The organism is Sorangium sp. So ce327 (assembly GCF_051530205.1).
GTDB classification, from domain to species: Bacteria; Myxococcota_A; Polyangia; order Polyangiales; family Polyangiaceae; genus Sorangium; species Sorangium cellulosum_B.
Genome location: NZ_CP150330.1, coordinates 3,430,343 through 3,810,000, shown reverse-complemented (window position 1 = coordinate 3,810,000; position 379,658 = coordinate 3,430,343). Strand labels below are relative to the sequence as shown.

The following is a 379,658-nucleotide window of genomic DNA, read 5'->3' as shown; positions in this document are numbered from 1 at the left end:
GGTCTCATGCTGTATTAGCGCTCCTTTCGGAACGTTATCCACCACCTGGGGGCAGATTACCTACGTGTTACTCACCCGTGCGCCGCTTTACCGGGGCCGAAGCCCTTTCTCGCTCGACTTGCATGTGTTAAGCGCGCCGCTAACGTTCGTTCTGAGCCAGGATCAAACTCTCCAGTTAAATCCTGTTGCATCAGACGGTAGCTAAGACCGCCTGACTTGCTCGTCTTTTATGACGTGCGAGGTCGAGCTTGCGCTCGCCTTTGGGACCCACGTCACTTCGTAGGCATACAATCCAGTTTTCAAGGACCGAGCGGGAAGTTGCCGGCTTTACAGCTGATCTTCCCGATTCTCGTTCGTCGCCGACCCGACCCTTTCGGGTCGCGTCGGCGAGGGCAGGTACTTTAGAGCATCTCTTCGAACTGTCAATCGATTTTCGATCGATGCTCTATTTTTGCTCTCGCCCTCGCGTGAGTGAACGCACCTGCGCGCGCTCACTCTCACCTGTGAGCTGCTACCCGAGCGAACTTATCCGCGTTGAAACACGGAACCGCGCAGGTCACGAGCATCCAGGTCGGCCGCTTACCGCCAGCGACGAATGCCCGGACATCTCCGGACACACGCTGCACGGCTCGCAGCGGTTGCCTGCCGTTTCGGCATCGTGGCAACCAGGGAGCGCGGAGGATACTCAGGAGACCGGCCAGGTCAACAGGATTTTTCCGACCTGTTCTCTCCGGCAGAGTTTGCCTTGTTCCTCGGGGCTTTCAGTACCCGGGCCCGCTTCTCGGTCCGTCGCCTGCGCCGCTGCGCGCCGCCTCGCTCGTGCTGACGTTCAGGTCTCCGGGTGCTCGTCTGCGAACCAGCGGCCCATGCGCTCGCGGATGAGCAGCATCTCCGCGCCGCTCGGCAGACGGATCCGGAAGCCTTTCTCGCGCGGCCCGAGGCCCACCATCGAGCCCATCACCTCGACGGGCTGCCAGCCACCTGCGCCGCGGAGGCGGGCGGGGCGCCCGCGATCCGAGGCCTCGGTCTCGACGTCGACGCAGTACCACCGCGTGGTGCGCGACGTGCTCCAGCCGGCCTCGGCGCAGAGCCGCGCCTCGGCCTCCTGCAGCGCGCGGTGGGACGCGGCAAAGGCCGCCCGCGGGTGCAGCACCAGGACCAAGGCGTACTCCGGTTGCAGCTGGCGCACGATGTAGCTCTTGCGGTGGGCGCGCACCGTGATCTGGCGCGACACCCCCAGGCGCGTGCCTGCGACCTCGGCCAGCACGATCTGCCAGTGGGCCGCGGTCACCTTCACATCGTAGGGGTCGAGCCCGCCGGCGTAGTCGATGGTCTCCCCCTCGAAATCCACGAGCGCGGCAGCGTGCGCGCCCGGGATCGCGCACAGGAGATCCTCGAGGATCGACGTGAAAGAGGACGGCGCCTGGTCACGTGGAAGCCGGCGTCGGGTCCGGTTGCGCCCTCCGTTGCGCGATGTGGTCATGGCTCGATCCGCACGAGCTCGAGCAACGCATCGACGGCCCCCGCGATCTTCGGCTCGCGCCGTGCCACCTCGAGGAACCTTGCCTGGGCGGCGCGCGCGCGGTCCGCCACGACCTCGTCGCGCACCAGGCCGCGTCGCTCCTCGACAGGCACCACCTGCGCCGGGATGCGCTCGAGGAGCATGATGACATGCACGCCGAAGGCCGATGTGAGCGGTGCGGTGAGATCTCCGCGCGCGACCAGGGACGCGGCCGCGCGGGAGAAGGTGGGGTCAAACTGCTGCGGCTCCGGCGTGAGCACGCGGCCCGCCTCCGTCACCGGCGCGAGCGCCTGCGCCACGACCTCGAGGCCGTCGGCAGGGACGCCCTTCGCGGCGCTGATGAACGCCTCTGCAGCCGGATCGGGGGGCGGTTGCGGCGTCCCCGCGGCGCGGGGCGGCTCGGTGCGCTGAGCGACCTCGCGCGAAGACAAGACGGCGGTCCGGATGGCGTCGGCGATCGCCTTCGCCTTGTCACGGGTGGCCTCGCCAGCGTCTTCCGAGAGCTTCACGACGGCGTGCACGGTGCGGTACCCCTCGGGACGATCGAGATCGAGCCAGTGGCGCTCGGTGGCGACGCGGAGCTCTTCGTCGGTCACCGGTCCTGCGTTCGCCGCCTCCTCTTTCAGGCGGTGGAGCATGCGACGGGCGAGCACCAGGCTGATCTCGCGCCGCACGTCGGGCTCCTGGTCGAGGCCGCGGGCTCGTGCCTCGGCGGCCCAGAGCGCGTCGCGGACCGCCGCGTCCCGGGCCTGCGCAGGCGGGATCTGCTGCGCCGCCGCGATGCGCGCTACCGAGTCGACGGCGACGTCGCTCGCGCCCACGCGAGCCGCCACGTCGGGAGGCAGCGGCGCCGCCCCCCTCGCGGACGTCGATAGAGCAGCCCAGGCCGCGCACGCGCACAGACACACGATGGCCGCGATCGTTCGGCGCCCAGGGCTCACGCGCTACCCCCGCGGGGACGAAGGATCTCCGTGGACGCCTTGAGCGAGAGGCCGCCGATCACGAGGAGGTAGATCGCCTTGAAATCCTGGCGATCACCGAGCGCGTGAACCCCGAAGGCAAAGGAGAACGCTGCGGCGACGAGGAGCAGAACCGCGAACACATCGACTGCGCGGGACACGCCCATGAGTGTAACGCGATTTGGTGAGGAACCGGCGGGGATGCGGGGACACCAGGGAGCGGCGGCAGCCGGGAGGCCACGGCCGCGCCGCCGCTCACCGCAGCGTCATCGCCACCGCCCCCAGGACCGCAAAGACGATGAGGACCACCAGGTGCCGAACGGCTCGGTGGGGGAGCCGCCGTCCGCCGCCCGTGTGCCGGCGGCCACGAGCCACCGCGACGCCGGACGCCGCCGTGATCAGCGCGACAGCGCAGGCCACCGCGACGGCCTGGGCCAAGAGGGCGCGCTCCGGGTCCCGGATGCGCCAGGCGAGCACGAGGATCGCGAGGCTCACGAGCGCCCCGAAGGCGACGATCGCCGTCGCGAGCGGAGGGAGGTGGGCTCGGGCCTGCAGGAGCGGGGCGTCTGGCTCCGGCTCCGGCTGGCGCCGCACATCCCAGCGATCGCGCCAGGAAAGCGCGAAGATACCCCAGGCGATCGCGCCGATCGCCGCGCGGACCGGGTCGAGGCGGGATGGCTGAAGGGAAGGAGAAGCCAGCAGCCAGGTCAGCGTGACCAGCGCGAGGAAGACGGAGATGCCGAGGTGCCGGGCGACCCGGCGGTGCGTGGGGGCGAGCAGCGGCGCAGCGACGCCGCACAGGAAGGCGAGCGTGGCGGCGATGCTAGCGAATACGGGCGCGCCACGACCGAAACCCGCGGGCGCGACCGTGATCATCCAGGCGACGACCGCGGCGAGCAACGCCTGCGGGGCGCGCCCGCCGCCCGGACCCAGGTCGAAGCGCGCCGCCCCCGGCAGCGGCGCCTCCGGGTGGTCCGAGCCTGACGCCCCGTCGACCCCGCGCGTCAACGCACCGCCGCGACCGACGGAGGCCGACGCGGTGGACTCCTCTTCGCGCGGAGCGCCGATCGAGATGGCGCCGGGGGCATCCGTGCTCATGAGCGAGCGCTAGGCCAGGTTTCTCAGGAGGTTGCCCACGGGCAGCACGTCCGGCGCTGGCGCACCCACGCCCGCCTCGTCGCCTGCGCTCCCCTCTTCCCGGGCGACCTCGAGCCCGAGCCGCTTCCAAAGGCCCGTGTCAAAGAGGTGGCTCGGGCGCACATTGCCGAGGGCTGCGAGCATGTTCTGCCGCGTTCCGGGGTGGCGCGCGTCGAGATCCGCGAGGAGCTGGCTCACCGCCTTGCGCTGGAGGTTGTCCTGGGACCCGCACAGGTCGCAGGGGATGATCGGGAACCGCTCCTCCGCGGCGAACGCGGCGAGCTCGGCCTCGGCGCAGTAGATCAGCGGACGGATCACGATGTTGTCGCCGTCGTCGGAGATGAGCTTCGGCGGCATCGATTTCAGCTGCCCCGCGAAGATTAGGTTCAGGAGCAGCGTCGTCACGGCGTCGTCACGGTGGTGGCCGAGGGCGATCTTCGAGCAGCCGAGCTCGCGCGCGATGCGGTACAGGATGCCCCGGCGCAGGCGGGAACAGAGGGAGCAGTACGTCTTGTTCTCGGGGATCTTCTCGGTGACGATCGAGTAGGTGTCCTCGGAGATCATCCGGAACTCGTGGCCGCCCGCCGCCATGTAGTCGGTGAGGAGGTGTCCCGGGTAGCCAGGGTGCCCCTGGTCGATGTTGACCGCGATCACGCTGAACCGGACCGGCGCGCGCCGCGCGAGGTCGACGAGCAGCGCGTGCATCGCGTAGCTATCCTTGCCCCCCGAGACAGCACAGAGGATCCGATCGCCGTCGGCGATCATGTCGAAGTCGGTGATGGCGCGCCCCATGGCGCGCGCGAGCTTGCGGCGGAGTTGCACGGTTTAGCCGGTGAAGCCTTCGATGAGGCGGAGGAAGGTAAGCACGCCGTGGCCCGTCCCGCCCTTGGAGAAGATGCCGTACGGCTTGTTCGCCATGGATGGGCCAGCGATATCCACGTGGACCCAGGGGACATCCCCCACGAACTCGCGCAGGAACAAGGCCGCGGTGATGGCCCCTCCCCAGCGGTCGGCCGTGTGCTTGATGTCGGCCCAGTCGCTCTTGAGGCCGTCGCGGAGCTCTTCGATGAGGGGGAGCTGCCACATCGACTCGCCCGCGGCCTTCGCGGCGCTCCGCAGGCGCTCCGCGAGCTCCTCGCGGTTCGAGAAGAAGCCGGACACGGTCGGCCCGAGGGCCACGACGCACGCGCCCGTGAGGGTCGCGTTGTCGACGATGAGGTCCGGCTTCAGCGCGCGCGCATAGGCGAGGCAGTCGGCGAGGACCAGGCGCCCCTCTGCGTCGGTGTTGATGATCTCCACCGTCCTGCCGTCCAGAGAGCCGAAGATGTCGCCGGGCCGGTATGCCGCGCCGTCGGGCATGTTCTCTGCCGCGCCGATGACGCCGTGCACCTCGACGTTCGGCTTGGCGGCCGCGACGGCGGCCATCAGCGCGATCACGTTCGCGGCGCCGCCCATGTCGCCCTTCATTTCTTCCATGCCCGGAGCTGGCTTGATGCAGAGCCCGCCGCTGTCGAAGGTGAGCCCCTTGCCCACGAAGACCAGCTTCCCCTTCGGCTTCCCGGGAGGAGCGTAGATCATGTGGACCAGCCGGGGATCCCGCGCGCTCCCCTGCCCCACCGCCATGATGAGCTTCATGCCCCGCTTGGTGAGCGCGGCCTTGTCGAGCACCGTCACCTTGAGCCCGTGCTGCTTGCCCACGTCCACCGCGACACGCGCGAGCGCCTCCGGATAAACCTCGTTGGGCGGCTCGTTGACGAGGTCGCGCGCGACGCAGATCGCCTCGCCGACGTGCTGGCCGAGCGCGACGGCATCGCGCGCCGCCTTGCCCACCTTGCCCTCGATGACCACGGTGCCGCGGGAGAGCGCGACCTTGGGCAGACGATCGCCCGTGAAGTAGCGGGTGAACCGGTAGGCCCCGAGCACGAGCCCCTCCGCGGCGGCCCGCTCCGCGCGCTCGACGCCGGGAGGCACGACGACCGCGATGCTCTCGGCGCGCACGCCGTTCGCGAAGCGCGCCCCCCTCGCCGCGAGCAGCCTGCACTCGACGTCGGTGACCTTGCCCGACCCGAGCCCGAGCAAGAGCACCCGGCCGGGCTTCAACGCGCCGTGCGTCGCGAAATCGATGCTCTGATCCCTCTTCCCCGTGAAGTCGTCACGCTTGACCTGGTGAGTCACCGACTCGCCCAGCGCCGCCACGAGCCTCGCCAGCACGCCCTCACCCGTCGAAGCGCCTTCAGGCACGCCGATGACGACGACGTCGACGGCGATGCTCAGCGGGTCGGACGAGGCGAGGTTCACTTTGATCGGCATGCGGTCTCCTGAGCCCGGGATGTGGAGGGGTCCAGCGCGGCATCTAAACACGAAGGGCTAACCCCGTCGACGTGGACGATGCCCGCAGGCGGTCGGCCCGAGGTGCGGGCGGGAGAGCGCTCGCGCTCCCAGGCGCGCAGCCCCGCGCAGCCCTGCGCGGTTCCGCACGGCGCCGCGCAGGCTCCGCGCTCGGCGGCCCGCCGTCGGAGCGCCTCGCGCGACGCTGCCCACCGGACTGCGGGTCCGAGCCGGCCCGCCCCGAGCGCCGGATGGAGGGGCGTCAGCGCGCCGACCCGTAGATCTGGATCACGTCGGCGAGGAGCCGAAGCGCCTCGACGCGAGGGCGCTGGAACGCATTCCGCCCCATGATCGACCCGAAGGACCCGCCTGCGGCCATCTCGCGCACCTCCTCCAGGACGGCGTCGGTCGCCTTGGACTCGCCGCCAGAGAAGATCACCACGCGCTTGCCGCCGAACGTCGCCTGCACGACGTGCCGGGTCCGGTCGGCGAGCGTCTGGATGGGAATGTTGTATTTCTCGTACATCTTTCTCGCCTCCTCCTGCTCGATATGAGCGGTCGGCGGCTTGACCTTGATGATGTGTGCGCCGAGCTGGGCGGCAATCGTCGCCGCATAGGAGCAGACATCGATGGCCGTCTCGCCCTGCTTCGACAGTCCGGCGCCGCGCGGATAGCTCCAGACGATGACGACCAGGCCCCTGCGCTTGGCCTCGAGGGCGATCTCGCGAAGGTCCTCGTACATCCTGTTTCTCGCGCCGGACCCGGGGTAGATGGTGTAGCCGACGCCGACGCAGCCGAGGCGGAGCGCGTCCTCGACCGAGCCGGTCACCGCCGACACGGGCTGCTCCACCTTCGCCAGCGTGTCGCTGTTGTTCAGCTTCAGGATCAGGGGCACCTGCCCCGCGAACCTGGCCGCGCCAGCCTCCAGCGATCCGAGCGGCGCCGCGTAGGCGTTGCACCCGGCGTCGATCGCGAGCTGAAAGTGGTAATCGGGGTCGTAGGCCTCGGGGTTCGGAGCGAACGATCGCACTGGACCGTGCTCGAAGCCCTGGTCCACCGGCAGGATCACCATCTTTCCGGTGCCCGCGAGCGCGCCATGGGTGAGCAGCCGGACGAGGTTCGTCAGCGTGCCTGGGTTCTCGGAGGTGTACCAGGAGAGGATCTGCTCTACACGGGTGGTGAGCGCCATGAATCACTCCGTCGAAGGTGCTGCTGCGCCAGGAAGCGCGTGGCCCGCCCGGGGCGTGAACCCACCCCGTCATGCCCGCGGCGCCGTGTCAGGGTGCTCGGGCGAGCGGACTCGGGCCGCATCTTCAGGACTTGGACGAACGTATCGAGCCCAACGCGCGGGCGGTCCAGCGCCCCGAGGATGTTGTACGAAGCCATCGGATACGCAATTCTCGAAACTGCGCCGGTCCGCCCTCGGGGCCACAGCGGCGGACGCGAGCGCGAGCACGTGGCGGGGCGGTAACGTCCTCGCCGACAACGCGGAGGGATCATGTCGGACCAACGGGATCTGAGCTGGAAGCCGCCGGAGGCGCCGTCACGCATCGGGATCACGCTCGAGACATACATCCTCGAAGGAATGCTCGGGTTCCCCGCGGCGACAGGGGCGTTCACCTCCCTCCTGAACCAGCTCGGCCTGGTGGCGAAGCTCGTGACGTCCAAGGTCCGGCGGGCCGGCCTCGCCAACGTCCTCGGATACACGGGACAGACCAACGTCCAGGGCGAGGTCGTGCAGAAGCTCGACGAGGTCGCCAACGAGACGCTGCTCAGCGTGCTCGGAAGGCGCGGGCACTGCGCGGCCGTGGTGAGCGAGGAGCTCGGTGAAATGAGGCTCCTCTCCACGGACCCACGAGCGAAGTACATCGTCGTCGTGGACCCGCTCGACGGCTCGTCCAACATCGACGTGAACATCTCGATCGGCACGATCTTCGGTGTGCTCCGGAAGAGCGACGCCAAGATGGGCGCCGATCCCTCGGACTTCCTTCGCCCCGGCCGCGATCTGGTCGCGGCCGGCTACGTGCTCTACGGCTCGTCGACGCTGCTCGTCATCACGACCGGCCTCGGCGGCGTGCACGGCTTCACCTACGACCCGACCGTGGGAGAGTTCTTTCTCTCTCACGAGAACATCCGGATCCCCGAGCGCGGCTCGACGTACTCCATCAACGAAGGCCACAGCGCGCGATGGCCGGAGGACGTGCGCCGCTGGAACGCGTGGATCAAGGAGGACAGCAAGCACGAGGGGCGGCCGTACGGCGCGCGCTACGTGGGATCGCTGGTCGCGGACGCGCACCGGACGCTGCTCAAGGGCGGCATCTTCGCGTACCCCGCCGATCGCAGCGGCCAGGGCAAGCTGCGGCTGCTCTACGAGGCGAACCCGTTCGCGTTCATCTTCGAGGCCGCAGGCGGAAAGGCGAGCACCGGGGCCGAGCGCATCCTCGACAGGGTCCCGAGGTCGCTCCATGAGCGCGTGCCGCTCGTCCTCGGCTCGCCCCGCGACGTCGAAGATTTCGAGCAGTTTGTGCGCGGCGAGCGCTGAGGCTGCGAGAGAAGGGCGCCGCCCTCACCGGCACGAGCCGCAGCGCGGTGGGCGACCCGCGGGTCAGACCCCCTGCGCGTCGGCTCCCCAGATCACCTTGTGGAGCTGGACCTGCACCCGGACGCGGAGGCCATCGTCGAGCACCCACTGGACGAGCTCCTTCGGCGACAGCTCGCCCCACACGCATGAGGCGAGCAGCGTCACGCCGCGCGCGTCGAGGCGCCGCTCGCGGATGGTGTCCCGCATCCACGCATAGTCCGCCCGATCGGCGAGCACGAACTTGATCTCGTCGCGCGGCGTCAGGTGATCCAGGTTCGACCAGCGGTTCCGGTGGGATTCCCCCGAGCCAGGCGCCTTCAGGTCCATGATCTTGTGCACGCGCGGATCGACGCGCGAGACGTCTGCCTCGCCGCTGGTCTCGACGAGGACCGTCCGGCCCGCGTCGCAGAGCTCCGCGAGGAGCGGGAACGACCCGGGCTGAAGGAGAGGCTCGCCCCCCGTGAGCTCGACGAGCGGCGTGCCGAGGGCGAGCGCGCGCTCCAGGACGTCGCCGCGGCGGATCCGCTTGCCGCCGTAGAAGGCCTGCGACGTGTCGCACCAGGCGCAGCGCAGGTTGCACCCGGTGAGCCGGACGAAGGTGCACGGCAGCCCGGCGAACGTCGATTCGCCCTGCACGCTGGCGTAGATTTCGTGGACGACGAGGGTGTCTTCTTTCAAGGAAGCGACGCCTCCGAGGAGCCTCGGTCGGCCTCGGCGGCGCCACGCCGGCCGGCGACCGCGAGGTGGGGCGGGAGCTTTGGCCGCGCCGAGCGCGCAATGCAAGCGGCGCGGGGCGCTCAGCTGGAGATGACGCTGACCTCGCCCGCCGCCACCGCCCGGAGGATGCCGTCCGCGCCGCGGACCAGCAGGTGCCCCTCCGGATCGATCCCCGCCGCGACGCCGACCACGCCGGCGACCTCGACGCGGCGGCCGCGCAGCCAGTCCATCCGGGCGAGATCCTCCGCGAAGGGCGCGAGCTCTCCTGCCTCGAACCTCGCCGCCGCGTCGCCGATCGCCTGGAGCAGCTCCGCGGCGAGGCGCTCGCGCGGGACGTCGTCGATCCCGAGCATCGCGAGCGACGTGGCCCGCGCCGACAGATCCGGCGGGAAGCTCGACGCATGGACGTTGAGCCCGACGCCGACGATCACGCTGCTCACCGACTCGCCGCGCAGCTGGGCCTCGACGAGGATCCCCGCCAGCTTGCGGCCCCCGGCGAGCACGTCGTTGGGCCACTTGAGCCGCACCTCGACGACGGAGCCGCCGCCCGACGCGCCGCGGGGCGGAAGAGGCGCGAGCCGTCGCTCGATGACGGACGCGACGGCCAGCCCCATGACGAGCGCGATGGGGGCCACTCGGCTCGCCGGCAGGCTCGGGCGCAACACCACCGACAGGTAGAGGTTCTCGCCGGGCGGAGAGTGCCAGGAGCGCCCGCCGCGCCCCCGACCCTGGGTCTGCGCGTCGGCAAGGAACGCAGCCCCGTGCGGCGCGCCGTCCGCGGCCGCGCTCCGCGCGTCGTCGTTCGTCGACGCGGTCTCGGCCGCCACGGCGAGCGGCCGCCCGAACGACGCGCCCAGCCGCGAGAGCTCGCGCTCTATCGCCTCCCCGTCGAGCCGCCTCACAGCGAGAGATCGAGCGCGATGTCGGCCGCGCGCGCCGAATGCGTCAGCGCCCCGACGCTGATGACGTCGATGCCCGCCGCGACGAGCTCGGGGATGCGCTCCAGCGTGATGCCGCCGGAGACCTCGAGGAGAGGCCGGCCGTACGGCGCCGACCGCACGCGCGCGGACGCGGCCTTGACGTCGGCCAGCGTGAAGTTGTCGAGCATGATGATGTCGGCGCCGGCGGCCAGCGCCTGATCGAGCTCCTGCAGCGAGGCCACCTCGACCTCGACCTTCGTCGTGTGCGGGGCGCGCGCCCGCGCACGAGCGATGGCGGTCGCGATGCCGCCCGCCGCGACGATGTGGTTGTCCTTGATGAGCACGGCGCTCCCGAGGCTGTCGCGGTGGTTGTGCGCGCCGCCCACGCGCACCGCGTAGCGCTCCAGCCCGCGGAGACCGGGCGTCGTCTTGCGGGTGTCGGTGATGCGCACGCTCGACCCAGCCGGGATCGCCTCGGCGTAGCGACGCGCCTCGGAGGCGACGCCGCTCATCCGCTGCGCGAGGTTGAGCGCGGTGCGCTCCGCGCTGAGGAGCGAGCGCGCGCGACCGCGCACCGTCCACAGCACCGTGCCGACGCCGACCGCGGTGCCGTCCGCGACGAGCACCTCGCCCTCCACCTGCCGATCCAGGCGCTGAAAGACGCGCAGGAACACGTCGCCCCCGCACGCGACGAGCGGCTTGCGCGCGACCGCCTTCGCCGTCGCGCGCGCGGAGGCCTCGACACAAGCCTCGGTGGTGAGATCGCCTCCCGCGAGGTCTTCCTCCAGAGAGCGATCGATCAGGGCATCGAGCAACGGCGCAGCCAGCACGGGCATCTCCTCGGCGCCGCTCCCACGCGGCGCTCCCAGGTATACTCGGTCCCGCACGCGCGCATCAGCGCTGTCGCGCCCACACGAGCCACAACAACGCATCGCGTCATCGCACATCCTTGTGGTGGCACGTGCACCCCGGAGCGTGCGACCTCAGCCTTATGGGCGCCCTGGACGGGACGCCGGCGGAAATGGTTGGGGCTCGCTGCGCCGAAAAGCAGGGCGGATCGCGATCATCGCGACGCTGTGTCGCACAAATGGGGCTGACGTTCGTCTACCAGCCTGTGAGACTCTCCGAGCAACTCCAGCGCCCTCAACGGAGATCGATGCGTCCGCAGGCAGGCCAGGTCATCAACAACAAGTACCGACTCGTGCGCCTCATCGGCGATGGCGGCATGGGGAGCGTCTACGAAGCCCGCCACGAGGTGCTGGGGACGACGGTCGCCCTCAAGTTTCTCCACCCCGAGCTGTCCCGCCGCTCCGGCCTGGTGCAGCGCTTCCTTCAGGAGGCGCGCGTCTCCGCGCAGATCCAGAGCGCGCACGTGGTTCGCGTCAGCGACGTCGACCAGACGGCGTCCGGCCTGGCGTTCATCGTGATGGAGTACCTGGAGGGGAAGACGCTCCAGACCCTGTACGAGGAGCTCTACCGGGCAGGCATCCGTCTCGGGTACCCCGACGCGCTCGAGTACACGATGCAGATGCTCGAGGGCGTCGAGGCCGCCCATCGCGCGGGCGTCGTCCACCGGGACCTCAAGCCGGACAACGTGATCATCACGAAGTCCGCCAAGGGAGAGCCGCTCATCAAGCTGCTCGACTTCGGCATCGCCAAGCTGAAGGTCACGGGGGAGCTCGATCGCGGGTTGACGCGCCCCGGCGTGATCATGGGCACCCCCGAGTACATGGCGCCCGAGCAGGCCTACTCCGCGGACTCCGTGGACGCGCGCGCCGACATCTTCTCGCTGGGCGTCATCATCTTCGAGATGCTGGCTGGCCGCCGGCCGGTCGGCGGCGATGAGCCCCAGCAGATCGCGGGAGCCTACCTTTCGGGCCAGATCTCGCGGCTCTCCGACCTGGCGCCGGAGCTCGCGCCCGGCCTCTGCGCCGCCGTCCACCGCGCCATGGCGGCCTCGCCGCCGGATCGCTTCGCGACCACCGCCGAGTTCCGCAGCGCCCTGGAGCCGTTCGCCCGAGCCGCCCGCGCCCCGTCGGCGCTCACCCCCGCGCCGTCCGAGGTCAGCCTGGCGCGGTCATCCGGGGCCGCCCTGGCGGCAGCCCTCGCGGCGCCCGGGATGCTCGCGCCTTCCGCGGCGGCGCCCGCGACCAACGCGATGGGGGACGGTCGCGCCAGCTCCGTTCCCAAGACGATTCCGCCGGAGGACGGCGGCGCGCAGCACGCGTCCAGCGGCCCCCCGGGAGGCCTCGGGCCCTCGACCCCCATGGGCGGCTTCTCCTCGGATGCCCGAGGTCCCTCGGCGTCAGCGCCAGGGTTCACGCCGAGGCCGGAGCCCTCCTCCGGCCCGTACTTCGCCCAAGGGGGCTATCCCCAGATCGCGCAGCCGGCGACCGTGAGCGCCGCCCCCTACGCTCTCCCCCAGGGGGTGCCCGCCACGAGCCACGAGCCGGGGCCCTTCGATGCGTCGCCACGCCCGGGAGGGACGGCGGTCGGAGGCGCGCCGTTCATGGACCGGAGCGCGGCCCCGGGTGGCGGATTCAACGGCGGCCCAGCGCCCGGGTATGGCGGCGCGTATGGCGGCGGCGCGCAGGGCTACATCCCTGGGACGGCGCCGATGGATCCGCTGCCGAGGATCTCGCAGAGCGCCTCGGCGCACGGCGCGCAGCGACCCGCGCGAGGCGGGACTTCGCTGTTCGCCATCCTGCTGCTCGCCACGGGGATCACGGGGGCCGTCGTCGGCGGTCTGTACATCGCCAACGAGCTGAGCCGGAAGGAGCAGGCCGACGTGGCGCCGGCCCTGCCGACTTTCCAGCCGGCCAACACGGTGCCTTCGGATCCTAGCCCGCCCGCGACGACGCCCCCCGCCGTGACTCCCCCGGCGGTGACGCCACCTCCCGTCGAGCCGCCCGTGGTCGCCAAGCCGCAGCCCCGGCCGACCACGACGGCGAAGCCGCCGGCGACGCCGAGCACGACGGCGCCGCCGAGCACGACGGCGCCGACGACACGCCCCAGCGGGACGACGATCATCCCCCAGCTTCCCTGGGTCATCCCGTCGACGCTGCCGCCGTTCCCGTTCCCCGCGCCGACCAGCGCACAGCCGCCGGCCAACCCCCAGCCGAACACGACGAGCCCGCCGACGACGAGCCCGCCGACGACGAGCCCGACCACCACCACGCCGTCGGACAGGCCTCGACGGCGCGTGATCATCGTACCCAACAACTGACGCGCCAGGCGCGTACGGTAGGTAGGATGCGATCTCGATGAGCAACCAGAATAGCGGTCCGCCGCCGGGATGGCCTGCGCCCCCGAGCGGCATGTACGGCCCTGGCAAGACCGTGCCCGGCGAGCCTCCGCTCGCAGGGCCCAACTCGCCGCAGGGCGCCTTTCCCGTGCCGCCCGGCACCGCGCCGCACGATCCGAGCGCCGCTGGCGCAGCCGTCCCGCGGACCCTCGTCGAAGGCGGGACCAACAGCGCGCCTCCCGGAATGCCCGGCCCGTACGGCGCTCCCGCTGGCCCGTACGGCGCGCCGCCACCTGGTGCACCGGGCCCGTACGGGCCCGGTGCGACAGCGAATTACGGCGGGCCACCTGGAGGAGGCGCTTACGGGCAGCCGCCCCAGCCTCCCAGCCCGTACGGCGGCGCGCCGTTCGGGGCCCCAGGTGGCCCCGGGGTCGCCGGAGCGCCGGGGTTTCACGCCGGCGGCGCTCCCCAGCCGCCGGGCAGCGGCGCGCTGTACCCGGCGCCGATCCCCGCGCGGCCTCGCGCGAAGAGCTCCGGCGCGACGCTCGCGCTGATCGGGATCGGCGCGTTCGTGGTCATCGGCGGGCTGACGACCGTCTTCTTCGTGATGCGCAGCCGAGGGTCATCCGAAGATGCTGCAGCGCTGACGCCCATCGAGGCGCCCCCGGCGCCCGCGTCGGTCGCCGGCGATCCGGCGCCTCCCCCTCCGACGGCCGCCACACCCGCGGCGACCGCACCGGAGCCGCCCGCGCCTGCCCCCGTGGCGGCCCCGAAGCCGACGGCGCAAGCGCAACCCAAGCCGACGGCGACGACCCCTGCGCCGACCGCCACGGGGACGACCCCTGCGCCGACCGCCACGGGGACGACCCCTGCGCCGACCGCCACGGGGACGACCCCTGCGCCGACCGCCACGGGGACGACCCCTGCGCCGACCGCCACGGGGACGACCCCTGCGCCGGCCCCTTCTACGTCCTCGACGGGCCGTCGAAGGATCGTCCTACCAGGCAGCCGCTGAGCCCTCCTGCACCGCGCGCTGTGCCGCTGGCCGCGGCGCGGCGGGTCCGTGCCCAGGTTTCCCCAGCCCGCTTGACAGGGCGGTCACGGTGATCAGGTTCCGATGCCATGAGCAAATCCGGGATCGCCGCAGTGCTTTCGTTCCTTATTCCGGGCGTTGGGCAGCTCTACAACGGCGCGTTCCTGCGCTGCATTTTCTGGCTGATCGTCACCCCAGGCCTGTGGATCGGCTCGGGCGGCTGGCTCGGCTGGATCTGCCACCTGATCTCCGCCTATACCGCGTACCAGTACGCAAAGCGCGCCGGCGGCTGAGCCTCGCTCCCCGGGACGGCGCGCCGGTTCGCGCGGCGCGCCCGCTCACGTACCCTTCGCGAAGATCCGCTTCAGCACCTCGCCCGTCGCCGTCGGCTGACGCGCCACCTCCCGCGGGGTACCCTCCGCCACGATGCGCCCACCGCCGGCGCCGCCCTCCGGGCCGAGCTCGACCACGTGATCCGCGCACGCGATGACCGCCGGGTGGTGCTCGATGATCACCAGCGTGTCGCCGCGCTCGACGAGGCGATCGAGCACGCGGACCAGGCGCGTCACGTCCGCCAGATGCAGGCCGGTCGTGGGCTCATCGAGCACATAGAGCGTGGGCTTCGGCCGCGCGCCGGCCGTCAGCTCCGCCGCGAGCTTGAGCCGCTGCGCTTCGCCGCCCGAGAGCGTGTGCGACCCCTGGCCGATGTGGAGATAACCGACGCCGAGATCGCACATCGTCGAGAGCGGGGCGCGGATCTTCGGGTGGGACGCGAAGACCTCGACAGCCTCCTCCGCGGTGAGATCCAGGAGCTCGCCGACGGACAGACCGAGGTAGCGCACGTCGAGCGTCGCCGGCTCGAAGCGCGCGCCGCCGCACGCCTCGCAAGGCGTGGTCACGTCCGGCAAGAACGACATCTCGTGCGCGATGACGCCCTGCCCCTCGCACGCGGGGCACCGCCCGCCGGAGGCCGTGTTGAAGGAGAACCGCGCAGGGCCGTAGCCGCGCACCTGCGCGTCGGGGCAGGCAGCGTAGAGCTTGCGGACCTCGTCCCAGACGCCCAGGAACGTCGCGGGGATCGAGCGCGGCGTCCGGCCGATGGGCGACTGATCGACGGCCACCGCCCGCAGGATGCTCTTCGGCAGCCGCAGCGCCTTGTGCGGGCCCGGCTCGGGCGCCTCCAGCTTCAGCGCGCGGCGCGCGGCGGGGTAGAGCACCTTCTGGATCAGCGTGCTCTTCCCCGAGCCGGACACGCCGGCGACCACCGTCATCCGGCCCGCGGGGAGCCGGAGAGTGTCCCCCTGGAGGTTGTGCGCGCGGGCGCCGAGGAGCTCGATGTGCTCGCGCACGGGAGGGCGCGCCGGGCGCGCGCTGAGCAGCGCATCCTCGCCGGCGAGCGCCCGGGCGGTCGGCGAGTCGGGGTTCGCGAGCACCGCGCGCGACGGCCCCGCCGCGACGATCCGGCCGCCTTTGCGCCCGCCCGAGGGGCCGAGGTCGATCAGGTGATCCGCCGCGCGGATCGTGTCGGCGTCGTGCTCCACCATGAGCACGGTGCTGCCCATCCCGGCGAGCCGCCGGAGGTTGCCGAGCAGCCGGTCGGTGTCGCGCGGGTGCAGACCGATGGTCGGCTCGTCGAGGACGTACAGCGCCCCGGTGAGGCCGCTGCCGAGCTGCGCCGCGAGCCGCAGGCGCTGCATCTCGCCGCCCGAGAGGGTGGCAGCGCGCCGATCGAGCGTGAGGTAGCCGAGGCCGACCTCGCAGACGAAGTCGAGCCGGCGGCAGAGCTCCTTGTGCGGCGCCTCGGCGATCAGCGCGCGGTCGCCCGTGAACTGTAGCCCCCTCGCCCACGCGGCCGCGGCCGCGACCGAGCGGCCCGACGCCTGGTGGTAACGCTCTCCCGCGAGCCGGACCGCCCGCGGGATCGGCGCGAGGCGCGAGCCGCCGCAGGCCTCGCACGGGTCGGGCGTCGCGAGCGCGTCGTCGTCGAAGTCCGAGGCGCCCGTCCCCTCGCATGACGCACACCGGCCCTGCTTCGTGTTGAAGGAGAACCAGCGGGGATCGAGCTCCGGGACACCGACGCCGCAGCGCGGGCAGGTGCGCGTCGTGGAGAGCAGCTGCTCGCCGCCGCGGCCGCCGACGAGCTTGACCGCCCCCCGCCCGAACGCGAGGGCGCGATCGAAGACGGCGCGATCCAGGCCGTCCATGCGCCCCTCGTACATCACGAGGTCGATCGAGTGCTCGCGGCGCTTGTCGAGGCGAGGAGGGCTGTCGGTCGCGCACGGCTCGCCGTCGGCGAGCGCGCGGGTGATGCCGGCCCGGGCGGCGGCGGTGAACACGTCGAGGTACGTCCCCTTGCGCGCCACGACGGCGGGGGCGAGGAGCGTCCGCGCGCCGCGCGTCGAGACGAGCGAGCGGTAGACGTCGTCCGGCGAGCGCGCCTCGATCGGCACGTCGCAGTCCGGGCAGTGCGCCTCGCCGACCTTGGCGTAGAGCAGCCGCAGGTAGTGCGCGATCTCGGTCACGGTCGCGACGGTCGAGTTGGCGCCGGAGCGCGTGGTGCGCTGCTCGAGCGCGATCGAGGGGGGGACGCCGGTGACGCGATCGACGTCCGGCCGCGGCAGCGTGGGGAGGAACTGGCGCGCGTAGGGGGTCAGGGTCTCGAGGAAGCGCCGCTGGCCCTCGGCGAAGACCACGTCGAACGCGAGCGTGCTCTTGCCAGAGCCGCTCGGGCCGGTGATGACGACGATCTCGCCGTGCGGGATCACGGTCGAGACCTCGGCGAGGTTGTGCTCGCGGGCGCCCTCGACCTCGATCCGACCCCGGTCGAGCGACGCGCGCGCGACGCCGCCGCCGCGCTTGCCGGGCTTCGGGGCGGCAGGGGCCGATGCCGTGCCGCGACGCGGGCGCCGAGCGCCGCCGTCGCCCCGCTGCGCGAACCACTCGGCCAGCGAGACGCCGGTCCGCGTCGCCGTCCGGGCCACCTCCTCGGGCGTCCCCTCGGCGACGACGCTCCCGCCCTCGCTGCCCGCGCCCGGGCCGAGATCGACGACCCAGTCCGCCGCGGCGATGACGTCGAGGTCGTGATCGACGACGATCACGGAGGCGCCCTCGGCCACGAGCACGGAGAGCGCGGCGTTGAGGTGCGTCACCTCCGCGGGGTGCAGGCCAGCGCTCGGCTCGTCGAGGAGGAAGAGCGCGCCCGCGCAGGGCTCGCCGAGCGCGCGCGCGATCTTCAGCCGCTGCGCTTCGCCGCCGGAGAGCGTCGAGAGCGGCTGGCCGAGCGTGAGGTAGCCGAGGCCGAGCTGCTTGAGCGGCGCGAGCGCCCGCCGGATCGCGGGCTGCCCCACGAAGACATCGAACGCCTCGTCGATCGAGAGGTCGAGCACGTCGGCGACCGAGCGGCCGTCGAGCTTGACCTCGAGCACCTCGTCGCGGAACCGCTTGCCCTTGCAGGTCGGGCAGGTCAGCGACACGTCGGCGAGGAACTGCATCTCGATCGTCTCGCTCCCCTCGCCCGCGCACGCCTCGCAGCGCCCGAGCGCGACGTTGAACGAGAAGTGGCCGGGCCCGAGATCCCGCGCCGACGCCTCCGGCTGCTCGGCGAAGAGCGCGCGGATGCGGTTCCATGCGCCGGTGTAGGTCGCAGGGTTGCCCCGCGAGGTGCGCCCCAGCGGCGCCTGGTCGACGAGCGTGACGGTGCGGATGTCGGCCGTGCCCTCGATGCGCCTGTACAGGCCGGGCGCCTCGACGTCCTTGTAGCCGCGCGCCCTCGCGATGTGCCGGTAGAGCACGTCGTTCACCAGCGTGCTCTTGCCCGAGCCGCTCGGCCCCGTGATCGCCACGACGACGCCGAGCGGCACGTCGACCATGACGTCGCGGAGGTTGTTCTCGCGCGCGCCGTGGATCGCGATCTTCCCGCTCGGCGCCCGGCGCTCCGGGCGCGCCATCGCCAGCGGGCCGCGCGCGGCGAGCCCGTCGGGCGGGCCGTCGAAGGTGACGCGCCCGCCCTGCTTGCCCGCGCCGGGGCCGAGCTCGACGACGCGATCGCTCGCCCGGATGACGAGCGGCTCGTGCTCGATGACGAGCACGGCGTTGCCGCGATCGGCGAGCTCGCGCATCGCCGCGATGAGCGGCGGGATGTCCGTCGGGTGCAGGCCGACCGTCGGCTCGTCGAGCACGAAGAGCGCGCCCGTCAGCGACGTGCCGAGCGCCGCGGTGAGCGCGACGCGCTGCGCCTCGCCGCCCGAGAGCGTGCGCGCCTGGCGGGCGAGCGAGAGGTAGCCCAGCCCGACCCGCTCGAGGTACCCGAGCCGCGCGATGAGCTCGCGGCGCGCCATCTCCCCCTGGCCCGTCTGCGGGCGCTCGGCCTCGAGGCGCGCGCGGGCGTCGCGGAGCTCGAGCTCGTGCCACGCGGCGAGATCCAGGCCGCCGACGCGGTAGAGGAGCGACTCGGGGGCGAGCCGCTTGCCGTTGCACGCGCCGCACACGTCGTAGGTGCGGTAGCGCGCGAGCAGCACGCGGACGTGCATCTTGTAAGTGCGCGTCTCGAGCCAGCGGAACCAGGCCTTCACGCCGGGGTACTTCCCCTGGGTCCATGAGCCCTCCCCCTCGAGCACGAGCGCGCGCTGCGCGTCGGAGAGGTCGCGCCACGGCTTGTCGGTGCGGATGCCTTTCCGCTCGCAGAACGCGCGGAGCAGCTTCCGCTCCCACGTCGTCGAGCGGCCGTTCCAGGGCCGGATCGCGCCGCCTGCGATCGACTTCGAGGGGTCCGGGATCACCTTGTCGTAGTCGATGCCGAGGGTGCGGCCGAAGCCGCGGCACGAGGGGCACGCGCCGGTGGGGGACTGGTACGAGAACAGCCCGGGGCGCGGCGGATCGAAGGCGCGCGCGCACGAGGGGCAGGCGAGCCCGCGCACGAGCCGGAGCCGCGTGGGCCCCGCCCCCTGGCCGCCCTGCTCGTCGGCCTTGCGCTGCAGGTGGAGCGAGGCGTCGCCCCCGCTGCCCTTCCATGCCTCCTCGATGGCGGCGCCGAGGCGCCGGCGCTCCCGGGGGGCGACCCGGACACGATCGACGATGACCTCGACCTTGTCCGCGCCGCTCATCGCCTCGGACGGCGCCACGGTGTCGATGTCGCGCGCCTCGCCGCGGACGAGGAGGCGCCGGTAGCCGGCGGCGAGCAACGACTCGCGCACGTCGAGGAACCGCTCGGTCCCGGCGACCGCGATCGGGTACGTGACGAGCGCGGTCGCCCCCTCGTGCGCGCTCGCGGCGAGGTCGGCCGCGCGCGCCGGGTCGGTCCGCGCGGCCGGCGCCTCGCAGGACGGGCAGACAGGCACCGCCTCGCGCGCGAAGAGCGCGCAGAAATACGGTTCGAGGTCGGCCATCGTGGCGACGGTCGACCGCGAGCTCTTGACCGGCGCGCGTCGATCGACGGCGACGCCGGCCGCCACCGGCTCGAGCGCGTCGATCGGCGGCCGCTCGAGCCGCTCGAGGAACTGGCGAGCGTACGGGCTGAAGCTCTCGACGAACCGGCGCTGTCCCTCGGAATAGAGCGTGTCGAGCGCGAGCGACGATTTGCCAGCGCCCGAGACGCCGGCGATGGCCACGAGCTCGCCGGGCCGGAAATCGAGGTCGATGCCCTGGAGGTTGTGCGTGCGGGCGCCGCGGAGACAGATCGAGTGCATAGGACGCGCGGTAGGGTGAACCCGCGGGGACGCCGTCCGGAGTGGACACGGCCGCGTGTAAAACCGCGAGTGTTTAGCCCCCTTTCAGCCCATCGTCGCGAACGATCGTACGTGGGCGGCATGCCGACCCAGCGTGCTGCGGCATTGCGTTCTGCGTCGTCGAATTATCACGGTCCGTGGCGAGGGGTGCGCACGGCGCTCGGGCGACCCGGCAAGCCGAGCGCGGCGGGCGCGCCCGGCAGGCGCGGCGGCCAGCCGTTGACGAGGAGGATCGAGAGGTAGCCGTAAGTCGTTGCTGGTCCAGTTCGGGCTCAAGGTCTGGCCGCACATCCCGATGTTGTAGGTGCCCGCGGTGAGGCCGGTGATGACGGCGCTGAGCCCGAAGGGGACGCGGGTATCCGCGGGGACACGGCCGCCGGCCATACCAAGGCCGACCGCCTGGACCTCGTCGAGCACCGGGCCAGACGGCCCGGAACGAACCCGCTGGTAGCACATGTAGAGCTTGAGGCTGTCCGCAGGCGAGCCGTCCGTGCCCAGGTACCGATGCGCGGTCGCATAGATCGACTGGCTCGTCGATGAGATCGCCACCAATGCTGTCGGCCCGAAAAAGTCGACAGGCCTCCCGGCCGGCAGCGCGGTGTGCGGGCCGACGCCCTGGACCGTCAGTGTCAGCACGACCCCCTGGGGCCCGGTCGGACCAGCAGGGCCGGTAAACCCACGTGGCCCCTGCGGACCGGTAGGGCCCACTGGTCCTGTCGGACCGGTAGAGCCCGCTGGCCCAATGGGACCGGTAGGGCCCGCTGGTCCCATGGGACCCTCCGGTCCGAGCGCGCCTACCGGGCCTTCTGGTCCCCTCGGGCCCATTGGCCCCTCCGGTCCGAGCGCGCCTACCGGGCCTTCTGGTCCCCTCGGGCCCATCGGACCCTCTGGTCCGAGCGCGCCTACCGGGCCTTCTGGTCCCCTCGGGCCCATCGGACCTTCTGGTCCCACCGGGCCCTCCGGTCCGATTGCGCCCGCCGGGCCTTCTGGCCCCATCGGACCTTCTGGTTCCCACCGGGCCCTCCGGTCCGATTGCGCCCACCGGGCCTTCTGGCCCCATCGGACCTTCTGGTCCCATCGGGCCCTCCGGTCCGATTGCGCCCACCGGGCCTTCTGGCCCCATGGGCCCTGCCGCCCCAGCGGGCCCTGCCGGGCCCTCCGGCCCCCTAGGTCCAGCCACGCCTTCCGGCCCCGCGGGTCCGGTGGGGCCTGCGGCGCCCGTCGGCCCGATCTCCCCGATCGGTCCGGCCGGCCCTGTCGGACCAGCAGCACCCGCAGGCCCAGTCGCACCGCCCCCCCTCCGGCCCCGTCGGTCCAGCCGGACCCGTTGCACCGGCCGGACCGATCGGTCCAGGCAGCCCCTGCGGGCCCTGAAGCCCCGTCGGCGAGCCGACCCACTCGCCGCTCTCGTCGATCACGAGGACGCCGTTCACGATGATCCCGCGCTCGCCGAGCACCAGCGTGTTGCCGCTCGTGGTGTTGACCGTGACCGAGGTCGGCGTGATGTCGCCGTTCACATTGCCGGCGAGCAGCGCGTACGGCACGCTCGCGACCGTCGCGCGCGGCTCCAGCTCGACATCGTCGCCCACGGTGATGCCGAGGTACCGCTCAGCACCGTCGAAGATCGCCTGCTCGAACGGGACGATCGCGCCGAGGCGCACCGAGAAGAAGCCGTCCTCGAACGAGATCGAGTGGACCTCGCTCCACAGGGGCGTCGAAGCGTCGCGCTCGTCGTAAAGGGCGAACACGACATCGAGCGTCGCGCTGATGGGCACATCGCGCTCGTCGTAGAGCCGGCCTTGGTGGGTGATGGTCGCCGGGACCGCCGCAGCCGCGGTCCCCGCGACCACGACCGCGCTCGCCGCCAGGGCGGATGCCGTCATGCATCGCGCGATCATCGACGTCCTCATCGCCAGCTCCTCGTCATGGCAAGCTCCCGTCGGCTCCGATGAGCCCTCCTCGCATCCGCACCTTGGGTGAGGTCGACGTCCCCTGGTTCTGCGTCGGCTGCCCGAGCGTGAACACCATGCGGTAGCGCGAGCTCCTCGCGACCTCGCCAGCCGTCACCGTCTCGGTCGCCCCGACGCGCCTGGGAGTCGGCGCGCCGCCGCCCTGCCCGCTGCCGCCCTGTCCCTCACCGCCCTGCCCGCCGCCGCCGTGCCCATCGCCGCCCTGCCCGCTGCCGCCCCACCCGCCATCGCCGTCCACGGTGCCGGAGTCCGTGGCGACGCCGCAGCTGCAGCTGCACCCGGGCATCAGCGCAGAGCTCACCACGATCGCCCCGAGCCAGGCCGAAAAGCGCAGTCCGCGATTCACTGAGTCCTCCAGGCTGACGGCACGTCGTGCGAAAGGACCATTGGACGAGCGGCGGCGATCGGCGTCAAGCGATGACGCCGCCACCGCAGCGGACGCGCCGCGCGAGCTGCGCCCAGCAGCGGCGCCGCGCGGGCGCAGCCCGGTGAAGCGGTGTGGACAGGCGGCGGCGCGCGCGCTATGCGGCCGCGTGAGCCGCGCTGGCAAAGAGAAGGAGCGAGAGGGGGAGAAGCTCATCGTGCGCAACAAGCGCGCGACGTTCGACTACACCCTCGACGATCGGTTCGAGGCAGGGTTGGTGCTGCTCGGCAGCGAGGTGAAGATGCTCCGCGACGGCGCGGCCGAGCTCACCGACAGCTGGTGCGCCATCGAGAACGGGGAGGCGTTCCTGAAAGGGGTCAACATCCCCGTGATGCCCGGCGCCGCCTTCGGGCACGAGGCGAAGCGCCCGCGCAAGCTGCTGCTGCACGAGAGCGAGATCGAGGCGATCCGCAAGAGCGTGGAGCGGGAGGGCATGACCGTGATCGCGACCCGCCTCTACTTCAAGAACGGGCGCGTGAAGGCCGAGATCGCCCTCGCGAAGGGGAAGAAGACCGTCGACAAGCGCGAGAGCCTGAAAGAGAAGGATGCCACCCGCGAAGCCCGCGCGGCGATGGAGCGGGCCCGCGGCGGCGCCGCCCGCGCGCGGAGCGCCGGGTTGCGGAGGCCGGAATGACGTCGCACCTCACCTGGTCCAAGGGCGGCGAGGCAGAGCTCGTCGAGATCGACGGCGATCGCGTGCGGCTCCACTCGACCGCCTCCTCGGCGCCAGGAGCGCGCGTGGAGGGCTCGCTCCAGCCGACAGGGACGGCGATCCGCGTGAAGGTCGCCCGGTGCCGCCTGCGCACACCCACCGAGCCCAACGACGCGGCGCCCGGTGAGCGCACCTACGAGATCGAAGGCCGGCTCATCGATGCGACGCGCGAGGTCCGCGCCGAGCTGGCGCGGCTCGTCGGCGGCGAACGCACGGGCTGAGCCACGACGTTCCGTCCTGCAGCAAACGCCCAGGCTGTTCTGCAGCGGCTGCGCGGCGCGGCTCGTCCGGCGGCGAGTGTTGCGATGGCCCGGCGCGGCCCATACGCTGTCTTTCTATGAAAATTACGTCGCGCCCTCGTGTAATTCTGCGCCGCTGCTCGACGTATGACGTGGCGAAGATCCGCGGCATCGTGCGCAGCGGCCTCGAGGAGCTCTCGCTGCGCCCGCACGGCCGGACGCTCATCAAGCCCAACGTCGTCGCGTCGGGAGCGCACTTTCCGCACGCGTACACGCGGCCCGAGTTCGTCGAGGGGGTGATCGGCGCGCTCAAGGATCGCGACGACGGGCGCGTGAGAGAGCTCGCCGTCGGGGAGCGGTGCGGCATCACGCTCCCGACCCGCATGACGTACGAGAGCGCCGGCTACTACCCGATGTTCCGCAGGACCGGGGTCAAGCACTACCACTTCGAGGAAGAGCAGCAGGTCGAGATCCCGCTCACGCACGAGGGCCGGCTGCGCGACTACGTGTTCACGCCGGAGCCCGTCGCGAAGGCCGACTTCTTCGTGAACTGCCCCAAGTTCAAGTCGCACCCCTGGACCACCGTGACCTTCTCGATGAAGAACTACATCGGGATCCAGGACGATCGGCACAGGCTCATCGATCACGATCACCGGCTGAACGAGAAGGTCGCCGATCTCCAGTACATCGTGCAGCCGCAGTTCATCGCGATCGACGCCATCACCGCGGGCGAGGGGCGGATGCTCACGCCCTCGCCGTTCGACCTGGGCCTCATCATCATGGGGAACAACCAGGTCGCGTTCGACTCGGTCTGCTGCCAGATCATCGGCGTCGATCCGAGGAGCGTCGAGCACATCCGCCTGGCGTCGGAGCGCGGATTCGGCCCGATGGACCTCGGCGAGATCGAGATCACGGGGGACGTGACGCTCGAGGAGGCGAAGCACAAGGCCAAGGGGTTCAAGGTGGGCCTCGTCCGCGTCGAGAAGTACTTCGAGGGCACGAACATCACGGCCTACGCGGGCTCGCCGCCCGAGCCCGAGCGGACCGACTACTGCTGGGGCGGCTGTCCAGGGGCCATCGAGGAGGCGATCGAGATCCTGCGCGAGTACGACAAGGAGTGCGACGCGAAGATGCCGCGGATGCACGTCGTGTTCGGCGCCTACGAGGGCCCCATCGACGCGAAGCCGGGCGAGAAGGTGGTCTTCATCGGCGACTGCGCGACGTACAAAGGGAAGATCGGCGATCAGCTGGTCAGCGTCGAGAGCCTGTACCGGGAGCGGAGCGCGCGGGACCCCTACACCGCGAAGCACGATGACGTCCTCGCGAAGATGGTGAAGGTGACGACCAAGCTCGCGATGGCCCGGAACGAGACCACCCTCCGGCTCGAGGGCTGCCCCGTGAGCGTGGCGGAGCAGGTGCTCACGCTGGTCACGCTGGGCAAGACGAAGAACCCGTACTTCGCCCCCGACCAGCTGCTCGACTTCAACAAGGCGTACGTCGCCTGGCGCGGGGCTTCGCTCGCGAAGCGGCTCGCCGGCAAGCCCTACCAGGTCCACGGCGCCTGCTCGCGCGGCGACGCGGCGCCCGAGCTCCCGTCCGAGCCGCCTAGCTCGCAGGCCGCAGAGTGAGATCGAAGAGGACGTCGAGCTCGTCCCGCACCTTGAAGGCGCCGAGCGGCCCCTTGACCTCGCGCACGCCGAGCGCAGCCATCGACAGCTGACAGGTACCCGTCACCCCGATCGCGCCGTCGCCGCGATCGCGCGAGGAGAGCCGCGCCACCAGCGAGGCGCTCCCCGAGGCGACCTGGACGCGCACCTCGGCGCGGTCACGCGTGGCCCCCGAGGCGCGCACCGCCACGATCTCGGTCCCCGCGAGCACCTCGCCGCGCAGGCGCCGCTCGATGTCGCCGCGATCTCCCGCGGACAGCGCGTCGGGATCGACGCGATCGCCGCGCAGGACCCCCGCGACGGAGAGCTTGGCCACGGGGACCTCGAGCTCGGCGGTCCACGACTCGCCGTCGAGCCGCGCCCGACCGCGCAGCTCGGACGCCGTGATCTCGAGGTCGTGCGCCAGGCGCGCGAGCATGCCCACGGCTCGGGTGTGGATCGTCAGGCGGGACGCGTTCGGATCGAGGTGCAGCTCGCTCATCGGATGGAGCTCCTTTTCATCATCATGCAAGGGCGCGCCGGTCAGCGACGCTTGGAGCGGCGGGGGCCGTCGGGCACGAGCACGTAACGGCTCGACGACGGCTCGGGCTGCCGGAGGAGCTCGGCTCGGAGCAGCGCCTCCGCGAGCCGCGCCTCGATGACCTCGTCCGTGACGCCTGGCTCGAGGGTCACCACCGCGGCCTGGATGTCGCGCGCCAGGGCGTCGAACTCCGCGCTGTCGAAGGCGTAGATGTCGTCGGGGAACAGGAGCGCGAGCGGCTTCCGCTCCACCGCCGTGTTCGTCAGCGCCGCCAGGTCGCTCTCGACGATGAGCATGACGCGAGCGCGCAGGCACATCCCCCTGCAGCGCGCCGCCAGCGCCTCGGCCGAGCCGACGAGCAGGACCGATCGAGGCGCGTTGACCGCCTTGGTGGCCTCGTCGTCCCCGTGCTCCTGAGTCATTCCCTGAAGAGTACGTGAACGAGCGGATGAAGCCATCCCTCTTGCGCCGCTCACGCCATCACCGTGAACGTCAAGCAGCCGGTCGGGGCAAGGCGAGCCGAGCCGCCGCGGCCCAGGCGCGCTACTCCCTGCAGCGAGCCGCCGCGGCGAGCGCGAGGACGAGGGCGCTCGACGCGAGCAGGGCGGCGCTCGCGGGCTGCCCGAGCCCGAGCGGCGACGGGCCGCCGAGGAGGTTGACGGCGTTGCCCCGGGGCAACAGTGCGCCGATCACCCCGGCCGAGCCACCGAGCAGGAGATCGGCCGCGAGCGGCACGAAGCGGCCGAGGCCGCGCCGGAAAAAGGTCGCACCGAGCGAGAACCAGCCAGCGTAGGCGGCTCCGGTGAGCGCGCCGATCCACCCACTGACGAGCATGTCTCGGACGAATGGCGCAGCGCCGGGACCATGGGCGGCGGCGACGACGACGACGGCGAGCAGCGCTCCCACGAGGGCGGAAGCGAGGGCCGTGGCCAGGGCGATGCCGAGCGCGACATGGTGGGACGAGGCGCCGAAGCGGGCCACCGGCCAGGCCGCGTCGCGCAGCGTGGTGCGATCGGCGGCGTCGGCGGCCAGGGCGAAGATCGTGAGCGGCGTGGCGAGGCGGAACGTGGAGAGCAGCGCCCGGTCCACGGCCCCGGAAGACCCGAACGCGATCTCGATGACCGCTGCCGCGACCGCGAGCGCGGCGCCGAGCCCGAACGCCAGCAGCGGACGCCGCGCGCGGAGGCGGCTCAGGGTCATCTCCATCCCGAGGCGGACGCCCGTCAGCGCGCGCCCACCCCGCTCGGCCCCCCCTTCCGCGGGAGGAAGCGGCCGCGCCGCGGCGCTCGATGCGCTCTCACCCACCATCGTGGCGTCCTGTCTCCGCGGCGTGCGGCGAACCGTCGGCCCCCGCCGGGTCGGCCCCGATCCGTCCGCCGGCAGCGGCATCGCCGTGCGCCGACAGCGGCACACCAGCGGGCGGGGACGGGCCGTCCGACGGCCGGCTGAGCGGCGCTGCCTGGAAGAGCGGCGCCGGTGCGTCGAACGCCGCCACCGCAAACGGCCCCTCAGGCGCGCCCGGCAGCGGGGCAGCATCCTCGACCGCAGGTGCGCCGAAGGGCCGGCGCGAGCGAACGGCGGCCAGGTGCAGCGCGGTCGCCGCCCGCACGTCGTGCATCGACGGGGGCGGCGAGGAGATCGCGATGAGCGTGACGTCCTCCCTCGCGGCCGCATCCAGGATCGCGAGCGCGGCCGCCTCCCTGTCCGCGGCCCGGATCCGCAGCGTCGACGACGCCTCCGCCGGCCCCTGCTCCCACGCGCCCGCGCGCACGGCGGGAGCGCTCGCGAGCGCCGCGGCGAGCGCGCGAGCGCCGGGCGCGTCGGGCGCCCGCTCGTGGACGAGCACGTGGATCTCGACCTCGGGCCGCCCAGCGCCCGGCGGGGTCGCGCCCGGCGGGGCCGCGGCGAGGCGGTCGCCGGCGCCGGGCTCGGTGCGCGCGATGACGCCGCGATCGAGCACGTGGATGCGATCGGCAAGGGCGCTCGCGTCGGCGGTCGAGGACGTGACGAGCACGACGCAGGCGCCAGCTGCAGCCAGGGCGCGCAGGCGCTCTCGGACCGGCTCCGGAGACGGCACGGCGACGTCGGCGAACGGCTCGACGAGGCAGAGCAGGAGCGGCCGCGGCACCCCGAGGGCGAGCGACAGCTCGACCGCCCGGGCCTCGGAGAAGCTCAGCGAGGCCGTGCTGCGGGCGAGGAGCGGCGCGACGCCGAGCGGCTCGAGGAGCGCCGCGGCGCCGCTCGCGGGCGCGCCGCGGGCCCGGAGCGCGACCGACATGAACGACGCCACCGACGCGCCGTCGGGAAGCTCCGGGGTGGCGGCCAGGACGCCGATCTGCGCCCGCGTCGCCGCGCTCCGGCACGGGTCGCGCCCCGCCACGAGGACGCGACCAGCGAGGGGGGCTGCGCGGCCTGCGAGCACCTCCGCGAGGGCGAGCGTCCCGTCCTCCGGGGCGCCGAGCACCGCGTGCACGCCCGAGCCGAGGGCCAAGGACAGGCCCGAGAGGCCCCCCCGAGGGCGCCCCTCTTCGCCGGCGCCGTCCCGCGCGCGCACGCCCTCGAGCACCACGACAGGAGCGCCCGGGCTCATCCTGCAGGGCCTCCCGCCGAGCGGGCCGCGAAGGAGAGGAACGCGCCGAGCGCTCCCGGGATCGACCACCTCGAGTCGCCGGCGAGATCGGCGAGCCCCCAGGGGACGAGGGTCAGCACCAGGAACAGGGCGCGCCCTCGCGCCCCGGCGACGCGGCCGCTCGCCGCCGCGAGGCCGCCGAGCGTCACACCGGAGACCGCGCCGAACAGGGCGAGCGCCGCGCCGTACGCGAGGTGCTGGAGGCCGAGCAGCAGCGAGCCGGAGAGGAGCGCCGCGAGCACCGAGAGCGCGGCGAGCGGGAGCGCGACGACGCGCGCGACCTCGAGCATCGCGGCGAGGCTGCGCACGCCGTGGAGCGAGGCCCGCGAGATCCCGCGCGCGGCGGCGAGCGCCTCGACGCCGTCGCGGCGATCGGCCCCCGGGCGATCGTGCGCCGCGGCGAGGGCGATGGGGCCGGCGGCCGCCCACGCGAGCCCGCGCGCCGCGGACCCGAGCAGCGCGTCCAGCGAGGTCGTCCCGTCGTCCAGCCCGAGCACGAGCGCCATGACGCCGCACCCGAGCGAGATGAGCGCCGCCATGGCGAGGCCGAGCCGCCCGCCGCGCGCGCCGCGGAGCCGCGCGCAGCCGAGCGCGACGGCTGCGCGCAGCGAGCGCCGCGCGGCCGCGCGCCGCCGCGCGGGATCGTCCGGGCGCTTGCTCGGCGCGTCGCGCGGTTCGGGGTCGTGCGGGCGGGTCATCGGAGGAGCGTGCGGACGGCGCGGCGGCGACGCGCGCTGCTAGCGCTGCCCTTCCAGGCGCCCGGGCGCAAGGTGAATGTGCCGCGGGCCGGAGCGCGCCGCCGGAATGTGGTGCCGCCGCGCGCCAGCGCCACCCGTTACGACGGCGTCGCGACAGCGAGCCCCGGCGCGCTCGTCGCGACGCCGAGGGGCCTCAGTCGTACGAGAGCCCGCGGCGGCCCTTGTGCTTGCGCTTGCGCTCCTTGTCGGCGACGCCGATCTTGCCCCACTCGTAGGTGATGCGACGGCGGAAGGCGCCCAGCGCATCGCCGCCGTACAGGAAGAGCTCGCGCGGCGAGTCCGTCTCGCCGATCGTGGGCTCCCAGAGATCCGACGGGACGAACGCGAGCAGCGCCGGCGCGCTCATGCGCATCCGGCTGATGAGGAGCCCGCACGTCGTTCCGTCGCCCGGGCGCGAGCGCTTCGCGCGCTTGGCGCGGCTGCGCGGCGCCCCGTTCACCCCGGCCGGCCGCGCGCAGCCGCCGCCGAGCACGAGCTCCTCGTTGCCCCGGGGGTGCCAGGTCCACATGCGCTCCACGCTGAACGCCCCCTCGGCCGACCCGGCCCGGGACGCGTTGCGCACCTCCTCCGGCGCGAGCGCCGCGAGCTGCGCCGCCGCGCGCGCGTCGACGAGCGGCTCCAGCCGGAGCGGGCGATCGCGCGTCACCTCGAGCACCACCTCGAAGCTGTTCACCTCGCCGGCACAGCAGCGGACGCCGACCTCGGGGCGGCGCGTGTCCGGCTTGACGCCGCGCCCGTGAGCGCATCGCCCCACGAGCTCGCCCGTCGGCCCGTTGCCTCCGCGCAGCGTGACGAGCCCCTGCTTGCCGCTGTCCCGCTGCCACTGGCTCGAGGTCCAGGTCCATACGCCGCCATGGAGATCGTGCACCCCGAACGCGCTCACGCACCCGGCGTTCACCCCGTTGGGCGTCAGGACCCGGCTCTGCCCGGTCGCGCAGACCGGCGCCTTGTACGTGTCGCCGTACTCGTACGTGGTGTTGTCCGGCCCCTTGCAGGCTCGCTCGATCTCGAGCTCCGTGCAGAGGCGCTTGCCCTGCGCCTCGCACAGCGCGCGCGCCTCGTCCTGCGCGATGTTCGTGGTCGGGATCGCGCCGACCTCGTTGGGGTACGAGAAGATGTCGATGTAGAAGCCGTGCATCACGACCTGCGCGCCCGCCATCTCCTCGTCGGCGATGCGCGGCAGCCGGTCCGGCGGCGTGCCCGCGATGAGCACGCCCTTCGGGATCCACGCCATGCCGGGGCGCGGCTCCGGCTCGGTCTGGCTCACGTCCCAGGGAGGGGCGGCGTCGAGATCGGCGTCCGTGCCCTGCGGGGCGCCGCCGCGATCGCAGCCGGGAGAGGCCGCGAGGAGGCCGGCGAGCGAGGCGGCGACGGCGAGGGCCTTCCCCCCCGGCGCGCGGCCCTGTGCGCGGACTGAGCGCTGCTCGCCGAGGCCCACGGGCTCACTCGGCGTCGCGCTCGCGGAGGTTCAGCTCCTTCATCTTGAGCTGGAGCCCCTTGCGCGAGATCTTGAGGAGCCGCGCGGCGTGGGTGACGTTGCCGTGCGTCTGCTTGAGGGCGCGCTCGATGAGGTCGCGCTCGAGCTTGCTCATCGCCGCCTTCACCTGCTCCTTGAGGCCGTCGGGCGTCGAGGGCGCGGCGGAGGTGTCCGCGGCGGCGGCCGCGAGCGGCAGCGTCGCGCCGGGCGACGACGTGGCGCCGCCGCGGATCTCCTCCGGCAGGTCGTCGAGGCGGATGCGCGCGCCGTCGGCGAAGAGCAGCGCCCGCTCGACGACGTTCTCGAGCTCACGGATGTTCCCCGGCCAGGCGTGCGAGGCCAGGCGCTCGAGCGCCTCGGGCTCGATGCTCTCGATGCTCTTCTTGAGGCGCGCGTTGAACTTCGCGACGAAGTGGGTGCAGAGGTGGGGGATATCGCTCCTCCGGTCGCGCAGCGCGGGGAGCGCGATCGGGACGACGTTGAGCCGGTAGAAGAGGTCTTCCCGGAACGTGCCCGCCGCGATCTCCCGCTTGAGGTCGCGGTTGGTGGCGGCGACGAGCCGGACGTCGACGTGGATGGTCTTGATGCCCCCGACCCGCTCGAACTCGCTCTCCTGCAGGACGCGCAGGAGCTTCACCTGCATCTCGTTCGGGATCTCGCCGATCTCGTCGAGGAAGAGCGTCCCGCCGGAGGCGAGCTCGAAGCGCCCCGGCTTGGAGGCGACCGCGCCGGTGAAGGCCCCGCGCTCGTAGCCGAAGAGCTCCGACTCCATGAGGTCCTTCGGGATGGCCGCGCAGTTGACCTTGATGAACGGCCGGTCGCGACGGCTGGAGTTCTCGTGCAGCGCCCGCGCGACGAGCTCCTTCCCGGTGCCGCTCTCGCCGCTGATGAGCACCGTGGTCGGCGTGTCGGCGACCCGCTCGAGGATCGCGTAGAGCTCCTGGATGGGCGGGCTCTCGCCGATGATGCCGAAGCGGTCGGAGCCCCCCCGGGGCTGCGCCGCGGAGACGTCCCGCGTCGCGTCCGCGCTCGCGAGATCGCGGGTGCGGAGCGCCTTCTTCACGACGACGCGCACCTCGTTCTGATCGAACGGCTTCGTGATGTAGTCGAACGCGCCCGTCTTGAGCGCCTCGACGGCGTTGTCGACGGTCCCGTGCGCCGTGAGCAGCACCACGGGCCGCGACGGGTCGTCGCGGAGCGCGGCGCGGAGCAGGTCCATGCCGTCGACCTTGGGCATCCGGAGATCGGTGATGACCAGATCGATGTGGTGCTCCTTCAGGAACGCGAGCCCCTCCTCGCCGTCTTCCGCGGTGTGGACCTCGTAGCCATCCCGGCCGAGCTGGGCGCTGAGGACCCGCCGGAGGTTCGCCTCGTCATCCACGACGAGGATCTGCTTCTTTTCGGGGAGCATCACCGGGCGAGACTAGCAGAACCGGAAACCAAGCAAGCGCCGGGACCGCCCCTCGACGCTCCGGCCGGTCGCCCTCGCGCCGCGCGGGCGCGCCGGCGGCGTTCCCGTCCCGCTCCCCGCGGCCGCCGCCTCGCTCGGCGCTCCCATGCCGTCCCCCGGCTGTCGCTTCGCTCGACGCTCCTGTCCCGCTCCCCTGGCCGCCGCTTCGCTCGGCGCTCGCCACGCCGGTCGGCAGGCCGAACGCATTGCCTCGAGGTCCGTAATAGTTCCTTTTTCTCGCTGCCGGCGAAGCGGATCAGTATGCTGCGGCCACTTCTCGGAGGGCGGCTCGGATGCGTGTGCTTCGGACTTGGCTGGTCGGTCTCGGCGCGGGGATATTCCTCGCCGCGGGGTTGGCCTTAGCAGGAGATCCGGCCATCGAATATCCCGAGTGCTACCGCACGGCGACCCCCGCCGACCTGGAAGGCGCCAAGGGGGCGCACAAGGCCGCCACCCAGTTCTACGAGCGCGCTGACTACGATCGCGCCATCCAGTACTGGAAGGACGCTTACCAGCTCGACTGCTCGGCGCACGGCGTGCTGATCAACATCGCCAACGCCTACGAGAAGAAGGGCGAGCGGGCCGAGGCGGTCACGGCGCTGGAGACCTACCTGGCCCGTACGCCGGACGCGAGCGACGCGCAGACGATCCAGGACAAGATCCAGAACCTCAAGAACGCCCTCCGGCCGGCGCCGAGCGCCAGCGCCAGCGCGTCCGCGTCGGCGCCGGCGGTGCTCCCGACGGCCCCCACCGCCTCGGCGATCCCGGAGCGCCCCAAGGAGGAGCCTCCGCCGCAGCCTCCTTACGGCTATTCGCCGTGGGTCGCGACGGGCGCTGGGGTCGTCACGCTGCTGGTCGGCGGGATCTTGACCTCGAGCGGCTTCGCGGACATCGGCGCCGCCGAGGACCGTTGCCCGTCGCGCAAGGGCTGCACGGAAAAGGTGGCCGAGCGGGGCAATCAGGGGCGCACGCACGCGACGGTCGGCGGCGTGCTGCTCGGGTTGGGCGCCGCCGGCGTCGCCGGTGGCCTCATCTGGGAGCTCGGGTTCAACCAGCCCTGGCCCAGCAAGCTCCAGCTGACCCCGGTCGCTGGACCGGGCGCGGCCGGGCTCGGCATGGCCGGCCGCTTCTGAGGGCCTGCTTCCTGGCCACCCGCTGCCTTTCGCCGGGCGCGACGGCGACGTCGTCGGGCGCCCCGGCCGCACGGGACGGCGGGGCGGCAGAGGCTGGCAAGCGAGCGCCGCCTCGCGAGCGAGCGCTCACCGGCGCATCGTCTACTCTCCTGTCGTGCGTCTCAGCTCCTACGCCTGCTCGCCCCTGACACGGCGCCGCCTGCACAGGATCGCGCTCCCCTGCGCGCTGCTCGCCGCGCTCACGGGTACGATGACGGCTGTGCTCGCCCATGGCGACGCCCCTGCGCCCGCGATCTCACGGGTCGGCCGTCTGCTCGTGCCCACGGCCGTCGCGGCGCCCGCGGATTCCTCGGCGCCACCCAGCGTCGCGATCCTCGCGACGCCTCCGGGGGCGGCCCGGACCACGCTCCACATCGCGCCGATCGGCGGAGCCAAGGCCGGTCCCGCGCTCGCCACGCTCCGGCACCTGAGCGACGCCGTGGTCCGCGCCCGCGTCGTCCCGCGAACGCGGCTCGTGGTCGCGACCGCCGAGACGAGCCCGTCCAGCGACCGCTCGTTCAACGCGAGCCTCTTCCGGATCCAGCCGGGCGCAGAGCCCGTCGCGCTCTGCGACGGCGTGGTCCACGCGAGCCGCCCGCTCGTCACCGCCGACGGGCGCGTCTTCGTCTCGCGCGGCGTCGCCGGCCCGGAGCCGCAGCCCGACAACGAGCCCGCGCAGCTCCGGATCGACGCGCTCACCATCGACGAGGTCGACCTCGCCACCGGCGCGATCCGCACCGTGCACCGACACACCGGCCACCTCGCCTTCCTCGCCGGCGCGTGGAACGGCGAGCTCGTCCTCTACCGCGTCTCCCCGGCGTCGGCCGACATCGTCCTCGTGGACCCCGACTCCGGCGCGACGCGGGTGATCGCCCCGTCGATCCCGCCGTTCGCGCGCGATTTCTCGATCGACGCCGCGGCGGGCGCGCTCGTGTTCCAGGAGCGGCACGAGACCGACCCCGGCCTGTGGGTCATCGATCGGCTCGATCTCGCCCGGGGCAAGCGCACCCGGCTCGAGGCGAGCGCGAGCCACGCCCTCGCCCCGTACGCCTGGCCGGGCGGCGGGATCGCGTACACGCCCGAGCGCGCCACCGGCTTGTTCGTCGTCGGCGCGCGCGCCGCGGTCCGCAGCCCGCTCGGCCCCGGCATCGACGTCATCCAGGCCGTCTCGCAGGACGCGGCGTGGGTGGCGGCGCTGCACGCGAAGCCGTCCGCGTTCGCCGTCCCCTTCGCGATCCGGGTGGAGAGCGGCGAGGTCGCCGCGATCCCTGCGCCACCCGGAGCGCGCATCGCGGTCGCCGGCTTCACCGCCGCGAAGGAGGAGCCGTGACGGGCCGCCTTCTCCTGGTCCCGGCGGCGCTCTCCGCGGCCGCGCTGGTCGCGCCGGCCGCGCGCGGCGCGTACTGCCCCTGCTTCACCGCGTCGAGCGCGTACAACGATCGCGGCTGCGCGATCGAGGCCGTGCCCGGGATCAACCCCTCCGTCGCGGAGTGGAACGCCATCTTCGACCGCGTCTCGCGGGGCCCCGAGGCCTGGGGCGACGCCGGACCGCCGGCCTTCAACCTCGGTCAGGGCTGCGATCTGCCCGAGGCGCGGCGCGACGTTCCCGCCACGTTCCCCTGCGAGCTGCTCAAGGCGATCGCCATGCAGGAGTCGGGGTGGCAGCAGTTCTGCGCGCCGGACCGGCCCATGGATCAGGCGGGGGAGAGCTCGCGGACGATCATCTCCTTCGACTGCGGCTACGGCGCCTCGCAGATCACGAGCGGCATGCGGCGCGGCGACAGCCCGGATTTCGATCCGCGCCGCGTGGCCGCGGAGCCGACCTACAACGCGGCCACCGGCACCCAGATCCTGGCCTCGAAGTGGAGGGCCACGCGCTGCGTCGGCGACCGGCAACCCGCGTTCATCGAGCACTGGTACAGCGCCGTCTGGGCCTACAACGGGCTCGCGTACGTCAACAACCCGAACAACCCCAACTACGACGCGGGGCGCGGCGTCTACGACCCGGCGATCGGCGGCGCCGCTCCGTACCAGGAGCGGGTGTTCGGCTGGATGGAGCACACCGGGGGGCGCTGGGAGAGGACAGAGGCCGCCTACCCTGACCTCGGCGAGATCGGCGGCACAGGCGCGCCGCCCGCGCTCTCGGATCCCCGCTGCGCGTCGCCGACGGACTGCACGCGCAAACGTCCCCTCCATCTCACGCGCTGCGCGGACGAAGGCGGCGAGACGGGCGGCGGCGGCGCAGGCGGCGATGGCGGCGCTGGCAGCGGAGGCGGAAAAGACGGGAGCGGCGGTGAAGGCGGCGGCACGGGCGGCCGCGGCGGGACGGGCGGCCGCGGCGGCGCAGGCGGGAACGGCGGCGACGCCGGAGACGCCGGCGGCGCGCCCATCACGACCGCAGGCCACGGAGGCGCTGGAGGCCCGCTGGGCAACGACGACGACCATGACGACGAGACGACGGTCGGCATCTACGGCCGATGCTCCTGCGACGCGCCCGGGAACGGCGCAGCCGCGGGTGCGGCGTCCTGGCTCTCGCTCTGCGCCGGGGCGCTCGCGGTCGCATCGCGCCGGAGGCTTCCGAGGCGACGCCGCGCCGACTAACCTCGCCATCCATGCCTCCTCCGCTGGGATCCGACGAGCACATCGCGGCGTGGGCTGCCCGGCGCGGCCTCGCCTTCACCGCGCGCCCTGACGAGGCCTGGTTCCGCCGCTGGGAGCCCTACGACACGATCGCGCCGCCCTCCGCGTACCTCTTCGCGTGCACCTGGACGGCGAACCCCGGGCACGCGGTGATCGCCGAGCCCTGGTACGCCGAGGGCGAAGCCGAGCCCCTCGAGCGGACGCTGCTCGGCTTCGCGGCGCACCCGGCGCTCCAGCGCCGCGCCTCGATGCGTGTCGGCGAGCATTTCCTGACGCGCGTCGCCTTCATCGAGAGCGCTCCCCCGCCCCGGGTCACCCTCGACGATGCGCTTTGGGACGCCCACGTGACGACCTTCGCCACCTCCCAGCGCGAGGCCGCAGGCGCGTTCCATCCGCGCCTGCGCAAGCTCCTCGCCCGCCGCGGTTTCCAGGGGCACATCGAGCGCCGCCCTGGCGGCCTCGTGGTCCACTGCGCCGGCCTGCGGCCCATCCCGGAGCACTACGAGCGGCTGCTCGGGGTCGTGCGCGAGCTCGTCAACGCGGCGATCCCCAGCGCCTGAGCGCGCACGAACGCGGCGGTCGCGACGCCCGCGAGCCCTCGCAGGGGCGGGGCCGGCCAGGCCCGCTGGCCAGCCCTGTCGACGCGTCCGCGGCGCCGTTCTAGGCTCACCGACCATGGCCAAGGTCCTGGTCGTCGAGGATGAGCCGGCCATCGCCGAGTCGATCGCCTACTTCCTGCGCCGCGACGGGTTCGCGGCCACCGTCGCCACCACGCTCGCGGCCGCGGAGCGGGAGATCGACAACGCCGACCTCATCATCCTCGATCTCATGCTCCCCGACGGCAGCGGCTTCGACCTGATCGGGCAGGCCCGGCGGAGCGCGGCGCGCGCCGCGATCATCGTCCTGTCGAGCCGCGACAGCGAGGCCGACCGCGTCGCCGCGCTCGAGACCGGCGCCGACGACTACGTGACCAAGCCGTTCTCCCCCCGGGAGATCGTGGCGCGGGTGCGGGCCGTCCTGCGCCGCGCCGCGCGGCCCTCGCCGTCCGCCGGCGCGCCGGCGCCGCTGCCGCTCGTCGTCGACGAGGCCACGCGGCGCGCGTACGTGAGCGGCCAGAAGGTCGACCTCACCCGCGTCGAGTTCGATCTGCTCGCCTGCATGCTCGCCGCGCCGGGCAGGGTCTTCACGCGCGCGCAGCTCATCGATCGCGTCTGGGGCGACGGGTTCGCGATCACCGACCGGACCATCGACTCGCACGTGAAGGGGCTCCGCAAGAAGGTCGTCGAGGCCGGCGGCGACGCCGACCTCATCGAGACGGTGCGCGGCGTCGGCTACCGCGTCGCGGACAAGCCGGGCCCCGCGGAAGGCGGAGGCTGACGGGTGCTGCGCCTCGTCGTCACCGCGGCGGCGGCGGTCTCGCTCATCCTGCTCGTCGCGTTGTTCGCCTCCCGCCTCGTCCGCGCCCGGACGGCGGGGATGAGCATCCGGATGCAGATCTTCATCGCGCTCGGCGGCATCGTCGGCGCGTTCGCGTTCGGGCTCGGGCTGCTCGTCATCGATCGCATCGAGGCGCGCGCGACCCTGCTCGCCGAGGGCAGCGCGCGCGACGAGGCAGCCGCGTTCGCCGCCGTGGCCGCGATGGAGATGGAGGTGCGCGGCGTCGATCTCGCGGCGGTGCGCGCGCTCGACGGCGAGGCCGAGGGCCCGACCGCCCAGAGCATCGCGCTGCTCGATCCCGAGGGCCGCGTGCTCCGGGCGCGCGGCGCCTCGCCGGGCGAGCCCGGGACCGTCTTCGTGACCGCGCCCATCCAGGTCCGCGGCCAGCGCGTCGGCAGCGTGCAGGTCGTGAAGCCGACCATCGTGGTGCAGCGGATGGTCGCCGACTTCGCCCCGCCGATCCTCGTGCTCAGCACGGTGCTCGGCGCCGCGGCGGCGATCTCGTCGTTCCTGATCGGCCGCACCATCGCGACGCCGATCGAGGCGCTCACCGAGTTCGCGGTGCGCGTGAGCGAGGGCGAGGTGCGCGCGGCGACGCCGCCGGCGCAGGGCCGCGAGGTCCAGCGGCTGACGCGCGCCATCGACTCGATGCGGCGCCAGATCGAGGGCCGCCCCTTCGTCGAGACCTTCGCCGCGGATCTCTCGCACGAGCTCAAGAACCCCGTCGCCGCGATCCGCGCGAGCGCCGAGGTGCTCTCCGAGGGCGCGCTCGAAGACGCCGAGGAGGCCGCCCGCTTCGTCGCGCGCATCCGCGAGGCGACCACGCGGATCGAGGCGCTCCTCGGGGAGCTGCTGTCGCTCGCGCGCCTCGAGGCGCGCGGCGTGGAGCACGCCGCGGTGGTCGACCTGGTCGCGATCGCAGAGGCCGCCGCGGCGCGGGCGCGAGAGCGCGGCAGCCGCGTCGAGCTCGACGCGCCGAGCTCGGCGACGGTGCGCGGCGACGAGCAGTGGCTCTCGCGCGCCCTCGACAACCTGCTCGACAACGCGCGCACGCACGGCGACGCCGCGGCCCCCGTCCAGATCGCCGTGTCTCGCATGGGCGGACAGGTCGCGATCTCGATCCGCAACCGCGGCGAGATCGGGCGGCACGTCGCGGGCCGCCTTTTCCGCCGTTTCGTGACGACCCGCGCCGACCGGGGCGGCACCGGCCTGGGCCTCGCGATCGTCAAGGCGATCGCCGAGGCCCACAGCGGCTCGGCCGAATGCACCCACCGCGGGCCGCCCGAGGTCGAGTTCAAGCTCTCGCTGCCGGGGGCCTGATCCTGTGAAAGGATGAGCTCTCTCGCCATGCCGCCCCGGCGACCCTCTTGGTTTCCGGGAGGTTTCCTCGGTTTGACAGCGCACTGGATCGGTGGTGCGAAGGCGCGGCGGCGGTCTTCGGCGAGCGGGCTGGAGAGCTCGCGCACCCGTCAGCGAGCAGAGCGTCTTGAGCTCTCCCGCGCCATCCTCCACAGAACCTCCACAATCGCATCACCGTCGGCCCCCCCACCGCGCCCATGCTCGGCGCAGAGTCTTTCGTCGTCCCCACCCAGGAAAGCCCATGACGTCCAGCAATCTCCCCAAGCACGTCGCGATCATCCTCGATGGCAATGGCCGCTGGGCGGCGGCGCGGGGGCTCCCCCGCATGCAGGGGCACCAGCACGGAGCGCAGGCCGTGCGCCTCTCGGTGCGTGCTTGCCGCGATCGCGGCATCCCGTACCTCACGCTCTACGCGTTCAGCGTGGCGAACTGGTCGAGGCCCAAGGACGAGATCGACGCGCTGATGCGCATCTGCCAGGAGTTCGCCGAGGGGGAGCACGACGAGCTGATCCGTCGAGGGATCGCGGTCCAGGTGGTCGGCGACCTCGAGGACATCCCGACGCCGACGCGGCGCGCGATGGAGAAGCTCGTGGAGGACACCGCCGGGGGCACCGAGATGACCCTGGCGCTCGCGCTGAGCTACGGCGGTCGCCGCGACATGGCGAACGCCATGCGCGCGCTCGCGGTCCGCGCGCGGGCCGGGCTGGTCATCCCGGAGGAGATCAACGAGAAGTCGCTCCGGAACTTCCTGACGACCAGCTCGATGCCGGATCCCGATCTCATCATCCGCACCGGCGGCGAGAAGCGCCTCAGCGACTTCCTGCTCTTCGAGGCCGCGTACGCGGAGCTGTTCTTCACCGACACGCTCTGGCCCGATTTCACCGAGGCGACCTTCGACGAGGCGGTCGCGACCTACTGCCGGCGACAGCGGCGTTACGGCCGGACCGGCGAGCAGGTCCGCCGCCTGGCCGCGTCGACCTGAGCGGACCTCGCCGGGGCGCTCCCCGCGCCCACGGCACCGGTGATGCCTGTAACGCTCGCAACGCTTGTAACGCTCGATTCCGCGTCCGCGATGCAGTACGAGAGATGCGCTTGTCGTCCAAGCGCCCGTAGCTCAGCTGGATAGAGCAGCGGCCTTCTAAGCCGCGGGTCGCAGGTTCGAATCCTGCCGGGCGTGCCCAACGTCCTCGGAGCGTCGCTTGACGGTGCTGCCCGGCGCGGACCACCATGTCCCTGACGCCATGGACAAGAGGGTCGTGCTCGTGCTGGGCGGTCTGGTGCTGGGCGCGGCCGTCGCGCTCGCGGCGGGGCGGGTGCGCGCCCAGGGGCTCACGCCGAGCGTCCCCCCACCGCGGTGGGATCAGGACTGCGAGCAGGCGCACGGCGTGGACGAGGCGCGCGCCATCGCGAAGGCGCGGGGCGAGGGCGGCTGGGAGCTCGTGGCGCTCGACGCCGGCGTGATGTGCTTCAAGCGACCGGTCCCGGCGCCTCCGAAGCCGGCAGACCCCTGGCCGGGCTACTGACGCACCGCCGCTCCCCTGCCCGCCGTTCGAGGCGGAGGAGCGCGCATGGCGGCGCAGCGACGGCCCTTCTCGGCCCGCGCGCTGCGTGTCAGCGTTCGGCATGATCGAACTCGGCGATCGGCGCTATGCGCTGCCCGCGCGCAAGACGGTGGTGTTCTGCGTCGACGGGTGCGGGCCGGAGTACCTCGACCAGGCGCTCGCGGACGGGCTGATGCCGCGGCTCGCGGGCACGCTCGCCGCCGGCGGCCTGTACGTGCGCGGTCGAGGCCAGGTCCCGAGCTTCACGAACCCGAACAACGTGTCGATCGTCACCGGCCAGCCGGCGCGCGTGCACGGCATCTCGGGCAACTATTACCTCGACGCCGCCACGGGGGAGGAGGTGCCGATGAACGATCCTCGGTTCCTGCGCGTCCCGACGCTCTTCGAGAAGATGGAGCAGGCGGGCGTCAGGACCCTCTGCGTCACGGCCAAGGACAAGCTCCGCGCGCTCCTCGGCGCCTGCCGCGAGGGGGGCCCTCGCCCGATCTCGCTGTCGGCGGAGAAGGCGCACGAGCAGGCGATCCCGGAGCACGGGATCGGCTCGATCACCGCCGCGGTAGGCCGCGAGAACCCGTCGATCTACGACTGGGACATCTCCCACTACGCCATGGAGATGGGCCTCGCGCTGCACGAGCGGCTCTCGGCCACGCTGCTCTACGTGTCGCTGACCGACTACGTGCAGCACAAGGAGCCGCCGCGCGGGCCGATGTCCGATCGGTTCTACGCCCGCTTCGACGCCCTCTTCGGCGAGTACCTCGACGCCGGCTTCGTCTGCGGCATCACCGCGGATCACGGCATGAACGACAAGACCGCGTCGGACGGCTCGCCGAACGTGCGCTACCTGGACGACGCGCTGCGCGAGGCCGGCCTCTCGGGCTTCCGCGTGCTCCTGCCGATCACCGACCCGTACGTCGTGCACCACGGCGCGCTCGGGTCGTACGCGACCGTGTACCTCGGCGCGCCGGACGACGGCGCGCGCGCCGCGCAGGTCCTCGATCGGCTCCCGGGCGTGGAGCTCGTCCTGACCCGGGAGGAGGCCGCGCGGCGCTTCGCGCTGCCGCCGGATCGGATCGGCGACCTCGTGGTCCTCGGCGATCGGAGCACGGTGCTCGGCAAGAGCGCGGCCTACCACGACCTCTCCGCCGTGCAGCGCGGGCTCAGGTCCCACGGCGGCCTGCACGAGGCGGAGGTGCCGATCCTCGCGAGCCACCCGCTCCGGCCCGGGGAGCGCGCCTGGCTCCTCGGCGCGGAAGCGGCCAAGGCGGACGCGGGCGCCGCGCACGGCCGGCCGAGCGCGCTGTCGAACGCGGACGTCTTCGATCTGGTGCTCAACCGACTCTCGACCGCCATGGCCTAGCGCCGACGATCGAGCGCCTGAAGGGGGGACAGGGATGGGCTCGATGCTCTCAATCGATCGACCAGCGTTCCATTTTCCGTGCCTGATCGGGGGAAGACCGGTGAGCCGGGACGAGGTCATCCTCGTGCGCTACCCGTTCACGGGCGAGGTGATCGGCAGCGTGCCGAGGCTCGACGAGGGGGCGGTGCTGGAGGCGCTCGCGAGCGTGTCCTCCGGCCCGCCGCGGCTCTCTCGCCACGAGCGCAGCGAGATCCTGCTCCGCGCCGCGGCGCACATCGAGGCGCAGGCGGGGGCGGTGGCGCGGCTCATCACGTGGGAGAGCGGGCTCTGCCTCAAGGACACGGCCTACGAGGTGCGGCGCGCGCTCGACGTGCTCCGCTTCTCCGCGTACGAGGCGCTCCGCGACGACGGCCAGTGCCTCGCGTTCGACATCTCGGCGAACGGCAAGCCCCGGCGGGGGTACACGCTGCGCGAGCCGCTCCGCCTGGTGACGGCGATCACCCCGTTCAACCACCCGCTCAACCAGGTCGCCCACAAGGTCGCGCCGAGCGTCGCGAGCGGCAGCTCCATGGTGCTCAAGCCGTCGGAGAAGACGCCCCTCTCCGCGATCTACCTCGCGTCGGTGCTGCACGAGTCGGGGCTGCCGCCGGGCATGCTCAGCGTCGTGACCGGCGATCCGGCGGAGATCGGGCGCGCGCTCGTGACCCACCCCGCCGTGGAGCTCGTGAGCTTCACCGGCGGGGTCGAGATCGGCAAGCGCATCGCCGGCCTGCTCGGCTACCGGCGCGCGGTGCTCGAGCTCGGCGGCAACGACCCGCTCATCGTGCTCGACGACGCGGATCTCGACGAGGCCGTGCGGCTCGCGGCGTACGGCTGTTACAGGAACTCGGGGCAGCGCTGCACGGCGGTGAAGCGGCTCATCGTGAGCGAGCGCGTCGCCGACGAGCTCGCCGGCCGCCTCGCCGCCGCGTCGGCGCAGATCAAGGTGGGCGATCCGCTCGATCCGGCGACGGACATGGGGACGGTGATCTCCGAGGCCGCGGCGCGGCAGCTCGAGGCCGCGGCCGAGGACACGCTCGCGCGCGGCGCCCGGCTGCTGTTCGGGAACGAGCGCCGCGGGGCCCTGTACGGCCCCACCGTGATGGATCATGTCCCGCGGGACGCCCCCTCCGTGCAGCACGAGACCTTCGGCCCGCACGCGCCCATCCTGCGGGTGAGGGACATCGACGAGGCGATCGCCGTGGCGAACGGGACGAGCTACGGCCTCTCCGCCGGCGTCTGCACGAACGACCTGCGGCGCGTCCACAGGCTCGTGCGGGAGCTCCGCTGCGGCACGGTGAACGTGCGCGAGGTGCCGGGGTACCGGTCCGAGCTGTCGCCGTTCGGGGGGATCAAGGACAGCGGCATCGGGGTCAAGGAGGGCGTCGTCGAGGCGATGAAGGCGATGACCAACGTGAAGCTCTACACGGTCCCCTGGGAGTGAGGGGGCGCCGGCGCTTCCCCGTACCGCCTCGGCGCGCGCCGTTGTAAGCGGATCGGCATGAGCGGAGAGCCCCTATCGGAGCGAGAGTTCGACGACGTGGCCGATCGGTCGCTGCGCGCGCTGGATCGAGCGATCAACGAGATCCCCGACGGCGTCGAGGCCGACCTGCAGAGCGGCATCCTCACCCTGGAGTTCGAGGACGGCATCAAGCACGTCGTCAACAGCCACCGCGCGGCGCGGCAGATCTGGATGGCCGCCGAGCGGGCCGCGTGGCACTTCGACTACCGGCCGTCCGAGGACCGCTGGGTGGCCCAGAAGTCGGGCGAAGAGCTCTGGAGCACGCTCGAGGCCGTGCTGTCCCGGAAGCTCGGCCGCGCCGTGAAGCTCGCTCGCTGAGCCGCGCGGCCCGCGGGGCGAGGTGCATCACAGGGCGAAGCGGACGCCGAGCCCTCCGAGCAGGCCGGTCACGGAGGCGCCGACCCGGAGGTCGAAGGCGACGCGGTCCCACGGGCGAAGGGCGAGCCCGATTTCGGGCAGGACGAGCCACGGATAGACGAGCGGCCGCAGGCCTTGAGGCCGCCCCTTGGGACGGGTGAACCAGCTCGGCTCGACGTAGCCAGGGTAGTGATCCGCGTCGTAATCGAGCTGGTTGCAGTACCGGAAGCTCCCGACCGGGTTGTTGGGTCCGCGGCATTTCACATAGCGGTACGGGTCCCCCGGCACGAACGAGCCCGGGTCGCCGGGCACCGCGTCGCCGGGATATGCCTGGGTCCGGTAGAGGTCGCCCATGAACGTCCAGCCCACGCCAAGGCCGGCCCCGACGCGGAAGGCGAACAGCTCGTCCCGATCGAGCGGGATGTTCCAGACCAGTCGGACGCCCGCCTGGAGCGCCTGGAGATCGCTCTCGACGATCTCGTAGTCGGTGTCCGGGTGTCCCTTCGGCTTGAACGGCGTCTCGTCCATCCAGAAGCGCGCGTAGGCGACCGAGAACACGAGATCGAACCGCCGCCCGAGCCGCGTGGACAGCGAGATGTCTCCGCCGGGGACGAGGACGTCCCGCCCCCCTTCTCCGAGGAGCCCGAACATGAGCTGAGGGATGAAGAAGCCCTGGAAGCCTGCGCCGAGCCACACGTCGCGCTGCCTGCGCGGGCTGGGCGGCGTGGGCTCGGGCATCTCGACGGCGGGCTTCGGCCTCTCGTCGGGGCCCGTCGCGACGCGCGGCGTGTCCTCGGCCGGCTTCTCGGCGGCGCGAGGCGGCTTCTTCGCGACAGGCTTCTCGGCGGCGCGAGGCGGCTTCTTCTCCGGCGGCCTCTTCGCGACAGGCTTCTTCGGCGGCTTCTTCTCCGGCGGCTTCTTCGCGACAGGCTTCTTCGGCGGCTTCTTCTCCGGCGGCTTCTTCGCGACAGGCTTCTCCGGCGGCTTCTTCTCCGGCGGCTTCTCCGCGACAGGCTTCTCCGGCGGCTTCTTCCCCCCGGGCTTCGGCTTGAGGCGGAGCTTGATCTCGCGCCGCTGCTTCTCCTTCAGCGTGACCTTCTGCGACGTCTCCTCGTGGCCCTCGGCCCTGACGACGATCACCAGCACCTCGCCCGGATCGAACCGGTGCGGCGCCGACGGCTCGCTGATCACCTCGCCGTCGATCTCGACCACCAGCCCCTCGTACGGCTCCGCCGGCGTGACGACGAGCGTCGGGATGCGCACATCGAGCTGAGCTGCCTTCTTCTTGGCCGATGTGATGGCCGCGACATCCCGCGCGTTGTAGCCGGGCGCCTTCTTCTCGCTCGCGACCTTGTGATAGATGTCGCTGGCCTTCAGCAGATCGCCCTGCTTGACGTAGCAGTCGGCGAGCGGAACCGCCGAGCTCGGGCGATGCCGCTGGCTCTCGGCGGACTCGAGCAGCGGGATCGCCCGCTTGCAGAAGCCGCCTCTGGCTGCGTTCATGCCCTGGTTCGCCTCCTTGTCGCCGGGTCCGGCGAACACCGGAGGGGCGAGCAGCACAGCCAGGAGGCCGAAGAGAGAAGCGATCGAAAGACGCAAGAGGCGCTCAGTCTACCACTGCCCCCGCGAGGCGCGCGGGACGGACGGGGCGCTGCGACGCTACGACCGCGGATGTCGCGAACGGCGCGGCCCGAGGTAAGGAACAGCGCCAGGGATCGCCCACATTGGCCCCTGCGTTGCCTGGCGGCTGGCTCGACGGAGCGAGCGGGGCCTGAACCGCCCACCGTCCGGGCAGATACCGCAGACCCCGGCGAAAGCGCGGGATCTCGTCAGGGCCCAAGAGCGCTCCCCGGCGCGCCGAGCGCCGCAGACGAAAAGCTCGACGGATTCCGCTTTACACCTTCGACGCTGGCCGAGAGCCCCTGTAAGCTCCCCCGGAATGGCTTCCGGCGCAGGTATCGAAGGACCGCACGGGCTGGGCGAGAGCACCAGCGCAGAGGGATCGGGCGGCGGTGTTTTGTCCGGGCCCGTGCGACGCACATTGAAGGCAGGCGAGATCCCGAACACGCTGATCGAGTGCACGCACTCGGTCGAGTGCGCGGGCTGTCCGCTCATCGCGGGTGATTACGCGGAGCAGCTCGGCACCAAGCGTGCTCGGGTCGTGTCCGCAGCCGCGCACTACCCATCGCTCGGGCTGCTCCAGACGAGCTCGGTCATCCCGGCCGATCCGATCACCGGCTATCGCGGTCGAGCGAAGCTCATCGTCGCCCCCTCCGGCGCGATCGGGCTGTACGGCCGCACGGGACATCACGAGGTCGTCGACATCCCGGGCTGCCGGGTCCTCACCCCGGCCCTCGCCGCGGTCACCTCGCGGCTGCGCGAGCTGATCGCGTCGCCGCCGCCGGAGGTCCGGCCGCTGCTCCTCCCGTACGACCCGGCGAGGGGCGGCGTGCTCCGCGCCCTCGATCTGCGCGAGGTCCACCTCGCGCCCGGGACGCCGCTCTTCGCGGAGGTGGGAGCGACAGAGGACAACCCGGCGTTCGTGCTTGTCACGTTCGTCCTGCAGCGCGAGCGCGCGTGCACGCGCGACGAGCTGCGGGAGGCCGGCCGCGCCATCCGCCCGATGCTCCCGCGCGTCATCGGCGTCGCGGCGAACTTCCACGACGCGGAGGCGCCGCAGATCCTCGGGCCCGAGACGATCGTGCTCGACGGCACCGCGCACGCGGAGGACCGGATCGGGCAGACCTACCACATCGCCGCGTTCGGCTCGTTCGTGCAGGCGCACCGCGCGCAGGCCGCGCGCGTGCACGCCCTCCTGCTCCGCGAGATCGCGTCGCTCGAGAACGACGGGCCCGTCATCGAGGGGGAAGCCGCGCTCGGCCCCGCCTCCCGGCGCAAGGAGCCGCCGCGCATCCTCGATCTGTACGGCGGCTCGGGCGCGATCTCGCTCGCCCTCGCGCAGGGCGGCAACCGGGTCCTGATGGTCGAGTCCTTCGCGCCCGCGGCGGCGAACGCCCGCGCCGCGGCCGAGGCCCAGGGCCTCAGCCAGCGCGTGGAGGTGCGCACCGGCGACGTCGCGGAGATCGTCAGCTCCCTCGTCAACAGCTCGGAGAAGTTCGACGGCATCGTGGTGAACCCGCCGCGCCGCGGCGTCTCCCCGACGGCGCGCGAGGCGATCGCGCGCCTCGGCGCGCCGCTGCTCGTCTACGTCTCGTGTGATCCCGACACGCTCGCGCGCGACCTCGATCACTTCTGCCGCCTCGGGTACTCGTCGACGGAGCTCACGCCGCTCGACATGATCCCGCTCACGGAGGAGATCGAGACGATCGCCGCCCTCCGCCGGACGCCCCCGCCCGCGCCGAAGGTCATCTACGACGACGACGGCGTGCTGGTCGTCGAGAAGGGCCCCCACGAGCCGGTGGCCACGCAGCCGGAGTACCTCGGCTCGCTGCTCGCCCGGTGCGCCCGCATCCCGGGCAGCACGACGACGCCCATCATCGTGCACCCGCTGGATCCGGGCACGAGCGGCCTGGTCATGCTCGCGCGGAGCGAGGAGGCGGCCGCGCGCTGGGGCGAGGCGCTCGCGAAGACGGGGCGCCTCATCTACCTCGCCGCGGCCAAGGGCGTCACGCCGGGCAAGGGCGCGATCACCCGCGATCTCCGCGAAGGGACGCGCACCTACACGGCGCGCACGCGGTACCGCCGCCTCGCGGTCGCCTCGGGCCACTCGATCCTCCGCGTCATCCCGGACGGCGGGCGCACGCACCAGATCCGGCGGCACCTCGCTGCGATCGGGCACCCGATCCTCGGCGACGAGCGCTACGGTCACGTGCCCACGAACCGGTATTTCGAGGAGAAGCACGGGCTCGATCGCTCGTTCGTGCACCTCGTGCGCATCGAGATCGAGCACCCCCGCACCGGGGTGAAGATGATCATCGAGTCGACGCTGCCCGGCGATCTGCGCTCCGCGCTGGAGCGCTCGACCGGCCCCTCGGTCCTGCGCTTCCTCGAGCAGAAGCACGCCCTCGGCGAGCAGCGCGCCGTGCCCGTTCTGACGACCGCGAGCGACGAGCCCGCGCCGAGCAGCAGGATGATCCCGCTCCGCCCCGAGGACGCGGAGTCCGCGCCTCCTCCCTCCATCCGCAGCCCCGGGCCCATCTCGATCCGCGTCCCAGATCTGGACGAATCGCCCCGGACCATGCGGCACCCCATCATCTCGACCGGCGACGAGGACTGAGCGGCGCGCGCGCGCGCCGTGTGGATCGGCCACCCCGGCGAGGCGGGTCCGCTCCTGTGCCCGCCCCGCCCACCTTGGTGCGATGCGCTGCGAGCGGATCTGGTAGGCTTACCGGCCGCATGTCCACGTTTCCAGAAGACCGCCCTCGCATCCTCGTCGTGGACGACGAGAAGGTGATCCGCGACATGCTGGCCGACTTCCTCGGCATGGAGGGCTACTACGTCCGCACGGCGGAGGACGGCTCCAGCGCGCTGAACGAGCTCACGAAGGGTCACTACGATCTCGTGATCAGCGATCTCAAGATGCCGCGCATGGGCGGCATCGCGCTGCTGGACGAGATCGGCAAGACGGCGCCGAACGCGCTCACGGTCATCATGACGGGCTTCGGCACCGTCGAGACCGCGATCGACGCGATGAAGCGCGGCGCCTACGACTACGTGCTCAAGCCGTTCAAGCTGGACGAGGTGGTGCACGTCGTCCAGCGCGGGATCGAGAAGCAACGGATGGCCGCCGAGAACATCCGGCTGCGCGAGGCGGTGTCGCTCTACAAGGTGAGCGAGGCCATCGCGGCCAGCCTCTCGCTCGACCAGGTGCTGGAGACCGTCGCGGACAGCTGCCTCCACGAGGTGTGCGGCGATCTCATCTCGACCTGGCTCGACGACGGCGAGGGCGGCTTCTTCGAGCGCCAGCACCTCCGCGGCCCGTCCATGCCGGCGGGCGCCGACCTCGGGCGGCTCGACCCCGCGCTCGTGCTCGAGCACTTCCGCCCCGACGCGCAGCTGCTCGAGCAGGGAATGAAGGGGCTCAGGTTCTTCGCGGCGGAGCCGGCGCTCCCGCTCCAGTCGCTCGTCGCCGTGCCGCTCCGCATCCAGAAGCGGTTCATGGGCTTCCTCGCCGTCGCGTCGTTCACGCGGACGAGGCGCTTCGACGAGGGGCAGCGCAAGCTGCTCAGCATCATCGGCTCGCGCGCCGCCGCGGCGATCGAGAACGCGCGCCTTTACCAGGATCTCCAGGCGACGTTCCAGCAGACGATCGAGGGCCTCGCCAAGGCGATCGACAAGATGGACCGCTACACCTCGGGCCACTCGGATCGGGTCGCCGTCTACGCCGTGCTGCTGGCGCAGCGGCTCGGCCTCGGCCCGCACGAGATCGAGATCGTCCGGCAGAGCGCGCTCATGCACGACATCGGCAAGATCGGGTGCGTGCTCAACCTGAACAAGCCGGGCAAGCTCACGAACGACGAGTACGAGGTGTTCAAGCGGCACCCCGCCTACGGGCGCGACATCCTCGACCCGATCAAGTTCCTGCACCCGCTCATCCCCGGTGTGCACCTGCACCACGAGCGCTGGGACGGGCGCGGCTACCCGCTCCGGATGCGGGGCAACGAGATCCCGATCATCGCGCGCATCATCTCCGTGGCCGACACGTACGACGCCATGACGAGCGACCGCTCGTACCGCCGCGCGCTCCCCCACGAGGTCGCGGTGACCGAGATCGAGCGGTGCTCGGGCTCGCAGTTCGACCCCGAGGTCGCGGCCACCTTCACGACGCACATCGAGGCCTACCGCGAGGAGCGGCGGGCGCGGGGCGAGAAGGTCCCGGAGTAGCCATGCCGACCACCTCGCTCCGCGACCTCCTCCAGCCCGCGAACGGCCAGATGACGGCCGTCGAGGCGCCCCGGCCGAGGCGCGCGCGCGCCGTGTGGATCGGCCGGCGCCGCTACGCCCCGATCCACGATCTGCAGAAGCAGCTCGTCGAGGCGCGCGCGCAGGGGCGGATCGGCGACACGATCCTGCTCCTGGAGCACGATCCCGTGATCACGCTCGGCCCGCGAGCGAACCCCGAGAACGTGCTCCTCGACGCCCGCGCGCTGGACGAGCGCGACATCGACCTCGTCGCGACGGGGCGCGGGGGCGACGTCACCTACCACGGCCCCGGCCAGCTCGTGTGTTACCCGCTGCTCGATCTCAGGCCGGACCGCTGCGACGTGCGCAGGTACGTGCGCTCGCTCGCGGAGGTGATGATCCTGCTCGCGCGCGAGCACCACGTCGAGGGCGGCGTGGTCGACGGCATGATCGGCGTCTGGGTCGATCGCGCCGCCCCGGAGGCGTGGGGCGGCGCCGAGTGGGCGCGCGAGATCGCGAAGCTCGGCGCGATCGGCGTGCGCCTGTCGCGATGGCTCACGATGCACGGCTTCGCGTTCAACATCGCGGTGGACCTCAAGGCGTTCGAGCTGATCGTGCCCTGCGGCATCCGAGACCACGGCGTGACGTCGCTCCACCAGCTCACCGGGCGGAAGCTCACCGTCGCCGAGGTCGCCCTCGCCAGCGCGCCGCAGCTCGCCCGCGGGCTCGAGCTCGACGTCGCCTGCGTCGAGGATCTGTCGGCGGTCTCGGATCTCGCGGGCGCGCTCCTGGCCCCGGACGCCGGCGCCGCCGAGGGCCGGAGCGCGCCCTAGCCGCGCGCGCCGGCCTCCGGGGCGAGGAGCGCGCCGACGTCGCACGTCGCGCGCTCCGCGGGTGACGCCGGCTCCCGGGACGTGGGACACGCTGCGTCGCGGAGGCAGTGTCGCTCGGCCGTGCCGTGGGCTAAAAGCCGTCCCGTGTGCGCGCAGCCCACCCCACGGCCTCGTGAGCGCGACGGGAGCTCCCCGCTCCACCGCGACGCCTCGCCCGCGCGGCCGCCCTGGCGGCGGCCCCTCGCCCTGGCGCTCGCGGCGGCCGTGGCCTTGTCCGCGCTCGCTCTCCTTGGCCCTGTCGCGGCGGTCCTCGTGGGCACGCGCACCGCCGCCGCGTGCCTCGCCTCGATCGAGGCGCCGCGCGGCCCGGCGCTGCCCGACTGCAGGCCCGAGATCCGCTGGTTCGCGCTGCCCTCGCGGCTGCCCTGGACCTACAGGACGGCGAGCGCGCTGGCCGAGGAGCTCGGCGTGCGCGCAGCGGTCGCCGACTACACCGACGCCGCGGTCGGCCGGCCGGATGGCGCGGCGCTCGCCGGCGCGACCGAGGCGGTGGTGATGGCCCAGGCAACGGTCGCCGCCGGGACCGGGCGCGTCACGTTCGATGAGCTCGGGCCCGCCTGCGGCGTGCCGAGCCTCGGCCGCGAGGCGGCGAGGCTCGGCGATCGCCGCACGCTCCTCTCGCAGCCGGACCGCTGGACCGACTGGCACGTGCGCGTGCACACCCTCCGCGCGGCGCTCACCGAGGGCGACCTGCAGCGCGCGCTCGCGATCGCCAAGGGGTACGCGGCGATGGAGCCCCGCGACGAGGATCTGCGCACGACCACCGGCGCGATCCTCTGCCTCGGCGCGAGCGCCGAGGCGAAGCGCGGCATCGAGCTCCTGACGCTCACCCAGGACGACCGGGCATCGAGGCGCTACGCCGGCATGGCGCGCAACTGGGGCGAGGTCCGCGCCGTCCTCGTCGCCTGCGCCGCCCGGGTCGGCGTGGAGCCTCCGCCGATGCCAGGAGCCCCCGAGGCCGGCGTGGCCGACGCCGTGGAGGTGCGGCTCGCGCAGCGCGCCCGCCTCGCCGCCGCCCGGAAGGACGCCGCCGAGGCGACGCAGCGCGCGACGCGCGCGATCCGCGACCTGCTCGGCACCTCGGCCGCGCTCGATCCAGAGGCCCGCGGCGATCTGCTCGCCGTCGTGCTGGCGGAGGACGAGGCGCTCGACGCAGCCGAAGCCGCCGCGCTCGCGCGGCTGGACGACGATGGGGACGAGCCCGCGGCCGGAGAGGCAGGCCTCGACGGCGCCCCGGCGCGCTCGGGGCCCCGCGCGCCGACGGGGCTGCCTGCGAGCTCGCTGCGCGCGCTCGACTGGCTCCCGGAGCGCGGGCTCGCGAGGCCCGCGATCGCCGGGTCGTTGCGCGCGCGCGCCGCCGCGCGCGCCGCCGAGCTGGCCGCCGCCCCCCAGCTCTCGCCGTCCCAGGCCGACGCGCTGCGCGCCGCCGCGGGCGCGCTCGCGCTGCGCGCCGCCCGCGAGCTCGCGCTCGAAGGCGACGCGCCCCGGGCGGTCGACGCGCTGGATCGCCTTGGCCCGCTCGCCCCGGAGCTCGCGCCGGAGGCGGCCCGCGCGCTCGCGCGATCGAGCGCGTGGGCCCTCGTCGGCGAGCGCGATCGCGCGCTCGATCTCGTCGAGCGCGTCGACCTCGCCGCCGCGCCGCCCGCGCTCCGCGCGGCCGTGCTCCTGCAGCGCGCCGAGCTCCTCGCCTCGCGCGGGCGCCGGCGCGACGCCGCGCGCGCGGCCGTGCTCGCCGACGAGGAGGCCGCCGCCGCGCGCGCGGTGGACCCCGCCGGCGAGGCGATGCCTTCCCGCGCGGAGCTCGCCGAGCTCGACGCGCGATCGCGGTGGACCCGGCTCTCCCTCGCGCTCCCTCCGGGCGACTCGCCGCTCCGCCAGGGCAGCCCGCCCGCCCAGCTGCCCGCGGACCACGCCGCCGCCTGGCCGTGGGTCGGCTTCGCGAGCCTCGACGCGCCCTGGGCGCGCGACGGCCAGCCGGCGCTCTCGCGCGCGCTCGCCACCTGGAGCGCCGCGCGCGACGCGCCGCCGCCCGCGCGCCGCGCGCTCCGCTACGCCGCCCTCCGCCGGCGCGGCGACGCGCCGCCCGCGCTCGTCCCGTACGCCGCGCTGTCGGCCCAGCTGCTCGGCGACGGCGAGGGCGATCCCGAGGTGTGGCTCGACGCCTTCCTCGCGCTCGACGCCTCGCGCTTCTCGCTCCGGCGCTACGCCTTCGCCCGCGCCGAGGCGGCGCGATGGCGTGGGGATGAAGGCAGCGCGGCCGCATGGCAACGCCGGTACGACGCCCTGCGCGCCGTGGCCTCCGACCCGGACCGCGCCGAGATCGCGCGCTACCTCGGAATCTGACGCTGATCGACGCTGCCCCGCGCGGCGTGCCCGCGAAAAACCTGGAGATCCCGCGGCCGCACACCTGGCGGCGGAGGGGCTTCATTCCTACGCTACAGCCTGGCTCGCGAAGATCTGCTCGCGGGGGAGTCCTCATGTGTCCTCATTGCGGAAAGAACGCGCCCGTCATCCACCGCGGGCTCGCCGCGTACTGCACCGCGTGCGGTCGAGAGCGCCTGCCGTTCGCGGGCAAATCGGTCAGCCTGGCGGGGCAGCCGTCCAGGGTCGGCGGCGCGGTCGCCGGCGTGCTCGGCTGGCTGGTCCTCGTCGGCGGGCTCGCGCTGGCGCTCCTCCTCGGGCTGGGCGCGGCCGCGCTGTTCCCGGGGTCGATCGCCGGCCTCGCGATCGGCCTGCCGATCGGCTTCGTCGCCCTCGCCTTCGGCCTGCTCCTCCTGCTGGGCGGACGGAAGCTCTCCCGCTCCGGGGCGAAGGCCTCGCGCGACGCCCAGGTTCAGGCGATCTTCTCGCTCGCGTCGCACCGCCGCCGCCCGCTCACGGCGCAGGAGGTCGGCGTCGCGCTCGACCTGCCGGCCCCGGAGGCGGACGCCCTGCTCACGGAGCTCGCCAAGGAGCGCCCCGGCGACGTGGGCGTCGAGATCGGCGAGCGCGGCGAGATCCTCTACACCTTCCCCGGGATCCCGGGGGCGGCCGCCGTCCGCTTTCCCCAGCCGTCGCTCCGCATCGATCCGGGCGAGGGCGCGGCCGATCCCGCGGCGCGCATCTACGCCGACGATCTCGAGGACGAGGACGCGGGGGCGTCGCGGGCCCCCCGTCGCCGCGAGCAGCTCCGCTGAACATGTCCTGCGGCGCGCGTGCTAGCCTCGCGCCGCGCGCCCTCATCGAGCGCCCGGCGCGCGCCGTCGCCCTCGATCCATGGTTCGTCGCGGGGGCGCTCCGGGCTGCTCGCCGCAACCGACCATGAGATGCTCCCCTGTCGCCCTGCTGACCTCCGCCGCGCTCGCGCTCCTCGCGCTCCTGGCCCCCTCGCGGGCCGACGCCTTTGAACGGCAATGGCATGCCGGCGCCGGCGTCGGGTACGCGCTCCTCGCGGACGGCGGGACGTACCCGGGGATCGGCGGCAGCCTGCACCTCGCCTACGGGCTCACGGACGCCTTCAACGCGGTCGCCGAGGTCAACACCGCGTCCCACCCGGGGGGCGATCTCATGCTCCTCGGCGCATCCGCCGGCGCCACGTACGTCATCGATATTCTGCAGTGGGTCCCCTACGTCGGCCTCATGACCGGCGCATACGACAGTGTGCGCCTCGCGCCCTGCGGCTCGTCTGGCCAGCCGGGCTGCCACCGGGGGCAGTTCGGGGTCTCCATCCCGTTCGGCATCGACTACGCGTTCAATCGCGAGTTCGCCGCCGGCTTCGCCGGCAAGTACACGCTGCTCCTCCCTGGCGCGGGCGACGGTCCGGGGAGCTATTTCACGGCGTTCGCCCGCGCGGAGTTCCTCTGGGGATACTAGAGCGGGGTGCAGGCTCGTAGGATACGGGCTCAGCCGCGAGGCAGGCGAGCGAGGCGCACGAAAGTACGCCGCAGCGAGCCGAACGACGCGGATGATCCCGTGGCGCACGACGATGCGCCCCGCTCTGGGCCGTGTGCGCCCGGAGAGAGGAGGAGCGGACCGTGGAACAGCTCTGGCAGCGCATTTCCGAGGGCCGGCACACGGCCTTGCTGAACATCGTCCCCGGGGATCCGCCGGCGCGGCTCGGGCTGCGGATCGTGCGCGTGCGCTGCGACGTCCCCGAGATGACGCTCGGGCCGCTGCGCGACGCGCGGATCCAGATCGAGCGCCTCGCCGGCGGGGCGCAGCCGACGCTCGATCTGGCGCGCAGCCGCGCCGCCTCGGGGCTCCGGCGCCGCCTCCTCGGCGACGTGCACGAGCTGATGGTGGACGCCGAGTTCATCGAGACCGCCAACCGCCTCGCGCAGCAGGCGGATCGCACGTGGGCCATCGTGTTCGACGCGGTCGAGCACGCCGATCCTGCCACGCTCGACGTGCTGCGCCGGGTGGTTTCCCGGCCCGACGCGCTCCGCGTCGCGCTGGTCCTCTCCTTCCGGCTGCACGCGCCGACCGGCCCCGCAGGCGGCCTGGTCGACGCGATGCGCGCCGCCTGCGGAGCCGACGCGCTCCTCCGGCCGGCCGACGGCGCGATCACGCTGACGAGCGCGACCACGCCCCCCCCGCCGCCGCCGCAGGTCGCGGTGCGCGAGCTGCCCGGCGAGGTGCTCCGGGTGCTCCGGGCCGGCGCGATCGTCGGCTCGGGGTTCGAGAGCGAGCTCGTCGCCGCGCTCCTCCGCGTCGACGCGCTCGACGTGCTCGAGGCGCTGCAGCGCGCCGCGGACGCGGGTGTTCCGGTCGAGGATCGCGGCGACGGGCGCTTCCATCTTCCGCAGGAGACCGTCGAGGCGCTGCGCGGCTCGATCCTCCCGTCGCTCGCCCGCGTGTGGCACCGGCGGCTCGCGACGCTGCTCATCGAGGAGCGGACCGAGCCGGACGCCCCGGCCGCGCGCGAGCCGCGCGCCGCGTCGGGCGTCGTCGCGGCCGATCACCAGGCGACCCATGCCGCGGCGGCGCCAGCTTATGCCGCGGCGGCGCCAGCCCATGCCGCGGCGGCACCGGCCCATGCCGCGGCGGCAGCTCATGCCGCCGCGCCGCCGACGCAGAGCGCGGCCATCCTCACGTCGACCGTCGAGCGGCACGTCATCGCCGGAGCGAACCTCGGCGTGCCTCGCGGCGACGACCCGACCACGAGGGCCGCCGCCGCGCAGGCGAAGGCCGGGGCGCCGCCGCTCTCGACCGCGCCGCCGTCCGCGTCGTTGCCCGCCATGGCGACGCCGCGCACGATGGCCGCCGCGCCCCCGCCGGCGGCGACGGCGTCACCAGCGGCCGCGTCGCCCGGCGCGCCCGTCGCAGGCGGGCCGACCCCCGGAGCCGGCGGCGCGTCGAACGTGGACGAGTGGGAGAAGACCGCCGACCCCACGCTCTCGGTGGCGCGCGGCGGGGTGCCGCGGGCGGCCGAGACGCTGAGGCCGCCGCCGGCCGTGGCCCCTGCAGGCGGCGCGTCCATGAGCAACACGCGCCGCGCGCCGCCGCGCGTCACCCAGGACAGGCCCGCGCCGATGGCCCCCGCAGGGCCCGGCAATCCCGCGTGGTCCTACGCCGATCTGTTCCATCGCAGCCCCGAGAGCCGCCGCGTCTCGGAGCCGCCCGAATCCCTCATGTTCGACGCCCCGCCCGACTCGCTCGACGCGCCCATCCCGGGGCCGATGAGGGTGCCCCGCGATCTCGCGTCCCTCGGCGGCGCCTTCCCGGACGAGCCGAGCCGCTCGGCCCGCGGGGCCTCGCTGCGCGTCCCTGCCGCGCTGTCCGAGCGATCGTCTTCCGGCTCCCGCCACGCCTTCTCCTGGCCGGCGGCGGCCGACTCCGTCGCCGGGCGCACCGCGGCCGAGTCCCTGCGCGCCGCGGCGCCGCTCGGCGTGTCCATGTACCCGGCGCCCGCGGCGCCCGATCGCGCCGAGGCAGCGGGCGCGGCGGCGCACGGCGCTGGGCGCCACCTCCACGACGTGCGCGCGGCGGCGCACCTGACCGAGGCGGGCGAGCACGAGGAAGCGGCGCAGCGCTACTGCGCGGCCGCGGTCGAGGCGGCGGCCATGGGCGCGTACGCCCAGGCCCTGAGCTACGGGCGGAAGGCGCTCTCGCTGCTCGACGGCATGCCGGCCACGCCCGCGCGCCGCCGGCTCCGCATCGGCGCGCTCGCGGGCATCGCCCGGGTGCAATGGCACGCGGCCGGCCCGGACCCCGCCAGCACGCTCGCGGGTGCGCTCGAGGTGCTCGACGCCGCGCGCGCGCTCCTCGCGCAGGGCGACCCGCCGGAGCTGCACGCCGAGGTCGCCACCCTCATCGCCGGCGTCTGTTACGACATGGGCGACGCGCGCTCGCTGGAGCGCGCGCAGGAGGAGCTCGCGACCGCGAGCCGCCTGCTGCTCGACGCCGGGGACGCGCTCGGCGCGGCCCGGCTGCTCAACGATCAGGCGGCGGTCCACGTGCGCATGGGCGATCCCGTCCGCGCGACGCACCTCCTGATCGAGTCGCGCCGGACCTTCGAGGAGCGGGCCCGGGTCGATCCGTCGGCGCGCGTCGAGCTCGCCGAGACCGATCACCTCTTCGCGCGGATCCCGCTCCACGTCCCCGCCCGCCCCGGGCGCGAGTCCGACGCGCTGTCGATGGGCCTCGACCACGCGCTCGCCGCGGAGCGCGCCTACAAGCAGCTCGGCGACACCCGGGAGCTCGCCCGGGTGTGGGAGACGATCGGCCGGCTGGAGCTCCGCAACGGCCGCCTCGACCGCGCGACGCAGCGCCTGACCGCGGCGATCGAGGCCGAGGAGGCGCTCGGCGACCTGCTCGGCCTGGCCCGCTCGACGGCCGCGCTCGCGGAGGTGCTCTCGGCGAAGGGGTTGCACCGGGAGGCGCTGGCGGTGCTGGCCGAGTCGATGGTGATGAACCTCGAGAAGGGCTCGCCGCTCGGGCTCGCGTACAACCGCCGCGCCCTGAACGCGCTCGTCCCGAACATCTCGCTCCAGGGCGAGGAAGCCGAGGAGCTGCGGAAGCTCGCGGCGCAGCTGGCGGCGGCGGAAGCGGCCCTCGGCCGCGCGAAGCTCCCGGGCGAGCCGGACTGAGGCGGGCCCGCGCCGCGCGGCCTTTGACCTTGCCGGCGTGCGTCCGCTCCGGCGAAATGCGCCGCATGTCGTCCTCCTCGACGCGGCGCCGGCGCCATGGCGCCGCGCGGCGCTCCTTGCTCGGCTTGCTCGGCTCCCTCGTCCTCTCGGCGGCGTGCGCGCCGGCCCGGCCGGCGCCTCCGGCTGCGCCTCGGCCTGTCACGTCCGCGCCTCCGGCGCCGCCTTCACCCGCCGGACCGCCGCGGCCTGCGCCCGCGCCGGAGCGGCCCGGGTACGCGGGGCACGGCGCGGCGAGCGTCTCTCCGGAGATCCTGGCGCGCTACGCGCCGCCGCCGCTCCCGGACGACGTCTCGCGCCGGATCCAGGCCATGCTCGACGTGCGCGCTCCTTCCGGAGGCGTCCTCGGGCCGGATGGCAAGGCGCTCTACTTCACCTGGACGATCACGGGGACGAGGCAGGTCTTCCGGCTCGACGGGCCGCAGCGCTTCCCGCTGCAGCTGACGGGCGGCGAGGATCCGACGGTTGTTGCGGACGTCACGCCGGACGGCGCGCGCCTCGTCCTCTCGCGCGACCGCAAGGGCGAGGAGAACCCCGGGCTCTACCTACAGGACGCGAAGGGCGGCCCGCTCGTCGCCATCCAGCACATGCCCGGCGTGCAGACGCAGCTCCAGTTCATCTCAGACGACGGGCGGCACGTTTACTATCGGGCCAACGACGTCAAGAAGGACGCGTACGTCATCTACAGGTACGACATCGCGTCGAGGCAGCGAGAGGTCGTGTTCGATCGCGAGGGCATCTGGCGCGCCGTGGACGCCACGGGCGACGGTCGCCTGCTGCTCGCGAAGGACGTGGGCTCCAACATGAGCGAGCTCTTCGAGTGGGCGCCTCTCGCGAAGGCCGCTCCGGGCGCCGACGCGCTGACTCCCCTCTTCGGGCAGGGCGAGCGCGAGGACTACAGGGCCCTTTACGGCGCGGCCCCCGGCGAGGTCCTCGTGCTCACGCCGCGCCTCGGGGAATATCGCCGGCTCTACAGCTGGAAGGCGGGGAAGCTCACGCCGATCTCGCCGGAGATCCCGTTCGACGTCAGCGCGTTCTCCGTCGATCGGGCGAAGAAGAGGATCCTCTACACGGTGAACGAGCGGGGCTACACGCGGCTCCGCGCGCTCGACGCGAGATCGCACCGCGAGATCAAGCTGCCCGCGCTCCCGGCGGCGGATCACGTGACCCCGGTCTCGACGACGCGGGACGGCCGGTTCACGACGCTGCTCCTGGAGACGTCGACGTCGCCGGCGACGGCGCATGTCCTCGACTGGACGACTGGCAAGCTTTCGCAGTGGCACGCTCCGAGCATGCCCGAGGTGGCGCCGGGCGCGTTCTCTGCGGCCACGCTGGAGTCCTATCCGGCGCGCGACGGCGCGCAGATCCCGATGTTCGTGCGCCGCCCTGCGCGGTGCGAGCGGCCTTGTCCTGTGATCGTCCATTTCCACGGCGGCCCGGAGGTCCAGACCAGGGCTGGGTTCAGCGCGCGGGCGCAGATCTTCGTGGACGCCGGGTTCGTGTTCGTCGAGCCGAACGTCCGCGGGAGCGACGGTTACGGCAAGACATGGCTGCACGCCGACGACGGCGCGAAGCGGCTCGACGTCATCACGGACATCGAGGACGCCGCGAAGTTCGTCAAGGCGAGCTTCGGCCACGAGGGCCGGCCGCCGAAGGTCGGCATCTTCGGCGGCAGCTATGGCGGCTATTCTTCGCTGATCGGCATGACCATGTTCGCCGGCGCGTACGACGCGGGCGCCGCCGTCGTCGGGATGAGCAACCTCGTGACGTTCCTCCAGAACACGGCGCCTTACCGGCGCATCCTCCGGATCTCCGAGTACGGTGATCCCGAGAAGGATCGGGACGCGTTGCTCAAGCTCTCGCCGATCACCTACCTCGATCGGGTGAAGGCGCCTCTGCTGATCGTGCAGGGCGTGTCGGATCCGCGGGTCCCTGCGGGCGAGTCGGTGCAGATCCAGCAGGCGCTGGAGGCAAGGAAGATCCCGTCCGAGCTCATCCTGTTCGCCGACGAGGGGCACGGCGCGCAGAAGCGGGACAACCAGGTGCTCCAGTATGGGCACCTCGTGCGTTTCTTCCGGGCGCACCTCGGGGGCGGGTAGAAACGAGCGTGTTCCGGGCCGCCCGGCCCGAGGCCACGTGTCGGCGCGGGTCGAGCTCCGGCGTGAGCAGCGGAATCGTCACGCGTGCGCGGGCGCGCTGGCCGGCGGGCGTCGCGCGGCGGCGGCCACCGCGGCGGCGCGGGGAGCGCGCGGGAGATCGCCGAAGATCTCCGGCATCAACGACGTCTTGCCGTGGAGCCGGAGCACACACTCCACGAGGAGCTTCGCCGCGCGATAGGTGTTGATCCACTCGTCGCGGGCGGCCTTCATCTCCGGGGTCACGGTGCGGCGCGCGAGCCGGGTCTTGCGCACGCTCCTGATGAGCGGCTCGATGGCGTCCCGGGAGCGCTCGAGGTCGTCCGTCCACGCCTCGCGCTCGGGCAGCTGCCCCTCGTGCTGCTCGAGCACCTCGATCGCGTGCGTCAGCGCGGCGGCGAGCGCCGCGGGGCGGCGGCGCAGCACGGTGGCGAGCGACTGGCCCTGGAGGAGCTCGCGGGCCAGCGCGACCCCGTTGGGCCGCGAGGCGGCGCGCTCCACGAGGCGGCGCAGCAGGCCGCGGCCCGCCGCGACCGGATCGGCCCGGACGCCCCTCGGGCCGCGGGACGCGCTGGGAGGCACGGGAGCGGCCGTCGCGTCCAGCTTCGCCTTGCGCAGGGCCTCGGTCGCGGCGTCCAGGCGCGCCGTGACGGTGCGCAGCGCCTTCCCGAACCCCGCGTCGACCGGCAGGACGAGCTTCTGGATCTGCGACGCGGTGAAGCGGCCGTACGTCTCGATATCACGCTGGTAGATGTGGGGATCGGGCATGGAAGCGACTCCACCGCGCGCGGGCGCGTTCAGGGCGGGCGCCATCATACCTGTCGCCGGCGTTGACGAAACCACCTGCGCGCAGCGACGGACGCGCCCTCGCCCGCCGCCGCGTCGATTTCACCCGCGGCCGCGTCGCTCTCGCTCGTGCCGGAGGGGGTACGGCACTTCAAGCTCCGCCAGGCAGGCCCGCGACCGCTGCTCACGGGCAGCAGGTGAAGAGCGCGCTCGTGTCGTGCGCCTCGGGGCAGATCGCGGTGCCGGAGTTGTACCAGATGCGGAAGATCCGCTGCCCGGCGTCTGCGCACATGGCGCTGGCCTCTTCACCGAGCGTCGACTGCGCCTGGCACACGTCCCCGTGGTCGATCTTGGTCGTCCAGCACAGGCGCGACGGAAGCGGCTCCGCCGCCGGACAGCACGCATAGACGGCCCCTGTCGTCTCGCTGGGTCCGCACCCAGGGACACCCCGGTCGTACGTGAATTCGGTGAGATCCGCTCCCTGGTTGCTGCACGTGATGTAGGCCTGATCCTTCAGATCGCCGCTCTCATCACAGGTGAGGCCGTCGCCGAGCCGGCCGCGCCAGCACTCGGTCGGCTCGCCGTCGACGCACGTGTGCTCGACGCCGCGGTAGCCGCCGTCTCTGCAGCGATCGAGCAGCTTGACGTCGCCGACGAGGAGGCCCTGCACGTCGCACATCGCCTCGACCTCGCTCGTCAAATCCTCCGCCGTCCGGCAGACCGCCTCTTCCTGCGGACCCGTCGGCTTCTCGCGGGGCGCCCCGGTCGCCGCGCCGTCCGCCTCCTCGGCGCTGCTCTCGGCGCTTCGCTCGCCCTTTTGCCCAGCCACCTCCACCGGAGCGCTGGCGCCGCCGGAGCCTCGGCTCCACGCGGGGAGCGGTCCGCGCGACGCGTGGAGCGGCGCCCGTTCCAGGGCGTCGACCCACCCCGGGCTCGACGGGAGCACGGCGGCCGGCGGCTGGGCGCGCGCGCGCGACGGCGGGGCTAGGGTGCGGCCTTCGGGGAGCTCGCTGCTTCGCTGGCCTTCGGGCGCGTCGCGCGCCTCCGGCGGCGCTGCCGAGCTGTGCGGTGCAGGGGGCGAGGTCTTCGGCGGCGGAGCGAGCCGGCGAGGCGGCTCCCGGAGGAGCGGGGCGTAGATCCTGGGCGGCGCCGGCGGGTGGCCCTCGGTTGGCGTGCGCTCCGGGATCCCGCCGTCCTCGCGGGAGCGATCGCCGACGAGCCCGATCGCGGGCTCGACGGCCGGGATGCGAGCGGAGACCTCGGGGGTCGCGGGGCGCTGGAGGGCGGCGCCGAAGCCGACCGCGGCCGTTCCGGCGGCGAGGGCCAGCGCGAGCGGGCGCCCCACGCGCCGGGCGAGGGACGGGCGTTCCCCGCGCAGCTGCGCGCCGAGGCGCGCCGCGAGCCGGGGCGAGGGCGTCGCCGCCGCGAGCCGCGCGTCGACCTCGTGCAGCAGCGCGAGCAGGTCGCGGTCTCGCGTCATGGCCCCACCTCCCACCCGGCCTCGCGGAGCCGCGCGACGGCCCTTTGAATCAGCTTGCACACGTACCCTTTGGAGTGGCCAAGGACGCTCCCGATCTCCTCCTGCTCCTTGCCGTCGAGATAGAACATCGAGAACGCCACCTGCTCCTTGGGAGGCAGCGTGCCCAGCGCCTTGAACGCCCGGCGCAGATCGTCGCGCGCGATGGCCACCTCCTCCAGCATCGGGCGCGGATCGGCCTCGTCCTGCCCGAACAGCCAGCGGATGGGCGCGAGGTCGAGGAACCGGTCGCGGCGCAGGCGGTTCAGGCAGCGATTCGAGGTCGCCCGGTACAGCCATCCTTCGAGGTTGTCTCGATCGGTCAGCGTCGCGAGCGCCTTCATGAGGTCGAGAAACACGTCCTGCGTCACATCCTCGGCCCAGGCCACGTTGCCGCGGCCGTAACGGAGGGCGAGGCGGTACACCAGGGGATGGTGGCGCCGGTACAGCGCCTCGGCGTCCAGCGCCGCTGCGCCCGAGGCCCGCACCCTGGCCGCCGGGAGATCCTGGGACGCCATGGGGGCGATCTGCTCGGGCGGGTCGTACCGCTCGCCGTCCGCGGGACGGGGGAGCAGCTCCTCGGCCCCGGCCTGCGGGCCGAGCCGGGATCGGGCGGCGAGGTTCACGGGAGCCTCGGCGCGAGGGACCCGTCCGCCGCGATGCACCATGAGCCGAGCACGAGCGCCGTCATCTCGCACTCTACACAACCGAGATCGCCGCCGGTTTCCTCTCGGCGCGCCGGCGGTGACGAGCGCGCAGGCCCGGCTCTGGGCGCTGCTTCAAAATTCTACCGAGCCCTGGATCGTGCCCCTCTCACATCCACGGTGATGCGCGCGCGCCACGGTCGCGACGTTCCGGATCCCCACGCTGCACTTGGGCGACGCGGCGCTGGTCCTGGAGCTCCTGCCCGACGCAGCCGAGGCCCCTTCCGCACCCGCTCCCATCCCCACGTCGTGATGCTGGTTGCGCCCTCTGCATCACGCCCCCGCGAGCTCGCCCAAGAAATGGACGCCGTGGAGCTACGGCGCAGCGAGCAGAAACTCCCAGATCGTTCTCTGTGCGTCCTCAGGAAGCGTGTGGCCGAGCTCATGCTGCCACCACCACGTCGGCTTGGAGCAGCCTTCGTAGGCGACGCACGAGCCCGAGCCTGCGGGCGAAGTGCCGGAGCCGCATTGGTTCAAGGCCACGAACCTGTCCCGGGTCTGGATGCCGGAGTCGAGCGGCTCGGCAGGGTCCGCCGCGCCGTGGACGATGAGAGCGCTCACCGGTCCGGCGCACGTACCTTCGGGCGGCCCGCCCGCGCCGGAGACCAGCGCGCGCACCTGATCGCCCAGCGCGCAGCCCGCCTGGGCCGACATCCAGCCACCCCAGCTGAAGCCCACCAGGAAGACGCGCGAACGATCGATACAGTGCGACGCCGCGGCCTCGTCGATGAGCGCCTTGGTGAACGCAACGTCGGGGGACGTGGTGCTGCGATTGTCCCATCCCACGGCATCACCGTACCAATCCTGCGGCACGCCATCGGGGAACATCAGGACGGCTTGTCCCCCCGTGGTGTCGCGGAGGGCGAAGGTGGACACGTCTCCCTGACCCGTGCCGCTGTGCCCGTGAAAGCTGATGACGAGCGGCGCGGGCGTCGTCGTCGTCGTCGCGGGAACGAGATAGTAGCGGCGAGTCGTGCCGCCCACCTCGATTGACCTGTAACCTTCGGTTGCCTGGCCCGGCGTCGCGCACCCGTCGCTCGGGTCACCGCCGCCAGCGCCCGTCATCGGGCCGCTGCCGCCGCTGCCGCCCGAGCTCGTCGAGCCGCCGCTCGACGTCCCTTGGCCGCCCGAGCTGCCGTTGCTACCGCCGCTGCCCTGGCTGCCGGAGCCGCCCGCCGCCCCCGAAGTCCCTCCGGAGGTCGAGCCCCCGCCGCCAGCCTCGCCGTCACTGGCGCTCGCGCCGCCGCTTCCGCTGCACGCGGCCACGCAACCGCCGATGAGGGCAGCCAGCGCGATCGACGAAACGACGCCATCACCAAGCTGGTACTTCAAGAGCCACCTCGCCCCTTCCACACGCTGGACATGCCCCGCATCACCCGCAGGCCGTGGAGTGTACCACCGTCCATTCGATGGGGACCCTGACGTGCGAGGCGGCCCGAGATCGGCGCCCTGGGTCAGCTCCGTCGAGCCGAGGCCCTCAATCGCAGGCCAAGTTCGCGCAAGGGTCGCAAACAGCGGGCATGCCGTGGCCGTCGACCACGATATTCCTCGCGCAGAGCGCGTCCAGCATGCCGAACGCGCTTTCACCGGGGTTCCCCGCGAGAGAGACCTGCGCGCAGTGGTTGAATACGACCTCGTTCAGCGGAGACGCGTCCTCGATCAGGTTGTCTGACAGATCCAGCGTGGCGATGAGCGGTACGCCCAGGAGGGGCGTGAGGTCGGTGATGGAGTCGGAGCGCGCCTCGATCCGCTCGAGGCCCGCGAGCCCCGTGACCCAGCTCAGATCCGCGCCGCTCGCGCCGACGCCCCCTGCTGGCGGGCCGACCTACGGCGACCGCACCGATCTATCGGTTCATCTAGTATTTTATCCCATGGGATAGATACCAGACCGGCGAGAGACGTCAGCGGCCCTCGCTCTCGCCCGTTCCCCCGGGGTTTCTGCGGTCGGCACCGGCCGAGACCACCTTGGCATCCGCCCTGCAATACCCCCCAGCGTCCACGCCAGAGTAGCTCAGCGGTTAGAGCGCGAAAACAACTCCGGACGGTGTTCTCCGGCGCGATGAGCGCCGGCAGTGAGCTCCGGGGTTACTTCCCTTCTCAGGACGAGGTCGCGGGTTCGAGTCCCGCCTCTGGCACCAGGGTGCAGCGCGGCAGTGAGCGTCACGGTTCCTTCGTTTTGACACGACCAACCCCGTGACCACCATCCTCCGCGCTGCGCCCGTTTTCTACGAGCGGGGCGCAGCTCGAATCTGCGCCCAGCTCTCGACCCCTCGCCGCGCGTGCGTCGAGGATGGAGGTGTCATCATGGCGTTCTTTCAGCATCTCAAGCGTCAGGACAAGCGCAGCGCCGACTCGCACCTGAACTGGATGGGCGGCCGCTCCTTCGATATCGCCGATCCGCTGAAGCGCCTCCGCCTCGCGGCCTCGTCGTGCTTCTTCGGCGAGCCGATGTACTACCACCGCGAGCCTGCGGATCCGCGCCCGGCGAAGGCCGTGAACGCGGCGAAGGCGAAGGCGTCGACGAAGGCCGCGAAGAAGGCGGCCGCCCGCGCGCGCCTCTCCGACGCCGAGGTGCGGCGCCTGCGCGAGACGCTCGGCGCCGTGGACCCGGCCGAGTGGCGCAAGCTCTCGCCGGCGGCGCTGATCGAGAAGGCCATCGACGAGGCGCTCGCGGCCGATCCGGAGGCGACGCTCGCCGAGGCGGCGCGGCTGCGCGAGGAGGAGCACATGCGCACGACGCCCCAGGTCATCCTGGTGCGCGCGGCGAACACCGCCTCCGTGCGCGGGACGGGCCTCGTGCGCAGCTACGCGCCGCGCATCCTGAAGCGCGCGGACGAGCCGGCGGTCGCCCTCGCGTACCAGCTCTACCGCTTCGGCAAGCCGGTGCCGAACGCGCTGAAGCGCGCGCTGCGCGACGCGCTCGAGCGCTTCGATGATCACGCCCTCGCGAAGTACCGGCTCGAGGGCAAGGGGAGCAAGACCGTGGACGTCATGAACCTCGTGCACCCGAAGAGCCCCAGCGTGGACCGCCTCGCGAAGGGCGCGCTCCGCGCGACGGGCCGCACCTGGGAGGCGATCGTCTCGGCGCGCGGCTCGAACCGGTGCGCGTGGCGCAAGGCGCTGCCGGTCATGGGCCACATGGCCCTGCTGCGCAACCTGCGCAACCTGATCGAGGCGGGCGTGCCGTTCGACCAGTTCCTGCCGAAGCTCGTCGAGACGGCCGCGGAGGGCAAGCAGCTGCCGTTCCGGTACTACAGCGCTTACCGCGCCGTGAAGGGCTGCGCGCCGGGCGCCGTGCTCGACGCGGTGGAGAAGTGCCTGAGCCGATCGCTCGGCCAGGTGCCGTACTTCCCCGGCCGCGTGATGGTGCTCTGCGACAACAGCGGCTCCGCGCAGGGCACGACCACGAGCAGCCTCGGGACGATGCAGATCTCCACGATCGCGAACCTCACGGGGGTCGTGGCCGGGATGCGCGCGAGCGACGGGCACCTCGGCGTGTTCGGCGACCGGCTGGAGACCTTCGCGGTGCGCAAGCAGGAGAGCGTGTTCTCGCAGCTCGAGAAGGCGGAGCACATCGCCCGCACGATCGGGACGGCGACCGAGAACGGCGTGTGGCTCTTCTGGGATCGCGCGATCCGCGAGCGGCAGCGCTGGGACTCGGTGTTCGTGATGAGCGACATGCAGGCCGGCCACGGCGGCCTGTACGGTACGCGGCCGAAGGACTACGCGGACTTCGCCTGGAACGGGCACTACATCGACGTGGCGAAGCTCGTGGCGACGTACCGCGCCCGGGTGAACCGCGACGTGCGCGTGTTCCTGGTCCAGGTCGCCGGGTACCAGGACACGCTCGTGCCCGAGTTCTACGACCGCACGTACATCCTCGGCGGCTGGGGCGAGGGGCTGCTGCGCTTCGCCGCGGCGATGGCGCAGCAGTAGCAGTCGGCGCGCCGGGCGCATCAGGGGCACATCGGATGGGCCGCGGCGCAATCCCCGCTCGGCGGAGCGATGTCCGCGCACTCGACGCCAGAATGCGACACGCCGCGAGCAGCCTCACCGACCGGGTCGGGGGCCGCTCACGGCGAGCGCATCACGACGGTAGAACGGGTTCGGTCAGGCCTTGCCGCCGAGCCCGAAGCCATCGTGCAGCGCACGGACGGCCAGCTCGGCGTACTTCGTCGAGACAAGACACGAGATCTTGATCTCGCTCGTGGAGATCGCCTGGATGTTGATCCCATCCGCCGCGAGCAGCTGGAACATCCGCGCCGCCACGCCCGCGTGCGTCCGCATCCCGAGTCCGACGATCGACACCTTCACGATGTCCTCCTCGTAACGGATGCTCATCGCGCGCACGGCGCTGGCGACCTTCTCCATCACGAGCTTCGCCCGCGGGAGATCCGCCTTGCCGACGGTGAACGTGACGTCGGCCTTCACCTCGCCGGACGTGCCGCGCGTCTCCAGGCCGTAGCTCGGCGCGTTCTGGATGATCATGTCGACGCTGATGTTCTCCTCGGCCAGCGCGCCGAAGATCTGCGCCACCACGCCCGGCTTGTCGTCGACGCCGACGAGCATGACCCGCGCCTCGTTCCGGTCGAGCGCCACGCCCGTCACCGTCACGCTCTCGAGAGACTGCTCCTCGCTGACGACCCACGTGCCCGGCACGTCCGAGAACGATGACCGCACATGCACCGGGACACCGTACTTCATCGCAACCTCCACGCTCCGTATCTGAAGGACCTTCGCTCCCAGCGAGGCGAGCTCCAGCATCTCTTCGTAGCTGATCCGCTCGATCTTCCGCGCCGTCTTGCAGATGTTCGGGTCCGTCGTGTAAACGCCGTCGACGTCCGTGTAGATCTCGCACTCGGCGCCCACCGCCGCCGCGATCGCCACGGCGCTCGTGTCGCTGCCGCCTCGCCCGAGCGTCGTGATGTTGCCCGCGTCGTCCACGCCCTGGAACCCGGCGACCACCGCGATCTTCCCCCCGGCGAGCGCCTCATGCAGCCGCTGGGCGTCGATCGCCTTGATCCGCGCCTTCGTATAGGCGCTGTCCGTCAGGATCTTCAGCTGGTGGCCAAGGAAGCTCCGCGCCTTGCCCCCCTGCGCCTGGATCGCAATCGCCATCAGCGCGGCCGAGACCTGCTCGCCGGTCGCCGCGAGCGCGTCCATCTCCCGCGCGTCGGGCACGGGCGCGATGTCCGACGCCAGCTTGAGCAGCCGGTTCGTCTCGCCGGACATCGCGCTGACGATGACCACGACGTCATGACCGGCCTGCTGTGTGGCGAGCGCCCGCGCGGCCGCCCGCTGGATGCGCTCGATGGACCCGACGGACGTGCCGCCGAACTTCTGGACGATGAGGCTCACGCGAGGTGTGGCCAACTAGTCCAACACAGACGCCCAGGTCAAGGACAAATTCGGCAGCCGCGCGCCGGGCGAGCCCGTCCCACGCACGACACGCCGCGGAGGAACCGCGGCGACGCCGTCAAACCGGGGATAGCCCGGACAACCGTGCCCGGAGCAGCCGCGATCGCCGGGAATAAACCCCAGGTTCAGCCGCTTCGGGTCGGCGCTGTTGACAGAGATCCACCCGCCGCTACGATGGCGCCGCCTTTCGCCTGGGTAATGGGTGATCCAGGGTGCCACAACGGCGCGCCCTCTGGTCAGTGCGGGGGGGATCGCCAGGGGCGAACGACGGAGCCGGGCGCTCCGCTTCTCAAGGAACCATCTAAGGAGGTCATTTTGGCTAGCGATGTGATGATCGAGGCGAGCTCGCTGACCAAGCGCTATGGGTCGCTGCGCGCGCTCGACAAGGTGAGCTTCGAGGTCCATCGCGGCGAGGTCGTCGGCTTCCTGGGACCGAACGGGGCCGGCAAGTCGACGACGATGCGCATCCTCACCTGCTTCCTCTCGGCGTCGGCCGGGACGGCGCGGGTCCACGGGTACGACGTCTTCGACGACCCGCTCGATGTCCGGCGCAAGCTCGGGTACCTGCCCCAGCGCGCCCCGCTCTACGGCGAGATGAACGTCTGGGAATACCTCTCGTTCGTCGCCGACATGCGCGGCCTCGATCAATCGCTCTTCAAGAAGCGAATGAAGGGGATCGTCGAGGTGTGCGGCCTCGCCCAGGTGCTCGGCAAGGACATCGGCACGCTCTCCCACGGCTATCGCCAGCGCGTCGGCCTCGGCCAGGCGCTCGTCCACGACCCCCCGATCCTCATCCTCGACGAGCCGACGAGCGATCTCGACCCGAACGAGAAGGCGGAGGTCATCCGCTACATCAAGGAGATCGGCAAGGAGCGGACGATCCTCCTCTCCACCCACAACCTATCCGAGGTCGAGGCCGCCTGTGCCCGCGCCATCGTCGTCTCCAAGGGGCGCGTCGTCGCCGACGGCCCGCTCGACGAGATCCGCGCCAAGAGCGGCAAGGTCCGGTACGTCGTCACCGTCCACGAGAAGAAGGTCTTCGAGGGCGGCGACGGTTACCGGTCGGGCGCGCGCAAGCCCCCGACGGCCCAGGAGGTCCAGGAGGCGCTCTCCGGTCTGCCCGGGGTCACCAGCGTCACCGAGCTGCCGACCGGCGACAGCGCCCACAGCTTCCAGCTGCTCGGCGCGCTCGGCGGCGACATCCGGCCCGAGCTCTTCCAGCTCGTCGTGCAGAAGGGCTGGCTCCTCCTCGAGATGCGGCGCGACTCGCAGAGCCTCGAGGACGTGTTCAAGGCGCTCACGCGCGGCGACGAGCGCAAGGACCGCGGCCGCAAGCTGATCACCGACGACCTCGACGACGAGGACGAGGCGAGCGCGTCGGCCGACGACGAGGACGACGACGAAGACGACGAAGACGACAGCGCCGGCGACGAAGCCAAGGACGGCGGCGACGGCGGCGAGGACGAAGGCGCAGAGGAAGAAGCGCCCGCCAAGAAGAAGGGCTGAACGGTATGAGCACCACCCTGACCATCGCGAAGCGGGAGTTCCGCTCCAACTTCGATTCCCCCCTGGCCTATGTCGTGATCTGCTTCGGGCTGATCGCGCTCGGCGTCATCTTCTTCCTGATGAACGGCGGCTTCTGGCAGGCGGACCGCGCCTCGCTCGTGCAGCTGTTCAGCTGGGCGCCGATAGGGCTCTCCTTCCTCATCATCCCCGTCATCACGATGCGGCTCCTCGCCGAGGAGAAGCGGAGCGGCACGCTGGAGATGCTGATCACCCTGCCCGTGCAGGATCACGAGGTCGTCCTCGGCAAGTTCCTCGGCGCGTGGGGGCTCGTCCTCGTGCTCGTCTTCTCGACGATCCTCTACCCGCTGATGATGTTCGTGTGGCCCTGGCACCTCGGCGCGCTCGACAGCGGGCCGGTGCTCTCGGGGTACATCGGCCTCGTGCTCTACAGCGCGGCGGCGGTGTCGATCGGCCTCCTCATCTCGTCGCTGACCGACAGCCAGGTGATCGCGTTCTTCATCACCTTCCTGGTGCTCGGCTTCCTGCACGGCGTGGACAACCTCGCCGACTACGCCCCGTCGCTCTTCCGCGACGTCCTCTCCTTCATCAGCTTCGACACCCGCCTCACGCCGTTCGCGCGCGGCATGGTGTCCACCCGAGACATCGTCTTCTTCCTCTCGATCACAGCGGGCTGCCTCATGGCCTCGTTCAGGGCGCTCGAGCGCAGGAAGTGGGCGTAAGGACCAACCATGGAACGGAAAGCCAAAGCCGCGACGCAGACAGGCGTCTACCTGGCCATCGTCGCCGCCATCCTCGTGGCGGCCAACGTCATCTCGTACGGCGCCTACAAGCGCTTCGACATGACGAAGACCGAGAGGTTCACCCTCTCGAAGGGCTCGGCCCACCTCGTCCGCGAGGGGCTCAAGCAGGATCTCCAGATCGACGTCTACGTCACCCGGGGGCTCCCGAAGCACGAGGCGTTCATCCAGGACCTCACCGACCTCATGAACGAGTACGAGCAGGCCTCGAACGGCAAGCTCCACTACGCGATCATCGAGGCGAAGACGGACGAGCAGCGCGCCGCCGCCAAGGAGGCGGGCCTGCAGGAGGCCGCCTTCGGCGAGGGGAGCGAGACCGGCCAGGATCAGGCCACGATCACCCGCGGGTTCATGGGCATCGCCTTCAAGTACGGCAGCGAGAAGGAGGCGATCCCGATGCTCTCGCCGGACCAGGCGCAGGGCCTCGAGTTCTGGATCACGAACACCATCCGCGAGATCCGCGACAAGGCGGACGCCATCGACACCAAGATCGGCGTCGTGACCGGCAAGGATGAGATCAAGCTGACGGACGCGAACCTCGTCGCGTCGCAGGGCGGCCGGGGCGGCGGCCCGTCGATGCGCGCGCTGCTCGAGCACCACTTCCCGTTCTACAAGTTCGAGGACGTCGACCTGAAGGGCGGCGACAGCGAGATCAACAAGGAGCTCGCCGGCCTCGTGATCACGCAGCCGGGCAAGGAGTTCACCGAGAAGGAGCTGCGCCGCATCGACCAGTTCATGATGCTCGGCAACAAGGCGCTCGCCGTGTTCGCCGGCGCGGTGAACCTCAAGGCGTCCGACCCGGCGATGAAGGCGTCGCTCAACACCTGGGGCCTCGAGAAGCTGCTCGACGGCTACGGCGTCGAGATGAAGAAGGAGGCGATCCTCGACTGGAGCCGCTCGATGGCCATCCCGGTGCAGACGCAGTCGGGCCAGATGATGTGGTTCCGCGCGCCGGGCATCCTCCAGCTCCAGGAGGACAGCCGCTTCGACGAGAAGGAGCAGATCCTCGACTCGTCGTTCCCCGGCTTCTTCCGCCTCCCCGAGCTCGCCTTCCCCTTCCCGTCGACCCTCGTGCCGCACCCGGAGAAGCAGCCCGAGGCGACGATGAAGGTCGTCGCGCGCTCGACGCCGAGGACGACGGTCGACGCGTCCGAGGCCATCGACATGAAGTTCTCGGCCGACTGGAAGCCGAAGGGCGAGTACGCGCAGCGCGCGATCGCCGTGACGGTCGAGGGCAAGCTCAAGAGCGCCTTCGGCGGCCAGGAGGGGCTCGGGATCAGCGCCCCCGCGGAGAGCGCGGACAAGGGCCGGATCCTCGTGCTCTCGGCGTCGCAGTTCCTCGCGAACCCGTTCGCCCGCTCGGGCAACCCGCCCCCCATGCCGCCGCAGATGGCGATGATGGGCGGGATGGGCGGCGACGAGGATCTCCTGATGCTCTCGCAGCCGTACGCGCAGAAGTACCTGACCGCCACCATCCTGGCGTTCAAGAACACCCTCGACTGGATGGCGGGGGACAGCACGCTGCTCGCCGCGACCGCGAAGATGTTCGGCGAGACGAACCTGACCTACGCGGGCATCGAGAAGCCGAAGCAGGAGGCCACGGACGACGAGGCCACCCTGGCCAAGAAGGCCGAGGAGTACCGGGCGGAGCGCAAGACCGTGCAGCAGCGCGTGCAGTGGACGCTGACGCTCCTGCCGGCGGCGCTCTTCGCCGTGTTCGGCCTCATCCGGTGGCGGCGTCGCGAGAGCGCCCGCGAGAACATCACGCTCGACTGAGCCAGAGCCCCATCGGGTGAAAGAGCCATGAAGACCGAGCACAGAATCTACATCGCCCTCGCCGTCCTCGCGCTCCTCGGCCTCGGCGTGTACTTCACGCAGAAGAAGCAGAAGGACGAGCTCGCCGCGCACTCGGCGACCGCCGCCACGGCGGATCTGCCGAAGGTGGGGGTCTCGAAGGAAGACGTCGAGAAGGTCACGAAGATCTCGATCAAGAACGCCGACAAGTCCGACGTGACGCTCGAGAAGAAGGGCGACACGTGGGAGGTCACGAAGCCCGTCAACGCCAAGGCGAACGCGGCGAACGTGCGGAGCCTCCTCGACAACCTGAAGGAGCTCAAGCTGAAGGAGGTCATCGACCGGACGAGCGGCACGTACCCTCAGTACGAGCTCACCGACGAGAAGGCGGTCCACGTCGTCGCGTACAAGGGCGAGGAGAAGGCGCTCGACCTGTACTTGGGCAAGAGCGGCTCGCGCGGGCAGATGGCGCGCGTCGACGGGCAGGACGGCGTCTACGTCGCGGGCGGCTACTCGAGCTACCTCTACACGCGGGAGCCGAAGAACTGGCGCGAGACGTCGATCCTCAAGTTCGAGGACGAGAACGCCATCCAGGTCTCGGTCGAGAACAAGAACGGCCTGTTCAGCTTCTCGAAGAACGACGACAAGTGGGCCGGCACGTTCGCTCCGCGCGACAAGGGCGGCAAGCTGGGCGCGGCCTCCGCGAAGTGGGAGAAGTTCGACGAGGCCAAGGTGAAGGACCTGCTGCGCGCCTACAAGAACCTCGGCGCGGAGGACTTCGGCGACGAGAAGTCGGACACCGGGCTCGACGCGGCGGCCTCGAACGGCGGCATCATCACGATCAAGCTGAAGGACAACGCGGGCGACTTCACCGTCAAGGTGGGCAAGACCGCGAAGGGGTCGAGCCGCTACGCCACGAAGGAAGGCGGCGACGGCACGATCTACGTCCTGTCGTCGTGGTCGGCCGACTGGGCCCTCGCAGAGCCGAAGAGGTTCGAGAAGACCGAGAAGAAGGACGACAAGAAGGGCGAAGACGCCCATGAAGATGAGGCGGCGGGCCACATGGGCCTGGACGACGGCGAGTAGCAGGCGACGTCGCGTGTGAGAGCGGGAGGCGCTGGGAGACCGGCGCCTCCTTGCATTTTGTGCGCCCGCCTCCCGAAGCCCCGCCGGCGAGACAACCTCAACCTGGGTCGGCGCCGGCAACCTCAACCTGGGTCGGCGTCAACCTCAACCTGGGTCGGCGCCGGCAACCTCAACCTGGGTCGGCGTCAACCTCAACCTGGGTCGGCGCCGGCAACCTCGACCTGGGTCGATGCAATCCAATCGGCCCGGTGTGGCTCTCGCGTCACGCGAACCTCGATTCGCACTCAGGGGCCGATGTGACGAATATTCGACGCACTCTGCGCACGATTTTTCGTCACCTATGACCCTCGCGCCCGGGGGAATCAGAGGCGTTCACGGCGGAATCAAGCCCAAACCCTGGATTCCCGTGTTTTCTGTTTGCCCTGGCTCGATTTTCGCTTATGGCTGCGCTCACTCAGGCCCCCCGCTGTCCTTACCGGACGGATCACTACGTCCGGCCGACCTGAGCCGCCAGAGAGCCTATGCGCACGTTCGTCGAAGTCCTTCAGCAGAATTCGGTGCACGCCGACCGCGCAGTCACGTTCGTTCGCAGCTCCGGGGAGGAGCGGGCGATCAGCTACGCCGAGCTCTGGCTCGAGGCGAAGCGCCGAGCGTACGCGCTTCGCAAGCTCGGGCTCCGCAAGGGCGACCGCGTCGCGCTGATCCTGACGGAGGCCGACGAGTTCGTCCTGACCTTCGTGGGCGCGCTGACGGCAGGCATCGTCGCCGTCCCGATGTACCCGCCGCAGTCGCTGGCCAAGCTCGAGGCGTACGGCGAGACGGTGCAGCACATCCTCGAGGCGTCAGGCGCCAGCGTGCTCGTCACGAACGAGCAGCTCAAGGAGATGATCGACGCCTACCTCGCGGCGAACGGAGAGAGCCGTGAGGCCCTGCCAGGCCTGCGCGTCGTCCTCGAGCGCGATCTGCGCGCTGGCGATGGGTTCGACGCGTCCGAGGCATCCCACGCGGCCGAGCCCTGGCGCGTGTCCCTCGACGACCTCGCGTTCCTGCAGTTCACTTCGGGGAGCACCTCGCGGCCGAAGGGCGTGATGGTGACCCACCGCAACCTGACGGTGAACAGCCACGCCATCATGTTCGACGGGCTGCGCTCCACGCCGGAAGATCGCGGCGTCAGCTGGCTGCCCCTCTACCACGACATGGGGCTCATCGGCTTCGTCATCGCGCCGCTCTACGCGCTCGTGCCGGTGATGTTCCTGCCGACGACGGCGTTCATCCGCCGCCCCTCGCTCTGGCTCGACGCGATCCACAGGTTCCGCGGCACGATCACCTTTGCCCCGAACTTCGCCTTCGCCCTCGCCACGCGCGCCGTCACCGACGCGCAGGCGGGCAACTGGGACCTCTCCTGCGTGCGCGCGCTCGGGTGCGGCGCCGAGCCGATCCAGGCCGACGTGCTCCGCGCGTTCCTCCGCCGCTTCAGCGAGCGGGGGCTCCGCCCGGAGAGCATCCTTCCCTCGTACGGCATGGCCGAGGCCACGCTGGCGATCACGTTCAGCGACCTCAAGGCCCCGCTCACCACCGATCGCGTGGACGCGAAGGCGATGCAGGCCGGGAAGGCGTGGCCGGCGAACGGCGGCGCGTCGCTGGAGCTCGTCTCCTGCGGTCGCCCCCTCCCCTGCCACGAGCTCATCGTCGCGGGCCCCGACGGATCGCCGCTCGGCCCGCGTGAGGTCGGGGAGATCTGGGTGCGCGGCCCGAGCGTCGCCGCCGGCTACTTCAACGAGCCAGAGGCGACGGAGGCCGCGTTCGGAGGGGGCTGGCTGCGGACAGGCGATCTCGGCTATACGGTCGCCGGCGAGGTGTACCTGTGCGGCCGCTCCAAGGACCTCATCATCCTGGGCGGCAAGAACTACTTCCCCCAGGACATCGAGCGCATCGCGTCCTCCGTCGAGGGGGTGCGCGACGGCCACTGCGTCGCGTTCTCGTGCCTCACCGCCGAGGGGGCCGAGCGCGCGATCGTCGTCGCCGAGGCCAAGCGGAGCGTCGCCGGCGTCGCGCAGGCGATCACCCAGGCCGTGCGCTCCCAGCTCGGCGTGCAGCTGTCCGAGGTCGCGCTGATCAAGCGGGGGACGCTGGCGAAGACGTCGAGCGGGAAGGTGCGGCGCCGCGAGATGAAGCGGCGCTTCGAGGCCGGCGAGCTCGAGGTCGCCTCGGACATTGACGAGGGCGCGACGCCCTCTCCCCATGGCGACGTGGTCCGCGCGGGCGGCCCTGTGTCGCGAACCGAAGGGGGCCGCGCGGGCGGCGCCCCGGCACGTGTCGAAGGAGTCATCGATGGGATCCAGTAAGGCCGAGGTCGAGGTCAGCTACGACGTCTCGAACGAGTTCTTCAGGCTCTGGCTCGACGAGCGCATGAACTACACCTGCGCCGTCTACGAGTCCCCCGAGCAGTCGCTCGAGGCCGCGCAGCTGAACAAGCTCCGGATCCTGTCGGACTTCGCCAAGGCGGGGCCCGGGAAGAAGGTGCTCGACATCGGCTGCGGCTGGGGCGCGGCGCTCGAGTACGTGGCCACGGCGCGCGGCGTGACGCGCGCGGTCGGCGTCACCCTGTCCACCGCGCAGGCCGCCGAGGTGAACGCCCGGAAGATCCCCGGCGTCGAGGTGGTCGGCGGCGACTTCCGGACCTTCGCGACGGCCGAGCGGTTCGACAGCCTCATCTCGATCTGCATGATCGATCACCTGTGCTCGCCGGAGGAGGCGCGCCAGGGCAAGGCGATCGACATCTATCGGGCTTACTTCAAGAAGGCCTGGGAGCTCACGAACAAGGGCGCCTGGTTCGGCCTCCAGACCATCCTCCGCAACCGGACGCCGCGGATGACGCCCTGGGGCGGGCTCCCCGCCGGCACGAGGAGAGAGCTGGAGGACATCTACTTCGTCACGAAGGAGATCTTCCCCGGCGGCCTGAACCCTCGGCTCGAGGACATCATCCAGGCGGCGAACCCCTACTGGGAGGTGATGCAGGTCAACACGCGGCGCGAGCACTACCAGCGCACCACCGCGGAGTGGCTCCGCCGCCTCAAGCTGAACGAGAAGACCATCCGGTCGACGTGGGGGGACAAGGTCTTCGACGACTACGATCGTTACCTGTCGACGTGCGTGAACGCGTTCGACAAGCACTACAGCTCCCTCGCTCAATACGAGCTTCGCAGGATCGACTGAACCATGACGGACAAGACCAATCTGCTCGAGATTTTCAAGACGGTTGCCGCCCGGGTGGACAAGCGCGAGTTCCCCAATGTCACCGCGGCGTCTGTGATCACGGAGCTCGGCATCGACTCGCTCTCGATGATGCAGATCGTGGGAGAGATGGAGACCGAGCTCGGGATCATGATTCCGGACGAGGATCTGGTCGAGCTCATCACGGTGGGCGACCTCTGCAAGAAGGTCGGAGAGCGGCTGGAGGCGATCGTATGAGCCGGCTGGAGGAGAAGATCTTCCAGGAGTACATGACGTTCTTCGAGAAGGCGGAGCGCGAGCGCCGCTGGAACGTCTTCCAGGACATCCCGTGGGAGCGCGTGAACAAGGAGGCGAGCGAGGAGCTCGCCCTGTGCGCGGAGACCTTCTGCTCGGTCGAGATGTACCTGCCCGACTACGTGGCGAACGGCATCAACCTCGTGCGGAAATACTTCGGCCAGGCGTGGTTCCAGGCCAACTGGGCCTACGAAGAGTCGAAGCACTCGCTCACGCTGATGCAGTACCTCCTGCGCTCCGGAAAACGCACGGAGGAGCAGCTCAGCGATCTGCAGCACCAGATCTTCGCGAAGAAGTGGGACCTCCCGTTCCACACGCCGCGGCAGATGACGTTCTACGGCTGCGTGCAGGAGATGGCGACGTTCGTCATCTACGTGAAGCACCGGGAGCGGGCCGCGACGGAGGGCGACGAGTGCCTGCGGACGATCTACGACTACATCGCCCGCGACGAGATCGCCCATTGCCGCTTCTACCAGAGCGTCGTCAAGGTGCTGCTCGAGGAGGACCGGCCGGGGACGCTCGCGGACATGGCCCACGTGTTCGCGAACTTCGAGATGCCCGGCGTCGGGATCGTCCCGGACTACGACTCGCGCATCCTGAAGATGCGCGAGGCCGGCGTCGACCGGAACGTGTTCATCCAGAAGGTCTACATGCCGATCCTCAAGTACCTCGGCGTGAACCGGCACGAGATGCTCGCCGCCCAGCGCACCGCGCTCGATCTTCGCCGCGGCGGTGAGCGCCGTGACCCCTCGATCGAGGGCCTCGCAAGCGCTCCCAACCTGGACAACACTGCGCCCCAGGCGCTGTCCGCCTGAACCTTCCACCTCCCCCCCAACGAGCAAGAGCAGTCCGATGCGAAGGCGCGTCGTCGTGACCGGGATCGGCGCCGTTTGCCCGCTGGGCAACGACGTCGCGACCACCTGGCAGAACCTCCTCGCCGGCCGATCCGGCGTGGACTACATCCGCGATTTCCCCGTCGACAGGCTCCGCAGCGACATCGCAGCCAGCGTGAAGGGGTTCGATGTCGGGAGGTACCTGTCGCCCAAGGAGGCGGACATCTATGGCCGCGTGACCCACTTCAGCCTCGCGGCCGCGGTGGAGGCGCTGCGCGAGGCCGGCATCGTGCCGATCGAGCGCGCCTCTGGCGCGGAGGACGAGGCGGCGGAGCGCGCGGGCGCGCGGGCACAGGGCGCGCCGCTCGCCGCCGCGGCGCCGGCGAGCGGTATCGACCGGACCCGCGTCGGGTGCCTGATGTCCACGGGCATGGGGTCGGTCGAGATCTTCGAAGAGCAGGTCGGCAGGAGCGCGGCGCGCGGTCCGCGGGCCGTGTCGCCCTACTTCATCCCGGGGGTCATGCCGAACGGCGCGGCGGCGCTCATCTCCATGCGCTACGGGCTCATGGGGCCGTCGTACAACCTCGCGAGCGCGTGCGCGACGGGCACGCACTCGATCGCGACCTCGGCCCTCATGATCGAGGCGGGCGAGGCCGACGTGATGGTCGCGGGGGGCGCCGAGGCCGCGACGCGGCTCAACACCGTCGCGGGGTTCGGCAATGCGAAGGCGCTCGCCAGGGCCGTCGACGGCGACCCGGCGCGCGCGAGCCGCCCGTTCGACCGGCGCCGCCAGGGCTTCGTGATGGGCGAGGGAGCAGGCGCGCTCGTGCTCGAGGAGGAGCAGCACGCGCTCGCGCGCGGCGCGAAGCCGCTCGCCGTCGTGGCCGGCTTCGGGATGACCACGGACGCGGAGCACCTCACGCGGCCGCACTCGGGGGGGCTCGGGCTCGCGCTCGCGCTGGAGCGCGCCCTCGCCAGGGCGGGCACGGCGCCGGAGGCGATCGGCTACATCAACCCGCACGCGACCTCGACGCCGCAGGGCGACGCCGCCGAGGTGCTCGCGCTGCGGCGCGTGTTCGGCGAGCGCCTCGCGCGCATCCCGATCTCGGCGACCAAGTCGATGATCGGGCACCTGCTCGGCGGCGCCGGCGCCGTCGAGACGATCGCGGTCGTGTGCTCGCTGCGCGACCAGCTGCTGCACCCGTCGATCAACGTGGATGAGCTCGATCCGGAGTGCTCCCTGGACGTCGTGAGGGAGCGGCGGGCGGTCGATCTGCGTCACGCGGTGAAGTGCTCGGCGGGCTTCGGCGGGCACAACTGCGCGCTGGTGCTGGAGCGGGCGTAGCGCCGGCGACCGCGCCACGGCTGGCGGACGGCTGGCGGCCCCCCGCGCCCGGCCCTACGTGGGGCCCATGGCAGCCCACAAGAACAGGCTCGCGAGCGAGTCGTCGCCGTACCTCCTGCAGCACGCGCACAACCCGGTCGCGTGGTACCCGTGGGGCGCCGAGGCGCTCGATCTCGCTCGTCGAGAGGACAAGCCGATCCTCCTGTCCATCGGCTACGCCGCCTGCCACTGGTGCCACGTGATGGAGCGCGAGTCGTTCGAGGACGAGGCGATCGCCCGGCACATGAACGACCTCTTCGTGAACATCAAGGTCGACCGGGAAGAGCGGCCCGATCTCGACCACATCTACCAGCTCGTCGTGCAGCTCATGGGCCGGAGCGGCGGCTGGCCGCTGACGGTGTTCCTCACCCCGGATCAGCGCCCCTTCTTCGCGGGCACGTACTTCCCGCCGAAGGACGCGCTCGGCATGCCCGGCTTCCCGAAGGTGCTCGACAAGATCGCCGACGCCTTCAGGAACCGGCGCGACGACGTCGAGCAGCAGGCGCAGGAGATCACCGAGGCCATCGAGCGCGCTCAGCGCGCGCCGGCGCGCGCTGCAGGCGTCGTCGCGCCCGCGTCGTCCGATCTGCTCCGGCGCGCGTCGCGGCAGCTGCTCGCGCGCCTCGACCCCCGCCACGGCGGCATCGGATCGCGGCCGAAGTTCCCGAACACGATGGCGCTCGACGTGCTGCTCCGCCGCGGCGCGCTGGAGGGCGATCGCGTCGCGGCGGAGGGCGTCGAGCTCACGCTGGACAGGATGCGGGACGGCGGCATCTGGGATCACCTGCGCGGCGGCTTCCACCGCTACTCGACGGACGAGCGCTGGCTCGTGCCCCACTTCGAGAAGATGCTCTACGACAACGCGCTGCTCCTGCGCCTCTACGCCGACGGGTTCCGCGCGTTCAAGAAGCCGATCTACGCCGAGACGGCGCGCGAGATCGTCGGCTACCTGTTCGCCGAGATGCGCGACCCGGAGGGCGGCTTCTACGCGTCGCAGGACGCCGACTCCGAGGGGCGCGAGGGCAAGTTCTTCGTGTGGACGCTCGATCAGCTCCGCGACGCCGTCCGCGAGGATCAGCTCGCGTACGACGTGGCCCGCCTCGTCTTCGGCATCAGCGAGGAGGGCAACTTCGAGGACAGCGGCGCGACGGTGCTCTCGCAGCACCGCACGCTCGAGCAGGCCGCGGCGGTCATCGACGACGGCGCGGCAGGTGCCGCCTCGACCCACCTCGATCGGTGCCGCGATGCGCTCGCGCGCGCCAGGGTCGCGATGCTCGCGGCGCGCGACGCGAGGGCTCGACCGGCGCGCGACGACAAGGTGCTCGCGAGCTGGAACGGGCTGGTCATCGGGGCGCTCGCCGACGCCGGCCGCGCGCTGGACGAGCCCGCCTGGGTCGACGCCGCGGCGCGCGCCTTTGCGCTGCTCGAGCGGAAGCTCATCCGCGGCGGCCGCGTCGGCCGTTATCTCAAGGACGGCGCGCCTGCAGGCGCGAAGAGCGAGCAAGGCGGCTCCGGGGCGGCCGTGGGCGACGTCCGGCCAGGGTTCCTCGACGACCAGGCGTACCTCGGGAACGCGGCGCTCGACCTGTACGAGGCCACCTCCGACCCGCGCTACGTCGACGTCGCGCGCGCGATCGCCGACGCGATGATCGCGCACCACTGGGACGAGGCCGCGCCCGGGTTCTTCTTCACGCCGGACGACGGCGACGCGCTGATCGCGCGCACGCAGGACATCTACGACCAGGCCGCGCCCTCGGCCGCCTCGATGGCGGCGCTCCTCTGCCTGCGCCTCTCCGAGATCGCCGACGAGCGTTACCGCTCACCGGCAGAGCGGCAGCTGGACGTCCTCGCGCCGACGGCGCTCGAGAACTCCTTCGGTCTCGGCCAGACCGTGTGCGTGCTCGACCGCCTGACGCGCGGTGCAGTGACGGTCGTTGTGGTCGGCGAGGCGGGCTCGGCGTCGGCGGCCGAGCTCGCGCGCGAGGCGTTCAAGGCGTACCTGCCGAACCGGGCGATCGTGCTCGTGGACCCGGCTCGGCCGGAGAGCGCCGCGGCGGTGAAGGTCGTCGCCGAGGGCAAGCCCGCGCGCCCTGACGGGGCGGTCGCCTACGCATGTCGCGGGCGGACGTGCTCGGCGCCCGTCAGGACGGCGGCCGAACTCAAGGCGCTGCTGGCGTAACGCGGCACGCGCCGAGCTCGCACGGGCCTCGATCCGGCGCGCCTCCGCAGGTGCATCCAGACACCGGGCCCGGCGCATGGGTCTGCGCGCATCCACGTCCGACGCCTTCGGCGCGGGCGTCGCTCGGAGCGCAGACCTCCACGTCGAGCCTCGAGTCATCGTCGAAGTCGGTAACGAAGGTACAGCTGCAGCGGTAAGGCGTGCCCTGCTCAGGGCGGCACGCCGACGAGAGCACCACGCACAGCAGGGCTCCCGCGCGCGCCGCCCGGATGGGCCACCTACGGCGTGACGGTACCGCCACCCTTGTCGCCGCCAGCCTTGTTCCCGCCCGTGTTGCTCTCGCGGATGTGGAACTCGACGCGCCGGTTCTTCTGGCGCCCGGCCTCGGTGTTGTTGTCGTCGATCGGCCGCTTCGGACCAAAGCCCGCCGCCGTGAGCCGGGCGGGATCGATGCCGCCCCGCTCGATCAGGTACGTCCTGACCGAGTGAGCGCGATCGTTCGAGAGCTTCTCGTTGAGCTGGTCCGAGCCCCGGTTGTCGGTGTGGCCCTCGATCGCGACGAGCGTGATCTCGGGGTTCACCTTCAAGAGCCGGACGACCTCGTCCAGGATGCTGTAGCTGTTCTGCAGGATCCTCGCGCTGCCGGTCGCGAACTGCACCTGCTTCAGGATCTGGATCTCGCTCGACCCCGTGATGCGGCGGATGAACTGCGGGCAGCCGTTCTTCGTCGGCTCGGGGCTCGGCTGGCCCGGCTCCTTGGGGCAGGCGTCCTTCGCGTCCGGGATGCTGTCCTCGTCGGCGTCGTCCTCCGGGCAGCCGTCGGCGTCGTTGATCTTGTCGAAATCCTCGGGTTGATCCGGGCACTTGTCGCTGGTGTCGGGGATGCCGTCGCCGTCCCGATCGGGCAGCGCCGGGCAGCCGTCGTCGGCGTTCGGCGGCTTGCCGTCCTCGGGATCGGTCGGGCAGAGATCGATGTCGTCCGGGAGCCCGTCCTTGTCCGTATCCGCGGCGCGCGGCGGGACCGCCTGGAAGCGCCTGCCGGGAGACACGGGCTCGACATCCTTGATGCCGAACGAGTAGCCGACGACCGCGACCATCCGGAAATCCGGCGCGTAGCCGCCCGACAGCCGCGTCCCGGCGCCGACCCCGAGCCACCCCTTCTTCCGCTGATCGAGCGCGAGCCGCCCCTCGGCCATCCACTCCAGCGGCGTGTTGTCGCCGGTGAACGTCGTGTCGCGGCCGAGGCCCGTCGATCCGAAGATCTGCGCGCCGAGCCGCAGCGCCCCGTTCCGCAGCGGGAGGAAGCCGCCGATCCCCCACCTCCACTCGTTCGTCACGGTGAAGTCGTTGAGCGATGAGTACGGACGGAAGTGCACCCCGGTGTTCAGGACGAAGAACATCGACTTGAGATCGATCTCACCCGAGAGCCCGATCATCGCGCTCGCGGCGTTGTCGCCCGAGAACGAGAGCTTGCTGCCGGTAGGCACCCACGCCGTCGCGTTGGCGCCCAGCTTGAAGAAGCGATCCTCGGTGCGGTACAGGATCGCCCGCCCGTCGAGCCGGATGTCCATGAGCGCGGCGGTCGACGGGCTCGCCGCGTCCTCCGCGCCGACGACGCTCGGGTCGTTCGTCGGGTTGCTCGTCTGGAGGGCGATGATCGGCAGCCCCACCTGGAGCGAGAAGCGGTCGAGCAGCTCGACGCCCCCGTTGAAGTAGCCGATGAGCTGCGAGGACACCGGCGAGCCGTGTTCCCTGCTGAACCGCCCCGCGGCCTGCTCGTCATTCAGCATGTTCTCGACCCGGAAGGGATTGAGGCCGAGGCCGAGCCCGAACTGCCCGAAGAAGCGCGTCTCCGGCGCCACCTGTGGTCGCCAGAGCGCGATCGAGTCGTCGGGAGCGCCGGCCATGTAGAGCCGGTCCAGGTAGAACGTTCTCGTCTGCGCGCTCACAGGGAGCGCGCTCAAGAACAAGGCTCCCGCCGCAGCAGCCGCCAGCGCGCGTCGCTTGACGCCCCGTGCGGGCGCGTGCTGCTTTTCCCCCTCATGTCCTCCGGTGCGCGTCAAATTCCCTCCTGTGACCCGCTTTTGAACGACCGTTGCGGTCGATCGGAGGCTACACGCTAACCCAGGCCTCTAGAAAGGTGAGAGAGAACGGCGAACGTGGGCAACGCGCGTAACCGTGCGCGTAACCGTACGCGTAACCGCGCATCACCACGTCGTCTGGTGTTGACCTGGGCCAAATGCCGTGCTTTCTTGCGCGCCCGCTTGACGTGCGGCCAGGATGCCGCCGTTCGCGCTCCAGACCGAAGGACCACCAGCCATGAAGCGCACCTACCAGCCCCATAACACCCGCCGCGCCCGGACCCACGGCTTCCGTGCGCGTATGGCGACCGCCGGCGGTCGCAAGGTCATCAACAACCGCCGCCGCAAGGGCCGCGCCCGGCTCGCGCCCAGCATCTACAAGAAGTAACGCGGCGGTGATGGCGCCAGCGCAACCGCGCTCGTCGGCGTCCTCCTCCACGTTCCCGCGCGAGCGCCGCATTCGCAGGCGGGCAGAATTTGTCCGCATCCAGAACGGTGGTCATCGCGTCAGCACCCGCCACCTGCTGATCCTCGTCGCGGCCCCCACCGAGGGCGCTGCTCGCGGCGAGGCCCCCCGCGGCACGAAGAGCGCTGCCGCGCCTGTCCCATCGGGGGCGCCTCGCCTGGGCCTCGTCGCCTCGCGCAAGGTGGGCGGCGCTGTGGCGCGCAACCGCGCGAAGCGCCTGCTCAGGGAGGCGTTCCGGAGATTCCCGGAGCTCTTCCCTGAGCGCGTCGACATCGTGGTGATCCTCCGCACTGGCGCCGGCTCGCTCGGCCTCGATGACGTCCTCACGGAGCTTCGTGGCGTGGTTCCGGTGCTCCGCCGCCGGGCGAAGGAGGCGCTCACCGCCGCGTCGCGCGCGCGAACGGAGGTCATGGCCGAGCGCAGCGCAGGCGATCCGCCGGCGCCCGCGCCAGACCAGACTGACCCGACCGACGGCTAGAAGGAAGATGGCGCGGCATACCTTGCGCCGTGGTGCGCTGGGCCCCAAGCTCCTCGCTCTCTCACGGCTCACCGCATGCTGGCGACGCTCCTCCTCGCGCTGATCCGCGCCTACCAGATGACGCTCTCCAGGCTCATCGTGGCGTTGATGGGCCCGGTCTGTCGGTTCGAGCCCTCCTGCTCGCGCTACGCCGCCGCCTGCATCGTGGACCATGGTGCGCTCCGGGGGAGCTTGCTTTCGCTCAAGCGACTGTGTAGGTGTCACCCGTTTCATCCAGGCGGGTTCGACCCTCCGCCACCACCTCGTCTTCGCCGTGCCGCGGCTGCCCGGATGCCGCGTCAACGGGACGCTGACCCGCGGGATACGACACGCTGTTCGTCTACTGGCGCGGAGCTCGCCTCGCGCGCCTCATCCCCTTGTCGAGCGGGCTTCAGCGGCCGGGTCACCCTCATGGACTAATCCCGCTCGGCCATCGACAAGGCCCCCTGCGGCACGGCGCCCGACACGCCGCGGAGCGGAGCCCGCACGGAGCGACCCTGGGCAGGCTCGTGAGGCGTCACGAGACGCCCGCAGCGAAGGGCGCGGCTCGAGATCCTGGGATCGACGAAGGACTTCATGGAACGCAGCAATATCGCCAAATGGCTGTTCCTCGGCCTCGCCATCATCCTGTTCTTCCAGTTCGGCAAGCCGCTCCTCTTCGGTGAGGGCGCGCCGCAGCTCCAGCCGCTCGACGTCAACGACAGCACGGCCCCCGCCGAGCGCGCGCCCGCGGAGACGTGCGTCATCGACGGAGATCGCTTCAAGGCTGAGCTGTCGACGCAAGGCGGGTCGCTCCGGCACCTCTGGATGACGGACCCGAAATACACGACGGGGAACGGCGAGCGCAGGCCGATGGACCTGGTGACGACCTCGCTCGAGTCGCGGATGCCTCTCAGGACGGACCTGCACCTGCCTGGCGGCAGTGCGCAGCAGGTGCCGTTCGACGACCTCGACTGGAAGCTCTCGGCGCAGGACGGCAAGAGCTGCACGTTCACCTACGCCGACAGCGCGACGAGGCTCACCAAGGTCGTCGCGGCCACGGGGCGTCCCTTCGAGCTCTCGGTGCAGATGACGGTCGAGAACCTCGCGCAGGAGCCGCGCAAGCACCGGCTCGCCGTCGAGCAGACCGCGTGGCGGACCCAGAAGGAGACGGAGGGCCATCTCGGCCTGATCTCCGAGTGGATCACCGAGACGGTCGCCGCGACCGACCAGAAGACCGAGCGTCAGCTCCCCGACGCCTTCGAGCCCGGCGACTTCAAGGACCCGGAGTTCACCGCCGAGCGCTGGCGGCGCACCCCGGGCAACGCGCGGTTCGCCGCGGTCTCGAGCAGCTACTTCAGCAAGATCGCGATCCCGCTGGAAGGGCCAGGGCAGCCCACGGCCGAGACGCAGATCGAGGACGTCTGGGATACATCGAAGTTCCAGGACAAAAGCAAGGACCCGAGCTTCGGGCACGTCTATCGCGCGCGGCTCGCCTATCCGGAGCACGAGCTCGCGCCCGGCGGCGCGGTGACCTACAAGCTCCTGTCCTTCACCGGGCCGAAGGAGCGCGAGCTGCTCGCCGCCGTCGACCACGGGGCGAGCGAGGTCATCAACCTCGGCTGGTTCTCGCCGATCGCCAAGCTCCTCGTCTCGTACCTCTACGTCCTCTACGGCGCCGTGGGCAGCTGGGGCTGGGCGATCGTCCTGCTCACCATCACGGTCCGGCTCCTGCTCTTCCCGCTGAGCATCCAGCAGATCAAGAGCGCCGCGGCGATGCGCAAGCTCAAGCCGGAGATGGATGAGATCAACGCGAGGTACAAGGACGACGCCGCCCAGCGCGGCCTCGCGATGCAGGAGCTCTGGCGCAAGAACAAGGTCGCGAACCCGGTCGTCGGCTGCTTCCCGATGCTGCTCCAGATGCCGGTATGGTTCGCCCTCTACACCGCGCTCCAGACCGCGGTGGAGCTCTACCACACCCCGTTCGGCCCCGTGATTCCGGACCTGTCGGCCCCGGGAAAGTACTTCATCATTCCCATCGTCCTCGGCGGCTCGAGCTTCATCCAGCAGAAGCTCATGCCCCCGCAGGGCGACCCGGCGCAGCAGAAGATGATGCTGTACCTGATGCCCGGCATCTTCACCGCGATGATGCTCTTCCTCCCGGCCGGCCTCGGCGTTTACATGTTGACGAACACCTGGCTCGGCATCGGGCAGCAGGTGCTCGTCGAGCGCTACCTGAAGGCGAAGAACGAACGGGCCGGCGGCATCCAGGTGCGAGAGGTCGCGAGCGCGGAGCCCCAATCCGCGATGAAGAAGACTCCGGGCGACGACGACAAGTCGGCCCCTGCTCTCGGAAAGGGAAAAGCACGTGTCCGTGGATAGTGAAGTTGCCGAAAGGGGAATCGACGCAGCGGACGTCGATGTCGATGCCGAGGCGCAGGGCGCTGGCGACGCGGCCGAGTTCGAGGAGGATGGGCGCGCCGACGTCGCGCTCGACTTCGTCATCGATGTGCTCGCGGCGATGGGCATGGACTGCACCGTCGACCTCCTCGAGAACGAGGAGGAAGATCCGCCCGAGGAGATCCGGCTCGAGATCGAGGGGAAGGACGCGGGCCGCGTGATCGGCAAGAAGGGGCAGACGCTCTCGGCGCTGCAGTTCCTCGCCAACCGCGTGATCAACCGGCCCGGCAAGAAGCGGCGTCATGTGATCATCGACGCCGAGGGCTACCGGCAGCGGCGCGAGGACACGCTCTCTTCCATGGCGCGCAGGCTGGGCAAGCAGGCAGTCGAGGAGGGCAAGATCATCACCTTCGAGCCGATGAACCCGCAGGACCGCCGCGTCGTCCACCTGGCGCTGGCGAAGTTTCCGGGCGTCGTCACCAAGAGCGACGGCGAGGGAGAGGCCCGCCGCGTGCAAATCATCCCCGTTCGCCGCTGAGGCAGTAGGCCCGGCAGGAAACGCGCACCAGACGCGCGCATCAAGAGCGACTGCGCGACTGCGCCGCTGCCGGCGTTGACACCGGATCGCCCGCATGCATAATGCCGCACCTCTCCGGTACCCCCCGGGGAGGTGCGCGGGCACGCGCTCGCGCCCATGTTCTCCCGGAACCGCAACCGGGTTCCATCTGCGTTCATCGCGTGAAGCACGAGGGCCGCGCGCGGCCCCCGCTCCGCCGGACGCAGCCCACGAACGGCGGCGGCCCAGCCCCCCTTGAGCACGGGCACGGGACCGCGAAGACGGATCCCCGACCCTTTGAAGGATTGACCGACCATGCAGACCTCGAACATCCTCGCGAAGATCGAAGCTCCCCTGTTCCGCGAGGGGATCCCGGATTTCCGGGTCGGCGATACGGTGCGCGTCCACTACAAGATCGTCGAGGGCGAGAAGGAGCGCATCCAGGTGTTCCAGGGTGTCGTTCTGAAGCGCCACCGCGCCGGGGTCCGGAGCACCTTCACCGTGCGCAAGGTGAGCTTCACGGTCGGCGTCGAGCGCATGTTCCTCCTCCACAGCCCCCGCATCGACAAGGTCGAGATCGTCTCGCGCGGCGTGGTCCGCCGTTCGCGGCTCTTCTACCTGCGCAACCTGGCAGGCAAGGCCGCTCGCGTCCGCGACGCAAAGGATTGATCCCGCCGGCCGGCACACCGGCCGCGAGGAGAGCGCTCCCGCAGCGCAGATTGCCAGGGGGACAGCCGGCTCCCTGGCTCGATCGCGCGCGCAAGCATCCATGGCACAGCGCGGAAGCAGCTGCGCGCTGGGCGGTGACGCCTGCATGCGTGCGCACGCGCCGCGTTGCCGGCCTGTAGCAAGGGTTCCCGCATACTTCTTCCTTGATCCTCGGCCGAGCGGCCACGGTATGCTCGCGGCGGCGGTGCCCCGGCGCCGCGAAACCCGAGAAGGATCACCATGCTCTGTCCGCGTTGCGGTGCGCCCGCGACCCCCGCCGATAAATTCTGCGCTGTGTGCGCCTCGCCGCTCACCCCGTCCGGGCCTGGAGCGTTCGGGGCTCCTCCGCCGCCTCCTCCTCCGCCGTTTCCTGCTCCGGGCTTCGGGGCGCCCCCCGAGCCTCCCCCGAACTATGGCTCGCCGAGCGGCGGTTTTGGTCCGCCCCCGCCGGCGCCTTTCGGGGCTCCTCCAGGCTCGCCTCCCGGGTTCCCGCCGGCGCCCGAGGGCGGCCCGGCCGGCTTCGGTCCGCCTCCGCCCTTCGGGCCGCAGCCTGGTGGTTACGGGGCGCCCCAGCCGCCTCCTCCGGTGCCGCTGAAGCCGCCGCCGTTCCCGCCGGAGCCGCCGATCTACGGCGCGCCGGGCGGCGGCTATGGCTCGGCCCCGAGCTTCCCGGAGCAGCAGGGCAGCTATCCCGGCCCTCCGCCCCCGCGGCCCGGCTTCGGCCCGCCCCCGCAGCCCGGCTTCGGCCCGCCCCCGCAGCCTGGGTTCGGTCCGCCCCCGCAGCCGCAGGGCGCGCGCTGCGTGCAGGGGCACGCGATCCCGGCGGGCGGCTCGTTCTGCATGGAAGGAGGCCACCCGATCGCCCTCGACGGCATCCAGATGAGCGGCGATCCGTTCAACCAGACGGCCTATGCGCCCAACCAGCAAGGGGCATCCGCGCCGCCGCCGATGCCGCAGGCGAGCGGCAGCGGAGCCTACGGCGAGCCGCCGCAGCCACAGCAGAACATCGCCCCGCCGGGCCCGCCGCCCGCGTACATCCCGCCTCCTCCCGCGGTGCGCCCGCCGACGCCGGCGCCGCCGAGGGCCGCGGGGCAGGAGAGCCGCCGCACCCTCGCCGGCTTCCTCGTCAGCTTCCAGGACGACGCGCTCGGCAGGTTCTGGCCGCTCTGGCAAGGCAAGAACATCATCGGCCGCGCCGAGACAGGGCAGAAGGTCGACATCGAGATAGCGCATGGGACGACCTCGACGCATCACGCGACGGTCGAGATCGACGGAGGTCGGATCGTCCTCGCCGACCTCGGCTCCACCAACGGGACATTCCACAACGAGGAGGCGATCGGCTTCCAGGGCCGACGCGAGCTGCGCGATGGCGACAAGATCCGCTTCGGCGGCTTCAGCGTCATCCTGCTCAGCGTGGCCGCGCGGGCCTGACGGGCCCATCGCACGAGGAGAGGCGTTGCCGAGCCTGGCCCCCCTTCCCCCGCGACGTTCGACCGGCACCTGGCGCCCCGCCAGGCTGCGTGAAAACCAACCGGATAGCCGCCGCCAGCGCGCGGCGGCCGCCCCGCTCGCGCAGGGAGCGCTCCTCGGCTCCCTCGCGCCCGCTGGAGATCCCCACGCATGACTCCCTCTCATGACGCGACTCGCCCGATCCACTCCATGAGCGCCTCCGCCCGTCGCGGCAGGCGCGAGGGCAAGGCCCTGCGCTGCGCGAGGCTCCTCGCGCTCGCGGCCGCTGTCCTCGCGCTCCTCGCCGGACAGCGCCGCGCCGAGGCCGCGCCCGAGGCGCACGTGCTCCGCATCGACCCGCGCGCGAGCACCGTGGACGGCTCGCCCGTGCTCACGACCGTGCTCGAGGTCGTGCAGAACAAGCGCCTCAGCGACCTCACCCGCAACTGCGCCGCGCTCACGGGCAACGCGAACCTCGATTGCGTCGCCGATGCGATCGAGCAGCCGTCGGCGCTCTACTCGTCGTTCGACTTCCCGGACAAGAACGCGATCCTCTCCGTCACGGTCGACGGCACGGATCTGCCGGCGAAGTTCGAGTCGAAGGCGCGGTGGGGCGACAGCGCCGGTCAGCCGGGCGTCGGGACGGCGTGGCTCATCCTGATCGACGCCGCGTCGAGCATGGGCAACCGCTTCGACGAGGCGAAGGCGGTCGCAAGCGCGTTCGTCAACGCGATGCAGCCGAACGACATCGTCGACGTGATGTTCTTCAACGATCGCGGCATCGTCGAGGACTCGAAGTGGGTGAGCAACAAGCAGGCGGCGGCGCAGGCGATCGCCGGCGTCGCGCGCACCTACCCGACGCAGGGCCGCACGCGCCCGCTCTTCACGATCATCAAGAACGCCGCGACCGACGCGTTCAAGGAGCTCGGCAACGCAGGTCAGGGCGTCCAGGTGCCGATGCACCAGGCGATGGTGGTCCTCTCGAACGGCTCCGCCGGCGCGGATCCCAGCTCGACCGCCGCCGCGTCGAACCTCCTCCGCGAGTACCTGACGAAGGGGCGGTTCCCCGAGAACAACGACGTCCTGCCGAAGACGCCGGTGCCCGTCATCTCGATCTGGTTCCCGAGCCAGCTCGTCGAGGAGTTCACGGCGAACGCCCGCGAGTTCATGGAGGGGATGGCGAACACCGAGATCGGCGGCTTTTTCAGCGTGGTGCGGGACGGCCAGCAGCGGCGCGCGGCCAACATCGTCAACGCGATCCGCACCCGCTTCAACAAGATGCACATCGTGAAGTGGCGGGTCTCGTGCGTCGCGCCGAGCATCACGCAGACGTTCAAGCTCGCCTTCATCAACACGGATCCGCCGATCGCGGGCGACGCCACCTTCCAGAACGTCCCCGTCGGCATCGATCCGACCGCGTGGCCGCTCGACATCGACCGCGACGCGACCGACCGCGCGGCGAAGAAGACGCCGATCTACCCCGGCGGCACGGTCAAGATCTTCGGCAACTTCTGCTGGGGTGGCAACGCGCAGCGGGCCGAGATCTACATGGTCCCGAAGAACCAGGCCGCGCCGCAGTCGCTGCAGGGCGGGAACCTCGAGGACGCGAAGAAGGCCCAGCGGACGCTGATCGAGGGCGGGATGCGCGGCAAGGCGGTCTCGGCCGGCGACAGCGTCGTCGAGTTCGAGCTCCCGGACACCGACAAGTTCCTCGTCGGCAAGGGCGACCAGATGACGGCGCGCCTCATCATCTACGACAACCAGGCGCGGCGGACGAGCGCGGTCACGGCCGACAAGATCGTCACGCTGAAGGCGAAGGAGGCGCCGCTGCCGTACCTGCTCATCGGCGGCGTGACCTTCGGCGGCGTCGTCATCGTGCTGCTCCTCGTCTCCATCTTCCGCGGCGGCGGGAAGCGACGCGGCGGCACGGTGGCGGCCGCGCCCCCGAGGCCCATCGTGGCCGGGAGCGGGCCGCCTCCGCCCTACGCCCCCGCGCCGCCGCCTCCGGGCGACTTCGGCTATGGCGGCGGGCCGATGATGGGCCCTCCCATGGGCGGGGCCAGCCGGGCGACGCTCTCGGGCCCGGCGGGCATCTTCACCGTGCACCCCGGCGCCGAGGTGCGCGCCGGGCGCGACGGCGCCTCGTGCCTGATCGCGCTGTCGGAGCCGCGCGTGTCCGGCACCCATGCGAGCGTGAAGCTCGAGGCCGGCCAGCTGTTCGTGCGGGACGAGAACTCCAACAACGGGACCTACGTGAACGGCCAGCGCATCGCCGCGGCCGTGTGGACGCTCGTGCCACCCGGCGCGTCGTTGCGGTTCGGCCCCGTCGAGTTCAGCGTCCGTTTGGAGTAGCGTGTCCGGGGCCCGTTCTCGCGCCCCGAGCGACGCCCCCCCATGATGCCCCCGACCGAGTCCTCCCCGCACCTCAAGATCGAGTTCGCCCAGGCCAGCGATGCTGGTCGGGACCCGAACAAGCAGGTCAACGAGGATGCCTGCGGCTACGCCGAGACCAAGTTCGGTTACCTGTGCGTCCTGTGCGACGGCATGGGCGGACACTATGGCGGCAGCGAGGCGAGCCGCACCGCCATCACGACCATCTTCGAGATGATCGAGCGCACGCCCGCCACCGTGGATCCGAGCGGGGCCCTCAAGGCCGCGATCGAGGAAGCGGGGCGCCGCGTCTACCAGCTGGGCGGGCCGCCGGAGAACCGCGTCCGGCCTGGCTCGACCGTCGTCGCGATGGTCCTCCACGATCGCGGCATCGACGTCGCGCACGTCGGCGACAGCCGCGCGTACGTGATCCGGAGCCACCAGATCTACCCCCTCACGCGCGACCACTCGATGGTGCAGGGGATGATCGACGCGGGCATGATCACGGAGGCGCAGGCGATCGGCCACCCCGACGCGAACAAGATCACGCGCGCGCTCGGGATGAGGCCGGAGGTGGAGGTCGAGGTTCGACCCGAGCCGATGGAGCTCTACCCGGGAGACGTGCTGATCCAGTCGAGCGACGGGCTCACCGATCTCGTGCTCCCCGGCGACATCCTCGGGTGCACGCGGCAAGCGCTCGCATCGGGCTCGGTCGATCACGCGTGCCGGATGCTCGTGCAGCTCGCGAACCACCGCGGCGGTCACGACAACATCACCGTCCAGATGGTCCGGGTGCTCGAGACGGGCAGCCGCTCGCTGACCATCGCGCACGGGCCACCAGGGGCGGCTGGCCCGGGCGACGGCGTCAATCCTGCGCGCGCTTCACGCCCTCAGGAGACCGTCGCGATGACCCGGTCCGAGGCGGCGGCGATCGGCCAGCAGCTCGCCACGAGCACGCCGCTCCCCCACGGCCATGGCGCTCCTGCGGCAGCGAGCGGCACGGCGGCCGCGGGAAACGCCCCGGCGCCGTACCCGGCGTCCATCAACAACGCGATCACCGTGGTCCCGACGGGCTCGCCCGACACGCCGCGCCCTGCGTCCACCAGCGACGCCGTCACCGTGATCCCGGCTGGCTCCACCGGCGCGCCGGGGCTGCGTCCAGCGTCCCCCCGCTCCGCGGCGAGCGCGGCCTCGACCGGCTCCGACAACGTGCCGGCCGTCGCGCCGACGGCCACCGACAACGTGCCGGCCGTCGCGCCGACGGCCACCGACAACGTGCCGGTCGTCGCGCCGACGGCCACCGACAACGTGCCGGCCGTCGCGCCGAGCGCCGCCCATGGCACGCCGGCGCTTCGCCCCACCACCGTCGACAGCGCGCCGGCCGTGAGCCCCACGGCCACCGACGAGCTGCCTCCCGTGGCTCCGGCCGCTGCCCCCAGCGCGAAGGCCGTGAGCCCCACGGCGGCCGACGGCGGGTCGGCCATGACGCCCACGCCGATGGACTCCGCGCTGGCGCTGCCTCCAACCGTGCCAGGCGCCCATCCCCCGGTGGCTTACCCGAACGCGCCCGACGCGCCCGCCGTGCTGTCTCCCCTTCCCCTGAGCGCTCCTGCGCCGGCTCCGATGGGCCGCGTCGCGGCCCTTCAGCCTGGTTCGTTCGGAGCGCCGCCTCACCCAGGCGCCGCTTACGGCGCTCCGCCCCACCCCGCCGTCCCCTACGGCGCTCCGCACCCTCCTGGCGCCGCCTACGGCGCGCCACCCCCTCCTGGCGTCCCTTACGGCGCACCGCACCATCCTGGCGCCGCCTACGGCGCGCCGCCTCACGTCGGCGCCGCCTATGGTGCGCCTCTTCACGCGACCGAGCAGGATGTTCCGCCGCCTTCGGTGGCCTTCCCGGGACACAACCCAGCAGCGCCCGGTGGTCCCCCGGTCGCCGCCGCCCCGCCCCCCCACCTCGCGCCCGCGCCACTGCATGCTCACGCGTACGCCGCGACCGGCCCGCGCCCCGCGCCAGCACCGAGCTTCTCCGGACCCGTGTCGTCCTCCGGGGCATCGAGCGTGCCGAGCACCGTGCGCGCCCCGCGCGGCGTCTACATCGCCCTCATCGCCTCGGCCTCGGCCGTGATCCTCGTGCTGGTCGTCTTCCTGCTCTGGAAGCTCCTCGGCAGCTGAGCGCGAAGCGGAAAAGGCCGCCCCCACCCACCGCCCCGCACGGATGAGCGGAAACCGCGACGGAGACGAGAACGAGGACCGAGCTCGGCTCACTCGGCTCACTCGACCCAGATGACCGCCGCGCAACGGCCCCGCTCGCGGAATGCGATTGAAGAAAGATCGGATTCCGGATTAGCCTAATTTTCCGGAGGTCCCTCCATGCCTGGCGACCAAGAGCTCGAGCACGGCGACGACATGGATGGCGCGCCTGAGGATCTGGAAGAAGAGGTGCCGGAGTCGACCCGTACACCCTCTCTCGAGGAGGCCCGCGCCGGTTTCATGCTGCTCGATCTGTGACCCGCTGAACCACGTGGTTCCCGGAAGTCACGCCCCTCCGCGCCGACACTCCGTTCGTCCAGCGGGCGAGAGCCTCCGCCGAACGGCGCCCACCGCCGCGCGCGTGCAGAAGCGCGCTCCTCTCCCGCGAGCGGCACCGCGCCAGCGCGGCGCGAGGCGGCGCACGGGACGCGCCTCTTCCCTTGCCCTCCCCGACGGCCTGTGGTGAAACGCGGCCCGCATGATCCCGGGGCTAGGCAAACAAAGCATCACGATCGGCAGCGCCCCCACCTGCGATGTGGTGCTCGTCGCTCCCGGCGTCCTGCCCGAGCACGCGCGCATCGTCAACCAGGGGGGTGGCAAGCTGCTCTTCTCCTGCGGGCAAGGGCCGGCGTCGGCGAACGGGCGGCCCCTCTCGCCGGGAGAGCAGGTCCCGTTCGACTTCCGCACCCAGTTCGTGGTCGCGCAGACGCCGGTCCCGCTGAACCATCCGGCCATCACGCTGATGCTGGCGTCGCCCGGGAACCTCGCGCCCGCGCCCGGCCAGGTCGTGATCGGACGAGACCCCGGGCGCGCCTCCTTGGTGCTCCAGCACCCGAGCGTCTCGAGCCAGCACGCGACCGTCACGCTCGATCGCATGATGGTCATCGACCACAACTCGACGAGCGGCACGTACGTGGGCGCGCAGCGCATCGCCGCTGGCTCGCCGACGCCCATCGATCCGCAAGGCGCCATCGCCTTCGGGCCCGTCCCGGTCCAGATCAGCCTGCTCGTCCAGCTCGCGCAGGCCGCCCGGCAGTCCGCGCTGCCGGCCGCCTCCGGCGCCCCGCCCGCGGCGAGCGTCCTGCCGCCGCAGCCTGCCGCTTCCGGCTACGCGCCGCCGCAGCAGCCCGGCGCCGGGGGCTACGCGCCGCAGCAGCCCGGCGCCGTGAGTCACGCGCCGCCAGGCGTCGCCGGCGGTTACGCGCCGCCGCAGCAGCCCGCGCACGCGGCGTCCTCGGTGCCCGCCGCCGGCGCGCCCGGGCGGAAGAACAAGACGGTCCTCGGCCAGCTCGACTTCTCCGGCGGTGGATCGAACGTCAAGAAGATCGGCCGCACGCCCGACAACGACATCGTGCTCGCCCACCCCCAGGTGTCGAGCCACCACGCGCTCCTGCACTCGATCAACGGGCAGCTCTACGTCGAGGACCGCGGCAGCGCGAACGGGACCTACGTCCGCGGCAACCGCATCGCGCCCGGCCAGAAGATCGCCGTGCAGAGCGGCGAGAAGATCTACATCGGGCCCATGCCCCTCCAGATCGAGATGGGGGGCGCGGGCGCCGTCGAGGTCGTCCAGGAGGAGTACTCCGCCGATCGGTGGGCAGGGCGCCCGCTCTACGAGATCGAGGCGTGGAGCCTCGCCCTCCAGGTCCCCGACCGGGACAACCCGAACGAGCAGAAGACCCTCCTCGACAACGTGTCGTTCAAGGCGCTGCCGGGCGACATGATCGCGCTCATGGGGCCGTCGGGCGCCGGCAAGACGACGCTCCTGCTCACGCTGAACGGCTACCTGCCGCCGACGAGCGGCGTCGTCCGCATCAACGGCGAGGACCTCTACAACATCTACGACACGCTCCGCGGATCCATCGGCTACGTGCCGCAGGACGATCTCGTCCACCCGGAGCTCACCGTCTTCGAGGCCGTCCGCTACAGCGCGAAGTTCCGCCTCCCGCCCGACTACACCGAGGCCGAGATCGACGCCCGCGTCGAGCAGACCATCAAGGATCTCGGCCTCGAGGGCGTCAAGAACCTCCAGATCGGCAAGCCCGAGAACAAGATCCTCTCGGGCGGGCAGCGCAAGCGCGTCAACATCGCGCTCGAGCTCGTCACCGATCCGGTCATCCTCTTCCTCGACGAGCCGACCTCGGGCCTCGCCGCCGACGACACGACCGCGCTGATCAGCCTGCTGCATGACCTCACGAAGGCCACCGGCAAGACGATCATCATGACGATCCACCAGCCGGCGAAGGACGAGTTCGAGAAGTTCAGCCACGCGCTCATCCTGGGCTACGGCGGCATCCCGATGTTCTTCGGGCCGACCCGGCCCGACGCGTACCGCTTCTTCGGCAGCTGGAAGGAGCGGCACGGCCAGCAGAACGACGTCGACAACCCGCGCGACATGTTCGAGATGCTCGCGCTCCGCGAGCGGCCCATCTTCGATCAGCTCCGCGCGCGGAACCCGAACGCGTCGCGCGGCGACGCCAGGAAGCTCGCCGCCATCGAGTGGCGCAAGGAGTTCTTCAGCGACGGCAACCCGACGTACCGCCGGATGTACTCCGGCCGGCGCGAGATCGGCACCGGCCAGGGGCAGCGCGGCATCCCCGCCGGGCGCGCCACGACCAAGGGGCAGCTCGGCCTGCTCCTGTCGCGCTACTTCAAGGTGAAGAAGCGCGACATCGGCGGCACCCTGATCATGCTCCTCCAGGCCCCGATCATCGGCATCCTGCTCGCGATCGTCTTCGGCGGGCAGGAGAAGGCGATCCCGGCGTGGTGCCTCGGCGCGCTCCAGGAGCTCGGCCGCCGCGCCGGCGGCGCGGACAAGAGCACCGACGTCATCAAGGGCATGGAGGTCACCACCGACCACACCGCGGCGATCTTCTTCCTCGTCGTCGCCGCGGTCTGGTTCGGGACCTCGAACGCGGCGCGCGAGATCGTCAGCGAGCGGGCCATCTACCTCCGCGAGCGCATGGTCAACCTGGGGCTCGTCAACTACGTGCTCTCCAAGTACCTGCTGCTCGCCGGCTTCTGCCTCGTCCAGTGCACCGTCCTGCTCGCGATCGTGTTCTTCGCGCTCGGCTTCCACGGCGGCATGCAGGCGTTCGGCATGCAGCTCGCCGCGCTGACCGCCACCTCGCTCAGCGCCGTCGCGATGGGGCTCCTCCTCTCCACGGTGGTCGCCTCGTCCGAGGCGGCGATGGCGCTCACGCCGATCGCGCTCATCCCGCAGGTCGTCCTCGGCGGGCTCATGGTGCCGATGACGACCGTGCCGCACCTCCGGCCGCTCATGTACATCATCCCGGCGCGCTGGGGCTTCGAGGGGGCGATCGCGCCGGAGCGGCTCGCGACCGCGGAGGATCCAGCGTGGGTGATCGATCTGCACCGCACCGACACGAGCGCCGCGGACTTCATCGAGGGCGGCAAGTTCAAGTGCGCCATCGCGCAGATGGCGGCCGACAACTATGCGGGCGCGTGGGGCTTCACCACGTACGATCAGACCTGGATGCCCTATGCGGTGCTCGCCGGAATGACCTTCATCATCCTCGTCACGCTCTGCGCGGTGCTGAAGCGGCGCGACCCGGTGTGACGTCGTGACCGCGCAGGAGCCCGCCGCTTCCATCCGCATCGTTGACCGGCGCCCGCGCCGGCGCCCGCGCGCGCGAGGCCACCGCAGGCCGGCCGCCGCGGCGCTCCTCTCGCTGCTCGCCGCCCTCGCGCCCTCCCCGGCGCGGGCGCAGCAGCAAGGCCAGGAGGGGCAGGCGCCCGAGGGCGGTGCGGCCGTGCCCCGAGGCCCGGGCGGCGCGATCGTCACGCCGCCTGCCTCCACGGCCGCGCCGGCGGGGAAGGCGACGCCGCCGCGGGCGCTCAACTACACGCCCCCGGAGTACCCGCCGGAGGCCGAGAAGCAGGGGCGCGAAGCGTCGGTCACCCTGCAGCTCGACATCGACCGCGACGGGCGCGTGAAGCACGCCGTCGTCGTCGAGAGCGCAGGGCACGGGTTCGATGAGTCGGCGCTCGCCGCGGCCCAGAAGCTCGATTTCGAGCCCGCACGCCGCGCCGACGGGACCCCCGCCCCGGCCCGCATCCTGTACCGCTACTCGTTCACCCTGAAGCCGGCCTCGCCGCCGCCGGCCGCCGGCGAGCCCGCGAAGCCCGCCGAGAGCCTCCGCGGCACCGTGCTCGCCAGCGGGGGCGACGTCCCGCTCGCCGGCGCCACCGTCTCGGTCGCGCGGGTCGCCAGCGCGGGCGCGGGCGCAGCGACGGCCGCCGCGCCGCCGGGGCTCACGACCGACGAGGGCGGCGCCTTCGCCTTCGCCGCGCTGCCGCCGGGGCGCTACCAGGTCACCATCGCGGCGCCCGGCTTCGAGCCGCTCTCCGTCGAGGAGGCGCTCGCCCCCGGGGAGCAGCTCGAGGTGAAGTACCGGCTCCTGCCGCAAGGCGACGGCCTCGAGGTCACGGTCCGCGGCAAGCGGCCGCCGCGCGAGGTCACGAAGCGCACGATCGAGCAGCGCGAGATCAACCGCATCCCCGGCACGAACGGCGACGCCCTGCGTTCGCTGCAGAACCTGCCGGGCGTCGCCCGCCCGCCCAGCATCGCGGGGCTGCTCATCGTCCGCGGCTCCGGCCCGCAGGACACGCAGACCTTCGTCGACGGCACGCAGGTGCCGCTCATCTACCACTTCGGCGGCCTCTCCTCGGTCGTGCCGACCGAGATGCTGGATCGGATCGACTTCTACCCCGGCAACTTCAGCGCCAAGTACGGCCGGGTGCAGGGCGGCATCGTCGACGTCGCCCTCCGCTCCCCCAAGGAGGACGGCAAGCTCCACGGCCTGGCGCAGATGGACCTCATCGACGCGCGCGTCCTGCTCGAGGGCCCCGTGCCGTTCCTCGAGAACACCCGCTTCATGGTGGCAGGACGGCGGAGCTACATCGGCGAGTCGTTCGGCCCCGTGCTCGAGGCCGCGGGCGCAGGCGTCACGCAGGCGCCGGTCTATTACGACTACCAGGTCCTCCTCGAGACCGAGCCCACGCCCTCCGCGCGGCTCCGCCTCACGTTCTTCGGCTCCGACGACGCCCTCGAGCTGCTGCTCAGCGACCCGGCGCCGAACGAGCCGGCCCTCTCCGGCAACGTCGGGCTGCACACGGCGTTTCAGCGGCTGCAGCTCCGCTACGATCACGAGCTCACCGACAAGGACCGGCTCGACGGCGTGCTCGCGATCGCGCGCGACGACGCGGATTTCGGGATCGGGCCGATCTACTTCCAGCTCGATCTCAAGACGATCTCCGGCCGCCTCGAGTACGCGCGGCGTGTCTCGAAGGGCACCGTGTTCAACGCGGGGCTCGACGTCTTCGCCGGCCTCTACGCCGTGAACCTCCGCGCCCCCGGGCCGAACCGCCCCGGCGAGCCGCCGAACCAGCCGTTCTCGACGCGCACCCTCCAGGAGGTCTCGCGCGACGGCGAGTTCTTCTACCCCGCGGCGTACGCCGAGCTCGAGCTCGCCCCGACCCCTCGGGCGAAGATCGTCCCGGGCCTGCGCGTCGACTACCAGGACCTGAACCAGCAGGTCACCGTGAGCCCGCGCGTGAACGGGCGCTTCGACGTCGTCCCCGGGTTCCCGCGGACCACGGTGAAGGGCGGCCTCGGGGTGTTCCATCAGCCGCCGCAGTTCCAGGAGGTGATCCCGCCGCTCGGCAACCCCGGCCTGAAGTCGACCCGCGCGCTGCACTACGCGGCCGGCGTCGAGCAGGAGCTGACCCGGCACATCGAGGCGTCGGCGGAGGGGTTCTACAAGCAGCTCGACGAGCTCGTCGTCGGCGTGAACCGACCCGGGTCGATCCAGCTCGACTACCAGAACGTCGGATCGGGCAGGGTCATCGGCGGCGAGTTCCTGCTCAAGTACAAGCCCGACGATCGCTTCTTCGGCTGGGCCGCGTACACGCTGTCCCGCAGCACGCGGGTGCCGGAGCCCGGCGAGCCGGAGCGGCTCGTCCCGTTCGATCAGACCCACATCCTGACGGTGCTCGGCAGCTACCGCCTGGGCGACGGCTGGGAGTTCGGCGCCCGGCTCCGCCTCGTCTCCGGCAACCTGGTCACGCCCAACGTGTGCAACGTCAACGAGCAGAGCTGCGACCCGTACCGCACCAACGCGCTCTTCTACGCGCCCACCGGGACGTATACGCCCATCCCGTTCTCCGGCCCGAACAGCGAGCGGCTCCCGGCGTTCCACCAGCTCGATCTGCGCCTGGACAAGACGTGGAAGTTCAAGACCTGGCGGCTCTCGGCCTACCTCGACGTGCAGAACGTCTACAACAACGCGAACAGCGAGGCGATTCAGTACAATTACAACTACACAGCCCGGCAGTACGTCACGGGGCTGCCCATCCTGCCGAGCTTCGGGATGCGAGGAGAGTTCTGAGATGCGCGGGGCGCAGGTGATGAACGGCGCGGCGAAGCGCGAGCGTCCCGAGCGCCGCGGGCGCCGGTGGCGGCGCGCGGTCCTGGGGGCGCTCGCGCTCGCGGCGATCGCGTCGCCGGCGATCGCCTCGGGGTGCGTCGCGGGCTTCGATGCGCCGAGCCTCGTGAGCGGGCTCCGCGTCCTCGCGGTGGTCGCCGACAAGCCGTACGCCAACCCCGGAGACCAGGTCACCTTCCGGATCCACTACCAGGACGGGCTGGGCGGCCCCGAGGACGGGTCGCGCCCTGTCTCGGTCTACTGGTTCGGCGGGTGCGAGAACCCCGTCGGGGACGACTACTACGGCTGCTACGCGCAGCTCGAAGGCATCGCCTCCGAGATGGAGGCGTGGGTGGAGCGAGGCGACCCGACGGTCCCGCTGCCCGATCTCAACGGCGTGCGCCCCGGCTTCGGGGACACGTACACGATCACGATCAGCGACGACATCCTCACCGGCCGCACGCCGCCCACCACCGGGGGTCCGGCCTTCGGGAGCGCGTTCATCTTCTTCGTCGCCTGCACCGGGGAGCTCGGTCTCGTGGAGGACCAGGGCACCGGCCGCGCCGGGACGTTCCCCGCCGCCTGCTTCAGCGGCGGGCGCCGGCTCGGCCCGGACAGCTTCGTGCCCGGCTACACGCAGATCTACGCCTTCGAGGGGGGTCGCGAGAACGCGAACCCGGAGATGCAGGGGCTCACGCTCGACGGCGAGCCCCTGCCAGAGGACTTCGCCGACATCCCCACCGTCCAGCGCTGCCGCGTGAGCGCCGAGGCGCGGCGCGAGGCCGGCTGCAGCGCGGAGGATCCGTTCGTCGAGTGCGACGCCTACGAGCTCGACGCGATCGTCGACCCCGACACGGTGGCGGAGGACGATCCCAGCGCGCAGCAGCAGGCGCTGAAGGAGATCGTCTGGGTCGACTACTTCGCCGATCTGGGCGATCTCGACGGGAGCATCAAGCTCGTGAGCGACGCGAATAAGGGGTACATCGGCGATCACGCCGTGAGGTGGATCCCGCCCGCCGAGCCGGGCGTCGCCACGATCACCGCGGTCCTGCGCGACGCGCGCGGCGGCTCGTCCGTCGTGCAGCGCCTCGTCCGCGTGGAGTGACGGCGGCCCATCGGCCCCCGCGGCGGGGGCCGCGGCGATCAGCCGCAGCCCGCTTCGATCTGCGAGAGCTGGTCGATGAGCTGCGCGGGGTCGCGGGCTGCGCACAGCGCGTCGGCGGCCCCGAGCCTGGCGAGCCTGGCCGCCTGGGCGAGCAGCTCGAGGTGCGCGCGGCCCCCCTCGGCGCAGACGAGGACGACGAACAACCGGAGCGGCGCCCCGCCCGGCGTCGGCACCGCGAGCGGCTCGGCCAGCGTCGCGAGCGCGGCCGCCAGGCACGCGCCGGGGACGATCGCGTGCGGGACCGCGACGCCGTTGCCGAGCGCCGTGGGCGACTCGCGCTCGCGCCGCAGGATCTCCTGGGCGAGCGCGCTCGCCGCGAGCACGCTGCCGGGAGGCGACAGCCGGGACGCCGCGACGTCGATGACGTCCTCGATGTCCGCGCACGAGAGGTGCAGCACGACGCGCTCGGGCGTGAGCAGCTCGCAGAGCCGCCGCGCGGGCCGCCCCCCGAAGGCCGCGCTCGCCGGGAACTCGGCGTCGATGAACGCCTTGACGCGCGCGAGCTGCGGGCCGGTGAGGTTGCGCCGCGCGAGCTCCACGCAGAGCGCCTTCGCCGACGGGACGCGGTCGAGGTAGCGGGAGACGAGCGGCTCCACCTGGTGGCCTAGCTCGAGGAGCACCGCCGGCGGGAGATCGAGCGCGCCCGCGATCGCCGTGAGCCGGTCGGGCGTGGGGATGGCATCGTGCCCATGCTCGACGCGGCTCAGGTAGGCGCTGGAGACGCCGATGCGGTGCGCGAGCGCGCGCAGGCTCAGGCCCGCCTCGACGCGGAGGAGCCGCAGCGTAGCCCCGAACTCGGCGACCGCGCGGGCGCGCGCGGCGCCGTCAGCGTCGGACATCACTGGCATGGGGCTTCAGGAGCGATCGGGCTCGACCGCGAGGGCGGTCGGGAGGACTTTCGGGACGGGCGCCGTGGCCGGGGCGGACACGGCGGCGGGCTCGTAGTGGCGCACGACGAGCAGCGAGGTCGGGCACCCCTGGATGATGTGCTCGGCGCGGATGCCGAACCGGCGCTGCGCGAGGCCCCACTCGGGACCGACGCCGACGAGGACGAGATCGTAGCCGCGCCTCGCCTCCTCGAGGGCCGCGTCCGCGGGAGAGTCGTGCTCCACCACCTTGAGAAGCACCTTGGACTTCTGCAGCGCGCCGCCCTCCTCGCCCTCGAACACCTCGTCGACCGTCTGCTGCGCGCCGAGCGCGTCGTCGGACCTGCGCTTCGGCTTGACGACGTGGAGGATGGTGACGTCCGCGCCGACCTGCTGCGCGAGCCGGCGGGCGAGCGAGAGCGCCGCCTTGTCGTGCAACGTGCCGTGGAACGGCACGAGCAGCTTGCGGACCGCGGCGAGCCCGCGATCGATGAGCACGCCGACGTCGGTGTGGGCGCCGCGCATGACCTCGTAGACGGTGCCGCCGAGCACGGTCTGGCTGAGGAGCGGCTTGTGCCAGCCGACCAGCACGAGGTCGGCCTGCTTCACGTCGGCGACGTTGCAGATGTCGTTGCTCGGCTTGGGCGAGACGAAGGAGAGCGGCCGGACCTCGGCGCCCAGCTCCTTGGCCCGCGACAGGAGCGGCGCGAGCGCGGCCGCCCCCTGCCGCTCGGGCCCCTGGTCGAGGTAGAACGAGCCGCGATCGGTCGGCGGGATGAGGCGCAGGGCGTAGAGGCGCCTCGCCTCGGGGCCCGTGCCGGCGAGCGCGCTCGCGAGGGTCACCATGCCGGGGCCGGAGCGCTCGTAGGAGACGCACATGAGCACGGTGAACACCTCTGCTGCCGCGGGCAGAGGCGTCCGCTCCGGCGCGTCGGCGAGCTCCTTGGCGAGCTCCTCCGGCGGGTAGATCCAGCGCAGGAGCGGCGTGGTCATGAAGGTGGTGACCAGCGCCATGAGCACCATCATCGTGAACAGCTTGGGCGAGATGATGCCCAGATCGAGCCCGAGGTTCAGGACGATGAGCTCCATCAGGCCGCGGGTGTTCATGAGGATGCCGAGCGCGCTGGCCTCCCGCCAGCTCTGGCCGGTGAAGCGGGCGGCCACGGTGCTGCCGCCGAACTTGCCGAGGCAGGCGACCAGGATGATGAGGCCGCACATCATCCAGCCGTCGACCGAGTTGAGCAGCCCGATGTGCGTGCGCAGGCCGCTGTAGGCGAAGAACAGCGGGAGCAGGAAGACGACGGCGAAGTCCTCGAGCTTCTCGGCGAGGCTCTTCGCGAAGCCGGTGCCCTTCGGCATGATCGCGCCGAGCATGAAGGCCCCGAACAGCGGGTGGATGCCGATCATCTCGGTCATCCAGCTCGAGACGATGAGCAGGAGGAGCGTGACGGCGACGAGGTCCTGCGAGAGCCCTTCCTTGCTGGAGCCGCGCTCGCCGAGCCGGGCGAGGAAGGGGCGGACCACGAACAGCATGCCGGCGATGTAGGCGACGGCGAAGACGGTGGTCCAGACAGCGCCCACGAGCCCCGTGGCGCGCGCGATCGAGACGACGAACGCGAGGATGCACCAGGCGGTCACGTCGTCGACGGCGGCGCACGTGATGGTGAGGGCGCCGACCTTCGTGCCCAGCAGGCGCCGCTCGGTGAGGATGCGCGCGAGCACCGGGAACGCCGTGATGCTCATGGCCACGCCCATGAACAGCGTGAACGACGAGAACGGGACGGAGCTGTCGGAGAGCCGCGGGTACAGGTAGAGCGCGAGGAGCCCGCCCAGCGCGAACGGCACGACGATGCTCGTGTGGCTGATGATGACCGAGGCGTGGCCGCGCCCGCGCAAGAGCTTCGGATCGAGCTCCAGCCCGATGAGGAACATGAAGACGATGAGGCCGACCTCGCTCACCAGCTTCAGGAGCGGCAGCGACTCGTTTGCAAACAGGAGCGCCGACGTATCGGGAAAGAGCCAGCCGAACAGCGACGGGCCGAGCAGGATGCCCGCCGTGACCTCGGCGATGACCATCGGCTGCTCCATCCGGCGGGCCACCAGGCCCACGAGCCGCGCGCAGGCGATGATCAAGAACGCCTGGATGAGGAAGCGGCTCAGCGAGTTGTGGATCAGAATCTCCATGGGGAGCGCTCCCTCCTGGTGGTAAGTGTTAAGTTATCGCTTATCAGCGGGCTGTCTCGGCTGTCAAGAAAGGGATGCGCAGCGTCAAGCGGCCTGAGCAGGACGTCGGAGGCGCGCCGACAGCGCGTCAGGCAGGCCGCGTGAGCGACCGGGTGCGCCGCGCGATCGGACGAGCGGGCCCAGCTCGACCAGCGCGTCGGCGGGTGCCTCTCGCGGGCGGTTGTTGAGCGTAGGAGCGCGCCCTGGCGCAGGCGGCGCCTACCAGTCGGTCGGCATGTAGTCTTTGAAGAACTGGCCGTACGCGTGTTGGCCGCTGAGCAGCCCGGAGAAGATAGGATCGCAGATGCGGGCGGCGCCGTCGACGATATCGAGCGGCGGATGAAAGCCGTGCTCCTCGAGCTTTCGCGCGGCGAGCGCCGCGGGGTCCTCGTCGGTGACCCACCCGGTATCGACGCTGTTCATGAAGATGCCGTCCTTCACATAATCGGGCGCGGACGTGCGCGTCATCATGTTGAGCGCGGCTTTCGCCATGTTGGTGTGAGGGTGCCTGTCCGTCTTGTAACGACGGTAGAACTGCCCCTCCATCGCCGAGACGTTGACGATGTGCCTGTCGAACGTGGGCCGTCGCGTCATGAGCGGCTTCAGCCGGGAGTTCAGGACGAAGGGGGCGACCGCGTTGACGAGCTGCACCTCGAGCATCTCGACGGTCGGGACCTCGGCGAGGGTAAGCCGCCAGCTGTTCAGCGTCCGGAGATCGACCTGCTGGAGATCGGCGTCGTAGCGCCCCTGGGGGAAGAGCAGCTCGTCGAGGCGCTCATCGCCTGGAGCCGGGATCTGGGAGAGCAAGGCGGGCTCGCGCAGGCCCGCGGTGGGGTCGGCGCCGGCGACGAGGGGGAGCGTGCCGCACGCGCGGAGCGCGTCGTACTCGCGGAGCGGAGCCTGAGCGCCCTGCGGGAGAGAGTGGACGGGCGCGGTCTCGCCCTCGATGAGGTGGCCGTAGAAGCCCGGCGGTCGCCGCACGGTCTGACAGGCGTTGTTGATGATGAAATCGAGCCGGTCGAGCGTGTGGAGGAGGTGGCGCGTGAAGAGCTCGACGCTCGGCGTGTGTCGGAGATCGAGGCCGTAGATCGCGACCCGTGATCCCCAGGCGTCGAAGTCGCGCTCGGCCGAGAAGCGGCGGGCGGCGTCGTGCGGGAAGCGGGTCGTGACGATGACCCGCGCGCCGGCGCGGAGGAGCATGATCGCCGCCTGATAACCGATCTTCACGCGCGCGCCCGTGACGAGCGCGACGCGGCCGTCGAGCGGCGCGGTCTGGCTGCGTTTGCGGTAATTGAAGTCGCCGCACGCGGCGCACATCGCGTCGTAGAAGAAGTGGACTTTGCGGAACTCGGCCTTGCAGACGTAACACTTCCGCGGCCGCGCGAGCTCCGGCGCGCCCGGCTCGGCCGGCGGCCCGGGCTCCTCGGTGGCCTCCGGCGACGCGGGCTCCTCGGCGGGGTCGGCCCACGACAGCGGGGGCGCGGCCGGGGCGAGCGCGTCCGGCGTGCGGAACACCGGCTCTCGACGGGCGACGCGGATGCCGACCGCATCGAGCAGGGCGGCGTCGGCGGACTTCTGCGCGTGCCGGTCGCGCTTGCGGAACGCCCTGGCGAGCTCTCGCTGCTCGGCGCGCTCGGGGCGCGAGACGCGGCCGGCGGCCAGGAGGAGCCGGCGGCGGTCCTCGGAGCTGATGGCGGCGAGCTGCGCGCGATCGAGGGCCAAGGCCTCCAGCACCTTGAGGCAAGCGTCGAGATCGGCGGCAGTGAACGGCCGGCCTGCGCCGGCGGCTTCGCGGTCGGGACTCATCGAAGCGTGCGTGCATAGCACGCGGGAGACCGCGCGCGAACCGCAGGGGCGCTTCGGGTCCTGCCGGCACGCTTCTAACCGCGCCGCATCGCGCCCCATCGTGCCACGCCGCGCCGCGCCCAGAGCCCCGCGGACGAGTCGCGCGAGCCGCATCCTGTTCGCCGGCTGACGATTGTACACTATGCCCGCACATCCCCCTGAGCCCTCGGAAACTCAAGCAGAGGATCTTATGCTCGAGTCGGCACACAGTCTGTTCGCGACGGAATTCATGCCCCATGGCCATTGCTACTTCTGGCAGCCGGGCATGGTCTGGCTGCAGGTCATCACCAACCTCGCGATCGGCTTCGCCTATCTCTCGATCTCCCTGACCCTCGCCCACCTGGTCCGGCGCATCCGGGACATCCCCTTCCAGTGGGTGTACCTCGCGTTCGGCACCTTCATCGTTGCCTGTGGGTTCACGCACTTCATGGATGTGTGGGTCATCTGGCAGCCGCTGTACTGGCTGGATGGGGCCCTCCGGGCCATCACGGCGATCGCCTCCGTCGGCACCGCGATCCTGCTCGTTCCGCTGCTCCCCAAGGTGGTCGCGCTGGCGGGGGCGGCGCGTGTCACACGCGAGGACGAGCTCCGCAGGGAGGAGCTGAACCGCCAGCTCTCGGCGCTCTACGAGAGCACGCGCGAGGCGCTCGCGGAGGCCATTCCCCAGCTCGTATGGACCGCGACGCCGGACGGGGAGTTCGACTACGTCAACCGGCGCTTCGCGGAGTACGTCGGCGAGCGTCGGCCCAGCGGCGCGGCCTGGACGGCCGCCATCCACCCCGAGGACGCGGATCGGGTCGTGGCGCGCTGGAAGGAGAGCTTCGCCAGCGGAGACGCCTACGAGATCGAGTACCGAATTCGGCGCAGCGACGGGGTCTACCGCTGGTTCCTCGTGCGCGGGTTGCCCCTGCACGACACGACCAGGCGGATCGTGAAGTGGTTCGGCACCTGCACCGACATCCAGGAGCAGAAGATCGCGGCCGAGGAGCGCGAGGTGATGCTCCAGCAGGCGCGAGAGGCCGTGAGGGCGCGAGAGATCTTCCTCGCCGTCGCGGCCCATGAGCTCAAGACACCGATCACGCCGCTGCGCGCCGAGGTGGAGAGCGTGCTGCGCGCGGCGCGCGCCGCGCGCGCAGACCGCCTCACGCCCGAGCGCCTGGTCATCAAGCTATCGGTCGTGGAGCGGCAGATCGATCGCCTGGAACGGCTGGTCTCCGACCTGCTCGACGTCTCGCGCATCGCCGCTGGACGGATCGAGCTTCAGATACAGGAGGTCGACCTCGCGGAGGTCGTGTGCGAGGTGGTCGAGCAGCACAAATACGACCTCGCCAGGAACTCGATGTCGCTCCACCTCGCCGCCGACGCCACGGGCGGCTGGGATCGCAGGCGCCTCGACCAGGTGGTGAACAACCTCCTCACCAACGCGCTCAAGTACGGCCGTGGACGTCCGATCACGATCACCGTGTGGTCAAGCGATGTCCGCGCGTGGCTCACGATCGCGGACCAGGGCATCGGCATCGCGCCCGAGCACCAGGCCATCATCTTCAACCAGTTCGAGCGCGCGGTCTCGGAGCGGCACTACGGGGGGCTCGGCCTCGGGCTGTGGATCGTGCGGGAGGTCGTCGGGGCCATGGGTGGGACGGTGTCCGTCGCGAGTGAACCGGACGTCGGCTCGACCTTTACTGTGGAGTTGCCTCGACAACGTGGGAAGCTCGATGACACCGAGACCAAATCTCCTTAAGCTGACACGATGAAGCACATCCTGTTGGTGGAGGACAACGAGGATATTCAGATCTCGCTCCGCGACGCGCTGGAGGAAGACGGTGCTTACAGCGTCATGACGGCTGGAAACGGAGCGGAGGCGCTCGCGCTGCTCGAGCGCGGCGAGCGGCCGAATATGATGCTCATCGATCTGTTGATGCCCGTCATGGACGGTGTGGAGTTGATCGACCGGATGCGGCGCGACGCGCGGTTCGCGGGCATCCCGGTCGTCGTCCTGTCGGCCGCGTCGATCACGTCCCCGCCGCCCGGAACACCGTTGCTCAGGAAGCCGATCCGCTACGAGGCCCTCCTCGGAGCGGTCCAGAAGGCGTGCGGGTGCTGAGCGCGGTGCGCTCGCGCACATAGGAGGCTACTTGCCGGCGGGCGCGTAGGGGCAGGGAGCGCCGCCTTCTCCGGTCTCGGCGAGGACGCCCGTCGAAGGATCGATGCTGAGCGTGGTCGGGAACGGGTGAGCGCCCGGCCCCTGCGACCCTTCGGAGACCGAGAGCAGGATCGTCCTGTCGGCGCGCTTGAACGCCCCCTTGCGATGGACGATGCCCGACCAGACGCACGCCACATTCGGCGGGCAGGGAGAGACGCGATCCTCGGCGACGAAGCTGCCGTCTTTCGCGAGGGAGAGCCGGCGCTCGTACTTGCGCGGACCGCACGCTGCGGAGCTCCACGTGCCGAACAGCGCTTCCTCGCCGGGCGCGGTGGTCGCGGTCCGCCCTGTCGTGGCCGGCGCCTGGGTCGTCGCGGTGACCGTGGCCGAAGCCTGCGGCGCGGGCGTGCCCGGCGCCGCGGTGGACAACGGCTCCGCGGGTGATGACGGCTCGGGCGCCGGCTCGCGCGGACCGTTGACGGTGCACGCAGCGAGCGGCGCCAGCAGCGCGGCGAGGGGGAGGATGAACGTTCGCATCACACCCGCTCATCCCATGGCGGCTCAACGCGCGCAACGCATGCACCGCCGGAGGCCGCGGCGATGCGCCCGCCCCGCGAGCGACGACACGGCGGGGAGCGCCGCGCGGAAGGCCGCGATCGACGTGCGCTACCCCAGCAGCGCGAGCAGATCCTCCCGCGTCAGCGAGGCCGCCCTGTCCGCCTCGCCAAGCGCGGCGCCCGCGATCGCGCGCTTCCGCTCCTGCAGCGCGAGGATCCCCTCCTCCACCGTGTCCTTCGCGACGAGCCGGTGGACCATCACCGGCCGGTGCTGTCCGATACGGTGGGCCCGATCGGCCGCCTGATCTTCGACCGCGGGGTTCCACCAGGGATCGAGCAGGAAGACGTGATCCGCCGCCGTCAGGTTCAGGCCGGTGCCGCCCGCCTTGAGCGAGATCAGCATCACCGGCGGGCCGCCCGGCGACTGGAACTCGTTGACCACCCCGGCGCGGTCGCGCGTCCCGCCGTCGAGGCGGCTCCACGGGATCCCCGCCGCGTTGAGGTGCGGCTCGACGAGGTCGAGCAGCGAGGTCCACTGCGAGAACACGAGCGCCTTGTGGCCGTCCGCGACGCACTCCTCGAGCGCCTCGATCAGCCGCGTCACCTTGGAGGAGGGCGTGGTCCGCGCCGCCGGCGCCGCGCCGCCGGCGCTCGATCCCGGGATCAGCGCCGGATGGCAGGCCGCCTGGCGCAGGCGGAGCAGCGCCTCCAGCGCCGCCATGACGCTCGCCCCCTCCGCGAGCTTCTCCACCACGTCCTTGCGGGTGGCCGCGCGCACCGCATCGTAGAGCTCGCGCTCCGCCTCCTCGAGCTCGCAGTAGAGCACCATCTCCGATCGCGGCGGCAGCTCCGGCGCCACCTCGCCCTTCAGCCGCCGCAGCACGAAGGGGCGGATCTTCTGCCGCAGCTCGGCCGCGGCGCCCTGCACGCCCTCGGCGATCGGCCGGCCGTAGCGCTCCTGGAAGGCGCTCCGCCCGCCGAGAAGGCCGCGGTTCGTGAAGTGGAGCAGGCTCCAGAGCTCCTCGAGCCGGTTCTCGACCGGCGTGCCGCTCAGCGCCACACGCAGCTCGGCGCGGAGCGCGAACGCCGCCCGCGCCGCCTGGCTGTCGGGGTTCTTGATCGCCTGCGCCTCGTCGAGCACCACGGCCTCCCAGGCCTGCGTCGCGAGCAGCTCGGCGTCGTTGCGGAGCACGGCGTAGGTCGTCAGCGTGACGTCGGCCGAAGGATCGAGGGCGCGCCGCGTGCCGTGGTAGATCGCGAACCGGAGGCCCGGGCGAAAGCGCCGTATCTCGTCGGCCCAGTTGTGGACGACGCTGCGCGGGCACACGACGAGCGTCCGCCCGCGCAGCGAGCAGAGCGTCTGCAGCGTCTTGCCGAGCCCCATGTCGTCGGCGAGCACCGCGCCGAGGCCGGCGTCTCGCAGGAACGACAGCCAGTCGACGCCGCGCCGCTGGTAGGGGCGAAGCGTCGCGGTCAGGTCGGAGGGCAGCGGCGCCTCCGGGAGCGACGCGAAGCCGTCGAGCAGCGGCATGAGCTTGTCGAAGCCCGACGGGCGCGGGTACTCGATCTCGTCGCACAGCGCGGCCAGCGCCGGGAGCGCCGCGGGCGGCACCTCCTTGTCTTCGCGCCGCGCCGCGAGCAGATCGGCGACGCGCGCGCCGTACCTGTCGAGCCACTCCGAGGGCAGCGGCGCCCACCCGCCGCCGAGGAGCGGCACGAGCGGCAGGCCGTCCTGCCACGCGCGGATCACGGCCGTCGCGTCCGCGCGCTTCGGGGGCGCGCCGGCGCCGTCGCCCTCGTCGCCCGCGCCGTCGTCGCGCCCCGCCGAGAGCTCGAACTCGACGTCGAAGGCCCGGTCCTCGATGACGAAGCGCGGCACGAGCGCGGCCTTGCCGAAGATCTCGCCGCGCGCGTCGGCGAAGGCGCGGGCGTCCCACGACTCGAGGCGCGAGGCGAAGCGGATCGCCTCGACGCCGTCGAAGTCGACCCGGCGGCCCGGGATGAGGTGGAGCTCGTCGCGCAGCCGGACCAGCAACATGCGCTCCGCGGGCTCGTCGCGGACGGGCACGGCGCCGGACAGGTGCACGAGCCGGCCGTTCTCGATGCGCGCCTCCGGCGGGTCGCCGTACACGAGGCTGGGCACGACGGAGAGCGTGTGCTCCTTCTGGCTGAGCTCCAGGAGGATCCGCGGCCGGGACGCGCCGCCCGCGCGGGGCAGGCGCTGGCTCTGGATCGTGACCGGGACGCGCTTGGTCAGCTCCGGGAGGACGTCGGTCACCAGCTTGCCGAGGTCCCCCCGCGGGAACACCCGCCGGAGCGGCAGCCGCTCGAGCTTCGGCCCCGTGAGGTCCATCTCCCGGAGCAGGTGCAGCGTGCCGCCGCACCGCACGACGCCCGACGCGATCACCTCGTCGACGCGCGGGTCCCGCTCCACGACGAGCGCCGCGCCATCGTCGTGATCGCGCACCGCCGCGCGAGGGCCGATCGCCTCGCTGGAGACGCGCACGGGCGCGCCGTCGAGCTCCACGTCCGCGACGCCCGCCAGCGCCGCGAAGAGCTCGGGCTGGCGATCCGAGGGGAAGTAGCCGTGCTGCTTCGTGCCCACGAGGCGGTCGATCGCCAGGTCCTCGTGCGTCGGGTAGAGCTCGGGCAGCCTCGGCCCCGGCCGCTCCGGGCTCGCTGGAGCCCGCACGGCGCGGCCAGCGAGGCTGGCGAGCGAGAGCCGGAGCGGCTCCTCGGCGCCGCTCGCGTGCACGACCATCCGCTCGAGCGCGAGCACGAGCCCCTTGCGCCGGAGCCGGTACCGCAGCCGCGCCGGCGGCGCAGCCGCGCCGGTCGCGCCGCCCTGCGCGGCCGGGTGCCCCTGCGCCGCTGGCTGGCCCTGCGCGGCCGGCTGGCCCTGCGCCGCTGGCTGGCCCTGCGCAGCCGGCTGGCCTTGCGCGACCGGTTGCGAGAGCGACAGCGTCGCCGCGACAGCGTGCGCGCAGGGGTCGATTTTTCCACCGCAGTCGCAGGTCCACTCGGCGTCCGCTGGGTAGAGGGTGACGGTTGGCGCAACGGGCTGCCCGGCCGCCTTGATGCGGACCACGATGGCATCGCCGCGATCCTCCCGTCCGAAGGCAGCGCCCTCACGGGCGAGCTTGACGCCCTGGGACCAGAGGCCCGGAAGACAGGCTTTCCTGATGGCTTCGAGAAGACCCTGCACTGAGACTCCAGACACCGACGGCTGGCCGCGGTAGCTCGCGCGCTCTCCCGGGACCAGCGCCACTTCTTGGGATGTTCACAGAAAGACGAGGATGACGGAAAGAGGTTCAGGCGTCTTCTTCCGCTTCTTCCGCTGCCTCGTCCTCCAGATTCCGGGAGCTTGCCCGGCATGAGCGGGGCGCTGCTGTAGCAGGTATCCGCGCCGCATCACGCGGCGAGCTTCACCGACGCGTCAGGTGCTCGCGGTAGCGCGTCGTGAGCTCCATCCAGCGCAACGTGAGGATCGGCTCGCGCTCGAGCCGATCCTGCCAGCTGCGATCGACGGCTTTCCACAGGTCGCGGTCGGCGATGCCGTGGCGCAGGAGCGCCTGGTCGAACGACGAGGCCGCTCCGATCGACGACTCGGCGCAGAGGACCGCGTACTGCTGAAGGCTGAGCGAGGGCAGCGCGCTCCGCGCGCCCGGAAGGTCGCTCCGCGGGGCGGGCGCAGGGGCCGCAACGCTCGGCGTCGCCACCCCGGCCGCGGCCGGCACGGCGCCGCTCGCGTCGAGCTCGCCGGGAGATCGCCGGAGGGTGACCCCCGACCGCGCGTTGCCGCCATCGAGCTCCAGCGGCTCGGCCTCCGACGGGAGCTTGATCGAGGGCAGCGGCAGGGCCCGCGGCACCTCGACGGTCTCGTCGGCCTCGCCCTCCGAGGGGGGGCGTTTTCCGCTCGACATGGGGACGATCACCGACTGCGGCGACGAGGCCGCGCGCCGCGGCGGCGCGGAGGAGGCGCTCCCCCGACCGCCTCGCCGTGAGCCGGCGCGCTCGCCGTCGGGCGCCGCGAACGACAGCACCGGACCGGCGTCGGTGATCTCCATCTGCAGGATGATCTCACCCGTCCTTCCGCGAACGACGAGCCGATCACCCGCGGGCGTCACCTCCATCTCGTAGCGCCGCCCGGAGGAGAGCGAGACGGTCGCCGAGGGGACCGGCGCGCCGCTCGCCGCCCCCCGCGAGCCCATCTCTTCCTGAGGACGGAGCCCGGCCTGATGCAGCCCGCGCTCGCTATCGGGTGGATCCCCGCTCATCAGGATCCGAGCCTAACGCAGCAAGCGCACGCCCCGCGAGCGCTTTCTGCGCCTGCGACGCTTTCGACGCTCTCGACGCATGTTCAAGCGTCTGAGCCCGGTCCCAGTACGCCGCCTGGGGACACGCGGCTCGCTTTCCTGCGATCGGGCGCGGGCCCATCCGAGCCGAACCGACCCCCTCCGACGCGGTGCGCCCGGTCGGTCGCCTTGGCTCGCGCCTGAGCGCCGCGGCCTGCGCTCGGTCGCGCAGGGTTGCGCAGGAGCGCGCTCGGTCACCCAGGAGTTGGGTCGAGGGTGCACTCCGACACAGATCGCTTACGTGGCCCGGCGTGTCTTCATTTCACGAGGTGCGTCGCTGCGCTCAGGCCCGGGCTGCGCTGACAAAAAATCGCCGCTGTTGGCGTTCTCTTGGAATTCGCCGGCGCTGATCGCAATGCGTCCAGAGAGGTCATTCCTTGTGTACTCCGGCCCATCTTCGCTTGGAACGGTCGCCTCTGTAGTAAAGCGGGCTGCGAGCTCTTCCCGACAGGAGGTCTATGAAGACTACCTCTCTCGCCCTTGCGCTGCTGTTCACCGCGTGCATCCCAGGCTGCTTCTACACCAAAGTAACTTACGAGACATGCGACACCGAGTGTGAGAACGTGCCCAACCAGGACGCATGTCTAGCGGAATGCGGGACGTGCGTGGATCAATGTGAAAGCGAGCCCTACGGACCCGAACGCTGGGATTGCATCGCGGAATGTCGGACGTGCGCGAAAGTGTGTAGAAACCAGCCTGACCGCGACGCGTGCATCTCGGCATGCGACGACACGTGCAGCGGCGACCAGTGTGTCGAGCCGGCTCCGGAGGGCTTCTATGGCCCGGCGCTGCTCTGGGTCGGCAGGACGGTGGACGAGCCGAACTGCCCCGGCAGCGCCCCCACCAGGGTGTACAGGGGGTACGAGACCCCTGACTTCCCCTTCGCGTGCAGCCCATGTCGGTGCGGCGAGCCAGCCTGCGCCTTGCCCGACGATCTCCGGACGGCCGCCTCGCTGAAGTGCGGTGGCCCGGCGGTCTCGGTGCATGAGCCCCGGGACATGCTGAACGGCACCTGCGTGGTGCCCAGCGACGCCCGGGTGAACGATCATCAATCGATCGTCCTCGGCGCGACCCGAGTGACGCCTTGCGAAGCCAGCATCGAGCCCCCCCCGGTGCCACAGTTCACCTTGCGGTGGTCTCGCTCCGGCGTGGCGTGCGGAGGCGTCCCCCGGGAACCCACGTGCGCCTCTCCGTCGGAGACGTGCGTGTCACCCGATCAGGGGCGCGGCTTCGCTCAGTGCATCATGTACCTCGGCGAGGGCGAGGTGACCTGCCCGGAAGATTACCCGGAGGACGTCGTCCTCTACGACGGCATGAGGGACGAACGCCACTGCACGCCGTGTGAGTGCGGCCCTCCGACAGGCAGCGAGTGTTCCCTGGCGCTCCTTTCCTTCCGGGACGGCGCGTGCGGCGAGCTGATCACCGCCGGCACCGCTTCGAGCCATGCCCCGGGCTGCGTCGCCGCCGTGCCCGGGAAAACGCCCAAGAGCATGAAGGCTATCTGGCAGGTCAACCAGCCCGGAAGCTGCGAGCCGAGCGGCGGAGAGCTGCGAGGCGAGATCGTCCTCACCGGCCCGAGCACGTTTTGCTGCCAAACACGTCCAGGCGAGAACGGGTGACGGTCACGCGCCGCGAAGGGTGGCGCGGCGCCGCCCGAGCCACACGATTCGGGCTTCTCCTGAACCACGGTCGGGCTTGACCAGAATCTACGATGTCAGGCAAAGGCGCCAGGTAGATGGATCCGTGGGCATGACGGAAAAATCTCTCGATAGGGAGAAATCGACGAGTCAAAACGCAATGCGACCCGCGCGCTCGAGAGCGCACACAAAAGCCTTTACGTGCGCTCCAAAGTCAGTATCTACAGGATCACGACGTGGGAGCGGCGACGTCGAGCCGGCCTCCGTCACGCGGCAGAGGTGCACTGTCCTACGGGCGCCGGAGACGTTGAAGAGGGGGGCCACATGGCGGGGTGTTGCGGCCGGACGGGAGACAGCGGCGTGCATCGGGTCGAGGTGTCCACTCCGCTCCGTACCGCACCGATCCCGCCCTAGCCGGGACGCCGATGCGACGCGCCGGTTGTGCCGCCGTGCTCGTTGTTTTGATGGCGACGACCCCGGTGCACGCGGATACGCCTCGGTCTGAATCGGGACGGGAGACTCAGGAGGACGACCACATGTTCCGCGGCGAGATCTCCGCGTCACCGCTGCTCGCCGTGGGCCTCCTGCCCGCGCTCGGCGGAGGGGCCTCTTTCGCCACGGCGTTCCGCTGGCCCAGCCTGTCGATCGGCGTCGAGGCGCGGATGTTCACCTCCCTGGCAGACACCTTCGCGGACGGCGTCCTGGTCCATGCGAGCCTGGCGATGCCGACGCTCGACATCTGCGGTCATCGCGGGGTCCTGTCGGTGTGCGCCGTCTTCGACGCCGGCGAGCTGCGGATCACGAGCGACCCCGGCGTCAGCATTCAAGCGCGCCAGCCGTGGGTCAGCTCGGTCGGCCTGCGGGTCGCGGGCGACTGGCGCTTCTCCGAGCAGCTGTTCCTGCGCGGGTTCGCCGAGCTGCACACGAACCACAGCCGTCCGTCCCTCTGGGTGAACAACAGAGAGGTATGGCGGGTCCCTCCGCTCTCCGGCGTGGTCGGCGTGGGGCTCGTGCTCCCCGTGGATGCCTTCTGAGCGAGTCACCCTGGCCGCCCCCTGGACGGGAATGCGGCCGATGACACCTGGCCTGAACAAGCGGTCACCACGCCGCGATGAGCACCATGTCAGCAGCATCAGCAAGAGACACCGGGGCTGACGCGGCGCCGCACGACCGACCCGGCTCCGCGCGTCGGCGATCCCTGGCCGGACTTCGGGCGGGCGGAACCAGCGTCCGAGCGCCGTGGTGGCTCGTCGCTGCGGCCGCGGCCCTGCTGTCGCCCTGGCGCGCCGGCGCCGCGCCGCCCCGCGCCGCAGTGCAGCTCGAGTACCGGCGCGCGCCAGGGGCCGAGCGCTGCCCGGGCGAGGCGCTCCTGCGCGAGGAGATGGCCAGGCAGCTCGGCTATGACCCGGTGGAGCCCGAGGCGGCCGCGCAGGCCAAAGCCCTTGTCTTCCGCGGTCCAGGGAGGGAGATACACGCCACCATGGATCTCTACGACGCCGATGGATCCATCGCATGGTCACGGCACCTGGTCGTCTATCACGACGACTGCAAAGAGCTTGTCATGAACATGGCGCTCTCGCTCCGGGTCGCGCTCGATCCGAGCCTCCACGTGCCGCCCGCCGCGCCCCCACCGCCGCCCTCCCCCGCCCCGCCCCCGGCCGACGCCGCTGCCGCCGCGCCCGCGCGGCGGGCGTGGCCCGACGTCAGGGTCGGCCTTGCGGGGTCCGCGGTGCTCGGAACCCTGCAGGGGACGACCGCCGGGACGGCGCTCCATGTCGCGCTCCGCTATCCATCCTTCACCCTCGGCGTGGAAGGCCACGTTCAATTGCCGGTCACGATTCAGCTCGACGAGGCGACGAGCATCTCGACCTGGCTCGCGGCGGCGAACGTGATGCCGTGTTCGCAGCGCCGTCACCTCTTCGCGTGTGCCGTCGCGTCGGTCGGGGTCGTGACGACCTCCAGCACCGACGCCAGGATCATCGACACCTCGTCGCTCTGGCTCGCCACAGGGCCGCGCGCAGGCATCGAGATGCCGATCTCGGATCGGCTCGCCATCCAGTTCTATGGCGACATCCTGCTCCGCCTCTCGGAGTTCCGCGTCGAGAGCCAGGAACGTGTGCTCTGGACCCCGCCCGCCTACGGCGGGCTCGTGGGCCTCCGCCTGGACGTCAACCTCGATCCGCGGAGCGAGGCGCCCGCGCGTCGCGCTGCCCTCCCTCGGGGTGCCGAGGCAGCGCATTGACAAGCTTCGCGACGACGACGCCGTCGCCACGCTCGAGGGGGGAACAGAGATGGGGTCACAGTCACGCAAAAACACATCCGCAGAGCCTTCCCACGCCCGCATGGCGGAGATCGCCGACGAGCACTTCTCGTTCATCGCCCGCTACCTCGCCCGCCTCGGGGTTCGCGCGCAGGACATCGAGGACGTCACCCAGGAGGTCCTCGCCGGCGCCTACCGTGCGCTGCCGCGGTTCGATCCCAGCCGGGGCACCGTGCGGTCGTGGCTCATGGGCATCGCGACCCACCAGGCGTCGAACCATTTCCGACGGGCCCACCGCCGCCACGAGCGCCTCCGGCCGTTCGACGATCTCGCGGCGCTGCCCGACGTCACCCCCGACTCCGAGCAGCACGCCATCGCGAGGGACCGGCGCTGCGTGCTCGACAAGCTGCTCCAGGAGATGCCCATGGAGCGCCGCTGCGTGTTCGTCGCCCATGAGCTCGAGGAGATCGACATGGCCGAGATCGCCCAGCAGCTGTCGATCCCCCTGAGCACCGCGTGGAGCCGGCACCGGCTCGCCTGGGTCGACATCGAGGCAGCGATGCGTCGCTGGCAGGCGCGGCAGCGCGGCCGCGGGCTCGCGCTCATCCCCTTCAGCGCCGGCGCGCTCGTCCAGGAGGCGCGCACGGGAGGCGAGGGCGCGCCGACGTTGCTCACGAGGCTGTACCGCAGCGTCCGCGGGGTGTTCTCTCCGTGGCCATGGAAGCTCCCGATCGAGGGCGGCGCGCCGACGCGGACAGGCTCGCTCCATATCGCAGCGAGTATCGCAGTCCCGCTGGCGAGCGCCGCCGCCGTCATCGCGCTCACCCTCGGCGCGCTGCGCGCCGCCTCGACGCCGGCCGCCGCCGGCACGCGCGCGGCGACCGGGCTCGCCATGGCGGTCATCCCGACGCCGCCGCCCCCGCCCGCGCTGCCACCGTCCCCGCCCGCGCTGCCACCGTCCCCGGCCGCGCAGCTGCCGTCCCCGGCCGCGCAGCTGCCGCCGCCCGCCGCAGCTGCAGCGGCGGGCGCTCCGCAGGGCGGCCGGATCGCGGGCGCTGGGAACTCGCGAGCGACCAGCGCGGCGCTGCCGGCGCAGAAGGCCGCGCCCCGTCCGTCGGGCGGAGCGACCTTGCACTCCGCGGGACCGTCTGGGGCGTCGAACGATCAGGAGATCGCCGCGGAGCGCACCCTCATCGACGGCGCGATCACGGCGCTGTCGCGCGGTCGTTATGCGGAGGCGAAGCGCCGCCTGATCGAGCACCGGATGAGGTTCCCAGCCGGCCGCCTCACCGCCGAGAGGAACGCGGCGCTGCGCGCGCTCCGCGCGAGGACGGCAGCCGCCGGGCCCCGCCCGCTCCTGTAGAGCGACGGTCACCCGCTTCGGATACGGGCCCACCTCGACGTTTTCGGTGCTCAGCGCACAGGAGTGCGCTTGCGCGCCGAAAACGCCGATCTGGGCCCGTCTCCTGTGCGGGAGACCGCCGCTCTGCTCTCCATGTATCTGCATGGTGCAGAGGTGGGCGGAAACCGCTGTAGCACTGCGCGGATGGCGAGGATTTGAACCGCCGAGGACACCAGGAGACTGGAGCCCTGGCCCCTCTAGACCTCTCGTCCGCCTCTCCTATCGGCACCGCCGGGGCACGGCGAAGCCGAAGCCCGGTCGAGAGCGATTCCCCCGTTCAGCTCTCCACGACGTCAGTGCTGCTCTCCTGCACAGGAGACGCTCCATACCGAGCGCTGCTCTCCCGTCCTTGGCGCTCGGGGGCGAGATGCAGGGGATCGCGCGCGCACAGAAGATCATTTTTCAGAGCCGATGGCTTTTTTTTGAGATGGGAGATCAGGTCCTCCTAATTAAGCGAGCATGGGACAACCGCATCGCACTCTCGCACCGTCGATGCCGCTGGATAGACAGCGGGCCTTCGTCCGGCTCTTTCGGGGGAAGACCTACGACTCCGTATGGAATTGGCTTAGGCGGCTCGGGGTCCCACGCCGTGATCGGCGAGACATTCTCCAGGATGTGTTCCTCGCCGGATACCAGAGCTTCCCATCGTACGACCCGCTCCGCGCGCGACCGGAGCGGTGGCTCAACAGGATCACGGTCCACGTGGCCGCCCACTACCGCGACCGCGCACACCACCGGCGCGAAGAGCTGTCCTCCGGCCACGCCCCGCGCCGCGTCGCCGACGAGCGCCCGAACGCCGAGGAGCAGATCGACGCAGAGCAGACGCGCTCCCTCATCCTCTCGCGGCTCAGGTCGCTGCAGGCCGAGGAGCAGCAGATCCTCATCGCGCACGACATCGAAGGCGTGCCGATGGCGACGGTCGCCGAACAACACGGGATCCCGCTGTCGACGGCGTACAAGTGGCGCACGCGCGCGCTCGCGTCCCTGCGCGCGCTGCTCGAGGAGCCCCGCGCAGAGCGCAGGCAGCAACGACCGCCGCGACCGACGGCGAGCGACGTCACCGAGGCGGCGCGCTCGGCGAGCGCCGCACGCTCGGCGACCCCCCCGCGCCGGACGGCGCTGGCAGAGCGACCCGTCCGCTCGACCACAGCGGGCACGAAGCGGCCGGCGGCGCCGTGCCGCACGCAGCCGAAGGGCGCCCCGTTCCTGCGGCGACCGGGCGGGGAGCGGCCACACTCGCCAGCGCGCTTATGACCGGCGGAGGCCGCCAGCGCGGTCGGGCCAGCGCTCGCCCGAACGCCGGCGTCAGCCCGGATCCGACGGCCCCCCATGACCCGATAGCCCGCCCGCGCCTGCGAGACAAATCTTCAAGCCGATCGCAAGCCGCACGGGATACGGGAGTACGGGGCGCCGTACGCCGACCAGAAAGCGTCTCCGGCCCACGCGCGGGTAGTCGGGGCGGTTGTCGTCGCGCTATGCTGGAGCCTCAACGATGTACTACTCGACCGACGACCTTCGTATTGCAGGGCTCAGGCCCTTGATCCCCCCCGCGATCCTTATCGAAGAGATCCCCGTCAGCCCCGCGGCCTCCGAGACCGTGGCCTTCACGCGCAAGGCCGCCGAGCGCGTGATCTCGGGCGACGACGACCGGATCATCGTGGTGGTGGGCCCCTGCTCCATCCACGACCCCAAGGCCGCCCTGGAGTACGCCGCGCAGCTCCGGGAGGCGCGCGACCGGCTGAGCGACGATCTGCTCGTGGTCATGCGCGTGTACTTCGAGAAGCCGCGCACCACGGTCGGCTGGAAGGGGCTGATCAACGATCCCGACCTCGACGGGAGCTTCTCGATCAACAAGGGGCTCCGCGTCGCCCGCGGGCTGCTCCGCGACATCGCCGAGCTCGGGCTCGCGAGCGCGACCGAGTTCCTGGACACGATCTCGCCGCAGTTCATCGCGGATTTCATCTCCTGGGGCGCGATCGGCGCGCGCACGACCGAGAGCCAGATCCACCGCGAGCTCGCCTCCGGGCTCTCGTGCCCCGTCGGCTTCAAGAACAGCACCGAGGGCGACGTCCAGATCGCGGTCGACGCCGTGCGGGCCGCGCGCGAGGCGCACCATTTCCTCTCCGTGACGAAGCAGGGGATCTCGGCGATCGTGGCGACGCGCGGCAACGCGTCGTGTCACGTGATCCTCCGCGGCTCGCAGCGCGGGCCCAACTACGCGGCCGAGCACGTCCGCGAGGCGGCCGACCGCCTGACCAAGGCAGGCCTGCCGCGCCGGCTGATGGTCGACTGCAGCCACGGCAACAGCCAGAAGGATCCGGCGCGCCAGAGGATCGTGGCCGAGAGCCTGGCCGACCAGCTGCGCTCGGGCTCGCGGGACATCCTCGGCGTGATGATCGAGAGCCACCTCGTGGGAGGCCGGCAGGATCTCGCGCCGGGCAAGCTCCCCACCTACGGCCAGAGCATCACCGACGCCTGCCTCGGGTGGAACGACACCGTTCCGGTGCTCGAGCTGCTCGCGCAGGCGGTGCGGGACCGGCGAGCCAGCAAGGCGGCGTGAGCCCTCCGCGCAGCGCCTGCGGCCGTGCGTGACGGCGCGCCTGGCGACGCGCCGGCCGCCGCGCGTGGCGGATCCCTTCAGAAAATTTCATCATAAGCGTAATTCACGGCCCGCGGCACGCTGCAGCCACGGCCGCCTGGGTTTCGTGCGCCGCGGGCTCGGCGCCGCTGCCGTCCGGGCGAGCGACACGCTATGCCTGCACCCGGGAACGCCGCGGAGGGAGCCGCCATTCTCTCGGAAATCCTCATCATCCTGGCCCTCGTGCTCGTGAACGGCGTCTTCTCGGGCGCCGAGATCGCGATCGTCACGGTCCGCAAGACGCGGCTCGACCAGCTCGTCCAGTCGGGGAGCCGCCGGGCGTGGGCGGTGAAGCGCTTGCGGGGCAACCCGGAGCGCTTCCTCGCCACCGTGCAGATCGGCATCACCGTCGTCGGCGCGACCGCGAGCGCCTTCGGCGGGTCGACCCTCGCGAAGGACCTCGCGCCGGTCCTCCGCGCGGTGCCGTGGGTCGGGGACGCGGCGGACGAGCTCGCGTTCGCCGCGGTGGTCGCGCTCGTCTCCTTCCTGTCGCTCGTCCTCGGCGAGCTCGTCCCGAAGTCGCTCGCGCTCCGCGCCTCGGAGCGGTACGCGATGCTCGTCGGCCCGCCGCTCCGCGGGCTCTCGTCGCTCGCCCGCCCGCTCGTCTGGCTGCTCACCGCCAGCTCCAACCTGGTGCTGAGGCTCTTCGGCGACCGCACGAACTTCGTCGAGGCGCGCCTCTCCCCGGAGGAGATCCAGCAGATCGTCGACGAGGCCGCCGAGGCGGGCTCGGTCGACAAGCGCGCCGGCGAGATCGCGTCCCGCGCCATCGATTTCGGCTGGCTCACCGCGCTCCAGGTGATGCTCCCCCGCGGCCGCGTCGTGGCGCTCCCGCGCGACGCGGCCGCCCCGGAGGTGCAGCGCGCCGTGCTGGAGCACGGCCACACGCGGATGCCGGTCTACGAGGGGTCGAACGACAACGTGATCGGCTACGTCACGATGCCGGAGGTGCTCGCGCTCCTCTGGGGCGACGGGCAGTTCTCGCTGGAGAGCATCCTGCGCCCGGCGTACTTCGTTGTCGGGTCGATGCCGGCCGTCGATCTCCTCGCCGAGCTGAAGCGGCGCCGGCTCCAGCTCGCCGTCGTCGTGGACGAGCAGGGCGGCATGATCGGCATCGTCACGATGGAGGACCTCGTCGAGGAGCTCGTCGGCGAGATCTTCGCCGAGAACGAGGCGCACCCGCCCCACGCAGAGACGATCCGGCGCGAGCCGGACGGGTCGGCGCTCGTGCCCGGCGACATGCCGGTCCACGAGGTCAGCCGGCAGCTCGCGATCGCGCTGCCGGACGACGTCCGCTGGTCGACGGTCGCGGGGCTCTGCCTGGGGCTCGCCCGGCGCATCCCCGCGCCCGGCGACGTCGTGACGACCCCGGACGGGGCGGAGCTCCACATCGTCGACGCGAGCCCGCGGCAGATCCGCACGGTGCGGGTCCGCATCCCGCCCGCGCATCCGAGCGAGCCCGAGGACGAGGAGCGGCGCGGCGAGGGCTGAGCCGGCGCGACGCGTCAGGACGCAGCGGCGGGCGCGCCCGGGGGCCTCCGCTGGAAGTAGTCGACAACCACGTAGCGCCGGGCGAGGAGGCCGAAGACGACGGCAGCGATCAGGATGAGCGCCGCGAAGAAGAGGTATTGAAGCGCGCCCGTGAACACGTTGAGCGCCGCGACGCCGGCGGTGATCAGGTTGCCGACCGTCACGGTGAGGTTCCAGAAGCTCATGATGGTGCTCTTCATCTCCCGCGGCGCCTGGGAGTAGGCGAACTCGAGGCCCGTTGTGGACACCAGCACCTCGGCGAGCGTGATGAGCAGGTACGGCCCGGCCTGCCAGAGCACGCTCGGGCGCTCACCCGAGGTCATGGCGAGCTCGATGGCGGCGACCGCCACGAACGAGAGCCCCGCGATCGCCATGCCGGCCGTCATGCGGCCGAGCGCCGCGAGGCGGACGCCGCGCCGCTCGAGCGCGGGGTAGAGGATCATCGTGTTGAAGGGGATGATCAGCATCACGAGGAGGGGGTTCAGCGCCATGAGCTGCGACGGAGCGAGCTTGTGGCCGAGCACCTCGAGATCCATGCGGGTCGCCTGGACGATCCAGGTCGACCCCTTCTGGTCGAACAGCGCCCAGAACACCGGGATGGGGGCGAAGATCGTCATCACCCGCAGGACGGCCTTGGCGCCGTCGATCGCGCCCTCCGGGTGCCTGCCGAGCGCGGCGTCGAGGAAGTGCCCGCGCGCGGCGCTGCCACGCGCGTCGCGCCCCACCCGGACAGCGTCCCAGAGGACGCGGAGGAACGAGTGGGGGTTCTTGCCGGTCGGCGGCACGTGCACATACCGGTCGCGCCCACTCCAGAACACGAGCGTCGCGATGAACATGAGCGCGCCCGGGATCCCGAAAGCCACCCTCGGGCCCCACCACTCCAGCGTCTTCGGGATCAGCGCCGACGCGAAGAACGAGCCGAAGTTGATGATCCAGTAGAAGAGGGCGAACACGCTCTTGACGAGGTGCTTGTTCTCCTCGGAGAACTGGTCACCGACGTGCGCCGAGACACAGGGCTTGATGCCGCCCGAGCCGAGCGCGATGAGCGCGAGCCCCGCGTAGAAGCCGGCCGGACGGCTCTCGAAGACCGCGAGGCACGCGTGCCCCGCGCAATAGACGAGCGAGAGCCAGAGGATCGTCCGATACTTCCCGAGGAAGCGGTCGGACAGGAATCCCCCGAGGAGCGGGAAGAAATAGCAGGCGCTCACGAACAGGTGGTAATTGGCCTTGGCCACATGCTCGTGGATCAGCATGTAATTGATCATGAAGAACGTTAAGATGTTCTTCATCCCGTAAAAGCTGAAGCGCTCGCACCCCTCGTTTCCGATGATGTACTTGATCTGAGGGGGAAATCGGTCGGTGCTAGTGCTAGGAGCGGTTTGCGTCATGGCAGGCCCTCGCGCGCGCCATCCCTCCGTAGACCGCCTCCCGCGCCAGGGCAATCCGCGCTGCCTCCATCCCCTCCGGAGAGCGCCGGCGCGGGCTGGTCTGGCCACGCGCGGCTAGGCCAGCCCGAGCAGCGCACCCTGTGGTCAAGGTGTGCGACGGTGGCAAAACGGCGCGCGCACGCGCCGGCGCAGATGACGATCGACGATCCACGCGCGGGATTCAGGCTGCAAGCATTGACATCCTGGAAGGCCATCGTCGTATCCTCCCGGTAGCTCCGCGTTACGACCCCCGTCGTCGGCGACTCTGCCGAGGGAAGGTTCATGGAAAAGCTCAAATCGCGCTTCAGGCTCGCGCCGACGTATACCCTGCTCTGGCTCGCTGCGGCGGCGCTCGCCTCCGTGGCATCGTGTTCGGACGGCGGCCCCAGCACGAGCGCGTGCGTCGCGCCGGAGACGGAGTGCGACGGCATCTGTATCAACACGGGCACGAGCACGAGCCACTGCGGCGCGTGCGGCGTGGCGTGCGACGGCGATCAGACCTGCCGCGACGGCGAGTGCGTGGCCGTGGCCGCGTGCGACGACGGCCTCGCCGCGTGCGGCGACAGCTGCGTCGACCCCCAGAGCGACGAGGCGAACTGCGGCCGCTGTAACAACGCCTGCGAGGAGGGGCAGACCTGCGAGGCCGGCGAGTGCCAGGACGAGGGCGGCTGCCCCGTGGGGCGCACCGACTGCGGCGGCACGTGCGTCGACGTCGCGTCCGATCCGGACAACTGCGGCGAGTGCGGCGCGGCCTGCACGGACGGCCAGACCTGCGAGTCCGGCGAGTGCCAGGACGGCGAGTGCTCGGAGGGGCTCACCGACTGCGACGGCGCCTGCGTCAACCTCCAGAACGACGCCGGGAATTGCGGCGCGTGCGGCACCGCGTGCACGGACGACCAGACGTGCGTCGCCGGCGAATGCCAGGACGGCTGCGGCTCCGGGCTCACGGCCTGCGACGGCGTCGAGGTCTGCGTCGATCTCCAGACCAGCGCCGATCACTGCGGCGAGTGCGGCGCCGCGTGCAACGACTCGCAGGTCTGCCAGGCCGGGGCGTGCGCGTGCACGGTGAGCCCGGGCAACGATCTCGGCAGCGCCGTGCCGCAGATCGTCAACGGCACGACCGCGGGCCAGGCGAACACGTATTCCCCGACGTGCTCCGCCACGAGCTCGGGCGAGCGCATCTACTCGTTCACCGCCGCGACCGCGGGCGTCTACTCGTTCGACAGCACGAACTCCGGCTACAGCGTCGTCCTCGCCCTCCTCGACGCGACGGGCTGCTCCGAGCTCGCGTGCAGCGCCGACCCGAGCGCGGTCATCACGGCCGACCTCGCCACGGGCCAGACCGTCTACATCGTGGTCGACGGCGCGGAGGACCAGGCGGGCACCTTCGAGCTGAGCGTGACGCGTGCGAGCGCGCCGAGCTGCCCGGCGGGCACCCTCGCCTCGTCGGTGCCGCAGACGATCACCGGCAGCACGATCGGCCGACCCAACAGCGTGCGGCCGACCGTGACGACGGACTGCCGCCAATCGAGCAGCCCCGACGCGGGATACGCGTTCACGGCGCCGGTCGCCGGCGACTACACCTTCGATACGTTCGGATCGGCGTTCGACACGATGCTCCACGTGCACGAGGCGACGTGCAGGGGGGCTCAGCTCGCGTGCAACGACGACACGGACGTCGAGCAGTCGGAGGTCACGGTGACGCTCGCGGCGGGTCAGACCGTCGTGGTCGTGGTGGACGGCTCGACCGACACCAGCGACGGCGCGTTCACGCTCAACGTGAAGAGGGCCGTCCCGCCGCCTGTATGCGACAACTCGGGCACCTGCGGCGACGGCAGCTCGGGGTGCACCCGGTGCGCGCTCGAGACCAGCTGCGCCGACGAGCTCTCGGCGTGCACGGACAGCATCCCGTGCATGGAGTACGTGAGCTGCTTCCGTACGTGCGACACGGCCGCCTGCAAGGCGGCCTGCAGGACGGCAGACCCGGCCAGCGCGGACCTCTACGAAGCGATGATCCAGTGCGCCCACTGCGACGTGTGCCGGAACGATTGCAGCGGCTCGTCGGAGGTCGTGTGTCGCTGAGCGAGCGGGTGAAATAGAAACGCTGCGTCGCCCGTGTTACGAACGGGATGATGCAGCGCATCCTCCACGGCCACTTCTGGACGGTCGCTCCCTGGCTCAAGCATCAGATTCGCGCCCCGCGGCTCGCTCCGTCTTCCCCCTTCTCGATCCACGTCGATGAGACTCCTGCCGGGCCCGTCCGGTTGCTCGGCAGGATCCGCCACCGAGAAGGCGCGGGCTCGATCCTCGTCGTCGTCCACGGGCTCGGCGGCACGAGCGAGAGTCATTATGTGGTCGAGGCCGCCCTGAGGGCCGAGCGCGCCGGGCTCGCCTGCCTGCGCATCAACCTGCGCGGCGCCGGGGGCGACGGAGACGACATCTACCACGCTGGCCTGTTCTCCGATCTCCACGCCGCCATCACCTCCCCCGAGCTCGACCGGTACGAGCGCGTGCTCGTCCTCGGCTACTCGCTGGGCGGGCATATCGCCCTCCGTTACGCGGCGTCGGGCTCGCTCGACGGGCGCGTCCACGCCGTGGCGGCCGTCTGCCCGCCGCTCGACCTGGAGCGAGCCGTCGCCGCCATCGATCAGCCCGAACGGTGGGTTTACCGCAGGCACGTGATGGCCGGGCTGAAGGAGATGTACACCGCCGTCGCCTCGCGCCGCGCCGTGCCCGTGCCGCTCGACGAGGCGCTCGCCATTCGCACGATCCGCGAATGGGACCGGCGCATCATGACGCGACGCTTCGGCTACCAGAGCGCGGAGGCCTACTACACGAGCGAGAGCGCCGCCCCGCGCCTCCGCGACATCGCCGTCCCGTCGCTGATCGTCGCGGCGGAGGCCGACCCGATGGTGCCGCTCGACACGGTGCGGCCGGCGATCGATGCCCACCCGCGCTCGCCGCTGCTCGACGTGCAATGGCTCCGGCACGGCGGGCACGTGGGCTTCCCGCGGACGCTGAGCCTCGGGTTCGGGGCGGCGCCGGGCCTCGAGTCCCAGGTCATCCACTGGCTCACGAGGCATTGACGCGCGGCCGCGGCGCGGCGGCGTCACCCGCGCGGCGCGGCGGGCGTCAGCGCGTAGACGTCGACGTCCACGCCCGGGCTATAGAGCACGTGCGGCGCCCCCGCCGGGGCGGGCAGGCCGGCCGCGGCGACGACGCTCTCCTCGACGTGGGTCACCTCGGCCCGGTGGAGCGGATAGGGCGCGTGGTGCACCTGCCCGATCCTGAGCGCGCCGCCGCTCGCGGCGAAGAGCAGGTAACGCTCGGCCAGGAAGTGCTCGAAGGTCCCCGGCGCCGCGGCGCCGCCGTCGATCGCCGCGCCGACGCGATAGCGCGCCTCGAAGCGCGCAGGCACGGGGCCCGGCCAGCGCCGCTCGCTGCGGTAACGGACCTCTCCGTCCCTCGATTCGAGATCCATCGAGGCGTAGTGATAGGGCAGGTGCCAGCCGACCCGGGCCGCGACGACCGCGATCGCCTTGGCCGCGTCCAGGCTGAAGAACCAGACGCCCGGCGCTCGCCCCTCCTGGTGAACGTAGGTGCGGACGTTGAGCTCGTGGAAGTTCGAGATCCCGGGCACGCTCGGCGACCACCAGGGGCTGACGTCGCGCATGGTGAAGGCGACGACGCCGACGTAGGCCCTGCCCTCGAAGGTGTCGAGTTCGAGCGCAGGCGGCACGACGGCGCGCAGCGCGGCGATCGGCGTCTCCCAGTGCAGGAAGAGCAGCTCTCTCCAGCGCTGGAAGCCTGCCGGACGGCCAGGAGGGCGGAGCGTGGGGGCGATTCGATCCACGGCGACCTCATCATAGGATGGCGCGGGCCGAAGATCTCCTCTCGCGGCGGGCAATGGCATGGGGATATCCTGCGCGCGGGCCGAACGGGTACGGAGCGGAGGCAGGATGAAGAAGCTCATCAATGCGCCGGACGATCTCGTCGATGAGGCGCTCGAGGGGATGGCGCTCGCGCACGCCGAGCTCCTCCGGGTGAACGCCGCGCCGCGCTTCGTCACGCGCGCGGAGGCGAAGGGCAAGGGCAAGGTCGCGCTCCTCTCCGGCGGCGGCAGCGGGCACGAGCCGCTGCACGCCGGGTTCGTCGGGCGGGGCATGCTCGACGCCGCCTGCCCCGGCGCCGTGTTCACGAGCCCGACGCCCGACCAGATCTTCGAAGCGACGCGGGCAGTCGACGGCGACGCCGGCGTGCTCCACATCATCAAGAACTACACCGGTGACGTGATGAACTTCGAGATGGCCGCCGAGCTCGCGCACGAGGCGGGAATCCCGGTGGAGGGCGTGCTCGTGAACGACGACGTGGCGGTCGAGGACAGCCTGTACACGGCCGGACGGCGCGGCGTGGGGACGACCGTCCTCGTCGAGAAGATCTGCGGCGGCGCCGCCGAGGCGGGCCGCCCGCTCGAGGAGGTGGCGGCGCTCGGCCGACGGGTCAACGCGCGCGGCCGCAGCATGGGGGTCGCGCTCTCCGCCTGCACGGTGCCGCACGCCGGCAAGCCGTCGTTCGAGCTCGGCCCGGGGGAGATGGAGGTCGGCATCGGCATCCACGGTGAGCCCGGCCGGCGGCGGGCCAAGCTGGAGCCGGCCGACCGGGTGGCCGAGATCCTGATGCAGCCGATCCTCGACGACCTGCCGTTCGAGCCGGGCGACGACGTGCTGCTGTTCGTCAACGGCATGGGCGGGACGCCGCTCCTCGAGCTCTACGTCCTGTACCGCAAGGCGCGCGCGATCGCGCAGGGCCGCGGCCTCAAGGTCGCGCGCAGCCTCGTGGGGTCGTACATCACGTCGCTCGAGATGGCCGGCGCGTCGGTGACCCTGCTCAAGCTCGACGACGAGATGCTCCGCTGGTGGGACGCGCCGGTGCACACGCCGGCGCTGCGCTGGGGGACCTGAGCCATGGACGCCTTGAACGGCGCGCACATCGCGGCGTGGATCGAGCGCGCGGCCGACGTCATGGAGCGCGAGAAGGTGCTCCTGACCGAGCTCGACGCGGCGATCGGCGACAGCGACCACGGCGTCAACATGGCGCGCGGCTTCACGGCGGTGCGCGCCCGGCTCGGCGGCCTCGATCACGGCGACGTCGGCGCGCTGCTGAAGGGCGTCGGGATGATCTTGCTCTCGACCGTCGGCGGGGCGAGCGGCCCGCTCTACGGCACGCTGTTCCGCGACGCGGGCCAGCGGGCGGCCGGCGCCGCGGCGCTCGATCTCGCGGCCCTGGCCGGGTGCCTCGAGGCGGGCCTCGACGGCGTGAAGCGGCGAGGCAAGGCGTCGCCCGGCGACAAGACGATGGTCGACGCGCTCTCCCCTGCGGTCGACGCGCTCAAGGCCGCGCTGAGCACGCCGGCGCCCACGGGCGACCCGGCGCGCTCCGCGCTCATGGACGGGCTCGCTCGCGCCGCCGAGGCGGCGCAGGCCGGCGCGCTCGCGACCGTGCCGCTCATCGCCCGCAAGGGCCGGGCGAGCTACCTCGGTGAGCGCAGCGCTGGGCACCAGGACCCCGGCGCCACGTCGTGTTCGCTCTTGCTGCGGAGCCTGGCCGCGACGGCAGGCGTATGAGCGGGGCGGCGGGCCGCGTCGGGCTCGTCCTGGTCTCGCACAGCCGCGTGCTCGCCGAGGCCACCGAGGCGCTGGCCCGCCAGATGACCGGCGAGGCGGTCGCCATCGCGTGCGCGGCGGGCGCGGGCGACGGCGGCGCGGAGCTCGGCACCGACGCGACCGCGATCGCCGCGGCGATCGAGCGCGTCTGCGGGCCGGCCGGCGCCGTCGTGCTGATGGACATCGGCGGCGCGATCCTGAGCGCCGAGACGGCGCTCGAGCTCATCGATCCGGCCATCGCCGCGCGCACGCGCCTCACCGGCGGGCCGATCGTGGAAGGGGCGGTCGCGGCGGCCGTGCGGGCTGCAGCGGGCGGCACGCTCGATCAGGTCGCCGCGGAGGCGCGGCAGGCGCTCGTTCCGAAGGCCGAGCAGCTCGGCGAGGCGGAGCGCCCCGCGGCGGCGGTGGCCGCGACCGATGCGGCCGCCGCGGTGGCGGTGGCCGCGACCGATGCGGCCGCGGCGGTCGCGGCGGTCGAGCTCGCGATCGCCGATCCGGGCGGCCTGCACGCCCGCCCCGCCGCGCGGCTCATCACGCGCGCGGTGGCCTTCGACGCGGCGATCACCCTGGAGAACGTGACGGCCGCGCGCGGTCCGGTGCCGGCCTCGAGCCTGATCGCGCTCGCGTCCCTCGGGGCGCGCCGGGGCGACGTGCTGCGCTTGCGCGCGACCGGGCGGCAGGCGGTCGAGGCGGTCGACGCGCTCGCTGCGCTCCTGCAGCGCGACGCGCCGGCGGCCGCGCCTGCGGCGCCCCATGCGTCGTGCCACGCGATCCCCGTCGCGCCCGGCGTCGCGATCGGCCCCATGGTCCGGCTGGTGCGGTCGATGCCGGAGGTCCCCGAGACCACGGTCGACGATCCTGCGGCCGAGGCCGAGCGGCTGCGGCGGGCGCTCGTTCTGGCGGCGCAGGACCTCGGCAGCGCGCTGCGCGGCACCGACATCCTCGACGCCCATCAGGCGCTGCTCTGCGACCCGGCGCTCGTCGACGAGGCGATCGCCCGGATCGAGCGGGAGCGCTGCAACGCCGCCTGGGCCTTCCGCCAGGCGATCCACGCGGCGGCCGCGATCTACCGGCGGCTCGACGATCCGTACCTGCGGGCGCGCGAGGCCGACGTCCACGACGTGGGCGACGCCGTGGTGCGCGCCCTGCTCGGCGGCGCTGCGGCGGTGCTGCCCGACGGGCCGCCGGCCGTCGTCGTGGTCGAGGACCTCACGCCGTCGGAGGCCGCGCGGCTCGATACGAGGCGGGTGCTCGGCGTCATCGACCGGCGCGGCGGTCCCACCTCGCACGCGGCCATCCTGCTGCGGAGCGCCGGCATCCCCGCGGTCGCCGGGGCCGCGGCGCTGGTGCCGGACGCGGGCGGCGCGCGAGCCGGCCTCGACGGGGCGACCGGCGAGGTGTGGCTCGACCCGGATCCCGAGACCACGATCGAGATCGAGCGGCGACAGGCGGCCCTCCGCGCGTCACGGCGACCGCCAGGCGCCCGGGACGGCCGGTTACGCCTCGCCTGCGGCCGCGAGGTCGAGCTCTGGGCGAACGTGGCTGGCCCGTCGGACGCGCGCGCCGCGCGCGAGGCTGGCGCCCTCGGGATCGGGCTCCTGCGCACCGAGATGCTGTTCCTGGACCGCGTGGACGAGCCTGGCGAGGACGAGCAGGCGGAGCTGCTCGCGGAGATCTTCGCGGCGTTCGCCGGCGCTCCCATCGTGGTCCGCACGCTCGACGCCGGCGGGGACAAGGCGCTGCCGTACCTCGAGCTCGACGCCGAGACGAACCCCAGCCTGGGCGTCCGCGGCGTCCGCCTCTCCCTCGCGCGGCCGGCGCTGCTCGAGGCGCAGCTCCGGGCGATCCTGGTCGCGGGGCGCGGCCATGACATCCGGGTGCTGGTCCCGATGGTCTCGACCGCCGCGGAGGTGAGCGCCGTGCGCGCCGCGCTGGAGCGCGCGCACGCGACGCTCGCGGCGACGGGCGCGGCGCACCGCTGGCCCGTGGCCACGGGCATCATGGTCGAGGTGCCGTCGGCGGCGCTCATGGCGGAGCGCCTCGCGCGCCAGGCCGACTTCTTCAGCATCGGGACCAACGATCTGACGCAGCACACGCTGGCGGCCGAGCGCGGTCACCCGCGGCTGCACGCGCTCGCGGATCCGGCGCACCCGGCCGTGCTGCGGCTCGTGCGCGGGGTGGTGGAGGCGGGGTACGCCGCGAAGCGGCCGGTCTCGGTGTGCGGCGAGGCCGCCGGCGATCCCGGCGTCGCGCCGCTCCTCGTCGGGCTCGGGATCACGCGCCTCAGCATGTGCGCCTCCGCGTTCGACGCGGTGGAGGACGCGCTCGCCGGCGCCTCGTTCGCCGATCTCGCCGCCGTCGCCGAGGAGGCGCTCGCGGTCGACGACGCGGCGGCGGCCCGCGCAGCCCGCGCGGCGGCGCGGCGTCCGGGCTGACGTCGGTGCGGTGACGGGGCGGGCAGAGGCCTGGCAAGGGACCGCCAGACGTCTGGCCAGTCCGGCGCCCGACCTCCCGAGCGATCCGGCCCGCGACCGTCGATGCGCCGCTCGCTACAGCGCCCCCGCCGGCGCGGCGCCCTCGTGCGCGGAGCGCGCGGTGGTGTCGCCCGAGGGCTGATTTGCCCGCACCGGGTGTCCCAGCAGGCACACGCCTTCTTCGGGCAGCTCCGTCGCCGCATCGCACGCCGCGAGCTCCCAGCCGGTCGCCTGTTCGGCGTCGGTCCCGGTGAGGTCTGCACCTCGGAGGTTGGCAGCGGTCAGATCGGCGGATCCGAAGGTCGACTCCATCAGCGCGGCGCCCGAGAGGTCCGCCCCGGCGAGGCGCGCGTTCCGAAAGCTGCTCTGGCCGAGATCGGCGCGGGAGAGATCGAGTCCCGACAGATCCAGCCCGTCGAAGCTGCGGTGACCGCTCCGCGCGAGGAGGCGTACGGCGGTGGACCGTTGCGCGGCGTCGCCCGAGACGAGCGTGGCGCGCAGCCGGAAGACCGCGAGGCGCGACGGATCGAGCCCATAAACGAGCGTCGCGGCGAACGCGGCGAGCACGAGGCGGGCGCCCAGGGAACGCGGGGCGTTGCGCTCGGCGCCGACGAGAGGCAGCGCGAACGTCAAGAGCGCCGCGCCCAGCGCGCTGCCGGCGTGCGCTGCCAGGAGGAGGCCGCGCGGAGGGATCTTCGCCAGGGCGACGGCGGCCGCGAGGACGAGGAGCAATGCGCCGCCGGCGAGCGCGAGGCGCAGCTCGGTCGACCGCGCGAGCTGGGGCGCGTCCGGCGCCCTCCGAGGGCCACCGGACACGGCGACGCGGCGGACCGCCGGAGCCTCGCGCTCACCGGCAGCGCGGCGCGAGGCGCTGATCGCCACGCCCTGGCGGGGAACGTCGGTCGCGGGGGGCATCCGCTGCGACTCGGGTATCCGCTGCGACTCGGGTGGCGCCGAGATCCGTTGCGATGACCACGCCGCCTCCATCCGCCGCGAGTCAGGCGCCGCCTCCACCCGCCGCGACTCCGGCGCCGCCTCCATCCGCCGCGAGTCCGGCGCCGCCTCCATCCGCCGCGAGTCAGGCGCCGCCTCCACCCGCCGCGACTCCGGCGCCGCCTCCATCCGCCGCGAGTCAGGCGCCGCCTCCATCCGCCGCGAGTCAGGCGCCGCGGGGCGACGGCTCCGCGCTGCGCTCTCGGGGACCGCGTCGGCGCTCGCGAGGGCGTCGCGCAGCGGCGAAGGGAACGACGCGACGTCGTCGAAGGACGCGCCCGCGCTCGCCAGCGCCAGGATGGCCTCCTCGTCGAAGCCGGAGCGCGCGCACGCCGACGGATCGACGCGCGCGCCCACGAGCGACCCCGCCGAGGAGAACGAGCGCGGGAGCTTGGCCCCGCGCAGATCCGCGGCCGCGAGCAGCGCCCCGCCGAGCAGCGCCCCCGAGAGGTCGGCCCAGCGCAGGTCGGCCCCGGTGAGGTCGGCGTTGATGAGCGACGCGGCGTCGAGCCGCGCCCCCCCGAGGTTCGCGCCGGTGAGCTTGGCCCCGTCGAGGCGCGCGCCCGCGAGGTTCGCGCCCTGGAGGTCGGCGCAACGCAGGTGCGCGGCCGCGAGGTCCGCGCCCGGGAGCTCGATGGCGGTGCTCTCGCCGCCGCGGCGCGACGAGAGGGCACCGAAGAGCGTGTGGAGAGCTGCGGTGTCCATGGCGGCGCCGCCTACTCGTCCGGGTCGATGGTGCCGATCGTGCTGGCGAACACCACCTGCCCGTCCTTCATGTAGCCGTCCAGCGCGAACCACGCGTGAATATTGTCCCCGTCGAGGTCGCCTCGCGCATAGGCGGCCCACCTGCGATCCTCCGGCACGTCCGCCGGAAAGTGGTTGACGGAGACGGGCATCGGAGAGCCGCCGAGTCGATATCGATACTGGTACGACTGAGGGTGGGTGATCGCGAACGCGAGGCACTTCCAGCCAACGGTCGGGCTGCCGGAGTTGTAGTCAACACCCGGGCTGGGGTCGGGCTGGTATTTCTTCCCCTGGACACGAGAGAACCCGTTGGGCACCGTGACCGCATCGCTGCACAGCGGCTGGGTCGCCGTGGTGCCCGACATCGCCTGGAGGCGCTCGGCCGAACCGACGACCGCCCTGGCGATGCCGCCGATCGTCTGCTTGGCCTCGGCCGATTTGGCGAACACGAGGTACTTGGACACCCCCTGGGTCCCCAGGGCGGCCAGGATCGCCACGACCCCGCCCGCGACCATCACCTCGACGAGCGAGAAACCTCGTTGACCTCGCCCTCGAGCCGCCCACTCCACGCCAGGTCGAAAATTTCTTGCCACGATACAACTATATACCGGGGCTGTTCATCGCTAAACAAGCACAACCCAGAGCGCTCTGGGCCATGGAACGCTGTTTGGTCGGGGGTTGTGGGGAGTGTGGTCGTGCGGGCGGCGCGACTCCCACGTAGGCCACGGAAGAAGCGATGTGGCGGCACGGTGAGCGCCCGTGGTGCATCCTGCGCTCGGCGTCGTGTCAGTCGCGCCCGTCGCGCCCGTCGCTCCGGCACCGCGGCGAGCGAGGATGGGCGGTGAGCTCAGGCGCGCGGGCCAGCGGTCTTGGGCGGCGGATCCCCGGCGAGGAACGCTTCCAGCGCGTCGGCGATGCGCTCGCCGGTCTTGCCGTCCCACCCCTCGGGCACGGAGCCTCGCTTGGCGCGGCCGTCGAGGATGGCGTCGACCTCGCGCGCGATGAGCGCGGCGTCGAGCCCGACGACGATGTTCGTGCCCTGCGTCACGGTGATGGGCCGCTCGGTGCCCTGACGCATCGTGAGGCACGGGATCCCGAGCGCGGTCGTCTCTTCCTGGATGCCGCCGGAGTCGGTGGCGACGAGCAGCGCATTGCCCATCACGGTCACGAAATCGTCGTATCCGAGCGGCTCCATGATCCGGAGCCCCTTCGTCTCGCGGAGGCGCGCCGACAGCCCGAAGGACTCGGCGCGGGCGACGGTGCGCGGGTGGACGGGGAACACGGTCGGCAGGCGCTGCGCGATCGCCTCGAGCGCGTCGAGCGTCTCGGCGAGCCGCTCGGCGCTGTCGACGTTGGCCGGGCGGTGGAGCGTCGCGATCGCGTACTTCTTCGGCTCGAGCCCGAAGCGCGAGAGCGCGTCCGTCTGGCGCTTGAGGGCGTAGTGCACCGAGTCGATCATCACGTTGCCGACGAACCGGATTCGCTCGGGCGGGATGCCCTCCGCGAGCAGGTTGGGGTGGGCGTCGTGAGAGGGGGTGAGCAGGAGATCGGAGAGCTGGTCGGTGAGGATGCGGTTGATCTCCTCGGGCATCGTCCAGTCGCGCGAGCGCAGCCCGGACTCCACGTGGACGACGGGAATTCCGAGCTTGGACGCCGCGAGCGCGCCCGCGAGGGTGCTGGTCACGTCCCCGACGACGACAACCACCTTGGGCCGGTGCTCGATCATGTCGGCCTCGGCGCCGACGAGGACCGCCGCGGTCTGCTGGGCGTGCGAGCCGCCGCCTGCCTTGAGCGTGTGATCCGGCGTCGGCAGGCCGAGATCCCGGAAGAACACATCGCTCATCGTCGTGTCGAAGTGCTGCCCCGTGTGGAGCAGCCGCATCGGTAGACGGCGCGCCTTGAGGGCGCGGCAGATGGGGGCGAGCTTCATGAAGTTCGGGCGCGTCGCGGCGACGAGGTAGATCATCTCGACCGAGGATGATGCCGTGGTACTCGGCGCAGCACCAGCGTTTTGACGGAGCCGCGGGCGCGGTGCTCGGTATCGTCACTGCTTACGATTACGGTGACGACACCTACGCGCCGCGGTTCGCCATCGCGCCCGCGACGCCGCCCACGTCGGACGCGTCGGACCTGCGCTCGCGCTCCGCCGAGCGCCGCGCCCGGCGTGTGCGCCACCACCGCTCGGCGCTCATCACGGGCAGGATCGACATCGCCACCAGCGTCGACTTCACCCACGCGTCGAGCGAGAGCGGCGCCGAGCCGAACAGCGTGTGCATGAACGGCGCATACACGAAGCAGAGCTGCAGCGCGAGCAGCGCGCCGATCCCCACGTAGACCCAGGGATTCGAGAAGAGCCCGATCTTCAGCATCGAATCGCGCAGCGACCGGCAGTTGAGCACGTAGAAGATCTGGAACAGCACGACCGTCGTGACCGCCGCGGTCTGGGCCTCGCGGTAGGCGATCTCCGAGACGACGCCGCCGCGCACCTCCGTGATGTACTCGTAAAAGAACAGCCCGATCGCCCCGGCCGTCATGAGGACCGCGACGATCGCCGTACGCACGAGCACGAACCGGCTCAGGATCGGCTCGCCCGGATCCCGGGGCGGGCGGCTCATCACGTCCTTCTCCATCGCCTCGAACGCGAGCGGCAGGGAGAGCGCCACCGTGGCGACCAGGTTGACCCAGAGGATCTGCACGGCCGTGATCGGCATGAGCGGCGCGCCCCCGACGATCGGGAAGGTCATCACCGCCACGAGCAGGATCAGCGCCTCGCCCAGGTTCGTCGGCAGCACGAACGCGAGCGCCTTGACCAGGTTGTCATAGACGCGGCGCCCCTCCTCGACCGCCGCCCGGATGCTCGCGAAGTTGTCGTCCGTCAGCACGACGTCGGCGGACTCCTTCGACACCGCGGTCCCCGTGATCCCCATGGCCACGCCGATGTCGGCCTGCTTGAGCGCGGGCGCGTCGTTCACGCCGTCGCCGGTCATCGCGACGACCTTCCCCTCGGCCTGCAGCGCCTTCACCAGGCGGAGCTTGTGCTCCGGCGCGACGCGGGCGAACACGTGCGTGGACGTCGCCGCCGCGCGCAGCTCGCCCTCCGAGAGCCGCGAGAGCTCGGTGCCGTTCATCGCGCGCGCCCCGTCGGGCACGAGCCCGAGCTGCCCGCCGATCGCCCGCGCGGTCGCCAGGTGGTCGCCCGTGATCATCTTCACGGTGATCCCGGCCGCGTGGCACGCCTTGATCGCGTCGATCGCCTCGGGCCGCGGCGGGTCGATCATCCCCTCCAGGCCGAGGAGCTCGAACCCCTCCGGGAGGTGCTCCTCGTCGAGCGAGGCCACGTCGCGGCCCGCCGGCCGCGAGGCCACGGCGAGCACGCGCATGCCCTGCGCCGCCATCTGCTCGACCTGCGCCATCGCCTGGGCCCGCCCCGCCTCGCCGATCGCGGCGCGGCCGAGCACCGCCTCGGGCGCCCCCTTCATGAAGATCACCCGGTCTCCGCCGGGGGCCTCGTGGAGCGTCGCCATGAGCTGCCGCTCCGACGAGAACGGGACGACATCGACGCGGCGGTGCTCCCGCCGCGTCCCCTCGACGTCCACGCCGAGCTTCTGGGCCGCGACGACGAGCGCGCCCTCGGTCGGGTCGCCCTCGATGCCGCAGGCGTCCCCCTCGCGCGTCATGCGGGCGTCGTTGCAGAGCAGCCCCGCGCGGAGCAGCGCGCGCACCGCCTCGGGCACCTCGCCGACCGGCGCGCCGTCGCGGCGGAGCTCGCCTTCGGGCGCGTAGCCGACGCCGGTCACCTCGAGCGCGGCTCCGGCCTGCTCGATCGCCGCCTCCCCTTGCGCGCCGGCGGCGGGCGTCCACAGGGCCCGGACCGTCATCTCGTTCCGCGTCAGCGTCCCGGTCTTGTCCGAGCAGATGACGCCCGTGCTGCCCAGCGTCTCGACCGCGGGCAGCTTCCGGATCACCGCGCGGCGCCGCGCCATCCGCTGCACGCCGATGGCGAGCGAGATGGTGATGATCGCGGGCAGCCCCTCCGGGATCGCGGCGACCGCGAGCGAGATGCCCGCGAGCATCGCGTCGACCGGCGGGTAGCCCCGGAGCAGCGCGACCCCGACGATGAGCAGCGCGACCCCGACGATCGCGACGGTCAGCACGCGGCCGACCTTGGCCATCGATCGCGTGAGCGGCGTCTCGATCTCGGTCGCCTCGTGGAGCATCGAGGAGATGCGGCCGAGCTCGGTCGCGGCGCCCGTGGCGACGACCACCGCGGTGGCCGCGCCGCTGGTCACGAGCGTCCCGCCGAAGGCGAGGTTCTTGCGGTCGCCGACGCCGGCGTCCTCGGGGACCGGCGCGACGTGTTTGTCCGACGGCACCGACTCCCCGGTGAGCGCCGACTCGTCCACGTGGAGGTTCTTCACCGAGAGCAGCCGGGCGTCAGCGGGGACCTTGTCGCCGGCGTCGAGCACCACCACGTCGCCGGGGACCACGTCGGCGGCGGGGATCACGCTCCGCTGGCCGCCGCGCACGACCGTGGCCGTCTGGGGCACCATGTCGACGAGCGCCTCGATCGCCTTGCCCGCGCGGAGCTCCTGGACGAAGCCGATCGCCGTGTTGAGCACCACGACCGCCAGCACGACCGCGCCGTCGATCGCCTCGCCCATGGCCATCGCGAGGGCCGCCGACGCGAGCAGCACGTAGATGAGCGGGTCGTTGATCTGACGGAAGAGCAGCTTGAGCGGGCCGTCGCCCTTCGCGCGCTGGATCACGTTGGGCCCGACGTCCTTGAGCCGCCGGGCGGCCTCGTCGCCCGCGAGGCCGACCTCGGCGCTCTCGATCCTGGAGAGCACATCGGGGGCAGGCAGGCTGTGCCAGGCGATCGCGACCGACGGGGGGAGGACGCGTTGGGACATGGAGTCATCTCCTGCGGTGGCAGCCGCGCTGTGCGCGCTGTTCCGACCGGCTGTGGCTGCTCATCACGTGGTCTGCACGTGGCTGGCGCTTGGTTTCCCCTGCCATTTGGCACGTCTCATGCCAGACCACGCCAGGGCGGAAGCGGGCTGTTCAGCGCCCTGAGCGGCACGCGCGCCGACGTTCCGCGGGACCTTTTCACCCGGGTGGGGAAATTTGTCTCGCCAGCGCTCGCCCGCGCGCAGCACATTCGACCGGCGAGCACGCTGGCGTCACCCCACGACGACCAGCGCGTCGTGGGTAGTCGTGGGTAACCGAGCACCGGCGCGACGCTTTACGCGGGCGGGGCCGTCCTGTACACGCGCCGCGTGCGTCTGACCGTGCTCCTCCACGGCGATCCAAGGGCCCCGCAGCAGGCCCGCCTCGGCGCCGCGCTCGCCGCCCGGGGCCACCGGGTCATCGTCTGCGACGCGCCCGGGGTCGCGGCCGCCATCCAGCGCGAGTACGGGGAGCGCTGCGAGGAGCTGAGGCTCGTTTCTTCCCTGATCCCACAGGCGATCCGGCGCCTCTGGGCGCGTCGGCGCGTGCGCGAGCTCGGCGTCGACGTGGTGCACCTGAACTTCCTGCGCCCCTGGCACGACCTCTGGTCGAGGATGCGCGGGGGCCCGCCGATCGTCGCCACGGCGTGGGGATCCGACATCAACCCGGAGGTGCTCCACAAGTCGCGGCGGACGGTCCGGAGGGTCGACCACGTGCTGTCCCACGCCTCGGCCGTCAGCGCCGACAGCGTGCCCCTGCTGGCGAGGGCGCGGGCGCGCATGGGTGAGCGCGCCGGCGCCGTCCCCTGCGAGATCGTGCTCTGGGGCGTGGATCTCGCGACGTACGAGCGGCAAAGGTCGCTCGCCGGGGCGGCGCGCTTCCGGCGCGCGCTCGGGATCGAGCCCGGCAAACGCGTCCTCCTGAGCCCGCGGCAGACGAAGCCGCACTACCACGTCGATCGCATCCTCCGCGCCTTCGCCGCGAGCCGCTGGGCGAAGGAGGGCGTCCTCGTGATCAAGGTTCACGGCCGACCCGAGGAGCTCCCGTACGTGCAGACGCTCACGTCGATGATGCGCGAGCTCGGCGTCAGCGACAGCGTGAGGTTCGCCGAGCCGTGCCTGTACAGCGAGCTCCCTGGCCTCTACGTGATGGCCGACGCGGCGGTCTCGCTGCTGGAGGTCGACGGCGTGCCGTCCACGTTCTGCGAGCTCGCGGCGCTCGGCGTGCCGATCGTCGCGAGCGATCTGCCGGCCTACGAGGGCGTGCTCGCTCACGATCGCGCGCTCCTGGTCCCCGCCGCGGACCACACGGCGCTCGTCGCGGCGCTCGACCGGCTGCTCGACGAGCCCGAGCTCGGACCGCGCCTCGCGGAGCGCGGGCGCGCGTGGGCGGTGGAGCGCGCGGACTGGCAGCGGTGCGTCGACCAGTTCGAGGCGCTCTACCGCGCCACCGTCGCCACCGCCGCGGCGACCTCGGGCCAGCACGCGTAGCGGCCGGCGCGCGCTGCGCTCAGCGCGCCTGCGCCCCGCGCCGCCCCTCGGCGAGGCGCTCGAACAGCGCGACGATCTCGGCGACCTGCGTCTGCCGCGTGAGCTTCGCGATCTCGTCCTCCCGCCGGGCGGGCAGCTCCCCGCGGCGGAAGCGATCGTAGGCGCGCTCGATCGCCAGCGCCCCCAGCTCGACGTCGTCCGTGGGGACCGCCTCCCCTGCCCCCGTCCGCGACAGCACGAGCGCAGCGTCGGTCCCGGGCACCACGAAGGCGAGCACCGGCGGGCCTGCGGCGATGTACTCGTACAGCTTGCCGGGCGTCGAGAGCGGATCCAGCGCGCACAGCACGAGCGCGTCGGCGTCCCGGTAGCGGGCCACGATCTGGTCGTGCGGCACCGGCGCCTCGATCCGGAGGTGCGGCCGGAGGTGCGGGTACTTCCTGCCCTCCCGCTCCGCCCACGCGACCGCGCGGCTCACGATGGAGAGCTCGAAGCCCGGCAAGGCGCGCCGCGACAGGAGCCGCTCGGCCGCGCGGAACACCGAGGCGAGGTTGTAGTCGCCGTACATGTTGCCCGCGAACAGGAGGCGGAAGCGGCCGCCCCGGTCCGGCCGGGGCGCGTACGGCTCGGCGAAATCGTCCGCGTCGAAGCCGTTCCGCACGAGGCGCACCTTGTCCTCAGGGAGGCCGCGCCGCTCGACGAGCAGCGAGCGGAACGGGTCCGCCGTGACCAGCACCGCGTCGGCGCCCGCGAAGATGCGCTCCTCGACGCGCCGATCCACGCGCTGGCGCATCCGGGCGATCGGGCCCTCGCCGCGGTAGAGCGGCAGGAAGTTGTTGTCGGTCCACGGGTCCCGGAAATCGGCCACCCAGGGGACGCCGAGCGCGCGCCGCGCGCGGTCCCCGAGGAGGTGGGCCGTGAAGGGCGCCGACGTGCTGAACACGAGATCGAACCGCTCCTCACGGAGGATCGTCGAGAGCCGCTGCAGGGCGAAGGGAAACCAGCCGAGGTAGGCGTCGACCGGCAGGGCGCCGAAGAGCGTTCCGAAGCCGACCGCGGCGCGCGTGCGCTCCACGCGGACCCCGTGCGGGACCTTGGAGAGGAGCGAGCGATCGATCGCGGTCTTGCCGCGCTCGCCGGACGCGAGCACCACCGGCTCCCACCCGAGGGAGGGCGCAATCCGGCTGAGGTGCAGCGCGCGCTGCACGCCCGCGCCGCCGTGCGGAGGGTAGAAGTAGCTGATCAACAGGAAGCGGCGCTGCGGCATGTCGGAACCGCGCGCGTGATAACACACGGCCCCGCCCGATGGCGCCGCTCTCGAGGTGCCACGTCACGGCTCGCCACTTTGCCGTGGCGCCCCCGGCGCGCCGCGCGCCCGGGGCCAGCCGGACCTCCGCCGCGGAGCGCTGCCCCACCCCTCGTTCCGGTGGATCAGCCGCGCATATAGGCAAAGGTCCCGTCGATGTTGAACAGCCGGGTCGCCTGGACGAGCTCGGTCACGGTCACGCCCACGCGCGGCAGGAGCCGCTCCGCGACGCCGCGGCTCAGGAGATCTTTGCGGAAGTAGCGCAGCTTTCGTGGGGCGACGTACCCCTCGAGCTCCGCGAACGTGAGGCGCTGGTACTCGGGCGTCCCGGGCACGTGGCGCCGCGAGATCACGTCGTAGAAGAAGAAGATGCCGCCAGGCTTGAGCTGGGCGATCGCCTTGTCCATGAGGCGCCGCTTGAGCTCTGCGTTGGTCACCGACGACAGCACGGCGAGCATCATCACCATGTCGAACGGCCCGCCGACATCGGCCTTCAGGAAATCGCCCGCCATGAAGCGGATGCCGGCGAAGCGCGATCGCGCGACGTCGGTGCGCTGCGCGACGAGATCGATGCCGGTGAGGCGCGAGGGGTCCGCGCCCAGCTCGACCAGCCACGCCAGGTTGGAGCCCGCTCCGCAGCCCACGTCGAGCACCGACATCTCGCGCAGCGCCTCGGGCGTGCGCACGCCGCACGCGACGAGCGCGTCGCGCATACGGCGCTGCCGCTGGCGCGCGACGAGGTACGGGTACGTATTGAGCAGGCTCGCCCAGGGGTTCGCCGGCAAGAAGCGCTCGGCGTAGTATCGGTTGATCGCCTCGAGATCCCGCTCGAAGCCGCCGCCCTCCCGGTCCTGGAGAAGTTGATCAGGCATCGCGGCACGCATGCCACGGCGGCCGCCGCGCAGGCAAGGATGTGCTACCGAGCCGCCATGCAGCACCAGCAGCCGGCCCGGGTGGATCCAGGCGCGCCGTCGAGCGCGCCGCAGGCCGCCCGGGAGGCGCCGGCGCCCGCCGAGGCGCAGGGGACGTCGCTCGCCGACCGGATCGGGATGATCGTCGGAGGGCAGTTCGTGAGCACCCTCATCATCCTCGTGCAGGGTGTCCTCGTCGTGCGCCTGCTCGGCAAGGCCGAATACGGCACGCTCGCGTTCTCGACGATGCTGTTCATGACGGGGCGCGATCTCGCGCAGCTCTACCTGCCGGAGTCGTTCCTCTACTTTGCGCCGAAGGTGACCCGCGCCGAGCTCCGTGGGCTGGTGCGGCAGAGCATGCTGCTCTTGCTCGGCCTCGGAGCGCTCTCCGCGCTCGCGTTCTCGGCCTTCGCCCTGGTCCCCAGCGTCTTCCTCGACGGCCGCGAGGGCGTCACGCAGCTCCTCCTGCTCATCGGCCTCATGAGCATGATCGCCTACCCGGCGAGCGTCTTCGGCCCGCTCTTCATCGCCACGAACAACCACCGCAAGTCCGCGGGCGTCGCGCTGGTCGTCACGCTCTCGAACGCCGCGGGCGCGATCGTCCCTGCGGCGTTCGGGTGCTCGATCGCCTGGATCTTGGCCGCCCAGTGCGCGGCCCAGGCCCTCCGGCTCTGGCTCTCGTACCGGCTCTATGCGCGGCTGTTCCAGGACGTCGCCGCGGCTCCGTTCCCGGGCGGCGTCAAGGCGCAGCTCGCCTACGCGTTCCCGCTCTCGGTGACGCGCTTCGCCGGCCTCTTCAACCAGAAGCTCGACAAGTTCGTCATCGGCCTCTTCTTCAGCGCGGGGCTCTACGCGGAGTTCGCCGTCGGCGCGCAGGAGCTCCCGCTCGTCAGCGTCCTCGCCTACTCCGTCGCCTCGACGATGCTCCCCGACCTCGTCGCCCGCGTCGAGAACGGGCGGACGCCCGCGGAGGGCGCGAGGGCGGCGATCGACCTGTGGCACTCGGGCATCCGCAAGACGACGCTGATCATGCTCCCGATCGCGGCGTTCCTCCTCCTCCTCGCCGAGCCGCTCATGCGCACCATCTACGGCGACGCCTACGCCGGCGCCGCCGTCCCGTTTCGCATCTACTCCGCGCTCCTGCCGCTGCGCGTGACGGCGTACGCGATCCCGCTGATGGCGTTCGGAAAGACGTCGATGATCTTGCGTATCCAGGTGCTGTCGATGGTGTTCAACGCCGCGGCGAACCTGGCCCTCCTGCCCACGATCGGGATGGTCGGCGCGCCGCTCTCGGCCGTCCTGACCCAGGTGGTCGTGATCACCTCGACCGTGGTCTGCATCGCGCGCTTCTCCGGCGTCGGCCTCCGCGGCGTCTTCCCGTGGGGCCACTACGGGCGCGTCGCGGCCACCGCGATCGTGGCCGCCGCGCCGCTCGCCGCGTTCCTGCTCACGGGCGCGGCCGACAGGCGCCCCGCCCTCTGCCTCGCGCTCGGCGCCCCGCTCTATACGGGGCTCTACCTCGTGGCCGCTCGGATCACCGGCCTGCTCGCCCCCGAGGACCGGGCGTTCGTCGCGCGCTGGCTCCGCCTCGAGCCGCTGCGCGGCCGCCACGGCTGATGCGTCCGCGCGCGTCGCACCCTCGCTGTCTCGGGCGGCGACACGAGGGCTGCGGACGCGGAATCCGCGCATGCCGCTTCAAAGCGCGGCTCGGCTGGAAGGCCTCGCCTGGAACGCGGGAAATGCTTGATAGTCTTCCGATCGTCCATCGCGTGGCTCCCGCCTTCGTGTGGATTTCCCGCCGATCGGTGTTCTACGCTTAGTTGCCGGCCTCATCGGCGCCTTGTGCGATGGAGACGACCATGAGCGAAGACCAGGAAGCAGGGTTCGTCCTCCGGGTCATCTCCGGCCCCCTGGCCGGGCAGAGCGCCCGCATCCCTGGCGACCGTCCATTGCTCGTTGGCCGCGCGCCTGAATCGGATCTCTCGATCACGAGCGACGGTGAGCTCTCTGCCCTGCATTTCTCGGTGGAGCAGATCGACGGCAGCTACCTGCTCCGCGATCTGGGCAGCCGCAACGGGACGCAGGTCAACCGCGAGCGGGCGCGCGAGGTGTCGCTCCGTGACGGCGACGAGATCCGCGCGGGGGCGACCCTGTTCGCGGTGATGCACCGCGAGGCGAACCGCCGCTGCGCGCCGACCGAGCCCGCCCCGCCCTCGCGCCGCACGCGGAGGACCGCGGCGCGCGCGACGGGGGCGCCGTTCGCTGCGTCGGCGCGGGCGCGGCTCCGGCAGGAGCGCTCGCCCCTCTTCGCCGTGGTCGACGCCGCCCGGGACCCGCGCATCCGGCTGCTGCTCGGCGAGGCGGGCGAGCAGAGCGCCTCGCTCTATACCGGCTTCCAGGGCGAGATCCTCGCCGACGTCGGCCCCACGCTGGTGCGCCTCCCGCACGGGTCCAGGCTGCTCGACGCCCTGGTCGACGGCGGCTGGGGCGACTGCTGGGGCGTCTTCCTGACGAGCGACCGCCCGTTCAGCGACGTGCGGAAGCACCTCCACAGATTTCTCCTGGTCGAGAGCAGAACAGGCAAGCAGCAGTATTTCCGGTTCTACGATCCACGGGTACTCCGTGGCTTCCTGCCCACGTGTGGTCCGCGAAAGCTCGAGGCGCTGTTCGAGCAGGTCGAGGCCTTCGCCATGGAGGCCGAGGATCCGGGGAAGCTGCTGCGCTTCACCGCCCGAGGCGGCAAGGCGCTGCGCGAGGAATCGGCGCTGGAACGCGAAGGCTGACGGCCCGCGCCGGCGCGGCGCGGGCCAGCGTGGATCAGCGCGGCGGCGCGCCGGCGGGGCCACCTGGCTCCGGCGCAGGGAGATCCCAGGCGATGATGCGCAGGAGCTCCGCCACGCTGAAGGCCTGCGCGAAGCTGCCACCAGGGTGGTGCGGCGGCTCGCCGGAGGCGACCTCGGGCACCTGGCCGAGCGTGATCTCGTTCGCGGCCGCGGAGGCAGCGAGCCGGTGCAGCAGCGGGATCACGTGCTCGCCGAGCGTGGAGAAGCGCCGGGCGGCGCGCGCGTAGAACCCGAGCAGGAACGGCCAGGCCGTGCCCTGGTGGTAGGCGCTGTCGCGCGCCTCGGGGCCTCCCTGGTACCGGGGCGCGTAGGCCGGATCGGCCGGCGAGAGCGTGCGCACGCCGGCGGGGGTCACGAGCTCCAGGCGGACCCGATCGAGCAGCGACGCGGCCCGCTCCGGCGTGAAGCAGGCGGGATCCACGGCGACGGCGATCAGCGCGTTGGGGCGGATCGACGCGTCGCGGAACGCGCCCTCCCCCGCCGCGTGCTCCGAGATGACGTCGTACGGGTAGCCGGTGTCCTCGCACCAGAAGCGGGCGGCGAAGCCCCGGCGCGCCGCGCTCGCGGCCGCCTCCGCCCGCCCCGCGAGGCGGGCGTCGCCGGCGGCCCGCGCGAGGCGCGCGAGCGTCTCCGAGCCCTTCGCCCACAGCGCCGTGAGCTCGACCGGGCAACCGGCGCGCGGGGTCACCGCGCGGCCCGCGACGCGCGCGTCCATCCACGTGAGCCCGTCGACGGCGCCCTCGCCCGGGCGCCCGGCGGCGAAGAGGCCGTCGGCCGTGATGTGGATCCCGTTCCGGGTCCCGCGCACGGCGGCCTCGAAGGCGTCGCGGAGCGCGCCGAGCAGCTCGCCCGCCACGAACGGGTGCGTGTCGCCGACCACGTCCGCGAGCAGGCGAGCCGCCTCGAACAGCCAGAGGGTCGCGTCGGCCGCTTGGTAATCCGCCGGCTCGCCCGCGTCGGGGAGCCGGTTCGGCACGAGGCCGTCCTGCATCGCGTCGATCATCGCGCGGAGGACGCGGATCGCGGCCTCGGTCTTGCGCGGCACGAGGTAGAGGCCGGGCAGGGAGATGAGCGCGTCGCGGCCCCACACCTCGAACCAGGGGTAGCCCGCGATGACGCTGGGCCGCGCGGCCGCGTCGGCGCGGAACGCCTCGGCCGCGATGGAGAGCTTCCGCTCCAGCAGCGGGCGCCGGGGCCCCGGGTCCTCGGCGCGGATCGCCGCGCTCGCCGCCGCGAGGAGGTTCTCCGGCTCGTCGTCGGGCAGCGCGCCCACCGCCACGAGCAGGTGAACGGGCTCGGCGCCGATCACCGTCTCGAAATGGCCCGGCGTCCAGAGATCCTCGAGGAAGTCGAGGCCGCGATCCTGCTCGCCGAGGTACTCGAAGCGTCGCCACCAGTCCTGCGAGCCGACGAACGTGCCCTGGTAGCGGAAGCAGATCCTCGGCAGCGCGCGGTTCGGCTGCACCCGGACCTCGCCCATCACGGGGCGGTCGCGCCCCGAGCCGGGCTCGCCGCGCGCCGCCCCTGCGCGCAGCTCGACCTTCTGGGAGATCCCGCCGTTCTCGCGGAGCAGCTGGTGGATGTGGCGAGCGGCGAGGAGCGGGCGCAGCGTCAGCATCACCGGATCCGCCCCGCTCCAGGCATAGCGGAGGACGGCGGCGTTCTCGCCGCGCACGAGGCCGAGCGTCACCTCTAGCTCGCCGCCCGGGACGGCGTACGCCCAGCGCGGGAGCGGATCCTGATCGAAGCGCTCGAGGTAGAACGAGCTGCTCTCCGGATCGATGCCCGGGAACTGGTGCTTGGCGAGGTCCCACCGCGGCCACGAGGCGCGGCGCTCGGACGGCGCGCCCTGCTGCCGGACCGGGCGGACGCAGGCGTCGACGTGCGAGAGCATGACGTGCCGGCGCCGCGGAGGGTCGAGGGCCGCGACGAGCAGGCCGTGGTAGCGGCGGGTGTGCATGCAGGCGATCGTCGAGCTCGCGTAGGCCCCCGCGCCGTTCGTGTGCAGCCACTCCTTGCGCGCGATCGCGAGCTGGCCCCGCACCTCGACGTGCGGCCACGGCGAGGCGTGCTCGAGCGCGGCGCCCTGCCCGCGGGGCGCCGCGGGCGTGGACGAGAGCGCGTCGTGGGTCGGAAAATTCCGTCGGGATCCGTCCGAGCTCATCGACCGCCGGTTGCCTTCCTGAGCGAATCCTCGGCGGCGGCGCGCATCACCTCGACCGGCGCCGGGAGGCCGGTCCAGAGCGTGAAGGACTGCGCCGCCTGGCCGACCAGCATCCCGAGCCCGCCTGCGGCGCGGAGCCCTCTCTCGCGCGCCGTCCGGAGGAAGGGCGTCACCGGGGGGTTGTAGACGAGGTCGTAGAGGCACACGCTCGGCGAGAGCGCGTCCCACGGGATGATGCCCGTGACCTCCTCCCCGGGCGGCCCCCCGAGCATGCCGGCGCTCGTGGCCTGGATGATCAGGTCGGCAGCGACGGTGAACTCGCTCCAGTTGAGCCGCAGCGCCACGGAGGACTTGCTGCTGATCGACCTGTCGGTCGGGATCGGCCAGGGCGCGGTGAGCGCGCCGAGCTCGGACGCGCGCTGCCCCGCGGGCGACTCGAGCATCGCCTCGGTGCCGGTCCACGAGCGGGTGGTCACGCTGATGAGGTGATAGCCGAGCAGCTTGCACGCGGCGATCGCCGCGAACGCCGCGCCGCCCGCGCCGATGATCACCGCGCGCTGGCGCGGGCTCGAGCGCGCGCCGTACGGCCCCTCCGGATCGTCCCCGCGGGGCGGGGCGGATCCCAGGAGCAGCGCGAGCTCGTCGCGGAGCGCGACCACGTCGGTGTTGTACGCCGTCACGCGCCGCGCCTCCGTCGCGCAGAGGACGTTCGCGGCGCCGACGTCGGCCGCGCTCGCGTCCACGTCGTCGACCATCGACATGATCGCGCGCTTGTGCGGGATCGTGACGTTCGCGCCGGAGATAAGGCCGCTCCGGATGTCGCTGACGAAGCGCGCGAGCTCCGCGCCGGTGGGCACGTCGAACGCGCTGTAGATGTGCGGCAGGTGGTGCGCCCGAAACGCGGCCGAGTGCATCGCCGGCGAGACCGAGTGGCCCACCGGGTGCCCCACGAGACCGAACATTCGCCGCTCAGCGTTCGACATGGTGCCTCTCCTCAGGGCCGGCCTCCGCGCCGCCCTGCCCCACCGAGACCTGGCCGGCGGCGCCCGCGCGACCGAGGGTCGGGGCGTGCTCCTCGGCCGCGAAGCCGAGCCCGAGCTGCTCGCACGCGGGCGCGCCGGGCTGCGTCCTCTTGCGCCTCGGCGCGCGGCCGGACGCGGCGCGCGGACCGCCGCCCTGGCGCGAAGGCGGCGCGGGCGCCGCCGCTGCCGCCGCTGCCGCCGCTGCCGGCGCGTGCGCGTGGCCCTCGACGAGCGGCTCGTCCGGACCTGCGGTGACGACGACCCGCGCGAGCAGCGCGCCGTGGTGCACGCGCACCGCGATCGGATCGCCCGGCGCGACCTCGCGGTGATCGCGGACCGCGCGCCCCGACGCGTCCGTCGCGATGGCGTAACCGCGCGCGAGCACGCGGAGCGGCGACATCGCCTCGAGCCGGGCCACGTCGCCCGCGAAGCCCTCCCGCAGGAGGGCGACGTGGCGGTGCGCGGCGGCGGAGAGGCGCACCGACAGCGGCCTGAGCGCCCCGCGGGCGCCCGCGAGCACCGCGCGCGGGTGGCGCGCGGCGAGCCTCCGCTCGGAGCGCTGGAGCGCGGCGCGGTCCTCGACGAGGATGCGTTCCATGCGGCGCCGGAGCCTCGCCATGGCGTCGTCGATGCGCTGCTGGGGCTCCGCCAGGATCTGCGCGGGCGAGCCGAGCCGGGCGCGCTGCCGGTCGAGATCGGCCCGAGCGCCCCGGAGCCGGTGGGCTATCGCGCGGCGCATGCGGGCCTCGAGGTGCTCCAGCGCCGCGCGGCGCGCGGCCGCGTCCGCGACGAGCATCTCTGCAGCCTGCGAGGGCGTGGCGGCGCGCGCGTCGGCGGCGAGGTCGGTCAGCGCGACGTCGATCTCGTGCCCGACGGCGCTCACGATCGGCACGCGCGCGGCCGCGACCTTCCGGACGACGATCTCCTCGTTGAACGCGCTGAGGTCGTCGGCCGAGCCGCCCCCGCGCCCCACGATGATCACCTCGATGCCCGGGAACTCCTCGAGCAGCGCGATCGCGCGCACGATCCGCTGCCCGGCGCCGGCGCCCTGCACCGGCGTGCGCGCCAGGATCAGCCGCGCGCCGCCGCGGCGGAACGCGACGGTCACGATGTCGTGGATCGCCGCGCCGTCGCCGCTCGTGACGACGCCGATGATCTGCGGATCGACGGGCAGCTTGCGCTTGCGCTCCGGCGCGAAGAGCCCCTCGGCGGCGAGCTTCTCCTTGAGGCGGAAGAGCGCCTCCAGGAGCGCGCCGCGGCCGGCGAGGCGCGCGTCGTCCGCGGAGAACTGGAGCCGGCCCCGAGGCACGTAGACCGTGGCGCGGCCCGTGAGCACGACGCGCGCGCCGTCGGCGAGCAGCTTCCGCGCGCGCGGCGCCGCGGTCCTGTACATCACGCAGTCGATGGCCGCCTCTTCGCTCTCGTCCTTGAGCGTGAAGTAGGCGTGGCCGCTGCCCACGACGCGCAGGCCCGAGATCTCGCCCTCGACGCGTACGTCCGCGGTCGACCCCTCGAGGATCCGCTTCAGCCGGCGATCCAGCTCCGCGACCGAGACCACCTCCGGCTCGGCGCCCCGCTGGCGGCGCGAGGGCGGCGGGCCCGTGAGCTCGCGAGGCTCGGCGACGGGAAGGGCCGCGAACGAGAGCTCGGGCGGGATATCGCGGCGCTGCACAGGGCAGACGTACCCTTTTGCTCGGCCTGTGGAAAGACTCTCGCGGGCCTGATCCCGCGTCAGGCGAGCCCGCCGTCGGGCGCGCGGCGAGGCTCGGCGCGGAGCGGCGGAGCGACGAGCCGTTCGCGGAGGCGATTTCGCGTGAGAGGGCCGGCTCGTGATCCGCAAGGTCCTCTTCCCTGACCGCGGCGAGATCGCCGTGTGAGTCCTCCGATCGCTGCATGAGGCCGGCCTCCAGGGCATCGCTGTCTACAGCGACGCAGGCGGCGACAACCTCCATGTCCGCCTCGCGAGCGCGTCGTACGCCATCGGCCCCGCGTCTATGGCCGAGAGCTACCTCCGCTTCGACCGGATCCGCCGCGTCACCAGGCGTTCCGGGGCGGGCGCTATCCATCTCGGGTACGGAAAACCGCGAGTACGAGGAAGCATGCGAGCGGACTTCGTCGGGTTCCTCGTCGCCGAGGAGGGGTCGCCACGCGACGTGACACGTCGCAGCGCGCGCCATCCGCGACCCGCCGGGGACGTCATCGGCAGGTCGTAACCGGTCGTAACCGGTCGTAACCGGTCGTAAGCAGTTGTAACAGAGCGGGCCTTCAACAACGCGCAGCACCCTACGCAGCGCGTTGTCCCAAAGTCCCCTCGCTCCGGCCTCGGTCAATGCTATTCTACCGCCAACTTTCGGCCGGGGTGGAGGTGCGATGGGACGCGAGGCGAAGGGCCAGAAGGACCCGCTTGGGTCCGTCGCGATGCTCCCGTCGATCGAGGTCCGAGCCCACGAGCCTCCCTCTGCGACAGGCAGGCCGGCGACGCAGCGCGCGGGCGAGCCGGCGAGCGACGCCGCCGTGACGCCTTTCCCACGAGCCCGGTGGTTCGACGCGACCGCTCCCGACGTGACGCCGGCGAGGGGCACGGACCCCCGGCGGCGCTGGGCGATCCCGCTCTTCCTGGCCGCGCTCGTGCTGGTCGTGACCGCGCGCGGCCTGATATTCCGTGCGCTGTTGCCGGTCGCCCTCGTGACGGCGGCGGTCGCGCTGCTCGCGCGGAGACGGCGCCAGCTCGTGCCCCCTCCGCAGGTGAGCCGGCGCGGGCTGAGCCTCGAGGGCGATCAGCTGCTCCTTCGAAGCCAGGGCAGCGCTGCTCCGCACGTGCTGCTCACCACCCGCGAGCGGTTCGGCGTCACGCTCCTCGCGACGCCGCGCCGGGATCGTATCGTCGCTCTGCTCAGCTCCAGCGCCGGGATGTCCTCCATCGGGGCCGGCTTCGACGGCCCCTCGCGGCGCACCTTCGCCTCGCTGCTCGACCACGCGTCCGTCGTGGGCTCCGACGAGGTCGGGCTCGAGGCGATCGGCCCGGACGGCGAGCCGATCTCGCTCAGCCCCGCGGCGCTCGCCGCGCTCCTCGAGGAGCTCACGCTGCGCTCTCCTGGGTGCCTCGATCGCTTCCTCCTGACCGACGCGCGCGGCGCCGCCCTCGGCCTCGACAGCCGGGAGCTCCGCGCCGGCGGCCGCGTCTTCGATCTGACGGCGCCGCTCGAGTGGCGCGCGTTCGTGTTCCAGGAGGCGCTCGGGCAGGCGATCGCGGTGTACCAGGGAACGTGGGTACGCCAGGGTACCAACGAGATCTCCCTCGTCTGTCTGCTCCCCGCGATGACGCCTCCGCTCGACGGGCTGGGGGCATCGCTCGGCCCGCTCGATCGCGGCGCGCTCCGCGACCTCCGGCTGATGCAGGGCATACCGGAGAGCCCGCCGCCCGCCGATCAGCGCGTCGCCATCGATCGCCTGCTGATGGTCCCGATCCGCTCCGCGCTGGACAAGACGCCCCGGCCCGCAGCGCAGGCGCCGCGCGCGCGCGCATGACGCATCCACCGTGAACCCAGCGCCAGGGTTGTCCTGATGGGTCGACGAGACGGCGCGCCAGGGCTGCCCTGACAGAGCGAGGAGACAGCGCGCGGGCGTCGTGCTTCGCTTGACTCCCGCGCGCGGGCACGGGTAAACCGCGCTCGGTATCCAGGCGATTTCGAGTCACCACGTCCCATACGACATCCGGAGGCGATCCATGGCCGTCGATATCCAGAAACTGTTCAACGAGGAGCTGCCCGCTGCGCTGGTGAAGCATTCGGACGCGGCCAAGCAGATCGGCGGGAAGTACCAGATCAACGTGACGGGCGAGGGCGGCGGCGAGTGGCTGATCGACCTGTCCGACAGCGGGCCCAAGCTCTCCTCGGGCAACCCTGGCAACGCGGATGTCACGATCTCGCTCAGCAGCGAGGATTTCCAGAAGCTGCACGAGAACCCGCAGGCCAACTCGATGCAGCTCTTCTTCGCGGGCAAGCTGAAGGTCACGGGCAACCAGATGCTCGCGATGAAGCTCCCGAAGCTGTTCCAGCTCAACGCGGGCTGATCCGGGCGCCGGCAGAGACAGGGCGAGCCCACCTGCGCCGCCGTGCGCCCCCTCACCGACACGCGCGTCCTCGATCTTTCGAGGCTCTTGCCAGGCCCCTTCGCGACCCTCGTGCTCGCGGATCTCGGCGCCACGGTGGACAAGATCGAGGACGTCGCCGGCGGGGACTTCCTGCGCCAGCTCCCCCCGCAGGTCGCCGGAGAGTCCGCGGCGTTCCAGCTCTTGAACCGCGGCAAGCGCGGCGCCCTGCTCGACCTGAAGACGCCTGAGGGGCGCGACGCCTTCCGCCGGCTCGTCGCCAGCTACGACGTGCTCTTCGACCAGTTCCGCCCGGGGGTGCTCGATCGGCTCGGGCTCGGTCACGCGGCGCTGCGCGCGGACAACCCGCGGCTCATCGTCTGCGCGCTGACCGGCTACGGTCAGACGGGCACCCTGGCGGCGCGCGCGGGGCACGATCTGAACTACATCGCGCGCGCGGGGATCCTCGGCGCGCAGGGGCCCGCCGAGGGGCCGCCGCAGGTACCAGGCTTCCAGGTCGCCGACATGAGCGGCGGGATGTGGTGCGTGATCGCCATCCTCGCCGCGCTGCGTGAGCGGGAGCGGACCGGGCAGGGCGCGGTGCTCGACATCGCCATGACCGACGGCGTGCTCGGCTTCGCCCTTCCCACGCTCGCCGCCGCGCTCGCGAGCGGCGACGAAGCGGCCAGGGAGACAGCGCGCGGGGCGGGCGGCGAGCCGCTCACCGGCGGGCTCGCGCTGTACAACACCTACCTCTCGAAGGACGGGCACGCGATGGCCCTCGCCGCGCTGGAGCCGAAGTTCTGGGCCTCGTTCTGCGAGGGCGCCGGGCTCGATCCCGACCCGAGCGCGCTCGTCCCCGGGCCGCACCAGGCCGAGCTCAAGCGCAAGCTGGCCGCCGTCGTTCGGGAGCGGACGCGCGCCGAGTGGGAGACCTTCGCCGCCGAGCGCGACTGCTGCTTCGAGCCGGTCCTCGATCCGCGCAGCGCCGCGGCGGATCCCCACCTCGCCTCGCGCGATCTCCTGTTCGAGATCGCCTCGCCACGCGGCCGGATCCCCCAGCTGAGGACGCCGGTCACGCCGACGGGCGTCGCGTTCGCGCCGGCGCCTCGCGCCGGCGAGCACACGCGCGCCGTGCTCCGCGACGCGGGCTTCTCGGAAGGGGACATCGACGCGCTGATCCGCGCTGGCGCGGCGCAGGAGGCGCGCTGACGGCCGCCGTTCGCGAGCGCGCCACGTGCCACGTGCCACGTCGAAGACGCGCGCGGCGCGCCGGCAGCGGCGACCGAGCTCCTGCTTCGCGTCAGATCTTCTTCAGCTCGTCGACGAACTCCCAGTCGGCGATGAGGTGCTTCTTCAGCATCAGCGACAGGAGCGCGGCGAACATCGCCTCCCAGCGCACGTTGTTGCCGAGGATCTCGCTCGCGTCGGCGCCGTGCGACACCGCGCGCAGCGCGGAAACCAGATCGCGCGCGGTGAGGCCCGAGTCGTCCGCCGTGGGAGGCGGAGGCGGCTCCGACTGCGCGGTGGCGCGGGGGGACGGGGCTTCTTTCCGCTGCTGCGGTTGCTGCTGCTGCGATTTGGACCCGCGCGCGGGGAGCGTGATCGTCGTCCCGTCGAGCAGGGTGAGCGAGACCATCCGCCGGCGACCGCGGCCTTGCGGCGCGGGGATGTTGCGCACCTCGCGCTCGCTCGGGGGCTCGTCGCCGTAGTCGGGCACGCTCTCCGGGATGGTGCGCGCCGCAACGCTGGCGCGTCCGAGCACCGCGCCGAGGAGGGCCGCGGCTGGCGTGCTCGACGTTGGCGCCCCGTCCATGCTCGGCGCCGCGTCGCCGGCGGACGCCGAGACGGGCCCCGGCGCGGAGCTCGGGCGCATCGTCTTCCGGCGCTCCGGCTGCGCTGCCTGCGCCTGCGTGGACTGCGCCTGCGCCGCCTGCGTGAACTGCGCCTGCGCTGGCTGCGCAGGTTGCGCGGGCTGCGCGGATCGTGCTGCCTGCGCCGCCGCGAGCAACTCCGGCGTCGGCGCGACCTTCAACGTCGGCCGCGAGCGCTCGTCCGGTCGGCCGCGGATCTGCCGCTCCTCCGGGGAGCTGCGGACTTCCTTGGCCACGGGGCGAGGCGCTTCCCACGCCAGCTCGTCATCCATGACGCCCACGTCGGAGGGGTCGACGTCGGAGGTCTCGATCGCCGGCCCCGCGTCCTCGACCAGCCGCGCCCCGGATCGCATCGCGGGCCTGGTGAGCAGCAAGGGCTCCGGCGTCGATGGCGTCAGCGGCGTGTCCTCCGCGTGGCGCGCGGTCTCGGGCGCTCCGGAGAGCTCGGACGAAGGCGGCGGGTCGGCGGGGCGCGCCCGCGACTGCGGCTCGCTCACCTGGGCCTGCTTCGCCGCGGGCGCGGGCGGCGGCGCCGAGCGGGCGCGCGCTCCGTAATAGACCCGGATCGCGTTCCGGATGTCGCTCGGCGGAGCGATCATCGCGCGCACGGGCAGACCGGAGAACGCCATGCACTCCTTCATGCCGTCCTCGTTCGTCGGATCGTCCATCGCGACGTACAGCGTCTCGCCCTGGTTGCGGACGTGGCGAACGTAGATCGGGACGAGGCAGTAACGCTCGGCCACGTCGTGCGGGACGAGGTTGAGCAGCTGCCGCGAGAACTCGATGTGCAGGAGCGACACCCAGGGGACAGCGAGCTGGTGCGACAGGATCTGCGTCAGCTGGGTCTCGTTGATGAGCCCTTGCTCGACAAGGAGCGTCCCCAGCCGCCGGCCATCCGTACGCTGCTGCTCCAGGGTCCTCTCGAGGGCGTCCTGGGTGATCATCCGCGCGTCGACCAGGAGCTGACCGAGACGTAGGCGAGGCGTAACCATCGCGCCCGAGGTTACCCCAAGAAGGATCCAGGACCTAACAGACGGCTGGACGAGCCCCCCCGCCCCCTCCAGACGGCGCCCCCGCGGGCCGAGGGAGACCTCGACTCCAATCGTTATCGCGAACGTGGTAAGGTCCCGCGCGTGTCCACAGTGGTCTGCCCGCAATGCGCGAATCCGTGCGAGCAGGCGCACAAATTCTGCCCGGTGTGCGGCTTCCCGATCTCGGAGTTCAACCGGACGTCCGACGATCCGCTGATCGGGACGACGCTCCCGGGCAACTACGTGATCCTGGAGCTCGTCGGGGTGGGCGGCATGGGCCGCGTGTACAGGGCCGAGCAGAAGGCCCTGGGGCGCACCGTGGCCGTCAAGATCATCCATCCCCACCTGCTCGGCGACGAGAGCGCTTCGGTCCGGTTCATCACCGAGGCGCGCGCCGCGAGCCGCCTCAACCACCCGAACTCGGTCGGGGTCATCGACTTCGGTAAGAACGGCGGGCAGCTCTACCTCGTCATGGAGTTCCTGCGCGGGCGCGACCTCGCCCGCGTCGTCTACGAGGACGGCCCGCTCCCGTTCCGCCGCATCGTCGACATCCTCTGCCAGGTGCTCGCGGCGCTCGCCGAGGCGCACCACCTCGGCATCATCCACCGCGATCTCAAGCCCGAGAACATCGTGCTCGAGCCGATGCGCTCGGGCGGCGACTTCGTGAAGGTCGTCGACTTCGGCCTCGCGAAGCTGAAGGGGGAGGTCGCGACCACGAACATCACGAGCCCGGGCATCGTCTGCGGGACCCCGGACTACATGGCCCCCGAGCAGGGGCGCGGCGATCCGATCGACGCGCGGAGCGACCTCTACGCGTGCGGCGTCATCCTGTTCCAGCTGCTGACCGGCCGGCTCCCGTTCGAGGCGGAATCGCCGACGCAGGTGGTGCTCATGCACCTCTCCTTGCCGCCGCCCGATCCCGCCCTGCTCGCGCCGGAGCGCGAGATCCCCGAGCCGCTCGTGGAGGTCACGCTCCGGGCGCTCGAGAAGGACGCCGCGCGGCGCTACCAGTCGGCGGACGAGTTCGCGGCGGCGCTGCGCGCGGCGCTCGGGACGTTCGACACCCCCTCGGGGCGCTTCTCGTTCGCCGACGCGACGGTCATCTGCGGCTCGTGCCGGGCCATCGTGCCGCGCGGCCAGAAGTTCTGCGGCGAGTGCGGCGCCAGGATCGCGCAGGCGCACTCGCCCGCCCCTGCACCGCGCGCGGCGCCCCAGGCCGCCCGGCGCGATCGCGCCCCCTCGGCCCCCACGCTCCCGCTCCCGTTCGCGGCGCGCGAGGACGACCTCGCGTGGCTCGACACCTGCCTCGCCGACGTCGAGGGCTCGGTCGTCGCCGCGCGCATCGTCGGCGAGCACGGCGTCGGCAAGACCCGGCTCCTCCGCGAGTTCCTCGACGTCGCCGCGAGCCGGGGCGACATCGTCATCCAGACCGGCCCGGACCCGTGGGGCGCGGAGGTCGGCTACTACGCGCTCCGCTGGGCGATCGCCGGGCTCGCCGAGCTCCCGCCCGACGGCGGCAACGCGTCGAACTGGAGCGGCGCGACGCCGGAGGCGCGGCGCGGGCTGCTCGAGATCTTCGGCAAGGGCGAGCGCGGGAGCGACGTGCGCAGGCACGCCTGGAACAAGCCGACGGCGGGGGGCCTCTCGCCCGACGATCGCCGCTTCATCGCCGCGGAGGCCCTGCGCTGGGCGCTCTCTCGCGCGCAGCAGACCGCCTTCCCGCACCGGGTCCTGCTCGCGATCGACGACCTGCACGCCGTCGACGGCGCGAGCCGGAACGCGTTCGCCGACGTGATCGCGGAGCCGCCGCTCGCGGCGCTGCTCATCGTCGCCAGCCACACGCCGGGCTTCGAGCCCGAGTGGGGCGGCGCCGTGCGCGCGCTCGGCGGCCTCCCGAAGGACATCGCGCTCTCGCTCCTCCGCAGCAGCGTGGGCCTGGACCACCGCGCCGCCCGCAAGACGCCGCCGAGCATGGGCGGCCTGCGGCTGTCGCCGCGGCGCGACCCGTCGGACGGCGCCGCCGATCAAACCCCGCTGGCCCTGCCGCCGAGCGCGGCGAGCCCGGCCGTCCTCGGCGGCGAGGCCGCCACGGTGCCGCCGCTCTACATCGACCAGCTGGTCCGCTACACGCTCGAGGGGGGCAGCGATCCGCCCGCGCGGATGGCCGACCTCGTCGCCGCGCGGATCGAGCGGCTGCCGCAGGACGCGCGCCGCACGCTGCAGGCGCTCGCCGTCATCGGCGACGCGGCGGACCGGGCCACGCTGCAGCGCCTGCTGCCGGACATCCGCGCCTTCGACGACCTGCTCGGCAAGCTCGCGGCGGCGGGCATGATGGAGGAGCACTCGAGCGGCATCCGCACGGCGCACCCGCTGCTCCGCGACGTGACGCTCGCGACGATCCCGGCCGGCGTCCGGCGCGATCTGCACGCCAAGGCGACGTTCGACAGCGCGGGCGACCCGCTCGCGCTGCCGCTCGAGGTGCAGGCGATCCACGCCTACCACGCGCAGAACGCGTTCGTCGCGCTGATGCTCCTCGAGCAGGCGGCGGACCGCTCCGCCGCGCGCGGGGACAGCGCCGGCAGCGTGCTCGCGCTGCGCCGCGGCCTCGATCTGGCGCGGCGGGAGATCTTCCGGGGCGAGCTCGACGATCCGGTGCGCGCCGTCCTGATCTTCAGCCGGAAGCTCGGCGAGGCGCTCGCGCGCGCCGGAGATCTGACCGACGCCGACGGCGTGCTGCGCGAGGCGCTCGACCTCGCCGGCCCAGGCGGGCCTGATCGCGCGCTCGTCCTGGGCGCGCTCGCGCACGTGGCGCACCAGCGCGAGCGCACGGGCGAGGCGTCGATGTACCTCCGCGAGGCGATGGACCTCGCCCGGCAGGGCGCCGACAGCGACGTGGTGCAGTCGCTCGACAAGATGCGGCGCGAGTGGATGGCGCGCTGAGCGAGAGACGGTGAACGACGAGGAACGATCGCGAGGGCCCGGATCGCCGGCGAACGCAGCGGCATCGCCGCCGCGCGCGCCGTTCATCGCGCGGTGGGACCTCGACAAGACCTACCTCCGGACCGACTTCGACACGCTGCGCGACCTCGTGCGGACCGCGATCGAGCGGCCGGATCAGAAGCGCACCGTGCCGGGCGCGGGGTCGCTCCTGCGCGAGCTCGGCCGCGCGGGCGTCGAGACCCACATCCTCTCGGGCAGCCCGGAGCAGCTCCGCTCCCGCATCGAGCAGAAGCTGCGGCTCGACGGCGCGCGCTGGGCGTCGCTCACGCTGAAGCCCAACCTGCAGAACATCCTCCGGCTGCGCTTCCGCGCGCTGCGCGGGCAGCTCGGCTACAAGCTGCCCGCGCTGCTCCAGCGGCGCTGCGAGCTCGCGGATCAGCGCGACCCGAGCGGCGCGCTGATCCGCGAGGTGCTGCTCGGGGACGACGCGGAGGCCGACGCGTTCGTCTACTCGCTGTACGCGGACGTCTGCGAGGGCCGGGTCACCCCGCTGGAGCTCGGCGAGGTGATGCGGCTCGGGCACGCGTACGACGACACCATCGTCGAGGCGATCCGGTTCGCGAGCTATGTCGAGAAGGGCCCCGTCGTCGAGCGCATCCTGATCCACCTCGACCGCCAGTCCTCGCCCTCGGATTTCCGGATCTTCGGCGACCGGGTCGTCCCCTTCTACAACTACCTTCAGGCGGCGTTCGTCCTCCACGAGGACGGCCGGATCGCGGCGCACGCGGTGCTCCGCGTCGCGCAGTCGCTGGTCGTCGCCCACAACTTCGACAGCGTCGCGCTCGCGCGGAGCTACGTCGATCTGTCGCGCCGCGGGCACGTCTCCGGCAAGGGCATCGCGTCCCTCGCGGCCGCCTACGGCGAGCTCGCGCAGCGCAGGGCCGCGGGCGCGAGCGATCTCGGCGCGATGGTCGCGGAGCTCACCCGGCTCTGCAGCGATCTGCGCCCCGCCGTGAACCGGCCGCACGCAGACATCGACTACCGCGCGCTCGCCGCCGGCCACAACCGCCGCTCGAAGCGCGGCCGCTGACAGCGGGCGTGCGCGGTGGCCGCGCCGGCCACGGCGTCGGCGCGGGGCGCCGCCGCGGGGAGGCCCTCGCGCTCACAGCCAGGCGTTGTTGAGGATCTCGCCGACGCCGCCGGCGCCCGGGACGATGTACTGGATGCTGTTCAGGCCGCGCTCCTCGTCCCAGTGCGTGCCCGGCTCGGTCTTGAGGACGCGCGCCGGCGAGAGCCCGCGATCGAGCCGGAGCGCGTAGATGATCGCGTCCGGGTGGGCCTCGGTGACGCGGCGGATGTACTCGGGCGTGACGATGAGGTGCATGGCGATGCACTTGGCCGGCCGCCCCTCGAGCGCGGTCTTGTAGTACGTCATGGCGCTGACCATGGACGAGCCGGTGGCGCCCATCGGGTCGGGGAAGAGCACGTGGCGCCCCTCGACGTCGCGGCCGATCTTGGCGTCGTGCCAGGTCGCGCCGACGACCTCGCCCTGCTCGTTCGTCTGCCGGCTCATGAACAGGTGATCCTGCCGGACCAGCGCGGGGTCGAGGACCTCGTTCAAGAGCTCGTAGACCACCTGGGAAGGCATCGTCCCGGCGCGCGCGATGCCCACGGTGACGGCCTTGGTCGCGCGCGACAGCGCGGCGCCGCGATACACGGCCTCCGGGTGGGAGGAGATCATCCGGGTCGGGATATCGACGCGCGCGCGCCCCAGCTCGGCGGCGAGGACCGCGCGCGCCAGGTTCTGGTAGAGAACGCCGACGAGGCGCCCGACGTCGGGCTGGACCGTCTCCGGGGAGCAGGCTCGAGCCAGCAGAGTCCATGCGAGCGGGTCATCGAGCAGGTGCACGCCCGGACCGTACCGGTGGCCGATTTCGGGGGGCCGGAATCGACTCTCAGCGTACGCAACGTCGACCATCGTTTTTCTGTTACACTACCTGGCCCGGCGCGGGGTATTCCTCCGGGTGCGCGCCGGTGCTCTCCCCGGGAGCGGAGTGGTTTCGAAGCGATGAGGGCGCCCGCCCAGCGGGCTGTCCCGGTGGACTTGCAAAGGAAGGGATGTTCGGTGGATAGCGACCTTGCCGAGTCGGTTGCGGCGCTCAAGGATGCCTTTGTCCGAAGAGGCATCCCTGCGAGGTTCGGAAAGGCGGCTCCAGCGGCGGTGGAAGAGCTGCGCAAGACGCTGCGGGTGCCCGCGAGGTACCGCGCTTTCCTGCAGGAGGCCGACCCGCTCGACGTCGAGACGGTGACCCCGGTCGAGCGTGTACGCCTCATCCCCTCCGAGAAGCTCGCGGCCGAGCAGCTAGCGAACGGCGGCGACAGCTCCCTCCCGGGCTGGCGCAAGAGCTGGATCCTCATCGCTCGCAGCGCCCTGCTGGGAGATCCCTATTTCCTCGACATCTCGAAGCTCGACGCCGAGGGGGACTGCCCCGTGTTCACCTGTATGACGGGGACCGAGTCGCTCAAGCCGGAGCTCTGTGCGTCGAGCTTCCAGCAGTTCCTGCGCATCCTCGCTACCTCGATGGAGGTCGCGTCCGGCTTCGGAGAGAGCGGCCTCGACGACGACGATGAGGCCATCTTCCGCGAGGCGCTCGCGCCGAAGATCAAGACCATCGACTCCGCGGCGCTCCGCGCGGGCCACTGGACCTGACGTAACCTCCACGGCGCGCTGCTCACCGGGCGCGCCGCGGATCGAGCTGACCGCGCCATGGCCAGGTGCCTCGTATGCAACGCCGAGAACCCGGGCTCCGCCCGGTTCTGTGTGGCGTGCGGCGCGTCGCTGACCGCGAACGAGGCGGGCGTCGGCGCGGCGGCCTCGGCGCCTCCTGCGCCCGGCCCGCGGACGACCGTCCCTGGGCAGCCGCTGCTGGGCGCGCTGGTGCCCGAGGATCCGGCGCACAGGGCAAGCCTCTCGGCCCTCGCGGCCGGCGGCGCGAACGGGCCCGCGGCGAACGTCCACGCGCCTCACGTCGTCCCCGCGCCGCTGGCGGGCTCGCTGCCGCGGCGCGCGCCGGGCGGCCACCTGCCGGCGGGGACGCTCGTCGATCAGAAGTACGTGGTCGAGCGGGTGCTCGGCGAGGGCGGCATGGGCGTCGTCTATCTCGCTCGGGACGTCCACACCGGCCTGCACGTGGTGCTGAAGGCGGTGCGCCAGGAGCTCGGGCACCGGCCGGACGTGCGCGCGAGGACGCTCGCCGAGGGCCGCGCGCTCGCGCAGATCGATCATCCGAACGTCGTCCACCTGAAGGCGGTGGTGGCGGAGCGAGACGACCTCTGGCTCGTCATGCAGTACATCGACGGCGAGAGCCTGGAGCAGACGCTCGCCAGGTACGCCGAGGAGCGCCGGCGGATGCCCCTGCCCGAGGCGCTCTCGATCTTCGGCCAGATCGCCTCCGGCATCGCGGCCGCGCACCGCGAGGGGGTGATCCACCGCGATCTCAAGCCGGCGAACGTGCTCATCCGCGGCAAGGACGGCGTCGCGAAGGTCACCGACTTCGGCATCGCCAAGGCCGAGGCGGACGCGCTCGCGGGGCGCGGGCTGACCAAGGGGATCATCGGCTCGCTCTATTACATGTCGCCGGAGCAGGTCCTCGGGCGCCGCGACCTCGACAAGCGGGTGGACATCTACGCGCTGGGCGTCGTGCTCTACGAGATGCTGGTGGGGCAGGTGCCGTTCGACGCCGAGAGCGACATCGAGATCATGCGGCAGCACGCGGAGGTGCCGCTCCCCCTGGTCAGCGCCGTGCGTCACGACGTCCCTCCGGCGCTCGACGCCTTCCTCCAGAAGGCGTGCGCCAAGGAGCGGGCGGATCGCTTTGCCAGCTGCGAGGAGCTGCTCGCCGCGCTCGACGCGATCGCCCACCCTGCGCCGGCCGCGGCCGCCGCGCCGCTCGGCGCGTCGAGCCGCCCGCCGCCGCCCGCGGCCACGACGGTCGACGAGGTCCGCGAGGGGCTGCGGTCGCCGTCGGGCGCGCCGCTGGCGAGCGGGCCTCGGGGGCCACAGCGCGCGCGCGGCTCGTGGCTCGCGATCGGCGCCGGGGCCCTCGTGATGTTCGGCGGGGCCGCCGCGCTGCTCGGGCTGGGCGTGCTCGACAGGCCGCGCGATGGTCGCCGGCGGGCCGTCTCGTCGAGGGAGCAGCGCCCGGCGGCCAGCGCGAGCAGCACCACCCCGGCGGCGAGCGCGGAGCAACCGCAGCCGTCGCCGCTCGCCGGCCTCACCGGGCTGTGGGTCGGCAACGGGCGCGAGCTCGAGGCCGTCCTTGCCGGCGAGTCGCTCGAGTTCCGGGTCCGCCGCCCGGAGCAGTTCGCGCCGCAGGACTATGCCGAGGGCGAGGCCCGCTTCTCGCTGCGCGAGATCCCCGGCGAGACCGGGGTGTTCGCCGTCGAGGACCGGCTCCGCTTCATCGCCCCCGAGTCGCGCAAGTTCGATCCGGCCCGCTCCAGGGGCACCTGCCAGGACGTCCGTAGCGCGGTGGAGGGCCACCCCCTGCGCGCGAGCTTCGACGGGGCCCGCCTGAGCGTCGAGTTCGCGAAGATCGAGCCCTCGACGAGCAACTTCGTGGTGGAGCGCGGCAAGGTCGTCAGCTGCGTCGGCCTCAGCGCCCTCCCCGCCACGCGCGTCGTCAGCACGCTGTCGAGGATGTGACGGGCTAGACCGCTCCAGAGCGGCGGTCACCCGCACAGGAGACGGGCTCAGCTCGGCGTTTTCGGCGCGGAAGCGCGCTCAGGTGCGCTGAGCACCGAAAACGTCGAGATGGGCCCGTATCCGAAGCGGGTGGCCGCCGCTCACAAGCCGCCGACCGCGGGCACCGGCTGCGGCTTTCCGGCGTGGATCACCGCGCAGCGGACGGTCGTCGACGAGGTCGGCGCGCTCGCCCGCCCGCCACCCAGGACGAGCGTGCCGAAGATGTTGCGCGCCGCCGCATCGACCTCCGCGGCGCCGCGCGGCGGCACCGGGTTCCCGCTCGCGTCGAACACCGTCACCGCCTGCACGACGCCGCGGGCGATCTCGCCCTCCGGGAAGGACATCATCACCGTGGCGCGGACGTAGGCCGAGGAGCCCTCGACGATCCCGAAGCTGTATGGCTTCTTCGCGAAAGCGCCGCAGAAGCCGCTCGTACCCATGCCACCGTCGGGCCCGTAGTTCGCCGATGCCCACTGCCCGACGTTGACCGTGAGCCCGCTCTCACCCGAGCCCTGCGCGTACTGGACGCACTGGGCGAGCGCTGGATCCCACATCGCGCCCGTTGGGCAGCGCCCTACCTTCGCGCACGCCTGGCCGGTCCAGACCTCGTCGCGCGCGCAGGTCTGCGAGAGGGGCACGCACGCGGCGGTCGGACCGTCGACGACGAGCTCCTGGCCGGGCGGGCATCCGAGCTTCTGCCCGGCGCCGACCGCGACGCCGATGTTGGTCGCCACCTGCTCGCGCGACACGCAGTAACCCGTGCTCTGGTCGATCTCGTCGCCGGGCCGGCAGCGATCGGGAGCGCACCCGCCGGCCTCGTAGTGGCGACCCACGCCGCAATAGGCGTTCGCCGCCTGGGGCGTGAGGCACTGGCCCGCGACCGAGAGGTAGCCCTTCAGGCATCGGCAGCGGTTCTGCTTCGTGTCGAAGCCGGCGCCGTCGCTGCACGACGAGATCGAGCAGCGGCAGCTGCTGCCCTGGCAGATCTTGAGGAAGCAGGAGTTCTCCGGGCAACCGACGAGCACGGCAGGCGCCAGCGCGAGGAGCACGACCGAGAGCGCGGTTGAGGCGAGACCAAACGAGCCGGACCGCATCAGGCGACCCTACTCGATCCGCTCAGGCCGGGGAACTCGGGGAGCGACGCGCGGCAGCCGCCGCAATGCGCGGCAGCCGCCGCGATGCGCTGACGCGGCCGCGGCGCGCGCCGCGCGGCCGACGTACCGGCGGCCGGGGTGGTGTGGTACGGGGTGTCGCCGTCGACGCGGAGATTCCACCGCGCCGGTCCATATCAAGCCATGCTGCCCATCTACATCGAAGGTTCGCCTCAGTTCGAGTCCACCCTGTCAGCCCTGCGCACCCGCGGCACGGGCGACCTCGCGAACGTCACGCCGGCCGTGACCGAGATCATCGACAACGTGCGGCGTGGGGGGACGTCCGCCGTGCTCGGCTACATCGAGAAGTTCGAGCGGAGAACGTCGAAGGCGCTCGTCCGCCACGCAGGCCCCGAGGCGGAGGGCGGCTTCGGCGGAGCCGAGGCGCTCGCGAGGCTCTCGCCGGAGGTCCGCGCCGCGCTCGAGACCGCGGCAGCGAGGATCGCGCGTTACCATGAGCGGCAGCGCGACGCGGGCGACCTCGGCCCCGCGAACGTGGCGGCGAACGGGCCCGCGCTGCAGGCCGGCTTCAGCTACGAGGAGGAGGGCGTCCTGCTGGGCATGCGTGTGCGCCCGCTGCGCCGGGTCGGCGTCTACGCGCCGGGCGGCAAGGCCCGCTATCCCTCCAGCGTGCTCATGTCGGCCATCCCCGCGCGCATCGCCGGCGTGCGGGAGATCGTCCTCGCGAGCCCGTCGGCCGACGACGCAACGCTCGCCGCGGCGCACCTCTCCGGCGTGACGACCCTGCTCGACGCGGGCGGCGCGCAGGCGATCGCGGCCATGGCCTACGGGCTCCCGGAGCTCACGCCGGTCGACAAGATCGTGGGGCCCGGCAACGCCTACGTCGCCTGCGCGAAGAAGCTGGTCTTCGGGGATGTGTCGATCGACGGCATCACCGGGCCGAGCGAGATCCTCGCGCTCGCCGACGAATCCGCGGATCCCCGGCTCGTCGCCGCCGATCTGCTCTCGCAGGCCGAGCATGACGAGGCGTCCTACGCCCTGCTCGCGACGACCTCCGCGAAGCTGGCGGAGGCGGTCGCGCGCGAGCTCGACGCGGCGCTCCCCGAGCTCACGCGTCGCACGATCGTGCAGGCGTCGCTCTCGACGCACGCGGCGGCGCTGGTCGTCGGCTCGCGCGCCCGCCTCGCCGAGATCGCCGATCAGCTCGCGGTCGAGCACGTGGCCTTCCACGTCGCCGACGCCGAGGGGTTGTTCTCGGAGATCGGCACGCTCGGCGCCGCGCTGCTCGGCGACCTTACCCCGGTCGCCGCGGGCGACTACCTCGCGGGGCCGTCCCACGTCCTCCCGACCGGCGGCTCAGCCCGCTTCGGCGCGCCGCTCGGGGTCTACGACTTCGTGACGCGCGCGAGCCTCATCCGGTACTCGGGCGCGGCGCTCCGGACGCAAGGCCCGATCATCGAGAAGCTGGCCCTGGCCGAGGGCCTGCAGGCGCACGCCCGCGCCGTGTCGCTCCGCCTCGCGAGCAAGGCGATCGACCCCGCGAAGCGCGGCACGTCGCAGTCCTGACGCCGCGCTGCCGCCCTGCGCGCCGCGCCCTCGGGAGCGCGGCGCGCGAGGACGCGCTGTCGACCGCGCTCCCCTGACCTATCGATCTCGGTTCAGCCGAGCACCGCGCGCGCGCCGCCGCGATCGGCCGCCTTGCGCGGCCTCGCGGCGACGTGCGCTCCCGCCAGGCTCACTCGGCGCGGAGGTAGCCCGCGTTGATCATCTTCAACACCGACTGCGCGGTCTCCAGATCCGTCGCGGGGCTCTTGTTGAGGACCATCGCGAGGTGCCCGTGGTTGTAGACGACCTGGAGGACGTCGAGATCGACGGGCGAGAGATCGCGGAGCTGCGGCTTGAGCGGCTGGGGGATGACCAGGCGCGCCGACAGGTCCGGGAGCTGGTGGCGGATGTTGTTCAGCTCGTCGATCTGCCGGAGCCCCTCCATGAGGAGCTCCTGCACCGTCGCGCTGATCTCGCCGGTCATGACCCGCTCCTCGGCCGCCTCGAGGTCGAACGTCCCGCCGGCCCAGGTGAGGATCCGGTAGACACTCTTCAGCGGCGGGACGTCGGTCAGATCGTTGATGGTCGCAAAGGTCACGATGCCCTTGCGCAGGTAGATCTTGCCGACATCGTCGTCGGAGCGGACCACGAGGACGCCGCTCTTCTTCGATGTGCCGAAGAGCTGCAGCAGATCCGGGAGCGGGATCTCGTCGATCGACCCGGACATCGACCGGGTCTGACCGCTCCTCAGCGATGGTTCGTCCATCCGTTTCCGCGCCGGCGGCGCGCCCGGGTCGGTGGAGACGACCTTGAGGATGCTGGTGCCGATGAGCACCCGATCGCCCTCCTTCAGGGTCGTCTTCTTGATCTTCTCGCCGTTGACGAACGTTCCGTTCGTCGAGCCGAGATCCTCGATCACAATCGACTGTTCGGTGCAGGCAATCCGGGCATGGCGCCGGGAGACCATGTCCTCGACGAGGACCATGTCGAGGTCGCTGGAGCGACCCACGACGATCTCCTGCTGCTCCCCGAGGGGGAATTCGCCGCCTTGGTACTTCCCGGAGATGAAGCGCAACGCTAGTTGCCGCGTTGCCGACACCTTGGGAGCGTGGTTATCCATCGCAGGGAGTAAAAACCTTCGTGCGCTTACGAGAGCGCCAGCAGGGGGCAAAGCTTAGTTTCACCGAGCAAAGGTGGTCAAGAGATCCGGTCCGTTCTTTCAAATGAGTCGGCTCGTCCGATCCTGACGCAACGCGCCGGCCCCCCTCCCTCGGCCGCCACAGAGGCGCGCCGCGGGGGTAGGGGCCAACGTACCCGGCGCACGCGAGTGTATCCAATTTGAGGGAAAGAGGGCGATTGGCTCCGTCGAAACGGTCGGCACCGCCATTTTCCGAGGCCACCGGGCCCCGGGCGGTGCGCCGGGCCGCCTCAGCGAGGAATCCTGCGGTCGTTCGGCTCATTGCCCTTGCTTTCGAGCCCGGCATGTTGAACGGCCTCGGCGTGAGCTCCGAAGCGACGCGACCCACCCTCTCCGCAGGCGATCCGCTGGGCACGCACCGCGTGCTCGATCCACCGGGGGCCATGCCGCAGCCGGCGGAGCGGCTGGACGCCGACGCCTCGCGCCACTTCGAGACCGAGATCGTCGTCGATGTGCAGACGCTGAACATCGACGCCGCGAGCTTCCGCCAGATGGAGGAGGCCTCCGGCGGCAGCCCGGACGGCGTGGCCCAGCTCGTCCTCGAGACGGTGGCGCGCCGGGGCAAGCAGCACAACCCGGTCACCGGCTCGGGCGGCATGCTGCTCGGCGTCGTGCGTCGGGTCGGCTCGCTCGCCGAGCACCGCGGCGTCGCCGTCGGCGATCGCATCGCGACGCTCGCGTCGCTCTCGCTCACGCCGCTCTCGCTCCGCCGGATCATCACCGTGCGGCCCGCGTCCGCGCAGATCGACGTCGAGGGCACCGCGATCCTCTTCGGGTCGGCGCCGCTCGCCCGGATGCCGACCGACATGCCGGAGCGGCTCGCCCTCGCGCTGCTCGACGTCGCCGGCGCCGCGCCTCAGGTGGCGCGCCTCGCCGGCCCGCGCGACAGCGTCGTGGTGCTCGGCGCGGGCGGGAAATCGGGCCTCCTGTGCGCGGCCGAGGCGCGGCGCTGCGTCGGCCGCGCCGGGCGCGTCATCGGGATCGAGGCGTCGCCGGGGCTCGCCGGCGATCTGCGCTCGCTCGCGATCTGCGACCACGTCGCGGTCCTCGACGCGCGCGACCCCCTCGCCGTGCGCGACGCCGTGCTGCCGTTCACCGGCGACGCGGGCGCCGATCTCACGCTCTCGTGCGTGAACGTCCCGGGCGTGGAGCTCAGCGCCATCGTCGCCACGCGCGATCGCGGCAAGACGTACTTCTTCGCGATGAGCACGAGCTTCACCGCCGCCGCTCTGGGGGCCGAGGGGATCGGCAAGGACGTGGACCTCTACATCGGCAACGGCTACGCCCACGGACACGCCGAGCACACGCTCGCGCTCGTGCGCGAGCATCCCGCGCTCGAGCGGCTCATGACGTCGCGCTACGGCTGAGCGCCCTGCTCGACGCGACGCGCGCAGCGCGCACGCGCCGAGACGCTGCGGGCGCTTCCGGGGTCACCCGCTTCAGCCGGGCCGCTCCTGAGGGGCCGGCTCGGCGGGCGCCAGCGCCGCGGGCGACGGCTGCGGCGCGCTCAGCTTGTCGACGGCGGCGGGGAGGATCACGGCGAAGGTGCTCCCCTTCCCCTCGTACGACCGGACCTCGATGCGACCGCCGGCGCTCTGCGCGATGCGCTGGCTGATGGACAGGCCGAGCCCCGTCCCCTTGTCCTTCGTCGTGAAGAACGGCAGGAAGATGTTCGCGAGCACCTTCTGGGAGATCCCGGGGCCGTTGTCGGTGACGTTGAGCTCGACGAACGGCTCGTCCGAGCCCGAGCCGGGCCGCGTGCCGCGGCCGAAGCGGACGCGCGTCGAGATCACCACCTTGCCCCGGCCCTTCATGGCCTGAACGGCGTTTCGGAACAGGTTCATCAGCACCTGCCGCAGCTGCTCTGGATCGATGGCGACGCGGGGGAGGTCGGGATCGAGCGTGACCTCGACCTCGAGCTGGTCGTTCCTGCGCTCGATCGAGAGCACCTGCAGGGTGCGGCGCACGATCGCGTTCACGTCGGTCGGGACGGCCGAGCCCTGCGCCGGCCGCGCGAGATCGAGCACCGAGCCCACGACGCGATCGAGCCGATCGACCTCCTCGAGGATGATCCCGAGGAACTCGCGCGACGCCGCGTCGATCTGCGCTTCCGGTACGGGATCGGCGAGCAGCTGCGCCGCCCCCTTGATCGCGCCGAGCGGGTTCCTGATCTCGTGCGCGAGCCCGGCCGCCATCTGGCCGAGGAGCGCGAGCCGGTCGCGCTCCTTCATCTGCGCGTAGAGCCGCGAGTTCTCCAGGACGACGCCGATCTGCGCGGCGAGCGTCTCGAGCAGGGTCAGCTCCTCGGGAGAGAACGCGTCGCGCACGCGCGTGTCCGCCACGACCAGGAGCCCGATCGGCTCGCCCTGCTCGTCGCGCGCGCACAGCACCACGCCCGAGCACAGGCTGCCGAGCACCTCGGCCGCCGCGAGCACCGCGTCCTCGGGGACCTGGGGCCGAACCTCCGTCCGCCGCGCGAAGTTGCCGTCGTCGTCCGCGTCGCTCTGGCTGCGTCGCGCCCGCCGCTCGCGCGCCTCCCGCTCCAGCTCCTCCATCGCGAGCGGCCCCCGGTCGAGGCGATCGAGCAGCGCCCTCGCGGTCGCCACCTCGATCCGCTCGGGGACCCGCGGCCCGAGCGAGGCCAGCCGATCGAAGCCCGTCCCGTCCTGATCGCGCAGGTAGAGCGCCGCCGCGGTGACCCGGCGCGACTGCTCGAGCGCGCTCATCACGATCGAGCCCATCTCGTCCACCTCGAGCGTGTGCACGAGGCGCCGCCGGGCCTCCGCGAGCGAGCGGTCGAGATCGAACCGCTCCCGCAAGAAGAGGCGCTGGAGCTGCTCCTCGACGCGCTCCCGCAACGGGTCGAACAGCACCAGGATGACGATCGCGGCGAGCACCGCGTTCAGGTACATCGTGTTGAAGCCGCCGATGAACGTGAGCAGGAGATAGAAGATCAGCGCGATCAGGAACGCGACCGCCGTGGCGACGAGCAGGCGCGCGAGCATCTCGTAGGCGTCGAGCAGGCGCTCGTGACGGAGCGCCTGGGCGAGGACGAACAGGAACACGATCGAGAGCGCCGCGCCCACGGGCGGCGGCTCCGCGCCGAGGAACCAGGCGAAGTCGGCGACGCTGGCGAGCCCGGCGAGCGCGCCGATCACCACGAGGAACCGCACGCGGCGCTGCGTCGCGCGCGAGGAGCTCTGCTTGCCGCGCTGGCCGAGCGTGTACAGCCCCGCGGTGAGCAGCGCGAAGACGTAGAGGAAAATGCAGCCGCGCGTGAGCCAGTCGAGCCACGAGCCCGGCTCCCGGCTCACCAGCACGAGGACGAACAGCGGGATGACGAGCACCCCCGCGAACCGGAGCAGCCGCGAGCGCCGATCCGGGTCATGGGGGATCATCGCCTCGAAGAGCTGCAGCGCGAACTGCGGGAGCAGCACGGCGAGGATCGCCGTGAAGCGCTCCCAGATCGAGGCCTGGAAGAAGCCGAAGAGCGACTGCGAGAGGTACCAGAGCCCGACGTCGGCGGCGAACGCGGCGAAGAAGAGGTGGACGCGGCGGACGCGACCTCGCAGCAGCGTCGACGCCGCGATGGCGAGGGCGAGGGCCCCGCAGACCAGGGTCGTCCGTGTGCGGAGATCGATCCCGAGCGGCGCCACGCGCGAAGGCTACCGCGGCGAGCCGCGCGGCGACCGCAAAACGCGTCGGGGAGCGGCGCCGGGCGGCGCCGGGGCGCGGACGCGCTCAGGCCGCCCGGGCGCGCGGCTCAGCGCGTCCCGTCGCTCTCGGAGGGAGTGGCGTCGCGTCTGTCCGCGCTGCTGGGGCTCCACGGGAGCGGGTCCGGGTTGCAGCGCTCCTGGGATCGCACCTCGATCGTCGTGGGCGCGCCGTCACCGCTGGACGGCGGCGCGACGTCGCGCGGCGGGAGCGACGCAGGCGTGACGAAGTCGGAGACGGGTACGACGACATCGCCGTCGGCGCCCTCGCTCGATCCGGACGCTTCTTCGGAGATCATCGGGTCGAGATCGCTCCACGCTTCGACGCTCTGCTCCTCGTGCTCAGGGGACGCGATCGCGCAGCCCGCCAGCAGCAGAGGCGCCGCGAAGCCCCCCGAGAGCCAACTCCTCCAGCAACCTCGCATCACTTCAATCCTCCGAAGTCCCGCCAAAGCCATACTGTTTGACAAGCTGGGAAAGCCGCGGGCGCTTCATGCCCAGGAGCACGGCGGCGCGCGTGATGTTCCCACGACTTTCGTCGAGCGCCCTGGCAACGCACTCGCGCTCGATCTCGCGCTTCATGTCGCTGAGGCTGACCCCTCCGCGGACGTGAGCGTACGCGAGCTCCAGCGGCGTGCGATCCACGGGCATCGACGGGGGATGTGCCATCAGCGTCGCCTGATCGGGCGCCGACGCGCGTGGCCCGCTGGACGGCTCTCTGGGCGCGTCTCTGGACGACTCTCTCGACGATTCTCTGAACGATTCTTTCAACGATTCTTTCAACGAGTCTAAGGCAGGGTGCATGCCAGCCCTCGGCGTCATCGGAGCGCTCACCAGCTCCGCGGCGTCGAGCTCCCGCAGCCCTTCGACGTTCGTCGTGAAATCCTCGAGATCGATCACCTCGCCGTCCGCGAAGATCGCCGCGGCGCGCAGGGCGTTCTCGAGCTCGCGCACGTTCCCCGGCCAGGAGTGCCGCGACAGCGCCTCGATGGCCCGGCTGGACAGGCGCTTCGGCGCCACGCCACGCTCGCCGCCGATCCTCTCCAGGATCGCGGCCGCGATCGCGGGCAGATCCCGCGGCCGATGGCGCAGCGCGGGGACCTCCAGGACGACCTGCCGGAGCCGGTAATAGAGATCTTCCCGGAACTCGCCCCGGGCAACCATCGCACGCAGGTCGCGGTGGGTCGCGCAGAGGATCCGTACGTTCGCGCGCAGCGGCGTGACACCCCCGACCCGCTCGAAGGTCTTGTCCTGCAGGACGCGTAGCAGCGCGACCTGCGTGCGCGGCGAGATGTCCCCGATCTCGTCGAGGAAGAGCGTTCCCCCCTCGGCGAGCTCGAAGCGCCCGCGACGGCGCGACGCCGCGCCGGTGAACGACCCCTTCTCGTGGCCGAACAGCTCCGAGAGCAGCAGCGTCTCGACCAGGGCGGCGCAGTTGACCTTGATCAGCGGGCCCGCGCGCCGCGCGCTCACCTCGTGGATCGCCTCGGCGACGAGCTCCTTTCCGGTGCCGCTCTCGCCGTGGATCAACACGGTCGCGTCGCTCGCGCCGACCTTCTCGATCTGGTGGATGAGGCTGAGCAGCGCCGGCGTCGTCCCGACCATCCGCTTGATCGCGGGGCCGGCGCTCGCCGGCCTCGGGGCGCGAGCCGCCCCCCTGGCGCACCCGGCGCACGCGCTGGAGCCGCAGAGCTCGCAGCCCCTCGGCTCCGCCTCGGCGGCGCTGCGCGCGCACGCCTCCAGCCGGGCGAGCTCGGCGAAGCTCCGGCGCGCGAGGAACTTGCGCGAGATCTCGGGCGGGAGCGACTCGGCGATGCGATCGCGGAGGTCGATCGCCGCCTCCAGGTGCGAGCGCCCCGCCGAGGGCTCGTCCTCGGAGGCGCGCGACGCGCGGTCCCCGGCGGACGACGCGTGGTGCAGGAGCACGTGCGCCTCCAGGGCGCACTCATGGCTGTGGGCCCGGCGCGACAGCGCGAGCGCCTCCGCGGCGATCTTCCCGAACGGCGCGCCGGCGGCGCGGGAGCACATCGCCTCGAGGAGGGCGATCTCGGCGCGGTGCCGGTCGGAGGTCGCCTCGGCGCGCGCCCGCTGGATCATCTGGCCGGCCTGCAGGAGGTCGCCGTCGTGCAGCGCGATGCGGGCGGCGATCGCGTAGCACTCGCCGAGCTTCGAGCCGGCGCCGCAGGCGAAGGCGGCCGTGAGCTCGGACCAGGCGTCCACCGTGCGGCGGCACTCGAGGTGGATCTGCGCCGCGACGTAGGCGACGTGCGTGATCCGAACGCCAGGGATGACGTGGCCGCAGGCCTTCCGCGCGAACGCGAGCGCCTGCTCGGCCTCCTCGATCAGCCCGAGCTGCAGCCGGATCTCGGCGAGGTTCGTGATGAGGTTCACGAGCGCGACCTTGTCGCCGATCCTCCGGAAGATCTCGATCGCGCGCTCGAAGAGGCGCAAGGCCTCCGGGTACTCGTGCTTCAGGTGGGCGATGACCGCGAGGTTCGTGAGCGCATAGCCGGTCGCCGCGCGCTCGCCGCGCCGCTCGCCCTCCTCGAGCACGCCAGCCAGCATCGTGCGCGCCTCGTCGAGGCGGCCGCTGGAGAGCAGCGCGATGGCGCGGTTCAGCCGGGCGCGCAGCTCGCTCACGTGCTCGCCCGCGCACGCCGCCTCCCACGCGTCGGCCGCGAAGTGCAGCTCCGCCTCGGCCCAGGCCTGCTGCGCGAGCAGCAGCTTGCCGAGGATGTTGCGCGCCTGGAGGCGCGTCGCGATCTCCCCCGCGCCGGCGAGCCCTTCCTCGGCGCGCGCCTTGGCCGCCGCGAGGTCACCCGTCTTGCAGCAGAGCTCCGCCATCTCCACGGCGCCGCGCGCCCGCTCCTCGGGCGTGGCGGCGAGCGAGAGCGCCCGCGAGAGCACCATCGCGGCGGTCGTGAGGTCGCCGCGCGCGCTCGTCGCGCGGCCGCGCACGAGCAGCGCGGCGAACGTCTCCCGCTCGCGCTGGGCCGCGGAGGAGAAGTCGATGGCGAACTCGATGTCGCCGAGCCGGAGCGCGAGCTCCGCCGCGCGGAGCAGCCGCTCGCCCGACGCGGCGCTCCCGCCGGAGAGCGCCCGCATCGTCCGGGCCCAGCGCTGCCAGAAATCGGCGCGCGCCGACGGCTCGCCGACCGAGGAGATCGCGAGCATCGCCGCGGCCTCGGCGCGGTCGTCCTGGCCCAGCGAGGCGAAAAGCTCGCTCGCGCGCGAGAGGCTCCACGGGTCGGACGACTGCTCCTCGAGCGCCTCCGCGATCGCGAACACATCCTCGCGGTCGACGTTGGCCGGGTCGACGACCGCGCGCCGCGCGGCGACCCACCCTCGATCGTCGACCTCGATCAGGCCGAGGGCGGCGAGCTCCTCGGCGACCCCCTGGCACGCCGCCTCCCCCGGCCCGGGCTCCGCGCGCCGCGCCGCGAGCTGACGGAGCTGCGCGCACGGCCAGGGCCGCTGGCTCAGCGCGAGCCGGTCGAGCAGGCGCGCGGCCTCGCGGCTCGGCGGCTGCCGCGCGGGGCGCTGCTCGGGCGGCGCGGCCAGCACGGCGGAGCACCAGCCCTCCAGCGCGTCGAGCCGCTCGATCTTCGCGACGACCCGGCGCTCCGCGTCCGCCGCGAACGCCTCCCAGAAGCGGTGCAGATCGTCCGGCGACGCGATGCCGTCGATCGTGAGCGCGCTCGTCCAGGGCCGCATCGCGCCGTCGCTGCACACGATGACCAGCGCGGAGCACGACCCCTCCGCGATGAGGCGCGTGACCTCCTCCAGCACCAGGCTCCCCCAGCTGGTGGCCTCTCCCTCGGCGACCAGCAGGATCGCGCCTTGCGCGGCGGCGCTGATGCCCTGCGCGGCCGCGGCCGGATCGGCAGAGGTGACAGCGCAGCGAAGCGCGAGATCGCGCCAGGGATCCCGATCCGCGGCGTGCGCGGCCGAGATCAGCGAGCGTCCCGCACCTCGAGCGCGGCGCGCGAGGTGCGAACAAACGGCGTCCAGGACCGGCCGCTGTCCATGGACGTGGAGCACACCACGTGACGCGGCATCACGGACGCGCTCATCGAGCGCCCGGAACCCCCCGGAGTCGCTCGTGATGACAGAAGAAACGCGGGCTGCGGCAACGGATCCCAAGGCAACAAAAGCGTACCTCTCCGCCGGACCTCGCATCAATGGATCCCGCCGTTGAATATAATGAGGCGCCTACCTCACCATAAGAAAATTACAGTATTATTGCCGTGTTCCGTCCAGGACCCGCTGGATGGCGTCGAACGCATCCGCAGGTGCTTCGCCCAGGGCGCGGGCCAGCGGGAGCTGCGTCGCCGCGGCGGCGACGTAGAAAGGTACGAGGTGCGGCGCGAGCCGACAGAGCGTCTCGAGGTGCCGCGCGACGCCGACCGCGTCGCCGCGGCGCACCGGCCCCGTCAGCGCGTCGGGCACGCCGAGGACCTCGACGTTGTCCGCGACCGTGCGGAGCAGCGGGCCGAGCATCTCGGCCGCCGTCCTCCGATCGATGCCCGCGCGCTCGAGCAGATCGACGCCGGCGGCGGCGAGCGCGGCAGCGCCGTTGGCGACCAGGCCCGCCGCCGCGTGGTAGGCGACGCGGTCGAGACCGGAGAACGTGCGCGGCGTCATGCCGAGGCACACCCCGAGCGAGCGAGCGGCGCGCACGGCGGTCGGATCGCCGTCGATGTGGAGCTGGCCACGCTCGAGGAAGGGCGCGAACGAGGGCGAGGCGAACGAGATCATCGGGTGCATCTGCGCGACCGAGACGCGGCCGCCTCGCGCCGCCGCGAGCGCCTCCGGGCCGAGCGCGCCGGCGCAGTGCACCACCGCGACGTCCCTGTGGCCGACGAGCCCGCGGTCGCGCAGCGCCTCGGCGCACGGCGCGATATCCCGATCGCGCACGGCGAGGATCACGAAGTTCGCCTCGATGCGCTCCGACGGCAGGCCGTCCCGCGCCGGCCGAAGGGTCACCCGTAGCCCCGCGTCGCGAATGGCGCGCGCGAGCCCGCGGCCCACCTTGCCGCCGCCATAGATGAACACCTCCAGGAGGGCGTTGTCCTCCGGGTGCACCGGCGACGGGCGCGTGCTGTCCATCTCGCTCATGGGCCGCTCCCGTAAAGGCGGTGCGCGAGCACGTAGTCCAGCACGGCGCGCGGCACGCGCTGGTGGACGGCCTCGAGATCGCCCGCCGCGAGCGCCCGGCGGATGTCGCTGCTCGAGATCCTAGGGAGCTCCACGTCCGCGGGGCGCAGGTGAGGACGATCATCGGCCGGCCCCGCATCGAGGCGCTCCGCGGCGGGCGCGACGACGCCGGAGCGGCCGAGGACGATCGGCGGGGCGAGCTGCTCGATGCGGTCGAAGCGGTGCCACCTCGGTAGATCGGAGAGCACGTCGGCGCCCACGAGCAGGCGCATCGCCCAGTCCGGGTGCGCCGCGGCGAGGTGCTCCAGCGTGCGCAGCGTGAGGCTCTCGCCGCCGAGATCGCGCTCGACGGGCGACACCGACACGCCCGGGAGCCACCCGAGCGCGAGGTGGCACATCGCCAGACGATGCTCGAACGGCACGAGCTCCTTCGAGAAGGGGTGGCGGTAGACAGGGACGACGAGCACCTCGTCGATCGGCGCGATGGAGATCGCGTAGGTGGCCGCGAGGACATGCGCGACGTGGGGCGGGTTGAAGCTGCCCCCGAAGATGGCGACGCGGCGCGCCTCGGGCGCGCGCGCAGCCGGGACGCGGGCGGGCGCATCAACCGTGCGAGCCACCTTGAACCCTCAGCCTGGGGCCAGCGGCGGACGGGCCCACGATCTCGCGCGCCGTCACCGCGCCGCTCGCGTTCATCACCTCGATCCGCACGCCGCCCTGCCCGTCGTCGAGGAGCGCCGTGCCGCCGTCGGAGCCGATCGGCCCCGGAGAGAAGAACGTCCGCGAGCCGACCTTCTTGATGAGCGGCTCCGGGCTCTTGCCGAAGACGAGGAGCGACGCCGCCACGATGTCCTCCTCGTCGAGCGCGGCCTTGTCGAACACGAAGAGCGCGACGCGCCCGTCCAGGATCTCGATGGTGCGCCGACCGGACGGCAGGCTCATCAGCACCCGGAGGCGCAGCCGAGCGCGCTCGGACGCCACGAAGGCATCGATCTGGTCCGGGGTCGCGGCCGCGCACCGAGCGGCCCGATCGAACAGCGCGCCCTCGGTGGGGTCCGCGCCGACCAGGCGCTGCGCCCAGCCCACGACGACCCGGTCGAGCGCGTCGTCCTCGGCGACGTAGATGACCCGCTCGGCGTGGCCTTCGTCGAGCAGGTGCTGCGCGCCGCGAGCGAGCGCGGGCAGATCACCCTGAGCAGGGCCGAGGACGCCGAGGCGCATCGGAGACAGCATAGATCACCGCGCGAAGGTGAGGACACCTTCTCCACTCCGCCCGCTCTGCGCGCTTCCCGCGCCTCGGCTCCCTCCCATTGCGTCCCATTGCCTCCCATGATTCCCGCGCCTCCCGCGCCTCCCGTGATTGGGCGCCTCCGCGCATCGGGCTCTTGCCGCCGGCGCTCGTCTGTCTTTCCCTGCTCCGGCCTCTCTCCGACTCTCTCCTCCTGCTTGCTCCCGCGCCCTCCTCTGCCGGCGCGGCGCGCGTCTGCTAGCGTCCGCCCATGTTTCGGCGAGCTCGCGCGCTCCAGCACCCGGTCACCATCACCCTCGACGGGGCGGACGTCCCGGCGGAGCGGGGCGAGCCCCTGGCCGTGGCGCTGATCGCCTCCGGGCGCGTGACGCTCGCGCGGAGCCCGAAGCTGCACCGTCCCAGGGCGCCGACCTGCCTGCGCGGAGGCTGTGACGGCTGCCTCGCGCGGGTCGATGGCGTGCCCAACGTGATGACCTGCCTGCGACCGGCGGCCGGTGGAGAGCGCATCGAGGTGCAGAACGTCGTGGGCTCGCGGCAGGCCGACCTGCTCCAGGTGACCGACTGGTTCTTCCCGCAGGGGATCGACCACCACCACCTGATGGCCGGCGTCCCCGGCCTGTCCGGGGTCATGCAGTCGATCGCGCGCAAGCTGGCGGGGCTCGGGCAGCTGCCGAGCGCGGCGCTCCCCCCCGAGCGCGCCGCGCGGCTCGACGTGGACGCGGCCGTGATCGGCGCCGGGCCCGCAGGCGTGGCGGCCGCGTCGGCGCTCTCGGCGCGCGGCCTCCGCGTGGCGCTGGTCGACGACGGGCTCGCCCCCGGCGGGTCGCTCGCCGGCGCGCCGCGCCGCGCGGCGGAGCTCCTCGCGCGATACCCGCTCGACGGCGTCCGCGTGCTCCGCCGTCACGTGGCCGCCGGCGTCTACCTCGGCGAGCTCCTGGTCGCCGGCGACGCGGGCGCGACCGTGCTCAGGGCGCCTGCCAAGGTCTTCGCCACCGGGGCGCACGACGGCGTCGCGGCGTTCCCGAACAACGATCTGCCCGGGGTCTTCTCGGCGCGCGCGTTCTGCCGGCTCCTCGCGTGCGGCGTCGAGCCGACCGGCCCCGTCGCTCTCGCGGGCGAGGGCCTCTGGGCCGACGAGCTCGCGAGCGCCCTCGGCGACCGCATCGCGGTCCGGATCCCGCTCGCCGCGCTCGCCGCGGTGAACGGGATCTCGCAGGTGAAGAGCGTGACGGTGCGCGACGCGCCGTTCGCCCCCGACAGCCCGACGAGCGACGTCCGGGTCGTGGCCGTCGCGGTGGACGCGCCGGCCGCGCCCGCGTTCGAGGTCGCCGCGCAGGCGGGCGCGCGCGTCGAGATCGACCCGCGCGCGGGGTACGCGGTGCAGGTCGACGCGCGCTGCAAGGCGGGCGACGCCCTGTGGGCGATCGGCGAGTGCACCGGCGCCTCGCTCGATCTCGCCGGCATCGAGCGGGCGGCGACGATCCTCGCCGACGACGTGCTCGCGGCGCGCGGCGCGCCCGCGTGAGCCCGCGGGCGCGCGCGTCGAGATCGACCCGCGCGGCGGCTCAGCCCTCGATGATCAGATCGAAGAGGCCGAGCCCGCCCGCGAGGAACACGACGTCGAACACGCCCATGAGCGCGACGTAGTCGGTGAGCTCGCCGATCGACGCGCCGCCGAAGAGCTCCCGCGTCCCCGCGACCGCGGCGAGCAAGGTGGGCGCGAGCAGCGGGAAGAGCACGCTCGCGAGCACGAGGTCGCGGGCGCGGGTGCGCACGGTCATGGCCCCGAAGAGGGTGCCGCTCGCGGCGATGCCCGGCGTCGCCGCGAGGCAGAAGAGCGCGAGCCCCGGGCCCGTCTTCACGAGATCCACCGCGAAGAGGAGCGCCGCGACCGGGATGATGATCACCTCGACCGCGATCACGAACGCGCAGAGCCCGAGCGCCTTGCCGGCGAAGAGCGCGCTCCTCGCGATGGGCAGCACGAGCAGGCCCGAGAGCGCGCCGTCCTCGCGCTCCCGCTGCCACGTGCGGCTCAGCGCGAGCACCGACGCGAACGCCACGCTCACCCAGATGACCCCGGGCGCGACCCGCTCGGCCGCGTCCTGGCCCGCGTAGAACGCGAGCGACGCGATCACGGCGACGAGCACCGCGAAGAACCCGCTCGTGGTGACGATCTCGCCCGTGGCGAGCTCGATCGCGAGATCCTTCCGCGCGACGAGCGCCGCCTGGCGCGCCCAGCCGGGCCGGCGCCGGGGGAGCGACGCGCGGACCGTGGGCGCCGTGCTCTCCGAGATCACGGCGCGGAGGTGAGGCTCAGGTACGTCTGGTCCTTGAGCCCCCGCTCGTAGTCGGCGAGGAGCCGCATGCCCTCGGTCGGCTTGAGCAGGTCCTGCTTGATCGCGCCGTCCACCTGGGCCTTCACCTTCCCCACGAGATCGCGGTTGTCGTACTGGGTCAGCGCCAGCACCTCGTGGATCTTGTTCCCGGCGATCGTCTCCTCGATGTAGTACCCGCTCTCCTCGTCCTCATCGAGGAAGACGTGCACCTCGTTGACCCGGCCGAAGAGGTTGTGGATGTCGCCCATGATGTCCTGGTACGCGCCGGTCAGGAAGATGCCGACGTAGTACGGCTGGTCGCCCGAGATCGGGTGCAGCGGGAGCGTGTCCTTCACGTCGTTGAGATCGATGAACTTGCTCACCTTGCCGTCGGAGTCGCAGGTGATGTCGACGAGCGTGCTGTCCGCCGCGGGGCGCTCGTTCAGCCGGTGGATCGGCACGATCGGGAAGAGCGCGCCGAGCGCCCAGTGATCGAGCAGCGACTGGAACACCGAGAAGTTGCAGATGTACTGGTCGGCGAGCTGCTTGCGGAGCTCGCCGAGATCGTCCGGCACCTCCTCCGGCTCGAGCGACGACGCGATCTTCTGCATGCCCTCGGCGATCTCCCAGAAGAGGATCTCGACCCGGGCCTTCACGTCGAGGTTGAGGAGTCCGAGCTCGAACATCTTCTGCGCCTCCTCCTTGATCTGGAGGAGGTCGTGCCACGACTCGCCGAGGTTCGGCCCGGAGATGTTGTCCTTGATGTAGAGGAGGTTCTGGATGAGCTTGTGCTCCTCGGTCTGGATGTCGATCGGCGACATCGGCGTCTTCTCGATCGAGCCGAACGCCTGGACGACCAGCACCGAGTGGTGCGCGACGATCGCTCGCCCGGACTCGGAGACGATGTTGGGGTGAGGCACCCGCTCCTCGTCGCAGATGTCGGCGATGTTGTGCACGATGTCGCGCGCGTACTCCTCGACCGAGTAGTTCATCGAGGAGTGGAAGGTCGAGCGCGAGCCGTCGTAGTCGATGGCGAGCCCGCCGCCGACGTCGATGTACTCGATGCGCTGCCCCATCTTGCGGAGCTTGGCGTAGTAGCGCGTCGCCTCGCGCACGGCGCGCTTGATGATCAGGATGTCCGGCACCTGCGAGCCGATATGGAAGTGGAGGAGCTTGAACGAGGAGCTCATGCCCGCCTCGTCCATGATCCTGATCGCCGCGAGGATCTCGGCGGTGGAGAGCCCGAACTTCGCGTTCTCTCCGCCCGAGGTCTTCCACTTGCCCGCGCCCTCGGTCAGCAGCCGCACCCGGAGCCCGATCATCGGCTCGACGTTCATCTCCTTGGCGACGCGGGTGATCATCCGCACCTCGGAGAGCTTCTCCGCGATGAGGATCACCTTCTTGCCGAGCTTGCGCCCGATCAACGCCGTGCGGATGAAGTTGTCGTCCTTGTAGCCGTTGCAGACGATCAGCGACTCGGGGTCGGTATGGACCGACAGGCCGGCGAACACCTCGGGCTTGGAGCCGACCTCGACGCCGTAGTGGTAGGTCTTTCCCGCGTCGAGGATCTCCTCCACGACCTCCCGGAGCTGGTTCACCTTGATCGGGAACACGCCGCGGTAGGTCCCGCGGAACTTGCTCTCGGCGATCGCCCTGTTGAAGGCCTCGTTGAGCGCCCGCACCCGGTGATGGAGGAGATCCTGGAAGCGGATGAGCAGCGGCGTGCGGAGCCCTTGCTCGAGCGCCGCGTCGACGACGTCGCGGATCGCGATCTTGCTGCCGCGCTCCTGGAGCGGCGCGACCGTGAGGTTGCCGTCCGGGCTCACGTCGAAGTAGCCACGACCCCAGCGGTCGATCATGTAGAGCGACTTGGCGTCTTCGGTCGTCCAGACGTCGGTCTCGGTCTCGTGCGCGCTGCTCACGGTCGTTCTCCTTGGCGGGGGCCGCGGCCGGCGGCGCCCACACCTTCTCTGGGAGTGCCCCCACGAGGGGGCTTCTGGCTCATCAGGGGGACGTCAGATCGTCGGTCCGACGCAGGACGGCTGGACGCCGCGCGCTGGCGACGCGGCTCATTACGATAGGAACGCCTGACCTTCAAGGGCAGGCAGCCCGGTCACAACCGGCGGGAGGGGGGCTCCGAGCAGCGCGCGCTCAGGCCTGGGCCTTCGAGGCCGCCTTCGCCCGCTTCGAGGCCGACTGGTAAAGGTCGTAGAGGCGCGGGACGGGGTACGCCTCGAGGCGCTTCCTGTACCCCTGGTCCTTCGACCGGTTCAGGACGGTCAACGTCTCGTCGATGAGCTTCGCCCGCGTCCCGAACTTCTCCTTTACAACGCTGAACGTCGCGTGGAGGCGGAGGAGCTTGGCGTTCGAGACGTGATCCAGGCCCTTCGTGCCGCCCCGATCGGAGCTGACGCGCCCGAGCCAGAGGTCCTCGGTCGCGAACCCTTTCACGGCCTCGACGAGCTTCGCCTTGTCGCCGAAGCGCTCCTTCACGATCGCAAGCGGATTTTTGCTGGCCATTGCTGAGACTCCCACGGGCAGGCGAGGCCTGCGCCGGACATGCGCGAGATGACTCGCGCGGCTTTGAAGAGGGGCGCGATCTAGCAGAGCAGGGCGGGGCGCCGCAAGGCCGCGCTGCGGAGGGGCGGCGCCGGCGGCCTTCGAGATCCCGCGTCGCCCGAGTGTCGCCGCTGTGCTGGGCCGCAGATCGTGGTACACGGCGCGCCGATGCTCAACCTGGGGAGCTGGCTCGTGGCGCACGTCGACCGGCTCCGACCGTTGAAGCCGCCCCTCTCGGACGTCAGCTCCCGCCTCGCCGAGCCCTCGTCGGCCCTGGCGAGCACCGTCCTCAAGGCCCTGTTCCCGGTCGTCGCGTTCATCGCGCTCGCGCCCGTCCTCTGGCTCTTCTTCCGGCGCACCTGGCGGGAGCTCGACGTCGAGGCCCACGAGCACCAGCGGCGCACCCTCGCCGCCGGCGGCTACGACCGCCGCCCCGCGGTCCTGTTCACCATCACCGCCGTCGTGCTCATGCTGCAGCAGTACTACGGCGGCCGCGCCGTCTACGACGAGCACATCCGGCCGTGGCTGCGCGAGCTCGAGCTCGCCCAGACGCTCTCGCCGGCCGGGACGCTGCTGCCCATCTCGATCCGCCGCTACGACGAGCTCTACGGCTACGTCTGGTGGTCGTTCACCCGCGTCTTCGGCTACGTCGCCATCCCGATGGTCGCGTGGAAGGCCTGCTTCCCGAAGGACAGCCTGCTCGACATGGGGCTGCGCGTCCGAGGCCTCGCGAAGCACGCGTGGATCTACCTGCTCTGCCTCGCCGTCGTCGTCCCGGCGGTGTTCGTCGTCGCGAGCGCGCCCGACTTCGGGACCTATTACCCCTTCTACAAGCAGTCCTCCCGCTCCTGGTTCGACCTCATCGCCTGGGAGACGATGTATTTCGCCCAGTTCTTCGCGCTGGAGATCTTCTTCCGCGGCTTCTGGCTCGCCGGCCTGCGGCACACGCTGGGCTCCGGCGCGATCTTCGCGATGATCGTCCCCTACTGCATGATCCACTTCGGCAAGCCGTACCTGGAGGCGGCCGGCGCCGTGGTCGCCGGGATCGCGCTCGGCTCGCTCGCGATGCGCACGAAGAGCATCTACTCGGGCTTCCTGGTCCACGTCACGATCGCGCTGCTCATGGACCTCGTCGCGCTGTCGAACCGCGGCGCGCTGCCGCGATCGTTCTGGGGGACGTGACGTCGTCTGACGTTTCGCACATCTTCGCACGCCTTCGCGGCCGGCCGGCAGCGCGCCCGATGGCGCGCCCTCGCGCCTTGGCTCAGCCGAGCGTCCGGGTCAGCTTGCGCATGATCTCCGCCCGGCTGCGGTCACGGATCCCGCGCCGGTAGAGCGCCTCCAGCCCGCCGGCGGCCGCGCGCACCGCGTCGCGGTGCTCGCCGTCCCAGGGGAGCACCGCGAGCCTCCGCCAGAGGATCTTCTCGAGGAGCCGGGGCTTGCGCCTGGCCAGCGCGCCGCTCGCGAGCTCGATGACCCGGGCCGAGGTCGGGTCGGCGCGCATCGCGCGCACGAAGAACCCCACGGCCGCTGTCACGCGGCGGCCGCCATGCATCGCCTGTACGCCAGCGTCGCACAGGGCCTCGGCCCGCTCGCGCGGGGTCGCGGCGCGCCGCGCGCGCTCCCGCGCGGCCTGCACCTCGGCGCTCAGCGCGTCCCGGCGCCGCCGGGCAGGGCGCATCTTGACGACGAGGAACAGGATGAAGAGGGCCGCAACCCCCGCGAGCACATGCCGCCAGCCGATGTCCATGGCGCCCGCCTTACTACAGCGCCCGGGACGTGCTCACCAGACCGAGCTTCCACGACGGGGGGGGCGTCGCGCCGGATCGCCTCGCGACGACGTCCTCGGGATGACCGCGCGTGCCCGGAGCGTTGCTCTCCAATCCAGCTTCAGCTTCCTCCGATTCCACCGGCACGATTTCCGCCGATACGGTGCGGTTTGCGCGAGCGGACGATCGCAACCTATGCTGAACCGAGAGATGCCTGCCCCGTCGACCTCCGGGCCTTCCCTTCGCGTGCCCCTGCGCGCCCTCGCCGCCGCGCTCGGGCTCGCCGTGCTCGCGCTGCACCCGGGCAGCGCGCTCGCCGACATCTTCACGTACACCGACGCGGATGGAACGGTGCACTTCGCGAACCGCCCCACCGGCGACGCGCGGTTCAAGCTGTACATCAAGGGAGACGGGCGCCGCTCTTCGACGACGCGCGCGGGGGTGACGCCCGTCGCGCCGAGCGACAAATCGCTCGAGCGCTTCAGCCGCTACGACGCGTGGATCCGCCAGGCCGCCGCGCTCTATCAGATCCCCGAGGAGCTCGTCCGCGCGGTGATCAAGTGCGAGAGCGACTACGATCCACGGGCCGTCTCGCCCGTCGGCGCGCAGGGGCTGATGCAGCTGATGCCAGAGACCGCGCTCCGCATGCAGGTGCGCGACGCGTTCGACGCGCGAGAGAACATCTTCGGTGGAACGCGGTACCTGCGCATCCTGGCCAACCTCTTCAACGGAGATCTCGATCTCACCATCGCCGGCTACAACGCCGGTGAAGGGGCGGTCATGAGGCACGGCGGCATCCCGCCGTACGAAGAGACCCAGGCCTACGTGACGCGCGTCCGGACCTACTACGCGCGCTACCGCACCACCCGGGACACCACGGTCGCGTCGATCGAACCCTGACCGGCTCGCGCGCCCGCCAATCGCGCCCGCGCGCCCGCGCGCCCGCCAACAGCGAGCGCGCTCGCCAACCCCCCGCCCGCCCGCCAGAGGCGCCGCTCGGCGACAAGCGGCGCACATCGCCCCCGACGGGGTACCGCGATGCTACGCTCCCAGGAACCGCTGCCGCAGCCTCTCCCGGGCAGGCCCCGAGACGCGCAGGCGCAGGCACGCGGCCATCCATCGACGCTCTCTTTGCTCCGCGCGAGCAAGGGTCCACGACATGACGACCACCTCGAGCCTCATCGAACTCAGCAAGCGAAGCCACGACATCGCGCCCCTCAAGCCGCCGGTGGACCCGGCGTCCCTCCATCACGCGAACCTGCTCGAGCTGCCCGATTTCCGGAGGATCCCGGCCTACGCCGACGTGACCGACGAGCAGTTCAATGACCACCGGTGGCAGGCGAAGAAGTCGATCACCCGCCCCGACAAGCTGCTCGACACGCTGCGCGGGATGGTGTCGGACGACTTCATCCGGGACGCGACCGAGGGCTTCGCGCGCGCGCCGATGAGCGTCCGGGTCTCGCCGTACATGCTCTCTCTGATCGACTGGAACGATCCGTACACCGATCCGCTCCGGACTCAGTTCATCCCGCTGGCCTCGCGCTTCCTGCCGGATCACCCGAAGCTCGGGCTCGACTCGCTGCACGAGCGCGCGGACGCGCCCGTCCCCGGGCTGACGCACCGGTACGCCGACAAGGCGCTCTTCCTGCCGCTCGACACGTGCCCCGTGTACTGCCGCTTCTGTACGCGCAGCTACGCGGTGGGCATCGACACGGAGGAGGTCGAGAAGACCCACTTCAAGGTCGACGAGGAGCGCTGGAAGCGAGCGTACGCGTACATCGCGTCGCGCCCCGAGCTCGAGGACATCGTCGTCTCCGGCGGCGACGCATACAACCTGCGGCCGGAGCAGCTCGGCGCGATCGGCGAGACGCTCCTCAGGATGCCGAACATCCAGCGCATCCGCCTCGCCACGAAGGGCCCGGCCGTGATGCCGCAGAAGATCCTGACCGACGACGAGTGGATCGACGCGGTCACGCGCACGGTCGAGCTCGGCCGGAAGCTGCACAAGGAGGTCGTGATCCACACGCACTTCAACCACCCGAACGAGATCACGGGCGTCACCCGCGACGCGATGAACAAGCTCTTCGAGCGGGGGATCACGGTCAGGAACCAGTCGGTGCTGCAGCGCGGGGTGAACGACACGCCCGAGACGATGAAGCTGCTCGTGAAGCGCCTGGGGCACGTGCACGTGCACCCCTATTACGTCTACATCCACGACCTCGTCCGCGGCGTGGAGGACCTCCGGACCACGCTGGCGACCGGGCTCACGATCGAGAAGTATGTGCGCGGCTCGACCGCCGGGTTCAACACGCCGACGTTCGTCGTCGACGCGCCCGGCGGCGGAGGCAAGCGCGACGCGCACTCGTTCGAGCACTACGACCGCACGACCGGGATCTCGGTGTTCGAGGCGCCGAGCGTCAAGCCGGGGCAGCGGTACACGTACTTCGATCCGATCGATCAGCTCCCGCCCGAGGGGCGCGCCCGCTGGGCCGACCCGGCGGAGCACCAGAGGATGATCGACGAGGCGCTCCAGGCCTCGCGCTGAGGCGGGCCAGCTCCGTGGGTCAGGGATCCCACCCGGGATCGCTGGACTGCGGAGCTAGGCCTCGGCCGGCGGATCCTCGTAGCGAGCGAGCGCGCCGGCGAGCTCGCGCTTCACGCGGTCCACGAGGTCGGGCGGCTCGACCACGCGGGCGGTCTCGCCGAAGCCGAGGACCCACGTCGCGAGCTCCGTCATGTCGCCGATGAGCATCGTGAGCCGCACGCCGCCGCCGGAAAGCGGCGTGATCTCCTGAGACGGATGCACCTTGCGCGTCCGCACGAACTCGGTGACGCGCTCGTCGAAGTCGATCACGACGCGCCGGGGCTCGCCCCCGCGCCAGATGCCGAACTGGCCCTGGAAGTAGTCGTCGATGGAGAAATCCGGGGGCAGCTCGAACCGCTCGGTGACCGCGCACTCCGTGTCGCGCATGCGATCGAGCAGGAACGTGCGCACCTCGCCTCGCCCCACGTGGAGGCCCACGCAGTAGATCGCGTCCTTGTAGAGGACGAGCGCGTACGGGTGGATGAGCACCCGCTCCTCGCGCCCGTCCCGCGAGCGGCGATAGCGGCACCGCAGGGGGCGCAGGTCGGCGACGGACTGGAACAGGTCGTCGAGCTCCTCGGTGCGCGCGGCGTAGTCCTTCGGGGCGAACGGGAGATAGAGGAAGCGCTCCTCCAGCCGCGCGTCGGCGACGCCGGCGTTCGGCCCGCGCCCGGGCCTGCGCGCGACGCCGAGGAGGCGCTGCGCGGCGAGGTCGATCTCCTCGAACAGGGTCGAGCCGCGCATCGGCTCGAACAGCCGGCGGGCGGCGAGCAGGGCGTACGCCTGCGTCCGCCGCACCTCGACGCGCCGGGGCGCCTCGCTCGGAGACAGCCGCCAGAGGCGAGGGCCCCCGGGGCGCGTGGCGACCGACACGAGATCGAGCTCGCGCTTGACCTCGACAAGGTAGCGCCGGAGCGAGCGCGGCGTGACATTGAGCTCGCGCGCGAGATCATAGATCGTCAGGCCAGCAGGGTGCTTCTGCAGCAAGCTGCGCAGCGAGTCGAGCCGCCGGTGCTGGGTGAACGGGCCGCGCGGCCGGCCGCGCTGCGCGCCGCCCGGCACGTCATCGTCGTCGTCGTCGTCCTCGTCCGGCGGAGGAGGCCTCTTCGAGGCGGCCGCAGGAGCACCCGCCTCCGCCCGCGGAGGGCCCGCTGGAGGGCGCACGCTCGGCGCGGACGGGGCCGCTGGAGGGCGCACGCTCGGGGCCGCCGTGCTCGACCTGACGTCGAGGGCCGCGTCCCCGGTGAGCCGCGGCGCCGCGCCCGGGCGCGGCTTCGGGGGCGGCGTCGCGCCGCTCGAGAACGGGTCGGCAGTCTGGCCGACGCGCGGGCGCGGAGCAGCCGCTGCCCCGCTCGATTTGCCGGCCCCCCGCGCGCGAGTGGACGCGGTGGCAGGCGCATGGGCACCCCCAGGGCCTGTGCGAACAGCGCGCGCCATCAGCTCAGCGCTGTATCGCATCACCCCCTCCCGTCCAAGATGTTTGTCCCGCGCCCTGCCGACCGAGCAGCGATCCCCGACCGGGCGCGCGGCGGCGGCGCTCGCCGCTCGCGGCGCTCGGCGCTCGCCACGGCGCCGTGAGCCCGCGAAAATGTCGTTCGGTTACGGGAATTTCGCCGCGGCGAGCCGCGGGGACGCAGCGGCGAGCGGCGCGAGCCGGAGCGGATACGCCGCGCCGCCGGCGGGCGGCTCACCAGGGACGATCGCGCATCGTCTTCTTGTACTGCTCCTTGTAGAGGTCGTGGCACTGCTTGCAGCTCGCCTTCGCGCCATCGACGTCGCCGGCCTTCGCCTTGGCGATGCCGGCCTTCGTGATCGCCACCCAGCTGCCCATGCCGGGCGGCGGCTTGCTGGCCACGTACTGCAGCGCCGTCGCGATCTTCGCGGCGTCGCCGCTCGAGGTCGCGGAGGCCATCGTGCTCTTCATCCAGGCCTGCATGGGGCACATCTTCTGGCCCTTCGCCCCGCACTCGAACTTCTTCTCGCCCGCCTGCGCGGCGCCGGTCGACGCTGGCCCCGCGGCCGCGGCGGCAGACGCAGCGGCCGTCGCCTTCGGCGCGGCCGTCTCCGCCGGCTCGGCGGTCGCCGCGGCCGTCTCCGCCGGCGCAGCCGACGCAGCGGCCGTCGGCTCGGCGGTCGCCGCGGCCGGCACGGCCGCCGTCGCCACCGGCGCGGCCGTCGTCGCCGCAGGGGCGGCGCTCTCGGTCGGCTTGCCCTCAGCCACCGCTCCGGGGGCCGTCGCGTCGCTCCCCTTGCTATCGCAGCCGAGCGTGGCGAAAGACAGGCTCGCGAGCAACAGCGCGAGCGGCGTGATCGTTCTCCTCATGCAGTCTCCTTGGGTGATGAACGGAAGCGCTCCTGACGAGCGCGAGGCCGAGGGATGCGTGCCGCGGTCCTCTTTGCGCCGCGCAGTGTAATCGGGTCGCCGTCCGTCCGCTGCGGTCGCGCGCCATCGTTCCGCGCGGCGCTTCACTCGCGCGTGCCGGGCGTCGAGGCAAACGGCGACCACTGGAAGTTGTCGAGGAGGGCCACGGAATCGTTCCAGGGATCGCCGGTGTCCCAAAGTACGAAGCGCAGCTCCATGATCTCACCCGGGGTGACATTGCCGTTCATGACCAGCCATCCGGTCCCGCCGCCCGCGCGCTCGCTCGATCCGCACCAGCCGGGCTCACCTTCGAACTGGGCGGGCGGCCTCGTGGCATCGAACCCCGTCCCGCGGAGCTGGGTGATGCTCGTGCAGGTGGTCGTCGTGCCGGGGGTGGCGCCGCCGCCGCACCCGGTCGGCCCGTTCACGCACTGGGTGAAGAGCCCGGTGCCGCCGAACGCGAGGTTCGTGCCCAGCGGGTAGACCGGCGCCCCGGCGGGCGGCGGGTCATAGAAGGCCAGGTTCCCGTCCGCAGGATTCGCCACCTCGCCTGGAAAGGGCTCGAACGTCGAGTCGAGGAGCGCCAGAAAGAAGTCGTTGAACCGGCTGCACACCCACTCCGGATACTCGGACGAGAGGAAGAACGTCGAGACGCTGAACGCGCTCGCGTTCGTCGGCACGCGGACGCGCAGCTTCAGCATCACGGGATCGTGGGCAATCGCGCCGCCCTGCGGGTCAGGGCACCCGGGCGCGTTCGGGAGGTTGTCGCCGTTCGCGTCGAGCCAGTCCGCGGGCACCCTGCTCGACGTCCCCATGTCCTGGCCGCCCTGGAACGGGGCGAAGCTCGGCCTCGTGTTGTTCGGCGCCGCCTCGGCCGCGGCGACGCCGGTCGAGAGCACCGCGAGCCGCGCGCCCTGGAGCGGCGTGATGCCGGAGCCGAAGCCCTGGCGGATCGATCGCTGGGCCGCGGCCGGCGCGCTTGCGCCGTCGGCGCGGTGGAAGCTCGCGGAGAGGACACCCCACGTGCGCTGCGAGCGCGACGGTGGGCTCGCCGTCGTGGTGACGCAGAGGTCGATCGCCTTCGCATAGTCGAGGGCGGTCGGCGAGTCGCTCGTGAGCCCGGCGTCGCAAGGCGCGGTGTTGTCCGCCATGCCGTCGCAGTCGTCGTCGATCCCGTTGCCCGCCACCTCGAACGCGCCGCGGTTCACGAGGGCCGGGGTGCCGCACCCGTCCGACGGGGAGTCGCAGCAATCGCCATCGCAGATCGTCCACCCGTCGCCGTCCTGATCGGGTGGGTTGTCGACGGTGCCGTCGCAGTCGTTGTCGATATCGTCGGCGCACACGTCGAGCGCCGGCAGCACCTGGTGGAGGCATGGCCCCCACGAGAGGCCGCTCGACCTGCAGGTGGAGACCCCGGGGGCGCAGGGAGCGACCCCCTCGGTGCCCGGCGATCCCTCGTAACACACCCTCGTGTCGCCCGGCGCGCACGAGCAGGGCCCGCGCTCTGCTTCGTCGTGCTCGCACCCGTCCGCCGGGTCGTGGTTGCAGTCGAGGAACCCGTCCTCGCAGGCGGTGAGCGCGCACGCGCCCGAGACGCAGGCGATCCCGGCGTGCGAGAGCTCCGGACAGGCGCGACCGCAGGCGCCGCAGCTCAGCGCGTCCGTCTGGAGATCCCGACAGACACCATCGCAGCACGCCGCGCCGCTCTCACACGGGTGCGCCGCCGAGCAGCCCTGAACGCACTCGCCCTCTCCGGTGCACAGCGCGCCCAGGGGACAGTCGCCGTCGACGAGACAGGCAACACAGGCGTGCTTCGCGGGATCGCAGGTGAGCGGAGCTGCGCAGTCGGACTCGGCTTCACAGCCCGGAAGACAGCGCTTCGCCTCGGGATCGCAGTACTGACCGGGCGGGCACGCCAGAGGGCCAGGCAGACAGGCCACGCAGTCGCCCGTCTCCGGGTCGCACAGCGGGGCGCTCGGGTCCGCGGCGCAGTCGGCCGGACAGCCGGAAGCGCCCTCGCCTCCATCACCCCGCGGGATGTCGGGGCCTGCCGCGCCGGCGCAGGACGGCGCCACGCCGGACGCCAGCGCGAGCCCGACCACGGCGGCGAGCCCTCCGCTCCAGGCCAGCGGGCGGCGACGGACTGCGCGGGTTCTGATCGACATCGGCAAGCGGCTCCCCTCCTCGGCGCGACGCACCCGAGGGGTGGCCGACCGCGAGGATCGTAGACTACCCGGTCGGTGGCGTCGCTCAACGCGTGTGCTCGTAGAGCGTGAAGGCGCCATCGCGCTCGATCCGGCGAAACGAGGGGTGCGCCGCGGTGAACAGCGGCTTATCCGGCCGCTCGTTCCGGAGGATCACGTAATCGTACGCGACGCCATGGACATCCGGCCTGAACCACTCACCGCGGTTCGACGGCGGCGCGGGGAGGCGACGCTTCAGCGTGAAGGGGAAACCCACGTTGTGCCAGCCGTCCGCGCTGAAGCCCCCGTGCATGATCTGCACCCACGAGGAGAAGTGGTTCGTGCCCTCGATGATCAGCGATTCATCGGTCCGCGGAGGCAGCGTCAAGAAGAGGACCTCGGCGCCCGGCGGGATCCGCTCCACCATCCGGGCGAACGGCGCGACCCGCTCGTCGAAGCGCGCATATTTCTCCGAGAGGTGGAGCGGCAGCACGAGCGCGGCCACCACGGCGGGGGCCATCAGGAGGCGCGAGCGGCCCTGGAGCGGCGCGGTGATGGCCAGGAAGCCGAAGAAGCAGATGAACGGCGAGAAGCGCCCGCTCACGAACCACCAGTCGAAGGGGCGAGCCAGGTGCAGCGGCACGAGAAAATAGCAGATCGCCATCGCAGCGCAGAGGGCGAGAGAGCGATGGCGATGCAGCCGGTCGAGGAGCGAGCCGGCAGGCGCAGCTGGCTCGCGCGCGGGAAGGCTGCGGCCAGGGAGGAAGCGCCGGGCGACGCGCGCGACGCCAGAGAGGCCCAGCAGCGACGCCACCGCGAGGAGCACCCAGAAGAGCCGGGTGTCGAGATCGCCCGATACCGAGTCGAGCGTGTACTCCGGGAACGATCGGAGCATCTCGTGCCATGGCACCCAGACGCCCTGGAACCGCGGGCCGCTCCGCAGATCGACCATGGGGCTCTTGAAGGCGACGAGCTGCCACAGGACGAGCGCGACGGCGGGCGCGAAGAGCGGCAGCGCGACGGCGATCCGCGACCACCGGGGCAGGTGGCAGAGCATCAGCACGGCGACGCAGACGTAATAGCCGAAGAGGATGAGCGGATGGCTGAGGCCGCAGCCGACGCTGAGCAGCGCGACGGCGGCCCCGCGCAAGGGGCTCGGCCGATCGAGGTAGACGTCGAGCGCGAGCACGCCGGCGAGCAGCAGCGCGACGCCGACGAGGAACGGCAGGAAGCCGCACGCCCACGAGAGGGTGAAGGCCAGCGGGAAGGTGAGGACCGAGAGCCAGGGGCTGCGCCGCGTCCGGCGCGCCCAGCCGAGCGCCGCCGCGGGGATGGCGAGCACATAACCGGAGAGCACGACGCGATTCGCGTTCTCGAGGCCGACGCCATAGGCGATCACGTGCGTCAGGATGTGATAGGCGCCGTAGGGGGCCGGACGGAGGCTGAGCTCGTAGAAGTCCCTGAAGCGCGTCCACGGCTCGTCGAAGCTGTGCCAGATATGGACGGCCGCGAGGTGGTTCGGCAGATCGAGCAGCGGCAGGAACCGCACCCGCCATATCGGCACGATGGCTGCGACGGCGAGGAGCACGAACGTCGCGACGAACGCCCTGTCGCAGGGCCAGCGATTCCCGCTCTCGACCGCGGGAGGCGCCTCCGCGCCAGGAGGTCGAGGCGGCGGGGCGACGGACGCGCCGGCCCGGGGCGTGGGATCACTGTCGGACGGGCTCGAACCGGGCATTTCCATGAGAAGTGTGGCGCTCCCCTTCCCTCCGCTGCTGCGCGAGGAGCGGGTAGGCCGCGAGCGTTAGCACAGGGCGCCGCGCGGATTGCAGCGCCGCGTGTCTTCCTCTAGTTTCCCGGGCACCTCGCCGGGTGGACACGGCACGAGGTGACGACCACTGGCCAGCCGGAGCGGCAGGGGCGCTCCAGGCAGCCCTCCAGGAGACCCGAATCCATGAGGCACCTCGCTCGCGTCGCAGGCGGCGCCGCAGTCCTGCTCGCCGCCGCCACGCCGCGCGCGCAGGAGCCCGAGCCCGCGGCAGAGGAGCCCGCCGCCGCGGTCGCGAGCCCCGGCGACGCGCAGACAGAAGGGGTCGGGGCGGCCGGCGAGCCGGAAGGCGCAGCGGCGCAGGCCGATCGAGCGAACGCGCAGGCGCGGGAGCTGCAGCCGCGCGACGCGCCCGCGCCCGTGTCGCCGGCGCCCGCGAGCGGCGACCGCGGCGACCTCTTGCCGCCGGGCTTCCGGGAGCAGGTGCGGGTCGCGCTCGGGCCGCTGGAGATCGCGCCGATCGCGCTGCTCGCGCTGCAAGCCGCGCCCTACGTGGGCGACGACGCGCTGAGCCAGGCCGGCGACAGCGCCGAGCAGCCCGGCTTCCGGCTGCGCCGGGTCCGCGCCGGGCTGCGCGGCGACGTCGCGGGGCTCGTGCGGTTCGCCATCTCCACGGAGCTCGCCGGGGACGACGCGGGGACGGCGCGCATCCACGAGGCGTGGGCCGGCGTCACGGCGGCGCGCGCGCTCGAGGTGATCGCGGGCGCGCGCACGGTGCCCTTCTCTCGCTCGGCGATGACCGGCGCCGGCGATGGCGCCCTCGCCGAGCGGCCGCTCGCCGTCCGCGCGATCGCCCCGTTCACGCAGGTCGGGATCCAGGCCGAAGGGCATTTCCAGGACCGCGCCTTCAGCTGTCACGCGGGCGTCTACAACGCCTTCCAGCGATCGGATCAGTTCTACGCAGGTCCCTCCGAGAGCCTCGCTCCCCTCGGCAACCGCTTCGAGGGGATCGCCGTCGCCGGCCGGGTCGCCACCGAGCCGCGGGGCCCGCTCGGCCGTACGCTCCAGGACGTCGCCCGCTCGCCCTTCCGCCTCGGGGTCGGCGCCGACGGCTTCTTCAGCGACGGCGGCGCGCGCACGCTCTATGGCGCGAGCGCCGATGTCCTGGTGCACGCCGCGGGGCTTCACGCGCTCGGCGAGGTGCTCTGGACCGGGGCGAGCCCCAAGGCGGTGCCCACCCAGCCGATCGCGCAGATCACCTCGGTCTCGTCGCTCGCGCTCGTCTTCGAGGCAGGCTACATGCTCATCGCCCGGAAGCTCGGTGTCTCGGGTCGCGTGGAGTGGATCGACCCCAACCTGGATATCGACGATGAAGGGGACAACCTCGTGCTCACCGGCGGCGCGAGCTACCACGCGGTCGACGATCTGGTGAAGGCGCAGATCGAGGTCACGCACCGGGAGGAGCTCGGCGGGCTGTCGCTCTCGAACGACGTGCTCCTCCTGCAACTCCAGCTCTCGCTGTAGGAGAGATCGCTGTGCGGCGAACCCACCGCTGGCTCACCCGGGTAGCGCTCGTCCCGCTCGCCGCCGCCGCGCTCGCCGCCCCCGCGCTGCCGAGCTGCGGGGGCGATCGGCTGCTCCGCGCCAAGCGGATAGAGCAGCGCGCCGAGCTCGTCGGCGGCCCTGTGGCGATGGCGGACATCGGCGACTTCCTCCTCGAGAACGACCAGATCCGCGTGGCGATCCTGGGCGGGCGGGACTCGCCCGGGCCGGGGATTTTCGGCGGGGCCATCGTCGACGTCGACCGGCGGCGCGGTCGGATCGGCGAGGAGGGCGGACAGGGGCGCGACCGGTTCGCGGAGATGTTCTCGCTCGCCAACCTCATCGTGCCCGACCCGACGGCGACCGACGTCTCCGTGCTCGCAGACGGATCCGACGGCGCAGAGGCCGGGATCCGCGTCGAGGGAGACGGCGAGTTCCTGTTCGAGGCGATAGGCCTGCTCCGGGCGCAGGAGGATCTGCTCGGCCTCTTCTTCCCCGACGTCCGCTCCAGGATCCGCTTCCGGACAGACTACCTCCTTCACCCGGGCGATCGGTTCGTGACGGTGCGCACGGTCCTCCTGCTCGACGACAGGCCGCCGCCCGGCTGCGAGCCCCAGAGGAGCTGCGAGCCGTGCCCGAACGGGTATCGGCAGGACCCGGGCGGCTGCCTGACCTGCGCCTGCAGCGACGTCCTGCCGCTGGACAACGCCACGGCCCCGGTCTCGGTGTTCGGCGGCGTCCTCGGCGATCCGCCGGAGGCCGCGCAGGAGGCGTCGTCGCGCCGCGCCGGCATCGTCGCCGGAGACTTCGTGTTCTTCGGCAACCAGAACGACGTCTTCGCGCCCGGCGCGGGCTTCGACGAGGACACGGCGGTCCAGGACGCGTGGAACGCGGGGCGGAACTCCTTCCAGGCGCCGCTCACCTTCGATTTCGTGGCCGCGGCGGGCGGCGACGTCAGCTACGGCTACTTCACGAAGGCAGCGGAGGGCACGGCGCCATCGGTGGTCAACGTGCCCCTCTTCGCCAGCGCGGCGACGGCGTTCGTGTCCGCCAGCCGTTCGTGCCTGTTCAGCGAGGAGGACGACGCGGCGTGCGACGCCCACCGCGCGTTCAGCTACGAGCGCTACCTGGCCGTGGGCGACGGCGACGTCTCGAGCGTGACGGGCGTGATGCACCGGCTCCGTGGGACCGCGACCGGCGCGGTCAGCGGCCACGTGCTGTGGGAGGACACCCTCGAGGCCGCGCCGAACGCCCGGGTGTTCGTCTTCGCCGATCCCGATCCCGCGCGGCCCTTCGCCTCGCTGGACGAGCTCGTGGCGGCCAACCGGGAGGCGCGCGGCGACGTGGGCCTCGTCGACGAGATCGACGCGGATCTCGGCCTCGACCCGTCCGAGGACGGCGATTTCCGCGGCGCCTTGCCGCCCGGCAGCTACCTGCTCGTGGCGAGGAACGCTGCGGGGACGGCGACGTCGGCGCCCCTCCGGGTGAGCCTGCGGGCCGGACAGGAGGCCGTGGTGTCGCCGCGCCTCCCCGCGCCGGCGAGGGTGCGTTACCGGGTCGCGGACGAGGCGGGCCAGCGGGTGCCGGCCAAGCTCGCCTTCGCCTCGCTCGACGAGGCGGGGCGGAGGCTCCCGGGCGACGGCCGGCGCAGGGTCTACCTCGGCGACGGCCGGCTCGGGAACGGCAACCGGGCCGTCGAGATCACGGCCACCGGCGAGGGAGAGGTCGAGATCGAGCCGGGGCGATACCAGATCACGGTGTCGCGCGGCATCGAGTACGGCATCTACGTCGAGCGCGACGTCACGCTCGCGCCGGGCCGCACGTTGCAGCTCGACGCCACGCTCGTGCGCGAGGTCGACACGAGCGGGTGGATGTCGGCCGACATGCACCTCCACTCCGAGCCGAGCTTCGACAGCGGCATGGCGCTGCCGCGGCGGGTGGCCGCGGTGGCGGCCGAGGGCGTGGAGCTCGCGGTGTCGACCGACCACGACGTCGAGACGGACTACCAGCCGACAGCGCGCGCGCTCGGGCTCGCGCCTCACCTCGCCACGGCGATCGGGGCGGAGATCACCACGCTGGAGCAGGGGCACTTCATCGGGTTCCCGCTCGGGTACGACGAGCTCGACGTCCCGGGCCACGGAGCGCACGACTGGACGTGCGAGCCCGGCGGGGCGATCCTCGACGCCCTCCGGGCCTCCGGCGACGGCACCGTGGCGCCGCTGACGATCGTCGCGCACCCGCGCGACGGCTTCTTCGGCTACATCGACCAGCTCGGCGTCGACACCTACACGATGGGCCGGACGCCGACGTTCCTCGAGGAGAACAACCCCGTCTTCCGGACCGCGAGCTGCGCGTTCGACGCGATGGAAATCATCAACGGCAAGCGGTTCGATCTGGTGCGCACGCCGAGCGTGGCCGAGGTCGTCGACTGGAACCGCTGCCTCGCGCGGCTGAACGCCGCCGGGAGCGCCGCCGAGATCGAGGCCGCGTGCCCCGAGGAGGCGGGCTGGCTGCGCGCGCCGTGCGCGGCGACGTCCGCGCCGGGCGGCGCCCCCCGCGCAGGCGCGGCTGCCGTCGCTCTTGCTGTCTCCGATTGCAAGCGCCGCGCCCGCACCGAGCTCGCGTGGGCGCTGATGAAGCGCATCCTCGCCCGGACGCCTGACGAGCAGGCGAACGACTGGGGCTTCTCCGGAACGACCTCCGACAGCCAGGAGCTCTGCGGGCCCACGGCGCTCGGCGGCGATCCGGTCCCCGAGGACGCGCGCGACGCGCCGTGCACGTACCGCGCGGGCCAGGTGGACGACTACTTCCGCTACCTCGAGCGGGGCTTCGCCCCGGCGCAGATCGCCAGCAGCGACAGCCACGACGGGTCGAAGGAGCCGGGCTTCCCGCGGACCTATTTCCGGAGCGCGACCGACTCCCCAGCCGCCCTCGAGATGCCGGCCGCGGTCGAGAGCCTGCGGGGCGCGCACGCCTTCGCGACGTACGGCCCCTTCATCCGCGCGACGATCCGCGGCAAGACCTACGGCGAGGTGGCGGCGGCGAGCGCGGGCGAGTCGCTCGAGCTCCTGTTCGATGTCCAGACGGCGAGCTGGTTCGGCGTCGATCGGGTGGAGATCTACCTGAACGGCGGGATGGTCCGCTTGCTGGAGCCGGCCATGCCGCCGAGCGCGATCGTGGACGTGCGCGGCAAGGTCACCTTCACGGCGCCGGATCGCGACTCCTGGGTGGTGATCATCGCCATGGGGCTCGAGGACAGGAACCTCATGAGCCCTGTCTCCCTGGACGTCCCCTTCGGTGAGATCCAGCTCTCCCGGCTGGCCGGCGACGCGTTCGGCCGGATCCCCGCGCTCAGCGCCCTGTTCGCGCTCACGCCGACGGTGCCCGACTGGTCGCCGGTCCCGCCCTACGCGATCACCAACCCGATCACCATCGATGTCGACGGCAACGGCCGCTACGACGCCCCGCTGGCGAGGCCCGATTTCTGCTCTCGTCCCTGCGATCCCGGCGTCCTCGATCCGGAGCAGTGTCCCGCGGAGCAGGTTTGCCTGACGGAAGAGGCGGTCTGCGGCTTTCCGATCCCCGGCAAATGCGACCATCGTCGCCCGGCGCTCGCGCACCGCGACGACTGAACGCCGATCCCCGGGAGCGCGCCTGCGTGGGACGCGCCCGCGTGGCCGGGCCGAACCCGGCCGGCTCTCAGGAGATGACGTTTGCGTGCCCATGCCGGGGCACGTGCACGCAAACGTCGCTTGATCCCGGGGGGAGGATCGGCCAGCCGCTCCGGCTGGAGCTTACCGGCCCTCGATCGTCTGCGACTTGATATGGAACTCGACGCGCCGGTTGCGCTGCCGGCCTTCCGGCGTGTCGTTGGACAGGAGCGGCCGGCGGGAGCCATAGCCGACGGAGGTGAGCCGCTCCGACTGAACGCCCTTGTTGATCAGGTAGACCCTGACCGCGATGGCGCGGTTGTGCGCGAGCCGGTCGTTGTAGTCGATGGTGCCCTGGTTGTCGGTGTGCCCCTCGATGCTGAGCAGCTTGATCTCGGGGTTCGCCTTGAGCAGGCGCACGACCTCGTCGAGGATCGGATAGCTCTGCGGGAGGATCCTGGAGCTGTCGAACTCGAACTCGACCTGCTTCATGATCTCGATCTCGGCGGAGCCCGTGATCCTGCGGATGTAGAACGGGCAGCCGTTCTTCTCCGGGTCTTCGACGACGACCTGCCCCGGCTCCTTCGGGCATTTGTCCTGCGCGTCGGGGATGCCGTCCTGATCCGCGTCCTCCTCGGGGCAGCCGTCGCGATCGTCGATGCCGTCCTTGTCCTCGGGGTCGTCCGGGCACTTGTCGACGACGTCGGGGATGCCGTCGCCGTCGCGGTCGGGCATGTCCGGACATCCGTCGCTCGGCTTGGGCTGCTTGCCGTCCTCGGGGTCCTCCGGGCAGAGGTCGATGACGTCGGGGTAGCCGTCGCCGTCGGTGTCCTTCTCCGCCGTGATCACGTAGTTGAAGCCCGGCGAGCGGGCGTCGGAGTCGGCGATGCCGAACGAGCCGCCGACGAGGGCGACCCCCCGGAAATCGGGCGCGTAGCCGCCGCTCATGCGGGTGCCGACGCCGGCGCCGACGTAGACCGCCTTGTCCTTGGTGAGGAACATCTTGCTGTTGAGCTGCCACTCGATGGGCGAGGCATCGAGCTCGCCCGCGGTCTCCTTGAGGAGGCCGAACGAGCCGAAGATCTCGGCCCCGAGGCGGAGCTTGCCGTCGACGAGCGGGACGTAGCCGCCGACGCCGTACGTGAGCTCGCTGCCCACGACGAGCTCGTTGAGCGCCACGCGCGGCCGGATGGCGACGCCGGTGTTCAGGGTGACGAAGAAATCCTTGAAGTCGTACTCGGCGCCGAGGCCGAACGAGCTGCTCACGCCCCGGTCGCCTGCGAACGAGTACGTGTTGCCGATGGGCACGAAGACCGCCCCGGTGAGGCCGAGCCGGAAGCGGCGCTCGTCGAGCTCCAGGGCGACGAAGCGCGCGTCGACCCGGAGGTCCATGGGGGTGGCGGTCTTCAGGTCGACGCTCTGGTTGAGGCCGAGCTCGCGGTGGTAGGTCTGGTTGCCGTCCTGGAACAGGACGATGGGGAACGAGACCTGGAGGGCGCCGCGGCCGAGGATCTCGACGCCCGCGTTCAGGTAGGTGATGAGCTGGGAGGTGACGGGTCCGTCGCCCTCGACCCGCTCCTCGATGGCGAGGTTGTCAACGTAGTTGTCGTCGCGGAGCGGGTGGACCGACATCCCCAGCCCGAGCTGCCCGAAGAAGCGCGTCCGTTCCCCCATGTGCGGGCGCCAGACGCCGATCCCGTCGTCGGGGGCGCCGGCCATCCTGAGGCGATCGAGGTAGAAGGTCCGGTCCTGCGCGCGGGCGGCGGAGGGCGCCAGCGCGGCGAGGGCCGGTGCGGCCAGGGCCGCTGCGGTCAGCGCGCAGCGAAGGCGCGACGGGCGTCGCGGCGCACGGCCCGGCAGGTTTCGTCGATCCATCACGGTGAGCTGTCCTCCAAGCAACGCTCGAAAAACGAGGTTGACGCGGGCGTTCCGCCGCATGCGGGCCGGCGTCCGGGCGGGAGCCTACTCGGGCCGGGGGAGGATGTCTCCTGGGTCGAACCAGGAGGTGCGAGGACCGCCGCGGAAGCGGGCGGCTGTGTCCGGGGCGCGCGGGTCGGAGCGGCGGGCTGGCGCGCGGTCCTTCCGCGACCTCGGCACGCTGTGTAGCTTGGGCCGCATGTCGACAATGAAAAGGCGGCGCACGGGCCACGGCGCGGGCGCGCGGATGGCTCCGCTGGCGATTGCGGCCGGGATGACGAGCTGCGGCCTGGTGCTCGGGCTCGACGACTTCAAGGACGCTCCGCGGGCGAGTGCTGGGGAGGCGGAGCCGGCGGCGACAGCGACTCGAGCTCCGGCGCAGGAGGTTGCGAGCACGGCAAGCGCGACTGTGTCGGCGATACGCCCAGGCAGTGCGCAGATGGGGAGTGGGTTCCCCAGCGGCCTTGCAGTGGAGAGGCGCCAGTCTGTGCAAAGGGCCGATGTGTCCCATGCACCGAGGGGGAGCGCTGGTGCGCAGGCGGCAAGCCACGGAGATGCGAAGGGGGCGCGTGGGTCGAGGAGGCGCCGTGCGCGCCGCCCTTCCCGGGGCGCCGCGACGGCGTGTGCGTCCCGACGAGCTGCCAGGGCGGCGACGCGCCTGGCACGGGAGTGAGCTGCGGGCCCGACGGAGACGCGGATTGCTGCGCCGCTGACGTCGTGCCGGGAGGCACGTTCTACCGGAGCAACGATGAGAGCTATCCAGCGACCGTCAGCGACTTCAGGCTCGACAGATACGAGGTCACGGTAGGACGATTTCGTGCGTTCGTGGAGGCGCTGAAAGGGACGCGGAGGGATCCCCCGGCGCTCGGAGCCGGGGAGCGCCCAGGTGTGACCGATAGCGGGTGGCAATTCGATTGGACATCCTCGCTCACAGCAAACACCGAGCAGCTCAAAGCACAGCTAGAATGCCAGTACTACCCGACACGGACCGCCGAGCGGGGCCCCAACGAACACCGGCCGATGCATTGCGTCACGTGGTACGAGGCCTTCGCATTCTGCGCATGGGACGGGGGCTACCTGCCCACCGAGGCCGAGTGGAACTACGCCGTCGCCGGCGGTGAGGAGCAGCGGGTGTATCTTTCAAACCCCCGAGGCCGCCCAGCAAAGCGCACTACAAAATCCGCGCATCCGCTGACTGCTGCGGCATACCGCACATCTTCCGCATCACAGGGGATCTACAGGGATCGTGATCTGGTTAATTGGCTGGAATCCCGCGCCTGCCGGGTATGCATATGAGACCTCGAGAGAACCTGAAATGGCGCCCCATCCCCAGACAGTGACGCCAAATGGAAGCTCGCTCGACATCACGTGGCGCCCGTTGATGCAGTCGCCGGAGCCCTCAAAATTCCCGCTCACCAGCTGAACACGTGTATACTCGTAGTCTCCAATCGGCTCCCATCCGGAGAGCTTCCCCATGCAGTCCAGGGTCACATCTGCGAACTTGCCATCACGCTTCGACTTGGTACGCACAACATTCAAGCTTGTCTGCGGGTATGAGGGGTCCGTAAACAGAACATAATAATCCAAGAACTGAGACGGAGGAATAACATTGACCCATTCCGGATCACCCACCCGCTGAAAGTTCTCGCCTCCAGTCATGTAACCACCAAAGTAGAACGGATGCTCGCCGTTCTGACTCCGCACAACGAAGGGACCGGCTGCGCTGAATTCGACAACGTCACCGAGTTTAAGCGTGTCAGGAGCCCCCTCTGGCTTCGATGGCTCCCAGTTCAACTCTGTACCGTCGACCATGCCGACCAGGCGCCACGGAGGCGCCTCTTCGACGCCCTCCTCCCGCCCCTGATAACGCACCGCCACATACTCGCTTCCTGTCGCTCGTACTGGCGCAATCTGCTGATGCGCCGAATCGCAGTCCGCGACTTCAAGCGGAACATTCATACAGGAAGAGGCCCCAAACACACCAACGGGCTTGTCCGACGAAATGGGGCTGCCTGTAAGCTCAGCATCCTGAGAAATCTGCAAAAACTCACCCTTGTTCAGCGTATATGTTACTGGCATTCCCTTCGTAGCCGGAGCGACCACTGGATTATCGACGGGCCCTGCACCCTTGATATCTTCCCTGGGAAGGATGGTAACCGATGTATTGTCTTCGCGGGCCACGATCTCCAATGACGGCAGCCCCTCCGTATTCAAAGGAGACACCGGATAGGCATTAACGGCAACATAGTTCGTATCCCACGAGCTCGTGGGCAACAGCAGGGTCGCCGAAGTGTAGCTGGTCGGGCCTCCACCATAGGGGGCGATCTGGTACGCAACCGCGGGGTAATCCGTGGTTATATGGAAACCCGAACCGCGCCCTGTACCGGCGACGCCAGTCTCAGCCCTCATCGCAGGTTCTTTTGGGCAATCCAGCAGACCGCCGCTACTGCGTGACAAGAACAAGACAGCGACCTCGCCAACGCCAAGCCCCACATCAGGATTGTATGGCTGGTATACGATCTGGCTCCCTTGCCCCTGTGGGATGAAGGCAAAGTCCTCAACGGGCAAGGTCTCGCCGTTTCGTTGCACCGTAAGCTTTACCTCCTTTTCCCACGTATTGGCGATAACCGCCGCGAAGCAGGCTCCCTTCGCCTCCGCCCGCTGCGCGGTCTTCACCGCCCAGAAGTCGCACCCGTACGAGCTCTTCGACTGCTCCGCCGCCTCGCACGGGTTGGGCACGCACTCGGCGTTGACACACCCCTCCTCCGGCTTGCAAGTCGCCAGCGTCACCCCATTGCAGCTGAGGATCTTCTTCAGATCGTTGGAGCAGATCGGATCGCACCGCCCCCCCTCCCCGAACGTCCCCGTGCTCCCCGCCTCCCCGCCCGCGCCGCCGGTGCCGCCGCTGCTGCCGCCGGTCCCGGTGGGGCCCGAGCCGGAGCCGGTGAGCCCATGACGGTACGAGTCCGTGCACGCGGCGAACGAGCCCGTCACACCGGCTGTCGCTGCAAGTAACCCCACAATCGCGTGTCGACGGTATCTAGCCATGTTCGCCATCTCTACAGGGCTCCTTCCCCCACAAGCATCCTGAAACTTCGCGCCTTCGAGCGTAACACGGTTCGACCGCCGTGGGGAGGCCCGCGAAAGCGTTCGCATTTTTTCGGGGGCGCAGCGAGAGCGGGTTGCAGGTCCCAGGAATGCAATGGGCGACCGGCATCGCGCCATCGGCCCCTAGCGCCCGGACGGACACAGAGCCGCTGTTCAGCCAGCCGTCCTCACGCCTCTCCTGCGGGTAGGTCGAGGTGGTGCATCAGATTTGGCCACCGCGACTTCCACGTACGTCGGCCCCACTCCCGCTCAATGGTCGTCGTCGCCGTCCGACGCAGCCCCCGCCCGGCCGCTGCCGAAGACGCGGAAGAGCACGTACAGCGATGGGAACAGCAGCACGGATCCGACGCCGAGCACCCAGACAAGCAATCGCAACGTCCTCGGGTTCGCCGCCGCGCCCTCGAGCGTCACGTCCGGCACCACCAGGAACGGGTACTGCGAGGCCGCCCAGCCGAGCAGGATCAGCGTGACCTGCGCCGCCGCCGCGAAGCGCGCCAGACGGAAACGGCGGGTCCACAACGCGAAGAGCGCCGCGGTGGCCGCGAGGCCCGTCGTGACGTGGAGCGGCCACGTGATCGGATGATCGGTCAGCCCCTCTCGAATGAGCGGCGCGCCCTGGAACGACGCCGCGAACGACGCCAGCGCGAGCGCCGCCACAACGCAGCCCGCGGCGAGCGCGCGCCGCCGGAAATCGTCGACCAGCGCAGGCTCCTTCGCCTCGTTCGTCAGGTACACCGCCGCCAGGAACGCGAACAGCGCCAGCGCGAACAGCCCCACCACGAACGGAAACAGCGAGAGCCACGGCGCGAAGAAGCCGCTCGTCACCACCCCCGACACCACCCGGATCCGCCCGGACGCCACCGCGCCGACGATCATGCCGAGCAGCACAGGCGCGATCACGCTCGCGAGCGAGAAGACGAACCCCCAGCGCTTCTGCCGCCGATCGCCCCGGGAGTCGTAGCTGCGGAAGCTGAACGCCGAGCCGCGAAACACGACGCCAACGAGGAACAGCGTGAGGGGGACGTGCAGCGCGATCGAGATCGCCGCGAACGCGGGAGGAAACGCGGTGAAGAGCAGCACCACGACCAGGATGAGCCACACGTGGTTGGCCTCCCAGATCGGGCCGATGACCCGCTCGATGAGGGCGCGCTGCTCCCGCTTCCGCGGGCCGGAGGCGAGCAGATCCCACACGCCGCCGCCGAAATCGGCGCCCCCGAGCAGCGCGTACAGCACGAGCGCCGCCATCATCACCCCGCCGATGAACCACTCAGTGCGCATCGGCCTCGCCTCCCCCGGACGCGCGCGGCGCGCCGCCGCCCGTCCCCTCGAGCGGCGCGCCGCCGCCTCCCGTCACCCCGAGCGGCGCCGCGCGGAGCTGGCGCACGAGCAGGTAGACCACCACCACGCCGAGAAAGACATAGAGCGCCGTGAACGTCCAGAAAGGCGCCGCGAGGTGCGGGAACGGGGTCACCGCGTCGCGCGTGCGCATCGCGCCCCGCACGATCCACGGCTGGCGACCGAGCTCCGTCACCAGCCAGCCCGCCTCCATCGCCACGATGCCGAGCGGGCTCGCCAGGATCGCCGCCCACAGAAACGGGCGCTGATCCGGGATCCCCCTGCGGCGCCACGCGAGCACCGCCCCGACCACCGCCAGCAGCGCCATCGCGGAGCCCGCGCCCACCATCACCTGAAACGAGAGGTGCGTCGCCGTGACCGGCGGCCACTCGTCCCGGGGGACCGCATCCAGCCCGGGCACCACCGCGTCAGGATCCGCGTGCAGGAACACCGAGAGCCCCGCCGGGATCTCGATCGCGTAGTCGACCTCGCCCCGCTCCACGTCGGGCAGGCCGCCGACGAGGAGCGGCGCGCGGGCCGAGGTCTCGAAGTGCGCCTCCATCGCCGCGAGCTTGGCGGGCTGCCCCCTCCCGACCTCCACCGCCGCGTAGTGACCGACGAGCGGCTGCGCCAGCGCCGTCACCCCGGCGACCGCGAGCGTCACCGCGAACGCCTTGCGGAACAGCGGGCTCGACGGGTGCCGCAGGAGCACCAGCGCGTGGATCCCCGTCATCACGAACGCCGTCGCCTGATAACACGCGAGGATGCCGTGCAGCGTCTCGTGCTTCCACGGCGGGCTGAACATCGCCGCGACCGGGTCGATGTTCGCCGGGCGCCCGTCGACCATCGTGAACCCGGCAGGGTCGTTCATGCACGCGTTCACAAGGATCACGAAGAACGCGGACAGCGCGCCGCTCAGCGCGACCAGCGCGCCCGAGAGCAGGTGCAGCCTCGGCGAGAGCTTGCCGCGCCCGTAGAGGTAGATGCCGAGGAAGATCGCCTCCGTGAAGAACGCGAACCCCTCGAGCGAGAACGGGAGCCCTATCACCTCTCCGAACGTCCCCATGAAGCTCGGCCACAGGAGCCCGAGCTCGAACGAGAGCACCGTCCCCGACACGGCGCCCACCGCGAACAGGATCGCCGTCCCCTTCGCCATGCGCTTCGAGAACTCGAGGTAGTCTCGATCGCCCGTCCGGTGCCAGAGCGCGTCCGCGATGACCATGATCAGCGGCAGCGCCACCCCGGCGGCGGCGAAGATCATGTGAAATGCCAGCGACAGGCCCATCTGGGCCCGGGCGTAGAGGAGGCTGTTCATGAGGCCCTTTGCGGCTCCCTTCTCCCGCGCGACCGTGACCGGCGCCGTGTCCGCTCTCCTGCGGGGACGGTCCGCGCGCTCCCGCCGACCATAGGGGGGCCCGCGCCAGGGACAAATAGGGGCGAACCCGGGTAAGCTCGACGCCGATGCAGACCCTTGTCGAGCTCGTCGCGAAGAAGCGCGACGGCGGGCGGCTGTCCGAGGACGAGATCGCGCGGATCATCCGCGCCCTCAGCGACGGCGAGCTCGCCGATTACCAGATGGCCGCGCTGCTCATGGCGATCTTCTTCCGCGGCATGGACGACGCCGAGACCGTCGCGCTCACGCGCGCGATGCTCCACTCGGGCGACGTCCTCGATCTGTCCGGCGTGCCCGGTCGGAAGGTCGACAAGCACTCGACCGGCGGCGTCGGCGACAAGGTCTCGATCTGCCTCGCCCCCCTCGTCGCCGCCTGCGGCGTCCCCGTCCCGATGGTGTCCGGCCGCGGCCTCGGCCACACCGGAGGCACCCTCGACAAGCTCGAGGCGATCCCGGGGTTCGACGTCGCGCTCGACGCCGACGCGTTCGCGCGCATCGTCCGCGAGGTGGGGACGTGCATGATCGGGCAGACCGCGCGGATCGCGCCCGCGGACAAGCGCATCTACGCGCTGCGCGACGTGACCGCCACGGTCGAGTCGATCCCGCTCATCGTCGCCAGCATCCTCTCGAAGAAGCTCGCGGAGGGCATCGACGCGCTCGTGCTCGACGTCAAGGTCGGGCGCGGCGCGTTCATGAAGACCCTCGGCGACGCCCGCGCCCTCGCGACCGCGCTCGTGCGCGTCGGGACCGCGGCCGGCAAGCGCGTCTCCGCGCTGCTCACCGACATGAGCGCCCCGCTCGGGCGCACCGTCGGCAACGCCATCGAGACCCGCGAGGCCATCGAGGTGCTGCACGGCCGCGGGCCGGGCGACCTCGTCGCGTGCACGCTCGCCCTCGGCGAGGAGATGCTGATCGCCGGCGGCGCAGCGGCGAGCGCGGCCGAGGCGCGGGTGAAGCTCGAGGCAGCCATCGCGAGCGGCGCGGCGGCCGAGGTCCTCGCGCGGATGATCGCGGCGCAGAAGGGCGATCCGGCCGTGGTGCAGGACGCCGGCCGGCTGCCCAGCGCCCCCGTCGTGGTCGAGGTCGCCGCGCAGGACGAGGGGCACGTCGCCGCCGTCGATCCGCTGGAGATCGGCCTGTCGGCGGTCGCGCTCGGCGCCGGGCGGACGCGCGCCGACCAGCGCGTGGACCCCGCCGTGGGGATCGAGCTCGCCGCGGTGCGCGGCGATCGCGTGGACCGCGGCGCGCCCCTCGCCCGCATCCACGCGCGCCGGGCGGACGACGCGCGGGCCGCGGCCGATCGCGTCCGCGCCGCCTTCCGGCTCGGCCCGGCGCCCGCCGAGGCGCCCGCGCTCGTGCTGGAGCGGATCGAGGCATAGCCGCGCGCGGGCGCTCGCGGCGGCTCGCCGGCGGCGCGGGGCCCCACTAAGCTGCCGGCATGCGGACCCCGAGGCGCGATCTCACCACGCTCGGCTACCGGCGGATCATCCAGCTCCTCGTCTACCTGGTGATCATCCCCGGGGTGCTCCTGTCGGGCGTCGGCTTCCTCCTGCTCGTCCTCGGCGAGGCCCAGTACAACCTCATCATGGGGATCATCGTCCTCACGTTCTGCGGGACGCTCGCGACCGGGGTCATCCTCGTGTGGGTCTTCCTCCGGCGCGAGCGCAACCTGTCCGAGCTCCAGGCCGATTTCGTGTCCAAGGTCTCGCACGAGCTGCGCACCCCGCTCACGTCGATCCGGATGTTCACCGAGACCCTCACGCTCCGGCGCGGCGACACGATCAGCGAGGATCGCTGCATCGAGGCGCTCACCAAGGAGAGCGCCCGCCTGCAGCAGCTCATCGATCGGCTGCTCGACTGGGGGCGGATGGAGAGCGGCCGGCGCGTCTACGAGCTCTCGGAGCACCACCTCGGGGAGATCGCCGACGAGGCGATCCACGCCTTCGAGCCGACCCGCGAGAAGCGCAGCGTCGACCTCGACGTCTCCATCGACGCGAACCTCCCGCCCGTGCTCTGCGATCGCAGCGCGCTCGTCGACGCGATCGTGAACCTCCTCTCGAACGCCTACAAGTACGGCGGTCAGCCGAGGAAGATCAGCGTCTCCGCCCACGTCCTCAAGCGGTCGGCGCTGCTCACGGTCCGCGACAACGGCAAGGGCATCGCCCGCGCGGAGCACAAGCGGATCTTCGAGAAGTTCTACCGGGTCGACGATCTCCTGGCCCGGCAGCAGGAGGGCTCGGGGCTCGGGCTGTCGATCGTCAAGCATGTCATCCGGGCGCACGGCGGCAAGATCCTCGTCGACAGCGAGCCCGGGAAGGGCAGCACGTTCACCCTCGTGCTCCCGCTCCGGAGCGCGCCCAAGGCGAGCGTTGAGCGACGCCCGCAGGTCGCGGCGCCCGCGGTCGCCGCGGCGCACAACGACGCGTCGGATCACGGCGCCGACGCGAGCGCGCCGCCGTAGCGCGGCCGCCGCCGGTCAGGACATGAACATGCTAGAGGACCTCCTCAGCATGACCCGAACCCCTCAGACACCGGCGCGGACCGTCCTGCTCGTGGAGGACGACCCCAGCATCGCGATGGGTCTCGAGATGAACCTGACCGCCGAGGGCTACCGCGTCCTCGTGGCCGAGGACGGGGAGCGCGGGCTCGCGCTGGCCCGCGGCGGCGGCGTCGATCTCATCATCATCGACGTCATGCTCCCCCGGCTGAACGGCTTCGAGCTGCTCCGCATGCTCCGGAACGAGCGGCGCACCCTGCCGGTGATCATGCTGTCCGCGCGCGGCGCCGAGATGGACAAGGTGATGGGCCTCGAGCTCGGCGCCGAGGACTACATCACGAAGCCGTTCAGCCTGGCCGAGCTGCTCGCGCGCGTGAAGGCCGTGCTCCGGCGCGACGCGATCGCGCGCGCCGACGGGGCGCAGCTGCGCGCCGGCGACATCGTGATCAACGCGGCGACGCGCGAGGTCCGCCGCGGCGACGCGCTGATCGAGCTCACGGCGACCGAGTTCGACGTGCTGCTCTGCCTCGCCGAGGCGGGCGGCAGGGTCCTGTCGAGGGAGCAGATCCAGGCCAAGGTCTGGGGCCCGACGCACCACGGGACCCCGCGCACCATCGACAATTTCATCCTCCAGCTCCGCAACAAGCTGGAAGAGAACGCGACGACGCCGCGCCACCTGCTGACGGTGCGCGGTGTCGGCTATCGCTTCGTCCCCTAGAGCGGCGGTCACCCGCTTCGGATACGGGCCCACCTCGACGTTTTCGGTGCTCAGCGCACCGGAGTGCGCTTGCGCGCCGAAAACGCCGATCTGGGCCCGTCTCCTGTGCGGGAGACCGTCGCTCTGTTCGGCTTGTGGGCGGAAACCGCTGTAAGGCGGCGCCGCGCTGCGGACGGGACGGCCGAGCCCGCGGCGGTCGGAGGGGGAGCGCCCCGTCAGGGCGCCTGACAGAACTTGTTGATGTTGTCGACGAGGGGATCTTCCTGCTTGATCGCCTTCTCGATCGACGCCTGGGCGGCGTTGCTCTTCTCCGCGTCGTTGGCGTCCGCCGCGGTCGCGAGATCGCGCGCCGCCTTGGCGACGTCCTTCGCCATGGCCTGGTATTCGCCCGAGAACTTCTGCAGCTCCGGGGTGGTCAGCTTCACCTGCGCCGCGTCGGCCGCCACCTTGTCCATCGCGTCGGCCATCGCCTTCAGCTCGCTCGACCCGCCCTGGTCGGTGCCGGCCTTGGTGCCTTTCTCGATGCTCTGAACGCCCTTGTTGATGACCTCGATGAGCGCGTTGCACTCCGAGACCTTGTTCTGGCCGCAGCCGCCAGCGCCGGCGACGAGCCCGAGCGCTGCGACGAGCGCTGCGAGGGTGACCTGGGTGCGCATTCTGCTGTGTCTCCTCATGTGGTGAGCGAGGCCGGTCCGCCCATCCCTAAACGCCAAGGCATGAACCCACATTTTGCGGGTACGTTTCAACATGGAATCGGCGATCCGCGTCCACGGCCGCCGCGTGGGTCAGGACCGCACCCGCCAGTTCCCCTGGAAAGTTCGGCCGATGTCGTCGGCTGTCGGATCGGTGATGATGAGCTCCGGCCGGCCGCCTTGCGCGAACACGATCGTGTTCTGCCGGAAGACGCGGCCGAAGGCGATCGCCTCGTCCCGGTCCATGCCGTGGACGAGCCACGCCGGCTCGCGCCAGATGCCCTCCGGCTCCGCCTCGGAGCCGACGCACGGCTCCACCCGGTAACAGCCGAGGATCAGGAGATCGCGGAGGACGTGGTGGCGCTGATCGTTGACCCGGCGCGGGATGAGCATCGAGCGCGGGTTGTAGGCGGTGAGCACCGCGAACTTGCGGGTCAGGAGCTCGGGAAGCCCGGCCTGATCCTGGACGATCTCGCCGTCCAGCGAGACGCGCAGCGTCCCCGCCGGGGTGGGGAACTCGTAGATGGTCGAGAAATACGACCGGAGGAGCGTCTGATCCATCGTGCAGCGGTGGTGTGAGGGGGCCGCGGCGCTCGGCGCACCGGGTGCGTCGCCTTGCAGAGGGGCCCGTGGCGTGAGCGCCCGGGCCGCCGGGCGCGACGGCGCAGGGTTACCAGAGACGCGCGGCTCTGGCTACTCGCCGGCGCGCTCGTCGTCAGACCGCCGCCAGACCACGCCAGACCGGCGCGCGCTTCCCCTGCCCCGCCCGGTGCGCTAAGCGTTCCGCGCGATCGACCGGCCTGCCCGCGCGCACCGCGCCGGCGGCCCTGACCCCCTGCGCCCGATGCCACGATGATCGAGGTCGAGCACCTCTCCAAGTCCTACGGCCCCCACCAGGCGGTGAGCGACCTCTCGTTCCAGGTGAGCCAGGGGGAGATCGTCGGGTTCCTCGGGCCGAACGGCGCAGGCAAGAGCACGACCCTCCGCATCCTCGCGGGGTTCCTCGGCGCGACGTCCGGCCGGGTGCGGATCGCCGGCCACGACATCACGGAGGAGCCGATGCGCGCGCGCGCCTCGCTCGGGTACATGCCCGAGACCTCGCCGCTCTACCCGGAGATGCGCGTCTCGGAGTACCTCGCGTTCCGCGCCGAGCTGAAGCTCGTGCCGCGGCGCGCCCGCGGCGAGGCCGTCGCGCGCGCCCTCCGCGACGCGCGCGTCGAGGACGTCGCGAGCGTCCTGATCGGCCACCTCTCGAAGGGCTACCGCCAGCGGGTCGGCCTCGCGGACGCGCTCGTCGGCGACCCGCCGCTGCTCATCCTGGACGAGCCGACGGCGGGCCTCGATCCGAACCAGATCCGCGAGGTGCGCGCGCTCGTGCGCCGGCTCGGCCCGGGCCGCACGGTGCTCCTCTCGACGCACATCCTCTCCGAGGTCGAGGCGACGTGCACGCGGGCGCTCGTGATCGCCCGCGGGAGCCTCGTGGCCGAGGGCTCGATCGACGAGATCCGCGCGATGCGCCGGTCGTCCGGCGCGCGCGTCGTCGTGCGCGGGGCGGCGGACGCGGCGCTCGCGGTGGCGCGCGGCGCGGCGCAGGTCCGCTCGGCCGAGGCGGAGGACGCCGGCGAAGCGGCGCGGCTCACGGTCGAGTTCGACGCCGGCGCCGACGCGGGCGAGGCCGCCGAGCGCCTCGTCGCCGCGCTGGTCGCCGCGGGCCTCGGGGTGCGCGAGCTCGTCCCCTGGGCCCCTTCGCTGGAGCAGGTCTTCTCCGAGCTGACCGCGGCCGACGACGCCGGCGCGCGGGGCGGCGCCGGAGAGCCGGCCGAGCCCGGGGCGGGCGGCGGCGAGGCGCCTCGGCCGGCGGCCGGCAGCCGGAAGAAGAAGGGCAGCGCGGCCCGGCGCGGCGAGGGCGGCGCGGGGAAGGAGCGGCGGTGAGGGGCTTCTGGCCGATCTTCAAGCGGGAGCTCTTCTCGCTCTTCGTGACGCCGCTCGCGTGGGTGCTGATCACCACGTTCCTGCTGGTGCAGGGCGTGCACTTTTTCCTGATCGCGACGCAGTTCGCCGGCGAGGTGGAGCTCTCCGCCGACACGGGCCCGGTGCAGGTCTTCTTCGGCCAGACGATCCTGATCTACCTGCCGCTGCTCTTCGTCTGCCCGCTGCTCACGATGCGGCTCTTCGCGGAGGAGCGCAGGAGCGGCACCATCGAGGCGCTCCTGACGGCGCCGGTCGGCTCCGCCGGCGTCGTGCTGGCGAAGTACGCCGCGGCCCTCGTGACGTACGTCGCGATGTGGGCGCCGACGGTGCTCTACGTCGTCCTCATCGGCAGGACCGGCGAGCTCGACTGGCGGGTCGTGGGGTCGAGCTACCTCGCCGTCTTCGCGGTCGGCGCCGGCTACCTCGCGATCGGGACGATGACCAGCGCGCTCACGAAGAGCCAGCTCATGGCCGCGGTGCTCAGCACGATGGCGGTGATGGGCATGTTCATCCTCGGCATCGGCGAGTTCATCTTCCCGGACGGCCCCGCCCACGACCTCTGCGCCTACGTCTCGGTGTGGACGCAGATGAACGACTTCTCCCGCGGGATCGTCGATCTGCGCCGCCTCGTGTTCGACGGGACGGTGGTCGCGCTGCCGCTGTTCGTGACCGTGCGCGCGGTCGACGCGTGGAGGTGGGGCTGATGTCCGGAGAGCGGCCCGCGCAAGCCGGGGCTCCGCCGCCGGGCACCTCGCTCGGCGAGAAGCTCTCGACGAGCGTCGGGATCATCGCGGCGATGGTGCTCGCGGTGCTCGTCAACTTGCTCGTCGCCCGCCACTACAGGCGCTGGGACTGGACGCAGGGCGGCCTGTACACGCTGAGCGACGCGACCGTCTCGACGCTGCGCTCGATCGAGGAGCCGATCCGCGTCTACGTCCTGCTCTCGGAGGGCGACCCCCTGACGCTCTCGGTGCGGCACCTGCTCGACGCGTACCGGGCCGAGAACCCGCGGATCGAGGTCGAGGTGACCGATCCCGACCGGCGCCCGGCGGAGTTCCTGGCGGTGCAGCAGCGCTACGGCGTCGTCGCGGGCAAGACGGACGACGGGCGCATCGTCACGGACGCGGCGATCATCGTCGCGCGCGGCGATCGGCCCCATTTCCTGACGGCGAGCGACCTGGTCGAGGTCGAGGACGAGGACGACCTGCGGTCGCGCCCGCGGCTCGAGCAGGCGCTCACCGGCGCGCTCCGGAGCGTCCTGCGCAGCGAGCGGCCGCTGATCTGCTTCGCGGCCGGGCACGGCGAGAAGTCGATCGAGGCCGGCGGCGCCGGCGGGCTCGCGGCGCTGAAGGACCGGCTCAACAAGAACAACTACGAGGTCGTGGCGCTCGGCGGCGGCCGGGGCGCGGATGGCCACGGCCACGACGACGAGGAGGAGGCTTTCGCCGCGCCGCCGGAGCCCGCGCCGGAGGTCGATCTCGACCGCTGCCGGGTGCTCGTCCTCGCCGGGCCGAGCCGGCCGGTGCCGGCGAGCGACGTGGCCCGCTACCGCGCGTTCATCGAGAAGGGCGGCAGCGCGCTGATCGCGCTCGGGCCCGTGCCGGACGAGAGCGATCAGCGGTACGTGGACCTCGGGCTCTCGGGCCTGCTGGCCGTGGCGGGGGTCGAGCTCCGGTCGGACTTCGTGTTCGAGCTCGACCCGAAGCTCCGGTCGACGCAGGGCTTCGGCGAGACCTTCGCGCCGATCGTCAGGCCGCACCCGATCACCGAGGGGCTCATCAAGGCGGCCGATCTCGGGCTCGGCCCGGTGCTCACGGTGGCGAGCTCGCTCGCGCCCACGGCGAGCGGGCCGGTGGTCCCGGCGCCCCTGCTCGTGACGAGCGACCAGGCCTTCGGCATGGTCGATTTCTTCAGCTGGGCCCGGGATCCGTCCGAGCCGAAGCCGCGCGACGGCGACCACCCGGGTCCGCTCACGATCGCCTGCGCCTCGGAGCTGCCGAAGCCCGCGGGGTCCAGCGCCGCGCACGGGCCGCGCGTCGTGGTGGTCGGCTCGCCCGGTGTGCTCTACGGCGCGAACTGGCAGAGCCCCGAGCTCCGCGGGACAGCCGTGCTCGTCGAGAGCGCGCTGTCCTGGCTCGCGGCGAGCCCGCCCATGCTCGACATCCCGGACAAGCCGGCGTTCACGGCGGGCCTGCGGATCAGCGAGGACTCGCTCGCCGGGATCTTCCGCTACGTCATCGTGTACATGCCGCTCGCCGCGGCCCTCCTCGGCCTCGCCGTGTACCTGGCGCGGCGCGGCTCCGAGCGCCGCCCCGGCGACAAGGGGGGCCCCGGCGCGCCGGCCGGACGCGGCGCGCGCGGCGCGTCGGCTGAGGCCGAGGCCGAGCGCGAAGGATCGCCGTGATGCGGCCGCTGCGCCGGCACGCGACGACGCTGCTCCTGGTCGCGCTCGCCGCCGCGGCGGCCGTCGCGCTGCTCGTCCTCGACCGGGGCTCGGTGTCCACCGACGAGGCCGAGCGCCGCAGGAGGCACCTGATCGAGGCGTGGCGGCCCGACGAGATCACCGAGCTCACCGTGACGATGGCCGCGCCCGGCGCGCCGCAGACCGCGCGGCTCACCCGCGGCGAGGTCGACGACGCCGGCCAGCGCCCCTGGAACGTCGAGATCGACGGGCAGCGCTACCCGGCCGACGAGCCCACGGTCGACCAGCTCCTCGGCACGCTGGAGTTCGCGACCGCGGAGCGGCGCGTCTCCGCGGAGGCGAGCGACCCGGCCGCCCTCGGCCTGGCCTCGCCCAGGCTGTCGATCGCGCTCGCGATGGGCCCGCGCCGCGAGCGCCTGCTGCTCGGCGGCGGCGCCCCGACGCCGCCCGGCGCGGTCTACGCCGAGGTCGCGGGCCGAGGCGTCTTCGTCATCACGAAGCAGCTCGCCTCGGCCCTCGACGTGGCGCCGGATCGCTTCCGCTCGCGGAGCTTCGTCCCCTACGCCACCGCGGATCTCTCGGGCCTCACGCTCGACGGCGACGGCGGATCGCGGCGGTTCTCGCGCGCCCCCTGGGGCGGCGGCCGCGGGGCCGGCTTCCGCTTCGCGGAGGGCTCGCCCGAGGGCAGCGGCGTCCGGGTCAGCGCGCCGGCGCTCGACCTCGTGCTCTCGGCGCTCGGCCGCATGCAGGCCGAGGCGTTCCTCTCCGAGGCGGAAGCGCGGCAGGCCGCGTCCTCCGGCGGCCCCCGGGTCACGCTGACGCTGGAGCCGAGCGATCCCGCGGCGAAGCGCGGCGTGATCGACGTGGGCGGCGCCTGCCCGGGCCGGCCCGACCACGTCGTCGCGGCGCGGCGCGAGCCCACGCGCGCGGCCGCCTGCGTGCCCGCGAGCGTGCTCGATCCGCTCTCCGAGGAGGCGTCGCGCTTCGTCGATCTCGCGCTCGTCGCCGCGCCGCTCGACGAGGTCGTCGAGGTGAAGCTCGCCGCCGGCGAGCGTTCGCTGGAGCTCGCGCGCGCCGGCACCGAGTGGCACCTGCGGGCCCCGCAGGACCGGCCTGTCCCGACGGAGACGGGCCGCGCCCTGGTCCAGGCGATCCTCGACGTCCGCGCGACGCGCCTCCTGCCCGGGGCGAGCGATCTCGCGGCGCTCGGCCTCGCCTCGCCTCGGGCCACCCTCCGCGTCGTCTCGACGCCGCCGGGCGCGGTCGCCGAGGGCGAGCCGCAGGAGCGGATCGAGACGCTCGAGATCGGCGCCGAGCAGGCCGGCGTGGTGCACGTCCGGCGGCTCGAGGACGGCGCGATCGCCGAGATCCCTGCCCTGGCCGCCGGCGCGCTCCTCCCTTCCGAGGTGTCGCTGCGCTCCATGAAGGTGTTCGATTTCACCCCCGATCGGGTCAGCGCGCTGCGGATCGAGCGCCCCGGCCTGGTCCAGCGGCTCCGCCGGACGGGCGAGGGCGCCTGGCGGCTCGTCGAGCCGACCGGCGAGGGCCTCGCGGCCGACAGCGGGCTGGCGGACGAGCTCGCCGAGCTGCTCGCCGGCCTCCAGGCCGAGCGCTGGATCGCCGAGGATGCTGGCCAGAGCTACGGGCTCGGCGCGCCCCGGCTCGTGGTCGAGGCCGAGCTCGACCCCGCGCCGGAGCCCGGCGGCGGAAGCACCGGCGCGGCGACGCGCGCGGCCCGGGTGGCGCTCGGCGCGCGCAGCGGCGCGGGCTCCTTCGCGCGCGCCGGGGACGGCGCTGCGGTGTTCGTCGCGCCGCCGGCGCTGGAGGCCGCGGCCGGTCGCCTGCTGCTCCGCCGCGACGTCTTCCTCGTCCCGCCGCACGAGATCGCGCGGGTGACGCTGGCCCCTCGGGGCGCGAAGCCGGTCGTGATCGAGCGCTCGCCGGAGGGCTTCACGATCGCGGGAGCGGCCGATCAGGCGAGCGCCGCCGCGCTGGCCGCGAGCGTCCGGGACGCGCTGGCCGATCTCCGGGCCGAGGGCGCCGTCGCGCTGGGCGAGCCGGAGCGGCGCCATGGCCTCGGCCCGCCGCGCCTCCGGGTCAGCGTCGAGCTTTCCCGGCCGCAGGCCGCCCCGGCGGAGGAAAGCGACGCGGTCCCGCCGCGGGCGCCGGCGGGGTCGTTCACGATCGCGATCGGCGCGGGCGACGCCTTCCGCGGCACGAACGTCGTCTACGCCCGGCGCGACGGCGTGCGCGCGGTCTACGCCATCGCGCAGTCGCGGGTGCGACCGCTCCTCGAGGCGGCGGGCATCGCGGGCGACTGAGCGGTCCGCCGCCCGATCGAACGGACTATTTCGTTCTGATGGCTCACCTGTGCTAGGCGACGTGCTGGACATGGCGAAGGCGGACATGGCGAAGAGGCAGCGCCCGCTGACGGTCGACATCCCCCGTCCCGGCGATGAGCAGCCGGTCTGGTCGCGGGTGGGGGTGATCGCGCTGGTGGGGTTTGTCGTCGGCGTCGCGTGGCCCAAGCTCGCCGGCGTCCGCATCGGCCCGACCGTGCCTTCCGACGTCAAGGCGACGGCCGAGGCCACGGCGGCGCCGGCGTCCCCTCCCCCCGCGGCAGCGGCGCCCGGGACCGCGGAGCCCGAGGCCAAGCCTCCCGAGGCCGCCGCGAAGAACCAGCAGCAGGTCGTGGTCGGCCCCGGCAGGATCACGCGCTGCTCCGACAAGAAGAACAAGAAGGTCGAGGACTGCGGAGAGCTCCAGTTCGATCCGATCGCGCTGCCCCGGCTGAAGGAGCTCGCCCAGTGTCCGGCGGCGCTCGGCGTGGACGGCAAGCTCCCGATCGGCTTCGAGCTCAACTTCGAGAAGAAGGAGGTCCAGGTCGTCAAGGGGAAGAAGACGAGCCTGCCGGCCTCGACGGTCAGCGGCATTCTCCAGTGCGCAGCGCGGGAGTTCTCGAACGTGTCCCTCGAGGAAGTCCCGCACAAGTACCGCCGGTACTCCCTCGTTTACACTGCCACCTTCTATCCCCCTGGCGCGCAGGCCGACTCCGCGAAGGCAGAGGCCGGCGGCGGCGAACAGGAGCAGGCCGCCGGCACGACCACGAGCGAGACCGCGGTGAGCGGCCTGGCCACGGTGAGCTGGGATACTGCGCTCGTCCGCGGCGCGCCCAAGGAGGGTGATGTGGTGATGCGGCTGGTGCGTGGCACTCGGGTCAAGCTCGTTGGCCGGCAGAACGATTGGTACAAGATCGAGCACCGCGGCAAGACGGGGTGGATGTACCGCGGCGCCATCGGCCTGTAACCGGGGGCAGCGAGCGTCAGCCTGACGGGAGACACGCAGGCGGCTTCAGGCGCGGATTCCAGGGCCGCGCCCGAGCGAGGGCGCGTCGGTTCGCGTAGAATGGTTGGGGCCGATGACGCGCAAGTTCTCGCTCCCCCTGCTCCACCTGGCCCGCGCCGACCGCGCGACGGCGCCTGCGTCGGCCACGCCCACGGTGGACGCGGTGCGTGAGCGCCTCGGCGGGCGCGCGTCGACCGAGCCCGGCGTGGGCGAGCTGGTCCTGCTGACCACCGCCACGGGCAAGGCGCTCCCCGGCGTGGTCCTGTACAGGGGCGGCACCACCGTCGATGTGTGGATTGACACCACCACAACGGCATCATCCACCCCGGACGAAGCGCGAGGCCTGGACCTCGCGAACGCCGTGACCCGCCGGGGCGTGGTTCACCGAGCGCGCCCTGCCGACCTCGCGCCGTTGCGCGTCGCTGCGCCCGAGTCGCTGATCGCCATCGCGGCCGACGCGCGCGTCTTCGCGGCCCTGAGCGAGGGCCAGCGCATCCGGTTTCAAGACGGCGGCGATCTCGCCGAAGGCACGCTGGTCGAGAAGTGCCGCTTCGGCGGCCTGGTGCGGCGCGACGACGGCACCCTCCTCGGCGTCGGCTTCCGCCGGCTCTGGCCGGCGCGGTCCGAAGGAGCGAAGCGGGGCCAGCGGAACTGAGAGGGAGGCGGTATCGCACACTGGCCAGCTCCCTGGCGCACGTGCGGCTTGTGCCTCCTCCGCGGACGCGATAAGAGGGCCACCGTCATCGTAGCTCGCGCGCTGCGCGTCCAGCTCGGAGGATACCCCTTGAAGCTCGCCCCCTCGTTCACGATCGCCCTCGCGCTCGCCATGCTTCCGGGCTGTGGTGCTTCGCTGTCCGGCCTGTGCGAGGACAAGTGCGATTGCACTGGCTCGTGCAGCGACAGAGACCAGGTGGAGTGCGTGGACGCCCTCGAGGACGCCGAGAGATCCGCGGAGTACGACGGCTGCGAGGACCAGTTCGACGAGGCCATCTCCTGCATCGACGATGAGTTCAGGTGCGACGGCAACGACGTCGCCATCGCCGGGTGCAACACGGTGATAGAGAACCTGCGCAAATGCGCCGGGCTGCCGGTGTCCGGCGCCCTCGTGGGCCAGTTCTTCCTCTGATCGACGGCCGGCGCCGAGCCTGTCGCGCGCGCCCGCGTGGCTGCTCTGCGCCCCTCGTGACAGGGCACCTCCCGCGAGGCGCGCTCGCGGCGCTCGCGTATGCGTCGCGGCAGGCCTCGCGCGGCGCCTGCCGTCCCATCTTCCTGCGAGCTGCTCCCGCGCGCGGAGGGCCTTTCCGGTCGCCAGGGTTCGGTCGAAGCAGCGCCTGGCGCGCGCCGAGAGGGCGAGATCGCTTATTCGCCGAGGTGGGTGCGGACCTTCGTGAGCAGCGTATTGCTGTCGAAAGGCTTGATGAGGTAGTCGGTACACCCGTTCGCGAAGCCGATCTTGATGCTCGTCTGATCGCTCCTCGTCGTCATCATGATGATCGGCACGGTCTTCGTCGCATCGAACGCGCGGAGCCACCTGCAGGCCTGGAAGCCGTCCATCGCCGGCATGACGACGTCCATCAGGATGAGATCGGGGCGCTCCGCAATCGCCTTCGCGATGGCCTCCTTGCCGTTGCGCGCGATGATGATGTCGTAGTCGTCCACGCCGAGCGTCAGCTGCTGTGACAGCAGCGAAGTCAGCGAGTCGTCGACGACGAGGATCTTCTTCTTTCGAGCGGTCTCGCTGGCCTGGCTACTTGGCGCTGACGGCCGGCTCCGCGGCGCCGAGTCGGAAGCGGAGGCCGTTTCCGGAGAGCTCTTTCGCGAGGAGTCGACACGACGATCGGCCATGAGGGAGCCTCCATGAGGAGGCGCCGTTCCCTGGGGCGCCTCCGGAGTGTTCAGGTTGCAACGAGTGATCCCCCCGTCACCTTATCAGGATCGCTACCGCACCGGAACCAAGTTCCACTGTCACCCGATGTGGCCAAACCCGCGAAAGTACTCCTGAACAGACCGCTGCGCGCTCACCCGCAGCGAGCTGCCGAGGCCAGCTGGCGAGAGGAGGAGTTCAACGCAATCCTTCGAACCCACGACAAGCGGCTGCGCCGTGCGGAACGGCTGCTCACGCTAGCGTGTAAGGACGACGACGGCGGCGTTTGCTCGCCGGTCCAAGCAAAAGAACGGTAGTGCCCAGGGACGGAATCGAACCGCCCACACGAGGATTTTCAATCCTCTGCTCTACCAACTGAGCTACCTGGGCTTGCTGCGGGCCCCGCGCTTACGCTGGAAGCGTCGGTCACGGGCGGGCTACGTTACGCGGATGTGGCTGAATGTCAAGGAATTCTTCGGCGCTCCGCCGCGCTCCTCGCGGGCCGGGCCCCCCGCCTGCGGCGGGCGCGGAGCGATCACCCGGCCGCGTCGTCGGGCGCGCTGTGCTGGTCGCGTTCGTGCCAGGGCGCGGAGCGATCGAGCAGCCGGAAGGCGGCCGCGAGCCACGAGGCGCGCAGGTAGGCCGCGGCGGCGAGCGCCGCGAGCTGCGCGGCGAACGCGGCCGCGACGCGCGGGCCGGTGCTGACCCCGGCGAGATGCATGCCCCACGCCCCGCCGGCGAGCGCGACGACCGCGAGGGCGCCCCGGGACGCACAGGCCCAGACGGCCGCGAGCGGAGCGCCACGCAGCGCGTCGAGCCCTCTGGAGACGGCGGTGTAGAAGCCCCGCTGCTCACCGACCACGGCGACCCGCGCGAGATCGTGGAGCAGGGCGATGGCCGCGACCGGTACCAGCGCGACAACGGCGACGGCGATCGCCGCAAGGTCGCGGCCGCGCGGCAGGATCGGGAGCTCCGCGCAGAGCTTCGTCCCGGGGAGCAGGACGAGCGCCGCAGCGGCGACCTGCGCCGCGAGCGCGACGCCCCAGAGCAGCGCGAGCGGGCCCAGGGCGCGCGCCGCGCGGCCTCCCAGGTCCTGCGCGGAGAGCGATCCCTTCTGGCTCAGCGCGGCGAGGAGCACCGCGAGCGGGAGCAGCCCGAGCGCGGCGGCCAGCAGGGTTCCCAGGCCGAGCTGCGTGGCGAGGGCAGCGGCGGCGTGCGTCGAGAGACGCGCGAGCTCGCTGAGCATCAGGCCGCCGGGATCGAAGAGGATCGCGTCGCCGCGCGGGTATCCGCCGACGATCTGGGCCACGAAGACGGACAGCGGCGCCGCGACCACGAGCGAGGCGAGCGCCCGGTAGCCGAAGTACAGCGCGACCGCCGCTGGCCGCTCGTGCGCGGCGGGGCGCCCCGCCGCGCGCCGCGCGCGCCCTGGCTCGGCCACCGCGGCCCCCTGCGAGCCCGCATCGCTCGCGCCCCGCTCCGCCGGCGCGCTCATGGCCCGAGGAGCGTGAGCGCGAGCCCCACGGCGAAGCTCGCGCGCGAGAGCACGCCGGGCGCGAGGAGGTCGGGGCGCGATCGGCGCGCGTTGTTCGCGAGGTCCTCGTCGAGCAGCACCCGGTGGTCGGGGTCGATCACCACCGCGGCGAGCGGAGAGGCGCCGGCGTAAGGGATCGCGGCGGTGCTCTCGCGCGCATCCCACCGCGCCCGCTGCACGCTCCCGTCCTCGCCGTGCAGCGCGACGTCGACGGGGAGCACGAGCGAGCCGCGGCGCCGCACGACGGCGCGGCCGCGGTAGCCCGCCGCCTCGATCCCGGCCTCGGCCGGCGCGGGCGCCGCGCCGTCCGCGGGCCATGCGTCGAACGCCTCGACGGTGTAGTCGACCCACGCGCGCTCGAAGAGCCCGGCTCGGAGCGCCTCGGCCGCCTCGTCGCCCACCTCCCGCCGCACCGCGTCGAGCAGCGCCTCGGGGCCAGGGTGCCGGAACCGGTTCTCGCGCGCGTAGCGGCCGACGGCTCGCCGCACGAGGTCCTCGCCGTACACACCGGCGAGGGTCGCGAGGAGCACCGCGGGCCTCCCGTACACGAGCCCGAGGTAGTCTTTCCCGTCGACGAAGGCCGCGGCCGGCTGGGCGACGGCGCCGTTGTGGCCCGACGTGAGCGCGTCGGCGCGGTACTGCGGGTGGAGGTCGATCTCGAGCCCGAGCAGGCGCGCCCACGAGCCGTCGCCGTAGCGCGCGCGCAGCGCGTCCGCTTCCGCGTAGGTGGTGAGGCCCTCGTCGAGGAACGGGTAGCGGTGCTCGTTCGTCGCGACGAGGCCGTAGAACCACTGGTGCGCGAGCTCGTGCACCGTGACCGCCTCGACGAAGCGCACGCCCACGGCGGGCCAGAGCCAGCTGCCGCCGGTCGTGATGAGCGTCGGATACTCCATGCCGCCCGCCTCCTCGGCGCCCTCCGGCGGGTGCACGATCGTGAGCGTGCCGTACGGGTAGCGGCCGAACGCCGCGCCGAAGCGCTCGAGGCCGAACCGGACCAGGTCGATCTCCAGCGCCGCCTCGCGCTCGCTCCCCTCGGGGAAGAGGCACCGGATCGCGACGCCGTCGCCGGTCGTGGCGCGCAGCTCGCGGAAGCGGTCCCACGCGGCGAAGGCGAAGTCGTGCACGTCCTCCTGCACGAACCGGCGGATCGCTCGCCCGTCGGCCCGTCGCTCCTCCACGAGCCGGCCGGTCGCCCCGACCACGAAGCGCTCGGGGACGTCGACCGTCACGTCGTACGCCCCGAAGTCGGCGTAGAACTCCGAGAGCCGGTGGTAAGGAAAGTGCGCCCAGCGCCCGTCGGGCTCGAGGCGGGCGATCTTCGGGAACCACTGCCCCACCATGTGGAAGCTCCCGTGGTGACCCGTCCTGAGCGCGAGCGACGGGAGGTCCGCGTCCCACGCGAGATCGATCGTGATCGCCTCGCCCGGCGCCACGGCCCGCGGCAGCTCCACCCGGATGTCGGTCTCGTCGTCGGGATCGCCGGGCGTCGTGGGCTTGCCGCGGGGCCAGACGTCCGCGCCGTCCATCTCGCGAACCGCGAAGCGGGTCACCTGGATATGCCCGTAATCATAGAGCATTTCTCCACCGCGGAAGCCGTCGATGGACGAGCGGAGGAACACGGTGCGCGGGTCCTTGAAGGCGTTCAGGTAGAGGTGGACGAACAGCTCGCGCTGCGGCTCGCGCGACGCGTTCCGCCAGACCAGCGTGCCCTCGCCGTGCATCGTGTGCTGCGCCGGATCGAGGCGCGTGCGCAGCGTGTAGCTCGCGATCGGATCGGCGTGGGCCGCGAGCTCGGCGTCCGGCGGAGGCGCGGGCGCCGGAGCTGCCAGCGCCGGCGCGGCGCTCGCGCCGGAGGGAGCGGCCGGCGACCGCCGCGCCGGAGCGTCGGGCTCGATCGGCTGGACCGTCGAGAGGAGCGACGCGCCCATGCGGCCGGCGAGCAGCGCGAGGAGGAGACCGACAGCGGCCTGGAGAGCCGTGCGCACCGGTGCAACCTAGCGAGCTTGCGGCATCACGGAAAGGCGGGTCTGGGGACGCGGCGGTCCGCTCGGAGCGATGAGGCGGCGCCGCGACGTCAGGCGAGGCCGGCGCCTAGACGCTGCAGACGATCCCCTCCTGCACGAGCTCGTACAGGAGCCGCAGGGCCTCGAGCGACTGCATGCCCGACACGTCGAGGATCTCGTCGATCGAGCTGTAGCCGTCGATGCACGAGAGCAGGAAGCCCGCGCGGTGATCGAGGTTCAGCGAGCGGAGCTGATCCGGCGACACCGCGAGCCGCAGCACGCGCGAGCCGTCCCCGAGGCGCGACTGGTACATCTGCCGGAGCATCTCGACGCAGCTGTCCGCGTACTGCCGCGCCATCCAGTCCTTCGGGTTCTCCTCGAGCAGGCCCTCCGCGAGGATGAGCGCGCCGCCGAAATCGCCCTGATCGAACCGGTGCTGCATCTGCTCCCGCGGCCCCTGGGCGCTCAGCTGGGGCTCGGTCGCGCGTGAATGAACCCCCTTGTCGACCTTCGCGACGGCCGCGGGCGCGCGCTCGGTCTCGGATCGGCGCGGAGCGCGCGCCGCGCCCTGCGCCTCGCCCGAGACCCTGTACGAGGTCGAACCGGCGAGCGCCCCCGTCCCGCCGCGAAAAGCGGGCTCGTCGTCCTCCACGAGCAGGCCGTAACGGAGCGTGCCGGGCGGCGGCGTGATCGGCGGCTCGTCCATCGGAGGGCCCGGCTCCTCGAACCCGAGATCGAGGCGGAAATCGATGCCCAGCGGCCCGCCGTCGTCCGGACGAGGGACGCGCCCCTTCGCCGCCGGGGGGACGTGGACGTCCCGCGCATCGACAGGCGGACCGCCGAAGACGTCGATCTCGCCAAAGCTGCGCGGGTACGACGGGCTCGGCTCGCGCAGGAGATCGTCGTCGAGCTCCGACCCGAAGTCGCGCTCGGCGTCGAGCGATCCGAACCCCATCCGCCCGCCGGGCCGCGACGGGACCCCGGGCTCGTCGCACTCCAGGCCGAGCCGCGCCGCCTCTCGGCCGGAAGCGCCGTGTTTGCCCGAGAACGAGGAGCCTGGCGGCGGCTCCCAGGGGATCGTCCTGCGCGGCGGCGGGACGGGCGGATACCCCTCCGGCGGAAAGGCCTCCGGAGGGCGCTGCCGCTGGGCGGTGATCTCGGAGCTCGAGTGAGAGCGGCGGGTCATCATCTTTGCCACGTAGTCGCTGACCGGGATCGGCGGCGGGAGCGTGATCTTGCCCTCGCCGTCCGGCTGGAGAGGCGTGCCGGCGGGCGGGGTTTCCATGCGGGGTGAGCCCCTCTCCTCGCGGGCGAGCTCGGCGAGCGCGAGGAGCTCCTCCGAGGCGACCGGTTGGGTGTCCTCGAGCTCGTCCACCTCGTCGAGCCCCCAGGAGGAGTCCAGGGTCTTGGAGTCAGGCGGCACCGACCGCATCGTCTTCCCTCATCGCGGCCATCCCTCACCCCTGTGGCCTGGCTACGACACCCTTGAACATCCGGTGGGTGCGCGAGAGCGCCTCCATCTGCTCCTTGACCGCGGCAGCGTCGCGCCGGCCGATGGCCTGACGCGAGCGCTCCACGATCCCGCGCGCCTTGCCGATGGCGTCGCGGCCGAAGTCGCTGGACGCCACGATCTGCTCGACCTGCGGGAACATCCGCTCGATCTCGGCGATGAGCTTCTCGGCCTCCTGCCGGACGCCCTCGAACTGGTCGCTCGCGCGGCGATCGACGAGGTACTCCTTCGCCGCCTCCATCATCTCGCCGACCTCCTCCTTCGTGAGGCCGCTCGACGCGGTGACCTGGATCGACTGCTGCTGGCCCGTCTCCAGATCCTTCGCGCTCACCGAGACGATGCCGTCGCTGTTGATCTCGAACGTGACCTCGATCTCGACCTGCCCCTTCGGCGCGCGGCGCAGGCCGGTGAGGATGAACTCGCCGAGCAGCTCGTTGTCCGTCGCCTTCTGGTGCTCGCCTTGCATGACCAGGATCTTCACGGCGGTCTGGTTGTCGCGGCTCGTCGTGAAGATCTTCGACCGGCTCGTGGGCACCGTGGTGTTCTGCGGGATGAGCTCCTCGAAGTTCGACCCGAACGTCATGATGCCGAGCGCGTGCGGCGTGACGTCGAGCAGGATCATCTGCTTCGTCTCGTCCACGAGCGCGGCGCCCTGCACCGCCGCGCCGAGCGCGACCACCTCGTCGGGGTGCACCCCCTTGCACGGCTCGCGCTCGAAGAAGTCGCGGACGGCCTCCTGCACCCTCGGCATGCGCGTCATGCCGCCGACGAGCACGACGTCCTCGATCTCGTCGCGGTCGAGCCGCGCGTCCTCGAGCGTCTGGCTGCAGATCTCGATGCACCGCTCGACGAGGTCCTCGCACAGCTCCTGCAGCGTGGCCCGCGAGAGCGTCCGCTGGAGGTGCAGCGCCTCGTTCCGCGCGCTCGAGATGATGAACGGCAGGTTGATCTCGGTCTCCAGGACGCTGGACAGCTCGCACTTCGCCTTCTCGGCCGCGTCCTTGAGCCGCTGGAGCGCCATCCGGTCCTGCCGCAGATCGACGTCGTGCTGCTCCTTGAAGCCCTGCACCAGCCAGTCGATGACGCGCGCGTCGAAGTCCTCGCCGCCGAGGAACGTGTCCCCCGCCGTGGCGATGACCTTGAAGACCCCGCCCGCGCCGATCTCGAGCACGGAGATGTCGAAGGTGCCGCCGCCGAGGTCGAAGACGGCGATCGTCTTCTCGACGTTCTTGCCGAACCCGTACGCGAGCGCTGCAGCCGTCGGCTCGTTGACGATGCGGATGACGTCGAGCCCCGCGATCTGGCCCGCGTCCTTTGTCGCCTGCCGCTGGTTGTCGTTGAAGTAGGCGGGGACCGTGATGACCGCCTTCGAGACCGGTTCGTTGAGGTAGTCCTCGGCGAACAGCTTCATCTCCTGGAGGACCATCGCGCTGATCTCGGGGACCGAGTACGTCTTGTCGCGCAGCTGGATGCGGACGTCGCCGTGCGGCCCCTCGACGATCTTGTACGAGGCGGTCAGGATCGCGTTCTTCACCTGCGGGGACGACCACTTCCGGCCGATCAGCCGCTTCGCGGCGTAGACCGTGTTCTCGGCGTTGGTGATCGCCTGCCGCTTCGCGATGTGCCCGCAGAGCCGCTTGCCGGCCTCGGTGATCGCGACCATGGACGGCGTCGTCTTGTACCCACCGCGATTCGGGATGACGGTCGGGACGCCCTCCTCGACGATGGCAACGCACGAGTTCGTGGTGCCAAGGTCAATGCCGATGACACGCTCCATCGATGCCGCTGCTCCTCTTGTGATCTTCGGCCCGAACGGCCGCTGAGGCCACGATGCTAGACCGTTTCGCGGAGCCGAGCGGGCCAATCGTGCGCCGCCCATGCGGAAGGCGCCGCCCCGGGCCTTCCCGAGGCCGGCGCGCCTTCTGTAAGGGCCGGCGCTAGACTTGCTTCCCCTGCTGTTTGGCCTGCTCGCGCGCCTGCGCGACGAGACCGCGCAGCCTACCATCGTTCCCTGCGAGCTCGGCGGCGCGCTCGAGCTCGCCGGCCGCGCTCTTCGCGAGCCCCGCGGCCGCGTACGATAGCGCGAGCGTGATCCGGTACTCCACGGAGGTGGGCACGAGCTCCACCGCCCGCCGCGCAAACTCCACCGCCCGCCGCGAGCTCTCCCCGGCCTGGAGCGTCGCGTGCGCGACCCGCTCGTGCGCGCCGGCGTCGTCCGGGCGGCCGTTGCACACCTTCACGTAGCTCAGCGCCGCCTCGACCCAGCGGCCGTTCTGTGCCTCGTACTCGGCCTGCTTGAGGTACCCGTCCGCCAGCGCCACCGCCGCGAGGCGCTCCACCTCGGCCGACGCCCTCTGGAGCTCGGCGTCCTCCGGAGCCAGCGACGCGGCGATCCGGTACGCGTTGGCCGCGCTCGCGAACTCGCTCCGATCGAGCGCGGCCCGAGCCACGTCGGAGTACCGCGCGATCTGGCTCCGGAGCGCCTCGTTGCGGGCGTTCTCGTAACGCGCCTTGAGCGCCTCGACCGCCCGTATCGACTCCGGCGAACGCACGCCGGAAGGGGTCTTCGGCGGCGCCCCAGGGGCGCCTGCCGACACAGCCGGCGCGACGGCCGCTCCAGGCGCAGCCGTCGCCACAGGCGGCGGGGTGGCCACCCGAGGCGCAGCCGTCGCCGCGGCCGGCGTTGCAGCCGCCCCGGACGCAGCGGCCACCGACGCAGAGGGCGCCCCCGGCGGAGGGCGCCTCAAGCCTCCGGTGAGCTTGCGCGCGAACGTCTCACGCCGGTCCTTGGCGGTGGGAGCAGGCGCGGCAGGCGAGGCCGGCGCTGCGCTCCGCGCCGGCGCGCCTCCGCTGTCGGGCGAGCCTCCTCCTGCGGGCGGCTGCGCCGGCGACGGCTGAACCGGCGCGGCGGCGCCGGAGGACACAGCGGACGCGCCCTGCCCTGCGGGCGCGCGCTCGGAGGAATAACGTCCGGGCGACGCGCCCATGTCGCGCGGATCGGCGAACGCGGCGCGCACCGTGGCGTCGACGGCGGTCGTTATCGTGGCGATGTCGCGCGGCGTCTGCTCGATCAGCGCCGCCATCGTCCGGTTCTTGTGGGACTGCTCGAGGTACGCGTCGTACTCGGCGCGCCGCTGCTTCGACGTCAGCGTGTCGTGCGCCAGCGTGATGCGCGTGAAGATGGCCTCGATCTTCGGCTTGTAGGAGCCGAGCTGCTTCCGGAAGTAAGTGTCCGGATGGAACTCCGGCGCGAGCTGGTAGTAGGCGCTCTTGATCTGCTTCTTGTCCGCCTGATCCGCGACGCCGAGCAGCGCGTAATAGCTGAGATCCTCGAGGCGGTAGTAGAGGTCGAGGATCCGCCGCTTCCGGTCGGGGGCGAGCTCGACCGGCTCGTCGAGCTCGGCGGGATCGTAGAGCGGCAGGGACTCCATCTGCTGCAGCGCGTCCCGGCCGAGCGGAGCGGACTCGGACCCGGACGGCATCGTCTTCTCCGGATCCACCGCGGCCGCGCGCCGCGCGGCGTCCCGCGGCGGAGGCTGTCCGGAGGGGTCCCCGTCCAGGAGGATCGCGCCGAGGTCGCGCAAGCGGCGCAGCACCTCGACGGTATCGACGTGCGACATTCCCGTGATCAACGACAGATCCCGATCCGTCAGGACGCCGTCGATGCGGGACAGGAGGAACGCCTCCGCGGGTTTCAGCGGGAGCGATTTGAGATCGTACCCGGGCTTCGGCCTTGGAACACGGAACGTCATCGGGTCGAGCAGCGGCCCCCTCGCGCTCGAGTCTAGCGACGAACGCGCGCCCGTCGCAATTGCAGACCACGGCGAGCGCGCCCTTCAGCGCGGCTTTTCCCCGGGGCCCGCCAGCGCCTCGGTGATCACCTGGTCCTGGATCGAGATCGCCCGCTCCAGCAGCCCGACCGCCCGCGCGCGGGCCTGCGTCGCCGCCTCGCGATCCCCCTTCGCTTCGAGCGCCTTCGCGCGGCGCTCCTCGACCACGCCCGCGACCTCGTAGAGGTGGCCTTGATAATGAGAGGGCGCCGGCGCCAACCGGAGGCCCGCGTCGATGTCGCGCGCCGCGGCGTCGAACTCGCCGGCCTCGCTCCGGAGCTCCGCCAGCCGGGCGTAGGTATCCGCCGTCACCTCGGCGACCTCCGGCGGCGCCCCCGGCGGCCTCGGCGCGGCGATGATCCCCTCCAGGGCGCGGAGCGCAGCGGCGCGATCGCCCGCGCCGAGCGCGACGTCGGCGGCATGGTGCGCCGCGCGCGCCCTCGAGAGGAAGGCGAGGAGCGTGGGATCGACGACCTGGGCCGGGGCGCACGCGCACGCCGGATCGCCCTGGCCCCCGGCAGCGCGCGCCCGCTCGTCGCCCGGGGCGCACCCGAGGTGCGCCGCCGCGAAGAGCCCCAGGCAGACGGCGACGAGGCGCGGGCCCCGCATCAGCGCACCCCCCACGCCGCGTAGCGGTTCTGGCGCAGATCGGACGCGCGCGCGGCGGCGATGCGATCGATCCGCTCCGTCTGACCGCCCTCCCGCGGAAAGGGCGCGGCCGGATCGAAGAGCGCGGCGGTCGAGCGCGCCTCGATCAGCAGGGGCCGCTCGGCGAGCGCCGCGGCCGGAGCAGCGGCCCCGGGCGCGCGCGCGACGGAGGCGCGCTCCTCGCTGATCTGGCCGACGATCAGCGCCACGGCCGCCGCGGCCGCGGCGAGCGTCGAGAGCGCCGCCATCGTCACCGGCGCGATGCGCCGGGGGCCGCGCGCGGGCGAGGCGCGGAAGGCCCTGTCGATGAGCGCGCGCCCAGGGAGCTCCGGGAGCGCCGCCGGACGCCACGCGGCCCGGAGCGCGACAGCGAGCTCCGCGAGCTCGTCGCGCGCGTCAGGCGAGCCGAGCGCGCCCTCGCCGCCGGAGCCGCCGCGCCCCGGTCCGCCGCCGGACGCGGCCTGGGGCTCCAGCGCCTCCCGCAAGCGCTCGGCGGCGCGCAGCTCGGCCTTGGTCGGCGGCGCGCCCTCGTCGCCGAGCGCGCGCGCGAGCAGCGCCTCGTGGTCCGCCCTGTCGAGCCCGGCGGGGCGGGCCGCCGCCCTGAGCGCGTCCGCGAGCGGGACCTCGCCGCGATCGAGCGCCTCCGCGAGCGCGCGCGCCGCGCCCAGCTCGTCGTCGGACGCAGGCGCGACGGGCTCCGCGCCGGGCACGACGAGCGCGAGCCGCCGGCCGCGATCCGCGCCGGCGCGGCGCTCCAGGGGCCCGTCGCCGGCCGGCGGCGAGCGCGGATCCGAGGGCGGCCGCGGCTTCATCGCGCTCCTTCCTTGCGCTCCGCGCGCGGCGCGGCGAGCGCCTTCTTCAGCGCGGTCATGGCGCGGTGCAGGACGACATCGAACGTCGCCACGCTGACCCCGAGCGCGAGGGCCACCTCGTCGCGGGGGCGCTCGTCGAGCACCCGTAACCGAATCGCCTCGGCGTAACGGGGGTTGAGGCGCCCGAGCGCGTCCTCGACGCGCGCCCGCGCGTCGGCGAGATCGCGCTTCTCGCAGAGCTCGGCCTCTCCGCGCGCGGTGAGGTCGGTCTCCGCGGCGTCGATCTCGCGCTGGAGATCCTCGGGCTCGAAGAGCGCCTCGCGGCGGCGCGCGCGGAGCATGTCGAGCGCGATGCGCAGCGCGATGACGCGGAGCCAGGGATAGATGCCGCAGCTCTGCCACTGGAACTGGTAGAACCGCTCGATCACGCGCGCGTACGTCTCGGCCAGAGCGTCCTGCGCGGCCGCGTCGGAGCCGAGGCGGGGCAGCAGCACCGCGCGGTACAGCGCTGGCCCGTACTTGCGGAGCAGCTGCCCGAGCGCGAGGCGATCGCCCTGCGCCGCGCGCTCGCACAGCAGGCGCTCCGCCTCGAGATCGGGCCTCGCTGCTGCCACCGCCGTCACAGCGGCGACGATACCCGGACGCAGAACGGAGCGCACCGGTGTCCGCCTCGCGCCCCTCTCCGGCCGGCGCGCCCCGCGGGGAAGGAGCGCCTGCGCGCCGCCGGCGAGCCGCCGCGGGCCCCCCGCGAGGAGGGCGCGCGGCGGCTCGCCAGCGACAGGCGGAACCGAACGCGGGAGGGCCACGGCATTCACCCCTCGACAACGGCCCAAACCCGTGGACCTTACGGCCAGGAGCCGCCACATTGTGCCGGCCTCCACGCCGAGCGTCCGGCGTGAAAGGAGCCCAGGTGACCCTCGATACAGCGTTCAGGTCCCCCCCACACCCCGGCGCCGGGCAGCGCTTCGGGGCCGCCCTGTGACGGCGGGGCCGTCCGGAGAACGGAGGCGCTCGCAGCACTGCGCGCGCTGCGGCGCCCTCAACGGCGGCGACTTCAGCCGCTGCATCCGCTGCGGCGCGCCGCTCCTCGCGCCTCCCGCCCACGCCGCGCCCGCCCGAGGACGCCTCGACGGGCGAAGCCTGCTCGCGACCAAGATCCTGGGCGGGCTCACGGCGTTCGTGTTCGTCGGCCAGCTGATGGCCGCGCACTCCCGCGATCTCGGGCTCCTCTCGGCGTGGGACACGTCGAGCTACCTCCGCTTCGGCGCGCTCCTCCTCGCGCCCGGCGTGCCCTTCGAGCCGTTCCGGCTGCTCTCCGCGGTCTTCGTCCACATGGGCGTCCTCCACTTCGGCATGAACATGGTGACGCTCGGCATGCTCGCCCGCGCCGCCGAGCCCGCCGTCGGCTCGGCGCGGTTCGCGATCGCGTACGTGCTCACGGGCCTGTTCGGCTTCGGCGCGAGCGCCGCATGGAACCTCTTCGTGCAGCCCGAGGTCGTGTGCACCGCGGGCGCGAGCGGCGCCGTGTTCGGCGTGATGGGCCTCCTGCTCGGCTGGCTGCTCCGCCGCCGCGACCCGCGATGGAAGGACCTCGCGCTCCAGGCCGTGTTCTACATCGTCCTCTTCGGCTTCGTCGTGAACGCGTCGAGCACGGGCATCCGCATCAACAACGCCGCGCACATCGGGGGCCTTGTGAGCGGCGCGCTGCTCGGGCTGACCTACGCGGGCCCCGCGCGGGGCCGGTACGAGGGCGTGATGAACGCCGGCGCGCTCGCCAGCGTGCTCGCCTGCCTCGCCGCGCTCGCGCTCGCCCAGCGCTCGCCGGTCTGGCGCGCCGCGGAATCGCTCGACGGGAACGCGCGGCAGGAGGCGCCCGGGCCCGCGCTGCACGGCCAAGCCAACGGGCTCCCCGAAGACGCGCTCGACGCGCTCGGGGCTCGACCGGCTGGCTCGCTCGTGCCGGGGGCTCCTGACGCGACGTGACGCTGATTGCGGCGCACGGCTCGAACGTCTAAGCGCCATCCTCGCATTCACGTGGGGGCGGGCCAATCCGTCCGTTCCCTCTCAGGAGACGTCATGGTCCGAACCTCGTCGCACATCGCCTCGTGCGTGCTTGCCGCGTCTCTGCTCAGCGGCTGCCATGTCACCATCCAGAGCGGCAACACGCCGGCAGAGGCCTCGCCGCCGCCCCCGCCGCCCGCCAAGAAGACCTCCCGGACGCGCAAGCCGGCCAAGCCCGACCCGGAGCCCGAGCGGCGCAGGACCCCGAAGTGGCGCCTGCCCACGAACAACGCGCCGCGCATCACCGCCCCGAACGCGTTCGGCAACGGGGAGGGCGGCGCCTTCCGGGGGCTCGCGTACGTGATCCCCGAGAACACCCAGAAGCTCCCGACCTTCGACGGGCTCGTGCCGTTCGCTGTGCTGTTCACGGACAAGTTCGAGGTGAAGTCGCAGGACTTCTCCGGCGGCTTCCCGGGCGCGCTCGCGCAGAACGAGTGGTTCGCGATCCGGTTCGAGGGCGAGTTCAAGGCGCCCCAGGAAGGCGTGTTCCAGCTGAGGCTCACCTCGGACGACGGCGCGGTCCTCTACATCGACGACAAGCGCGTGGTCGCGAACGACGGAGTCCACAGCGCGAAGACCGTGGACGGCGAGGCCCGCCTCACGGAGGGGACGCACCGGCTGCGGCTCGATTACTTCCAGGCGCAGCGCGGCCAGGTCGCGCTCATGCTCCAGATCGGCCAGAAGGACAAGTTCGAGCCGCTCGTCGGCCTCCGCTGACGGCGCGCCCGCCGGCCGCGCCTCCGGTGCCCCGCCCTGGCGGGCGCGCGGGGCGCGCGGCCGGCTTTCATGTGCCCGCGCACACCCCGGCGCTCCCGTTCGCCTTTTCGTGTATCGTCGCCGCCGCCCATGGCGTCGGTGAACCCACTGTCGCGCGAGCTCGTCTTCAAGGTCGTCTATTACGGGCCCGGCCTGGGCGGCAAGACGACCACGCTGGAGTACTTGCACGCCACGGCGAAGCCCGAGTACCGCGGCAAGCTCGTCTCCCTCGCGACGCCGGTCGATCGAACGCTCTACTTCGACTTCTTGCCGGTCCGGCTCCCGCAGCTGCGCGGGATGAACGTGAGGCTCCAGCTCTTCACGGTGCCAGGGCAGGTCTACTTCAACGCGACCCGGAAGCTGGTGCTCACGGGCGCCGACGGCATCGTGTTCGTCAGCGATTCGCAGGCCGTTCGCGCCGACGCCAACATGGAGAGCATGGAGAACCTGCGCGAGAACCTCGCCGAGCAGGGGCGGGCGCTGGAGCATGTCCCGCACATTTTCCAGCACAACAAGCGCGATTTGCCCGATTTGCTGCCGCTCTCGGAGCTCGACGCGATGTTGAACCCGTCCCGCGTCTTCTCGCTGGCCACGTCGGCGAAGACGGGGCTCGGCCTCTACGAGGGGCTCGAGGAGATCAGCGCCGCGGTCCTGCGCGCCTTCGAGAGCCGCCTGCCCGACGCGATGGGGAGAGGTCTGGGCGGGTTCGACGCGATCGAGGGCGGGCTCGCCACCGCCCTGCGTGACGCGTCGCCGCCGCCGTCGGCGCCGCTCGACGCGGTGATCTCGCGGCTCGCGCCGCCCAGCAAGCCGTGGTCGACGATGCCGCCGGACTCGACGATCGGCGATCCGAGCGAGGGCGCCGCCGCGCCCGGCGTGGCGGTGTCACCTGGCGGCGAGCTCGCGCCGCGCAGCGCCGGCGTCAGGGATCCGGCGAGCCGCGGGCTCCCGCCGTCGCTGCGGCTCGCCGCCCGGAGGCTGGCCGCGCCGGCGGACGCCCCGGCGACCGCGCGCGCGGACGGCCCGTCCGCGGCGACGAGGCACCTCGCCCAGCCGGGCCTCTCGTTCGTCGCGCTCTGGCCGACCGCCGAGCGGGAGGCGATCGCGGAGATCGAGGCGACGATCGCCGCGGAGCGGTATGCCGTCGCGCTCGAGCGCTGCGACGCGCTCGTCGCAGGGATCTTCGACAAAGCGGCGGAGCTCGCGGGATCGAGCGGCGCGGCGCGCGATCCGGCGACGGTGCCGGCGCTGCTCGGCCTGGACGGGCGCCGCTACCTCGGCTTTCGCGCCGTGGTCCGCAGAGCGCGCGCGGGCGGCGAGATCACCGAGCGCGACGCGCTCAAGGCCTTCGCGTTCGTCCTCGAAGCGCGGCTCGCAGAGAGCGCGATTTGAGCCCACGCGGCGGGCGCACGCTCGCCGCGCCGTCAGAGCCGATCGAGCGAGGCGACGCCGGAGTAGCGGCGCATCGACACGCTCATGAGCAGCGCGATCGCCACCATCACCGTGGTCACGCTCGATCCGCCGTACGAGAACAGGGGCAGCGTGACGCCGACGACGGGCAGCACGCCCGACGTCATGCCGAGGTTGATGACCGCGTGCCAGAAGATGATCGCCGCGCAGCCGACGCCGAGCACCGCGCCGAAGCGATCCTTCGCCATCGACGCGATGCGGATCCCCCACACGACGAGGAACGCGTAGAGGCACACGAGGACGATGCACCCGACGAACCCCCACTCCTCGGCGAAGACAGGGAACGGGAAGTCCGTGAACTGATCCGGCAGGAAGAGGAACTGGTTCTGGGTGCCGCGCAGGTACCCGCTGCCGAACAGGCCGCCGTTGCCGATCGCGACGCGCGAGTGGTGGGCGTGCCAGCCGCGGTGCAGGAGATCCTCCTCGGGGTGGAGGAACACGAGCACGCGCGCGCGCTGGTAGTCGAGCAGCACGTACTCCCAGACGATCGGGATCGCCACCGCGATGGACACGACGAACAGCGCCGCGCTCCTCCACCGCACGCGCGTGACCGCCGCGATCGTCAGGAAGACGAACACGAGGATGAGCGCCGTCCCCAGATCGGGCTGCTTGAGCACGAGGAGCGCGGGGACCGCCGTCAGCGCCGCCGGGATCGCCAGATCGCGGAGGGTGCGGCCCTCGTTGCGCGGATCGTCGTGCAGGAACTTCGCCAGCGCGATGACCAGGAACACCTTCATGAACTCGCTGGGCTGGAACCGGAACGCGCCGAACTCGATCCACCGGGCGGAGCCGCGCACGTCGCGCGCGAGCACGAAGACGAGCGCCAGCGAGAAGACGCCGAACGTGTAGAGCACGTAGCCGAGGCGCTCGAGGTGCCGGTAGTCGACCGCGATCAGCACGCCGCCGATGATGCCGCCCATGAACAGCCAGTACACCTGGCTGATGTAGAGCTCCGCGCGCGCGCCGGAGTAGACGCTCGTCGCGCTGTAGAGGTTGACGACGCCGAGCACCGCGATGGCCACCGCGGCGATGAAGAGCGGCCAGTCGAAATGATCGCGATCGCGCGCAGAGAGAGAGTCACCCCGGATCATGGCGTGCGCCCCGACGCGGCGGGCGCGCGGCCCGCGCTGCTCTTGCCCGCGCGCGGCCCCTCGTTCGGGCCGCCGCGGCGCTCCTTCGCGAGCTCCTGGTACGCGCGGACCACCTCGAAGGCGACCGGCGCCGCGTGCTTGCCGCCCGTGCCGCCGTGCTCGACGAGCACGACCACGGCGACCTCGGGCGAGCGCGCCGGCGCGTAGCCGGCGAACCAGGCGTGCTCGCGGTTGAAGTACCAGACCCGCTCGGCCTCGACGCCGCGGGTGAGCCGGTGCGAGACCTGCGCGGTCCCCGTCTTGCCCGCCATCTCCACGCCCGCGACGCGCGCCTTGAACGCCGTGCCGCCCTCCTCGTTCACGCCGGCGACCATGGCGCGGTGCACGAGGGAGAGGTTCTCCGGCCGGATGTCGATCTGGCGGCGCACGCGCGGCGTGAACTCCTGGACGACCGTGCCGGCGCTCGTCTCGACGGCCCGCACGATCTGCGGCTGGTACAGCGTGCCGCCGTTCGCGAGCGCCGCATACGCGAGCGCGAGCTGGAGCACCGTGACCGTCGTCGCGCCCTGGCCGATCGCCGCGTTCAGGCCGAACCCGAGGCGGAACTGGCCCTTGTTCCGGAGCGTCATCCACGCCCGGGTGGGCATCCTGCCCCCCGCCTCGGCGTTGATGCCGAGCCCCGTCCGCGCGCCGAGCCCGTAGCGCTGGCCCATCTCCGCGATGACGTCCATGCCGACGCCGTACTCCGCCGCGAGCCGGTAGAAGTAGACGTTGCACGACTCGGCGATCGCCTGCTGCATCGCGACCGGCCCGTGCACGTGCGTGCACCGGAAGGTGCGCTTGCCGAACGTCAGCGCGCCCCGGCACCGCGAGGACTGGCGGGGATCGATGAGCCCCTTCTCGAGCGCCGCCAGCGCGGTGAACGGCTTGAACGTCGAGCCGGGCGGGTACGCCCCGGACAGCGTCTTGTCGAGCGCGGGCTTCAGCGGATCGGAGTAGAGCCTCCGGAACGCGTCGCGGATGACCTGCTTCCCCGAGCCGCCGGAGAGCGCGTTCGGGTTGTAGCCGGGCTTCGAGTACAGCCCGAGGATCCGCCCGGTGCGCACGTCGATGACCGCGACGCCGCCGGCGAGCTCGCCGCGCATCGCCTTGTCGATCGCCTTCTGGATGTCGGCGTCGAGCGTCAGCCGGAGATCGCGGCCGGGGATCGGGTCCACCCGCCGCGGCTCCTCGATGATCCCGTCGCCGCCCGTCCTGCGCCGCCCCTTGGCGTCGACGAGCACCTTCTCCCAGCCGCGCGTGCCGCGCAGGTAGCTCTCCCAGGCGCGCTCGATGCCGGTGACGCCGATGCGATCGCCCTCGATGTACCCGACGCTGCGGAGCGACGCGAGCCGCTCGGCGTCCACCTCGGCCATGTAGCCGAGGACGTGCGAGCCGACCTCCTCGTACGGGTAGTAGCGCACCGGGACGGGCACCACGTCGACCCCCGGCAGCTCGGCGTCGTGGGTCGCCAAGGTCGCCACGGCGTCGCGCGAGATGTCCTCCTTGAGCAGGATCTGCTGGTTCTTGCGCGGGCCCTCGTCGGCGCGGATCGAGGTGATCAGCGCCTCCAGCCGCGCGCGCTCCTCGATCCCGATGCCGAGGTACTCGACGAGCTTCGGCCAGATCGTCTCCATGTCGAGGCGCCGCGGGACGACGTAGACGTTGTACGACGGCCGGCTGGCCGCGAGCACCTTGCCGTTCTTGTCCCGGATGATCCCGCGCGTGGTCGCGAGCGTCACGCGCCGAACGATGTTCTCGCGAGCGATGGCCTTGTTCTCGTCGACCTCGAGGATCTGCAGGTAGAACAGGCGCCCGAGGAGCACCATGAATCCGACGACCATGCCGAGCGCGATCCACCGGAAGCGCCGACGGAACTCGCTCACGTCGGAGCGCTGGACGAGCAGGCTCACCGCGGGCTCTCCCCTGGCCGCGGGACGTTGATCGTCGCCTGGTGCACGCGCTCGGCCAGCCGGAAGACGAACGGCGCGAACAGGGCCGTCGAGATGGCGTGCGGCGCGACGAGCCGGGCGAGCGCGCGGGTGCGCGCCGCGTCGCCCCCGAAGATGGCGGTGAGGATCACGATGAGCACCCCCTCGACGAGGCCGAAGACGAAGGCCAGCGCGATCTTCGTGAGGAGCGTCTGCGCGGCGAGCCGCACGCCGGCCGCCCGCGAGACGACGAAGGTCGCGACGGTGATGAAGGTGAACAGGCCGACCGGCGCGCCGGTGAAGAGATCGAGCAGGTACCCGAGCAGGAACGCGAGCGCGGCGCCCCGCGCGATCGAGTACTCGTGCACCCCCATGAACACGACGAGCGGCAGGAGCAGGCTCGGCGTGGAGCCCGGGATGTTCAGCTTGCCGATGAGCCGGAACAGGTTCGACTGAAGGATCAGCAGGGCGGCCCCCATCGCCAGGAACGCGGAGTTTCTCATCGCGTCACCTCCGCTGCGCCTGGGGGGGCGTCTCCTCCGGGGGCGTCGTCGTCACGATGAGCACCTCCTCCAGCCGGGAGAAATCGACCGCCGGCGCGACGTACACCTGCTGGTAGATGCCGAAGTCGCGGCGGACGACCTGCGTCACGGTCCCGACCGGGATCCCCTTCGGGAAGCGCCGGCCGACGCCGCTCGTCACGAGCAGATCGCCGACCTCGATCTCGTCGGTGCGCTGCACGTACTCGACGCTGCAGGAGTACTTGCTCTCGTCGCCCGTGCCGCGGACGAAGCCGCGCGCGCCGGTGCGCTCGACCACCACGTCGACGCCGCTGCCCCCGTCGACGACGAGCCGCACGTCGACCGTGTCGCCGGCGCTCTTCAGCGTGGTGCCGACGACGCCGTCCGCGGAGAGGACCGGCAAGTTGGAGCCGATGTCCCGCGCCTCGCGATCGAGCGTGACGCGGACCACCCGGAAGAAATCGTTCGTGCTCTTGCCGACGACCTGGGCGCTCACCACGTCGGTCCGGAGGCTCTGGCGCAGGTCGAGCAGCCTGCGCAGGCGGCGGTTCTCTTCCTCGAGCGCCTCGAGCTTCCGCACCCGCTCTCGGAGGCGGGCGATCTGCGAGGCCTGCCTGGCGTTGTCTTCCTTGACGTCGACCAGGTAGATGTAGTCGCCCCAGAGGTTCGAGAGCCCGCGCGCCAGCGTCGCGGCCGCGTACTGGATCGGCGCCGCGATGCTGATGATGATCCGGTCGGCCCCCGTGTTCTGCTTGGGGTCGCGCATGCTGGCGCGCAGGAACCAGAACGGCACCGCGAGCGCCAACAGCACGATCACGAAGTCGCGGTAGCGTTTGAGGTTCACCGTGGCTCCCGGACCCAGGTAGTACGAGGCGCCCCGCGAGGCCACCCCTCTCGACGCCGCGCGCGGCGCCCACCCCGGCGCGGGGCGGCTCGCCGCGCGCCGCAAACACCCCCGCCGGCGTGCTCACGGGCGGGACACGAAGACGACCCTCAGCTGATCGTGACCTCTTTCAAGAGCTCGAGGTGATCCAGCGCCTTGCCGCTGCCGAGCACCACGGCGCTGATCGGGTCGTCGCACACCATCACGGGCAACCCCGTCTCCTCGCGGAGGAGCACGTCGAGGTTCTTGAGGAGCGAGCCGCCGCCGGTGAGCACGATGCCCTTGTCGACGATGTCGGCCGCCAGCTCGGGCGGCGTGCGCTCCAGCGCGATGAGAACGGCGTCCACGATGGCGTTCGTCGGCTCGCTCAGCGAGTCGCGGATCTCGTCGGAGTTGACGACGACCGTCTTGGGGATGCCCGCGACCATGTCGCGCCCCTTGACCTCCATCGTGAGCTGCTGCTCGAGCGGGTACGCGTTGCCGATCGTGATCTTGATGCGCTCCGCGGTCTGCTCGCCGATGGCCATGTTGTACTTGCGCTTCATGTAGGCCATGATCGACTCGTCCATCTTGTCGCCGCCGACGCGGACGCTCTGCGAGTAGACGATGCCGGCGAGGGAGATCACGGCGACCTCGGTCGTGCCGCCGCCGATGTCGACGACCATGTTGCCGCTCGGCTCGGTGATCGGCAGCCCGGCGCCGATCGCGGCCGCCATGGGCTCTTCGATGAGGTAGACCTCGCGCGCGCCAGCGCCCTCGGCGCTCTCCTTCACCGCCCGCTTCTCGACCTCGGTGATGCCGAACGGGACGCAGATGATGATGCGCGGCTTGACGAGCGTGCGGCGGTTGTGTGCGCGCGCGATGAAGTACCGGAGCATCGCCTCGGTGATCTCGAAGTCGGCGATGACGCCGTCGCGCAGCGGCCGCACCGCCTGGATGTTGCCGGGGGTGCGACCGAGCATCTCCTTCGCCTCGCGGCCGACGGCGAGCACCTTCTTGCCGCCGCGAGCATCGCGCTGGACGGCGACCACCGAGGGCTCGCATGACACGATCCCCTTGCCCTTCACGTAGATGAGGGTGGTTGCGGTGCCGAGATCGATCGCGAGATCGTTCGAGAACAGGCCGTAGAGCCAGTCGAAGATCATCGCTTCGCCCTAGAAAGGAAAAAGGTTAAGCCGAGCACCGCGGAGGACGCAGCAGCCCGACCAGACGCCCGCTCGAGCGGGTCCGGCGGCAGCGGCCAGCGGTGCAGCGTGGCCTAGCCCTTCGAGATCTTGCCTTCTTTGTGCTCGGTGTGCTTGCGCTCGGTCGGGCAGAACTTCTTGATGACGAACTTGTCCGTCATCGTCCGCTTGTTCTTCGTCGTGTGGTAATTCGCGCGGCCACAGTTGCCGCACGTCAGCTTGATGATGTCGCGCATCGGAGGTCTCCGAAGACAGGGCCGACCTGTTTCAACAGGCGGCCCTGGTTGAACCTAGGCACGGGCAGCACGGGAAGCGCTAGCACCGCAACCGGCGGGGGGCACCAGAGGACGTATGTCGGATCAGCGACGCCCGACCGCCCGTCTGGAGGGCGCTACCCTACGAGAAACGATGCAGTTGTCAACCGGGAGCGCTCATTCGTCGTCCCAGTCGTCACCGGTGCGGCCGCGATCCCAGTTCTTGTTGTTGCTGCGTCGGCCACCACCACCAGCGCCGCCACCGGCCCCGGGAGGACCGTCCCCGTCGTGAGCGCCGCGCCGACGGCGATCATCGAACGTCTTGCGCGCAGGCGGCGGAGGAGCTCCACCACCGCCGCCGCCGCCGGCGAAGCCGCCGCCACCACCGCCGAAGCCGCCGCCGCCGCCGGCGAAGCCGCCGCCACCGCCGCCGAAGCCGCCGCCACCGCCGCCGAAGCCGCCCGGACGGTCCTCGCGCGCCGGCCGCTCCCCCTTCGGGTGAGCGAGGTTGACGACGAGGCGCCGGCCGCGCACGTCCACGCCGCGCAGGGCATCGATCGCGCCGCGCGCCGCCTCGGCGCTCGCCATCGTCACGAAGCCGAACCCGCGCTTGCGACCGTCAGGATCCATGGGGAGGTGCACCCGCACCACCGGACCGGCGCCGGTCGAGCCGATGAGCCCCTCGACTTCCTCGACGCTCGCGTCATAGGGGAGATTGCCGACGTAGAGGGTGCGATCGGGCGCTGCAAGCCCGCCGCCGCCCATACCGCCACCGCCGCCAGGGCCACCTGGACCGCCGCCGCCGGGGCCACCGCCGGGGCCCATCGGGCGCCCCTCGCGCCGCGGCGGCTCGGCCTGGAAGGGGCGGACCGAGATGGACTTGCCGCCCTGAAATGAACCGTCGAGCGACTCGCGCGCGGCGTTGGCTTCGCCGGTCGTCGAGAGTGTGACGAAGCCGAACCCGCGCGGACGACCCGTCGCGCGATCTTTCGGAAGACTGACCTCGACGACGTTGCCGCCGGTGGCCTCGAAGAGCTGCCGCAAAACGTCTTCGGTGATGGAGTCGGGCAAGCCCGCCACGAACAACTTACGCGAATCTTCAGCCATTGTAGAAAAACCTGGGGTTGGCCCCTGCGTTCCCTCTTATTTGGTCCACTCGCTCCGTGATCGATGTCGATGACGCGGAGCCTTTCGCGAGCGCGCCTCGGTCGCTCCTCCATCGGCGGAAGGAGCGGCCGAGCTCAATCGAGCGAAGGTCGGCAGGCCGACCCTCTGGTGCAAACTCCACCCCACGATATCTGGCGCCCCTGGCGCGTCAAGGGACCCGCCACGGGCGGGCGAGCCAAATGAAGGCCCGGAAGGAGCCGTCAGCCGACCCTCCGCGCCCCTCCGCGCCCCCTCCGCGCCTTCGCCCCTCACGCGAACGCCGGTCCGGAGGACCGGGGCGCCGGTCCAGGCGACCAGGGACCCCGCAGCGCGCGCTCCGTCACAGGCGGGCGTCGCCAGACCGGCGCTCGGGAAACCCGGCGCTCGGGAGGGCCGAGCGGTCCAGCGCCGCCCGGCGGATGAGCGCATCGCGCGGCGTGGATCTGCCCGAAACCCGAAACGACCGGTCCAAGGCGCCCAGGTGCGGGATCACCGCTCGGCCCGGGCGCGGGAGGCCCGAGGCGCCTCGGCCTCACCGTCCTCGTCGGACGGATCGTCGTCCGCGACGCGCGAAGCGCCGTCCAGCGGGCTCGCCCCGGCGCTCGACGGCTCGCCGCGCGCCGCCATGCGCAGGAAATAGAGCCCCACCGCGAACAGACCAAAGCATGCCCACTGCGCGGGAGTGAGACCGGCATAACGCGGATCGCCGCCGACGACCGTGCCCTCCCGCTCGCGCAGGAAATCGAGCGCGAAGCGCACCGGAGCGTACGCGGTGCACATGATCCCGGTATAGAAACCGAGCGGACGATGGGGGTTCCGGCGCCAGAGCACCGCGAACGCGATCGCGAGCGGGATCGCGAGCACACACTCATATAGGCCGAGATCGAACCGGCCGACATGTCCCGTCCCGAGCGGGTATTGGACCGCGAACCATGCGTCGGAGATACGGCCCGGATGATCGTGGACCGACGCGCAGCCCGCGCGCCCGAAGACCCACGCGAGCGGAAACGCGCTGTTGACGACCTCGCAGTAGGGCATGATCCGCTCGCGGCGATAGAAGCGCCACGCGAAGGCGCCGATCAGCGCGCCGGTGAAGCCGCCGAAGCTCGACAGGCCGTCCCAGAGCGCGAAGAGGTAGAGAGGATCTCGGGCGACCCGCTGCGGGTGATAGAAGATCGCGTCGAGGACGTGCCCACCGATGAACCCGGCCGCCACGACCCAGAAGATGAACTCGCTCATCTTCTTCTCGTCGAGGCGCCGCTCGCGCGCGTGCCGCGTGGCGACGACGGCGCCGATGTAGACGCCGAGCGCCACCAGCGTGCCGAACGGCTTGATCGAGGGCGGCTTCGCCGGATCGATGAGCTGCCCCACGAGCGGGATGTGCTCCAGGAAAGCGAGCGGGATCTCGGGGAGCTCGATGTAAGGGATCAGAGGGCCTGACACGTCGCTCCCCTAGCGCAGCGACGAGGCGAAAGCCATCCGCCGTCGATGACGTCGGAGCGACAAGGCCGCGCCACGCGCTGCGGGGGCGCGCTGAGCGCGGCGGGGGCGCCAGGGACGCAGCGAGGCCGCCTTCGCCCGGTCGAGCGCCGCGCCGCCGCGCCGCGAGGCCACCGCGCCCGCGCGAAGTCCGCCGCGACGTCGCGCCGGTGTCGTCAAGAGTTCGTCAACCGCGGGAAGAGTTCGCCAACCGCGGGGGACAGGCGTAAACCTGCCGCATGAGCCGCTCCCCCGTGCGCGTCGCCACCCTGACGCTCAGTGACACCCGCACCCTCGACGATGACGAGGGCGGACAGCTCCTCGGCGAGCTCCTGAAGCGCGCCGGCTTCTCCGTGACCTCCCACGCCGTCCTCCGCGAGGAGCCCGAGCTGCTGCGCGCGGCGATCGCTCAGATCGCGGACACAGGCTCGGCCGACGCGGTCGTCGCCACGGGCGGGACCGGGATCGCACCGCGCGACCGGACCCTCGAGGCGCTCGCGCCGCTCTTCGAGAAGACGCTCGACGGCTTCGGCGAGGCGTTCCGGCGCCTGAGCTGGGACGCGATCGGGCCGAACGCCATCCTGTCGCGCGCCGCGGCCGGCGTCGCGCGAGGGCTCGTGGTGATCGCGCTGCCCGGCAGCCCGAAGGCGGTGGAGCTCGCCGTCACGCAGATCATCGGCCCCGTCCTCGCGCACGCGGTCACGCTGGCGTCCGGCAAGGGCGGACACCACCACCGGCCCCCGCAGCCCGTGCAGGGCGAGGAGCAGCGCGGATGATCCCCTTCGAAGAGGCGCTCGATCGGCTGCTCGCGACCGCTGCCCCGGTCGGCCCCGAGCGGGTGCCGCTCGACGACGCGGCAGGGCGCGTGCTCGCCGAGGACATCGCGGCCGCCGACGCGATGCCCGCCTTCGACTACAGCGCGATGGACGGCTACGCCATCGCCTCGGCCGACCTCGCGGGCAGCGGGCCCTTCCGGCTGCCCGTCCGCGGCGAGAGCGCGGCCGGCCGCCCGCTGCCGGCGCTCCACCCGGGCACGGCGTGCCGGATCTTCACCGGCGCACGGCTGCCGCCCGGCGCCGACACGATCGCGCCGCAGGAGGACGCCGCGCGCAGCGGCGACGAGATCACCCTGCAGGAAGCGCCGCGGGCGGGCGCCTGGGTGCGCCGCCGGGGCGCGGACCTCGCGGAGGGCGCCGTCCCGCTGCGCAGAGGAGCGCGGCTCACCCCGGGGAAGGTCGCGCTCGCGGCCGCGCTCGATCGCCCGAGCGTCCTCGTCGCGCGCCGCCCCGTGGTCACGGTGATGTGCTCCGGCGACGAGCTGCGCGCGCCCGGCTCGCCCGGCCCCGCCGGCACGATCCCGGAGTCGAACAGCTACTTCATCGCCGCGACCGCGCGCGCGGCGGGCGCCGCGGTCCGCATCGCGCCGTTCGTCCCCGACGACGCGGCGCGCGCCGCCGAGGCGGTGTCGACGGCGCTGCGCGGGTCCGATCTCGTGGTGACCGTCGGCGGCGTGAGCGTCGGCGACCACGACATCGTCCGCCCCGCGCTCGAGGCGGCCGGCGTGTCGCTCGATTTCTGGCGCGTCGCCATCAAGCCGGGCAAGCCGCTCGCGGTGGGGCGCGCCGAGCTCTCGCGGTGCGGCGTCGTCCACGTGCTCGGGCTGCCAGGCAATCCGGCCTCGGCCTCGCTCACGTTCGTCCTCTTCGGCGTGCCGCTGCTCCGCGCGCTCCAGGGCGACGCGGCGCCGCGGCCGCCCCGCGTGATCGTCCGCGCCGACAGCGCGCTCCGGCGCCAGACCGGTCGCGCCGAGTTCCTCCGCACCCGCCTCGACGCCTCGAGCGGCGAGCTCGTCGCCCGCATCGCCGCGAACCAGGCGTCGGGCGCCGTCACGAGCTTCGCCGAGGCCGACGCGCTCGTCCTCGTGCCGGCCGATCGGGAGCGCATCGACGAGGGCGATCGCCTCGAGGCCATCCGCCTCGCGGAGATCTGATCGCGCGCCGCGCAATGCCGCGCATTGCCCGCAGCGCGCGGCATTGCCTCCAGCGCACAGCATTGCCACGCGGCCGGCGAATTTACGTCACGAACCCGCGCTCCATCACGCCGCGCCCGGGCCGAGGGCTCACCTTGACCCTCGCGCGGGGGCGCCGGAAGATGGCGGAGCCATGCTCATCCTCGGGATCAACGCCTACCACGGCGATGCGTCGGCAGCCCTGCTCGTCGACGGCCAGCTCGTCGCGGCGGCGGAGGAGGAGCGGTTCAGCAGGATCAAGCACTGCGCGGGCTTCCCGCGGCTGGCGGTCGAGTACTGCCTCGGCGCCGCCGGCGCGCGGGTCGAGGACATCGATCACATCGCGATCAGCCGCGACACGAGGGCGCACCTCGGCGACAAGCTCCTCTACGCGCTGACGCGGCGCTCGCCGGCGGGGCTCCTCAAGGGCTCGCTCGGCGCGAGCGACCCGAAGGTGCACCTCGGCGCCGCCCTCGGCGTCGACCCGAAGCGCATCCGCGCCGCGTCGCACAGCGTCGAGCACCACCGCGCGCACCTCGCCTCCGCGTTCTTCCCCTCGGGCTTCGACGAGGCGGCGGTCCTGTCCATCGACGCCTTCGGCGACTTCGTCAGCACGATGTGGGCGCGCGGCCGCGGCAACAAGCTGGAGATCCTCCGGCACGTCGGCTTCCCCCACTCGCTCGGGCTGTTCTACTCGGGCCTGACGCAGTACCTCGGGTTCCCCAAGTTCGGCGACGAGTACAAGGTCATGGGGCTGTCGGCCTACGGCCAGCCGGATCTGCTCGACAAGCTCCGGCAGGTGGTGCGCGTCAAGGACGGGGCGTTCGAGCTCGGGCTCGAGTACTTCCAGCACCACACGAAGGGCATCGCGATGACCTGGGAGGGCGAGCCCCGCTACGGCCCCATCCACTCCGAGCGCCTGATCGACCTGCTCGGCCCTGCCCGCAGCCCGAAGAGCGGGATGGAAGATCGCTTCATGGCGGTCGCCGCCTCGACGCAGGCGGCGTTCGAGGAGGTCTACTTCGAGCTGCTCGCGACGGCGAAGCACCTCACCGGCTCGCCGCGCCTCGCCCTCGCGGGCGGCTGCGCCTACAACAGCGTGGCCGCCGGGAAGATCCGCCCGAAGGGGCTGTTCGACGACGTCTTCATCCAGCCCGCGGCCGGCGACGCGGGCACGGCGTTCGGCGCGGCGCTCTACGTCCACCACCACAAGCTCGACAACCCGCGCGGCTTCCACCAGACGCACAGCTACTTCGGCCCGGCCTTCTCGCAGGAGACCATCGACGAGCTGCTCCGGAAAGAGCAGGTCGCGTTCGAGACCCTCCCCGACGAGGACCTGATCCCCCGCGTCGCCAGGGCGATCAGCGAGGGCAAGGTGGTCGGCTGGTTCCAGGGGCGGATGGAGTACGGCCCGCGCGCGCTCGGCAACCGCAGCATCCTCTGCGACCCGCGGCGGCCGGACATCAAGGACGCGATGAACGAGCGGATCAAGCGCCGCGAGATGTTCCGCCCCTTCGCGCCGGCGCTGCCCCTCGAGCGCGTCGGCGACTACTTCGAGCAGACCTCGCCGGACCCGTTCATGGTCAAGGTCTACAAGATCAAGCCCGAGCGCCGCGCCGAGATCCCCGCCGTGACCCACGTCGACGGCACGGGGCGCCTCCAGACGGTGACCGCCCAGGAGAACCCGCGCTACCACGCGCTCCTCAGCGAGTTCGGCCGGCAGACGGGCACGCCCGTCCTCCTGAACACCTCCTTCAACGCGAGCGAGCCGATCGTTTGCACCCCAAAGGAAGCGCTCGACTGCTTCCTCCGGACCAAGATGGACGTGCTCGTGCTCGAGCGGGCCTACCTCGAGCGCGCGCCGGCCCTCTAGGCAGACCGCGCGCGCTCCGGGCAGGCCGCGAAAAGCCCGCCGGAAGCGGCCGTGGAGGCGCGGCCGAAAGTTCGTGGTTGACGTGGAGCGAGGGGACGGCAAATGGGCGTCCCCGGCATGTGGAAGAACGGGACGCCGGGCGCCCTGCCCCACCTCGACGGAGCGCCGGAGCAACCGGCTCCGACGACCGGGGGTGCTTGGACGCCTTGCCTCGAGCATGATGCCGGCCCGCCGCGCGGCTTGCGCGCGGACCTGGTACCCCATGGGCCCACGGCGCTGCATGCGCTCACGGCCCCTCCTGCGTAAGGGTCCGCGCCGCGGCGGCCCAGGCGGTCAAAGAGGATGGATGCGAATCGGATGAAGCTCGTACTCGAAGACGGGACGACCATGACGGGCCGGTGCTTCGGCGCCCCGCGCGCGGTGAGCGGCGAGGTCGTCTTCAACACCGGCATGACGGGGTACGTCGAGACGCTCACGGATCCCTCGTACAGAGGCCAGATCCTGACGATCACGTACCCGCTCGTGGGCAGCTACGGCGTGCCCGCGCCGCGCAAAGCAGGCAGCGTCGACGGGCCCTACGAGGCCGACCGCATCCAGGTGCAGGGGCTCGTGGTCCAGAGCTACGTGGAGCGCTACAGCCACCACGCCGCGGTCCGCTCGCTCGGCGCCTGGCTCGCCAGCGAGGGCATCCCGGCGATCACGGGGATCGACACGCGCACGCTGACGCGGCGGCTCCGGGAGGTCGGGACGATGAAGGGCTGGCTGTGCCCGGCCGAGATGGACCTGGAGCGGGTGAAGCGCTCGGCCGAGGCCGTGGACATGCGCGAGGAGGTGTTCCGCCTCGTTTCGCCCCGCGAGCCCATCACGTACGAGGGCGGCCCCCTGAAGGTGCTCCTCATCGACGCGGGCGCGAAGGACAACATCGTCCGCTCGCTCCTGCGGCGCGGGGTCACCGTCATCCGCGCCCCGTACCACGCGCCCATCGCCGAGCTCGCCGAGAGCGCCGACGGCATCCTCATCGGCAACGGCCCCGGCGACCCGAAGGACCTCGGCCAGCTGGTCGCCGCGGTGCGCGGCCTGCTCGGGACCTACACGAAGCCGATCTTCGGCATCTGCCTCGGCAACCAGATCCTCGCGCTGGCCGCCGGCGGCGACACCTTCAAGCTGCCGTACGGCCACCGCGGCGTGAACCAGCCGGTGCAGGACCTCCTGAGCCGCCGCTGTTACGTCACGAGCCAGAACCACGGGTACGCGGTGAAGCACGAGTCGCTGCCCGCCGAGTGGGAGCCCTGGTTCGTCAACATCAACGACGGCACCAACGAGGGCATCCGCTCGCGGCTCCGCCCCTTCTTCAGCGTCCAGTTCCACCCCGAGGCGACGCCCGGGCCCGAGGACGCGGGCTACCTGTTCGACGACTTCCTCCGCCTCTGCGGCGCGATGAAGGGGTCCTCCGATTCGCGACTCAAGACCGCGGGGGCCGCTGCCGCGGAGCCCCGCGCCACCCCCACCGCAGGAAGGAGCTGAGCCATGTACGGCGCGTATCTCCCCAAGAAACCCCGGCGCGTCCTCGTGCTCGGCTCCGGCGCGCTCCAGATCGGTCAGGCCGGCGAGTTCGACTACTCGGGGTCGCAGGCGATCAAGGCCCTCAAGGAAGAGGGGATCGCCACCGTCCTCGTGAACCCCAACATCGCCACCATCCAGACGAGCGAGGGGCTCGCCGACCGCATCCACCTCTGCGCGGTCACCCCGGAGTTCGTCGAGCGGATCATCGTGAAGGAGGAGGTCGACGCGATCGCCCTCTCCTTCGGCGGGCAGACGGCGCTCAACTGCGGGCTCGAGCTCCACGACTCGGGCATCCTCGACAAGTACGGCGTACGGGTGCTCGGCACGCCGATCAAGGCGATCCGCGACACCGAGGACCGGCGGCTCTTCATCGAGCGCCTCGACGAGATCGGCGTGAAGACCGCCCGCAGCCGCGCCTGCCGCTCGGCGGCCGAGGCCATGGCGGCGGCGCGCGAGATCGGGTTCCCCGTGATGCTCCGCGGCGGCTACGCGCTCGGCGGCAAGGGCAGCGGCATCGTCGAGAGCGAGCGCGACCTCGAGGACGCCGTGCGCCGCGGCTTCGCCGGCGGCGTGCCCCAGGTGCTCGTCGAGGAGTGCCTCCGCGGCTGGAAGGAGATCGAATACGAGGTCGTCCGCGACGGGCGCGACAACTGCATCACCGTCTGCAACATGGAGAACCTCGACCCGATGGGGATCCATACCGGGGAGTCGATCGTCGTCGCCCCGTCGCAGACGCTGAACGACGAGGAGTACCAGCTCCTCCGCTCGGTCGCGCTGAAGACGATCCGCCACCTCGGCATCGTGGGCGAGTGCAACATCCAGTACGCGCTCGACCCGCACAGCGCCGATTACCGGGTCATCGAGGTGAACGCGCGCCTCTCCCGGTCGAGCGCCCTCGCCAGCAAGGCGACGGGCTACCCGCTCGCCTACGTCGCCGCGAAGATCGCCGTCGGCTACACGATGCCGGAGATCGCCAACGCGATCACCCGCAGGACGACCGCGTTCTTCGAGCCGGCGCTCGATTACCTCGTCTGCAAGGTCCCGCGCTGGGATCTCGGCAAGTTCCGCGGCGCCTCGATGCGGATCGGCAGCGAGATGAAGAGCGTCGGCGAGGTCATGGCCATCGGCAGGACGTTCCCCGAGGTCATCCAGAAGGCGCTCCGCATGCTCGACATCGGGGTGAAGGGGCTCGACCCCGACGCGTTCACCTTCAAGGACCTCCGCGACGAGCTGCAGAACGCGACGCCGCTCCGGATCTTCGCCGTGGCCCGCGCGCTCCAGGAGGGGATGTCGGTCGACGAGATCCACAACCTCACCAAGATCGACCGGTGGTTCTTGAACCAGATCGAGCCGATCGTCCGGATGCACCGGGATCTGAAGACGCTGAAGGTCGCCGTCCCCGCGCAGGCCGACAAGGCCGCGCAGGAGCCGGCGCTCGAGGAGGCGACCCTCCGGGAGGCGAAGCAGCTCGGCTTCAGCGACCGGATGATCGGCACGCTGACGGGCGCGCCGCGGGGCTCGATCCGGGAGGCCAGGAAGCGGCACGGCGTCGTGCCGCACCTCGCGCAGATCGACACGCTCGCGGCCGAGTTCCCCGCCGAGACGAACTACCTCTATTCGAGCTACCACGCGTCGGCCACGGACGTCGCGCCGTCCTGGCGGAAGAAGATCATGGTGCTCGGCTCCGGCGCCTACCGCATCGGATCGAGCGTCGAGTTCGACTGGTGCTGCGTCAACGCGATCCGCGCGGCCTCGGAGCTCGGCTACGAGACCATGATGCTGAACTACAACCCGGAGACGGTCAGCACCGACTACGACACGTGCGACAAGCTGGTCTTCGACGAGATCAGCTTCGAGACGGTGCTCGACATCTACGAGCGGGAGCAGCCCTACGGCATCGTGGTCAGCATGGGCGGGCAGGTCCCGAACAACCTGGCGCTCCGGCTGCACGAGGCGGGGGCGCGCATCCTCGGCACGAGCCCGGGGAGCATCGACACCGCCGAGGACCGGAAGAAGTTCAGCGATCTGCTCGACCGGCTGGAGATCGACCAGCCGCGCTGGGCGCACGTCGTCGACGCCGGCCAGGCGGGCGAGATCGTGAACAAGCTCGGCGGCTTCCCCGTCCTCGTCCGGCCGAGCTACGTGCTGAGCGGCGCGGCCATGAGCGTGGCGCACGAGCCCAACGAGCTCGATCGCATCCTCGCCCGGGCCAAGGCCGTCTCCCCCACCTACCCCGTTGTCGTGTCCAAGTTCGAGACCCACGCCCGCGAGGTGGAGATCGACGCGGTCGCCGATCGCGGGGAGATCATCCTCTGGGCGATCAGCGAGCACATCGAGAACGCCGGCGTCCACAGCGGCGACGCGACGCTCGTCCTGCCCCCGCAGTCGCTCTACATCGCGACGATCCGCAGGATCAAGCAGATCGCCCAGCAGGTGGCGCGGTCGCTCTCGATCACCGGGCCGTTCAACATGCAGTTCTTGGCCAAGCACAACACGGTCAAGGTGATCGAGTGCAACCTGCGCGCGTCGCGGAGCTTCCCCTTCGTGTCGAAGGTCACGGGGAACAACTTTGTCCGGGAGGCGATGCGCAGGATGCTCGGCGTGTCGCAGCCGGTCGAGAACCGCGGGCTCGACCTCGATTACGTCGGGGTGAAGGCGCCGATGTTCTCGTTCTCGCGCCTCGTGGGGGCCGATCCGATGCTCGGCGTGGAGATGGCGAGCACCGGCGAGGTCGGCTGCTTCGGCGACGACATGCACGAGGCGCTCCTGCACTCGCTGCTCGCGACCGGCTTCAGGTTCCCCAAGAAGGGTGTGCTGCTGTCGCTCGGGCCGCTCGAGGACAAGTACTGGTTCGCCGACGAGGCCCGCGTCATCGCCGAGCACCTGAAGCTCCCCATCTTCGCGACGCCGGGCACGGCCGAGGCGCTCCGGGCGCTCGGGCTCGAGTGCACGAGCCTCGCGAAGCAGCCCGACGAGGGGGAGACGGCGATGAGCGCCATCGAGCAGGGGAAGGTGGATCTCGTGATCAACATCCCCCGCGAGTACGACCAGCTCGGCCGTCCGGACGGCTACCTGATCCGGCGGCGCGCTGTCGACGCGAACATCCCGCTCCTCACGGACCTCCAGCTCGCGCGGGCGGTCATCGGGGCGATGCGCGCGAAGAGGATCGAGGATCTGCGGACCCTGTCCTACGACGAGTACCTCGCGCGGAGCCCGGTGGCGCTCAGGTGACCTGAAGCGCTAGCGCGGCGAAGAGCGGCTCCGGGTGGCTCGGGAGGTTGTACCGAGCCGCCCGGCCCCGCGACGGACACTCCCCCACGGGGCCGGCTGCCCTCCTGAGAGCAGAACCAACACCGGCCCTCGCCGCGCCCCGCGACGGATGCGCCCCCGCACGGGGCCTGCCGACTTCATCAGAGCAGAGGTAGGTGCACGAACCCAGACGGCGGGCTCGCCTTCAGTCGTTCGTGACGATGAACCAGCCGTTCACCATGCCGTTGCCGGTCGACGAGGTCGATCCCTGGATCGGGCTTGTCCCCTCATTGCGGAGGCACATGCCGACATTCCATTCGCCCTCTGGCAGCACCGTCGTGGCAGAGACCGAGTAGGTCGTGCGGGTCGGCGTGAAGTAGTGGCTCGCGAAGGTGCCGCCGAAGAAGTTGACGAGCTCGCCGGTGCCGCCGCGCCGCTGGTAACAGAGGCCGAGCGGGGCGACGAACGCAGCGCTGGACGCCCGCAGCCCGAGCGGCGCAGAGGCCGATCCGGTCACGCGCTGGCTGCCGGTGATGGTCACCGACCCCGGGGGGCCGACGAAGACATACGCGGCGCTGCCACCATCAAAAAGGGGAGCAACGTTGCCAGCAATCGCGATCGTCGCGACCACACCCGTCGGCCCCTGAGGCCCTGTCGCGCCCACTGGCCCGGTCGGGCCCTCGGGCCCCATCGGCCCCTCGGGTCCCATCGGCCCCTCGGGTCCCATCGGGCCCTCGGGCCCCGTCGGCCCCGTCGGCCCCTCGGGTCCCATCGGCCCCTCGGGCCCCATCGGTCCCTGGGGCCCCATTGGCCCCTCGGGCCCCATCGGTCCCCTCTCGCCGGGCAGGCCAGCCGGCCCCGTCGGCCCCGCCGGCCCCTCGGGCCCTGTCGCGCCCACGGGCCCCTCTGGCCCCTTCGGCCCCTGGGGCCCTGTCGGTCCCTCCGGCCCCTGGGGCCCTGTCGGACCCGTCGGTCCCATGGGACCCGCGATTCCGCTCGAGTTGCCCACCCAGTTGCCGCTCTCGTCGATGACGACCCTGCCGCCGATCTTCACCAGCTTCGGCGTGATCTCACCAACAGCGTTGTTCGCGACCATCGCGTACGGGACGCTCCCGATCGAAGCGCGGGGCTCCATCTCCTGATCGTCCCCGACCGTGATTCCGATGTAGCGAACCGAGCCGTCAAAGACCTTCGCGGATTGCTCCTCGGTGAAGTCGAGCACGGTGGAGAAAAAGCCTTCGTCGAACGAGAGCGCGATCTCCTCGCTCCAGAGCGGCTCGTCGTCGTCCTCGGCGGCGTAGATGGCGAACGTCACCGAGAGGACGTCATTGACCGGCTCGCCGTTGGCCGTGAAGAGCCGCCCCTGATGCGAGATCTGCATCGGCACGGCGGCGGCGGCGCCGCGCACGAGGCCGACGGAGGCGGCGAGAAAAACACCCATCGCGAGGACACGCCGTCCCATCCCGTTCATGGCACGCTCCCGTTCGCCCCGACCAGACCGCCCTGCACGCGGTAACTCGGTGAGGTCGTCTTTCCCTGATTCTGCGTCGGCTGACCGAGCGTGAAGACCATGCGATAGCTCGGACTCCTCACGACCTTCCCCGCGCTGACCATCTCGCCCGCGGCGATGCCCCGATCCCCCACCTCGGGACGCCCACCTGCCCCACCCCCGCCCGCCGAAGCCACAGGATCGCCTGCACCGGCCCCGCCAGCCCCCCCGAGACCTTCACCCCCCGACCCGGCCCCAGGCACGGACACGTCGGGACTGCCGCAGCTACAGCCCGGAGACACGGCGAGCGATGCAACAGTCAAGCCTAGCCACACCGGGAATTGCAGTCGCGCCATCAACGTGTTCCCCTCTGCTTCCGGGGCTTACGATCCGGACCAGGAAGGTACGCGCCCGGCCACCAAGGTTCAATCTATTCCCGAGCCATTGTGATACATCGCCGCTTTACGTCGGGGTCGACAGGCGGCGCCACGGGCTCGAAAGCGCGCCGACACGCTCACGCCGCGATCGCAAGGCGATGTCCGAGGCGAGCTGAACGCCGAGAATCCTGGCCCCGCCGGCGGAATGCCCTCGTCCCACGCTCTCCTGCCCTCCCCGCGCGCGGGGGCATCTCCCGCCGAGCGCTGCCCCAGCGCGCCGCGCCGATGGGCCCGCCTTCGGCCGCTCCCGGAGCGCCCCGAGGCGGTGCGTCCGCGGAGCGGACATGCCTTTCTACAGCGGTTTCCGCCCACCTCTGCCACGTGCAGAGCGGCGGTCACCCGCACAGGAGACGGGCCCAGATCGGCGTTTTCGGCGCGCAAGCGCACTCCGGTGCGCTGAGCACCGAAAACGCCGAGGTGGGCCCGTATCCGAAGCGGGTGCCCGCCGCTCTAGAGATCGTCGCAGACTGGACCTGCCTCGCCGGGCCCCTCGCCCGCGACGCCCGGCTGGCCCTGCGCCCCGCCGCCGCTGTTCAGCTCCTCCGAGATCGCCCCGGGGTTGAACGTCATGAACCACCGGAGCGACCACCAGAGCAGGTTGAACCAGGCCGGCACAGGCAGCCTGCGCGTGGCCCCGACCTCGGCGAGCCCCGCCGCCGCGAAGACGACCGGCAAGATGGTGCCGAGATCCGCACGGTAATCCATCGCCTCGCGCACATCGGCGTTGATCCCGGCAAAGGCGTGCGCGACCGCGCGGGCGACGCGCGTCGGACCAGGATGCCCCTCGGGCCGCGGCGCGCCGAGCGGGTGGCCGTCGTCCTCGCGCGCCCCGTCGACCAGCCCGGCGAGCCGGGCGCGGAGCCGCTCCGGATCGAGCCCGCCCTCGGAGCGCTCGACGATCACCGAGCCCGTCATCGGACGGATCGAGACGACCTCGCAGGCCGGATCGGCCGCGAGCTGCTCCGCGATCCGCTCGCACACCCGACGATGGCCGGCCAGCGCCGGCGCGCGCAGGCGGACGCGCCGCTCCAGGGCGTGGACGACGAGGACCGCCGGCGACATCATGACGACGGCTCGCCGTGGAGCTCCGAGGCGCCGTTGCTCTTGCGCGCTGCCCGCTCGCCGCGCGCCCCGCCCGCGGCCTTCTGGCGCACCCGCTCGGCGACCTCGGCGAAGAGATCCTCGACGTGCTCCCGCTGGCGCTCGAGCAAGCCGACGCCCAGCCTGCCCAGGTGGAGCCCGAGCGCCGCGATCTCGACGACCACCGGCCGGAGGTGCTGCTTCTTGCCCATCAGGAGGACGGCCGTGCCGACCCCCAGGGCGAACGACGGTGGATGGAACTTCATGATGCCATGTCTCCCTTGCGCAGCCCGGCGACGCGCGCGGCGCGCACGCCTTGCTTGCGTCTCGCGGCCGCCCCCGCATCCTCGCCTGCGCCCTGGTCCGTTTCCGCTTCCGCTCTCGCGCCTGCTGCTTCCGCTTCGGCTGACGCGTCCGATTCCGCTTCTGACGCCGATTCCGACTCCGATTCCGCTTCCGACTCCGATTCCGCTTCCGACTCCGATTCCGCTTCCGACTCCGATTCCGACTTCGATTCCGCGCGCCTGCCGTTGACGATCACGATCTCGCGGCCAGCGCTCGCGGAGCGCCCCAGAGGACCGCGGAGCAGCGCGGGCAGCGCGCCCACGGCCACGGCGAGCGCGATCTCCCCGGCGCGGAGGCGCTGCGCCCCCAGCAGGCGGCCCAGGGACCCGGAGCCGAGCGCGAGCGCCTGGAGCGCGGACGTGGCGGCGAGCGCGCGGGCCACGTGCGGGCTGTCCCGGCGGAGCGCGGCCGCCGCTGCGCCCTCCCCGGCGCCGGCGCGGCAGGCCAGGATGTGGAGCAGCTGCGCGGTCACCAGCGCCGTGAACGCCCTCGTCCCCGCGGTGGCCCGGCCGCCGAGCGCGTACGCCGACAGCGACGCGCCGGACATCGCGGCCGCGTCCACGCCCAGCGCGCGGAGATCGGCCGCGCCGAGCAGCCGCGCCGCAGGGTCGCGCGGGGGACGCCGCATGACGCCGGCCTCGGCCGGCTCGAGCGCGAGCGCGAGCGCCGGCGCCACGTCGGTGAGCAGGTTGATCCAGAGCAGCTGCAGCGGCGTGAGCGGAGAGGCGCCGCAGAGGGCGCCGACCAGCATCGTGAGGACCTCGCTCGCGTTCGTCGCGACGAAGTAGGCGATCGCCCGGCGGACGTTGTCGTGCAGCCGCCGCCCCTCGCGGACCGCCTCGGTGAGGCTCGGCAGATCGTCCTCGGCGAGGACCACGTCGGCCACGGCCCGCGCGATGTCCGTGCCGCGCTTGCCCATGGCCACGCCGACGTCGGCCGCCTTGAGCGCGGGCCCGTCGTTCACGCCGTCGCCCGTCATCGCCACGATCGCGCCGCCCTGCTGGAGCGCCCGCACGATGTCGAGCTTGGCCTCCGGGGTGACCCGGCTGTGCACGGCGTCCGGCGGGATGCCGAGCTCGACGCCGATCGCGCGCGCGGTCCGCTCCTGGTCGCCCGTGAGCATCAGGGTGCGGATGCCGGCGCCGGAGAGGGCCTCGAGCGCCTCCCGCACGCCGGGGCGCGGCGGGTCGCGGAGGCCGATGAGGCCGGCGAACTCGAGCGGAGCGTCGTTGTCCGGCCGGCCGTTCTGCCGCCACGCGAGCGCGAGCACGCGCAGCCCCCGCGAGGCCATCGCGTCGTTGTGCCGGAGCACCTCGCCGCGCTCGTCGCCGGCCCCCTCGCGCCGCGGCGGCGCGTCGCAGCGCGCGACGACCTGCTCGGGCGCGCCCTTCACGAGCTCGATGTGCCCGAGCTCCGGGTGGTCGTGGACCGTCACCATGAACGCCCGCTCGGCCGAGCGCCGCGCCTCGCTCACGCGCCGCGCCGCGAGGCGCCGCGCCGACACGGGGTAGCCGGCGGCGAGCGCGAACTCCACGAGGGCGCGCTCGGTGCCGCTGCCCTGGACGACCTTGCCCGCCTCGCTCAGCTCGACGTCGGCGTTGAGGGCGGCGATGCGCGCGAGCGCGTGCACGCGCGGGGCGGCGGCGTCGACCTCCCGCCCGTCCTCGCCGATCAGCGCGATCGCGCGCCCAGGCCCCGCGCCGCCGCCCCGGCGCGCGGCGCGCTCCACCCGCAGGGCGCCCTCGCCGGGGAGGAAGATCTCGGCCACCTGCATCCGGTTCTCGGTGAGCGTGCCGGTCTTGTCGGCGCAGACGACGCTCACGGCGCCGAGCGTCTCGGCCGCGGCGAGGCGGCGGATCACGATGCCGGAGCCGCGCAGGCGGCGGCTCGCGAGCGCGAGCGCCGTGGTGCCCACGGTGGGGAACCCCTCGGGGATGGCGGCGACGCCGAGCGCGACGGCGCTCCGCAAGAGCGCGCGGAGCGGCCTCCGGCGCGCGAGGCCGACGACCATCACCGCCGACGAGCTCGCGAGCGCGAAGGTCGCGAGGCGCCGGCCGATCCAGGCGAGCTCCTGCTCGAGCGGCGGGGTGCGCTCGGACTCGCGGGAGAGCGCGCGCTGGATGTCCCCGAGCGCGGTCCACCGGCCGGTCGCGACGACCACCGCCGCCCCCTCGCCCGAGGCGATCGTGGTGCCCGCGTACACCATGCCGCGGCGCTCGGCGAGCGGCGCGCCGCCGTCGACCCTCGCGGCGCACTTCTCGGCGGGCTCGCTCTCGCCGGTCAACGTGCTCTCGTCGGCGGCGAGGGCGCGCGAGGTCAGGACGCGCGCGTCCGCCGCGACCGGCTCGCCGGCGCGCAGCGCGAGCACGTCGCCCGGCACGATCTCCGACGCGGCGAGCCGCTGCTCGCGCCCGTCGCGCACGACGCGCGCCCACCCGACGCGGAGGTCGCCCCACGCGTGCAGGAGCTCCTCGGCGCGCGACTCCGTGTACGTGCCGATCGCGGCGTTCGCGCCGACGACGACGAGGACGGCGCCTGCGTCGATCGTGTCGCCGAGCGCGAGCGACACGCCCGCCGCGCCGAGGAGCATCGCCGTGGGCACCGTGAAGATCTGCCCGGCGAGGATCTCGATCGACGAGCGGGTCGCGACGCCGGCGAGCTCGTTCGGGCCGACCGCGCGGAGGCGGCGGCGCGCCTCGGCGGCGGTGAGCCCCTCGCGCGGATCGACGCCGAGCGCGCGGGCGACCTCGCCCGCGTCCTCCGCGTGGGCGCAGAGCGCCACGTCGACGCGGCGGGCGCGCTCGCCTCCCCCCTGCCCGGCCGGCGCGCCTCCACCCTGCCCGGCCGGCGCGCCTCCACCCTGCCCGGCCGGCGCGACCTGGCTGCCCCAGGCCCGCGCCTGCCACGCGCGGCGCTCGTCCTCGCCCGCCGTGCCCTCGCGGGGGCGCGCGCAGCGGCGCGCCGCGCGCACGAGCGCGCCCACGCCCTCGGCCATGGCCCGCACGGCGCGGCGCGCGGACGGCGGCGGCGGGGCGCCGGGCACGGCGTGGGCGCCAAGCACGAGCGCGGCCTCGTCGGCCGCGTCCTCCCCCACGCGCACGAGCACCCGCCCGGTGCGCGCGCTCGCCCGCGCGGACACGACGCCGGGGATCGCCGCGAGGTCGCGCTCGATGCGCGCGGCGCGCGCAGCGTCTCCGAAGAGGCCGGCCACCTCGGCGCGCACCCGCGCGATCCCGGCGGGCCCGTGCAGATCGCGCGCAGGCGTGCGATCTGCACGGGCCCGCCGCCGCGCGCCGCCGCCGCGGCCCCTGCGCCCGCCACGAAGATCGATCCAGCCCCTGCCCCGACGCTCCATGATCCTCCGCGCTGAGGCGGAGGCCTTTTCAAAGGTCGAGCCAGCGCCTGTGTGCGAGCGAGCCACATCGAGCCGCCGGGCCGGCGCGGCGGCGCCCTCGCGCCCTCGTCGCCGTCACGCCCGCGCCCTCGTCGCCGTCACGCCCGCGCCCTCGTTGCCGTCACGCCCGCGTCGCCACGGAGGCCAGGAGGCTCTGCAGCGAGCCCGGATCGATCGGCTTGACAAAGTGCATATCGAAGCCGGCCTCGCGGACCCGGCGCTGGTCGCGCTCCTGGCCATAACCCGTCAGCGCGATCATCAGCGACGGGGCGACGTCCGCGCTCTCCTCCAAGGCCTTCAAGGTCCGCGCCACGCCGCAGCCATCCATCCCGCCGGGGAGGCCGATGTCGCACAGGATGACCTCCGGCCGGAACGAGCGGGCCGCTTCGACCCCCGCGGCCCCCGACAGGGCCACCTCGACCTGATGGCCGTTCATCGCGAGGAGCGCCTGCAGCATCTCGGCGGCGTCCTCGTTGTCCTCGATGATCAGGACGCGCAGCGACCTCACGGCGCCCGCCGACATCGAGTCGGGGCCCGGCGGCGGCCCGGCGCGCTCCGGGGACACCGCGGGCCCGCGCGCGAGCGGCAGGCGGAGGACGATCTCCGTCCCGTGGCCGACGCCCGCGCTCTCGGCCGACGCCGCGCCGCCGTGGAGCTCGACAAGACCCTTTACGAGCGCCAGCCCCAGTCCGAGCCCACCCCGGTTGCGATCCAGGCTGCGCTCGGCCTGGCTGAACGGCTCGAACATGCGCGCCAGCGTCGCCGGCTCCACGCCGATGCCGGTATCGCGGACGCGGATCACGGCGGAGCCGTCCGGCGTCGCCGACAGCGCGACCGTCACCCGACCGCCGGCGTCGGTGAACTTGTTGGCGTTGTGGAGCACGTTGCTGACCGCCTGCGACAGACGCGTGGGATCGCCGGAGACCCAGAGCGGCTCGATCGGCACGTCCAGCCGGAGCTCCAGGCCGCTCGCCTCCAGCGTGCTGCGGTAGTCCTCCGCCGTCTGCCGGAGCAACCGGGGCAGGTCGCAGCGCTCCGCCCTCAGCTGGATCCTCCCGCGCGCCACGCGGGACACGTCGAGGAGGTCGTCCACCAGCCGGGCCATGTGCGCGACCTGCCGCTCGATCACGCCGCACGCCCGCAGGAGCGACGGCTCCTCGATCCCGGTGCTCCGCAGGATCTCCACCGCATTGCGGATGGGCCCGAGCGGATTGCGCAGCTCGTGCGCCAGCATCGCCAGGAAAGCATCTTTGCGCTGGTCCGCTTCCCTCAGCGTCGCCTCCCAGGCGTCGCCGGCCCGCTTCCGCGCGGTGATGTCGTAGGCGATGGTGACAAGGAGCCGCCGGCCCGCCGCGTCCCTCCCCAGCCGAGCGGAGCTGAAGACCCACGTGCGCTCGGCGCCGCTCGCCGTGGTGAGGGTGAGCTCGTTCTCGCCCGAGGCCTCATCCATATCGAACAGGGACGCCACACGGGCGTGGATGGCAGCGCTCCTCGCCCCGAACGCCCTGTCGAGCCACGCCGTGACCGTGGGGATCTGCTCGCGGGTATAGCCGCTGATGTCCGTCCACGCGCCGTTGACGCAGACGACGTGCCCGTCCTCCGCGTAGATCATGATGGGGAACGAGGTCGCCATGATGGCGCGGCGCAGCCCCTGCTCCCGCTCCCGCAGCTGGAGCTCGGCCTCGGCGCGCCGCTGGGCGGTGCTCTCGCGCCCGGTCTCCAGGACGAGCGGCCCGCGCTCCGCCCCTTCCACGAGCCGCAGGCGGCTCTCGACGAGGATCTCCCGGCCGTCGCGGGTCGTGCGACGGATCTCGCCGTCCCAGAGGCCGTCGCGCGCGAGCGCCGCCTCGATCTGCGCGAGCGGCGCCGGCAGGACGGTGCGCAGGAGCTCGTGGCTCGACCGCCCGAGGGCGTCGCGCGCCGGGAAGCCGTAGAGCTGCTCGGCCCCGGCGCCAAAGTACACGACGGCGCTCGCGCCGCCGAGCTCCCACGCGAGGGCCGCCTCGCCGAGCCGATCCAGGAGGGCCGCCTTCAGCTGCAGCTCCCCCGCGGCCCGCCCCCTGTCGCCGCGGCCGTCCTCCGGCGAGGCCGCGTTCGGGACCGGCGAGGGCGCGCAAAGGAGGGGGCGCACCGCCTGGCCAGCCAACCCGCAGCGACGCTCCGACCGCACCGTCAGCGGGCATCTCCGTCGAGCGCGCCGGCTCGAAACCCAGGCCAGATGTCCCCGATGATCACACTCAGCATTTGTCCGCCTCGAGCGCGTGCTGCAAGCGGCGCGAGCGTGAATCGTCACGCGAGATCCGAGGAATACGAGGCGATCTGCGCGTACCTGGCGAGCGCGAGCAGGCGGCGCGCCGGTCGAGCGTCGATCGTTAGCCGCGCCGCTAACCGCGCCGCTAGCCGCGGCCGAACCGCTCCACGAACCGCCGGTGCGCCTCGAGATCGGGGCCCTCGCCGCCGACGAGCTCCTTCTCGCGGTAGCCCGTCGCCACCGACAGCACGTCGATCCGCCGCCCCTCGGCCCTGAACCGCACCCGCCACGACGTCACGGCGAGGCGCATCGCGTCCCCGTCGGCGCGGATCCGGCGGTAGGGGTGCGGCTGCGGGCCGAGCGCGAGCACGCGGTCGACGCGCTCCCGCAGCGCGAAGCCGTGCGCCTCCTCGATCCACGCGGCCTGCTCGGCGGCGCGCGCGCCCCACGCGACCTCGAAGCCGGGCTCGGGGTCGACGGGCGCCCCGCCGCCCGGCTCCTCCGCGAGCGGCGTGAGCCAGCCGGTGCGCGCGTGCGGGTGGGCGTCCGCGTACGGCACGTAGGGCTTGAGATCGAGCACCGGCGTGCCGTCGACCATGTCCACGCCGCCGACGCGCAGGGTGAGCCCGTCCACCGCGAGGAGCCTCACCGCGCTGAGGCCGATGGGGTTCGGGCGGTGCGGCGAGCGCGTCGACAGCACGCCGCGCCGCTTGCCGGCGCTCCGCGGGGGCAGCACCTTCGGGCGCCAGCCCTCGTTGAGGTGGAACCAGAAGACCACCCAGAGGTAGTCCCACCCCTCGATGTCCGAGAGCGCGTGCTCCAGGCCGAGGCCCGGCACGAGCTCGATGGTCCCCTCCGCGCCGCCCGCGGCGTGGGGCTGCCGCGGCGCGCTCACCTTGTCGGAGAACGGCGTGCGCACCACGCCGATGGGCGTGAACGTGACGGGCTTCAGCATCGCGCCCCGGAGGCGTCGGGCACCTCGACGATCAGGACCGACGGCCCCTCGAGCTCCACCCAGCCGCGCTCGATCGGGGGCCGCCGCGCCGCGCCGCCGAACCGCGGCTCCTCGCTGAACGCGAGCGCCCGCGCCTCCGGGCGGCCGAGGTCGAGCGAGAGCGCGCCCCGGAGCGCGCAGAGCGCGATCACCGCGGCCCCGCCGCCGCGGCGCTCGATGCAGATCGCGTCCGGCGAGAGCGCGTCGGCCGAGAAGGCGCCGCGCGCGCGGCTCTGCAGCGCGGGGTGCGAGGCGCGGAGGCGGAGGAGCTCGCGGTACCACGCGAGCACGCCGGCGTGCTCGGGCCGCTGCCGCTCGGCGAAGTCGAGCTTCGAGCGCTGGAACGTCCGCGGATCCTGCGGATCCGGCACCTCCGCGCCCGCGAACGCCGCGAAGTACTGGAACTCGCGCCGGCGGCCCTCGGTCACGAGCCGGCCGAGCTCGGCCTCGTGATCGGTGAAGTACTGGAACGGCGTCCGCGCGTTCCACTCCTGGCCCATGAACAGGAGCGGCGTGTACGGCGTGAGCAGGAGCAGCGCCGACATCGTCCGGAAGGCCGCCGGGCTCACCTTGTCCCCGAGCCGATCGCCGACGGCGCGGTTGCCGATCTGATCGTGGTTCTGGATGCAGTGGACGAAGCGCGGCGGCGGCACCGGATCCGCGGGCGTGCCCCGCGGCTTGCCCGCGTGCTTCGAGATCTGCCCCTCGTAGAGCCACCCCTTGCGGATCGTCGCCGCGATGTCCTCCGCGGTGCCCGTGTGATCCTCGAAGTAGCCGTCGCGATCCCCGGCGAACAGGACGCGCAGCTCGTGGTGGAAGTCGTCGGACCACACCGCGTCGAGGCCGTACCCGCCCTGCTCGACGGGCGTCACGAGGCGCGCGTCGTTGTGGCTGTCCTCGGCGATCACGAGGACGCGCCGCCCCTCGCCGGCCGCCCGCGCGCGCTCGCCGATCTCCCGGAGGATGTGGGGATCGGAGTCGTCGACGATCGCGTGGGTCGCGTCGAGGCGGAGGCCGTCGATGTGGAAGTCGCGGATCCACATCTCGACGTTCTCGAGGACGAGCGCGCGGACCTGCTCGGCGCCCGCGCCGTCGTAGTTCACCGCGTCGCCCCAGGGCGTCTTGTGCCGATCGGTGAAGTAGCGCCCCGCGTAGGCGCGAAGGTAGTTCCCGTCGGGGCCGAAGTGGTTGTAGACGCAGTCGAGGATGACGCCGACCCCCGCGGCGTGGGCCGCGTCGACAAGGCGGCGCAGGCCCGCCGGGCCGCCGTAGGCCGCGAGCGGCGCGAAGAGGTCGACCCCGTCGTACCCCCACCCGCGCTCGCCCGGGAAGCTCGCGACCGGCATGAGCTCGATCGCCGTGATCCCGAGCTCCCGGAGCTCGGCGAGCCGCCCGATGAGCGCGTCGAACGTGCCCTCCGGGGTCGCCGCGCCGACGTGGACCTCGTAGAGGACGAGATCCTCGAGCGCGACGCCCCGCCACCCCGCGTCGGTCCACGCGAACGAGGGGTCAAAGACCGCCGACGGGCCGTGGACCCCGAGCGGCTGCGCGCGGGAGTACGGGTCCGGGAACGGGCCCTCGCCGTCGATCCGCACCTTGTAGAGCGCGCCGGCCTCGAGGCCCGGCGCCGTCGCCTCGAAGTAGCCGTCGCCGGTCGGGGCCGCAGGCAGCACGCCCGTGACCTCCTGGCCGTCGGCCCCGTAGGTGACGATCTCGATCCGATCGTGGTCGGGCGCCCAGACGCGGAAGCGGACCGCGCCCCCCTCGAGCCACGCGCCCATCGTGCGCATCGCCTTCATGTCACTGGCCTCGCTGCGCCGCCCGCAGGAGCAGAGCGACGGGGAAATCGGAGAGCACGCGGTCGAGCGGGAGCGACGCGCCTTCGCCCCGCTCGTGCGGCGCGTCCGAGCCGCGCGGCGGAGCGGCGGACGGCGACGCCTCGATCTCGGCGCCGGTGAAGAGATCCGTGTAGAGGCCGGGCTCCACGTCGACCGCGGTGCCGGCCCACGCCGCGCCGATCGGCGGGGAGCAGGCGCCGCCGAGCAGCCGCGCGCTGAACCGGGGCGCGACGACGACGATCGAGCGCCCGTCCGGCGCGCGGCGTGCGAAGGAGACGACGTGGGCCTCGCGCTCGCCGATCACGGCGCGCGGCACATAGTCCCCGTCGGCCCCGAAGAGCGCCGGGTGGCGCCGGCGCAGCTCGAGCGCGACGTGCGTGACGAACAGCTTGACGCGGCCGTCGCGCGCCTCGGCGCAGAGCTCGCGCGCGAGCGCGCGGCCCCCGCCGCGGGGCCGCCAGCGCGCGCGGATCTCCGCGAGCGCCCGCTCGCGCACGGCGTAGTCGACAGGGCGGCGGTTGTCCGGGTCGACGAGGCTGAAGTCCCACACCTCGTTGCCCTGGTAGATATCGGGCACGCCCGGCGAGGTGAGCTTCAGGAGCGTCTGCGAGAGCGAGCCCCACATGCCGTGGTACGCGACAACGCGCGCGAGCGGCAGGAGCGCGCCCACGACCTCCGCGGACGAGAGCGCCTTGCGGACGAACGCCTCGACGGCGGCGTCGTACTCGGGCTGTGCGTCGATCCAGGACGTGTTGACCTTCGCCTCCTTCGTGGCCTTGCGCATGTAGTCCACGAGGCGGTCGGCGTACGCCGAGAGGGCGTCGCCCTCGGGCGCGCGCGGGTCGTCGGCGGCGCCGAGCAGCGGCTCGATCGGCAGGCTGCCGAGGAGGGTCTGGTAGAAGAGGTACTCCTCGTTGCTGTCCGGCGCGAGGCGGCCCTCGATCTCGGCCTTGAGCGGCGCGGCGGCGGCGGCGGCGCGGTGGAGCGCCTCCTCCCAGGCCGACGACAGCTCCGAGAGCACGCTGATGCGCGCCCGCACGTCCTCGCTCCGCTTCGTGTCGTGCGTCGACGTCGCGAGCATCGAGTACGGCCACGCCCTGTGCCGCTGCACGTTGCCGCGGTGGAACGCGAGGACGCTCGATCCGTAGCGCTCGGGCTCGCCCCCGACCTCGTTCAGCGATACGAGCCGGTTGTAGATGTAGAACGACGTGTCCTCGAGCCCCTTGGCCATCACCGGCCCGGTGAGCTGCTGGAACTTCATCACGAAGTCGCAGAAGAGGTGCCGGTCCTCCTCGGGGAAGAGATCCGTGCCGTCGAGCATGAGGACCGAGCGCACGAACGTGAAGATGGATCCCTCCATCGTCGGGTTCTGCCGGCGCGCGAGGGCGACGGCGCGGCCGATGGCGACGCGGTCGTGATCGGAGATCGCCGGCGTCCGGTCGTTGATGTAGGTGCGGTAGACCGGGAAGCACGCGATGACCTCGCGCAGCGCCTCGTTGAGCGAGCCCAGGGTGAAGTCGCGGAAGCGGCGGTCGCGCTCGGTGAGCCGGTTCAGGGCGTGGGTGAGCACGTTGAGCTCGCTCGCCAGGGCCGTCCGGAGGATCACCTTCTTCTTCTCGTAGACGAGCGCCTCGAACGGCACGTGCTCGTCGATGAACCGCTCGTAGATCGCGGTCATCTGCGCCTCGCTCGAGGCGTCGACGAAGAGCTCGCCCACCAGCGCGGTGAAGTCGTAGCCGCTCGTCCCGTGGACGGGCCAGGCCTCGGGCAGCGTCTCGCCGCGCGCGAGGATCTTCTCGACGACGACGTAGAGCGGCGTGTTCAGCGAGCCGCGCGCGCCGCGCTCCGAGAGGGCCGCGCGGAGGGCCGGCTCCAGCCGGGCGAAGCGGGCTTCGGGGCGGCGGCGCGGGTCGAGGAGGCTCTTCTGCTCGGGCTCGTCCGAGGCCTCGGCGAGGAAGCGGCGCCGGCAGCGCTCGATCAGGTAGCCCTGCTGCAGCTCCTCGAAGTAGCCGATCGGGTCCCAGAGGCCGTCGGGGTGGTCGATGCGCAGCCCCGTGACCTGACCCCGCTCGCAGAGCTCGAAGACGAGGCGGTGCGCCTCGGCGAACACCGGCCGGTGCTCCATCCGGATCGCGGCGAGGTCGTTGATGTCGAAGAACCGGCGGTAGTTGATCTCCTCGGCGGCGGTGCGCCAGAAGCTGAGGCGGTAGGCCTGCTCCTCGAGCAGCGCCTCGATCGGGTCGAAGCTCCGCGGATCGCCCGGCTTGCCGTTGATGCGCAGGACGCCCTCGGCCACCGCCGCCGCGACGTCGGGCGAGTCCGCGACGAGCGACGCGAGCCGCCGCCTGAGGATCTCCTTCTCCCGGCGCCGCTCGATCACCTTGGCCCGCTGCGTCTCGGTCCGCGGCGGCATGTTGCGGAGCCCGGTCAGGATGCTCTGCAGCTCGAGGAGCGCGTCGTGCTCCTCGCCGAGCGCGGCGACGAGCCCGGGCACGAGCGGCCCGATGATCATGCCGTACGTCCGCGGGTTCACCGGGAAGACGTGATCGAAGTACCGGAGGACGAACGCGCCGCTGTCGAACTCGATCTTGAGCTCGCCGCGCTCGAGCACGCGCCCGAAGTGGTCGCCGAGCACGGGGAGCAGCACCTTGTGCTTGAGCTCCGTCTTGAGCGGCGCCCAGTCGATGTCGAAGAACGGCGCGTAGAGCGAGCTCGGGCCGTTCTGGAGGACGTCGTTCCACCAGGCGTTGTCGGAGGTGCCGACGCCCATGTGGTTGGGGACGAAGTCGAGCAGGAGGCCCATGCCGTGCGCCGCGAGCTCGCCGGTGAGCCGGTCGAGGTCGGCGCGCTCGCCGATCTCCGGGTTGAGCGCGTTGTGGTCGACGAGGTCGTAGCCGTGCATGCTCTCTGGCCGCGCCTTGAAGAACGGCGACGAGTAGAGATCGCTGACGCCGAGGGCGTCGAGGTAGACGACGACCTGGCGCGCCTGCTCGAAGGTAAAGTCCTTGTTGAGCTGCACGCGGTAGGTGGCGCGCGGCAGGCGAGGCGCCACGCCCTCGCACGCCGCGTCGGCGAGCCGCGCGGCGTTCGCCTGCAGGCCAGCGCCCTCCACATGGCCGCTCGTCTGCTGATCGTCCGACGTTCCGGTCATCCCTCGGTTGCCTCCGGCGGCAGAATCTACTGCGAACGAAGCGATGAGCACCCGCGGATCGGCGCAGCTCGCGCGGCTCCTGTCGTTTCGGCGTGCGGCACGAAGGAATGGCCTGATGCGCCTAGGGGGAACGCAGCAGCGCTGGCATCGGGCATAGAGGGGTGACGGGCTCAGCCGCTGTCGGGCGCGCGCCAGGCTCAGCCGTCGTCGAAGGAGTCGCCGTCAGCGCGCTGCGCTTCCCAGGGGAACGCGGAACCCCCTCATCGCCGCCGTTCTCCTTTGCTGTTCCACCCCTTCGTGCATGGCCGCACCGATACCCGACTAGCAAGCGTCGTTCAGGCGGCCGACTGCATGTTTCCGGAGCCGCGCCCCGCGAACATCACGGCGCGCGCATTCCTGCTCCGGTGTTCGTTTGCACCGCCCGCGCGCGCTCGTCGCGTGTCCCCTGGAGCCCGCCGTCGAGATGGCTCGGCCGGCGCATGCGCGGCGGCGCGCGGCCGGAGGCGCGCGCTCGGGAAACGATATGTTGCCAAATGCCCGTACTCGCGGGCGGAGTGAGACAACAACCGTTTCCGTCATGAAGAATCAGGAGAGGTATTGATGACCAGCTCGTGGAGATTCGTCGCGCACTCGGAGGCGCGGCGCAGGGCGCTCGGGTTCGCCAAACAGGCAGCGTCCGCAGACTGCTCGGTCCTGATCGTCGGGCCGACCGGAGCGGGGAAAGACATCCTCGCGCGCGACATCCATCAGCACAGCAAGCGTTCGAAGCACCGACTCATCACCATCAACTGCGCGGCCCTCACGCAAACGCTGTTCGAGAGCGAGCTGTTCGGCCACGCGCGCGGCGCGTACACGGGGGCGACCGTATCGAAGCGCGGCGTCGTGGAGCTCGCGTCCGGAGGCAGCCTGTTCCTCGACGAGATCGGTGAGCTGCCGGCGGAGGCGCAGGCGAAGCTGCTCCGCTTCCTCGCGGACGGCTCGTTCTGGCCCGTGGGCGGCAGCGAGGAGAAGAGCGTCGACGTCCGCGTCCTCGCCGCCACGAACCGGGACCTCGCCGCCGGTCTCGACAAGACGTTTCGAGCCGACCTGTTCTTCCGGCTCAGCGTGCTCACCATCGTCGTGCCGCCGCCCAGCCGGGAGGACCTGCGCAGCCTCTCGAGGGTCCTCGCCCTGGAGCTCGGCGAGCGCTACCGCACGCTCCTGCCCGCGCGCGAGGTGAGCGCCATCGGCGAGCTCGCGAGCTGCGGAGTGTACAGGGGCAACGTCCGCGAGCTCCGCAACGCCGTCGAGCGGTACTTCCTCGTGCGAGACCCGGAGCGCACCGTCGAGCAAAACTGGCGGGCCGGGTGCGCGCTCGACCTCCTGGCCCAGCAAGGCGCGCCCCCACACGACGACGCTGCGGCGATATCCCAGGTACACCCACAAGAGGTCGAGAAGCTCTACGACCTCCTGTTCCTGACGTGGGCCAGGGAGACGAGGAACGCGCGCGAGCTGTCGCGGCGAATCGATCGCTCGTTGCCGTACGTTTACAGCCGCCTCGCGAAGCTCGGTATCAAGCCGAAGGACCTCCAGAGCACCGAGATCCTCGAGCGCGCGTCGGCGAGGATCCGCGCCGCGCTCGCCCCCCATCGCTCCACATTTCTCCAGCTTCTTAAAGAATCTTAACAAAACGGTTCACCCCCTCCCGAGGGCGCCGCCGGAACCGTCGCGTCGTTCGATGGAACGACCCTTGCGAAACGGCCGAGACGGAACCCGGGAGGGCGGTGGACGTCCCGACCGAGAAGGATGGAGGAGCGCATGCTGACTCTGGGCCTCGCAGGAGGCTTGGATCCCGTCTACGACTGCCGCTACGACTCGCCGCAGTTCTTCACGTACGACGCGGCGGCCGTGCTGGTCGAGGACGGGCAGGTGGTGGCCGCCATCGAGGAAGAGCGGCTGAACCGCGTCCGGCGGACGAACAAGTTCCCGTTCGACGCGCTGCGCGCCTGCCTGAGACAGCGAGGCGTCGCGCTCTCGGACGTGGACCGGATCGCCTATTATTCAGGCGAGGAGACGGCCAATCTGCTCGTCGGGCGCCTGCGCGCGGCGTTCCCGGAGCTCGCCGGCGTGCCGGACGCGCGCGGGCTGCTGCACGCGGCCATCCAGCGGGAGATGAGGTGCGCGATCGATCCGGCGCGGCTCGTCTTCGTGCCGCACATGATGACGCACGCGGTGAGCGCCATCGCGGTGTCGGGCTTCGATCAGGCGCTCGTCTACGTCATCGACAACGAGGGCGGGGTCCTCGCCGGGACGTCGGCGAGCGGGAGCCGGTCGTGCCTCACGTCGCTCGCGGCCTTCTCACCGCAGAGGTCGCTCGGCGAGCTGTGCCATCGCACGATCCGCGCGCTCGGATACAGCCCGTTCGAGGAGGCCGAGGCGATGGAGCTCGCCCCGCAAGGCGACCCCGCCGCGCTCCGCGGCGCGATGCGCGAGGTGTACAGGCTGCTGCCGGACGGCGACTACGATCTCGCCTTCCAGAACCTCGCGGCCGTGCTCTCGAGGGCGCCGGGCAGGCTGCGCGGCGATCCGGTGGAGCAGGCGCACAAGGACGTGATCGCCGCGCTGGAAGAGGCGATCTCCGAGATCGTGCTCCACGTGCTGCGCCACCACCGCACGAAGAGCGGGCTCCGGCGGCTGTGCCTGGCCGGCGGGGGGGCGCAGATCTGCGCCGTCAACTCGCGCGTCCTCGCGAGCGGCCTGTTCGACGAGGTGTTCGTGCAGCCCGCGGCGCACGACGCGGGCTGCGCCCTCGGGGCCGCGCTCTTCGCGAGCGACGCGCCGCCGCGCCGCGCCCCGCTCGACCACGTGGCCTGGGGCACGGACATCGGCAACGCGGACGCGGTGCTCCCGGCGCTCAGGCGCTGGGGCGCGCTCGTGACGGCCGAGCGCCCGGCCGATCCGGCCCGCGAGGCCGCGGAGCTGATCGCCGGGGGCGCCGCCGTGGGCTGGGCGAACGGCCGCTCGGAGATGGGGCTCGTGGCGCTCGGGCGCCGCGCGATCGTCGCCGATCCGCGGGACGAGCGGCGGCGGGAGGCGCTGAACGAGCTGAAGCGGCGCGCGCCGCACAGGCCGCTGTCGGTCGCGATGCTCGCCGAGGACGCGGCCGAGTGCCTGATGCTGCCGTGCCCGGCCGAGCAGCTGCGCTGGAAGAGCTTCGCCCTCCGCGTGAGGCGCGAGCGCCGCGCGGCGCTCGCCGCGGCGCTGCACGCGGACGGCACGGTCCGCGCGCAGGTGGTGCTGAAGGAGGCGGATCCCCGGCTGTTCGCGCTGCTCTGCGCGTTCAAGGAGATCTCCGGGGTCGGGGCGCTGCTCGCGACGTCGCTCGATCACGGGGCGGAGCCGCCCGCCGAGACCGTCGACGACGTTGTCGCGCTGCTCGTCACGAGCCGCCTCGAGGCCGCCTTCGTGGACGACGTGCTCGTCCGCGGGAAGGGCCCTTCGCTGGAGGCCAGGCTCGGCATGATCGTGGAGATCCCGCGCTCGACCCAGGTGTGCCGCACGCGCGGGTGGCTCGACGGCGCGCGCATCGGCGACGCGTGGGAGCTGCGGACGAGCTACGACCGCGGGATCCGCCGGAAGATCTCGCGCCCCGCGTACGAGGCGCTGGTCAAGGCCGACGGGAGCCGGCCGCTGTCGTCGCTGCTCGACGGCGCGGGGGCCGAGGTCGCGGGCGAGCTCTGGGCCCTCTGGACAGAGCGGCTCGTCCGGCTCGCGCCGGCCGAGCGCGGGTGAAGAGCGGGCGCCGAAGCCAGATGCGCGTGAAGGGCGCGCCGGCCTGACGGACGTGCAGTGAGCGCGCCGGCCGGACGCACAGGGAAGAGACGACGCGGGCCTGCGTGGCCGCGGGGCTCGGGACACGACGGGTGCAAGGAGAAGAGCGCTGTGAGCTCGGATGACATGACCATGAGCGCTGGACGCAAGGCGCGCCCCAGGATCGACCTCGATCGGCAGACGCAGCTCGCGGCAGAAGCGCTGAAGAAGGCGCTCGCGGACCGGGATCTGCCAGCCTTCTACCGGGTGTTCCGGTCGACGGATCTGCCCTTCTTGGGGCGCATCTATGAGGGAGACGCAGCAGGCCTGTTCCGCGCGTGCGCGCACGTGCTGCACCGGCTCGGGGGGATCTCCCCTGCTGTAGCGCTCGCGGTGGAGAACCATTTCTACGTGACCTCCGCGATAGCCACCTTCCCCATCGCGGACGACGCGCGGCTCGACGCGCGGCGGCGCGCGCTGCTCTCGGAGGTCGTCGAGGGGCGCCGGCTCGTGGCCAACACGAACTCGCGGGTCCACTCGGACCGCGTGAACGCGGTGGGGACGCGGGCGCGAAAGGTGCCCGGAGGCCACGTGGTGAGCGGCGCCGCGTCGTACACGTCCCTCGCGACCGAGGGAGATCTCCTGATCTTCACGACGGCGCTGGAGGAGGGTTTCCCCGCGGTCTTCATGGTGCGGCCGCGGGGCAACCCGGCCGTCGAGATAGGCCCGTACCTGTTCCCGGACGCGATGCTCGACTCCGATACACGCCGGATCGTGTTTCACGATCTCTTCGTGCCGGAGGAGGACCTCCTGCTCGGCGGCCCCGGGCCGGAGGTGGTGCAGCTCCTCCTGTTCGAGATGGTGTGGCACCAGGTGCTGATTCCATCGCTGTACCTCGGCGCCGCGGCGCAGGCGATCGACGAGTCGCGCCGGTTCCTCCGCGCGGTGCGCGGCCGGGACGGGGCGCCGCTCGCCGAGCTGGACGGCATGGTCGTGGATATCGGCCGCCTCGTGATCCGCTACCGCGCCGCGTGCGCGGCGGTCCGCGAGGCGGGCGAGGCGATGGGCACGATCGCCTCCGCGAGGGACCGCGCCGAGCGGCTGCCGCGGCTCTACGAGCTCGCCGGGGCCGCGAAGTACACGGGGACACGGTGCGCCGAGGAGACCGTCGCGGCGGCGCGCGGCATCGTCGGCGCGCGCGCGTACGCGGGGGACGGCGCCCTGGAGCGCCTGTGCAAGGAGGTCGTCTTCGGCCCGCTCGGGCCGGAGGTGAACGCCGTCATCGAGCGCGCCCACGGGCGACGAGCGCTCGGAGAGGGCGAGTTCGACGGCGCGGCGTCGTCGCCGTGGCTCGATGGCGCGATGAGCGCGAGCGGCAAGGAGGAGACATGCTGACGCTGGGCCTCTCCGGCGGGTTGAGCTTCGCCCACGAGGAGATGTACGACATCCCGAAGAGCTTCACGCACGACGGTGCGGCCGTGCTCGTCGACAGCGGGGAGGTCATCGCGGGGATCGAGGAGGAGCGGCTCAACCGCATCAAGCACTCCAACAAGTTCCCCATCGAGGCGATCCGCTTCTGCCTCGCCCGGGGCGGCGTCGACATCGATCGTGTGGACCGGATCGCGTTCTACGCGAGCGAGGAGTACTGCAATGCGCTCCTCGGGCGGGTGCGGCTCCTGACCGGGGGCGCGCTGCCGCGGATCGACGCGCGCACGCTGCTCGCGGCGAAGCTCGGCCAGGGCCTGGGGCGCCCGATCGACCGCGACAAGATCGTGTTCGTGCCGCACCACCAGGCGCACGCGGCGAGCACGTACCTGCTGTCGGGGTACGACGACAGCCTGATCGTGGCGATCGACGGGTCGGGAGACTTCCTGTCAGGCCTCGTGGCCGTGGGCTCGGGCGACAGGATCGACGTGCTGAAGACGATCCCGGAGTCGAAGTCGCTCGGGAACTTCTATGTCTCCGTCATCGCGCTCCTCGGATACGGGGTGTTCGACGAGTACAAGGTGATGGGGCTCGCGCCCTACGGCGATCCGGCGAGGTACCGCGCGCTGATGAGCTCGCTCTACACGCTCTTGCCGGACGGAGATTACGAGATCCACCGCGACCGCGTGGGCGCGCTGGCGCAGGCGATCGAGGTGCGCAGGAAGGGCGGGCCCTTCACCCAGCAGCACCGCGACGTCGCGGCGTCGCTGCAGGAGGCGCTGGAGGCGCTCGCGCTGCACGTGATCCGCCACGAGCGCGAGGCCACGGGCAAGACGCGGCTCTGCCTGGCGGGCGGGGTCGCGCACAACTGCACGATGAACGGGAAGATCCTCTATTCGGGGATGTTCGAGCGCGTCTTCGTGCAGCCGGCGGCGCACGACGCGGGCTGCGCGCTCGGGGCGGCGCTGCACACGACGCTCGCCGCGGGAGCGCTGAAGTCGCGGCGGCGGATCGAGCACGTGTTCTGGGGCAGGGACGTGGGCGGCGAGGCCGAGATCGAGCGCGAGCTCTCGGGGTGGTCCCGCTTCCTCCGCCACGAGCGCGCCGAGGATCTGCCGGGGCGCGTCGCCGAGGTGATCGCCGCCGGGGCCGCCGTCGGCTGGGCGCAGGGAGGATCGGAGTTCGGGCCGCGGGCGCTCGGGCACAGGAGCATCCTGGCCGACCCGAGGCCGGCCGCGAACAAGGACCTCGTGAACGCGATGGTCAAGAAGCGCGAGGCCTACCGGCCGTTCGCGCCGGCCGTCCTCGCGGAGGACGCGCGCGAGTTCTTCGAGCTCCCGCCCGGTGAAGACGAGTTCCCGTTCATGATCTTCGTGCTGAAGGTCCGAGAGGACAAGCGGAGCGTCCTCGGGGCGACGACGCACGTGGACGGCACGGCCCGCGTCCAGACGGTGGCGCGGGGCTCGAACCCGCATTTCTGGGGCGTCCTCAAGGCGTTCAAGGACAGGACGGGCGTGCCGGTGCTGCTCAACACCTCGTTCAACAACAACGTGGAGCCGATCGTCGACTCCGCGCACGACGTGGTAACGAGCTTCCTGACCACCGGGCTCAACTACCTCGCGATCGGCGGCTTCTTCGTGGAGAAGCGCGCGTGGACGTGGGAGGACGTGGCGACGCTCGCGGTCGACATCCCGAGGCACGTCCGCGTGGACCAGATCCGCCGCTTCGTCGCGATGGATCGCGCGGCCACCGCCTTCGAGCTGCGGAACACGTACGACGCCGGCGTGCGGGTGAGCGTGTCGGCCGACCTGGGCGAGGCGCTGATGCGCGCGGACGGGGCGCGCTCCCTGGCCGAGCTGCTCGCGGACGCCGGCGTGGACGAGCCCGCGCGCGCGCAGAAGGCTGCCCAGGAGCTCGAGGGGCTCTGGGCGGAGCGGCTCGTCTCCCTGCGCCCGCGAGGAGCGTAGAGCGAGAGCGCCTGTCCGTCGTCTCGTGATGAGCCTTTGGCGCGAGCGCCCTCGTCCGCTCGCACGTCGCCTGTCCGCTGTCTTGAGGTGGTGAAGCTTGCATGCTTAAACAAGAGCAACTCCTGGCGCGGGCGGCCACGCTCGTCAGCATGCTCCGTGAGACGCCGGTCGTGAAGCTCGATCACGAGCGGCTCGATCTCTCCGTGAAGCTCGAGTACTGCAACGCGGTCGGGAGCATCAAGGACCGCCCCGCGCTCTGGATCCTGAAGACGGCGATCGAGCGCGGCGAGGTCGACCCGCGGACGACGATCGTGGAGTCGTCGTCAGGCAACTTCGCGATCGCGCTCGCCGCGTACGCTCAGCTCCTCGGGCTCGACTACATCCCCGTGATCGATCCCCACATCTCCGCGGTGAACGAGCACGTGCTCCGCTCGCTCTGCGCGAAGGTCGTGAAGGTGGAGGAGCCCGATGACACGGGCGGATTCCTGAAGACGCGGCTCGCCCGGGTGCAGTCGCTCTGCGCCGCGCTCCCCAGCTCTTACTGGCCCAACCAGTACAAGAACCCTGACGGGATGATGGCCCATTTCCACACGACGGGGCGGGAGATCTGCGAGGCGTTCACGGCCCTCGATTTCGTGTTCGTCGCCGTGAGCTCGGCGGGGACGATCGCGGGGCTCTCGCGGCGCCTGAAGGAGCACTTCCAGGGCGTGAAGATCGTCGCGGTGGACGCCGAGGGCTCGGTCATCTTCGGCGGCCCGCCGCGGCCGCGGCGCATCCCTGGTATCGGCGCGGGGGTCGTCCCGGATCTGCTTCGCGAGGCGCTGATCGACGATGTGGTGATCGTGCCCGAGGTCGAGTCGATCGCCGCGTGCCGGACCCTCCTCGACCGCCACAAGCTGCTCGTCGGCGGCTCGACGGGGACGGTCTACGCCGCGATCCAGCGCTATTTCAGCAGGGCGACCGGCCTCGTGAGGCCGAAGGTCCTGTTCCTCTGCGCGGACCGCGGCGTGCCTTATCTGGACACTGTTTACAACCCTGCTTGGGCGTCGCGTTACGCCGAGGGATGAGCGATGCGCTTTGGTGTGGTATCTGGCAATGTCATCCGCCGCCTCATCGAGGAGAGCCCCGAGGAGTGCGTCAAGGCGGTCGAGGACGTGTACCTCGCAGGCCACCGGGGAGAGGTGGTCTGTCCCAACAGCTATTTCCTCCGCTTCCCCGACCGACCGGACGCGCGGATCATCGCGCTTCCGGCCCACCTCGGCGGTGGTGAGCCCGTGTCTGGGATCAAGTGGATCGCCAGCTATCCGGCGAACATCCGGCGAGGCATCCCCCGGGCGTCGGCGGTGATCGTCCTCAACCGGGCGGACAACGGCTATCCGTTCGCGTGCCTCGAGGGCTCGATCATCTCGGCGGCGCGCACCGCAGCGTCGGCGGTCTCGGCCGCCGCGGCGCTCTCCGGGGGGCGGCGCGCGGGCACGCTCGGCATCGTCGGGACGGGGCTCATCGCGCGGTACGTGGTGTCCTTCCTGTCGCGCCTCGGCTGGGAGATCCCCGAGGTGCTCCTGTTCGACACGAACCCCGCGGAGCCGGAGCGGTTCCGCGAGGCCGCCTTCGCGCCGGAGCGGCGCCGCGACGTGCAGGTGGCAAAGGACCTGGAGTCGGTGGTGCGGCGGAGCGATCTCCTCGTCTTCACGACCTCGGCCGCCACGCCGCACGTCCACGATCCGGGCTGGTTCTCGCACGCGCCGGTGGTGCTGCACCTGTCGCTGCGCGACCTGTCGCCGCGCATCGTCCTCTCCTCGTTCAACGTGGTGGACAGCGTGGAACACGTGATGAGCGCCGGGACGTCGCTGCACCTCGCAGAGCAGGAGTCCGGCGGGCGCGAGTTCGTGACGGGGACGCTCGCCGAGGTGCTCCTCGGGCAGCGCGCGGCGCCGCGGACGAAGCCGATCGTGTTCTCGCCGTTCGGCATGGGGACGCTCGACCTCGCCGTGGCGAGGTGGGCTTACGCGCGCGCCGAGGCGGCGGGCGACGTGGTGTGGATCGACGACTTCTTCGACATGACGCGCTGACGCCGGGCGGGCTTCGCAGAGCGCGACAGGGCGCTGGAGAGATTCGATGAACGGTGATGTGTTGTTGGGCGATCTGGATCGCTGCGAGACCCTCGTGGATCTCCTCCGGCTGCGCGCGGAGGCCCAGGGCGACGCCCTCGCCTTTCGATTCCTGACCACCGGAGACGTGGACGGCGGCTCCGAGGAGTGGACGTTTCGAGATCTCCACCTCCGCGCGATGGGCATCGCCGCGTCGCTGCAGGCGGCGGGGGCCGCATCGGACCGCGCGCTGCTCCTCTACGCGCCCGGGCTCGACTTCATCGCGGCGTTCATGGGCTGCGTCTACGCCGGCGTCGTCGCCGTCCCGACGTACCCGCCGAACCCGGCGCAGCTCGACCGCACCCTGCCGCGCCTCCGGGCGATCGCCCGCGACGCCGGCGCGAGGTTCGTGCTGACGACCGGGCTGATCGCCTCCCTCTCGGAGGCCCTCCGGGCGCAGGCGCCCGAGCTCTCGGAGCTCCGCTGGATCGCGACGGACGCGCTCGAGCCCGGGGCGGCCTCGGCGTGGCGCGCGCCGGACATCTCGGGGGAGACGCTGGCGTTCCTCCAGTACACGTCGGGCTCCACCGGGCACCCCAAGGGGGTGATGGTGAGCCACGCGAACGTGATCGCCAACGAGCGCGCCATCCGCGCCGGCTTCGAGCACGACGCGGGCTCGTCGGGCGTGGGGTGGCTGCCGCTCTTCCACGACATGGGGCTCATCGGGAACGTGCTGCAGCCGATCTTCGTCGGCTTTCCGTGCACGCACATGTCGCCGCTCGCCTTCCTGGAGAGGCCGCTCCGGTGGCTCAAGGCGATCTCCCATTTCCGCGCCACGACGAGCGGCGGGCCGAACTTCGCGTACGACCTCTGCGCGCGCAAGGCGACCCGCGAGGATCTGGCGGCGCTCGACCTCCGCTCGTGGACGGTGGCGTTCAACGGCGCGGAGCCGATCCGCGCCGAGACGCTCGACCGGTTCGCGGCGGCGTTCGCGCCCTGCGGCTTCCGCCGGGAGGCGTTCTACCCGTGCTACGGGCTCGCGGAGGCGACGCTGTTCGCCTCCGGGGGCCTCCGCGCCGCGCCGCCCGCCGGCGTGAGCGTCGACGCCGGCGCGCTCGCACGAGGGGTCTCGCTCCCGGTGGAGCCGGCCGCCGCGGGGGCGCGGCGGCTCGTGTCGTCCGGGGCGCCCCGGGCGCGCGTCGCCGTCGTTTCGCCGGAGCGCGGAGAGCGCGTCGCGGACGGGCAGATCGGCGAGATCTGGATCGCCGGCCCGAGCGTCGCGGGGGGGTACTGGGGCCGCGCCGAGGAGACCGCGCGCGCGTTCGGCGCGCGCCTCCAGGGCGACGGCGAGGCGTCGTACCTGCGGACGGGGGATCTCGGCTTCCTCTCGGGAGGCGAGCTGTTCGTCACCGGGCGCATCAAGGACCTCATCGTCATCCGGGGGCGGAACCTGTACCCCGACGACATCGAGCGGACGGTGGAGGCGGCGCACCCGCGCGTTCGCCCGGGCTGCTGCGCGGCGTTCTCGATCGAGGTCGGCGGTGAAGAGCGGCTCGGCGTCGCGGCCGAGCTCGACGGCCGCGGCGGCGATGCGCCGCCGGACGTCGTGGAGGCGCTGCGATCGGCGGTCGCCAGGGAGCACGACGTGCAGCCGCACGCGGTGCTGCTGCTCCGCCCCCGGACCCTGCCGAAGACGTCGAGCGGCAAGGTCCAGCGGCACGCGTGCGCCCAGGGCTTCCGCGAGGGGACGCTCGACACGCTCGCGGTGTCCGTGGCGCAGGAGGCGCCGGCGCCCGCGGGGGCCGAGGGCGCGCGCGCGGCGGCCGATCCGGCGCGGGTGCTGCGCCTCGCGCTGCGCGCGGTGCCCGCCCCGGGGAGGGTGGGCCTGCTCGTCGAGGTGGTGCGCGAGGAGCTCGCCCGGCTCGCGCGGGTGGATCTCGGGAGCGTCACCCCGACCTCGAAGCTGATGGCGCTGGGGCTCGACTCGCTCGCGAGCGTCGAGCTCCAGGCGCGCTTCGAGGAGCTGCTCGGCGCCGCGGTGCCGCCGCAGCTGCTCTGGCAGGCGACGACGGTCGAGGAGCTCTCGGCGGCGCTCTCGGCGGCGGTCGACGCGCCGGCCGCCGGGCCGGCCCCCGCGCCCGCCGCGGCGGACGGCGAGCCGGCGGAGCTCTCGTCGCACCAGCTCCGCCTGTGGTTCTTCTGCCGCTTCGCTCCGGAGAGCCCGCTCTACCACGTGGTGTTCGGCGCGCGGATCGTGGGGGCGCTCGACGAGGCGCGGCTCGAGGCGAGCCTCGCGGCCGTCGTCCGCCGGCACCCGGCGCTGCGCACGGTGTTCCGCGAGATCGCCGGGGAGCCCCGGCAGATCGTGCTGCCGGAGGTGGCGGTGCCCCTCGCGCGCGCGCGGGTCGTCGACGACGTCGACGCCGCGCGCGGGGAGGAGCGCGAGGAGCGCCTGCGCGAGCTCGCCGCGGCGTGGGGCCAGGCGCCGTTCGCGCTCGAGGAGGGGCCGCTGCTGCGGGTGTGCCTGGTCTCGCTCGGCGAGCGCCACCACGTGCTCCTCTTCGCGCAGCACCACCTCGTGACCGACGGCCGGTCGATCGAGGTGCTCGTCCGCGATCTCGCCGCGAGCTACGCCGGCCGCGCGGGCGCGCCGCCGGCGCTCGCGTACGGGTACGCCGACTACGCGCGCGCGCAGCGGGCCTCGCTGGCGCGCATGGACGCGGCGCGGGCCTACTGGAAAGCGAAGCTCGAGGGGCTGCCACGGCTCGAGCTGGGCGCCGAGCGCCGGCGAGCGGCGGCGTCGCCGTTCGCGGGCGGGACGGTCCGCTTCGCGCTCTCCGCGCCGCACGTCGAGGCGGCGCTCGCCGTCGCCCGGGCGGAGAACGCGACGCTCTTCGTCGCGCTGGCCGCCGTCTACGCGGCGCTGCTCCACCGCACGACCGGGCAGGAGGACCTGGGGATCGGCGTCGTCGTCGCCAACCGGAGCCGCCCCGAGCACCAGGGGGTCGTCGGCTTCTTCGCGAACACGGTCGTCCTGCGCGTGGATCTCGGCGGGAGGCCGACGTACCGCGAGCTCGTCCGCCGCGTGCGCCGGACGATGGCCGAGGCGATGGAGCACGCCGAGCTGCCGTTCGACGAGGTCGCGCGCGCCGCGGCCCCGGCAGCGGGGCGGGACGGGGAGCGGGACGCGCTGATCCAGGCGAGCTTCGTGCTGGAGAGCGCCTCGGAGCCGCCGGCGGAGGTCGAGGGGGCGCTGTGGCGGCCCGTGCTCTGGGCCCCCGACGGGGCCGTGGAGGGCACGGCGAAGTTCGATCTGGGGCTGAGCGTCGCGCGCCTCCACGGCGAGCTCGCCGCCGCGCTGGAGTTCCGCGCGGACCGCTTCGCGCGCGACGAGATCGAGCGCATGACGGGCCACCTCGGGGAGCTCCTTCGCTCGGCCGGGGCGGAGCCGGACCGCCCGATCGACGAGCTCCGGCTGCTCCCGCCCGACGAGGAGCGCTACCTGCTCGCGGGCTGCAACGACACCGCGGCGGCCTTCCCGCGGGACGCCTGCTTCCACGATCTCTTCCGGGAGCAGGCCTCCCGGACGCCGGAGCGGATCGCCGTCGCGTGCGGCGAGCAGCGGCTCTCGTACGCGGAGCTCGACAGCGCCACCGACCGCGTGGCGCGGGCGCTCTCGGCGCGCGGCGTCGGGCCCGATCGCCTCGTCGCCCTGCTGACGCGGCGCGACCTCGACTTCATGCTGCTCGCGCTCGGCGCCTTCAAGGCGGCGGGCGCGTACGTGCCGCTCGATCCCGCGCACCCGGCGCGGCGCAACGCCGACATCCTGGCGCGGGCGGGAGGCCCTCCCCTCCTCGCCGGCGCCGCGATCCCGGGCGCGCTGCTGGACGAGATCGCCGCGGCGGGCGCCGGGGCGATCGAGGTGCTCCCGGCCGGCGCGCTGCTCGCCGACGCCGCGGCGGAGCGCGGGGCGCTTCCGGCCGCGCGCGCGGAGCACCTCGCCTACGTCATCTTCACGTCCGGATCGACCGGCGCGCCCAAGGGCGCGATGGTCGAGCACCGGGGGATGCTCAACCACCTCTTCGCGAAGGTGCGCTCCCTCGGGATCGGGCCCGAGGACGTCGTCGCGCAGACCGCGCCGATCACCTTCGACATCTCGGTGTGGCAGCTGCTCTCCCCGCTGCTCGCGGGCGGGACGTGCCGCCTCGTGCCGGACGAGATCGCGACGGACCCCGCGCGGCTGCTCGACGCCGTGGGGGAGCTCGGCATCACCGTCCTGGAGATCGTGCCGTCGCTCCTGCGCGGGGCGCTCGACGAGCTCGAGGCGCGCCCGGCGTGGCGGCCGCGCCTCGACGGCCTGCGGTGGCTCGTGCTCACCGGCGAGGCGCTCCCCCCCGATCTCGCGCGCAGGTGGCTCGCGCTCTACCCGCAGATCCCGCTGATGAACGCGTACGGCCCGACGGAGTGCTCGGACGACGTGGCCCAGCACGTCATCGCCGAGCCCCCGGCGGAGGACGCGGCGTACGTGCCGATCGGCCGCGCGATCCAGAACACGCAGCTCTACGTGCTGGATCGACGGCGGCAGCCCGTGCCGCTCGGCGTCGCCGGCGAGCTGTACGTGGGCGGCGACGGGGTCGGCCGGGGGTACCTCCTCGACCCGGAGCGCACGGCGGCGGCGTTCCTTGCGGATCCGTTCTCCACCGCGGCGGGGGCGCGCCTGTACCGGACCGGCGATCTGGTGCGCCGGCTGCCCGGCGGCGAGCTCGTGTTCCTTGGGCGCATCGACCACCAGATCAAGCTCCGCGGCTTCCGCATCGAGCTCGGCGAGATCGAGGCGGTCATCGCGCGGTGCGCCGGGATCCGCGATGTCGTCGTCGTCGCGCGCGAGGACGCGCCGGGGGACCCGCGGCTCGTCGCCTACGTGGTCCCCGAGGCGCCGTCCTTCGAGCCGGGCGCCCTCAAAGACCAGCTCTCGTCGCGCCTGCCGGGCTACATGATCCCGGCCGCGATCGTCGCGCTCGACGCGCTCCCGCTGAGCGCGAACGGCAAGGTGGACCGCAAGGCGCTGCCCGCGCCCGCGTGGAACGCCCCGGGCGAGCTCGCGGCGCAGACGGCGCCGCGCACCGGCCTGGAGCAGGCGATCGGCGACGTGTGGCGCGCCGTCCTCGGCCTCGATCGGGTCGGCGTCCACGACGACTTCTTCGCGATCGGCGGGCACTCCCTCTCGGCCACGCGCGCGGCGGCCCGCCTGCGCGACGTGCTCGGCGTCGACGTCGGCGTCCGGTCGCTCTTCGAGGCGCCGACCATCGCGCGGCTCGCCGCGCATATCGAGCGGTCGACCCGCGGGGAGGCGCGCCGGGGGCGGGCGCCCCTCGCGCCGGCGCCGCGCGTCGGCGAGGAGGCGCCGCTGTCCTTCGCGCAGCAGCGGCTCTGGTTCCTGGATCAGCTCGAGCCCGAGAGCGCCACGTACAACGTGCCCGCGGCGCTCCGCCTGCGCGGCGCGCTCGACCTCACGGCGCTCGCGCGCGCCATCGCGGAGGTCGTGCGGCGGCACGAGGTGCTGCGCGCGACGATCCACGCGGTCGACGGCCGCCCTGTCCAGCGCTTCCAGGGCGCGGGCCAGACGCCGGACGCGTGGCCCCTCCCCCTCGTCGACCTCTCGGAGATCCCCGCGGGCGATCGGGAGGTGGCTTTACAAAGCGACGCATCGCTGGAGGCCGCGAGGCCGTTCGACCTGGAGAAGGGGCCGCTCCTGCGCGTGACGCTCTTCCGGCTCGCGCCCGACGAGCACGTGCTGGTCGTCACCCTCCACCACATCGCCTCGGACGGGTGGTCGCTCGGCGTGCTCGCGCGCGAGCTCACGGCGGCTTACACCGCGTTCGCGAGAGACGCGGCGCCGGCGCTCCGCCCGCTGCCGGTCCAGTACGCCGACTACGCCGCCTGGCAACGGCAGGAGCTCGCCCCGGAGGTGCTGGAGGCGGAGCGGGAGATCTGGCGCCGGAGGCTCGAAGGCGCGCCGCCGCTCGATCTCCCGACGGACCGTGCCCGCCCCGCGGCGCGCTCGTCGCGCGGGCGCACGCACCGGTTCGCGCTGCCGCAGGACCTCGCCGCCGCGCTCCGGCGCCGGAGCCAGGAGCTCGGGGCCACGCTGTTCATGACGCTGCTCGCCGCCTTCGAGGCGCTGCTCCACCGGTACAGCGGCCAGCAGGACTTCTGCGTCGGCACGCCGGTGGCCGGCCGCGGGCGGACCGAGCTCGAGCCGCTCATCGGGCTGTTCGTCAACACCCTTGTCCTGCGCGCGCGGCTCGACGGCGACCCGACCTTCGCGGAGCTCGTCGGCCGCGTGAAGGCGGACGCGCTCGAGGCGTACGCCCACCAGGATCTGCCGTTCGAGGCCGTCGTCGACGCGCTCGCCGTGGAGCGGGATCTCAGCCGGAACCCGCTGTTCCAGGTGATGTTCGCGCTCCAGAACGTGCCCCCGCCGGCGCTCACGCTGCCGGGCGTCGAGGCGTCGCCGGTCCCGCTCGACGTGGAGCGGGCGCGGTTCGATCTCACGCTCTTCCTCACCGAGTCGGCCGACGCGATCGAGGGCGCCCTCGAGTTCGATCTCGATCTGTTCGACCCCGAGACCGCCGCGCGGCTCGCGGGGCACTACGAGACGATCCTCCGCGCCGTGGCCTCGGACCCGGGGGCGCGGGTCGCCGAGCTCCCGCTCCTCACGGCGGGCGAGCGGCGCGAGCTCCTCATCGCGTGGAACGCGACGAGCGCGCCGCCGCCGCCCGCCGCGTGCCTGCACGAGCTCTTCGACGCGCAGGCCGAGCGGTCGCCCGGCGCCGTGGCCGTGGCGTCCGAGGCCGGCGAGCTCACGTACCGCGAGCTCCGCCGCCGCGCCGACGCGCTCGCCCGGCGGCTGCGCGCGCTCGGCGTGCGGCCGGAGACGCGCGTGGGCCTGTGCGTGCGGCGGACGCTCGACATGGTCGTGGCCCTCTGGGCCATCTTCAAGGCCGGCGGCGTCCACGTGCCGCTCGACCCGGGCTACCCGCGGCAGCGGCTGCAGTTGATCCTCGAGGACGCGGCGGCGCACCTGCTCGTGACCGAGAGCGCGCTGTCGGGGCTCGTGCCGGCAGGGTCGGCCGAGGTGCTCCTGCTCGACGAGATCGTCGCGGGCGCGGACGACGTGGAGCACGCGCAGGGCGGGGAGGGCGACGCGCTGCCGGCGGGGCGGCCGGATCAGGCGGCGTACCTCATCTACACCTCCGGCTCGACGGGCCGGCCCAAGGCCGTCGTGATCGAGCACCGCCAGGCCGTCGCGCTCGCGTGGTGGGCCAGGCGGACGTTCTCGGACCAGGAGCTCGCCGGCGTGCTCGCGTCCACGTCCACGTGCTTCGATCTCTCGGTCTTCGAGCTCGTCGTCCCGCTCTGCTGGGGCGGCAAGATCGTCCTCGCCGACGACGCGCTCGCGCTGCCCGCGCACCGGCGCCGCGACGAGGTCACGCTCGTCAACACGGTGCCCTCCGCCGCGGCGGCGCTCCTCGCGGTGTCGGGCATCCCCGGGTCGGTGCGGACCGTGTGCCTCGCCGGCGAGCCGCTCCGCGCCTCGCTCGCGCGCGACGTGCTCGCGCTGCCGCACGTCGAGCGGCTCCTGAACCTCTACGGCCCCAGCGAGACCACGACGTACTCGACAGGCGCGACCGTGACCGCCGCGGCGCGCCCGACGATCGGCAGGCCCATCGACCACACCCAGGTCTACGTGCTCGACGCGCGGCTGCAGCCGGCGCCCATCGGCGTCGCCGGGGAGCTCTACATCGCCGGCGCGGGCGTCGCGCGCGGCTACCTGGGGCGCGACGAGCTGACGGCCGAGCGGTTCGTCCCCTGCCCGCTCGAGGAGGCCCGCGGCGCGCGGATGTACCGCACCGGCGACCGCGCGCGCTGGCTCGCGAGCGGAGAGCTCGAGTACCTCGGGCGGCTCGATCATCAGGTGAAGATCCGCGGCTTCCGCGTCGAGCCGGCGGAGACCGAGGCCGCGCTCGCGGCGCACCCGGACGTGCGCGAGGCGCTCGTGCTCGCGCGGGACGACGGCCCCTCGGGCCGCTGGCTCGTCGCCTACCTCCTCGTCCGCCGGCCGGTGGACGCGCAGGCGCTGCGGGCGCTCGTCGCCGAGCGGCTGCCGGAGCCGTTCGTCCCGTCCGCCTTCGTCGAGCTCGACGCCTGGCCGCTCAACGCCAACGGCAAGGTGGACAGGAAGGCGCTCCCGGCGCCCAGTCGACCGAAGATCGCCCCGGAGATCGCGCCGGACATCGCGGGCGAGGCACGGCGCGCGCCGGCGACGCCGACCGAGCAGGCCCTCGCGGGCGTCTGGGGCGAGGTGCTCGGCCGCGGCGGCATCGGGACGACCGACGACTTCTTCGCGCTCGGAGGGCACTCCCTCCTCGCGGTCCAGGTGATCGCGCGCGCGCGGCGGCTGTTCGGCGTCGATCTGCCGCTGCGCGCCGCCTTCGACGCGCCGACGGTCGCGGCGCTCGCCGAGCGCATCGATCGGGCGAGGCTGGACGGGCGCCGCTGCGCGCCCGAGCCGCTCCGCCCGGCGCGCCGCGGCGGCGACGCGCCGCTGTCCCACGCCCAGCAGCGCCTCTGGTTCATCGAGGCGCTCCAGCCGGGCACCGCGGTCTACAACATGCCGATCGGGGTCCTGCTCCGCGGGCCGCTCGACCGCGCCGCCCTCGAGCGGAGCCTCGATCGGGTGGTCGCGCGCCACGAGGCGCTGCGCACCCGGATCGAGGCGCGCGACGGCCAGCCGTTCCAGGTCGTGCTCCCCGAGGCGCGCCTCGAGCTGCGGCTCGTCGACCTGTCCGCCATCCCCCGGCACGAGCGGGACCGGGCGGCGCAGCGCGCCGCGGAGGAGGAGGCGCGGCGGCCGTTCGATCTCGCCTCGGGCCTGCCGATCCGCGCGGCGCTGATCCGCCTCTCCGACGAGGCGCACGTGCTGCTCGTCACGGCGCACCACATCGCCTGCGACGGCGGCTCCATCCCCGTCCTGTTCCGCGACCTGTCCGCCTTCTACGAGGCCGCGCGGGATGGCCGCGCGGCGGATCTGCCGCCCCTCCAGGTGCAGTACGCCGACGTCGCGATCTGGCAGCGCGCCCAGGCCGACGCGTGGCGGGGGCAGCTCGAGTACTGGAAGCGGCAGCTGTCCGACCTGGAGCCGCTCGAGCTCCCCACCGACAGGCCGCGCGGCAGCGCCCTCTCCCACCGCGGCGACACCGTCCCAGTGAGCCTGCCCGCGCCGCTCGTCGAGGCCCTCCGCGCGCTCGGCAGGCGCGAGGGCGCGACGATGTTCATGGTGCTCCTCGCCGGCTTCGTCGCCCTCCTGCACCGCTACACGGGCCGCGCCGGCGTGGCCGTCGGCTCGCCGGTCGCCGGCCGCACGCAGGTCGAGGTGGAGCCGCTCGTCGGCTTCTTCGTCAACCTGCTCGTCCTGCGCGTCCGCGTCGACGACGACCCCACGTTCGTCGAGCTCGTGCGGCGGGTCCGGCAGGCGACGCTCGAGGCCCAGGAGCACCAGGACGTCCCGTTCGAGCAGGTCGTGGACGCCCTTCAGGTGAAGCGCGACCTCGGCCGCACCCCGCTCTTCCAGGCGGCCTTCGCGTTCCAGGGCGCGCCGGAGCGCCCACGGAAGCTCGGCGACCTCGACGCCTCGCCGTTCGAGGTCGACACAGCGACCGCGAAGTTCGACCTCCTGCTCGCGCTGGAGGAGGACGACAAGGCCGTCTCCGGCGGCATCGAGTTCAGCGCCGACCTGTTCGACAGGGCCACGATCGAGCGCTGGCGGGGCCACCTCGAGGCCCTGCTCGCGGCGAGCGCCGCGCAGCCCGGGCTGCGCGTCGGCGACCTGCCGCTGCTCGGGCGCGACGAGCGCGACCTCGTGCTGCACGCGTTCAGCGGGGGCCGATCGGCGCAGCCCGCCCCGGAGGCCGCGTGCGCGCACCGCCTGTTCGAGGCGCAGGCCAGGGAGGCGCCCGAGCGGGCCGCGCTCCTCTTCGAGGGCGCGACGGTGAGCTACGGCGAGCTCGACCGCCGGGCCAACCAGCTCGCGCACCACCTCCGCGCCCGCGGCGTGCGGCGCGGCGCGCTGGTCGGCGTGTGCCTGCCGCGCTCGCCCAACATGATCGTCGCGCTCCTCGCGGTGCTGAAGGCCGGCGGCGCGTACGTGCCGCTCGACCCGACCTACCCGCGCGATCGGCTCGCCTTCATGATCGAGGACGCGCGCCCCGCGCTGCTCGTCGCCCAGCCGGAGCTCCTCGCCGCGCTGCCCGCGGCGCTGCCGCCGGTCGTGCGGCTCGGCGAGAGCGAGCCCGCCTTCCCGCAAGAGCGGAGCGACGCCCCCGACGCCGGGTCGCTCCCCGAGGACCTCGCGTACGTCATCTACACCTCCGGCTCGACAGGGCGCCCGAAGGGGGTGCTCATCGAGCACCGCTCGCTCTCCGCGTTCGCCGTGGCGCAGCGCAAGCTGCTCGGCGTCGAGCCGGGGACCCGCGTCCTCCAGTTCACGCGGCTGAGCTTCGACGTCTCCGTGATGGAGATCTTCGTGCCGCTCTCCGCGGGCGGCGTCGTGTGCCTCGCGCGCGCCGAGGCGCTCATGCCCGGGCCCGGGCTCGTCGACCTCCTGCGCGAGCAGCGGATCCAGGTGGCGTCGCTGACCCCCTCGGCGCTCATGGCGGTCGGCTTCGACACGCTCCCGGACCTGCGCGTGCTGTGCGTGGCCGGTGAGGTGTGCCCCGCGGAGCTGCCGCGGCGGTGGGCGCGCGGCCGGCGGTTCGTCAACGGATACGGTCCCACCGAGGCGACGGTGCTCGCGACCGCGGCCGAGTACGCGCCCGACGTCGCGCGGCCCACGATCGGCCGCCCGCTGCCGAACACGCAGACGTACGTGCTCGACCCGCGGGGCCAGCCGGCGCCCATCGGCATCCCCGGCGAGCTCCACATCGGCGGGATCGGCCTCGCGCGGGGCTACCTGAACCGCGACGACCTCACCGCGGCGCGCTTCGTGCGCGCGGCGTTCCCCGAGGCGCAGGGGGCGCGGCTCTACCGCACGGGCGACCTCGTGCGGTGGCTGCCGAGCGGGGAGATCGACTTCCTCGGCCGGCTCGACGAGCAGGTCAAGATCCGGGGCTTCCGGATCGAGCTCGGCGAGATCGAGGCGGTGCTCGCGTCGCACCCCGACGTGACCGAGGCGGCGGTGGTCACCCGGGAGCACGCCCCGGGCGACGTGCGGCTCGCGGCCTTCTTCATCCCGCGCGGCGGGCGCGCCGCGGCGAGCGACGCGCTGCGCGGGTACCTCTCCGATCGGCTGCCCGACTACATGGTCCCGCCGGTCATCGCGCCGGTCGAGCGGTGGCCGCAGACCCCGAGCGGCAAGATCGATCGCCGGGCGCTCGCCGCCTCCGTGCCCGCGGCGCTCGCGGCGCTCGCGGGCGGAGCGCGCGTCCCGCCGAGGACCGGGCTCGAGCTCGAGCTCTGCGCGCTGTTCGAGGAGCTCCTCGGCGAGGGCGGCGTCGGCGTGACCGACGACTTCTTCTCGCTCGGCGGGCACTCGCTGCTCGCGGTGCGGCTCATGGCCGAGATCCGCGGGCGCTTCGGCCGCGATCTGCCGCTCACGAGCCTGTTCCGCGCGCCGACGGTGGAGGGCCTCGCGGCGCTCCTGCGCGAGGATGGGGGAGCGCCGCGGGGCCGCGCCTCCGTCGTTGTCCCGCTCCACGAAGGGGGCGCCCGCGCGCCGCTCTTCTTCGTTCATCCCATCGGCGGCAACGTCCTCTGCTACGCGGATCTCGCGCGCGAGCTCGGGCGGGATCGTCCCTTCTACGGCATCCAGGCGTTCGGCCTGGAGACCCCCCCGCGGCCGCTCGCCAGCGTCGGCGAGATGGCCGAGGCGTACTGCGAGGAGCTCCGCCGCGTCCAGCCCGAGGGGCCGTACCTGCTCGGCGGCTGGTCGATGGGCGGCGTGGTGGCGTTCGAGATGGCGCGCGTCCTCGAGCGCGGCGGGCGCAGCGTGGCCGCCGTCGTCCTCGTGGACGCGTACCTCCCCCCGTTCGACGAGCCCGGCGACGACCTCCCGCCGATCGCGCAGTTCGCCGCGGATCTCGCGCGGATCGCGGGCGCGCCGGCCGCCGCGGCGCTCGCCTGGCCGGACGGCGGCGCGGCCGACGCCGCGTGGCTGCTGGAGCGCGCGCAGGAGCTCGGCGCGCTGCCCCGCGGGACGGCGCTCGGCGAGCTGGAGGCGCTGCTCGACGCGTTCCAGCGGAACGCGGCGCTGCTCGCGCGCTACGCCCCCGGCGAGCTCTCGGCCCGGGTCGAGCTCTTCCGCGCCGAGGCCTCACCGCGCAGGGATCCCCGGCCCGCGTGGGCGAAGTGGGCCCCCGGCCTGCGGAGCCACGTCGCGGCCGGCGACCACTACACGCTGCTCCGAAAGCCGCACGTCGGCGCGCTCGCCGAGCGCATCCGGGCCGCGCTGCTCGAGGCGGACCCCGGCGCGCCGCCCACCGACGCCGGAGCCGCCCGGCCGCCGGGGTGATCGGCGCTCTCGCCGCCGCGCTTCGCCGCCCTGCCGCGCTCGTTGCCAGGCAAGGGCCTTTGACTGACTCGTCTCGAATCCATCAACCGAATCCAAGAGGAACATCATGCCCAACATCGCAGTGCTCACCAACGACCTTCAGTACGAGTTCATCGACAAGATGCCGGGAGGTCGCGAGCTCCTCAACAGGGTGGCGCCGCAGTTCAACATGTTCCTCGGCGCCATCCGCGCCCTGGGGCACGTCGTCGTCCACCTCCAGCTCATCAACGATCCGAACGATCCGCAGATCCAGCGCCGCTTCCGCGGGAAGGAGATCCCGGCGATCAAGGGCACGCCCAACGCCGAGCTGATCAAGGACTTCGTCCATCCGTCCGACATCGTGATGGTCAAGCACCGCGACAGCGGGTTCTACGAGACGCCCCTCGACGACAAGCTGAAGGAGCTCGGCGTCAAGACGATCCTCGTCACGGGCATCCAGACCCAGATCTGCGTGCAGACCACGGCGGCGGACGGCTTCTTCCGCGGGTACAAGGTCTGGGTCCCCGAGGATGGCGTGTTCTCCCTCAAGGAGGAGGACAAGAAGCGCTCCCTCGAATGGATGGCGTCGTACTGCGCGGCGATCGCCCCCGGCGCGGAGATCATCAAGCGCCTGCGCCAGAGCGACGACCTGCCGAGCCGGGAAGAGCTGCTCGGCTGACAAGGCACGACGAGGCCGAGGAGCCGGGCGGCCTCGTCTCTTTCACGACCCTCACCGCAGCGCTGCGGTGCCAACGCTGGAGCCTCACATGACGAAAGAACACGCGAAAGAGAACGAAGAGGTCGTCCTCGACCACGGGACGGGCGCCCGCCTGAGCCGGGAGCTCGTCGAGCGGATCGCCGCGACGCTCGGCGACACGTACATCGGCGCGATGGAGGACAGCGCCATCCTGGAGGTGCCCACCGGCCGGATCGCCGTCACCACGGACTCCTTCGTGGTCACGCCGCTGTTCTTCGGCAACGGCGATATCGGCAAGGTCGCCGTCTGCGGCACCGTCAACGATCTCGCGGTCAGCGGCGCGAGGCCCCTCTACCTGACCCTGGGCCTCATCATCGAGACGGGCTTCCCGATCCCCTTGCTCCTCCGCGCCCTCGAGTCGGCGCGCGACGCGGCGAGGGAGGCCGGCGTGAAGATCGTCGCCGGCGACACCAAGGTCGTCGGCAAGGGCGAGGCCGACCGGCTCTTCATGAACACGGCCGGCGTCGGCGTCTTCGAGCGCCCGCCGCTCGTGAGCCGCGCCGTGCGGCCCGGCCACAAGATCATCGTGAGCGGGTATCTCGGCAACCACTCCATCCACCTGCTCTCGGTCCGCGAGGGGCTCGGCTTCGAGAAGCGGGTGCAGAGCGACTGCGCGCCGCTCAACGGGCTCATCGACGCGGTCCTCAAGGGCGTGCCCCAGGGCGCCGTGGCGGCGATCCGCGACGTGACGCGCGGCGGCCTGTGCGCCGTCCTCCACGAGTTCGCCCGCGCGTCGGGCGCCGAGCTCTCCTTCGCGCGCGCGGCGCTGCCCGTGCTGCCGGAGGCCGTCATGGCGGCCGACATGCTCGGCATCAACCTCATCCACCTCGCCAACGAGGGGTGCCTCTGCCTGTTCGTGGAGGCGGACAAGGCGGGTGACGTGCTCGGGATCCTCCGCGCGCACCCCTACGGCCGCAACGCGGCGGTCATCGGGGAGGTCAAGGCCGCGGCGGAGCCGGTCGTGTCCATGACCGAGCCCGATGGGACTCAAACCCTGCTCGAGGAGCTTTATGGAGCCGAACTCCCCCGACTCTGCTGACGCGCGGCCGGCGCTCGTGACCCGCCGATTCCGGGTCTCGGGCATCGTCCAGGGCGTCGGCTTCAGGCCCTTCGTGCACCGGCTCGCCCGCGCCGTCGGGGCGCGCGGCTGGGTCCTCAACGACTCCCGCGGCGTGCTGCTCGAGCTGCAGGCCGGCGACGAGGCGATCCAGGCGTTCCTGCGCGCGCTCGTCGAGTCGCCGCCGCCGCTCGCCCGGATCACGGGCGTCCGCGAGGAGGCGCTCGCCGAGCCCGCCCCTCGATACGACGACTTCCAGATCCGCGGCAGCGTCGATCTGCGCAGCACCGACACGCTCATCCCGCCCGACTCGGACGTCTGCGCCGACTGCCTGCGGGAGCTCAGGGACCCTTCGAACCGCCGTCACCGCTACCCGTTCATCAACTGCACCCATTGCGGGCCGCGCTACTCGATCATCTGCGACATGCCGTACGACCGGCCGCAGACAACGATGAAGAGCTTCCCGATGTGCCCCGCCTGCGCGGGCGAGTACGAGGACATCGAGGATCGGCGCTACCACGCGCAGCCGAACGCGTGCCCCGCGTGCGGCCCCCGGCTCACGCTCACCGATCGGCTCGGCGCGCCGATCGAGGCGGAGGACGCGGTGCGCTTCGCCATCGCCCGGCTCCGCGAGGGCGCGCTCTTCGCGGTGAAGAGCCTCGGCGGCTTCCACCTCGTCGCGGACGCGCGCAACGAGGCGGCGGTGCGGGAGCTGCGCCGCCGCAAGCGCCGCGACGCCAAGCCGTTCGCGATCATGGTGGCCGACGCCGAGGCGGCGCGCCGCCATGTCTCGCTCAGCGACCCGGAGCGGGCGCTGCTCGAGAGCCGGCAGCGCCCCATCGTCCTCCTGCGCAGGCGGCCAGGCGCCCTGTCCGAGGCGATCGCCCCGAGGAACCCGAGCTTCGGCGTCATGCTGCCCTCGACGCCGCTGCACTACCTCCTGCTCGAGGACCCGGCGCTCGACGTCCTCGTCATGACGAGCGGGAACCTCTCCGGACACCCCATCGCGTTCGACAACGACACGGCGCTCTCGCAGCTGCGCGACATCGCGGATTACTTCGTCCTTCACGACCGCGATATCCGCACCCGCGTCGACGACTCCGTCGTCCGGCTCACGGAGGCGGAGGGGCTCGACGCGCCGCTCGTCTCGTTCATCCGCCGCTCGCGGGGCTATGCGCCGTATCCGATCCACCTCCCGCAGGACGTCGGTGCGGTCGTCGCCCTCGGCGGCGAGCTGAAGACCACCGTCGCCGTCGGCAAGGACAACCAGGTCTTCATCAGCCAGCACATCGGCGATCTCAAGAACGACGCGACGTTCGGCGCGCACATCGACTGTTCGTCGCACGTCCAGCGGCTCCTGTCCGTGCAGACGGACACGGTCGCTTGCGATATGCACCCGGCGTTCCGCTCCACGCGGGCGGCGAAGCGCCAGGCCGGCGCGGAGGTCGCGACGGTGCAGCACCACCACGCCCACATGGCCGCCTGCATGGCCGAGAACGGGCTGAACGAGCGGGTGATCGGCGTCATCTTCGACGGCTCCGGCTACGGCCTCGACGACACCGTCTGGGGCGGCGAGTTCCTTGTCGGCGACTACCGTGAATTCGTGCGCGCCGGCCACCTCCGGCCGATGTACCTCCTCGGCGGCGACAAGGCGGTCAAGGAGCCCATCCGCGTCGCGATCTCGCTGCTCGTGGAGACGTTCGGGGAAGAGCTCGGCGGGATCCGCGTCCCGGCGCTCATGGACGTCGCGGAGGAGCGCCGCGACGTCTTCGTGAAGATGGCGCAGCGGAGGCTGAACGCGACCGCCACGACGAGCATGGGCCGCCTGTTCGACGGCGTGTCCTCGCTCCTCCGCATCTGCCACGAGGTCGAGTACGAGGCGCAGGCCGCCATCGAGATGGAGGCGCTGCTCGACAGGGACTTCCGGACGGCGCCGCCGCTCCAGTACGGGATAGACGAGCGGGACGGCCGCCTCGTGGTCGACTACCGGCCTCTCGTCCGGGATCTCCTGCGCGCCCTCGACCAGCCGGACGCCACGCCCGCGCACCTCAGCCGCCGGTTCCACTCGACGATCGTGGACGTGATCGCCGCGGTGTGCCTGCGCCTTTCGGACAAGTTCGACGTGCGCCGCGTGGTCATGAGCGGCGGAGTCTTCATGAACGAGTTCGTCCTGATCAACGCGCTCCGACGCCTCGAGAGCGAGGGGCTCACCCCGTATTGCCACCGGCTGGTCCCGCCGAACGACGGCGGGATATCGCTCGGCCAGATCCTCGTCGCGGCCGCCCGCGCCCCGTCGGCGCGAGGGGAGCGCCCCACCACCACCGATCGCCCATGAAGCTCCTCGCGTTCGTCGCCGGCTACTCCCGGCGGATCCTCGTCCTCGCGATCCTCGCGGGGACGCTCTGCGGCGCCTGCAACACGGCGCTCCTCGTGCTGATCAACGAGGCGCTGCAGCGCAAGCGCGGCGCGGTGATGTGGAGCTTCGCCGCGGTGTGCCTGCTGCTCCCGTTCGCCCGCTACCACTCGGAGATCCTGCTCACGCGCCTCAGCCAGGGGGCGCTCTTCGATCTCCGGGTGAAGATCTGCCGGAAGATCCTCGGCGCGCCGCTCCGCCAGATCGAGGAGATCGGCCCCTCACGGGCGCTGACCGCGCTCACGGACGATGTCCCCGTGATCACCACGGCGCTGATGCAGATCCCGATCGTCTGCATCAACCTCGTCATCGTGGTCGGAGGCCTGCTCTACATGGGGTGGATGTCTCCTGTCATGCTGGCGTCGGTGCTGACGCTCATCGTCCTTGGCATCGTCGGGTATCAGCTCCCGATGAGCCGGGCGACACGGCACTTCCGCCGCGCGCGCGAGGCGACCGAGGAGCTGATGAAGACCTTCCGCGCGCTCACGCGCGGCGTGAAGGAGCTGAAGCTCCACGCGCGGCGCCGCGAGGCGTTCCTCGCGACGTCGCTCGAGGGGGAGGCCGGCGTCGTCCAGGCGAGCAACCTGCGCGGCATGGTCGCGCTCACCGCCGCGAACGGGTGGGGACAGGCGATGGTGTTCACCATCATCGGCGTGACGCTCTTCGTCGTGCCGCTCTTCCAGGAGGCGAGCTCCGAGGCGTCGGTCGGCTACGCCCTCGTCCTCCTCTACCTGATGACGCCCATGCAGGTCCTTATCGGCGCGCTCCCGGCCCTGAGCCGGGCGGGCATCGCCGTGCAGAAGGTCGAGGACCTCGGCGCGACCCTCAACGTCGAGGCGAGCGGGGCAGAGGCCCCGCTCCCCGAGAGGTGGAAGCGGCTGGAGCTCGCCGGGGTCACGCACGCCTACAGGTCCGAGGGAAAGGACGACACCTTCACGCTGGGCCCCATCCACCTCAGCGTGCGGCGCGGCGAGCTGATCTTCCTCGTCGGAGGCAACGGCAGCGGCAAGACGACCCTCGCGAAGCTGATCGCGGGCCTTTACGCGCCCGAGTCGGGCCAGATCCGGCTCGACGGCGAGGCGATCACCGACCGGAACCGGCAGGCGTACCGGGAGCTCTTCTCGGTGGTGTTCTTCGATTTCCACCTGTTCGAGAGCCTGATCGGGCTCGACTCTCCCGAGCTCACCCAGCGCGCCCGGGGTTACCTCTCTCGCCTGCAGCTCGATCACAAGGTGTCTGTCGAGGGCGGCGTCCTCTCCACGACGTCGCTGTCGCAGGGGCAGAGAAAGCGCCTCGCGCTGCTCACGGCCTACCTGGAAGACCGGCCGGTCTACCTGTTCGACGAGTGGGCGGCGGACCAGGATCCGGTGTTCAAGGACGTCTTCTATCGCCAGATCCTCCCGGAGCTCAGGGCCAGCGGCAAGACGATCCTCGTCATCAGCCACGACGACAGGTACTTCGGGCTGGCGGATCGCGTCCTCAAGATGGACTTCGGCCAGCTCGTGGGCGACGCACAGGCCACCGCGAGATCGGACGAGACATACGCCAGCGCCTGAGTTAGAAGCCGGCGCGTTCGTCGTCCGACGGCGAGCCGACGGGAGGTGTCATGGAACCGCTGGTGCTGTATCTTGGTACGAAGACGTATTCGACCTGGTCGCTCCGCGCCTGGCTCGCGCTGAAGCACACCGGCGCTTCGTTCACGGAGGAGGTCATCGCCCTCTACCAGCCGGGGTCGCGCGAGGCGCTCCTCCGGCGCTCCCCCTCGGGGCGCGTGCCAGCGCTGCGGCACGGTGACCTTGTCCTCTGGGACTCCCTCGCGATCTGCGAGTATGTCGCCGAGCTCTTCCCCGAGGCGCGGCTCTGGCCGGGCGATCGTGCGGCGCGCGCGCTCGCCCGGTCGGTGTCGAGCGAGATGCACTCCGGGTTCACGGCGCTGCGCAACGCGATGTCCATGGATCTCCGCCGGGAGATCGCCCCGATCGCGCGCGACGCCGCCGTGGACGCGGACATCGATCGTGTGACGTCGATCTGGACCGAGTGCCGGCGGGCCCATGGCCAGAAGGGGGAGTACCTCTTCGGGCATTTCACGATCGCCGATGCCATGTTCGCGCCGGTGGTCACGCGCTTCCGCACCTACGCCGTCCCGCTCGCGGGCGCCGCGGCAGCGTACGCCGAGACGATGTGGCGGCACCCTGGCCTCGCGGAGTGGGTCGCGGCTGCACGGACGGAGTCGCTGGCCGGCTAGCACCCGTCGCCGGATCAGCTCGAGGACGTCGAGGCTGAACCGCGACGATCGCACGCGGCGGCAGACGATCCCTCCAGCGCCGCCCAGCGCGGCTGCGCTCCTCCGGCGCCGGTGAGCTCCGTCGCGCTCGACGTCCCGTCCGAGCGCACCTTCGAGCGCTGGTCCGACGCCACGTGCGGTATCCAGGGCGCAACGGACGGCGGCGACTCCACCCTCGACGAAGGCTGACGCCACAGCGGCTCTCCGTAGACTGGATTGCGGTCCATCCCGACAGGTGCGTTGATGTCGCGTCGCCTACCCTGGCGGGCATTGTGATGGCGCGACCGCCGCGAGTGTTCGCGACGATGCGCCGCCGCGAGGAGGCAACCCATGCCCGCGAACCGTTCTCCGCTCGCCGCGATCGCGCTCCTGTCGCTGCTCGTGCTCCCTGCCTGCTCCGCCGACGATCCGCCTGTCCGCGCGGAGGATCCGCCCGCCGCTACCCCGCTCTCGCACGGCGATGCCTCCGGCGACGGTTGCCTGCGCTTCCCGCGAACGGTGGGCGGCCTGGACGCCGGCTTCGAGGCGCCGGAGAGCGCCTATTGGGACGAGGGGACGGACGCGTGGTACGTCGCCAACATGGCCGGCGTCCCCGACGAGATGCTCGAGAGGCCCAGGTTCAAGGACGGTCGCGGCTGGATCAGCAAGCTCGACCGGTGCGGCAACATCGTCGAGGCGAAATGGCTCTCGGGGATGAACGCGCCCAAGGGCATCCGCGTCGCGCAGGGCAAGCTTTACACCTCCGACATGGATGAGCTCTTGATCATCGATCTCGCCACCAAGGACGTGCGCAGGATCCCGGCGCTCGGCGCGATCTTCCTCAACGATCTCGCGCTCGCCGAGGATGGCACAGTCTATATAAGCGACAGCTTCACCCGCACCGTGTGGCGCTGCAAGGACGAACAATGCGCTCCGTTCTTCTGGTCCCCGCTCCTCAACGTTCCAAACGGCCTGCTCGTGGACGGCGACAAGCTGGCCATCGTCACGCTCGGCACCTTCAGGGATCCCGCCTCGCTGGGCAAGGTCTGGATGCTCGATCTCGAGAGCAAGGAGCTCACGCGGTTCGGGACGCTCGAGGCAAAGCTGGACGGCATCGAGCGATACAGAGATGGATACCTCGTCTCGGTGAACGCGCCCCCGGCCATCTACTGGGTCACGTCGACGAGCTCGACCCTGGTGCGTGATTTCAGGGACGACGGCCTCACCGCCATCAACGACCTCGGGCTCGATCCGGCCCGGAGGGTGGTCGCGGCGCCGGCGTTCTTCCAGCATACGGTGACGTTGTTCCGGCTGCCGAGGAACCTTCAGCCGCGCTGAGCTCGGTCCGGCAGACGGATCGGAGCGACGATGTCCTCGCCTCGGCGTATTTCCTCCAGCCCACAGCCAGCCCGCCGGCGCAGCGCGCCTCCGTCAGGCCCTGTCACGCCGTCGCTTCGTACCAGAGCACGACGTTCCCGTTGCTGAAGCTGCGCGTCTTCGTCAGCCGGAGGTTCGCCCGCTCCTTGACCCCCTCGAACAGCGTCCTTCCGCTGCCGAGGACGATCCCGTTCACCACGAGCTGGTACTCGTCGATCAGACGCGCGTCGGTCAGCTGGGCGACGATGCTGCCGCTCCCCATAATTACCATGTTCGGCCCGGGCTCCGCCTTCAGCTTGCGCACCGCCTCCGCGAGATCGCCCTTGATGAGCCGCGTGTTGTTCCACGACGCCCTGTCGAGGGTCCTCGAGAAGACGACCTTCGGCAGGCTGTTCATCCGCTCGGCGACGGCGGGAGCCCGCTCCAGCGCCGCGGGGGTGGGCCAGAAGCTCGCCATGAGCTCGTAGGTGACGCGGCCGAAGACGAGCTCGCCCCCGCCGCGCGCGTTCTCCGCAGCGAACGCGCCCCACTCCGCGTCCGCTTTGTGTGCCCAGCTCATGTCGCCGTGGCCGTCCGAGAAATAACCGTCCAGCGAGATCTGGTTGAAGACGGTGAGCTTGCGCATGCTGTTCCTCCTGATGCCCGCTTCTGCGTTAGTCCTATTCTAGGACTATTTGGTCCTCTTTCGCAAGTGCTGCGCAAGTGCGGTAGGATGTGGCCGCCATGACCGGCCTGAGAAGCTACGGGGATCCCTGCGGCATCGCGCGAGCGCTCGATCTCGTCGGCGAGCGGTGGGCGCTCCTCATCGTGCGTGAGCTCCTGCTCGGCCCGAAGCGGTTCACGGACCTCCGCGACGGTCTCGCCGGCGCGAGCCCCAACGTGCTGTCGCAGCGGCTCCGCGAGCTCGAGGGCGGCGGCGTCGTGCGGCGGCACAAGGTCGGCGCGCCGACCTACGAGCTCACGGACTGGGGCCGCGAGCTCCATCCGCTGCTCGTGCAGCTCGGCCGCTGGGGCGCGCGATCGCCCGTCCGGCCCGCGGGCGCGCTGAGCGTCGATGCGCTGATGATCGCGCTCGAGGCGACGTTCGTCGCGGGCGAGGCCGCTGACCTCCGCGCGACCTACGAGCTCCGGCTCGGCGAAGAGCGGTTCTCGATCGAGGTCGATCGCGCGACCCTCACCCTCGCGCGGGGCGCTCCGCGCACGCCGGACGCCGTGATCGCGACCGACCCAGCCACGCTGCGGGCGGTCGTCTTCGGGGACCAGAAGCTCGCCGACGCGCCGGTCGAGCTCCAGGGCGACAGGCGGCTGGCTCGAACGTTCTTCCGCCTCTTCGCTCGGCCGCGATCGACGCCGTCGACCCCGGGCCGCGCGCCCGCCGGATGACGGGCCAGCGTGGACTCGCGTGGCGAACGATCTGTTGCGCGCATCGACGCTCAGAAGATCGCGCTCTTCTGTGTGCCAGCGTCTCGCTTTCGCGCGGGCGCTTTGCCTGTGCTCGCCGGCGCGCCGGGCGCACGGACGGGGCGCGCCGCGGCTGGCCGCAGCGCGGGCGCCGGAGGCGTCGCGGCGGCGCGCGCCGCGGCTGGCAGCGGCGCGGGCTCCAGAGGCTGCGGGACGGGGGGCGGCGCCGTCGCGGGCCCGGCCGCGGGAACCGCCGAGGTCGCGCCCGCCTGGGGCGCCGCGGGCGCCTGCGCCACGAGAGCGCCGCGGGCGGCGGAGAGCACCTCGCCGCTCATCACCCGCAGCTCGGCGGTGGCCTCCAGGCGCTGCGAGGACAGCGCGGTGGTGAGCAGGAGCCCCAGCCCGAGCGCCACGACGAGGCCAGCCGCCGCGAGGTGCAGCCCGGTCCGCCGCGCCGGCGCAGCGGGCGCCGGCGCGATCGGCGCAGCCGAAGGGCCGACCGCGGCCACGAAGGCGGAGATCATCGGCTCGATCGAGGGGAACCGCTCCGCCGGATCCAGCGCGAAGGCGCGCGCGAACCACGTCTCCAGCTCCGGCGGCGCGCCGGGGCACAGCGTCGACAGCGGGGGGCGCGCGCTCCCCAGGATGGAGGCGAGCACATCGGCGATGGTGCGGCCGGCGAAGGGCTGCTCGCCGGTGAGCGCCACGTGCGCGACCACCGCGAGGGCCCACATGTCGAGCTGCGGGTCCGCGTGCCCGTCGCACGTGTGCTCCGGGCTGAGGTAGCCCGGCGTGCCCAGCACCACGCCCTCCGCGGTCTGACGGGGGAAATCGGCCGCCAGATCCTGGCGGATCCACTTGGCGATCCCGAAGTCGGCGACCTTGGCGCGCAGGCGCCCGTCGCGCCCCTCGCGGAGCAGGATGTTCGACGGCTTGATGTCGCGGTGCACGATCCCGAGGCCGTGCGCCACCGAGAGGGCCTCTCCGATCTGACGGAGGAGCGCGGCCAGCTCCGGCGCGGGCACCGGCCCCCGCTCGTGGATCAGCTGCCGGAGGGACCGGCCGCGCACGTACTCCATGACGAGGTACGGGCCCGCCTCGGAATCCTCACCGGCGTCGTGCACCGTGACGATGAAATCGGTCTTCCGCCCGAGCTGGGCCGCGACCTGCGCCTCGAAGCGGAAGCGCTCCATCGCGTCGATGGCCAGGTTCTGGCGCGGGAGCACGAGGAACTTGAGCGCGACATCGAAGCGCCGGACGCTGTCGTGCGCGCACCACACCTCGCCCATCGCGCCCTGGCCGAGCGGATGCACGAGCCGGTACCGCCCGGCCACGACGCGGCCCGGAAGGAGCGCGCAGCGCGCCTCGTCCCGCCTTGCGCCGCTCGGAGGAGGAAGACCGAGCGGCCCAGGCTGTCCGCCCAGCGTGGTGGCGTCGCGCGCGGCGTCTCTCGCCGAGGAATCGGGCGGTCGACCCAGGGAGGGCGGCTGCAACACGCCGGTGATCTTCGTGCCGCCGCCGTTCCCCGGACCGGTCGATGCGTCCATGGGACAACGACCTGAGGAGAGAGGTGACGACATGATCTCAGCGTATCGCGAATGCGGATGCCTTTGAACGGCGAACCCCCGCCCTCCTCGCGCACGTGCACGTGAAGGCCCACGCGGCAGCGTCGCGAGGCGCAGCGGTGCTGTACTTGTTGATGGTCGGCGCCGAGGGTGCGGGCTACCGGACGCCGCGCGCAGCGCCGAAGCAGCAGCGCCCCCTCATGCACCCCGGTCCGCCACCGATGTGCGCGTCCGGGCCGCGACACGACATCGGTTGCGCCGCACGACGCCGGTCGCGCGGCACGGGTTCGCGTGGCGAGAACGGGTTCGAACAGCGCTACACGGGTGACATCGACGCATCGCCGTCCGAGAGAGAGAGCGCGCGTCGGGACGACTACGCCCGCTGCGCCTTCACCCGCTTGACCTTCTTCTTCTCCTTGCGCTCCAGGAGCCGCAGCACCGCCACGGACCGGTCGACGAGCAGGTAGCGCTCTCCCCCTGCCCTCGCGGGCACCGTGCGCGCCGGCTCCCCGGCGGTGCGGGTGTCGATGAGCACCTCCCACCGCTCGCCGAACTCGATCGCGGGCAGCACGAACTCCAGCGGCGAGTGGTTCGCGTTGATGAGCACGAGCAGCGTGTCGCCGGAGATCGGCTCGGCGCGCGGACCGAGCGCCGAGAGGGCGTCGCCCCCGAGCAGGTAGCCGACCGCCCGGGCGTTCGGGTGGGTCCAGTCCTCCGGCGTCATCTCGGCGCCGTCGGGGCGGAACCACACGATGTCCTTGAGCCCGCTCCCGTGCACGTAGCCGCCCGAGAAGAACATCCGCCGGCGCAGCACGGGCTGGCTGCGGCGCAGGGCGATGAGGCGGCAGGTGAACTCGAAGAGCTGCTTCCGCCGCTCGTCGAGGTCCCAGTCGTGCCAGGAGAGCTCGTTGTCCTGGCAGTAGGCGTTGTTGTTGCCGAGCTGCGTCTTTCCGATCTCGTCGCCGGCGTTGATCATCGGCACGCCCTGCGAGAGGAGGAGCGTCGCGAGGAGGTTGCGCTTCTGGCGCTCGCGCAGCTCGACGACCGCGGGGTCGCAGGAGGGGCCCTCGACGCCGTGGTTGTAGCTGTGGTTGTTGTTCGTGCCGTCCCGGTTGCCCTCGCCGTTCGCCTCGTTGTGCTTCTCGTTGTACGAGACGAGATCGTTCAGCGTGAAGCCGTCGTGCGCCGTCACGAAGTTGATGCTCGCGTACGGGCGGCGCCCGCTGGACGCGTACAGATCGCTCGACCCGGTGAGCCGATAGCCGAGGTCGGCCGCCAGCAGATCTCCCTTCCAGAAGCGGCGCACCGAGTCGCGGTAACGATCGTTCCACTCCGTCCAGAGGACCGGGAAGTTGCCGACCTGATAGCCGCCCTCGCCCACGTCCCACGGCTCCGAGATGAGCTTCGTGCGCGAGAGGATCGGATCCTGATGGATGATGTCGAAGAACGAGCTCAGGCGGTCGAAGTCATGGTGACCGCGGGCGAGGGCCGACGCGAGATCGAAGCGGAAGCCGTCGACGTGCATCTCGGTCACCCAGTACCGCAGGCTGTCCATCACCAGCTGGAGCGTCTGGTAATGGCGCGTGTTCACCGTGTTCCCGCAGCCCGTGAAGTCCATGTAGTAGCGCGGGTTGTGCGGCACGAGCCGGTAGTAGGTCCAGTTGTCGATCCCCTTCAGGGAGAGCGTCGGGCCGAGGTGGTTCCCCTCCGCGGTGTGGTTGTACACGACGTCGAGGATCACCTCGATGCCGGCGGCGTGGAGCGCCTTCACCATCGCCTTGAACTCGGTCACCTGCTGGCCGAGCCGCCCGCTCGACGAGTAGCGGCCCGCGGGCGCGAGGTACGCGAGCGTGTTGTAACCCCAGTAGTTGACGAGGCCGCGCTCCCAGATCTCGCGCTCGCTCGCCATCTCGTGCACGGGGAGCAGCTCGATCGCCGTCACGCCGAGCTTCTTGAAGTGGGCGATCGCCGCCTCGGAGGCGAGCCCGGCGTAGGTGCCGCGCAGCTCCTTCGGGATTCCCGGGTGCCGCTGGGTGAAGCCCTTGACGTGGACCTCGTAGATGATCGTGTCCTGCCAGCGCGTCGCCGGCGGCCGGTCGCCGTCCCACGCGAAGCGGTGGTCGACGACGACGGACTTCGGCGCGCCCCAGGCGCTGTCGCGGTGGCAGATCTCCAGGTCGTCGAGCGGGGCCGGCGGGGGCGGCGGCGTGGAGTCCTTCCCGCGCGCCTCGGCGGCGCGGCGATCGCTCGCCGTCTTGCCGCCGCGCCCGCCCTCGCCCTTCTCGGGCGCAGCGCCGTCCCGGCCCGCCTCCTTGGGCCGGCCAGCGCCGCCCTCGCCGCGCTCGGGGTGCCCCCCGCGGTCGTAGGCGAAGAGCGGCGCCTTCCAGTTCGGCTCGCTGGAGAGCGCGTACGCGTAGGGATCGACGAGGAGCTTCGCCGGGTTGAAGCGCTGCCCGGAGCGCGGGTCGTAGGGCCCGTGCACCCGGTAGCCATAGAGCTGGCCGGGCTTGAGCCCCGGCACGTAGCCATGGAAGACGTGGGCCGTCCGCTCGGGGAGCTCGATGCGCTCGCGCTCCACGACATCGTCGACGGCCTCGAAGAGGCAGAGCTCGACCTTGGTGGCGGACTGGGAGAAGAGCGTGAAGTTGACCCCCTCGCCGTCAAAGACGGCGCCGAGTGGGGTGGGGGTGCCGGGCCATATGCGTCTGGTCATCTGAAAAACCTGTGAAGCCGCCCTATTCGCGAGATCGGCGCCGCTGTCGAGACACAAGCGCGCGCGGCTTGATTTTTCGGTCGCCGCCCCCGGGATCGCCGGCCCCCCGGCCGCACGGCGGGCCCGCCCCCGCGCCGCGCGCGACGTCGCGGCCCTCCTCGCGAGCTCGGCAGCGGCCGCGGCCTCGACGGCCTCGACGGCGGCGCGGCGGCGCTACCGCACGGTCGCAGAAGGAGCATCCAGGGCGGCGCGACCCGGGATAGACTTCGCCCCCGAACGCCTGGAGCCAAGCGAAAAACGCCCATGTCTTCCCCCTCTGCTGAAAATCAGTCCCAGAGCTCATCGTCCCCTTCCGGTCCCGCATCCGGCGCGCGCCGCCGCATCGCCGGCGTGACGGTGCCGCTCTTCTCCCTGCGCAGCGATCGCTCGTGGGGCATCGGCGAGATCGGCGATCTCCCCGAGTTCGCCGCGTGGATGCGCGCCGCTGGCCTGCGCCTCGTCCAGCTCTTGCCGCTCGGCGAGGTCTCGGGGGGCGAGACGTCGCCGTACATGGCGCTCTCCGCGTTCGGCATCGATCCGATGTTCATCTCGCTGTCCGCCGTGCCCGAGCTCCCGGCCGAGCGCCTCGGCGAGGCGCTCGGCGACGACCTCGGGGCGCTCGATCGCGCGAGGAACAGCGCGCGCGTCGACTACGATCTCGTGCGCCGCGTGAAGGGGCGGGCGCTGCGCTTCGCCTTCGACGTGTTCGAGCGCGAGCACCACGCGAGGCAGACGCCGCGCGCGGCCGAGCTCGGCGAGTTCGTGAAGCGGCAGTCGGACTGGCTGCCCGACTACGCGCAGTTCCGCGCGTTCAAGGACGCCTTCGAGGGCAGGGCGTGGTGGGACTGGCCCGAGGCGATCCGCGAGCGCAGGCCGGAGGCGCTCGAGGCGCTGCGGCGCGAGCGCGCGCGGGACATCCTCTATTACGAGTACGTCCAGTGGCTCGCGCACGCGCAGTGGGAGGCGGCGCGCGCGGATCTCCGGGGCAAGGGCGTGGAGATCATGGGGGATCTCCCGTTCATGGTGTCGCGCGACAGCGCCGACGTGTGGGCGCACCAGGGCGAGTTCCGGCACGACATGACGGTCGGCGCGCCGCCCGACCAGTTCGACACGGAGGGGCAGCGGTGGGGGCTCCCGCCGTACTTCTGGGCCCGGATGCGCGAGAACGACTTCGCGTGGCTCAGGCGGCGCTGCCGCTACACGGGGCTGCTCTACGACCGGTTCCGCATCGATCACCTGGTCGGCTTCTACCGGACGTACATCTTCCCGGAGCAAGGGCAAACGGCCCCGGGGGGCGAGCGGCCCAGGGCGACCTTCGATCCCGCGGAGGAGGCGGAGCAGCGCGAGCACGGCAATCGGGTCGTGCGGGCGATGCTGGCGGGGGCGGCGGAGACCGGCGCGCAGCTCGTGGCGGAGGATCTCGGCGCGGTGCCGGGGTGGGTCCGGGAGTCGCTCTCGGAGCTCGGGGTGCCTGGCTACAAGGTGCTGATCTGGGAGAAGCACGACGTCGTGTTCCGCGATCCGGCGGAGTATCCGGCGCTCTCGGTGGCCTGCTTCGGGACGCACGACACCGACTCCGTGGTGGTGTGGTGGGAGTCGCGGGACGACCGGGAGCGCGCCGGGGTCCTCGAGCTGCCGCAGCTCGCGCCGCGCCGGCACGAGCTCGGCCCGCAGTTCACGAAGGAGACCCACCGCGCGCTGCTCGACCTGATCCTCGGCTCGACGAGCGAGCTCGTGCTGCTGCTCCTCCAGGACGTGCTCGCCACGCGCGACCGGATCAACGTCCCGGGGACGGTGGGGCCGCAGAACTGGTCGTTCCGGCTGCCGGCGCCGCCCGCTGCGCTCGATCGCGATCCCGAGGTGCGGGCCGCGCTCGATCGGGTGCGCGAGAGCATCGAGACCAGCGGGCGCGGATAACGCGTCATCTCCCGCCGTCTCACGCCCCCTCGGGCCCACCGGCGATATAGTCTCACTGCAAATCCATCGACCCGCTGCAGGAGCGAGTCCCCCGGCGCGCTGACCGCGGAGGCGCCCACGCGCTGACTCGCTGCGTCGTCGCGGTATGTTTCGTGCTGTCGCGAAGTATATGCCGACGAAACATTCCGGAAAACTGCGTTCTCTTAGTGTCGCCGTCGAGGAGGCCACCAGTGAACGAAATCAACGCCTCGGACACCACCTGGCTCCTGGTCTCGTCGGCAATGGTTCTGCTGATGACGCCAGCGCTGGCCCTGTTTTACGGGGGCATGGTCCGAACGAAGAACACGCTCAGCACATTCATGCACAGCTTTTTCGCCATGGGTATCGTGACCCTGGCGTGGGTGACGCTCGGGTACTCGATGGCGTTCGCCGAATCCAAGGGCGGGTTCATTGGCGGCTTCGACTACGCGTTCCTGAACAACGTTGGCACCGAGCCGCGCGTCGGGACGACGGTGCCTCACCTCCTGTTCATGGCGTTCCAGATGATGTTCGCCATCATCACGCCGGCGCTGATCTCGGGCGCCTATGCGGAGCGCATCAAGTTCTCGTCGTATGTGGTGTTCACGCTGCTCTGGTCGCTCCTCGTCTACAGCCCGATCTGCCACTGGGTCTGGAACCCGGGCGGGTGGCTCCTCGCGCGCGGCGCGCTCGACTTCGCCGGCGGCACCGTCGTTCACCTGGCCTCGGGCGCGAGCGCGCTCGTGATGGCGATCATGCTCGGCAAGCGCAAGGGTTACCCGACGCGCAAGATCGTGCCGCACAACCTCACCATGACGCTGCTCGGCGCCGGCCTCCTGTGGTTCGGCTGGTTCGGCTTCAACGGCGGCTCCTCGCTCGCGGCGAACGGGCTCGCCTCGGTGGCGTTCGTGAACACGCACATCGCCGCGGCGATCGCGGCGCTCGCGTGGGCCCTGATCGAGGCCGTGCGCTTCGGCAAGCCGTCGCTCCTCGGCGTGGCGTCGGGGCTCGTCGCGGGCCTCGTCGCCATCACCCCGGCGGCGGGCTTCGTCGGCCCGATGGCGTCTGTCGCGATCGGGCTCGCGGCGGGCGCTGTGTGTTACGGCGCCGTGATGCTGAAGGGCAAGCTGGGTTATGACGACAGCCTGGACGCGTTCGGCATCCACGGCGTGGGCGGGCTGCTCGGCGCGCTGCTCACCGGCGTGTTCGCCTCCAAGGTGTGGAATTCGGCCGGCCAGGACGGCCTGATCAAGGGCAACTCGGCGCTGCTCACCGAGCAGGCGATCGCGGCCGCGGTCGCGGCGGCTTACGCGGCGGTGGTCACCTTCGTTCTCGTGAAGGGCATCAGCGCGGTGATGGGCTTCCGGGTCGACGAGGAGATCGAGGACGAGGGCCTCGACGTCGCCCTCCACGGCGAAGAGGCCTACTCGCTCGGCGAGGGCGGCGCTCACGCCGTCGAGAGCGAGCCCCCGGCCAGGCCGGCGCCGGCGCCTGTGCTCGCGCGCGAAGGCGCCTGATCCAGCGCAGCGGAGGCTCGTTTGCGGAGGCCGTCTGGCGGGTGCCAGGCGGCCTTCGTCGTTTTGTCCCCTTGGCCCCCTGCCCTTCCCGGCAGGGAGCGGTCACCTGCACGTGAAGGCGGGCTCGCCGGTCTCCTCGCAGCCGTTCTCGCACGTGACCTTGGCGCACCCGCAGCGGCGCAGCCCTCCGCGGTCGCCGTCGGCGCGCCGGCCGCAGTCCTCGCTCAACGTGCGGCACTCGTCCTGACAGCGCTCCTTCTGGGCGGGCGACGGCGCGCAATCGACGACCGCTGCGCTGCCGGAGGAGCCCGTGCTGCTGCACAGCTCGACGGACGCGACCTGCTCCAGCAGCGGGATGATCCCCCCGATCATGCATTGAGCGTGCGGCTCGCAGACGTGGTCGCGCAGCACCGCCAGCACGCGGACGCGCTGCCCGGCCAGCGCGCGCCACTCGGGGCCGAGCCAGCGCTCGGCGTCCTCGCTCGACAGCATCCTCCCGGCGATGAGGGGCTGCGAGCCCTTCGTCAGCTCCAGCGTACCGACCCAGCGCTCGCGCGCCGGTGCGTCGCCAGATGGCGCCCCCGCTGTCGGCGGAGACGCCGGCGGCGTGCCGGCGGGCGGGGCGCTCGCGGCGCTCGCGGCGGGCGCCGGCGCAGCGGCCCGCGCTGTCGAGGCGACCCGCGGCGCCGGAGACGTCGAGGAGGGAGCGCGCTCCGCGCAGCCCATCGCCCAGGCGCAGCACGCGCCGGCCAGCGCCCGGGGAAGCCATCGCCGCAAGCCCGCCGAGGCGGGGTGGAGCCGAGGGGAACGCACCGGGTTCGTGGAAGGCACAGGACATTTTTACCACACGCCGGCGTGCCTGCGCGCCAGGGCCCGGCGGTCCGGGGGAGCTGGCCGCCCGCCGGCCGCTGCTTGGCGCCCGCGGCGAGCAGGATCGAGGACAGGAGCGCCTTCGCTCACCTGCTCCAGAGCTGCAGAGCTTTTAGTAGACGCAGGAGAGGCAGAAACTCCGGCTGAAACGGGCGATTTGCTCGGCTTGGCCGGCCGGAGCAGGATCCTCCTTTCGCACAGGTGAAACAAATAAAAGACGCTACCCCCAACACCGCGATCCGTCGGACGCTCGGTTACCCGCGCGTCTCGACGAGGGAGCAGGAGATCGCGGGCGTCTCCCTGGACGCCCAGGCCGAGAAGATCGGCAACTACTGCCGACTCCACTCGCTGCCGGAGCCGATCTTGTTCCCGGAGGTAGAGAGCGGCGGCGAGGAGAACGAGGCGAACCGGAAGAAGGTCGCCGCGCTCCTGGCGGACGTCCGCCGGGGGGACATGGTCATCGTGACGGACATCGACCGCTTCGGGCGCGACGTGGTCTTCATTGTCAACAACGTTCGGCAGATCATGCACAATGGCGCCGTGTTCGTCGCCATTAACAAGGGGTTCGATTCGCGCTCGCCGATGGCAGAGGACACGCTCGCCAACTGGGCGGTCGGGGCGGAGCAGGAGCGCCGTCGGATCAAGGAGCGAACCGAAGGGGGGCGGAAGCACCTGCGCGTCCAGCGGCTGCTCCGCGCTCGAGGTGCGTATTCCGGACGAGTCGGACAGCTATTCCGGACCCGGACAAGGACTCCGAGTGTGCCACACCGAGCCAGGAACCACGGAGGACCGATGCTCGTTCTATCGTCGCTTTTCCAGCAGGGTGGGCGGATCGCATGAGGATCCTCGGTTACCTGAGGCGGGCGTGATGATTTGCCCTTGACAGCCTCGAATCGTTTCTTTCCCGTTTCATGGGACGATTTCAGGGCGGGAGCCGCGAGGAATCCGGGACACCCGCGGCGCGCTCCAGCACGGTGAGGCGCGCGGCGGACGCGTTCACAGAGGCCTCGCGACGCCGCCGCGGACGGACGGACGGACGCTGAGCGCCCGCGCGGAGCCGGGCGATCATCAAGCAGACGAAGCACCGCATGAACGGCCGCATGCGACGGCGACCTTGACGCGCGTCGCGCGGCACGCTCCTATTCAGCCGTGCTCCGTTCATGCGCTCAGCGATCCCCCGACGCGATGTAGCGCCCATGCGTGACGCGAGCGAGCACAGCGGTTGCGTCGATGCGTGGATGGAGCGGACCGCCGAGGGCTTACCAGCCGAGCGTCTCATCCAGGTTTTCGAACGCGCCTTCGCCGCCCTGTGGCGGCGCGCTCTGGTGACCCTCGGAGAGGTTACGCTCGGCGCTATCGTGGATCGCGTGCTCTATAACGCCTCCGAGCGATACACGATGTTCTCGTCCCTCCGTGTGGAATCGACCGGGCTCTGTTGCGAGACGCTCCACGAACGCGCCGGCGGTCTGCGCCGCGACCAGCTCGCGGAGGGGATCCGGTTCATCATGATCGAGTTCCTCGTCGTCCTCGGAAACCTGACGGCGGAGATCCTCACGCCGGCGCTCCACGCGGAGCTCTCGAATATCGCGCGAGAGGAGATGGGCGGGAGCGAGAGAGGGCCGGAGAGCGCGCCCGAGCACCACGAGGGCGAGGACGGCGAGGGAGCTGAGTCATGACGAAGAAGACGGCCATCGCGCGTATCGAGACGGGGGTGCAAAATCTGGATGCGCTGATCGGCGGTGGGCTGCCGAAGGGCTCGGTCGTCGTGATCGCCGGCCCGCCGGGCGCGGGCAAGACGATCCTCACCCAGCAGATCTGCTTTCACAACGCCTCGGCCAGGGCACGGGTCCTCTATTTCAACACGCTCTCGGAGCCCACCGCGAAGACGCTGCGCTACCTGAGCCAGTTCGATTTCTTCGACGCCAACCGGATCGACGAGGGAATCCAGTTCGTGGACCTCGGCGTCATCTTTCGGACGAAGGGCCTCGACGGGACCTCGACGCTCATGATGGAGCACGTCAAGAAGGTCAAGCCGGCGATCGTCGTCATCGACAGCTTCAAGGTCTTCGACGACCTCGCGAAGTCGAAGGAAGAGCTCCGGAAGTTCGGCTACGAGATCGCGATCAGCCTCATGGCGTGGGAGACCACCACGATCCTCCTCGGAGAGTTCGGGCAGAGCGAGATCGAGACGAACCCTCTGTTCTCGATCGTCGACGGGCTGGTCATGGTCAGCCAGCGCCAGGAGTCCGGCGAGCAGCGGCGGGTCATCCAAGTCGTCAAGATGCGCGGCACCGACCACAGCCGTGACGAGCACTCGTTCGTCATCACGCAGGCCGGCATCGACGTGTTCGCTCCTCGCCTCACCATCGACCGGGCGGACGTCGGGGGCAAGGAGCCGCGCCTCAAGACCGGCATCTCGCGGCTCGACGACCTCCTCGGAGACGGGATCCCACGCGGCTCCAGCCTCCTCATCGCCGGCGTGGCGGGGACCGGCAAGACGGTGCTCTCGCTCGAGTTCATCTACCGGGGCGCGAAGGCCGGCGAGAGGGGGATCTTCTTCTCCTTCGAGGAGACCGTGCCGCGGCTGCTCGCGACCGCCCGCGGCCTCGGCTGGGACCTCGACGCCGAGATCGAGCGCGGGATGGTCGAGATCGTGTTCATCCCGCAGCCCAACATCATGGTGGAGGGGCACCTGCTCATGATGAACAAGCGGATCCTCGCCATGAAGGCGAGGCGCGTGGTGGTCGATTCGGTCTCGGTCTTCCTGCACAAGGTCAAGGACCCGCAGGTCGACCGGGAGAAGATCTTCCAGCTCGCGAGCATCGTCCACAACGCGCAGGCGGTCGGCTTCTTCGCCACCGACATCCCCTACGGCGCCAACCAGATCAGCCGCTTCGGCGTCGAGGAGACCGTGGTCGACGGGGTCGTCCTCCTCTCCTCGACAGAGGAAGGGCTCGAGCGCCAGCGCTACATCGAGATTTACAAGCTGAGGAACACCGCCCACCTCAAGGGTCGACACAGCATCATGATCGGCCCGGGCGGGATCATGATTTATCCCCGATACAGCGCGGAGGCGGCGTTCGCCGAGCCGCCGCTCCCCCTGGAGACGGCGCGGCGCCTGCCCTCCGGGGTACCCGGGCTCGACGAGCTGCTCGGCGGAGGGCTGCTCGAGCGCAGCGTCACCCTCGTCTCCGGGAGCGCGGGGATCGGGAAGAGCAGCCTGGCGCTGCAGTTCATCCTCGAAGGCTGCAAGCGCGGGGAGCCAGGGCTCTACGTGGCGCTCGAGGAGGGGCCCGCACAGATCATCCGTGCCGCGGGCGCCCTGGGGCTGCCCCTCCAGGAGGCGACCGAGCAGGGGCTCGCCGAGGTCATCTATCTCCCGCGGGAGCGTGTCCGCCCCAGTCAGCTCCTCTCGCTCCTGAGCGACAAGATCCGCACGCAGAAGACGCGTCGGTTCGTCCTCGACAGCGTGAGCCAGCTCGAGACCGAGGGCATCGCGGAGGATGAGCTGCGGCAGCTCCTCTACGCGCTGGTCACGCGGTTCAAGGCGCTCGACGTGACCAGCCTGCTCACGCTCGAGTCGAGCGCGATGTACTCCAGCGAGACCGTCACCGACCGCCAGTTCTCTCCGGTGGCCGACAATCTCGTCGTGCTCCGGTATACGCGCTTGCCAGGAGAGATCCGGCCGACCCTGGTGGTCGTGAAGACGCGCGGCAGCGAGCACGACTTCGGCGCCTACTACTTCACCGTCGGGAAGGGAGGCACCCGGATCGGGGAGCGCGCCGGCCAGTCGTCCCTTTTGCCCGCGAAGAGCAAGGAATAGCGGGGGCGTGGATGAGCGCCGGTCGCCGGACGAAGGAGCCGCCGAGATCTCCCCAGGAGGAGCGGAGGCGCGGCGACCAGCGCCCGGAGGAGCAGCCGGCACGGCGCGGGGGCGACAGCTCGGCCTCCGAAGGTATCGAGCGCGCATATCCTCGCGTCCAGTATCTCTACGAGATCAGCAAGCAGCTCACGCACTTCGAAGGCGCCGAGCGGACCGTCCCGGCGATCCTCGCGATCCTCGGGCGGGCGCTTCCCCTCCGCACCGCGCTCCTCATCATGGAGCTCTCAGGCCACCCTCAGCTGGAGACCATCGTCTGGCGTGCCGAAGAGGTCAGCGCCAGTCGACTCCAGGCCGCGAGGTCCCATGCCAGGGCCTCGTACGCCTATCTCGCCGGATCGGATGCTGCGCGGTCGGTCGACCTGGAGGGCGAGCCGACCACGACGAGCGCGCCTTCCGGACAGCCTGCCAGGGGCCATCGGGCGGAGGCCGAAGAGCGCGGGGCCTTCGTCCTCCTCCCTCTCGTCGTCGGCCGGCAGCCGATCTTCGGCGCTCTCCAGGTCGAGGGTGCCGCCCGTCTGGAGGAGCCGGACCTCGCGTTCGTGAGCGCGGTGGTCAACCAGCTCGCGATCGCGCTCGATCGCCAGGCGGCCATCGACGCCAGGCAGGCGGCCGCGGAGGCAGGGCGTGAGCTCGCCCAGCGGAGACAGGCCGAGTCCGACAAGCACCGGGCCGCCGCCGAGGCGCTGCGGCAGCGCTACGAGGCGCTGGTGGACAACCTCGATCGATCGTTCGTGTGGGAGGCCGACGCGCGCATGTTCCAGGTCTCCTACGTGAGCGCGCGGGCCGAGGAGCTCCTCGGCCATCCGCGCGGGCGGTGGCTCGCCGAGCCCCACTTCTGGAGCCGCTGCGTCCACCCGGACGATCGCGACGCGCTCGAGCAGACGTTTCGAAGGACGCTGGCCTCCGAGCGGGACCAGCGCTGCGACCATCGCTGTCGGACGGCGGACGGTGGCGTGCTCTGGCTCCACACCCGCGTGCACCTGGAGAAGGACGGCGCCGGCGGGCCTCGGCTTCAAGGCGTCTCGATGGATGTCACCGCCGCGAGGGTGGCGGAGGAGAGGGTCCGTGACCAGCTCGAGTTCACGCGCGCGGTGACCGGCAGCATCGGCGAGGGCGTGCTCGCGATCGATCTCGAAGGGCGGATCACCTTCTTCAACCCCGCCGCCGAGCGCCTGCTCGGCTGGACAACGGAGGAGGTCCTGGGGCGAGGCGTTCAGGAGGTCGTCCAGATTCAACACTCGACCGGGACGTCCATACCCGACGAAGAGCACCCCGCGCTGCGAGCGATCCGCACGGGCGAGCCGGCCCGGGACGACGATGACCTGTTCTTGCGCCGGAATCGAGCGGCCTTCCACGTCAGCTGCACGTTCGCCCCGCTGAAGCGAGCAGGGCAGGCGTCGGGGGCGGTGCTCGTCTTCCAGGACATCATGGAGGTGAGGCGCGCCGAGAAGGCGCAGCGATTGTTCGCGGAGGTCAGCGCGGTCCTCGGCTCGTCGCTCGACTACGCAGAGACGGTCGCTGCGATATCGCGTCTGTTCGTGCCCGCCCTCGCCGATCTCTACTTCGTCGATCTGGTCGAGGAGGACGGCCGCGTCGAGCGCCTCCCGCCGAGCTCCGCCGACCCCGCGAAGCAGGGGCCGGCCGAGCGGATGGAGCAGATCGCCGAACCGCCGGGCCGGGAGACGCCGCAGGCGAGGGTGCTGCGGACGGGCGAGCCGCTCCTCATCTCCGCGATCACCGAGCCCACCCTGAAGGCCATCGCCCAAGACCAGGGCGACCAAGAGGCCCTGCACGCAGGAAGCTCGGGATCGGTCATGGTGGTGCCGCTCCTGACCCGCGGGCGGACCACGGGCGCGCTCACGTTCGTGGGGGGGGAGTCGGGCCGCCGCTACTCCATCGCCGATCTGGCGGTGGCCGAAGAGGTGGCGCGCCGGACCGCCATGGCCCTGGAGAACGCGCGCCTGTACCAGCAGGCGCGGCGGGCCATTCGCACGCGGAACGATCTCCTCGCCGTCGTCTCTCACGACCTCAGAAACCCGTTGAGCACCATCCTCGTGGCCTCGGCTCTCCTCATGCAGACGTTGCCAGCCGGCGAGTCGGGAGCGCAGGGCAGGAACAAGGCCGAGATCATTCGCGCCGCTGCGCAGCGGATGCTCCGGCTGATCGGCGACCTGCTCGACGTCGCCGCCATCGAGGCGGGTCGGCTGTCGATGGCGATGCAGAGGCAGGCGGCGGTCGCCCTCGTCCACGACGGTGTCGCGATGGAGCAGATGCTGGCGACGCAGAAGCACGTGGTGCTCGAGGGCGAGCTCCCCGGCGGGGGCAGCTTCGAGGTGCTCTGCGATCGCGAGAGGGTCCTCCAGGTCCTGGCGAACCTGATCGGCAATGCCATCAAGTTCACGAGGGCGGGAGGGACCATCACCGTTCGAGCGGAGCCACGCGGTCAACAGGCGCTCTTCGCCGTGGTGGACACAGGGCCGGGGATCCCTCCGGAGCAGCTCCCTCACGTCTTCGACCAGTTCTGGCAGGCGGAGGAGACGGCGCGTCTGGGGACCGGGCTGGGGCTCACGATCGCGAAGGGCTTCGTGGAGGCCCACGGCGGGAAGATCTGGGTGGAGAGTCGGCCTGGAGTTGGCACCACGTTCTTCTTCACGCTCGCGCTGGCCCCGCCGGAGGGAGCCGCAGGGTGCGCCGCCCCATGAGTTCGAGGCTGACCAGCGCGAAGGACGATCCTCCCGCTCAGGTCATCCAGCTGGCCGAGCTCGGGCGCGGTGCCGGCGACGAGCAGCACGGGGCGCGAGTTCGGCGCGGCTCTTCTTCGCCGCCGTTGCGGCCGCAACCGTCGAGGCGCACGTCGCACGAACGCAGTGCCATCGCCATAGTCAAGCAAAATCATCGACGGGCTTGCGGACGATCCAGAACGCGCCCTCCTTCGAGCAGCGCGCATGCCGATCGCCCGGACGTGGGCTTGGGACCGCGCGCGTCCCGCGCTCCGCCGCCTCCCACGCGGCTCGCAGGCTGCTTGCAAGTTTTCCCCCCCTCCATCGGCGGTCCCATCCGCTTCAGCGCCTCCAGCGCGTGCAGCCTCCAGCCTCGACCGGCGCGGCGCCGTCGCCCGGCGCTTCTCCACGAGATCACCGAGCACCTGCGCCGCGCGCTCCCACTGCGCCGCCGCCCCCGGCGCGTGGCACCGTGACCTGACTGGCATTCGCTGGGACCCGATCACGTGACCTCGGCGTGCTGGGTGATCCCTCCGGCGATCCCACGGCCCGGCCGTCGAGCAGGGCCAGCTCGCCCGGCGCCGCGGCCGCGGGCCGCGCTGGTGTCCACCTGGGCGAGCTCCGCCTTGCGCCAGCCTCTCGCCTGGACGAGCTCCGCGGCCCGTCGCGACGCCGTCGGCCGGCTCTTGACGGCGCGCTGAGGGGCGCGCGCCTTGAGCGACAAACGGGTTGAAACCGCCAGAAGCGAGCAGAACTTCGAACCGCCACGAACGCCAAGGACGCCAAGATAGTGTTCTGTTCTTAACGTCCTTGGCGCCTTGGCGGGGCGGCTCATTTCTAGCTCGATCAATGTGATAAATAGGATGAGGAATCATCGGAACGTGGCGTCCGCAACGTTGCCCCTGCTGGTTCCCGCACCTGCCGACCTTGGCCGCGCAACCGGGGCTCGTCGCCCGTCGCCGCTGCGGTCCGAACGGTCTCGACGGTCGCGGAGCGTCGTCACGGACGGAACTGCGCATATCCGAGACGTGCAGAACGAAATACGGCTGGTATCCGAACGTCTGCATTATGACAGTGCGCCAACCTACCGCCAGGCCGGTTCCGGTGTACAACCCGCGCATGGAGCTAGCAATTTTCCTCATCGCCCACTCCACATTCGCGGTCTTCTTCCAGACCTTCTTCCTGCATCGATATGCCTCGCATCGGATGTTCACGATGTCGAAGCGCTCCGAGCGAGTCTTCCATCTCCTCACGTACCTGACGCAGGGCTCCTCGTACCTCGTCCCCTGGGCCTACGCGATCTTGCACCGCATGCACCACGCGTACAGCGACACGCCGAAGGACCCGCACTCGCCGCGGTACTTTGCCGAGCCCGCCTCGATGATGTGGCGAACCAAGAAGCTCTACGACGCCATCGGCGACGGCACCGCCGACGTGGAGCCGCGCTTCCGCGGCGGCTACCCCGAGTGGCGCACGCTCGACCGCATCGGCAACTCGTGGTTCAGCCGCATCTCGTGGGGCGCGGGCTACGCCGTCATCTACATCGCCTTCGCCTCGCACTGGTGGCAGTTCCTGTTCGTCCCGCTACACTGGACCCTGGGCCCGCTGCACGGGGCGATCGTGAACTGGTGCGGCCACCGCTACGGCTACCGCAACTTCGACAGCGACGACGACTCGCGCAACACGCTGGCGCTCGATCTCGTAACGCTCGGCGAGCTCTTCCAGAACAACCACCACAAGTACTCGATGAGCCCCAACTTCGCGGTGCGGTGGTTTGAGATCGACCCGGCCTATCAGGTCATCCGCGTGTTCGCCTGGATGGGCATCCTCCAGATGTCCGACAAGCGTCAGGTCGCCCGGCTGGAGCCCGACGCCACGCGGGCCGACGGATAGGCAGCTCGCTCCGGAGCAGCGCTTTCTCGGCGTCCCTCGGGCGATACCTGAGAAGCTCACGGGAAAGCCTCGCATCAGCGGGCATATCCGCAAGACCGGCGCCCGATTCATGGACTTCTCGACGATGAGCTCGGGCGTGGACCTCGAACCTTCACCAAGCGATCACCCACAACCATGGCGATATGCTAGAGGCAGTCGCCATGACGCCCTCCGATCGTCCTCACGTGCCGTCGAGCCTCTCACGCAGTGAGCCGATGCCAGCCGGCGAAGCGCTGCGCAGGCTGCGCGACGGCAATCGCCGCTTCGCCCAGAACGTGCGGAGCGTCGACACCATGCTCAGCCAGGCCGCACGCAATGCGCTGGTCGCAACCCAGGCGCCGATCGCGATCGTCCTGTCCTGCTCGGACGCGCGCGTCCCGGCCGAGCTCGTGTTCGATCAGGGGCTCGGGGACCTGTTCGTGGTGCGCGTTGCCGGTAACGTCGTCGCCCCGACGCTGGTCGGCAGCGTCGAGTATGCGGTCGCTGCGTTCGGCACGGCGCTGGTGATCGTCATGGGGCACACGCACTGCGGCGCGCTCGCCGCGACGCTGGACTGGATGACGGAGCGCGGCGCCCCGCCCTCCGGGGCTGTCCACGAGATCCTCGCGCGGATCAGGCCGGCGGTCGAGGAGGCAAGGCAGCCCGGCCTCGACCGCGCGGCGATCCTCGCCGCGGCCACGCGCGCCAACGTGCGCGCCTCGGTTCGGGAGCTCAGCCAGAGCGGGCAGCTGGCCGAGATGGTCGCGCGCGGCGACGTCGTCGTCATCGGCGCCGAGTACTCGCTCGCGACGGGCGACGTGGATTTCTTCGACGATGTCCCGACATGAGCGCCCGGCGCGTCCTGCCCGGCTCGGACTTCTGGCACGAGGCGTTCGCGCTGCAGGGCGCCGTCGCAGCGCGGCTCCTGCCGCGGATGCTCGTCTTCGCGCTGGCGGCCGTCGCCTCCGTGCTGGTGCACCAGCGGGCACCTTCCGTCGCGCTTCGGCCGGAACCGATCGAAGCATCGACCGTGGTGCTCGGCCTGCTGCTCGTCTTCCGCACCAACGCGGGCTACGCGCGATGGTGGGAGGCCCGCACGCTCTGGGGCAGCATCGTGAACCAGGCGCGCAACCTGACCGTGTCCGCCTTCGCTTACGGGCCGGCCGACGCTGCGTGGCGGCAGGCGATCACCCGGTGGGTGGCCGTCTTCGCGCATGTCACGCGCCGCAGCCTGCGCGCCGAGCGGACGCTGCCTGAGGTCGTGACGCTGGTCGGCGCGCCCGACGCCGCCGCGGTCGCGGCGGCGGAGCACATGCCCAGCTACGCAAGCGCCCGCCTCGCAGGGCTGCTGCGCGATGCTCGTGACCAGCACCACATGGACCCCTTCGCGTTCCTGCAGCTCGATCGCGAGCGGGTCAGGCTGCTCGAGCACGCCGGTGGGTGCGAGCGGATCCTCGCGACGCCGATCCCGAGCGTTTACTCGTTCACAACCCGCAGCTTCATCGCCGTCTACCTGCTGGCCCTGCCGCTGGCCCTCGTGTCATCGATCGGCTGGTTCACGCCCATCGCCGCGCTCTTCATCACGTATCCCATCCTGGCGGTCGAGCAGATCGGCGCTGAGCTTCAGATCCCGTTCGCGATCACGAGTCTGAGCCATCTGCCCCTCGACGAGATCTGCGGTAAGATCGAGCGCAACGTGCTGGCGGCCGCCGTTGAGGTGCCGCTGCCGCCCGGCAGCGCTCCGACGCGTGGGTAGAGTGCTTGACCCGCTGCCGGTTCAGGTCGTCTTCGTAACCGGCCTTGACAGGTGACACGTTGACGACGCCTTTGATCATCATCAGAGCCTCGATCGTTCGCTCCGCCTCCTGGTCATCCAAGTCGCGCCGGAAGTGGACAACCAGGCCCTTGACGCTCATCGCAGCCCCATTCTCCGCGTGAAGATCTCGCCAGCCTCCCGAAGCACAATAATGCTGCGCAATTCACCGATGGCCCGTGTGCGCCGCTTGTAAATCGTGGAGAGAGGCAATCCTGCATCTTGGGTTATCTGGGTCATAGAAGCTCCATTCAAATCGTGTGCAACGAGAACAAACCGCAGCTCCGGATCGAGCCCATTCACCGCGCCTATCGTGCAAACCCTGACGTTATCGAGCTCCATCGCAGCAGCAGCATCCGGCGCTGGATCAAGCACTTCGATCACATCGACCAACTCCTCCCTGCGGTGTCGCGCACGCTCGTGGTAGTGGGAGGCAACGTGTACGGTGTTCGTGTTCAACCAGCGCTCCGGCCTGCCGAGCTTCGGATCGAACCTGGGCCAGCTCTCGCAGGCGTTGAGCCAGACCTGGCCTGCGACGTCGCCACGATGGCACCGAGGGACCCCCAGCCTCTCTAACCAGCCCAACACGACACGAATCAGCCTCGGGCAAAACAAGCGCGCGTACGCCGCGGCGCGCTCGCCTTCATTCGGACGATCCATGGCTTTCCCCCTTTAGGAAATCGCACCCTATGATGAATGCGAGGCACGGCTACGCTCAACCGCGGCTCCCTACTCCCGGAAGTGTCGTGTTCAGCGGAGAACGCTCTGCCTCCTCCCAATCGGACGCGTCGGCGTAGCTCGCCCCCCCTTCGTCATGCTGTAGCGGGAAGCTCGTCAGGGTCCCGGCGCGCCGGGCGAGCTCGGCCCCCGTGGCGGCGCGGACAGGGAGCGGCGACCGAAGCCGCGGCAGCGGAGGCGGCGGGAGCTTCGCCCGCGGGCTCCTGGCCGCAAGCTCGGGAGACGGCACCACAGGCGGAGGAGCGTCGAGCGCGCGGGGAGGTAGCGCCGGCGGTGTCGAGCTCTGCACCGGCGACGACACGGGACGCACCGAGCTCTGGCTTGGTGACGGGCTCGCCGACCTGGATCACCGCGGTCTCCTCGGCGTCCGTCCGGTCCGTCCGGTAGTCGTCGTGCAGCTGCCAGAGGCGCTCCCAGTACCGCGCCGGCGTGCCGGTGAAGGCTTCCAGCTGCCGGGCAAGGCCGGGCGTCATCGGGAGGTCGCTCCTCAGCAACCGCTCCACCTCCCTCGGTTCCAACCCCGTGCTCTCGGCCAGCTTTCTTCTCCACGAAGGCATCGTCGCGCAGAACGACTCGAGCACTCTTCCTGGCCAGGGGACGGGGCGCGCACGGGCGTCTGTCAGCTCTGCGAGCGCCGCGTCGACATGACAGTCCAGAAGGCGCCGGCATCGGTCCCGCTCCCCCACTGCCTGCTCCTTCGCATCGATGAGGGCGGACTCCTCGTCCTCGTGCGCGTGCTCGCGCGCCTCGCGAAGCCCGCGCTCGCGTCCCAGCGCTTCGCGCGCGGTGACCGCGAAGCCGATCGCGACGCAGGCGATCATCGCGAGCCCGAGCGGCGAGACGAGCCACATCGCACCCAGCATGTCCTCCATAGCGATTCTCCTCCTGGACGTAAGCATTCCTGCGCAAGACAGATCTCGGCCCTGTGCTGTCTGGTCTGAAGACACCATCAGCGTCACCGCCAGCTCGCCGTCGGTCGACGGCCGATGATTCAGCGAATGAGCCTGAGCAGCGCTTCGCGCTCCGCTGCGAACCGACCGCGCGGAAACTCCCGCGCATGGGCTTCGAGCAGCAGGCGCGCCTCGTGATCGCCCTCTCCGTCGTTGTCCTCAATGGCCCTTCGGGCCTGGCTGATCAGGCGCATCTCGCGTGCGGTGACCGCTGGCCACACGGGGCTCCCCGGGGACGAGATACGAGGTGCTGTCGTCACAGAGGGTGCGGGCGTGCTGCTCACCACAGCCTCAGCGCGCGCGCTGCCTGTTGCCGCCGGCGACGAGCTCTCGGGCGCGGCGGGCGCGGCAGCGGAAAGCGCGCTGTCACGTGAGCCTTGCGCCGTGACGTCGTCTGATGCGGGCGCGCGCCCCGGTGCGCGGAACGCCGCCGGGTGCAGCCACGATTCCGCGCTGGGCAGCGGCGGCACCGCCGAGAGGAGCGCGCCGCTCAACACGACGAACGCACCCTGCACGACGATCCTCACGCCCAGCCGGCGCAGCCAGGCCGTCCACGACGCCCGGAGGTCCAGCCCGAGCACCAGCGGGACGCAGCCGCTCTCGTCCCTACCGTGCGTGGGTTGCCGGGCCCTCCACCGCTTGAAAGCCGCATCGAGTCGATCCCAAGCCCGGCAGTGCTGCGCCCTCACGGTATCCAACGGGACGTTCAGCTCGGCGGCGATCGTGGAGAGCGGTGTCCCCTCCAGCTCATGCTTGACCAAGAGATCCCGGTACTTGGGGCCGACCCGGTCGAGCAAGTCCCGGGCCAGCTCTTCCCGCTGCCACAAGCGCAGCAGTTCCTCCGGCGTGGGGCATTCGTCTCGCGGATCGTGCTCCTCGAACGAGGTCAGCACCTCTCCGCGGCGGCGCTCATTCCGCCTGTGCTTCCGTGCCTCGTTGAGGGCGATCGTGACGAAGTACCGCGCCGGATCGCCGCTCAGCTCGACCCGCCTCGCCACTTCCAATCCCCGCAGCAGCGCGTTCTGCGCGACGTCCTCGGCGTCGCGCGCCGGCACGCCGTGCAGCCTGGCCAGGCGCCGGAAGCGGTTGAAGCTGAGGAGATGGGTCGCTGGCTTGCCCACGGTAGGTAGCATCCCTGAGCCGCTCGAAACGGTGCAGGAAAGTGCAAGGAGCGGCCACTTTGGTAGCACCAGGTGGCACCGATACATGTGTTCAGGCGGTCGGGCGCTCGCTGCCGCGAACAGGCGATCGCATTGCCGCACCCGAACGCAATTTGCCACTGCCAGGGCCACTTTGCATCGATTCGCTCCCGTTGACGCTCCGCGACTGGCGCGAGTACTGTCCAACCATGCGATGTTCCGCATGCGTTCTGCTCTTCTCTGCGCTCCTCGCTGCAACCGGCGGTGCGAGCTCGGCCGGCGCGGAGGACGCCTATCCGGAGCCAGGACCACGTGACGGTGCAACGGTGAAGGACCATGTTCGCCGCGGTCGCAGGGCACGCAACGCTGGGCAGTGGACCGAGGCATACGCCGCCTACAAGGCCGCCTTCGAGGCAGCAGCCCCAGCGTCCAGCACGGAGCGAGAGCGCGCGGAGCTCGCCGGCGAGCTTGGTCTCTGCGAGCTCGCGCTGCGCAAGTACCGCGATGCCGCCGAGCACCTGGCCTTTAGCCTTGAGCAGCGCACGGCGCTGCCGGTCGCGCTTCAGCTACGATTCGAGAAAGGAGAGCGCGAGGCAACACCGCACGTCGCGAGGCTCATCCTCTCGGTCGATCCGCCGGATGCGGAGGTGCTCCTCGATGGCAAGCAGGTAGGCCGGGTCGCGCGGACCTACCTGCTGTTCCTCGAGCCCGGCCAACACATGGTGCGGGCCCGCGCGCCGGGCCGCGAGGATGGATTCCACGAGTTCGGGGCCGTGGCCGGAGCGGAGCACAACATCAGGATGCCGTTGCCGCGCAGGGCGGTGAGCCTCGCTCCGGAGGGCGCGCCGGCATCACCGAAGGCAACCCAGGAAACCACGAGCTCTTCGCCCGTTGTGCGGGCGCAGGCCCCCAGCCCGTGGGCTTCCTGGCCGGGGACGCTGCGTATCGCGGGAATCACCGCCACGACGGCCACCCTGTCGACGGGCGCCGTCCTGATGATCAGGGCCAGCACGCTGGATGGTGACGCGAGCGAGCAACGCGACGGGCTCAGGCGTGGTCGGACGTCCAGCTCGTCGATGTGCCGGCAAGCGTCCCAGGGCTCCTCGTGCGGCGCCCTGCGCCGCCTTCTCGACGAGCGCAACCTCTCCGATGGCTTGGGCACGGCCCTGCTCCTCACGGGGGGTGTCCTCGGTGCAGCGACGGCCGCGTCCTTCCTCACCGACTTCTCCTTCCTGGGGCTCTCGCCGGCTCAGGAGCGGATCCACGTCTCGCCCGTGGCAACCGGGCGTGAGACCGGCGTGAGGATCGAGGGATGGTGGTGAGGTCAAGGGGGGCGGTGGAAATGCGTTCGCGGGGCGGCCGAAGCGCTCGAGCTTCCGTTTTCGCTGTGGCGCTGTGCGCGTGGAGCGCGAGCGCGTTGACCGCGTGCCGTTATTCCGATGCTTGCTGGGAAGGGCTGGACTGCGCCCCCGATCCGGAGCCTCCGCCCGACCCCTGCGAAGGAGAGCCTGGTACCGCGCCGGCGCTGAACGAATGCGGGGTGTTCGTCAGCGCGTCGTCAGGCAATGACAGGCACCCCGGCACGAAGGACGCGCCGGTGAAGACCCTGCAACACGCGATCGGGCTCGCCGCGCACGGACGAAGCCACGGCGAGGAGCCGACCCGGCGCGTGTACGCGTGCGGCGGGTCGTTCGAGGAGAAGATCACGCTGCCCTCGGGGGTCGACCTCTGGGGCGGGCGCCTGTGTGACGGCGGCGATTGGTCGTATGACGGGTCGTTCGGCGGACCGAATCACCCGACGATCATCGCTCCGCAGGTGGGTATCCCGCTGAGGGTGATCGCGGATGACAAAGAGCACGCGACGTCAACGGTCTTCGGCGTGCGCGTCGCCGCGGCGGATGCGTCCGCGGACGACGGCAAGTCGTCGATCGCGATGATCTTGAGCCCTGGGGCCAGGGCGATCGTGCGGCAGAGCAAGATCCTCGCAGGCGATGGCAAGGAGGGAGAGCCGGGCGAGGACGCGCCGAGCGTTCGCGCGAACTCCGGCGTGCTGGGGAACGACGGCGCGGACGCCTGCACGGCGGACGCAGCGATCGGCGCCCTTCCGGTCGTGACCGTGTGCGGCGATGGGATCGAGTCGACGGGCGGGTACGGCGGAGACGGCGGGATGGAGAACGGCGGGGATGGTGCTTCAGGGCTGCCGGCGCCAGTCGGCAGTCCGGAGAACCGCGGCCTCGCTGGGAGCGGAGCGTCCAGCATGCCGTGCACAAATGGGGGCCGCGGAGCACACGGCGCCGATGCGGAGCACGCTGACGGAGCGGTTGGCGTCGGCCGCCTGGACCTTGACGGATGGATCGGCGTCCGCGGGAAGGACGGTAAGAGCGGCGGCGTCGGCCAAGGCGGCGGCGGGGGTGGTGGCAGCAGGTCGCGCGGCCTCACGTTCGCGTGTCCGACAGGCCGACCTCAGGGTGGCGCCGCCGGAGGATCAGGGGGCAGCGGCGGCTGCGGTGGAAAGGGAGGCGATGGGGGCGACTACGGCGGCGCGAGCATCGGGATCGTGGCATTGCAGGGGAGCGCCCTCACGGTCGAGGCCAGCCAGGTCCTCGGAGGCAAGGGCGGCAATGGTGGCGTCGGCGGAACGGGCCAACCGGGCGGTGGGGGGTCACATGGCGGTAACCGTGGAATGGCCCCTGCGGGTTTAGGTGACATGTTGCCCGCGTGTAACGGTGGAACTGGAGGCAACGGCGGCCGCGGGGGCGACGGCGGCGGCGGACTCGGGGGTGCGTCCTTCGGAATCGCCTCCATGAGCGCCTCCGTGAACCTTCTAGAGGATGCGACCGTCTTGCCCGGACAACCTGGTCAGGGTGGCCGCCCTGAAAATGCTGCCACCGACGACGCGCCAGGCCAGGGGCGAGCGGGGCCTGTGCTGTTCTGGTACAGGTTCGATGCGCCAGATCCCGAACCGCCTCAATGAGCCGCCCGCTTCTGGCGGCACGCCTCAGGAGACGCACATGAGAAAGATGACCGCCGCTACCCTCTTCCTTCTGGTGTCACCGTGGGCGACCGGCTGCGGAACTGTGCCCGACGTGAACGATGCTGGCGCGCCTTGCGAAGGCACCTCGTGCGATGGCGAGCCGCCCCCGGAGTCGGTCTGCATCGAGCACATCGCCGCCGGTATCGTCGACAGCGGTTGCGGCGTATTCGTCGCCGGAAACTTCGGTGGCGGCGACGACAGGCACCCCGGCACGAAGGACAAGCCTGTCTACACCATCCAGCATGCCATCGAGCTCGCGCGTGCTGGACGAGGGCGAGTGTTCCTCTGCAACGAGATCTTCGAGGAGGATCCGATCTCGCTGCCTTCTGGCGTGGACATCCTCGGCGGCTTCAACTGTCGGACATGGGTGCACGACTCCCAGCGCCCGCGGTCCATGCTCAATTACAGGGAGTTCGACGGTACCCCGATGACGATCGAGCCCGCGGGCCAGGAGGACCAGGGGGCAGCGGACGGCGTCTCGACGCTCGCCGATCTCGACTTCCGAGTGGCCAGCGCGACTGGCGTGATCGTTCGGTCCAACACGGTGGTGGAGATCCTTCGGAGCGAGATCCGCGTGAACAGCGGAAGGGCAGGCAGCGATGGCGAGAAGTGGCCCCTGTACAGCCCACCCGTCGGACCGGACGGCATGTTCGCTGCGGAGGCGTGCTCGGCGGCCATCGTCGCCGGCGGGGCTGCGGCCGTGAACCGGTGCGAGAGCGGGCTCACGAGCATCGGCGGCAAGGGAGGGGACGGGCTGCCCGACCGCGCCGACGATGGCGACGACGGTGAGCCCGCCTCCGAGCCGGACCCGTCGCCCGCGGGCATCGGTGGTACCGCGGAGCAGGAGAATGTCCGCTGCTACGACGGATCCGACGGGGGCCCCGGGGCGCCGGGAACACAGGGCGCGCCTGGCGAGGGCATCGGGCGCCTCACCGAGACAGGATGGGAGGGCGATACGGGGGCCGAGGGGAGTTGGGGCACGCCGGGCCAAGGCGGTGGCGGCGGCGGTGGTCGTCGGGGCGGGCTCACCATGTGCGGCGTGGCCGCCAAAGGAGGCGCGGGAGGAGGCTCGGGCGGGGCCGGCGGCTGTGGTGGTCGAGGGGGCCGCGGGGGAGCGAATGCTCATCCGGCGATCGGCGTCGTCGCGCTTCACGCCCGCTTGACCGTGCGCGACAGCATGATCACGACGGGTTACGGCGGCACGGGCGGCAACGGCGGGCCGCCCCAGGAGGGCGGCGAAGGAGGCAGAGGCGCACCGGGCGCCGACCTGCTGGACGTCTTTCAGGCCTGCATGGGCGGACGTGGCGGCCAGGGAGGGCCTGGCGGCTACGGCGGCCCCGGGCGCGGCGGCGACTCGATCGGCGTCGCCTACCTCGACGAGGATCAGCTCACGCTCGAGGGCGTCACCTTTGAGATCGGATCGCCGGGCACGGGCGGAACCAGCTGGAACCACGATGGCACGACGACGATGGGGCAGAGCGGCGAGAGGCACGAGACGCTTCGCTTTCCTGAGTAGCCGCAGTCACGTCAGGGGAGTACGGCGAGGCTCTCAACGCATCCCCCCCACTTTGTAGGCAAGCTGCTGGCCAACGTGCGCCTCGACCTCCGCGGAGCCGCGCCGTTGCGGAGGGGGTGCCGCCGAGTTCGCCTCAAGCTCCTCGCCGGGCACGCGGACGGCGGACGCCCCGGGGAAGGGCTACCCCGGATCCACCCAAGTCTAGACGTCTGAGAAGAGGCACACGTAAATCGTCGCCTCGCCCATCAACGCCCAGTCCATCGCCAGGTCCGGCACAACCTCATTACCAAGCTCCGGAGGGATCGGCTGGTAGCCGGCGTCCGGCTCGACGCCGCGGCCGCTTCGCGGTCGACCAGGCCGCGACGCCGAGCCCGCGCTCGAGGAGCTCGCCGGCGACGCGGCCGAGCTCGACCAGGTGGATGGCGACGGCCACGAGCTCGCCGGCGCTTAGCACCGGTGTCCAGTCACCAGCGCCTGACGTCGCCCTCGACCTGCGCGACGGCCCTGCACTCGCTGGCGTCCACCTCGACCCCGCGGCCCCCCGTGCTCGACCAGGCCGCGGCACCGGCCCGCGTTCGGGGACCTCGCCGGCGGCGTGGCCGAACTCGAACCGGTAGACGGCGACGGCCCCGAGCTCGCCGACGCTGAGCACCGGTGTCCGTCACCAGCGCCCGCCGAGTCCCTCGCCCTTCGCCGCCGCTCCAGGTAGACACCGGCGAGGCCGCCACGCTCGCGAGCTCAGACGTCAAGGCGGAAGGAGGAGCGGAGTGAAGTACCATCAACAATAGCCAGCCTGTTCATTTCGACTTCACCTCGAATCTCCAAATTGGTCCAGTGGTCAACATCACGACCAGACTTCCAGGGAGAACGCGACTACTGCCGCCAGCCCAGTCCACATGGACGCTGGTGGACACGCCCAAGGGCCCGGCGAAGTACCAGTCGGACTGGGCGCGGCCGCCTGGAGCAACCCCCACCACGCGGTCACAGATCACGGCACCACACACCGGCATCGAGTAGATCGCCAGGGACGGCCCGAGGCTGGCGGTGGTTGTCTTCGTGGCATACCCAAGAGTGACGGCCGTTCGATCGTAGACCCCGATACCTGCCCCTGGAACGATGCTGAGCATGTTGTGGACTTCGAGCCGGAGGTCCCCCTCGCTGCGCCAGAGCCATCCGGCGAAGGGGCTCACGGCAAGCCTGGGTTCGGTCCCGATCTGGATCCCGCCCACGCTCACGCCGCCGTTGAACTCGAGTGCCTGGGCCGGTGCCGGAACCACGACGAGCGCACCGACGTAGAGCAAGCCGATCTTGCCGAGTAAGCGTATGGACATGGTGGGAGCCCTGGCCGAGCCGCGACTGGCGATATGAGAGCTCGCACGATCTTTCTGGGCATGACGTGGGCGTCAAAGAGAAATTCGGCGAGCAGATCCCCATGCTCTGGGGTCGACGCGTCCCGGACGGCCGCACCGCCGCGGTGAAGGGCGATGTAGCGCTCGGGCCCGCGCTCCTCGTCGCCAGCCGTCGTCGGAGTCCGCTTCGGCCGCCGCGCCCTGCCGCGGGGGGCTGCACCGAACTCGCGATCGAGCTGCTCGTCGCTGGCGACGCGCCCGAACTCGACCAGGTGGACGGAGAACACGCCGCACTCGCCGATGTCCGTCCGCCTCGACCTCCGCACCCCGCCGTGGGCTTGCGCCGCGCTCACGCGCGAGAACTCCCGCCCCGGGCGTCACAACGCGCCGAGCAGGCTGAAGGCCGCGCCGACGTGCGCCTCGACCTCCGATGGTCCGCGCCGAGCTCGGCCGCGACGATGTGCAGCCCGCTGCGCTCAGCTCGAGCTCGGCTTCGGATCGGCGCGAGGTTGACAAGCCGGAGCCGCAGGGACGCAATCCATGCCCTGAATCACAGTTGACGCCGCCCCTCCGCACACGCATCTGAAAAAACTTGGAGGAAGAGCATGCGGCACAGGCTGAAATTGAAGGCGATCCCTGTTCTTATTCCTCTCGGTCTCATGATGTGGGCGTGCAACTACGACGTGGGCGAGTGCTATCTCAGGGGGACGGAAGGCACAGGGGCCGGAGAACCATACCCACCGGGGTCAGCAGCTACGGGGGACCGGTTCCGGAACGGTGACGACGTGGGGAGCGGCGCCACTGAAGAGATGGCAGGGTGCACGCCCGACAAGACATGCACAGACATGTTCGTGGATTGCCAAGAGATCGGCGGCAAGTGCATCACGGGATATCCAGGCTGCGACAAATGGGGCCACACACCGTGTGAAAGTTGCCGCGACGCCTGCCAAAAGGAAACACAATACCCGCCAGCATGCAACTGCAGATCGTGCGGATTCAGATGATGAATGTTCCGATACAGGGCGCAATACATGTTGCCGTTGGCAGGATTGCCGGAGCGGCTCTAGCCAAGGTTGCATCCCCGGTCGTGGCCGACGATGACAATCTCCTGCTGGGTCCATCAAGAGTCGATCCGAAACGTCATCGTGCTGCGCGCGTCAGATACTGGGGGGGAGAGCCGTCTACCGATCTCAATGAAGAGCTTGCGCGTTCTGATGGGCCGCCGATCTGCGTGGCGCTTCCGCCGACACCAGGCGGCCTGATGAGCCTCTGTCGAATCTGTGCTTCCGTAGTCGAGCGCGGGCGTACGGTGTTCGTCGTTGATCTCAGCCCAGAGACCGCCGGAACATTTCCGCAAGGACCCGGCCCAGGCATGGCTATATCCATCTATGTCGCGGATGCTCTGCTACGCAAGCCGCCTGTGGTCCAATGGTCGAAGCTCGAGACAACTTTCGCGGCTACGCTCTGGAAATTGTGGTGCCGCCGCTCGCCCGTTGCCTTTTCTAGGTTCTGTGCATCTGGGAGCATGTTCCACCCGCAGTTGGCCAACCTTGGGCGTTATCATGCCGGACTCTTTCCCCGACGGGCAGGCAATGGGCTATTACCGTCGCTCTTTGACGAGCTCCTCCTGCGACAGCTATCGCAAGAGTGGCTCTCGCCAGTTAAAGTGTATGCCAACGCACTCAACGCCGGATCTGAGCTCGCTGCATGGTTTCCACACACGGGAGATCTGTACATAGCCAAACGGCTCAATGAGTGGTATCGCCATACGCGAGGCCGCATCATCGAACGTCGGAACGCGCATCACCCGAGACCTTCCGAGATGACGAGATGGTCCTTTCGATGGCGTGCGGGGAGCGAGGAGATCCTCGACGCGCTGCCGAGTGTGCAAGCGGCCCCACCTGTATCTATTGGAGGTGCTACCGCGTATGATCCTGACCACGTATGGGTATGCCAATTCGATGCACGAGGCACACCTTACCTGAGCCGATGTGACACCGCATCGTCGGGCGACAGGCTGGAATAGGGCGTATCGGATAGCGCCTGTGACGATGCGAAGTCCTTCACCAGTGCGTCCATTGCTGCTGGAACGCTTCTCCCCCTGGCTGTTCGTCAACCAATTGGTTGGCGAACGGCGCAGCCTCCCCGGCCTCCGCCCGCTAGCCGCCGTCCATGCCGGGCACATCCGCCAACTGCTCGGAATTACTCAGCATTCTTCTTGCGTGTAGAAATTGTTTTCCCCTTGCAGAAGACGTCGCCGAACACGCTCGCCGCGCGCAGCACCTTGCGCGCCTCGCCGTCCACCGTGGGAGACGACATGCACGTTCGAGGCGTGCTCAGCGCCAGACGGGACCAGCGCGGGCGGCGCGCAGTGGTTGGGGGGTCTACAGCGCTGCGCGCGCTCAGCGCGACACGCGGAGCGTCACTCCGATCGTCCGCGACGCCGCAACTCGGAGATCGCGTTGCGCGACGAGCGCGGCGGCGCTTCCGCCGCGTCACCCCGTCTCGTGCGGAGCGATGGGACTCCTGTCGACACGAGGTCCTCGAGCGCCGACGCCAGCGACTGGTGGCTGGAGAGATCGCCCAGCTGGATATCGAGGGCGACGAGGCGCATCGCGAGCTCGGGGCGCACGCCGACGAGGCGGACGCGGGCGCCGAGCAGGGAGGCCGCGCGCTGCGTCTGCCCGAGCGCGTGGGCCACCTGGGCGTCGATGCTCGGGACGCCCGTGATATCGAGCAGCACGCAGCGCGCCCCGTGTCGGCTCACCCCCTCGACCACCCGCTCGAGCATCTGCCGGGCGCGATCTCCATCGAGCTCGCCGACGAGCGGGACGAGCAGCACGCCGGGCATGAGCGGGATGAGCGGGCAGCCGAGCTCGCGCACCGCGGCCGAGAGGGCGCGCTCGCGCCGATAGGCCTCCTGGAGGCTCGCGTGCTGCTCGGAGAGCGACTGCACGAGCGCGTCCCGCTCGAGGGCGGCGCCGAGGAGCGCCCCCCAGATGGAGATGGTGCCCTCGTCGCCGGCGACCTCGATCGAGCTCGGGCCGACGATCGCGAGGACCCCCCAGTCGTGGCGGAGCGTGCGGATCGGCAGGAGCGTCACCATGAACGGGCCGCCGGCGGTCGACGCTGGCAAGCGCTCGGCGGGCGGGAAATCCTCCCGCGCGCAGACGGCGCCGAGCGAGGGAGTCGGGCTGCCATCGCGGCTGTAGGCGCCGGCGATGACGAGGCGCGCGCGGGTCGCCGGGTCTTCCCAGAGCGCGAGGCAGCCCCAGACAGCGGCGGTCGAGTCGAGCCAGGAGAGCGAGCGCGAGTCTTCCTGGGTGCCGCCGAGCAGCGCGAGGCTCACCTCGTGATCGGAGCGCGTGAGCGCCCCGAGCTCGTCGACGAACTGCCGCTCGGTCTCGACGCGAGCCAGCATGAGCGAGAGGCGCAGCCGCTCCTGGAACTCCTCGGCTCGCTCCTCCGCGGACTCCGCTGCTTCCCTGTCCAGGCGCGCGCGGCGTCGCTTTCCGGACCGGCCGAGGAGGCGGGCGATCCCCATGAGGCTCTCCACGTCAGGCGTGAGGCGGACGGCCTGCTGACAGGCCTCGTCGATCTCGGCCGCCGGCGGGGGCGCGGCCCCCTCGAGCGCCGCGGTATATCCAGCGATCACGGCGGAGACGCCGGGCCAAACGGCCGTCGGAGGCGTCTCGGGCGGGAGCGGCAGGCGGAGGAGCAGCTCGACCATCTGCCGTTCGATGGCGTTGAGGTCGTCGTCGGGCGCCGCGCCCTTCCGGTGGAGCAAGCCAAGGAGCGGGTCGCACCCGCACGTCCGCCGCCTGACGAACGTGGTCGGCGCGAGCACGGGCCCGGACGGCACGACCTGGCCTGCGCGCCGCGCCAGCACGAGCTCGTACGCGAGCGCTCCGAGGGCGTCGAAGCGCTGGCGCACGGTCGTCAGCGGAGGGGTCGACCACTGCGCATCGGTGATGTCGTCGAAGCCGATGATCGCCAGATCGTCGGGGATGCGGTATCCGGCGGCCTGGAGGGCCGACATCATCCCGAGCGCGTTCTTGTCCGTGGCGACGACCGCGGCCGTGAGCTCTCCCCTGCGCGCGATGAGCGCCTCTGCGGCGCGCTGGCCGCCGGAGTGCCAGTTGTTGTCGGCGTCGAAGACGAGGCCGGGATCGAAGGGGATCCCGCTCTCGACGAGCGTCTCCATGTAACCGTCGAAGCGCGCGCGGATGTCGTCCTGATCCATGCAACCGACGAACGCGATGCGCCGGTGTCCATGCTCGATCAGGTGGCGCACCGCGCTCCGGACGCCCTCGCGGTTGTCCGGCATGACGGTAGGACAGTCCGCCTCGGGGGCGCAGGAGCTGACCGTGACGAGCGGGACACGCGCCTGCGCGAGGAGCTCGATGCCATCCGTGGCGAGCACGACGATCCACCCGTCCACCTGGTCCCGGGCGAGCGAGGGCGCCTGGACGTACGCTGGCGTGCCGCGCACCACCAAGACACGATGGCCGCGCTGCTGCGCCGCCTGATGGATCCCCCTGAGGACCGAGGTGAAATAAAAGCCGTCGAGGAAGGGCGTGAGGACGCCGATGGTGGTCGGGCGGGAGTGCATGGGCTGCGGGCTCGCGAATGGATGAATACCGGATCTCCGTCTCGCTCACCGACGGCGTTCACTGCCACCCGCCAGAAATTCCTGTGACTCTCGAATCGTCCGGGTGTACAGCATCGCCGATCCGTTTGGCCCTCGATCGAACCCTTCTCGCCGTCATGGCGCGCCCCCCGTTCGAGCCCGCGTCTTTCCCCGGAGAGGGATCGATCGGGCGAGAGGAAGGGAGCGGACGGTGAGCGCGCCGGCCGTACGAGCGCTCGTCTCGGCGCTGGGCGCCTGTGCGGCGCTCACGCTCATCGGCGTGCCGTGCGCGCGGGCGGAATGCGATCGCGCGGCCGCGGACGTGTCCTGGGTGCGCCTCGCGGGCGCGGAGGGGCGGTGCCCGTCGGCGTCCCGGTTCCGCGCCGAGATCTCGCGGCGGCTCGGGCGGGAGCTCGTCACGACGGGCAAGGCCGCCTCGATCGAGGCTGTGGTGCAGGGGCAGCCCGGGGCCTGGTCGGCCACGATCCGGACCGAGCTGTGCGACGGCGCCCCGCCGACGGTCCGCGAGCTCTCCGACGACCGGCAAAGCTGCGATGGGATCGTGGCCGCTGCAGCGGTGCACATCCTGCTCGCGACCGATCCCGAGGCCGGCCTCGCCCCCCCGACCGCCGAGGCGCCGCGCCCCCCGCAGGCCCCCGAGGCGCCGCGTCCCCCGCCGCTGCCTGCGCGCCCTCCGGCGGCGGAGCGGGCCCCGGAGCCGCCGTTCCCCTGGCCGGCGGAGGCCAAGGCGACGCCGCCCCCGGCCGAGGCCCCGCCGCCGCCCCGGCTCTCGGTCTCCTGGCGTGGGTTCGCTTCCACGGGCATCGTCCCCTCGCCCGGGTTCGGCGTCGCCTTGTCGGGCGAGTGGTCGATCCTGCCGCGGTGGACGCTCGAGACAGGCGCGCTGTGGCTCCCGGAGCAGCACGCGACCCGGCGGACGTTCGCCTTCGGGCTCACGGCGGGCTGGCTCGGCGCGTGCTTTGAAATGGTCCGGAGCCGCTCGGCCGCCTTCGGGCTCTGCGGCCGGGCGGTGGCGGGCGCCATCTACGCCGTCATCCACGGGGACGACGACGTCCCGCCGACGATCCTGCCGACCGACGTCGGCTCCCGCGCGTGGCTCAGCCTCGGGGCCGGCACGCGGCTCGGCGTCCGTGTCCTCGGGCCGCTGCGGCTCGAGACAGGCATCGATCTGTTCGTTCCAGTGACACGGTACGATTTCCAGCTCGAGGGCGGGCTGCCGACGGGCCTGGAGCAGGCCGCGCTCGCCGCCGCGGTGTTCGGGGGGGTCGGCCTCACATTTTGATGAAGGAGCCCCGGGCTGCCGGCATTCAGTTTTCCGTGGAGCAGTGCTTACGAGCCGACGTCCTGCGCGACGCCAAGCAGCCGCCGCGGAGCCTCGTCGCCCTGCACGCCGAGCACGGCAACTTCGTCTGGGCGACCCTCCAGCGGTTCGGCATCCAGCACCCTGACCTGGAGGATGCCTTCCAGGACGTCTTCGTCGTCGTCCAGCAGCGGCTCCCGTCCTTCGACTGGGCTTGCCCGATCACGACCTGGCTCTTCGCCATCTCCCGCCGCGTCGCCTCGTCTCACCGCCGCCGCGCCCACACGCGCCGCGAGCGGCTCGGCGAGGTGGTGGACGACGTGCCGGACTCCGCGCGCGGCCCGGAAGAGATCACCTCCAGCCGCGAGGCGCGGCAGCAGCTCGAGGGCATCCTCGAGGCCATGGATCTCGATCGCAGGGCCGTGTTCGTCATGTTCGAGATCGAAGAGATGCCGTGCGACGAGATCGCGCGCCTGGTCGGCGTCCCCGTCGGGACCGTCTACTCGCGGCTCCACGCGGCGCGGAAGGAGTTCGCGACGCTCCTGAAGAAGTCCGAGGCCGAGCGCGCGCGCAGGGGGGCCAGATGAGCGATCCGAAGCGATGGAACCAGGAAGGAGGAGGCGCCCCGCCCGGCGCGCGCGAGCTGCTGCGCGCCGCCGCGCCGATCCGACCGATGACCTCCGCCGAGCTCGCGCGCACCGCGGCCCGGGTGGCGCCGCTCGAGACGGCCGCGGGCGCGGCCGCCGGCGCCGGCGCGACGATGCCGGCGTGGATCAAGGGGATCTTCCTCGTGGCGGCCATCGGGGCGGGCGGGGCAGGGCTCCGCGCTGTCCTGGGCGAGGCCCCGAGCGCCGCCGCGCCGATCGCGCCACCTCCGGCGCTCACCGATCTGCCGCTGGAGCGGCTGCTCTCCCGCGCGGAAGGCCGCGCGACGGCCGGGTCGCCGGCGGCCGACGCGCCGGCGGCCGACGCGCCGCGCCCGACCCCCTCGGCCCTCCGCCGCGAGGCGCCGCGGAGCCTTCGACCGGCGGCGCCAGCGCCGGAGGCGACCGCCGCGGCCGACGGCGACGACCTGGTCCGGGAGTCCAACCTCGTCGACGCGTCCAGAGCGGCGCTCGCGCAGGATCCGGAGGCCGCCCTCGCCGCGCTGGAGAGGCACCAGGCCGAGTTCCCGAAGGGGCGGCTCGCGGAAGAGCGGGAGTTCATCGCGATCCGCGCGCTGGTGCGCCTCGGGCGCGCCGACGAGGCGCGGGCGCGCGCGGCGGCGTTCTTGGCGCGGTATCCATCGAGCTCCTTCGCCGACCCGCTGCGCCGGATCGTCGGCGCGGCTCGGTGATTGCCTCCACGACCGCGGCTCCGCCAGCGAGACCAGCAAACTCCACACCACGTTCGAGCACACGAGCGGGAACACCTCGCCTGCGCCGGCGGCGACGACATCGACGCTCGCGCGGACGACATGAAATAGACACGAAAACTACGCTCGCACGGACCGCGAAAAATTAACGCGAGCACAAACACGAGCGTTCATATCGCTTGCCCTGTACGTAAACAGTATTAACATACGACCCGCGTTCACGGGCGGCCGCGCCGAGAGGCGGCGGCGCCGGGGCGTTTCATCGCAGAACGGTGGATTCAGCGGCTCGATGAGGCCAGGCTGCCGTGGCAGCGTCGGCCTCGGCGAGGCACGTCGCCCACGCGGCGCGCGCCGGGCGTCGTCTCTTTGCGGACCGACGCGGGCGCTCGCCGGCGGTCGTCCTCCTCGGGCCGCCCCGTCCATCCGCGAGCGCGCACTCGCCCTCTCGCGGCTCCGCCGTTCTTCGGGGTCATTTCAGGAGGTTTCATGTCGTCGAAGCTATCGAGTTCGAGCAGTCCGGTGCGCTCTCATTCTGATTCTGCCTCCCCCGGCGCGTGGCGGGGTGCGCGGCGCGCCGCGCTGGCCGCGCTCGCGATACTGCCGGTTTCTTGCGCGGATCTCGGGCCCACGGACGGCGCTCCGGCCGATCTCGCCGAGGGTGAGATCGCGGAGGCCGGCCAGGCGCTCTCGCTGCCTTTCCCGATCAAGGAGCGGAGCTCGCTCGTCATCACGAACACCGACATCGTGGGCGCGTTCAAGCTGAAGAACGTGCTCCAGCAGCTCATCGATCAGGCGGGCGTCAGCCTGACGCCCCTCCAGCTCTTCCAGCAGTTCATGGACACGAACCGGAAGGCCGCGGACGGGATCGGCCTCGGTCCGCACTGCGACGACACGGTGATCCCCGGCTCGGCCGGGTCCATCAACGGGTGGCCGATCGACTGCCCCCGCGTCGTGGGCCTGGAGGCCGACAGGGATCCTTTCGCCGATGAGGAGGCCCCGAACGCGTACGTCGCCACGACCCTGTCGAACCGCTTCGACCTCGCCCCGCCCGACGGCGCCAACTGCGGTGAGTACCGCGTGGTCTTTGCCAGGCGCTCGGGCATCCCGGAATCGGCGTTCCAGATGCGCAACCTCATCATCTTCGAGGGCCGGCTGCCCAACCCGACCCCGAGCCTGGGCCGTGAAGGGTGCCGTCCGGTCGTCGATTTCTGGTACAACCTGTCGAATCCGTCGAACAGCCTGGAGGCCCGGAGGGACGCGCTGCTCGACTTCTATTTCGACGGCCTGGACGGGTTCGAGCCCGTCTTCCACATCGATCACTACGGCCAGAACGCGGGCCCGTACGGCGGCCAGATCCGGACCAACGAGTTCCTCTTCGCCCCGGAGGTCGACGGCGATCCGCCCGCGCCCTTCACCACGTGGAACCTCCGGGAGTTCAGGCTCCTTCACAGCGGCTCGGGGAGCAGCGCCACGCTGGTCGTGACCCCGTCGTTCGTGAAGGACAACCCGGCCGCGCCGCTCTTTGATCCCGCCTCGACCGACGCGCGCGCCGTCGCCTTCAGAAACACGTCGTTCCCGGGCCTGGTGGAGCGGCTCGCCGCGGCCGACGACATCAACCGCTTCGCCCTGGAGCCGAGCTATCCGACGACGATGAACGCCGGAGAGAGCCAGATGATCGGCCTCCAGAACAACTACTTCGCGACGTTCGGCGCCGGGCCCTCGGCGCTCAGGACCAGCATCCAGAACAAGCTCACCGCGATGGGCAGCGCGCTCACCCCGGATCAGGTCGTGGGGCGCGCGTTCTCCCTGTCGTGCAGCGGGTGCCATGAGCCGATCGGCGACGCCACGGGCTCCCCGACCGTCGAGCTCGATCTCGGCACGACCGCGACGCTGGCGAAGCTGCGGCCGTTCACGCAGACCTCCGAGCAGCTGGAGGCCGATCCGGACGAGCCGGGCGGGCAGCGCTTCAAGATCTCGGAGGCCCTCACGGACGTGTTCATCCCGTTCCGGAAGAACGTGATGGCGGAGTTCCTCCTCAACAACCCGATCCTCGGGTTCGAGAAGCCGGGCGCGTGGACGTCGGCGCAGGCCCAGCTGTCGGTCCACACGGGCCGGGTGGTGGAGGGCATCTCGTCGCTCCAGGTGCAGACGCCCTCCTCGTTCAACGCGATCGTCAGCCCGAGCTTCAGCTCGGCGAACCTCGCGCCGGTGGGCAACAAGATCACGCTCGATCTCTTCGTGTCTCCCGTCCAGCCGAACCCGAGCTGGGTCGGGAACATCGAAGTGCTGATCTCGATCCCTTCGGCCGGCATCCACAACCAGTGGGCCGGCAACGTCCCGCTCACCCCGCTCACCCGGGGCCAGTTCGTGAGGATCCAGTTCGCCACGCTGCCGACGGCCACCAAGAACGCGCTGAACGCAGGGGCCAGCGACGTGAAGCTGCAGTTCAACCTCAACGTGAACAGCAACTCGGGTCCGTACTACCTCGACAACGTGCGGTTCGAGAACTGACCGCGAGCTCAGCGCGCGCCGCGGCCGGCCCTCCCTCGCCGTGAGCTGCGCGGCGCTGTCGCCCGCGCTCGCGGGGAGCGAGCTCTTCGGCCACACGCAGGGGGCGTCCCCGAAAGCGCTCACCATGAAGCACGGCCTGCTCGAGGCCGCCGAGGGAAAGCCCGCGCCTCGCGCCAGACCAGCGAAGGTGCGAGATAGAGCGACAAGCCCCCCCTACGCCCCCTATGCCCCCGGTGCGAGCGAGCCTCGAGCGGCGCGGGCCGATTGCGTGTTCTGCACAACAGATGCACCGATTGCGTGTCCTGCACAACACATGCGCACGCGATGCGTGCTCCAGACTCGCCGAGCACGTCGGGTCGCTCTTTTCACGTTGGCGCGCAACGTGCGAGTCTGGGGATCGTGCAGGCCCGGACGGCAAGGCGAGGAGGGTGTTTGTATGAGCTCAATCCATCCCGGTGCGGCAACGAACGCAGTCGCAGCGTCCCTGGCGCGCCCCGCGGCGAGCGCCGGCGCGAGCGTTAATCCCGGCGCAGGGGCGCCGGAGCTCTCCGGAGGGGAGCTCGAGCCGCCACCCAGCGTGACGCGCGCGCTGGCCGCCACGGCGGAGTCGGAGGGCACCGAGCGCGCCGCGTCCTGGGAGCTCTGTACCGCGATGCTCGCGATCGCCACCGGCTGGCTCGCGTGGACGCTGCCGGAGCCGAGCGCCCGCGACGTGCTGCTCGTCGCGCTCTGTCTGGCGCTCGTCGCGATCGAGCGCCGCAGGGCCGGCGCGCACTTCAGGAAGGCGATCGCCGCGGCCGCGGGCGCGCGCGGCGCGACGGCGGGCGAGGCGACGCGCGCCGCCTGGCGGCTGGACGCGGCGTTTTGCGCGGCCCGCGCCACGGGGCGAGGCGCGATGGGCGAAAGGCGCCGCTGAGCGAGCTCGCCCGCCGGAGAGGCCTCGCGCCGCCGGGATCACCGGCACATCACGAGCACGTCTCCCCTTTCGCTGACCCGCGCGCTCCTCCGGGCTCGGCGTCGAACGGCGAGCCGGCCTGTCCGCACCGCGCGCGCCATCCTCCACCCACGTCGCGCTCGCGGAACTCGGGGCGCAGCTCGCTGCGCGCGTCGGCCGCGAGCAGCTCGCACGGATCGAAGTAGTGCGACGTCCGCGCCTGCGCGGCGATGGGCGGCAGCTCGCCAGAGAACTCCGGCACCCCGGGGCAGCGATGGTGCCAGAGGGCATAACGCTCCGGGACGTCGCCCAAGCAGAGCACCTCCTTTACGCCGCCGTTGCAGTTCGTGCTCACGACGAGCACCGGCGCCGGCAGCGGCGCGAAGCGGTGCACCCGGAGGACCACGTCGTGGTGGAACTCGCCCTGCTTCCAGTGGGCGAGGAGATCGAACTCGCCATGTCGATCCCGGATTTCCTGCAGCAACGACCCGAGATCCATCGCATCGGCGAGGGCTTGAACAGACGCATCGGTCATGGCGCGCGCTCCTTCGACGGTGAGCTGCCGTTGGTGTAGCACGGCGCCCGCGCGGCGCCGGGACGCGGGGCCCTCCGCCGGTGGCGGAGAACTCGTGTCCTTGCACCGCACCAGCGAGCACGCCCGATGCGTCGCTCGCCGGGAGATCTTCACAGCGACATGGTCGCGTGAGGAGACTCGACACGAGGGGTCGTCACCGCCGACTCCCGCGCTTGCGCCCGAGCGACGCGCCGCGTATCGTCCGTTGCCTGAGAGCCCTCCGCGGCGGTGAAGGCGCGCGGGCCAGTCGAGCTCACGCCCGTGCAATCGTCCTGGCCTGTCTCCGTCGTCGCCCTGACTCCGGCCTCTTGCGGGGCCGTCCTGTGGCGCGCGCAGGGCGCGGAGCGGCTTACGGTCGTGGTCAAGGCCACGTTTGCCCTCGTCCACGACACGAGCGCCGAGCTCGCCGCCCCATCGGGCCTGATCCGCGCCGATCGGCTCCGAGACGGCTGGGGCAGCCTGGAAGAGGCGAGCGAGACAGCCCCCTACCTGCCGTGCGCGGGCGTCATCGTGCGCGGGCACGCGGCCGCGCCGGCGGGGACGACCGCCACGGCGCTCTCGGTGCGGGTCGCGCTCTTCCGCGAGGATCGCTGGGTCCTCGACAAGGTGCTCCACGTCTACGGCGACCGCACGCGAGAGGCCCCGGATCCGCGTCCGTTCGGCCTCATGCCGCTCGCGTACGAGCGCGCTTACGGCGGCCCCCACATCGACGCGAACCCGGTGGGCGTCGGCGCCGGGACGGCGCTCCCGAACATCGTCGATCCGGCCGATCCCACGAGGCCCGCGGGCTTCGGGCCGGTCGCGGGGCACTGGGCCGCGAGGAGAGCCTTCCTCGCGCGGGATCAGGCGCCCGATCTCGCGGCTCCGGAGCTCGGGGGCAGCTTCGACTTCCGCTATTTCGTCGCCGCGCCCGCGGACCAGCAGATCGAGTTCCTCCGCGGCGACGAGTGGATCCTCCTGGAGGGGCTGCACCCGCACTGCCCGCGGATCCAGTCCTGCCTGCCTTCGGCCCGCGGGCTCGCGCGGCTCCACCGGCTCGGGCCTGGAGGCGACGACCACGGGCAGCCGATCGAGCTCGTCGCCGACACGCTGGCCATCGATGCGGACCGCCTGCTCTGCTGGCTGATCTTTCGCGGGAACGTCGCGCTGCTGCCGGGCGACGAGCCGGCGCGGATGCGGGTGGTCGCCGGCGTCGAGATGGCAGGGCGCCCCGTCCTGTGGCCCCCGGCGGCGGAGGGCTCTCTCGCGATCGCGGCGCCGGAAGGCCCGCCCGCCGCCGGGGAGACGGCGCTCCCGGCGGGGCACTGGAGCGCCGTCACGCAGCGGGTCACGCCGCTGCTCTCGCCGCCTCCCCTGCCCTTCTCGCGGCCCCAGGAGGCGCACTGGAGCGTCGTCACGCAGCAGGTCGCGCCGCTGCTCGCGCCGTCTCCCCTGCCCTTCTCGCGGCCCCAGGAGGCGCACTGGAGCGGCGTCACACAGCAGGTCGCGCCGCTGCTCGCGCCGCCTCCCCTGCCCTTCCTGCCGGCGCCGGAGCCGCCGCCGCGCCCGGCGCCTCTCCCGGGGTCGGTGCCGTTTGCGATGCCCTTCGCCCATGCCGGGCCCGAGGCCTCTCCGCCGGCGCGCGTGCAGCCCCCGCTCGGCGGGCTCGACGAGGCGACCCTCGTTGTCGACCTGCCCCCCGCGGTCGACCCGCCCGCCGTGGTGGACCCGCCCGCCGTGGTGGACCCGCCCGCCGTGGTGGACCCGCCCGCCGTGGTGGCCTTGCCCCCCGTGGTCGACCTGCCTCCCGTGGTCGACCCGCCGCCGCCAACCGCGCCCGACGAGGCCGCCGCCGTCGCGGAGCCGCCGCCTCCGCCTCCTCCGGCCGCCGCGTCGCCGGAGCCGGAGCCGGAGGCTCGCGGCCTGCGCGGGGCGGTGCTCGCCCGCCTGAGGAGCGGCCAGCCGCTCTACGACCTCGATCTCGCGGGCGCCGATCTCGAGGGGATCGACTGGAGCGGCGCCTCGCTCGAGCGCGTCAACCTCGCCGGCGCCGGGCTCGCCCGGTGCAACTTCGCGTCCGCGCGCCTCGCCCGGGCGAACCTGAGCGGCGCGGATCTCACCGGCGCGAGCTTCCAGGCGGCCGACCTGACGCGCGCCGATCTCTCCCGCGCCACGCTCGACCGCGCGGCGCTCTCGTCGGCGATCCTCACGAGCGCGGACCTCACCTCGGCCAGAGGCTCGCACGCGCGCTTCGACGGCGCGGCGCTCGACGGCGCCGACCTGCGGCAGGCGCGCCTGATCGAGGCGGTCTTCGACCGGGCGAGCCTCACCGACGTCAACGGGAGCAAGGCGGACATCTCGCGATCGAGCTTCGCGAACGCCAACCTCGCCGGCGCCATCCTCCGCGCGGCGAAGCTCAAGGAAGCGAGGCTCCCCCGCGCCAACGTCGATGGCGCCGATCTGCGCGAAGCGGATCTCACGGGCGCCAACCTCTACGGCGTCACGCTCGCAAACGCGAAGTCGAGCGGCGCGATCTTGCGCGACATCGTCGAGACCCCACCGCCCGAACCCGAAGAGGAGTTTAACGTTTCTTTACAAGGTTGACGCCCAGGCTCTCTTTTGCCTAACTCCACAGGACGGGCCGCCTGGGTATGTTCAAGGCGGATTGATTCACCTCCTCGCGCCAGGAAGAGACACCACCATGAGCGACCTCATCAACTTCTCTTCGAGCATCCTGGAGGGCCCGGCGCGCGTCGTCGGATTTCGCGGCGTGGAGGCGATCTCGCGCCCGTACAGGTTCGAGATCTTCCTGTCCATCCCGAGCGAAGGCGACGATGACACGGACTTTGCGGAGATGGTCGGGGCCAAGGCGCGGCTCTCGATCGATCGCCAGTCCGACACGACCCCGCCGTACGTGTTCGCCGGCATGCTCGCCGGCGTCGATCTCCTGCACGAGTTCGGCGGGCGCGCGCTGCTGCGCGCGGTGCTGGTGCCGCGGCTCTGGGGGCTCACCCTGTCGAAGCACAGCCGCATCTTCACGAAGAAGAGCGTGCCCGACGTGATCAGGCTCGTGCTCGAGGAGAACGGCATCACGGGCGGCGATGTCGAGCTCAACCTCGGCAGCTACGAGGCCGAGGAGCACATCTGCCAGTACCGCGAGAGCGACTTTGATTTCATCTCGCGCTGGATGGAGCGGGAGGGGATCTTTTATTATTTCGAACACACCGAGGACGGAGAGAAGCTCGTCCTCTGCGACGACAAGAGCTACCCGGCCGAGGCGCTCGGCGCGCCGGTCCGCTACCACCCGCAGACCGGCGAGGACAGGAGCGCCTCCGGCTCGTTCCGCACCTTCTCCTGCCAGCACGGGGCGCTGCCGTCGCGGGTGAAGCTCAAGGACTACGACTATGTCCGGCCGCAGTTCCCCCTCACCGGCGCGGCCCCGGTGTCCCAGTACGGGACAGGGGAGATCAGCCTCCACGGCGAGCGCTTCTTCAGCGCCGACGCCGGCAAGCGGCTGGCCCAGCTGCGCGCCGAGGAGTACCTCGCCAGGGAGGCGGTCTACCAGGCCGCAGGCGCGCGGCTCCACCTGCGCTCGGGGACCACGTTCGAGCTCGAGGACCACCCGCGCGCGCGGCTCAACGCGAAGTACCTCGCTGTCGAGCTGCGCCACCACGGCAACCAGTCCGCCGGGCACAGCGACTTCGCGGAGCTCGCCGGGCTCGCGCACGAGGAGGTCTATTTCGTCGAGGTCTCGGCCATCCCGGCGGCGACGCAGTTCCGCGCGGAGTCGCGGACGGCGTGGCCGCGCATCTACGGTTACGAGAACGGCACGGTCGACGGCTCCGCGTCGAGCGAGTACGCGCAGATCGACGACCACGGGCGCTACCTGGTGAAGCTCAAGTTCGACGAGGCGAGCCCGCGGGACGGCAGCGGGTCCACGTACGTGCGCATGATGCAGCCGCACGGCGGCGGCGTCGAAGGGTTCCACTTCCCGCTGCGGCGGGGGACCGAGGTCGTGCTGAGCTTCCTCGGCGGCGACCCGGATCGGCCCGTGATCTCCGGCGTCGTGCCCAACGTGCTCACGCCGAGCCCGGTGACGAGCGGCAACCACACGAAGAACGTCATCCAGACCGGCGGCAGGAACCGCCTCGAGCTCGAGGACCAGGCCGGATCGCAGCGCATCACGCTCTCGACGCCGTACTCGAACACGTACATGCGCATGGGGTCGCCCAACGACGGGCACGAGCTCATCGGGAAGACCGACGGCAACATCCTGCTCGACAGCGGGGTGAACATGGACTTCCTGGTCGGCGCCAGCTGGACAAGCATCGTGACGAACAACATCACGACGACCGCCGCCTCAGGCAACATCACGACGACGGCCACCACGGGCGACATCACGACGACGGCCACAGCGGGCGACATCACGACGCAGGCCGTCGCCGGCACCCTCACCGAGAAGGCCAAGGGGGACGCGACGTTCGTCTCCGAGGCCGGCCACGTCCATGTGAAGTCCCTGGCCGCCGACGTGAACGTCTTCGCCCAGGGCCACTACAACATCAAGGCGATGGGAAACAAGAACGAGACCATCGCGGGCGACCACAACACGACGAGGCTCGGCAACTTCAACCTGAACACGATCGGGAGCGTCCGCGCCCTCGTGCTCGGGAAGAGCACGTCGATCACCATGGGGAACGGCCTTGACATCAAGATGGGCTCGTTCGAGTCGCACACCTCAGGCTCGACGAAGGAGTTCAAGCACAGCGACGCCGAGAGCTTCACCAACGGCAGCACGTACGATCACAAGGTGGGCACCTTCAAGACGATCACCGAGGGGACGTCCCTCGACGTCAAGCTGACGCAGGCCTACGAGTTCACCTTCGGAACCAAGCTGTCGCTGTCGCTCAGCGCCACCGCGGAGGTCGTCGCTGGGTTCAAGTCGTCGGCGAACCTCGCAGGCACGCTGGACCTCAAGCTGGGGCCCGTGGTGACCATCAAGAACGGTCCGGAGCTCGTCATCCAGAACGCCATCTTCAAGGCCGATACCGTCACCATCGAGAACGAGAACTTCAAGCTGAAGAACGTCGTGGCCGAGATCAAGAAGAGCGGCATCTTCATGATCACCTGACGCTCGGGACGGTCACCTGACGCTCGGGCGAGGCGCGCGGCGCTCGCCCACCTCTCGCCGGCGTTCGCCCTCACAGGCGTTCCGGCCACAACTCACGATTCGAGCTCCATGCGCGTCATCAAGCCCCTTCGCCTCTCCGTCATGCAGCGCGTGCTCACGATCCGGCGCAGCCATCACCTGAGCGTCGGGCTCCTGGTGTTCTTTCCGCTCGACGCCCCGGAGGTGCCGCTGCCCGAGGTCTCGATGTGGCAGCGGGTGACGCCCGCGCTCGGCAAAGACGGTCTCCTGGACGAAGGGTTGCCCAAGCCGCGGGGCGAGGTCCTCGTCTTCGGCAAGGCGTTCTCTCCCGGGGGGGAGCCCCGGCCGGCCTTCGCCGCGAGCCTGACGGTCGGCCCGGCCGACAAGCCGCTCGTCGACAAGACGCTCGCGGTCGTCGGCAAGCGGCGGTGGCACCACGGCGCGCCGACCGAGCCCGAGCCGATCACCGAGATGCCGCTCGTCTGGGAACATGCGTTCGGCGGCCCGGACTACCCGCTGAACCCGAAGGGCATGGGGCTCGGGCCGATCGAGGACGAGGAGGCCAGGGTGCACTACCTGCCCCACCTCGAGGACCCGCGGTGCCTCCTCAAGTCGCCCGGCGACAGGCCGCCGCCCGCGTGCTTCGGGGCGCTCGATCCCACGCTCGCGTCGCGGCTCGCCAAGCTCGGCACGTACGGCGCCGAGTGGCTGCAGCACGATTTCCCCGGCTACGCCCGGGATCTCGACCCCGAGTACTTCCAGGTGGCCCCGGAGGACCAGCGGCTGCCGGACTACTTTCAGGGAGGAGAGCCGATCAGGCTCAAGAACCTCCACCCGACGCGGCCGCAGCTCGGGACCCACGCGCCGAGGCTCCGCGCCCGGTGCTTCGTGCGCCAGCGGGGCGCCGCGGAGGCGGACGGCGAGGAGGACCTCCGGGAGGTCGCGACGCGCCTGGAGACGGTGCTCCTCTTCCCCGACCTGGAGCGCGGTGTCGCGATCTTCCGCGGGGTCGTCCCGGTGGCGGAGGACGACGCCGACGACGTGCGCCTGATGATCGCCGGCCTGGAGCGGCTGGATGCGCCGAAGCCCGTCGAGCACTACCGCGCCGTGCTGGCGAGGCGGCTCGACAAGGACAAGGGGCACCTCCACGCCCTGAACGACAAGGAGCTCCTGCCCAAGGCCGAGCCCGACGCCCCGTCGTTTCCGGACGAGGCGATCAGCGACATGGAGGCGCTCATGCGCCGCGAGCGGACCCTGGAGCAGCGCTCGATCGCGCGGGCGCAGCGCGAGCTCGATCAGGCGCGCCTCACCCTGCGGATGCTGGGGATGAACCCGGACGAGAAGCTCCCGCGGGAGATCGAGCGCCCGGAGGAGCCGAAGCCCGACGAGCTGGCGGAGCTCGCCGACCGGATGGATCTCGAGGCCGCGGAGCTCCAGAAGCAGTCCGATGCGCAGCGCAGGAATGCCGAGGACGAGGCGCGGAAGCTCTGCGCGGAGCAGGGGCTCGACTTCGATCAGGTGGTCGCGAAGAGCAAGCGCGAGGGGGGCGGCCCGCCGAAGTTCAGCGCCGACGAGGAGCTCTCCCGCCTGCGCGAGCTCGCCGAGGCGGGGCGCAAGGCGGGCGCGCCGATGGATGACCTCGAGGCGAAGCTCGCGGACCCGGCGTTCGCCGCGAGCCTGCGCAGGACCGAGGAGAGGGTCGTGGGCGCATACCGCGCCTTCGCGCACCTGTACCCGCCGACCGAGCCCGCGGAGGAGCAGAAGAAATCCGATCTGCGCGCGGAGGTCGAGCGGGCGCTCGCCGCCGGCGAGCCGCTCGCGCGGCGCGATCTGACGGGCGCCGACCTCCACGGGCTCAGCCTCGCCGGCGCCGATCTGCGCGAGGCGCTCCTCGAAGGCGCGGATCTGTCGGCGTGCGATCTCGGCGGGGCCGATCTGACGGGCGCGGTGCTCACGCGCGCGAAGCTCGAGGGCGCGCGGCTCGGGAAGGCGACGCTGCGCGGGGCGAACCTCGGCGAGGCGCGCGCGGCGCGCGCGAGCTTCGACGGGGCCGATCTCCGCGGCGCGGTGCTCCACAAGGCGTGGCTCGAGGGGGCGCAGCTCTCGGGGGCCGACCTCGCCGGGGCCGACTTCCTGGAGGCCAGGGTGCCCGGCGCGGATTTCAGCGGCGCTGCGGCGGACGACGTCCTCTTCTTCGAGCTCGACCTCGCGGGCGCGCGCTTCGCCGGCGCGAGCCTGCGCAAGGCGACGTTCTTTCAGTGCGCGGGGGCGGGCGCGGACTTCGGCGAGGCCGAGCTCGAGGACGCGGCCTTCGTCGAGTTCAAGGGCGAGAAGGCCTCGTTCCGAAGGGCGAAGGCCACGGCCCTGCGCATGGTCTCCGCCTCCGCGCTGCCGGGCGCGGACTTCTCCGGGGCCGAGCTCGCGCGGGCGAACCTCCGCGGGGTCGACCTGGAGGGCGCGATCTTCGAGGGCGCCTCGGCGGACGGCGCGGACTTCAGCGAGGCGAACCTCCGCAAGGCGCGCCTCGCGCAGATCTCGGGCAAGGGCGCGCGGTTCAACCGGTCGGACCTCACCGAGGCGGATCTGACGGGCGCGAACCTCATGGACGCCATGCTGCAGAAGGCGAAGGTGCCAGGCGCCCGCTTCGAGAACACGAACCTCTTCCGCGCCAACTTGCTCGACGCGAAGGGCGATCAGCGGACCTCCTTCTCCGAGGCGCACATCAAGCACGTCGTGTTCACGGGGCAGGGCAAGTGACCCGCGACGAGCTGCTCGCGAAGGTGAGCGAGGGCGAGGTCATCGCCGGGGAGGACCTGTCCGGGCTCGACCTGTCCGGGCTCGACCTGTCGGGCGTCGTGTTCGAGAAGACGACGTTCCGCGGCGCCCGGCTGAAGGGCGCGAAGATCAGCGAGTCCATGTTCAACGGGTGCGATCTCTCGAGCGCCGACCTGTCCGGCGCGCGGGCCCGCCACGCCGTGTGGAGCCGGTGCGCGCTGCTCCACGCGCGCCTCGACGAGAGCGACCTCGTCTCGGCGAGCTTCGCCGAGTGCGACGCCTCGCGGGCCAGCTTCGACCGCGTGAACCTCACGATCGGGAGCATGGTCAAGGGGCGCGCCGACGAGGCGAGCTTCCGCGAGGCCAACCTGGACCGGTTCTCGCTCGTGGAGACCGAGGCCGCGCGCCTCGCGCTCGACGGGGCGAAGCTCAGGCAGGCCTGCCTCATCAAGGCGGATCTGTCGACCGCGAGCCTGCGCGGCGCGACGCTCCACCTCACGGTGCTGATCGGCGCCCGCCTCCGCGGGCAGGACCTGTCGGGCATGGACCTGACCCTTTCGCAGCTCACCGACGCCGATCTCGCGGGGTGCGACCTGCGCGGGGCCCGGCTCGTCCAGGCGAATTTCAAGGGCGCGGACCTCACCGCGGCGAAGCTCGACGGCGCGGACGCCGAGCGCGGCCTGTTCCTCGGCGCGCGGCTCGCCGGCGTGTCGGCCGCGGGCCTCAAGGCGCGGCAGGCGATCTTCTCCGAGGCCGACCTCGAGGCCGCGGACCTCACCGGCGCCGACCTCTACCAGGCCATCTTCCACCGGGCGTCGTGCCCGATGGCGAGCTTCCGCGACGCGGACCTGACGTACGCCGATTTCTCGCACGCGAGCGTCGAGAAGGCGGATCTTTCCCGCGCGAAGCTCTTCCGCGCCCGCTTCCACCAGACGCGCGACGCGGGCGCGACCTTCACGAGCCGGTCCGCCGCGCTCGGCGACGACCCGGAGCTGCTCGAAGCCGAGCGCTGGACGCCCTGAGGGGATGCCCCTCCCGACAGCAGGAGAGACACGATGCGAGACAATCTGGCCAGACAGCGGGTGGAGACCTTCGCGATCCAGGAGGTCGGCGCGGTGATCGGAGCGACGGACGGGTCGTTCCAGGTGCGGGTCGGGTCGGGCGACTACGCGGCGAAGCGCGCCGTGAGCTGCCTCGTCGAGCCGGCGCTCGGCGACCGGGTGCTCGTCGCGCTGCACGACGCGGGGTGCCACGTGCTCGCGGTGCTCGACCGCGAGGGCGACGCGCCGACGCGCCTCGTGGCCGAGGGGGACCTCGAGGTGAGCGCCCCGCGCGGTCGCGTCACGGTGGCCGCGGCCGAGGGCGTGCGCCTCGTGACGCCGGCCGAGGCCGCGGTGGCCGCGGGCAAGGTGCGCGTCGCGGCGAGCGAGGGTTCGCTCGCGGTCGGGGCGATGACGTACGTGGGCGAGCACCTCGTCGCGCAGGTGGACCGCGTGAAGACGGTCGCGCGGTCGGTCGAGTCGATCGCGGAGCGCTGGGTGCAGCGGCTCGACCGGGCGTACCGGTTCATCGCCGAGTCGGAGCAGGTGCGGGCGCAGTACTACGAGGTCACCGCGAAGTCCGCGGTGAACATCAAGGCGCAGGCGACGCTCGTCTCGAGCGGCGAGCTGACCAAGATCGACGGCGGGCAGATCCACCTCGGCTGACGGGAGGCACAGATGTTCGCGAACACGCAGATGGGAGGCATGGCCCTGGGCGGACCCGACGTGTGCCTGACGCCGCCGGCGCACCTGCCGGTGCCCTACCCCAACCTGGCGGCGCAGCCCATGGGGGTGCCGGCGGTCTACAACGTCCTGTTCATGTGCACGCCGGCGCACAACATGACGACCCAGGTGCCGCTGACGAACGGCGACAACGCCGGCCTGGAGACGGGCGTCGTCTCGCACACGGTGATGGGCCCCTCGCGGCACGTGACGGCGGCCTTCACCGTGCTCGTCGGCGGCGCGCCGGCCACGCGGATGACGAGCGTCACGATGCAGAACGCCGTCAACGCGCCCGGGGTCAGCATCGTCCCGAGCCAGCTCAAGGTGCTCGTTCTCGCCCCGTAGGCGGCCCTTGAAAGAGCACAACCGGCTCCGCATCGAGCGCCTCGCGGCCCGCTACGCGCGGCGCCTCGAGGAGGCGCGCGCCCCCGCGGAGGCCGATTTCCTCCGCGAGTTCGACGACCTGCGCGAGCGCCTGCTCCACCCTCCGATGGAGGAGTTCGCCGCCGAGCTCCGCAAGGCGGGGCACGCGCCGCGCATCGTGCTCGACGAGGGGCACGACACGCCGAGCGTCGAGCTCGCCCTCGGCCTGCGCGAGGCCAGGGCGAGCCGCAACGTGGTCGGCTTCTGCGTCATCCGCTGGGCCGGCCACCCGCTCCAGATCCTCGCCTACCTCGAGGTCAACCCCACGCCGTTCGATCTGGAGCGGTTCGCCCGCGCCGCCGACGTCGGGCCCGAGCGCGTCGAGCAGCTCCTCGTCGAGGCGATCGAGCACATCATGGTCTGCAACGCGCCCTGAGCGCCGTCGGCGCCTGGCCGCTCGCTCGGCGACACGGGCGGGCCTCGGGGGTATGCTCCGCCGATGAGTACCATCGAGCTCAGCGCGGAGAATTTCGAGAAGACGGTCGAGTCGAACGGCATCGTCCTCGTCGACTGGTGGGCGCCCTGGTGCGGCCCCTGCCGTGTCTTCGGGCCCGTCTTCGAGAAGGCCTCCGAGAAGCACGCGGACATCGTGTTCGGGAAGATCAACACGGACGACCAGAAGGACCTGGCGCAGGCCTTCAACATCCGCTCCATCCCGACGCTCTTCATCTTCCGCGAGAAGGTCCTCCTGTTCGCGGAGGCGGGCTCGCTGCCCGCTTCGGCGCTCGATCAGGTGATCGAGAAGGTGCGCTCGCTCGACATGGACGAGGTGCGGGCGAAGATCGCCGAGGACGAAGCGAAGGAGGCCGCCGGCGGAGGCGGCGTCGACGAAGGCCCCTGAGGAGAACGCTGCCTGCAGGGGCGGCGCCGACGCCGCCGCCCCGATGCCGTGGCGCCCTGGTCGATGGCCTCGTTGACGCTGGGGGCGCCCGCGCGGCCGTTCCAGGCTGAGTCCCCGGCGCCGTCGTCCACGTCCGGTCAGGGCGGGGACGCGGGAGCCATCGGTGTGACTCGATGTCGTCGATGTTCATTTTGATCGACCCAGAAGCGTCTCCCCGCCACGTTGTACCTCCCGTCACATCTGCCATGCGGCGCCGAGAGCGCGCTGAAGGGGCGATGAGGCAGCAGAGGCCCGCGACGGGAGCCCACGGGCGCGAGCCTGCCTGCGCCCACGAAGTGCTGAGTCGAGCGAGAATCGAACTTGCTCTGTCCTTGGCGTCCTTGGCGCCTCATTTCACTCTCGATCAACGCGATCGAGGCGCTCGCCTAGACGGTGGTCTTGTCGGCGCGGTGCTCGGTGGCCCCCGGGATGGCGGGCAGCCACGGCACGCGGTGCGCCGTCCAGAGCTGGAAAGACGGCGGCGGCAGGTCGCCCGGCCGGTCCATGGTGCCGAGGAAGATATCGAGCTCCCGCGCGCCGTCGCGGCGCCAGAAGAGCGATGAGCCGCAGGTCGAGCAGAACTGGCGGACAGCGAAGCTGGACGACCGATACGTCGCAGGCGAGCCGGAGAGCAGCTCGAACTGCTCGTCGGGATAGGTGGCAAACGCCGGCATGGGCGCGCCGGACTGGCGCCGGCACTGGCTGCAGTAGCAGATGTTGACGCTCACCGGCGCGCCGCGCGCACGGTAGCGGATCGCGCCGCACAAACAGCCGCCGGTGTGGTGAGCCTCGGACATGGCCATCGCCTCCTGGTTCCTGGAGTTCGCGATCGCCAGCCTGGCCTCTGGCGGCACGCGCGGCAACCGGCGCACGCGCCCGGCGCGGCGCAGGCATCAGCCGGAGGCCCGGAGCGGCCGGCACAGCCCATAACCCAGCACGCAACCGAGGCCATACAGCGCGAAGTCCGCAGGATCGAATCCGCCGTTCGCGCCGAGCAGAAGCCGCCCCGGGGTGGTGCTGCGCGCGGCCCACAGCCACGGCGCCTGGCTCAGCTGGAGCAGCTCGATCCCACACGTCGCGGCGAAGACCGCGAGCGCCAGCCGGTGGGTGCGCGCGGAGATCCACACCATCTGCGCCGCGGCGATCCAGACGACCTCGTAGAGCACCGCGCCGGCGCTGTTGCGCAACCAGACCGGACCGCCGTGGAACCGGGCGATCAGGCCGACAGGGACGACCGCCACGATCAGGAGGGCCAGCGCGAGGCGCTTGCGAGCGGCTTCCGTCATGAGCAGAGCTCAGCGTAGCGAGAGCGTGGAAACGCCGGGATGCCCGGATGCCAGGAGAGAACGCCAACCTTACCTCTCCTGGTGCCTCCGGCGCTTGCCGGTCCTTCTCTGTCGTCGGGCGTCTGGTCGCGAGACGGCCCTATCACGCCACCACCCCCAGCACCAGACGCGCCGCCGGCGGCATGCCGCTGGGCTCGTCCACCACGGTGCACGACACGCCCCGGTGCTCCCGCGCGACGAAGCCGCACTGGAGCGCGCGCCGCGGGGCGCCGCTCCGGTTGCGCGTCCCGGAGTGCCAGAGATGGCCGTTGAAGACGAGCACCGAGCCCGCCCCGGCCTGGACCGTGAGCTCTTGCGGGTGGCGGTTGGCCGGCTCCGCGAGATCCTTCGGCGGCCTCCGCCGCAGCCTATGAGACCCGGGCACGACCCGCGTCGGGCCATTGTCGGGCGTGACGTCGTCCAGGTACCACAGCGCGGTGACCACGTGGAACGCGCCCGGATCGCCCTGCGAGCTCCAGTCCATGTGGAGCCCCTGCTGGCCGAGGCCGTGGCGCGGGCAGCGCCACGCCACCGCCCCCAGCGCGAACGACCGGCGGAGCACGTGCCACGTCGCCGCGAGCAGCCGGGGCCACTGCACGACGCGCAGGACAGCGCCGTGGCGCTCGCCGAGGTGGCCAATCTGCTGGTTGCCGCCCTGGGCCGCGTCGCGCTCGCCGTCGTCACGCCACCCGTCGCACTCGGCGCGCAGCGCTTTCAGCCACGCGGGATCGACCGCCGAGCAGAACAGGACGTAACCTGCATCGTCCAGCGCGCGCTTCTCGTCGGCCGAGAGGGTCGATGGCCCCGCGCCGAGCGCTGCAAGAGCCGCCTCGAACGCGGCGTCAGGGCCCTGCCTCGTGTCTTCCACGGGGTCCAGCATACACCCGCTCGATCGCGGGCCGCGCGGCCGACCAGCCGCGGCCGTCGATTCAGCACGTCCCGCTCGCCGACGCGATACGGCGCCTCACGCGCCGCGCGCAGGGCGGAGCGCGAGCGGCGCGGTGCCTGTGAGCAGCCCCGCCGCGAGGGCGACCACGCCGCCGAAGCCGACGCAGGCGCAGCCGAGCGCGCCGGTCAGGGCGGCGACGCCGCACGCCGAGGCCCAGGACGCCCCGAGCCGCTCCGACCGGCGCAGCACCCGCGAGAGCAGCACGCCGGCGGCGACCCCGCCCGCCAGGCAGGCAGGGACGCAGATGGATACACACCCTTCCGGGGTGCACAGGTGACCGTAAATGCGCGCCGCGTGCGCCGCTGCGAAGGGCACGAGCCCCGCCGCGACGCCGGGGAGCACGCCTCGCCCGAGCTGCTGCCCGCGCCACGAGAGCAGCGCCGCCGCGATGTAGAGCGCCGCGCCGAGGATCGCGGTGGTGACCGGGCGGTCGCTCATCAGCGTCGCAACGAGCGCCACGGCGATCGTCGGCGCCGCTGCCCAGGCGGCCCTCCTCGCCCTCCCCCGCTCGTACGCGCGATAGGCCCTCTCCTTCAGGCTCAGGCCCGCAAGCGCCTCACGTTCCATAGATCCTCCTCCACGCCTCCCGCAGGCGCGCAAACGCGCGCTCGCGGCGCTTGCGCAGCGCCGCGCTCGACACCGACGGATCGCGATCGACCTCCAGCAGGGTCGCCCTCAGCGTCTCGCGATCCGCCTCGGCCAGCGTGCCGAGCACCTCGCGCGCCGCGTCGTCCAGATCCCGGGCGATCGCCGCCTCCTCCGGCGTGGGCACGTCGGCCGCGATCGACGGGACATGCTCGTCCGGAGCCTCCCTCGACCGGGACCGCCGCCGCCGCGTCGTGCGGCACTCCCACGTCGCGATGGCGAGCGCCCAGGTCAGCGCGTCCCCGTCGGGATCGAACGAGCTGGCGCGGTCGAACACCTTGAGCAGCGCCTGCTGGGCCGCGTCCTCCGCGTCCGCGCCGCCCCCGAGCATGCGGCGGCAGAACGCGCCGATCGCCGGCCAGAGGGCGGCGTAGACAGGCTCGAACGCCGCGCGATCGCCGTCGGCGAGGCGTCTCATCGACGCGTTGAGCAGCGATCGCGCGCGCGGTTCCAAGGGCGCTGGATGCTCAGCCGCAGGGGCAGTCGGGACAGGGGCAATCGGCGCACGGACAGCCGCCGGTGAGCTGCGTCCCAGCATAGGCCACCGCCGGGATTCCGAGGACGGCCGCGATCAGGGTCACCTTGAGCCAACGACGCATGGGATCTCTCCTTGTCTTCTCTGACCGGCTGTCCTCGCCGGCCTTCCTCGGCTCTAGGCGCGAGCGGGGCGAGCGTGACACCCGCGGCGATCGAAATCCTGGCGCCGAGGCGCGATCGCCGCAGATCGCCGCACGAGCGACGACCTCCGCTCCGTTCGCGGCGCGAGCGCCTTCGTCCAGACTGGCACGTCGTTCCGCCGGCCGGGCTCGACGTGCTAGGGTCCCGTGCCTATGTCTGGCCGCCCGTGGTTCGCTGCGCTCGGCGCCCTCTGGCTCGGGTGCACGCCATCGCGGCAAGACGCCGGCTCGCGCGCAGACGCGGCCGGGAGCGCGGGCGTGGCGGTCGCGGAGCCCTCGCCCTCCAGCGCGCCCTCCGCGCGCTCCAGCGCGCCGGAGCCGCCGCCGGAGGCGCTGGCCGCCTCGGCCCCGGCCGCGCCGGTCCCGGAGGTGGAGGCGGCGCGGGCGCGATCCGCGCGCGTGTACTCCAGGGGCCGCGAGGTGTGGATCCGGTCCGCGCCGCGGCCCAAGGCCCAGTGGATCGGCATGCTCTCGATCGGCGGCTCGGTCCGCCTGAAGAGCCTCGAGCCCATCCGCGGCGCCGGCGGCTGCCCGGCGTTCTACGCGGTGGAGCCGCGCGGCTATGTGTGCGTCGACGGCAAGCGCGCCACCCTGGACACCGCCGATCCCGTGCGCCAGGCGCTGATCCCCCATGCCCCGCTCGCCGATCGGCCGCTCCCGTACCGCTACGGCGAGTCGCTCGGCCTCAAGCGCCTCCTCCGCGTGGACGGCATCGACGCGCCGGCGTGGCCCGAGGGGCTCCACGATCTGCGGCACATGCAGGTCCGCCCGCGCTCGTCGGTCGCCTGGACCGAGGAGGTCGAGGCCGGCGGGACTACCTGGCTCTGGGCGTCGGATCTGACGTTCATACCGAAGGACAAGGTCAAGCCGTACGAGCCCGCCACCTTCGAGGGGGTGCACCTCGGCGCCGAGGCGCGCCTGCCGATGGCCTTCTTTCGCCGCAAGGCGCGCCCGAAGTACCGCCTCACGGAGGGAGGCCCGCCCGCGAAGACAGACGCCGTGTGGGAGCGCCTCGGCCGGATCGGGCTGACGGGCCGATCGAAGCGGGTCGGCGAGCTGACGTATCTCGAGACCCGGGACGACGGGCACTGGGTGCTCGAGCGCGACGCGGTGGTCGTCCAGCCGCGGAGGGCGCGGAACCCGTGGGGCCGCCCGATCCGGCTCGGCGGGGAGCCTCCCTCGGCGCCGGCGGACGGGCGCAGGAACACGTGGGTCGAGATCGCCGCCCTCGACGGCTGGCTCATCGCGTACGAGGACGACCGCCCCGTGTTCGCGACGCTGATCTCGGCCGGGCGCAACGGGGCCGAGGAGCCGGAGAAGGTCGAGCCGTTCGTGCCGCCTTCGACGACCCCGCTCGGCCAGTACAGCATCGGCCGCAAATGGGTGACGAAGACGCTCATCACGCCCCACGTCGACGCGGACGACTGGATCGAGGCGGAGGTGCCGTGGAGCCAGCACTTCTTCAGCAAGTACCTCCTCCACGCGGCCTACTGGCACGACCGCTGGGGCGAAGGGCAGAGCGGCGGGTGCGTGAACCTCTCGCCGGTCGACGCGAAATGGCTCTTCCACTGGACCGAGCCCGCCGTACCCGATGAGTGGTACGCGGTCCAGGCCACGCGCGACGACCCGTCCACGCGCGTCGTGATCCATCGCTGAGCCGCCGCCGCCCGGCGCGTGCGGGAGCGCGCCCGCGCCTCGCGCGCGCCTGCCGGAAGCCGCTATTTCGCCGGCGCGCTGGCCGCCTCGGCGCGCTCGCCCCCCCCGCCCGCCGCGGCCATGCGCCGCATGCAGAGCTTGAGTCCGGCGCGGAGGTTGCCAACGGTCGTGACGCCGGAGAGGTCGAGTCCGAGCGCGATCATCGTCTGCGCCACGTTCGCCCGGATCCCCGTGATGATCCCCTCCGCGCCGAGGAGCCGGATGGCCTTGATCATCTCGATGAGGTACCCGGCCGTCCGCGTGTCGACAGCGTCGACGCCGGTGAGATCGAGGATCGCGTACCGCGCGTCCTTGCTCACGATCGCCGAGAGCAGGTTGTCCATCGCCTCGGAGATCCTCAGGCTGTCCACGACGCCCACCATGGGGAGGGTCAGCACCTTGTCCCAGATCTCGATGATGGGCGTCGAGAGATCGCGGATGACCTCCTGCTGCGTCTCGATGAGCTCGAGCTTCGCCCGGAGCTCCTGCTCACGCCGCTTCGCCGCGGAGCCGTCCAGGCTGAGGGTGATCATGCCGTCGGGCTCCCCGCTGCCGTCGCGCACGGGGATGTGCCATGTCTCCCAGGCGGCGCCGTACGCCTCGTAGATGTTGTATGCGCCCTTGCCCGCGAGCGCCTGCCGATTGGTCTCCAGGGTCGCCTGGTCGTTCGCGAAGAGCTCGAGCACGTTCGCTCCCAGGAACTGACCCGGCTTCGCGCCGACGGCCTCGAGCCCCTTGCCGTCGTGAAACGTGAAGACGCCCTCACGGTCGTACCGGCACACGGTGATCGGAATGTGGTCGAGGATCGCGCGGAGGAGCAGCCGCGCCTCACGGAGCTCCGCCTCGAGCTCCTCGCGCGTCTTCGCTCCCGCCGTGCCCGACTCCGCGTCCCCCTTCATGGGAGCCTTCTACCGCGCACGCGCGCTGGCCGTCGAGGGGCTGTCGGTCGGTCGATGACGTTTCCCCCGCGCCGAGGAGCCGAGCTCCGCGGCGCTGGTTGACATGGTGTCCGATCGACACCAAGATTCGTGTGCAAATTACACGGAGGGTTGAATGTCCGTCTCCTACGAGCACCCGCGGCCGGCGCTGACGGTGGATTGTGTCGTGTTCGGCCTCGATGAGGAGGACCTCAAGGTCCTCCTCATCCGGCGGGAGCTCGAGCCGTTCCGCGGCAGGTGGGCGCTCCCGGGCGGGTTCGTGCGCGTCGATGAGGCGCTCGACGACGCCGCGCGGCGGGAGCTCGCGGAGGAGACGGGGCTCTCGGGGGTGTTCCTGGAGCAGCTCTACACGTTCGGCGCCCTGGGGCGGGACCCGCGCGAGCGCGTGGTCTCGGTGGCGTACTACGCGCTCGTGAAGCTCCGGGATCACCGGGTCAAGGCCGCGACCGACGCGCGCGAGGCGGCGTGGTTCGCGGTGGACGACACCCCGGCGCTCGCCTTCGATCACGACGAGATCCTCCCGGTCGCGCTGGAGCGGCTCAAGGGCAAGGTGCGATACAGGCCGATCGGGTTCGAGCTCCTGCCGCCGAAGTTCACGCTGTCGCAGCTCCAGCGCCTCTACGAGGCGATCCTCGAGCGCCCGCTCGACAAGCGCAATTTCCGGAAGAAGGCGCTCGGCACCGGGCTGCTCGTGGAGCTCGACGAGGTGGAGCAGGACGTGGCGCACCGCGCGGCGCGGCTCTACCGGTTCGACCGCCGGAAGTACGAGCGGCTCGAGAAGGACGGCTTCAGCTTCGAGATCTGAGGCGGAGCGCGGGCTCGTCTGTCCGCGCTGGCCGCCTCCTCCAGGAACGCGGCAGGAACGCCGGCGCCCGGGTTGACAACGTGTACGACGAACACTAAGCTTGGTGTGTAAGATACACGAACGATCGGGTGCTCGCCGGGCGCGGGCGCTGACGGTCGGCGTTGACCGCCGCGCGGACGGTGGAGCTCCGGCGCCGGGGAGGACCGCGCGCCCCGGCCTCCGTCTGCCCGGGTCCGGCCGCAGCGCGCCCTCGCCGGGCGCAGAAGGGAACTCCATGCTTCGCGACGTCGCTTTCTTGGCTGACATGGGAGGGGGCTCGGCCTTCGAGGTCGCCGGAGGGACGGTGACCGGGACCGATCACCTCGTCGCGGGGCGGCCCAACCAGGACGCCTGTGCCTTCCGGGCCGAGGGCGGCGCTCTCGTCGCGGTGGTCTGCGACGGCTGCGGCAGCGGCGCGCGCAGCGAGGTGGGCGCGGCGCTCGGGGCGCGGATCGTGACCGAGCAGGTGCTCGGCGCGCTCCGGCGCGGCGGAGACCTCGATTCGCCCGCGACGTGGGAAGAGGTGCGGCGCGGGGCGCTCGCGCCGCTCCGCGACGTGGCCGCCGGGATGGGCGGCAGCTTCACCGAGGTCGTGTCGACCTTCTTCCTCTTCACCGTGGTCGGCCTCGCGATCTCCGGCGACAGGGCGTGCGCGTTCTCCCTCGGCGACGGGCTCATCGCGCTCGGCGACGAGCTCCTGCGGATCGGCCCCTTCCCGAGGGACGAGCCCCCGTACCTCGCGTATGGCCTGCTCGATCGGCCGCCCGGCGGCGAGGCGCCGCGCTTCACCGTGCACCGCGCCTTCCCGTCGAGCGCGCTCCGGACTGCCCTGCTCGGGACCGACGGCGCGATCGATCTGCTGGAGTCGTCGTCACGGCAGCTCCCGGGGGGAGGCGAGGTCGGCCCGCTGTCGAGGTTCTGGGAGGACGACCGGTATTTCCGGAACCCCGACGCGGTGAGGCGGCGGCTCGCGCTCATCAACCGGTCGGTGACGCGGCCCGTGTGGAAGGAAGAGCGGATGGAGCGCGAGGGCGGGCTGCTCCGAGACGACACGACGGTGGTCGTCGTGCGGAGGGCGCAGGGCGCCCGCGATTGAGGCGCGGCCCTGCGCGGGATCGCAGGAGTCGCGGAGGGAAACGACAGGGCGTCTGCGCGTGGTTGCGCTCGATTGCGCTTGATTGCGCTTGATTGCGCTCGATTGCCCTCGATTCGGTTCGATTGCGTCCTGAGGAGGCGACTGTGGGCGTTTATCTTGGTTCAAAGCGGGTTCGGCTCGACCCTCGGGCCTCGATCGGCAAAGGCGGGGAGGCGGACGTGTTCGACCTCGGAGACGGCCGCGCGCTCAAGGTCTGGAAGACGCCCGATCACCCGGATTACGCCGGGCAGGACGCCGAGCAGCGCGCCGCCGAGGTGCGCATCGAGCGCCACCAGGACAAGCTGCGCGCGTTCCCGCCGGCGCTGCCCGATCAGGTGATCGCGCCCCTCGAGCTCGCGACCGATAAAACCAGGAAGCGCGTCGTGGGCTACGCCATGCGCCTCGTGCGCGGCGCGGAGCCGCTCCTGCGCTACGGCGAGCCGTCGATGCGCCACGGCGGGCTCTCGTCGGCCGCGGTCTCCGAGGTGCTCGCGCGGCTCCACAGGGCGGTCGCGGCGATCCACGACCGGGGCGTGGTGATCGGCGACTTCAACGATCTCAACGTGCTCGTCGCCGGCGGCGAGGTGTTCGTCATCGACGCCGACAGCTTCCAGTTCGGCCCGTACCTCTGCCAGGTATTCACCGAGCGCTTCGTGGATCCGCTGCTCTGCGACCCTTCGCTCCCCCGGCCGCTCCTGTCGAGGCCGTACTCGCAGGGCTCCGACTGGTACGCGTTCGCCGTGATGGTCATGCAGAGCCTGCTCTGCGTGGGGCCTTATGGCGGCGTCTTCCGGCCGCGGTCCGCGTCGGCGCGGGTGCCCGAGAGCGCGAGGCCGCTCCGCCGCATCACGGTGTTCGACCGCGAGGTGCGGTATCCGAAGCCGGCCATCCCGTACCGCGTCCTGCCGGACGATCTCCTGGACGCGCTCTACCGCGTCTTCGTCGAGGACCGGCGCGGCGTGTTCCCGCGCCGACTGCTCGACGCGCTCGCCTGGACGAGGTGCCCTTCGTGCGGCGTCGAGCACGCGCGCCCTGCCTGCCAGGCCTGCGCGGGCGCAGCGCCGGCCGTCGTGAAGGAGTCGACGGTCGTCCACGGCGAGGTGCTGGCGACGCGGATCCTGAGCACGCGCGGGGTGATCCTGGCCGCGGCCCTCGGCCCGGGCGGGCTCTCCTATCTCGTGAACGAGGGCGGCCGCTTCCTGCGCGAGGACCGGTCCGTCGTGATGTCCGGCGCGCCGCACCCCGCGACGCGCTTCGCGGTGCACGGCAAAGCCACGTTGATCGGCCGGGGCGGCGATCTCGTGGTGCTCTCGCCGGGGGCCGCGCCCGAGCGGATCCAGGTGGACTGCGTCGGGACGAGGCCCATCTTCGACGTCAACGCGCGCGCCCGCTACTGGACGCGCGGCGGGCAGCTCCTGCGCAGCGGGAAGCCGGGCGCCGCCGCGCTCTCGGGCGAGGCCGACGCCGTGCCGATGGGCGAGGTGCTCGCCGGGCAAACGCTGTTCTGGGTGGGTCCCACCTTCGGGCTCGGCTTCTACCGCGCGGGGAACGTCTCGATAGCGTTCGTCTTCGACGCCGATCGGCCCGGCCTCAAGGACACGGTCAAGCTGCCTTTCCCGGGCGGCAAGCTCACCGCGGCGACCTGCGTCTTCGACGCCGGCCCGAGCTCGTCGTCGAACGACGGCCGCGGGTGTCCGAACGACGGCCGCGGGCGCCCCCGCGCCGGGCGCGCATGGCTGTTCCTCGCCGCCGAGCAAGCCGGCCGGACCGTGCACCGGTGCGTCGTCGTGCGCGAGGACGGCGCGGTCGAGGCGGTCGCCGACGGCGACGGGGAAGGCGGCTCGTGGCTCGGCGCGCTGACCGGCAAGTGCGCGGCTTCCGGGTTCCTGCTCTCGGCGACCGACAGCGGCGTCGTCCGCGTCGAGGTCCGCGGGGGCGCGCTCGTCGAGACCCGGCAGTTCCCCGGCACCGAGCCGTTCGTCACCCAGGCTTCCCGGCTGCTCGTCGGCCCAGAGGGCCTGTTCGTCGTCGACGCACAGGCGATCACCTTGCTTCGTATCTCGTGAATCCACGCTGAGCTGACGGCCCGCGCTCGCGGGCCGATCGAGAGGAGAGAGAGAGACCATGAAATCGACAGAGCTCCCCCTGCCCGCCTTCTATGACGCCAGGAACGCCGAGCGGTGGGGCTTTCACCCCAATGAAGAGGCGCTGCACGGCGCCGCCGCCGCGTGGCGGAAGGCGCATGGCGTGAAGCCGTCGGCCGCGGACGCGCAGAACGTCCACCTCCTGCTCATCGACGTGCAGAAGGACTTCTGCTTCCCGCAGGGCTCGCTCTACGTCGCCGGCAGGAGCGGCACGGGCGCGGTCGACGACAGCCGCCGCATCGCCGAGTTCATCTACAGGAACCTCGCGTCGATCACGAACGTCACGGTCACGATGGACACCCACTTCGCTTACCAGATCTTCTTCCCGGCCTTCTGGGTGGATCGCGAGGACCGCCCGCTGACCGCGCACCGCGAGATCACGACGGCGCAGATCGACGCGGGGGAGGTGCGGCCGAACCCGGCGGTGGCGAAGTGGCTCTGCGGCGGGAGCTACCCGTGGCTCATGAAGCAGGTCCGGTATTACTGCGAGGAGCTCGAGAAGGCCGGGAAATACAAGCTCTACCTGTGGCCGCCGCACTGCATCCTCGGGAGCGACGGCCACGCGCTCGCGGGCGTCGTGCACGAGGCGCGGATGTTCCACGCGTTCGCGCGTGGCGTGCAGTCGTGGGTCGAGGTCAAGGGCGGCAACCCGCTCACCGAGAACTACTCGGTGATGCAGCCCGAGGTGCTGACGCGGCACGACGGCCAGCCGCTCGCGCAGCGGAGCACGGGCTTCCTGAGGACGCTGCTCCACGCCGACGCCGTGATCATCGCCGGCCAGGCCGCGAGCCACTGCGTCCGCAGCTCGATCGAGGACATCTTGACGGAGATCGCGCTCACCGACCGCGCGCTCGCCAAGAAGATCTACGTGATGACCGACTGCATGTCGCCGGTCACCGTGCCCGACGGCAAGGGGGGCTTCGCCGTCGATTTCACCGCCGAGGCGGACAAGGCGCTCGCCCGCTTCGCCGCCGCCGGCATGAACCTCGTGAAGAGCACCGACCCGATTCCGTGCCTGGGCGCATGACCTTGGAGGATCCGATGAGCAAGAACAAGGAGAACAACAACGGGACGAGCCGCGATGGCTCGCTCGACATCGAGCAGCTCTTCGAGGCGGCGCGGGACGACGGCGCGCTCTCGCCCGAGGCGATGCAGGCGCTGCACATCACCGACCTGGGCGCGCAGATCCAGGCCGGCTTCGGCGTGCAGGTGGACGACGTCGCGTCGTCGGAGGTGGTGCTCGTCACGGTGATGCCCGACGACTCGGGATCCATCAAATTCGCCGGCAACGCCCCGTCGGTGAGGGACGGGCACAACCTGGTCGTTGGCGCCCTCTCCGACTCGAGGCAGCGCGACTCGATCCTGGCGCACAACCGTTACCTGAACGGGGCGGTGCTGTATCCGTACTGCCCGATCGCCCAGGCCGTGAAGATGGACACGAAGAACTACGATCCCATGCTCGGCACGCCCCTCTACGATCAGACGGTGGTCTTGCTCGGAACGGTGATCGCGAAGGCGCAGGAGTTCGCGCTGAGCGGCGTCCCGGCGCGCACCGTCACGCTGATCATCTCGGACGGCGCCGACGCGGGCTCGACGTGGGCCAAGGCCAGGGACGTGTGCGCCCTCGTCCGTGACATGCGGCGGGCCGAGGCCCACATCGTGGCGGCGATCGGCATCGACGACGGGAACACCGATTTCCGCGCCGTCTATCGCGACATGGGGATCGAGGACCGCTGGATCCTGACGCCGAAGAGCGACGCGGCGGACATCCGCAAGGCGTTCGCGCTGTTCTCCCAGTCGGCGGTGCGCGCCAGCCAGGGCGGCGCGTCGTTTTCGAAGACGGTCGCGGGCGGCTTCGGCGGGTGACGCGCGCGCCCCCGGCTCGCCGCGCGCCTCCCCGCGCGGCGGCGGGCCCTCTTCACCTCTCGGCTGCTCCGGCGGAGGACCCGGATCAGGCCGCGGCCTCCCAGGGGACGACGCCGTAGCGGCGGCGCAGCTCGTCGAGATCCACCGCCATGTCGGACCAGAAGTCCCAGTCGTCCATCAGGTCGACGCTCATCTTCGTTCCGCGAACGAACGATCGCACGAGCTCGTCGGCGAGCCCGGGCGTCGCGAGCATCCCCTGCTGCGACGGCGCCAGCACGGTGAGCTGGACGCCCTGCTGGAGCTGCACCAGCAGGAACACGAGGATGCCAAACGGGTTCTCGCGGCGATACCCCGCCTGAAAGGCGATCGTCATCGCCTCTCCACGCAGATCCGTGCCGTAACCGGCGAGGATGTGGCTCAGGTCGTGCGTGAGCACGCCCTCGGGCACGCCGCGCTTCTCGCCGGGGAACGAGAAGCCGTTCTCTCGATAGAAGGTGAAGAGCGCCTTGCCGAGGGTGCCCTCTCTGTACGCCTCGAGCGAGCGGTAGCGCGCGGCGACTGGCTCGTTCTCCAGGATGCCCGCGAAGCTCGCGACGTTCCTGGCGAGCCCATACAGGCCGCCCTCATCGAGCATGCGCCGCACGTTCTTGCCGAGCAGCGAGCTCCGGCTGATGTCGATGCGCAGGAGGAGCAGCCGCCGCTCGTACAGGTGGTGGAGCTGGCGGACCGCGTCCGGCCGCGCCCCGAGCGCCGCGGCGAAGCGCTCGACCTCGAGCAGCTCGCGCTCGTCGACGCGCTCGCCGCACAGGGTCATGGCGCAGAGACCGTTGATGAGCTGCTCGCGCAGAGCAGGGTGCTCGACGGCGCGCGCGAGCTCCTCGGGCGCTATCGGGGCGAGCGCGTCGATGTCGACGTCGGTGTGAAGGAGGTGCCGCTGCACCGCGGCGATCGCGTCGCGCCGCGATCCGTCGAGGGGGCCGGCCGAGGTAAGGACGACCTTGATGGCACGCAGACCCGCGTGCGCCTGTTCTTGGCTCGGGATGAGGTAGGTCATGCCAGAGAGGATGGTGCCGAGCGCGCGTCCCGTCCTTGACCGGCGACGCCAATGTCTTGACCGAGCGCGCCGCCTGGCCGAGCAGCAGGTCCGCGGCGGCTCGACGCCGCGGGCGCCCGGCTCCGATCCACCTGCCATGCGCTGCGCGAACAGCGTCCGGGACATAGCTCATCTCGATCTCCCGCTGTGCCCGAGGTTCTCGCTGGCCGGCCACTCGCCGCTCAACTATTTGCGGGTGTGTGAGCCCGAGGGCGTCTCGCGGAGGTCTCATGCAGCTGAGATTCGTGGAAGCAAACCGGAAACGTCTCGGGAACGTCCAGCTTCCGAGCGCGATCACACAGGGCATCAGGAGGTTCTTCGCCACGTCCAATGCGCTTCGTCCGGATGGAACGTGGCGAAACTGGGGAGCCAACCATCAATGCAAACCCGAGAGCTTCCATGAGCCCGGGTCGATCGACGAGCTCGTGGCGATCGTCGACAGCGCGAGGGCGAGGTCCAAGAAGATCCGGATCGTCGGCGCCGGACATTCCTGGTCCGACATCGTGTGCACGGACGAATGGATGGTCAGCCTCGCGCGCATCAACGAGCTCATCGGGCTCGATCGGAAGAACAGGACCGTCACCGTCCAGGCAGGGATGCGCGTCGCGGACCTCATCGATCACCTCGACGCCGCCGGCCTCGCGCTCGTCAACCTGGGAGAGGTCGACGCGCAGCACGTCGGAGGTGTCATCGCGACCGCGACCCACGGCTCCGGAAGCACCGGCTCGTTCTCCAGCGCCGTGCTCTCCGCGAAGCTCTTGCTGTCGTCTGGCAAGGTCATCGAGATATCCAGCGCGCGCAACGCACAGTACCTCGATGCGGTCAGGACCAACCTTGGCTGCCTCGGGATCGTCGTCGAGGCGACGCTCGCGGTCCGCGAGTCGTTCAACGTGCTGAAGCACCAGAAGGTCTTCGAGACCGAGGCGGCGATCGCGAACGCCGCCCACTTTCTCTCGCTCTCCGACCCGTACGCGATGAACAAGGTGTTCTTCTTTCCGTACGGCAGGCAGCACATCTACGCCGCGAAGAGGGAGGAGCTGTCAGCGCCGTCCCTCTGGGACAGGCTGCGCAACCCGCTCCTCGCCGTGGGCGACAGGCTCACGTTGAGCGTCTTGATGAACGCCGCGCGGCGGGTCCCGATCGACCTGAAGCCGCGCTTTCTGAGGGCGGCGCTGGCCGCGGTGAGCACGAGCTCCTACCAGGTCGGAAAATCGTACGATCTCCTGCTCTTCGCGCACGATCCTCGCTTCAAGGTCGTCGCTGGCCACATCGAGTCCGAGATCGCGATCCCGATCGAGGGCCTGGGACCGGCGGTCACCTCGCTGTTCGAGCTCATGGAGCGGAGGACGTTCAAGATCAACGGGTACATCCTGGCGCGGACGGTCACCAGGGAGACGGCGTGGATGAGCCCCGCCCACGGTCGCGACACGGTGTTCCTGACCTTCGCGCACTTCCCTTCCGAGGCGGAAGATTGGAAGGCCATCTTCGCCGAGATCGAGACCTTCATGATCGAGCGCCATCAAGGCCGGCCGCACTGGGGGAAGATCAATTTCACGAATCGAGAGTACGCGGAGAAGGCATATCCTCGGTACGTCGACTTCGCCGATGTCCGGAGGGAGCTCGACCCGATCGGCATGTTCGCGAACGACTTCATCCGGCGGCACTTCGCCGTCGCGAGGGAGGCCGTTCCCATGAGCGCCCGGCCGGCCCCCGCCTGAGCGAGGGCGGCGAGAGCGGCAGAAGCCCGGACGGGCTCGCGCGATGAGCGCCCTCCGATGCGCCCTCTTGATGTCGGCTGTCGCGCCTGGTAGCCGTGCTCGCCGCGCGGCCGTCCGTGCGCCTCGCCCCTCCGCGTGGCGGCGCCGGAGCGGTCGCGGCTCCAAGGTGGTTGATCATGACGGTCGTACGGTGGAAGGCGTTGGAGCGGCGCGTGGTCCAGCACTCGCCGTGGCGGAGGATCGAGGACGTCACCTTCGAGCTCCCGGACGGGCAGGTCCGCACGTTCTCGCTCAAGAAAGAGGGGCGAGTCGTCTGCGTCCTCGCCATCTCGCGCGAGAAGAGGGTGATCCTGGCGCGCCAGTACAGGCCGGGGCCCGATCGGATCCTCGACGAGCTCCCGGGCGGCGGCGTCGAGCCAGGCGAGGCCCCGGAGGCGGCGGCGGCGCGCGAGCTCCTCGAGGAGACGGGGTATGTCGCCGGGCGGCTCGTGCCGCTCGGCCGCCCGCTGGAGTGCGCTTACTCGACCATCGAACGTCACGCGTTCCTGGCGGTGGACTGCGCGCGCGACAGGGCGCAAGCGCTGGATGAGACGGAGTTCATCGACGTGGTAGAGAAGCCGATCGAGGACTTCGTGGAGCAGCTCAGGGAGGGCGCCTGCACCGACCCCGAGGTCGGGTGGATGGGGCTTTACGAGCTGGGCTGTCTGAGAGCGAGCGCCTGAGCCTCGCCACGCGGTGGAGGCGCGCGGACGCCGGCGCCGCGATGCCCGCCGGTCGCTGGGTGCGCTAGGATGGAGCTCATGCGCAGGCACGATCACGTCCTCCTCGCTCCCGGTGCCGGCGCCTCCGGTCGTACGGTCCACGCGCCTCCGGCCGGCAGGGCGCGCCCGCACGTGGACGACCGGCTGGCGCCGCCCGAGACGCGGGTGGAGTACCTCCACGGCGTCGAGGTCTACGCCGCCCCGGCCGATCCGCCGCACGCGACGCAGCATTTCGATCTGACCTACGTCCTCGGCGCCCACGTCGCCGAGGGCTACCGGGGCGCCGTGGACATGCTGACCCGGACCGACCTCGGCAGCGACTACGCGGCCGACGCCAGCGTCTTCGCGCAGAAGCCCGACCGCGCGGGCCGGCGGCGGCTGGAGGAGCTGGCGTTCGAGGTCAGCGACAAGCAGGCCCTCGCCGTTCCGACCACCAAGGCGCGCCTGCTGATCGCCCGCGGCGTGCGGCGGGTGTTCTGCATCCTGGTGAAGCAGCGCCGGGTGATGGAGTGGTCGCGCGAGACCGACGGCTGGCGCCCGCTGCCCAAGGATGCGGTCATCGAGGATCCCTGCCTCGTGCGCCCGCTGCCGATCCAGGCGCTCCTCGAGGCCACGTCCTCGGACGACGCCGTGGCACGCGCGCTGCTCGACAAGCGCGTGCCCGCGCTCGAGGCGGCGCTCGCGGAGGGCGAGGCGCGCGGCGAGGCCCGCGGTGAAGCGCGCGGCGAGGCCCGCGGCGAGGCCCGCGGTGAAGCGCGCGGCGAGGCGCGTGGCGAGGCGCGTGGTGAAGCGCGCGGCGAGGCGCGCGGCGAGGTCAGGATGGCGCAGGAGGCCATCCTCACGGTGCTGGAGTCGCGCGGGGTCGCCACGCCGGCCGAGGTGGCCCGTGCGATCGCCGGCTGCGAGGATCTGGGCAAGCTACGGCGATGGATCAAGCGCGCGGCGACCGCGACGACCGCCGCCGAGGTCGTCGCCGGCTCCCGGCGCAAGCGCTGAGCGAGGGCCGCCGCGGCGCGGGCGCGCGCTGGACGCCCTCCCCCCCCCGCGCGCGCCCCATTACTCGTGATCGCCCCCGCTGCGGCGCACGTGCTTCTTCTCGCCCGTGCGCCGCTTCTCGTCGAGCCGCCGCGCCTTCGACGCACGCGTAGGCCGCGTCGGCCTTCGCTGCACCGGCACCTCGAGCGCGCGCAGGATCAGCGCGCGCAGCTTCTCGCGCGCGTCGTCCAGGTTGCGCAGCTGGTCGCGCGTCAGCTGGCTCACGATGAACAGCCGCCCCTCGGCGTCGAGCCGACCGCGCGCCAGCACGCGCAGCCTCGCCTTGGCGTCGTCGGCGAGCTCCGGCCACGCGCCGAAGTCGAAGCGCAGCTCCACCTTGGAGGCGACCTTGTTGACGTTCTGACCGCCGGGCCCCGACGCGCGAACGGCGCTCCAGCTGAGGAGCGCGGCCGGGGCGGTCAGCGCATCGTTGACGACGAGGGGATCGGACACGGCGGCTCTCCTGCCCTGCGGGCGGCGCGAGCGCCGTGCGGAGCGGCTGACGCCTAGCACGCGCGCGCCGCGCCCGCCGCGCCGCGCGCAGGGCGCGGCCTGCCGGCGAGGAGCGCGTGTGCGATAGAGTCGCCATGCAGGGCCCCCCTGATCACGCCGCCGCGCCGCCGGGCGCCCCTCACCGAGGCCACCCCCCTCCTGCGCGGCTCCGCCTGCTTCGCTGCCTCGGCGTCGCCTCCGGTCCGGCCGCCGCCCTCGCGATCGCGCTCATCCCGAGCGGGCTCCACGCCGTCCCTGGTTACGGCCACCGCCCCGCATACGCGGCCGCGGTCGCGGCGTGGATGGCGCTGTGGTGGCTCTTCGAGGTGCTCCCCGTCGCGCTCACCGCCTGCTTGCCGCTCGTTCTCTTCCCGTTGCTCGGCGTCTTCGGCCGCGGGCTCGCGGGCGACGCGGCCCGCGCCGCCGCGCCGTTCGTCGACGCGTACATCTTCCTCTTCCTCGGCGGCATGGCGATCGGGGCCGCCATGGAGCAGTGGAGCCTTCACCGCCGGGTGGCGCTCCACATCATGCGGGCCGTCGGCACGGACCCGAAGCGCCTCCTGCTCGGCATGCTGGTCGCGACGAGCTCCATCTCGCTCTGGATCTCCAACACCGCGACCGCCGTGATGATGGTCCCCATCGGGCTCGCCCTGCTCGCGCAGCTGGAGTCGGCCGCCGGGGGGCGCAGGCTCACGCACTACGGGACGGCGATCATGCTGGCGGTGGCCTACGCCTCCAACGTCGGCGGGATCGGCACGAAGATCGGCACCGGGACGAACTCCATCTTCTGCGGCTTCCTCGCTGACAAGCTGGGCCACGATCTCGGTTTTCTGCAGTACATGGCGATCGCCCTGCCGTTCGTTGTCCTCTTCGTCCCGCTGCTCTGGCTCGCCCTGTGGCGCGTCGGCAAGCGGGACGGGCTCGGCCCCGGCCGTGCGCGCGACGCGCTCGACCGCGAGCTCGCGGCCATGGGCCCGATGAGCCGCGGCGAGAAGACGGTCGCCGCCGTCTTCGCGGCGGCGAGCGCGCTCTGGATCCTTGGCGATCCGCTGCGCGCCGCGCTCGCGCCGCGCGTCCAGGCCGCGCTCGAGGGCCTTGGCGCCGCGCTGGGCTCGGGCGCCGCGGCCGGCTTCAAGGTGCAGGGCAAGCACTACGAGGCGACCGTGGCCGTCCTGGCGGCGCTCGGCCTGCTCGCCTTGCGCGCCCTCTCGCTCGCCTCCCTGCGCAGGATGCCCTGGGGCACGCTCGCCTTGCTCGGCGGCAGCTTCGCGATGGCGGCCGGCATCGAGGGCGGCGGGCTCTCGGCGTGGATGGCCGCGGAGCTCGCGGTCGTCGCCGAGGCGCCGCTGCTCGCGCAGATCGGGCTCGCCAGCACCGGCACGATCGCCCTGTCGGCGCTGGCCTCCAACACCGCCACGGTGAACGTGGCGCTCAACGTGCTCCCGCAGGACCTCGGCGTGCTGTTCGCGGCCACGATCGCCGCGTCCTGCGACTTCATGCTGCCGACGGGCACGCCGCCCAACGCCATCGTGTTCGGCAGCGGGTACGTGCGGCTCCCGGCGATGATCCGGACAGGCTTCCTGCTCAACGTGGCTGCCGCCGCGATCATCACGGTCTACGTGTACGGCTACGCGCGGCACCTTATCGGCGGCTGAGCGCAGGGGCGGCGCGGTGCGGTTTTGTGTATAAGCGCCGGCGCAACGAGTCACCGGATACTTCGCAAGCGGAAAGAACGCCGATGAAGGAGAAGGTCATGAACGCGACAGACGGCCTGTGGAGCCCACCGGCGCCGGCGGCACGGACCGCGGGCACGGGAGGGCCGCGGGGATGAAGATCGCCACGTCGTCGTCGACCGCTGCGGGGGCGAGCGCCGCGTTCGCCGAGGCCATGTCGGCGCTGCGCGCGGGCCTCGGCGCGGAGCCCGATCACGTCTTCCTGAGCTACACGGCCTCCTATGACGTCGACGAGCTCGCGCGCGCCACCGCGGCGCTGCCGCCGTCGGTTCGCGTCCACGGATCGAGCTCGTGCCAGTCGGTCATGACCGCTGCCGGCGTTCATGGCGCCCCCGGCCCCGGCCTCGCCCTGCTCGGGGTCGCCGACGCGCAGGGCGCCTATGGCGTCGCGGCCGAGCGGATCGGCGGCGCCCCGCGGGCCGCCGGCGCGCGCGCCGCGGCGCGTGCGATCGAGGACGCCGGGCGCTCCGGCGAGCTCCCGGCCCTGCTCTGGCTCAGCGTGCAGACCGGCGCGGAGGAGGACGTCCTGCTCGGCATCGAGGACGTCGTGGGCCCCAACGTGCCCGTGTTCGGCGGCTCCACCGCGGCGGACTCCATCGTCGGCAGGCAATCGCAGATGGAGCGCGGGCTGGCCCACGAGGGCGCGGTGCTGCTGACCGCCCTCTACCCGTCCGGGGAGATCTCCTATGCGTTCAGCAGCGGCTATGCCCCCACCGAGCACCGCTGTCGCGTGACCCGCGCCGAGGGCAGGCGCCTGCCCGCGATCGACGGGCTCCCGGCCGCCGAGGTCTACAACCGCTGGACCGGCGGCCTGATCTCCGCGCAGCTCGGCGGCGGGACGATCCTGGAGCACACGGCGCTCCACCCCCTCGGGCGGCCCTCGGGCTGGATCGGCAAGGTCCCCCAGTTCTTGCTCATCCACCCGGACACCGTGCAGCAGGACAACTCCATGACGCTCGGCGCCAACATCAACGAGGGCGACGAGCTCGTGCTCATGCAGGGATCGCGCGAGAGCGTGATCGGCCGGGTCCGCTCCGTTGTCGACGCCGCGCTGGGGGCCGCGCCGCCCTCCTTCCGCGCGCAGGGCGCGCTCGTGATCTTCTGCGCGGGGTGCATGCTCGCCGTGCGCGGCGAGCTCGATCGCGTCGTCCAGGGGGTGGCCGCGTCGCTCGGGGAGACGCCGTTCCTCGGCAGGTTCACCTTCGGCGAGCAGGGGTGCTTCACCCGGGGCAAGAACCAGCACGCGAACCTCTCCATCAGCGTCGTCCTGCTCGGAGACTGAGATTTGATGGACGAGGCTGCCCACGAGACGATCGCCGAGCTTCGGCGCGCGCATGAGGAGGAGCGAGCGCTCCGGCTGGAGGCCGAAGGGCTGGCGGAGGTGCTCCTGCGCTTCACGGAGCCGGGCAGCTTCACGGAGACGCTGGCGCGCGTCGTCGAGGCGACCGCGCAGCGGCTCGGGGCCGCCGCCGGGCTCGTGATCGCGTTCGATGAGGGGGCGGACGGCCGCGCCCTCGTCGCGACCGATCCGGGCCTCTCGGCGACCGAATGGGAGGCCGGGCCCGCGTTCTCGCGCGCGCTCGAGGGCCGGCCGGTCGCCAGCTTCGACCTCCGCCAGCTCGCCGAGTGGCAGCGCCAGCCGGAGCCCGTGCTCGCGCGCTACGGCTCCGCGCTCCACGCGCCGCTCCACGCCGGCCCCCTGCGGTCGCTGCTCGTGCTTGTCCATCCGGACCGCGCCTTCTTCGACGCGCGCCACGTCAGCCTCGTGCGCCGCCTCCTGCCCGCGGCGTCGCAGGCGCTCGCGCGCGCCCGCGCCGAGGAGGAGCTCGCGCGGGCGCGCGACCTCGCGTACGAGCGGGAGATCACCGAGAAGCTGACGCTCATCGAGCACCAGCGCGCCGCGATCCGGGCGCTGTCCATGCCCATCATCGAGGTCTGGAGCCGGATCCTCTGCGTCCCCGTGATCGGCTTCGTCGACGAGGAGCGGTGCGCGCTCCTCATGGAGCGGCTCCTCTCCGCCGTGACGGCCAGGCGGGCGCGCGCCGTGGTCATCGATGTCACCGGGCTCGACCGGATGGAGGCGAGCGCGCTCGCGCTCTTCCTGCGCGTGGCGACGGCGGTGAGGCTGCTCGGCAGCACCTGCGTGCTCGCCGGCATCGGCCCGGAGGTCGCCCGGGATCTCGTGCGCGAGGGCGTGGCGCGGGGCGACGTCGTGACGTACCGCCGCCTGCACGACGCGCTGAGGGAGCTGCTCCCGCCGTCGAAGCGGTGATCCGGTCGAGGGCGCGGCTCAGGAGACCTTGCGCCGCGCCGAATCCCACCCGCGCCGCACGGCGCTCTTCGCCTCGTCCCAGGTGCGCCCGCTCTTGAGGTCGTTCCACTCCTCCTTGAGCTTGCTCTCGACCCGATCGTCCCAGTCGGTGTGATCGCTGTAATGGCCCGCCGCGCCCCAGCCGTAGCGCAGCCCCGGCTCGACCTGGTCCCAGTCGGTGTTCGGCGCGTAGCGCGGCGGGATCGGCTGCTTGCCGAGCGCCTGCTTCACCGTATCGCCGACGTCCTGGTTGAGCTCCTGCCCCTTGGTGCTGGTGAAGTCCGCCTTGGTCTGCTCCCAGTCGCGGCGCAGCGCCTCCTTCACGCGGTCCCAGCCGGACGTCTTGTGATCATCCCACCACCTCGGATTGACTGCATGGTTCATCGGTACCTCCATCGACTCCGTTGAACGAGCGCCGGCGCGAGGGCCGAGCGCTGCCATGAGCCCGGCGATACACGAACGGTGCCGCCCCGAGCCTTTGCCGGAAACCGATGGGAATCGGGCTGTTCGCAGCGATGTGCGCCGTCCCGGCGTGACGCTCTCCGCCGCCCCCGGCGGAGGCTCGCCTGCGTCAGGCCGTCACACGTGAGACAAGGTGCCTCGGAGGTGTCAACCGGGCGCCGAGCCCCGTCCACGTCACCGACCGGCGGAGGCGTCCGGGGAGAGGGCGTTCAGGTCGACGCCGCTCGCCTCGATGGCCCGGTAGCTCGCCGCGAGGCGCTGGGCCCAGGCCTCCACGCCCTCGTCGCTCAGCAGGCCGTCCTGGCGGATCTCGAGGAGCACGCAGGGCAGGCCGCGGGCCTCGCCGTGCGTGGGGATCCCGTAGTCGCCGCCCTCGGTCACGCGGTAGGGCTCGTTGTCGCCGACGCAGAGCCCGGGCTCGCGCCGCAGCGCCTCGAGGAACGGCGCGGCGAGCCTGCGGTCGCGCCCGTAGAGGACAGCCGCGTGCCACGGCCGGTCCTGGCCGGGCATCGCGGGCGTGAAGCTGTGCACGCTGAGGATCGCCGTGCGCTCCCGGCGGTCCCGCCGCGCGTCGAGGAGCGCGGTGATCGCGCCGTGGTAGGGCCAGAAGCACGCGTCAGCCCGCGCGCGGGCCTCCGCGGCGTCGATGGCGTTGCCGGGGATGGGCACGCCGCAGCTGATCTCGGGGATGGACGTCGGCGAGCCCAGCGGCCGGTTGCAGTCGATGACGAGCCGCGAGTAGCCGGAGAGCACGAGCGGCGCGTCGAGGAGCGCGGACAGGCGGCGCGAGAGGCGGGCCGCGCCGATGTCCCAGCCGGTGTGCTCGCGGAGCGCCTCGTGCTGCCTGCCCAGCTCGGGGAGGCTCCTCGGAACCGCGTTGGACGCGTGGTCGCAGAGCAGGACCGCGCTGGAGCGGCCCTCGGGGTTCACCACCTCGAACGCGGGCGGCTCATCGGGCGCGAGGATGCGCAAGGCTGGCGAAGCGGACGAAGAAGAGCTCATGACGTCTCGCCCAAGACATAGCAGACACCGGCGCGCCCGCGCCGCGCGCGCACTCGCGAGGGCGCGCGGCAGCACGCGCGGCGCGCTCAGTGCGGCGACGTCATGCACGCGCGCAGCGCGAGCTTGGCCCGGTGCAGGAGCACCGCGACGTGGCCGGCCGAGATGCCCAGCGCGCGCGCCACGTCCTCTCCGGGTTGCTCCTCGAGCATGCGCAGCGTCACGACGGCCTTCTGGATCTCGCAGAGCTCCTCGACGCACGCGCGCAGGCGGACGTGCTCCTCGGCGCGCGCGATCGCCTCGTCGGTCGCCGGCACGTCCCCCGCGGCCTCCGGGTGCGCGTCCACGTCGTCGTGCGGCCGGGCGCGGAAGTGACGGCGGCGCCGGTTGCGCGCGGCGTTCCGCACCGTCCCGGCGAGCACGCCCCCCCACGCGCCGACGTCCTCCGGGAGGGCGCCCCGCTGCGCGAGCGTGAGCAGCGTGCAGAGGCCCTCCTGCACGCAGTCGACCGCATCTTCCGGCGTCACCCCCTCCCCGCGCGCCAGCGCCGCGAGCGCCGAACGCTCGGAGCGCACAAGGTGCGACACATGGTTGAGGAGATCGTCCGCGTCCTTGATGGCGCCCATGGTCCAGGAGGTCAGGTCTCGAGCCGCGACCACATTACAACGGGCGAGCGCTGTAATGGAGGCCGCCCTCGAGACCTGCCAGGGCATGGAGGTTCACGCCATGTCCACGAATCCTGTCCGCGAGATCGATGAGGCGAGCTTCGACGCCGAGGTGCTGGAGGCCGGGGTGCCCGTCCTCGTCGAGCTCACCGCGCAGTGGTGCCCGCCGTGCCGCGCGCTCGCGCCCATCCTGCACAAGCTGGCGGAGGAAGGCGCAGGACGCCTGAAGGTGGTGGCGGTCGACGGCGATCGGTGCCCGGCCATCGCCCGCCGCCTCGGCATCCGCGCTTTTCCGACCGTCGTCGCGTTCGCCGGGGGCAAGGAGGTGGCTCGTCACGTGGGGCTGACCACGAAGGACAAGCTCCTCCGGCTGATCGAAGGGGGCGGGCTCCCCGGCGGCGCGGGGAGGGACCGAGCGCCCTCACCGTCGTGAGGGCGGCTCGATAGCGCTCCTCCGCGGGCGGGCGGCCGCCAGCGGTGCGTGAAGGAGCTCGGGCGCGCGTGGCGCGATCTGCCTGTGGCCTACCGCCGCGGCCTTTCGGGCTGCCGGTGCGTGCCTCGCTGCCGCTCGGCGGCGGGGAAGCTGATCTTGCGGGTCGTCGACTCGTCCCCGGAGACCTCGAACGGTCCCACCGCCTGCGGATCGCTGACCGGCCTGCCGTTGTCGTCGACGAGCGAGAGCGTCCCGACATAGTCGTCGGCGACGAGCTGCACGCTCGCGTCGAACCGCTCGCAGGGGACCACCTGCCGCGTGACCTCGTTGCTCTTCGTGTTGATGAGGACCAGCTCGACCGCGGTCGCGCCGCGCGCCTTGCACTGAGCGGCGTCGGTCTTGTCCTCGATGGACCACTGGACGGTCACGAACCCCATGTCTTCAGGCTGTGCGCCTCCAGGCCGCGTCTCGCCGGTCGTTTCTCCCGTGCACGCGACCATCATCGCTGCACATAGCCCTGCTGAAGCGTAGACACTTCGCATACCCACCTCGCTGTGCTCGCTGCGGACTCAGCGCCGCGCCCCGCATCCAGCAACGCGGATGCCATGCGGCCTCGCGGCGAGCCTGCGAGCCCGGCGCTCGCAGGCAGGGCTTGAAATGGCCGAGCAGGTTCGCCATGTTCGCCGTCCGATCGAACGCGAGCGGCGCCTCGTAGCAGCGGCGCCGGGCGGCGGGCGGCGTCGAGCGACGCCGCCGAGGAAGCACGACCCCGATGCCCACGCCCGAAGATGCTCGCGACAGCCGAAAGGAGGCCGCGTGGGGCGTCGCCTACGGGATCGCGGCCTACAGCTCCTGGGGCGTCGTCCCCGTCTTCTGGAAGCAGCTCCGGCACGTCGGCGCGGTCGAGCTCCTGGCCCATCGCACCGTGTGGAGCCTGCTCTCGTTCGTGGCGCTCACGCTGGCCACAGGGCAGGGCCGCGCGCTCGGCGCCGCCCTGCGCGACCGGCGCGTCGTCGCGGCGATGGCGGTGACCGGCGCGCTCGTGTCGGCGAACTGGGTCCTCTTCATCTACGCCGTCGCGGTGGGGCGCGTGCTCGACGCCAGCCTCGGCTACTTCATCAACCCGCTGCTCAGCGTGCTCCTCGGCATGCTCTTCCTGCGCGAGCGGCTGCGGCCCGCCCAGTGGCTCGCGCTCGGCCTCGCCGCCTCGGGCGTCGTGTACCTGGCGGTGCGCGCCGGCTCGATCCCCTGGATCGCCCTGGGCCTGGCGAGCACGTTCGGGGTGTACGGCCTGCTGCGGAAGGTCGCCGCCGTCGGCTCGCTCCCCGGCTCCACCCTGGAGACGTCGTTCATCGCCCCGCTCGGCGCGGCCTACCTGGCCGCCCTCCACGCCGATGGCGCCGGCGCCGCGGGCCGCGCCGATCTGCGGACCCACCTCCTGCTCGCCGCGACGGGCATCATCACGGCCCTGCCGCTCGTCTGGTTCACGAACGCGGCGCGCCGCCTGTCGCTGACCACCGTCGGCTTCCTCCAGTACCTCGCGCCGAGCGGCCAGTTCCTGCTGGCCGTGCTCGTCTACGACGAGCCGTTCAGCACGGCCCAGGCCGTGAGCTTCGCCTGCATCTGGACGGGGCTCGCGGTGTTCAGCGCCGACGCCGTGCTCCGCGCGCGCCGCTCGGGAAGGGCGAGCGCGTCCTGAGCGCACCGGAGGCGAGGCAGGAGGGATCAGAGCCGCCGAGAGGCCAAGGGCGCCAGGAGAGCGGTCGCGTCCACGACCGCCCGGGGGCGCTCACGGCTGCTCGTCCGGAGGTCCCCACGTGAGCTCCTGCTCGCCGAGAAACTCGGGGGTCCCCACCACCGAGAGGAGCAGCTCGCGCAGGTTGCGCCCCGACCGGCCGAAGGCCGCTGCCAGCGAGGCGACGCGCGGCGCCAGCGCCTCCGGGACAACCGCGTTGGGGTGAGAGAGAGGATCGGTCGCGTAGTGCATCAGGAGACTCGCGATGCACCTGTGGACCTCCGGGAGCTCCTTCAAGATCTCGAGCAGCTCGCGGACATCTCCGTACCTCGGCTCGCCGGGCACGCCGGTGATCCATCCGGAGGTGTCGAACGGCTCGCCGCCGTCGTCCGCGAGCTCGCGGCCCATGCTGTCGAACCGGAGAAAGGCGAACCCCGGCGGGTTCAGCTCGCCGTGGCACGTGGCGCACGACGCCGGAGCGGTCAGCTCGATCATCTGCCGGCGGATCGAGCGCCCCAGCGCGGGCTCCTCGGGCGGCGACATGTCGGGGAGCGCCGTGCAGAGAAGCGCGGAGCGGACGAGCCAGCCTCGCCTCACGGGCCAGGTGACCGGGTAAGCGCTGCTGAACGTCCGCATCACCGAGGCGCTGGTGAAGAGCCCCATCCGGTTCGGGGAGCCGTACGGCACGCGCGTGGGCTCCTCGCCCTCGACGCCGCTCATCCCGTAGTGCTCCGCGAGGCGCGCGTCGACGAAGGTGTACGGGGCGAACATCAGTGTATCCAGGGTGCCGTCCTCGTCGAGGACGACCGCGCTCCCGTAGGCCTCGACCTCCTTGCGCATCGACGCGAGCAGCGGATCGTCGACAGGCTCGCCTTCGGGGGTGAAGCCCAGGAGCAGCTTCGAGCGCAGCCACCAGCCGAAGAAGCGCCCGACGCCGCTCCTTGCGCGCGGATCCTGGAGCATCTCGCGCGCCAGCTCCTGGACGGCGCGCGCCTGCACCGGGGCGCGCAGCCGCGCGCTGATCTCGCCGGCCAGCGCCTCGTCCCTCCAGAGGAGCCTGGTCAGGCGCTGCGCGATGACGCCCGGCGCAGCCGGCGGGATCTCGGGAGGGGTGGTGTCCCCGCCGCCGCCCGACCCGCCGTCGACCGGCGCACGGTTCGCCGGCACACCGTCGACCGGGGCCGAGCCACACGCGACCAGAGCGCCCGTCGAGAGGGCGACCAGCAGCGCGACCACGGCCCTCGGACCAGGACCTGTAAAATTCCCGCCATGAAGCTTGTGGTTGTTCAAGGAAGTCAACTCCGTTGATACCCCACCTACCTCGGGTGGCCTTTGAGGGACGAGGACGATCTGTGCCTGACATCTCGCCTCTCGGCTCGCCCGCGCTCCGCGTGGCATCCCGCCGCGTGCGCGCGCTGCGCGCTCCGAGCTTCTGCGCTCTGCGAGATACCTCACCGCCGCGTGCGCGCCGCATGCCCACGGCGCGCGCGCTCCGCGAGGCAGCTCACCGCCGCGTGCGCGCGCTGCATGCCCACGGCGCGCGCGCTCCGCGAGGCAGCTCACCGCCGCGTGCGCACGCCGCACCCACACGGCGCCGGCACGCTCCTCGCAGCACCTCCCCTTCCCATGGCTCCCTTGCCTCCGGCCCGAGCGGCAGAGGAATGCGCCGGCAGCGGTCCCAGTCCCGCGCCCGGCGGCGAGGCGCGCGTCCCTGCCGCTCTACCCGCCGCCCCGGACGCGCCCGCCTCCCGCCGCGCGCGGCGAAAGGCGCTGCTCCACGCGGCGCTCGGCGGCCTCGGCCTGGCCGCCCTGGCCGCGCTCATCCGCCACGTCGGCGCGGCGGAGATGCTCGCCGCGGTGACCCGCGCCGCGCCGTTCTTGCCTTTCCTGATCGCGCTGGAGGCGGCTCGCATCGGATGCGAGGCGCTCGCGACCGGCGTGCTCTGCGCGCCGCGGCGTGTCCCGATTGCAGAGCTCCTTCGCATCCACGTCGTCACCTACCCTGTCATCACGCTGATGCCGGCCGGCCGCCCCGCGGGCGAGGCGGTCAAGGCCGCGCTGCTCTCCCCCCACGTTGGCGCCGCGCGCGCGGCCGCGATCGCCACGGCGAACCAGTCGCTCGCGCTCCTGTCCTCGGCCCCGCTGTCGCTCCTCGCGGCCATCGCCCTCTTCCACATCGGCGGCGCCTCTCCGCTCGCCCTCGGCGTGCTCGCGCACGCCGCCCTCCTGGTCGCGAGCGGCCTCGGCGTCGCCTTCGCCGCGCGGCAGCGCGCCGCCTCGGCGTGGATCACCCGGCGGTTCGCCCGCGCCGGTCAGCTCGCCGCCGCCTTCCAGGAGGCCGTCCACGAGCGCCCGCCCGTCCCGGCCTGGCCGTTCGCCGCCTGCCTCGCGGGCCGCGCGCTCCAGGCGGTGCAGTACGGCGTGCTGCTCGCCGTCGTCGGCGCCGAGAGCGGCCCCCTCCGCGCGCTCGCCGCGTACGGCGTGGGCGCCGCCGGCACGGCCGCCGGCGACCTCATCCCGGGCCAGATCGGCGCCACCGACGGGGCCTTCACGCTCGCTGCCTCGCTGCTCGGCCTCACCAAGAGCTCCGCCGTCGCGATCTCGTTGCTCGTCCACCTCCTCCAGGCGGCCTTCGCGCTCGCGGGGATCGCCGCCGCGCTCGTGTGGCGCCGCAGCCCTCCGGCGCCCTGAGCCGAGATCGGCTGGGACCAGGGGGAGCCGCGCGCCTCCGGCGTGCGCTCAGCCGCGCTCGCGCTTGATGCGCTCCAGCTCGGCCAGGGCCTCGGCCAGCCGCCGCTCGGCCTCGTCGGCGCGCTGCCGCTCTGCATCGAGGCGGCGCCGCTCTTCGTCGAGGCGGCGTCGCTCTTCGTCGAGGCTCATCTCGGTCTCCTCGATGCGCGCCTCGAGGTCGCCCACCATCGAGCCGAGCCGGGCGAGCAGCTCGTGCGTCTCCGGCAGCGGCGCCAACCCGTGGAAGAAGCGCAGCCGGTCCCCCTCCAGGCTCAGGTCGAGGTCGAGCACCGTGCTCGCGAGCCGGCCCTCCTGCGGGACGATCGGCTGGTACCGCGCGCTGCCCTCGGCGAGCCGGAAGCCGCGCAGCCGCCTTCGCCTGCGATCGAACACGAAGTACTCGGAGATGCCCAGCGACGCGTAGCGGGTGACGTTGTCCTCGAGGTCCTTCTTGCTCTTCCCGCGCCAGAGGATCTCCAGCGCGAAGTCGATCCCCTTGCCCTCGGCGCTCACCGACCAGTGGGCGCGTTCCTTCACCTCGACGTCGAGCACCGCGATGACGTCGGGCGCGAACATCCGCTCGGCCGGGTAGTACACCGGCAGCTCGCATGCGAGGTACACGCGCCGGCCGATGCGCTGGAAGTACCCGCCCAGCGCGTCCCTGGCCGCCACCTTCGGGTTGAAGTGGAAGTCGCCCTCGGGAGGGCACGCCTCGGAGACCTCGAACTCCGACGGGAGGGTATCGAGGACGCGCTGCCGTTCCTCCGGCGTCATGCGGTCCCAGAGCTCCTGCGGAGGGGCCCGCGGATCGTCGGGGTCGATCACCCAGGACGTCGGCGCGCGCTGCATGATCCGAGCATAGCGAGCCCGCGCAGCCAGAACCACGGCACACGCACGGCGTCGACCCCTCGAGGGCGCTCCAGGCCACGCCGAGCCGCGCTCCCCCGTTCGCGCGCCTTGCGCCCGGAGGGCTCCGGCACCCCGCGCGCTCCGCTCTGCGGTCCGGAAGGGTCCGGCCCCCTCTGGCACAACGAGGAGGGCTCAGGCGGGGGTTGTGGGCACAGAATTTCGCTGAGAACGCGTTCTCTGGCACAAAATTGCCCTGAAAATCGCTCGATCTGGCGTTTTCTAGGGGTCCAGACCCGGTGCGTCGCCCGTGCAGGACGGCCCATCCGCCCGGTCGTCCGCTCCCTCGTCCCTCGCCCGGCCGCCTGGCAGGCGCCTCCCTCGTGCGCCTCGCGGCCGCGCGGCAGCCGGACACGCGGCGCGGTCGCCCGACCGCGCCACGACCGCGACCGCGGCAGATCGCTGGCCTCCCTCCGGCGGTTCGTCCTACGGTGTGCCGTCATGACGGAGAAGACCGGCGGCCCTGGAAGGGACGTGCTCACCCAGAAAGAGGCCGAGGAGCGCGCCGCGCGCATCGGCAGCGCGCGCTACGAGCTCTCGCTCGACCTCTCGCGCGGCGAGAGCGGCTACCGAGGCGAGGCGGTCGCGTACTTCGACGTCCGCGGCCACGGCGACACGTTCATCGACTTCCGCGGCGGGCGCATCGAGCGGCTCGAGATCAACGGCGTCGAGATCGAGCCCGCGTGGTCCGACTGCCGCATCCTCCTCCCGGGGAGGCTGCTCGCCCCGGAGACGCGCGTGCGCGTCGTCTACGAGAACGACTACGATCACACAGGCGACGGCTTCCATCACTTCCGCGACCCGGAGGACGGCGAGGACTACGTCTACTCGGACCTCGAGCCGTTCAGCGCCCACCGCGTGTTCCCCTGCTTCGATCAGCCGGACATCAAGGCGAGCTACCGGCTCTCCGTCACCGCGCCCGAGGACTGGGAGGTCATCGGCAACGCCCGCGTCGCGCGCACGTTCGGCTCCGGCCTCGGGCGCACGACGCGGGTGTTCGAGGAGACGACCCGGTTCAGCACCTACATCTTCGCGCTGATCGCCGGCCCGTACAGCGGCGTCCGCGACGAGCACCGCGGCATCCCCCTCGGGCTCTACTGCCGCAGGTCGCTCGCGAGGCACCTGGACGCCGAGGAGCTCTTCACGATCACGAAGCAGGGCTTCGACTTCTACCCGGAGTTCTTCGACTACCCCTACCCCTTCAGCAAGTACGACCAGGTCTTCGTCCCGGAGTTCAACGCCGGCGCCATGGAGAACGTCGGCGCCGTGACCCACAGCGAGCGCATGATCTTCCGGGACCCGCCGACGGACCACCAGCGCCTCACGCGCGCGGAGGTGCTCCTCCACGAGATGGCCCACATGTGGTTCGGCAACCTCGTGACCATGCGGTGGTGGAACGATCTCTGGCTGAACGAGAGCTTCGCCACGTACATGGCCTTCCTCGCGATGGAACAGGCGACCCGGTTCCAGCCGGCCGTGTGGAAGGCGTTCAACGTCATGAAGAGCTGGGCCTACCGGCAGGACCAGCTCGTGACGACGCACCCCATCGCCGGGGAGCTCGCCGACACGGAGCACACGTTCCTGAACTTCGACGGCATCACGTACGGCAAGGGCGCCGCCGCGATGAAGCAGCTCGTCGCGGCGATCGGCCTCCCGGCCTTCCGCGAGGGGATGCGCCGGTACTTCAAGCGCTACCAGTACGGCAACGCGACGCTGCGCGAGTTCCTGTCCGCGCTGGAGGAGGGCTCCGGCCGCGACCTCGGCGCGTGGTCGCGCCTCTGGCTCGAGCAGGCGTCCCTCAACACGCTGACGGCCGAGTGGGAGCCCGACGGCGACCGCATCGGCCGGCTCCGCGTGCTGCAGACGGCGCCCGCCGACTACCCGACCCTCCGGCCGCACCGCATCGACGTCGCGCTCGCGCGCGAGGAGAACGGCGCGCTCGTCGTCGACTCGGTGCCCGCGGAGATCGACGGCGCGGCGACCGAGGTCGCGGCCGCGCGGGGGCAGCGGGCGCCGCTCCTCGTGTTCCCCAACCACAACGACCTCACGTTCGCGAAGATCGCGCTCGACCCGGCCTCGCTCGCGTTCGTGCGCGAGCACATGGGCCGCGTGGAGGATCCGCTCCTGCGCACGCTGCTCTGGTCGTCGCTCTGGAGCATGGTGCGCGACCAGAAGCTCGCCTCCCCGGCGTACCTCGCGCTGGTGAGGGACAAGCTGCCCGCCGAGCCGGACCTCTCGCTCGTCGACCCGGTGCTCACGAACGCGGTGACGGCGCTCGCGCGCTACGTGCCGGATCCGCTGCGCGAGGCCGAGGCGAGCGCGTTCACCGGCCTCGCCCTCGCGGCCCTGCGGTCGGCCCCCCGCGGCGACGCGCAGATCGTGTGGGCGCGGGCGCTCTTCAACGCGGCGTACTCCGCGCCGGATCTCGCGCTGGCCGCGCGCCTCGCGGACGGCGAGATCGAGGTGGACGGCCTCGAGATCGACCAGGAGATGCGCTGGACGGTCGCCGTGAAGTGGATCGCGCGCGGCATGGAGGGCGCGGAGGAGCGGCTCGCCGCCGAGCGCGAGCGCGACCCGTCGGACCGCGGCCAGCGCGCCGCGCTTCGCGCCGAGACGGCCCGCCCGGATCCGGCGGCGAAGGCCGCGGCGTGGGCGCGCTTCCACGAGGACGGGTACGGCTCGCTGCACCTCACCAGCGCGGCGATGTCGGGCTTCAACTGGTCGTTCCAGCGCGCGCTGCTCGAGCCGTACGCGCAGGCGTTCTTCGAGCGGGTGCAGCAGGTCTTCGAGACGCGGACGCACGAGCTCGCGTCCGCGTATTTCACGCATCTGTTCCCCTCGTACCGCGTCGAGCGGGACCTCGTCGCCCGCGCGGAGGCGCGGACCGCGGCGCTCGGGCGGGCCCCGGACGGCGCGCCGGCGGCGCCGCGGCTGCCGATGCTGG

The 379,658-nt window shown here is 71.9% G+C and carries 276 protein-coding genes, 3 tRNA genes, 1 rRNA gene and 1 pseudogene (2 of these 281 running past the window's edge); 159 read left to right on the top strand and 122 right to left on the bottom strand.

The genetic code is table 11. The annotated features are described in order from the left end of the window. The 8 genes from WME95_RS14475 to WME95_RS14440 form a co-directional block, all read right to left on the bottom strand. Positions 1 to 178, bottom strand: a 16S ribosomal RNA gene (locus WME95_RS14475) (it extends 1,379 nt beyond the left edge of the window). Positions 179 to 829: 651 nt separating this feature from the next. After that, the gene (locus WME95_RS14470; protein ID WP_437552412.1) at positions 830 to 1,483 is read right to left on the bottom strand and encodes a roadblock/LC7 domain-containing protein; all 654 of its coding nucleotides are present in this window, start codon (positions 1,481 to 1,483) and stop codon (positions 830 to 832) included. Then, complete coding sequence (locus WME95_RS14465) at positions 1,480 to 2,343, bottom strand: peptidylprolyl isomerase (RefSeq protein ID WP_437908969.1); 864 nt, start codon at positions 2,341 to 2,343, stop codon at positions 1,480 to 1,482. Before WME95_RS14465 ends, WME95_RS14470 begins: the two co-directional genes overlap by 4 nt. Positions 2,344 to 2,459: 116 nt before the next feature. After that, complete coding sequence (locus tag WME95_RS14460) at positions 2,460 to 2,642, bottom strand: hypothetical protein (RefSeq protein ID WP_157906650.1); 183 nt, start codon at positions 2,640 to 2,642, stop codon at positions 2,460 to 2,462. A 94-nt stretch (positions 2,643 to 2,736) separates the two neighbouring features. Further along, positions 2,737 to 3,579, bottom strand: coding sequence for a hypothetical protein (locus WME95_RS14455; protein WP_437908968.1), 843 nt, complete (start codon positions 3,577 to 3,579; stop codon positions 2,737 to 2,739). A gap of 9 nt (positions 3,580 to 3,588) precedes the next feature. Continuing rightward, positions 3,589 to 4,440 (bottom strand): tRNA 2-thiocytidine(32) synthetase TtcA, encoded by an 852-nt coding sequence (gene ttcA / locus WME95_RS14450; RefSeq protein ID WP_437908967.1) that lies wholly within the window; start codon positions 4,438 to 4,440, stop codon positions 3,589 to 3,591. 3 nt (positions 4,441 to 4,443) lie between these two features. Beyond that, entirely contained in the window at positions 4,444 to 5,928 is a 1,485-nt protein-coding gene (locus WME95_RS14445; RefSeq protein ID WP_437908966.1) for a leucyl aminopeptidase, read from the bottom strand. A gap of 280 nt (positions 5,929 to 6,208) precedes the next feature. Then, complete coding sequence (locus tag WME95_RS14440) at positions 6,209 to 7,135, bottom strand: class I fructose-bisphosphate aldolase (RefSeq protein ID WP_437908965.1); 927 nt, start codon at positions 7,133 to 7,135, stop codon at positions 6,209 to 6,211. Positions 7,136 to 7,444: 309 nt separating this feature from the next. Between WME95_RS14440 and fbp the strand changes: the two genes are divergently transcribed. After that, positions 7,445 to 8,488, top strand: a complete 1,044-nt coding sequence (gene fbp, locus WME95_RS14435; RefSeq protein ID WP_437908964.1) for a class 1 fructose-bisphosphatase — start codon at positions 7,445 to 7,447, stop codon at positions 8,486 to 8,488. Between the two features lie 63 nt (positions 8,489 to 8,551). On the opposite strand, the gene WME95_RS14430 is transcribed toward fbp, so the two are convergent. The 3 genes from WME95_RS14430 to nadC form a co-directional block, all read right to left on the bottom strand. Beyond that, positions 8,552 to 9,205: a radical SAM protein gene (locus WME95_RS14430; RefSeq protein WP_437908963.1), complete on the bottom strand. Its 654-nt coding sequence runs from the start codon at positions 9,203 to 9,205 to the stop codon at positions 8,552 to 8,554. A gap of 119 nt (positions 9,206 to 9,324) precedes the next feature. Continuing rightward, the gene (locus tag WME95_RS14425) at positions 9,325 to 10,146 is read right to left on the bottom strand and encodes a biotin--[acetyl-CoA-carboxylase] ligase (protein ID WP_437908962.1); all 822 of its coding nucleotides are present in this window, start codon (positions 10,144 to 10,146) and stop codon (positions 9,325 to 9,327) included. After that, a complete protein-coding gene (gene nadC, locus WME95_RS14420) occupies positions 10,143 to 10,994 on the bottom strand; it encodes a carboxylating nicotinate-nucleotide diphosphorylase (protein ID WP_437910985.1) in 852 nt (283 codons plus the stop codon). Before nadC ends, WME95_RS14425 begins: the two co-directional genes overlap by 4 nt. A 326-nt stretch (positions 10,995 to 11,320) precedes the next feature. Between nadC and WME95_RS14415 the strand changes: the two genes are divergently transcribed. Next, entirely contained in the window at positions 11,321 to 13,390 is a 2,070-nt protein-coding gene (locus tag WME95_RS14415; RefSeq protein WP_437908961.1) for a protein kinase domain-containing protein, read from the top strand. Positions 13,391 to 13,858: 468 nt separating this feature from the next. Here the strand turns inward: WME95_RS14415 and WME95_RS14410 are convergent, their stop codons facing one another. Next, entirely contained in the window at positions 13,859 to 14,347 is a 489-nt protein-coding gene (locus tag WME95_RS14410) for a hypothetical protein (protein WP_437908960.1), read from the bottom strand. Between the two features lie 183 nt (positions 14,348 to 14,530). Here WME95_RS14410 and WME95_RS14405 point away from each other — a divergent pair, with 183 nt between their 5' ends. Beyond that, positions 14,531 to 14,734 carry a hypothetical protein gene (locus WME95_RS14405; protein WP_012235204.1) on the top strand — a complete coding sequence of 68 codons (204 nt, stop codon included), beginning with the start codon at positions 14,531 to 14,533 and terminating at the stop codon, positions 14,732 to 14,734. Between the two features lie 45 nt (positions 14,735 to 14,779). Here the strand turns inward: WME95_RS14405 and uvrA are convergent, their stop codons facing one another. From uvrA to WME95_RS14385, 4 genes are all read right to left on the bottom strand, one after another. After that, the gene (uvrA, locus tag WME95_RS14400; protein ID WP_437908959.1) at positions 14,780 to 20,125 is read right to left on the bottom strand and encodes an excinuclease ABC subunit UvrA; all 5,346 of its coding nucleotides are present in this window, start codon (positions 20,123 to 20,125) and stop codon (positions 14,780 to 14,782) included. A gap of 84 nt (positions 20,126 to 20,209) precedes the next feature. Continuing rightward, complete coding sequence (locus tag WME95_RS14395; protein WP_437908958.1) at positions 20,210 to 20,800, bottom strand: hypothetical protein; 591 nt, start codon at positions 20,798 to 20,800, stop codon at positions 20,210 to 20,212. A gap of 530 nt (positions 20,801 to 21,330) precedes the next feature. Continuing rightward, positions 21,331 to 22,047, bottom strand: a complete 717-nt coding sequence (locus tag WME95_RS14390) for a hypothetical protein (RefSeq protein WP_437908957.1) — start codon at positions 22,045 to 22,047, stop codon at positions 21,331 to 21,333. 40 nt (positions 22,048 to 22,087) lie between these two features. Next, positions 22,088 to 22,480, bottom strand: coding sequence for a hypothetical protein (locus WME95_RS14385; RefSeq protein ID WP_437908956.1), 393 nt, complete (start codon positions 22,478 to 22,480; stop codon positions 22,088 to 22,090). A gap of 187 nt (positions 22,481 to 22,667) precedes the next feature. On the opposite strand from WME95_RS14385, the gene smpB reads away from it, so the two are divergent. The 3 genes from smpB (at position 22,668) to WME95_RS14370 (ending at position 25,137) form a co-directional block, all read left to right on the top strand. Next, positions 22,668 to 23,192, top strand: a complete 525-nt coding sequence (gene smpB, locus WME95_RS14380; protein ID WP_044968393.1) for an SsrA-binding protein SmpB — start codon at positions 22,668 to 22,670, stop codon at positions 23,190 to 23,192. Beyond that, a complete protein-coding gene (locus WME95_RS14375; RefSeq protein WP_437908955.1) occupies positions 23,189 to 23,491 on the top strand; it encodes a hypothetical protein in 303 nt (100 codons plus the stop codon). Before smpB ends, WME95_RS14375 begins: the two co-directional genes overlap by 4 nt. 170 nt (positions 23,492 to 23,661) lie before the next feature. Continuing rightward, entirely contained in the window at positions 23,662 to 25,137 is a 1,476-nt protein-coding gene (locus WME95_RS14370; protein ID WP_437552395.1) for a DUF362 domain-containing protein, read from the top strand. Here the strand turns inward: WME95_RS14370 and WME95_RS14365 are convergent. The 7 genes from WME95_RS14365 to WME95_RS14335 form a co-directional block, all read right to left on the bottom strand. Further along, positions 25,115 to 25,657, bottom strand: coding sequence for a hypothetical protein (locus WME95_RS14365; RefSeq protein WP_437908954.1), 543 nt, complete (start codon positions 25,655 to 25,657; stop codon positions 25,115 to 25,117). The genes WME95_RS14370 and WME95_RS14365 overlap by 23 nt on opposite strands. Positions 25,658 to 25,698: 41 nt before the next feature. Then, positions 25,699 to 26,118: a hypothetical protein gene (locus tag WME95_RS14360; RefSeq protein ID WP_437552393.1), complete on the bottom strand. Its 420-nt coding sequence runs from the start codon at positions 26,116 to 26,118 to the stop codon at positions 25,699 to 25,701. Between the two features lie 121 nt (positions 26,119 to 26,239). Further along, positions 26,240 to 27,004: a hypothetical protein gene (locus tag WME95_RS14355; RefSeq protein ID WP_437908953.1), complete on the bottom strand. Its 765-nt coding sequence runs from the start codon at positions 27,002 to 27,004 to the stop codon at positions 26,240 to 26,242. Further along, positions 26,994 to 28,286: an ABC transporter ATP-binding protein gene (locus WME95_RS14350; protein WP_437908952.1), complete on the bottom strand. Its 1,293-nt coding sequence runs from the start codon at positions 28,284 to 28,286 to the stop codon at positions 26,994 to 26,996. Before WME95_RS14350 ends, WME95_RS14355 begins: the two co-directional genes overlap by 11 nt. Continuing rightward, complete coding sequence (locus tag WME95_RS14345; protein WP_437908951.1) at positions 28,283 to 29,023, bottom strand: hypothetical protein; 741 nt, start codon at positions 29,021 to 29,023, stop codon at positions 28,283 to 28,285. Before WME95_RS14345 ends, WME95_RS14350 begins: the two co-directional genes overlap by 4 nt. A 193-nt stretch (positions 29,024 to 29,216) precedes the next feature. Beyond that, positions 29,217 to 30,521, bottom strand: a complete 1,305-nt coding sequence (locus tag WME95_RS14340) for a formylglycine-generating enzyme family protein (RefSeq protein ID WP_437552387.1) — start codon at positions 30,519 to 30,521, stop codon at positions 29,217 to 29,219. A gap of 4 nt (positions 30,522 to 30,525) precedes the next feature. Further along, positions 30,526 to 31,971, bottom strand: coding sequence for a sigma-54-dependent transcriptional regulator (locus tag WME95_RS14335; RefSeq protein WP_437910984.1), 1,446 nt, complete (start codon positions 31,969 to 31,971; stop codon positions 30,526 to 30,528). Between the two features lie 392 nt (positions 31,972 to 32,363). On the opposite strand from WME95_RS14335, the gene WME95_RS14330 reads away from it, so the two are divergent. From WME95_RS14330 to cyaY, 12 genes are all read left to right on the top strand, one after another. Then, complete coding sequence (locus WME95_RS14330) at positions 32,364 to 33,143, top strand: tetratricopeptide repeat protein (RefSeq protein WP_437908950.1); 780 nt, start codon at positions 32,364 to 32,366, stop codon at positions 33,141 to 33,143. Between the two features lie 154 nt (positions 33,144 to 33,297). Beyond that, positions 33,298 to 34,512, top strand: a complete 1,215-nt coding sequence (locus WME95_RS14325; protein WP_437908949.1) for a hypothetical protein — start codon at positions 33,298 to 33,300, stop codon at positions 34,510 to 34,512. Further along, positions 34,509 to 35,783: a hypothetical protein gene (locus WME95_RS14320; RefSeq protein ID WP_437908948.1), complete on the top strand. Its 1,275-nt coding sequence runs from the start codon at positions 34,509 to 34,511 to the stop codon at positions 35,781 to 35,783. Before WME95_RS14325 ends, WME95_RS14320 begins: the two co-directional genes overlap by 4 nt. An 11-nt stretch (positions 35,784 to 35,794) precedes the next feature. Further along, positions 35,795 to 36,382 carry a hypothetical protein gene (locus tag WME95_RS14315; protein ID WP_437908947.1) on the top strand — a complete coding sequence of 196 codons (588 nt, stop codon included), beginning with the start codon at positions 35,795 to 35,797 and terminating at the stop codon, positions 36,380 to 36,382. A gap of 115 nt (positions 36,383 to 36,497) precedes the next feature. Beyond that, positions 36,498 to 37,199 carry a winged helix-turn-helix domain-containing protein gene (locus WME95_RS14310; RefSeq protein WP_437552381.1) on the top strand — a complete coding sequence of 234 codons (702 nt, stop codon included), beginning with the start codon at positions 36,498 to 36,500 and terminating at the stop codon, positions 37,197 to 37,199. Between the two features lie 3 nt (positions 37,200 to 37,202). Beyond that, positions 37,203 to 38,579 (top strand): histidine kinase dimerization/phospho-acceptor domain-containing protein, encoded by a 1,377-nt coding sequence (locus WME95_RS14305; protein ID WP_437908946.1) that lies wholly within the window; start codon positions 37,203 to 37,205, stop codon positions 38,577 to 38,579. Positions 38,580 to 38,859: 280 nt separating this feature from the next. Further along, the gene (gene uppS, locus WME95_RS14300) at positions 38,860 to 39,600 is read left to right on the top strand and encodes a polyprenyl diphosphate synthase (protein ID WP_437552379.1); all 741 of its coding nucleotides are present in this window, start codon (positions 38,860 to 38,862) and stop codon (positions 39,598 to 39,600) included. A gap of 121 nt (positions 39,601 to 39,721) precedes the next feature. Continuing rightward, positions 39,722 to 39,795: transfer RNA gene (locus tag WME95_RS14295), tRNA-Arg, on the top strand. A gap of 28 nt (positions 39,796 to 39,823) precedes the next feature. Beyond that, positions 39,824 to 40,141, top strand: a complete 318-nt coding sequence (locus WME95_RS14290) for a hypothetical protein (RefSeq protein WP_437910983.1) — start codon at positions 39,824 to 39,826, stop codon at positions 40,139 to 40,141. 100 nt (positions 40,142 to 40,241) lie between these two features. Further along, positions 40,242 to 41,537 carry a phosphonoacetate hydrolase gene (phnA, locus tag WME95_RS14285; RefSeq protein WP_437908945.1) on the top strand — a complete coding sequence of 432 codons (1,296 nt, stop codon included), beginning with the start codon at positions 40,242 to 40,244 and terminating at the stop codon, positions 41,535 to 41,537. A gap of 43 nt (positions 41,538 to 41,580) precedes the next feature. Continuing rightward, on the top strand, positions 41,581 to 43,020 hold the full coding sequence (phnY, locus tag WME95_RS14280; protein ID WP_437908944.1) for a phosphonoacetaldehyde dehydrogenase: 1,440 nt from the start codon (positions 41,581 to 41,583) through the stop codon (positions 43,018 to 43,020). A 57-nt stretch (positions 43,021 to 43,077) separates the two neighbouring features. Further along, the gene (gene cyaY, locus WME95_RS14275) at positions 43,078 to 43,416 is read left to right on the top strand and encodes an iron donor protein CyaY (RefSeq protein WP_437908943.1); all 339 of its coding nucleotides are present in this window, start codon (positions 43,078 to 43,080) and stop codon (positions 43,414 to 43,416) included. Between the two features lie 27 nt (positions 43,417 to 43,443). Here cyaY and WME95_RS14270 read toward each other — a convergent pair whose 3' ends face one another. After that, positions 43,444 to 45,054, bottom strand: a complete 1,611-nt coding sequence (locus tag WME95_RS14270; protein ID WP_437908942.1) for a hypothetical protein — start codon at positions 45,052 to 45,054, stop codon at positions 43,444 to 43,446. A 430-nt stretch (positions 45,055 to 45,484) separates the two neighbouring features. On the opposite strand from WME95_RS14270, the gene WME95_RS14265 reads away from it, so the two are divergent. The 8 genes from WME95_RS14265 to WME95_RS14230 all read left to right on the top strand — a co-directional run bounded on the left by WME95_RS14265 (position 45,485) and on the right by WME95_RS14230 (position 59,433). Continuing rightward, the gene (locus WME95_RS14265; protein ID WP_437908941.1) at positions 45,485 to 47,692 is read left to right on the top strand and encodes a pseudouridine synthase; all 2,208 of its coding nucleotides are present in this window, start codon (positions 45,485 to 45,487) and stop codon (positions 47,690 to 47,692) included. A 119-nt stretch (positions 47,693 to 47,811) separates the two neighbouring features. Beyond that, a complete protein-coding gene (locus tag WME95_RS14260; protein WP_437908940.1) occupies positions 47,812 to 49,299 on the top strand; it encodes an HD domain-containing phosphohydrolase in 1,488 nt (495 codons plus the stop codon). 2 nt (positions 49,300 to 49,301) lie between these two features. Beyond that, entirely contained in the window at positions 49,302 to 50,150 is an 849-nt protein-coding gene (gene lipB, locus WME95_RS14255; RefSeq protein WP_437908939.1) for a lipoyl(octanoyl) transferase LipB, read from the top strand. Positions 50,151 to 50,420: 270 nt separating this feature from the next. Further along, positions 50,421 to 52,553 (top strand): hypothetical protein, encoded by a 2,133-nt coding sequence (locus WME95_RS14250; RefSeq protein ID WP_437908938.1) that lies wholly within the window; start codon positions 50,421 to 50,423, stop codon positions 52,551 to 52,553. 134 nt (positions 52,554 to 52,687) lie between these two features. Continuing rightward, on the top strand, positions 52,688 to 53,386 hold the full coding sequence (locus WME95_RS14245) for a hypothetical protein (protein WP_437908937.1): 699 nt from the start codon (positions 52,688 to 52,690) through the stop codon (positions 53,384 to 53,386). 124 nt (positions 53,387 to 53,510) lie between these two features. Further along, positions 53,511 to 54,062, top strand: a complete 552-nt coding sequence (locus tag WME95_RS14240; protein WP_437745986.1) for a hypothetical protein — start codon at positions 53,511 to 53,513, stop codon at positions 54,060 to 54,062. A 161-nt stretch (positions 54,063 to 54,223) separates the two neighbouring features. Then, positions 54,224 to 57,277 (top strand): hypothetical protein, encoded by a 3,054-nt coding sequence (locus tag WME95_RS14235; protein WP_437908936.1) that lies wholly within the window; start codon positions 54,224 to 54,226, stop codon positions 57,275 to 57,277. 65 nt (positions 57,278 to 57,342) lie between these two features. Further along, complete coding sequence (locus WME95_RS14230) at positions 57,343 to 59,433, top strand: S9 family peptidase (protein WP_437908935.1); 2,091 nt, start codon at positions 57,343 to 57,345, stop codon at positions 59,431 to 59,433. Between the two features lie 78 nt (positions 59,434 to 59,511). Here WME95_RS14230 and WME95_RS14225 read toward each other — a convergent pair whose 3' ends face one another. The 4 genes from WME95_RS14225 to WME95_RS14210 all read right to left on the bottom strand — a co-directional run bounded on the left by WME95_RS14225 (position 59,512) and on the right by WME95_RS14210 (position 63,807). Then, complete coding sequence (locus tag WME95_RS14225; protein ID WP_437908934.1) at positions 59,512 to 60,237, bottom strand: hypothetical protein; 726 nt, start codon at positions 60,235 to 60,237, stop codon at positions 59,512 to 59,514. 202 nt (positions 60,238 to 60,439) lie between these two features. Next, positions 60,440 to 61,735 carry a hypothetical protein gene (locus WME95_RS14220; protein WP_437908933.1) on the bottom strand — a complete coding sequence of 432 codons (1,296 nt, stop codon included), beginning with the start codon at positions 61,733 to 61,735 and terminating at the stop codon, positions 60,440 to 60,442. Beyond that, on the bottom strand, positions 61,732 to 62,397 hold the full coding sequence (locus tag WME95_RS14215) for an RNA polymerase sigma factor (RefSeq protein WP_437908932.1): 666 nt from the start codon (positions 62,395 to 62,397) through the stop codon (positions 61,732 to 61,734). The genes WME95_RS14220 and WME95_RS14215 overlap by 4 nt, the downstream gene beginning before the upstream one ends. Positions 62,398 to 62,790: 393 nt before the next feature. Beyond that, a complete protein-coding gene (locus tag WME95_RS14210; protein ID WP_437908931.1) occupies positions 62,791 to 63,807 on the bottom strand; it encodes an alpha/beta hydrolase family esterase in 1,017 nt (338 codons plus the stop codon). Positions 63,808 to 64,475: 668 nt separating this feature from the next. Here WME95_RS14210 and WME95_RS14205 point away from each other — a divergent pair. Together WME95_RS14205 and WME95_RS14200 are read left to right on the top strand one after the other, a co-directional pair. Further along, positions 64,476 to 64,613 (top strand) — tRNA-Arg (locus tag WME95_RS14205). A gap of 166 nt (positions 64,614 to 64,779) precedes the next feature. Next, on the top strand, positions 64,780 to 66,411 hold the full coding sequence (locus tag WME95_RS14200; protein WP_437908930.1) for a TROVE domain-containing protein: 1,632 nt from the start codon (positions 64,780 to 64,782) through the stop codon (positions 66,409 to 66,411). Between the two features lie 174 nt (positions 66,412 to 66,585). On the opposite strand, the gene WME95_RS14195 is transcribed toward WME95_RS14200, so the two are convergent. Continuing rightward, complete coding sequence (locus tag WME95_RS14195; RefSeq protein ID WP_437329235.1) at positions 66,586 to 67,833, bottom strand: aspartate kinase; 1,248 nt, start codon at positions 67,831 to 67,833, stop codon at positions 66,586 to 66,588. Positions 67,834 to 68,208: 375 nt separating this feature from the next. Here WME95_RS14195 and WME95_RS14190 point away from each other — a divergent pair, with 375 nt between their 5' ends. The 10 genes from WME95_RS14190 to WME95_RS14145 all read left to right on the top strand — a co-directional run bounded on the left by WME95_RS14190 (position 68,209) and on the right by WME95_RS14145 (position 81,021). After that, on the top strand, positions 68,209 to 69,399 hold the full coding sequence (locus WME95_RS14190; RefSeq protein ID WP_437908929.1) for an ATP-binding cassette domain-containing protein: 1,191 nt from the start codon (positions 68,209 to 68,211) through the stop codon (positions 69,397 to 69,399). Positions 69,400 to 69,404: 5 nt separating this feature from the next. Beyond that, positions 69,405 to 70,139: an ABC transporter permease gene (locus WME95_RS14185; RefSeq protein ID WP_437552361.1), complete on the top strand. Its 735-nt coding sequence runs from the start codon at positions 69,405 to 69,407 to the stop codon at positions 70,137 to 70,139. 9 nt (positions 70,140 to 70,148) lie between these two features. Then, positions 70,149 to 71,993 (top strand): GldG family protein, encoded by a 1,845-nt coding sequence (locus tag WME95_RS14180; RefSeq protein WP_437908928.1) that lies wholly within the window; start codon positions 70,149 to 70,151, stop codon positions 71,991 to 71,993. A 27-nt stretch (positions 71,994 to 72,020) separates the two neighbouring features. Beyond that, a complete protein-coding gene (locus WME95_RS14175; RefSeq protein ID WP_437908927.1) occupies positions 72,021 to 73,097 on the top strand; it encodes a DUF4340 domain-containing protein in 1,077 nt (358 codons plus the stop codon). Between the two features lie 557 nt (positions 73,098 to 73,654). Continuing rightward, entirely contained in the window at positions 73,655 to 75,442 is a 1,788-nt protein-coding gene (locus WME95_RS14170) for a fatty acyl-AMP ligase (protein ID WP_437552358.1), read from the top strand. Continuing rightward, positions 75,429 to 76,313: a class I SAM-dependent methyltransferase gene (locus tag WME95_RS14165; protein WP_437908926.1), complete on the top strand. Its 885-nt coding sequence runs from the start codon at positions 75,429 to 75,431 to the stop codon at positions 76,311 to 76,313. The genes WME95_RS14170 and WME95_RS14165 overlap by 14 nt, the downstream gene beginning before the upstream one ends. Before the next feature lie 3 nt (positions 76,314 to 76,316). Continuing rightward, entirely contained in the window at positions 76,317 to 76,568 is a 252-nt protein-coding gene (locus WME95_RS14160) for an acyl carrier protein (RefSeq protein ID WP_437281439.1), read from the top strand. Next, on the top strand, positions 76,565 to 77,440 hold the full coding sequence (locus WME95_RS14155) for an acyl-ACP desaturase (protein ID WP_437908925.1): 876 nt from the start codon (positions 76,565 to 76,567) through the stop codon (positions 77,438 to 77,440). The genes WME95_RS14160 and WME95_RS14155 overlap by 4 nt, the downstream gene beginning before the upstream one ends. Before the next feature lie 37 nt (positions 77,441 to 77,477). Then, positions 77,478 to 78,803, top strand: coding sequence for a beta-ketoacyl-[acyl-carrier-protein] synthase family protein (locus WME95_RS14150; RefSeq protein ID WP_437908924.1), 1,326 nt, complete (start codon positions 77,478 to 77,480; stop codon positions 78,801 to 78,803). A 67-nt stretch (positions 78,804 to 78,870) separates the two neighbouring features. Continuing rightward, the gene (locus WME95_RS14145) at positions 78,871 to 81,021 is read left to right on the top strand and encodes a thioredoxin domain-containing protein (RefSeq protein WP_437908923.1); all 2,151 of its coding nucleotides are present in this window, start codon (positions 78,871 to 78,873) and stop codon (positions 81,019 to 81,021) included. Between the two features lie 278 nt (positions 81,022 to 81,299). On the opposite strand, the gene WME95_RS14140 is transcribed toward WME95_RS14145, so the two are convergent. Further along, on the bottom strand, positions 81,300 to 82,985 hold the full coding sequence (locus WME95_RS14140; protein WP_437908922.1) for an OmpA family protein: 1,686 nt from the start codon (positions 82,983 to 82,985) through the stop codon (positions 81,300 to 81,302). A 355-nt stretch (positions 82,986 to 83,340) separates the two neighbouring features. Here WME95_RS14140 and rpmH point away from each other — a divergent pair, with 355 nt between their 5' ends. From rpmH to WME95_RS14075, 13 genes are all read left to right on the top strand, one after another. Beyond that, positions 83,341 to 83,490: a 50S ribosomal protein L34 gene (gene rpmH / locus WME95_RS14135; RefSeq protein ID WP_061605775.1), complete on the top strand. Its 150-nt coding sequence runs from the start codon at positions 83,341 to 83,343 to the stop codon at positions 83,488 to 83,490. Between the two features lie 10 nt (positions 83,491 to 83,500). Beyond that, positions 83,501 to 84,046, top strand: coding sequence for a ribonuclease P protein component (gene rnpA, locus WME95_RS14130; protein WP_437908921.1), 546 nt, complete (start codon positions 83,501 to 83,503; stop codon positions 84,044 to 84,046). 75 nt (positions 84,047 to 84,121) lie between these two features. Then, entirely contained in the window at positions 84,122 to 84,505 is a 384-nt protein-coding gene (gene yidD, locus WME95_RS14125) for a membrane protein insertion efficiency factor YidD (RefSeq protein WP_437908920.1), read from the top strand. A 156-nt stretch (positions 84,506 to 84,661) separates the two neighbouring features. After that, a complete protein-coding gene (gene yidC, locus WME95_RS14120; protein ID WP_437552349.1) occupies positions 84,662 to 86,446 on the top strand; it encodes a membrane protein insertase YidC in 1,785 nt (594 codons plus the stop codon). Next, a complete protein-coding gene (locus WME95_RS14115) occupies positions 86,439 to 87,002 on the top strand; it encodes a protein jag (protein WP_231864816.1) in 564 nt (187 codons plus the stop codon). Before yidC ends, WME95_RS14115 begins: the two co-directional genes overlap by 8 nt. A 333-nt stretch (positions 87,003 to 87,335) precedes the next feature. Further along, the gene (gene rplS, locus WME95_RS14110; protein WP_437552348.1) at positions 87,336 to 87,689 is read left to right on the top strand and encodes a 50S ribosomal protein L19; all 354 of its coding nucleotides are present in this window, start codon (positions 87,336 to 87,338) and stop codon (positions 87,687 to 87,689) included. Between the two features lie 279 nt (positions 87,690 to 87,968). Continuing rightward, entirely contained in the window at positions 87,969 to 89,159 is a 1,191-nt protein-coding gene (locus tag WME95_RS14105) for an FHA domain-containing protein (RefSeq protein WP_437908919.1), read from the top strand. 228 nt (positions 89,160 to 89,387) lie between these two features. Beyond that, positions 89,388 to 91,529 (top strand): FHA domain-containing protein, encoded by a 2,142-nt coding sequence (locus tag WME95_RS14100; protein WP_437552346.1) that lies wholly within the window; start codon positions 89,388 to 89,390, stop codon positions 91,527 to 91,529. Positions 91,530 to 91,571: 42 nt separating this feature from the next. Next, positions 91,572 to 93,719 carry a protein phosphatase 2C domain-containing protein gene (locus WME95_RS14095; protein WP_437908918.1) on the top strand — a complete coding sequence of 716 codons (2,148 nt, stop codon included), beginning with the start codon at positions 91,572 to 91,574 and terminating at the stop codon, positions 93,717 to 93,719. Between the two features lie 198 nt (positions 93,720 to 93,917). Beyond that, a complete protein-coding gene (locus WME95_RS14090) occupies positions 93,918 to 94,055 on the top strand; it encodes a hypothetical protein (protein WP_437552344.1) in 138 nt (45 codons plus the stop codon). 220 nt (positions 94,056 to 94,275) lie between these two features. Next, positions 94,276 to 97,377, top strand: coding sequence for an FHA domain-containing protein (locus WME95_RS14085; RefSeq protein ID WP_437552343.1), 3,102 nt, complete (start codon positions 94,276 to 94,278; stop codon positions 97,375 to 97,377). A 4-nt stretch (positions 97,378 to 97,381) separates the two neighbouring features. Continuing rightward, positions 97,382 to 100,207 (top strand): TonB-dependent receptor domain-containing protein, encoded by a 2,826-nt coding sequence (locus tag WME95_RS14080; RefSeq protein ID WP_437908917.1) that lies wholly within the window; start codon positions 97,382 to 97,384, stop codon positions 100,205 to 100,207. A gap of 1 nt (position 100,208) precedes the next feature. After that, positions 100,209 to 101,348, top strand: a complete 1,140-nt coding sequence (locus WME95_RS14075) for a hypothetical protein (RefSeq protein WP_437908916.1) — start codon at positions 100,209 to 100,211, stop codon at positions 101,346 to 101,348. Between the two features lie 38 nt (positions 101,349 to 101,386). Here WME95_RS14075 and WME95_RS14070 read toward each other — a convergent pair whose 3' ends face one another. The 3 genes from WME95_RS14070 to WME95_RS14060 form a co-directional block, all read right to left on the bottom strand. Next, positions 101,387 to 102,256, bottom strand: coding sequence for a PTS sugar transporter subunit IIA (locus tag WME95_RS14070; RefSeq protein ID WP_437908915.1), 870 nt, complete (start codon positions 102,254 to 102,256; stop codon positions 101,387 to 101,389). Between the two features lie 6 nt (positions 102,257 to 102,262). Next, positions 102,263 to 104,458: a cation:proton antiporter domain-containing protein gene (locus tag WME95_RS14065; RefSeq protein ID WP_437908914.1), complete on the bottom strand. Its 2,196-nt coding sequence runs from the start codon at positions 104,456 to 104,458 to the stop codon at positions 102,263 to 102,265. A gap of 258 nt (positions 104,459 to 104,716) precedes the next feature. After that, complete coding sequence (locus tag WME95_RS14060; RefSeq protein WP_437908913.1) at positions 104,717 to 106,303, bottom strand: SDR family NAD(P)-dependent oxidoreductase; 1,587 nt, start codon at positions 106,301 to 106,303, stop codon at positions 104,717 to 104,719. Between the two features lie 229 nt (positions 106,304 to 106,532). Here WME95_RS14060 and WME95_RS14055 point away from each other — a divergent pair, with 229 nt between their 5' ends. Both WME95_RS14055 and WME95_RS14050 read left to right on the top strand, forming a co-directional pair. Next, positions 106,533 to 108,083: a PAS domain-containing sensor histidine kinase gene (locus tag WME95_RS14055; RefSeq protein WP_437908912.1), complete on the top strand. Its 1,551-nt coding sequence runs from the start codon at positions 106,533 to 106,535 to the stop codon at positions 108,081 to 108,083. A gap of 9 nt (positions 108,084 to 108,092) precedes the next feature. Then, positions 108,093 to 108,446 (top strand): response regulator, encoded by a 354-nt coding sequence (locus WME95_RS14050; RefSeq protein WP_437908911.1) that lies wholly within the window; start codon positions 108,093 to 108,095, stop codon positions 108,444 to 108,446. 27 nt (positions 108,447 to 108,473) lie between these two features. Here the strand turns inward: WME95_RS14050 and WME95_RS14045 are convergent, their stop codons facing one another. The 3 genes from WME95_RS14045 to WME95_RS14035 all read right to left on the bottom strand — a co-directional run bounded on the left by WME95_RS14045 (position 108,474) and on the right by WME95_RS14035 (position 113,319). Next, a complete protein-coding gene (locus WME95_RS14045; protein ID WP_437908910.1) occupies positions 108,474 to 109,022 on the bottom strand; it encodes a hypothetical protein in 549 nt (182 codons plus the stop codon). 129 nt (positions 109,023 to 109,151) lie between these two features. Next, complete coding sequence (locus WME95_RS14040) at positions 109,152 to 112,247, bottom strand: DEAD/DEAH box helicase (protein WP_437908909.1); 3,096 nt, start codon at positions 112,245 to 112,247, stop codon at positions 109,152 to 109,154. A gap of 220 nt (positions 112,248 to 112,467) precedes the next feature. Then, positions 112,468 to 113,319 carry a hypothetical protein gene (locus WME95_RS14035; RefSeq protein ID WP_437908908.1) on the bottom strand — a complete coding sequence of 284 codons (852 nt, stop codon included), beginning with the start codon at positions 113,317 to 113,319 and terminating at the stop codon, positions 112,468 to 112,470. Positions 113,320 to 114,077: 758 nt separating this feature from the next. On the opposite strand from WME95_RS14035, the gene WME95_RS14030 reads away from it, so the two are divergent. The 7 genes from WME95_RS14030 (at position 114,078) to WME95_RS14000 (ending at position 122,825) form a co-directional block, all read left to right on the top strand. Then, the gene (locus WME95_RS14030; RefSeq protein ID WP_437908907.1) at positions 114,078 to 115,016 is read left to right on the top strand and encodes a hypothetical protein; all 939 of its coding nucleotides are present in this window, start codon (positions 114,078 to 114,080) and stop codon (positions 115,014 to 115,016) included. Positions 115,017 to 115,570: 554 nt separating this feature from the next. Beyond that, positions 115,571 to 116,068 (top strand): hypothetical protein, encoded by a 498-nt coding sequence (locus WME95_RS14025; RefSeq protein WP_437552330.1) that lies wholly within the window; start codon positions 115,571 to 115,573, stop codon positions 116,066 to 116,068. Between the two features lie 278 nt (positions 116,069 to 116,346). Further along, entirely contained in the window at positions 116,347 to 117,276 is a 930-nt protein-coding gene (locus tag WME95_RS14020) for a hypothetical protein (RefSeq protein ID WP_437552329.1), read from the top strand. 100 nt (positions 117,277 to 117,376) lie between these two features. Then, positions 117,377 to 118,657, top strand: a complete 1,281-nt coding sequence (locus tag WME95_RS14015) for an RNA polymerase sigma factor (protein WP_437908906.1) — start codon at positions 117,377 to 117,379, stop codon at positions 118,655 to 118,657. 498 nt (positions 118,658 to 119,155) lie between these two features. Further along, positions 119,156 to 119,950: an RNA polymerase sigma factor gene (locus WME95_RS14010; protein WP_437908905.1), complete on the top strand. Its 795-nt coding sequence runs from the start codon at positions 119,156 to 119,158 to the stop codon at positions 119,948 to 119,950. Between the two features lie 238 nt (positions 119,951 to 120,188). After that, positions 120,189 to 121,256, top strand: coding sequence for a 3-deoxy-7-phosphoheptulonate synthase (locus WME95_RS14005; protein WP_437552326.1), 1,068 nt, complete (start codon positions 120,189 to 120,191; stop codon positions 121,254 to 121,256). 192 nt (positions 121,257 to 121,448) lie between these two features. Further along, complete coding sequence (locus WME95_RS14000; protein ID WP_437908904.1) at positions 121,449 to 122,825, top strand: hemolysin family protein; 1,377 nt, start codon at positions 121,449 to 121,451, stop codon at positions 122,823 to 122,825. A 14-nt stretch (positions 122,826 to 122,839) separates the two neighbouring features. On the opposite strand, the gene WME95_RS13995 is transcribed toward WME95_RS14000, so the two are convergent. Then, positions 122,840 to 124,252: a POT family MFS transporter gene (locus WME95_RS13995; RefSeq protein ID WP_437908903.1), complete on the bottom strand. Its 1,413-nt coding sequence runs from the start codon at positions 124,250 to 124,252 to the stop codon at positions 122,840 to 122,842. A gap of 321 nt (positions 124,253 to 124,573) precedes the next feature. On the opposite strand from WME95_RS13995, the gene WME95_RS13990 reads away from it, so the two are divergent. Both WME95_RS13990 and WME95_RS13985 read left to right on the top strand, forming a co-directional pair. Beyond that, positions 124,574 to 126,373: an MXAN_6577-like cysteine-rich protein gene (locus WME95_RS13990; protein WP_437908902.1), complete on the top strand. Its 1,800-nt coding sequence runs from the start codon at positions 124,574 to 124,576 to the stop codon at positions 126,371 to 126,373. Positions 126,374 to 126,420: 47 nt separating this feature from the next. Further along, positions 126,421 to 127,377 (top strand): YheT family hydrolase, encoded by a 957-nt coding sequence (locus WME95_RS13985; protein WP_437908901.1) that lies wholly within the window; start codon positions 126,421 to 126,423, stop codon positions 127,375 to 127,377. Between the two features lie 23 nt (positions 127,378 to 127,400). Here WME95_RS13985 and WME95_RS13980 read toward each other — a convergent pair whose 3' ends face one another. Next, positions 127,401 to 128,144, bottom strand: coding sequence for a YqjF family protein (locus tag WME95_RS13980; RefSeq protein ID WP_437908900.1), 744 nt, complete (start codon positions 128,142 to 128,144; stop codon positions 127,401 to 127,403). A gap of 106 nt (positions 128,145 to 128,250) precedes the next feature. Between WME95_RS13980 and dhaK the strand changes: the two genes are divergently transcribed. From dhaK to ptsP, 3 genes are read left to right on the top strand one after another with little or no spacing between them, the layout of a single operon-like run. Next, positions 128,251 to 129,252, top strand: a complete 1,002-nt coding sequence (dhaK, locus tag WME95_RS13975; protein ID WP_437908899.1) for a dihydroxyacetone kinase subunit DhaK — start codon at positions 128,251 to 128,253, stop codon at positions 129,250 to 129,252. 3 nt (positions 129,253 to 129,255) lie between these two features. Beyond that, a complete protein-coding gene (dhaL, locus tag WME95_RS13970) occupies positions 129,256 to 129,915 on the top strand; it encodes a dihydroxyacetone kinase subunit DhaL (RefSeq protein ID WP_437908898.1) in 660 nt (219 codons plus the stop codon). Then, positions 129,912 to 132,389, top strand: a complete 2,478-nt coding sequence (gene ptsP / locus WME95_RS13965; protein ID WP_437908897.1) for a phosphoenolpyruvate--protein phosphotransferase — start codon at positions 129,912 to 129,914, stop codon at positions 132,387 to 132,389. The genes dhaL and ptsP overlap by 4 nt, the downstream gene beginning before the upstream one ends. 114 nt (positions 132,390 to 132,503) lie before the next feature. Here ptsP and WME95_RS13960 read toward each other — a convergent pair whose 3' ends face one another. From WME95_RS13960 to WME95_RS13945, 4 genes are all read right to left on the bottom strand, one after another. Beyond that, on the bottom strand, positions 132,504 to 134,126 hold the full coding sequence (locus tag WME95_RS13960) for a pentapeptide repeat-containing protein (protein WP_437908896.1): 1,623 nt from the start codon (positions 134,124 to 134,126) through the stop codon (positions 132,504 to 132,506). Positions 134,127 to 134,137: 11 nt separating this feature from the next. Beyond that, positions 134,138 to 134,758: a pilin gene (locus WME95_RS13955; RefSeq protein ID WP_437908895.1), complete on the bottom strand. Its 621-nt coding sequence runs from the start codon at positions 134,756 to 134,758 to the stop codon at positions 134,138 to 134,140. A gap of 254 nt (positions 134,759 to 135,012) precedes the next feature. Continuing rightward, positions 135,013 to 136,131, bottom strand: a complete 1,119-nt coding sequence (gene wecB, locus WME95_RS13950; protein WP_437535334.1) for a non-hydrolyzing UDP-N-acetylglucosamine 2-epimerase — start codon at positions 136,129 to 136,131, stop codon at positions 135,013 to 135,015. Positions 136,132 to 136,237: 106 nt separating this feature from the next. Further along, positions 136,238 to 139,075, bottom strand: a complete 2,838-nt coding sequence (locus tag WME95_RS13945) for a cation-translocating P-type ATPase (RefSeq protein ID WP_437908894.1) — start codon at positions 139,073 to 139,075, stop codon at positions 136,238 to 136,240. A 366-nt stretch (positions 139,076 to 139,441) separates the two neighbouring features. Here WME95_RS13945 and WME95_RS13940 point away from each other — a divergent pair, with 366 nt between their 5' ends. Next, complete coding sequence (locus tag WME95_RS13940) at positions 139,442 to 140,602, top strand: glycosyltransferase family 4 protein (protein ID WP_437908893.1); 1,161 nt, start codon at positions 139,442 to 139,444, stop codon at positions 140,600 to 140,602. Between the two features lie 19 nt (positions 140,603 to 140,621). Here the strand turns inward: WME95_RS13940 and WME95_RS13935 are convergent, their stop codons facing one another. Next, positions 140,622 to 141,866, bottom strand: coding sequence for a glycosyltransferase family 4 protein (locus WME95_RS13935; protein WP_437908892.1), 1,245 nt, complete (start codon positions 141,864 to 141,866; stop codon positions 140,622 to 140,624). 164 nt (positions 141,867 to 142,030) lie between these two features. After that, positions 142,031 to 142,777: a class I SAM-dependent methyltransferase gene (locus WME95_RS13930; protein WP_437908891.1), complete on the bottom strand. Its 747-nt coding sequence runs from the start codon at positions 142,775 to 142,777 to the stop codon at positions 142,031 to 142,033. A gap of 57 nt (positions 142,778 to 142,834) precedes the next feature. Between WME95_RS13930 and WME95_RS13925 the strand changes: the two genes are divergently transcribed. Then, positions 142,835 to 144,433 carry a lipopolysaccharide biosynthesis protein gene (locus tag WME95_RS13925; RefSeq protein WP_437908889.1) on the top strand — a complete coding sequence of 533 codons (1,599 nt, stop codon included), beginning with the start codon at positions 142,835 to 142,837 and terminating at the stop codon, positions 144,431 to 144,433. Between the two features lie 242 nt (positions 144,434 to 144,675). Next, positions 144,676 to 145,599 carry a DUF4123 domain-containing protein gene (locus WME95_RS13920; RefSeq protein ID WP_437908887.1) on the top strand — a complete coding sequence of 308 codons (924 nt, stop codon included), beginning with the start codon at positions 144,676 to 144,678 and terminating at the stop codon, positions 145,597 to 145,599. 34 nt (positions 145,600 to 145,633) lie between these two features. Here WME95_RS13920 and WME95_RS13915 read toward each other — a convergent pair whose 3' ends face one another. Genes WME95_RS13915 through xseA form a run of 3 tightly spaced genes read right to left on the bottom strand, consistent with a single transcriptional unit; the run spans position 145,634 to position 150,517 of the window. Continuing rightward, positions 145,634 to 147,823, bottom strand: a complete 2,190-nt coding sequence (locus tag WME95_RS13915) for an amylo-alpha-1,6-glucosidase (protein WP_437908885.1) — start codon at positions 147,821 to 147,823, stop codon at positions 145,634 to 145,636. Beyond that, positions 147,820 to 148,806: a shikimate dehydrogenase family protein gene (locus WME95_RS13910; RefSeq protein ID WP_437908883.1), complete on the bottom strand. Its 987-nt coding sequence runs from the start codon at positions 148,804 to 148,806 to the stop codon at positions 147,820 to 147,822. The genes WME95_RS13915 and WME95_RS13910 overlap by 4 nt, the downstream gene beginning before the upstream one ends. Further along, positions 148,793 to 150,517 (bottom strand): exodeoxyribonuclease VII large subunit, encoded by a 1,725-nt coding sequence (gene xseA / locus WME95_RS13905; protein WP_437908881.1) that lies wholly within the window; start codon positions 150,515 to 150,517, stop codon positions 148,793 to 148,795. The genes WME95_RS13910 and xseA overlap by 14 nt, the downstream gene beginning before the upstream one ends. A gap of 217 nt (positions 150,518 to 150,734) precedes the next feature. Between xseA and WME95_RS13900 the strand changes: the two genes are divergently transcribed. The 4 genes from WME95_RS13900 to WME95_RS13885 all read left to right on the top strand — a co-directional run bounded on the left by WME95_RS13900 (position 150,735) and on the right by WME95_RS13885 (position 154,147). Further along, entirely contained in the window at positions 150,735 to 151,058 is a 324-nt protein-coding gene (locus WME95_RS13900; RefSeq protein ID WP_437910982.1) for a biotin carboxylase N-terminal domain-containing protein, read from the top strand. Between the two features lie 157 nt (positions 151,059 to 151,215). Then, entirely contained in the window at positions 151,216 to 152,373 is a 1,158-nt protein-coding gene (locus WME95_RS13895) for an IMP dehydrogenase (RefSeq protein ID WP_437908880.1), read from the top strand. 199 nt (positions 152,374 to 152,572) lie between these two features. Then, positions 152,573 to 152,917 (top strand): SCP2 sterol-binding domain-containing protein, encoded by a 345-nt coding sequence (locus WME95_RS13890; protein WP_012235105.1) that lies wholly within the window; start codon positions 152,573 to 152,575, stop codon positions 152,915 to 152,917. 42 nt (positions 152,918 to 152,959) lie between these two features. Beyond that, complete coding sequence (locus WME95_RS13885; protein ID WP_437908878.1) at positions 152,960 to 154,147, top strand: CaiB/BaiF CoA transferase family protein; 1,188 nt, start codon at positions 152,960 to 152,962, stop codon at positions 154,145 to 154,147. A 91-nt stretch (positions 154,148 to 154,238) separates the two neighbouring features. Here WME95_RS13885 and WME95_RS13880 read toward each other — a convergent pair whose 3' ends face one another. Beyond that, entirely contained in the window at positions 154,239 to 155,801 is a 1,563-nt protein-coding gene (locus WME95_RS13880; protein WP_437908876.1) for a hypothetical protein, read from the bottom strand. Positions 155,802 to 155,942: 141 nt separating this feature from the next. Between WME95_RS13880 and WME95_RS13875 the strand changes: the two genes are divergently transcribed. Both WME95_RS13875 and WME95_RS13870 read left to right on the top strand, forming a co-directional pair. Then, positions 155,943 to 158,780 (top strand): protein kinase domain-containing protein, encoded by a 2,838-nt coding sequence (locus WME95_RS13875; RefSeq protein ID WP_437908874.1) that lies wholly within the window; start codon positions 155,943 to 155,945, stop codon positions 158,778 to 158,780. A gap of 10 nt (positions 158,781 to 158,790) precedes the next feature. Continuing rightward, positions 158,791 to 159,870 (top strand): hypothetical protein, encoded by a 1,080-nt coding sequence (locus WME95_RS13870; protein ID WP_437908873.1) that lies wholly within the window; start codon positions 158,791 to 158,793, stop codon positions 159,868 to 159,870. Positions 159,871 to 159,942: 72 nt separating this feature from the next. Here WME95_RS13870 and WME95_RS13865 read toward each other — a convergent pair whose 3' ends face one another. Further along, positions 159,943 to 160,758: a uracil phosphoribosyltransferase gene (locus tag WME95_RS13865; RefSeq protein ID WP_437908872.1), complete on the bottom strand. Its 816-nt coding sequence runs from the start codon at positions 160,756 to 160,758 to the stop codon at positions 159,943 to 159,945. 243 nt (positions 160,759 to 161,001) lie between these two features. Between WME95_RS13865 and WME95_RS13860 the strand changes: the two genes are divergently transcribed. Further along, on the top strand, positions 161,002 to 161,490 hold the full coding sequence (locus WME95_RS13860) for an SMI1/KNR4 family protein (RefSeq protein ID WP_437908871.1): 489 nt from the start codon (positions 161,002 to 161,004) through the stop codon (positions 161,488 to 161,490). Positions 161,491 to 161,547: 57 nt separating this feature from the next. After that, positions 161,548 to 163,485 carry a protein kinase domain-containing protein gene (locus tag WME95_RS13855; RefSeq protein ID WP_437552300.1) on the top strand — a complete coding sequence of 646 codons (1,938 nt, stop codon included), beginning with the start codon at positions 161,548 to 161,550 and terminating at the stop codon, positions 163,483 to 163,485. Positions 163,486 to 163,625: 140 nt separating this feature from the next. Here the strand turns inward: WME95_RS13855 and WME95_RS13850 are convergent, their stop codons facing one another. Further along, a complete protein-coding gene (locus WME95_RS13850; RefSeq protein WP_437908870.1) occupies positions 163,626 to 164,618 on the bottom strand; it encodes a hypothetical protein in 993 nt (330 codons plus the stop codon). Positions 164,619 to 164,819: 201 nt separating this feature from the next. On the opposite strand from WME95_RS13850, the gene hisD reads away from it, so the two are divergent. Then, the gene (gene hisD / locus WME95_RS13845) at positions 164,820 to 166,202 is read left to right on the top strand and encodes a histidinol dehydrogenase (RefSeq protein ID WP_437908869.1); all 1,383 of its coding nucleotides are present in this window, start codon (positions 164,820 to 164,822) and stop codon (positions 166,200 to 166,202) included. A gap of 169 nt (positions 166,203 to 166,371) precedes the next feature. Here the strand turns inward: hisD and WME95_RS13840 are convergent, their stop codons facing one another. After that, entirely contained in the window at positions 166,372 to 167,301 is a 930-nt protein-coding gene (locus WME95_RS13840) for a DUF4388 domain-containing protein (RefSeq protein WP_272103306.1), read from the bottom strand. Positions 167,302 to 167,663: 362 nt separating this feature from the next. Between WME95_RS13840 and WME95_RS13835 the strand changes: the two genes are divergently transcribed. Further along, entirely contained in the window at positions 167,664 to 168,746 is a 1,083-nt protein-coding gene (locus tag WME95_RS13835) for an L-erythro-3,5-diaminohexanoate dehydrogenase (protein WP_437908867.1), read from the top strand. 72 nt (positions 168,747 to 168,818) lie between these two features. On the opposite strand, the gene WME95_RS13830 is transcribed toward WME95_RS13835, so the two are convergent. From WME95_RS13830 to WME95_RS13805, 6 genes are all read right to left on the bottom strand, one after another. Continuing rightward, positions 168,819 to 171,035, bottom strand: coding sequence for an ATP-binding protein (locus tag WME95_RS13830; protein WP_437908866.1), 2,217 nt, complete (start codon positions 171,033 to 171,035; stop codon positions 168,819 to 168,821). A 107-nt stretch (positions 171,036 to 171,142) separates the two neighbouring features. Next, complete coding sequence (locus tag WME95_RS13825) at positions 171,143 to 171,517, bottom strand: hypothetical protein (RefSeq protein WP_437552295.1); 375 nt, start codon at positions 171,515 to 171,517, stop codon at positions 171,143 to 171,145. Positions 171,518 to 171,521: 4 nt separating this feature from the next. Then, entirely contained in the window at positions 171,522 to 175,133 is a 3,612-nt protein-coding gene (locus WME95_RS13820) for a sigma 54-interacting transcriptional regulator (protein WP_437908864.1), read from the bottom strand. Positions 175,134 to 175,331: 198 nt separating this feature from the next. After that, positions 175,332 to 176,210: a DUF2520 domain-containing protein gene (locus WME95_RS13815; protein WP_437552293.1), complete on the bottom strand. Its 879-nt coding sequence runs from the start codon at positions 176,208 to 176,210 to the stop codon at positions 175,332 to 175,334. After that, entirely contained in the window at positions 176,207 to 176,869 is a 663-nt protein-coding gene (gene nadD / locus WME95_RS13810) for a nicotinate (nicotinamide) nucleotide adenylyltransferase (protein WP_437908861.1), read from the bottom strand. The genes WME95_RS13815 and nadD overlap by 4 nt, the downstream gene beginning before the upstream one ends. Beyond that, positions 176,853 to 177,470, bottom strand: a complete 618-nt coding sequence (locus WME95_RS13805) for a hypothetical protein (protein ID WP_231864811.1) — start codon at positions 177,468 to 177,470, stop codon at positions 176,853 to 176,855. The genes nadD and WME95_RS13805 overlap by 17 nt, the downstream gene beginning before the upstream one ends. 278 nt (positions 177,471 to 177,748) lie before the next feature. Here WME95_RS13805 and WME95_RS13800 point away from each other — a divergent pair, with 278 nt between their 5' ends. Further along, positions 177,749 to 179,023 carry a (2Fe-2S)-binding protein gene (locus WME95_RS13800; RefSeq protein ID WP_437908859.1) on the top strand — a complete coding sequence of 425 codons (1,275 nt, stop codon included), beginning with the start codon at positions 177,749 to 177,751 and terminating at the stop codon, positions 179,021 to 179,023. A 40-nt stretch (positions 179,024 to 179,063) separates the two neighbouring features. Here WME95_RS13800 and WME95_RS13795 read toward each other — a convergent pair whose 3' ends face one another. The 3 genes from WME95_RS13795 to WME95_RS13785 form a co-directional block, all read right to left on the bottom strand. After that, positions 179,064 to 179,795 (bottom strand): heme exporter protein CcmB, encoded by a 732-nt coding sequence (locus WME95_RS13795; RefSeq protein WP_012235086.1) that lies wholly within the window; start codon positions 179,793 to 179,795, stop codon positions 179,064 to 179,066. Further along, positions 179,792 to 181,735, bottom strand: coding sequence for a biosynthetic arginine decarboxylase (speA, locus tag WME95_RS13790; RefSeq protein WP_437908858.1), 1,944 nt, complete (start codon positions 181,733 to 181,735; stop codon positions 179,792 to 179,794). Before speA ends, WME95_RS13795 begins: the two co-directional genes overlap by 4 nt. 229 nt (positions 181,736 to 181,964) lie before the next feature. Continuing rightward, positions 181,965 to 182,333, bottom strand: a complete 369-nt coding sequence (locus WME95_RS13785) for a hypothetical protein (RefSeq protein WP_012235084.1) — start codon at positions 182,331 to 182,333, stop codon at positions 181,965 to 181,967. A gap of 207 nt (positions 182,334 to 182,540) precedes the next feature. On the opposite strand from WME95_RS13785, the gene WME95_RS13780 reads away from it, so the two are divergent. Then, on the top strand, positions 182,541 to 183,554 hold the full coding sequence (locus tag WME95_RS13780; RefSeq protein WP_437908856.1) for a CPBP family glutamic-type intramembrane protease: 1,014 nt from the start codon (positions 182,541 to 182,543) through the stop codon (positions 183,552 to 183,554). Positions 183,555 to 183,636: 82 nt separating this feature from the next. Here WME95_RS13780 and WME95_RS13775 read toward each other — a convergent pair whose 3' ends face one another. After that, positions 183,637 to 184,122 (bottom strand): hypothetical protein, encoded by a 486-nt coding sequence (locus tag WME95_RS13775; protein ID WP_437552285.1) that lies wholly within the window; start codon positions 184,120 to 184,122, stop codon positions 183,637 to 183,639. Positions 184,123 to 184,336: 214 nt separating this feature from the next. On the opposite strand from WME95_RS13775, the gene WME95_RS13770 reads away from it, so the two are divergent. Both WME95_RS13770 and WME95_RS13765 read left to right on the top strand, forming a co-directional pair. Further along, positions 184,337 to 185,041, top strand: a complete 705-nt coding sequence (locus WME95_RS13770) for a transglycosylase SLT domain-containing protein (protein ID WP_437745905.1) — start codon at positions 184,337 to 184,339, stop codon at positions 185,039 to 185,041. A 259-nt stretch (positions 185,042 to 185,300) separates the two neighbouring features. Continuing rightward, positions 185,301 to 186,686: a KamA family radical SAM protein gene (locus WME95_RS13765; protein ID WP_437908855.1), complete on the top strand. Its 1,386-nt coding sequence runs from the start codon at positions 185,301 to 185,303 to the stop codon at positions 186,684 to 186,686. Between the two features lie 54 nt (positions 186,687 to 186,740). Here the strand turns inward: WME95_RS13765 and WME95_RS13760 are convergent, their stop codons facing one another. From WME95_RS13760 to WME95_RS13745, 4 genes are all read right to left on the bottom strand, one after another. After that, positions 186,741 to 187,889, bottom strand: coding sequence for a helix-turn-helix transcriptional regulator (locus WME95_RS13760; protein WP_437908853.1), 1,149 nt, complete (start codon positions 187,887 to 187,889; stop codon positions 186,741 to 186,743). A 523-nt stretch (positions 187,890 to 188,412) separates the two neighbouring features. Then, on the bottom strand, positions 188,413 to 189,048 hold the full coding sequence (locus WME95_RS13755) for a hypothetical protein (protein ID WP_437552281.1): 636 nt from the start codon (positions 189,046 to 189,048) through the stop codon (positions 188,413 to 188,415). A 143-nt stretch (positions 189,049 to 189,191) separates the two neighbouring features. Further along, the gene (locus WME95_RS13750) at positions 189,192 to 191,252 is read right to left on the bottom strand and encodes a MopE-related protein (RefSeq protein ID WP_437908851.1); all 2,061 of its coding nucleotides are present in this window, start codon (positions 191,250 to 191,252) and stop codon (positions 189,192 to 189,194) included. A gap of 85 nt (positions 191,253 to 191,337) precedes the next feature. Then, complete coding sequence (locus WME95_RS13745; RefSeq protein WP_437908849.1) at positions 191,338 to 193,014, bottom strand: hypothetical protein; 1,677 nt, start codon at positions 193,012 to 193,014, stop codon at positions 191,338 to 191,340. A 210-nt stretch (positions 193,015 to 193,224) separates the two neighbouring features. Here WME95_RS13745 and WME95_RS13740 point away from each other — a divergent pair, with 210 nt between their 5' ends. After that, positions 193,225 to 194,562 carry a porin gene (locus tag WME95_RS13740; protein ID WP_437908848.1) on the top strand — a complete coding sequence of 446 codons (1,338 nt, stop codon included), beginning with the start codon at positions 193,225 to 193,227 and terminating at the stop codon, positions 194,560 to 194,562. An 11-nt stretch (positions 194,563 to 194,573) separates the two neighbouring features. Further along, on the top strand, positions 194,574 to 198,212 hold the full coding sequence (locus WME95_RS13735; protein WP_437908846.1) for a PHP domain-containing protein: 3,639 nt from the start codon (positions 194,574 to 194,576) through the stop codon (positions 198,210 to 198,212). Between the two features lie 162 nt (positions 198,213 to 198,374). On the opposite strand, the gene WME95_RS13730 is transcribed toward WME95_RS13735, so the two are convergent. Beyond that, positions 198,375 to 200,105: an OmpA family protein gene (locus WME95_RS13730; RefSeq protein ID WP_437910981.1), complete on the bottom strand. Its 1,731-nt coding sequence runs from the start codon at positions 200,103 to 200,105 to the stop codon at positions 198,375 to 198,377. 663 nt (positions 200,106 to 200,768) lie between these two features. On the opposite strand from WME95_RS13730, the gene WME95_RS13725 reads away from it, so the two are divergent. Then, positions 200,769 to 201,443, top strand: a complete 675-nt coding sequence (locus tag WME95_RS13725; RefSeq protein WP_437908844.1) for a formylglycine-generating enzyme family protein — start codon at positions 200,769 to 200,771, stop codon at positions 201,441 to 201,443. On the opposite strand, the gene WME95_RS13720 is transcribed toward WME95_RS13725, so the two are convergent. The 3 genes from WME95_RS13720 to WME95_RS13710 form a co-directional block, all read right to left on the bottom strand. Beyond that, positions 201,372 to 203,204 carry an IgGFc-binding protein gene (locus tag WME95_RS13720; protein WP_437908843.1) on the bottom strand — a complete coding sequence of 611 codons (1,833 nt, stop codon included), beginning with the start codon at positions 203,202 to 203,204 and terminating at the stop codon, positions 201,372 to 201,374. The genes WME95_RS13725 and WME95_RS13720 overlap by 72 nt on opposite strands. Before the next feature lie 300 nt (positions 203,205 to 203,504). After that, positions 203,505 to 204,533 carry a cytochrome d ubiquinol oxidase subunit II gene (locus WME95_RS13715; protein ID WP_437908842.1) on the bottom strand — a complete coding sequence of 343 codons (1,029 nt, stop codon included), beginning with the start codon at positions 204,531 to 204,533 and terminating at the stop codon, positions 203,505 to 203,507. Next, positions 204,523 to 205,905, bottom strand: coding sequence for a cytochrome ubiquinol oxidase subunit I (locus WME95_RS13710; RefSeq protein ID WP_437908840.1), 1,383 nt, complete (start codon positions 205,903 to 205,905; stop codon positions 204,523 to 204,525). The genes WME95_RS13715 and WME95_RS13710 overlap by 11 nt, the downstream gene beginning before the upstream one ends. Positions 205,906 to 206,051: 146 nt before the next feature. Between WME95_RS13710 and WME95_RS13705 the strand changes: the two genes are divergently transcribed. From WME95_RS13705 to WME95_RS13695, 3 genes are read left to right on the top strand one after another with little or no spacing between them, the layout of a single operon-like run. Further along, entirely contained in the window at positions 206,052 to 207,362 is a 1,311-nt protein-coding gene (locus WME95_RS13705) for a thymidine phosphorylase (protein ID WP_437908839.1), read from the top strand. Positions 207,363 to 207,421: 59 nt separating this feature from the next. After that, a complete protein-coding gene (locus WME95_RS13700; protein ID WP_437908838.1) occupies positions 207,422 to 208,444 on the top strand; it encodes a sensor histidine kinase in 1,023 nt (340 codons plus the stop codon). Between the two features lie 49 nt (positions 208,445 to 208,493). Then, positions 208,494 to 209,198, top strand: a complete 705-nt coding sequence (locus WME95_RS13695; RefSeq protein ID WP_437552268.1) for a response regulator transcription factor — start codon at positions 208,494 to 208,496, stop codon at positions 209,196 to 209,198. A gap of 215 nt (positions 209,199 to 209,413) precedes the next feature. Here the strand turns inward: WME95_RS13695 and WME95_RS13690 are convergent, their stop codons facing one another. Both WME95_RS13690 and WME95_RS13685 read right to left on the bottom strand, forming a co-directional pair. Further along, on the bottom strand, positions 209,414 to 209,854 hold the full coding sequence (locus tag WME95_RS13690) for a hypothetical protein (protein ID WP_437299476.1): 441 nt from the start codon (positions 209,852 to 209,854) through the stop codon (positions 209,414 to 209,416). Positions 209,855 to 209,983: 129 nt separating this feature from the next. After that, positions 209,984 to 210,451, bottom strand: a complete 468-nt coding sequence (locus WME95_RS13685) for a DUF3293 domain-containing protein (protein ID WP_012235064.1) — start codon at positions 210,449 to 210,451, stop codon at positions 209,984 to 209,986. Positions 210,452 to 210,742: 291 nt separating this feature from the next. Between WME95_RS13685 and WME95_RS13680 the strand changes: the two genes are divergently transcribed. The 7 genes from WME95_RS13680 to WME95_RS13650 all read left to right on the top strand — a co-directional run bounded on the left by WME95_RS13680 (position 210,743) and on the right by WME95_RS13650 (position 218,754). Next, the gene (locus tag WME95_RS13680; RefSeq protein ID WP_437908837.1) at positions 210,743 to 211,822 is read left to right on the top strand and encodes an ABC transporter ATP-binding protein; all 1,080 of its coding nucleotides are present in this window, start codon (positions 210,743 to 210,745) and stop codon (positions 211,820 to 211,822) included. Beyond that, complete coding sequence (locus WME95_RS13675) at positions 211,819 to 212,565, top strand: ABC transporter permease (protein WP_437908836.1); 747 nt, start codon at positions 211,819 to 211,821, stop codon at positions 212,563 to 212,565. Before WME95_RS13680 ends, WME95_RS13675 begins: the two co-directional genes overlap by 4 nt. Continuing rightward, positions 212,565 to 214,265 carry a GldG family protein gene (locus WME95_RS13670; protein ID WP_437908835.1) on the top strand — a complete coding sequence of 567 codons (1,701 nt, stop codon included), beginning with the start codon at positions 212,565 to 212,567 and terminating at the stop codon, positions 214,263 to 214,265. Before WME95_RS13675 ends, WME95_RS13670 begins: the two co-directional genes overlap by 1 nt. Then, a complete protein-coding gene (locus tag WME95_RS13665; protein ID WP_437908834.1) occupies positions 214,265 to 216,604 on the top strand; it encodes a DUF4340 domain-containing protein in 2,340 nt (779 codons plus the stop codon). Before WME95_RS13670 ends, WME95_RS13665 begins: the two co-directional genes overlap by 1 nt. A gap of 70 nt (positions 216,605 to 216,674) precedes the next feature. After that, a complete protein-coding gene (locus WME95_RS13660; RefSeq protein ID WP_437908833.1) occupies positions 216,675 to 217,589 on the top strand; it encodes an SH3 domain-containing protein in 915 nt (304 codons plus the stop codon). A gap of 112 nt (positions 217,590 to 217,701) precedes the next feature. Next, on the top strand, positions 217,702 to 218,283 hold the full coding sequence (locus WME95_RS13655) for a hypothetical protein (protein WP_437552262.1): 582 nt from the start codon (positions 217,702 to 217,704) through the stop codon (positions 218,281 to 218,283). A 129-nt stretch (positions 218,284 to 218,412) separates the two neighbouring features. Then, positions 218,413 to 218,754, top strand: a complete 342-nt coding sequence (locus WME95_RS13650; RefSeq protein WP_437552261.1) for a hypothetical protein — start codon at positions 218,413 to 218,415, stop codon at positions 218,752 to 218,754. 233 nt (positions 218,755 to 218,987) lie between these two features. Here WME95_RS13650 and WME95_RS13645 read toward each other — a convergent pair whose 3' ends face one another. The 10 genes from WME95_RS13645 to WME95_RS13600 all read right to left on the bottom strand — a co-directional run bounded on the left by WME95_RS13645 (position 218,988) and on the right by WME95_RS13600 (position 230,488). Further along, positions 218,988 to 219,473 (bottom strand): response regulator, encoded by a 486-nt coding sequence (locus WME95_RS13645; protein WP_437552260.1) that lies wholly within the window; start codon positions 219,471 to 219,473, stop codon positions 218,988 to 218,990. Between the two features lie 336 nt (positions 219,474 to 219,809). Next, positions 219,810 to 219,882: transfer RNA gene (locus WME95_RS13640), tRNA-Phe, on the bottom strand. 145 nt (positions 219,883 to 220,027) lie between these two features. After that, the gene (locus tag WME95_RS13635; RefSeq protein ID WP_437908832.1) at positions 220,028 to 220,987 is read right to left on the bottom strand and encodes a hypothetical protein; all 960 of its coding nucleotides are present in this window, start codon (positions 220,985 to 220,987) and stop codon (positions 220,028 to 220,030) included. After that, positions 220,984 to 223,011, bottom strand: a complete 2,028-nt coding sequence (locus WME95_RS13630; protein ID WP_437908830.1) for a M1 family metallopeptidase — start codon at positions 223,009 to 223,011, stop codon at positions 220,984 to 220,986. Before WME95_RS13630 ends, WME95_RS13635 begins: the two co-directional genes overlap by 4 nt. Before the next feature lie 106 nt (positions 223,012 to 223,117). Continuing rightward, complete coding sequence (locus WME95_RS13625; RefSeq protein ID WP_437908829.1) at positions 223,118 to 224,452, bottom strand: hypothetical protein; 1,335 nt, start codon at positions 224,450 to 224,452, stop codon at positions 223,118 to 223,120. Between the two features lie 34 nt (positions 224,453 to 224,486). Then, complete coding sequence (gene dnaK / locus WME95_RS13620; RefSeq protein ID WP_012235052.1) at positions 224,487 to 226,316, bottom strand: molecular chaperone DnaK; 1,830 nt, start codon at positions 226,314 to 226,316, stop codon at positions 224,487 to 224,489. A 160-nt stretch (positions 226,317 to 226,476) separates the two neighbouring features. Next, complete coding sequence (locus WME95_RS13615) at positions 226,477 to 228,291, bottom strand: DnaJ domain-containing protein (RefSeq protein WP_437908828.1); 1,815 nt, start codon at positions 228,289 to 228,291, stop codon at positions 226,477 to 226,479. 84 nt (positions 228,292 to 228,375) lie between these two features. Continuing rightward, on the bottom strand, positions 228,376 to 228,978 hold the full coding sequence (locus WME95_RS13610; protein WP_437908826.1) for a hypothetical protein: 603 nt from the start codon (positions 228,976 to 228,978) through the stop codon (positions 228,376 to 228,378). Next, a complete protein-coding gene (locus tag WME95_RS13605; protein ID WP_437908825.1) occupies positions 228,978 to 229,829 on the bottom strand; it encodes a hypothetical protein in 852 nt (283 codons plus the stop codon). Before WME95_RS13605 ends, WME95_RS13610 begins: the two co-directional genes overlap by 1 nt. Then, the gene (locus WME95_RS13600; RefSeq protein ID WP_272103245.1) at positions 229,826 to 230,488 is read right to left on the bottom strand and encodes an RNA polymerase sigma factor; all 663 of its coding nucleotides are present in this window, start codon (positions 230,486 to 230,488) and stop codon (positions 229,826 to 229,828) included. The genes WME95_RS13605 and WME95_RS13600 overlap by 4 nt, the downstream gene beginning before the upstream one ends. 319 nt (positions 230,489 to 230,807) lie before the next feature. Between WME95_RS13600 and WME95_RS13595 the strand changes: the two genes are divergently transcribed. The 3 genes from WME95_RS13595 to WME95_RS13585 all read left to right on the top strand — a co-directional run bounded on the left by WME95_RS13595 (position 230,808) and on the right by WME95_RS13585 (position 234,038). Beyond that, a complete protein-coding gene (locus WME95_RS13595) occupies positions 230,808 to 231,812 on the top strand; it encodes a rhomboid family intramembrane serine protease (RefSeq protein ID WP_437908823.1) in 1,005 nt (334 codons plus the stop codon). A 93-nt stretch (positions 231,813 to 231,905) separates the two neighbouring features. Further along, positions 231,906 to 232,607, top strand: coding sequence for a PA14 domain-containing protein (locus WME95_RS13590; RefSeq protein ID WP_437552250.1), 702 nt, complete (start codon positions 231,906 to 231,908; stop codon positions 232,605 to 232,607). A 129-nt stretch (positions 232,608 to 232,736) separates the two neighbouring features. Beyond that, the gene (locus WME95_RS13585; RefSeq protein ID WP_437908821.1) at positions 232,737 to 234,038 is read left to right on the top strand and encodes a GTP-binding protein; all 1,302 of its coding nucleotides are present in this window, start codon (positions 232,737 to 232,739) and stop codon (positions 234,036 to 234,038) included. Between the two features lie 32 nt (positions 234,039 to 234,070). Here the strand turns inward: WME95_RS13585 and rodA are convergent, their stop codons facing one another. The 8 genes from rodA to WME95_RS13545 form a co-directional block, all read right to left on the bottom strand. Further along, the gene (gene rodA / locus WME95_RS13580; protein WP_437552248.1) at positions 234,071 to 235,207 is read right to left on the bottom strand and encodes a rod shape-determining protein RodA; all 1,137 of its coding nucleotides are present in this window, start codon (positions 235,205 to 235,207) and stop codon (positions 234,071 to 234,073) included. Beyond that, positions 235,204 to 237,159, bottom strand: a complete 1,956-nt coding sequence (gene mrdA, locus WME95_RS13575; protein WP_437908820.1) for a penicillin-binding protein 2 — start codon at positions 237,157 to 237,159, stop codon at positions 235,204 to 235,206. The genes rodA and mrdA overlap by 4 nt, the downstream gene beginning before the upstream one ends. Then, the gene (locus WME95_RS13570; RefSeq protein ID WP_012235042.1) at positions 237,156 to 237,680 is read right to left on the bottom strand and encodes a hypothetical protein; all 525 of its coding nucleotides are present in this window, start codon (positions 237,678 to 237,680) and stop codon (positions 237,156 to 237,158) included. The genes mrdA and WME95_RS13570 overlap by 4 nt, the downstream gene beginning before the upstream one ends. A gap of 4 nt (positions 237,681 to 237,684) precedes the next feature. After that, positions 237,685 to 238,542, bottom strand: a complete 858-nt coding sequence (gene mreC, locus WME95_RS13565; protein ID WP_012235041.1) for a rod shape-determining protein MreC — start codon at positions 238,540 to 238,542, stop codon at positions 237,685 to 237,687. Between the two features lie 149 nt (positions 238,543 to 238,691). Then, a complete protein-coding gene (locus WME95_RS13560; RefSeq protein WP_276598056.1) occupies positions 238,692 to 239,726 on the bottom strand; it encodes a rod shape-determining protein in 1,035 nt (344 codons plus the stop codon). Between the two features lie 113 nt (positions 239,727 to 239,839). Beyond that, positions 239,840 to 240,001, bottom strand: coding sequence for a 50S ribosomal protein L33 (gene rpmG, locus WME95_RS13555; RefSeq protein WP_012235039.1), 162 nt, complete (start codon positions 239,999 to 240,001; stop codon positions 239,840 to 239,842). A 195-nt stretch (positions 240,002 to 240,196) separates the two neighbouring features. Further along, positions 240,197 to 241,126: an RNA recognition motif domain-containing protein gene (locus WME95_RS13550; RefSeq protein WP_437908819.1), complete on the bottom strand. Its 930-nt coding sequence runs from the start codon at positions 241,124 to 241,126 to the stop codon at positions 240,197 to 240,199. 528 nt (positions 241,127 to 241,654) lie between these two features. After that, positions 241,655 to 242,608, bottom strand: coding sequence for a prolipoprotein diacylglyceryl transferase (locus WME95_RS13545; RefSeq protein ID WP_437552245.1), 954 nt, complete (start codon positions 242,606 to 242,608; stop codon positions 241,655 to 241,657). Positions 242,609 to 242,883: 275 nt separating this feature from the next. Here WME95_RS13545 and WME95_RS13540 point away from each other — a divergent pair, with 275 nt between their 5' ends. The 5 genes from WME95_RS13540 to carB all read left to right on the top strand — a co-directional run bounded on the left by WME95_RS13540 (position 242,884) and on the right by carB (position 251,319). Next, positions 242,884 to 243,420 carry a MogA/MoaB family molybdenum cofactor biosynthesis protein gene (locus WME95_RS13540; protein ID WP_437908817.1) on the top strand — a complete coding sequence of 179 codons (537 nt, stop codon included), beginning with the start codon at positions 242,884 to 242,886 and terminating at the stop codon, positions 243,418 to 243,420. After that, positions 243,417 to 244,634: a molybdopterin molybdotransferase MoeA gene (locus WME95_RS13535; protein WP_437552243.1), complete on the top strand. Its 1,218-nt coding sequence runs from the start codon at positions 243,417 to 243,419 to the stop codon at positions 244,632 to 244,634. Before WME95_RS13540 ends, WME95_RS13535 begins: the two co-directional genes overlap by 4 nt. A gap of 172 nt (positions 244,635 to 244,806) precedes the next feature. Continuing rightward, the gene (locus WME95_RS13530; protein WP_437552242.1) at positions 244,807 to 246,525 is read left to right on the top strand and encodes a carbamoyltransferase family protein; all 1,719 of its coding nucleotides are present in this window, start codon (positions 244,807 to 244,809) and stop codon (positions 246,523 to 246,525) included. Positions 246,526 to 246,882: 357 nt separating this feature from the next. Further along, the gene (gene carA, locus WME95_RS13525) at positions 246,883 to 248,049 is read left to right on the top strand and encodes a glutamine-hydrolyzing carbamoyl-phosphate synthase small subunit (RefSeq protein WP_437908816.1); all 1,167 of its coding nucleotides are present in this window, start codon (positions 246,883 to 246,885) and stop codon (positions 248,047 to 248,049) included. A gap of 3 nt (positions 248,050 to 248,052) precedes the next feature. After that, the gene (carB, locus tag WME95_RS13520; protein ID WP_437908814.1) at positions 248,053 to 251,319 is read left to right on the top strand and encodes a carbamoyl-phosphate synthase (glutamine-hydrolyzing) large subunit; all 3,267 of its coding nucleotides are present in this window, start codon (positions 248,053 to 248,055) and stop codon (positions 251,317 to 251,319) included. 223 nt (positions 251,320 to 251,542) lie between these two features. Here the strand turns inward: carB and WME95_RS13515 are convergent, their stop codons facing one another. The 8 genes from WME95_RS13515 to treY all read right to left on the bottom strand — a co-directional run bounded on the left by WME95_RS13515 (position 251,543) and on the right by treY (position 266,316). Beyond that, positions 251,543 to 252,808 carry a collagen-like protein gene (locus WME95_RS13515; protein ID WP_437908813.1) on the bottom strand — a complete coding sequence of 422 codons (1,266 nt, stop codon included), beginning with the start codon at positions 252,806 to 252,808 and terminating at the stop codon, positions 251,543 to 251,545. Between the two features lie 905 nt (positions 252,809 to 253,713). After that, positions 253,714 to 254,328 (bottom strand): HMA2 domain-containing protein, encoded by a 615-nt coding sequence (locus WME95_RS13510; protein ID WP_437552238.1) that lies wholly within the window; start codon positions 254,326 to 254,328, stop codon positions 253,714 to 253,716. Continuing rightward, positions 254,325 to 254,609, bottom strand: a complete 285-nt coding sequence (locus WME95_RS13505; RefSeq protein WP_437908812.1) for a hypothetical protein — start codon at positions 254,607 to 254,609, stop codon at positions 254,325 to 254,327. The genes WME95_RS13510 and WME95_RS13505 overlap by 4 nt, the downstream gene beginning before the upstream one ends. Next, on the bottom strand, positions 254,606 to 258,043 hold the full coding sequence (locus WME95_RS13500; RefSeq protein ID WP_437908811.1) for an HAD-IC family P-type ATPase: 3,438 nt from the start codon (positions 258,041 to 258,043) through the stop codon (positions 254,606 to 254,608). The genes WME95_RS13505 and WME95_RS13500 overlap by 4 nt, the downstream gene beginning before the upstream one ends. Positions 258,044 to 258,203: 160 nt before the next feature. Then, positions 258,204 to 260,213, bottom strand: coding sequence for a hybrid sensor histidine kinase/response regulator (locus WME95_RS13495; protein WP_437908810.1), 2,010 nt, complete (start codon positions 260,211 to 260,213; stop codon positions 258,204 to 258,206). A gap of 265 nt (positions 260,214 to 260,478) precedes the next feature. Then, entirely contained in the window at positions 260,479 to 261,288 is an 810-nt protein-coding gene (gene tsaA / locus WME95_RS13490; protein WP_437908809.1) for a tRNA (N6-threonylcarbamoyladenosine(37)-N6)-methyltransferase TrmO, read from the bottom strand. Beyond that, positions 261,282 to 263,126: a malto-oligosyltrehalose trehalohydrolase gene (gene treZ, locus WME95_RS13485; RefSeq protein ID WP_437908808.1), complete on the bottom strand. Its 1,845-nt coding sequence runs from the start codon at positions 263,124 to 263,126 to the stop codon at positions 261,282 to 261,284. The genes tsaA and treZ overlap by 7 nt, the downstream gene beginning before the upstream one ends. 1 nt (position 263,127) lies before the next feature. After that, a complete protein-coding gene (gene treY / locus WME95_RS13480; protein WP_437908806.1) occupies positions 263,128 to 266,316 on the bottom strand; it encodes a malto-oligosyltrehalose synthase in 3,189 nt (1,062 codons plus the stop codon). A gap of 600 nt (positions 266,317 to 266,916) precedes the next feature. On the opposite strand from treY, the gene WME95_RS13475 reads away from it, so the two are divergent. The 13 genes from WME95_RS13475 to WME95_RS13415 all read left to right on the top strand — a co-directional run bounded on the left by WME95_RS13475 (position 266,917) and on the right by WME95_RS13415 (position 296,001). Beyond that, positions 266,917 to 267,981 carry a sigma 54-interacting transcriptional regulator gene (locus WME95_RS13475; RefSeq protein WP_437908805.1) on the top strand — a complete coding sequence of 355 codons (1,065 nt, stop codon included), beginning with the start codon at positions 266,917 to 266,919 and terminating at the stop codon, positions 267,979 to 267,981. A gap of 132 nt (positions 267,982 to 268,113) precedes the next feature. Beyond that, positions 268,114 to 270,087, top strand: coding sequence for a carbamoyltransferase C-terminal domain-containing protein (locus WME95_RS13470; protein ID WP_437908803.1), 1,974 nt, complete (start codon positions 268,114 to 268,116; stop codon positions 270,085 to 270,087). A 171-nt stretch (positions 270,088 to 270,258) separates the two neighbouring features. Next, positions 270,259 to 271,500 carry an acyl-CoA dehydrogenase family protein gene (locus tag WME95_RS13465; protein WP_437908802.1) on the top strand — a complete coding sequence of 414 codons (1,242 nt, stop codon included), beginning with the start codon at positions 270,259 to 270,261 and terminating at the stop codon, positions 271,498 to 271,500. Next, positions 271,494 to 273,497, top strand: a complete 2,004-nt coding sequence (locus WME95_RS13460) for a carbamoyltransferase family protein (RefSeq protein ID WP_437908801.1) — start codon at positions 271,494 to 271,496, stop codon at positions 273,495 to 273,497. Before WME95_RS13465 ends, WME95_RS13460 begins: the two co-directional genes overlap by 7 nt. Before the next feature lie 101 nt (positions 273,498 to 273,598). Next, positions 273,599 to 274,564 carry a 2,3-diaminopropionate biosynthesis protein SbnA gene (sbnA, locus tag WME95_RS13455; RefSeq protein ID WP_437908799.1) on the top strand — a complete coding sequence of 322 codons (966 nt, stop codon included), beginning with the start codon at positions 273,599 to 273,601 and terminating at the stop codon, positions 274,562 to 274,564. A 15-nt stretch (positions 274,565 to 274,579) separates the two neighbouring features. Next, on the top strand, positions 274,580 to 275,569 hold the full coding sequence (gene sbnB / locus WME95_RS13450) for a 2,3-diaminopropionate biosynthesis protein SbnB (RefSeq protein WP_437908797.1): 990 nt from the start codon (positions 274,580 to 274,582) through the stop codon (positions 275,567 to 275,569). Between the two features lie 58 nt (positions 275,570 to 275,627). Then, positions 275,628 to 288,155, top strand: coding sequence for an amino acid adenylation domain-containing protein (locus WME95_RS13445; RefSeq protein ID WP_437908795.1), 12,528 nt, complete (start codon positions 275,628 to 275,630; stop codon positions 288,153 to 288,155). A gap of 106 nt (positions 288,156 to 288,261) precedes the next feature. Beyond that, a complete protein-coding gene (locus WME95_RS13440) occupies positions 288,262 to 288,852 on the top strand; it encodes a cysteine hydrolase family protein (protein WP_437908794.1) in 591 nt (196 codons plus the stop codon). Positions 288,853 to 288,940: 88 nt separating this feature from the next. After that, entirely contained in the window at positions 288,941 to 289,969 is a 1,029-nt protein-coding gene (gene hypE / locus WME95_RS13435; RefSeq protein WP_437908793.1) for a hydrogenase expression/formation protein HypE, read from the top strand. Then, complete coding sequence (gene hypF / locus WME95_RS13430; RefSeq protein ID WP_437908792.1) at positions 289,941 to 292,322, top strand: carbamoyltransferase HypF; 2,382 nt, start codon at positions 289,941 to 289,943, stop codon at positions 292,320 to 292,322. The genes hypE and hypF overlap by 29 nt, the downstream gene beginning before the upstream one ends. Next, a complete protein-coding gene (locus WME95_RS13425; RefSeq protein WP_437908790.1) occupies positions 292,319 to 293,956 on the top strand; it encodes a cyclic peptide export ABC transporter in 1,638 nt (545 codons plus the stop codon). The genes hypF and WME95_RS13425 overlap by 4 nt, the downstream gene beginning before the upstream one ends. A 50-nt stretch (positions 293,957 to 294,006) precedes the next feature. Beyond that, positions 294,007 to 294,645 (top strand): glutathione S-transferase family protein, encoded by a 639-nt coding sequence (locus WME95_RS13420; protein ID WP_437908788.1) that lies wholly within the window; start codon positions 294,007 to 294,009, stop codon positions 294,643 to 294,645. 369 nt (positions 294,646 to 295,014) lie between these two features. Beyond that, positions 295,015 to 296,001, top strand: a complete 987-nt coding sequence (locus WME95_RS13415) for a hypothetical protein (RefSeq protein ID WP_437908787.1) — start codon at positions 295,015 to 295,017, stop codon at positions 295,999 to 296,001. A gap of 103 nt (positions 296,002 to 296,104) precedes the next feature. On the opposite strand, the gene WME95_RS13410 is transcribed toward WME95_RS13415, so the two are convergent. Then, positions 296,105 to 296,665: a dihydrofolate reductase family protein gene (locus tag WME95_RS13410; protein ID WP_437908786.1), complete on the bottom strand. Its 561-nt coding sequence runs from the start codon at positions 296,663 to 296,665 to the stop codon at positions 296,105 to 296,107. Between the two features lie 98 nt (positions 296,666 to 296,763). On the opposite strand from WME95_RS13410, the gene WME95_RS13405 reads away from it, so the two are divergent. Further along, entirely contained in the window at positions 296,764 to 297,423 is a 660-nt protein-coding gene (locus WME95_RS13405) for a winged helix-turn-helix transcriptional regulator (RefSeq protein ID WP_437908784.1), read from the top strand. A gap of 50 nt (positions 297,424 to 297,473) precedes the next feature. On the opposite strand, the gene WME95_RS13400 is transcribed toward WME95_RS13405, so the two are convergent. Continuing rightward, positions 297,474 to 298,988 carry a serine/threonine-protein kinase gene (locus tag WME95_RS13400; RefSeq protein WP_437908782.1) on the bottom strand — a complete coding sequence of 505 codons (1,515 nt, stop codon included), beginning with the start codon at positions 298,986 to 298,988 and terminating at the stop codon, positions 297,474 to 297,476. Positions 298,989 to 299,379: 391 nt separating this feature from the next. Then, a complete protein-coding gene (glgX, locus tag WME95_RS13395) occupies positions 299,380 to 301,719 on the bottom strand; it encodes a glycogen debranching protein GlgX (protein ID WP_437908781.1) in 2,340 nt (779 codons plus the stop codon). A gap of 303 nt (positions 301,720 to 302,022) precedes the next feature. Here glgX and WME95_RS13390 point away from each other — a divergent pair, with 303 nt between their 5' ends. Both WME95_RS13390 and WME95_RS13385 read left to right on the top strand, forming a co-directional pair. Further along, positions 302,023 to 303,675, top strand: coding sequence for a 4-alpha-glucanotransferase (locus tag WME95_RS13390; RefSeq protein ID WP_437908779.1), 1,653 nt, complete (start codon positions 302,023 to 302,025; stop codon positions 303,673 to 303,675). 230 nt (positions 303,676 to 303,905) lie between these two features. After that, positions 303,906 to 305,210: an ammonium transporter gene (locus WME95_RS13385; RefSeq protein ID WP_437555378.1), complete on the top strand. Its 1,305-nt coding sequence runs from the start codon at positions 303,906 to 303,908 to the stop codon at positions 305,208 to 305,210. 102 nt (positions 305,211 to 305,312) lie between these two features. On the opposite strand, the gene WME95_RS13380 is transcribed toward WME95_RS13385, so the two are convergent. After that, a complete protein-coding gene (locus WME95_RS13380; protein WP_437908778.1) occupies positions 305,313 to 306,041 on the bottom strand; it encodes a hypothetical protein in 729 nt (242 codons plus the stop codon). Positions 306,042 to 306,281: 240 nt separating this feature from the next. On the opposite strand from WME95_RS13380, the gene WME95_RS13375 reads away from it, so the two are divergent. From WME95_RS13375 to WME95_RS13345, 7 genes are all read left to right on the top strand, one after another. Further along, positions 306,282 to 306,920, top strand: a complete 639-nt coding sequence (locus tag WME95_RS13375) for a recombinase family protein (protein WP_437908777.1) — start codon at positions 306,282 to 306,284, stop codon at positions 306,918 to 306,920. A gap of 398 nt (positions 306,921 to 307,318) precedes the next feature. Further along, complete coding sequence (locus WME95_RS13370) at positions 307,319 to 307,756, top strand: hypothetical protein (protein ID WP_437908775.1); 438 nt, start codon at positions 307,319 to 307,321, stop codon at positions 307,754 to 307,756. Then, on the top strand, positions 307,753 to 309,903 hold the full coding sequence (locus WME95_RS13365) for an ATPase domain-containing protein (protein WP_437908774.1): 2,151 nt from the start codon (positions 307,753 to 307,755) through the stop codon (positions 309,901 to 309,903). The genes WME95_RS13370 and WME95_RS13365 overlap by 4 nt, the downstream gene beginning before the upstream one ends. Before the next feature lie 11 nt (positions 309,904 to 309,914). Further along, positions 309,915 to 312,665, top strand: coding sequence for a sensor histidine kinase (locus WME95_RS13360; RefSeq protein WP_437908772.1), 2,751 nt, complete (start codon positions 309,915 to 309,917; stop codon positions 312,663 to 312,665). Positions 312,666 to 313,802: 1,137 nt separating this feature from the next. Next, positions 313,803 to 314,576, top strand: a complete 774-nt coding sequence (locus tag WME95_RS13355; RefSeq protein WP_437908770.1) for an acyl-CoA desaturase — start codon at positions 313,803 to 313,805, stop codon at positions 314,574 to 314,576. A 254-nt stretch (positions 314,577 to 314,830) separates the two neighbouring features. Next, positions 314,831 to 315,442: a carbonic anhydrase gene (locus WME95_RS13350; protein WP_437908768.1), complete on the top strand. Its 612-nt coding sequence runs from the start codon at positions 314,831 to 314,833 to the stop codon at positions 315,440 to 315,442. Beyond that, positions 315,439 to 316,350, top strand: a complete 912-nt coding sequence (locus tag WME95_RS13345) for a bestrophin family protein (protein WP_437908767.1) — start codon at positions 315,439 to 315,441, stop codon at positions 316,348 to 316,350. The genes WME95_RS13350 and WME95_RS13345 overlap by 4 nt, the downstream gene beginning before the upstream one ends. A gap of 156 nt (positions 316,351 to 316,506) precedes the next feature. On the opposite strand, the gene WME95_RS13340 is transcribed toward WME95_RS13345, so the two are convergent. The 3 genes from WME95_RS13340 to WME95_RS13330 all read right to left on the bottom strand — a co-directional run bounded on the left by WME95_RS13340 (position 316,507) and on the right by WME95_RS13330 (position 319,216). Further along, positions 316,507 to 317,067 (bottom strand): sigma-70 family RNA polymerase sigma factor, encoded by a 561-nt coding sequence (locus tag WME95_RS13340; protein WP_437908766.1) that lies wholly within the window; start codon positions 317,065 to 317,067, stop codon positions 316,507 to 316,509. A 152-nt stretch (positions 317,068 to 317,219) separates the two neighbouring features. Then, the gene (locus tag WME95_RS13335) at positions 317,220 to 318,017 is read right to left on the bottom strand and encodes a helix-turn-helix transcriptional regulator (protein ID WP_437908765.1); all 798 of its coding nucleotides are present in this window, start codon (positions 318,015 to 318,017) and stop codon (positions 317,220 to 317,222) included. Between the two features lie 119 nt (positions 318,018 to 318,136). Then, positions 318,137 to 319,216: an RNA polymerase sigma factor gene (locus tag WME95_RS13330; RefSeq protein ID WP_437908764.1), complete on the bottom strand. Its 1,080-nt coding sequence runs from the start codon at positions 319,214 to 319,216 to the stop codon at positions 318,137 to 318,139. Positions 319,217 to 319,560: 344 nt separating this feature from the next. Here WME95_RS13330 and WME95_RS13325 point away from each other — a divergent pair, with 344 nt between their 5' ends. The 3 genes from WME95_RS13325 to WME95_RS13315 are packed head-to-tail and all read left to right on the top strand — an operon-like array spanning position 319,561 to position 323,784. Then, positions 319,561 to 320,556, top strand: coding sequence for a hypothetical protein (locus tag WME95_RS13325; RefSeq protein ID WP_437908763.1), 996 nt, complete (start codon positions 319,561 to 319,563; stop codon positions 320,554 to 320,556). A 20-nt stretch (positions 320,557 to 320,576) separates the two neighbouring features. Beyond that, positions 320,577 to 322,208: a hypothetical protein gene (locus WME95_RS13320; protein ID WP_437910980.1), complete on the top strand. Its 1,632-nt coding sequence runs from the start codon at positions 320,577 to 320,579 to the stop codon at positions 322,206 to 322,208. A 37-nt stretch (positions 322,209 to 322,245) separates the two neighbouring features. Then, positions 322,246 to 323,784, top strand: a complete 1,539-nt coding sequence (locus tag WME95_RS13315) for a hypothetical protein (RefSeq protein ID WP_437908762.1) — start codon at positions 322,246 to 322,248, stop codon at positions 323,782 to 323,784. Positions 323,785 to 324,581: 797 nt separating this feature from the next. Here the strand turns inward: WME95_RS13315 and WME95_RS13310 are convergent. Further along, positions 324,582 to 325,115, bottom strand: coding sequence for a hypothetical protein (locus WME95_RS13310; RefSeq protein WP_437908760.1), 534 nt, complete (start codon positions 325,113 to 325,115; stop codon positions 324,582 to 324,584). 2,440 nt (positions 325,116 to 327,555) lie between these two features. Further along, the gene (locus WME95_RS13305; protein ID WP_437908758.1) at positions 327,556 to 329,745 is read right to left on the bottom strand and encodes a substrate-binding domain-containing protein; all 2,190 of its coding nucleotides are present in this window, start codon (positions 329,743 to 329,745) and stop codon (positions 327,556 to 327,558) included. Positions 329,746 to 329,974: 229 nt separating this feature from the next. Here WME95_RS13305 and WME95_RS13300 point away from each other — a divergent pair, with 229 nt between their 5' ends. The 6 genes and pseudogenes from WME95_RS13300 (at position 329,975) to WME95_RS13275 (ending at position 335,865) form a co-directional block, all read left to right on the top strand. Further along, complete coding sequence (locus WME95_RS13300) at positions 329,975 to 331,066, top strand: hypothetical protein (RefSeq protein ID WP_437908756.1); 1,092 nt, start codon at positions 329,975 to 329,977, stop codon at positions 331,064 to 331,066. Further along, on the top strand, positions 331,066 to 331,671 hold the full coding sequence (locus WME95_RS13295) for an RNA polymerase sigma factor (protein WP_437552182.1): 606 nt from the start codon (positions 331,066 to 331,068) through the stop codon (positions 331,669 to 331,671). Before WME95_RS13300 ends, WME95_RS13295 begins: the two co-directional genes overlap by 1 nt. Further along, the gene (locus WME95_RS13290) at positions 331,668 to 332,420 is read left to right on the top strand and encodes a hypothetical protein (RefSeq protein WP_437908754.1); all 753 of its coding nucleotides are present in this window, start codon (positions 331,668 to 331,670) and stop codon (positions 332,418 to 332,420) included. The genes WME95_RS13295 and WME95_RS13290 overlap by 4 nt, the downstream gene beginning before the upstream one ends. A gap of 537 nt (positions 332,421 to 332,957) precedes the next feature. Beyond that, positions 332,958 to 334,949: a hypothetical protein gene (locus WME95_RS13285; RefSeq protein ID WP_437908752.1), complete on the top strand. Its 1,992-nt coding sequence runs from the start codon at positions 332,958 to 332,960 to the stop codon at positions 334,947 to 334,949. Positions 334,950 to 334,965: 16 nt separating this feature from the next. Further along, a pseudogene (locus tag WME95_RS13280) lies at positions 334,966 to 335,094 on the top strand (sigma 54-interacting transcriptional regulator); the annotation flags it as partial. A gap of 291 nt (positions 335,095 to 335,385) precedes the next feature. Continuing rightward, positions 335,386 to 335,865, top strand: a complete 480-nt coding sequence (locus WME95_RS13275) for a hypothetical protein (RefSeq protein WP_437552177.1) — start codon at positions 335,386 to 335,388, stop codon at positions 335,863 to 335,865. A 49-nt stretch (positions 335,866 to 335,914) separates the two neighbouring features. On the opposite strand, the gene WME95_RS13270 is transcribed toward WME95_RS13275, so the two are convergent. Next, positions 335,915 to 336,418, bottom strand: coding sequence for a hypothetical protein (locus WME95_RS13270; RefSeq protein WP_437908750.1), 504 nt, complete (start codon positions 336,416 to 336,418; stop codon positions 335,915 to 335,917). 300 nt (positions 336,419 to 336,718) lie between these two features. Between WME95_RS13270 and WME95_RS13265 the strand changes: the two genes are divergently transcribed. From WME95_RS13265 to trxA, 8 genes are all read left to right on the top strand, one after another. Next, complete coding sequence (locus WME95_RS13265) at positions 336,719 to 339,040, top strand: DUF2169 family type VI secretion system accessory protein (RefSeq protein WP_437908748.1); 2,322 nt, start codon at positions 336,719 to 336,721, stop codon at positions 339,038 to 339,040. A 97-nt stretch (positions 339,041 to 339,137) separates the two neighbouring features. Further along, the gene (locus WME95_RS13260; RefSeq protein ID WP_437908746.1) at positions 339,138 to 341,564 is read left to right on the top strand and encodes a type VI secretion system Vgr family protein; all 2,427 of its coding nucleotides are present in this window, start codon (positions 339,138 to 339,140) and stop codon (positions 341,562 to 341,564) included. A 108-nt stretch (positions 341,565 to 341,672) separates the two neighbouring features. Beyond that, positions 341,673 to 344,339 carry a DUF2169 domain-containing protein gene (locus WME95_RS13255; RefSeq protein WP_437908744.1) on the top strand — a complete coding sequence of 889 codons (2,667 nt, stop codon included), beginning with the start codon at positions 341,673 to 341,675 and terminating at the stop codon, positions 344,337 to 344,339. Continuing rightward, positions 344,336 to 345,379: a pentapeptide repeat-containing protein gene (locus WME95_RS13250; protein WP_437908743.1), complete on the top strand. Its 1,044-nt coding sequence runs from the start codon at positions 344,336 to 344,338 to the stop codon at positions 345,377 to 345,379. The genes WME95_RS13255 and WME95_RS13250 overlap by 4 nt, the downstream gene beginning before the upstream one ends. A gap of 33 nt (positions 345,380 to 345,412) precedes the next feature. Then, complete coding sequence (locus WME95_RS13245) at positions 345,413 to 346,063, top strand: DUF3540 domain-containing protein (RefSeq protein WP_437552171.1); 651 nt, start codon at positions 345,413 to 345,415, stop codon at positions 346,061 to 346,063. 12 nt (positions 346,064 to 346,075) lie between these two features. Then, on the top strand, positions 346,076 to 346,465 hold the full coding sequence (locus WME95_RS13240; protein WP_437908742.1) for a DUF4150 domain-containing protein: 390 nt from the start codon (positions 346,076 to 346,078) through the stop codon (positions 346,463 to 346,465). 7 nt (positions 346,466 to 346,472) lie between these two features. Beyond that, a complete protein-coding gene (locus WME95_RS13235) occupies positions 346,473 to 346,919 on the top strand; it encodes a hypothetical protein (protein WP_437908740.1) in 447 nt (148 codons plus the stop codon). Between the two features lie 63 nt (positions 346,920 to 346,982). Continuing rightward, complete coding sequence (gene trxA, locus WME95_RS13230) at positions 346,983 to 347,384, top strand: thioredoxin (RefSeq protein WP_437908738.1); 402 nt, start codon at positions 346,983 to 346,985, stop codon at positions 347,382 to 347,384. 425 nt (positions 347,385 to 347,809) lie between these two features. Here trxA and WME95_RS13225 read toward each other — a convergent pair whose 3' ends face one another. The 6 genes from WME95_RS13225 to WME95_RS13200 form a co-directional block, all read right to left on the bottom strand. After that, positions 347,810 to 348,220, bottom strand: a complete 411-nt coding sequence (locus tag WME95_RS13225) for a GFA family protein (RefSeq protein WP_437908736.1) — start codon at positions 348,218 to 348,220, stop codon at positions 347,810 to 347,812. 96 nt (positions 348,221 to 348,316) lie between these two features. Beyond that, a complete protein-coding gene (locus WME95_RS13220; protein WP_437908734.1) occupies positions 348,317 to 348,709 on the bottom strand; it encodes a DUF2809 domain-containing protein in 393 nt (130 codons plus the stop codon). A 142-nt stretch (positions 348,710 to 348,851) separates the two neighbouring features. Then, entirely contained in the window at positions 348,852 to 349,616 is a 765-nt protein-coding gene (locus WME95_RS13215) for a phytanoyl-CoA dioxygenase family protein (RefSeq protein ID WP_437908733.1), read from the bottom strand. A 96-nt stretch (positions 349,617 to 349,712) separates the two neighbouring features. Beyond that, complete coding sequence (locus WME95_RS13210; protein WP_437908732.1) at positions 349,713 to 350,264, bottom strand: hypothetical protein; 552 nt, start codon at positions 350,262 to 350,264, stop codon at positions 349,713 to 349,715. After that, positions 350,254 to 350,760, bottom strand: a complete 507-nt coding sequence (locus WME95_RS13205; RefSeq protein WP_044968331.1) for an RNA polymerase sigma factor — start codon at positions 350,758 to 350,760, stop codon at positions 350,254 to 350,256. The genes WME95_RS13210 and WME95_RS13205 overlap by 11 nt, the downstream gene beginning before the upstream one ends. A 49-nt stretch (positions 350,761 to 350,809) precedes the next feature. Next, positions 350,810 to 350,941, bottom strand: coding sequence for a hypothetical protein (locus tag WME95_RS13200; RefSeq protein WP_269454239.1), 132 nt, complete (start codon positions 350,939 to 350,941; stop codon positions 350,810 to 350,812). A 231-nt stretch (positions 350,942 to 351,172) separates the two neighbouring features. On the opposite strand from WME95_RS13200, the gene WME95_RS13195 reads away from it, so the two are divergent. After that, positions 351,173 to 352,675 carry a L,D-transpeptidase gene (locus WME95_RS13195; RefSeq protein ID WP_437908731.1) on the top strand — a complete coding sequence of 501 codons (1,503 nt, stop codon included), beginning with the start codon at positions 351,173 to 351,175 and terminating at the stop codon, positions 352,673 to 352,675. A gap of 62 nt (positions 352,676 to 352,737) precedes the next feature. Here the strand turns inward: WME95_RS13195 and WME95_RS13190 are convergent, their stop codons facing one another. Continuing rightward, complete coding sequence (locus tag WME95_RS13190) at positions 352,738 to 353,613, bottom strand: STAS domain-containing protein (RefSeq protein WP_437908730.1); 876 nt, start codon at positions 353,611 to 353,613, stop codon at positions 352,738 to 352,740. Between the two features lie 154 nt (positions 353,614 to 353,767). Here WME95_RS13190 and WME95_RS13185 point away from each other — a divergent pair, with 154 nt between their 5' ends. From WME95_RS13185 to WME95_RS13165, 5 genes are all read left to right on the top strand, one after another. Next, positions 353,768 to 354,457 carry an NUDIX hydrolase gene (locus WME95_RS13185; RefSeq protein ID WP_437552160.1) on the top strand — a complete coding sequence of 230 codons (690 nt, stop codon included), beginning with the start codon at positions 353,768 to 353,770 and terminating at the stop codon, positions 354,455 to 354,457. A gap of 304 nt (positions 354,458 to 354,761) precedes the next feature. Then, positions 354,762 to 355,592 carry a protein phosphatase 2C domain-containing protein gene (locus WME95_RS13180; RefSeq protein ID WP_437910979.1) on the top strand — a complete coding sequence of 277 codons (831 nt, stop codon included), beginning with the start codon at positions 354,762 to 354,764 and terminating at the stop codon, positions 355,590 to 355,592. Positions 355,593 to 355,735: 143 nt separating this feature from the next. Beyond that, positions 355,736 to 357,697, top strand: coding sequence for a hypothetical protein (locus WME95_RS13175; RefSeq protein ID WP_437908729.1), 1,962 nt, complete (start codon positions 355,736 to 355,738; stop codon positions 357,695 to 357,697). Between the two features lie 58 nt (positions 357,698 to 357,755). After that, on the top strand, positions 357,756 to 358,802 hold the full coding sequence (locus WME95_RS13170; protein ID WP_437908728.1) for a nicotinamidase: 1,047 nt from the start codon (positions 357,756 to 357,758) through the stop codon (positions 358,800 to 358,802). 14 nt (positions 358,803 to 358,816) lie between these two features. Further along, a complete protein-coding gene (locus tag WME95_RS13165; RefSeq protein ID WP_437552156.1) occupies positions 358,817 to 359,641 on the top strand; it encodes a hypothetical protein in 825 nt (274 codons plus the stop codon). 85 nt (positions 359,642 to 359,726) lie between these two features. Here the strand turns inward: WME95_RS13165 and WME95_RS13160 are convergent, their stop codons facing one another. After that, positions 359,727 to 360,695 (bottom strand): hypothetical protein, encoded by a 969-nt coding sequence (locus tag WME95_RS13160; RefSeq protein ID WP_437908727.1) that lies wholly within the window; start codon positions 360,693 to 360,695, stop codon positions 359,727 to 359,729. Between the two features lie 269 nt (positions 360,696 to 360,964). Between WME95_RS13160 and WME95_RS13155 the strand changes: the two genes are divergently transcribed. The 3 genes from WME95_RS13155 (at position 360,965) to WME95_RS13145 (ending at position 364,209) form a co-directional block, all read left to right on the top strand. Continuing rightward, positions 360,965 to 362,452, top strand: coding sequence for a D-arabinono-1,4-lactone oxidase (locus tag WME95_RS13155; RefSeq protein WP_437908726.1), 1,488 nt, complete (start codon positions 360,965 to 360,967; stop codon positions 362,450 to 362,452). A 176-nt stretch (positions 362,453 to 362,628) separates the two neighbouring features. Then, on the top strand, positions 362,629 to 363,174 hold the full coding sequence (locus WME95_RS13150; protein ID WP_437717309.1) for an NUDIX hydrolase: 546 nt from the start codon (positions 362,629 to 362,631) through the stop codon (positions 363,172 to 363,174). Between the two features lie 78 nt (positions 363,175 to 363,252). Continuing rightward, positions 363,253 to 364,209: a Uma2 family endonuclease gene (locus WME95_RS13145; RefSeq protein ID WP_437908725.1), complete on the top strand. Its 957-nt coding sequence runs from the start codon at positions 363,253 to 363,255 to the stop codon at positions 364,207 to 364,209. Between the two features lie 60 nt (positions 364,210 to 364,269). Here WME95_RS13145 and arfB read toward each other — a convergent pair whose 3' ends face one another. Beyond that, positions 364,270 to 364,701, bottom strand: coding sequence for an alternative ribosome rescue aminoacyl-tRNA hydrolase ArfB (gene arfB / locus WME95_RS13140; RefSeq protein ID WP_437552151.1), 432 nt, complete (start codon positions 364,699 to 364,701; stop codon positions 364,270 to 364,272). Positions 364,702 to 364,835: 134 nt separating this feature from the next. On the opposite strand from arfB, the gene WME95_RS13135 reads away from it, so the two are divergent. From WME95_RS13135 to WME95_RS13125, 3 genes are all read left to right on the top strand, one after another. After that, entirely contained in the window at positions 364,836 to 366,395 is a 1,560-nt protein-coding gene (locus WME95_RS13135; RefSeq protein WP_437908724.1) for an SLC13 family permease, read from the top strand. A 172-nt stretch (positions 366,396 to 366,567) separates the two neighbouring features. Further along, a complete protein-coding gene (locus WME95_RS13130) occupies positions 366,568 to 367,755 on the top strand; it encodes an FIST signal transduction protein (protein ID WP_437908723.1) in 1,188 nt (395 codons plus the stop codon). A 6-nt stretch (positions 367,756 to 367,761) separates the two neighbouring features. Further along, the gene (locus WME95_RS13125; protein WP_437552148.1) at positions 367,762 to 368,745 is read left to right on the top strand and encodes an STAS domain-containing protein; all 984 of its coding nucleotides are present in this window, start codon (positions 367,762 to 367,764) and stop codon (positions 368,743 to 368,745) included. A gap of 18 nt (positions 368,746 to 368,763) precedes the next feature. On the opposite strand, the gene WME95_RS13120 is transcribed toward WME95_RS13125, so the two are convergent. The 3 genes from WME95_RS13120 to WME95_RS13110 all read right to left on the bottom strand — a co-directional run bounded on the left by WME95_RS13120 (position 368,764) and on the right by WME95_RS13110 (position 370,871). After that, entirely contained in the window at positions 368,764 to 369,168 is a 405-nt protein-coding gene (locus WME95_RS13120) for a hypothetical protein (RefSeq protein ID WP_437552147.1), read from the bottom strand. A gap of 252 nt (positions 369,169 to 369,420) precedes the next feature. Then, a complete protein-coding gene (locus WME95_RS13115; RefSeq protein WP_437908722.1) occupies positions 369,421 to 370,248 on the bottom strand; it encodes an N-formylglutamate amidohydrolase in 828 nt (275 codons plus the stop codon). Positions 370,249 to 370,334: 86 nt separating this feature from the next. After that, positions 370,335 to 370,871 (bottom strand): RNA polymerase sigma factor, encoded by a 537-nt coding sequence (locus WME95_RS13110; RefSeq protein ID WP_437908721.1) that lies wholly within the window; start codon positions 370,869 to 370,871, stop codon positions 370,335 to 370,337. Positions 370,872 to 370,971: 100 nt separating this feature from the next. On the opposite strand from WME95_RS13110, the gene WME95_RS13105 reads away from it, so the two are divergent. Next, positions 370,972 to 371,343, top strand: coding sequence for a thioredoxin family protein (locus tag WME95_RS13105; protein ID WP_437552145.1), 372 nt, complete (start codon positions 370,972 to 370,974; stop codon positions 371,341 to 371,343). Positions 371,344 to 371,432: 89 nt separating this feature from the next. On the opposite strand, the gene WME95_RS13100 is transcribed toward WME95_RS13105, so the two are convergent. Continuing rightward, positions 371,433 to 371,780: a hypothetical protein gene (locus tag WME95_RS13100; protein WP_437908720.1), complete on the bottom strand. Its 348-nt coding sequence runs from the start codon at positions 371,778 to 371,780 to the stop codon at positions 371,433 to 371,435. Positions 371,781 to 372,115: 335 nt separating this feature from the next. Between WME95_RS13100 and rarD the strand changes: the two genes are divergently transcribed. Further along, the gene (gene rarD, locus WME95_RS13095) at positions 372,116 to 373,042 is read left to right on the top strand and encodes an EamA family transporter RarD (RefSeq protein ID WP_437908719.1); all 927 of its coding nucleotides are present in this window, start codon (positions 372,116 to 372,118) and stop codon (positions 373,040 to 373,042) included. A gap of 90 nt (positions 373,043 to 373,132) precedes the next feature. Here the strand turns inward: rarD and WME95_RS13090 are convergent, their stop codons facing one another. Further along, positions 373,133 to 374,368: a DUF1588 domain-containing protein gene (locus WME95_RS13090; protein WP_437908718.1), complete on the bottom strand. Its 1,236-nt coding sequence runs from the start codon at positions 374,366 to 374,368 to the stop codon at positions 373,133 to 373,135. A 336-nt stretch (positions 374,369 to 374,704) separates the two neighbouring features. Between WME95_RS13090 and WME95_RS13085 the strand changes: the two genes are divergently transcribed. After that, entirely contained in the window at positions 374,705 to 375,769 is a 1,065-nt protein-coding gene (locus WME95_RS13085) for a lysylphosphatidylglycerol synthase domain-containing protein (protein ID WP_437908717.1), read from the top strand. Between the two features lie 48 nt (positions 375,770 to 375,817). Here the strand turns inward: WME95_RS13085 and WME95_RS13080 are convergent, their stop codons facing one another. Further along, positions 375,818 to 376,657, bottom strand: a complete 840-nt coding sequence (locus tag WME95_RS13080) for a Uma2 family endonuclease (RefSeq protein WP_437908716.1) — start codon at positions 376,655 to 376,657, stop codon at positions 375,818 to 375,820. A 498-nt stretch (positions 376,658 to 377,155) separates the two neighbouring features. Here WME95_RS13080 and pepN point away from each other — a divergent pair, with 498 nt between their 5' ends. Beyond that, positions 377,156 to 379,658, top strand: the 5' portion of a protein-coding gene (gene pepN / locus WME95_RS13075; RefSeq protein WP_437908715.1) for an aminopeptidase N. Its footprint extends 113 nt past the window's final position; the window shows 2,503 of its 2,616 coding nt (coding positions 1-2,503); it begins with the start codon at positions 377,156 to 377,158; its stop codon lies beyond the right edge, outside the window.

What these genes read in the sequence shown, in the direction of transcription:
- carA (WP_437908816.1), top strand. Translation starts at nt 246,883, where the DNA reads ATGAAGCTCGTACTCGAAGACGGGACGACCATGACGGGCCGGTGCTTC.
- WME95_RS14045 (WP_437908910.1), bottom strand. Translation starts at nt 109,022, where the DNA reads ATGCGAACGTTCATCCTCCCCCTCGCCGCGCTGCTGGCGCCGCTCGCT.
- dhaL (WP_437908898.1), top strand. Translation starts at nt 129,256, where the DNA reads ATGGACGCCTTGAACGGCGCGCACATCGCGGCGTGGATCGAGCGCGCG.
- WME95_RS14035 (WP_437908908.1), bottom strand. Translation starts at nt 113,319, where the DNA reads ATGAGCGGGGATCCACCCGATAGCGAGCGCGGGCTGCATCAGGCCGGG.
- WME95_RS14090 (WP_437552344.1), top strand. Translation starts at nt 93,918, where the DNA reads ATGCCTGGCGACCAAGAGCTCGAGCACGGCGACGACATGGATGGCGCG.
- rpmG (WP_012235039.1), bottom strand. Translation starts at nt 240,001, where the DNA reads ATGCGCGACATCATCAAGCTGACGTGCGGCAACTGTGGCCGCGCGAAT.
- WME95_RS13410 (WP_437908786.1), bottom strand. Translation starts at nt 296,665, where the DNA reads ATGCGCAAGCTCACCGTCTTCAACCAGATCTCGCTGGACGGTTATTTC.
- WME95_RS13560 (WP_276598056.1), bottom strand. Translation starts at nt 239,726, where the DNA reads ATGATCTTCGACTGGCTCTACGGCCTGTTCTCGAACGATCTCGCGATC.
- WME95_RS13710 (WP_437908840.1), bottom strand. Translation starts at nt 205,905, where the DNA reads ATGAACAGCCTCCTCTACGCCCGGGCCCAGATGGGCCTGTCGCTGGCA.
- WME95_RS13365 (WP_437908774.1), top strand. Translation starts at nt 307,753, where the DNA reads ATGACGAAGAAGACGGCCATCGCGCGTATCGAGACGGGGGTGCAAAAT.
- rnpA (WP_437908921.1), top strand. Translation starts at nt 83,501, where the DNA reads ATGGCGCCAGCGCAACCGCGCTCGTCGGCGTCCTCCTCCACGTTCCCG.
- WME95_RS13225 (WP_437908736.1), bottom strand. Translation starts at nt 348,220, where the DNA reads ATGTCCGAGGCTCACCACACCGGCGGCTGTTTGTGCGGCGCGATCCGC.
- WME95_RS14075 (WP_437908916.1), top strand. Translation starts at nt 100,209, where the DNA reads ATGCGCGGGGCGCAGGTGATGAACGGCGCGGCGAAGCGCGAGCGTCCC.
- WME95_RS14240 (WP_437745986.1), top strand. Translation starts at nt 53,511, where the DNA reads ATGAGATGCTCCCCTGTCGCCCTGCTGACCTCCGCCGCGCTCGCGCTC.
- WME95_RS14350 (WP_437908952.1), bottom strand. Translation starts at nt 28,286, where the DNA reads ATGAGCCCGGGCGCTCCTGTCGTGGTGCTCGAGGGCGTGCGCGCGCGG.
- WME95_RS13945 (WP_437908894.1), bottom strand. Translation starts at nt 139,075, where the DNA reads ATGTCCCAACGCGTCCTCCCCCCGTCGGTCGCGATCGCCTGGCACAGC.
- WME95_RS13715 (WP_437908842.1), bottom strand. Translation starts at nt 204,533, where the DNA reads ATGCGCACTGAGTGGTTCATCGGCGGGGTGATGATGGCGGCGCTCGTG.
- WME95_RS13460 (WP_437908801.1), top strand. Translation starts at nt 271,494, where the DNA reads ATGCTGACGCTGGGCCTCTCCGGCGGGTTGAGCTTCGCCCACGAGGAG.
- WME95_RS13895 (WP_437908880.1), top strand. Translation starts at nt 151,216, where the DNA reads ATGGGACGCGAGGCGAAGGGCCAGAAGGACCCGCTTGGGTCCGTCGCG.
- WME95_RS13170 (WP_437908728.1), top strand. Translation starts at nt 357,756, where the DNA reads ATGAAATCGACAGAGCTCCCCCTGCCCGCCTTCTATGACGCCAGGAAC.
- WME95_RS13465 (WP_437908802.1), top strand. Translation starts at nt 270,259, where the DNA reads ATGAGCGCTGGACGCAAGGCGCGCCCCAGGATCGACCTCGATCGGCAG.
- WME95_RS13530 (WP_437552242.1), top strand. Translation starts at nt 244,807, where the DNA reads ATGCTCATCCTCGGGATCAACGCCTACCACGGCGATGCGTCGGCAGCC.
- WME95_RS13510 (WP_437552238.1), bottom strand. Translation starts at nt 254,328, where the DNA reads ATGATGTCGCCGGCGGTCCTCGTCGTCCACGCCCTGGAGCGGCGCGTC.
- WME95_RS13345 (WP_437908767.1), top strand. Translation starts at nt 315,439, where the DNA reads ATGAGCGCCCGGCGCGTCCTGCCCGGCTCGGACTTCTGGCACGAGGCG.
- WME95_RS14405 (WP_012235204.1), top strand. Translation starts at nt 14,531, where the DNA reads ATGAGCAAATCCGGGATCGCCGCAGTGCTTTCGTTCCTTATTCCGGGC.
- WME95_RS13425 (WP_437908790.1), top strand. Translation starts at nt 292,319, where the DNA reads ATGAAGCTCCTCGCGTTCGTCGCCGGCTACTCCCGGCGGATCCTCGTC.
- WME95_RS13335 (WP_437908765.1), bottom strand. Translation starts at nt 318,017, where the DNA reads ATGGAGGACATGCTGGGTGCGATGTGGCTCGTCTCGCCGCTCGGGCTC.
- WME95_RS13645 (WP_437552260.1), bottom strand. Translation starts at nt 219,473, where the DNA reads ATGGCCGATCGTCGTGTCGACTCCTCGCGAAAGAGCTCTCCGGAAACG.
- WME95_RS13355 (WP_437908770.1), top strand. Translation starts at nt 313,803, where the DNA reads ATGGAGCTAGCAATTTTCCTCATCGCCCACTCCACATTCGCGGTCTTC.
- WME95_RS14175 (WP_437908927.1), top strand. Translation starts at nt 72,021, where the DNA reads ATGAAGACCGAGCACAGAATCTACATCGCCCTCGCCGTCCTCGCGCTC.
- WME95_RS13100 (WP_437908720.1), bottom strand. Translation starts at nt 371,780, where the DNA reads ATGGGGTTCGTGACCGTCCAGTGGTCCATCGAGGACAAGACCGACGCC.
- WME95_RS13700 (WP_437908838.1), top strand. Translation starts at nt 207,422, where the DNA reads ATGCGGACCCCGAGGCGCGATCTCACCACGCTCGGCTACCGGCGGATC.
- WME95_RS13665 (WP_437908834.1), top strand. Translation starts at nt 214,265, where the DNA reads ATGCGGCCGCTGCGCCGGCACGCGACGACGCTGCTCCTGGTCGCGCTC.
- WME95_RS13570 (WP_012235042.1), bottom strand. Translation starts at nt 237,680, where the DNA reads ATGAGAAACTCCGCGTTCCTGGCGATGGGGGCCGCCCTGCTGATCCTT.
- WME95_RS13135 (WP_437908724.1), top strand. Translation starts at nt 364,836, where the DNA reads ATGCAGGGCCCCCCTGATCACGCCGCCGCGCCGCCGGGCGCCCCTCAC.
- WME95_RS13550 (WP_437908819.1), bottom strand. Translation starts at nt 241,126, where the DNA reads ATGGCTGAAGATTCGCGTAAGTTGTTCGTGGCGGGCTTGCCCGACTCC.
- WME95_RS13840 (WP_272103306.1), bottom strand. Translation starts at nt 167,301, where the DNA reads ATGGATAACCACGCTCCCAAGGTGTCGGCAACGCGGCAACTAGCGTTG.
- WME95_RS14360 (WP_437552393.1), bottom strand. Translation starts at nt 26,118, where the DNA reads ATGACTCAGGAGCACGGGGACGACGAGGCCACCAAGGCGGTCAACGCG.
- WME95_RS14230 (WP_437908935.1), top strand. Translation starts at nt 57,343, where the DNA reads ATGTCGTCCTCCTCGACGCGGCGCCGGCGCCATGGCGCCGCGCGGCGC.
- WME95_RS13775 (WP_437552285.1), bottom strand. Translation starts at nt 184,122, where the DNA reads ATGGACATCGGCTGGCGGCATGTGCTCGCGGGGGTTGCGGCCCTCTTC.
- WME95_RS13535 (WP_437552243.1), top strand. Translation starts at nt 243,417, where the DNA reads ATGATCCCCTTCGAAGAGGCGCTCGATCGGCTGCTCGCGACCGCTGCC.
- WME95_RS13515 (WP_437908813.1), bottom strand. Translation starts at nt 252,808, where the DNA reads ATGAACGGGATGGGACGGCGTGTCCTCGCGATGGGTGTTTTTCTCGCC.
- WME95_RS13125 (WP_437552148.1), top strand. Translation starts at nt 367,762, where the DNA reads ATGGACGAGGCTGCCCACGAGACGATCGCCGAGCTTCGGCGCGCGCAT.
- WME95_RS14335 (WP_437910984.1), bottom strand. Translation starts at nt 31,971, where the DNA reads ATGCTCCCCGAAAAGAAGCAGATCCTCGTCGTGGATGACGAGGCGAAC.
- WME95_RS14455 (WP_437908968.1), bottom strand. Translation starts at nt 3,579, where the DNA reads ATGAGCACGGATGCCCCCGGCGCCATCTCGATCGGCGCTCCGCGCGAA.
- WME95_RS13880 (WP_437908876.1), bottom strand. Translation starts at nt 155,801, where the DNA reads ATGGTTACGCCTCGCCTACGTCTCGGTCAGCTCCTGGTCGACGCGCGG.
- WME95_RS14415 (WP_437908961.1), top strand. Translation starts at nt 11,321, where the DNA reads ATGCGTCCGCAGGCAGGCCAGGTCATCAACAACAAGTACCGACTCGTG.
- WME95_RS13155 (WP_437908726.1), top strand. Translation starts at nt 360,965, where the DNA reads ATGCAGCTGAGATTCGTGGAAGCAAACCGGAAACGTCTCGGGAACGTC.
- phnA (WP_437908945.1), top strand. Translation starts at nt 40,242, where the DNA reads ATGATCGAACTCGGCGATCGGCGCTATGCGCTGCCCGCGCGCAAGACG.
- WME95_RS13960 (WP_437908896.1), bottom strand. Translation starts at nt 134,126, where the DNA reads ATGGACACCGCAGCTCTCCACACGCTCTTCGGTGCCCTCTCGTCGCGC.
- WME95_RS13245 (WP_437552171.1), top strand. Translation starts at nt 345,413, where the DNA reads ATGCGAGACAATCTGGCCAGACAGCGGGTGGAGACCTTCGCGATCCAG.
- WME95_RS14065 (WP_437908914.1), bottom strand. Translation starts at nt 104,458, where the DNA reads ATGGAGATTCTGATCCACAACTCGCTGAGCCGCTTCCTCATCCAGGCG.
- WME95_RS13730 (WP_437910981.1), bottom strand. Translation starts at nt 200,105, where the DNA reads ATGGATCGACGAAACCTGCCGGGCCGTGCGCCGCGACGCCCGTCGCGC.
- WME95_RS13255 (WP_437908744.1), top strand. Translation starts at nt 341,673, where the DNA reads ATGCGCGTCATCAAGCCCCTTCGCCTCTCCGTCATGCAGCGCGTGCTC.
- WME95_RS14005 (WP_437552326.1), top strand. Translation starts at nt 120,189, where the DNA reads ATGTACTACTCGACCGACGACCTTCGTATTGCAGGGCTCAGGCCCTTG.
- hypE (WP_437908793.1), top strand. Translation starts at nt 288,941, where the DNA reads ATGACGAAAGAACACGCGAAAGAGAACGAAGAGGTCGTCCTCGACCAC.
- WME95_RS13930 (WP_437908891.1), bottom strand. Translation starts at nt 142,777, where the DNA reads ATGCCTGATCAACTTCTCCAGGACCGGGAGGGCGGCGGCTTCGAGCGG.
- WME95_RS13590 (WP_437552250.1), top strand. Translation starts at nt 231,906, where the DNA reads ATGGTCCGAACCTCGTCGCACATCGCCTCGTGCGTGCTTGCCGCGTCT.
- WME95_RS13390 (WP_437908779.1), top strand. Translation starts at nt 302,023, where the DNA reads ATGTCTTCCCCCTCTGCTGAAAATCAGTCCCAGAGCTCATCGTCCCCT.
- WME95_RS13655 (WP_437552262.1), top strand. Translation starts at nt 217,702, where the DNA reads ATGACGCGCAAGTTCTCGCTCCCCCTGCTCCACCTGGCCCGCGCCGAC.
- WME95_RS14220 (WP_437908933.1), bottom strand. Translation starts at nt 61,735, where the DNA reads ATGACGCGAGACCGCGACCTGCTCGCGCTGCTGCACGAGGTCGACGCG.
- WME95_RS13220 (WP_437908734.1), bottom strand. Translation starts at nt 348,709, where the DNA reads ATGACGGAAGCCGCTCGCAAGCGCCTCGCGCTGGCCCTCCTGATCGTG.
- uvrA (WP_437908959.1), bottom strand. Translation starts at nt 20,125, where the DNA reads ATGCACTCGATCTGTCTCCGCGGCGCCCGCACGCACAACCTCCAGGGC.
- sbnA (WP_437908799.1), top strand. Translation starts at nt 273,599, where the DNA reads ATGCTTAAACAAGAGCAACTCCTGGCGCGGGCGGCCACGCTCGTCAGC.
- WME95_RS13470 (WP_437908803.1), top strand. Translation starts at nt 268,114, where the DNA reads ATGCTGACTCTGGGCCTCGCAGGAGGCTTGGATCCCGTCTACGACTGC.
- WME95_RS13420 (WP_437908788.1), top strand. Translation starts at nt 294,007, where the DNA reads ATGGAACCGCTGGTGCTGTATCTTGGTACGAAGACGTATTCGACCTGG.
- WME95_RS14365 (WP_437908954.1), bottom strand. Translation starts at nt 25,657, where the DNA reads ATGAGCGAGCTGCACCTCGATCCGAACGCGTCCCGCCTGACGATCCAC.
- WME95_RS13315 (WP_437908762.1), top strand. Translation starts at nt 322,246, where the DNA reads ATGAGAAAGATGACCGCCGCTACCCTCTTCCTTCTGGTGTCACCGTGG.
- WME95_RS13825 (WP_437552295.1), bottom strand. Translation starts at nt 171,517, where the DNA reads ATGCGAGGTTGCTGGAGGAGTTGGCTCTCGGGGGGCTTCGCGGCGCCT.
- WME95_RS14200 (WP_437908930.1), top strand. Translation starts at nt 64,780, where the DNA reads ATGGCGTTCTTTCAGCATCTCAAGCGTCAGGACAAGCGCAGCGCCGAC.
- WME95_RS13610 (WP_437908826.1), bottom strand. Translation starts at nt 228,978, where the DNA reads ATGCGGGGCCCGCGCCTCGTCGCCGTCTGCCTGGGGCTCTTCGCGGCG.
- WME95_RS13205 (WP_044968331.1), bottom strand. Translation starts at nt 350,760, where the DNA reads ATGAGACGCCTCGCCGACGGCGATCGCGCGGCGTTCGAGCCTGTCTAC.
- WME95_RS14060 (WP_437908913.1), bottom strand. Translation starts at nt 106,303, where the DNA reads ATGAGTCCCGACCGCGAAGCCGCCGGCGCAGGCCGGCCGTTCACTGCC.
- WME95_RS14260 (WP_437908940.1), top strand. Translation starts at nt 47,812, where the DNA reads ATGTCCACGTTTCCAGAAGACCGCCCTCGCATCCTCGTCGTGGACGAC.
- WME95_RS13755 (WP_437552281.1), bottom strand. Translation starts at nt 189,048, where the DNA reads ATGAGGAGAACGATCACGCCGCTCGCGCTGTTGCTCGCGAGCCTGTCT.
- WME95_RS13150 (WP_437717309.1), top strand. Translation starts at nt 362,629, where the DNA reads ATGACGGTCGTACGGTGGAAGGCGTTGGAGCGGCGCGTGGTCCAGCAC.
- WME95_RS13800 (WP_437908859.1), top strand. Translation starts at nt 177,749, where the DNA reads ATGTTTCGGCGAGCTCGCGCGCTCCAGCACCCGGTCACCATCACCCTC.
- WME95_RS13815 (WP_437552293.1), bottom strand. Translation starts at nt 176,210, where the DNA reads ATGAGCGAGATGGACAGCACGCGCCCGTCGCCGGTGCACCCGGAGGAC.
- treY (WP_437908806.1), bottom strand. Translation starts at nt 266,316, where the DNA reads ATGACCGGAACGTCGGACGATCAGCAGACGAGCGGCCATGTGGAGGGC.
- WME95_RS13805 (WP_231864811.1), bottom strand. Translation starts at nt 177,470, where the DNA reads ATGCGCCTCGGCGTCCTCGGCCCTGCTCAGGGTGATCTGCCCGCGCTC.
- trxA (WP_437908738.1), top strand. Translation starts at nt 346,983, where the DNA reads ATGAGTACCATCGAGCTCAGCGCGGAGAATTTCGAGAAGACGGTCGAG.
- WME95_RS14160 (WP_437281439.1), top strand. Translation starts at nt 76,317, where the DNA reads ATGACGGACAAGACCAATCTGCTCGAGATTTTCAAGACGGTTGCCGCC.
- rodA (WP_437552248.1), bottom strand. Translation starts at nt 235,207, where the DNA reads ATGATCCGGGGTGACTCTCTCTCTGCGCGCGATCGCGATCATTTCGAC.
- wecB (WP_437535334.1), bottom strand. Translation starts at nt 136,131, where the DNA reads ATGATCTACCTCGTCGCCGCGACGCGCCCGAACTTCATGAAGCTCGCC.
- WME95_RS14000 (WP_437908904.1), top strand. Translation starts at nt 121,449, where the DNA reads ATGCCTGCACCCGGGAACGCCGCGGAGGGAGCCGCCATTCTCTCGGAA.
- hisD (WP_437908869.1), top strand. Translation starts at nt 164,820, where the DNA reads ATGCTGCCCATCTACATCGAAGGTTCGCCTCAGTTCGAGTCCACCCTG.
- WME95_RS13500 (WP_437908811.1), bottom strand. Translation starts at nt 258,043, where the DNA reads ATGGAGCGTCGGGGCAGGGGCTGGATCGATCTTCGTGGCGGGCGCAGG.
- WME95_RS13340 (WP_437908766.1), bottom strand. Translation starts at nt 317,067, where the DNA reads ATGGATCGTCCGAATGAAGGCGAGCGCGCCGCGGCGTACGCGCGCTTG.
- WME95_RS13085 (WP_437908717.1), top strand. Translation starts at nt 374,705, where the DNA reads ATGGCTCCCTTGCCTCCGGCCCGAGCGGCAGAGGAATGCGCCGGCAGC.
- WME95_RS14100 (WP_437552346.1), top strand. Translation starts at nt 89,388, where the DNA reads ATGAGCGCCTCCGCCCGTCGCGGCAGGCGCGAGGGCAAGGCCCTGCGC.
- WME95_RS13995 (WP_437908903.1), bottom strand. Translation starts at nt 124,252, where the DNA reads ATGACGCAAACCGCTCCTAGCACTAGCACCGACCGATTTCCCCCTCAG.
- WME95_RS14470 (WP_437552412.1), bottom strand. Translation starts at nt 1,483, where the DNA reads ATGACCACATCGCGCAACGGAGGGCGCAACCGGACCCGACGCCGGCTT.
- WME95_RS14105 (WP_437908919.1), top strand. Translation starts at nt 87,969, where the DNA reads ATGCTCTGTCCGCGTTGCGGTGCGCCCGCGACCCCCGCCGATAAATTC.
- WME95_RS13785 (WP_012235084.1), bottom strand. Translation starts at nt 182,333, where the DNA reads ATGGCCAGCAAAAATCCGCTTGCGATCGTGAAGGAGCGCTTCGGCGAC.
- WME95_RS13740 (WP_437908848.1), top strand. Translation starts at nt 193,225, where the DNA reads ATGAGGCACCTCGCTCGCGTCGCAGGCGGCGCCGCAGTCCTGCTCGCC.
- ptsP (WP_437908897.1), top strand. Translation starts at nt 129,912, where the DNA reads ATGAGCGGGGCGGCGGGCCGCGTCGGGCTCGTCCTGGTCTCGCACAGC.
- WME95_RS14245 (WP_437908937.1), top strand. Translation starts at nt 52,688, where the DNA reads ATGTGTCCTCATTGCGGAAAGAACGCGCCCGTCATCCACCGCGGGCTC.
- WME95_RS13370 (WP_437908775.1), top strand. Translation starts at nt 307,319, where the DNA reads ATGGAGCGGACCGCCGAGGGCTTACCAGCCGAGCGTCTCATCCAGGTT.
- WME95_RS13855 (WP_437552300.1), top strand. Translation starts at nt 161,548, where the DNA reads ATGGCCAGGTGCCTCGTATGCAACGCCGAGAACCCGGGCTCCGCCCGG.
- WME95_RS14440 (WP_437908965.1), bottom strand. Translation starts at nt 7,135, where the DNA reads ATGGCGCTCACCACCCGTGTAGAGCAGATCCTCTCCTGGTACACCTCC.
- WME95_RS14055 (WP_437908912.1), top strand. Translation starts at nt 106,533, where the DNA reads ATGCTCGAGTCGGCACACAGTCTGTTCGCGACGGAATTCATGCCCCAT.
- carB (WP_437908814.1), top strand. Translation starts at nt 248,053, where the DNA reads ATGTACGGCGCGTATCTCCCCAAGAAACCCCGGCGCGTCCTCGTGCTC.
- WME95_RS13180 (WP_437910979.1), top strand. Translation starts at nt 354,762, where the DNA reads ATGGGAGGGGGCTCGGCCTTCGAGGTCGCCGGAGGGACGGTGACCGGG.
- WME95_RS13680 (WP_437908837.1), top strand. Translation starts at nt 210,743, where the DNA reads ATGATCGAGGTCGAGCACCTCTCCAAGTCCTACGGCCCCCACCAGGCG.
- WME95_RS13720 (WP_437908843.1), bottom strand. Translation starts at nt 203,204, where the DNA reads ATGGCGAACATGGCTAGATACCGTCGACACGCGATTGTGGGGTTACTT.
- WME95_RS13780 (WP_437908856.1), top strand. Translation starts at nt 182,541, where the DNA reads ATGCTCAACCTGGGGAGCTGGCTCGTGGCGCACGTCGACCGGCTCCGA.
- WME95_RS13080 (WP_437908716.1), bottom strand. Translation starts at nt 376,657, where the DNA reads ATGCAGCGCGCGCCGACGTCCTGGGTGATCGACCCCGACGATCCGCGG.
- fbp (WP_437908964.1), top strand. Translation starts at nt 7,445, where the DNA reads ATGTCGGACCAACGGGATCTGAGCTGGAAGCCGCCGGAGGCGCCGTCA.
- WME95_RS13660 (WP_437908833.1), top strand. Translation starts at nt 216,675, where the DNA reads ATGGCGAAGGCGGACATGGCGAAGAGGCAGCGCCCGCTGACGGTCGAC.
- WME95_RS13890 (WP_012235105.1), top strand. Translation starts at nt 152,573, where the DNA reads ATGGCCGTCGATATCCAGAAACTGTTCAACGAGGAGCTGCCCGCTGCG.
- WME95_RS14185 (WP_437552361.1), top strand. Translation starts at nt 69,405, where the DNA reads ATGAGCACCACCCTGACCATCGCGAAGCGGGAGTTCCGCTCCAACTTC.
- WME95_RS13310 (WP_437908760.1), bottom strand. Translation starts at nt 325,115, where the DNA reads ATGTCCATACGCTTACTCGGCAAGATCGGCTTGCTCTACGTCGGTGCG.
- WME95_RS13195 (WP_437908731.1), top strand. Translation starts at nt 351,173, where the DNA reads ATGTCTGGCCGCCCGTGGTTCGCTGCGCTCGGCGCCCTCTGGCTCGGG.
- WME95_RS13115 (WP_437908722.1), bottom strand. Translation starts at nt 370,248, where the DNA reads ATGAGCTCTTCTTCGTCCGCTTCGCCAGCCTTGCGCATCCTCGCGCCC.
- WME95_RS13770 (WP_437745905.1), top strand. Translation starts at nt 184,337, where the DNA reads ATGCTGAACCGAGAGATGCCTGCCCCGTCGACCTCCGGGCCTTCCCTT.
- WME95_RS14165 (WP_437908926.1), top strand. Translation starts at nt 75,429, where the DNA reads ATGGGATCCAGTAAGGCCGAGGTCGAGGTCAGCTACGACGTCTCGAAC.
- WME95_RS14355 (WP_437908953.1), bottom strand. Translation starts at nt 27,004, where the DNA reads ATGGTGGGTGAGAGCGCATCGAGCGCCGCGGCGCGGCCGCTTCCTCCC.
- WME95_RS13925 (WP_437908889.1), top strand. Translation starts at nt 142,835, where the DNA reads ATGCAGCACCAGCAGCCGGCCCGGGTGGATCCAGGCGCGCCGTCGAGC.
- dnaK (WP_012235052.1), bottom strand. Translation starts at nt 226,316, where the DNA reads ATGGAGCGTGTCATCGGCATTGACCTTGGCACCACGAACTCGTGCGTT.
- WME95_RS13240 (WP_437908742.1), top strand. Translation starts at nt 346,076, where the DNA reads ATGTTCGCGAACACGCAGATGGGAGGCATGGCCCTGGGCGGACCCGAC.
- WME95_RS13130 (WP_437908723.1), top strand. Translation starts at nt 366,568, where the DNA reads ATGAAGATCGCCACGTCGTCGTCGACCGCTGCGGGGGCGAGCGCCGCG.
- WME95_RS13295 (WP_437552182.1), top strand. Translation starts at nt 331,066, where the DNA reads ATGAAGGAGCCCCGGGCTGCCGGCATTCAGTTTTCCGTGGAGCAGTGC.
- rplS (WP_437552348.1), top strand. Translation starts at nt 87,336, where the DNA reads ATGCAGACCTCGAACATCCTCGCGAAGATCGAAGCTCCCCTGTTCCGC.
- WME95_RS14315 (WP_437908947.1), top strand. Translation starts at nt 35,795, where the DNA reads ATGCCTCCTCCGCTGGGATCCGACGAGCACATCGCGGCGTGGGCTGCC.
- yidC (WP_437552349.1), top strand. Translation starts at nt 84,662, where the DNA reads ATGGAACGCAGCAATATCGCCAAATGGCTGTTCCTCGGCCTCGCCATC.
- WME95_RS14015 (WP_437908906.1), top strand. Translation starts at nt 117,377, where the DNA reads ATGGCGGAGATCGCCGACGAGCACTTCTCGTTCATCGCCCGCTACCTC.
- WME95_RS13405 (WP_437908784.1), top strand. Translation starts at nt 296,764, where the DNA reads ATGACCGGCCTGAGAAGCTACGGGGATCCCTGCGGCATCGCGCGAGCG.
- WME95_RS13915 (WP_437908885.1), bottom strand. Translation starts at nt 147,823, where the DNA reads ATGAGCTCGGACGGATCCCGACGGAATTTTCCGACCCACGACGCGCTC.
- WME95_RS14310 (WP_437552381.1), top strand. Translation starts at nt 36,498, where the DNA reads ATGGCCAAGGTCCTGGTCGTCGAGGATGAGCCGGCCATCGCCGAGTCG.
- phnY (WP_437908944.1), top strand. Translation starts at nt 41,581, where the DNA reads ATGCTCTCAATCGATCGACCAGCGTTCCATTTTCCGTGCCTGATCGGG.
- WME95_RS14180 (WP_437908928.1), top strand. Translation starts at nt 70,149, where the DNA reads ATGGAACGGAAAGCCAAAGCCGCGACGCAGACAGGCGTCTACCTGGCC.
- glgX (WP_437908781.1), bottom strand. Translation starts at nt 301,719, where the DNA reads ATGACCAGACGCATATGGCCCGGCACCCCCACCCCACTCGGCGCCGTC.
- WME95_RS13695 (WP_437552268.1), top strand. Translation starts at nt 208,494, where the DNA reads ATGACCCGAACCCCTCAGACACCGGCGCGGACCGTCCTGCTCGTGGAG.
- hypF (WP_437908792.1), top strand. Translation starts at nt 289,941, where the DNA reads ATGGAGCCGAACTCCCCCGACTCTGCTGACGCGCGGCCGGCGCTCGTG.
- WME95_RS13990 (WP_437908902.1), top strand. Translation starts at nt 124,574, where the DNA reads ATGGAAAAGCTCAAATCGCGCTTCAGGCTCGCGCCGACGTATACCCTG.
- WME95_RS13910 (WP_437908883.1), bottom strand. Translation starts at nt 148,806, where the DNA reads ATGTCGAACGCTGAGCGGCGAATGTTCGGTCTCGTGGGGCACCCGGTG.
- WME95_RS13275 (WP_437552177.1), top strand. Translation starts at nt 335,386, where the DNA reads ATGAGCTCAATCCATCCCGGTGCGGCAACGAACGCAGTCGCAGCGTCC.
- WME95_RS13210 (WP_437908732.1), bottom strand. Translation starts at nt 350,264, where the DNA reads ATGGAACGTGAGGCGCTTGCGGGCCTGAGCCTGAAGGAGAGGGCCTAT.
- WME95_RS13200 (WP_269454239.1), bottom strand. Translation starts at nt 350,941, where the DNA reads ATGCGTCGTTGGCTCAAGGTGACCCTGATCGCGGCCGTCCTCGGAATC.
- WME95_RS13635 (WP_437908832.1), bottom strand. Translation starts at nt 220,987, where the DNA reads ATGAGCGCGCCGGCGGAGCGGGGCGCGAGCGATGCGGGCTCGCAGGGG.
- WME95_RS14070 (WP_437908915.1), bottom strand. Translation starts at nt 102,256, where the DNA reads ATGCCAGTGATGTCCGACGCTGACGGCGCCGCGCGCGCCCGCGCGGTC.
- WME95_RS14150 (WP_437908924.1), top strand. Translation starts at nt 77,478, where the DNA reads ATGCGAAGGCGCGTCGTCGTGACCGGGATCGGCGCCGTTTGCCCGCTG.
- WME95_RS14390 (WP_437908957.1), bottom strand. Translation starts at nt 22,047, where the DNA reads ATGACGGCATCCGCCCTGGCGGCGAGCGCGGTCGTGGTCGCGGGGACC.
- WME95_RS13290 (WP_437908754.1), top strand. Translation starts at nt 331,668, where the DNA reads ATGAGCGATCCGAAGCGATGGAACCAGGAAGGAGGAGGCGCCCCGCCC.
- tsaA (WP_437908809.1), bottom strand. Translation starts at nt 261,288, where the DNA reads ATGCTGAAGCCCGTCACGTTCACGCCCATCGGCGTGGTGCGCACGCCG.
- WME95_RS13475 (WP_437908805.1), top strand. Translation starts at nt 266,917, where the DNA reads ATGACCAGCTCGTGGAGATTCGTCGCGCACTCGGAGGCGCGGCGCAGG.
- WME95_RS13400 (WP_437908782.1), bottom strand. Translation starts at nt 298,988, where the DNA reads ATGGACGCATCGACCGGTCCGGGGAACGGCGGCGGCACGAAGATCACC.
- WME95_RS13850 (WP_437908870.1), bottom strand. Translation starts at nt 164,618, where the DNA reads ATGCGGTCCGGCTCGTTTGGTCTCGCCTCAACCGCGCTCTCGGTCGTG.
- lipB (WP_437908939.1), top strand. Translation starts at nt 49,302, where the DNA reads ATGCCGACCACCTCGCTCCGCGACCTCCTCCAGCCCGCGAACGGCCAG.
- WME95_RS14010 (WP_437908905.1), top strand. Translation starts at nt 119,156, where the DNA reads ATGGGACAACCGCATCGCACTCTCGCACCGTCGATGCCGCTGGATAGA.
- WME95_RS13105 (WP_437552145.1), top strand. Translation starts at nt 370,972, where the DNA reads ATGTCCACGAATCCTGTCCGCGAGATCGATGAGGCGAGCTTCGACGCC.
- WME95_RS13935 (WP_437908892.1), bottom strand. Translation starts at nt 141,866, where the DNA reads ATGCCGCAGCGCCGCTTCCTGTTGATCAGCTACTTCTACCCTCCGCAC.
- WME95_RS13270 (WP_437908750.1), bottom strand. Translation starts at nt 336,418, where the DNA reads ATGACCGATGCGTCTGTTCAAGCCCTCGCCGATGCGATGGATCTCGGG.
- WME95_RS14375 (WP_437908955.1), top strand. Translation starts at nt 23,189, where the DNA reads ATGACGTCGCACCTCACCTGGTCCAAGGGCGGCGAGGCAGAGCTCGTC.
- WME95_RS13585 (WP_437908821.1), top strand. Translation starts at nt 232,737, where the DNA reads ATGGCGTCGGTGAACCCACTGTCGCGCGAGCTCGTCTTCAAGGTCGTC.
- WME95_RS13865 (WP_437908872.1), bottom strand. Translation starts at nt 160,758, where the DNA reads ATGGTCGACGTTGCGTACGCTGAGAGTCGATTCCGGCCCCCCGAAATC.
- WME95_RS13360 (WP_437908772.1), top strand. Translation starts at nt 309,915, where the DNA reads ATGAGCGCCGGTCGCCGGACGAAGGAGCCGCCGAGATCTCCCCAGGAG.
- WME95_RS13685 (WP_012235064.1), bottom strand. Translation starts at nt 210,451, where the DNA reads ATGGATCAGACGCTCCTCCGGTCGTATTTCTCGACCATCTACGAGTTC.
- uppS (WP_437552379.1), top strand. Translation starts at nt 38,860, where the DNA reads ATGACGTCCAGCAATCTCCCCAAGCACGTCGCGATCATCCTCGATGGC.
- WME95_RS13185 (WP_437552160.1), top strand. Translation starts at nt 353,768, where the DNA reads ATGTCCGTCTCCTACGAGCACCCGCGGCCGGCGCTGACGGTGGATTGT.
- WME95_RS13165 (WP_437552156.1), top strand. Translation starts at nt 358,817, where the DNA reads ATGAGCAAGAACAAGGAGAACAACAACGGGACGAGCCGCGATGGCTCG.
- WME95_RS13750 (WP_437908851.1), bottom strand. Translation starts at nt 191,252, where the DNA reads ATGTCGATCAGAACCCGCGCAGTCCGTCGCCGCCCGCTGGCCTGGAGC.
- WME95_RS13160 (WP_437908727.1), bottom strand. Translation starts at nt 360,695, where the DNA reads ATGACCTACCTCATCCCGAGCCAAGAACAGGCGCACGCGGGTCTGCGT.
- WME95_RS14145 (WP_437908923.1), top strand. Translation starts at nt 78,871, where the DNA reads ATGGCAGCCCACAAGAACAGGCTCGCGAGCGAGTCGTCGCCGTACCTC.
- dhaK (WP_437908899.1), top strand. Translation starts at nt 128,251, where the DNA reads ATGAAGAAGCTCATCAATGCGCCGGACGATCTCGTCGATGAGGCGCTC.
- WME95_RS13690 (WP_437299476.1), bottom strand. Translation starts at nt 209,854, where the DNA reads ATGCGCACCCAGGTCACCCTCGCAGCGCTCGTCGCAGCGCTCGGGCTC.
- WME95_RS13320 (WP_437910980.1), top strand. Translation starts at nt 320,577, where the DNA reads ATGCGTTCGCGGGGCGGCCGAAGCGCTCGAGCTTCCGTTTTCGCTGTG.
- WME95_RS13540 (WP_437908817.1), top strand. Translation starts at nt 242,884, where the DNA reads ATGAGCCGCTCCCCCGTGCGCGTCGCCACCCTGACGCTCAGTGACACC.
- WME95_RS13440 (WP_437908794.1), top strand. Translation starts at nt 288,262, where the DNA reads ATGCCCAACATCGCAGTGCTCACCAACGACCTTCAGTACGAGTTCATC.
- WME95_RS13110 (WP_437908721.1), bottom strand. Translation starts at nt 370,871, where the DNA reads ATGGGCGCCATCAAGGACGCGGACGATCTCCTCAACCATGTGTCGCAC.
- WME95_RS13190 (WP_437908730.1), bottom strand. Translation starts at nt 353,613, where the DNA reads ATGAAGGGGGACGCGGAGTCGGGCACGGCGGGAGCGAAGACGCGCGAG.
- rpmH (WP_061605775.1), top strand. Translation starts at nt 83,341, where the DNA reads ATGAAGCGCACCTACCAGCCCCATAACACCCGCCGCGCCCGGACCCAC.
- WME95_RS13705 (WP_437908839.1), top strand. Translation starts at nt 206,052, where the DNA reads ATGCAGACCCTTGTCGAGCTCGTCGCGAAGAAGCGCGACGGCGGGCGG.
- WME95_RS13350 (WP_437908768.1), top strand. Translation starts at nt 314,831, where the DNA reads ATGCCAGCCGGCGAAGCGCTGCGCAGGCTGCGCGACGGCAATCGCCGC.
- WME95_RS13415 (WP_437908787.1), top strand. Translation starts at nt 295,015, where the DNA reads ATGCCCGCGAACCGTTCTCCGCTCGCCGCGATCGCGCTCCTGTCGCTG.
- WME95_RS14345 (WP_437908951.1), bottom strand. Translation starts at nt 29,023, where the DNA reads ATGACCCGCCCGCACGACCCCGAACCGCGCGACGCGCCGAGCAAGCGC.
- WME95_RS13985 (WP_437908901.1), top strand. Translation starts at nt 126,421, where the DNA reads ATGATGCAGCGCATCCTCCACGGCCACTTCTGGACGGTCGCTCCCTGG.
- yidD (WP_437908920.1), top strand. Translation starts at nt 84,122, where the DNA reads ATGCTGGCGACGCTCCTCCTCGCGCTGATCCGCGCCTACCAGATGACG.
- WME95_RS13615 (WP_437908828.1), bottom strand. Translation starts at nt 228,291, where the DNA reads ATGACGTTCCGTGTTCCAAGGCCGAAGCCCGGGTACGATCTCAAATCG.
- WME95_RS13745 (WP_437908849.1), bottom strand. Translation starts at nt 193,014, where the DNA reads ATGGAAATGCCCGGTTCGAGCCCGTCCGACAGTGATCCCACGCCCCGG.
- WME95_RS14050 (WP_437908911.1), top strand. Translation starts at nt 108,093, where the DNA reads ATGAAGCACATCCTGTTGGTGGAGGACAACGAGGATATTCAGATCTCG.
- WME95_RS13605 (WP_437908825.1), bottom strand. Translation starts at nt 229,829, where the DNA reads ATGAAGCCGCGGCCGCCCTCGGATCCGCGCTCGCCGCCGGCCGGCGAC.
- WME95_RS13670 (WP_437908835.1), top strand. Translation starts at nt 212,565, where the DNA reads ATGTCCGGAGAGCGGCCCGCGCAAGCCGGGGCTCCGCCGCCGGGCACC.
- WME95_RS13145 (WP_437908725.1), top strand. Translation starts at nt 363,253, where the DNA reads ATGCGCAGGCACGATCACGTCCTCCTCGCTCCCGGTGCCGGCGCCTCC.
- WME95_RS13260 (WP_437908746.1), top strand. Translation starts at nt 339,138, where the DNA reads ATGAGCGACCTCATCAACTTCTCTTCGAGCATCCTGGAGGGCCCGGCG.
- WME95_RS14225 (WP_437908934.1), bottom strand. Translation starts at nt 60,237, where the DNA reads ATGCCCGATCCCCACATCTACCAGCGTGATATCGAGACGTACGGCCGC.
- WME95_RS14095 (WP_437908918.1), top strand. Translation starts at nt 91,572, where the DNA reads ATGATGCCCCCGACCGAGTCCTCCCCGCACCTCAAGATCGAGTTCGCC.
- WME95_RS13835 (WP_437908867.1), top strand. Translation starts at nt 167,664, where the DNA reads ATGTTGAACGGCCTCGGCGTGAGCTCCGAAGCGACGCGACCCACCCTC.
- rarD (WP_437908719.1), top strand. Translation starts at nt 372,116, where the DNA reads ATGCCCACGCCCGAAGATGCTCGCGACAGCCGAAAGGAGGCCGCGTGG.
- WME95_RS14085 (WP_437552343.1), top strand. Translation starts at nt 94,276, where the DNA reads ATGATCCCGGGGCTAGGCAAACAAAGCATCACGATCGGCAGCGCCCCC.
- treZ (WP_437908808.1), bottom strand. Translation starts at nt 263,126, where the DNA reads ATGAAGGCGATGCGCACGATGGGCGCGTGGCTCGAGGGGGGCGCGGTC.
- WME95_RS14445 (WP_437908966.1), bottom strand. Translation starts at nt 5,928, where the DNA reads ATGCCGATCAAAGTGAACCTCGCCTCGTCCGACCCGCTGAGCATCGCC.
- WME95_RS13305 (WP_437908758.1), bottom strand. Translation starts at nt 329,745, where the DNA reads ATGCACTCCCGCCCGACCACCATCGGCGTCCTCACGCCCTTCCTCGAC.
- WME95_RS13920 (WP_437908887.1), top strand. Translation starts at nt 144,676, where the DNA reads ATGAGCGAAGACCAGGAAGCAGGGTTCGTCCTCCGGGTCATCTCCGGC.
- WME95_RS14025 (WP_437552330.1), top strand. Translation starts at nt 115,571, where the DNA reads ATGTTCCGCGGCGAGATCTCCGCGTCACCGCTGCTCGCCGTGGGCCTC.
- cyaY (WP_437908943.1), top strand. Translation starts at nt 43,078, where the DNA reads ATGAGCGGAGAGCCCCTATCGGAGCGAGAGTTCGACGACGTGGCCGAT.
- WME95_RS13765 (WP_437908855.1), top strand. Translation starts at nt 185,301, where the DNA reads ATGACGACCACCTCGAGCCTCATCGAACTCAGCAAGCGAAGCCACGAC.
- WME95_RS13505 (WP_437908812.1), bottom strand. Translation starts at nt 254,609, where the DNA reads ATGAAGTTCCATCCACCGTCGTTCGCCCTGGGGGTCGGCACGGCCGTC.
- WME95_RS13120 (WP_437552147.1), bottom strand. Translation starts at nt 369,168, where the DNA reads ATGAACCATGCAGTCAATCCGAGGTGGTGGGATGATCACAAGACGTCC.
- WME95_RS14155 (WP_437908925.1), top strand. Translation starts at nt 76,565, where the DNA reads ATGAGCCGGCTGGAGGAGAAGATCTTCCAGGAGTACATGACGTTCTTC.